Annotated in this window: 385 protein-coding genes, 6 tRNA genes and 1 pseudogene (1 of these 392 cut by a window edge); 213 read left to right on the top strand and 179 right to left on the bottom strand. The window is 68.4% G+C overall.

Features of this window, described 5'->3' with window-relative positions; all coding sequences use genetic code 11:
• Window positions 1-119, bottom strand: a 119-nt coding sequence (locus tag BUB57_RS03275) for a transposase (protein ID WP_143159589.1), incomplete at its 3' end; no start/stop codon positions are given.
• Window positions 120-232: 113 nt separating this feature from the next.
• Here BUB57_RS03275 and BUB57_RS03270 point away from each other — a divergent pair.
• The 5 genes from BUB57_RS03270 to BUB57_RS03250 all read left to right on the top strand — a co-directional run bounded on the left by BUB57_RS03270 (window position 233) and on the right by BUB57_RS03250 (window position 6,860).
• Window positions 233-1,363 carry a GNAT family N-acetyltransferase gene (locus tag BUB57_RS03270; protein ID WP_073061914.1) on the top strand — a complete coding sequence of 377 codons (1,131 nt, stop codon included), beginning with the start codon at window positions 233-235 and terminating at the stop codon, window positions 1,361-1,363.
• A gap of 93 nt (window positions 1,364-1,456) precedes the next feature.
• On the top strand, window positions 1,457-4,348 hold the full coding sequence (locus BUB57_RS17235) for a calcium-binding protein (RefSeq protein WP_073061911.1): 2,892 nt from the start codon (window positions 1,457-1,459) through the stop codon (window positions 4,346-4,348).
• 157 nt (window positions 4,349-4,505) lie between these two features.
• Complete coding sequence (argB, locus tag BUB57_RS03260) at window positions 4,506-5,405, top strand: acetylglutamate kinase (RefSeq protein ID WP_073061908.1); 900 nt, start codon at window positions 4,506-4,508, stop codon at window positions 5,403-5,405.
• A gap of 89 nt (window positions 5,406-5,494) precedes the next feature.
• Window positions 5,495-6,010: a SixA phosphatase family protein gene (locus tag BUB57_RS03255; RefSeq protein WP_073061905.1), complete on the top strand. Its 516-nt coding sequence runs from the start codon at window positions 5,495-5,497 to the stop codon at window positions 6,008-6,010.
• A 184-nt stretch (window positions 6,011-6,194) separates the two neighbouring features.
• Window positions 6,195-6,860 (top strand): L,D-transpeptidase, encoded by a 666-nt coding sequence (locus BUB57_RS03250; protein WP_073061901.1) that lies wholly within the window; start codon window positions 6,195-6,197, stop codon window positions 6,858-6,860.
• Here BUB57_RS03250 and BUB57_RS03245 read toward each other — a convergent pair.
• Window positions 6,853-8,139, bottom strand: a complete 1,287-nt coding sequence (locus BUB57_RS03245) for a PP2C family protein-serine/threonine phosphatase (protein ID WP_084731931.1) — start codon at window positions 8,137-8,139, stop codon at window positions 6,853-6,855. The two genes, BUB57_RS03250 and BUB57_RS03245, sit on opposite strands and share 8 nt — an antisense overlap.
• Before the next feature lie 120 nt (window positions 8,140-8,259).
• Window positions 8,260-9,507, bottom strand: coding sequence for a threonine ammonia-lyase IlvA (gene ilvA, locus BUB57_RS03240; protein WP_073062117.1), 1,248 nt, complete (start codon window positions 9,505-9,507; stop codon window positions 8,260-8,262).
• 120 nt (window positions 9,508-9,627) lie between these two features.
• Here ilvA and BUB57_RS03235 point away from each other — a divergent pair, with 120 nt between their 5' ends.
• Together BUB57_RS03235 and BUB57_RS03230 are read left to right on the top strand one after the other, a co-directional pair.
• On the top strand, window positions 9,628-10,854 hold the full coding sequence (locus BUB57_RS03235; protein ID WP_073061893.1) for an argininosuccinate synthase: 1,227 nt from the start codon (window positions 9,628-9,630) through the stop codon (window positions 10,852-10,854).
• Between the two features lie 582 nt (window positions 10,855-11,436).
• Window positions 11,437-11,510 (top strand) — tRNA-Cys (locus BUB57_RS03230).
• A gap of 1,094 nt (window positions 11,511-12,604) precedes the next feature.
• Here the strand turns inward: BUB57_RS03230 and BUB57_RS03225 are convergent.
• From BUB57_RS03225 to gpmI, 7 genes are all read right to left on the bottom strand, one after another.
• Window positions 12,605-13,882, bottom strand: coding sequence for a lytic murein transglycosylase (locus tag BUB57_RS03225; protein WP_073061890.1), 1,278 nt, complete (start codon window positions 13,880-13,882; stop codon window positions 12,605-12,607).
• Window positions 13,883-14,098: 216 nt separating this feature from the next.
• Window positions 14,099-14,413 carry a hypothetical protein gene (locus tag BUB57_RS03220; protein WP_073061885.1) on the bottom strand — a complete coding sequence of 105 codons (315 nt, stop codon included), beginning with the start codon at window positions 14,411-14,413 and terminating at the stop codon, window positions 14,099-14,101.
• Between the two features lie 70 nt (window positions 14,414-14,483).
• Window positions 14,484-15,209: a DUF421 domain-containing protein gene (locus BUB57_RS03215; protein WP_073061882.1), complete on the bottom strand. Its 726-nt coding sequence runs from the start codon at window positions 15,207-15,209 to the stop codon at window positions 14,484-14,486.
• Between the two features lie 377 nt (window positions 15,210-15,586).
• Window positions 15,587-16,099 carry an RNA pyrophosphohydrolase gene (locus tag BUB57_RS03210; protein WP_073061877.1) on the bottom strand — a complete coding sequence of 171 codons (513 nt, stop codon included), beginning with the start codon at window positions 16,097-16,099 and terminating at the stop codon, window positions 15,587-15,589.
• A 7-nt stretch (window positions 16,100-16,106) separates the two neighbouring features.
• Complete coding sequence (locus tag BUB57_RS03205; protein WP_084731929.1) at window positions 16,107-17,585, bottom strand: S41 family peptidase; 1,479 nt, start codon at window positions 17,583-17,585, stop codon at window positions 16,107-16,109.
• Window positions 17,582-18,907 carry a murein hydrolase activator EnvC family protein gene (locus tag BUB57_RS03200; protein WP_084731928.1) on the bottom strand — a complete coding sequence of 442 codons (1,326 nt, stop codon included), beginning with the start codon at window positions 18,905-18,907 and terminating at the stop codon, window positions 17,582-17,584. Before BUB57_RS03200 ends, BUB57_RS03205 begins: the two co-directional genes overlap by 4 nt.
• The gene (gpmI, locus tag BUB57_RS03195) at window positions 18,904-20,427 is read right to left on the bottom strand and encodes a 2,3-bisphosphoglycerate-independent phosphoglycerate mutase (RefSeq protein WP_073061873.1); all 1,524 of its coding nucleotides are present in this window, start codon (window positions 20,425-20,427) and stop codon (window positions 18,904-18,906) included. Before gpmI ends, BUB57_RS03200 begins: the two co-directional genes overlap by 4 nt.
• A gap of 263 nt (window positions 20,428-20,690) precedes the next feature.
• Between gpmI and dut the strand changes: the two genes are divergently transcribed.
• The 7 genes from dut (at window position 20,691) to BUB57_RS03160 (ending at window position 26,648) form a co-directional block, all read left to right on the top strand.
• Entirely contained in the window at window positions 20,691-21,179 is a 489-nt protein-coding gene (gene dut, locus BUB57_RS03190) for a dUTP diphosphatase (protein WP_073061870.1), read from the top strand.
• Window positions 21,180-21,182: 3 nt separating this feature from the next.
• Window positions 21,183-22,439, top strand: coding sequence for a HesA/MoeB/ThiF family protein (locus BUB57_RS03185; protein WP_073061867.1), 1,257 nt, complete (start codon window positions 21,183-21,185; stop codon window positions 22,437-22,439).
• A gap of 125 nt (window positions 22,440-22,564) precedes the next feature.
• Entirely contained in the window at window positions 22,565-23,305 is a 741-nt protein-coding gene (gene glnH / locus BUB57_RS03180; protein WP_073061864.1) for a glutamine ABC transporter substrate-binding protein GlnH, read from the top strand.
• Window positions 23,306-23,386: 81 nt separating this feature from the next.
• Window positions 23,387-24,043 carry a glutamine ABC transporter permease GlnP gene (gene glnP / locus BUB57_RS03175; protein WP_073061862.1) on the top strand — a complete coding sequence of 219 codons (657 nt, stop codon included), beginning with the start codon at window positions 23,387-23,389 and terminating at the stop codon, window positions 24,041-24,043.
• Window positions 24,040-24,768 carry a glutamine ABC transporter ATP-binding protein GlnQ gene (gene glnQ, locus BUB57_RS03170; RefSeq protein ID WP_073061859.1) on the top strand — a complete coding sequence of 243 codons (729 nt, stop codon included), beginning with the start codon at window positions 24,040-24,042 and terminating at the stop codon, window positions 24,766-24,768. Before glnP ends, glnQ begins: the two co-directional genes overlap by 4 nt.
• Entirely contained in the window at window positions 24,758-25,771 is a 1,014-nt protein-coding gene (locus tag BUB57_RS03165; RefSeq protein WP_073061856.1) for a C45 family autoproteolytic acyltransferase/hydrolase, read from the top strand. The genes glnQ and BUB57_RS03165 overlap by 11 nt, the downstream gene beginning before the upstream one ends.
• The gene (locus tag BUB57_RS03160; RefSeq protein WP_073061853.1) at window positions 25,728-26,648 is read left to right on the top strand and encodes a MurR/RpiR family transcriptional regulator; all 921 of its coding nucleotides are present in this window, start codon (window positions 25,728-25,730) and stop codon (window positions 26,646-26,648) included. Before BUB57_RS03165 ends, BUB57_RS03160 begins: the two co-directional genes overlap by 44 nt.
• 8 nt (window positions 26,649-26,656) lie before the next feature.
• Here the strand turns inward: BUB57_RS03160 and BUB57_RS16695 are convergent, their stop codons facing one another.
• Genes BUB57_RS16695 through BUB57_RS03150 form a run of 3 tightly spaced genes read right to left on the bottom strand, consistent with a single transcriptional unit; the run spans window position 26,657 to window position 28,891 of the window.
• Entirely contained in the window at window positions 26,657-26,833 is a 177-nt protein-coding gene (locus BUB57_RS16695) for a hypothetical protein (protein ID WP_159435547.1), read from the bottom strand.
• The gene (locus BUB57_RS03155; protein WP_073061850.1) at window positions 26,830-27,960 is read right to left on the bottom strand and encodes a YeeE/YedE thiosulfate transporter family protein; all 1,131 of its coding nucleotides are present in this window, start codon (window positions 27,958-27,960) and stop codon (window positions 26,830-26,832) included. The genes BUB57_RS16695 and BUB57_RS03155 overlap by 4 nt, the downstream gene beginning before the upstream one ends.
• Window position 27,961: 1 nt before the next feature.
• Window positions 27,962-28,891 carry a sulfurtransferase gene (locus tag BUB57_RS03150; RefSeq protein WP_073062111.1) on the bottom strand — a complete coding sequence of 310 codons (930 nt, stop codon included), beginning with the start codon at window positions 28,889-28,891 and terminating at the stop codon, window positions 27,962-27,964.
• A 359-nt stretch (window positions 28,892-29,250) separates the two neighbouring features.
• Here BUB57_RS03150 and BUB57_RS03145 point away from each other — a divergent pair, with 359 nt between their 5' ends.
• Complete coding sequence (locus BUB57_RS03145) at window positions 29,251-30,903, top strand: FMN-binding glutamate synthase family protein (RefSeq protein ID WP_073061846.1); 1,653 nt, start codon at window positions 29,251-29,253, stop codon at window positions 30,901-30,903.
• On the opposite strand, the gene BUB57_RS03140 is transcribed toward BUB57_RS03145, so the two are convergent.
• The 5 genes from BUB57_RS03140 to BUB57_RS03120 form a co-directional block, all read right to left on the bottom strand.
• Entirely contained in the window at window positions 30,900-31,631 is a 732-nt protein-coding gene (locus BUB57_RS03140) for an ABC transporter permease (protein WP_073061843.1), read from the bottom strand. The two genes, BUB57_RS03145 and BUB57_RS03140, sit on opposite strands and share 4 nt — an antisense overlap.
• Entirely contained in the window at window positions 31,628-32,623 is a 996-nt protein-coding gene (locus BUB57_RS03135; RefSeq protein ID WP_073061839.1) for an ABC transporter ATP-binding protein, read from the bottom strand. Before BUB57_RS03135 ends, BUB57_RS03140 begins: the two co-directional genes overlap by 4 nt.
• Window positions 32,620-33,792, bottom strand: coding sequence for an ABC transporter permease (locus BUB57_RS03130; protein ID WP_073061836.1), 1,173 nt, complete (start codon window positions 33,790-33,792; stop codon window positions 32,620-32,622). Before BUB57_RS03130 ends, BUB57_RS03135 begins: the two co-directional genes overlap by 4 nt.
• 10 nt (window positions 33,793-33,802) lie before the next feature.
• On the bottom strand, window positions 33,803-34,708 hold the full coding sequence (gene osmF, locus BUB57_RS03125) for a glycine betaine ABC transporter substrate-binding protein OsmF (protein ID WP_073061833.1): 906 nt from the start codon (window positions 34,706-34,708) through the stop codon (window positions 33,803-33,805).
• A gap of 116 nt (window positions 34,709-34,824) precedes the next feature.
• Complete coding sequence (locus BUB57_RS03120) at window positions 34,825-35,364, bottom strand: LuxR C-terminal-related transcriptional regulator (protein ID WP_073061829.1); 540 nt, start codon at window positions 35,362-35,364, stop codon at window positions 34,825-34,827.
• A 96-nt stretch (window positions 35,365-35,460) separates the two neighbouring features.
• Here BUB57_RS03120 and BUB57_RS03115 point away from each other — a divergent pair, with 96 nt between their 5' ends.
• The 6 genes from BUB57_RS03115 to BUB57_RS03090 all read left to right on the top strand — a co-directional run bounded on the left by BUB57_RS03115 (window position 35,461) and on the right by BUB57_RS03090 (window position 42,011).
• Complete coding sequence (locus tag BUB57_RS03115) at window positions 35,461-36,633, top strand: thiolase domain-containing protein (protein WP_073061827.1); 1,173 nt, start codon at window positions 35,461-35,463, stop codon at window positions 36,631-36,633.
• Window positions 36,633-38,156 carry a class I adenylate-forming enzyme family protein gene (locus tag BUB57_RS03110; protein ID WP_073061825.1) on the top strand — a complete coding sequence of 508 codons (1,524 nt, stop codon included), beginning with the start codon at window positions 36,633-36,635 and terminating at the stop codon, window positions 38,154-38,156. Before BUB57_RS03115 ends, BUB57_RS03110 begins: the two co-directional genes overlap by 1 nt.
• A gap of 38 nt (window positions 38,157-38,194) precedes the next feature.
• Window positions 38,195-39,280 carry a C4-dicarboxylate TRAP transporter substrate-binding protein gene (locus BUB57_RS03105; protein WP_073061821.1) on the top strand — a complete coding sequence of 362 codons (1,086 nt, stop codon included), beginning with the start codon at window positions 38,195-38,197 and terminating at the stop codon, window positions 39,278-39,280.
• 61 nt (window positions 39,281-39,341) lie between these two features.
• Window positions 39,342-39,860 (top strand): TRAP transporter small permease subunit, encoded by a 519-nt coding sequence (locus BUB57_RS03100; RefSeq protein WP_073061818.1) that lies wholly within the window; start codon window positions 39,342-39,344, stop codon window positions 39,858-39,860.
• Window positions 39,861-39,867: 7 nt separating this feature from the next.
• Entirely contained in the window at window positions 39,868-41,178 is a 1,311-nt protein-coding gene (locus tag BUB57_RS03095; RefSeq protein WP_073061814.1) for a TRAP transporter large permease, read from the top strand.
• 26 nt (window positions 41,179-41,204) lie between these two features.
• A complete protein-coding gene (locus BUB57_RS03090; protein ID WP_073061811.1) occupies window positions 41,205-42,011 on the top strand; it encodes an SDR family NAD(P)-dependent oxidoreductase in 807 nt (268 codons plus the stop codon).
• A 346-nt stretch (window positions 42,012-42,357) separates the two neighbouring features.
• On the opposite strand, the gene BUB57_RS03085 is transcribed toward BUB57_RS03090, so the two are convergent.
• The 3 genes from BUB57_RS03085 to BUB57_RS03075 form a co-directional block, all read right to left on the bottom strand.
• The gene (locus tag BUB57_RS03085; protein ID WP_073061808.1) at window positions 42,358-43,467 is read right to left on the bottom strand and encodes a polyhydroxyalkanoate depolymerase; all 1,110 of its coding nucleotides are present in this window, start codon (window positions 43,465-43,467) and stop codon (window positions 42,358-42,360) included.
• A gap of 142 nt (window positions 43,468-43,609) precedes the next feature.
• Window positions 43,610-45,691, bottom strand: a complete 2,082-nt coding sequence (gene pbpC, locus BUB57_RS03080; RefSeq protein WP_073061806.1) for a penicillin-binding protein 1C — start codon at window positions 45,689-45,691, stop codon at window positions 43,610-43,612.
• 25 nt (window positions 45,692-45,716) lie between these two features.
• Complete coding sequence (locus BUB57_RS03075; protein ID WP_073062108.1) at window positions 45,717-51,257, bottom strand: alpha-2-macroglobulin family protein; 5,541 nt, start codon at window positions 51,255-51,257, stop codon at window positions 45,717-45,719.
• 344 nt (window positions 51,258-51,601) lie between these two features.
• Between BUB57_RS03075 and BUB57_RS17285 the strand changes: the two genes are divergently transcribed.
• Window positions 51,602-53,599, top strand: coding sequence for a Hint domain-containing protein (locus BUB57_RS17285; RefSeq protein WP_073061803.1), 1,998 nt, complete (start codon window positions 51,602-51,604; stop codon window positions 53,597-53,599).
• 34 nt (window positions 53,600-53,633) lie between these two features.
• On the opposite strand, the gene BUB57_RS03065 is transcribed toward BUB57_RS17285, so the two are convergent.
• Window positions 53,634-54,542: a MurR/RpiR family transcriptional regulator gene (locus BUB57_RS03065; protein WP_073061801.1), complete on the bottom strand. Its 909-nt coding sequence runs from the start codon at window positions 54,540-54,542 to the stop codon at window positions 53,634-53,636.
• 129 nt (window positions 54,543-54,671) lie between these two features.
• On the opposite strand from BUB57_RS03065, the gene BUB57_RS03060 reads away from it, so the two are divergent.
• From BUB57_RS03060 to panB, 6 genes are all read left to right on the top strand, one after another.
• Window positions 54,672-56,012: an aspartate aminotransferase family protein gene (locus BUB57_RS03060; RefSeq protein WP_073061798.1), complete on the top strand. Its 1,341-nt coding sequence runs from the start codon at window positions 54,672-54,674 to the stop codon at window positions 56,010-56,012.
• Entirely contained in the window at window positions 56,009-56,785 is a 777-nt protein-coding gene (locus BUB57_RS03055; protein WP_073061795.1) for a beta-keto acid cleavage family enzyme, read from the top strand. The genes BUB57_RS03060 and BUB57_RS03055 overlap by 4 nt, the downstream gene beginning before the upstream one ends.
• A 180-nt stretch (window positions 56,786-56,965) precedes the next feature.
• On the top strand, window positions 56,966-58,018 hold the full coding sequence (gene nadA / locus BUB57_RS03050; RefSeq protein ID WP_073061792.1) for a quinolinate synthase NadA: 1,053 nt from the start codon (window positions 56,966-56,968) through the stop codon (window positions 58,016-58,018).
• Window positions 58,019-58,185: 167 nt separating this feature from the next.
• Window positions 58,186-59,742, top strand: coding sequence for an L-aspartate oxidase (locus BUB57_RS03045; protein WP_073062104.1), 1,557 nt, complete (start codon window positions 58,186-58,188; stop codon window positions 59,740-59,742).
• A complete protein-coding gene (gene nadC / locus BUB57_RS03040) occupies window positions 59,742-60,608 on the top strand; it encodes a carboxylating nicotinate-nucleotide diphosphorylase (protein WP_073062101.1) in 867 nt (288 codons plus the stop codon). Before BUB57_RS03045 ends, nadC begins: the two co-directional genes overlap by 1 nt.
• 18 nt (window positions 60,609-60,626) lie before the next feature.
• Window positions 60,627-61,457, top strand: coding sequence for a 3-methyl-2-oxobutanoate hydroxymethyltransferase (gene panB, locus BUB57_RS03035; RefSeq protein WP_073061789.1), 831 nt, complete (start codon window positions 60,627-60,629; stop codon window positions 61,455-61,457).
• 102 nt (window positions 61,458-61,559) lie between these two features.
• On the opposite strand, the gene BUB57_RS03030 is transcribed toward panB, so the two are convergent.
• The gene (locus tag BUB57_RS03030; protein ID WP_073061786.1) at window positions 61,560-62,804 is read right to left on the bottom strand and encodes a phenylacetate--CoA ligase family protein; all 1,245 of its coding nucleotides are present in this window, start codon (window positions 62,802-62,804) and stop codon (window positions 61,560-61,562) included.
• Between the two features lie 219 nt (window positions 62,805-63,023).
• On the opposite strand from BUB57_RS03030, the gene BUB57_RS03025 reads away from it, so the two are divergent.
• From BUB57_RS03025 to BUB57_RS02980, 10 genes are all read left to right on the top strand, one after another.
• On the top strand, window positions 63,024-63,920 hold the full coding sequence (locus tag BUB57_RS03025; RefSeq protein WP_234951960.1) for an ABC transporter ATP-binding protein: 897 nt from the start codon (window positions 63,024-63,026) through the stop codon (window positions 63,918-63,920).
• Window positions 63,917-65,854 (top strand): AMP-binding protein, encoded by a 1,938-nt coding sequence (locus BUB57_RS03020; RefSeq protein ID WP_073061783.1) that lies wholly within the window; start codon window positions 63,917-63,919, stop codon window positions 65,852-65,854. Before BUB57_RS03025 ends, BUB57_RS03020 begins: the two co-directional genes overlap by 4 nt.
• A gap of 2 nt (window positions 65,855-65,856) precedes the next feature.
• Window positions 65,857-66,744, top strand: a complete 888-nt coding sequence (locus BUB57_RS03015; RefSeq protein ID WP_073061780.1) for a branched-chain amino acid ABC transporter permease — start codon at window positions 65,857-65,859, stop codon at window positions 66,742-66,744.
• A 3-nt stretch (window positions 66,745-66,747) separates the two neighbouring features.
• Complete coding sequence (locus BUB57_RS03010; protein WP_073061777.1) at window positions 66,748-67,821, top strand: branched-chain amino acid ABC transporter permease; 1,074 nt, start codon at window positions 66,748-66,750, stop codon at window positions 67,819-67,821.
• A gap of 30 nt (window positions 67,822-67,851) precedes the next feature.
• Window positions 67,852-69,123 (top strand): ABC transporter substrate-binding protein, encoded by a 1,272-nt coding sequence (locus BUB57_RS03005; RefSeq protein ID WP_073061774.1) that lies wholly within the window; start codon window positions 67,852-67,854, stop codon window positions 69,121-69,123.
• Window positions 69,124-69,183: 60 nt separating this feature from the next.
• Window positions 69,184-69,978, top strand: a complete 795-nt coding sequence (locus tag BUB57_RS03000) for an ABC transporter ATP-binding protein (RefSeq protein WP_073061770.1) — start codon at window positions 69,184-69,186, stop codon at window positions 69,976-69,978.
• Complete coding sequence (locus BUB57_RS02995; protein ID WP_084731925.1) at window positions 69,975-70,769, top strand: DUF169 domain-containing protein; 795 nt, start codon at window positions 69,975-69,977, stop codon at window positions 70,767-70,769. The genes BUB57_RS03000 and BUB57_RS02995 overlap by 4 nt, the downstream gene beginning before the upstream one ends.
• Before the next feature lie 29 nt (window positions 70,770-70,798).
• Window positions 70,799-71,506: a TetR/AcrR family transcriptional regulator gene (locus BUB57_RS02990; protein WP_073061767.1), complete on the top strand. Its 708-nt coding sequence runs from the start codon at window positions 70,799-70,801 to the stop codon at window positions 71,504-71,506.
• A gap of 109 nt (window positions 71,507-71,615) precedes the next feature.
• Complete coding sequence (locus tag BUB57_RS02985; protein WP_073061764.1) at window positions 71,616-72,398, top strand: enoyl-CoA hydratase-related protein; 783 nt, start codon at window positions 71,616-71,618, stop codon at window positions 72,396-72,398.
• Complete coding sequence (locus BUB57_RS02980) at window positions 72,398-73,054, top strand: transglutaminase domain-containing protein (protein ID WP_073061761.1); 657 nt, start codon at window positions 72,398-72,400, stop codon at window positions 73,052-73,054. The genes BUB57_RS02985 and BUB57_RS02980 overlap by 1 nt, the downstream gene beginning before the upstream one ends.
• Here BUB57_RS02980 and BUB57_RS02975 read toward each other — a convergent pair.
• Genes BUB57_RS02975 through BUB57_RS02955 form a run of 5 tightly spaced genes read right to left on the bottom strand, consistent with a single transcriptional unit; the run spans window position 73,044 to window position 79,243 of the window.
• Window positions 73,044-74,651 carry an acyl-CoA carboxylase subunit beta gene (locus tag BUB57_RS02975; protein ID WP_073061757.1) on the bottom strand — a complete coding sequence of 536 codons (1,608 nt, stop codon included), beginning with the start codon at window positions 74,649-74,651 and terminating at the stop codon, window positions 73,044-73,046. The genes BUB57_RS02980 and BUB57_RS02975 overlap by 11 nt on opposite strands.
• Window positions 74,644-75,147, bottom strand: coding sequence for an acyl-CoA carboxylase biotin carboxyl carrier protein subunit (locus tag BUB57_RS16860; RefSeq protein ID WP_073061754.1), 504 nt, complete (start codon window positions 75,145-75,147; stop codon window positions 74,644-74,646). Before BUB57_RS16860 ends, BUB57_RS02975 begins: the two co-directional genes overlap by 8 nt.
• Before the next feature lies 1 nt (window position 75,148).
• Window positions 75,149-76,642 carry an acetyl-CoA carboxylase biotin carboxylase subunit gene (locus BUB57_RS02965; RefSeq protein WP_073061750.1) on the bottom strand — a complete coding sequence of 498 codons (1,494 nt, stop codon included), beginning with the start codon at window positions 76,640-76,642 and terminating at the stop codon, window positions 75,149-75,151.
• On the bottom strand, window positions 76,632-78,458 hold the full coding sequence (locus BUB57_RS02960; RefSeq protein ID WP_084731923.1) for an acyclic terpene utilization AtuA family protein: 1,827 nt from the start codon (window positions 78,456-78,458) through the stop codon (window positions 76,632-76,634). Before BUB57_RS02960 ends, BUB57_RS02965 begins: the two co-directional genes overlap by 11 nt.
• A 2-nt stretch (window positions 78,459-78,460) precedes the next feature.
• A complete protein-coding gene (locus BUB57_RS02955) occupies window positions 78,461-79,243 on the bottom strand; it encodes an enoyl-CoA hydratase-related protein (protein WP_073061744.1) in 783 nt (260 codons plus the stop codon).
• 170 nt (window positions 79,244-79,413) lie between these two features.
• Between BUB57_RS02955 and BUB57_RS02950 the strand changes: the two genes are divergently transcribed.
• Together BUB57_RS02950 and BUB57_RS02945 are read left to right on the top strand one after the other, a co-directional pair.
• Window positions 79,414-80,610: an acyl-CoA dehydrogenase family protein gene (locus tag BUB57_RS02950; protein WP_073061741.1), complete on the top strand. Its 1,197-nt coding sequence runs from the start codon at window positions 79,414-79,416 to the stop codon at window positions 80,608-80,610.
• Window positions 80,603-81,466: an SDR family oxidoreductase gene (locus BUB57_RS02945; protein ID WP_234951959.1), complete on the top strand. Its 864-nt coding sequence runs from the start codon at window positions 80,603-80,605 to the stop codon at window positions 81,464-81,466. The genes BUB57_RS02950 and BUB57_RS02945 overlap by 8 nt, the downstream gene beginning before the upstream one ends.
• A gap of 163 nt (window positions 81,467-81,629) precedes the next feature.
• Here BUB57_RS02945 and BUB57_RS02940 read toward each other — a convergent pair whose 3' ends face one another.
• Window positions 81,630-82,652, bottom strand: a complete 1,023-nt coding sequence (locus tag BUB57_RS02940) for an Ldh family oxidoreductase (protein WP_073062088.1) — start codon at window positions 82,650-82,652, stop codon at window positions 81,630-81,632.
• Window positions 82,653-82,747: 95 nt separating this feature from the next.
• On the opposite strand from BUB57_RS02940, the gene BUB57_RS02935 reads away from it, so the two are divergent.
• From BUB57_RS02935 to BUB57_RS02885, 11 genes are all read left to right on the top strand, one after another.
• On the top strand, window positions 82,748-84,271 hold the full coding sequence (locus tag BUB57_RS02935; protein ID WP_073061738.1) for an aldehyde dehydrogenase (NADP(+)): 1,524 nt from the start codon (window positions 82,748-82,750) through the stop codon (window positions 84,269-84,271).
• Window positions 84,272-84,560: 289 nt separating this feature from the next.
• On the top strand, window positions 84,561-85,370 hold the full coding sequence (locus BUB57_RS02930; protein ID WP_073062084.1) for a transporter substrate-binding domain-containing protein: 810 nt from the start codon (window positions 84,561-84,563) through the stop codon (window positions 85,368-85,370).
• 69 nt (window positions 85,371-85,439) lie between these two features.
• Window positions 85,440-86,105, top strand: a complete 666-nt coding sequence (locus BUB57_RS02925; protein WP_073061735.1) for an amino acid ABC transporter permease — start codon at window positions 85,440-85,442, stop codon at window positions 86,103-86,105.
• A gap of 12 nt (window positions 86,106-86,117) precedes the next feature.
• On the top strand, window positions 86,118-86,771 hold the full coding sequence (locus BUB57_RS02920; RefSeq protein ID WP_073061732.1) for an amino acid ABC transporter permease: 654 nt from the start codon (window positions 86,118-86,120) through the stop codon (window positions 86,769-86,771).
• Window positions 86,764-87,486, top strand: a complete 723-nt coding sequence (locus BUB57_RS02915) for an amino acid ABC transporter ATP-binding protein (protein ID WP_073061728.1) — start codon at window positions 86,764-86,766, stop codon at window positions 87,484-87,486. The genes BUB57_RS02920 and BUB57_RS02915 overlap by 8 nt, the downstream gene beginning before the upstream one ends.
• Before the next feature lies 1 nt (window position 87,487).
• A complete protein-coding gene (locus BUB57_RS02910) occupies window positions 87,488-88,717 on the top strand; it encodes an NAD(P)/FAD-dependent oxidoreductase (protein ID WP_073061725.1) in 1,230 nt (409 codons plus the stop codon).
• 2 nt (window positions 88,718-88,719) lie between these two features.
• Window positions 88,720-89,721, top strand: a complete 1,002-nt coding sequence (locus BUB57_RS02905) for a 4-hydroxyproline epimerase (RefSeq protein ID WP_073061721.1) — start codon at window positions 88,720-88,722, stop codon at window positions 89,719-89,721.
• On the top strand, window positions 89,718-91,448 hold the full coding sequence (lhpI, locus tag BUB57_RS02900) for a cis-3-hydroxy-L-proline dehydratase (protein WP_073061717.1): 1,731 nt from the start codon (window positions 89,718-89,720) through the stop codon (window positions 91,446-91,448). The genes BUB57_RS02905 and lhpI overlap by 4 nt, the downstream gene beginning before the upstream one ends.
• Window positions 91,449-91,452: 4 nt before the next feature.
• Window positions 91,453-92,481 (top strand): trans-3-hydroxy-L-proline dehydratase, encoded by a 1,029-nt coding sequence (locus BUB57_RS02895; RefSeq protein ID WP_073061714.1) that lies wholly within the window; start codon window positions 91,453-91,455, stop codon window positions 92,479-92,481.
• 8 nt (window positions 92,482-92,489) lie between these two features.
• Window positions 92,490-93,191 (top strand): GntR family transcriptional regulator, encoded by a 702-nt coding sequence (locus tag BUB57_RS02890; protein WP_073061711.1) that lies wholly within the window; start codon window positions 92,490-92,492, stop codon window positions 93,189-93,191.
• 115 nt (window positions 93,192-93,306) lie between these two features.
• The gene (locus BUB57_RS02885; RefSeq protein ID WP_073061708.1) at window positions 93,307-94,245 is read left to right on the top strand and encodes a dihydrodipicolinate synthase family protein; all 939 of its coding nucleotides are present in this window, start codon (window positions 93,307-93,309) and stop codon (window positions 94,243-94,245) included.
• A gap of 348 nt (window positions 94,246-94,593) precedes the next feature.
• Here the strand turns inward: BUB57_RS02885 and dapD are convergent, their stop codons facing one another.
• On the bottom strand, window positions 94,594-95,418 hold the full coding sequence (gene dapD, locus BUB57_RS02880) for a 2,3,4,5-tetrahydropyridine-2,6-dicarboxylate N-succinyltransferase (RefSeq protein WP_073061705.1): 825 nt from the start codon (window positions 95,416-95,418) through the stop codon (window positions 94,594-94,596).
• 98 nt (window positions 95,419-95,516) lie between these two features.
• On the opposite strand from dapD, the gene BUB57_RS02875 reads away from it, so the two are divergent.
• Window positions 95,517-96,344: an LOG family protein gene (locus BUB57_RS02875; RefSeq protein ID WP_073061702.1), complete on the top strand. Its 828-nt coding sequence runs from the start codon at window positions 95,517-95,519 to the stop codon at window positions 96,342-96,344.
• 7 nt (window positions 96,345-96,351) lie between these two features.
• On the opposite strand, the gene rlmH is transcribed toward BUB57_RS02875, so the two are convergent.
• A complete protein-coding gene (gene rlmH, locus BUB57_RS02870; protein ID WP_073062081.1) occupies window positions 96,352-96,825 on the bottom strand; it encodes a 23S rRNA (pseudouridine(1915)-N(3))-methyltransferase RlmH in 474 nt (157 codons plus the stop codon).
• 12 nt (window positions 96,826-96,837) lie between these two features.
• Window positions 96,838-97,287 (bottom strand): ribosome silencing factor, encoded by a 450-nt coding sequence (gene rsfS, locus BUB57_RS02865; RefSeq protein WP_084731922.1) that lies wholly within the window; start codon window positions 97,285-97,287, stop codon window positions 96,838-96,840.
• A 388-nt stretch (window positions 97,288-97,675) separates the two neighbouring features.
• On the opposite strand from rsfS, the gene leuC reads away from it, so the two are divergent.
• From leuC to BUB57_RS02845, 4 genes are all read left to right on the top strand, one after another.
• Complete coding sequence (gene leuC, locus BUB57_RS02860; protein ID WP_073061689.1) at window positions 97,676-99,121, top strand: 3-isopropylmalate dehydratase large subunit; 1,446 nt, start codon at window positions 97,676-97,678, stop codon at window positions 99,119-99,121.
• Window positions 99,122-99,182: 61 nt separating this feature from the next.
• The gene (locus BUB57_RS02855; RefSeq protein ID WP_073061683.1) at window positions 99,183-99,707 is read left to right on the top strand and encodes an HdeD family acid-resistance protein; all 525 of its coding nucleotides are present in this window, start codon (window positions 99,183-99,185) and stop codon (window positions 99,705-99,707) included.
• Between the two features lie 94 nt (window positions 99,708-99,801).
• On the top strand, window positions 99,802-100,407 hold the full coding sequence (leuD, locus tag BUB57_RS02850; protein ID WP_073061679.1) for a 3-isopropylmalate dehydratase small subunit: 606 nt from the start codon (window positions 99,802-99,804) through the stop codon (window positions 100,405-100,407).
• Between the two features lie 2 nt (window positions 100,408-100,409).
• Window positions 100,410-101,459, top strand: a complete 1,050-nt coding sequence (locus BUB57_RS02845; protein WP_073061675.1) for an endonuclease/exonuclease/phosphatase family protein — start codon at window positions 100,410-100,412, stop codon at window positions 101,457-101,459.
• Window positions 101,460-101,529: 70 nt separating this feature from the next.
• On the opposite strand, the gene BUB57_RS02840 is transcribed toward BUB57_RS02845, so the two are convergent.
• Window positions 101,530-101,937 (bottom strand): hypothetical protein, encoded by a 408-nt coding sequence (locus BUB57_RS02840; RefSeq protein WP_073061672.1) that lies wholly within the window; start codon window positions 101,935-101,937, stop codon window positions 101,530-101,532.
• A gap of 157 nt (window positions 101,938-102,094) precedes the next feature.
• On the opposite strand from BUB57_RS02840, the gene leuB reads away from it, so the two are divergent.
• The 4 genes from leuB to BUB57_RS02820 all read left to right on the top strand — a co-directional run bounded on the left by leuB (window position 102,095) and on the right by BUB57_RS02820 (window position 104,905).
• Entirely contained in the window at window positions 102,095-103,198 is a 1,104-nt protein-coding gene (gene leuB / locus BUB57_RS02835; protein WP_073061669.1) for a 3-isopropylmalate dehydrogenase, read from the top strand.
• 107 nt (window positions 103,199-103,305) lie between these two features.
• A tRNA-Pro gene (locus BUB57_RS02830) sits at window positions 103,306-103,382 on the top strand.
• Window positions 103,383-103,757: 375 nt separating this feature from the next.
• Window positions 103,758-104,036, top strand: coding sequence for an SH3 domain-containing protein (locus tag BUB57_RS02825; protein WP_073061667.1), 279 nt, complete (start codon window positions 103,758-103,760; stop codon window positions 104,034-104,036).
• A gap of 185 nt (window positions 104,037-104,221) precedes the next feature.
• Window positions 104,222-104,905 carry a UPF0149 family protein gene (locus tag BUB57_RS02820; protein WP_073061664.1) on the top strand — a complete coding sequence of 228 codons (684 nt, stop codon included), beginning with the start codon at window positions 104,222-104,224 and terminating at the stop codon, window positions 104,903-104,905.
• Between the two features lie 195 nt (window positions 104,906-105,100).
• On the opposite strand, the gene BUB57_RS16440 is transcribed toward BUB57_RS02820, so the two are convergent.
• From BUB57_RS16440 to hsdR, 7 genes are all read right to left on the bottom strand, one after another.
• Complete coding sequence (locus BUB57_RS16440; protein ID WP_143159586.1) at window positions 105,101-105,529, bottom strand: hypothetical protein; 429 nt, start codon at window positions 105,527-105,529, stop codon at window positions 105,101-105,103.
• A gap of 271 nt (window positions 105,530-105,800) precedes the next feature.
• Window positions 105,801-107,456, bottom strand: a complete 1,656-nt coding sequence (locus tag BUB57_RS02815; RefSeq protein WP_073061661.1) for a YecA family protein — start codon at window positions 107,454-107,456, stop codon at window positions 105,801-105,803.
• A 467-nt stretch (window positions 107,457-107,923) separates the two neighbouring features.
• Window positions 107,924-110,215, bottom strand: coding sequence for a P-loop ATPase, Sll1717 family (locus BUB57_RS16435; protein ID WP_143159585.1), 2,292 nt, complete (start codon window positions 110,213-110,215; stop codon window positions 107,924-107,926).
• A gap of 540 nt (window positions 110,216-110,755) precedes the next feature.
• A complete protein-coding gene (locus BUB57_RS02810; RefSeq protein ID WP_073061658.1) occupies window positions 110,756-111,811 on the bottom strand; it encodes a PDDEXK family nuclease in 1,056 nt (351 codons plus the stop codon).
• Window positions 111,808-113,289, bottom strand: coding sequence for a restriction endonuclease subunit S (locus tag BUB57_RS02805; protein ID WP_073061655.1), 1,482 nt, complete (start codon window positions 113,287-113,289; stop codon window positions 111,808-111,810). Before BUB57_RS02805 ends, BUB57_RS02810 begins: the two co-directional genes overlap by 4 nt.
• A complete protein-coding gene (locus tag BUB57_RS02800; protein ID WP_073061652.1) occupies window positions 113,286-114,761 on the bottom strand; it encodes an HsdM family class I SAM-dependent methyltransferase in 1,476 nt (491 codons plus the stop codon). Before BUB57_RS02800 ends, BUB57_RS02805 begins: the two co-directional genes overlap by 4 nt.
• Window positions 114,758-118,099 (bottom strand): type I restriction-modification system endonuclease, encoded by a 3,342-nt coding sequence (gene hsdR, locus BUB57_RS02795; protein ID WP_234951957.1) that lies wholly within the window; start codon window positions 118,097-118,099, stop codon window positions 114,758-114,760. Before hsdR ends, BUB57_RS02800 begins: the two co-directional genes overlap by 4 nt.
• A 311-nt stretch (window positions 118,100-118,410) precedes the next feature.
• Between hsdR and BUB57_RS17000 the strand changes: the two genes are divergently transcribed.
• Window positions 118,411-118,695 carry a hypothetical protein gene (locus BUB57_RS17000; protein WP_234951956.1) on the top strand — a complete coding sequence of 95 codons (285 nt, stop codon included), beginning with the start codon at window positions 118,411-118,413 and terminating at the stop codon, window positions 118,693-118,695.
• A 66-nt stretch (window positions 118,696-118,761) separates the two neighbouring features.
• Window positions 118,762-119,334 carry an HNH endonuclease gene (locus BUB57_RS16995; protein ID WP_234951968.1) on the top strand — a complete coding sequence of 191 codons (573 nt, stop codon included), beginning with the start codon at window positions 118,762-118,764 and terminating at the stop codon, window positions 119,332-119,334.
• A gap of 19 nt (window positions 119,335-119,353) precedes the next feature.
• On the opposite strand, the gene BUB57_RS02785 is transcribed toward BUB57_RS16995, so the two are convergent.
• Both BUB57_RS02785 and BUB57_RS02780 read right to left on the bottom strand, forming a co-directional pair.
• The gene (locus BUB57_RS02785; RefSeq protein ID WP_073061646.1) at window positions 119,354-119,593 is read right to left on the bottom strand and encodes a hypothetical protein; all 240 of its coding nucleotides are present in this window, start codon (window positions 119,591-119,593) and stop codon (window positions 119,354-119,356) included.
• A gap of 14 nt (window positions 119,594-119,607) precedes the next feature.
• Entirely contained in the window at window positions 119,608-120,471 is an 864-nt protein-coding gene (locus BUB57_RS02780; protein ID WP_143159584.1) for a hypothetical protein, read from the bottom strand.
• Window positions 120,472-120,524: 53 nt separating this feature from the next.
• Here BUB57_RS02780 and BUB57_RS02775 point away from each other — a divergent pair, with 53 nt between their 5' ends.
• From BUB57_RS02775 to BUB57_RS02740, 8 genes are all read left to right on the top strand, one after another.
• A complete protein-coding gene (locus tag BUB57_RS02775) occupies window positions 120,525-120,779 on the top strand; it encodes a helix-turn-helix domain-containing protein (RefSeq protein WP_073061640.1) in 255 nt (84 codons plus the stop codon).
• A 190-nt stretch (window positions 120,780-120,969) separates the two neighbouring features.
• The gene (locus BUB57_RS16430; RefSeq protein ID WP_143159583.1) at window positions 120,970-121,170 is read left to right on the top strand and encodes a hypothetical protein; all 201 of its coding nucleotides are present in this window, start codon (window positions 120,970-120,972) and stop codon (window positions 121,168-121,170) included.
• A 167-nt stretch (window positions 121,171-121,337) separates the two neighbouring features.
• Entirely contained in the window at window positions 121,338-121,568 is a 231-nt protein-coding gene (locus BUB57_RS02765) for a helix-turn-helix domain-containing protein (protein WP_073061636.1), read from the top strand.
• 210 nt (window positions 121,569-121,778) lie between these two features.
• On the top strand, window positions 121,779-122,306 hold the full coding sequence (locus tag BUB57_RS02760; protein ID WP_073061632.1) for a hypothetical protein: 528 nt from the start codon (window positions 121,779-121,781) through the stop codon (window positions 122,304-122,306).
• A 9-nt stretch (window positions 122,307-122,315) separates the two neighbouring features.
• Entirely contained in the window at window positions 122,316-124,448 is a 2,133-nt protein-coding gene (locus BUB57_RS02755) for a DDE-type integrase/transposase/recombinase (RefSeq protein ID WP_073061629.1), read from the top strand.
• Window positions 124,438-125,436 (top strand): TniB family NTP-binding protein, encoded by a 999-nt coding sequence (locus tag BUB57_RS02750; RefSeq protein WP_159435546.1) that lies wholly within the window; start codon window positions 124,438-124,440, stop codon window positions 125,434-125,436. Before BUB57_RS02755 ends, BUB57_RS02750 begins: the two co-directional genes overlap by 11 nt.
• A 1-nt stretch (window position 125,437) precedes the next feature.
• Window positions 125,438-126,943: a TniQ family protein gene (locus BUB57_RS02745; protein ID WP_073061622.1), complete on the top strand. Its 1,506-nt coding sequence runs from the start codon at window positions 125,438-125,440 to the stop codon at window positions 126,941-126,943.
• Window positions 126,944-126,981: 38 nt separating this feature from the next.
• Window positions 126,982-129,420 carry a TOTE conflict system archaeo-eukaryotic primase domain-containing protein gene (locus tag BUB57_RS02740; protein WP_073061619.1) on the top strand — a complete coding sequence of 813 codons (2,439 nt, stop codon included), beginning with the start codon at window positions 126,982-126,984 and terminating at the stop codon, window positions 129,418-129,420.
• Between the two features lie 89 nt (window positions 129,421-129,509).
• On the opposite strand, the gene BUB57_RS02735 is transcribed toward BUB57_RS02740, so the two are convergent.
• The 5 genes from BUB57_RS02735 to BUB57_RS02715 all read right to left on the bottom strand — a co-directional run bounded on the left by BUB57_RS02735 (window position 129,510) and on the right by BUB57_RS02715 (window position 134,159).
• The gene (locus BUB57_RS02735) at window positions 129,510-129,911 is read right to left on the bottom strand and encodes a type II toxin-antitoxin system VapC family toxin (protein WP_200796395.1); all 402 of its coding nucleotides are present in this window, start codon (window positions 129,909-129,911) and stop codon (window positions 129,510-129,512) included.
• A complete protein-coding gene (locus BUB57_RS02730; protein ID WP_073061611.1) occupies window positions 129,908-130,171 on the bottom strand; it encodes an antitoxin in 264 nt (87 codons plus the stop codon). Before BUB57_RS02730 ends, BUB57_RS02735 begins: the two co-directional genes overlap by 4 nt.
• Window positions 130,172-130,810: 639 nt before the next feature.
• Entirely contained in the window at window positions 130,811-131,731 is a 921-nt protein-coding gene (locus tag BUB57_RS02725) for a plasmid partitioning protein RepB C-terminal domain-containing protein (RefSeq protein ID WP_073061609.1), read from the bottom strand.
• The gene (locus tag BUB57_RS02720; protein ID WP_073061604.1) at window positions 131,728-132,636 is read right to left on the bottom strand and encodes a plasmid partitioning protein RepB C-terminal domain-containing protein; all 909 of its coding nucleotides are present in this window, start codon (window positions 132,634-132,636) and stop codon (window positions 131,728-131,730) included. The genes BUB57_RS02725 and BUB57_RS02720 overlap by 4 nt, the downstream gene beginning before the upstream one ends.
• The gene (locus tag BUB57_RS02715; protein WP_073061600.1) at window positions 132,636-134,159 is read right to left on the bottom strand and encodes a recombinase family protein; all 1,524 of its coding nucleotides are present in this window, start codon (window positions 134,157-134,159) and stop codon (window positions 132,636-132,638) included. Before BUB57_RS02715 ends, BUB57_RS02720 begins: the two co-directional genes overlap by 1 nt.
• Window positions 134,160-134,303: 144 nt before the next feature.
• On the opposite strand from BUB57_RS02715, the gene BUB57_RS02710 reads away from it, so the two are divergent.
• From BUB57_RS02710 to BUB57_RS02675, 8 genes are all read left to right on the top strand, one after another.
• On the top strand, window positions 134,304-134,684 hold the full coding sequence (locus BUB57_RS02710; protein WP_073061597.1) for a hypothetical protein: 381 nt from the start codon (window positions 134,304-134,306) through the stop codon (window positions 134,682-134,684).
• Between the two features lie 215 nt (window positions 134,685-134,899).
• A complete protein-coding gene (locus tag BUB57_RS02705; RefSeq protein ID WP_073061593.1) occupies window positions 134,900-135,238 on the top strand; it encodes a type II toxin-antitoxin system RelE/ParE family toxin in 339 nt (112 codons plus the stop codon).
• Window positions 135,235-135,513 carry a helix-turn-helix domain-containing protein gene (locus BUB57_RS02700; RefSeq protein WP_036765876.1) on the top strand — a complete coding sequence of 93 codons (279 nt, stop codon included), beginning with the start codon at window positions 135,235-135,237 and terminating at the stop codon, window positions 135,511-135,513. The genes BUB57_RS02705 and BUB57_RS02700 overlap by 4 nt, the downstream gene beginning before the upstream one ends.
• A gap of 110 nt (window positions 135,514-135,623) precedes the next feature.
• Window positions 135,624-136,007, top strand: a complete 384-nt coding sequence (locus BUB57_RS02695) for an HVO_A0114 family putative DNA-binding protein (RefSeq protein WP_073061590.1) — start codon at window positions 135,624-135,626, stop codon at window positions 136,005-136,007.
• Between the two features lie 339 nt (window positions 136,008-136,346).
• Entirely contained in the window at window positions 136,347-136,622 is a 276-nt protein-coding gene (locus BUB57_RS02690; RefSeq protein ID WP_073061587.1) for a hypothetical protein, read from the top strand.
• A 70-nt stretch (window positions 136,623-136,692) separates the two neighbouring features.
• A complete protein-coding gene (gene pdxY / locus BUB57_RS02685) occupies window positions 136,693-137,586 on the top strand; it encodes a pyridoxal kinase (protein ID WP_073061584.1) in 894 nt (297 codons plus the stop codon).
• A gap of 82 nt (window positions 137,587-137,668) precedes the next feature.
• The gene (locus BUB57_RS02680) at window positions 137,669-137,902 is read left to right on the top strand and encodes a hexameric tyrosine-coordinated heme protein (RefSeq protein WP_073061581.1); all 234 of its coding nucleotides are present in this window, start codon (window positions 137,669-137,671) and stop codon (window positions 137,900-137,902) included.
• The gene (locus tag BUB57_RS02675; protein ID WP_073061578.1) at window positions 137,899-138,156 is read left to right on the top strand and encodes a DUF6522 family protein; all 258 of its coding nucleotides are present in this window, start codon (window positions 137,899-137,901) and stop codon (window positions 138,154-138,156) included. Before BUB57_RS02680 ends, BUB57_RS02675 begins: the two co-directional genes overlap by 4 nt.
• A 14-nt stretch (window positions 138,157-138,170) precedes the next feature.
• Here BUB57_RS02675 and BUB57_RS02670 read toward each other — a convergent pair whose 3' ends face one another.
• A complete protein-coding gene (locus BUB57_RS02670) occupies window positions 138,171-139,997 on the bottom strand; it encodes a patatin-like phospholipase domain-containing protein (protein ID WP_073061575.1) in 1,827 nt (608 codons plus the stop codon).
• 252 nt (window positions 139,998-140,249) lie between these two features.
• Here BUB57_RS02670 and BUB57_RS02665 point away from each other — a divergent pair, with 252 nt between their 5' ends.
• The gene (locus BUB57_RS02665; RefSeq protein WP_073061572.1) at window positions 140,250-141,317 is read left to right on the top strand and encodes a YeeE/YedE family protein; all 1,068 of its coding nucleotides are present in this window, start codon (window positions 140,250-140,252) and stop codon (window positions 141,315-141,317) included.
• 91 nt (window positions 141,318-141,408) lie between these two features.
• On the opposite strand, the gene BUB57_RS02660 is transcribed toward BUB57_RS02665, so the two are convergent.
• The 10 genes from BUB57_RS02660 to BUB57_RS02615 form a co-directional block, all read right to left on the bottom strand.
• Window positions 141,409-142,323: an MBL fold metallo-hydrolase gene (locus BUB57_RS02660; RefSeq protein WP_073062073.1), complete on the bottom strand. Its 915-nt coding sequence runs from the start codon at window positions 142,321-142,323 to the stop codon at window positions 141,409-141,411.
• A 16-nt stretch (window positions 142,324-142,339) separates the two neighbouring features.
• Window positions 142,340-143,635, bottom strand: coding sequence for an NAD(P)/FAD-dependent oxidoreductase (locus BUB57_RS02655; protein WP_234951955.1), 1,296 nt, complete (start codon window positions 143,633-143,635; stop codon window positions 142,340-142,342).
• A 2-nt stretch (window positions 143,636-143,637) separates the two neighbouring features.
• Window positions 143,638-144,333, bottom strand: a complete 696-nt coding sequence (locus tag BUB57_RS02650) for a c-type cytochrome (protein WP_143159582.1) — start codon at window positions 144,331-144,333, stop codon at window positions 143,638-143,640.
• On the bottom strand, window positions 144,317-145,597 hold the full coding sequence (gene soxC, locus BUB57_RS02645) for a sulfite dehydrogenase (RefSeq protein WP_073061569.1): 1,281 nt from the start codon (window positions 145,595-145,597) through the stop codon (window positions 144,317-144,319). The genes BUB57_RS02650 and soxC overlap by 17 nt, the downstream gene beginning before the upstream one ends.
• 17 nt (window positions 145,598-145,614) lie before the next feature.
• On the bottom strand, window positions 145,615-147,303 hold the full coding sequence (gene soxB / locus BUB57_RS02640; protein WP_073061565.1) for a thiosulfohydrolase SoxB: 1,689 nt from the start codon (window positions 147,301-147,303) through the stop codon (window positions 145,615-145,617).
• Between the two features lie 120 nt (window positions 147,304-147,423).
• Window positions 147,424-148,290, bottom strand: coding sequence for a sulfur oxidation c-type cytochrome SoxA (gene soxA / locus BUB57_RS02635; RefSeq protein ID WP_073061562.1), 867 nt, complete (start codon window positions 148,288-148,290; stop codon window positions 147,424-147,426).
• 30 nt (window positions 148,291-148,320) lie between these two features.
• Entirely contained in the window at window positions 148,321-148,650 is a 330-nt protein-coding gene (soxZ, locus tag BUB57_RS02630) for a thiosulfate oxidation carrier complex protein SoxZ (protein WP_073061559.1), read from the bottom strand.
• Between the two features lie 16 nt (window positions 148,651-148,666).
• Window positions 148,667-149,086, bottom strand: a complete 420-nt coding sequence (soxY, locus tag BUB57_RS02625; RefSeq protein ID WP_073061556.1) for a thiosulfate oxidation carrier protein SoxY — start codon at window positions 149,084-149,086, stop codon at window positions 148,667-148,669.
• 23 nt (window positions 149,087-149,109) lie between these two features.
• Entirely contained in the window at window positions 149,110-149,586 is a 477-nt protein-coding gene (gene soxX / locus BUB57_RS02620; protein WP_073061552.1) for a sulfur oxidation c-type cytochrome SoxX, read from the bottom strand.
• Between the two features lie 253 nt (window positions 149,587-149,839).
• The gene (locus BUB57_RS02615; RefSeq protein ID WP_073061547.1) at window positions 149,840-150,577 is read right to left on the bottom strand and encodes a cytochrome c biogenesis CcdA family protein; all 738 of its coding nucleotides are present in this window, start codon (window positions 150,575-150,577) and stop codon (window positions 149,840-149,842) included.
• Window positions 150,578-150,694: 117 nt separating this feature from the next.
• Between BUB57_RS02615 and BUB57_RS02610 the strand changes: the two genes are divergently transcribed.
• The 9 genes from BUB57_RS02610 (at window position 150,695) to BUB57_RS02570 (ending at window position 159,264) form a co-directional block, all read left to right on the top strand.
• Window positions 150,695-151,105, top strand: a complete 411-nt coding sequence (locus tag BUB57_RS02610; RefSeq protein ID WP_234951954.1) for a thioredoxin family protein — start codon at window positions 150,695-150,697, stop codon at window positions 151,103-151,105.
• 59 nt (window positions 151,106-151,164) lie between these two features.
• On the top strand, window positions 151,165-151,530 hold the full coding sequence (locus BUB57_RS02605) for an ArsR/SmtB family transcription factor (RefSeq protein WP_073061541.1): 366 nt from the start codon (window positions 151,165-151,167) through the stop codon (window positions 151,528-151,530).
• Window positions 151,527-152,585, top strand: a complete 1,059-nt coding sequence (locus tag BUB57_RS02600) for a YeeE/YedE family protein (RefSeq protein ID WP_084731919.1) — start codon at window positions 151,527-151,529, stop codon at window positions 152,583-152,585. Before BUB57_RS02605 ends, BUB57_RS02600 begins: the two co-directional genes overlap by 4 nt.
• Window positions 152,586-152,834: 249 nt before the next feature.
• Complete coding sequence (locus BUB57_RS02595) at window positions 152,835-154,076, top strand: quaternary amine ABC transporter ATP-binding protein (RefSeq protein WP_073061538.1); 1,242 nt, start codon at window positions 152,835-152,837, stop codon at window positions 154,074-154,076.
• A complete protein-coding gene (locus BUB57_RS02590; RefSeq protein ID WP_073061535.1) occupies window positions 154,060-154,992 on the top strand; it encodes an ABC transporter permease in 933 nt (310 codons plus the stop codon). Before BUB57_RS02595 ends, BUB57_RS02590 begins: the two co-directional genes overlap by 17 nt.
• Before the next feature lie 81 nt (window positions 154,993-155,073).
• Window positions 155,074-156,096: a glycine betaine/L-proline ABC transporter substrate-binding protein ProX gene (gene proX, locus BUB57_RS02585; RefSeq protein WP_073061532.1), complete on the top strand. Its 1,023-nt coding sequence runs from the start codon at window positions 155,074-155,076 to the stop codon at window positions 156,094-156,096.
• Between the two features lie 246 nt (window positions 156,097-156,342).
• Window positions 156,343-157,371, top strand: coding sequence for a glycine betaine/L-proline ABC transporter substrate-binding protein ProX (proX, locus tag BUB57_RS02580; protein ID WP_073061529.1), 1,029 nt, complete (start codon window positions 156,343-156,345; stop codon window positions 157,369-157,371).
• A 193-nt stretch (window positions 157,372-157,564) separates the two neighbouring features.
• A complete protein-coding gene (locus BUB57_RS02575; RefSeq protein ID WP_073061526.1) occupies window positions 157,565-158,128 on the top strand; it encodes a hypothetical protein in 564 nt (187 codons plus the stop codon).
• Complete coding sequence (locus BUB57_RS02570) at window positions 158,125-159,264, top strand: alpha-D-ribose 1-methylphosphonate 5-triphosphate diphosphatase (RefSeq protein ID WP_073061506.1); 1,140 nt, start codon at window positions 158,125-158,127, stop codon at window positions 159,262-159,264. The genes BUB57_RS02575 and BUB57_RS02570 overlap by 4 nt, the downstream gene beginning before the upstream one ends.
• A gap of 263 nt (window positions 159,265-159,527) precedes the next feature.
• On the opposite strand, the gene BUB57_RS02565 is transcribed toward BUB57_RS02570, so the two are convergent.
• Both BUB57_RS02565 and BUB57_RS02560 read right to left on the bottom strand, forming a co-directional pair.
• Entirely contained in the window at window positions 159,528-161,036 is a 1,509-nt protein-coding gene (locus BUB57_RS02565) for a catalase (RefSeq protein WP_073061504.1), read from the bottom strand.
• A 36-nt stretch (window positions 161,037-161,072) separates the two neighbouring features.
• A complete protein-coding gene (locus tag BUB57_RS02560) occupies window positions 161,073-161,651 on the bottom strand; it encodes a TetR/AcrR family transcriptional regulator (protein ID WP_073061500.1) in 579 nt (192 codons plus the stop codon).
• Window positions 161,652-161,876: 225 nt separating this feature from the next.
• Here BUB57_RS02560 and BUB57_RS02555 point away from each other — a divergent pair, with 225 nt between their 5' ends.
• The gene (locus BUB57_RS02555; protein ID WP_073061497.1) at window positions 161,877-162,578 is read left to right on the top strand and encodes a FadR/GntR family transcriptional regulator; all 702 of its coding nucleotides are present in this window, start codon (window positions 161,877-161,879) and stop codon (window positions 162,576-162,578) included.
• 26 nt (window positions 162,579-162,604) lie between these two features.
• Here the strand turns inward: BUB57_RS02555 and BUB57_RS02550 are convergent, their stop codons facing one another.
• On the bottom strand, window positions 162,605-162,964 hold the full coding sequence (locus BUB57_RS02550; RefSeq protein WP_143159581.1) for a hypothetical protein: 360 nt from the start codon (window positions 162,962-162,964) through the stop codon (window positions 162,605-162,607).
• Window positions 162,965-163,170: 206 nt separating this feature from the next.
• Here BUB57_RS02550 and BUB57_RS02545 point away from each other — a divergent pair, with 206 nt between their 5' ends.
• Complete coding sequence (locus BUB57_RS02545) at window positions 163,171-164,040, top strand: glycosyltransferase (protein WP_159435545.1); 870 nt, start codon at window positions 163,171-163,173, stop codon at window positions 164,038-164,040.
• Window positions 164,041-164,264: 224 nt separating this feature from the next.
• On the opposite strand, the gene BUB57_RS02540 is transcribed toward BUB57_RS02545, so the two are convergent.
• From BUB57_RS02540 to BUB57_RS02525, 5 genes are all read right to left on the bottom strand, one after another.
• Window positions 164,265-166,061, bottom strand: coding sequence for a glycosyltransferase family 2 protein (locus BUB57_RS02540; protein WP_073061489.1), 1,797 nt, complete (start codon window positions 166,059-166,061; stop codon window positions 164,265-164,267).
• Window positions 166,062-166,126: 65 nt separating this feature from the next.
• Window positions 166,127-166,939 carry a glycosyltransferase family 2 protein gene (locus tag BUB57_RS02535; RefSeq protein WP_073061485.1) on the bottom strand — a complete coding sequence of 271 codons (813 nt, stop codon included), beginning with the start codon at window positions 166,937-166,939 and terminating at the stop codon, window positions 166,127-166,129.
• Between the two features lie 171 nt (window positions 166,940-167,110).
• Window positions 167,111-167,461 (bottom strand): hypothetical protein, encoded by a 351-nt coding sequence (locus BUB57_RS16990; protein WP_234951953.1) that lies wholly within the window; start codon window positions 167,459-167,461, stop codon window positions 167,111-167,113.
• A gap of 21 nt (window positions 167,462-167,482) precedes the next feature.
• Complete coding sequence (locus BUB57_RS16985) at window positions 167,483-167,929, bottom strand: hypothetical protein (RefSeq protein WP_234951952.1); 447 nt, start codon at window positions 167,927-167,929, stop codon at window positions 167,483-167,485.
• 95 nt (window positions 167,930-168,024) lie between these two features.
• A complete protein-coding gene (locus BUB57_RS02525) occupies window positions 168,025-169,080 on the bottom strand; it encodes a glycosyltransferase family 2 protein (protein ID WP_073061482.1) in 1,056 nt (351 codons plus the stop codon).
• Window positions 169,081-169,191: 111 nt separating this feature from the next.
• Here BUB57_RS02525 and BUB57_RS02520 point away from each other — a divergent pair, with 111 nt between their 5' ends.
• Together BUB57_RS02520 and BUB57_RS02515 are read left to right on the top strand one after the other, a co-directional pair.
• On the top strand, window positions 169,192-170,358 hold the full coding sequence (locus BUB57_RS02520; protein WP_073061479.1) for a nucleotide sugar dehydrogenase: 1,167 nt from the start codon (window positions 169,192-169,194) through the stop codon (window positions 170,356-170,358).
• Window positions 170,358-171,365: an NAD-dependent epimerase/dehydratase family protein gene (locus BUB57_RS02515; RefSeq protein ID WP_073061476.1), complete on the top strand. Its 1,008-nt coding sequence runs from the start codon at window positions 170,358-170,360 to the stop codon at window positions 171,363-171,365. Before BUB57_RS02520 ends, BUB57_RS02515 begins: the two co-directional genes overlap by 1 nt.
• A 114-nt stretch (window positions 171,366-171,479) precedes the next feature.
• Here BUB57_RS02515 and modC read toward each other — a convergent pair whose 3' ends face one another.
• Genes modC through BUB57_RS02490 form a run of 5 tightly spaced genes read right to left on the bottom strand, consistent with a single transcriptional unit; the run spans window position 171,480 to window position 175,383 of the window.
• Entirely contained in the window at window positions 171,480-172,565 is a 1,086-nt protein-coding gene (gene modC / locus BUB57_RS02510) for a molybdenum ABC transporter ATP-binding protein (RefSeq protein ID WP_073061473.1), read from the bottom strand.
• Window positions 172,562-173,260, bottom strand: a complete 699-nt coding sequence (gene modB, locus BUB57_RS02505) for a molybdate ABC transporter permease subunit (RefSeq protein WP_073061470.1) — start codon at window positions 173,258-173,260, stop codon at window positions 172,562-172,564. The genes modC and modB overlap by 4 nt, the downstream gene beginning before the upstream one ends.
• The gene (gene modA, locus BUB57_RS02500; RefSeq protein WP_073061466.1) at window positions 173,260-174,036 is read right to left on the bottom strand and encodes a molybdate ABC transporter substrate-binding protein; all 777 of its coding nucleotides are present in this window, start codon (window positions 174,034-174,036) and stop codon (window positions 173,260-173,262) included. The genes modB and modA overlap by 1 nt, the downstream gene beginning before the upstream one ends.
• 52 nt (window positions 174,037-174,088) lie before the next feature.
• Window positions 174,089-174,469: a winged helix-turn-helix domain-containing protein gene (locus BUB57_RS02495; protein ID WP_073061463.1), complete on the bottom strand. Its 381-nt coding sequence runs from the start codon at window positions 174,467-174,469 to the stop codon at window positions 174,089-174,091.
• 56 nt (window positions 174,470-174,525) lie between these two features.
• Window positions 174,526-175,383, bottom strand: a complete 858-nt coding sequence (locus BUB57_RS02490) for a VOC family protein (RefSeq protein WP_073061459.1) — start codon at window positions 175,381-175,383, stop codon at window positions 174,526-174,528.
• A gap of 183 nt (window positions 175,384-175,566) precedes the next feature.
• On the opposite strand from BUB57_RS02490, the gene BUB57_RS02485 reads away from it, so the two are divergent.
• The 4 genes from BUB57_RS02485 to ptsP all read left to right on the top strand — a co-directional run bounded on the left by BUB57_RS02485 (window position 175,567) and on the right by ptsP (window position 181,027).
• Window positions 175,567-176,874 carry a 3-deoxy-D-manno-octulosonic acid transferase gene (locus tag BUB57_RS02485; RefSeq protein ID WP_073061456.1) on the top strand — a complete coding sequence of 436 codons (1,308 nt, stop codon included), beginning with the start codon at window positions 175,567-175,569 and terminating at the stop codon, window positions 176,872-176,874.
• A complete protein-coding gene (locus BUB57_RS02480; RefSeq protein WP_073061453.1) occupies window positions 176,871-177,323 on the top strand; it encodes a DUF1178 family protein in 453 nt (150 codons plus the stop codon). Before BUB57_RS02485 ends, BUB57_RS02480 begins: the two co-directional genes overlap by 4 nt.
• A 154-nt stretch (window positions 177,324-177,477) precedes the next feature.
• Window positions 177,478-178,734, top strand: coding sequence for an aspartate kinase (locus BUB57_RS02475; RefSeq protein ID WP_073061451.1), 1,257 nt, complete (start codon window positions 177,478-177,480; stop codon window positions 178,732-178,734).
• Between the two features lie 55 nt (window positions 178,735-178,789).
• Entirely contained in the window at window positions 178,790-181,027 is a 2,238-nt protein-coding gene (gene ptsP / locus BUB57_RS02470; protein WP_073061449.1) for a phosphoenolpyruvate--protein phosphotransferase, read from the top strand.
• Here ptsP and BUB57_RS02465 read toward each other — a convergent pair.
• Entirely contained in the window at window positions 181,024-182,025 is a 1,002-nt protein-coding gene (locus tag BUB57_RS02465; RefSeq protein WP_073061447.1) for a zinc ABC transporter substrate-binding protein, read from the bottom strand. The genes ptsP and BUB57_RS02465 overlap by 4 nt on opposite strands.
• 92 nt (window positions 182,026-182,117) lie before the next feature.
• On the opposite strand from BUB57_RS02465, the gene BUB57_RS02460 reads away from it, so the two are divergent.
• The 5 genes from BUB57_RS02460 (at window position 182,118) to adh (ending at window position 186,879) form a co-directional block, all read left to right on the top strand.
• Window positions 182,118-182,570: a Fur family transcriptional regulator gene (locus tag BUB57_RS02460; RefSeq protein WP_073061444.1), complete on the top strand. Its 453-nt coding sequence runs from the start codon at window positions 182,118-182,120 to the stop codon at window positions 182,568-182,570.
• Window positions 182,567-183,331 carry a metal ABC transporter ATP-binding protein gene (locus BUB57_RS02455; RefSeq protein ID WP_073061442.1) on the top strand — a complete coding sequence of 255 codons (765 nt, stop codon included), beginning with the start codon at window positions 182,567-182,569 and terminating at the stop codon, window positions 183,329-183,331. The genes BUB57_RS02460 and BUB57_RS02455 overlap by 4 nt, the downstream gene beginning before the upstream one ends.
• On the top strand, window positions 183,331-184,128 hold the full coding sequence (locus BUB57_RS02450) for a metal ABC transporter permease (protein ID WP_073061440.1): 798 nt from the start codon (window positions 183,331-183,333) through the stop codon (window positions 184,126-184,128). The genes BUB57_RS02455 and BUB57_RS02450 overlap by 1 nt, the downstream gene beginning before the upstream one ends.
• 125 nt (window positions 184,129-184,253) lie before the next feature.
• On the top strand, window positions 184,254-185,234 hold the full coding sequence (locus BUB57_RS02445; protein WP_073061438.1) for a GAF domain-containing protein: 981 nt from the start codon (window positions 184,254-184,256) through the stop codon (window positions 185,232-185,234).
• 118 nt (window positions 185,235-185,352) lie between these two features.
• Complete coding sequence (gene adh / locus BUB57_RS02440) at window positions 185,353-186,879, top strand: aldehyde dehydrogenase (RefSeq protein ID WP_073061436.1); 1,527 nt, start codon at window positions 185,353-185,355, stop codon at window positions 186,877-186,879.
• 42 nt (window positions 186,880-186,921) lie between these two features.
• On the opposite strand, the gene BUB57_RS02435 is transcribed toward adh, so the two are convergent.
• From BUB57_RS02435 to BUB57_RS02425, 3 genes are all read right to left on the bottom strand, one after another.
• Window positions 186,922-187,692, bottom strand: a complete 771-nt coding sequence (locus tag BUB57_RS02435) for a Crp/Fnr family transcriptional regulator (RefSeq protein ID WP_073061433.1) — start codon at window positions 187,690-187,692, stop codon at window positions 186,922-186,924.
• A 163-nt stretch (window positions 187,693-187,855) separates the two neighbouring features.
• Window positions 187,856-188,623, bottom strand: coding sequence for a sensor histidine kinase (locus BUB57_RS02430; protein ID WP_073061429.1), 768 nt, complete (start codon window positions 188,621-188,623; stop codon window positions 187,856-187,858).
• A 130-nt stretch (window positions 188,624-188,753) separates the two neighbouring features.
• Window positions 188,754-189,191: a c-type cytochrome gene (locus BUB57_RS02425; protein ID WP_073061425.1), complete on the bottom strand. Its 438-nt coding sequence runs from the start codon at window positions 189,189-189,191 to the stop codon at window positions 188,754-188,756.
• A gap of 119 nt (window positions 189,192-189,310) precedes the next feature.
• Between BUB57_RS02425 and BUB57_RS02420 the strand changes: the two genes are divergently transcribed.
• Window positions 189,311-189,790 carry a DUF411 domain-containing protein gene (locus BUB57_RS02420; RefSeq protein ID WP_073061422.1) on the top strand — a complete coding sequence of 160 codons (480 nt, stop codon included), beginning with the start codon at window positions 189,311-189,313 and terminating at the stop codon, window positions 189,788-189,790.
• 4 nt (window positions 189,791-189,794) lie between these two features.
• On the opposite strand, the gene BUB57_RS02415 is transcribed toward BUB57_RS02420, so the two are convergent.
• The 5 genes from BUB57_RS02415 to BUB57_RS02395 all read right to left on the bottom strand — a co-directional run bounded on the left by BUB57_RS02415 (window position 189,795) and on the right by BUB57_RS02395 (window position 193,870).
• The gene (locus tag BUB57_RS02415) at window positions 189,795-190,442 is read right to left on the bottom strand and encodes an aminotransferase class IV family protein (RefSeq protein WP_073061417.1); all 648 of its coding nucleotides are present in this window, start codon (window positions 190,440-190,442) and stop codon (window positions 189,795-189,797) included.
• Complete coding sequence (locus BUB57_RS02410) at window positions 190,394-191,524, bottom strand: aminodeoxychorismate synthase component I (RefSeq protein ID WP_073061412.1); 1,131 nt, start codon at window positions 191,522-191,524, stop codon at window positions 190,394-190,396. Before BUB57_RS02410 ends, BUB57_RS02415 begins: the two co-directional genes overlap by 49 nt.
• Before the next feature lie 97 nt (window positions 191,525-191,621).
• Window positions 191,622-192,164: an AAA family ATPase gene (locus BUB57_RS02405; RefSeq protein WP_073061409.1), complete on the bottom strand. Its 543-nt coding sequence runs from the start codon at window positions 192,162-192,164 to the stop codon at window positions 191,622-191,624.
• A 132-nt stretch (window positions 192,165-192,296) separates the two neighbouring features.
• Window positions 192,297-192,373, bottom strand: a tRNA-Arg gene (locus BUB57_RS02400).
• Between the two features lie 96 nt (window positions 192,374-192,469).
• Window positions 192,470-193,870, bottom strand: coding sequence for a sensor histidine kinase (locus tag BUB57_RS02395; protein ID WP_073061406.1), 1,401 nt, complete (start codon window positions 193,868-193,870; stop codon window positions 192,470-192,472).
• Window positions 193,871-194,132: 262 nt separating this feature from the next.
• Between BUB57_RS02395 and rpmH the strand changes: the two genes are divergently transcribed.
• The 4 genes from rpmH to ttcA are packed head-to-tail and all read left to right on the top strand — an operon-like array spanning window position 194,133 to window position 195,922.
• Window positions 194,133-194,267, top strand: coding sequence for a 50S ribosomal protein L34 (rpmH, locus tag BUB57_RS02390; RefSeq protein WP_073061402.1), 135 nt, complete (start codon window positions 194,133-194,135; stop codon window positions 194,265-194,267).
• The gene (rnpA, locus tag BUB57_RS02385; RefSeq protein WP_084731938.1) at window positions 194,264-194,758 is read left to right on the top strand and encodes a ribonuclease P protein component; all 495 of its coding nucleotides are present in this window, start codon (window positions 194,264-194,266) and stop codon (window positions 194,756-194,758) included. Before rpmH ends, rnpA begins: the two co-directional genes overlap by 4 nt.
• Window positions 194,755-194,994 (top strand): membrane protein insertion efficiency factor YidD, encoded by a 240-nt coding sequence (gene yidD, locus BUB57_RS02380; RefSeq protein WP_073061399.1) that lies wholly within the window; start codon window positions 194,755-194,757, stop codon window positions 194,992-194,994. Before rnpA ends, yidD begins: the two co-directional genes overlap by 4 nt.
• A 31-nt stretch (window positions 194,995-195,025) precedes the next feature.
• Window positions 195,026-195,922, top strand: a complete 897-nt coding sequence (gene ttcA, locus BUB57_RS02375; protein WP_073061396.1) for a tRNA 2-thiocytidine(32) synthetase TtcA — start codon at window positions 195,026-195,028, stop codon at window positions 195,920-195,922.
• On the opposite strand, the gene BUB57_RS02370 is transcribed toward ttcA, so the two are convergent.
• Genes BUB57_RS02370 through BUB57_RS02360 form a run of 3 tightly spaced genes read right to left on the bottom strand, consistent with a single transcriptional unit; the run spans window position 195,919 to window position 197,770 of the window.
• The gene (locus BUB57_RS02370) at window positions 195,919-196,791 is read right to left on the bottom strand and encodes a carbon-nitrogen hydrolase family protein (RefSeq protein WP_073061393.1); all 873 of its coding nucleotides are present in this window, start codon (window positions 196,789-196,791) and stop codon (window positions 195,919-195,921) included. The genes ttcA and BUB57_RS02370 overlap by 4 nt on opposite strands.
• Window positions 196,788-197,369: a GNAT family N-acetyltransferase gene (locus BUB57_RS02365; protein WP_073061390.1), complete on the bottom strand. Its 582-nt coding sequence runs from the start codon at window positions 197,367-197,369 to the stop codon at window positions 196,788-196,790. The genes BUB57_RS02370 and BUB57_RS02365 overlap by 4 nt, the downstream gene beginning before the upstream one ends.
• Window positions 197,366-197,770, bottom strand: coding sequence for a ketosteroid isomerase-related protein (locus tag BUB57_RS02360; RefSeq protein ID WP_073061387.1), 405 nt, complete (start codon window positions 197,768-197,770; stop codon window positions 197,366-197,368). Before BUB57_RS02360 ends, BUB57_RS02365 begins: the two co-directional genes overlap by 4 nt.
• 136 nt (window positions 197,771-197,906) lie before the next feature.
• Here BUB57_RS02360 and BUB57_RS02355 point away from each other — a divergent pair, with 136 nt between their 5' ends.
• Window positions 197,907-199,271 (top strand): phosphohexomutase domain-containing protein, encoded by a 1,365-nt coding sequence (locus BUB57_RS02355; protein ID WP_073062055.1) that lies wholly within the window; start codon window positions 197,907-197,909, stop codon window positions 199,269-199,271.
• Window positions 199,272-199,276: 5 nt separating this feature from the next.
• Here BUB57_RS02355 and BUB57_RS02350 read toward each other — a convergent pair whose 3' ends face one another.
• Both BUB57_RS02350 and BUB57_RS02345 read right to left on the bottom strand, forming a co-directional pair.
• Window positions 199,277-199,951: an ABC transporter ATP-binding protein gene (locus tag BUB57_RS02350; protein ID WP_073061384.1), complete on the bottom strand. Its 675-nt coding sequence runs from the start codon at window positions 199,949-199,951 to the stop codon at window positions 199,277-199,279.
• A 4-nt stretch (window positions 199,952-199,955) separates the two neighbouring features.
• Entirely contained in the window at window positions 199,956-201,143 is a 1,188-nt protein-coding gene (locus BUB57_RS02345) for a KpsE/RkpR family capsule polysaccharide export protein (protein ID WP_143159579.1), read from the bottom strand.
• Window positions 201,144-201,478: 335 nt separating this feature from the next.
• On the opposite strand from BUB57_RS02345, the gene BUB57_RS02340 reads away from it, so the two are divergent.
• On the top strand, window positions 201,479-202,237 hold the full coding sequence (locus tag BUB57_RS02340; protein ID WP_073062051.1) for an ABC transporter permease: 759 nt from the start codon (window positions 201,479-201,481) through the stop codon (window positions 202,235-202,237).
• Here the strand turns inward: BUB57_RS02340 and yihA are convergent.
• The 5 genes from yihA to BUB57_RS02315 form a co-directional block, all read right to left on the bottom strand.
• Window positions 202,234-202,890, bottom strand: a complete 657-nt coding sequence (gene yihA, locus BUB57_RS02335; RefSeq protein ID WP_073061381.1) for a ribosome biogenesis GTP-binding protein YihA/YsxC — start codon at window positions 202,888-202,890, stop codon at window positions 202,234-202,236. The two genes, BUB57_RS02340 and yihA, sit on opposite strands and share 4 nt — an antisense overlap.
• Entirely contained in the window at window positions 202,887-203,645 is a 759-nt protein-coding gene (locus BUB57_RS02330; protein WP_073061378.1) for an MOSC domain-containing protein, read from the bottom strand. Before BUB57_RS02330 ends, yihA begins: the two co-directional genes overlap by 4 nt.
• 10 nt (window positions 203,646-203,655) lie before the next feature.
• A complete protein-coding gene (gene yidC, locus BUB57_RS02325) occupies window positions 203,656-205,542 on the bottom strand; it encodes a membrane protein insertase YidC (protein ID WP_073061375.1) in 1,887 nt (628 codons plus the stop codon).
• Window positions 205,543-205,700: 158 nt separating this feature from the next.
• Window positions 205,701-206,678: a 1-phosphofructokinase family hexose kinase gene (locus tag BUB57_RS02320; RefSeq protein WP_073061371.1), complete on the bottom strand. Its 978-nt coding sequence runs from the start codon at window positions 206,676-206,678 to the stop codon at window positions 205,701-205,703.
• A gap of 1 nt (window position 206,679) precedes the next feature.
• The gene (locus BUB57_RS02315; protein WP_073061369.1) at window positions 206,680-207,087 is read right to left on the bottom strand and encodes a metallopeptidase family protein; all 408 of its coding nucleotides are present in this window, start codon (window positions 207,085-207,087) and stop codon (window positions 206,680-206,682) included.
• Window positions 207,088-207,179: 92 nt separating this feature from the next.
• On the opposite strand from BUB57_RS02315, the gene gltX reads away from it, so the two are divergent.
• From gltX to bfr, 4 genes are all read left to right on the top strand, one after another.
• Window positions 207,180-208,502, top strand: coding sequence for a glutamate--tRNA ligase (gltX, locus tag BUB57_RS02310; protein ID WP_073061367.1), 1,323 nt, complete (start codon window positions 207,180-207,182; stop codon window positions 208,500-208,502).
• A 212-nt stretch (window positions 208,503-208,714) separates the two neighbouring features.
• A complete protein-coding gene (hemP, locus tag BUB57_RS02305) occupies window positions 208,715-208,867 on the top strand; it encodes a hemin uptake protein HemP (protein ID WP_407670318.1) in 153 nt (50 codons plus the stop codon).
• Window positions 208,868-208,961: 94 nt separating this feature from the next.
• On the top strand, window positions 208,962-209,216 hold the full coding sequence (locus BUB57_RS02300; RefSeq protein WP_073061362.1) for a (2Fe-2S)-binding protein: 255 nt from the start codon (window positions 208,962-208,964) through the stop codon (window positions 209,214-209,216).
• Between the two features lie 31 nt (window positions 209,217-209,247).
• Window positions 209,248-209,733, top strand: coding sequence for a bacterioferritin (gene bfr / locus BUB57_RS02295; RefSeq protein ID WP_073061360.1), 486 nt, complete (start codon window positions 209,248-209,250; stop codon window positions 209,731-209,733).
• A gap of 49 nt (window positions 209,734-209,782) precedes the next feature.
• Here the strand turns inward: bfr and BUB57_RS02290 are convergent, their stop codons facing one another.
• From BUB57_RS02290 to BUB57_RS02280, 3 genes are all read right to left on the bottom strand, one after another.
• Window positions 209,783-210,736: a glycosyltransferase family 2 protein gene (locus tag BUB57_RS02290; RefSeq protein WP_073061357.1), complete on the bottom strand. Its 954-nt coding sequence runs from the start codon at window positions 210,734-210,736 to the stop codon at window positions 209,783-209,785.
• A gap of 105 nt (window positions 210,737-210,841) precedes the next feature.
• Window positions 210,842-211,516: a porin family protein gene (locus BUB57_RS02285; RefSeq protein ID WP_073061355.1), complete on the bottom strand. Its 675-nt coding sequence runs from the start codon at window positions 211,514-211,516 to the stop codon at window positions 210,842-210,844.
• A 604-nt stretch (window positions 211,517-212,120) separates the two neighbouring features.
• Window positions 212,121-212,777 carry an SOS response-associated peptidase family protein gene (locus BUB57_RS02280; protein WP_073061353.1) on the bottom strand — a complete coding sequence of 219 codons (657 nt, stop codon included), beginning with the start codon at window positions 212,775-212,777 and terminating at the stop codon, window positions 212,121-212,123.
• A 69-nt stretch (window positions 212,778-212,846) separates the two neighbouring features.
• Here BUB57_RS02280 and BUB57_RS17350 point away from each other — a divergent pair, with 69 nt between their 5' ends.
• Complete coding sequence (locus BUB57_RS17350) at window positions 212,847-213,092, top strand: DUF982 domain-containing protein (RefSeq protein WP_073061350.1); 246 nt, start codon at window positions 212,847-212,849, stop codon at window positions 213,090-213,092.
• 33 nt (window positions 213,093-213,125) lie between these two features.
• Here BUB57_RS17350 and BUB57_RS16685 read toward each other — a convergent pair whose 3' ends face one another.
• Window positions 213,126-213,287 carry a hypothetical protein gene (locus tag BUB57_RS16685; RefSeq protein ID WP_159435544.1) on the bottom strand — a complete coding sequence of 54 codons (162 nt, stop codon included), beginning with the start codon at window positions 213,285-213,287 and terminating at the stop codon, window positions 213,126-213,128.
• A 415-nt stretch (window positions 213,288-213,702) separates the two neighbouring features.
• Here BUB57_RS16685 and BUB57_RS16680 point away from each other — a divergent pair, with 415 nt between their 5' ends.
• From BUB57_RS16680 to BUB57_RS02260, 4 genes are all read left to right on the top strand, one after another.
• Complete coding sequence (locus BUB57_RS16680) at window positions 213,703-213,870, top strand: hypothetical protein (protein ID WP_159435543.1); 168 nt, start codon at window positions 213,703-213,705, stop codon at window positions 213,868-213,870.
• Between the two features lie 444 nt (window positions 213,871-214,314).
• The gene (locus BUB57_RS02270; protein WP_073061345.1) at window positions 214,315-214,692 is read left to right on the top strand and encodes a hypothetical protein; all 378 of its coding nucleotides are present in this window, start codon (window positions 214,315-214,317) and stop codon (window positions 214,690-214,692) included.
• An 86-nt stretch (window positions 214,693-214,778) separates the two neighbouring features.
• Window positions 214,779-215,087, top strand: a complete 309-nt coding sequence (locus BUB57_RS02265) for a hypothetical protein (protein ID WP_143159578.1) — start codon at window positions 214,779-214,781, stop codon at window positions 215,085-215,087.
• Window positions 215,084-215,290 (top strand): hypothetical protein, encoded by a 207-nt coding sequence (locus BUB57_RS02260; RefSeq protein ID WP_073061337.1) that lies wholly within the window; start codon window positions 215,084-215,086, stop codon window positions 215,288-215,290. The genes BUB57_RS02265 and BUB57_RS02260 overlap by 4 nt, the downstream gene beginning before the upstream one ends.
• Here the strand turns inward: BUB57_RS02260 and BUB57_RS02255 are convergent.
• The 20 genes from BUB57_RS02255 to BUB57_RS02175 form a co-directional block, all read right to left on the bottom strand.
• The gene (locus BUB57_RS02255) at window positions 215,259-216,536 is read right to left on the bottom strand and encodes a recombinase family protein (RefSeq protein WP_073061333.1); all 1,278 of its coding nucleotides are present in this window, start codon (window positions 216,534-216,536) and stop codon (window positions 215,259-215,261) included. The genes BUB57_RS02260 and BUB57_RS02255 overlap by 32 nt on opposite strands.
• Window positions 216,537-216,692: 156 nt before the next feature.
• The gene (locus BUB57_RS16425; RefSeq protein ID WP_143159577.1) at window positions 216,693-217,454 is read right to left on the bottom strand and encodes a hypothetical protein; all 762 of its coding nucleotides are present in this window, start codon (window positions 217,452-217,454) and stop codon (window positions 216,693-216,695) included.
• 329 nt (window positions 217,455-217,783) lie between these two features.
• Window positions 217,784-218,194 (bottom strand): hypothetical protein, encoded by a 411-nt coding sequence (locus BUB57_RS02250; RefSeq protein WP_143159576.1) that lies wholly within the window; start codon window positions 218,192-218,194, stop codon window positions 217,784-217,786.
• A gap of 5 nt (window positions 218,195-218,199) precedes the next feature.
• Window positions 218,200-218,736: a lysozyme gene (locus BUB57_RS02245; RefSeq protein WP_073061326.1), complete on the bottom strand. Its 537-nt coding sequence runs from the start codon at window positions 218,734-218,736 to the stop codon at window positions 218,200-218,202.
• Window positions 218,737-218,804: 68 nt separating this feature from the next.
• A complete protein-coding gene (locus tag BUB57_RS02240; RefSeq protein ID WP_073061322.1) occupies window positions 218,805-219,095 on the bottom strand; it encodes a hypothetical protein in 291 nt (96 codons plus the stop codon).
• Window positions 219,095-219,394 carry a hypothetical protein gene (locus tag BUB57_RS02235; RefSeq protein WP_073061318.1) on the bottom strand — a complete coding sequence of 100 codons (300 nt, stop codon included), beginning with the start codon at window positions 219,392-219,394 and terminating at the stop codon, window positions 219,095-219,097. Before BUB57_RS02235 ends, BUB57_RS02240 begins: the two co-directional genes overlap by 1 nt.
• A gap of 1 nt (window position 219,395) precedes the next feature.
• A complete protein-coding gene (locus BUB57_RS02230; protein ID WP_143159575.1) occupies window positions 219,396-220,682 on the bottom strand; it encodes a hypothetical protein in 1,287 nt (428 codons plus the stop codon).
• 4 nt (window positions 220,683-220,686) lie between these two features.
• Window positions 220,687-221,052: a hypothetical protein gene (locus BUB57_RS02225; RefSeq protein ID WP_073061311.1), complete on the bottom strand. Its 366-nt coding sequence runs from the start codon at window positions 221,050-221,052 to the stop codon at window positions 220,687-220,689.
• A gap of 64 nt (window positions 221,053-221,116) precedes the next feature.
• Window positions 221,117-221,575, bottom strand: a complete 459-nt coding sequence (locus BUB57_RS02220; protein WP_073061308.1) for a hypothetical protein — start codon at window positions 221,573-221,575, stop codon at window positions 221,117-221,119.
• Window positions 221,572-222,621, bottom strand: a complete 1,050-nt coding sequence (locus BUB57_RS16855) for a hypothetical protein (protein WP_200796394.1) — start codon at window positions 222,619-222,621, stop codon at window positions 221,572-221,574. The genes BUB57_RS02220 and BUB57_RS16855 overlap by 4 nt, the downstream gene beginning before the upstream one ends.
• Entirely contained in the window at window positions 222,614-225,262 is a 2,649-nt protein-coding gene (locus tag BUB57_RS02210; protein ID WP_143159574.1) for a phage tail protein, read from the bottom strand. The genes BUB57_RS16855 and BUB57_RS02210 overlap by 8 nt, the downstream gene beginning before the upstream one ends.
• On the bottom strand, window positions 225,240-225,680 hold the full coding sequence (locus BUB57_RS02205; RefSeq protein ID WP_073061300.1) for a C40 family peptidase: 441 nt from the start codon (window positions 225,678-225,680) through the stop codon (window positions 225,240-225,242). The genes BUB57_RS02210 and BUB57_RS02205 overlap by 23 nt, the downstream gene beginning before the upstream one ends.
• Window positions 225,659-226,180, bottom strand: coding sequence for a DUF1833 family protein (locus tag BUB57_RS02200; RefSeq protein WP_073061297.1), 522 nt, complete (start codon window positions 226,178-226,180; stop codon window positions 225,659-225,661). The genes BUB57_RS02205 and BUB57_RS02200 overlap by 22 nt, the downstream gene beginning before the upstream one ends.
• Entirely contained in the window at window positions 226,180-226,482 is a 303-nt protein-coding gene (locus BUB57_RS02195; RefSeq protein ID WP_143159573.1) for a hypothetical protein, read from the bottom strand. Before BUB57_RS02195 ends, BUB57_RS02200 begins: the two co-directional genes overlap by 1 nt.
• A gap of 104 nt (window positions 226,483-226,586) precedes the next feature.
• On the bottom strand, window positions 226,587-229,034 hold the full coding sequence (locus tag BUB57_RS16675) for a coiled-coil domain-containing protein (protein ID WP_073061291.1): 2,448 nt from the start codon (window positions 229,032-229,034) through the stop codon (window positions 226,587-226,589).
• Complete coding sequence (locus BUB57_RS17230) at window positions 229,027-229,158, bottom strand: hypothetical protein (RefSeq protein WP_268801852.1); 132 nt, start codon at window positions 229,156-229,158, stop codon at window positions 229,027-229,029. The genes BUB57_RS16675 and BUB57_RS17230 overlap by 8 nt, the downstream gene beginning before the upstream one ends.
• Window positions 229,155-229,589, bottom strand: a complete 435-nt coding sequence (locus BUB57_RS02185; RefSeq protein WP_073061288.1) for a gene transfer agent family protein — start codon at window positions 229,587-229,589, stop codon at window positions 229,155-229,157. The genes BUB57_RS17230 and BUB57_RS02185 overlap by 4 nt, the downstream gene beginning before the upstream one ends.
• Complete coding sequence (locus BUB57_RS02180; RefSeq protein WP_084731912.1) at window positions 229,589-230,053, bottom strand: phage tail tube protein; 465 nt, start codon at window positions 230,051-230,053, stop codon at window positions 229,589-229,591. The genes BUB57_RS02185 and BUB57_RS02180 overlap by 1 nt, the downstream gene beginning before the upstream one ends.
• Window positions 230,040-230,243, bottom strand: a complete 204-nt coding sequence (locus tag BUB57_RS16415) for a hypothetical protein (RefSeq protein WP_143159572.1) — start codon at window positions 230,241-230,243, stop codon at window positions 230,040-230,042. Before BUB57_RS16415 ends, BUB57_RS02180 begins: the two co-directional genes overlap by 14 nt.
• Entirely contained in the window at window positions 230,236-230,694 is a 459-nt protein-coding gene (locus BUB57_RS02175; protein WP_073061281.1) for an HK97-gp10 family putative phage morphogenesis protein, read from the bottom strand. The genes BUB57_RS16415 and BUB57_RS02175 overlap by 8 nt, the downstream gene beginning before the upstream one ends.
• 29 nt (window positions 230,695-230,723) lie before the next feature.
• Here BUB57_RS02175 and BUB57_RS02170 point away from each other — a divergent pair, with 29 nt between their 5' ends.
• Window positions 230,724-231,005 (top strand): hypothetical protein, encoded by a 282-nt coding sequence (locus BUB57_RS02170; protein WP_073061278.1) that lies wholly within the window; start codon window positions 230,724-230,726, stop codon window positions 231,003-231,005.
• On the opposite strand, the gene BUB57_RS02165 is transcribed toward BUB57_RS02170, so the two are convergent.
• The 18 genes from BUB57_RS02165 to BUB57_RS02085 form a co-directional block, all read right to left on the bottom strand.
• On the bottom strand, window positions 231,002-231,391 hold the full coding sequence (locus BUB57_RS02165) for a DUF3168 domain-containing protein (protein ID WP_073061275.1): 390 nt from the start codon (window positions 231,389-231,391) through the stop codon (window positions 231,002-231,004). The two genes, BUB57_RS02170 and BUB57_RS02165, sit on opposite strands and share 4 nt — an antisense overlap.
• Before the next feature lie 2 nt (window positions 231,392-231,393).
• A complete protein-coding gene (locus BUB57_RS02160) occupies window positions 231,394-231,729 on the bottom strand; it encodes a phage head closure protein (RefSeq protein ID WP_073061271.1) in 336 nt (111 codons plus the stop codon).
• The gene (locus tag BUB57_RS02155) at window positions 231,716-232,075 is read right to left on the bottom strand and encodes a head-tail connector protein (protein WP_073061268.1); all 360 of its coding nucleotides are present in this window, start codon (window positions 232,073-232,075) and stop codon (window positions 231,716-231,718) included. The genes BUB57_RS02160 and BUB57_RS02155 overlap by 14 nt, the downstream gene beginning before the upstream one ends.
• Complete coding sequence (locus tag BUB57_RS02150) at window positions 232,072-232,416, bottom strand: DUF7302 family protein (protein WP_073061265.1); 345 nt, start codon at window positions 232,414-232,416, stop codon at window positions 232,072-232,074. Before BUB57_RS02150 ends, BUB57_RS02155 begins: the two co-directional genes overlap by 4 nt.
• 72 nt (window positions 232,417-232,488) lie before the next feature.
• Window positions 232,489-233,706 carry a phage major capsid protein gene (locus BUB57_RS02145; RefSeq protein ID WP_084731911.1) on the bottom strand — a complete coding sequence of 406 codons (1,218 nt, stop codon included), beginning with the start codon at window positions 233,704-233,706 and terminating at the stop codon, window positions 232,489-232,491.
• Window positions 233,696-234,577 carry a head maturation protease, ClpP-related gene (locus BUB57_RS02140; protein ID WP_073061259.1) on the bottom strand — a complete coding sequence of 294 codons (882 nt, stop codon included), beginning with the start codon at window positions 234,575-234,577 and terminating at the stop codon, window positions 233,696-233,698. Before BUB57_RS02140 ends, BUB57_RS02145 begins: the two co-directional genes overlap by 11 nt.
• Before the next feature lies 1 nt (window position 234,578).
• Window positions 234,579-235,823: a phage portal protein gene (locus BUB57_RS02135; RefSeq protein WP_073061256.1), complete on the bottom strand. Its 1,245-nt coding sequence runs from the start codon at window positions 235,821-235,823 to the stop codon at window positions 234,579-234,581.
• Window positions 235,823-237,421: a terminase large subunit gene (locus BUB57_RS02130; protein WP_234951949.1), complete on the bottom strand. Its 1,599-nt coding sequence runs from the start codon at window positions 237,419-237,421 to the stop codon at window positions 235,823-235,825. Before BUB57_RS02130 ends, BUB57_RS02135 begins: the two co-directional genes overlap by 1 nt.
• 109 nt (window positions 237,422-237,530) lie before the next feature.
• Window positions 237,531-238,025, bottom strand: coding sequence for a helix-turn-helix domain containing protein (locus BUB57_RS02125; RefSeq protein WP_073061248.1), 495 nt, complete (start codon window positions 238,023-238,025; stop codon window positions 237,531-237,533).
• Between the two features lie 123 nt (window positions 238,026-238,148).
• Window positions 238,149-238,487, bottom strand: coding sequence for an HNH endonuclease (locus tag BUB57_RS16980; protein ID WP_073061246.1), 339 nt, complete (start codon window positions 238,485-238,487; stop codon window positions 238,149-238,151).
• A 119-nt stretch (window positions 238,488-238,606) separates the two neighbouring features.
• Window positions 238,607-239,332, bottom strand: a complete 726-nt coding sequence (locus BUB57_RS02115; RefSeq protein ID WP_143159571.1) for a hypothetical protein — start codon at window positions 239,330-239,332, stop codon at window positions 238,607-238,609.
• A 376-nt stretch (window positions 239,333-239,708) separates the two neighbouring features.
• Window positions 239,709-241,622, bottom strand: a complete 1,914-nt coding sequence (locus BUB57_RS02110) for a DNA primase family protein (RefSeq protein WP_073061243.1) — start codon at window positions 241,620-241,622, stop codon at window positions 239,709-239,711.
• Window positions 241,619-241,921, bottom strand: a complete 303-nt coding sequence (locus tag BUB57_RS02105) for a DUF6378 domain-containing protein (protein ID WP_073061241.1) — start codon at window positions 241,919-241,921, stop codon at window positions 241,619-241,621. The genes BUB57_RS02110 and BUB57_RS02105 overlap by 4 nt, the downstream gene beginning before the upstream one ends.
• Window position 241,922: 1 nt before the next feature.
• A complete protein-coding gene (locus BUB57_RS02100; protein WP_073061238.1) occupies window positions 241,923-243,059 on the bottom strand; it encodes a DUF7146 domain-containing protein in 1,137 nt (378 codons plus the stop codon).
• 4 nt (window positions 243,060-243,063) lie between these two features.
• On the bottom strand, window positions 243,064-244,035 hold the full coding sequence (locus BUB57_RS02095) for an SANT/Myb-like DNA-binding domain-containing protein (protein ID WP_073061235.1): 972 nt from the start codon (window positions 244,033-244,035) through the stop codon (window positions 243,064-243,066).
• The gene (locus BUB57_RS02090) at window positions 244,032-244,328 is read right to left on the bottom strand and encodes a hypothetical protein (RefSeq protein ID WP_073061232.1); all 297 of its coding nucleotides are present in this window, start codon (window positions 244,326-244,328) and stop codon (window positions 244,032-244,034) included. The genes BUB57_RS02095 and BUB57_RS02090 overlap by 4 nt, the downstream gene beginning before the upstream one ends.
• Before the next feature lie 381 nt (window positions 244,329-244,709).
• Complete coding sequence (locus tag BUB57_RS16410) at window positions 244,710-245,060, bottom strand: hypothetical protein (RefSeq protein ID WP_143159570.1); 351 nt, start codon at window positions 245,058-245,060, stop codon at window positions 244,710-244,712.
• Window positions 245,032-245,340: a hypothetical protein gene (locus BUB57_RS02085; protein WP_073061228.1), complete on the bottom strand. Its 309-nt coding sequence runs from the start codon at window positions 245,338-245,340 to the stop codon at window positions 245,032-245,034. Before BUB57_RS02085 ends, BUB57_RS16410 begins: the two co-directional genes overlap by 29 nt.
• A 130-nt stretch (window positions 245,341-245,470) precedes the next feature.
• Between BUB57_RS02085 and BUB57_RS02080 the strand changes: the two genes are divergently transcribed.
• The 3 genes from BUB57_RS02080 (at window position 245,471) to BUB57_RS02070 (ending at window position 247,535) form a co-directional block, all read left to right on the top strand.
• A complete protein-coding gene (locus BUB57_RS02080) occupies window positions 245,471-245,809 on the top strand; it encodes a hypothetical protein (protein ID WP_073062047.1) in 339 nt (112 codons plus the stop codon).
• A 135-nt stretch (window positions 245,810-245,944) separates the two neighbouring features.
• Window positions 245,945-246,859, top strand: a complete 915-nt coding sequence (locus BUB57_RS02075) for a DUF7946 domain-containing protein (RefSeq protein ID WP_143159569.1) — start codon at window positions 245,945-245,947, stop codon at window positions 246,857-246,859.
• A gap of 253 nt (window positions 246,860-247,112) precedes the next feature.
• Window positions 247,113-247,535, top strand: coding sequence for a hypothetical protein (locus BUB57_RS02070; RefSeq protein ID WP_143159568.1), 423 nt, complete (start codon window positions 247,113-247,115; stop codon window positions 247,533-247,535).
• On the opposite strand, the gene BUB57_RS02065 is transcribed toward BUB57_RS02070, so the two are convergent.
• Window positions 247,526-247,795 (bottom strand): hypothetical protein, encoded by a 270-nt coding sequence (locus tag BUB57_RS02065; RefSeq protein ID WP_073061218.1) that lies wholly within the window; start codon window positions 247,793-247,795, stop codon window positions 247,526-247,528. The genes BUB57_RS02070 and BUB57_RS02065 overlap by 10 nt on opposite strands.
• A gap of 165 nt (window positions 247,796-247,960) precedes the next feature.
• Here BUB57_RS02065 and BUB57_RS17225 point away from each other — a divergent pair, with 165 nt between their 5' ends.
• The 7 genes from BUB57_RS17225 (at window position 247,961) to BUB57_RS17345 (ending at window position 252,438) form a co-directional block, all read left to right on the top strand.
• The gene (locus BUB57_RS17225; RefSeq protein WP_268801851.1) at window positions 247,961-248,086 is read left to right on the top strand and encodes a hypothetical protein; all 126 of its coding nucleotides are present in this window, start codon (window positions 247,961-247,963) and stop codon (window positions 248,084-248,086) included.
• A complete protein-coding gene (locus BUB57_RS02055) occupies window positions 248,083-248,415 on the top strand; it encodes a hypothetical protein (protein WP_143159567.1) in 333 nt (110 codons plus the stop codon). Before BUB57_RS17225 ends, BUB57_RS02055 begins: the two co-directional genes overlap by 4 nt.
• 66 nt (window positions 248,416-248,481) lie before the next feature.
• Window positions 248,482-249,525: a hypothetical protein gene (locus BUB57_RS16845; RefSeq protein ID WP_200796391.1), complete on the top strand. Its 1,044-nt coding sequence runs from the start codon at window positions 248,482-248,484 to the stop codon at window positions 249,523-249,525.
• On the top strand, window positions 249,522-249,650 hold the full coding sequence (locus BUB57_RS17220) for a hypothetical protein (protein WP_268801850.1): 129 nt from the start codon (window positions 249,522-249,524) through the stop codon (window positions 249,648-249,650). The genes BUB57_RS16845 and BUB57_RS17220 overlap by 4 nt, the downstream gene beginning before the upstream one ends.
• Window positions 249,647-249,973, top strand: coding sequence for a hypothetical protein (locus tag BUB57_RS02040; RefSeq protein ID WP_143159566.1), 327 nt, complete (start codon window positions 249,647-249,649; stop codon window positions 249,971-249,973). Before BUB57_RS17220 ends, BUB57_RS02040 begins: the two co-directional genes overlap by 4 nt.
• Window positions 249,961-250,638, top strand: a complete 678-nt coding sequence (locus BUB57_RS02035) for a hypothetical protein (protein ID WP_073061204.1) — start codon at window positions 249,961-249,963, stop codon at window positions 250,636-250,638. The genes BUB57_RS02040 and BUB57_RS02035 overlap by 13 nt, the downstream gene beginning before the upstream one ends.
• A 165-nt stretch (window positions 250,639-250,803) precedes the next feature.
• On the top strand, window positions 250,804-252,438 hold the full coding sequence (locus BUB57_RS17345; protein WP_073062043.1) for a recombinase family protein: 1,635 nt from the start codon (window positions 250,804-250,806) through the stop codon (window positions 252,436-252,438).
• Here the strand turns inward: BUB57_RS17345 and BUB57_RS02025 are convergent.
• Window positions 252,395-252,471, bottom strand: a tRNA-Met gene (locus tag BUB57_RS02025). The genes BUB57_RS17345 and BUB57_RS02025 overlap by 44 nt on opposite strands.
• Window positions 252,472-252,678: 207 nt before the next feature.
• Here BUB57_RS02025 and BUB57_RS02020 point away from each other — a divergent pair.
• Window positions 252,679-253,620, top strand: coding sequence for a DnaJ C-terminal domain-containing protein (locus tag BUB57_RS02020; RefSeq protein ID WP_073061201.1), 942 nt, complete (start codon window positions 252,679-252,681; stop codon window positions 253,618-253,620).
• Window positions 253,617-253,973, top strand: a complete 357-nt coding sequence (locus tag BUB57_RS02015) for a chaperone modulator CbpM (protein ID WP_073061198.1) — start codon at window positions 253,617-253,619, stop codon at window positions 253,971-253,973. Before BUB57_RS02020 ends, BUB57_RS02015 begins: the two co-directional genes overlap by 4 nt.
• Before the next feature lie 4 nt (window positions 253,974-253,977).
• Here the strand turns inward: BUB57_RS02015 and rlmJ are convergent, their stop codons facing one another.
• Window positions 253,978-254,754 (bottom strand): 23S rRNA (adenine(2030)-N(6))-methyltransferase RlmJ, encoded by a 777-nt coding sequence (rlmJ, locus tag BUB57_RS02010; RefSeq protein WP_073061195.1) that lies wholly within the window; start codon window positions 254,752-254,754, stop codon window positions 253,978-253,980.
• A gap of 483 nt (window positions 254,755-255,237) precedes the next feature.
• On the opposite strand from rlmJ, the gene BUB57_RS02000 reads away from it, so the two are divergent.
• The 21 genes from BUB57_RS02000 to recN all read left to right on the top strand — a co-directional run bounded on the left by BUB57_RS02000 (window position 255,238) and on the right by recN (window position 280,894).
• Complete coding sequence (locus tag BUB57_RS02000; RefSeq protein WP_073061188.1) at window positions 255,238-256,332, top strand: Mrp/NBP35 family ATP-binding protein; 1,095 nt, start codon at window positions 255,238-255,240, stop codon at window positions 256,330-256,332.
• A gap of 670 nt (window positions 256,333-257,002) precedes the next feature.
• Window positions 257,003-257,509: a division/cell wall cluster transcriptional repressor MraZ gene (gene mraZ / locus BUB57_RS01995; RefSeq protein WP_073062039.1), complete on the top strand. Its 507-nt coding sequence runs from the start codon at window positions 257,003-257,005 to the stop codon at window positions 257,507-257,509.
• Window positions 257,509-258,471: a 16S rRNA (cytosine(1402)-N(4))-methyltransferase RsmH gene (gene rsmH, locus BUB57_RS01990; RefSeq protein WP_073061185.1), complete on the top strand. Its 963-nt coding sequence runs from the start codon at window positions 257,509-257,511 to the stop codon at window positions 258,469-258,471. The genes mraZ and rsmH overlap by 1 nt, the downstream gene beginning before the upstream one ends.
• Window positions 258,471-258,893 (top strand): cell division protein FtsL, encoded by a 423-nt coding sequence (gene ftsL, locus BUB57_RS16975; RefSeq protein ID WP_234951948.1) that lies wholly within the window; start codon window positions 258,471-258,473, stop codon window positions 258,891-258,893. Before rsmH ends, ftsL begins: the two co-directional genes overlap by 1 nt.
• Window positions 258,894-258,898: 5 nt before the next feature.
• Window positions 258,899-260,701, top strand: a complete 1,803-nt coding sequence (locus BUB57_RS01980; RefSeq protein WP_073061182.1) for a peptidoglycan D,D-transpeptidase FtsI family protein — start codon at window positions 258,899-258,901, stop codon at window positions 260,699-260,701.
• A 12-nt stretch (window positions 260,702-260,713) separates the two neighbouring features.
• Window positions 260,714-262,201 carry a UDP-N-acetylmuramoyl-L-alanyl-D-glutamate--2,6-diaminopimelate ligase gene (locus tag BUB57_RS01975; RefSeq protein WP_073061179.1) on the top strand — a complete coding sequence of 496 codons (1,488 nt, stop codon included), beginning with the start codon at window positions 260,714-260,716 and terminating at the stop codon, window positions 262,199-262,201.
• A complete protein-coding gene (locus BUB57_RS01970; RefSeq protein ID WP_073061176.1) occupies window positions 262,198-263,580 on the top strand; it encodes a UDP-N-acetylmuramoyl-tripeptide--D-alanyl-D-alanine ligase in 1,383 nt (460 codons plus the stop codon). The genes BUB57_RS01975 and BUB57_RS01970 overlap by 4 nt, the downstream gene beginning before the upstream one ends.
• Before the next feature lie 5 nt (window positions 263,581-263,585).
• Window positions 263,586-264,665: a phospho-N-acetylmuramoyl-pentapeptide-transferase gene (mraY, locus tag BUB57_RS01965; protein WP_073061171.1), complete on the top strand. Its 1,080-nt coding sequence runs from the start codon at window positions 263,586-263,588 to the stop codon at window positions 264,663-264,665.
• 132 nt (window positions 264,666-264,797) lie between these two features.
• Entirely contained in the window at window positions 264,798-266,219 is a 1,422-nt protein-coding gene (murD, locus tag BUB57_RS01960) for a UDP-N-acetylmuramoyl-L-alanine--D-glutamate ligase (protein WP_073061168.1), read from the top strand.
• A gap of 278 nt (window positions 266,220-266,497) precedes the next feature.
• Complete coding sequence (locus BUB57_RS01955; RefSeq protein WP_073061164.1) at window positions 266,498-267,664, top strand: peptidoglycan glycosyltransferase FtsW; 1,167 nt, start codon at window positions 266,498-266,500, stop codon at window positions 267,662-267,664.
• A complete protein-coding gene (gene murG / locus BUB57_RS01950) occupies window positions 267,661-268,770 on the top strand; it encodes an undecaprenyldiphospho-muramoylpentapeptide beta-N-acetylglucosaminyltransferase (RefSeq protein ID WP_073061161.1) in 1,110 nt (369 codons plus the stop codon). The genes BUB57_RS01955 and murG overlap by 4 nt, the downstream gene beginning before the upstream one ends.
• The gene (gene murC, locus BUB57_RS01945) at window positions 268,767-270,191 is read left to right on the top strand and encodes a UDP-N-acetylmuramate--L-alanine ligase (protein WP_073061101.1); all 1,425 of its coding nucleotides are present in this window, start codon (window positions 268,767-268,769) and stop codon (window positions 270,189-270,191) included. Before murG ends, murC begins: the two co-directional genes overlap by 4 nt.
• Window position 270,192: 1 nt before the next feature.
• Entirely contained in the window at window positions 270,193-270,477 is a 285-nt protein-coding gene (locus tag BUB57_RS01940; RefSeq protein WP_073061098.1) for a hypothetical protein, read from the top strand.
• A 248-nt stretch (window positions 270,478-270,725) separates the two neighbouring features.
• Window positions 270,726-271,655 carry a UDP-N-acetylmuramate dehydrogenase gene (gene murB, locus BUB57_RS01935; RefSeq protein WP_073061095.1) on the top strand — a complete coding sequence of 310 codons (930 nt, stop codon included), beginning with the start codon at window positions 270,726-270,728 and terminating at the stop codon, window positions 271,653-271,655.
• Between the two features lie 209 nt (window positions 271,656-271,864).
• Complete coding sequence (locus tag BUB57_RS01930) at window positions 271,865-272,752, top strand: D-alanine--D-alanine ligase (protein ID WP_234951947.1); 888 nt, start codon at window positions 271,865-271,867, stop codon at window positions 272,750-272,752.
• Window positions 272,740-273,768, top strand: a complete 1,029-nt coding sequence (locus BUB57_RS01925; protein WP_073061089.1) for a cell division protein FtsQ/DivIB — start codon at window positions 272,740-272,742, stop codon at window positions 273,766-273,768. The genes BUB57_RS01930 and BUB57_RS01925 overlap by 13 nt, the downstream gene beginning before the upstream one ends.
• Before the next feature lie 33 nt (window positions 273,769-273,801).
• Window positions 273,802-275,142 carry a cell division protein FtsA gene (gene ftsA, locus BUB57_RS01920; protein WP_073061086.1) on the top strand — a complete coding sequence of 447 codons (1,341 nt, stop codon included), beginning with the start codon at window positions 273,802-273,804 and terminating at the stop codon, window positions 275,140-275,142.
• 200 nt (window positions 275,143-275,342) lie between these two features.
• Window positions 275,343-276,974, top strand: coding sequence for a cell division protein FtsZ (ftsZ, locus tag BUB57_RS01915; protein ID WP_073061082.1), 1,632 nt, complete (start codon window positions 275,343-275,345; stop codon window positions 276,972-276,974).
• A 239-nt stretch (window positions 276,975-277,213) separates the two neighbouring features.
• Entirely contained in the window at window positions 277,214-278,188 is a 975-nt protein-coding gene (gene lpxC / locus BUB57_RS01910) for a UDP-3-O-acyl-N-acetylglucosamine deacetylase (protein WP_073061079.1), read from the top strand.
• Window positions 278,189-278,343: 155 nt separating this feature from the next.
• Window positions 278,344-279,192, top strand: a complete 849-nt coding sequence (locus tag BUB57_RS01905; protein WP_073061075.1) for an outer membrane protein assembly factor BamD — start codon at window positions 278,344-278,346, stop codon at window positions 279,190-279,192.
• A 34-nt stretch (window positions 279,193-279,226) separates the two neighbouring features.
• Entirely contained in the window at window positions 279,227-280,894 is a 1,668-nt protein-coding gene (recN, locus tag BUB57_RS01900; RefSeq protein WP_073061072.1) for a DNA repair protein RecN, read from the top strand.
• A gap of 21 nt (window positions 280,895-280,915) precedes the next feature.
• On the opposite strand, the gene BUB57_RS01895 is transcribed toward recN, so the two are convergent.
• The 6 genes from BUB57_RS01895 to BUB57_RS01870 form a co-directional block, all read right to left on the bottom strand.
• Window positions 280,916-281,431: a hypothetical protein gene (locus tag BUB57_RS01895; RefSeq protein WP_073061069.1), complete on the bottom strand. Its 516-nt coding sequence runs from the start codon at window positions 281,429-281,431 to the stop codon at window positions 280,916-280,918.
• Window positions 281,432-281,484: 53 nt separating this feature from the next.
• Complete coding sequence (gene mmsB, locus BUB57_RS01890; RefSeq protein ID WP_073061066.1) at window positions 281,485-282,369, bottom strand: 3-hydroxyisobutyrate dehydrogenase; 885 nt, start codon at window positions 282,367-282,369, stop codon at window positions 281,485-281,487.
• A gap of 2 nt (window positions 282,370-282,371) precedes the next feature.
• Complete coding sequence (locus tag BUB57_RS01885) at window positions 282,372-283,373, bottom strand: enoyl-CoA hydratase/isomerase family protein (RefSeq protein WP_073061063.1); 1,002 nt, start codon at window positions 283,371-283,373, stop codon at window positions 282,372-282,374.
• Window positions 283,373-284,518, bottom strand: a complete 1,146-nt coding sequence (locus BUB57_RS01880) for an acyl-CoA dehydrogenase family protein (protein ID WP_073061060.1) — start codon at window positions 284,516-284,518, stop codon at window positions 283,373-283,375. Before BUB57_RS01880 ends, BUB57_RS01885 begins: the two co-directional genes overlap by 1 nt.
• Window positions 284,519-284,603: 85 nt before the next feature.
• Window positions 284,604-285,872 (bottom strand): SulP family inorganic anion transporter, encoded by a 1,269-nt coding sequence (locus BUB57_RS01875; RefSeq protein ID WP_143159565.1) that lies wholly within the window; start codon window positions 285,870-285,872, stop codon window positions 284,604-284,606.
• A gap of 71 nt (window positions 285,873-285,943) precedes the next feature.
• Window positions 285,944-287,443 (bottom strand): CoA-acylating methylmalonate-semialdehyde dehydrogenase, encoded by a 1,500-nt coding sequence (locus tag BUB57_RS01870; RefSeq protein ID WP_073061057.1) that lies wholly within the window; start codon window positions 287,441-287,443, stop codon window positions 285,944-285,946.
• A gap of 104 nt (window positions 287,444-287,547) precedes the next feature.
• Here BUB57_RS01870 and BUB57_RS01865 point away from each other — a divergent pair, with 104 nt between their 5' ends.
• The 4 genes from BUB57_RS01865 (at window position 287,548) to BUB57_RS01850 (ending at window position 290,481) form a co-directional block, all read left to right on the top strand.
• On the top strand, window positions 287,548-288,456 hold the full coding sequence (locus BUB57_RS01865) for a LysR family transcriptional regulator (RefSeq protein WP_073061054.1): 909 nt from the start codon (window positions 287,548-287,550) through the stop codon (window positions 288,454-288,456).
• Window positions 288,457-288,513: 57 nt separating this feature from the next.
• Window positions 288,514-288,954, top strand: coding sequence for a CBS domain-containing protein (locus tag BUB57_RS01860; RefSeq protein ID WP_073061050.1), 441 nt, complete (start codon window positions 288,514-288,516; stop codon window positions 288,952-288,954).
• An 85-nt stretch (window positions 288,955-289,039) separates the two neighbouring features.
• Complete coding sequence (gene coaD / locus BUB57_RS01855; protein ID WP_073061047.1) at window positions 289,040-289,555, top strand: pantetheine-phosphate adenylyltransferase; 516 nt, start codon at window positions 289,040-289,042, stop codon at window positions 289,553-289,555.
• The gene (locus BUB57_RS01850) at window positions 289,552-290,481 is read left to right on the top strand and encodes a DUF2189 domain-containing protein (protein ID WP_084731909.1); all 930 of its coding nucleotides are present in this window, start codon (window positions 289,552-289,554) and stop codon (window positions 290,479-290,481) included. The genes coaD and BUB57_RS01850 overlap by 4 nt, the downstream gene beginning before the upstream one ends.
• 62 nt (window positions 290,482-290,543) lie before the next feature.
• On the opposite strand, the gene BUB57_RS01845 is transcribed toward BUB57_RS01850, so the two are convergent.
• The 7 genes from BUB57_RS01845 to pyrC all read right to left on the bottom strand — a co-directional run bounded on the left by BUB57_RS01845 (window position 290,544) and on the right by pyrC (window position 297,817).
• The gene (locus tag BUB57_RS01845; RefSeq protein WP_073061044.1) at window positions 290,544-291,041 is read right to left on the bottom strand and encodes a bactofilin family protein; all 498 of its coding nucleotides are present in this window, start codon (window positions 291,039-291,041) and stop codon (window positions 290,544-290,546) included.
• The gene (locus tag BUB57_RS01840) at window positions 291,031-292,203 is read right to left on the bottom strand and encodes a DUF5930 domain-containing protein (RefSeq protein WP_234951946.1); all 1,173 of its coding nucleotides are present in this window, start codon (window positions 292,201-292,203) and stop codon (window positions 291,031-291,033) included. The genes BUB57_RS01845 and BUB57_RS01840 overlap by 11 nt, the downstream gene beginning before the upstream one ends.
• 249 nt (window positions 292,204-292,452) lie before the next feature.
• Window positions 292,453-293,850, bottom strand: coding sequence for a helix-turn-helix domain-containing protein (locus BUB57_RS01835; protein ID WP_073061038.1), 1,398 nt, complete (start codon window positions 293,848-293,850; stop codon window positions 292,453-292,455).
• Between the two features lie 214 nt (window positions 293,851-294,064).
• The gene (locus BUB57_RS01830) at window positions 294,065-294,421 is read right to left on the bottom strand and encodes a DMT family protein (RefSeq protein WP_073061035.1); all 357 of its coding nucleotides are present in this window, start codon (window positions 294,419-294,421) and stop codon (window positions 294,065-294,067) included.
• Window positions 294,412-295,905, bottom strand: coding sequence for a replicative DNA helicase (locus BUB57_RS01825; protein WP_073061031.1), 1,494 nt, complete (start codon window positions 295,903-295,905; stop codon window positions 294,412-294,414). The genes BUB57_RS01830 and BUB57_RS01825 overlap by 10 nt, the downstream gene beginning before the upstream one ends.
• A 203-nt stretch (window positions 295,906-296,108) precedes the next feature.
• Entirely contained in the window at window positions 296,109-296,777 is a 669-nt protein-coding gene (locus tag BUB57_RS01820; protein WP_073061029.1) for an orotate phosphoribosyltransferase, read from the bottom strand.
• Window positions 296,774-297,817, bottom strand: coding sequence for a dihydroorotase (gene pyrC, locus BUB57_RS01815; protein WP_073061026.1), 1,044 nt, complete (start codon window positions 297,815-297,817; stop codon window positions 296,774-296,776). The genes BUB57_RS01820 and pyrC overlap by 4 nt, the downstream gene beginning before the upstream one ends.
• A 161-nt stretch (window positions 297,818-297,978) precedes the next feature.
• On the opposite strand from pyrC, the gene BUB57_RS01810 reads away from it, so the two are divergent.
• Window positions 297,979-298,287 carry a hypothetical protein gene (locus tag BUB57_RS01810; protein WP_073061023.1) on the top strand — a complete coding sequence of 103 codons (309 nt, stop codon included), beginning with the start codon at window positions 297,979-297,981 and terminating at the stop codon, window positions 298,285-298,287.
• A 67-nt stretch (window positions 298,288-298,354) separates the two neighbouring features.
• Here BUB57_RS01810 and gap read toward each other — a convergent pair whose 3' ends face one another.
• The 6 genes from gap to BUB57_RS01780 all read right to left on the bottom strand — a co-directional run bounded on the left by gap (window position 298,355) and on the right by BUB57_RS01780 (window position 305,089).
• On the bottom strand, window positions 298,355-299,356 hold the full coding sequence (gene gap, locus BUB57_RS01805; RefSeq protein WP_073061020.1) for a type I glyceraldehyde-3-phosphate dehydrogenase: 1,002 nt from the start codon (window positions 299,354-299,356) through the stop codon (window positions 298,355-298,357).
• 712 nt (window positions 299,357-300,068) lie between these two features.
• Complete coding sequence (locus tag BUB57_RS16825; protein ID WP_200796390.1) at window positions 300,069-300,212, bottom strand: hypothetical protein; 144 nt, start codon at window positions 300,210-300,212, stop codon at window positions 300,069-300,071.
• A 504-nt stretch (window positions 300,213-300,716) separates the two neighbouring features.
• The gene (locus BUB57_RS01795; protein WP_073061013.1) at window positions 300,717-301,769 is read right to left on the bottom strand and encodes a FliG C-terminal domain-containing protein; all 1,053 of its coding nucleotides are present in this window, start codon (window positions 301,767-301,769) and stop codon (window positions 300,717-300,719) included.
• A 67-nt stretch (window positions 301,770-301,836) separates the two neighbouring features.
• Window positions 301,837-303,144 (bottom strand): adenylosuccinate lyase, encoded by a 1,308-nt coding sequence (gene purB / locus BUB57_RS01790; protein WP_073061009.1) that lies wholly within the window; start codon window positions 303,142-303,144, stop codon window positions 301,837-301,839.
• Between the two features lie 151 nt (window positions 303,145-303,295).
• Window positions 303,296-304,705, bottom strand: coding sequence for a type I glutamate--ammonia ligase (gene glnA / locus BUB57_RS01785; protein WP_073061006.1), 1,410 nt, complete (start codon window positions 304,703-304,705; stop codon window positions 303,296-303,298).
• Window positions 304,706-304,750: 45 nt separating this feature from the next.
• Complete coding sequence (locus BUB57_RS01780) at window positions 304,751-305,089, bottom strand: P-II family nitrogen regulator (RefSeq protein ID WP_073061003.1); 339 nt, start codon at window positions 305,087-305,089, stop codon at window positions 304,751-304,753.
• Between the two features lie 120 nt (window positions 305,090-305,209).
• Between BUB57_RS01780 and BUB57_RS01775 the strand changes: the two genes are divergently transcribed.
• From BUB57_RS01775 to tig, 3 genes are all read left to right on the top strand, one after another.
• The gene (locus tag BUB57_RS01775) at window positions 305,210-306,802 is read left to right on the top strand and encodes an NAD(P)H-hydrate dehydratase (RefSeq protein ID WP_234951945.1); all 1,593 of its coding nucleotides are present in this window, start codon (window positions 305,210-305,212) and stop codon (window positions 306,800-306,802) included.
• A gap of 144 nt (window positions 306,803-306,946) precedes the next feature.
• Window positions 306,947-307,031: transfer RNA gene (locus BUB57_RS01770), tRNA-Leu, on the top strand.
• Between the two features lie 22 nt (window positions 307,032-307,053).
• Entirely contained in the window at window positions 307,054-308,388 is a 1,335-nt protein-coding gene (gene tig / locus BUB57_RS01765; protein WP_073060997.1) for a trigger factor, read from the top strand.
• 49 nt (window positions 308,389-308,437) lie between these two features.
• Here the strand turns inward: tig and BUB57_RS01760 are convergent, their stop codons facing one another.
• The 5 genes from BUB57_RS01760 to rpsF all read right to left on the bottom strand — a co-directional run bounded on the left by BUB57_RS01760 (window position 308,438) and on the right by rpsF (window position 311,803).
• The gene (locus tag BUB57_RS01760) at window positions 308,438-309,496 is read right to left on the bottom strand and encodes a YihY/virulence factor BrkB family protein (RefSeq protein WP_073060995.1); all 1,059 of its coding nucleotides are present in this window, start codon (window positions 309,494-309,496) and stop codon (window positions 308,438-308,440) included.
• A 16-nt stretch (window positions 309,497-309,512) separates the two neighbouring features.
• On the bottom strand, window positions 309,513-310,316 hold the full coding sequence (locus tag BUB57_RS01755; RefSeq protein WP_073060990.1) for a hypothetical protein: 804 nt from the start codon (window positions 310,314-310,316) through the stop codon (window positions 309,513-309,515).
• 165 nt (window positions 310,317-310,481) lie between these two features.
• The gene (rplI, locus tag BUB57_RS01750) at window positions 310,482-311,072 is read right to left on the bottom strand and encodes a 50S ribosomal protein L9 (protein WP_073060985.1); all 591 of its coding nucleotides are present in this window, start codon (window positions 311,070-311,072) and stop codon (window positions 310,482-310,484) included.
• Window positions 311,073-311,083: 11 nt separating this feature from the next.
• Window positions 311,084-311,311: a 30S ribosomal protein S18 gene (gene rpsR, locus BUB57_RS01745; RefSeq protein ID WP_073060981.1), complete on the bottom strand. Its 228-nt coding sequence runs from the start codon at window positions 311,309-311,311 to the stop codon at window positions 311,084-311,086.
• Between the two features lie 15 nt (window positions 311,312-311,326).
• Window positions 311,327-311,803, bottom strand: coding sequence for a 30S ribosomal protein S6 (rpsF, locus tag BUB57_RS01740; protein WP_073060975.1), 477 nt, complete (start codon window positions 311,801-311,803; stop codon window positions 311,327-311,329).
• A gap of 232 nt (window positions 311,804-312,035) precedes the next feature.
• Here rpsF and BUB57_RS01735 point away from each other — a divergent pair, with 232 nt between their 5' ends.
• Window positions 312,036-312,674, top strand: coding sequence for a YceI family protein (locus BUB57_RS01735; RefSeq protein ID WP_073062029.1), 639 nt, complete (start codon window positions 312,036-312,038; stop codon window positions 312,672-312,674).
• A gap of 455 nt (window positions 312,675-313,129) precedes the next feature.
• Here BUB57_RS01735 and BUB57_RS01730 read toward each other — a convergent pair whose 3' ends face one another.
• Window positions 313,130-314,263, bottom strand: coding sequence for a cytochrome-c peroxidase (locus BUB57_RS01730; RefSeq protein WP_084731906.1), 1,134 nt, complete (start codon window positions 314,261-314,263; stop codon window positions 313,130-313,132).
• Window positions 314,264-314,394: 131 nt separating this feature from the next.
• Between BUB57_RS01730 and prfA the strand changes: the two genes are divergently transcribed.
• The 3 genes from prfA (at window position 314,395) to BUB57_RS01715 (ending at window position 317,388) form a co-directional block, all read left to right on the top strand.
• Window positions 314,395-315,450, top strand: a complete 1,056-nt coding sequence (prfA, locus tag BUB57_RS01725) for a peptide chain release factor 1 (protein WP_073062025.1) — start codon at window positions 314,395-314,397, stop codon at window positions 315,448-315,450.
• Window positions 315,447-316,280: a peptide chain release factor N(5)-glutamine methyltransferase gene (gene prmC, locus BUB57_RS01720; RefSeq protein WP_073060967.1), complete on the top strand. Its 834-nt coding sequence runs from the start codon at window positions 315,447-315,449 to the stop codon at window positions 316,278-316,280. Before prfA ends, prmC begins: the two co-directional genes overlap by 4 nt.
• Before the next feature lie 235 nt (window positions 316,281-316,515).
• A complete protein-coding gene (locus tag BUB57_RS01715; RefSeq protein ID WP_073062022.1) occupies window positions 316,516-317,388 on the top strand; it encodes a DUF4167 domain-containing protein in 873 nt (290 codons plus the stop codon).
• 212 nt (window positions 317,389-317,600) lie between these two features.
• Here BUB57_RS01715 and rsmA read toward each other — a convergent pair whose 3' ends face one another.
• The 6 genes from rsmA to lptF form a co-directional block, all read right to left on the bottom strand.
• Window positions 317,601-318,473 (bottom strand): 16S rRNA (adenine(1518)-N(6)/adenine(1519)-N(6))-dimethyltransferase RsmA, encoded by an 873-nt coding sequence (gene rsmA, locus BUB57_RS01710; protein WP_073060963.1) that lies wholly within the window; start codon window positions 318,471-318,473, stop codon window positions 317,601-317,603.
• A 64-nt stretch (window positions 318,474-318,537) separates the two neighbouring features.
• Window positions 318,538-319,530, bottom strand: coding sequence for a 4-hydroxythreonine-4-phosphate dehydrogenase PdxA (gene pdxA, locus BUB57_RS01705; RefSeq protein ID WP_073060959.1), 993 nt, complete (start codon window positions 319,528-319,530; stop codon window positions 318,538-318,540).
• The gene (locus BUB57_RS01700) at window positions 319,527-320,876 is read right to left on the bottom strand and encodes a peptidylprolyl isomerase (protein WP_073060956.1); all 1,350 of its coding nucleotides are present in this window, start codon (window positions 320,874-320,876) and stop codon (window positions 319,527-319,529) included. The genes pdxA and BUB57_RS01700 overlap by 4 nt, the downstream gene beginning before the upstream one ends.
• Window positions 320,877-320,904: 28 nt before the next feature.
• Complete coding sequence (locus BUB57_RS01695) at window positions 320,905-323,307, bottom strand: LPS-assembly protein LptD (RefSeq protein ID WP_084731905.1); 2,403 nt, start codon at window positions 323,305-323,307, stop codon at window positions 320,905-320,907.
• Window positions 323,304-324,428 (bottom strand): LPS export ABC transporter permease LptG, encoded by a 1,125-nt coding sequence (gene lptG / locus BUB57_RS01690; RefSeq protein WP_073062016.1) that lies wholly within the window; start codon window positions 324,426-324,428, stop codon window positions 323,304-323,306. The genes BUB57_RS01695 and lptG overlap by 4 nt, the downstream gene beginning before the upstream one ends.
• A complete protein-coding gene (lptF, locus tag BUB57_RS01685) occupies window positions 324,425-325,579 on the bottom strand; it encodes an LPS export ABC transporter permease LptF (RefSeq protein WP_073060952.1) in 1,155 nt (384 codons plus the stop codon). The genes lptG and lptF overlap by 4 nt, the downstream gene beginning before the upstream one ends.
• Before the next feature lie 144 nt (window positions 325,580-325,723).
• Between lptF and BUB57_RS01680 the strand changes: the two genes are divergently transcribed.
• Both BUB57_RS01680 and BUB57_RS01675 read left to right on the top strand, forming a co-directional pair.
• Window positions 325,724-327,331, top strand: coding sequence for a leucyl aminopeptidase (locus tag BUB57_RS01680; RefSeq protein ID WP_073060949.1), 1,608 nt, complete (start codon window positions 325,724-325,726; stop codon window positions 327,329-327,331).
• Window positions 327,332-327,344: 13 nt separating this feature from the next.
• Window positions 327,345-327,797 (top strand): DNA polymerase III subunit chi, encoded by a 453-nt coding sequence (locus tag BUB57_RS01675; RefSeq protein ID WP_073060946.1) that lies wholly within the window; start codon window positions 327,345-327,347, stop codon window positions 327,795-327,797.
• A 227-nt stretch (window positions 327,798-328,024) separates the two neighbouring features.
• On the opposite strand, the gene BUB57_RS01670 is transcribed toward BUB57_RS01675, so the two are convergent.
• Window positions 328,025-328,600 carry a retropepsin-like aspartic protease family protein gene (locus BUB57_RS01670; protein ID WP_073060943.1) on the bottom strand — a complete coding sequence of 192 codons (576 nt, stop codon included), beginning with the start codon at window positions 328,598-328,600 and terminating at the stop codon, window positions 328,025-328,027.
• A gap of 179 nt (window positions 328,601-328,779) precedes the next feature.
• On the opposite strand from BUB57_RS01670, the pseudogene tatA reads away from it, so the two are divergent.
• The 5 genes and pseudogenes from tatA to BUB57_RS01645 all read left to right on the top strand — a co-directional run.
• A pseudogene (gene tatA / locus BUB57_RS16970) lies at window positions 328,780-328,935 on the top strand (twin-arginine translocase TatA/TatE family subunit); the annotation flags it as partial.
• A 220-nt stretch (window positions 328,936-329,155) separates the two neighbouring features.
• Window positions 329,156-329,692: a Sec-independent protein translocase protein TatB gene (tatB, locus tag BUB57_RS01660; RefSeq protein ID WP_073060941.1), complete on the top strand. Its 537-nt coding sequence runs from the start codon at window positions 329,156-329,158 to the stop codon at window positions 329,690-329,692.
• Between the two features lie 3 nt (window positions 329,693-329,695).
• The gene (tatC, locus tag BUB57_RS01655) at window positions 329,696-330,544 is read left to right on the top strand and encodes a twin-arginine translocase subunit TatC (protein ID WP_073060940.1); all 849 of its coding nucleotides are present in this window, start codon (window positions 329,696-329,698) and stop codon (window positions 330,542-330,544) included.
• Window positions 330,537-331,376 carry an ATP-binding protein gene (locus tag BUB57_RS01650; protein WP_073060939.1) on the top strand — a complete coding sequence of 280 codons (840 nt, stop codon included), beginning with the start codon at window positions 330,537-330,539 and terminating at the stop codon, window positions 331,374-331,376. The genes tatC and BUB57_RS01650 overlap by 8 nt, the downstream gene beginning before the upstream one ends.
• A gap of 68 nt (window positions 331,377-331,444) precedes the next feature.
• Window positions 331,445-332,557 (top strand): FliM/FliN family flagellar motor switch protein, encoded by a 1,113-nt coding sequence (locus BUB57_RS01645; protein ID WP_073060938.1) that lies wholly within the window; start codon window positions 331,445-331,447, stop codon window positions 332,555-332,557.
• A gap of 202 nt (window positions 332,558-332,759) precedes the next feature.
• On the opposite strand, the gene dprA is transcribed toward BUB57_RS01645, so the two are convergent.
• Window positions 332,760-334,130 (bottom strand): DNA-processing protein DprA, encoded by a 1,371-nt coding sequence (dprA, locus tag BUB57_RS16965; RefSeq protein WP_234951944.1) that lies wholly within the window; start codon window positions 334,128-334,130, stop codon window positions 332,760-332,762.
• 145 nt (window positions 334,131-334,275) lie between these two features.
• Window positions 334,276-335,694: a metalloprotease TldD gene (gene tldD / locus BUB57_RS01635; RefSeq protein ID WP_073060936.1), complete on the bottom strand. Its 1,419-nt coding sequence runs from the start codon at window positions 335,692-335,694 to the stop codon at window positions 334,276-334,278.
• Window positions 335,695-335,897: 203 nt separating this feature from the next.
• Between tldD and coxB the strand changes: the two genes are divergently transcribed.
• The 11 genes from coxB (at window position 335,898) to BUB57_RS01580 (ending at window position 345,455) form a co-directional block, all read left to right on the top strand.
• Window positions 335,898-336,776: a cytochrome c oxidase subunit II gene (gene coxB, locus BUB57_RS01630; protein ID WP_073060934.1), complete on the top strand. Its 879-nt coding sequence runs from the start codon at window positions 335,898-335,900 to the stop codon at window positions 336,774-336,776.
• Between the two features lie 6 nt (window positions 336,777-336,782).
• Entirely contained in the window at window positions 336,783-337,718 is a 936-nt protein-coding gene (gene cyoE / locus BUB57_RS01625) for a heme o synthase (protein ID WP_073060929.1), read from the top strand.
• The gene (locus tag BUB57_RS01620; RefSeq protein ID WP_073060926.1) at window positions 337,718-338,005 is read left to right on the top strand and encodes a hypothetical protein; all 288 of its coding nucleotides are present in this window, start codon (window positions 337,718-337,720) and stop codon (window positions 338,003-338,005) included. The genes cyoE and BUB57_RS01620 overlap by 1 nt, the downstream gene beginning before the upstream one ends.
• Window positions 338,002-338,589 (top strand): cytochrome c oxidase assembly protein, encoded by a 588-nt coding sequence (locus BUB57_RS01615; RefSeq protein ID WP_073060923.1) that lies wholly within the window; start codon window positions 338,002-338,004, stop codon window positions 338,587-338,589. Before BUB57_RS01620 ends, BUB57_RS01615 begins: the two co-directional genes overlap by 4 nt.
• A 22-nt stretch (window positions 338,590-338,611) precedes the next feature.
• A complete protein-coding gene (locus tag BUB57_RS01610) occupies window positions 338,612-339,430 on the top strand; it encodes a cytochrome c oxidase subunit 3 (RefSeq protein WP_073060905.1) in 819 nt (272 codons plus the stop codon).
• A 91-nt stretch (window positions 339,431-339,521) separates the two neighbouring features.
• A complete protein-coding gene (locus tag BUB57_RS01605; protein WP_073060902.1) occupies window positions 339,522-340,196 on the top strand; it encodes an SURF1 family protein in 675 nt (224 codons plus the stop codon).
• A 10-nt stretch (window positions 340,197-340,206) separates the two neighbouring features.
• Window positions 340,207-341,595 carry a threonine synthase gene (gene thrC, locus BUB57_RS01600; protein WP_073060899.1) on the top strand — a complete coding sequence of 463 codons (1,389 nt, stop codon included), beginning with the start codon at window positions 340,207-340,209 and terminating at the stop codon, window positions 341,593-341,595.
• Window positions 341,592-342,857 (top strand): M16 family metallopeptidase, encoded by a 1,266-nt coding sequence (locus tag BUB57_RS01595; protein WP_073060897.1) that lies wholly within the window; start codon window positions 341,592-341,594, stop codon window positions 342,855-342,857. The genes thrC and BUB57_RS01595 overlap by 4 nt, the downstream gene beginning before the upstream one ends.
• On the top strand, window positions 342,857-343,438 hold the full coding sequence (locus BUB57_RS01590) for a GNAT family N-acetyltransferase (RefSeq protein WP_073060894.1): 582 nt from the start codon (window positions 342,857-342,859) through the stop codon (window positions 343,436-343,438). The genes BUB57_RS01595 and BUB57_RS01590 overlap by 1 nt, the downstream gene beginning before the upstream one ends.
• A 77-nt stretch (window positions 343,439-343,515) precedes the next feature.
• Window positions 343,516-344,949 carry an FAD-binding oxidoreductase gene (locus BUB57_RS01585; protein ID WP_073060891.1) on the top strand — a complete coding sequence of 478 codons (1,434 nt, stop codon included), beginning with the start codon at window positions 343,516-343,518 and terminating at the stop codon, window positions 344,947-344,949.
• A 62-nt stretch (window positions 344,950-345,011) separates the two neighbouring features.
• On the top strand, window positions 345,012-345,455 hold the full coding sequence (locus BUB57_RS01580; protein WP_073060888.1) for a PACE efflux transporter: 444 nt from the start codon (window positions 345,012-345,014) through the stop codon (window positions 345,453-345,455).
• Window positions 345,456-345,471: 16 nt separating this feature from the next.
• Here the strand turns inward: BUB57_RS01580 and BUB57_RS01575 are convergent, their stop codons facing one another.
• On the bottom strand, window positions 345,472-345,897 hold the full coding sequence (locus BUB57_RS01575) for an META domain-containing protein (RefSeq protein ID WP_159435542.1): 426 nt from the start codon (window positions 345,895-345,897) through the stop codon (window positions 345,472-345,474).
• A 152-nt stretch (window positions 345,898-346,049) separates the two neighbouring features.
• Window positions 346,050-347,681, bottom strand: a complete 1,632-nt coding sequence (locus BUB57_RS01570) for an acyl-CoA dehydrogenase family protein (protein WP_073060880.1) — start codon at window positions 347,679-347,681, stop codon at window positions 346,050-346,052.
• Window positions 347,682-347,938: 257 nt separating this feature from the next.
• Here BUB57_RS01570 and dapE point away from each other — a divergent pair, with 257 nt between their 5' ends.
• Genes dapE through BUB57_RS01555 form a run of 3 tightly spaced genes read left to right on the top strand, consistent with a single transcriptional unit; the run spans window position 347,939 to window position 349,991 of the window.
• Window positions 347,939-349,078, top strand: coding sequence for a succinyl-diaminopimelate desuccinylase (gene dapE, locus BUB57_RS01565; RefSeq protein ID WP_073060877.1), 1,140 nt, complete (start codon window positions 347,939-347,941; stop codon window positions 349,076-349,078).
• The gene (locus BUB57_RS01560; RefSeq protein ID WP_073060874.1) at window positions 349,075-349,488 is read left to right on the top strand and encodes a GNAT family N-acetyltransferase; all 414 of its coding nucleotides are present in this window, start codon (window positions 349,075-349,077) and stop codon (window positions 349,486-349,488) included. The genes dapE and BUB57_RS01560 overlap by 4 nt, the downstream gene beginning before the upstream one ends.
• Entirely contained in the window at window positions 349,485-349,991 is a 507-nt protein-coding gene (locus BUB57_RS01555; protein ID WP_234951943.1) for a hypothetical protein, read from the top strand. Before BUB57_RS01560 ends, BUB57_RS01555 begins: the two co-directional genes overlap by 4 nt.
• Before the next feature lie 99 nt (window positions 349,992-350,090).
• Here the strand turns inward: BUB57_RS01555 and BUB57_RS17215 are convergent, their stop codons facing one another.
• Window positions 350,091-352,136 carry an OmpA family protein gene (locus BUB57_RS17215; protein ID WP_073060871.1) on the bottom strand — a complete coding sequence of 682 codons (2,046 nt, stop codon included), beginning with the start codon at window positions 352,134-352,136 and terminating at the stop codon, window positions 350,091-350,093.
• A gap of 248 nt (window positions 352,137-352,384) precedes the next feature.
• On the opposite strand from BUB57_RS17215, the gene infA reads away from it, so the two are divergent.
• The 5 genes from infA to BUB57_RS01525 all read left to right on the top strand — a co-directional run bounded on the left by infA (window position 352,385) and on the right by BUB57_RS01525 (window position 354,621).
• Complete coding sequence (infA, locus tag BUB57_RS01545; RefSeq protein ID WP_022707441.1) at window positions 352,385-352,603, top strand: translation initiation factor IF-1; 219 nt, start codon at window positions 352,385-352,387, stop codon at window positions 352,601-352,603.
• A gap of 7 nt (window positions 352,604-352,610) precedes the next feature.
• On the top strand, window positions 352,611-353,213 hold the full coding sequence (locus tag BUB57_RS01540) for a Maf family protein (RefSeq protein WP_073060868.1): 603 nt from the start codon (window positions 352,611-352,613) through the stop codon (window positions 353,211-353,213).
• Window positions 353,210-354,286: a ribonuclease E/G gene (locus BUB57_RS01535; RefSeq protein ID WP_073060865.1), complete on the top strand. Its 1,077-nt coding sequence runs from the start codon at window positions 353,210-353,212 to the stop codon at window positions 354,284-354,286. Before BUB57_RS01540 ends, BUB57_RS01535 begins: the two co-directional genes overlap by 4 nt.
• The gene (locus BUB57_RS01530; RefSeq protein ID WP_073060862.1) at window positions 354,283-354,468 is read left to right on the top strand and encodes a DNA gyrase inhibitor YacG; all 186 of its coding nucleotides are present in this window, start codon (window positions 354,283-354,285) and stop codon (window positions 354,466-354,468) included. Before BUB57_RS01535 ends, BUB57_RS01530 begins: the two co-directional genes overlap by 4 nt.
• Window positions 354,469-354,545: 77 nt before the next feature.
• Window positions 354,546-354,621 (top strand) — tRNA-Phe (locus BUB57_RS01525).
• A 246-nt stretch (window positions 354,622-354,867) separates the two neighbouring features.
• Here BUB57_RS01525 and BUB57_RS01520 read toward each other — a convergent pair.
• On the bottom strand, window positions 354,868-355,929 hold the full coding sequence (locus BUB57_RS01520) for a linear amide C-N hydrolase (RefSeq protein WP_073060859.1): 1,062 nt from the start codon (window positions 355,927-355,929) through the stop codon (window positions 354,868-354,870).
• Between the two features lie 162 nt (window positions 355,930-356,091).
• On the opposite strand from BUB57_RS01520, the gene BUB57_RS01515 reads away from it, so the two are divergent.
• Entirely contained in the window at window positions 356,092-356,868 is a 777-nt protein-coding gene (locus BUB57_RS01515; protein WP_200796389.1) for a hypothetical protein, read from the top strand.
• A gap of 205 nt (window positions 356,869-357,073) precedes the next feature.
• On the opposite strand, the gene ubiV is transcribed toward BUB57_RS01515, so the two are convergent.
• Genes ubiV through ubiT form a run of 3 tightly spaced genes read right to left on the bottom strand, consistent with a single transcriptional unit; the run spans window position 357,074 to window position 359,500 of the window.
• Window positions 357,074-357,970: a ubiquinone anaerobic biosynthesis protein UbiV gene (gene ubiV / locus BUB57_RS01510; protein WP_073060856.1), complete on the bottom strand. Its 897-nt coding sequence runs from the start codon at window positions 357,968-357,970 to the stop codon at window positions 357,074-357,076.
• A 4-nt stretch (window positions 357,971-357,974) separates the two neighbouring features.
• Window positions 357,975-358,952, bottom strand: coding sequence for a ubiquinone anaerobic biosynthesis protein UbiU (ubiU, locus tag BUB57_RS01505; protein ID WP_073060853.1), 978 nt, complete (start codon window positions 358,950-358,952; stop codon window positions 357,975-357,977).
• The gene (ubiT, locus tag BUB57_RS01500; protein WP_073060848.1) at window positions 358,952-359,500 is read right to left on the bottom strand and encodes a ubiquinone anaerobic biosynthesis accessory factor UbiT; all 549 of its coding nucleotides are present in this window, start codon (window positions 359,498-359,500) and stop codon (window positions 358,952-358,954) included. Before ubiT ends, ubiU begins: the two co-directional genes overlap by 1 nt.
• A 121-nt stretch (window positions 359,501-359,621) precedes the next feature.
• Here ubiT and BUB57_RS01495 point away from each other — a divergent pair, with 121 nt between their 5' ends.
• The 7 genes from BUB57_RS01495 (at window position 359,622) to BUB57_RS01465 (ending at window position 365,748) form a co-directional block, all read left to right on the top strand.
• The gene (locus BUB57_RS01495) at window positions 359,622-361,190 is read left to right on the top strand and encodes a UbiD family decarboxylase (protein WP_084731901.1); all 1,569 of its coding nucleotides are present in this window, start codon (window positions 359,622-359,624) and stop codon (window positions 361,188-361,190) included.
• Window positions 361,187-361,759: a UbiX family flavin prenyltransferase gene (locus BUB57_RS01490; RefSeq protein ID WP_073060844.1), complete on the top strand. Its 573-nt coding sequence runs from the start codon at window positions 361,187-361,189 to the stop codon at window positions 361,757-361,759. The genes BUB57_RS01495 and BUB57_RS01490 overlap by 4 nt, the downstream gene beginning before the upstream one ends.
• 180 nt (window positions 361,760-361,939) lie before the next feature.
• Window positions 361,940-362,818 (top strand): MBL fold metallo-hydrolase, encoded by an 879-nt coding sequence (locus BUB57_RS01485; protein ID WP_073062007.1) that lies wholly within the window; start codon window positions 361,940-361,942, stop codon window positions 362,816-362,818.
• A gap of 28 nt (window positions 362,819-362,846) precedes the next feature.
• The gene (locus tag BUB57_RS01480; RefSeq protein ID WP_073060840.1) at window positions 362,847-363,053 is read left to right on the top strand and encodes a YgaP family membrane protein; all 207 of its coding nucleotides are present in this window, start codon (window positions 362,847-362,849) and stop codon (window positions 363,051-363,053) included.
• The gene (locus BUB57_RS01475; protein WP_073060835.1) at window positions 363,050-363,475 is read left to right on the top strand and encodes a YeeE/YedE family protein; all 426 of its coding nucleotides are present in this window, start codon (window positions 363,050-363,052) and stop codon (window positions 363,473-363,475) included. The genes BUB57_RS01480 and BUB57_RS01475 overlap by 4 nt, the downstream gene beginning before the upstream one ends.
• Window position 363,476: 1 nt before the next feature.
• Window positions 363,477-363,920: a DUF6691 family protein gene (locus BUB57_RS01470; protein WP_073060833.1), complete on the top strand. Its 444-nt coding sequence runs from the start codon at window positions 363,477-363,479 to the stop codon at window positions 363,918-363,920.
• A 91-nt stretch (window positions 363,921-364,011) separates the two neighbouring features.
• A complete protein-coding gene (locus BUB57_RS01465; protein WP_073060830.1) occupies window positions 364,012-365,748 on the top strand; it encodes a SulP family inorganic anion transporter in 1,737 nt (578 codons plus the stop codon).
• On the opposite strand, the gene BUB57_RS01460 is transcribed toward BUB57_RS01465, so the two are convergent.
• A complete protein-coding gene (locus tag BUB57_RS01460; protein ID WP_073060827.1) occupies window positions 365,721-366,059 on the bottom strand; it encodes an ArsR/SmtB family transcription factor in 339 nt (112 codons plus the stop codon). The two genes, BUB57_RS01465 and BUB57_RS01460, sit on opposite strands and share 28 nt — an antisense overlap.
• 97 nt (window positions 366,060-366,156) lie before the next feature.
• Window positions 366,157-367,989: a PHA/PHB synthase family protein gene (locus BUB57_RS01455; RefSeq protein ID WP_234951942.1), complete on the bottom strand. Its 1,833-nt coding sequence runs from the start codon at window positions 367,987-367,989 to the stop codon at window positions 366,157-366,159.
• A 491-nt stretch (window positions 367,990-368,480) separates the two neighbouring features.
• Between BUB57_RS01455 and BUB57_RS01450 the strand changes: the two genes are divergently transcribed.
• The 8 genes from BUB57_RS01450 (at window position 368,481) to pdeM (ending at window position 377,661) form a co-directional block, all read left to right on the top strand.
• A complete protein-coding gene (locus BUB57_RS01450; protein WP_073060824.1) occupies window positions 368,481-368,672 on the top strand; it encodes a tautomerase family protein in 192 nt (63 codons plus the stop codon).
• A gap of 130 nt (window positions 368,673-368,802) precedes the next feature.
• Window positions 368,803-369,912: a helix-turn-helix transcriptional regulator gene (locus BUB57_RS01445; RefSeq protein WP_073060820.1), complete on the top strand. Its 1,110-nt coding sequence runs from the start codon at window positions 368,803-368,805 to the stop codon at window positions 369,910-369,912.
• 107 nt (window positions 369,913-370,019) lie between these two features.
• Window positions 370,020-370,664 carry a transferrin-binding protein-like solute binding protein gene (locus BUB57_RS01440; RefSeq protein ID WP_143159562.1) on the top strand — a complete coding sequence of 215 codons (645 nt, stop codon included), beginning with the start codon at window positions 370,020-370,022 and terminating at the stop codon, window positions 370,662-370,664.
• A gap of 7 nt (window positions 370,665-370,671) precedes the next feature.
• On the top strand, window positions 370,672-371,727 hold the full coding sequence (locus BUB57_RS01435) for a hypothetical protein (protein ID WP_073060814.1): 1,056 nt from the start codon (window positions 370,672-370,674) through the stop codon (window positions 371,725-371,727).
• A 176-nt stretch (window positions 371,728-371,903) separates the two neighbouring features.
• Entirely contained in the window at window positions 371,904-372,893 is a 990-nt protein-coding gene (locus BUB57_RS01430) for a ligase-associated DNA damage response exonuclease (RefSeq protein WP_073062001.1), read from the top strand.
• Window positions 372,890-374,443, top strand: coding sequence for a cisplatin damage response ATP-dependent DNA ligase (locus tag BUB57_RS01425; protein ID WP_073060811.1), 1,554 nt, complete (start codon window positions 372,890-372,892; stop codon window positions 374,441-374,443). The genes BUB57_RS01430 and BUB57_RS01425 overlap by 4 nt, the downstream gene beginning before the upstream one ends.
• Window positions 374,440-376,836, top strand: coding sequence for a ligase-associated DNA damage response DEXH box helicase (locus BUB57_RS01420; RefSeq protein WP_073060808.1), 2,397 nt, complete (start codon window positions 374,440-374,442; stop codon window positions 376,834-376,836). Before BUB57_RS01425 ends, BUB57_RS01420 begins: the two co-directional genes overlap by 4 nt.
• Window positions 376,837-376,980: 144 nt before the next feature.
• A complete protein-coding gene (pdeM, locus tag BUB57_RS01415; protein WP_073060804.1) occupies window positions 376,981-377,661 on the top strand; it encodes a ligase-associated DNA damage response endonuclease PdeM in 681 nt (226 codons plus the stop codon).
• Window positions 377,662-377,679: 18 nt separating this feature from the next.
• Here the strand turns inward: pdeM and BUB57_RS01410 are convergent, their stop codons facing one another.
• Window positions 377,680-378,102: a MerR family transcriptional regulator gene (locus tag BUB57_RS01410; RefSeq protein WP_073060801.1), complete on the bottom strand. Its 423-nt coding sequence runs from the start codon at window positions 378,100-378,102 to the stop codon at window positions 377,680-377,682.
• 85 nt (window positions 378,103-378,187) lie between these two features.
• Here BUB57_RS01410 and BUB57_RS01405 point away from each other — a divergent pair, with 85 nt between their 5' ends.
• The 8 genes from BUB57_RS01405 to BUB57_RS01370 all read left to right on the top strand — a co-directional run.
• On the top strand, window positions 378,188-380,332 hold the full coding sequence (locus tag BUB57_RS01405) for a heavy metal translocating P-type ATPase (protein WP_073061998.1): 2,145 nt from the start codon (window positions 378,188-378,190) through the stop codon (window positions 380,330-380,332).
• A gap of 780 nt (window positions 380,333-381,112) precedes the next feature.
• A complete protein-coding gene (locus BUB57_RS01400; RefSeq protein ID WP_073060799.1) occupies window positions 381,113-381,919 on the top strand; it encodes an SDR family NAD(P)-dependent oxidoreductase in 807 nt (268 codons plus the stop codon).
• 66 nt (window positions 381,920-381,985) lie between these two features.
• Window positions 381,986-383,941: an AMP-binding protein gene (locus tag BUB57_RS01395; protein ID WP_073060794.1), complete on the top strand. Its 1,956-nt coding sequence runs from the start codon at window positions 381,986-381,988 to the stop codon at window positions 383,939-383,941.
• Window positions 383,938-384,966, top strand: coding sequence for a TRAP transporter substrate-binding protein (locus BUB57_RS01390; RefSeq protein WP_073060791.1), 1,029 nt, complete (start codon window positions 383,938-383,940; stop codon window positions 384,964-384,966). The genes BUB57_RS01395 and BUB57_RS01390 overlap by 4 nt, the downstream gene beginning before the upstream one ends.
• Window positions 384,967-385,069: 103 nt before the next feature.
• A complete protein-coding gene (locus BUB57_RS01385; RefSeq protein ID WP_073060789.1) occupies window positions 385,070-385,621 on the top strand; it encodes a TRAP transporter small permease subunit in 552 nt (183 codons plus the stop codon).
• Window positions 385,622-385,624: 3 nt separating this feature from the next.
• Complete coding sequence (locus tag BUB57_RS01380) at window positions 385,625-386,947, top strand: TRAP transporter large permease (RefSeq protein ID WP_073060785.1); 1,323 nt, start codon at window positions 385,625-385,627, stop codon at window positions 386,945-386,947.
• A gap of 19 nt (window positions 386,948-386,966) precedes the next feature.
• Window positions 386,967-387,704: a TetR/AcrR family transcriptional regulator gene (locus tag BUB57_RS01375; protein WP_143159561.1), complete on the top strand. Its 738-nt coding sequence runs from the start codon at window positions 386,967-386,969 to the stop codon at window positions 387,702-387,704.
• 37 nt (window positions 387,705-387,741) lie between these two features.
• Window positions 387,742-388,316, top strand: the beginning of a protein-coding gene (locus tag BUB57_RS01370; protein WP_073060777.1) for a CaiB/BaiF CoA transferase family protein. The gene runs 595 nt beyond the window's last position; only the first 575 of its 1,170 coding nucleotides appear in the window; it begins with the start codon at window positions 387,742-387,744; its stop codon lies beyond the right edge, outside the window.

Below are 388,316 nucleotides of genomic sequence, written 5' to 3'. Positions count from 1 at the left end.
ACCCAGAAGATACCGTTCAGCACCCGCCGGTCATCCACCCGCGCCACCCCACGCGGCTTGTTCGGCAGAAGCGGGCGGATCAGTTCCCATTCAAAGTCCGTCAGATCGAAACGCGCCATCCTGAACCCTCCATAGGTTCAGTGAATCACGCCTGCTATCACAACGGAATCCCGTTTATGAGTTCACAGCCTAGGCGTTTGAACCCGGCCCGCCAGCGCCTATCTTGGGCGTCATGGCCGAGCTGAGCGTTTCCGTCCTGCCCCGCATCGATGCGGTGGATGCCGCCCTGTGGGATGACTGCGGGGCGGGCGGCGATCCTTTTACCAGCCATCGTTTCCTGTCGGCGCTGGAAGCCTCGGGGTCGGTGGGTGAGGGGACGGGCTGGCATCCCTCGCATCTGGTGGCGCGGGTGGCCGGTCAGGTGGTGGGGGTGGCGCCGGCCTATCTGAAGACCCACAGCCAGGGCGAATATATCTTTGATCACGGCTGGGCCGAGGCATGGCATCGCGCCGGAGGCCAGTATTACCCCAAGCTGCAATCCGCCGTGCCCTTTACCCCCGCCACCGGCCCGCGGCTGATCGCCCGCGACAGTAGGGTGCAGGCGGCGCTGCTGGCGGCGATGGCGCAGGTGGCGGGGCAGGCGGGGCTGTCCTCGGCCCATGTCACCTTCTGCACGGCAGACGAACGGGCTTTCGGCGAATCGCAGGGCTGGCTGGGGCGGACCACCACGCAATACCACTGGCTGAACGCGGGCTACGGCAGCTACGAGGATTTCCTGGCGGCGCTGTCCAGCCGCAAGCGCAAGGCGCTGCGCAAGGAGCGAGAGCGCGCCAACGCCTTTGGCGGCCGCATCCTGTCCCTGACCGGCGACGACCTGCGCCCGGAGCATTGGGACGCGATGTGGGCGTTCTATCAGGACACCGGCGGCCGCAAATGGGGGCGGCCCTATCTGACGCGGGCGTTCTTCGACCTGCTGCACCAGGTGATGCGCGACGATTGCCTGCTGGTGCTGGCGGAACGCGACGGCCGCCCGGTCGCCGGCGCGCTGAACCTGATCGGGCAGGAGGCGCTGTTCGGCCGCTATTGGGGCTGTATCGAGGACCACCCCTGCCTGCATTTCGAGCTGTGCTACCACCGCGCCATCGACTTTGCGATCGCGCAGGGGCTGTCGCGGGTCGAGGCCGGGGCGCAGGGCGAACACAAGCTCGCCCGCGGCTACATGCCCGCTGAAACGCACTCGCTGCATTGGATCGCCGATCCGGGGTTCCGCCGGGCGGTCGAGGATTACCTGCACCGCGAAACCCGGCTGGTCGGCGAGGACATGGCCGAGACCGCCGAGTTCGGCCCCTTCCGCCGCGGCTGATTAAAATCCAACGCAAAACTGCGGGCGACGGTCATCGCCTGTTAACCGGCGAAGGCGCAGTATCGGCCTGATTTTCCAGGGGCGGTGGGTGTCATGGCCAGTTTCCAGCATGTCGCGACGATCACGCAGGGCTATGTCGGCAACATCTCGGACCTGACGCTGGGGCAGGTCGGCGGACAGGTGGTGCTGGTCGGTGCCACCTATGCCGGCGGCGGGGTCTCGATCTGGGGGGTGGACGGCACCGGGCTGCTGCCGCGGCTGCTGGGCGATTATGAATACCACCGCAAGCTGACGCATCTGGGCGACCCGCAGGCGGTGCTGCTCGACCGGCCGGGCGGGGTGTCGCTGCTGGCCGCGGGGCTGAACCAGGCCGCGGGGCAGGTGCATGTGCTGACCGACGCAGGCCGCGGCGGCGCCGACCGCGGCTTTGTCGATTCCGCCCTGCCCGAGGATCTGCTGCATGCGGGCAGCTTCACCACCGCCAGCGGGCTGTCGCTGGTCTATGGCTCGACCCGCGGGCAGGCGCCGGTGACGCTGTGGCAGCAGCTACCGGACGGGCGGCTGGTGCAGGGCGACAGCACCACCCGCCCCACCGGCCTGCCGGCGGATGCGCAGATCGACGCGATCCTGCCGCTGCGGGTGGGCGGGCTCGACCTGCTGATCAGCGCCTCGACGCGCGGGAACTTCATCGCCTCGCACCGGGTCCGCCCCGACGGCACGCTGGAACCGGCCGAGCTGTTCGGCGCCGACAACGGCACCGGCTTCAACGGCCCGCGCGACATCGCCGCGGTCGAGGTCGCGGGGCGGCATTATCTGGTGGTCAGCTCGGCGCAAAGCTCGTCGCTGACCACGGTGCGGGTGCTGCCCGACGGCGCGCTGATCCCGGTCGATCACGTCATCGACGAGCTGGCCACGAGATTCCGCAACGCGACGGTGATGGAAACCGTCACCATCGACGGCCGCGCCTATGTGCTGGCCGGCGGCAGCGACGACGGGCTGAGCCTGTTCACCCTGACCCCCGACGGGCGGCTGATCCACCTGAGCAGCATCGCCGATTCGGCCGAAACCACGCTGCTGGACGTCTCGGCGCTGGCGGTGCGGGCGATCGGCGGCAAGATCGCGGTCTTTGCCGCCTCGCAGGTGGAACAGGGGGTCAGCCAGTTCGTGATCGACCCCGGCCCCGTCGGCCAGACCGTGCAGGTCGGCGCGGGGCTGCATGACGGCACCGCCGGCAACGACCTGATCCAGGGCGGCAACGGCACCACCAGGATCAACGGCCATGACGGCGACGACATCCTGATCGCCGGCAACCGCACGCTGTGGATGTATGGCGGCAACGGCGCCGACACCTTCATCCCGCTGCCGATCGCCGGGCAGGTGATGATCGGCGACTATGAACCCGGCATCGACCGCATCGACCTGTCGATGCTGGGGATGATCCGCTCGGTCCAGCAGCTGCGCTTTCAGCCGCTGCCCGACGGCATCAGCGTGCGCTTTGGCGAGACCATCATCGACATCCACACCCGCAACGGCCAGCGGCTGGACGCCAGCCATTTCACCGATGCGATGTTCTCGCTGACCCATTACCAGCCGCCGGACGTGCGCTCGACCATCCACGGCACCGCTGTCGGGGACGTGCTGACCGCCTCGCGCGGGGGCTCGACCGTCTATGGCTATGGCGGCGACGACACCATCTTTGGCAGCGCGCTGGACGATTTCATCCACGGCGGCATGGGCAGCGACAGCGTGCTGGCCGGGGACGGCAACGATACCGTCTGGGGCGGCGCAGGCAACGACCTGATCCGCGGCGGCGCCGGCGACGACCTGGTGCTGGCGGGCGAGGGGAACGACACCATCTGGGGCGAGGATGGCGACGACCTGATCGGGGCCGAGGGCGGCAACGACCGCATCTATGGCGACGCCGGCAACGACCGCATTAACGGCGGTGCCGGCGACGACCATCTCGAGGGCGGGGCGGGCAACGACCGGCTGTTCGGCATGGGGGGCAACGACACCATGATCGGCGGTGCGGGCGACGACCTGCTGCTGGACCTGAACGGCGACAACGTCTTCATCGACCTTGATGGCAACAGCATGATGTTCGGCGGCGCCGGGAACGACCGTTTCCACGCCGGCGACGGCGACGACACCATCCGCGGCGGCGCCGGCAACGACTGGATCGAGGCCGGCGGCGGCCGCGACAACATCCTGGGCGCAGCCGGACACGACACCATTTTCGGCGGGGCGGGCGACGACCTGATCCTGGGCGGCCCGGGCCGCGACGTGATCGAGGGCGGCGCCGGCAACGACCTGATCTTTGGCGGCGAGGATGAGGATCTGCTGTATGGCGATGACGGCGACGATTTCATCTATGGCGAGGGCGGCAACGACACCATCCATGGCGGCGCCGGCAACGACACGCTGCGCGGAAACGGTGGTGACGACCTGCTGCTGGGCGAGGCAGGCAACGACCGGCTGTTCGGCGGCACCGGCCACGACACGCTGCAGGGCGGCGACGGCGCCGACCTGATGCTGGGCGAGGGCGGCAACGACGTGCTGGACGGGGGCGATGGCAACGACACCCTGGACGGCGGCTGGAACGACGACCTGCTGCTGGGCGGGGCCGGCAACGACCGCCTGCTGGGCGGCCCGGGCAACGACACGCTGGTGGGCGGCACCGGCGCCGACCGGATGACCGGCGGCGACGGCGCCGATGTCTTCGTCTTCGAGCCGCCCGATTCGCCCCCGGGGGCCGAGGATGCGATCACCGATTTCACCCCCGGGGTGGACCGGATGCAGTTTGCCGGGTTGGGGCTGGCGCCAATCGGCGGCAACGCGTTTTCCGGCACCGCCGGAGAGCTGCGCTGGTCGTTGCGCGGCGGTCTGACGGTGGTCGAGGCCGACCTGGACGGCGACGGCATCGCCGACCTGTCCATCCTGCTCGAACAGGCCCCGATCCTGTCGGAGGCGGATTTCATCCTGTGACCCTCGGCCCGGGGGCGGGAAACCCGCCCCTTCGGCAATGCCGACACGCCCCGGCCCGAGTTCGCCGATCCCGGCACGGGCGGTCTGGACCTTGCGGCGCGCATTGCCTAGCGTCGCGCCACCTACAGGGATTCCCTTCCGCATGAGACTGCAGCGCATGGACCGAGACTTCGTCACCACCGCCCGAACCCTGTCCGAGGCGCTGCCCTACATGCAGCGCTATGCCGGCGCGGTCGTCGTCGTGAAGTTCGGCGGCAATGCGATGGGCGACGATGAGGCGATGGCCGAGTTCGCCCGCGACATCGTGCTGATGAAGCAGGTCGGCATCCACCCGGTGGTGGTCCACGGCGGCGGCCCGATGATCAACGAGCTGCTGGGCCGGCTGGGCATCGACAGCCATTTCGTCCGCGGCAAGCGGGTCACCACCAAGGAAACCGTGCAGGTGGTCGAAATGGTGCTGTCCGGCCTGGTCAACAAGCGCATCGTGCAGGCGATCAACGACGCCGGCGGCCGCGCCATCGGGATTTCCGGCAAGGACGACGACCTGATGGTGTGCGAGCCCGACGACCCCGAGCTGGGCTTCGTCGGCCGCCCGGTGGAAATGAACATCCAGATCATCCGCGACCTGTACGCCGCAGGGCTGATCCCGGTGATCGCCCCGGTCGCGACCGGCATGGCCGACAACGAGACCTTCAACGTCAACGGCGACACTGCCGCCGGGGCCATCGCCGGCGCGCTGCAGGCCGACCGTCTGCTGCTGTTGACCGACGTGGCGGGGGTCAAGGACGGCGCGGGGCAGGTGCTGACCCAGATCCACCCCGACCAGGTGCGCGCGATGATCGCCGACGGCACCATCGCCGGCGGCATGATCCCCAAGACCGAGACCGCGCTGGCAGCGCTGGAACAGGGGGTGCGCGCGGTGGTGATCCTGGACGGGCGCGTCCCCCATGCCGCGCTGCTCGAGCTGTTCACCGAACAGGGGGCGGGCAGCCTGATCCGCTCGACCGAGCCGCGGATCAAGCCGCACGGGCTGCGCCAGGGTGGAAGCGAACTTTGACGCCGACCCGGTGCGGTCCCGCTTGCGGGTCGCAGCATCGGGTGGCAGTCTGATTTACTGTCGGAACAACCGCAAGGGGACGGATCAGGATGACTTCACCGGGACATTGCCGCCTGATCCTGACCCGTCATGCCAAGTCGGACTGGGACGACCCGTCGGTCTCCGATCACGACCGGCCGCTGAACGCGCGTGGCCGCCGCTCGGCCCGCGCGCTGGGCGACTGGCTGGCCAGCCGCGGCTATGACCCGGAGGAGGTGCTGTGTTCCTCGTCGCGCCGTACCGCCGAGACCTGGGATTGCGCCGCCGACGCGGTGTTCGAGACCTTGCCGGTGCTGCGGATCGAACCGGCGCTGTATCACGCCGACCCCGCCACGATGCTGCGGGTGCTGCAAAGTGCGACGGCGCCGACGGTGATGATGATCGGCCACAATCCCGGCATCGCCGCCTTTGCCGCGATGCTGCCGGCGCAGCCGCCGCTGGACCCGCAGTTCCGCAGCTATCCCACCGCGGCGACGTTGGTGGTGGACTTCCAGGCCGAGGACTGGGCCGAGGTCCAGCCCGGCCAGGGCAGCGTGCGGGATTTCGTGCGGCTGGACGGGCGCTGACCGCCTCTGCGCCGGTGCGGGTCGTCGCCTGTGGCCGCGCCACCGCATCGTGCCGGGAATCCGGGCCGATGACAGGGGTTTGAGTTGATCTGCCCGGCGCCCGGACTATCTGCTGGATGCAGGTTTTCGAGCAACGCCCGCCAAGAGCCGGAAGCGCCGGGCAGAAGGCAGAAAGGAAGAATCCATGTCCGCGAACACCCCCTCTGACCCGGGCCGGCGCCGCTTTCTGGCAAGCTCGGTCGCGCTGGGTGCGGCAGGGCTGGCCGGGCCCGTGGCCGCGCAGGCGGTCGACCCGTGGACCGGCCAGATGCTGCGGCGCATCCTTCCGGCTGCGGCCGGGGCGACCCCGGATGCGGGGGTGGTCCAGGTCGATGCGGCGCAGGACAACCGCCGGAACGTCTCGAGCTTTCGGATGCACGACTGGCGGCCGTATTTCTCGACCCTGAAGAACGGCGCGATCCTGGTCGACCTGACCTCGCGCGCGCTCAGCTTCTGGTCCGAGGACGGCAACGATTTCCGCCTGTTCCCGACCTCGGTGCCGGTCAGCCCCGACCTGACCCGCACCGGCCGCACCGAGATCATCAAGAAGGTCGAGGGCCCCAGCTGGGCGCCCACCCCCGAAATGAAGAAGCGCAATCCCGAATGGCCCGATTTCGTTCCGCCCGGGCCGGACAACCCCATGGGCACCCATGCGCTGTGGCTGAGCTGGCAGTATTACCGCATCCACGGCACCCATGACACCCGCAAGATCGGGCGCAAATCCTCGAACGGCTGCATCGGGCTGTATAACGAGCATATCGTGCAGCTTTACAACCTGACCAAGGTGGGGACGCAGGTCCTGGTCATGTGACCCCCTCGGGCGGCGCGTCGCCCGCGCCCGGGTGCGGCAGCAGCGCCGCGCCCGGCAGATGCTCGATCAGCACGGCCGAGCGGTCGTCGGCGCGGTCCCCGCTGGCGAAGCTCGACACCGACCAGGACATCGATTCCAGCAGGGCATTGCCCGACAGCGGCGCGTTCAGCCGCAGGATCGCGCGCAATCCCTCGGAGCCCAGCATCTCGCCCCGCGGCCCGACCGCATCGGTGATCCCGTCCGAGACGATCAGCATCCGGTCGCCGGGGGACAGCGCGACTTCCAGCTCGTCATAGCGGGCGCCGGCGACCACCCCCACCGGCAGCCCGCCGTTGCCGATCTGCTCGATACTGCCGTCGGCGCGCTGGATCACCGGATGCGGGTGGCCGGCCTGCACCAGCCGCACCCGCTGCCGCGCCAGGTCGAGCCGCGCATAGACCATCGTCAGATAGGCGTCGGTCTGCGGCCCATCCAGCATCATGTCGTTCAGCGTGGTGACCAGCCCCGAGACAGAGGCGCGCAGGTCGTGGGTCATCGCCTCGATCTGCGCCGCCAGCCGCGCGGTCAGCAGCGCCGCTGCGACCCCGTGCCCCGAGACATCCACCGCGTGGATTCCCACCGCATTGTCATCAAGCTGATGAAATCCCACGAAATCCCCGCCGATCATTCCGGCCGGGCGCATCAGCAGCGTGATGCGGAAGGCGCCGAAGCGGCGCTGGTGCTCGCGGATCATCGCCTGCTGCAGCCGACGGGCCGCGCGCAGGTCGGCGTTCATCTGCTCCTGCGTCTGGCTCAACTGTTCCAGCGCCGATTTCAGCTCGCGGTTGGCGGCGGTCAGGTCGTCGTGCATGTCCAGCACCCGCTCGGCCGCGGCGATCCGCGCCAGAAGCTCGGCGTCGGAAACCGGCCGGGTCAGGAACTCATCCGCGCCTGCCTGCAGCGCCTCGGCCACGTCGATGCGGTTCGAGCCGGGGCCGAGCAGGATGAAATACCCGTAGCCTTGGCGCCGCAGCGCCCGATGCGCCCGGCACAGATCCAGCCCCGACAGCCGTTCCAGCATCAGATCCGCCAGGATCAGGTCGGGCGCCCGCTCGCAGCATATCTCCAGCGCCACCGCCCCGTCGGCAACCTCGAGCACCCGGTAGCCGCTGCGCTTCAGCCGGCTGGATAGCTGCCGCCGTTGGACATGGTCGCCATCGGCCAGCAGCACCAAGCGCCGGCGCGAATCGCGGCCCGGCGTGCGCAAAGAGGTGGAGGGAACCCGATTCGGCAGTTTCATGCGCCCTTGCTAGCAGGCGCTTGTGAACGCCCGGTTAACGCGGCCGTTCACGATTTCCTAAGGATTATGCGGCAATCAAGGCCGGAAAGGAGGACAGCAGATGATTCGCGGGGAATGGGCTCAGATCAGGAACTCTGACAGCACCGGGTCGCCGGTGATGTCGCGCCAGTCGAACCCCGCCGCGGCCAGCCGCTCGGACAGGGCCGACAGGTTGGCGGGGCTGCTGGTCTCGATCCCGATCAGCACCGAGCCGAAGTTGCGCGCCGATTTCTTGAGATATTCGAACCGCGCCACGTCGTCCTCGGGGCCCAGCAGGTTGAGGAACTCGCGCAGCGCCCCCGGCCGCTGCGGCAGGCGCAAGATGAAGTATTTCTTCAGTCCGGCCCAGCGTTGCGCCCGTTCGCGCACCTCGGGCAGGCGCTCGAAGTCGAAGTTCCCGCCCGAGCAGATGCAGACCACCCGCTTGCCCTCCAGCGCGCCCTCGGCGGCCAGGTCGCGTAGCGCGTCCACCGCCAGCGCGCCGGCGGGCTCCAGCACGATGCCCTCGACGTTCAGCAGCTCGATCATCGTCGCGCAGACCCGGTCCTCGGGCGCGACGATCACGTCGGCCGGGGAAAACCGCGACAATTGTTCGAAAGGAAGATCTCCGATTCGCGCCACCGCGGCGCCGTCCACGAAATTGTCGACCGCCGGCAGCTTGACCGGATGCCCGGCCTCGAGCGCGGCGCGCAGGCTGGCGCCGCCCCCAGGCTCGACGAACACATGCCGCGCCTCGGGGAAGGCGGCGCGGATCAGCGCGGTCACGCCCGCCGCCAGCCCGCCCCCGCCCACCGGCAGGATCACGATGTCCGGGCTGCCCTCGATCTGTTCCAGGATCTCGGCCGCCACCGTCGCTTGGCCCTCGATCACATGAGCATCGTCGAACGGCGACAGGAAGATCGCGCCCTGCTGGACGGTGAAATCCTGCGCGGCCTTGAGGGTCTGGTCGAAGTAATCCCCGGTCAGCACGATCTCGATCGCGCCGCCGCCGAACACCCGGGTCTTGTCGATCTTCTGCTTCGGCGTGGTCACCGGCATGAAGATGGTGCCCTCGGCCCCGAAATGGCGGCAGGCAAAGGCCACGCCCTGCGCATGGTTGCCGGCGCTGGCGCAGACGAAATGCGCCCCCGGCGCCGCCCCGGCCCGGCGCATGGCGTTGAAGGCGCCGCGCAGCTTGTAGCTGCGCACCGGGGTCAGATCTTCGCGCTTGAGCAGGACCTCGGCCCCGTAGCGGGCCGACAGGAAGTCGTTGCGTTGCAGCGGCGTCGGCTCGAACAGCGCGCGCAGCGCCGCACTGGCCTGTTGGACAGGGGTGTTCGGTTCGCTCATGGCCGAGCAATAGGCGCCCCCGCGCCGGATTGCCAGCGGCGCGACATCTGCGGCCTCCCCTTGCCGGACCCGGCAAAACCCCATAATCCGCGGGGAAAATCTGGTTGAAAGGGCCCGCTGATGACTGACGCGCCGAAAAAAGTGGTTCTCGCCTATTCGGGTGGGCTGGATACCTCGATCATCCTGAAATGGTTGCAGACCGAATACGGCTGCGAGGTGATCACCTTTACCGCCGATCTGGGCCAGGGCGAAGAGCTGGAGCCTGCGCGCGCCAAGGCCGAGATGCTGGGCATCCGCCCCGAGAACATCCACATCGAGGACCTGCGCGAAGAGTTCGTGCGCGACTATGTGTTCCCGATGTTCCGCGCCAATGCGCTGTATGAAGGCCAGTACCTGCTGGGCACCTCGATCGCGCGGCCGCTGATCTCCAAGCGGCTGGTGGAGCTGGCGCAGAGCCACGGCGCCGATGCGGTCGCCCACGGCGCGACCGGCAAGGGCAACGACCAGGTGCGGTTCGAGCTGTCGGCCTATGCGCTGGACCCCTCGATCAAGGTGATCGCGCCCTGGCGCGAGTGGGACCTGACCTCGCGCACCCGGCTGATCGAGTTCGCCGAGCAGAACCAGATTCCGATCGCCAAGGACAAGCGCGGCGAGGCGCCCTTCAGCGTCGACGCGAATCTGCTGCACACCTCCTCTGAGGGCAAGGCGCTGGAAAATCCCGCCGAAGAGGCGCCGGATTACGTCTATCAGCGCACTGTGAACCCCGAAGATGCGCCGGACACCCCCGAATACATCGAGGTCAGTTTTGAGCGCGGCGATGCGGTCGCGATCAACGGCCAGCCGATGTCGCCGGCCACGATCCTGGCCGCGCTGAACGACTACGGCCGCAAGCACGGCATCGGCCGGCTGGATTTCGTGGAAAACCGCTTTGTGGGCATGAAGTCGCGCGGCATCTACGAAACCCCCGGCGGCACCATCCTGCTGGAGGCGCATCGCGGCATCGAGCAGATCACGCTGGACAGTGGCTCGGGGCATCTCAAGGACAGCCTGATGCCGCGCTATGCCGAGCTGATCTACAACGGCTTCTGGTTCAGCCCGGAACGCGAGATGCTGCAGGCGCTGATCGACAAGTCGCAGGAATACGTGTCGGGGACGGTGCGGCTGAAGCTCTACAAGGGCTCGGTCCATTGCGTCGGGCGCTGGTCCGAGATGAGCCTGTATTCCGAGGCGCATGTGACCTTCGAGGACGACGCCGGCGCCTATGACCAGAAGGACGCGGCCGGGTTCATCCGCCTGAACGCCCTGCGCCTGAAGCTGATCGGCAACCGCAACGCCCGGGTGAAATAAGGGGACGCTGCTCCCGGCCCCTTGCAGGGGCCTCCGCCGGGGATACTTGGGGGCGTGCCGGGGTTGGCAGGCAGGTTGCGGAGACGGATCGCCGGCGCGAACGCGCGGCGGAACGTCGCAGTTGGCTGGCGATGCGGTGCATCGTTGATGCGCGCGACCCGTTTGACAGACGCTGCAAGGCGGAGCTCTCTGCCTGAAGATGATTGGCAACCACAATACCCGGTGAATAAGGGGGGTGCTGCCCGGCCCGTTGGGCCTCCCCCGGGATATTCGATCCGACCCCCTGAGCCGTCGCGATTGACGGACATTGCGGTGTGCGCGACCCAGTTGACAGGCGCTGCAAGGCAGGATTGCTCCGCCTCTCCGCCTCTCCGCCTCTCCGCCTCTCCGCCTCTCCGCCTCTCCGCCTCTCCGCCTCTCCGCCTCTCCGCCTCTCCGCCTCTCCGCCTCTCCGCCTCTCCGCCTCTCCGCCTCTCCGCCTCTCTGCCGGGCGCACGCGGAGGAGTGCGGGCGCGCGCGGAGGAGTGCGGAACGTCTTGCAGGGCGCGGCGGTTTCGCCTATCTCTCCTCGCACCTTGAGGCGGCGGGTTGGCGGAGAGGTTACGCAGCGGATTGCAAATCCGTGAAGACCGGTTCGATTCCGGTACCCGCCTCCATATTATGGCTGCGATTACAGTTGGTTATGTTTGCCTCTCTCCCATCAGTTTTCTTGTTCCGATTGCTGTTCCGAGGTTCCCGCTTCGGTCGCGGCCTGTTCTCCGGGCGCCATCGCCTGCCTTGCCCGCGTCGTCTGACGTGCCTTATGCAGGTGGATTCGCAGGTTTAAGATGGCCTGGTGGGGCTTGGTCTGCTCGTCGGTTGCGCCCGGCTCGGCCGGTTCCCTGCCGCAGGTGGTGCAGGGGGTGACTGTTAAAGTCTTACCTGCCGATCTTCCGTCGCATGGACCATGATCTCTCCTCGTCTACGACGCGATAACCGACGGGACCGCCATCGAGCGTTGCAAGTCGCCGGTCCAGCGTTCTGTCTGTCAGTATTGTTCGAGACCTTGGGCTTGACCGCTACACCGCGCAGGATGCCTCTTGCAGTGAGTTGATCAGGGGCAGCATCAGGCGCATGCTTGGTTTGGCGCTTTCGACCCGGATGGTTCTATCCTCGATATCGCCGGTGCTCGTTCTCAGCACATTGCCGATCCTCTGCGCGGTGCCCGGCACCAACTCGAAGGCAGCGCGCGCCTGTCTAGGGGCGTCTCAGGGGAAGCCCGCGCATAAAGGTCGATAATGGTCGCCACATGGTGAGCCCTCCACCCCCTCTGCGCCGCGATCTCCGTCAGCGTCAGGTCCGCGCTCAGCGGCCGGGTTGCGGCTGGGTTGTAAGGATTGTGCAAAGTCGGATTGTAGTTCGGGCCTTTGGGGCTGGTCCGGCCTTGTCCCGCTATGGACCCCAGAGTCTCGAATGCTCTGTGCTCTGTGCTCTGTGCTCTGTGCTCTGTGCTCTGTGCTCTGTCGACGAGCTGCCGCCTGCGTTGCTTCGAACCAGTAGCCCATCGCGTGATGCGGGCATCAAGGAGCGCCCCATTTCGGCGTTTCCGCAATCCCCGTCTGCTCGCGCTGGCTGCTCCGGGCCCGGATGCGTCGCCCGTTGCAGTCTCTAACTGCAATCAGGAACGTCGGATCCGCCCCCACCGCCCCAACAAACGAAAAAACCCCGGGCCCGCCTGCCGCCCGGGGTTTCGCCGCCGTGCTGCCGGGGCTCAGCGGCCCCGCAGCTGTCCGAGCAGGATCGAGGTCGCGTAGCCGTCGGGCGGGGCGCCGATCGAGCGTTGGAAGGCCGAGATCGCCTCCATCGTGCCGGTGCCGATCTTGCCGTCGATCTCGTCGCGGTAGAAGCCGCGGGCGGTCAGCAGGCGCTGGATCTCGACCCGCTCGGCCTGGGTCAGCGGCCGGTCGGAACGCGGCCAGCTGGCCTTGACGCCGGGACGGCCGGCGATGGCCTCGGCCAGGTAGCTGACCCCCAGCGCATAACTGTCGGCGTTGTTGTAGCGCAGGATCGCGCGGAAGTTGTCGAGGATCAGGAACGACGGTCCGTTCGCCCCGGCCGGGCGGATGATCGAACCGGTGCCCTCGGGCAGAGAGCCGCCGTTGATCGGGCGCACGCCCATCGCCGCCAGCTGCCGGGTGCTGGTTCGCGTGCCCTTGCCGACGGCGGTGAAGCCGGCGGGCAGCACCACCTCGGTCCCCCAGCGCTGGCCGCGCACCCAGCCGTTGCGGGCCAGATAGGCGGCGGTCGAGGCCAGCGAATCGGTGGGATCGTCCGACCAGATGTCGCGCCGCCCGTCGCCGGTGAAATCCACCGCATAGGACAGATACGAAGTCGGCATGAACTGCGTGTGTCCCATCGCGCCCGCCCAGGAGCCCAGCATGTGCTGGGGGTCGGTGTCGCCGGCCTGGATGATCTTCATCGCCGCGATCAGCTGGTTCTGGAACATCTCGGACCGCCGCCCGTCATAGGCCAGCGTCGCCAGCGCCGGGATGATCTGCATCCGCCCACGGTTGGCGCCGAAGTTCGATTCCATCCCCCAGACCGCCAGCACGATTTCGCGCGGCACCCCGTAGCGCGCCTCGATCGCGGCCAGGGTCGAGCCGTGGCGCGCGGCCATCTGCCGGCCGGTGGCGATGCGTTCCGGCGACACCGCGCTGTCGAGATAAAGCCAGATCGGGCGCGAGAACTCGGACTGGCGGCGGTCGAGGCGGATCACCTCGGGGTTGTAGCGGGCGATCCGCATCGAGCGGTCGTAGGTCGCGGCCGAGACCCCCGAGGAGATGGCGCGCGGGCGGAAATCCTGCACCCAGCGCTGGAAGCTGGCCTCGGTCCCGGCGTCGGCGGCCGGGATCGGGGCAGGGGTGACCGAGGAGCCGGTGCCGGCGCCGATGGCACCGAGGCCCGGGCCCATGCCGATCCCCATCCCGCAAGAGCCCAGGATGGTGACCGCGGCGGCGGACAGGGCGAGCCTGCCGATGGAAGATCTCATGTCACTGCCTCGTTGCTTGTCGTTTTCGTTGGGTGGAGTCTAGCCGCGCGCCCGGGAAACTGGCAACCCGTTCCCCGGGCGGGCCGGCCGGCGGCGGCTGATCCTTGCGCAGCGGGGGTTGGGGAAGCGGCGCTGAAAGCAGGGGGCGTTGCCCCCGTCCCTTTCGGGACTCCCCCGGGATATTTTTGCAAGGAAGAATGAGGGGCGCGGCCCGGGTCAGCTGTCGGGGAACAGCGGCTCGAACTGGGCGACGATGACGCTGTTTTCGGCCAGGGCGCGGTCCATCAGCGCGCGTTCCTCGGCGGGGATCTCGCCCTCCTGCGCCAGCCGGTCGGCGATGCTGCCGTAGCCCTGCACCTCGAGCGGGGCGAGATCGGCCTGTTTCAGCACCGCCACCGTCTCGCGCACCGCCTCGTCCTGGTCGGCACCCGAGGCATAGCAGACCAGCGCCGCGCCTGTCGCGCCCTCGGGCAGGCCGTCGCCGGGATTGCGGCCGACCTCGACCAGCAGCGTGTAGACCTGATGCGCCATTGCCAATTCCCTGTGCCGTTCCGTGCGGGGATGCGGCAAAGCCCCGGGCTTGGCAAGGGGCGGTGCCGGTTCAGCGCTGGTCGGCGTCGGCCGGGCGCGGGCAGCTGGCCAGCGTCCAGCCCTGTTCGCGGTGGCAGTCGGCGCAGGCGAGATCCTGCTGCGCTCTGTCCGCCCCGCGCCGCGCGCCGCAGTTCATGCAGCACACGTCGTCGCGTCCGGCAAAGTCGGCCAGCGGCGACGGCGGTTCGACCTCCATCGGGGGCACGATCGGCAGACCGGGGATCGCCTGCGCCCGGCGGAACACCGACAGCCCGCCCCCGGCCTCGAGATAGGCGACCTCGATCTGTCCCAGGTTCGAGATGCCCTGCACCCGCAGCATCGACTTGATCTCGAGCGGGCTGAGGTCGCGCTGCGCCAGCGCGTCGCACAGGATGCGGCTGTCGACCACCACCGGCAGGGTGCGCCCGTCGATGATCCGCTTGGCGACGTTGTAGCGTTCGATCAGCGTGTCGAGCAGCTTGTTCAGCCCCACGATCAGGGTGATGACCAGCATGGCGTGGAACAGCGGCACCTCGGGGTAGAAGGTCGCATCGCCCACGGCCGAGCCGAGCGCGATCACCAGCAGCAGGTCCACCATCGACAGCTGTGCGACCGAGCGCCCGCCGATCCAGCGGATCAGCGTCAGCGTATAGGCGTAGATGACGACGGTGCGGAACAGGATTTCGGCATAGAACAGCGCCGGATGATCGCCCAGGAACATCCGTTGCAGGTCGAAGGCGGTGATCGGATCGTCCATGGCTCCATCCCGAAGCGTGCGAGCAGATGACCGCGCGACATTGGGACAGGCCGCGGGCGCGGGCAAGCGGGGGTTGCGTGGGTGCCGCCGGAGCGGGGGAGAGCCCGCGGCCACTGCCGTGGCCTTCTCGCTGAAAACGGTCCGCCGGACCATCCGGCAGGAAAACAGCCTCGTGGACTGTTTCCGATCCGCCTCCTGTTCCGGGTGCTCGGAAGCTCCGGGATATTTGGGGCAAGATGAAAGCGCCGGGGGGTTTGGGCTGCCGGGCCCGTGGGGAGTGCGCGGCGGTCGGCCTTCTGGCCGTTCTCAGGTTATCGGGCGCTTGCGGCTTGCGGACCCTGATCCGGCCGGGGATGCGCGGCCCGGGCGCGGCAGGGTCAGCGGTCGGCCAGATGCGCGCGGAAGATGTCGAAGATCGCGTCGTAGACCTGGCGCTTGAACGGGACGATGCGGTCGCGGATCTCGGCGGCGGTCATCCAGGCCCAGGCGTCGAACTCGGGGTGCTCGGTGGCGATGTCGATCTGCGCGTCCGAGCCGTTGAAGCGGACGAGGAACCATTTCTGCACCTGCCCGCCGTAGCGCCCGCCCCAGATCCGGCCCAGCAGTTCCGGCGGCAGGTCATAGCGCAGCCAGCCCGGCGTCTCGGCCAGGATCTCGCACAGCTCGGGGGCGATGCCGGTTTCCTCGTGCAGCTCGCGCAGGGCGGCGGCGCGGGGGTCCTCGCCGTCGTCCAGCCCGCCCTGCGGCATCTGCCAGGCGTCCGACGGGTTGTCGATGCGGTGGCCGGCAAAGACCCGGCCCGCGGCGTCGATCAGCACCACCCCGGCGCAGGGGCGATAGGGCAGGCCGCCGGGGCCCGGGGGCAGGTCGTCGGGCGAGGCGCTGTTCATCGGCTGCTCACTCCTCGGCCGGGGCGTCGTCGGCGGGGCGGTCCACCGGGCGATTGCCGTTGCCGGTCGCGCCTTCGCGGGCGCTTTCGCTGGTCGCGTCCTCGCCGGTGGCGGCCGGGGTGCTGGCCGCGGCCACGTCGCGGCTGGTGAAATCCACCGCCGCCAGCCCCTTGAGGATGTCGACCGCATAGGCCAGCTGGTAATCCTCTTGCCGCAGCTCGGCGGTCTGCTCGGCCTGCCGCGCCTCTTCCTCGATCTGGCGGCGTTCCTCGTCGCTGACCGAATCGTTGTTCAGCGCGCCGCGCAGGTCGCTTTCCGAGGTCGAGAAATTGGAGGCGCTGCGCGGGGATTTCTGCTCTTCGTCCTCGGCCGGGCGGGTGGGCGGCTGCTGGACGATGATGTCGGGGTTGATCCCCAGCGACTGGATCGACCGGCCCGAGGGCGTGTAATACCGCGCCGTGGTCAGCCGGATGGCGCTGTCCGAGGTCACCGGCATCACCGTCTGGACCGAGCCCTTGCCGAAGGACTTCGTGCCCACCACGATGGCGCGGCGGTGGTCCTGCAAGGCGCCGGTGACGATTTCCGAGGCGCTGGCCGAGCCGCCGTTGATCAGCACCACCATCGGCTTGCCTTGCGCCAGGTCGCCCGGCTCGGCGTTCCAGCGCCCGCTTTCCTCGGGCTTGCGACCGCGGGTGGACACGATCTCGCCCTTGTCGAGGAAGGCGTCGCTGACCCGGACCGCCTGGTCCAGCAGCCCGCCGGGGTTGTTGCGCAGGTCCAGCACGAAGCCGGTGATCGCGTCGATGCCGCCGGCTTCCTCGACCGCCTTGTCCAGCTCGGACTTCAGCGTGTCATAGGTCTCGTCGTTGAAGGTGGCGACGCGCAGCACCACGGCGTGGCCCTCGATCCTCGTGCGCACCACGGTCAGCTTGATGGTCTCGCGCGTCATCTTGACGTCGAAGGGCTCGGTCTCGCCCTCGCGCAGGATGGTGACGGTGACCTCGGACCCGACCGGGCCGCGCATCTTGTCCACCGCCTCGTCCAGCGACAGCCCCATCACCGATTCGCCGTTGACGTGGGAAATGAAGTCGCCCGGCTTGATCCCCGCCGCGTCCGCGGGGGTGCCGTCCATGGGCGAGATCACCTTGACCAGCCCGTCTTCCTGCCCGACCTCGATCCCCAGGCCGCCGAAGCTGCCGCGGGTCTGGGTCTGCATGTCCTGATAGTCGTTGGCCGACAGGAACGAGGAATGCGGGTCGAGCGAGGTCAGCATCCCGTTGATCGCGGCCTCGATCAGGGTCTTGGCGTCCACGTCCTCGACGTAATCCTGCCGCACCCGCTCGAACACGTTGCCGAACAGGTCCAGCTGTTCGTAGATCGAGGCGTTCCGTTCGGATTCCTGCGCGATCAGCGGCGCGGCCAGCTGGGTCGTCACCAGAATGCCGGCCAGCGCCCCGCCGATCCCGGCCATCAGATATTGCTTCATTCCGTCGTCCTGACCTGCTCTGCCTCTTCCCCGCCGTCGGGCGTGTCGGTGTCCGTGCCCGGGCTCATGACCGGATTCATCACGAACCACTCGGCGGGGTCCAGCGTTTCCTTGCCCTTGCGCAGCTCGACATACAGTTTCTGCGCGTTTTCCGGGCCGCTTCCGCCGGCCGCGGCCTCGACGAAGGCGGCGCCGAACTCGGCCGCGGGGCCTTCCTGTCCGCCCATCAGCCCCATGGGTTCCCCGGCGATCAGCACGTCGCCGGTTTCCCCGAATACCTGCGCCAGCCCCGCCACCACCAGCAGATACCCCCGCGCCGGCTCGACGATCATCACATTGCCGTAATCGAGCAGCGGGCCGCGATAGCGGATGGTCGCGGGCCATGGCGTGGTGACCAGCGCGCCCGGCTGGGTGGCGATGGTCAGCCCGGGGCGTCGGATGCCGTTTTCGTCGGGCTCGTCATGGCCGCGCAGCACCCGGCCCAGTGCCGGCAGTGCCAGGCTGCCCTGTGCGGCCTCGAAATCGGCCATGGGGGCGCCGATGTCCTTTTCCATCGTCACGATCCCGTCGGCGAACGCGTCCAGCGTGTCGGCCGAGGCCAGCAGCGCCGTCAGCTCCTTGGGGTCCTCGCCAAAGCGCACCGGCATGGACGAGCGGTCGGTGACGGCGGACGCCAGCAGCCGCCGCGCCTCCTGCACGTCGGCAAGGCCGCGGGCGAGCGAATCGGCGGCGGCCTGCTCGATGCGGCGCACGGTGGCGATTTCGTCAAGCGAGGCGCCCAGCCGGTCGGCCTCGGCCTGCAGGGCCGGGGTGACCGCGGACAGGATCATCCCCGATTGCGCGGTGCTGGTGGCCCCGGCTGGGTGCAGCAGCATCAGGGTTTCGGGTGATTGCTGCATCGCCACCATCACGCCGACGATGCGGGCCAGGCTTTCGCGCTGCGCCTCGAAATCGGCGCGCAGCTGCGATTCTCGCAGGGCGGCGCGGCGCAGGCTGTCGCGCAGCGCGGCCTGTCCCTGTTCATAGGCGCGGATCACCTCGGTCAGGGCGATCACCTGGTCGTCGGCGGTCAGCGCCTGGTCCAGCTTGCCGATCGCCTCGCGCAGCGATTGTGCGGCGGCGGCGGCGGCGCGGCCGGCGGCCTCGGCCGGGGTTTCCGCCTCGGCGATGTCGGTGGCGTCGCCGCTGATCGTGGTGACGGCGCCCAGCCCGTGCTCGGACACCACGGTCTGCGCCTGCGGCGCCGGGCCGGGCAGCGCCAGTCCCGCGGCCGTCAGCAGCGCCAGCGCCAGGGCGGGCAGGGGGGCGGTGCTGCGGCTCATGACACCAGCAGGCTGCGCCCGGTCATCTCTGGCGGCTGGTCCAGCCCCATCAGCGCCAGCACCGTCGGCGCCACATCGGCCAGCCGCCCGCCGGCGCGCAATGATGCGCCCGCAGGTCCGCCCCAGACGATCACCGGCACCGGGTTGGTGGTGTGGGCGGTGTGCGGCCCGCCGGTGGCGGGGTCGACCATGGTTTCGCAGTTGCCGTGGTCGGCGATGATCACCGCCGCGCCGCCGGCCTGTTCCAGCGCCGCCAGCATCGCGCCCAGCCCCCGATCCACCGCCTCGCAGGCGCGCACCGCGGCGGGCAGGCTGCCGGTATGGCCCACCATGTCGGGGTTGGCATAGTTCACCACGATCAGGTCGTAGCCCTCGCCGATGGCCTGCACCAGCCGGTCCGTCACCTCGGCCGCCGCCATTTCGGGCGCCAGGTCATAGGTCGCGACCTTGGGGCTCGAGGGCATGAAACGGTCCTCGCCCGGCTCGGGCGCTTCCTTGCCGCCGTTCAGGAAGAAGGTGACATGGGGGTATTTCTCGGTCTCGGCCAGCCGGAACTGCCGCAGCCCCTTGCCGGCGACCCAGGCGCCCAGCGTGTTCGGCACCTGCCGCTTGGGATAGGCGGCGGTCATGTATTCGTCGTGCAGCGCCGAATAATCCACCATCCCCAGCACCGCCGCCCATGCCGGCCGCCCTGTCACGTCAAAGGCGTCAAAGCCGGGCTGGGCGACGGCCGCCATGATCTCGCGCGCCCGGTCGGCGCGGAAATTGAGGCAGAAGAACCCGTCCCCATCCGCCGCGCCCGCATAGCCGGGCAGCACGGTGGGCTGGATGAACTCGTCGGTCTCGCCCCGCGCATAGGCGGCGGTCACGGCATGGGAGGCGTCCTCGGCGGCCAGCCCCCGGCCGCGCACGATGGCGTCCCAGGCGCGCTGCACCCGCTCCCAGCGGTTGTCGCGGTCCATGGCGAAATAACGCCCGCAGACGCTGCCGATGGTCACGCCCGCGGGCAGGTTCCCGGCCAGCTCGGTGACGAACCCCAGCGCCGATTGCGGCGGCACGTCGCGCCCGTCGGTGATGGCGTGCAGCACCACCTTCACCCCATGCTGCGCCACCGCCCGGCAGGCGGCGACCACATGGGCGATATGGCTGTGCACGCCGCCGTCCGACACCACGCCCATCAGATGCGCCGTGCCCCCGGACGCGCGCAGCCGCGCGATGAAATCGCCGATGCCGGGGTTCTGAAAGAAGCTGCCGTCCTCGATCGCCAGGTCGATCTGGCCCAGGTCCATCGCCACCACCCGGCCCGCGCCGATATTGGTGTGCCCGACCTCGGAATTGCCCATCTGCCCCGAGGGCAGCCCCACATCCGGCCCAAAGGTGATCAGCGTCGCATGGGGGCATTCCGCCAGCAGCCGGTCCATGTTGGGCGTCTGCGCCTGATCGGGGGCGCTGAACTCGGGACGGTCGGAAATCCCCCAGCCATCGAGGATGCAAAGGACAACGGGACGGGGAAAGCGCATGGAAAGCCTCTCGCGGCGGATCGGTGCCGGGTTTCTACGGGCCCCGACCCGCATCGGCAAGGCGCGAGCGCGTGACCGCACGCCCGCGCCGCGCCCGTCGCCCCGCGCCCGCCCCGTCTTTGGTGCAGAAATATCCCGGGGGAGCGCCCGGTACGGGCGCGGGGGCAGCGCCCCCATCTTTCCCGCCCGTCCCGCATCGCCAGCGCGTGACCTTGCCCCGGCGATGGCGTAAGCCTCGGGCGAAACCTGCCCGGCCGGACACAATGACCCCCAACCCCACCCCTCTGGTAGAGCTGAAGATCCTCGACCCCCGGCTGCGCGACTGGGGCCTGCCCGCTTATCAGACCTCGATGGCGGCGGCGCTGGACCTGTTCGCCTGTATCGACGCCGAGCTGACGCTGGACCCCGGCGCCCCGGCGCAGCTGATCCCTTCGGGCATCGCGCTGCACATGGCGGATGCGCATCTGGCGGCACTGGTGCTGCCGCGGTCCGGGCTGGGGCATCGCAAGGGGCTGGTGCTGGGCAATGCCGTCGGGCTGATCGATGCCGATTACACCGATCAGCTGCTGGTCAGCGCCTGGAACCGCAACCCGCCCGGCGGCCCCGCCATTGTGATCCAGCCCGGAGAGCGCATCGCCCAGCTGCTGTTCGTGCCGGTGGTGCGCCCGCAGCTGGCCGAGGTCGCGGCGTTTTCCCGCCCCAGCCAGCGGCAGGGCGGCTTCGGTTCCACCGGCAGCGGCGTGGAGGGCTAGGCGATGGTCTGGACCGTTGTGCTGATCCTGGCGGCGCTGGCGGTGGGCTGGCGCTTTGGCGCGGGCGTGCTGTCCGCGGTGCTGGCGGCGATCTGGATCGCGGGGCTGGCCGGGCTGTGGCACCGCCAGGCCGGCGGGCGGCCCTTCATGCCCTCGGACCTGTGGGTGCCGGCGGTGGGGGTGGCGGCGCTGGTGCTGGGCTATACCGCGGCCCTCGGCCGGCTGCGGCGACGCTCGGCGCCGCTGGCGGGCGAGGGGGGCGGGACGTTGATCCCGCGCGCCGTGCCCGCGCCCGCCGAGCCCGCCGCGGACGGGTGGGAAGGGGGGCGCTGCACGCTGCTGACCCAGCCCGAGCGCGAGGCCGCGCCTACCGCAGCCGCAGCTGCCGTCGCGCCCGCCCAGATCAATCCCGCCGCAGTCGTTGCCCCTGCAACCAGCGCGGCACCCCCTGCCGCCACCCCCGCCGACCCCGATTCCCCGCTGTCGGATGACGAGCTCGACCGCTACGCCCGCCATATCGTCCTGCGCGAACTGGGCGGGCGCGGGCAGCGGCGGCTGCGGCAGGCGCGGGTGCTGGTCGCCGGCGCCGGGGCGCTGGGGTCGCCGGTGCTGCTGTATCTGGCCGCGGCCGGGGTGGGGCGGATCACCGTGGCCGACGACGACACCGTGGGGCTGTCCAACCTGCAACGGCAGGTGATCTTCGCCACCGCCGACGTCGGCCGTCCCAAGGTCGAGGCCGCGGCCGAGGCGTTGGCCCGGCTGAACCCGCATGTGGGGGTGACGCCGCTGTTCCGCCGCATCCGCGAGGACGACGCGGCGCTGGTGGGGGCGCATGACCTGGTGATCGACGGCACCGACAGCTTTGCCTCGCGCCGGGCGATCAATGTGGCCTGCGTGGCGGCCGGGGTGCCGCTGCTCGCCGGCTCGATCGCGCAATGGGAAGGGCAGGTCGCGCTGTACGACCCCGCCCGCGGCGGCCCCTGCCTGAGCTGCCTGTTCCCGCAGCCGCCCGCGCCCGGGCTGGCGCTGTCCTGCGCCGAATCCGGGGTGGTGGGGGCGCTGCCCGGGGTGATCGGCAGCATGCTCGCGCTTGAGGCGATCAAGCAGCTTGCCGGCATCGCCGACAGCGGCGCGGGGGCCGGCCTGCGCGGGCAGATGCTGATTCTCGACGGGCTGTGGGGCGAGACCCGCCGCATCACCCTCTCTGCCCGCCCCGGTTGCGAAATCTGCGGCGGCGGCGGCGCGCAGCCGGGCTCCTGACGCGGTTTTCCCGGGGATCGGAGTTTTCCGCGCAGCTGCGCAAAATTAATTGCTTTTTAACCCGGATTGCGCAAATGTTTTTGCATGGCCGGGTGGACACCGCCCGCCGACTGGGAGGAAGTCAGATGAAGAAACTGCTCGCGCTGGCGGCTGCCGCCAGCTTTGCCTTTGGCATCGGGGCCGCGCAGGCCAAGGACCTGATCGTCGCCACCGACACCGCCTTTGTCCCCTTCGAGTTCAAAGAGGGCGACAAATACGTCGGCTTCGACATCGACATGTGGGATGCGATCGCGCAGGACATTGGCGTGTCCTACGAGCTGCGCCCGATGGATTTCGCCGGCATCATCCCGGCGCTGCAGACCGGACAGGTGGACGTGGCGCTGGCCGGGATCACCATCAACGACGAACGCCGCAAGGCCATCGACTTTTCCGACGGCTATTACGACAGCGGCCTGATGCTGATGGTCCCCGCCGACAGCGACATCGCCGGCACCGCCGACCTTGCGGGCAAGAAACTGTCGGTCAAGACCGGCACCTCGGCCTCGGACTATGCCGAAGAGCATTTCAAGGACACCGAGCTGCGCAAGTTCCCCAACATCGACAACGCCTATCTCGAGGTCCGCACCGGCGGCGTCGATGCCGCCATGCACGACACCCCGAACGTGCTCTACTACATCGCCACTGCCGGCAACGGCCAGGTCAAGGCGGTGGGCGAACAGATGATGGCGCATGAATACGGCATCGCCTTCCCCAAGGGCAGCGAGCTGGTGACAAGCGTCAACGAGGCGCTGGCCAAGATGAAGGCGGACGGCCGCTACGACGCGATCTACGAGAAATGGTTCGGCACCAAGCCGCCGACCAGCTGATCGCGTCGGGTGGGGGCGGCGCGCCCGCCCCCAAGGCCCACCCTCAAAGCCCGTCTCGTGCCGTCCTGAACGGAGGTTCCCTTGGAAATCGACTGGTCCGTCGTCCCCGGCTTTCTGCCGCAGCTTGCCGCGGGCGCCCGCGTCACCATCCTGATCGCGCTGGCGGGGCTGGTGGGGGGCACCATCCTCGGCCTGATCGCCGGGCTGATGCGCGCCTATGGCGGGCGCGTGCTGAACGCCATCGCATTCGTCTATATCGAGCTGATCCGCGGCACCCCGATCGTGGTGCAGGTGATGTTCCTTTACTTCGCCATGCCGGTGCTGACCGGGCTGCGGGTGGACCCGATGACCGCCGCCATCCTGGCGATCGTGGTCAACGCGGGCGCCTATATCGCGGAAATCGTGCGCGGCGCCTTCCTGTCGATCCCGCGCGGGCTGACCGAGGCCGGGCTGGCCATGGGGCTGCCGCACTGGAAGGTGCTGGCCCATATCGTCGGGCCACTGGCCTTCCGCCGCCTGATCCCGCCGCTGGGCAACCAGTTCATCGTCAGCCTCAAGGACACCTCGCTGTTCATCGTGATCGGGGTGGGCGAGCTGACCCGGACCGGGCAGGAGATCATGGCCTCGAACTTCCGCGCGGTGGAAATCTGGACCGCCGTCGCCGTCATCTACCTGATCATGACCGGCACCCTGACCGCCATCCTTCGGCTGATCGAAAACCGCATGAGGATCCTGTGAGCATCATCGAGTTTCGCAAGACCTCCAAGCACTTCGGCGATCTCAAGGTGCTGGACCAGGTCGATCTGTCCATCGAGCAGGGCGAGGTGGTGGTGCTGATCGGCCCCTCGGGGTCGGGGAAATCCACGCTGCTGCGCTGCATCAACGGGCTGGAGCAGATCACCGGCGGCGACCTGATCGTGGACGGTATCTCCGTGCGCGAAGGCGGCCGCCAGCTGCGCCGGATCCGGCAAGAGGCCGGGATGGTGTTCCAGCAGTTCAACCTGTTCCCGCAGATGACCGCGCTGCAGAACGTGGCCTTCGGCCCGCGCAAGGTCCGCGGCCTTGGCCGGGCCGAGGCCGAGGCGCAGGCGCTGGAACTGCTGGACAAGGTCGGCCTGAAGGAACGCGCCCATCATGTGCCCTCGGCACTGTCGGGCGGCCAGCAGCAGCGCGTCGCCATCGCCCGGGCGCTGGCGGTGCGGCCCAAGGTGATGCTGTTCGACGAACCGACCAGCGCCCTGGACCCCGAACTCAAGCAAGAGGTTCTGACCGTCATGCGCCAGCTGGCGCAAGAGGGCATGACCATGGTCGTGGTCACCCATGAGATGAGCTTCGCCCGCCAGGTCGGCACGCGGCTGATCTTCATGGAGCACGGCAAGATCTCGGTCGACGGCAACCCGGTCGAGGTGATCACCAACCCGCCCAGCGAGCGGCTGAAGGATTTTCTGCAACATGTCGAATGAGTCGCCCGAACTGGGCTGGCAAACCCTGTCGGGACCGGCGCGAGAGATCGGGCTGGCCCTGGGACGCGCGGGGCGCGCGGCGGTGCTGCGGCACCTGCCGGGCCATCCGCTGTGGCAGGAGCTGGTCTCGGACCGCCACGCCGCGCGGGTGGCGCGGATGGCGCAGGCGACCCGCGCCGGTTTCCCCGCGATCTGGGCGGAAATCGAGGGGCTGGCCGAGGGGCTGGGCCTGCCGGTGGAACAGGTGTTCGCCTGGAACTGCCGGGGCGATCTGCTGGCCTCGGTCCCCGACGGCTGCACCACGGTGCTGGTCCCGGGCGACACGCCCACGCTGGCCCATAACGAGGACGGGCTGCCGTTCTTTCGCGGCGCCTGCTTCATCGCCGATGTCGCGCCGCAGGGGCAGCCGGGGTTTCGCAGCTTCTGCTATCCCGGCTCGATCCCCGGCCATACCTTTGCCTTTACCGATGCCGGGCTGGTGCAGACCGTCAACAACATCCGCCTGACCGGGGTCGAGGCCGAGATCCCGCGCATGGTGCTGGGCCGGGCGGTGCTGGCGGCGGGGACGCTGGCCGAGGCGCTGGGGATCCTGCAGGACGCGCCCTCGGGCGCGTTCCATTTCGGGCTGATGCAGCGCGGCGACGGTCGCATCCTGTCGGTGGAATACGGCGGCGGCGAGTGTTCGGTGCGCGAAATCACCGCCCCTGCGCTGCACGCCAACCACGCGCTGTACCTGCCGCGCGGGCTGGCCGGGCAGATCGTCACCGACTCCTCGCGCGACCGTCAGGCCTGGGGCGACCGGCTGCTGGCCGAGGGCCGCGCGCCGCTGGAAATCCTGCGCGACCGCTCTGGCCCCGGCCTGCCGATCCGGCGCGACGACGCCGACGACCCGGACGAAGAAAACACCCTTGGCACCGCCGTCTTTACCCTGAACGGCGCGGGCCTTGACTGGAGCATCCATGACCGCGCAGCCGGCCCCCCACGCTATAGCGGCACCGCCTGAGACGCTGGCCGAGCTGCGCGCGCTGGCGCAGGACATTGCGCAGGGCGATGCGCGGGTGGCGCTGGGGGCAAGGGCGCGGGCGACGCTGGCGAGGATGCTGGATCTGGCCGGCGATCCGGCGCTGCTGTCGATCACCCGGCTGGCGGAACGGCTGTCGGTCAGCCCCTCGACGCTGACCCGGCTGGCGCGCTCGCTGGGCTATCCGGGGTTTCCGGCGCTGCAACAGGTGCTGCTGTCGACCTCGCTGCAGGGCACGGGGGCGTTCTATTCGCAGCGCGCCCGGGCGGCACTGGAAGGCGGCGGCTCGCTGGCCGCGGGTGCCGTGCGGCTGTGCCGGGAAAACCAGGACAACATCGGCCGCTTTGCCGACACGCTGGACGAGGCGGCGCTGGCTGCGGCGGTGGAACTGATCGTCGCCGCCCCGCGCATCGCGGTGCACGGCATCCGCCAGTTCCACGCGGTGGCCTCGTTCCTGGTCTACGGGCTGCGCATGATCCGCTCGGACGTGTCGCTGCTGGACGGCAGCGGACTGGGCGTGGCCGAGGGGCTGGCGCTGCTGGGGCCCGAGGGGCTGCTGATCTCGACCAGCTGCGCGCCCTATTCGGCGCAGGTGGTGGCGGTGGCGGCCGAGGCGCGGCGGATGGGGCTGGCGACCATCGCGCTGACCGACCGCGCCAATTCGAAACTGGCGACCGGGGCGCGGGCGGCGCTGCTGGTCCCGCACGAGACCAGCTTTCTGTCGAACAGCATCGGCGGTTTCATCGTGGCGGTGGAATGTCTGGTCAACGCCTGCGCCGCCGCCAACCCCGACACCGCCCGCCGCGCCTTGCACCAGCGCGACCTGATGATTGCGCGGCTGGGGATCGAGCAGCCCTGACGCCGGGATTACGACCCTGGCAGTCCCGCCGGTGCGCCGCAAAAGCCGCCCACCGGCGCAGCGCCGGACCCCAGCGCCAGCACGGCCGGCGCGTTGTAGGGGTTGGGGGGCGAGGCGCGCAGGTCCAGCGCCAGCATCGCGGCCAGCAACCCACAGGCGGCGAACATGATGTGGCGGCGGGTCATCGCTTGCCCTCCATCCCGGCCCAGGGCCGCAGCCGCAATCCAAAGGCCGAGCCGGCAAACGCCGCCGCGAACCACACCCAGCCGTGCAGGCTGCCGGTGGCGATGCCGGAATACAGCGCGCCCACGTTGCAGCCGAAGGCGAGGCGCGAGGAATAGCCCAGCACCAGCCCCGACAGCGCTGCCGCCACCCAGCCGCGCAGCGGCAGCCGCGGGGCGGGCTGGTCCAGCGAGCCGGCGCGGTGGCTGGCGATCCAGGCCGCGCCGAGGATCATCCCGATATTGGTCAGCGAGGTATAATCGGTCAGGATGCTGCCATGTAGCGTCGCGGCATTGACCGGCGCCGCCCAGAAGCCGGAACCCGACAGGTCCGCCCCCAGCGCCGCAGCGCCCTTGGCCGCCCACAGCCCCAGCCCGTAGACCACGCCCCATGGCTGGCCCGCCACCACCAGATTGCCGATGGCCAGCCCCGCCAGCAGCACCGCCGCCAGCAGGTGGTGGCGCTGGATGCGCCGCGTGCCGGGCGCGGCAAGCGCCACCACCAGCACCGCCACCGCCGCCAGCGCCACCAGCGTCAGCGCCAGCCCGGCGCCGCCCGACAGCACGATGGGCGGCAATGCCCCCAGTTCCGTCCACCAGCCCAGATGGATACTGCCCAGCAGGCTGCCCACGCAGAACAGCGGCAGCGCCACCAGCGCCACGGCATTGCCCGAGCCCGCGTTCACCAGCGTCCCCGAGCCGCAGCCCAGCACGATCTGCATCGCCGCGCCAAAGACGAAGGCGCCGCCGACCATCGCCCAGCCGATGCGGCCCTGCGCGCCGACCAGCTCATCGGGATAGGTCGCCAGCAGCGGCAGCGCCACCGCCGCCACCAGCGCAATGGACAAAAGCTGCGCCAGGATGCCGCCGGGGTCGCGGCGCTCGATCATCGCGCGCCACGGCCCGGCAAAGCCGAAGCGCAGCCCTTCGAGCACAAGGCCGAAGCCCAGCCCCAGCGCCAGCACCAGCCCGAAGCGGGCGCCCGCGAACAGCGCGGTTCCGGCCAGCCCGGCCAGCAGCAGCAGGGTCAGCGGCAGGGCGCCAAGCCGGCGCCTTGCCTCGGTTGCAGGAATTGCGACGGTGCTGCTCATCTCAGTCCCCGAAGATCTGGCGGGTCAGGTTGCTCAGCAGCGTGGGGGTGTTCTCCATCGGCTGCTTCGCCTGCGACCATTCCACCATCGAGCCGGGGTAAAGCTTCACGTCCTCGATCCCGGCCAGTTCCGACAGCGCGAACCATTCGGTCGCCGCCCAGTGGCCGGTGTTGCAGAAGGCCACGACCTCGCGCCCCGGCGCGGCGTCCAGCCCCAGCGCCTGCCGCAGCGGCCCCGCGTCCAGTTCCGGCGCGATCACCGGGCTGCCGGCCTGAAAGAACTGCCCATGCGGCAGGTTGCGGGCGCCGGGCAGGGTGCCGGGCTTGACGGCCAGGTCGTGCTTGCTGCGCCCGGTAAAGAAATCCTCGGGGCGGGCGTCGACCAGCACCGCCTCATGGCTGCCCGCGACGGTCGCCGCCACCGTCTCGGCCGAGGCGAGCCATCGGTCCGAAAAGCTCAGATCGAGATCCGAGGCCAGCAGGTTGTTGGTCGTGGTCTCGACCGGGAACCCCGCGGCCGACCACGCCTGCGTGCCGCCGTTCAGGATCGCGAGATCGGTGAAGCCGGTGGATTTCAGGGTCCAGTAGACGCGGGCGGCGGCGCCGAAATCGGTGTCGCTGCGGCCTTCGGGGACGATCACGATGGGCTGGTCCTGTTCCAGCCCGAACTGCTCGAACGCCGCTTCCAGCTTGGCCACGTCCGGCACCGCGCCGGGGTTGTCCGAGGGGCCGCGAAAGGTCGCGTAGGGGGTCCAGATCGCCCCCGGCACATGGCCGTCCTCATAGCCGGTGTCGCGGATGTCGAGGATGATCGGCTGCTCTTCCGTCTGTGCGGCCAGCGCCGAAGGGGTCAGCAGCGGCCCGGCGCTTGCGGCGCCTGCCATGCCGCCCAGTGCAACAGCCGCCAGCGTGGCGAAAACGATGCGGGTCATCGGGGCCTCCTTGCCGTTCATGCGCGATGCGCGGCGCGGGGCTTGCCTCGACGCCGTTTCCGGCGATCTAGGGTAGCGGGTACGCTCCGGCCAGAGCGGGGGGCTGCCCGCCCCCGCCGCGGCCCGCCGCAGCTTTCCCGCCCGCGGCAGGGTGGCGCGACCGCCCGTCCCGCGGGCTGCGGCGCGTCAGTGAAACCGTTCCCGCAACCCGCCGGCAGGGCGACGATATTTCTTATTTCACGCCGTGGACCGTAGCGGGGGCGGGCGGGCATGGCCGGTCTTGCAACCCTCGGGGCCGGGGACCAAAGTCCCCGCGGGCGGGCCGGCGGCCGGCCGGGGGAGTGGGGCGGATTCGCGGCATGATACGGAATTACGAACGCTATACGATCTTTGCGCTGATCTTGCTGGCGGCGCTGCTGGCGCTGGCGGGGGCGGTGCTGTTCAGCCCCTGGCTGTGGCTGGCGGCGGCGCTGTTCCTGCCGCTGTCGGCGCTGGGGGTGCGCGACCTGATCCAGCGCCGCCACGCCATCCTGCGCAACTATCCGGTGATCGGCCATATCCGCTTTCTGGCGGAAAACTTCCGCCCCGAGATCCGGCAATACATGTTCGAGGGCGACCAGGACGAACTGCCCTTCAGCCGGCAGGCCCGGGCGCTGGTCTATCAGCGCGCCAAGGGGGTCGAGGACAAGCGCCCCTTCGGCACCATCGAGAACGTCTATGGCTCGGGCTATTCCTGGCTGACCCATTCGGCCACCCCCGTGCACAACGCCGATTCCGATTTCCGGGTGACCATCGGCGGCAGCGCCTGCCGCCAGCCCTACAGCGCCAGCCTGTACAACATCTCGGCGATGAGCTTCGGCGCGCTGTCGGGCAATGCCATCCTGACGCTGAACAAGGGCGCGCGGAAGGGCGGTTTTGCCCATGATACCGGCGAGGGCGGGATCAGCCGCTATCACCGGCAGGGCGGCGGCGATCTGGTCTTCCAGATTGCCTCGGGATATTTCGGCTGCCGCAACCCCGACGGCAGCTTCTCGCGCGAACGTTTCGCGGAACTCTCCGCCGACCCGCAGATCAAGATGATCGAGATCAAGCTGAGCCAGGGCGCCAAGCCCGGCCACGGCGGGATGCTGCCGGCGTCGAAAATCTCGGCCGAGATCGCCGAGGCGCGCGGTATCCCGATGGGCATCGACTGTATTTCCCCGCCCGCGCACAGTACGTTTTCTACCCCCGTCGGGCTGATGGAGTTCGTGGGCGAGCTGCGCGCGCTGTCGCAGGGCAAGCCGGTCGGCTTCAAGCTGTGCATCGGGCACCGGCGCGAGTTTCTCAGCATGATCAAGGCGATGCTCAAGACCGGAATCCTGCCGGATTTCATCGTGATCGACGGGGCCGAGGGCGGCACCGGCGCCGCCCCGGTCGAGTTCGCCAACCGCGTGGGGATGCCTATGCTGGAAGGACTGACCTTCGTGCATAACGCGCTGCGCGGGGCGGGGCTGCGGGATGAGATCCGGCTGGGCGCGGCGGGCAAGATCATCTCGGCCTATGACATCGCCCGGGCGCTGGCGCTGGGCGCCGACTGGTGCAATTCCGGCCGCGGCTTCATGTTCGCGATCGGCTGCATCCAGGCGCAGGCCTGCCACACCAACAAATGCCCGGTCGGCATCGCCACTCAGGACCCGGTGCGCCAGCGCGCGGTGGATGTGGGCGACAAGAGCGACCGGGTGGCGCGGTTCCACCGCAACACCATGCACGCGCTGGGCGAAATCGCGGGCGCGGCGGGGCTGGCCGATCCCAGCGACTTCATGCCCTATCACTTCATGTTCCGGCAAACGACCGGGTTTCGCGACGGCAACGAGGTCTATCCCTATCTGCCGCGCGGCTTCCTGCTGGCGGATGAGGAAATCCCGGGGCTCGAGGATTGGTACGACCGCTGGGAACGCGCCACGCCCGACAGTTTCGCACCGCCGGAAATCCCCTTTGGCCCGTTCGCCTCGCGCCGCAAGCGTCGGGCCTAGAAGCCGGCACGGCTGCGGGCGGCGCTTTCGGCGGCACGGAAGCCGGCGTCGATCAGCAGCGCCAGCGTCGCGATCACCGCGCCGCCCTGCACCACGAAGGCCGCGTTCGAGGACAGCAGCCCGGCGATGATCACCTCGCCCAGCGTATGGGCGGCGACGGTGGAACCGATGGCCGCGGTGGACAGCGCGATCACCGCCGACAGCCGCACCCCGGACAGGATCACCGGCAGCGCCAGCGGCAGTTCGACCCGCCACAGGCGCTGTGCGGGCGTCATGCCCATGCCGCGCGCGGCCTCGACCACCTGCGGCGGCAGGGTGGTCAGCCCGGCGAGGGTGTTTTCAAAGATCGGCAGCAGCCCGTACAGAAACAGCGCCAGCAGCGTCGGCCAGTCGCCGAACCCCAGCACCGGCACCGCCAGCGCCAGCACCGCCACCGGCGGAAACGTCTGCCCGACCGCGGTCACCATCCGCGCCAGCGGCAGGAAATCGCGCCCCGAATCGCGGGTGACCAGCACCCCCAGCCCGACCGCGATCACCGCCGAGGCCGCAATCGCCCCCGCCACCAGCGCCAGATGCGACACGGTCAGCGACCACAGGCTGGTCTGGGTATAGACCGCAGGCGCGCCGCGCCGGGTCAGCGGCTCGAGCAGCGGCGCGAAGCTGTCGGGCGAGATCAGGAACGCGGCCAGCAGCAGTGCCGCCGCGGCCAATGCGGCACGGCCGATCATTGCGGCGCCGGCGGCGATGCGGGCGGGGAAGGGACGCCTGCCTTGACCGATGCTCCGGCGCCGGTTCGGCCTGTTTCCCCGGACGCCGCCTGCCGCAGCGCCGCCAGCGTCACCACCCCGCCGCCGGCGACGGGCAGGGCGTCGCGCCCGCTCCACAGGCATTGCGCCAGCGCGTCGCGCAGGGATGTCTCGGGCGCAAGCGGCGGCCCCTCGGCGGTTCCGGGCTGCGCGAGATCGGCGACCTGCGACAGCGACAGCAGGTGGAACGGCCGCGCCTGTTCCCCCGCCAGCGCCTGCACCAGCGGGGATGCGGGGCGGGTCAGGATGTCACGCGCGGGGGCGCATTGCAGCAGCCTGCCGTCATCCATCACCGCGATGCGATGCGCGAGGAACATCGCCTCGGTCATGTCGTGGGTGACCAGCAGCAGCGTGGTGCCCAGCTCGCGCTGGATGCGGCGCAGGTCCTGCTGCGCCTGCGCCCGTATCACCGGGTCGAGCGCGCCGAAGGGTTCGTCCATCAGCAGCAGTTCCGGGCGGGCGGCGAGCGCGCGGGCCACGCCCACGCGCTGCTGCTGGCCGCCGGACAGCTCCTGCGGGCGGCGGTCGCGAAACTCCTCGGGCGGCAGCTGGAACAGGTCCAGCAGCTCGTCCACCCGCGCGTCGATACGGGCGCGGTCCCAGCCCAGCAGCCGCGGCACGGTGGCGATGTTCTGCGCCACGCTGCGGTGGGGAAACAGCCCATGCCCCTGGATCGCATAGCCGATCCGCCGCCGCAGCTGGTGCGGCGGCAGGGTGGCGGTGTCGGTGCCGGCGATGCGCACCCGGCCGGAACTCGGTTCCACCAGCCGGTTGATCATCCGCAAAAGCGTGGTCTTGCCCGAGCCCGAGGTGCCGACCAGCGCCACGATCTCGCTCCGCTGGACGGTCAGGGACACGTCGTTGACGACGGCGCGGGGGCCATAGCGGCGGGTCAGATGCTCGATCTCGATCATGCGGGGGCGGTCCTTTCCAATGGTGCGCCACCGGCCTGCGCGGTCAGCAGCCCCAGCGCCACGCCGGCGACCAGCGCCAGCGCGATGGTCGGCAGCGCCCCCAGCAGCACCAGGTCCATGGCGGTCTGGTTCAGTCCCTGAAAGACGAATGCGCCAAAGCCGCCGCCGCCGATCAGCCCGGCGATCACCGTCAGCCCGATGTTCTGCACCAGCACGATGCGCACCGCCGCCAGCACCACCGGCAGCGCCAGCGGCAGTTCCACCCGCCACAGGCGCTGCGCGCGCGTCATGCCCAGCCCGGCGGCGGCCTCGGCCACCGGCGGGGGGACCGAGGCCAGCCCCACCGCCATGTTCGACACCACCGGCAGCAGCGAATACAGAAACAGCGCCACCAGCGCCGGAAAGGCGCCGATGCCTGCGACACCCGCCGCCGCGGCGCCCGGCACCGTCGCGGCGATCCAGCCGAACAGCGGGATCATGATGCCGAACATCGCCAGCGAGGGCACGGTCTGCACCGCGTTCAGCGCCCCCAGCACCGCGCCGCGCAACCGCGGCACCTGATGGACCAGCACCCCCAGCGGCAGCCCCGTCGCCAGCGCCAGCCCCAGCGAGCCGAAGGCCAGCAGCAGATGCCGCCCGGCCTCGCGCCAGAACACGTCGTGCCGCGACTGGTATTCCCGCATCACCGAGATGTCGCCCAGCACGCCCGAGGACAGGATCGCCGCCCCCGCCAGCACCGTGCCCAGCAGCAAGCCCCAGCGCCACGCCACCGGCGGCGCTAGCCGCGCCAGCGCATCGGCGGCGGCCAGCGCAAACGCCAGCAGCAGCAGCCAGAACCCGGCGGCGGGCGACACTCGCGCCAGCGGCGCATCGGGGGCGATCAGCGCAGTTGCGGCCCAGCCGAGCGCCAGCACCGACAGCAGCGCGCCCGTCAGCCCCAGCGCCAGCCCGGCCCATGGCGGCAGCCGCGCGGGCAGCAGCGCCAGCAGCGCCGCGGCCAGCGGCACGGCCAGCGCCCAGCCCGGCCACCCCAGCGAAGCGGGCAGCGACAGCGGCTCTCCGGGGACGATGCGGTTGGGGCGCAGCTGCACCAGCGGCAGCGCCAGCCCCGCCAGCCCGATCAGGGCGAACAGCAGCCCCTGCCGGCTGATCCGAGGGGCCGCGCTCACCGAAACGCCGTCACTCGATCAGCCCCTGCCGGGTCAGCCAGTCCTGCGCCACGGCCCCCGCCGGCTCGCCCCCCACCTGGATGCGGGCGTTGAGCTCCTGCAGCGTTTCCAGGTCGAGCTGCCGGAAGATCGGATCCAGTACCTCGGGGATCTGCGGATATTCCTGCAACACCTCGGCGCGCACCAGCGGCGCGGGCTGATAATAGGGCTGCACGGACTTGTCGTCCTCCATCACCACCAGCCCCGCCGGCTCGATGCCGCCGTCGGTGCCATAGACCATCGCCGCATTCACCCCCGAGGTCTGCTGCGCCGCCGCCGCGATGGTTGCCGCCGTGTCGCCGCCGGCCAGCTGCACCAGCTGCTCGGGGCGCAGCGTGAACCCATAGGCGGCCTGAAACGCCGGCAGCGCCGCGGGCGAGGTCACGAACTCGGTCGAGGCCGCCAGCTTGACCGCGCCGCCCCCCGCCACATGGCGGCCGAAATCGGACATGGTTGCCAGCCCCTCGACCTCGGCCAGGTCGCGGCGCAGCGCGATGGCCCAGGTGTTGTTGGCGGGCGCGGCCTCCAGCCAGACGATGCCCTGCGGCGCGTCCAGTTCCGCCGCGCGGGCGCGCGACTGCGCCGCGTCCTTCCACACCGGGCTGTCGGCCTCGTTGTGGAAGAAGGCGGCGTTGCCGGTGTATTCGGGATAAAGGTCGATCTGCCCCGACAGGATCGCGTCGCGCACGATGGGGGTGCCGCCCAGCTGCAGGCGGTTTTCGACCGGCAGCCCTGCGTCCTGCAGCGCCAGCAGGATGACGTTGCCAAGCAGCGCGCCCTCGGTGTCGATCTTGGACGACAGCACGATGTCGCGCGCCGCCGCGGGGGCGGCCAGCCCCGTCAGCACGGCGAGCGCGATTGCGGTGATCCTGCGCATGGGTATTCCTCCGTCGGGTCCGGTGGTCCGGGTCAGTATGGGGCAGCGCGGGCGGCGCGGGAACCTTGTCCGCGCGCCCGGCACGGATTTTCCCAACGCCGTCGCCGGGTCCCGGTTCAGCTGAGCGTCACCTTGGAGACCAGATCGGCGGTGTTGCGGGCGTTGACCTTGCGCATGACGGCGGCGCGGTGGGCCTCGACCGTGCGGTGGGAAATGCCCAGCAGCTGCCCGATTTCCTTGCAGCTGCGCCCGTTCACGATGTGGTTGGCGATCTCGCGTTCGCGCTGGGTCAGGCGGTCCACCCGGCTGCGGGCGCCGGCGGATTCCACGAACACCCAGGCGATCAGCGCGAACGGGTCATGCGGGGTCAGGGTCCGGCCATGGGCGTGGACCATGAAGATTTCCCCGTCGCGGCGCTGCATGAAGCGCTGGTCCTCGTGGTCGGCGTGGCTGCGCAGCCACGCCTCGGCCCGCGCGCCGATCGCCTCGTAATCGCTGATCGTGGGATAGAGCATCCGCACCGAGCGGTCCTGCATCGCCTCGCGCCCATAGCCGAACATCGCCATGAAGGCGTCGTTGAACTCGACCATCACGCGGTGGCTGGTCAGCAGCAGCGCCACCGGGGCGGCGAGAAAGGCTTGCTCGATATACGACATGGCTTTGGCCCCGCTACGTAGTCCACTAGGTAGTACTACGAATAGATGCAGTTGCCCGCCAGCGGCATGATCGCCCCCCATGGAGGAGCGGACAGCATGACGCAGAACATCTTTATCACCGGCAGCGGGCATACGCGCTTTGGCCGGCTGGCCGACAATCTGGAAACCCTGATCGTCGATGCCGCGCGCGAGGCGATGGCGGATGCGGGCGTGGGCGGGGCCGATGTCGATGCCGTGTTCCTGGGGCATTTCAATTCCGGGCTGGTGCCGGACGGGTTCGCGTCCTCGCTGGTGCATCAGGCCGATCCGGGCCTGCGCTACAAGCCGGCGACGCGCTGTGAAAACGCCTGCGCCTCGGGGGCGGCGGCGATCTTTGCGGGGATGAACGCAATCCTTGCCGGCAAGGCCGACACCGTGCTGGTGGTGGGCGCGGAGAAGATGACCTCGAACTCGACCGAGCAGGTCACGCGGGCGCTGGCCGGCGCCGGCTATCAGAACGACCCGGCCGAGGCCGCGCTGAGCTTTCCGCAGCTGTTCGGCATCGCCGCACAGCAGTATCGCGACCGCTACGGCGACCCGCTGCCGGCGATGGCGCGGATCGCGTCCAAGAACCACGGCAACGCCATGGCGAACCCGCTGGCCCAGATGCACCGCCCGATGAGCGTCGAGGATTGCGCCACCGTGTCCGAGCGCAACCCCGAGATCGCGCCGCCGCTGCGGCTGACCGACTGTTCGCTGATCACCGACGGCGCCGCGGCCATCGTGCTGCAATCGGCCCGCGCCGCCGCGGACGCTTCGCGGCGGGTGCGCTTTGCGGGGACCGCCCATGTCAGCGACATCATGCCGATGTCGAAGCGCGACTTCCTGTCCTTCGACGGCCCACGCCGCGCCATTTCGGCGGCCTATGCCGAGGCCGGGATCACGGTTTCCGATCTGGACTTCGCCGAGGTCCACGACTGCTTCACCATCGCCGAGCTGCTGATCTATGAGGCGATGGGCCTGGCCCCTGCCGGTCAGGGCGAACGGGCGCTGGACGAAGGCATCGTGTTCGCGGACGGCCGCACCCCGGTGAACCTGTCGGGCGGGCTCAAGGCCAAGGGCCACCCGGTCGGCGCGACCGGCGTGTCCATGCACGCGCTGGCCTTCCGCCAGCTGACCGGGCAGGCCGGCGACATGCAGCGCAAGGGCGCGGAACACGGGCTGGTGTTCAACATGGGCGGCGCGGCGGTGGCCAACTTCGCCTCGGTCCTTGCCGCGGATCGCACCTGATGAACATCGCGCACTGGCTTTACCAGACCGCGCGGGCGCGCCCCCGGGCCGCCGCCGTCAAGCTGGGCGGTACGCTGGTCTGCGACTATGCCACGCTGGCGCGCCGCGCGCAGGCGCTGTCGCGGCAGCTGGGCGCGCGCGGCGTGGGTGCGGGCGACCGGGTGGCGCTGTTCGCGGCGAACTGCCCGGAGTATCTGGAAATCATCCACGCCTGCTGGTGGCTGGGCGCCACGGTGGTGCCGATCAACTACAAGCTGCACCCGCGCGAGGCCGCCTGGATCATCGAGGATTGCGGCGCGCGGCTGGTGCTGACCCGTGCGGGCGAGATGAACGGCGCCGGCCTGCTGCCCGCGGGCTGCGAGGAAATCGCCATCGACTCGGACCTCTATCGTCACGCGGCGGCACCGGGGGAGGATCTGTCCGCCCCGCCGGCGCTGGAGGCGGGGGCGGTCGCGTGGCTGTTCTACACCTCGGGGACCACCGGCCGGCCCAAGGGGGTAATGCTGTCGCACGGCAACCTGCTGGCGATGGCGATGGCCTATACGATGGACGTGGACCACATCGCCCCCGGTGACCACAGTCTTTACGCGGCGCCGATGTCGCACGGCGCCGGGCTTTACGCGCTGCCCTTCATCCGGGCGGGCGCGGCGCATGTGATCCCGGCATCGGGCGGCTTCGACCCGGCAGAGATCATCGCGCTGGCCGGCGAGCTGGGCGGGCTGTGCTTCTTTGCGGCGCCGACGATGATCAAGCGGCTGGTAACGGCGGCGAAGGCCTGTGGCTATCGGGGCGAGGGCATCCGCACCATCGTCTATGGCGGCGGCCCGATGTACGGCGCCGACATCAACGAAGCGCTGGCCCAGTTCGGCCCGCGCTTCGTCCAGATCTACGGGCAGGGCGAGACGCCGATGACCATCACCGCGCTGCCGCGCGATCTGGTCGCCGACGACAGCCACCCCGACTGGCGCGCCCGCCGCGATTCCGTGGGTTTCGCGCAAGCCCCGGTCGAGGTCAGGATCCTTGCCGACGACGGCGCGCCCCTGCCCGCGGGCGAAACCGGAGAGATCGCCGTCCGCGGCGCCACCGTCATGCTGGGCTACTGGAACCGCCCCGAAGCCACCGCGGAAACCGTCGTCGACGGCTGGCTGCGCACCGGCGACCTGGGGCGGCTGGATGCGGACGGGTTCCTGACGCTGACCGACCGCTCCAAGGACGTGATCATCTCGGGCGGGACCAACATCTATCCGCGCGAGGTCGAAGAGGCGCTGCTGCTGCACCCCTCGGTCCACGAGGTGTCGGTGATCGGCACCCCGGACCCCGAATGGGGCGAAATCGTCGTGGCCTTTGTCGTGGCCGCACCGGGCACGGCCTGCGACCAGCCGACGCTGGACGGCTGGTGCCGCAGCCATATCGCCGCCTTCAAGCGCCCCAAGCGCTATGTCTTTGCCGACGCCCTGCCCAAGAACAGCTACGGCAAGGTGCTCAAGACCGAGCTGCGCCAGCAGCTTGCCCCGGGGCGGTAAGCGCCCGGGGACCATGTAATCGAAAGGGAGGAAACCACATGAAACGTCGCGAATTCATCGCCGCCGGTGCCGGTCTTGCCGCCAGCGGGCTGCTTATGTCGCGGGGGCGTCCGGCATTCGCCGCCACATCGCTGAAATTCGACAGCTACATTTCCGAAACCGCCGGCCCGTCCTGGACCGACCGCTGGTTCCTGGAAGAGCTGGAAAAGCGCACCAACGGCGAGGTCTCGGTCCGCAGCTACTGGTCGAGCAGCCTCAACAAGGTGGGCGAGCATCTGGCCGCCGTCCGCGACGGCACCTCGGAAATCACCCTGATCTCGCCCGGTTACTATCAGGCCGAGGTGCCGGTGACCCGCGGGCTGGAGTGGTATTTCCGCATGAACCGTTCCGACGCGCTGCAGCTGGTGTGCCGTGATGTCTACGAACAGTTCCAGCCGCTGCGCGACGAATGGGAACAGCGCCACCGTTCGCAGATGCTGTACTGGACGACCTGGAACTATGCGCCGCTGGTCATGCGCGAACCGATCACCTCGCTGGAACAGATCAAGGGCAAGCGCATCCGCGGCTACGGCGTTGCCACCGACGTGATCGAGCGTCTGGGCGGCATCCCGGTGCCGATGGCCGCGCCCGAGGTCTATCAGTCGCTGGAACGCGGCGTGCTGGACGGGGTCTACGGCTTTGATTTCATTACTGCAATCGCCTATAAGCTGCACGAGGTCGCGCCGAATTTCTATGATATCGGCGACGGCCCGCATGGTCCCGCGGCGGTGGTGATGAACAAGCGCGTCTACGACGGCCTGTCCGACGACGTGCGCAAGGTCCTGGGTGATCTCGCCGACGAGCTTTACGCCGGCAAGTTCGTCGAGATCTACAACGAGGCGCTGGCCAGATATGTCGTCACCGCCAAGGAAGAAGGCGTGAATTTCGCCACCTTCCCCGCCGACGAGCTGGCGGCCGCCCGCGCCAAGGTCCAGCCGGCCGAGGTTCAGGCCTGGATCGACGGGGTTGCCACCCCCGCGGGCATCGACGGGGCCGAGATGCAGCGCCTGATCGACGAGGCGATCGCGAAGCACGATCCGAACGGCAAGATGCTGCGCCCCTCGGAAATCGCCGCGGGCGCCTGAGCGCGGATAGCGGCGGCGGCCCTGACCCGGGCCGCCGCCCTGCAACCGCAAAGGAGACGAGATGGATATCCTCAATGCCACCGTCCGCCGTGTTTCAGACGTGCTGGGCTGGGTCGCCATGGTCTTCATGGCCATCCTGATGTTCGGGGTCACGGCGGATGTCGCCGCCCGCGCCATTTACGGCCAAAGCGTGCCGGGCCTGTTCGAGATGTCCGAACTGAGCATGGTCATGGTCGTGTTCCTCGGGCTGGGCTGGACCCTGCGCGACGACGCCCATATCCGCGTGACGATGCTGACCGACCGGCTGGCGCCGCGGCCGCGGCGGCTGGCCGGGGGACTGGCGTGGCTGTGCGCGGCGCTGGTGTTCCTGCTGCTGGCCTGGCCCTCGACGCAAGAGGCCGCCTATTCCTTTTCGATCCGCGAGTTCCGGTGGGGCGTCGTGCAGATCCCGATCTGGTGGACCAAGATCGCGCTGGCCGCCGGGCTGTGGTTCGCTGCGGTTCAGGCCGTGGTCAAGGCGGTGCTGGTCGCGACCGACCGCGATCTGCCCGAATCCCATCCCGCCCCCGTAGAATACTGAGGCACCCATGGACCCGATTATTGCGGCCTCGGTCGCCGTTGCGCTGATCTTTGTCCTGCTGGCCCTGGGCACCCCGGTGTTCGCGGCGCTGGCCCTGTCCGGCGCGGCCGGAATCGTCATGGTCGAGAACCTGGCGTTCCTGCTGAACCGGCTGAAATCCTTCAGCTACTCGACCACGGCGACCTCGACCCTGACGGTCATTCCGCTGTTCATCCTGATGGGGGCCTTCGCCCATCATGCCCAGATCGGGCGGCGGCTGTTCGAGGTCGCGAACAGATGGGTCGGGCACATGCCGGGCGGGCTGGCCATGGCCGGGATCCTGACCAGCGCCGGTTTCGCGGCGACCTCGGGGTCGTCGGTGGCGACGGCGGCCACCGTGGGTTCGGTCGCGCTGCCGGAAATGCGGCGTGCGGGCTATGATCCGGCGCTGGCTGCGGGCAGCGTCGCCGCGGGGGGCGTGCTGGGGGTGCTGATCCCGCCCAGCGTGCTGCTGATCTTTTACGCCGCCCTGACCGAGGTGTCCGCCGGCAAGATGCTGGTCGCGGGTTTCGTGCCCGGCATCCTGACCACCATCGTGTTCATGCTGGGGATCCGGGTGATCGCCGGGCGCCTGATGCCGCGCGCCACGCTGGCGCCGCGGTCCAGCTGGGCCGAGCGGCTGTCGGCCACCACCCGCGCCTGGCAGGTGGTGGTGCTGTTCCTGGTGGTGCTGGGCGGCATCTACCTGGGGCTGATGACGCCGACCGAGGCCGCCGCCGTGGGCGCGGTCGCCGCGCTGCTGATGCTGCTGGCAGAACTGCGGCTGGGGGTAATGCCGGCCATCGTGGAAAGCTTCCGCTCGACCATCACCACCACGGTGATGATCCTGTTCACCATGCTGGGCGCGGGCATCTTCAGCTATTTCCTGACGCTGGTGCAGCTGCCCCAGCAGATTGCCGGGGCCATCGGCGAATCCGGCATCCCGCCTCATGCGGTCGTGGCGCTGCTGCTGCTGGCCTATATCCCGCTGGGGATGTTCCTCGATGCGTTCTCGATGATGGTCATCACCCTGCCGATCATGTTCCCGACCGTGCAGCACCTGGGGTTCGATCCGATCTGGTTCGGCATCCTCTGCGTCAAGATGTGCGAGATCGGGCTGATGACGCCCCCCGTAGGGTTGAACTGCTTCGTCATCGCGGGGATCGACCGCCAGACCCCGCTGACGCAGGTGTTCCGCGGTGCCAGCTGGTTCGTCCTGATGGAGATGGTCACCGTCACGCTGCTGTTCGCCTTTCCGCAGATCACCACCTTCCTGCCCGACATGATGCTGGGCCGATGACAGCGCAACGTGAGGGGAGCGCCGCGATGAACGGACGTGTGCAGGACAGGACCGCACTGGTGATGGGGGCGGGCTCGATCGGGCCGGGCTGGGGCAATGGCAAGGCCATCGCCGTGACCCTGGCGCGGCAGGGCGCGCAGGTGATGTGCGTGGACCGCGACCCCGCCGCGGCTGAGGAAACCGCCGCGCTGATCGCGGCCGAGGGCGGCACGGCAGTGGCCCATGTCGCCGATGCCACCAGCTCGGATCAGGTGGCAGCGGTGCGCGACGCCTGCGTGGACCGTTTCGGCAGCATCGACATCCTGGTGAACAACATCGGCATCGCCCCGGTGGGCGGCGTGGTCGAGCTGTCGGTCGAGGACTGGGACCGCGCCTTCGACATCAACCTCAAGACCTGCTTCCTGGGGATGAAACACGTCATTCCGCAGATGCTGGCACAGGGGCGGGGGGCCATCGTCAACATCTCGTCGGTGGCGTCGCTGCGCTGGTCGGGGGTGGCCTATGCAGGGTATTATTCCACCAAGGCGGCGATGAACCACCTGACCCGCACCACCGCGGTGGAATATGCCGCCCGCGGCATCCGCATCAATGCGGTGCTGCCGGGGCTGATGCGCACTCCGATGGTGGAAAATTCGGGCGCGCTGGCGCAGGACTATGGCGCCGGCGACATCGAAGCGATGTGGCGCAAGCGCGATGCGCAGGTGCCGATGGGGCACATGGGCGATGCCTGGGACGTGGCGAATGCAACGCTGTTCCTGGCCTCGGACGAGGCGCGCTACATCACGGGGATCGAGCTGGTGGTCGATGGCGGCATCACCCTGAAGTTCGCCTGACGCCCGCGCGCGACCCGCTGCCCTGTCGGGGGACGGCGGAAGTGATGTCATACACGTTGCCACCTGAACCACACCGCATCCGTGAAGCCACCGAGGCCTGTCAGGCGTTCCAATGCGCCGGGACGGAGATCAACCGGCTGGACGGCAAGACGCCCGGCGAGATCCGGCGCCTCGCCACCGAAAGGCAAGGAAGCCGCCCGAGGCCCATGTCTCGAGGCTCAGCTTTCCCGAGGATCATCCGGAAGTGCGTGATGCCTCGGCGCCGTTCAACCTGCGCCGAACCCCGGATCGGGCGGATCTGAAAAATCCGCAGCTGCGCCGGAAAGGGCGAGGATGGGCGCACCCCTTACCCCAGCCAGCGGTCCAGCCAGGCGATGATCGCGGGGGCGACGCCGGTCTGGAACGCCTCGCCTCCGAACAGCGCCAGGTGGTTGCAGCCCTCGATCCGCAGCGCCAGGTGGCGCTCGGGGGGCAGCCGGGGGCACAGCGCATGGGCGGCGGCGGTCTGGCCGGGGGCGATGATACGGTCCTCCATCCCCTCGACCGTCAGCAGCGCGCAGTCGCGGATCGCGCCGGGGTCCACCGTGATCCCGTCGTGGATCAGCCCGCCGGTGACCAGCGCCCGGCGGCGGAACACCGCGTCGATGTTTTCCAGGAAATGCCGCGCATCGACATCGACCATGATGCTGCACAGGTCCGACAGCGGCACCTGCCGGTCGATCTCTCCCATGTCGGGAAACGGCGTCCAGCTGAGCCAGCCGGGCATGAAGGCGCGGCGGAATCGTGCCGTGGCATGGACCGATTCCTGCGTATCGGCGGAATAGACCAGCCGCCCCACCCCCGGATAGCCGTGGCGCACCGGAGTGATCGCCAGGCTTTGCAGGTGATAGGGGCGCGAGCCCGCCAGATGCCGCGACAGGCTGGTGGGGTTCGCCCTGGGGTCGATCGGGCTGCCCAGCAGCGCCAGCGCCGCCGGGGCGGCCGGATCGCCCTGCGCCGCCATCACCGCGGCGGCGGCCAGCGAGGGCGCGCCGGACTGGCACAGCGCCACCAGCCCCGCCCCCGGCCCCGCCGCACGCAGCGCCCCGATGATCGCGGCGATATTGGCGTCCAGCCCGAAACTGCCCTCGCGCAGGGGAATGAAGCGGGGGTTGATCCAGTCCGGCACCAGCACCCGGTACCGGGGCAGCAGCGCCAGCACCGTCTCGCGCATGATCCGGGACACGACACCGGACAGCGGCGGCGGCAGCACCACGGTGCCGCGCGCCTCGCGCCCGGGGCAGTCGAATTCAAGCAGCACATGAAAGGCCGAGACCGCCAGTTCCCGCTCGCGCACCTCCAGCGCGGGATCGTCGATCCGGGAAATCTCGAACCCCACCCGCGCCACATACCGCCCGTGGCGGCCGGCCGGGATGGCCGGGCCGGTGGACGAAAACGATGTGCGTGATTCCCCCATGACGGCCTCCGATGCAGGCGGACAGGCGACTTCGCCCCAGTCTAACCCATTTCCCGGCCGGGGGCGGCAGTTTCTTCTTTCTGGTTCAAATACCCTCTTTCGACAGCGCCGCCGGGAACCAACGCCGGGGCAGGGGCGGGGTTCATTCAGCCGGCGGCAGCGCGCGGAACCCGGCGCGGGCGGATCGTCCCTCGGCGTCGATGACGGCCAGCGCGGAAAACCCCGGCTCGGCGGGCAGCTCGGCCACCGGCAGCGGCTGCCCGACCGCGACCGGCGCCCCGTTCAGCAGCCAGCTGTAGGGGGGCGTGCCGCCGCGGGCGCGCACGGTCAGCGCAGGGCCAGAGAGTTCCACCACCGCGCCGTCGGGGGGGAACTGCACGCTCAGCGCCTCGGGGGGGCGCTGGCCGGGGCCGGGGGCCTGCAGGGCGCCGCGGGGGGCAAAGCGGCGCAGCGGCCGCGGCAGCGCGGCGTTGGGGACCGTCAGCGCCGAAGGGGGCGGCGGCGGTAGCGCCACCGCCCGCGGCCCCAGCGCATCGAACAGGTCGAACAGCACTGGCGCCGCATATTCGCCGCCGAAAGCGCCCGGCACCGGGGTGCCGTCGGGGCGGCCCATCCAGACGCCGGCGACGAAACCGCCGTCGAACCCCACCGCCAAGGCATCGCGGTGCCCGTAGCTGGTCCCGGTCTTGTAGGCGACGCGGCCGGCGGCACGCCCGCCGGGGGGCGCGATCCCGGCCAGCACATGGGCCACCTGCCACGCCGCCGCCCGGCCGAACACCGGCGCCGCTGCGGCCTCGGCCCCCGACTCCGGCCGGTCGTGCAGCCGCAGCGCCCGGCCGCCGCGGGCCAGCGCGCCGTAGCCCTGCACCAGGTCGCGCAGGCTGACGCCGGCACCGCCCAGCACCACCGCCAGCCCCGGCTGGTCGCCCTGCTGCGAAAGCGCCATCCCCGCCTGCCGCAGGCTGGCCATGATCCGCGCGGGCCCCAGCGCCTCGGCCAGCCGCACCACCGGGATGTTCAGCGATTCCACCAGCGCCTGCCGCACCGTCACCGTGCCGCGAAACCGGTTGTCGAAGTTCTGCGGCTGCCAGCGGCCGAAGGCGGCGGGCCGGTCCTCGATCAGCGTCTCGGGGTGGATGAGCCCCTCGTCCATCCCCAGCGCATAGACCAGCGGCTTCAGCGTCGAGCCGGGAGAGCGCAGCGCCCGCGTCATGTCCACGAACCCGCCCGAGGCGCTGTCGGCGAATTGCGCCGCCCCGACCTCGGCCAGGATCTCGCCGCTGCGGTGGTCGGCCAGCAGGATCGCGGCCGAGACCTGCGCCGCCTGTCCCGCCACGGCACGGGCGGCCAGCCGTTCGGCGGCGGCCTGCAGGCGGGCGTCGATGGTGGTCTCGATCCGCGGCGCGCCGGGGTTTTCACGGCGCAGCCGGTCGGCCAGCAGCGCGGCGCGGGCCGGAAAGGCGCGGCGGCGGTCGGGCAGGGGGGCGGCACGAGCGGTCGTCGTCGCCTCGGCGTCAATGATCCCCAGCGCGTGGGCGCGGTCGATGACCCGGTTGCGGGCGGCCAGCGCCGCCGGGCGGGCCGCGGGCAGATCGGGGCGGCGCGATTCCGGCGCCTGCGGCAGCGCCACCAGCAGGGCCGATTCCGCGGGGGTCAGGCGGCGCGGTTCCTTGCCGAACCACATCAGGCTGGCGGCGCGCACCCCTTCGGTATTGCCGCCATAGGGCGCGAGCCGCAGATAGAGGTCGAGGATGCGCTCCTTGCCCAGCCGCCGTTCCAGCGCCAGCGCGACGCGGGCCTGCCGCAGCTTGGCGCGCCAGTCGCCGGTGGGGCCGCGTTCCAGCAGCCGCGCGGTCTGCATCGACAGCGTCGAGGCGCCCGAGACCACCCGCCCGTGCCGCAGCGTCTGCCACGCGGCGCGCAGGATCGCGCGGCGGTCCACGCCGTCGTGGCTGTAGAAGCGCCGGTCCTCCCACCCGACCAGCATCGACAGGAAGCGCGGGTCCACCCCCGACTGCGGTGGCGCCAGCCGCCACAGCCCGTCGCCGACCGGGAATGCGCGCAGCAGGGTGCCGTCGCGGGCCAGCACCTCGGTCCCGACCGGGACGGTCAGGGCGGGCAGTTCGGTCGCGTTGATCCAGCGGTCCCAGGCGGCGCGCGCCCGGTCGGCGCCATGCGCCAGCAGCCCGGCCGCCAGCGCCAGCGCCAGCAGCCGCCGTCCCATGCGCCGGTCCAGCGGCGCGTGGCCGTCAGGGCGTGATCGCGGTCCGGCCACTGTCGGTCCAGCCCCGGCGATCCGGGCGATACATGTCCGAGACCACCGCCGCCGGATGCGCGAACTCGCCCGCCGTCACCGCCCGCAGCCGGTAGGCCAGCCGGATCGGCTGGTCGCCATTGCTGGTGACGGCGGCGGCGAAACGGTCCTGCCGGAACTCGACCATGTCGGTCCAGTCGGTCAGCTCCAGCCAGTCGAGCCCGGTGAGTTCGCCCTGCGAGATCAGGTTGGGGTTGTCGATCTCGAACCCCGCGGGCAGCGGGTCGGTCAGGATCAGCCGCCCGCCCGCGACGTCGAACGGCCGGATCTCGATCACCGCCACCAGCCGCGTTCCCAGCGCGACCTGCGCGGGGTCGGCGGGTTCCCCGTCCGGGGTGTAATAGCTGCGGGTGACGGCGAATGCGGTGCCGCCGGCCTGCAACGGCTCGACCGGCACCGCGGTGGCGCTGAGCGTGACCGGCAGCGCCGCCGCGCTATCGTTGCGCAGCGTGGTCGCGGGGACTGCGCCCGCGTCGCCCAGATCGGCGGTGGGGGCCGACAGCGCCGCGCCGTTCAGCGCCAGCCCGCCGCCCGCGCCCGGGCCGGTGGACAGCGCCTGCCCGGCCAGCACGATCCACGCGGCCTCTTGCGTGGACAGCCAGCCGCCGCGCGCGTCCAGCCCGGCCGAGATCGCGGCCACCGTCCCTTCGCGGTCCACCGCCTGGCTGCCGGATTCGGCGGCCAGCGCCAGCATCGCGGCGCGGTCGCGCAGGATGGTGCCATAGTCGCCGCGGAACCCGCTGCTGGGCTCCTTGCCTTCGGTGGCAAGCGCCTGCGCGCGGCGGAACATCATGTCCGCGCGGCTCTGGTCCCCGACTGCCGCCAGCGCCGCGCCCAGCTGGGCGGCGGCCATGGGGGTGGCGAAACCCTCGGCCCCGGTGTCGGCGTAATAGCGCAGATCGCTGACCACCGCGGCGCGTTCGCGCGCCAGCACATAGGCGGCATAGGCCGTGGCGGCGTTTTCGTCGGCATCGGCATATTGCGGATCGGCGGCGGCATTCAGCCCGTTCTGCAGGGCGGACAGCGCATTGCGGAACGCCTGATCGGGGACCGCGAACCCGGCCTCGCGCGCGCGGGACAGGAAGTCGGCGATATAGGCGTCCAGCCAGCGGTCGCCGGAGTCCGCGCTCCACAGGCCGAAACCGCCCTCGGGCGTCTGGCGGGTGAGGATCTGGGCGATGGCCTTGTCCACCGCTTCGCGGTCGCCCGTGCGCGGGGGCGCGCCCTCGGGGGCCAAGCTCTGCGCGTGGATCAGCGGGATCGCGGCCGAGGCGAGCTGTTCGCTGCACCCATAGGCCCAGTTCGACAGCTGCGCGATCGCCGCCGGCACGTCCAGCGCGGCAAAGGCGCCGCTGGACAGCATCAGCCGCCCGGTGCCGGGGCGGAAATTGCCCAGGGAGGACAGGTCGAGCGCCTGTTCCTGCCCCGGCGCCAGCGTCAGCCGCAGGGCGCGGGTGACGGGCGGGTCCAGCCGCTCGACCGGGATCGACAGGTCCTTGGTGACCTGGCGTCCGTCGGGCAGTTCCGCGGTCAGCCGCAGCTGCGCCAGCCCCTGCTCGTCGGGGGCCGACAGCGACAGCGGCAGGGTCACGGACTGGCCCTCGGCCAGTGCGGTTTCAGCCGCGATGTCGGTGGTCAGCGCCACCGCGTCGTCGGCCTCGGCCTCGGCGATGTTTTCCAGCGCCAGCCGCACGGTGCCGGCAGGGCCGGTGGCGTGGGTCAGGCGCAGTTCGGCCTGCGCCCGGTCGCCGGGGGCGAGGAATGCGGGGACGGTCGCCACCATCACCACCGGGTCGCGCACCAGCATGGTGGTGTCGGCCTGCCCCAGCGCGGTGTCCGTCCACGCCAGCGCCATCACCCGCACCTCGCCGTTGAAATCGGGCAGCGGTACCTCGACCGTGGCGCGGCCCTGATCGTCCAGCGTCAGCGGGCCGGAAAACCACGCCATCAGCTTTTCCGTGGGCGGAGGCGCCTGCGTCTGCGCGGCGCCCGCATCGCCGCCCGTGCGCAGCGCCCCGTCGGCCGCGCCCGAGGGCAGGATCAGCCGCCCGTAAAGATCGCGCAGCCCCACGCCCAGCCGGCGCTGGCCGAAGTAATGGTCGGTGGCCGAGGGCGGCTGATAGCCGGTCAGGTTCAGGATGCCCTGATCGACGGCCCAGATGGTGGCGTGGACGCTCTGCCCCGGCTGCGCGCCCTCGACCGCCAGTGTCACCTGCGCCGCGCCGCGCGGGTCGGTGGATTCGGGTGCGGTCAGCGTCGCGGACAGCACCCGGTCGCCGGGATCGACGGCGGCAGGCGCGATCCCCAGCGTGCGCACCGGCGCGTGGCCGGCCTGCGCGTCCAGCGGCCGTATGGCGCTGGCGGCGACATAGACGCCGGCGTCCCAGTCGTCGGTCACCGGCAGTTCGACCGTGTTGCGCCCGGCCGTGACCGGCACCGATTGCAGCGAGATCAGCCGGTTCGACATGACCGAGACCAGCGCCACCCCGTCGGCCGCGGCCTCCATCGTCAGGGTGGCGGTGTCGCCGGGGCGATAGGCGGGGCGGTCCAGCGTCACCCGCATCCGGTCGGGGGTATCGCTGCCCGAGGACGCCGCCCCCCAGCCCGCGTCGAAGGTGAGGGAGCTTTCCGCGCCGTCCGCCGCGGCCACCACCAGCTCGTAGCTGCCCCAGTCCACCGGCACCGCCAGCGGCGCGGGGCCGTCGGCGGCAAGCTCCAGCTGGCCCGAGGAGACGCGGCTGCGGCGGGTCACCGGCTCCCAGCTCCATTCGCCGTCAAGGGCGAACCACTGGTAATCGGTCTGCACCCGGTTCAGCACCCAGTCCACCGTCGCGGCGGCGGGTTGCAGGTCGGCACCCAGCGCGACGATGCGGAAGCCGGCGTCGGATCCCTCGGCAACGCTGCCGCCCTCGAAATCGGGGCGCAGGCCGATGGCGGTGCGGGCGGGGGCGATGGTGCGGGTCACGCGGCGCTCGACCGGGCGGCCGGCGCCTTCGCGCACCGACATCGCCAGCGTCGCCTGCCACGGGCGGGCGGCGGCCTGCAGGGCGGGCGGCAACTCGGCGCTGGCGGCGAAATGCCCGGCGGCATCGGTCTGGCCCGAGGGCATCGCCACCACATCCGGGTCCGAGGCATCGTCGTGGCGGCCGAACACATAGCCGTCCCAGCCCGGCAGGCTGCTGGCGGGGATCAGGCGCAGCTCGCCGTCCACCGGCAGGTCGGCCGCGGGGGCGCCGAACAGCCAGCGCGCGTCAAAGGCGACCTGAACCGGTGCGGCGGCGGGCAGCGCGCCCTCGGGCAGGGTCAGGGCAAAGTCGATGCGCTCGGGGCGGAAATCCTCGACCAGCAGCCGGGCCGAGGCCAGCGCGGGGCCGTCCTCTTCCACCCGCAGGTCGATGCGCCAGGCGCCGCGCGGGGCGTTGCCGGGGATCGGGAAATCCAGCACCGCGCCGCCCGCGCCCGCCGGCTGCGGCACCAGCCGCGCGTGCTCGACGCCATCGGGGCGGATCACGCGGGCGTTCAGCGGCAGGGCGTCCAGCGCCTGCGCGCGGCCGTCGCGGGCCAGGATCGTTGCATGGGCAACCTCTCCGGCGCGATAGGCGCCGCGGTCCAGCGCCAGGAACAGGTCGATCGGCGGGGCAGGGGGCGCACCCTCGACCCCGCGGTCGGACAGGTCGAATTCCGGGTCGATCAGCGACAGGAAGGCCAGGTCGGTGATCCGCTCACCATCGCTTGCCGTCGCGGTCACGATGCCGGGGGCAGAGGCACCGGTGCCGCGCACCAGCCCGGCGTCGAAATGCGCGATCCCGTCCCCGTCCGTCACCGCCCGGCCCAGCACCGCGTTCCCGCGCGAGACCAGCTGCAGTTCCACCCCCGCGCGTGCGCTCGCGTCGCCCAAACCCCGCACCGCCACGGTCAGCCCGTCCGCGCCCTGAAACGCGCTGAGCCCCAGATCCGAAATCATGAACCATTGCGAGGCGCGCGGGCTGCGGTCGGTCGACTGCCCCGGCACGGTCGCGTTCAGCACATAGACGCCGGGCGCAAGCGTCAGCCCCGCCTGCCGCAGGTCGATGCGCGAGGCGACCTCGGCGTTCAGGGGATGCTCGCCGCCGCCCTCGGGCGGGGCCACGTCCAGCTGGCCGCGCCAGATCTCGTCGCCGATCCGGTCCTCGAACCGGCCGATCTGCCAGTCCTCCAGCGGCGCGGCGAACAGGTTGTCGCGCAGCGCCGCGACAAGGTTGCGGTCCGACATGCGATAAAGCACCAGCTCGGCCGCGTCGGTGTTGACGGTGTTCAGGGTCAGCCCCTGATCGCCGGTCGCGGGCAGCACATAGGCGCGGCCGGAAAACCGCACCAAGGGCGCGCGGTCGCGGACATAGACCGACTGTTCCACCGTGCGGCGCAGCGTGTCGCCGTTTTCGGCCGGCAGCCCGGCGCGCAAGGCAAAGCGCAGCGCCTGCCCGCGCGGGGCGCCGGTGATGCAGATCTCATACCCCTGCGCCTCGACCCCCAGCGCCGGGTCGGGCAGCTGCACAAAGGGCCGCATGTCCACGCCCGAGGCCACGGGTTCGGAAAACCCGACGCAGACGCGCGGTTCCGGGCCGTCGCTGTCGGCGCGGCTGTCGGCGACGCGGAAGCCGTGGCGCGCCTCGAGCTCTTCCAGGCGGGCGGCAAGCTCGGGGTTGCCGGGCTCGGCCGCAGCCGCCTGCCGGATCGCGGCCAGCGCGTCGCGGCCGCGCCCGCTTTCCTCGGCCAGCCGCGACCACAGCTGCAGCATCGCGCTGCCGGGGCCGGGGTCGCGCAGCCAGGAGTTGAGCGCGGCCAGAGCCGCCTGCCGCCGCATCCGGTCGTCGCGGGGGCCGTCGGGGGCGCCCGCGGCCTCATCCAGCGCCGCGGCCAGCGCCGCCCAGTCCGGCGCCGTGTCGGTCAACGCGGCCAGCGCGCCCAGCCAGTGCACCCGGTCCTCGGGCGTCGTCGCGTCCTGCGCGTGCTGGCGCAGCCCCGCGGCATCGCTGCCGTCGCCCGGCCAGTTGCCCGAGAGGCGCCGCGCCTGTTCGGCCAGCTCGCGCCGGTCGCTGTCGCTGACCCAGCCCGAGGCCGCCAGCCGCGCCGCGGCAAGGGCGATCACCTCGGGCGCGGTCTCTGTCACGATCCCGGAATGGGCGCCGACATAGGGTGCCCCCGCCCCGGCGCCGGTCTTGAGAAAACAGGCCCGTGCCCGTGCGTTCCAGGTCAGGGCCCGGCAGGCGTCGGTCGCGAGACAAGCCGCGACGCAGGCGTCCTGCCCCAGCTGGCGGATCATCGACAGGTCGTTGCCCGGCAGGTCGAGATCGCTTTGCAGCACCACCCGGGCCTGGGGCACCACATCTTCGGGGCGGGTCTGGGCCTGCGCCGCGGGTGCCAGCGCCAGCAGCGCCAGCGCGATCCCGAATGCCGCCCGCGCCGCGCGCCGCCCCTGCCGTTTCACCTGCGCCATGATCATCCCCCGGTTGTGATCCGCGCGGCGCCCGCCGCTGTCACGCCATCCTGCCACAAGTGAAATCCCCGCGCCAATCGGTGGTTTCAGGATGTTTGTCTAGCAACAGATCATCAGTATCATTCTGATTAATCCTGATTTATTTTTTCAGATTGACGGTATCTTTCGTTCATGGGCATGGTGGCGGCAAGGGTATGTCCCATCGATTCGCCGTCTGACGCCGGTTGCAGTCTGTATCCAGAATGTCCCCTCGACCCGCGGTTCCGGCGGGCGATGCAGCCTGTTCTCGTCAGCCCGTGTCGCAGGACCTCTGCCCATCGTTCTTGGGGCCGAGGAGTTTTCAGATGGCTGTGAATACCTATACCGTGCTCTATCTCGGCAAGCTGTCGGATATGGACACGAACGAGCGCAATTACTCTGCCGAAAATGCGGACGGGGTGCTGAGGAACCAGACTTTCGGCGCGGCAGGCGACCCGCTGTTTGCCAACAGCCTTCAGATGACGTTGCATGATGTCGGTGGTGGCTCCGGCGTCCAGTTCGATCATCATGGCACGAACGACTATCTTTCCTACAAGCTGAACGGGGTCGAATATCAGCTCAAGGCGGACTCGGGGGTCATCGTCTCGAACGTCCAGGTGACGCAGAGGCTGGACGACGGTTCGACGCGGACCATCACCGCCACGGTTCGGATCGTGCAGGATGTGGAGGGTAACACTTTCGTGTTGCCGCCGGTGGCCCAAGGGGCAGGGTTCGGCGAACGCGAGCTGACCAAATACCTGATCGTCAGCATGAAAATGCCGTCGGGCAGCTCGAACTATACCGAAAGCGCATTCGCCAGCATCGACAACAGCCGCGTCCCCCTGCCGTTCCGCGACGGCTATGTCGACGGCACCGATGGCAATGACCGGATCGACGCGAATTATGTCGACAAGGACGGCGACCGCGTGGATCGCGGCGATGCGATCCTGCCCGGCCATAGCGGCAACATGGACCATATCCGCGCCGGGCGCGGCAATGACACCGTCTATGCCGGGGCCGGTGACGATACCGTCGAGGGCGGCGAGGGCAACGACGTCATCCATGGCGAGGCGGGCAACGACAAGCTGTATGGCGATGCCGGCAACGACCAGATCCATGGCGGCGAGGGCAACGACAGCCTCTATGGCGGCGACGGCAACGACACGCTGCGGGGCGATGGCGGCAACGACCTGCTGGAGGGCGGGGCCGGAAACGATGAGCTTCGCGGCGGAAAGGACGACGACACCCTGCGCGGGGGGGACGGCGACGACCGGCTGTTCGGCGATGAGGGCAACGACAGGCTGGATGGTGGCAAGGGCAACGATTCGCTGGATGGTGGGGCCGGGGCCGACACGCTGACCGGGGGCGAGGGGTTCGATACCTTCGTCGGCGGCAGCGGCGACCTGATCACCGATTTCAATGCCGGGATCGACCCTGCGGCCTATGACGACGGCAACGATGCCAACAACGATGTCGTGGACCTGTCGGGCTACTACAACCACGACAACCTCGCCATTATCAACGCGCAGCGCGAGGCCGCGGGCGAACAGCCCTACCGCACCCCACTGCAGTGGATGCGCGCCGACCAGGCGGATGGGATCCTGAACGACATCAACTCTGCCAATGGTTTCGGACAGGATTTCACCCTGACCATCCAGAACGGCGGCGCGGCGGTGGGTGGCGAGGCGCTGACCCATGAGACCACGCGGGTGGTCTGCTTCGGCGCCGACGCGCTGATCGAGACCGACCGCGGCCCGGTCGCTGCCGGCAGGCTGGCGGTGGGCGATCTGGTGCGCACCCGCGACGCCGGGCTGCAACCGATCCGCTGGATCGGCAGTAGCCGCCTGGATGCCGCGCAGCTGGCCGCGAACCCGCGGCTGCGCCCGATCCGCATCCGCGCGGGCGCGCTGGGGGACGGGCTGCCCTCGACCGATCTGGTGGTGTCGCCGCAGCACCGGGTGCTGGTGCGCTCGCGCATCGCGCAGAAGATGTTCGGCACCGATGAGGTCCTGGTCGCCGCCAAGCAGCTGTGCCAGCTGGGCGGGATCGACATTGCCGAGGATCTGGACGGCGTGACCTATGTCCACTTCCTGTTCGACGACCACCAGATCGTGTTCTCGAACGGTGCGGAAACGGAATCGCTGTTCACCGGCGACGTGGCGCTGAACTCGGTCGGCCCGGCGGCGCTGGAGGAGATCCTGACGCTGTTCCCGCAGCTGCGCAGCGGCGCGGCGCCGGTGCCGGCGCGGGTGCTGGCATCGGGGCGGATGGGGCGCAAGATGGCGACCCGCCACCTGCAGAACCGGCGGGCGCTGGTCAGCTGACCGGCCTGCGGTGGACCCGGCCCGGCCGGGTCCGTCACCGCGCGGGGGCGCTGCCGGGGCCGCGCGAGGGGATGTAGCCGCCGAAATCGCGGACCCGGCGCTCATGCTCGGCCACCCGCCGCGCCGCCTCGGGCGAGCGGGACGCCATCACCGCCAGCAGCGCCTCCAGCGCCGACAGCGCCGCGGTCAGTGAGGGCATGATATGCGGCCCGTCCATCGGCAGGAACAGCGCCTCGGCCGCGCCGCGGGCGATGGGCGAGGACGGCCTGTCGGTCAGCGCGATGAAGGGCACGCCGCGGTCGCGGGCGATGTCGCAGGCCAGCACCACCTCGGACGAATAATGCTCATAGGCGATGGCGACCACCACGTCGTCGGCCGCGGCGGTGGCCATCTGGTCGACCAGCATCCCCGGCAGCGACGGCGGCGGGCTGAAATTGCCAAAGGCAATGCCGCCCAGATAGGCGAAGTGATGCGCGATGCCGAAACAGCTGCGCGCGCCGACCGTATGAACGCAGCGCGCCGCCAGCAGCCGCGTGGCGCAGCGGTCCAGCACCTCGACCGCCTGCGGCTGGTAAAGCGCGGCGATATTGTCCAGATCGGCGCGCGCGGCGAGATCCCACAGCGCGGCGCCGGGGTGCTGGCGAAGCTCGCGGGTCCGCTCGGCATAGATGTCGGTGGTGCTGCGCAGGTCGAGCCGCAGCGATTCGCGCAGCTCGCCATAGCCGCCGAACCCCAGCGCCTGCGCCAGCCGCATCACCGTGTTCGGGCTGGCCCCTGCCGCGTCGGCCAGCTGCCGCACCGAGCTGAAGGCGACCAGCGGCAGATTATCCTGCAACCACAAGGCCAGTTGCCGCAGCGCTGGCGGCGCAGTCAGCGCGATTTCGGCCAGTTGCTGGCGAATCTGCGCGGTGGCGGTGGCCTGCGTCTGGGGTGGGTGTGTCATGCTGGACCTTCCTTGGCGGCTGCCCGGATCTGGCGATAATACATCTGTAATATAAAATGACAAAGCTGGTTCGTTTGTGCTATCGCTGGGCCAACCGGCGATGGCGCCGGCCTTGCGCAGGACAGGCACATGACAGGACATATCTTCGGTCGCTCGACCCGAATCTCGCCGCCCGTCGCGGTGGCGGGGGAGGGCTGCTATCTGATCGACGCGGGTGGCAAGCGCTATCTGGATGGCTCTGGCGGCGCGGCGGTGTCGTGCCTCGGTCACTCCAACCAGCGCCTGCGTCAGGCGCTGCACGCGCAGCTGGACCGGCTGGCCTATGCGCATACCGGCTTCTTCACCTCGGAACCGGCCGAGACCCTGGCCGACCGGCTGATCGCGAAAGCGCCCGAGGGGCTGGAGCGGGTGTATCTCGTCTCTGGCGGGTCCGAGGCGGTCGAGGCCGCGATCAAGCTGGCGCGGCAGTATTTCGTGGAAATCGGCCAGAGCCAGCGCCACCGGGTGATCGCACGGCGGCAAAGCTATCACGGCAACACGCTGGGCGCGCTGGCTGCCGGCGGCAACGAATGGCGCCGGGTGCAGTTCGGTCCGCTGCTGGTGGAAACCAGCCACATCGCCCCCTGCTACGAATACCGCGACCGGCAAGAGGGCGAGAGCCTTGAGGCTTACGGCCGGCGCGTCGCCGACGAGCTGGAAACCGAGCTGCAGCGACTGGGGCCGGACAGCGTCATGGCCTTTATCTGCGAACCCGTGGTCGGCGCGACCTCGGGCGCGGTGCCGGCTGTGCCGGGCTATCTGCGGCGCATCCGCGAGATCTGCGACCGCCACGGCGTGCTGCTGATCTTTGACGAGGTGATGTGCGGCATGGGCCGCACCGGCCATCTGTTCGCCTGCGACGAGGACAGGGTGGCGCCCGACATGCTGACCATCGCCAAGGGGCTGGGCGCGGGCTACCAGCCCATCGGGGCGCTGCTGGTCTCGGGCGCGATCTACGACGCCATCGCGCAGGGCAGCGGCTTCTTCCAGCACGGCCACACCTATATGGGTCATCCCATGGCCGCCGCCGCTGCCAATGCGGTGCTGTCCGAGATCGAGGAGCGTGACCTGCTGGCCGCTGTGCGGCGGCAGGGCGAGCTGCTGGACCGCAGCCTGCGCGAGCGGCTGGGCCAGCATCCCCATGTCGGTGACATCCGCGGCCGCGGGCTGTTCCGGGGCGTCGAGTTGGTCGAGGATCGCGGCACCAAGCGCCCCTTCGATCCCGCGCTGCGGCTGCACGCGCGCATCAAGGCGCTGGCGTTCGACGCCGGGCTGATCTGCTATCCGATGGGCGGCACCATCGACGGGCGGCTGGGGGACCACGTGCTGCTGGCGCCGCCCTTCATCATCTCGGACGCCGAGATCGCCGAGCTGGTCGACAAGCTCGCCGGCGCCATCGACGGCGCCATCGCCGGGGCGCAGGCGGCATGACCGCGCTGCCCCGCATCATGCTGGCCCCGAACGGGGCGCGGCGGACCACCGCCGACCATCCCGCGCTGCCGGTGACGATCCCGCAGGTGGTGCAGGCGGCGCTGGACGCGCAGGCGGCCGGCGCGGACGGGCTGCACGCCCATGTCCGCGATGCCGAACAGCGCCACGTGCTGGACGCCGGGCTTTACGCCGAGCTGCTGGCGGAACTGGCCGCAAAAGCGCCCGGGCTTTACGTGCAGGTCACCACCGAGGCCGTAGGCCGGTATACCCCGGCCGAGCAGCGGGCGCTGGTGGAGACCCTGCGCCCCGCCGCCGTCTCGATCGCGCTGCGCGAGATCATGGCGGGGGGAGAGGACGATCTGAACCGCCGCTTCTTTGCCGGCTGCGCCGAGGCGGGCTGCCATGTGCAGCATATCCTTTACGATGTCGCCGACATCCGCAGGCTGGCCGAGCTGGTCGCCTCGGGCGTGATCCCGCGCGAAGAGCTGGCGGCGCTGATCGTGCTGGGCCGCTATGCCGAGGGGCAGCGGTCGTCGCCCCTCGACCTGCAGGAGCCGGCGCGGCTGCTGCTGGAGCTGCTGCCCGGCGTGGACTGGGCGGTCTGCGCCTTTGGCCCGGCCGAGACCGACTGCCTGGTCGCGGCGCGGCGGCTGGGCGGCAAGGCCCGCATCGGGTTCGAGAACAACCGCCTGAACCGCGACGGCCGCCCCGCCAGCGACAATGCCGAGCGCGTGGCCGAGCTGGTGGCCGAACTGGCGCGGCTGGGGCTGTAGCGCCGCACGAGGCCAAGGGCCGGGCTTTCGGGCCCGCCCCGGCCCATCCCCGCGGGTCGCCACGATTTTTTGGTCACTTTCCCGTTGCAGCAGCGCACGCGGCTGACTACGTTCCCGGGCCATGGCCGATTTGCTGCGATGCGGCAAGACGCACCACGCATATGGACCGGAGGAGGCCAAGTGCTGGATGTGACAGCGATGCGCGACGAGCTGCGCGCCCATTACGACCTTGCCCCGTCGATGGAGCTGGCCCGGGCGATGGCCGACACCCATGCGCGGATGGACCGGGTCGTCACCATGCTCGACTGGGCGGTCCACGCCCCCTATGTCGCCGCGATCAACCGGCTGAAGCGCGAACGCAACGCGGTGGTGCTGGCGCATAACTACATGCCGCCGCAGATCTATCACGGCATCGCCGATTTCGTCGGCGACAGCCTGCAACTGGCCATCCGCGCGACCGAGGTCGAGGCGCAGGTGATCGTGCAATGCGGCGTGCATTTCATGGCCGAGACCTCCAAGATCCTCAATCCGGCGAAAACCGTGCTGATGCCCGACATGGGCGCCGGCTGCTCGCTGGCCGAAAGCATCACCGCCGAAGGCATCGCGGAAATGCGCGCCCGCTACCCCGGGGCGCCGGTGGTCAGCTACGTCAACACCACCGCCGAGGTGAAGGCGGCCTCCGACATCTGCTGCACCTCGGCCAATGCCGCGCAGATCGTGGCGGCGATGGAGGGCGGCACCGTCATCATGACGCCCGACAAATGGCTGGCGCAGAACGTGGCCAAGCAGGTGCCGCAGAAGCGCGTGGTCTGGTGGGACGGCGCCTGCATCGTGCACGAGCAGTTCACCCCGCAGGACCTGCGCGATTTCCGCAGCTGGCACCCGGGGCTGAAGATCATCGCCCACCCGGAATGTCCGCCCGCCGTGGTGGCCGAGGCGGATTTCTCGGGCTCGACCAGCGGTATTCAGGCGTGGGTGGAACGCGAGCGCCCGGAACAGGTGATGCTGGTGACGGAATGCTCGATGGCCTCGAACATCTCGGATTCGCTGCCCGAGGTCGAGTTCCTGGGGCCGTGCAACATGTGCCCCTATATGCAGATGATCACCCTGGAAAAGGTGCTGTGGTCGCTGCACACCATGACCGGCGCGGTCGAGGTCGACCCGGCGGTGGCCGAGCCCGCGCGCCGCGCGGTGCAGCGGATGATCGACCTGTCGCGGCAGCTGGCGGCCTGAGGCGGATGCAGCGGGCAGCAGGCGGTGAGCGTCGGGCTTTTGGCGCTGCCGGAGCGGGGGCTGCGCGCCCTCGCGCCACTGCCGTGGCCTCGCTCGCTGAAAGCGGTCCACCGGACCGTTTTCCGGGTGCTCGCAAGCCCGTGGGATATTTGGACAAGGAAGAAACAGTGCGCGAGCTGGAAACCGGCCGCGTCGTCATCGTGGGCGCGGGGTTGGCGGCGCTGACGGCGGCGCTGCGGCTGGCGCCGCGGCCGGTGCTGATGATCTCGCCCGAGGCCCTGGGCAGCGGCGCCAGTTCCGCCTGGGCGCAGGGCGGCATCGCCGCGGCGATGGACCCGGCGGATGCGGCGGAAAATCACGCCGCCGACACCATCCGCGCCGGGGCCGGGCTGGTCGACGCCGCGGTGGCGGATTTCGTGACCGCGCAGGCACCGGGACAGATCCGCGCCCTGACCGGGATCGGCGCCCCCTTCGACCGCACGGCCGAGGGCGGCTATGTGCTGTCGCGCGAGGCGGCGCACGGGTTTGCCCGGGTGGTGCGGGTGCGCGGCGACCAGGCCGGGGCCGAGATCACCCGCACGCTGATCGCGGCGGTGCGGGCCATGCCCTCGGTCCAGGTGCTGGAGGGGGTGATCGCCACCGGACTGGCCGTCGAGGACGGGCGCGTCACCGGGGTGCGGCTGATGGCGGCCGGGGGCTCGGCGCCCGTGCTGCTGCGCGCGCCGGCGGTGCTGCTGGCGGCGGGCGGCGCGGCGGGTCTCTATGCGCGCACCACCAACCCCGCGCGCATCTGCGGGCAGGCGCTGGGGATGGCGGCGCGGGCGGGGGCGGTGGTCGCGGATGCCGAGTTCGTGCAGTTCCACCCCACCGCCATCGACTGCGCCGAGGACCCCGCGCCGCTGGCGACCGAGGCGCTGCGGGGTGAGGGCGCGTGGCTGGTCAACCGGCTGGGCGAACGCTTCATGCCGGGGCTGCATCCGGACGCCGAGCTGGCGCCCCGCGACGTGGTGGCGCGCGCGATCTACGCGCAGACGCAGGCGGGGCTGCGCCCGGCGCTGGATACGCGCAGGGCGCTGGGGGCGCGGATTCTGACCGATTTCCCCGCCGTGGCCGGCGCCTGCCGCCGCAACTCCATCGACCCGCTGCACGAGCCGATCCCGGTGGTGGCGGCGGCGCATTACCACATGGGCGGCATTGCCTGCGACCGGCAGGGGCGCAGCTCGCTGCCCGGGCTGTGGGTGGCCGGAGAGGCGGCCTCGACCGGGCTGCACGGGGCGAACCGGCTGGCCTCGAACGGGCTGCTGGAAGCCGTGGTGTTCGGGACGGCGGCGGCGGAGTCGATTGCCGCTGCGGTGAACCTGCCGCAGGAAGCCCCGCTGGTGGAACTGCCGATCAAGGGCACCGGCGAACTGCCCGACCCGCAGCTGGTCGCCCGGCTGCGCGCTGCGATGACCGCCGGCGCGGGGGTGATCCGCGACGCCGAGGGGCTGGCACGCACCCTGCGCGAGATTGCCGCCGTGGAATCCGCGCAGCCCGGTTGCGAGCCGCTGTTGAACATGACCGCCACCGCCACGCTGATCGCCGCCGCGGCGCTGGCCCGGCGCGAAAGCCGGGGCGCGCATTGCCGCCGCGATTTTCCCGACACCGACGGCGCCACCGGCCGCCGCAGCCGCATGACGCTGGCCGAGGCGCTGGCCCTGCGCCCCCAGCCCAAGGAGAGATGATGACCACCGACCACCCCGCCCGGATGCCGCCCCTGCCCGACATGGTGATCGAGCCGCTGGTCCGCGCCGCGCTGGCCGAGGATCTGGGCACCTATGGCGACATCACCACCCGCACGGTGATCCCCGCCGGCACGGGCTATCAGGCCCGCATCCGGGCGCGCGAGGCGGGGGTGGCCTCGGGGATGCAGCTGGCGGCCATCGCCTTCCGGCTGATCGACCCCGACCTGCGGTTCCGCGTGCTGATCCCTGACGGCAGCGCCTTTGCCCAGGGCGACGTGCTGGCCGAGATCGAGGGCGAGGCGGCCTCGATCCTGTCGGCCGAGCGGGTGGCGCTGAACTTTGCCGGGCGGCTGTCGGGGATTGCGACCCAGACCGCGGCTTTCGTCGCCGAAACCCGCGGCACCAGCACAAGGATCACCTGCACCCGCAAGACCACCCCCGGGCTGCGCATCGTGGAAAAACAGGCGGTGCTGCATGGCGGCGGCTTCAACCACCGCTTCAGCCTGTCCGACGCGATCCTGATCAAGGACAACCACATCGCTGCGGCGGGCGGGATCCGCGCGGTGCTGCGGGCGGTCAAGGCGCGCGCCTCGCACATGATCCGCACCGAGATCGAGGTCGACCGGCTTGACCAGTTGGCCGAAGTGCTGGACGAAGGCGGCGCCGATGTCGTGCTGCTGGACAACATGACCACGCCCATGCTGCGCGATGCCGTCGCCATGGCCTCGGGGCGCATCGTGCTGGAAGCCTCGGGGACCATGCGGCTGGACCGCATCGCCGAGGTGGCCGCGACCGGGGTCGACTATATCTCGGTCGGCGCGCTGACCCATTCCAGCCGGACGCTGGACCTCGGCCTTGATTTCTGACTGTTGGAGGAAAGTGACATGAGCGCCACGCCCGACCGCAAGCCCCGGCTGACCCCCGCCGACATCCGCGCCCGCAAGGGGGGCGAGCCGGTGGTCTGCCTGACCGCCTATACCACCCCGGTGGCCGAGCTGGTCGACCGCCACTGCGACCTGGTGCTGGTCGGTGACAGCGTCGGAATGGTGCTGCACGGGCTGGAGTCGACGCTGGGCGTCACCATGGAGATGATGATCCTGCACGGGCAGGCGGTGGGGCGCGGGCTGAAGCACGCCTGCATGGTGGTGGACCTGCCCTTCGGCGCCTTCGAGGAAAGCCCCGAACAGGCGTTCCGCAATGCAGCAAGGCTGATGGCCGCGACCGGCTGCCAGGCCGTCAAGCTGGAAGGCGGCCGCCATATCGCCGACACCGTGCGCTTCCTGGTCGCCCGCGGCATCCCGGTGATGGCCCATGTCGGGCTGACGCCGCAGTCGGTCAACGCGCTGGGCGGCTACAAGGTGCAGGGCCGCGGTGCCGAGGGCGAGCAGGTGCTGGCCGACGCCAAGGCCGTGGCCGATGCCGGCGCCTTTGCGGTGGTGCTGGAAAAACTGCCCGCCGAGCTGGGGGCCCGGATCTCGGGCGAGATCGCGGTGCCGACCATCGGCATCGGCGCGGGCCCCGATTGCGACGGGCAGGTGCTGGTCATCGATGACATGCTGGGCATGTTCACCGCCTTCCGCCCCAAGTTCGTCAAGCGCTACGCCGAGCTGGGGCAGGACGCGGACAAGGCGATCGAGGCCTACGCCGCCGAGGTCCGCACCCGCAGCTTCCCCGGCCCGGAACACTCCTTCGCCGCCGAGGTGAAGAAGGGCTGAGTTGGGGGACGCTCGCTGAGGCCGAGGACAGGTTGCGCCTCGGCCCCGGCCAGCGCCTCGGGGGCGCCACCAACACCGGTTGGGCCTCCTCGGTCGCCCCGCTCAAGCCGGCTTCGGGCGGCGGTCGAGGATGGGTTGTGCCTCGGCCCCGGCCAGCGTCTCGGGGGTCACCCAGCGCAATTCGCAGCCCAGCCGGGTGACGTCGCGCACCCGGGCCAGCAGCAGCGCGCCCAGCTGGTCCGAGGGCGCGGCGGCGATTTCCAGGGTCAGCCGGTCGCGCTCGGCCGTGCGGTCGATGACGAAGCGGGCGGGTGGGCGGGTGGGCAGGTCGGGGGGCAGGGCGGCCAGGACCTCGGCCAGCATGGCGGGGCGCAGGAACATCCCCTTGACCTTGACCGCATCGTCGGCGCGGCCCAGCCAGCCGCGCAGGCGACGGTTGCTGTGGCCGCTGGCGGCCTGGCCCGGCGCGAACCCCGACAGGTCGCCGGTGCCGAAGCGGATCAGCGGATAGTCCTGCCGCAGCGGCGTTGCCACCAGCTCGCCCACCTCGCCCTCGGGCAGCGGCTCGCCGGAACCGGGGGCGACGATCTCGACCCACAGTGATTCGGCCAGCACCATGCCGTCATGCGAATCGGTCTCATAGGCGATGATGCCCAGCTCGGCGGTGCCGTATTGCTCGAACACCGCGATGCCGCGGGCGGCAAAACCGGCGCGCAGGCTGGCGGGCAGCGCCGCCGCCGACAGCAGCGCCAGCTGGAACGGCTGCGGCTGGCCCGCGGCCTCGGCGGCCTCGATCAGGATGTTCAGGTAATCGGGGGTGCCGACATAGACTCGCGGCGCATAGGCGGCCATCGCCTGCAGGATCGGCCCGGTACTGCCGCCGCCGGCCGGGATCACCGCCGCACCCAGGCTGCGCGCCGCATCGTCGAACATCAGCCCGGCCGGGGTCAGGTGATAGCCGAAGCAGTTCAGCACCACGTCGCCCGCCCGGACGCCGGCCGCGCGCATCGCCTGCACCGCGCCGCCGTCCACCGCGCCGCCCGGCTCGCAGTTCGGGCCGGGGGACAGGAACAGCCGCCCGAACGCGCCCGCGGCCCGGGAGGTGATCCCCCCAAAGGGCGGCAGCGCCGCCTGCATCGCCGGAAGATCGCCCTTGCGCAGGATCGGCATCGCGGCCAGCATCGACTCGGTGACCGGACCCGCGCCGGGGTCGGGCAGGCGCGCGGCCCAGAACGGCACCTGCCGCGCCGCGCGGATCGTGTCGCCCAGCGCCGCCAGCCCGGCGCGGCGCCGGTCCTCGGGCAAGCGGAACTCAAGTGGCGGCGGGATGGGCGCGGAACGCGTCATCTACGGTCCTTTCTGCTTGCATGGACGCAGGACCCCCGTGTCCATGCCCCGTTCATGAAGCGGTTTCATCTGTCTGTCCCGCACAATGAACCGCCAATGACCCTGCGTCGCAAGCAGAATTTTTCGCGATTTCGGCCCCGCTGAAAATGGGTGCTTGACATGAGTAAATGAACTGACCTTTCATAGCAGGGCAACCACGAACTTCAGGGGAGGGAGAGCGTGGCCGGAACCAATTTTCAGACCGCGGGGCCCGTGACGACAGCGGCCGCCGCCTCGGCAGGGGCGCGGCCGGTCATCCTGCGCTGCACCGGGATCGAACGGTCCTTCGGCGGGCTCAAGGCGCTGAAGGGCGTCGACGTCGAGGTGCATGAGGGCGAGATCTTCGGCCTGGTCGGGCCCAACGGCTCGGGCAAGACCACCATGGTCAACGTGATGACCGGATTTTATCCGCCGAACGCCGGTCGGGTCGAGCTGTTCGGCCGCGACATCACCGGCACCGCGCCGCATCGGGTGGCGAAACAGGGCGTCGCCCGCACCTTCCAGAACCTTGCGCTGTTCAAGGGGATGAGCGTGCTGGACAACATCCTGGTCGGGCGCCACACCCATATGCACCCGTCCTCGCTGGCGACGCTGTTCTACTGGGTCTGGGCGCAGCGCGAGGAGCTCGCCCACCGCCGCGTGGTCGAGGAGATCATCGACTTCATGCAGCTGCAGGACATCCGCGACGAACCCGTCGATGTGATCCCGATGGGGCTGCAAAAGCGGGTGGAACTGGCGCGGGCGCTGGTGGCCGAGCCGCGGTTCCTGATCCTGGACGAGCCGATGGCCGGCATGAACCAGGAGGAAAAGGAATATATCGCCCGCTTCATCCTTGATGCGCGGGACGAACGCGGCGTGACCATCCTGCTGATCGAGCATCACATGGATGTGGTGACGGCGCTGTGCGACCGGGTGGCGGTGCTGTCCTATGGCGAGGTCATCGCCGAGGGCGAGCCGCACGCCACCATCGCCGACCCGGCGGTGGTCACCGCCTATCTGGGCGCCCGCGCCGCCGCCCGCCACGCCGGGATCGCCGTGCAGCAGCAGGCAGGTCAGCACACGGGGGCAGGGGCATGAGCATCCAGGGCAAGATCACCGGCTGGCCCGTCACCGACAGCGGCGCCCCCGCGACGCTGGTTGCGGCACTGGCCGCAAACGCCGCACAGCCCGGTGGCCGCCCGGGGTTCCGCGAACGCGACTTCGGCATCTGGCGGGAATGGAGCTGGGCGCAGGTTCTGGACGAGGTGCTGGCCATCGCCGCCGGGCTGGAAACGCTGGGCCTTGGTCCCGGCCGGGCGCTGACCGTGGTCGGCGACAACCGCGCGACCATCTATTTCACCATGCTGGCGGCGAATGCGCTGCGGGCGTTCCCCTCGCCGGTCTATCCCGATGTGCCGGTCGAGGAATTCAAGACCTTCGTGCGCTTCGGCGAACCCGACATCGCGCTGGCCGAGGATCAGGAACAGGTCGACAAGCTGCTGGACCTGCGTTCGCGCATCGGCCGCCCCTCGACCATTGTCTATGACGACCCGCGCGGGCTGGCCGCCTATACCGAGCCGGGCCTGATTGCCCTGTCCGAGGTCGCGGCCCGCGGGCGCGAGCGGCTGGCGGCGGAACCGGGGCTGGCCGCCGATCTGGTGGCGCGGGCGCGGCCTGACGATCCGGCGGTGCTGCTGTATTCCTCGGGGACCACGGGCACGCCCAAGGGCATCCCGCTGCTGCATTCCAACATCGTCGGCGGCATCACCAACGCCGAGGCCGGCGGATATTTCCAGCGCGGCGAGACCCTGTTTGCCTATCTGCCCACCGCGTGGGTGGGGGATTTCGTCTTTACGCTGGGCGCGGGCGTGCTGTTGCAGGCCACGATCAACATCCCCGAACGGGCGGAAACCGCGCTGCATGATTTGCGAGAGGTCGCGCCGACGTTTTACCTGGCGGCGCCGCGGGCGTGGGATGCGATGCTGACCCGGATTCAGGTCGGCATGGCGGATTCCACCCCGCTGAAACGCCGGCTTTACGACTGGTTCATCCCCCGCGCCATCGAACTGGAGCGCAAGCGGCTTAAGGGTTATCGCCCCAACGCGCTGGAACGGCTGCGCGAAGCCGTGGGCGGTTTCGTGATGTACGGGCCGCTCAAGGATTATCTGGGCCTGTCGCGGGCCGAGCGTGCCTTTACCGGCGGTGAGGCAATGGGCGAGGACACGTTCCTGTTCTTTCGCGCGCTGGGCATCAGGCTCAAGCAGTTCTACGGCCAGACCGAGACCTGCGCCCTGTCGGCCGCGCAGGTCGAGGGCAGCGTGCGCATCGACACCGTGGGCCGCGCCATGCCGGGGGTCGAGGTGCGCATCGACGATAGCGGAGAGATCCTGATCCGCTCGGCCTCGGTGTTTCACGGCTATGCCGACAACCCCGAGGCCACGGCCGAGGCGCTGACGCCGGAGGGTTTTCTGCGCACGGGCGACGCGGGCCACATCCAGGACAGCGGCGATCTGGTGGTGCTGGGCCGGGTCAGCGAACTGGTGGAAACCGCGCAGGGGCAGCGCTTCATCCCTACCTTCATCGAGAACCGGCTGAAATTCTCGCCCTATATCCGCAACGTCGCCATTCTTGGCGCCGGGCTGGAGGAACTGACCGCCATCGTCTGCATCGACTATGAGGCGGCAGGGCACTGGGCGGAACAGCGCTCGATTTCCTATTCCTCTTACGCCGATCTGTCGCAAGGGCCCGAGATGCTGGACCTGATCGCCGGCGAGATCGCCCGGACGAACGAATTGCAGCCCGACGGGCTGAAGATCCGCCGCTTCGTCAACCTGCACAAGGATTTCGATGCCGACGACGGCGAAATCACCCGCACCCGCAAGCTGCGCCGCAATGTGATCGAACAGACCTATGCGCCGCTGGTCGCCGCGCTTTACGACGGGTCGGACGAGGTCATCTTCGACGCGAAAATCACCTATGAGGACGGGCGCGAGGGCACGCTGCGCCGCAACCTCGTGATCCGGAGGGTCTGAAGATGGACATGATCCTGCTGCTGGAACTGGCCATGAACGGCGTGTTCGTCGGGCTGATGTATGCGCTGCTCTCTGCGGGCATCGTGCTGATCTACAAGACCTCGGGCATCGCCAACCTCGCGCAGGGCGCGATGGCGATGATGGGGGCCTATGCGGTCGTCGTGCTGGCGGGCGGTTTCGGCCTGTCGATGTGGGTGGCGATCCCGCTGGCGCTGGCGGTGATGTTCGCCTTTGGCGTGGCGCTGGAACGGGTGGCGTTGCGGCGGATGATCGGGCAGCCGGTGATCATGGTCATCATGCTGACCATCGGCCTGGAAATCTTTCTGCGCGGCGTGATCCCCGGTTTTTTCGGCGCGGCGGTCAAGCGGCTGGACCTGGGCATCTCGAACACGCCGATCTTCGTGGGCGAACTGCTGCTGAACCGGGCCATCCTGATCGGTGGAGGCGTGTCGCTGGGCCTGATCCTGCTGTCGATCCTGTTCTTCAATTCCCGCTTCGGCATCATCATGCGCGCGGTCAGCGACAACCAGACCGCCAGCTGGTCGGTGGGCATCCGGGTCGAACGCGCCATTGCGGTTGCCTGGGGGCTGTCGGCCTGCATGGCCACCACCTCGGGTGTGCTGTGGGGCGCGACGCAGGGGGTGGACTGGTCGCTGTCGCTCTTGCTGATCAAGGCGCTGGCCATCGCCATCCTTGGCGGGCTGGATTCCATCGTCGGCGTGCTGATCGCCGGCGTCATCGTCGGGCTGGCTGAAAGCCTTGCCACCGGCATCCTCGACCCGATCGTCGGCGGAGGCACCCGCGATGTCGTCGCCTCGGTCATCATCCTGCTGACACTGCTGTTCCGCCCGCACGGGCTGTTCGGCCGCGAACATATCGAGAGGGTCTGAGCGATGATCTACAGACGCGCCGGCATCAGCTTTACCCGCTATCAGGACGAGCGGCAGCTGTGGAAACTGCCGACCGACCGCTGGGCGGTGATCGTGATCTTTGCCCTGCTGCTGGTGGCGCCGTTCCTGGTCGACCGGCTGTTCGTGGTGGGCTACCTGCTGCCGCTGATCATCTGGTCCATGGCCGCGATGGGCCTGAACCTGCTGATGGGGGGCGCGGGACAGATCCATCTGGGCTATGGCGCGGTGATCGGGATCGGCGCCTATGCCTCGGTCCACGCCATGCGGGCCGGGTTGCCGTTCGAGCTGGCGATGATCGTCGGCGGGCTGGCCTCGGCCGTGATCGGGGTGGTGTTCGGCGCGGCTGCCCTGCGGGTCAAGGGGCTGTATCTGGCGATGGCGACGCTGGCGATGCAGTATATCGTCGATTTCGTCATCGTGCAGGTGCCGGCGATTTCCGGCGGTACCCAGGCGGCGCTGTCGGTGCCGCGCACCAGCTTTCTGGGCATCGCCATCCAGGGCGACCGCGCGCCCTATTACGTCGCGCTGGCGCTGTGTGCAGTGCTGACCCTGTTCATGCTGAACGTGCGGCGCACCTCGTTCGGGCGCGCGCTGGCGGCGGTGCGGGAAAAGGACTACGCCGCCTCGATCATCGGGGTGGACCCGTTCCGCTACAAGCTGCTGGCGTTCTGGGTGTCGTCGTTCATCGGGGGCATGACCGGGGCGGTGCTGGCGGTCTGCTACTATCGCACCATCTCGCCCGACCAGTTCCATCTGGACCTGTCGATCCAGCTGGTCGCCATGGTGATCGTGGGGGGGCTCGGCTCGGTGCTGGGCGGGTTCCTGGGGGTGGGGCTGATCCTGTTTGCGCCCATCGTGCTGAACCAGCTGATCGGGCTGGCCGCGGACCAGTTCGGCGTCGCCATCCCCACCGACCTGCGCGCCCATCTGCCGCTGATGCTTTATGGCGGGCTGATCATGGGGTTCCTGCTGCTGGAGCCGCTGGGGCTGGCGAAAATCTACAGCAATATCCGCAATTACCTGCTGGTCTGGCCGTTCCGCCATGCCCGGCAGTGACAAGACGACAACCAGGGGAGGAAGAACCAGATGAGCCTGACACGTCGGAATATCCTGACCGGAGCGGCGGTCGCCGCGCTGGCCTCGCAACTGCCGGTGCGGGTGGCGCTGGCGCAGGGTGGGGACAAGGTGGTGCGCATCGCGATGCCGATGGACTTCACCAAGGTCTACACCTTTGTGACCGCCGAATATAACCAGGGCCAGCGCGACTACATCACCATGATGAACCAGCGCGGCGGCATGGGCGGCTATACCATCGCCATCGACATCAGCGACCACGCCAACGACCAGCCCCGCGCGATCGAGGCGTATGAGCGCGCCAAGTCGCAAGGCGCGGTGCTGGTCGATCCGCTGTCCACCCCGGTCGCGCGGGCGCTGACCCCGCGGGCGCTGGAGGACAAGATCAACATGGTGACGGCGTTTTCCGGGCGCTCGGACGCGGCGGACGGGACGGTGTTTCCTTATGTGTTCCCGCTGTCGCCGAACTACTGGACGCAGGCCGGGCTGCTGATCGAGTATTTCAAGCAGCAGGACGGCGGCTCGCTGGACGGCAAGACCATCTGCTTTGTCCATATCGACACGCCCTTTGGCAAGGAACCGCTGCCGGTGCTTGAGGCGCTTGCCGCCAAGGAAGGTTTCAAGCTGCAGGCCTTTCCCTACACCCCGCCGGGCAACGACCAGTCGGCGATCTGGCCGCAGGTGCGCCGCGCGCGTCCGGACTGGACGATGTTCTGGGGCGCGGGCGTCGGCCAGACCGTGGCGCTGACCGAGGCGGCGCGCAACGGGCTGGACATGGGCCGGGTGTGCAGCAGCGTCTGGCTGTCGGAATCCGACATGGACGTGGTTGGCCGCGACCAGACCGTGGGCGTGCTGAAATTCGAGCCTTGCGTGTCCGGGCGCGAGCCGCAGGTGATCCAGGAAATCCTGACCGAGGTCGTCGGCGCCGGCAAGGGCGCCGGCCCCGAGGACAAGGTCGGCACCGCCTATTACAACTATGGCGTGATGCTGGCCGCGCTGATGCTGGAAGGCGTGCGCCGCGCCGCCGAGATCGCCCCCGACGGGCCGGTCAACGGTGAATGGCTGAACGCCGGGCTGCACTCGATCACCGAGTTCACCGCCGAGGGGCTGATCCCCCCCACCACCATCACCCCCGAGGACCATCAGGGCGGCGGCATGGGCCGGGTGGCGCGCTGGAATGGCGAGGCGTTCGAGCCGATGACCGACTGGTTCAGCGCCAACCAGGACGTGGTGTGGGAAGAGGTGCGCAAGTATTCCTCGGAATTCGCCAAGTCCGGGCAGTGATGCCTTGCCCCTGTCCCGCGCGCTGCGGGGCGGGGGCGTCAAACATGAAGGGATGACCGCATGGCCCTGCTATCCGTCAACAGTGTCGAGGTCGTGTACGACCAGGTGTCGCTGGCCGTCAAAGGCGCCTCGCTCGAGGTGCCGCAGGCCGGGCTGGTCGCGCTGCTGGGCGCCAATGGCGCGGGCAAGAGCACCATCCTGAAATCCATCAGCGGGCTGCTGGCCCCCGAACGCGGCGCCGTCACCCGGGGCACCATCACCTTCGAGGGCGAGGATATCCTGGCGCTGGACCCGCCCAGCCGGGTGCGGCGCGGCATCGTCCACGTGCTGGAAGGCCGCAAGGTGTTCGAGCATCTGACGCCGCTGGAAAACCTGCTGGCCGCGACCACGATGTATTCCGACCGGGCCAAGATCGACGAAATGGCCGAACAGATGTTCGAGCTGTTCCCCCGGCTCAAGACCCGCGCCAAGGCCAAGGCGGGGTATCTGTCGGGCGGCGAACAGCAGATGCTGGCCATCGCCCGCGCGCTGATGACGCGGCCCAAGCTGCTAATGATGGACGAACCCAGTCTCGGCCTCGCGCCGCTTTTGGTGGACGAGATCTTCGACATCATCACCCGCATCAACCGCGAGGAAGGGGTGGCGGTGCTGCTGGTCGAACAGAACGCCGTGGCGGCGCTGGACGTGGTGAGCCACGCCTATCTGATCGAGCAGGGCCGCATCGTGATGAGCGGGCCGGCCGAGGTGCTGCGCGAAAACCCCGACATCAAGGAAGCCTATCTGGGCAGCGGCGCCGTCGCCGTCGATTACCACGCGGTCAAGCATTACCGCCGGCGCAAGCGGTGGCTGGCATGAACGTTGCACCTGAAGCCATCGCCCCCGCCCCTGACGCGCGCGAGATCGCGGCGGCGCTGGAGCGGCTGCTGAAACTGCGCAGCCTGCCCTTCGGGATGAAGCTGTTTGCCGACCGCGCCGAGATGCAGGCGATTCCCCGCATCCGCCGCCCGCAGCATATCCACACGCTGGATCAGATCGTCGCGCAGGCGGCGCGGCTGGGCTGGACCGTGGGCGTCACCGCCGAGGATCTGGCCGGCGCGCAGTGTCGCGCCGTGGTGGGGCTGGGCAACGCCAAGACCCCCGACTGGGCCGCCGGCAACCGCATGGACGGGGTGTGGTTCCAGGACCAGCCCGGCGCCGCCGCCCATCAGGCCGCCATGCACTGCGTCCCGGACGGGCAATATGACGCGCTGGTGGTGTCACCGCTGGCCTCTGGGCGGCTGGACCCGCCCGATATCGCGCTGTTCTATGCCACCCCGGGCGCGATGATGTATTTCATCAACGGCCTGCAATGGCAGGGCTACAAGCGCTTCGACTGGTCGGTGGTGGGCGAAAGCTCCTGCGCGGACAGCTGGGGCAGGGCGCTGGTGAAACGCGAGCCCTCGCTCTCGATCCCCTGTTTCGCCGAGCGCCGCTATGGCGGCGTGCTGGACGACGAGATGCTGATGGCTGCCCCGCTCGAGGACATGGCCCGCGCTGTCCTGGGGATGGAGGCGCTGTCGAAGAACGGTTTCCGCTATCCCTTCCCGCAATACGGCATCCAGCAGGATGTGCGCGCCGGTCTGGGCTTCAGCTACGGCAACGGGTAAGCCCGCATCCGTCCAGTGGGGTGATCGTCATGGCGCAGCGCGCAACCAAACGTCAGGTGAACCGGCTGCCGCCCGAGCAGCGCATCGCCGACATCATGCGGTCGGCGCGCGAGGTGTTCACCGAAAAGGGCTATTCCGAATCGCTGATCTCGGACATCGCCGAACGCGCCGGGGTGGTCGAAGGCACGATCTACCGCTTTTTCGAGAACAAGCGCGACCTGCTGCAACGCGTGGCCGAAGCCTGGTATGTCGAGATGATGGAGGCGTCCGAGCCCGGCTTTGGCGCGGTGCAGGGCGAATGGAACCGCATCCACTATGTCGTCTACAGCCATCTCGAGGCGTTGCAGCGCGACCCCGGGCTGGCGCGGCTGGTGTTCCATGAGCTGCGCCCCGACCCGCATTACCGCTCGACCCGCCTGTTCGAGCTGAACCGGGCCTATACCCGCCGTATCGCCGACATCGTGCGCGAGGGGGCGGCGCGCGGGGTGTTCCGCGCCGATGTGTCGCCCTCGCTGGTGCGTGACATGGTTTATGGGACCATCGAGCATCGCACCTGGGCGTTCCTGCGCAACGAGGGCGCCTTTGACCTTGAGGCCACGGCGCGCGAGATCACTAACATCGTCTATGGCGGGCTGCTGCCCCGCGCCCCCGGGGGGGCGCCGCGCGACGAGATCCTGGCGCGGCTGGACCTGCTGACCGAGCGGGTGGATGCGGTGGCGCAGCAGCTGGGCAGCTGAGCTGAGCCGCGTTTTTCCAGCGCCGCGCCGTGCCGCTGTTCGCGGTTGATTCGGCCGGCCTATTCGGGTTTCATCGGCAGTGAACGACATTCATCAGCGGGGCAGGGACATGGACAGCGCAACCGGTTGGGAAGACGTGCGGCTGGAGCTTTCGGGCGGCGTCGCCCGCATCACCCTGTGCCGCGCCGCCAAGCGCAACGCCATGCGCAACCGCTCGGCCGACGAGCTGCTGGCGGCGCTGCGCGCGGCCGAGACCGGCGGCGCAAGCGCGGTGCTGCTGACCGGCGAGGGGGCGGCCTTCGGCGCAGGTTACGATCTTTCGACGCTGGACCCGGGCAGCGTGCCGGATCTGGCGCAGGTGCTGGAGGATCATTTTAATCCGCTGATCCGCGCCCTGCGGGAATCGCCGCTGCCGATCGTCGCGGCGGTGAACGGGGCCTGCGCGGGCGCCTCGGTCGGGGTGGCGCTGGCGGCGGATATCGTGATCGCCGGCCGCTCGGCGTTCTTCTATGAGCCCTTCGTCGGCATCGCGCTGGTGCCGGACGCCGGCAACACCCTGTTCCTGCCGCGGATGGCGGGGCGCATCCGCGCCTCGGCCGCGATGCTGCTGGGCGACCGCATCCCGGCGGCCGAGGCTGAGCGCTGGGGGCTGGTCTGGCGCGTGGTCGAGGATGACGCGCTGCTGCCCGAGGCCGAGGCGATCTGCGCGCGCCTGGCCGAACGCCCCGCCGCGGCGCTGGCGATGACCAAGCGGCTGATCGCGCGCGCCGCCGATCCCGACCTTGACGCCATGCTGGACATGGAGCGCGACCTGCAGGGCGAGGCCGGGCGCGGCCCGGAAATGCGCGCGGCCATCGACGCCTTCTTCGCGTCGCGCAAGGGGGCGCGCTGATGACCGACCTCAGCCTGGCGCCGACCCGCTTTATCGACAGCGACCACCCCGACATCACCGCCTTTGCCGCGCGCCATGCGGGCGACGGCGATGCGCGGTCCCGGGCGGTGGCGCTGGCCGCGGCGGTGCGCGACGCGGTGCCCTATAGCGTCTACGCCTTCGGGATCGAGCCGGAGATGCTGACCGCATCAAAGGTGCTGCGGGCCGAGAAATCCTTCTGCGTGCCCAAGGCGGTGCTGCTGGCAGCGGTAGCGCGGGCGGCGGGGATTCCGTCGCGGATCGGGTTTGCGGATGTGCGCAACCACCTGGCCCCGGCGCGGTTCGAGCAGCTGATGGACACGCCCGATTTCCGCTGGCACGCCTATACGGCGCTGCTGATCGACGGGCGCTGGCTCAAGGCCACCCCGGCCTTTGACGCGGCCCTGTGCGCCCGCAACGGGGTCGAGCCGCTGGCGTTTGACGGCACGCAGGATTCGATCTTCCAGCCCTACGACGCGCAGGGCCGCCGCGCCATGGAGTATCTGCAGTTCCACGGCGAGTTCGACGACCTGCCCTATGCGCGGTTTTCGGCGGAAATGCAGCGCATCTATCCGCGGCTGCTGGCGACGCTGGCGGCCGAGCGGCAGGCCCGCGCCGCCGAGACGCCTAGAACCTGAACACCCCAAACCCCGGTTCGGCCAGCGGCGCGTTCAGCGCCGCTGAAATCGCGATGCCCAGCGCGTTGCGGGTGTCCGCCGGGTCGATGATCCCGTCGTCCCAGATTTCCGAGGTGGCGTGCCAGGCCGACAGCTGGTCCTCATACGCCAGCCGGGTTTCCTGCCACAGCGCCTTGATTTCCGCCTCGTCCACGGTGCCGCCGTTGCGGCGCATCTGGTTGGCCTTGACCTCGGCCAGGGTGTTGGCGGCTTGATCGCCGCCCATCACCCCGATCTGGTGGTTCGGCCAGGTGAACATGAACCGCCCGTCAAAGGCGCGCCCGCACATGCCGTAATTCCCCGCCCCGAACGAGCCGTTGCACATCACGGTGAACTTGGGGACATGCGAACAGCTGAGCGCCATGATCATCTTGGCGCCGTCCTTGGTGATGCCGCGACGTTCGTATTCCTGCCCGATCATGTAGCCGGTGATGTTCTGCAGGAACACCAGTGGCGTGTTGTTCTGGTTGCACAGCTCGATGAAATGCCCGCCCTTGAGGCTCGAGTCGTTGAACAGCACCCCGTTGTTGGCCAGAATCCCGACCTTGAACCCCCAGATATTGGCGAAGCCGCAGACCAGCGTCTGCCCATAGTTCGGCTGATATTCGTGAAAGCGCGAGCCGTCGACGATGCGGGCGATCACCTCGCGCATGTCGAAGGATTTCTTGATGTCGTCGGGGATGATCCCGTAAAGCTCGGCCGGGTCATAGGCCGGGGGCTCGGGGGTTTCCTGCTGCGCCGGCCATTTCCGCGGGCGGTCCCACTGCGCCACGATCTCGCGACCGATGCGGATGGCGTCCGGCTCGTCATTGGCCGGATAGTCGCAGGTACCGGACACCGAGGTGTGCATCTCGGCCCCGCCCAGATCCTCGACGCTGACCTCTTCCCCCGTCGCGGCCTTGACCAGCGGCGGGCCGCCCAGGAACACCGCGCCGGTGCCGCGCACGATCACCGAATAATCCGACAGCGCCGGGATATAGGCGCCGCCCGCCGTGCAATGGCCGAACACCAGCGCCAGCTGCTTGACGCCCAGTTTCGACAGCAGCGATTGGTTGCGGAAGATACGACCGGCCATGTGCCTGTCGGGAAACAGCTCGGACTGCAACTGCAGGTTGCCGCCGGCGGAATCGCACAGGTGAATCATCGGCAGGCGGTTTTCCAGCGCGATGTCCATGGCGCGGACGATCTTCTTCACCGTCAGCGGATACCAGGCGCCGCCCTTGACGCTGGGGTCGTCGGCGCGGATCAGCACCTCGCGCCCCGACACCACCCCGATGCCGACGATCGAGCTGGCCGAGGGGCTTTCCCCGCCATAGGCGCGGTTCGCCGCCAGCGAGGACAGTTCCAGGAACGGGGTGCCGGGGTCCAGCAGCCGCTCGATCCGCTGGCGGGGGAGCATCTTGCCCTGCCGTTCCAGCCGGTCGAGGTCGCGCTGCGGGCGGGCATGGCGCGCCTGTTCCTGACGCTCGCGGAACGCCTGCACCAGCGCGCGGTTATGGGCGGCGTTGTGGCGGAACTCGGGGCCCGAGGTGTTCAGGCGGGACTGGATCTTACGCATCGCTTTCGTCCTCGGGGGTCAGCCGGGCAAGGACCTGGTCCTTGCCGAAGGTTTCGTCCTGCGCCACCGCGATTTCCGCCACGGTGCCGTCGCGCGGCGCGCTCAGCACGGTTTGCAGCTTCATGCTTTCGATGGTCAGCAGCGGATCGCCGCGGGCGACGCGCTGGCCGGGGGCCGCGTGGATTTCGATCACCGCGCCGGGCATGGGCGCGCGCAGTTCGGACAGGCCGCCGTCCGCGCCGGCACCGCCGCCGTCGTCGGCCAGCTGCACGACATGGGTGCGGCCGTCGCAGCGCAGGCTCTGGGTATCATCGCCCGCCGCGCGCAGGACGGTGATGCGGCGGCCGTCGATGGTCAGCGCCAGCGCGCCGTCGCCCTCGGGGCCGGGGTCTTGTACCGTATAGTCGCGCCCGTCGATGCGCAGCAGCAGGTGCGGGCGGCGGCGGATGATCTCGATTTCGTGGCGCGTGCCGTTCAGCAGCAGGGCAAAGGACATCTCAGTTCCTCCATGAGCCGATGGCGGCGTGCAGTTCCGGCACGTCGAACACCGCCTGCCGGAACTCGCGGAACCCCAGCGCGGCGGCGACCAGCACCGGGGCCAGCGCGTCATCCGTCATGGGGGCGGGGGCCAGCGCCTGCGCGTGCTGCGCGACAAAGCCGGTGTGCAGATCGCCGGCGCGGAAGGCTTGGCTGTCGATCACCCGTGCCAGATAGTCGATGTTCGTGGTCACCCCCAGCAGGGTCAGCCCGCGCAGCGCCTCCAGCGTGCGCTCGATCGCCTGTTGGCGGCTGGTGCCGTGCACCACCAGCTTGGCCAGCATCGGGTCGAAATCGCTGGTCACCGCCTCGCCCTCGGTCAGGCCGGATTCAAAGCGCAGCCACGGCGCCTGCGGCACCCGCAGCAGGCGGATGCGGCCGGTTTCGGGCATGAAGTCGCGTTCCGGGTCCTCGGCGCAGATGCGGCATTCGATGGCGTGGCCGTCGCGGCGCAGCTGGTCCTGCCGGATCGGCAGGCCGCGGCCGGCGGCGATGTTGACCTGCGCCGCGACCAGATCCAGCCCGGAAATCATTTCCGTAACCGGGTGTTCGACCTGCAACCGCGTGTTCATTTCCAGGAAATAGAACCGCCCGTCCGGGGCGAGGATGAATTCGACCGTGCCGGCGTTGCGATAGCTGGCGGCTTGGGCCAGCCGCACCGCGGCGGCGCAGATCTCGGCCGCCAGTTCCGGCGGCAGCGCGGCCGAGGGCGCCTCTTCCACGATCTTCTGGAAGCGGCGCTGGATCGAGCATTCGCGTTCATGCAGGTGGATGGCGCCGTTTTCGCCGTCGCCGAGGATCTGCACCTCGATATGGCGCGGGCGCTCGACGTAAAGCTCGGCATAGATGCGGCCGTCGTTGAAATAGCGCTGCGCCTCGCTGGCGGCCAGCCGGGCGGCCGGGATCAGCCCGTCCGCGTCGCGCACGATGCTCATCCCCTTGCCGCCGCCGCCGGCCGAAGCCTTGATCAGCAGCGGAAACCCGATCTGCGCGGCCTGTCGCGCGAATTCGTCCAGATCGTCGGTGGGCATCACCGAGGGCGCGACCGGCACCCCATGCGCCTGCGCGAACTCACGCGAGGAGATCTTGTCGCCCATCAGCCCAATGCTGTCGGCCGAGGGGCCGATGAAGATCAGCCCCGCATCCGCGACCGCGCGGGCGAAATCGGCGTTTTCCGACAGGAAGCCGTAGCCGGGGTGGATGGCGTCGGCGCCGGTGGTCGTTGCCGCGGCAATGATCTGGGCGGCGTCCAGATGCGCGGCGACGGGGGTGTCGCCGAACAGCTCGACCGCCTGATCGGCCATGCGGACATGCAGCGCGCCGGCCTCGGCCGCGTGGTGGACGGCGACCGAGCCAAGCCCCATCGCCCGCAGGCTGCGGATGACGCGGCAGGCGATCTCGCCCCGGTTGGCGATCAGCACCTTGCGGATGGGGAAGTCGGGATCAACGATCATGGGGTCTGCCTTCGGTCGCGAAATCTTCCAGCCTGCCGCCGGGGGCGGTCCAGTCGGCGGGAACGGGCACCGGCAGGTCCAGCAGGATCTGCGCCAGCGCCTTGCCCTGCGCGTCATGGCGCAGCGAGGCGGTGCCGCCACCCCCCAGCGCCCGGTCCAGCACGAAGTTGAAGCCGTCGAGCCCCGGCCAGTCGTAGCGCCGCACCTCTCCGCGCACGAAATGCGCCAGCCAATGGGCCACCGCGTCCGGCGTCACCACCGCGGCGATCCACGGCAGGAACGCGGGGTCGCGGGACAGCACCCCGATATTGGCGCGGTCGCCCTTGTCGCCGCTGCGGGCGCGGGCCAGCGCGATCAACGGCACGGTGCGCAGCGGGCCGTCATGCGCCGGCGCCGGGGGACGGGTTTCGGGGCGGGCAGTGGGCTGTGCGCCGGGTTCGGCATGGGGCAGTTCGTGGCTGCGCCCCTCGAACGAGACGCGCATCGGCACCAGCGCCTTGGGGACCAGACAGGAAAACAGCCGCACCACCGGCTGCGGCGCCGGGCGGCCGCCGGCGAACCCGGTCAGCCCCTGCGCCATGGCGGTGGCGGCGTGGTAGAGCTCGCGCCCGAGGATTTCCAGCGCGGCACGGTCGCGGTGGCTGGCGGCAAGCTTCAGCACCACCTCGCGCGTCCCCTGCGCCCGGGCCTGCGCGCCGTAATTGCTTTCCGCGCCCAAGAGCTCGATCAGCGTGTCGGTAAAGGGGGCGAGCCCGTCCCGCGCCAGCAGCCGCGCGACGCGGGCCAGGATCGCCTCGCCGCTGGCCTGCGCCTTGGCGGCGGCCTCGCGCCCGGCGACCATCATCGTGGCGGCGATGCGCCAGCCGTCGGCCCAGGTGGCGCTGACCTTGAGGCTGCCGGTCGGCGCATGGCCGCGGGCGCCGGTGACGCGCACAAGGTCGGGGCCGGTCTGTTCCAGCTGCACCTGCGACCAGTCGCATGTCACGTCGGGCAGCAGATAGGCGGCGGGGTCGCCGACCTCGTAGCACAGCTGCTCAGAGACCGTTGCGGCTGAAACCAGCCCGCCGGTGCCCTCGGGCTTGGTGATCTCGAAACTGCCGTCGGGGTGGCAGATGGCGATGGGAAAGCCCATGTCGTCCCAGCCGGCGACGGTGTCGCGCCAGTCGGTGAAGATGCCGCCGGTCACCTGCGTGCCGCATTCCAGCAGATGCCCGGCCAGGCTGCCGGCAGAGAGCAGGTCGTGGTCGCCCTCGAACCAGCCGAACTCGTGGATCAGCGGTCCCAGCACCAGCGCGGAATCGACCACGCGCCCGGTCAGCACCACATCCGCCCCCATCCCCAGCGCCCGGGCGATGCCGAAGGCGCCCAGATAGGCGTTGATGCTGAGCAGGCGGTCCGGCATCGGCGCGCCGGTGAACATCTCGGTGGTGCCGCTTGCGCGCAACTCATCCGCGATGGGCGAGAGGTCGTCGCCCTCGACCACCGCCACCCGCAAGGGCAGCCCCTGTTCGGCGAACAGCGCCTGCAGCGCGTCGCGGCAGGCGTGCAGGTTCACGCCGCCCGCGTTCACCACCACCCGGATGCGCCGCGCCGCGATCTCGGCCGCCAGCGGGCGCATCACCTGGGTGATGAAATCGCCCGCGAAACCGGCGTCGGGGACGCGGGATTTCATCCTGGACAGGATCGCCATGGTGACCTCGGCCAGATAGTCCATCACCAGGTAATCGACGTTGCCCTGCCGGACGATCTGGGCCGCGCCCTCGGGGCTGTCGCCCCAGAAGGCGCCGCCGCAGCCGATGCGGATCGCCTCGCGCATGTTCAGCGCCCCGTCCAGTTAGGCGGGCGCTTTTCGGCGAATGCGGCAAAGCCTTCGCGGGCGTCCTCGGTCCGGGCCATGTTGGCCAGCATGAAGGGGGCGTATTCCAGCGCCGCGTCCAGCGACATCTCGCGGATCTTGGCCAGCCCTTGCTTGCCCAGCCTGATGCCGGTGGGGGTCTTGTCGGTGATGCGCGACAGCAGCCAGCCCAGTTTTGCGTCCAGTTCCGCGGCGGGCACGGCGTGGTTGACGATGCCATGCGCCTTTGCCTCGGCCGCGGTGATCGGCTCGCCGGTCAGGCACATCTCCATCAGCACGCGGTTGGGGGTGTTGCGCAGCAGGAACGGCAGGATCATCATGGGAAACAGCCCGACCTTGACCTCGGTCACGCCCAGCAGCGCATCCTCGCGCGCCACCACCAGATCGCAGGCGCAGACGAGGCCGAAGCCCCCGGCCAGCGCGTGCCCGTTCACCCGCGCGATCAGGGGCAGGCGGCAGTCGTTCATCCGTCGCAGCAGGGCGGCCACGTAGTGGCGGGGGTCGGCGGCGTCGATGCTGAACGGCGCGCCGTCCGCCGCCGGCTGCAGGTCGCCGCCCGCGCAAAAGGCGCGGTCGCCGGCGCCGGTCAGCACCACGGCGCGGATGCCGCCGTCCGATTCGGCGCGGTCCAGCGCCGCCATGATCGCCGCCGCCACATCGGCATTCAGCGCATTGCGCCGCGATTCGCGCGTGATGGTGATGGTCAGCGTCGCGTCGTCGCGGGTGATCGTGACCGGATCGGACATGGCGCTGATCCTCCTTCAGCCTGTATCCCGTAATTAATGAGGCTGCTTCATCGGCTGTGTCAATCATGATCTTTGGGTGAATCAAAACTCTTGACCCGTTCGACGGAAGTAGTGATGAATATTGTTCATCAACAGGCGCCGACGCGCCCCCGGCCAAGGAGCTGTGCCCGATGACCTCCAACCACCCGGACCTGTTCGAGCTGGACCCCGACCGCGCCGCGGTCCTCGACCACGCCGACCGTTTCGCGCGCGGCGAGCTTTACCCGCTGTCCGAGCGGATGGACGCCGAGGAATGGTGGCCCGAGAACGGGATGCGCCTGGTGGGCGAGGCCGGTTTCCTGGGCGCCACCATCCCCGAGGAATACGGCGGCGCCGGCATGGACCTGCTGTCGGCCGGGCTGGTGATGCAGGCGTTTTCGCGCTGGAACCACGCCATGGCGCTGGCGGTGGTGGCGCATGACAACCTGTGCGCCAACAATATCTGGCGCAACGGCAGTGACGCGCAGCGCCGCAAATACCTGCCCGACCTGTGCTCGGGCAAAAAGATCGGGGCGCTGGGGCTGACCGAGCCGGGGGCGGGCTCGGACGCGCTGGGGTCGATGCGCACCACCGCGCGGCGCGACGGCGATCATTACGTGCTGAACGGGTCCAAGATCTTCATCACCAACGGGCCGGTGGCCGATGTGGTGCTGGTCTATGCCAAGACCGCGCCCGACCAGGGCACGCGCGGCATTTCCGCCTTCATCGTGGAAACCGACACCCCCGGCTTCAAGGTCGCGCAGAAGCTGGTCAAGATGGGCTATCGCGGCAGCCAGACGGCCGAGCTGGTGTTCGACGACTGCCGGGTGCCGGCGGAAAACCTGGTCGGCGCGGAAAACCGCGGCGTCGGCATCGTGATGAGCGGGCTTGACCTGGAACGCGCCATGGTCGCGCCGCTGTGCCTGGGGATCGCGGAACGGGCGCTCGATCTGTCGCTGGATTATGCCAAGACCCGTCGCCAGTTCGGCAAGCCCATCGGCAGCTTCCAGATGGTGCAGTCGATGCTGGCCGAGATGTATGTCCAGACCGAGGCCATGCGCACGCTGGTCTGGCGCGTGCTGGCCGCGGCCTCGCATGTCGAGGCGGGCGAGGGCGGGCGCGGCGATATCCACCGGCTGACCGCGGCCTCGGTGATGTTCGCGGCCAATGCGGTGAACAAGGTGCTGGACCTTGCGGTGCAGATCCACGGCGGCTCGGGCTATATCTGGGAATCGGAAATCAACCGGCTGTATCGTTCCACCAAGCTGCTGGAAATCGGCGCCGGCACCACCGAGGTGCGCAAGCTGATCATCGCCGGCGACCTGCTCAAGGACATGCCCCGTGACTGAAGACGTGACTGAACCGGCCTCCTTTGGCCTGACCGATGCCCAGCTGGCCACGCAGCGCACGGTGTTCGCGCCGGATGCGCTGGCGGGGCAGGTGGCGGTGGTCTCGGGTGGTGCGGGCGGCATCGGGCGGGCGGTGGCGTGGCTTTACGCGCGCATGGGGGCCGAGGTCATCGTCACCGGCCGCAAGCAGGACAAGATCGACGCGCTGGTCGCGGCGCTGCGCGACGCCGGCCACCGCGCCAGCGGCGACGTGCTGAACGTGCGCGACCGCGAATCGGTCGAGGCGTTCTGGGACCGGATCTGGGCCGGGCGCCCCGTGGATATCCTGGTCAACAGCGCCGGCGGCCAGTTCCCGCAGGCGGCCATCGACATCAGCCCCGGCGGCTGGAACGCGGTGATCGACACCAACCTGAACGGCAGCTGGCACATGATGCAGGCAGCGGCGCAGAAATGGCGTGACGCCGGGCGCCCCGGCAACATCATCAACATCGTGGTGGTGACCACCGGCGGGCTGCACGGCATCGCCCATTCCATCGCCGCGCGGTCGGGGGTGATCGGGCTGACCCGCGCGGTGGCGGTGGAATGGGCGCAATACGGGCTGCGGGTGAACTGCGTCGCCCCCGGCGCGGTCGAGACCGACGGCTGGAACGTCTACACCCCCGAGGTCCGCGCCACCTACGCCCGCTCGAACCCGATGATGCGGGTCGGCACCGCCTGGGACATCGCCGAGGCCTGCGCCTATCTGGGCGGCCCGTCCGGCAACTTCGTCACCGGCGAGGTGCTGACCGTGGACGGCGGCGGCCAGCACTGGGGCGAGACCTGGACCACCGGCAAGCCGGATTACTTCAAGGGCTGAAGCCTGTACCGCCCGGATCGGCTCCATCCCGTTCGGGCGGTTGATAAATATCCTCGGGGCTTGTGAGCGCCCGGAAAACAGTCCGGCGGACCGTTTTCAGCGAACAAGGCCGCGGCAGCGGCCCGGGGGCAGACAGCCCTCGGTCCGGCCGCGCAACCAAAGCTCAGCCCGCCAGCCCCACCCGCTCGCGCATCCGCGCCAGCATCTGCATCTGCTCGGCGCTGAGTTCGATGCCCTCGGCCTCGGCCCGGGCGCGGGCGGCAAAGCGGCGCTGTGAGGGCAGGCGCGCGCCCTGGCCGACGATGGCCTCCAGCAGCGTCTCGGCCCGGGCGAAGGGATCGGCGCGGCCGGCGGCGAAACGCTCGGGGCAGAAGGCCAGCAGCAGCTCGCCATGTTTCGGGGCCAGGGTGGTGGTGCCCAGGTAGTCCAGCGCCTCGGCACTGGTCATGTCGCCGATCATCGCCCCCGCCAGCAGCTCGATCATGGTCGAGATGGCCGAGCCCTTGTGCCCGCCAAAGGGCAGCATCGCGCCTTCCAGCGCCGCCTGCGGGTCGGTGGTGGGGTTGCCGTCGCGGTCCACCGCGCAGCCCTCGGGCAGGGGCTTGCCGGCGATGCGGTGCAGCTCCACGTCGCCGCGCGCCATGAACGAAGTCGCGAAATCGAACACATAGGGCCGCCCGCCCGGGCGCGGCCAGCCGAAGGCAAGCGGGTTGGTGCCCAGCAGCGGCTTGGATCCGCCTGCGGGCGCCACCGTCGCATAGCTGGGGCACATGGCGATGCCCGCCAGCCCCAGCGCGGTGATCTGTTCCACCTCGGGCCACAGCGCCGAGAAATGCGTGCAGTCGTTGATGACCAGCGCCGCCAGCCCCAGCTGGCGCGCGCGTTCGGCCAGCGCCGGCAGCCCGACCGCCAGCCCGGCCACCGAATAGGCGCCGTTCGCGCGCACCCGGATCACCGCGCTGCCGTCGTCGTCCAGCTCCGGCGTGGCGGTCACGTCGACCTTGCCGGCCTCGATGGTGCGCAGGCAGCCCTCGATCCGGTAGATCCCGTGCGAGGCGCAGCCGTCGCGCTCGCCCGCGACGATCACCTCGGCCACGGTGCGCGCCTGCAACTCGGACGCGCCCGCGGCCCGAAAGATCCGCTCGACCTCGGCGGTCAGCTGGTCGATGGTCATGGTGCCGGTCATCTTGTCCCCCAGGTTGGCTGCATCTGTCGTTGTGCCGAATGCATACATTATGTATGCAATGCCGACAACGCGCATGACCAGGAGACCCCGCCCGAATGTCCGCGAACCCGCATTTCACCCCGCATGGAAAACACCTGATCGCCGGCGAATGGATCGGCGCCGAGCCGCGCTTCCGTTCGGACCCGGCGCATGGGCCGGCGCATGAGTTCAGCAGCGGCAACCCCGATCTGGTGGATCGCGCCTGCCAGGCGGCCGAGGCGGCGTTCTGGGACTATGGTTATTCCTCGCGCGAGGACCGCGCCCGCTTCCTCGACGCCATCGCCGAGGAGATCGAGGCCCGCGCCGACGCGATCACCGAAATCGCCACGCAGGAATCCGGCCTGCCCGAGGCGCGGCTGCAGGGCGAGCGCGGCCGCACCACCGGCCAGCTGCGGCTGTTCGCCGAGCATATCCGCAAGGGCGATTACCTGGACCGCCGCCACGACCCGGCGCTGCCCGACCGCCAGCCGCTGCCGCGTCCCGACATCCGCCTGATGCAGCGCCCGATCGGGCCGGTGGCGGTGTTCGGGGCCTCGAACTTTCCGCTGGCGTTCTCGGTCGCGGGCGGGGACACCGCGGCGGCGCTGGCCGCGGGCTGCCCGGTGGTGGTCAAGGGCCACCCCGCCCACCCCGGCACCAGCGAGATCGTGGCCGAGGCGGTTGACGCCGCCCGCCGGCGGCTGGGGCTGCACCCGGGCGTGTTCAGCATGGTCCACGATGGCGGGCTCGAAGTCGGGCGGGCGCTGGTCCAGCACCCGCTGATCCGCGCCGTGGGCTTCACCGGCAGCCTCGCCGGGGGCCGGGCGCTGTTCGACCTGTGTGCGCAGCGTCCCGACCCGATCCCGTTCTTCGGCGAGCTGGGCAGCGTGAACCCGATGTTCCTGCTGCCGCAGGCAGTGGCCGCGCGTGGCGACGAGATTGCCCGCGGCTGGGCCGGCAGCCTGACCATGGGCGCCGGGCAGTTCTGCACCAACCCCGGCATCGCCGTGGTGCTGCAAGACCAGGCCGACACCATCCTTGCCCCGATGCGCGAGGCGCTGGCCCAGGTCGGCGCACAGGTGATGCTGACCCAGGGCATCGCCGCCGCCTATCGCCGCGGCCGCGAGCGCATCGCCGCCAGCCAGGGCGTGCGCGAGGCGCTGACCTCGATGTGCGACCAGCGCAACGCCACCCCGAACCTGTTCGTGGTCTCGGGCGAGGACTGGCTGGGCAACCACGACCTGGGCGAAGAGGTGTTCGGCCCGCTGGGCCTGCTGGTCACCGCCCGGGACGAGGACGAGATGCTGCGCATCGCCCGCAGCCTGAACGGGCAGCTGACCGCGACCCTGCACATGGACGCAGGCGACGCCGGGCTGGCGCGGCAGCTGCTGCCGGTGCTGGAGCGCAAGGCCGGGCGGGTGCTGGCCAACGGTTTCCCGACCGGGGTCGAGGTCTGCGACGCCATGGTCCACGGCGGCCCCTATCCGGCCTCGACCAACTTCGGCGCGACCTCGGTCGGCACCATGTCGATCCGCCGCTTCCTGCGCCCGGTCAGCTACCAGAACCTGCCCGAGGCGATCCTGCCCGAAGACCTGGTCTGAGCCACGCTGCACCCGTTTCTGCGGCCGCGACCCTGCGTCGCGGCCGCATGGGTATTTGGACCAGAAAGAATTCCCGCGCCGGTTCGGGGCGAAGGGGCTTCTTTCTGGCGGAAATACCCATGCGACGCTGCCGCAGCCGCGGCGCTGCCCATGGGGGCGCTGGCAGCGACTCTGCGACGGTTTTGCATACAGCTTGTATTTATCATTGATTTGTGGCCGGCGAGGGGCAATAAAAACCCATGGATTCGGCCGATGGAGAACCGGATCTGGTAAGGGAGTGGAGAACGACATGAAATTCGCCTCGATCATTGCGGCCGCGGTCGCCACCGCCTCGATGGCCGCGCCGGCGCTGGCCGACAAGCTCGACGACATCATCGCCTCGGGCAAGCTGCGCTGCGCGGTGGTGCTGGACTTCCCGCCGATGGGGTCGCGCGACGCCAACAACCAGCCGATCGGCTTCGACGTGGACTACTGCAATGACCTGGCCGCGGCGCTGGGGGTCCAGGCCGAGATCGTCGAGACCACCTTCCCCGAGCGCATCCCCGCGCTGGTGTCGGGGCAGGTGGACATCGGCGTCGCCTCGACCTCGGACACGCTCGAGCGGGCCAAGACCGTCGGCTTCTCGATCCCCTATTACGCCTTTGAAAACGCCGTGGTCGCCAACGACAAGGTCGAGATGGCCGACTGGGAAGGCATGAAGGGCAAGACCGTGGGCGCCACTGCCGGCACCTATGAGGCGATCTGGCTGGAAGGCCAGGTCAAGGAATGGGGCGAGGGCCAGTTCCGTCCCTATCAGAACCAGGCCGACGTGTTCCTGGCGCTGAGCCAGGGGCAGCTGGACGCCACCGTCTCGACCGTCGAGGTGGCCGAGGCCAACGTGAAATCCGGCAACTTCCCCGGCATCCGCATCGTGGACAAGGCGCCGATGGTGCCCGACTACGTGGCGCTGATCGCGCTGCGCAGCGAACACGGGCTGATCGACTATCTGAACCTGTTCATCAACCAGCAGGTCCGCACCGGCCGCTATGCCGAGCTTTACGCCAAGTGGGTGGGCGAGGGCGAGCCGGCCGACCTGACCATCAAGGGCGTCTACCGCTGACGCCTTCCGCCTGATCCGGCGGCGCGGCCGCGGTCGCGCCGCCGAACCCTCATCCAAGGCAAGGCGGTCATGTTCAACTATACCTTCCAGTGGAAGCAGGCGCTGGCCCGGCTTCCGCAGATGCTCGACGGCGCGGTGGTCACCATGCAGGTGGCGCTGCTGTCGATGGCGATCGGGATCGCGCTGGCGGTGGTGCTGACGCTGTTTCGGCTGTCGGGCAGCCGCATCCTGTCGGGCATCGCCACAAGCTGGGTGGAAATCGCCCGCAACACCCCGGCGCTGTTCCAGATCTACATGGCGCATTTCGGCGTCGCGAGCTTCGGCATCCATTTCAGTCCCTGGACCTCGCTGCTGCTGGGGATCACCTTCAACAACGCCGGCTATCTGGCGGAAAACTTCCGCGGTGCGCTGAAGGCCATCCCGGACACCCAGGCGCGAGCCGGGCGTTCGCTGGGGCTGTCCGAGCTGCAGGCGTTCCGCTTCATCGTGATGCCGCAGATGCTGCGGATTTCCTTCCTGCCGATGACCAACCAGATGGTCTGGGCGATCCTGATGACCTCGCTGGGGGTCACCGTCGGCATGAACACCGATCTTTACGGGGTCACGCAGGACCTGAACGCGCTGACCTTCCGCACCTTCGAGCTGTTCGCCGTCGCCGCCGTGATCTTTTACCTGATCACCAAGGTCATCCAGCTTGGCGCGCGGCTGCTCGCGCGCCGCATGTTCCGTTATTGAGAGGGGGCAGGGATGTTCGATACCGCATTGTCGGCCAACGACCTGATCTTTCTCGCCAAGGGGGCGGGGATGACGATCTTCGTCACCCTGATCGCCGTGTTCTTCGGAACGGTGCTGGGGATCGTCTTCGGCATCTTCCGCTATCAGGTCGGGCCGGTGATCGCCGCGCCGCTGACCTTCGTGCTGGACGTGTTCCGCTCGATCCCGCTGCTGATCCAGCTGGTGCTGGCCAACGCCTTTCTGGGGATGGTGCTGCGGCTGGGGCTGTCGGGGCTGACCGTCGCCTGCATCGTGCTGACGCTGTATACCTCGGCCTATTGCGCGGAAATCGTGCGGGGCGCCATCGAATCGGTGCCGCAGCCGGTGCGCCGCGCCGCGCGCTCGCTGGGGCTGAGCTGGCGGCAGGACATGACCAACATCGTGCTGCCGCTGGCGATAAGGGTGGGGCTGCCGTCCTGGATCGGGCTGTCGCTGGGAGTGATGAAGGATTCGGCGCTGGTCTATGTCGTGCAGGTGACCGAGCTGCTGAAATCCACCCAGATCCTGATCACCCGGCTGCAGGAACCGCTGCTGCTGCTGATGATCTGCGGCGCCTTCTATTTCCTTATCAGCTTCCCCGTCGCGCGGCTGGGCGGATACCTTGAAAAACGGTGGACCCATGATTGAGATCCAGAATGTCCGCAAATCCTTCGGCGCGCTCGAGGTGCTCAAGGGCATCGACCTGACCGTGCAGAACGGTGAGGTGCTGACCATCATCGGCGGCTCGGGGTCGGGCAAATCCACGCTGCTGACCTGCATCAACGGGCTGGAGCCGATCGATTCCGGCCGCATCCTGGTGGACGGGACCGAGGTTCACGCCCGCAGCACCGACCTGAACGAGCTGCGCCAGAAGATCGGCATCGTGTTTCAGCAATGGAACGCGTTTCCGCATCTGACGGTGCTGGAAAACGTCATGCTCGCCCCCCGCAAGGTCAAGGGGATGAGCAAGCCCGAGGCCGAGGCGATGGCCGTCAAGCAGCTGGAACACGTGGGCTTGGGCGACAAGCTGTCGGTCTATCCCTCGCGGCTGTCGGGCGGCCAGCAGCAGCGCATGGCGATCGCCCGGGCGCTGGCGATGTCGCCCAAATACATGCTGTTCGACGAGGTGACCTCGGCGCTGGACCCGATGCTGGTGGGCGAGGTGCTGGACACGCTGCGGCTGCTCGCCTCGGAGGGGATGACGATGATCTGCGTCACGCACGAGATGAAGTTCGCGCGCGAGGTGTCCGACCGGGTGGCGTTCTTCCATCAGGGGGTGATGGCGGAAATCGCCCCGCCGGCCGAGCTGTTCGGCGCCCCGAAAAGCCCGGACCTGCAGAAATTCCTGGCGGCGACGGCGTAAGATGGCGCAGCCGGATGTGATCGTCGTCGGCGCCGGCGTCGTGGGGCTGTCCGCGGCGCTGGCCCTGCAGATGCGGGGGCTGGACGTGGTGGTGCTGGACCGCGAGGGACCGGCGGCGGGCGCATCGGCCGGCAATGCCGGGGCGTTCGCGTTCACCGACATCCTGCCGCTGGCCTCGCCCGGGATCCTGCGGAAAGCGCCGCGCTGGCTCCTGGACCCGCTGGGGCCGCTGACCGTGAAGCCGGCCTATGCGCTGAAGATCGCGCCGTGGATGTTCCGCTTCTGGCGGGCCTGTTCGCCGGCGCGGGTCGAGGGCTCGACCGTGGCGCAGACGGCGCTGATGGACCTGTCCAAGGCCGAGCTGGAGCCGTTCCTTGCGGCCACCGGCACAATGCCGATGCTGCGCCGCGACGGCAACTTGCAGGTTTATGAATCCGAGGCCGAGTTCCGCGCCTCGCTGCCCGGCTGGGAGGCGCGCACCCGCCACGGCATCGCCTTTCGCCACATGGACGCGGAAGAAATGGCCGAGCTGCAACCGGGCCTGTCGCCGCGCTTCGTCAAGGGCAGCTTCACGCCCGGGTGGTATTCGATCAGCGATCCCCGCGACTATGTGCTGGCGCTGGCGGATCGTTTCCGCGCCGGCGGCGGAAGGATCGAGCGGGCCGAGGTCACGGCGCTGTCCCCCGGCGCCGATGGCGTCGCGCTGGACCACGGCTGGCGCGCCGGCCATGTGGTGCTGGCGGCGGGCGCGCATTCCCACCGCATCGCGCGGTCCTTGGGTGAGAAGATCCCGCTGGAAACCGAGCGCGGCTATAACACCACGCTGCCGCCGGGCGCGTTCGACCTGCGCACGCAGGTGACCTTTGGCGGCCATGGCTTCGTGGTGTCGCGCCTGTCCAGCGGCATCCGCGTCGGCGGCGCGGTCGAGCTGGGCGGGCTGGAGCTGGCGCCCAATTTCCGCCGGGCCGAGGCGATGCTGAAAAAGGCGCAAGCGTTCCTGCCCGGGCTGGACCCGCAGGGCGGCGTGCAATGGATGGGCTTCCGCCCCTCGCTGCCCGACAGCCTGCCGGTGATCGGCCACTCGCGCGCCAGTCCGCGCGTCACCTATGCCTTTGGCCACGGCCATCTGGGGCTGACGCAATCGCCCGGCACCGCGCGGCTGGTCGCCGATCTGGTGACCGGCGCCGCCCCGCCGATCCCGCTGGCACCGTTTTCCTCGACAAGGTTCTGACCATGGCAAACCATACGTTTTCCTGCATCGACGGGCATACCTGTGGCAATCCGGTGCGGCTGGTTTCCGGCGGCGGGCCGCGGCTGATCGGCGCGGACATGCTGGAAAAGCGGGCGCATTTCCTGCGCGAGTTCGACTGGATCCGCACCGGGCTGATGTACGAGCCGCGCGGCCATGACATGATGTCGGGTTCCATCCTCTATCCGCCGACGCGCCCCGATTGCGACGTGGCGGTGCTGTTCATCGAGACCTCGGGCTGCCTGCCGATGTGCGGCCACGGCACCATCGGCACCATCACCATGGGGATCGAGAACGGGTTGATCACCCCACGCGAGCCCGGGCGGCTGTCGATCGAGACGCCCGCCGGCAAGGTCGACATCAGCTATGTCCAGCAGGGCCGCTTCGTCGAGGAGGTGCGGCTGACCAACGTCCCCGGCTTCCTCCATGCTGAGGGGCTGACCGCCGAGGTCCCCGGCCTGGGCGAGATCGTGGTGGACGTGGCCTATGGCGGCAATTTCTATGCCATCGTCGACCCGCAGAAGAACTTCCGCGACATCGCCGACCATACCGCAGGCCAACTGGTCGGCTGGTCACCGCTGCTGCGCGCGGCGCTGAATGCGAAATACGAGTTCACCCATCCCGAGGATGCCCGCATCAACGGGCTGTCGCATATCCTGTGGACCGGCGCGCCGACGCAGCCCGGCGCGCACGCCCGCAACGCGGTGTTCTATGGCGAAAAGGCCATCGACCGCAGCCCCTGCGGCACCGGCACCTCGGCCCGCATGGCGCAATGGGCGGCCAAGGGCAAATTGGCGGTCGGGGACGAGTTCTGGCACGAATCCATCATCGGCTCGATCTTCAAGGGCCGGGTCGAGGCAGCGGTGACAGTGGCGGGGCGCCCGGCGATCATCCCCTCGATCGGGGGCTGGGCGCGGCAGACCGGCATCAACACCATCTTCATCGACGACCGCGACCCTTACGCGCACGGGTTCGTGGTGAAATGACCGCGACCCGCATCCTGCCGGGGCTGGCCTTGGGCCCGGTGCTGGCCATGGACCAGGGGCTCAGCTTCTGGGGTGGGGTCGATCCGGCCACCGCGCGCGTGATCGACGCGCATCACTCGGCGCATGGGGCGGATCTGGCGGGGGCGGTGGTGCTGATGCCGACCAGCCGGGGATCGTGTTCGGGCTCCGGGGTAATGCTGGACCTGATGCTGAACGGGCGCGCCCCGGCGGCGCTGATCTTTTCGGAGCCCGAGGATATCCTGACCCTTGGCGCGCTGATCGGGGCCGAGATGTTCGGGCGGTCTTTGCCGGTACTGCGGGTCTCGGCTGCCGACTTCGCCCGCCTTGCCGCCCAGCCCCGCCTGCGGATCGGGGATGACGCGATCACCGGCGACGGGCTGCGCATCCCCATCACGGACCCGCCCGAGCACGCGCTGGCGCTGACCGAGGGTGACCGCGCCATCCTTGCCGGTCGCGACGGCGCGGCGGCGGCGCTGGCGATGCGGATCATCTGCGCCATGGCCCGCCAGCAGGGGGCGGCGGCGCTGACCGACATCAGCCGCGGCCATATCGACGGCTGCATCCTCGCCCACCCGGCGAACCTGATCTTTGCCGAGAAGATGGGGGACCTCGGCGCGCAGGTGCGGGTGCCGACCACCATCAACGCGATTTCCGTGGACCGCGAACACTGGCAAGCGCAGGGGGTGGACCCGAATTTCGGCGCCCGCGCCACGCGCCTCGCGGATGCCTATGTGCGCATGGGTTGCCGGCCCAGCTTCACCTGCGCGCCCTATCTGCTGACCGACCGCCCGCAGGCGGGCGAGGATATCGCCTGGGCGGAATCGAACGCGGTGGTCTATGCCAATTCGGTGCTGGGGGCGCGGACCCCGAAACACCCCGATTATCTGGATCTGTGCATGGCGGTGACCGGCCGTGCGCCGCTGGCCGGGGTCTATCTGGACGAGGCCCGTCGCCCGGAACTGGTGCTGGAGGTCGAGCCACCCGCGGACCCAGACGATTCCTTCTGGCCGCTGCTGGGCCATGTGGCGGGATCGGCCGCGCCCGCCGCGATCCCGCTGATCCGGGGCGTCGGGGGGCTGAACCCCTCGCCCGACGACCTCAAGGCGCTCTGCGCCGCTTTCGGCACCACCTCGGCCGCGCCGATGCTGCATGTCGAGGGCGTGACCCCCGAGGCCACGCGCCCGCCGCTGCCCCACGTCGTCCGTCGCCGCATCACCACCGCCGACCTTGCCGCCGCATGGGACGAGCTCAACCAGCAATTTCTTCATCATGAAAATATCCCGGAGCCCGAGGCAGAGCCTCGGTCCCGCGCCGCCACCGGCACCCCGGTCGATCTGGTCGCCATCGGCAGCCCCCATATCTCGCCCGCCGAGGGCCGCAAGCTGGCGGCGCTGCTCGACAGCCGCCCCGTCGTCATTCCGCTGATCGTCACCGCCGGGCGGGCGGTGATCGCGGAACTGAACGGCGACGGCACTCTGGCGCGGCTCAAGGAAAGCGGGGTGCAGGCGATCCCCGATCTCTGCTGGTGCTCGATCACCGAGCCGGTGTTCCCGCCGCAGGCGACCGCGGTGATGACCAATTCCGGCAAATACGCCCATTACGGCCCCGGCCTGTCCGGCCGCCCGCTGCGTTTCGGCAGCATGGGCGATTGCGTCGCCGCGGCGCTGACCGGGCACGCCCCCGGCAGACCCCATTGGCTAGGATAGACCCATGCGCAGCACCCGCACCATCCACGTGATTTCCGCTCATGCCGAGGGCGAGGTCGGCGATGTCATCGTCGGCGGGGTGCTGCCGCCCCCCGGCGACACGATCTGGGACCAGTCCCGCTGGATCGCCCGCGACGGCAGCTTGCGCAATTTTGTCCTGAACGAACCCCGGGGCGGGGTATTTCGGCACGTCAACCTGCTGGTGCCGCCCAAACACCCCGACGCCGATGCCGCCTTCATCATCATGGAGCCCGAGGACACGCCGCCGATGTCGGGGTCGAACTCGATCTGCGTGGCGACGGTGCTGCTGGACGGCGGGCTGGTGGAGATGCAGGAGCCCGAAACCCGGCTGGTGCTGGAGGCGCCCGGCGGCCTCGTCCGGGTCCGCGCCGAATGCCGGGACGGCAAGGCGGAACGCATCTTCGTACAGAACCTGCCCAGTTTCGCGGGTGAACTGGACCGCAGCCTCGAGGTCGAGGGGCTGGGCACGCTGACCGTCGATACCGCATTCGGCGGCGACAGTTTCGTGGTGGTGGACGCTGCCGCCATGGGCCTGCGGCTGGACGCGTCCGAGGCGCATGACATCGCCCGCATGGGCGTGCGCGTCACCAATGCCGCCAATGCGGCGATGCAGTTCCGCCACCCGACGCTGCCCGACTGGCGGCATTTCTCCTTCTGCCTGTTCGCCGGGCCGGTCACCCGCGACGAAAACGGGCTGCGGGCCGGGGCGGCGGTGGCGATCCAGCCGGGCAAGGTGGACCGCTCGCCCACCGGCACGGCGCTGTCGGCGCGCATGGCGCTGCTGCACGCGCGCGGGCAGATGGGGCTGGAGGACCGGCTGACCACGGTGTCGCTGATCGGCTCGACCTTCACCGGGCGGATCCTCGGCACCACCGATCTGGCCGGGACCCCCGCGATCCTGCCCGAAATCTCGGGGCGCGGCTGGATCACCGGCATCCACCAGCACATGCTGGACCCTTCGGACCCGTGGCCGCAGGGTTACCGGCTGACCGACAGCTGGGGCGCAAGATAGGCGGCAAGATGGCAAAGGACACCACAGTGAGGACCGAGCGCAAACGCGGCGAGGGCGTGCAGTTCGTCTATCAGGTGCTGCGCGACGACATCCTCAACCTGGCGCTGCCGCCGGGCAGCCCGATCGACGAGAACCAGCTGGCCGAGCGGCTGTCGATGTCGCGCACCCCGATCCGCGAGGCGCTGGTGCGGCTGGCGGGCGAGGGGCTGGTGACGACGCTGCCCAACCGCTCGACCGTGGTGTCCAACATCGACTTTCTGGACCTGCCCAGCTATTTCGACGCGCTGACGCTGATGTACCGGGTGACCACGCGGCTGGCGGCGGAAAACCGCACCCCGCAGGACCTGGGCCGGATCCGCGCGCTGCAGGGTGATTTCGCCCGCGCGGTGGCGGCGCAGGATGCGGCGGCGATGATCTCGGTCAACCGCGACTTCCATGCCGCCATCGCCGCGGCCGGGCGCAACAGCTATTACACCGGCATGTTCAGCCGTCTGCTGGACGAAGGGCGGCGGCTGCTGCGCATCTATTATTCCTCGTTCAACGACCAGCTGCCGCGCCGCTATGTCGAAGAGCACGAGGACATCATCGCCGCCGTTGAGGCGCGCGACATCGCCCGCGCCGACCAGCTGGCGACGCAGCACGCCGACCAGATCGTGCAGAAGCTGCAGCGGCTGATCGCGCAGGACCGGCGCCGGCATATCGAGCTGTAGGGGCAAGCTGTAGGGCCGGCCGGATTCTGTCGACAAATAAAATACAAACTGTATAACCAAAGCCAACGTCCAGCGATTCGCGCCCGTCCTCATCCGTCCAGCCCAGGAGTCCACGATGAACGCCCAGATCTTCGCAGGTTGCATCCCCGCGCTGATGACCCCCTGCACCAGCGACCGCACCCCCGATTACGATGCGCTGGTGCGCACCGGGCGGCGGCTGATCGACGCCGGCATGTCGGCGGTGGTCTATTGCGGCTCGATGGGCGACTGGCCGCTGCTGACCGACGAGCAGCGGATGGAGGGCGTGGCCCGGCTGGTCGCGGCCGGGGTGCCGGTCGTGGTCGGCACCGGCGCGGTGAACACCGCCACCGCGGTGGCCCACGCCGCCCATGCGCAAAAGGTGGGCGCGCACGGGCTGATGGTGATCCCGCGGCTGCTGTCGCGCAGCACCGCGGTCGACGCGCAGCGCAACCATTTCAAGGCGATCCTCGCGGCCGCGCCGGACCTGCCGGCGGTGATCTACAACAGCCCGTGGTACGGCTATTCCACCGGGGCCGAGCTGTTCTTTGCGCTGCGCCGGGAACACCCGAACCTGGTCGGCTTCAAGGAGTTCGGCGGTGCTGCGGCGATGGATTACGCCGCCGAGCACATCACCAGCCGCGACGACGACGCCATGCTGGTGGTGGGTGTCGATACCTGCACCTTCCACGGCTTCCTCCGTTGCGGCGCCGCGGGGGCGATCACCGGCATCGGCTGCGTCCTGCCCGAGGCCTCGCTGCATCTGGTGCGGCTGTGCAAGCAGGCCGCTGCCGGCGACGTGGTGGCCCGCCGCCGCGCGCAGGAACTGGACGAGGCGATGAAGGTGCTGTCGCGCTTTGACGAGGGCGCCGATCTGGTGCTGTTCTACAAATACCTGATGGTGCTCAAGGGGCATCCCGAGTTCGAGCTGCATTTCAACGAAACCGACGCGCTGTCCGACAGCCAGAAGGGCTTCGCCAAGGCGCAGCTGGAGCTGTTCGAGAAATGGTACGAGGGCTGGTCGCGCGAGGCGTGAGTTCTTCCACCCCGTAACCGCGTCTCGCCGTGCATCTTCCGCGCGGTGCGATACTGCCCAAGGCACGCCCTCGGGCTCAATCCACGCGAGGTCAGGCAAGGCCCGAACCGGGGGGGGGGGAAGCCCCCGGATCCCCGGGATATTTGGGGCAAGATGAAAGAGCCTCGCCCTGCACCGCGGCGCTCTCGGTGCTTCTTCCTTGCGCAAATATCCCGGGGTCCGGGGCAGCGCCCCGCCGTTCACTGCGGCTGCGACCCGAGGTCGAGGGGAGGGAGCGGGTGATCGGCCCGCTTCCCGAACAAGCGGGCCGAAGCGGCTGCCACGGGGGCACGCTGCCCCCGCCGCGGATCAGTCGCGCAGCAGCTCGTTGATCGAGGTCTTGGACCGGGTCTTGGCGTCCACCCGCTTGACGATCACCGCGCAATACAGATGCACGCCGTTCTTCGACGGCATCGAGCCGGCGACGACGACGGACCCGGCGGGCACCTCGCCATACATCACCTGACCGGTCTCGCGGTCGAGGATCTTGGTGGACTGGCCGATGAACACGCCCATGCCCAGCACGGAACCCTCGCGCACGATCACGCCCTCGACCACCTCGCTGCGGGCGCCGATGAAGCAGTCGTCCTCGATGATGGTGGGGCCGGCCTGCATCGGTTCCAGCACGCCGCCGATGCCGACGCCGCCCGACAGATGCACGCGCTTGCCGATCTGCGCGCAGGACCCGACGGTGGCCCAGGTGTCGACCATGGTGCCCTCGTCCACATAGGCGCCGAGGTTGACGAAGGACGGCATCAGCACCACGCCGCGCCCGATATAGGCCGAGCGGCGCACCACGCAGTTCGGCACCGCCCGGAACCCGGCCTGCGTCCAGCGGGCAGCGTCCCAGCCGGCGAACTTGCTGTCCACCTTGTCCCACCAGCCGCCGCCCTGCGGGCCGCCGGACTGGAACTCCATGTCCTTCAGCCGAAAGCCCAGCAGCACCGCCTTTTTCGCCCACTGGTTCACGTGCCAGTCGGCGCCGCGCTTTTCGGCCACCCGCAGCTCGCCCCGGTCCAGTGCCTCCAGCGTGGCCTCGATCGCGTCGCGGGTCTCGCCGGTGGTGGCGGGAGAAATCGAATCGCGCGCGTCCCAGGCGGCCTCGATGGCGGTCTCTAATGCTGCATAGGACATGGCGGCTCCTTCATCCCTCGGGTGGAAACTGTCAGCTTCGGGCTATAAGCGGGGGGGCAAGGGGGCGCAATCTTGACGCGCCGGGTGATGAGGGTCCGATGACGCCAGAAGACGATCGCAGCCACGCGTTCCGCGACAGCTACCAGGACGTGCGGGTCACGCGCCGCACCCCGGATACGCCGCAGACCCGCGCGCCGGCCTATCGGCTGGCGTTCACCGATACCGAGTTCCTGCTGCGCGAGGAACTGCGCCCGGTGCGGCTGCAGCTGGAACTGCTCAAGCCGCAGATGGTGCTGGACGAGCGCGGCGTGCAGTCGACGGTGGTGATGTTCGGCGGCGCCCGCATCCCGGCCCCCGAACAGGCCGAGACTGCTGCCACGCCGCGGCTGGGCGCGCTGTCGTGCTATTATACCGAGGCCGAGCGTTTCGCCGGCCTGATGACCCAGCGCAGCCTGGCCACCTATGGGCGGGAATGGGTGATCTGCACCGGCGGCGGCCCCGGCGTGATGGAGGCCGGCAACAAGGGCGCGCACGAGGCGGGCGGCCATTCCATCGGCCTGTCCATCGTGCTGCCCCACGAACAGGCGCCGAACAGCTTCGTGACGCCGGATTTGTGCTTCAACTTCCACTATTTCGCCATCCGGAAGATGCATTTCCTGATGCGGGCAAAGGTGATCACCATCTTCCCCGGCGGCTTCGGCACGATGGACGAGATGTTCGAGGCGCTGACCCTGATCCAGACCGGGCGGATGCGGCGGGTGCCGTTCCTGCTGTTCGGCGGCGCGTTCTGGCAAGAGATCATCAACTGGCAGGCGCTGGCCGCGGCCGGGACCATCAGCCCCGAGGACCTGGAGCTGATCCATTTCGTCGAAACCGCCGACGAGGCGGTCGAGATCATCGACGGGTTCGATTTTTCCGAGTGCTGAACGTGCGTCAGGCGCGGTGATAGGGAGCGCCGGCGAGGATGGTGGCGGCGCGGTAAAGCTGTTCGGCCAGCATCACCCGCACCAGCATATGCGGCCAGACCATCGCGCCGAAGGACAGGCTGTGCGCGGCGCGGTCGCGCAGTTCGGGGTCCAGCCCGTCGGCGCCGCCGATCAGGAACACCGCGTCGGCCTGGCCGTCGTCGCGCAGACGCGCCAGCAGGGCGGCGAAATCGGGAGAGCTCAGCTGCCGGCCGCGTTCGTCCAGCGCGATCACCGCCGCGCCCGCAGGGATCTGGCGCGCCAGCAGCGCGGCCTCGGCCGGTTTGCCGCCGCCGCGCCGGTCCTCGACCTCGGCGATCTCGGCCGGGCCCAGCCCCAGCGGGCGGCCGGTCTGGGCGAATCGGGACAGGTAATCCGCGATCAGCGGCGATTCGGGGGCGCGGGCGGGCAGGCGGCCCACCGCCGCGATACGGACCCGCAGCATCGCCGGCGCTTATTGCGCCAGCGTGCGGCCCGCCCCGTCGCGCCCGGCGTCATCGCGGGCGGCGTCGGCGCGCAGGCTGGCCAGCGCATCGGCCGGCATCCACATCTTTTCCAGCTGATAGAACTCGCGCACTTCCGGGCGGAAGACGTGGACGATCACCTCGTCGGTGTCGATCAGCACCCAGTCGCCGGTATCCTTGCCCTCGATCCGGGCGCCGCGGCCGGTCTGGGCCTTCAGCCGCTCGACCAGCTTGTCGGCGATGGAGGCCACCTGCCGCGAGTTGCGGCCCGAGGCGATGACCATATGGTCCGCCATCGCGGAACGCCCGCGCAGGTCGATGGTGACGATATCCTCGGCCTTGTCATCCTCGAGCGAGGCGATGATGCGGGCCAGCAGCTGGTCGCTGCCTTCCGAGGCGGTCGCGGCCGGCGTGTCGGCCGGCGGGACGGTGGTGGACAGGGGACTTCCTCCGGTCAGCGCGCCGCAAGACCCCGGCGCCGGGATGGGACAAAGATAGCACGAGAGCGCCCGTTCTCAACCACCGCGACGCAGATTCCTGCGAGGGGCGGCGGAAATTGCCGGGCAGGGCGGGCCTGGCCTGCCCCGATGGGGCCCTGCGCATGGGCCAACCCCTTGCAGGACGGGGCGTCAAGGGGGTATCTAGACGGAATGATCCGGTTTTTCGACATATCCGATCGCGCCCGCCTGCCCGGCCGGTTCTACGGCCTTTGCCGGACGGTGACCGCGCGACTGTGAACGGCCGTGCCTGCGCGCCGCCTGCTGCGGCGCCTCAAGACGTGTTTTCCGTGTTCCCGCGCCTTATGCCATCTTTCCGAAAGAGACAGCCATGACCGGCACCCCGACCCAAAGCGGCCCCCGCACGCTTTACGACAAGATCTTCGACGCTCATGTCGTCGACCGCCAGCCCGACGGCACCTGCCTGCTGTATATCGACCGCCACCTCGTGCACGAGGTCACTAGCCCGCAGGCGTTCGAGGGGCTGCGCATGACCGGCCGCAAGGTGCGCGCGCCGGAAAAGACCATCGCCGTGCCTGACCACAACGTGCCCACCACCGCCGACCGCGTGGACGGGATCGAGAACCCCGAGGGCCGCGCCCAGGTCGCCGAGCTGGACAAGAACGCCCGCGAGTTCGGGGTGAACTACTATCCGATGAACGACATCCGTCAGGGGATCGTCCATATCGTCGGCCCGGAACAGGGCTGGACCCTGCCCGGGATGACCGTGGTCTGCGGCGACAGCCACACCGCCACCCATGGCGCCTTCGGCGCGCTGGCGCACGGCATCGGCACCTCGGAAGTGGAGCACGTGCTGGCCACCCAGACGCTGATCCAGAAGAAGTCGAAAAACATGAAGGTGGAAATCACCGGGCGCCTGCGCCCCGGCGTGACCGCCAAGGACATCACGCTCGCGGTGATCGGCAAGACCGGCACCGCCGGCGGCACCGGCCATGTCATCGAATACTGCGGCGAGGCGATCCGCGAGCTGTCGATGGAAGGCCGCATGACCGTCTGCAACATGGCGATCGAGGGCGGCGCCCGCGCCGGTCTGATCGCGCCCGACGAAAAGACCTTTGAATACGTCAAGGGCCGCCCGCACGCGCCCAAAGGCGCCGCGTGGGAAGCGGCGCTGTCCTGGTGGAAGACCCTGTTTTCCGACGAGGGCGCGCATTGGGACAAGGTGGTCACCATCCGCGGCGAGGATATCGAGCCGGTGGTGACCTGGGGCACCTCGCCCGAGGACGTGCTGCCGATCGGCGGCACCGTCCCCGCCCCCGAGGATTTCGAGGGCGGCAAGGTCGAGGCCGCGCGCCGGTCGCTGGACTACATGGGGCTGACCCCGGGCATGAAGCTGACCGACATCAAGGTCGACGCGGTGTTCATCGGATCCTGCACCAACGGCCGCATCGAGGACCTGCGCGCCGCCGCCGGGGTGCTGCGCGGCAAGCATCTGGCGCCGGGCGTGCGCGGGATGGTGGTCCCCGGCTCGGGTCTGGTGCGGATGCAGGCCGAGGAAGAGGGGCTGGACCGCGTGTTCATCGACGCCGGCTTCGACTGGCGGCTGGCCGGCTGTTCCATGTGCCTGGGGATGAACCCCGACCAGCTGGCGCCGGGCGAACGCTGCGCCGCCACCTCGAACCGCAACTTCGAGGGCCGGATGGGCCGCGGCGGGCGCACGCATCTGATGTCGCCGGTCATGGCCGCCGCCGCAGGCATCGCCGGGCATCTGGTCGATGTGCGCGAGGTGCTGGCCGAGGCCCCGGCCACCGCATAAGCCTTTGTCCCCGCCCGCGCGGCCACGGGGCCGCCGGGCCCCAACCCGAAAGGATGGCGCAATGAAAGGCAGCACGGCACTGATCATCGCGGGCGTCGTAGCCCTGATCGGGGGCATCATCGCCCTGGCATTCCCGCTGCCGGCCTCGCTGGCGGTAGCGATCTTCGTCGGCTGGGCCTTCGTGGTCAGCGGCGCGCTGGGTCTGTGGGCGGCGTTTTCCGACGGCAGCCTGCCCAACCGCGGCTGGTTCGGGCTGCTCAGCCTGCTGAACCTGGTGCTGGGGGTCTGGATGCTGGCCCGCCCGCTGGAGGGGATGATCTCGCTGACCATCGTGGTGGGGGCGCTGTTCCTCGTCTCGGGGGCGTCGCGGCTGTATCTGGCGGCGACCGAGTATCGCGGCAGCCAGATGATGTGGACCATGGTGCTGTCGGCGCTGATCTCGCTGGGGCTGGGGCTCTACATCCTGTTCCGCCTGCCCGAGGCCAGCGCCGTGGCGCTGGGGGTGCTGCTGGCGGTCGAGCTGATCGTGGTCGGCACCGCGCTGCTGATGGCGGGGGTGGCGATGCGCCGCATCGGGCGGCCCTGACGGCCGCCACGACCGAAACACCGGCCCGCGGCCCCGCCGCCGGCCAACCTGTCGCGCGGCACGCCGCGGCAGTCGATTTTCCCGGAGCGAAGACATGGACAAGTTCACCACCCTGACTGGCATCGCGGCGCCCATGCCGCTGGTCAACATCGACACCGACATGATCATTCCCAAGCAGTTCCTGAAGACGATCCATCGTTCCGGGCTGGGGAAGAACCTGTTCGACGAGATGCGCTATTTCCCCGACGGCACCGAGAACCCCGATTTCGTGCTGAACAAGCCGGCGTGGCGCGACTCGCAGATCATCGTCGCAGGCGACAATTTCGGCTGCGGCTCGTCGCGCGAACATGCGCCCTGGGCGCTGCTGGACTATGGGATCCGGGCGGTGATCTCGACCAGCTTCGCGGACATCTTTTATAACAACTGCTTCAAGAACGGCATTCTGCCCATCGTGCTGCCGGCCGAGGCGGTCGAGGCGCTGATGAAGGACGCGGAAAACGGCGCCAATGCGCGGCTGACCGTCGATCTGGAATCGCAGACCGTGACCGGCGCCGATGGCACCGCCTATCACTTCGACATCGACCCGCACCGCAAGCACTGCCTGCTGAACGGGCTGGACGATATCGGGCTGACCATGGAGAAAGCCCCCGCGATCGAGGCGTATGAGACCCGCATCGCGCAATCGCAGCCCTGGGTCTAGGCTTGCGCCTTTGGGCTGCGCTGGCCCTGTGGCTGGCGCTGGCCGCCGGGCCGGCGCTGGCCGAGCGGCTGCGCATCGCGACGTTTTCCCCCGACCTCTCGCGCGAGGGGCCGGGGCTTTTGTTGCGCGACATCTCCTCGGGCAAGGATGCGCAGGTCGCCGCCGCGGTGCAGGTGATCGCCGCGGTCGCGCCCGATGTGCTGCTGCTGACCGGTTTCGACTGGGACCACGAGGGGCAGGCGCTGGCCGCCTTTGCCGCGCTGCTGGCGGATGCGGGGGTGGACTATCCCCACCGCCACGCCAGCCGCCCCAACCGCGGCATGGCGACCTTGCTGGACCTGGACGGCGACGGCCGGCTGGGCAGTCCCGACGATGCGCAGGGCTTCGGGCAGTTTTCGGGGCAGAAGGGCATGGCGCTGCTGTCGCGGCTGCCGCTGGGCGAGGTTGTCGACCATTCGGCGCTGCTGTGGCGCGACCTGCCGGGCAACCTGATGCCTCCGGCCCCGGCAGAGGTCGCGGCGGTGCAGCGTCTGTCCACCACCGCGCATTGGCAGGTGCCGGTGCTGATGGGCGAGCGGCCGCTGACGCTGCTGGCCTGGGCGGCGACGCCGCCGGTGTTCGGCCGCGGCGACCGCAACGCCCGGCGCAACCACGACGAGGCCGCGTTCTGGCTGGACCATCTGCCAAAGGGGCGGTTCGTGCTGATCGGAAATACCAACCTCGACCCCGTGGACGGCGAGGGGCGGCGTCAGGCGATGGCGGCGCTGCTGACCCGCGTGCAGGACCCGCGCCCCGCCAGCGAGGGCGGGCGGCTGGCGCCCCAGACCGGCGCCAATGCCGCGCAGCGGGGCGATTCGGCGCTGGACACCGCCGAATGGGGCGTTGAGCCCGGCCGGCCGGGCAACATGCGGGTGGATGTGGTGCTGCCCTCGCCCGATCTCACCGTGCTGGACGCGGGGGTGTTCTGGCCTGCGCCGGGGGACCCCATGGCCGAGGCCGCCCGCACCGCGTCCCGTCACCGGCTGGTCTGGGTCGATCTGGCGGTTGAGTGAACGGCTGCGGCTGGCATCGCCATGGCGCGAGCGGTCGCAGTGACGACGCCCGGATTGCCGAACCTGTGGTTTACTGCGGGTGGTCGGTCGGCGTGGTGCCGCCGCCCATCTGCTTCAGCCGCGCGATCAGCGGCCCCGCGGTCGGGCCGATGCGGTCGCAGGCGCCGGGATCGTCCAGCAGCTGGAAGGCCGGGCCGTAATATTCGCGGTCGTAGTCCTGCGCGCTCAGCCCCAGCTGCGCGGCCAGCTGGTCGCCGGTGGCGGTGATCAGCGTCCATTCCGCGTCCGAGATCGCATGGTCGGGGCAGTTCGAGGTGATCACGTTCACCTGCGCCAGCTCGGCGATCAGCGCGCGCGCCTGCGCCTGCGACAGGCTGGATGTGTCGGGCAGCGGCACCGTCATTCCCCGTTCGGCCAGTCCGGCCCCCGCGGCGGCGATCCAGACGGCTGCGGCAGCCATGGCCAGCATGGGTTTCATCGTCCGACTCCTTCATTCCTGCGCTCCGCTGCGGGCGGCGGGACCAACCCACCGGAGCGGCGGCCGGACTGCAAGCCAAATGCCCGTGAACTTGACGCCTCGGCAGGGCAGGGCTACGCGGAAACCATCCGCGAAACCCGAAACGCAAAGGCGCAAGATGACCGACAGCTATTCCCTTCTGATCCTGCCGGGCGACGGCATCGGCCCCGAAGTCATGGCCGAGGTCCGCAAGGTCATCGACTGGTTCCAGGCCAACCGCGGCATGCGTTTCGATGTGTCCGAAGGGCTGGTCGGCGGCTGCGCCTATGACGCCCACGGCACGCCGCTGTCGGACGAGACCATGGCGCAGGCGCAGGCGGTGGATGCGGTGCTGCTGGGCGCGGTCGGCGGCCCCAAATACGACAACCTCGATTTCAGCGTGAAGCCGGAGCGGGGGCTGCTGCGCCTGCGCAAGGAAATGGACCTGTTCGCCAACCTGCGCCCGGCGCAGTGCTTCGACGCGCTGGCGGATTTTTCCAGCCTCAAGCGCGAGGTGGTCGCGGGCCTCGACATCCTGATCGTGCGCGAGCTGACCTCGGGCGTCTATTTCGGCGAGCCGCGCGGCATCTTCACCGAAGGCAATGAGCGTGTGGGCATCAACACCCAGCGCTATACGGAATCGGAGATCGCCCGCGTCGCCCGCGCGGCGTTCGAGCTGGCGCGCAAGCGGCAGGGTCGCCTGTGCTCGATGGAAAAGGCCAATGTGATGGAATCGGGGATCCTGTGGCGCGAGGTCGTTCAGAAGGTCCACGACGAGGAATACCCCGACGTCGAGTTGTCGCATATGTACGCCGACAACGGCGCCATGCAGCTGGTGCGCAACCCGCGCCAGTTCGACGTGATCGTGACCGACAATCTGTTCGGTGACATCCTGTCGGATGCGGCGGCGATGCTGACCGGCAGCCTCGGGATGCTGCCCTCGGCCAGCCTGGGCGCCCCGGCTGCCAACGGCCGCCCCAAGGCACTGTACGAGCCGGTGCACGGCTCGGCCCCCGACATCGCCGGGCAGGGCAAGGCCAACCCGATCGCCTGCATCCTCAGCTTTGCCATGGCGCTGCGCTATTCCTTTGGCGAGGGCCAGGCCGCCGACGATCTGGAAGCCGCGGTAGAAAAGGTGCTGGCCGAGGGCGCCCGCACCGCCGATCTGATGGGGCCGGAAGGCGGCACCCCGATCTCGACCTCGGCCATGGGCGACCGCATCGTCGCTGCGCTGGCCGGCTGATCCCCGTTGGCGCGGCCGCCGTGTGGCCGGCCGCGCCGCAACCGCAAGTTTGCGCGCCATCCCCCCTTGCATTCGCCCGCGCCACAGGATACCTGCCCCGTCACGGTCGGAGCGTAGCGCAGCCTGGTAGCGCACCTGCTTCGGGAGCAGGGGGTCGGAGGTTCGAATCCTCTCGCTCCGACCAGTTGCAGTGTATGTCGTTTCAGAGAGTCTTGCCTTTTGTGTCAAAAGGCGACCCTCTGGTGAGGTCGAGAGCTTCGCGGCTGAGTTCGCCGGGTCGGACCGCTTGCATGCACTTTGCCGTGTAACCCTAGAGGCGATCGTCGGTCACGGCCCAGAACCGCTCGTCGGACGCCCCCCATGCTGCATGGCCGCATTCTCCGAATGCTGCCGCTCGACTGGCGCCACGGCGAAATCCCGACCAGAATCGCTGCTCCAAGGGACGGAACGGGCCTTCGATGGCTGGTCTTTTGCAAGCCTTTCATCCGCGCCCGGCATCTGCCTGCTGTCATTCAGCGTGATGGTGTCGTAGTGATGGCAAAACGATTCAGGTCAGGCAATGCGAACTCATTTTGCTGCTCTTCTCGCTCTCATGATCGTCACCGGATGCGCGGTCGGTTCTGGTGCAGTGGTAAAGGGCGTCGGGCCAGGTGATCTCCTGAAGCTGCGCGAAGGCCCTGGCCTCAACCACAACATCATCATCGGCCTGCCTGACGGAACGCGCCTCACCCGCCAGAACTGCGTCACGAACAACGGCAAGGTCTGGTGCAGGGTCTCGCTCGCCGACAGGCCCGGTATCTCGGGTTACGTTTCGGCGGACTATCTGGCGCATCGCTGACAGCAACATGGTCGGCCCTTTGCAGACGTTGGCGCGACGATCTGATGCTACGTCGCGGCTTCACCACTGCGGACATTCGGGGTGCCTGCAGCAATCTTCCTGTCCGAGCTTGAAGCAGGCTTCGCGCGGATTGCGGGTTGGCGTCGCGCAGAGTAAAAAATTCCGAGCAACACCGGGAGGTATTTATGGACCAGTCCGATCAGGAACTCGAGCGTCTCAGCGCGCTGTTGCATGCGCTGCCCATCGAGAACATGCCCATGACGCTCAGTGAACTTGATGGCTATGTAGTCGGTGTTCTTGCCTGCCCGGATATGATCCCGCCCTCGGAATGGATGTCCCATGTCTGGGGAGAGACAGGTGAGGCAAATTTTCCCGATCAGAAAACCGCCGAAGCCACGGTCGGTGCGGTCATGGCTCACTACAACTCGGTTGCGGAGGCGATGACCCGCTCACCTTGGATCGAACCCATCTACGAGGTTGACCCCAACAGTGATGAGGTGATGTGGGAGCCTTGGATCGATGGCTTCACTCGCGCTATGGGGCTAAGACCGGATGCTTGGGATCGACTGCTCGCTCAGGCCGACGAAGAGACGCGGACGACGATGATCTTCTTGATGGCGCTTCAGGAAATATACACTGGCCACAGCAAGTTCACGGATGAGGAGATCGACGAAATCGACCTTGAAGCACCCAATCTGATCCCGAACTGCGTTGCGACGATACTCTATCAGTCTCGTCCCGAGCTTTCCCGCATGGAGCCCGCAAATCGTTCCGAGATGCCGTTCAACGCCGGTCCCCGGCCCGGGCGGAACGACCCATGCTCCTGTGGGTCGGGCCGCAAATACAAGCAATGTTGCGGTCGGAACTGACCGATCGCCCAAGTCTCTCACGGCCCAAAGCTGCCGGTCGACCTCGACAAATTCTGCATAGCCGCATTCCTTGAAGCGGCAGTTCGTATTGCTCCGCAGCAGACACCGGGCCAGGATGGCAGCGACGCCGGACAAAGCAGCCGATCACTATCACGGTTAAAATTCTATGGACACTACCTGGTGCCCGCTGTGCTACTACTCCAAGTAGTCAGTTGACCGCAGTCTTCTCATGTCCAAGCTATTGGATTTGCTGAAGATGCCCAGAACACTGCTTTCCGATTTCGCTCGCTCCCAATCATGCTTAAGTAGTCTGGAAATTTGCGCCAGAAATTTAGCTTCCAATATGCTATTTGGGCCATTCATGCTCGCCCTGAGAGAGATTAAGATATCTTTGTCATCCCTGTCATCCGGGTTGAGGCGAATTTGAAATTCAGAGACAATATCCATAAATCTCTGTGATTTAGTCTCGTTAAGTTGCATCAATCGGACGGCCTCAACCGCCATTTTTCTGATTTGATCACGCCATTCTTTACGTTCCCCTGTCACGTCTTTTGAGTAGCTTGTTAGCTTGGCAGTCGCATAGGAAACGACGATTGACGTAATAACAGTAATGATAGAAGCCATGGGCGTAGGCGCTGCTCTTCCGAAGCAGGGGTGGATCTGTTGCGTGTTAACAGTAAGCGACGTGCAGAAGCCTTAACAGATACCGACGTTCGGGCTCATCAAGAAATTTCGATGACCGCAATGGTCTCCAAGTAAGATGCTTGCACCACAGCAACTGGCAGGTTCGGCACCCTAGCCGCTCCGCTCACCGTGGCAGGCGAGCTCGGCCCTTTGCGGTCATGCACGATGCCACAGGGTTCTGAAACGCAGGGTTTTCGAAAGCGGACATTGGTCATTCGGCATTTTTGCGGGTTTGATGCCATGCAGACCACGCGGTACGTTCGCAATAGGCAATTGCCAACTCGTCCTGCGTCATCCTCGCAAGTTCGTCGAAATCTCCCGCCCCGGCCATGAATTCCAGAAGCCGTTCTTTGTTCGTTTCTTTGTAGGATCGGTAAAGGAACTCGGCCAACTCCAACCAGTTTTTTGGTTCCGCGCGCTTTTCCTCGAGTATCCCGAAGAAAGTTTCTGGATGTCGCCGCCATGCGGCCCATTCCCGCTCTGTTAGTTCATGCGAGACCATGACGCGCCGACCGTCTTGCAGGCAATACACGCCTTGAGCGTTTCCCCACGATTCCATGACGATGGCCTGTTCCAACACGCCGGGAACCAGGTCACCCCTTTCATCCGGAATCATATACTCGTGCCCAGTTCGCAGTCTTGGGTACTCATCGTCTTCACTAAACGCAAATTCTGGAATCTCCCCGTCAAACGTGATTGGGATATGGCTGTGCTCTTTCAGTGAATCGAACAAGACAAGGATTTCTTTGTGGCGCTCAAGAGTTTCTAGGTAATCCTTGAAACGGCTGACCTGAGCACCAATGCCAAAGTCCGCGATGCGGTATCCGTCTACAACTGCCTGCAAACCGATGCCTGCCGCTTCCAAATTGTTGTGGTAGGCATGATTTGTCACAACGACATAGGCCGGGGGATAGTGCTTCCCATCGCTATCAAGGTAATCCTCTGCTACTTTTATTTGTTCAAGAGCGGACTCGACCCACGTTCCCGAATAGTCTTCTCCGACGACATCAGGAACATTGACCTCGATAAAGACAATTCTCTCATGGTCCGCGCGCTTGCGAAGCGCCTTCGCCAGCTTTTGCCCGACACGCAGGCGCTTGGCGTCATCGATCGGCCCGTCCATGCCGATAGTTCTATTTCGAGCTTTCACCTCAACTGCAAACTGACGCCCGGTTTGTGGATGCGTTGCAATGAATTCCACATGGCTGTCGCTTCCATCCCTTTCGTTCTCGTACTCAATCTCAAACCCGGCCTTTAGTATTGCCGCCGAGGCATACGTTTCAAAGAGCTTTCCGATGAAGTCGTCGGTCCTTGCGCTCTTGAGACGATGGACAAAGCTTTGAAGGATCGCTTCGGCCTTCCCCGGCTCCGAATGATGCGCAATGAGATACAAGTTATACGCAAGGTTCAGGAACGCCCGTTGCGCCCCAGTCATGGGGCCAGAAAAAAATCCATTCTTATCTACGGCCATCTTTCGCGCGTCGCCCATAGCCTGATCAAACCAGCGCACGATTTGATGGCGCTCTATAGGTGGCTTTGTCCGCTGCTTTTCAATCCAGTCTCTCCCGAGCAACATGAAGATATACTCACGTAGAAAGTCGTGAAAGGTTCTCCAGCTGGGCGAGTAGTAGACCCGGTTCCCCACGGCGACGATGCGTTGTCCCTGAAACTCGGTTGAGATAATTGGTTTGCCGAGCCCTTGTTGCTTTTGGCGTTGGGAATTCTCGGCCTCAAGCTCCTTCAGTTTCGCTTCGAAGGCATCATCGGCACCGGGATGAAACGCGTTGCCAGCGAGTCGCCCGTGGCAGTGCTTGTACTTCTTGCCGCTGCCGCATGGGCAGGGATGGTTGCGCCCGATTTTTGCCAACGTGAAGGCCCTGATGGTGTGTCCTGTAGGTCCGTTTGAATACTACCGAGCGACATGATACGCCGGCATGAACATCGTGGGAACAACTTTCCTGAGTGCTAGTGTGCCCGCACGTTCGCCGTCAATGGCCTAGGAACTCCCAACTTCATTTTGTATTTCTGGCTCAACCCTGCCCAATGCCTGCTTCGAAGCTATTCCCGTATCACAGGTGCATTTGCGGCGAATTTACGCTTTCCGCCCGCAGCGGTCAGCTCGGCGATTCGAGCTGACCGTCAACTTTCCGCCCCTCTCTGTAACCGTTCCCGTTAATGCCACCCATCATCAATTGCATAATGATCTCATATCTATAACTCTCCGGCCAATAGCCGCTGGTCGATGCACCTGTAGACGCGAGGTAGAAGATCCCTAACTTCAACACTGGTCGAGTGTTGCGGCAGAACCATCGCCAACATGGCAGACATACATCATCATCTCAGTCCACTTAAGAATGCCGGATTTAGGGCAAACTCAAGGTTATTGCCTCTCGATCTCCGCTCAGCTTCTAGTCGCCTTATGTCGTAAGCTCGATCGTAAATAAATACCTTGGATCCATTGGCAGCGATAATTCCCAGAAAGCCATACCAGAGCAGCAGATCCACGACTTCTGACTGAGGAATTCCGATATCGAGCTGAGACAAGATGGTATCTAAATCGCTCGGTTTAATCTTCTCAGGAGAGCCAATGAACAGGTAGAATATGTCATCTGGCGTACCTGCGACATCTCGTATTTCATACCCAAAATCCGACACAAGATACAGAGACATCTGCTCAACAGCGCTATCTACATCACTCTCCTCAACAACCTCATGCCCACGATTAATAGCGAACGAAAGAGTTCGTTCGCAAAGATCAATCAGAAACCTTGGTCGCATTAGCGATGACCCGATCAGCCTTCGTATTGCGCCACCCCCTGGCATCGGTGCATTAAGAGCCTCCCATGCGTGATACTCCTCGTCTGGTTCAACTGAAGTCGCTACTCTTGTCAAAATTAGATTTTCGAGCTGAAGGGGATCCGACCAGTCAACGTTGATCACATTATACTTTCCGCGGTCCGATGTAAGCTCGACAAGCCGCTCGTATATGTCCCGTCTAAGAAACAGCAGATGTTGTAGTTCAATGTCCCTCTTTGCAAGCTCCCTACGGATCTTTTGAAGGGTCTCGATAAGGTGCTTAACTATAAGAACATCTTGTTCCTCGACGCGCTTCGCTGGCCACCCCTTATCGAGATCGTCTATGAGGATATGGATGCTGTCGAAATGCTGCTTTAGTTCAACAATCGCATCTCGAAGTGCCGGAATCGGGCTCTCGAACATGAAGTTCGTAAGCTCACTGCGAAGAGTCTCAGGATTTTTTGAGTTTGCTGCTGCCAGGATGACTTTGTCGACCGCACTTTTTAGTCGCGAGGTGAAGTCACCGGAAACCACTTGGTTACTAAGGGAAAATTTGTCTTCGAGACCGGCCAACGTCTTCTGTAGCTCAAAATTAACCTTTGATTTCGGAAGGGCCATCTCCCTGAGTTTTAGTATGATCTCGAAGTATATAATATACTGCCAAAATGCAGCAACTGTATGATCAAATACCCCGGCACTCATAACGCTAAGAAGGGCCTCACGCATTTCACTTAAATCGTGAGACGCTGGCCTCAGGTCGACGACACATCGTTTTGGGCCGCTTTCCCGATGACTTTCTAACACCTGAAGGTATATTGCGGATTTCCCGGAACCCTTTCTTCCTGTAACAATGGCGCCTTCGGCACGGAGCGCGCGAGAAAACTCCGCTGTCTCAACAAAATACTGATCTAGGTAACTTGCTTCATTCTCAGCCGACGACGAGCCTAGGTCAATCTTATTTAGTATACTATTCTTTTGTCCGTGATGTCTCGCCTGGGGCCGCTGGTTTCGGACAAGCGTTTCTTGGCAGTATTCCGATACGTGTCGAAGAGTCTCGATGCGACTTGTTGAGTTTCTAACAAAATCTCGGTAGTCGAGAGGGGCAGGCCCATTTTCATACTGAATTACCAGAGTGTCGATATTGAAGCCATGAGCTATACCCAGTATAAAACCGGCTCTTAGATTATGCAGATCGGCATCGACAAGATCGCTTGAGATCAGTGGTATCACGACTCCCGCGGAAGCAGAAACTTCCGTAATCGCCTGTGATGCAGTCAGTCGCGGAACTTCTGCGGGATCAAATGAGCGGAAATTAAGTTCAGACTCGCTAATTGCGTGAAATATCCAGTTCCTAAAATCTGTCTTCTTGAGCGTGTCCAAAATGAAAAGTGGTTGGGAAAAATCTCTCCTAACAGCCTGTAGATTTAACCAAGAGGACTTCTCCCACGATGATAAAGTCCGGGACAGTTCATCGGCATTATTGTAGGTTGCGTATCCTGTTGTGTCGAAAATCCCAAGCCGCCTAATGGATTCCACTGCATCTTTTATTGCGGAGTTCACCGTCGGGAGGACAGGCTTTCCCCGTGCCATAGCATACCCCATCTCATAAAATACATTATGATTTGGGTATGTTATGTCGCCAGCGAGAAAGTCGGCCGAATCGATATTCTCTCGAACTAAGTTGTCGAGCTTGAAGCCAAGAACGTTCATCTCCTCCCAAGGTTTAATAGAAACACTATCTGACGTGAGCGCCTGAGATGCTCCCCTGATGGCATCCCTCACGAGAGGGAAGGCCTGTGGATAGGCAAAAAATGCTGTTTTCGTGTTCATGCTGCTTCGCTGCCCCCCGTGCCTAGCCTCAGTCAAGAGTTTCCATGGAGATGTGTGGCAGATCAAGATCATTCTTTAGGTCTGTAGATCGCTAAGTGTCTAAGTCGAGTATGTGGCCCTCTAAGGCTAATCACGGATGGACTCTTTCATTCACAAAGTTAATGCGTTATCATAGCCCCAAAGTCTATGCGTCCATTATGGCAAGATCCGGCCTGTCGCAGGCCTGATTTCGGCCTCTTGGCCGATGCGCCTGACTTTTCGCTGCAACTCGGGCGAATAGTAGTTTCTCCGAATTACTACTTCTGCAACACCGCGCTACCGTCTTGCCTCCGAGGACCAGCATGAACCGACCGTGCGGCGCGCTTCCTGAATGACCGGTTTCTCAGTCTCGCTGCGTCTGCCATGCCGCACTGCCGACAGGCCGCTTTCCGCCCCACGGGGCGGAATCGACTGTGATCTCGCGGCGGTTCGCCCGAACGACTGCTCCTAAGACTTGCTGCGGTAGCAATGCCGCAGTCCCGTCAGGCGGCTCTCCGCCCCTTACGTCATAGTTGGTCGAGTGACCTCGAACTGCTCTGTTAGGAAATCCACTGTCGCTTCATCCCGTAGCTTGCAGACAATGTTCTGGTTCGCAAATGCTCCTTTGAAGCGCTTGGCCTGGGACGGATCAACCGTTTTGCGCCATTCGATGCCGACGGCGTGCTCTGCGTTTTCTTGCGGCTCGCCAAGGCGCTTCATTCGGGGTTCGGACAGCGGTTGGTCGAAGAGTAGCCCGTCAGCTGTCATAAACTCGGCCGCAGGCCGGGCCTCGGTTGTCACGACTCCATAGCCGATGTAGCCATTGCCCTTGTCATAGACGAAAACCTCGTCACCCACGCCCAACTGATATAGCCGTTTCGAGTAGAACTCGCCACCTCCAGCCGAGATGAACCCATATCGCTTCATGTCTGCCCAGGAACGATGTTCGCCCAGACCGGCATTGACGAAGTAATAGCCTGACCATGGGGCGCGGACCTTGCGTTCCGAGCGCTCTTCCACCGCTTCCTGGTCCAGCAGGAAGTCGGTCGTCAGCCATTCCTGGCCATCGACCTCGAAGACGTTGAAGAAGACGGTATTGATCGCGACGCCATGTTCTTCAGACAGGTATTCCACGATCCGGCGAGAAGCGTGGTCGAGTTCGCTGGCGACGATCAGCATGGAGTGGCTGGCGTTTAGCCGTTCCGGAATCGCCTCGCCAAAACGGTCGAGGAAAGCAGTGGCCAGGCGTGTTCCCAAGTATTTCTCGGCCCGGTCATAGATTTCGGGCGTCGTCAGGGTTCTGACCCATGAGGCGTAATCCAGTACCTGCGCGACGATTCCGCGCGGGGTGCGGTCCTTTTTCAACTCGATGATGACCAGCCCGCCGGTGGCGTCCATGGCCAGAAGGTCGATGAACTTGCCATGGTCGGTCGGTACCTGTCGGCCAATGATCATGGCGTCGATGCCGACAAGGCCGGGATTCGCGGCGACCCAGCCTTCGATAATCTCTTCCTTCGACAGCGCGCGGCGGGTGGCGGGGCGCAACTGGCCGTCCCGGATCTGATACAGTGAGGTCATGCGCGGGTCTTTCTGCCACGCCGGGCCTTGGGCGTGGCGGCACGAGCTTCGCGGATGCGGGCGAGGAGGGCTTCGGCGGGTTCGTCGGTGGGGTCTTGCGGGACAAGCTCGCCTACGAAGGCTTTGGCCAGAATACGTTGATCGAGGCGGCCGAGCAGTTTCAGGGCCTTTGCGGCCTCGGTGGCGAGGCGGTCGATCTTGGCGAAGGCGGTTTCGATCCGGCGGACGATTTCACGTTGTTCGTCGAGGGGAGCGAGTTTGATGTGGAATGCCCTGATCTCGGGGAAATAAATCGTCGTATGTGTCGATCCCTCGCCAAATTTCTTGATGTCCTCGCCTTCCGATAGCAGAGCATACATCAGGTATTCAGGCAGAAGGGCGTCGGTGCAGGTCCATGTCGCAAAGTCTTGGCTGGTCGCCATTTCTCGACCCATGATGCAGATGTAACCGACTGACGCTGTCCGCGACAGCACAACAGTTCCTGCCGGAAGCAAGCGCGCTGAGGAATTGGCCAGGCCCTGTTCGTTTGTCTTCTGGATCGTATCGGAGATGACCCGTCCATGGTGAAGATTCGCGTCGGGAATACTCATCCAGCACACATCTCCACCCCACCAATCGTCACGGGAGCGGCTTGGCGTGTGGCCCGTTTCTTGCCGGGCGATGCGGAGCAGAGAAACCCACTCCCATTTTTCGGGCAGGTTAACATCGGGGATGTTGACCGAGATGCCACCTTGTCCTGCCTTCACCTCGGTCGTTGCTTGCCTGCCACCGCGCCCTTGCTGCGGAGGTGGTGTTCGTTTGAGCAAGGCTGAAACAGGTTCAAGAACACTATCTTCCCGAAAATCGGCTGTGAGATTGCCCGCGTAAGCTGATCTGAGCACGGCCAGCTTATACCGCTCCACCAGCTTTTCGATGGCGGTGAGGTGGGTGCGGGCGGTGGTGGTGCGGGCGCTGAGGGTGTCGAGCTTGCGCACAATCCGCCGCTGCTCGGGGAGCGAGGGCAGAGGGATGGGGGTTGCTTGAAGGGTTCGTGACGATAGATGCTTAACCGTTACTGATGGCGTGTAGTCATTAATCAGCTTCAGGTAACCGGGTAAGATGAACGAAAGAAATTCTATATCCAGAAATCTCCTATCCGCCATGATTTTGCACACCCGTTGGTTGAGCAAGCCCCGCTTGCCGCTCCACCTTCGAGCGTTAAAATCACCGTCCATTCCGATGACATAGTCTCCCTCTTCGATCCAATATCCTTCAGGAATATCTCCGGAAAATTTTGTATCGGTCTTTCCAGATGTCACATCTCGAATCCGAATCAACGGCACCCCGTGTTCACTGCTGAAGTGCTGTGAGGGAAAAGGATAACCGTTGAGGATTTCGGATACGTGCCCAAGCGGAACCCTATACCACCAACTTGCCTTCTGAACCAATGCGCTGTCTGTCCTTTCAACAAGCGCCGCGATATCTTCACCGAAGCTCATTCCGCCGCCTCCACCATCGGCGTGGCATCCAGTTCCTCGGTCAATCCCTCGATCTCTTCCAGCGCGGCGCGCAGGTGGTCGATGATCGCGGCGGCGATCTCGTCCGGCTCGGTCATTTCATCCTCGGGATCGCTGCTTTCATCGCGCAGCCAAGTCCAGTCGAGGTTGTCGCCGCGCGCGGCGATTTGCTCTCGCGTCAGCTTGCGCCAGCGACTGGCCTCGCCGCCCTCTTCCCGCGTGGAACCGCCAAGGGGATCGGGGCCGAACAGCGCTTCGAATTCCTTGAAATGCGCGGCGGTCAGGGCGTTGGTCTTGCCGAAGGACGGCATGTTACCGCGCAGGTCGTAGAACCAGACCGCCTCGGTCGCCTGTGTCGCGTGATCGGCCGGATAGATTTTGTCCGTGACGCGGGTGAAGAACAGCACGTTGGTCTTGACACCCTGGGCATAGAAAATGCCGGTCGGCAGGCGCAGGATGGTATGCAGGTTGCAGTTCACCATCAGGAAGCGGCGCAGCGCGGTGCCGGTGCCGTCGCCGAACAGGATGTTGTCGGGCATGACGATGGCGCAGCGCCCGCCCGGCTTCAGCATACGGATAGCATGTTCAAGGAAGGGCATTGGGCCGACGCGCTCGCCCGCCGTCAGGGTGAAATCCGGTCGGTTGACGTTCGACGGCATCTTGTTGAAGGGCGGGTTCGTCAGGATCACATCGGCGCGGCCAAGGGCTTCGCCCTGCGGGGCGCAGCTATCCTCGCAGCCGACAAGGCTTTCGATGCCGTGCAGCAGCATATTCATCACGCAAAGGCGGTGGGTGTCGGGCACCCATTCGTGCCCGCGAAAGGCCTGCCGACGCTGGAAGCGACCCTGGTCTTCGGACAGCGTGAACAGGTCGTCGGTCGCGTCCTTGACGTAGCGGTCGGCGGCGATCAGGAAACCGGCGGTGCCGGCGGCGGGGTCCTGGACGATCTCACCCGGCTGCGGTTGGATCAGGCGGATGATGCTGTCGATCAGCGCGCGCGGGGTGAAATACTGGCCCGCCTTCGACTTGCTGTCGGACATGACCTTTTGCATCAGGCCTTCATACATGTCGCCAAGGCCGTCCTCGCGCGCGCTGAACCAGTCGATCCTGTCGATATTGGTGGTCAGCGTCTTGAGGTCCTTGGGCTCGCGCAGATGGGTGACGGCATCGGTGAAGATCGCCAGAACCATCGGGTTGTGGACGATTTCGGGGTCACCAAGATCAAGCAGAAGCTTCTTGTAGTAGCGAAGCTGATCACCGCCTTCGGCCCTGGCCAGTTCGGACCAGCTATAGGCGGCGGGGATGAGCGTGGCTTGCCCGGTCTCCTCGAGCATCTTGAGAAAGAGCAGGTAGGTCAGTTCGTTGACATAGTGCAGGATCGAGATGCCGGCGCCTTGCAGCGTTTTCGCCTCGCGCCACAGTTTGGCAACGATGTCATTGGTGTTCGGGCTCATGCGCTGACTTTCCAGAGTTCTTCGTTGAAATCGTGCAGGATGGATTCCAACTGACCGTTAAAGACCTTGTTGAGGCGATTGAAGCCCCCATGGGCGGCGAAGTTGCCCTGGTCGATGCTGTCGCGGTCAAGCACGATTTCGCGCGTGATCTGCTCGGCGATCCGGCGCAGCCATTGCTTTTGTGGTTCGGTCCATCGCCCTTTGGCGAGGATCGTGCGGGTTGCGGACTGGACGCGGGTTTCGAACGGGACCAGCGGGTCGCCGAGTGCTGCCTGCCGGACGAAGCCGATGATCGAGGCGGCGATGTCCTCGTTCGAGGCGTCGTTCCAGGCCCGGCGCAGGCTGGTTTCGGAAAAGCCCATCCTGTCGAGTTCGAGGCGCAGGCTGCGCAACTCGGCGCGCGTCAAGTCGCGCGGGCGCTGAACGACGACCGAGAGCGCGGCAATCCGGTTTTGGTTGTTCTTCACGAAGGAGGTGAAGGTATCGAGGAAGTCTTCGGGCTTCTCGTATTCGCCATAGCCCGTGGTGACCGCGTGCATGCTGTCTTCGTGATGCGATATCGGAATCCATATCGGCCCTGTGCCATCCGGGTTCCAGTCGAGGATCTTGCCAAGATCGGCGAATTTCCGGACATGGGCGGCGGCCTCTGCCGGGGGGCCTTGCTTGAGGCGTTCGCAGAGCTGCTCGACCGTCTCGCCGGTCAGATCCTCGACAGCCTGTGCCACCTTGGTGGGCAGCTTCCGCAGCCTGCGGTGCAGTTTGGCCAGCGCCTGATCGCGAACAAGTTCGCGCTGGTCATCCTCAGTGACGGTCGCCAACTCGTCGAAAAGCTGTTCGAAGGTCAGTTTCGGATTGCTGGCGACAGGCTTCATCTGCGTCAGGTCCTGCAGCGTGGCGTAAAGATCCACCGCGTCGAAGATCCGAAATACCTCCTTGCCGATCTCATCGCAGCGGCGTGTCGCCCGGCCGAGCATCTGTTCGTAGAGGATACGGCTGTTCACGCGGCGGATGAACACGAGGTTTGTGATCTTGGGCACGTCGATGCCCGTGGTCAGCAGGTCAACTGTCACGGCAATCTGCGGGAAGGCATCGTTGCGGAACGACCGGATCAAGGTGCCCACCTTGTCCACGCTGCCGGTAATCTTGCGGATCGCAGCATCCTCGATCGAACCATATTGCGCGGCAAAAGCCTTTTTCAGTTCGTTCACGATGATATCGGCATGGGCATCCGTTGCCGCAAAGACCAGCGTCTTGCCCTCGAGGCTTGGGTCGATATGCTTTGCCAGCTCTTCAGCGATGACCTGGTTGAAAGGCTGGGTAATGACCTTGCGATTGAAATCCTCTACCTTGAAGTTCAATTCGTCAGGGGCGACTGTATTCTGCACCTCGCCCGTCTGGCTGTCCAATACCTCGACAGCATCGCCCACGTCGAAGGTGATTCCGGCCTTGGCCAGCGCGGTCTGGAAGCGGATCGGTGGCTCGTGGTCAATCAGCCAGCCGTCCACCACTGCCTCACGGTAGGTATAGGTATAGATCGGATCACCAAAAATCTGCGCAGTATGCAACGCAGGCGTGGCCGTCAAGCCGATCTTGACCGCGTCGAAATACTCCAAAACCCGACGATACTTGGAGATATAATCATCCTGCCCCCGAAAGCTCAGCTCTGCGTCCGACATTTCCCGGTCGAGCAGATACCCGCGGTGGCATTCGTCGATCACCATCAGGTCATACTGGCCAATCGGGGGCACATCGGCAGGATCGGCGTTATAGAGAACCCGTTTCACCAGCCCCTGGATTGTGCAAATATGCACGCGGGTTTCGGGATCGGGCTTTACATCTTCAAGCCCTTTGATCCCGAACAACTGGCCGAAGGCCTTCGGCCCTTCGATCGCCGTACTCATGAACTCGTCGCTGGTCTGGGTGCCAAGCGCCGAGCGATCCACCACGAAACAGATGCGGCGGAAACGCTTGGTAGCCAGCAGCCGATAAAGCATGGCAATGGCCAGTTTGGTCTTCCCTGTGCCTGTGGCCATCGCCACCAGCATCTCCCGCCTTTCGGAGGCAAGCGTGGTCTCGACGGCCTCAATTGCAGCCTTCTGGTATGGGCGCAACTGGAAGCCGAAATCGAAAGAGCGTGCGTGCAGGGCTGCCTGTGCCTTCTCCTTTTCGACTTCAAGCATCGACAGCAGTTCCTCCGGGCGGAACCAACCCATCAACGCACGCCGCAGATTGTTAGCCAGACGGACATCACGGAACCAAATGCCGCTTTCGGTCTCCACCTGCTTCAAATAGGGACGCCCGTTGGTAGCGAATACGAACGGCACCACAAACCCATCAACCCAGCTGTAGGCATTGGCAGCCCAGACAAAACCCTTTGAATACCGCTCGGCCTGATCTACCGCAGCAGAAACGTTCTTGCGGTACCGTTTGGCCTCGACAATTCCGAGGCAGGTTTCCCCTACGAACAGGGCGTAATCGGCCGGGCCTGATGCCGTGGGCCATTCGGCGATCGCCATGTTCCGCCCTTTGACGGGGCGGGTTCCCTTACCGTAGCGCAGATCGACGCTGTCCGTCTCCCATCCGCGGTCCCGCAGTTGCTGATCGATCAGCGCGCGGGTCGCTTGCTCATCAAGGTCGATGGCACCTGCGGCCTCGTTGGCAGCTTGGACGAAGGACGCCATGGTAGCCGGCGCCTGCTGTTTCGCCTCGGCGATGAATTCCTGAAGCTGGCGATCGGCATCCTGTGCCAGTGCTTCCCAGGTTTTTCGCTCCTCGACCTCGCGCTGATGGCGTTCCTTCGCGCTCTCGGCATCCCGCATGGCCTGCTGTCGCGCTTCCTCTGCCTTCTGCGCAACTGTCAGCGCTGCATCTTTTTCCGATCGCAGCCGCGACAACTCATCCCGCAATTCCTCAGTGGGGTTCGACGGCGGCTGTGGCGGGATGAAGACGCCTGCGGAGAAACCCCGATCCGCCGTGCTTGTTCGGATATGCCAAACCCCCAGTTGCACTGACATCTTGAGGCAGGCAAGTGCTTCGCGGTGATCGCCCCTGCTCTCGTGAACCGCCGTATTCCCGAGCTTGCGGATATGGTGCAGGACATCGAGCACACGCTCCGGCACTGCCCGCTCATACTTCAGACGTCGCAAAATATCAGATTGCGTGTCGTCCGGCTGAAGGTCAACGCCAACAAGCGCTGCGTGGCGGCGTGTCAGGCGCTCGGCAAACTGCCGCAGCTTGATCAGGCTCGTGCTTGGGTCGTCCTGAAAATAGCTTTCGGCCAATCGCCCCAGATTGGCCAGTTCACCATCCAGGCACCCCAGAAAATCAAAGTTGCTCACAGACTGTCCCATGACACATGTTCTGCGATCATCGTCTTGCAAAAGCAATGGGATATCCACCCAGTCCAGCAGATGGCGCTATGACAGCGCGCCAGCTCCTGGGCCGCGAAGCACGTATGAGTAGCCACCGCCTTGTCGCTCACCGTTTGGCTTGACGATGAGCAGCGGCAACCCAGACAATCGGCCGGCACTAGCATTTACGGAGCTGCCGTCTATGCACCCACACAAAGTTAGAGGCTCGGACCAAGGATCGTGCTTCGTCAAGGGCAGTTTTTCCTTGTGCTTCTCTGCCATTCTGCTTCATTCGCAACATGGTCAAACTGGTTCTCTTGCATAAGGCAGAGTCGATCTACGAGGATGAGCTGGACACCTCCTACGATTTTCCACGTCGCTATCTCAACGCGATGAAGGAAGGGGTGGGTGATTGGGTGGTCTACTATGAGCCGGTCAAGGCCGGTCCGCGTGGATACTTCGCCGTAGCGAAAATTGTAGACGTCATTCCTAAGCCCGGCGCAGAAGGCCGATACCTCGCGTTGATCGAGCCGGGCAGTTACTTGCCGTTCGATCGTAATGTGCCGCGGCTGCTGAACGGGTAGCCACTGGAAACGGCACTGAAATCATGCTCGGGTGCGCCGCTGTCGGGCGGCGCGGTCCAGTTGGCGGTGCGACGACTTCCGGAGGGCGATTTTGCCAGAATCGTAAATCTCGGGCTCCCGCATGACCTCGAACAGATCGAAGCGACAAGGTACAACAAGCAGCCTGTAGGCCTTCAGGAAGAGGCGCTAGTATTTCAGCGCCCGGTGACCGAACGGTTGACACGCCGCAAATATCGCGAGGTTGCCTTCAGCCGGAAGGTGCGTGAGGCTTATGGTTATCGCTGTGCAATCTCGGGGCTGCAACTGCGCAACGGCGGCGGACGACCGGAGGTCCAGGCCGCACATATCCGTCCCGTTGAGCGAGACGGTAGCGATTCTATCCGCAACGGACTCGCCCTGTCAGGGACGCTGCATTGGATGTTCGATCGTGGCCTGATCTCGGTCGCAGAAGATAGCGAAACAATCCTTGTTTCAAGGAACAAGGTGCCTGGCGATGTGATCAACCGCCTCATAAGGCCGGGTGGTAAACTGTTGAAACCCGCCGACCCACATAATCATCCTCATCCCGAGAACCTGCGCTGGCATCGTGAGAACGTATTCGGACAGATTATTACAGGCGTACCACCACTGTGGGAGTAAGAGCCCGAAGTAGGCCCTATCAACTCAAGCCATCCCGACGGAGCGATTCTCTCAGTACGGCCTGTAGCGAAATCTTCTCCTGTATACTGCGCAGCTGCATCTTGGACAATGCTGACATCGAGACCTTGACCTCTAGAACACATTCAGCGTCGTCAGTGGGATTGTCGCGAAGATGGGTTAGCATGCTTTGAAGGTTTTCCGCATCGTGGGCCGCCAGCTGCTCATCGCTAGGTTCGGTGAAAACATCGTCTCCGTCCATCCGGATCGCCCTCCTCACAGCTTCATATCCGAAGGCGCCGCTGTCGCACTCAGTTTCTCGTCCACCTGAGAGTTCGCGGCTTCCCGATCCTGATCGACCAGCTTATAATCCGTCAGCCGGAAATTGAGCGTGACCGTGGTAGCGCTTGTGCGATGACTGACACCGAATGTCGCGCCGCAATTGTTTGGCCCCCCAGTCGGAAACGGCACCTCGTAGCTGTATCGCCCATTGTCCGGCAGGCCGCGAGCACAGGCATAGCGTGGTTCCGGACCGCCACCGACAAAGGGGATGGCGCTGTAATCCATATCTGTTGCCCAAAGCCAGGAGTTCGTACCCGGGGATACCTTGGTCTCGGAGGGCTCGCCATACAGGTCCTCCAGCTGAGCGAGCAGGCTGGCACCGTCAGGACCATCGCTAGCGCTCAGCCTGACCTCTCTGCGCACGGCAGTGACCACGGAGCCTGATGCCGGCGTCGAGACGTCAAGTTCCACGCTGTCAAAGGGCTGATCATCCTGATTGCGCAGGAAGAAGGTGATACCCGGTGTTTCGTAGCCTAGGCGCAGTTCCGTACGGAATGTGCGCCCATCCGGACTGCTGATCTGCAGCGTGCCATCCAGTGGCGACAGTTCCTTGCCAAGATGTTCCTCGATCAGGCGCACGGCCTCATCGATCGGCATGCCGGGTTTCACGCCAAGGATCTCAAATTCATAAGGGCGCGGTTCAACGGCGACAACATGCTGGAATGCATCATATCCGGGCTGTTGCGGGAGGGACTGTGCGCCGGCAGCGGCGGCGGCAAGGAACGTGAGCAGCGCGATGGCAGGGATGCAATGGGACGGCAGCAAAGGGCTTCTCCATAAATTCACTGTTTTCTTCATAATTCATAGAATACTTCATAGAATCAAGTCCTGTCTGGACGTCTGCATCCGGCATGCCCGACGCAGACGACACCCTTCTGGAAGCCTTTGCAAAAATCCTGCGAAAGCAGCGGACTGCGGCTGGCCTATCCCAGGAGGAGCTTGCGCATAGGGCCGGGGTCAGCATGCGATATGTCTCACTTCTGGAAAGCCGCCGACATCAACCCAGCTTGGCGACCATTCATGGCCTGTGCCAAGGTCTGGGGCTTTCCATGGTTGAGCTTATCGGTGCGGTCGAGGCTGAGTTCAGCGAAAGGGGCCAGCACTGAGGTCGCCGGAATCGTGGCTGCTGTGAGGTTGTGAGGGAAACGGCGGCAGCGATGAAGGTGCTAGCTTTGGCTCGGCTGCATGATTTGGCGCCATTTGGTTGCTGCCTTCGCGCTTTGTTACCTCGAAGGCAATGGCAACGCAGAAGCGCTTGTTCTCGACCCACGCGCCCACATCGGGTATTAAAGGGCTATGGCCATCACATCTGCACAACCACATCCTGACGCTGCATCCATTCGAGACTGGGCACTGTACGGGCCGCGCGACCCGGCCATTGCGACGCTCGTCGAGCGCCTGGCTTACGAACGCCAGATGCGGCTGAACGAAGTTGAGCAGTTGATCGTCGATGTCCTGACAACCGCACTTAATACAGAGCGCAAGCCGTCAAGCTAAGCGTACGACTGGGCTTCCCCGATCTAACAAAAAACAATCTGTAAAAAATTAGATTAGTAAAATCAAAGCGCTAGCTAATTTTTTAGCTGGGAAAACGATTCGTTCTCTGCCATAATCCGTTTGGGCTAGATGTGCTGGTCACTCACTGACACGGTATAGGTGCAGGGATGGACGATGAATTTTGCCACGAGATGATCCGGGCACGCTTGCGGCTGGCCGGAACCAGCTTCAGCGACATTGCTCGCGAACTGGGCAAAACTCCTGCTTCGGTAAGCCTTGTGTCGCAAGGGCATCGGCGGTCTCAGAAAATCCAACGTGCGATAGCGGAAAAGCTTGATACCACCCCCGAAAATATCTGGCCTGATCGCTACGAACAGGAGGGCACCATGAAGAACTAAAAGCGAAAGGCTCCGAAAGCGGCAACTTTCAGAGCCCTGCTTAGGTTTACCGAATCTCACGGAACCGGTGAACTAAGCATCCCCAAAATCGCACGCAAAGTCAATGACCGGCGCCATCCGTTTCGGTCGATGGCTGCGCTGTGCTTGCATCCGCCGTGATCGCCCGTTCTCGCGGGCGGTCATCTGACAAACTATTGCCAGGGATGTGACATGAACCCCTTCTTCCGTTTTCCCGTGCTGGCACCCGCCAGCCGGACCATTCCGGCGCGCTCGAAAGCGAGCGCCCGCGTGCAGGTCGTCGATGTTCGGTCTTTCTTGCCGTGTCCCGTCATCAGCCGGCTCGAATCCGGGCTGGAAGCCCATTGCTGGGACCAGCTAATTGCGAACCCCGAGTTCCGTGAAGTTCAGGCGCAGCCGCCCGTCATCCGGTACCGCGACGCACGGGGCAGGCCCGCCGTCCATCACTTCGACTTTCGCGCCCTCCTGACCGACGGCAATGCGATTGCCGTCGCCGTGCGCCCACTGGCCCGCGTCCGCAAATACCGCTTCGAGGACACGTTGAGGCTTATCGCCTCGCAACTGCCCAGATCCTTCGCGACACGGGTCTTGCTGTTCACCGATGCAGACATCCCCCAGCCGGAGGTCGTGCCGCACGCCCCGACGACGCGCCTGATCGAGCGCGCCAGGGAACTCGGCGCGCCGATGATCCCAGCCTTTACCCATATGATCCTAGCTTGAGAGGGTGCCATGAAACACAGCAATTTCAAGCTTCTCGATCTCGTCATCCTTGATGGCGTGGAATATCGGCTTGCGTCGCATGAACCTGAAGGGATCGTGCTGATCGGAATAGCGCCGCCGTACCTAGCCCGCAGCATCAGCCACGGCGAGCTGGAGGAGCTGCTTCGCAGCTCGCGGTTTCGCTACATTCCGCAGGGGGCGGCACGCACAGCCGCCGAGCGCAACCTTGACGGACTCCCCGAGTATTTTCGGGATCTTCCCGAGGGCAAGCAAGAGACCGCGCTGTGGCGACTATTGTTCGTCGAGGAGCTGCTGCGCTGCATCAAGGCCGGGCTGGCCAGGCGAAGCGAGGCCTCGGTCAACACCATTCTGCCAGCAGTTATCGCTGCCGTAGAAAGTCATATCCGTAAGCGCTTTCGCAAACGGTTCAAGCGCGCGGGGCGTATGGAAACCTTTCGAACGCCGCCTTGCGCCAAGTCGTTGCTGACCTGGGCGCGAGCCTATGAAAGAAGCGGCTTCAACATCATGGCCCTGGTGCCTCAAACGCATCGATGCGGGGGCAGACGCCGGATGCTGCCCGGAGAGCTTGCGGCATTTGATGCGCTGATCGCGGAATACGCCTCGCCGCTGCGCCCGACCATCGATCAGATCCACGAGCGCGCGACCAACCTTTACGCGGATTTCAGCCGGGACCGTGCTGAGCAGGGGTTGCCCGAACTCCGGCCGCCATCCCGCTCCACCGTCTATCGCGCAATCAAGCGGATGGACCCCTACGAGACCTACCTGCAACGGTGGGGTGTCGATGCCGCCAACAAGAAATTCGCGATCATCGAATACGGCGTGCAGGTCCTGCGGCCCATGGAACGGGTCGAGATCGACGAATGGGATGTCGACCTCATGACATGGGTTTCCAATGCCGGTCTTTCCGACCGGCTGACGACGCAGCAGATTGCCGCCCTCGAAGTGATACGCCTTGTCATCTGCGTCGCCATCGACTGCGCCACGCGTTGCGTCGTCGGTCTCACCCTGTCCAGATCGACCAGTTCGGAAGCGGCAATCCGCACGCTGGAAACGGTGACGATCGACAAGACGGCTATCGCGGTTGGCCTTGGCTGTCGTCACGGTTGGCACCAGGGTGGGCGGTCCGAGACCGTCGCAGCCGACATGGGCTCAGCCTTCGTCAGCGATGATTTCAAGATCACCTGCGCCGGGTTGCTTGCCCGCCTGGTCAATCCACCCGGCGGTGTGGCCAAGCTCCGGTCTCGCATCGAACGCCTGTTTGGGACATTTGCGACGCATTTCGTCAGCCGGTTTCGTGGCCGGACGTTCTCGAACCCCGAGCAGCGGGGCGATTATGATGCGGAGGCGGAAGCCTCGCTCACCGATCAGGATCTGTTGGCGGCGCTCGTGACCTATATCGTGGACGTCTATCACCAGCGCCCTCACGCCGGGCTTCAGGGTGAGACCCCTGCCGATTGCTGGGACCGGCTGGTGGCCAAATATGGCCTTCCGGCCCCGGTCGATGCGATGGATCGCCGGGCGATCTTCGGCATTGAGCTGGAACGCAGCATTTCCGGTCGCGGCGTGCGGGTGTTCGGCGCGGATTTCGCCTGCGAACAGCTGCGCGATGCCCGCAAGCACAGCCATCAGCACAAGGCCCGGCTGCGGTTCGATCCGCTGGACCTTGGCTGGATCGCGGTCGAGGTAGGCGGAACCTGGTATCCCGCCCATGACCTGTCCGGGGCGCTCTCGGGCGTCTCCTTCTACCAGTGGTCGGCATTCGCCAGGACCGTCATGGATCATAACCGCGAACGCGCGGCAATCTCCGCCGAAATCTTCCATGACGGGCTGCGCCGGCTCGACCTGCTTTCGACCGAGGCGGCCAACGCGGCGCAGCTTGGACGGATGACGTTCACCGCCGAGGAGATCGACAGGGCGGAACAGACACTCGGCCTTGGCCTGCACCTGCTGCCCGCTGCGTCGGCCGGTCAGGTCCAGGCCGGCTCGGATTGGCTGCAGGGCGGGTTCGAGGTCGGAGGCAGTGAGGCGGATGATGCTGATGCACCGCCCGCGCCGGAGGACCCTCCTGTGGATGACACGCCGCCGACGCGCAAGGGCTGGAGGTTCGAAGATGACGAGTGAGCATCACACGTCGCCTGATCAGGTCGCGCGGATTGCCGTGTCCCTGCGCAAGCATTTCGTGGCCCATCCGGGCTACGAAACCGTGCGGCGGCTTTTCCGCGAGATCATGGACAAACGCCAGGCCGAACTGGATCTTGGACAGTCTGCCGAGGGACGCGGGATCGCGGTCATCGGGGAATCCGGCAGCGGCAAGACCACTGCCATCCAGCGGATCCTGCGCCGGATTGATGCTGCGGACGCCGAATCTGGCGAGTTCCGCTGGATCTCCATTCGGGTGCCGACGCCTGCCACCCAGAAAGACCTCGCACGCGCGATCCTGCATGCCCTGGCTTTCCAGATCCAGAGCAACACCACGGCGTCGCGCATGTGGGAACTGGTCAATTTTCACCTGCACCTGCGGAAATGCTGGCTGATCCACCTCGATGAAGGCCAGGAATTGGGTGGCCGAGGCTCGGAGGTCGAGAAGGCGGGCGTGATCAATGCCCTGAAGAGCCTCATGCAGATCCCGGACTGGCCGACCAACCTGGTCGTCAGCGGGACACCGGAACTGCATGATCTGCTGACCCAGGATCCACAACTGTCCCGCCGCTTCTTCATCACCCGCTTTCTTCCGGTGACCGAGTTCGATGCCTGCGACGATGTTGCAGAACTGGTCGCCCGCTACGCCGGGCTTGCGGATCTGCCGCTGGCGCCGGATCTGGCGGATATGGAGTTCGTGCCCCGGCTTCTCCATGCCGGGCGCGAACAGTTCGGAATCGTGGTCGAACTGATCATCGGCGCGATCACCCGCGCCCTGGCGGATGGAACGCCCGCATTGGGCGTGAAGGATTTCGCACTGTTTTATGCCGAGCGCACCGGGGAGGTCGCTGGTCGGAACCCGTTCCTGGTGCCGGATTTCCGGAGCCTGAACACAGGGCGATCACCGATCGAGCCCGATCCCCCGATGGGTCCCAAGGGGCGGTCGCGAAAACAAAGGGGAAGGCGGTAAGATGATCTTTCCCGCCCCGCATGCCCGTGAGACCATTGCCTCCTACGGATACCGCATTGCCCGGCTGTCCGGGCTGACATCCTTGCCAGAGCTGGTCCACCTCTTCGATCTGGACCTTCGAGCCCTGCTGATGGGCGACAGGCACAGCGTCGAAAACCTTGCCAGATATACGGGCTGTGATCCGCAGGCGCTTGTTCGTGGCGCCCTGGATGCCAGCAATCCGCGGCGTCTGCAACTCGGCGCCGATCCACGCAACAAGGTTCAGTGCGCCCCGGATCGTTATCGGTTCTGCCCGGCCTGTCTGGGGGGATTGGCCGATGGCGATCTTCGATCTGCCTGCCTGGGCCGGACGGATTGGCTGATCGACGCGAACCATGTCTGCGCCGAGCACGGTCTCCGTCTCATGACGGTCCTGCCCCGCAAGGCGGCACGGATGCAGCATGACCTGTCGCCTCTGATCCCGAAGCTGATCGCAGCTCGGGCGGCACCCTGGCAACCAGGTCGACCGACCACGCTGGAGCACTATATCACTGAGAGGCTGGACGGCGTGCACTCCGGGCGCTGGATCGATGATGTGCAACTCGATGTCGCGATCCACACCGCCGAAGTCTTCGGGGCCATGGCCATGCGTGGTCCCCAAGGCGACTGGAAAGGCATATCTGTCGATGAGCGTCGCGAGCATGCGCATCTCGGGGCCGAGGTGCTGATCAAAGGACCGGCAGCGATCAAGGACTTCCTGCGCACGCATATCGGTCATGGCCGGCGGGGCAACGATTACCACAACGCCTTTGGCCGCGCGTTCAACGAATTCTATTTCCGAAAGGATCAGCCCGCTTACAGGCCCATCTGTGCGGTGCTGGCAGCATATGTTGGGGAAACCTTCCGTTTCACGGGGCAGGAGAAGGTGTTCGGCATCCGCACACGCGGGGTCGAACCCAAAACATTGCGTTCGCTCTGCAACTGTCACGGAATCGGGCTGAAGATCACCGTGCAGGTGCTGAAGGCCCAATACGGCCTCAGGGTCGGGATCGGGGCCAGTTCCGAGGTCGATCCCGACCTGATTGCCGATCTCGCACCAAAGCTGAAGGACCTGCTTAACGCCCAGGATGCCGCGCGCCAGCTCGGCGTCAGCGTCGATGTGGTGCGGGGGCTGATCGGCGACGGGCTGCTGGTCCCCGACCACCGCTTCAACGACAGGATGGTCGGGTTTTCGGCAGCAACACTCGAATCCTTTCTCGATGACTGGTGCAGCGCAGGCAAGCCGCCATCAGGTGGACAGGCAATTCGCACCCCCATCCAGACCGTCGCTCGTGCGAACAGGGTCAGGGTTTCGCGGCTGCTGATCGCGGCTCGGGCCGTTGGGGGCGCGCTGTATCGCGACCGGCGAAAGCGAGGATTGACCGGGGTCACTGTCAGTCATTCTTGCATGGCGGCACTGGTTGAGCGGGCAAAAGCCCATGTGGATAGTTGCCCATCCGGCCACAGCGATCCATCCTGTCTGCGATGACATGGTGGGCAGGATATGTCGCGCGAGGGGTTTGCTTGATGAATGCCGGCAGCATAACGGCGGAAATCTCGCGTGTTCGGGACCGATTGTCCCGCCTTGAGGCCGAGCGAATTGCGTTGCAGGGCGAGTTGGAAGCGCTCGAGCGGCAACTGGATGCTGTTGAGCAAACTCGGACGGAACAGGTGACGCTTGAGGGTGCAGCTGTGGTGAATAGCTCATCCTCGCAGGAAAAGATCGATCTGTTTCGGTCTCTTTTTGCGGGGCGCAGCGATGTATTCCCGTTACGATGGGAGAACAGAAAAACTGGTCGATCCGGCTACTCACCCGCCTGCTTCAATGAGTGGGTAAGAGGGGTATGCGGAAAGCCGGCGGTGAAATGCAGTGATTGCCCCAACCAGAGCTTCATCCCACCCGATGATGCGATCATCGAAAAACACCTGCGCGGCGATGGTGCCCGAAACGGAGATTTTGTCGCCGGTGTCTATCCGCTCCTGCCAGCGGATACATGCTGGTTCCTGGCGGCGGATTTTGACAAGGCATCATGGGCGGAAGATGCCATTGCGTTGCTCGAAACCTGCCGGGCAAAGGGAGTCCCCGCAGCGCTGGAACGATCGAGGTCAGGGAACGGCGGTCATATCTGGATATTCTTCTCCGAACCGATACCTGCTCGTCTGGCACGTCAACTCGGATCGGTCCTGATCACCGAAACGATGGAAAGACGGCCGGAAATCGGCTTCGCATCCTATGATCGACTGTTTCCAAACCAGGATACCAAGCCACTTGGCGGCTTTGGCAACCTGATCGCGCTGCCGCTCCAGAGCGGGGCGCGCAAGGCGGGCAACAGCGTCTTTGTCGACTCAGACATGCGGCCATATGGGGATCAGTGGGCCCATTTGTCGTCTTTGCCGAGAATGTCCCTGGCGGCGGTGACCGAGCACGTCGAAGCGGCAGAGCTCTCCGGGCGGGTGCTGGGTGTGCGAATGCCGGTGGATGACGAGCAGGCGGACGAGCCTTGGAAGATGCCCCCGTCGCGCCGCAGCACGCCACGACGCCTCGGTGTGGCCCTTCCGCAAACCATCAAGGTGACGATCGCCGATCAGATCTATATCGACCGGTCGGATCTGCCGACCGCTATGATCGCTCAGTTGGTGCGATTGGCGGCGTTCCAGAACCCGGAATTCTATCGCGCGCAAGCAATGCGGCTACCGACATTTGGCAAGCCGCGAATTGTATCCTGTGCCGAACTGCACCCCCGACACGTCGCCCTGCCGCGCGGCTGCCTTGATGAAGTGATCGGGCTCCTTTCCGATCACGGAGCGACAGCCGATCTGGACGATTTGCGCGAAGATGGAACTTCTTTGCCCGAGACGGTTCGCTTCCGTGGCGAACTTCGCCAGCAGCAATCGCGCGCGTTTGATGCATTGGCCAAGCACGATACAGGCGTGCTCGCCGCCACGACCGCATTCGGAAAGACCGTCGTGGCCTCGGCGCTGATCGCGCATCGCGCTCGCAATACATTGGTTCTGGTCCATCGCCGTGAACTCCTCAGCCAGTGGGTCGAGCGCCTTGGGTCCTTTCTACAGATCGACCCGAAGCAGATCGGCACCATCGGTGCCGGAAAGCGCAAACCTACCGGTGTGATCGACGTGGCGCTGATCCAGAGCCTGGTTCGCAAGGGTGAAGTTGACGATATCGTTGGCAAATATGGCCATCTTGTCGTCGATGAGTGCCATCACCTGTCCGCTGCAAGCTTCGAGCTTGTCGCCCGCAGATCGAAGGCGCGCTACGTCACCGGATTGTCGGCAACCGTCGCCCGAAAAGACGGGCATCACCCGATCATCTTCATGCAATGCGGTCCGGTGCGCCATCAGGTGAGTGCCAAATTACAGGCTGTCGAAAGCGGCATTCACCATCGGGCCCGTGAGCGTCATACAGGATTTCGATTGCCAGAGGCTCTCGCCATGGCCGAGCGCCCGTCAATTCCCACGATCTATGCCGCTTTGGCGGAAGACGAGGCTCGAAATGATCTGATCTTTGACGATGTGCTGAAATCGCTAGAGGCCAAGCGGTCGCCGATCGTACTGACCGAGCGGAAGGATCACCTCGATTACCTTCAGCGGCGGTTCGCCCGGTTCGCCAAGAATATCGTTGTCCTTCGTGGCGGCATGTCCGCAAGGGACCGGAAGGCCGCGCATTCCGCGTTGAATGTTGCCGATGAGGACGAGCGTTTGATTCTCGCCACGGGGCGTTACATCGGCGAAGGTTTCGATGACAAGCGTCTTGATACCCTGTTCCTGACGATGCCGATCGCATGGAAAGGCACGCTGGCGCAGTATGTCGGCAGGCTACATCGGCAGCATGAAGGGAAGAAGGACGTATTGGTCGTCGACTACGTCGACAGTGCTGTCCCGGTCCTCGCGAGGATGGCCGCCAAGCGGCGAACGGGCTACCGTGCGCTCGGATATGCCATGGAATAGTATCTGTCAGAAGTGGCATGGAGAGTAGCAATGTCCAATGAAACTTCGCCCATTCCGACACTGCGCCCAAGACAGTTTTCGTTCATCGGCTACCTGATCCAGTTTTCAACCCGCAGGCCGCGAACGCGGGAAAACTCGCCCGTGTTGTCAGTCACGACGATTGCGCCTGCGGCGCAGGCATGAGCTGCGATCAACAGATCGTTCGGACCAATGGGCTTGCCAGCGGCCTCAAGCTCGGCACGAATGCCGCCATACTCCGCGTCAGCAGGCACATCGAACGCCAGAACCTGCACACTTTCCAGTATCGCCTCGACATGCGCCAGGAGTTTCGCAGACCCTTTCCTGGCGCACCCATATCGCAGCTCTGCGGCTGTGATGATGCTCACGCAGATCGCATCCGGGCCGACCTCGGCAATGCGCTTTGCCGCGCTGCCGTCAGGATGTCGCAGCAGATCGGAGACGATATTGGTGTCGAGCATGTAAAGGGTCAAAGGTCGATTTCCTTGGCCGGGAGAAGCGTCTCGTCCACATCAGGAAACTGATCCTCTGGCCCGAGCGGGTCTAGTCCGGCCAGCACTTCAAGCAGGTTCTTGCGGCGCACCGGCTCGATGATAAGCCGGTTCCCATCACGATAGATGTTCACCCGATCCCCCGGCATCTCGAAGTCTGCGGGAATGCGGACAGCCTGGCTCTTGTTGTTACGGAAGAGCTTGGCTTCACGAGGCTCTGAAGATGGCTGCGGATGCGGCATGATCGCCCCTCCTGTTCATGTGTATATGCAGAAACATATACATCATACTGCGGAGATTTTCAACCTGCGCCGTCGTCAGCCCCGTCCCTACAACCCATTTTGTGGAGAGCGGGCCGGGGCTCGCTCATCTCATCAACCCAAAACGCCGGAGCTGAAATGCAACCAAAACCGATGCGGGCAAGGTTGGACTCGGCTGACGCGCTAGACCGTGTTCTTGCTGATGCCGAGATGCACGACGATTTCTTCTACGGAAACCCAGCGGTCGGACATGATGCGGCCCTGGGAGAGCAGCCTTCTCCATCGTTCTCGCGATCTCGTCCGATCCGGTCGGAGCGAACGGGCTTGAGGCGGGTTTTGTCCGCCGTGGTGGTATTCGGCCTTGCCTGGCGGAAACGATCACGTTGGAGCCAGACGCTTGGGCGTGCCGGGATTCATCAATGCTCGACCGGCACGCCCATTCCGCGTCGTGACCGGCGTCATGCCAGCCACGCGGCCAGCGAAAACTCGAGCCGGCCTGGTGGGCTCCGGGCGGGTTCGCCGCCATCCCCACCACCGCGCTCGATCCGCCCCACAGTGCGGCGTCTCCCGCGGTCCCCGCGCTTGATCTGGGTCCGGGTCCCCATGGTCGTCGCGATCAGGTCAGGCTGCTGCCTCTGGTGGCAGTGTGGAGATCATGTCCGCAATCGCCTGGAACTCGGCAAGGAATTCGGGCCGATGCTGCATGAGGTAGCGGACCACCCGGGCGTTGCCGAGCAGCTTCGCCAGGTAGCCCTTGACGACAGTCAGATGCAGGTGGTCCTGACCGTAGGTCTCCTGAATGGAGGTGATCGACTCCTGAAGGCGCGCCAGTTCACTCTCCATCCGGGCCATTGCTTCGGGGGTGATGCCCTTGATGCGCTTGGGCTTCGTACCTTCCGCGAGTTGCCTCTGCGGGGTACCGGCCAGGATCGCAGAGGCATAGGCGACCGAGTAGTTGTTGGCGTTGACCAGCAGCTCGGCGGCCTCGACCTGGCGCAGCGGCTTCATTTTGCGGAGGATCTCGAACACCGCCATCGGGCAGGGCTTGTCCTTGAGGATGGCGATACTCTCATCACAGATCCCGTCCAGCATGCGAACCTTGCGACGGACGCTTTGCGGATTGATGTCCAGCGCCTTGGCAATCTTTTCTTCCGGAACGCCGCGCTCGATGGCGCGACGGATCATCTTGTGCTCCTGGACTGGCGACAACCGGCTGATCCGCTTGTTGTAGGTGAAGGCTTCGTCGTCGGTGGAGACCAGGCATTCGATCTGCTCGATGCCGAGGTCTTTTAATACCTCGACGCGAACATGCCCGTCCAACAGAAGGAAGGTACCCGGATTTGAAGGGTCGCGGGCGACCACGGGCGGCTCAACAAGACCGACCTCGCGGATCGAGGCGGTGATCTGCTGGTATTTCCTGCTGGATTTCGTGGCCGTTCGGAGCATTCGCACTGGAAGAAGAGCGTCCACGGCCAGGGTCACACAGTCAACTTCAAAGCCATGGACGACGGGATCGGAGCGGTGGCGATCTTTCCGCGTCATGGGTTCGTCCTCGCGTGTTCCTCCAGATAGGTGGGCATCACTTCGAGATTTTCGGCGCGCAGCAGCGTAACGAAGTTCTCGTCGCTCCGGAGCGCACGGAATGCTTCCGTGACGAACAGAAGCCGGCCTTGGGTCAACTCCGCCTTCTTGATCATCAGCTTCTGACGATCTGCTTCCTGACGATAGGCCCGCACGAGCGCATCACTGGTCAGAGGGCGCTCGCTGCGGTTCACCTTGCGGCCCAATGGTGTTTCATCGACGCGCCTCCCACGGCGTTGGCGTCGTTCGAGCAGACGCCGCACGGCTGCAAACTTCTTCCCCCGCAGCTTCTTTTCCGTATAGGCATCCATGAGCGCGCGCTGAGCCCCCTCGTCGTCCGTTTTGGAAATGTCGATTGCGAGATTCAGCGGCATGAGGCCGGTCTCGACCGCCGATACAAGGCGCTGCTCGCCGCGCTCGAGCAGCCCCGCGATCATGTTGACGTATTCGGAGCTGAGCCCGATTTTGCATGCGATCTCACGGTCGTTGTAGCCGCGCTTTCGGAGAGCGCTGATCTCCTGTATCAGGTCGATTGCACGATGCTGGCGCCTCGCACAGTTCTCGACCAGGCTCATGACGAGGCAGTCACTCTCATCGGCATCGATCACGATGGCGGGAATGGCGTCCTGCTTCAGTTCGATGAAGGCCTCGAGCCGCCCCTGGCCGCAGACGAGATCGTATTCCTCCGGGTCCGTGACCGCGCGCCGGGTCACGGTGATCGGGCGCTTGAGGCCGATGCGCGCAATGCTCTCGACCATTTCCTCGAATGTTCGCCGGTTGCGCACACGCGGATTGAGGATCCGGATCCTGTCGGTCGGGATGAGGGTCACATGCTTGTGGTCATCGGTCGGGATGTCTTCGGGCATCAGGCCACCTCCGAGAATCTGGCCCTGCCGGCCATTGAGAAGAAGAAATCGAGCGTGTCGAAGCGATAGGCATCGAGAGACAGGCCGTTCTGCTCGGCGAGCCGAAGCCGATCCGCGGTCATGTCGATGCTCGGAAGGACGTAGTAATCGCGGGGCGCCGCGTTCAGCTCGTCCATGCGTATGGCGATGGTGATGTCCGGCAAGAGCCCCGTGTCGAGGCGGATGCGCCAGCGCAGCGAGCCTCCTGCGGTCTCGAAGCATCGCGACAGCACGACCGATACCGTGAATTCGCCGTTGACGGCCAGAAGCTCGGTCCGGGGGTCCTGAACGGCACTGCCACCGGCGTTTTCGATCCCAGCGACGACGCCCGCGACGATCTGCGGATGGGCCTCGCGGAGCTTCCGGTTGATCTCAATGTATCGGTAGTCCCGATCGGGCTGATATCCGACCATCTCATAGGCGCGCAGCAGGCTGCCGAACCGGGACCGGAACGCGCTCGATGATGGCGTGTCCTCGTGCTCGTCGATGACCAGTCCGGAAAGGAAGCCCTTGCTGGCAAGCAGCGCCCGGAGTGCGTCCAGCAGGTCCTGGTCGGAAAGATGGCGGCTGCGTGCATCGACGATTTCCCGGGCGCGCAGGAACAGCGCCTCATCGACGATGGCCGGATAGGCGCCCTCGGACCGGATCCACATCTCACGCGGGTTCACCACCCGGCGCTGCTTCAGCTTGAAGGAGATCTTGTTGAAAACGTTGTTGCCGATGTATTTCTCGTTGGTCAGCACCTGATGGACTGTCGCTCGCGTCCATGGCCGGTCGAGGTCGGTGCGCAGTCCGTCAGCGTTCAGGGCATCCGCGATCCCCCGCTCGGATCGGCCGTCCTCCACGAACATGCGATACATACGCCGGACGACATCCTGTTCGTGCTCGGGGCCGGGGACGAGAATGACCCTGTCGGTCTGAAGGCTCTTCTGCTCGCCGCGCGACAGCTCGCCCTTGGGATTGCCGTGCTCGTCGATCAGCACCCGGCGCAACCCGTATCCGGGCGCGCCGCCCTGGCGGAAACCGAGTTCGACCAGGCGACACTGGCCCGCGAAGACCTTCACGGAGAGCTCGCGGCTATATTCGCCAGCCATGACCCGCTTCACGGTCTTCAGCAGGTTCGAGCCGATGCTGCCGTCATTCTCGAACTGCTCGCCGCAGTAGTGGACGCGGATCCCGGCGCGCGAGCAGACATGCTCATGGTAGGCGCCTTCGTCGGCATCCTGAAACCGGCCCCACCGGCTGACGTCATAGACGAGGATCGCCTTGAAGTCGGCTTGCCCGGACTCGACCTCTGCCATCAGGCTCTGCAGCGCCTCGCGGCCGTCGAGGCGTAGCCCGCTCCGACCGGAATCCTCGAAGACGCGCAGGATCTCAAGACCGCGATCCGATGCATATTTGCGGATGACGTCGAGCTGGTTCTCGGTCGAGTATTTCTGATGATCGGTCGACATCCGGACATAGGCGACCGCAGGCACGTCCATCTCGGGCGGCCCGTCGCTCCTGTCTGAATTGGTCGTCCATCGACCGCCCACGCACGCATCTCCTCATCATTCCGGGCAAATTCGCCCAGTCCGCGCGGAGCTGCGGCTGAATCCCCGTGTCCATGTAACGCGAGGGAGGCTGGAATGTCGTTTCCGAAAAAGGGCAAGTTCTTTCCGAAAGAAAACGGGTATACTGGGAATGGTCGGCACGAGCCGGACAACTGGTTCGCCGCTGAGATCGCATCGACGCTGAAGCGATCGCTCGGAGACAGTCGAGCGGGGGCGAAGATCGTTGCCTCCTGGACCGGCGCCAACGAGAAGACGGTGAAGAACTGGTTCGCCGGCAGATACGGCCCGAGCGGAGAGCACCTGGTCGCTCTGGCGCGACACTCCGACGAGGTGCTGGGGATGTTCCTCGCAATGGCCGGGCGTGAGGAGCTGATGGTGGCCATGAAGCTCGCGGCCGCAGAGCAGGCGATCGAAGAGCTACTGGCGGCAGTCCGCCGGCTGACGGTCGAAGATTGACCTGACGATACCGAGGCGCCGCCTGACGGACAGGTTTTACCTTCCGCCAGTGACGCGCAGGATTTCGCGACGCTCAAGGCCCGAAAGCGGGCGGAGTATGAGAGCAGATGAAGGCTCTTGTCTTCCCGCCTGCGGCAGAAGCCGGCATTGATGGTGTCTGTACTTCTTACCACCCCACTTCTTGCAAAAAGTAACCCGATGGGCTACATGTAGGCATGCAGACAGTAGCAGAAACCCCTATCTTCACCCGGCAGACCGAAAAGCTGTTCAATGAAGACGAGAAGAGGGAGCTGATCGATTTTCTGGCCGAGAACCCCATGGCCGGTGATGAGATCCCAGGCACGGGCGGGGTGCGCAAGGTCCGGTTCGCGGCCTCAGGTCGAGGCAAACGGGGCGGTGCCCGGGTGATCTACTACTATCTGGATGAAACCATGCCGCTTTACGCGCTGCTGGCCTATGCCAAAAACGTGAGAAGCGACATGACTCCGGATGAAAAGCGCACGGTGGCCGCGCTGGCCACGGCACTGAAGGCTGCATGGAAGGAAAGGAAATGAGTACGTTCGGCGAAGATCTGATCCAGGCCATGGGCGAGGCACTGGCCCACGCCAAGGGAGAAGGCCCCGCAATCCTGCACGAGCCGGTCGATCCGCGCGAGGTCAGGATGCGGGCGAAGCTGACGCAGGCGCAAATGGCCCCGTTGATGGGGATGAGCCTTTCGGGGTATCGAAAGTGGGAACAGGGTCAGCGTCGCGTCTCTGGTCCTGCTGCCACGCTGCTGCGGGTGATCGAGAAAGAGCCCGGTGCGGTGCAGCGTGCCTTGGCGGGTTGACCTGAGTGCGTCGAGTAGATGGAAGCCGACTGGAAATCACTCCCCCCGCATGGTTGGATGTATGCCGACCAGCATTTCCAGGGGCTCCCAATAATGCTGGCAGGAACACAATGAGCACTCTGAATATCCATCTGGACACGGGGGCCAATCTTCGCGCAGGCTTCACCGAAGCAGGCGAACTGGCCGTTGCAGCCAAGGTCCGCGAAGCGGTCCCCGCACTGTATTTTCGCAGCTACGAGGATCTGCATCGGATTCTCACACCTTCTCGTCTTAGGGTTGTCATGGCGCTTGCCGGGCAAGGGGTCATGTCCATTGACGAGCTTGCGTACCGGGTCGGGCGCGATGCGCCAGCCGTGCATCAGGACGTAATCACGCTCGCAGATGCGGGGGTTATCGACCATACTGAAAAAGGCGCCGAATTTCCCCATCGCGGCATCCACCTCGATTTTTGGTTAGATTTATCGGATGGGAACATGCAACGGCATGAGCAATAAGCAATATCGGGAGAGCGCTTCATACACTACGGCGCGGCCGATCACCTCAAGGCCTGCAAGATCACGAACCAACCTCGAAGCAGTTGTGAACCTCCCGAGCTTTGCCAGCCCCAACACGGCAACCCGCGTGCGAAGTGAAATAAAAGGCAGTCAGCGAAAAACGCGCTAGCCAAAGCCACTGGATTCGTTCAAGATTCGGATGGAGAACAGAGCAAGACTCTCTGAAATTTCACAAGTCGCTTGTTCCCGCACCGCTTTCCCCTTCCCCCCACATCCACGCGACATTCCCGGCAACGGATGCTACAATCGCCTTTGTGTTGTCCGGCACGGGGGCCTGCCATGCGATCCATCCTGATCCTGTCCGCGCCGGCGCTGCTGGCGGGGTGCGCCGGGCAGACTGCCCCGGCCGCGGATGATCTGCGCGCGCGGCAAGAGGCCGCCTGCACCGCAACCATTGCCGCCCATATCCGCCAGCCTGCGGCGGCGGTCGCCTCGCGCTGGCTGTCCGAAACCGGCGGGGTGGCCAGGGTCGAGGCGGTGGACGGCAATCGCCGGCATCTCTGCGATGTCGATGGCCGCGGGCGGGTGCTGGGCTATTCGCACCCCGACGCCTGAGGGCAGCGATTTGACCGCAGCGCCGCAGGGCGTATGACGGGCGGGAACCCCTTGCCCCGGACCGCCGCCCATGACCCCGACCCCGATCCCGCCCGAACCGTTACCCGAACTGCCGCTGGTCGTTTCCGTTCAAAGCCAGGTGGCCTTTGGCCATGTCGGCAATTCCGCCGCCGCCTTTCCGATGCGCGCCAGCGGCGTCGAGGTGGTCGAGGTGCCGACGGCGCTGCTGTCGAACCACCCGCATTACCCCACCATGCACGGCACGCTGCTGGACCCGGAACTGGTCGGCGGGCTGCTGACCGGGATTGCAGAGCGCGGGGTGGCGGCGCGGGCCTCGGTGCTGCTGTCGGGGTTTCTGGGGCGGGCGGGGACGGCCTCGGCGCTGGCCGCGTTCCTGGTGCGGGCCAAGGCGGAAAACCCGGGGCTGCTCTATCTGTGCGATCCGGTGATGGGCGACGCCGACCTGGGGCATTTCGCCGATGCCGAGCTGCGCCGCGCCTTTGCGGCAAAGCTGGTGCCGCTGGCCGACGTGATCCTGCCCAATGCCTTCGAGCTGGAAAACCTTTCCGGCGTCCCCATCGCCGGCCCTGACGACGTGGTGCGGGCGCGCGAGGCTTTGGGCGGCCCGGCGGTGGTCGCGACCTCGGTGCCGGTGCCCGGGCGGCCGGGGCTGCTGGCGACGGTGGTGGCGACGGGCGAGACCTGCCGCAGCTTCGAGGTTCCGCGGCTGCCGGTGCGCCCGGCCGGGACCGGTGACCTGCTGGGCGGGCTGACCGCGGCGCGCTTGGCACAGGGGCTGGCGCTGCCTGATGCGGTGGGCCGCGCGGTGGCCGGGGTGGCGCAGGCGCTGCGGCGCACCGCAAGCACGCCCTGGGCCGAGATGCCCATCGCCGCCGTCATCGACTCGATCCTGGCGGCCGAGTGGAACGGGGCCGCGGCAGAAGCCCTTACCAAGCCCCGCTGAGCTGCTAAGCTGCCCGTGCGCGGCGACAGGTCCGGCAGGGGCCGGGCCGCGGGCGCGCGGGCTTGATGCGAAAGGACAGACGATGGCCGAGTGGCTGCCCACCCTGATCACCCAGACCCCCGAGCAAGGCTTCGAGCTTGCGATCAAGATGTCGCGCATGGCGGTCAAGGCGACCCAGCCCGACGCTGCGGTGCGCGACCGCCTGCGCGGCGTCTATGCCGAGGATGCCGATGCGCTGATCGCGGTCAGCCAGGTCGCGGCGCAGTGGTTCGCCACCATCGCGGCGGCCAACGATTACTGGCGATCGGCCTCATGACCGGGATCGAGCGCGCGGGCCCGGATTTTTCCGTCGATGCCGCGCTGCTGGCCGAGGCCTTCGGGGTCACCCAGGCGCAGGTCCAGCAGGACATGCGCGCCGGCGCCATCACCTCGCGTTGCGAGGCGGGGGTGGACGAGGACGCGGGCCGCTGGCGGCTGACCTTTCACCGCGGCGACCGGGCGGTGCGGTTCATCGTCGACGACGCGGGGCAGGTGCTGACCCGCGCCAGCTTCCCGATCCGCACCGGCTGAGCCGCAGGCGCCCCTCAGGCCGAGCCGCTACGGCGCGGCACGCGGTCGGCGACGGCGACCAGCCGGATGGTGGCGTCGCTGACCCGGTCGGAGTCGCAGCCCTGGGTTTCCAGCTCCGCCAGATCGTCGGCCAGCGACAGGCAGCGCGCGGACAGCGCCGGGCGCGGCGCGCCGCCCTCGGGGCGTTCGCTGCGGCCTTCGCCGCGTTCCAGCGCCTCGCGCCCGGTCAGGGCGCCGGGGGCGCCGACGGGGCGCAAGCCCATGGCGGTCCCGAACCCGCCCAGGGCCTCGGCCAGCTTGGGGATGGTGATGCGGCCCCGCAACTGCCGGTGGGCGTCGAAGCCGCGTGCCCCGGCGGCATAGGAATAGCGCGTGACCAGCGCCTCGCCGGCCTCGGCCCCGTAGTCGGACAGCTGGCCGATCACCTCGGGCGGCATGTCCAGGTTCATGCCGCCTTCGGTCGCGTCGTCCAGCCGCACCGTCACCACCCGCTCGGCATAGCCGGGCAGCATCCCCTGCAAGGTGTCCTGCCAGTCCTTGGCGGTGTTCAGGATCGCCATCAGGAAACCGCTCAGCCGGGTGATCGGCTGCACCGGCAGGTTCGAGCTGACGGGGTTGCGCCGCGGCAGATGCACGCGGTCCTCCCGATGGCGGGCGGGGTCCCAGCTGGCCAGCGCGATGCCGAAGGTCGGGCGCGAGGGCAGCAGCGAATCGAAGAAATGGATCGGGAAGTTCGACGAGATCCCGCCGTCCGAGAACAGGCAGCGCGCCAGCCGCCCCACCGTCCTGCCCTCGGGGCCCGGCAGGCGGATCTGTTCGTCATGGCGCCACAGCGGGATCGCCTCGATCAGCCCGGGAAAGCTCAGCGACATGCGGGCAACCAGCAGCACCGGGAAATCGTCGGCGACCGGCAGCTGGTAAAGATCGGCGGGGGCGTGGTCCTGCCCATGCGCCAGCGGTGTGCGCCCGGCGATCAGGGCGTCAAGGAAGGGCGCGGGGAACAGGTGGCGCCATTCGGCAAGGCTGAAATAATGGATCCTGGTGGACAGGGGCAGCTGATAGGGGCGCTGGGTGGACAGATCGGTGGTCATCGCGGCGATCTGGATGCCGTGGTGCGCCAGATCGCCCGCCAGCAGCGGCGCCTCGGGCGGCTTGCCCGAGATCCGCTGAAGATGTGCGTGCATCCAGTCGGTCAGGCCGGGGCCGTCGTGGCCCGGCTGGGTCAGTCCCGGGCACAGGCCGAAGTTCGCCGCCGGCAGGTCGCGGGTAACCAGCCGCAGCAGCGGCAGCGTGATCCACAGCACCAGCCCCAGCGGCACCGCCAGCAGCGCGGTGACCCCGGCCCAGAAATTACCCGCCAGCCACGCCCATTCCAGCAACAGCACCAGCAGCGCGGCCGCCACCACCATCGGCACCCGCCAGATGCGCCGCACCGCGCCCCAGGCGTTGCCCGACACCGCCCCCATCAGCAGCGCAAACAGCGGCGCCAGCCGGGGGCGCGGCTGGAACAGGCTGCGCAGGTTTTCCGCCAGGTCGGCGGATAGCGCCGAGACCTCGTGGAACCCCGCCATGTCGTCGCCGCCGCCCGACTGGCGCCGGTATTCCGCCGCGGCGGCGAAGCAGGCGGCGATTGCCCCCGCGGACGAGCCGCCGATGCTGCGCAGCCGGTAATCGTGCGCGATGCGGACCACCGCCTGCGGATAGACCACCCCCGAGGTGATCCCGCCCTTCATGATCAGGTCGCATTCCTCAAGCGGAACCCGGGGCGGTGTCTCCAGAGGAACGGTGTCGGAAGGGGCAGCGGTCGGGGCGGTCGCGGTCGGGGGGGCGGGGTCCGGCATGGCTCCTCCTGCGGGGGCTGCGCGATTCTCCTTTTGATTGTATCACGAAACCTGTGGCTTGCATCAATTGCCCGGTGTCGCAGGCGGCAGGGCGGGGGCGCGGGCGCGCGCAGGAACGCCAGCCGGAACTGGGCGCTGTCCCGGCGCTGCTGCGCCAGTTTGCCGCAGGGGCGCGCGCGGCGCCGGCGGGATTCCCTGCGCCCCCGCCCCTATCTGTGCTAGGATGCCCCGTCAGGAGGGAGGAGCCCGGAAATGGATTTCATCACGCTGCTCGATACCGTCGGCGAGGGGCGGGTGGCCGCCCTGATGGGACTGTTGTGCGGGATGGTCTTCGGCGTGGCCGCGCAGCGCTCGGCCTTTTGCCTGCGGGCGGCGGCGGTGGAGTTCGGGCGCGGCGCCATGGGGCCGCGGGTGGCGGTGTGGCTTTTGTGCTTTTCCACCGCGATGGTCTGGGTGCAGTCCGCGCAGCTGCTGGGGCTGTTCCACGGCAGCGAGGCGCGGATGATGGCAGTGCCCGGCTCGTGGTCGGGGGCGATCATCGGCGGGCTGATGTTCGGCGCCGGCATGGTGCTGGCGCGCGGCTGTTCGGGGCGGATGCTGGTGCTGGCGGCGACCGGCAACCTGCGCTCGGTCATGGCGGGGCTGATCTTTGCGGTGGTGGCGCAGATGTCGCTGCACGGCTGGCTGGCGCCGCTGCGCCAGAACCTTGCCGCGCTGTGGGTGACGCCGGGCGGGGCCAACGTGGACCTGCTGGAAAACCTGCGGCTGCCGGACTGGACCGGGCTGGCGCTGGGGCTGGGCTTTGCCGCCACCGCGCTGGTGGTCGCCCGGCGCAACCGGATCAGCGCCCGCAAGCTGGTCTTCGCCTCGGGCGTGGGGTTCGCGGTGGCGATGGGCTGGGTGCTGACGGCCCAGATCGCGCGCGTGGCGTTCGAGCCGGTGTCGGTCACCTCGATGACATTCTCGGGCCCCTCGGCCACCACGCTGATGTTCTTTCTGGAACCGGCGCCCGCACTGGGGTTCGACGTGGGGCTGGTGCCGGGGGTGTTCCTGGGCGCGTTCCTGGCCGCCGCCTGGGCCCGAGAGTTCAGGTTCCAGGGATTCGAGGGCGAACGCCAGATGCGGCGCTCGATGCTGGGGGCGGGGCTGATGGGGTTCGGCGCCATGCTGGCGGGCGGCTGCGCCATCGGGGCGGGGGTCACCGGCACCTCGATCTTTGTCGGCACCGCGTGGCTGGCGCTGCTGTGCATGTGGATCGGGGCGATGCTGACCGATTTCCTGGTCGACCGGAATCCGCGCCCGGCGCTGGCCGCGGCCTGAGCCGGGCCGCCGTCGCGCCCTGAAAGCAGTTACGCCATGAAAAAGGCCCGGCGCGGACGCCGGGCCTTTCCCGCTCGTCCGGGACGGGGGATCAGACCGGAACGAAACGGAAGCCGTCACCATCGCGCTCGGCGCGGCCGATGCCGCCGTCCGACAGGTGGAAGCCGATCAGGGGCGTGCCGCTGTCGGCCAGTTCCGCCAGCAGCGCCTGCCGGGTTTCGGCGCCCAGCGGCGGATCCTCGTCCGAGGGGCTGTCCCAGCCGGGCCGCGCAAAGGCCACGTGCGAATTGGCGATGGCGTCGCCCACCACCAGCAGCTGCTGGCCGCCGGCGTCGATGGCAAAGGACATATGCCCCGCGGTATGGCCGGGGGTCAGCCGCGCGGTGACGCCGGGCAGGGGGGAATCGCCGTCCTCGATCAGCGCCAGCGCGTCCCCCAGCGCCTCGATCCGGCGCGAGGCGCCCGCGACGAAGCTCTGCCGGTCCTCGCGGATGCTGCCCAGCGTGGCGGGGTCGGTCCAGTATTCGGCCTCGACCCGGCCCATGACATGAGCGGCGTTGGGAAACAGCGGTTCGTCGAACTCGTCCAGCACGCCCCACAGGTGATCGGGGTGGCCGTGGGTGAACAGCAGGTGGGTGACATCCTCGGGGGTCAGGTCCAGCGCCGCCAGCGCCTCGATCACCTTGCCGGCGGTGGGCATGAAATCCGGGCCGCTGCCGGCGTCGAACAGCACCGTGTTGGCGCCGTCGCGCAGCAGGGTGATGTTGCAGGGCGACTGGATCATGTCGCCCGACACCCCGGCCTGTTGCAGGATCGGGTCCAGCTGGTCGCGGGGCAGCCCGGCAAAGCTGAAATCGAAGGGCAGTTCCAGATGCCCGTCCGACAGCGTGTCCACCCGCACGCCCCCGCCCAGGTCGAGCGTGGTTCCCGCCCAGACGCGGAACGGCATTCCGGCCAGCACGGCGCCGGCGGCGGCAGACATCAGAAACAGGCGGCGCGAGATCATGGGGGCCTCCATCGGTTTATCCGAACATTTCGGCGGTGATCGTGTGATACCACGAGAACGCCTCGTCATAGGTGGCGCGGCGGGTGGCGGCGTCCTCGGCGGGCTGGCTGATGCTGGTGGCGGTCTGTTCGATCCGCCCGTCATGCGGGGCAAAGCTGGAGGCGAGCTTCACGCTGTCGCCCTTGGCAAGGCAGGACCAGCAGGCGCTTTCATAGAAGGGCGGGTGCGGGGCGGTGCCGGCCAGATCGGCCAGGATCGCATCCACCGCCACATAGGCCTGGGCATGGGCGGCGAAGGCGCCCTTGGGCATGGCGCCGGCGTCGGCCGCGTCGCCCAGTACCCAGATCGCGGGATCGGCCTGGGCCTGCATCGACTCTGCCCGGACCGGCACCCAACCGTCGGCGGCGGTCAGCCCGGCAAGCTGCGCCAGCACGCCGGCCCGCTGCGCCGGGATGACGTTGCAGACATCGACGCGCTGCACCTCGCCCTCGACCAGCAGCTCCATGCGGTCGGGACGAAGCTCGACGGCGGCGCCGCCGAACTCGGGGCCGATCCAGTCGATCATGCCGTCGGCGTGACGGCCCCAGCCTTCCTCAAACAGCACTTGCTTGGTAAAATGGTCCTTGGGGTCGAGGATCAGGATCTTGGCGGTCGGGTTCACCCGCCGCAGCGTCCGTGCGATCATCGCCGCGCGCTCATAGGGCGCGGGCGGGCAGCGATAGGGGGCGGGGGGCGTCACGATGGCGACGGTGCCGCCCTGCGGCATCGCCTGCACCTGCTGCATCAGCAGCGCCACCTGGTCGCCGCTTTTGTAGGAATGGGGCATCAGCGCCGCGTCGGATTCGGACCAGCCGGGGACCGAGCCGGGGACGAAGTCGATGCCGGGCGACAGCACCAGCCGGTCGTAATCCAGCATCTCGCCGCCCGCCAGCACCACCCGCCGCGCGTCGCGGTCGATGGCGGTGGCGCGGTCGTGGACCAGCCGCAGCCCCGGGGTGGCGGCCAGCCGGTCGTGGCCGTGGCGCAGATGCTCCAGCGGGACCAGCCCGCCCAGGTAGAGGTTGGAGAAGAAACAGGTGATGGTGTCGGCATTCGCCTCGACCAGCGTCACCCGCGGCGCGCCCGCCGCCCGGGCCAGCGCCCGCGCCGCGGTCGCCCCGCCGGGGCCGGCGCCGATCACCACCACATGCGGCAGCGCCCGCTGTGCCAGTGCGGGTGCAGCCAGCAGCGCGCCGCCAGCCGCAATCCCGCCCAGCACCGCCCGCCGCGACAGCGGCAGGGGGGCGGGGGCAGGGGCGGGCAGGCGGGTCATGCCTAGCCCGCGTCGGCTGCCGCGCTGATCACCGGCAGGGTGCCGGCGGGCGTGCCGTCCTCTTCCGTGGGGGTCACCTTCAGCTCGGCGGCGCGCTTGGTGATTTCCGGCGCGCCCGGGATGCAGTCGGTCATGCAGGGCTCGGTCGAGAACTGCACATACTCGGTTTCCGGGCGGTCGTCGGGATAGAACCCTTCGGCGTTCGGCATGGCGATGTCGGTGAAGTTCTCGTGCGTCAGCACGAAGTCGTCCTCGACCAGCCCGTTGGAATACAGCAGGAACGCGGTGATCGCATAGGTGTCGTCCACCGACAGCACCTGCGCATTGCCGAAGGGCATCGAGCGGTGCACGTAGTCGTAGACCGTCGAGAGATAGGGCCAGTAGCTGCCGATGGTCTTGACCGGGCGCGGATCGTTCAGCGAGCCCGCGCCCCCCGCAAGCGACGGCCAGCTGTCCAGCCCCTCGGCAAAGTCGCCGTGGCAGGACGCGCAGTGTTCGGCGAACAGCTCGTCCCCGGTTTCCACGTCGCCCGAGCCTTCGCGCAGCCCGGTGCCGTCGGGCAGCACCGCCACGTCCCAGGCGGCGATTTCCTCGGGCAGGGCCTCGCGGCCGATGCCCAGCGGCTCGGCCAGCGCGGGGCCGGCGACCAGCCCGGCGGCCAGCAGCGCGGCAAATGCAGAGTTACGCGATTTCGACATTTTCCACCTCGCCGTCCGCTTTGACCCACCAGGTCTGGATGCCGTTGTTGTGATAGACGTTGTTCAGGCCGCGGATCTCGCGCAGCGCCTGCTTGGTCGGCTGGACATAGCCGGTGTCGTCGATGGCGCGGGATTGCAGAAACAGCTCGCTGCCGTCCCAGTCGATGTCCAGGTGGAACCGGGTCAGCGCCTTGGGCCGGGCGTCGCCGGTGATGCGCGCTTCCTGCCAGTTGCGGCCGCCGTCCAGCGACACGTCCACGCGGTCGATCTTGCCGTTGCCGGACCAGGCCAGCCCGGTGATCACCAGCGGCCCCTTGCCGTGGCGGATCGGCGCCTGCGGGCTGGGCGAGGTGATGACGGATTTCGCGTCCATCACCCAGGTCCATTTCCGCGCCCGCCCGTCCGGCATCAGGTCGGTGTATTTCGAGGTCTCCTCGCGGCTTTCGACGGCCTGGTCGTAGACCCCGATCCGGCGCAGCCACTTGATCCACATGTTGCCTTCCCAGCCCGGTACCACCAGCCGGACGGGATAGCCGTGTTCCTTGCGCAGCGCCTCGCCGTTGGCGAAGAAGGCGACCATCACGTCGTCCATCGCCTTTTCCAGCGGGATCGAGCGCCCGTTCGAGCTGGCGTCGTGGCCCTCGACATAGATCCACTTGCCCTCGGGCTTGACCCCGGACTCGGACAGCAGGTCGCGCAGCATCACCCCGGTGTATTCCATGTTGTGGATCATGCCCTGGGTGAACTGCACGCCCTCGAGCTGGGCGCCGCCCCATTCCATGCCGCCATTGGCCGCGCATTCGCAGAATGCGGTGGTCATGGCGCGGGGAAAGCGCAGAAGGTCCTCGAAGGTGAAGACCAGCGGCCGGTCCACCAGCCCGTTGATCATCAGCCGGTAATCGGGCTTGGACAGCTCGATCGCGCCCGAGTGGTGGCGCTCGAAGGCGACGCCCTGCGGGGTGATCGTGCCTTCCAGCGCGTGGATCGGGGTGAAGTTGATCGAAGAGGCGGTGCTTTCCGTCAGCCATTCCACGTTGCGGCGGACGACATGTTCCTCGAAATGGATCGGCATCCCGTAGGGCGTGGCGTCCACGGGGTCGCCGAAGACGCTGGCCCAGTCCTGGACCTCGGTGATCAGCGGGTCGGGGGCGGCGGCGCTTGCCGCGCCTGCGCCTGCGATCAGCCCGGCGCCCGCCATGGCGCTGCTTTGCAGAAAGCGCCTGCGGCTGGGGTTGCGGGTTTCGTCGTTGTTGTCGGTGCTCATGGGGCCTCCGTTCGTCTTCAGATGCCGGTCACGGTGACCGAGGTGTTTTCGGGCAGGTTGACGGTGCCCAGCTTGCGGACATGCGCTTCCAGCACGTCCCAGATCTGCGGGCCCTCGGTGCCCTCGTTGACGCTGGCCCAGCCGCCGACCGTATAGGTCTTGGCGGGGTCGAGCGCCTCGCCGGTGTCGGTCAGCACCATGTCGGTGATCCGCTGGCCGATGGGTTTCGACACGTCGATGGCGTAGCCGAGCCCGCCGACGCGGACCATGTCGCCGCCCTGCTGGTAATAGGGATCGGGGTTGAAGATGTTGTCGGCGACGTCTTCCAGGATGGTCTTGAGCGTCTCGCCGGTCATTTCCGACCGATAGACCTGCCCGTAGGTCATCGAGGTGGCGTTGTGGATGTCCTCGCGCGTAATCGGGTCGCCCGGCAGCAGCGACGGTCCCCAGCGCACGCCCGGCGACAGCGCGATCTGCACGTCGCGTTCCGAACGCACCGCGTCGCAGATCAGGTCGTCCCACGTGCCGTTGAAGTTGCCGCGGCGGTAGAGGACCATTTCGGTGGTGCCGATCTGTTCCTCAAGCTCGGCCTTGAATGGCTCGCGCTCGGCGTCGATCAGGGCGGCCATTTCCGCGTCGGGGGTGATGACATCCGAGAAAATCGGGATCAGCTTGTGGCGGAACCCGGCCATGCGGCCGTTCTGCACGTCCAGATCGACGCGGCTGACGAACTTGCCGTTCGAGCCGGTGGCGATGATGATGGTGTCGCCGACCAGAACGGGTTCCGGGATCGCGTCATGGGTGTGGCCCGACAGGATCACGTCGATGCCCTTGACCCGGCTGGCCATCTTGTGGTCGACGTCGAAGCCGTTGTGCGACAGGCAGACCACCAGGTCCACGTTCTTGCCGCGCAGCTCGTCCACCATCGCCTGCATCCGTTCCTCGCGGATGCCGAAGCTGTATTCGGGGAACATCCAGGACGGGTTGGCGATCGGCATATAGGGGAAGGCCTGGCCAATCACCCCGATGGCAAGCCCGCCCTTTTCGTAGATGTGATAGGGCTCGAACGCCGGCTCGTCCCATTCCACGTCGAAGATGTTGGCGCCCAGGAACGGGAAGGGCAGGGATTCGACGATCTCGTTCACCCGCTCGGTGCCGTAGGTCCATTCCCAGTGGCTGGTCATGCCGTCCACGCCCAGCAGGTTCATCGCGTTGACCATGTCCTGCCCGCGGGTCTTGAGCGAGGTCATCGAGCCGTGCCAGGTGTCGCCGCCGTCCAGCAGGATGCTGTCGGGGCGCGCGGCGCGGATCGCCTTGACCACGGTCGCCATGCGGTCCAGCCCGCCCATGCGCCCGTAGGCCCGGCCGAGCGCGTCGAAGTCGGGATAGGTCAGCGCATAGGCCTCGGGCGATTTCGGCGCGATGCCGAACATCTGCTGGAACTCGGTGCCGGTGACATGGGGAACGCGGCCCTTGGCCTCGCCCACGCCGATGTTGATTTCCGGCTCGCGGAACCAGATCGGCTTCAGCTGCGCGTGGATGTCGGTGACGTGGATCAGCGTGACATTGCCGAAATCGTCGAATTGCAGCAGCTGGTCCTGGGTCAGCGCCTGCTGGGCGGCCAGCCGGGACCAGTTGCCCAGACCCGAGCCGACGATGGCCGAGGTGGCCATCGCGGCCTGCAGGAAATGGCGCCGGGTGATCATGGCATCTCCTTGGTGAATCAAGGCATCAGCCGGCCGGTCCGCCGGGACGGCGGGGCCAGTGGTGCCTGTCGATGGGTTCGTGGAATGCGGGGCCGGCGCCGGGCCGGCCCGCGTCTGTCGTCAGTGCCGGACCGACACGCCCTCGACGGCGAGCCCGTTCCCGCGCGAAGCGACGTAAAGCTCGATCGCCTTGAACTCGTCCGAGCCGGCGGCGAAGGTCTCGGCCCGCGTGTCGCGGACGCAGCCGACAAAGCGCTGCTGCGCCGACACCATCCCCGCGTCCTTGAGCCGGTAGGTCGGGAAGCCGTTGATCTGCCCCTGGCTCAGATGGTCCGCGCGGATCATCATGCCCTGGTTGTCCTCGTGGCAGTTGGCGCAGGCCATCTCGAGCTGGCCGAAGCGGGTGTAGTAGAGTTCCTTGCCCTTTTCCCAGAAGGGCTGGGCGGGGCCGTCGATGGCCACGTTCACGATCTCGCCGCGCGACTGCATCGAGATCAGGGCCAGCATGTCCTTCATCTCGTCGCCGGTGACCTTCCAGGGCTCAAGCCCCATGCGCTCGGTCACGCAGGACTGGATGTAATCCTCCATGATCATCAGCTTGCCGGTCTTTTCATCGACCCGCGGCATGACGGCGCGCAGCCCCTTGAAGGTTTCCGGCCCCTGGTGGCACGAGGCGCAGGATTCGCCATTGGCGCCGATCTCGGCATTCCAGCGGTCCAGCCCGCGGTCGGCGAACACCATGGCGGGGTTGTCGAAATCGTCGCGCTGCAGGTCGCGGGTCTCGTCCTCGCGGTAGTGCCAGCCCGACCAGATCGTGTCCATCACGTCCTTGAGATGGTCGGGCGCGGGGGCCTTGGTCACGATCTCGAGCTCGCCGTCATCGGTGTCGATGACCAGCGTGTCTTCGACCGGGTCCGCCCACGCCGCCCCGGCAAGGATGAGGCCCAGTGCAGTTGCGGCCAGTTGAGTAGTGATCGTCCGGCGCATACCGGGTCTCCTCCCTTGCTCGGATCGTCTTCAGGCGATCTCGATGGACTGCGTGTCCTCGTAGACATCGCCATCGTCGTCATACCAGGTGAACTTGAACTCGCCCGCCGCGTCGACCTTGGCGTCGAACTCGAAATAGGGGTTGGTCGAAACCGCCGGGTCGATGGCCACGTCGACCACGTTCTGCCCGTTCAGGTCGCAGGTGAAGCGGTTGATGATCGAGCGGGGGATCAGGTTGCCGTCGGCATCCTTGCGCTGGCCCGATTCCATCTTGTGGCTGATCAGCGCCTTGATGGTGACGACCTCGCCGGCGCTGGCCGACTTGGGAACCTTGACCCGGGGTTTGGAGTCGCTTGCCATGTCCTTTGTATCCTTCTTAGCCGCCGCAGCCGCCGATGGTGACCTTGACGTTGTTGCTGGCCTGGCGGATCGAGCCGTCCGCCATCTTGGCGATCGCGATCACGTCCTGGGTCTGCGCCAGGCGGATGCGGGTGGCGCCGCGCTGTGCGCCGGCCGCCGGGCCAAAGGTGAAGGTCGCGACCGCGGGTTCGGGGTTGCCGGACGCCAGCAGCATGACGGCCACGGCGCCGGGGGCGTTGAACTCGACCGGAACGGTGTTGCCGTTCTCGGCGATCTCGGGGGTGGTCAGGGTCAGCTCGCCCTCGGTGGCGGCGGTGCCGCCGGTGAACTCGGCCGTCAGCTCGTCGACCGTGGCGGCAAGGGTGGCGCCGGGCAGAAGCGTCGCCGCCACGCCGCCGAGGCCGATCAGCAGAGTGTCCCGTCTGCTCAGCATCATCGTTTCTCCTGTCGTCTTTGAATTCAGTCTTTGAGGGTCAGCAGATAGGCGACCACATCCTCGACCTGCTCTGCGGTGAGGATCGGGGGCGGCTCGCCCTCGGACGCCTTGCCGGTGTAGCCGTTGCCCGGGCGGATGAAGCCCGAGGTCTTGTACATTCCCGGCATGAAGCTGTCGGGGAAGGTGTGCTTGGCGTCGATGACGATGCCGCGCAGCTGCGCTTCGGAATAGCGGTCGGCGGCGCCGTCCAGTGCCGGGGCGATGTCGCCCGGGAACTCGACCTCGGGCATCGCGGCGATCTGGTGGCAGGCCACGCAGTTGCCCAGCGCGTTGGTGGTCATCACCTTGGCGCCGGCGACCGGGTCGCCGGGGGTGCCGGTCAGCGATGCCTCGACGGCTCCGTCGGCGAAAACCACGTCGTTCGGCGCGATTTCAGCAAGCGCCGGCGCGGCGCAAACAAGGGCGGCAGCCAAGGCAGGCAGCCATGCGCGTCGGGTCATGCGGTCTCTCCCTGATCTTGTTCCTTTGACCGTAGCAAGGCGGCATGATGTCGCGCAAGCCCTAATATAGCGACACATGAATATTCATATGTTCTGCATTGCAGCGTCGGGCAGTGGTCGGGGAGAATGCAATTTATCCCGTTGAAATTGCATGGAAACAATAATCGGCGGTTCGTTATTCCCGGCTGGATATAGCGAATGCATTCCGTTCCCGAATCACCTCGTTTCGGCCCCGCCATTTCCCGCGGCTGGATCAGGTCAGCACCCGCGACCAGTCGAAATTGCGCAGCATCCAGTCGGCGATCAGGTTGACGCTGTTCGTCGCGATCAGCAGGCCGAACAGGATCAGCAGCGCCCCCATCGCGCGCTCGACATGCCGCATCAGCCCGCGGTTGCGCGCGATCCAGCGCAGGAACGGCCCGGCGAACAGCGCCGCGGCCACAAACGGCAGCGTCATCGCCAGCCCGTAGATCAGCAGCAGCAGCCCGCCCCGCCACGGCTCGCCCATCCCGCCCGCAATCATCAGGATCGCGGCCAGCGCCGGGCCGACGCAGGGCGTCCAGCCAAAGCCGAAGGCCAGCCCCATCACATAGGCCCCGGCGGCCGAAGCGGGGCGGCCGCCCGCCTGCACCCGCGCCTCGCGATACAGCAGCGGGATGCGCAGGACGCCCAGGAAATGCAGCCCGAACAGGATCAGCACGGCGGCGGCGATCCAGCCCAGCCACTGCCGCCACTCGGCGACCACCCGCCCCAGCGAGGTGGCGCCGAAGCCCAGCAGGACGAAGATCGTGGTCACCCCCAGCGCGAAAGCGGCGGCGCGTAGCAGCAGCTGCCCCTGCACCCCCGGCGGCAGGGCGCCGTCCTCGCGCAGCTCGGTGACCGAGGTGCCGGCCATATAGGCCAGGTAGAACGGCACCATCGGCAGGATGCAGGGCGAAAAGAACGACAGAAGCCCCGCCAGCGCGGCACCTCCGATCGACAGGTCCAGCATGGGGGTGGCTCCTTCCCGCCTGTGGGCTGCGGTATCCGGTCGCGGCCCGATTGCCGGGATTGTGCAACCGGGCCGCGCATATTAGATTATTGCTATGTAAGATCACGAGGTGTCAACTTGGCGCGCATCGCGGAACGGCTGCTTGGAGGCTGCGCCCTTGCCCTGGGGTTTGCGGCCGTAGGCCCGGCGCCCGCTGCGGCGGCCGAGTTGTCGATGCTGATGGTCGAGCAGCCGGGCTGCCATTACTGCGCCCGCTTCGACGACGAGATCGCGCCGAAATGGCCCAAGACCGACGAGGGCCGCGCCGCCCCCCTGCAACGGATGCGCCTGGGGGCCGAGCCGCCCGCGGGCGTCACCCTGGATGCCCCGCCGCCGCTGACACCCACCTTTGTCGTGCTTGTCGACGGGACCGAGCACGGGCGATTGGTCGGCTATCCCGGAGAGGATTTCTTCTGGCCGATGATCGCGCAGCTGATCGAACGCGCCGGGACGGACCTGACCACCGATCAGACAGAAGCAACGCCATGAGCATTTTCGGGACCAGCGACGCGGCAGCGGGAACGGGGATTTTCGGACCGGCCGGAACCATGACAGGCGACACAGCGGAAGTATCGGCCCCCGAGCCCGTTGCGGCGATGCAACCGCTGATCGAACAGACCGATTCCATCGCCTCGCTGTTCAAGGCGATGGGGCATGACGGGCGGCTGACGATCCTGTGCCACCTGCGCAGCGGTGAAAAGAACGTGTCCGAGCTCGAGGCGCTGCTGTCCTCGCGCCAGGCCATCGTCAGCCAGCAGCTGGCCCGCCTGCGGATGGAGGGGCTGGTGGTGGCGCGGCGCGAGGGGCAGACGATCCATTACCGGCTGGCCGATGCGCGGGTTCCCGCTATTCTGGACCTGCTGGCCCGCCATGCGCGGGCCGCGATGCAGGGGTCGGAGGGGGCTGGCGATTGACGGAATATCTTGCCGGGCATCTGTCCTGGGGCGCGGTCGCGGCACTGGTGGGGCTGATCGCCGGCACCGTGCTGGGGCTGGCCGCCCGGCTGGGTGATTTCTGCACGCTGGGCGCGCTGGAATCGGCGCTTTACGGCGGCGACCAGCGGCGGCTGCGGCTATGGGGGGTGGTGCTGGCGGTGGCGATCCTGGCCACCCAGGCCGGCGCCGCGGCCGGCTGGATCGACCTGGGAGAGACCTATTATCACCGGGTGGCGTGGCTGCCGGTGGCCTCGATCGTCGGCGGGCTGACCTTTGGCTATGGCATGGCGCTGGCCGGGAACTGCGGTTTCGGGGCGCTGGTGCGGCTGGGCAGCGGCGACCTGCGCGCCATGGTCATCGTCTTCATCCTGGCGATCAGCGGCTTCGTGGCGCTGTCGGGACCGCTGGCGCCGATCCGCGACCGGCTGTTCCCGCAGGTCGACACCGACAGCCCGCAAAGCTTCGAGGCCTCGTTCCAGCGGCTGGACCTGCCGTTTTCCGCATTCGTGGCGCTGGTCGTGGTGGGGCTGCTGGTCTGGGCGCTGTCGCACCCGGGGCTGCGCGCCAGCCGCCGCTCGGTCCTGTGGGGGGCGGCGGCGGGGCTGGCGGTGGCGTTTTCATTCGCCGGGACCAGCTGGGTCGCCCGTGAAAGCCTGGGCGCGGTGGTGGTCGAGGGGCCGTCCTTCGTCGCCGCGGTGGGCCGCGCGCTGCTGTGGCTGATGACCGCCAGCGGCGGGGGGCTGGGCTATACCGTCGGCGCGGTCTTCGGGATCACGCTGGGCTCGTTCATCGGCTCGGTCTGGCGCGGGCTGTTCCGCTGGGAAGCCTGCGAGGACCCGCGCGAGCTGGGCCGGCAGATCGGCGGCGCCGCGCTGATGGGAATCGGCGGGGTCGTCGCCATGGGCTGCTCGATCGGGCAGGGGGTCTCGGCCGTCGCTGCGCTGGCCTGGTCGGGGCCGGTGACGCTGGCCGCGATCGCGCTTGGCGCCTGGTTCGGGCTGCGCCAGCTGATCGAAAGTTTCCAGCCGGAATAGGCCGCAACTCCCTGCATCCGCCGGGTTTCGCCGCAGCGATTCCAGTGCGGTTCAGGGAATTGTGACCCCAAAGGTTGCTTTCCGGCGGTTTGTCGCCCATATTGTTCTGCATCCGATGACCCGTGACGCCCGCCCGGAGCGTCTTTTCGGCCCCTCTTCAGGGGGCCGTAGCTGCGCAATGCGCGGGGGTCTCCTTTTCACGCGATGTCGGCTCCTGTCGGCGTGCAGACTGGGCAAGCAAGGAGTCTCATGCGACCTAAACTCACGGTCCGGAACCTCTACAAGATTTTCGGCAAGAACACCCAGGCAGCGCTGGAACGGCTGCGCCGGGGCGAGGACAAGGCCGAAATCCTGGCGCAGACCGGCGCCACCGTCGGCGTCCAGGACGCCAGCTTCGACGTCGAGGAAGGCGAAATCTTCGTCGTCATGGGCCTGTCCGGCTCGGGCAAGTCCACGCTGGTGCGGACGCTGAACGGGCTGATCGAGCCCACCTCGGGGCAGATTCTGATCGACGGCGAGGATGTGGCGCGCGCTGATGCCGCCAGCCTGCGCCGCATCCGCCGCGACAAGATCGCGATGGTGTTCCAGCATTTCGCGCTGTTCCCGCACTGGACCATCGCGGAAAACGTGGCCTACGGGCTGAAGATCCGCGGCATTTCCAAGGACGCCCGGCGCGCCCGCGCGCTGGAGGTGCTGGAGCAGGTGGGGCTGGCCCCCTGGGCCGACAGCCTGCCCGCCGACCTGTCGGGGGGGATGCAGCAGCGCGTCGGGCTGGCCCGCGGGCTGGCCGCCGACCCCGACATCCTGCTGATGGACGAGCCCTTCGGCGCCCTTGACCCGCTGATCCGCCGCGACATGCAGGCGGAACTGCTGACCCTGCAGAAGACGCTGAAAAAGACCATCGTCTTCATCACCCACGACCTGAACGAGGCGCTGTTGCTGGGCAACCGCATCGCCATCATGAAGGACGGGCGCATCGTGCAGACCGGCACCGCGCAGGAAATCGTCACCACCCCGGCCGACGACTACGTGGCGGCCTTTGTCGCCGACATCGACCGCGGGCGGGTGTTCACCGCCGACGACGTGGCCTCGGACGCGATCACCATCCAGCTGCGCGACACCCCCGTGCGCGAGGCGCTGCGCCTGATGGAGAAACACGGCAGCCACGCGCTTTACGTCATGGACGGCAAGCGGGTGGCGGGGGTGGTCACCTATCGCGACCTCGCGGCCTGCGAGATGGACACCTCCACCCCCAGCCCGACCATCCGCGGCAGCATGATCACCGATTATCCCACCGCCGCCTGCGACACCCAGCTGCACGAGCTTTACGGCCCGGCCGGGCAGGGACTGCCCATCGCGGTCACCGACGACGCCGACCGGCTGGTGGCGGTGATCGAGCCGGGCGACGTGCTGGCGCATCTGTCGGGCGATGCCACCGCCAACGGTGCTGACGCAAACGGAAAGGAGGCTGCCCATGTTCAGCCCGGCTGATATTGCGACCCTGCCGTTCGACGACTGGGTGAACGGGTTCGTGCGGGGCTGGCTGGTCCCGAACTTCCGCCCCGCCTTCCGCGCCGCGCAGGTGCCGATCAGTGCCGTGCTGGCCTGGACCGAGGCGTTCTTCCTGTTTGTGCCAATGCTGGTGACCACCGCCGCCTTTGCGCTGGCCAGCTGGCTGACCGCCGGGCGCGGCATGGCGATCTTCACCCTTGTCGGCTTTGCCTTCATCGACATGATCGGGCTGTGGCCGCAGACCATGACCACGTTGGCGATGATCGTCACCTCGGTGCTGTTCTGCGCGCTGGTGGGCATCCCCACCGGGATCCTCGCCGCGCGCTCGGACCGGGCCTGGGCGGTGATCCGCCCGGTGCTGGACGTGATGCAGACCATTCCCAGCTTTGTCTATCTGGTGCCCATCGTGATGCTGTTCGGCGTCGGCATGGCGCCGGGGATCATCGCCACCTTCATCTTTGCGCTGCCGCCGATCGTGCGGCTGACCAACCTGGGCATCCGCAACGTCCGCGCCGACCTGATCGAGGCGGCCGAGGCCTTCGGCTCGACCCGCTGGCAGATGCTGTGGGACGTGCAGCTGCCGCTGGCGATGCGCACGATCATGGCCGGGCTGAACCAGACGCTGATGCTGGCGCTGTCGATGGTGGTGATCGCGGCGCTGATCGGCGCCGGCGGGCTTGGCCTTGTGGTCAACACCGGGCTGGGCCGCATGGATGTTGGCGGCGCCACCGCCGGCGGCGTCGGCATCGTGATCCTGGCCATCGTGCTGGACCGGATCACCCAGGGGCTGGCCGAGCGTTCCGATGTCCGCGGCATCTCGCTGCGGCAGGCGTTGGCCAACCTGTTCCGGCTGCGGGGCACCGCCCCCGCGGCGGAAACCCAGCGGGCGGCCTGATACCGGCGGCCCCGTTCGCATGGCGGGCCCGCTGCGGGCCCGTCCATCTGGAGACTGAAAACGCAAAGGAGACTCGAACCCATGTTCCGTCTCGGAAAGACCCTGACTGCAATCGGCGCACTGGCGCTGGCCCTTGCTGCGCCCGCCATGGCGCAGGACCGCCCCGGCGAGGGCGTCAAGATCACCATGGCCCAGCCCACCTGGGACACCGGCTGGTTCCAGACCGCCATCTACAGCCAGATGCTGCGCGAGCTTGGCTATGACGTGACCGAGCCGATGACGCTGGACAACCCGGCCTTCTACCAGTCGGTGGCCTTCGGCGACGTGACGATGTGGGTGGACGGCTGGTTCCCGCTGCACAACACCTATCGGGACACCTTCGAGCAGGGCGCCGAGATCGTCGGCGCCATCGCCAAGGGTGGCGCGTTGCAGGGCTATCTGGTCGACAAGGCTGCGGTCGAGAAGTTCGACATCAAGACGCTCGAGGACTTCAAGCGCGACGACGTGAAGGAAGCCTTCGACCGCGACGGCGACGGCAAGGCCGACCTGGTGGCATGCCCTCCGGGCTGGGGTTGTGAGGAAGCGATCGAGCACCACCTGGATGCCTATGAACTGCGCGACCACGTCAACCCGATCAAGGCGAACTATTCCGCGGCGATGGCCGATGCGGTTGCCGCGCGCGAGGCGGGCGAGCCGATTTTCTACTATACCTGGACGCCGAACTGGACCGTCAACGAACTGAAGCCCGGCGAGGATGTGCTGTGGATCGAGGTGCCGTTCGTCGATCTGGTGGAAACCGAAAAGGGCCTTGAAGATGCGGCAACTGTGGCCGGCGTCGAAGGCTGCGTGTCCGACCCCTGCCGGCTGGGCTATGTCGGCAACGACATCGTGCCGGTGGTCAACAGCGAGTTCCTGGCCGCCAACCCGGCGGTGAAGGCGCTGTTCGAGGCGGCCGAGATCCCGCTGCCCGACATCTACGCCCAGAACGCGCAGATGAACGCGGGCGACGAGAATGTCGCGGCCCATGCCGAGGCCTGGATCGCCGAAAACCGCGAACAGGTGGACGGCTGGCTGGCCACCGCCCGCGAAGCAGCGACCAACTGATCGGCGCTGCCCGAAATGGCTGCGCGCCTGTCCAGACCGGCGCGCAGTTGTGGTTCTGACCGGGGCGCCGGATCGGATAAGCCGGGAAACCGGCCGACGATCCGGCATCCCGCTGCGGCAGGGACGTGTTCCCGCGGCAGAATCCCGGCAGGCGGCCCGGCGGCCGCCCATTCGCATGGCGGACCTCGTGCCCTTCGGACGGGCCCGTCCATCAGAAGACTGCAAAATCAAGGAAGACTCGAACCCATGTTCCGTCTTGCAAAAACTCTGCCCGCTCTCGGCGCTGTGACGCTGGCGCTGGCCATTGCCGCCCCCGTCACCGCGCAGGACCGCCCCGGCGAGGGCGTCCAGATCACCATGGCCCAGCCCAACTGGGACACCGGCTGGTTCCAGACCGCCATCTACAGCCAGATGCTGGAAGAACTTGGTTATGACGTGTCCGAGCCGATGACGCTGGACAACGCGGCCTTTTTCCAGGCTGTTGCACTTGGTGATGTGACCATGTGGATCGACGGCTGGTTCCCGCAGCACAATGCCTATCGCGACACTTTCGAAAGCGGGGCGGAGATCGTCGGCGCCGTCGCGCGGGGCGGTGCGTTGCAGGGCTATATGGTCGACAAGGCCTCGGCGGACAGGTTCGACATCAAGACGCTGGACGATTTCAAGCGCGACAAAGTCAAGGCGGCCTTCGATCGAGACGGCGACGGCAAGGCCGATCTGGTCAGCTGTCCCGTTGGCTGGGCCTGCGAAGAGATCATCCAGCACCATCTGGAGGCTTATGGGCTGGTCGACCATGTGAACAAGACCACCGCCAATTACGCGGCGGCAATGGCCGATGCGGTGGCGGCCCATGAAAACGGCGAGCCGATCCTGTTCTACGCATGGACTCCGAACTGGACCGCCGACGAACTGAAGCCGGGCGTTGATGCGGTGTGGATCGAGGTGCCGTTCATCTCGCTGTTCGGAAGTGACAAGGGGCTTGAGGAGTCCGCCATCTGGCCCGGGGTCGAGGGCTGCGTGGCCGACCCGTGCCGGTTGGGCTATATCGCCAACGACATCGTGCCGGTGGTGAACAGCGAGTTCCTGGCCGAAAACCCGGCCGTGCGGGCGTTGTTCGAGGCCGCCTCGGTGCCGCTGTCGGATGTGTTCGCGCAGAACGCGCGGATGAAGGATGGCGATAGCGATATCGCGGGCCACGCGGCCCAGTGGATCGCCGAGCACCGTGAGCAGGTGGACGGCTGGCTGGCCACTGCCCGCGAAGCCGCCGCCGACTGATCCGGCGGCCGCCGCGCCGCCAGCACCTGCTGCCGTGCGCGGGAAAGAGACTGCTGCGCGCCCGACCCTTTGGATGGGCGCGCAGATTTGCGTTCCGGCCGGCGCTTCGGACTCGCAGGTCCCCGGGGCGTGCTGGACCCGCGGGTGCGGGTGTTCTAGCTGGGCCTTGGCGTCGTTGCGGCAGCGAGGGGACATGATCTTCACCATCGTCGGCCCTTCCGGGGCCGGAAAGGACACGCTGATCGCCCATGCACGGCGGCTGCGCCCGGGGCTGCGTTTCGTCCGCCGCGTCATCACCAAGCCGGCCGGCACCTCGGGCGAGGATTTCGAAAGCGTCACTCCGCAGGAGTTCAGCCGCCGCAAGGCGGCCGGAGAGTTCGCGCTGGACTGGCGGGCCTATGGGGTGGATTACGGGATCCCCCGCGCGCAAGTGCAGGATCTCGACGGCGACGTGATCTTCAACGGCAGCCGCGCGGCGCTGCCCCGCGCGCTGCTGGCGTTGCCGGGGCTGCGGGTGATCCTGGTCACCGCCCCGCCCGAGCAACTGGCTGCGCGCCTGTCCGCCCGCGGCCGCGAGCCCGCCCCCGAAATCGCGCAGCGGCTGCTGCGGGCCGGCCATGGGTTGCCCCCGGGGGTGGAACCCTTGACCGTGATGAACGATTCGACCCCCGACGAGGGCGCGCGGCGGCTGCTGGCGGCGCTGGATCAGGGCCGCGCGCCGCGGCCGCACACCCGGATACAGGACGGCGGACGATGACCGAGACCATTCTTGCCAATGCGACGCTGGTGCTGCCGGCCGAGGTCCTGCGCGGACAGATCCGGCTGCGGGATGGGATCGTCGCCGACATCACGGCGGGGCAGGGGCTGCCCGCCGGCGCCATCGACTGCGGCGGCGATCTGGTGCTGCCGGGGCTGATCGAGCTGCACACCGACAATCTGGAACGCCACCTGCAACCGCGCCCGCGCGCCTATTGGCCGCATCAGGCGGCGATCATCGCCCATGATGCGGAGCTGGCCGCCATGGGGATCACCACGGTGTTCGACGCGCTGCGGGTCGGCTCGATCGTGTCGGACCCCGAGGCGAATTACGGGGAATACGCGCGCGAGCTTGCCTCCGAGATCATGGGGCTGCGGGCGCAGGGGGCGCTGCGGATCAGCCATTTCTTGCATCTGCGCGCCGAGATCTGTTCGGAAACCCTGGTCGACGAGATGGCGCGTTTCGGTCCCGACGACCGGGTCGGCATCGTCAGCCTGATGGACCACACGCCCGGAGAGCGGCAGTTCCGCGACCTGTCCAAGCTGCGCGACTATTACACCGGCCGCTTCGCGATGACCGACGCGATGTTCGAGACCCATGTCGCGCAGATGACCGCGCTGCGCGACCGGCTGGGCGAGCGCCACGAACGCACCGCCGTGGCCGAGGCTCGCCGCTATGGCGCGACGCTGGCCAGCCACGACGACACCACCGCCGCGCAGGTGGCGGTCAGCGCCGCCCATGGCGTGCATTTCGCCGAGTTTCCCACCACCGAGGAAGCCGCCCGCGCCTGCCGCAACCACGGCATCCTGGTGATGATGGGGGCGCCCAACCTGGTGCGCGGCGGCTCGCACAGCGGCAATGTCGCGGCCGCGGCGCTGGCGGACGAAGGGCTGCTGGACATCCTGTCCTCGGACTACGTGCCCTCGTCGCTGCTGACCGGGGCGCTGATGCTGGGCGACCAGTGGGGCGATCTGGCCCGCGGCGTGGCGACGGTGACGCAGGCGCCGGCGCAGGCGACCGGGCTTGCCGACCGCGGGCGGCTGCAGGTTGGCGCGCGGGCCGACGTGATCCGGGTCGCGCGCATCGGCGCGGCGGCGGCGGTGCGCGGCACCTGGGTGCAGGGGCGGCGGGTCTGACGGCTGCCTGACGCGCAGACGGCCGCGCAGGGGACTGCGCGGCCGCTGCCGGGTGAACGATGACTCGTTAAAATGCGCGGGCGGCGGATGGCCGCGCCGCTGGACCGGGGGCCAGCCCCCGGACCCCCGGGATATTTGGGCACCAAAGACGGGATGCCCGTGTCGCGGGGGATGGGGATCAGGCGCGCAAGCGGGTTGCGCGGTCTGGGAGTTTCGTATGGGGCCGAGCGGAAAGGTCCGGGGGACCTTCCCGGTATCCGCGATCAGCCCTCGCCCATGCCCTGCGCGGGTTCCGAGGCGCTGCCGGTGCGGATTTTTTCCTCGATCCGGCGGCCGACATCGGCGTCGATGCTCTTCCAGTAGTCGAGGGCGCGGCCCAACACCGGCTCGCGCACCCCGCCCAGCAGGCTGCCGGCGACCTGATCGACCAGCGCCTGGCGCTGCGCGTCGTCCATCACCTCACGCACCAGCGTGCCGGGCTGGGTGAAATCGTCGTCGTCGGCGCGCAGCCGATAGGCTTGGCGCACCATGTCGCCGTCGGTTTCCCAGCCGTCCTCGACCGGGCCGGTGTCGTCCGCCCACGGCCGGCCGCCGCTGTTGGGGGCATGGACCGGGGCCGCGCCGGTGTGGTGATAGTTCATCGGGCCGTCGATCATGTAGGTGTTCACCGGCACCTTGGGCTGGTTCACCGGCAGCTGGTGGAAATTCGCGCCGATGCGGTTGCGCTGCGCGTCGTTATAGGCGAACGCCCGGCCCAGCAGCATCTTGTCTGGCGACAGCCCGATGCCCGGCACCACGTTCCCGGGCGAGAACGCCGCCTGCTCGATCTGGGCGAAGAAGTTTTCCGGGTTGCGGTTCAGCGTCATCACGCCCACCCGGATCAGCGGATAATCCGCGTGCGGCCAGGTCTTGGTCAGGTCGAAGGGGTTGATGCGGTAGGTCTTGGCCTCTTCATAGGGCATGACCTGCACCGACAGCACCCATTTCGGATGCTCGCCACGCTCGATCGCCTCGAACAGGTCGCGGCGATGGGCGTCGGCATCGGCGCCGGCCATGTTCGCGGCCTCGTCGTTGCTGTAGAACGCCATCCCCTGCTGGGTGTGGAAGTGGTATTTCACCCAGAACCGCTCTCCGGCCGCGTTGATCCACATATAGGTGTGCGAGCCATAGCCGTTCATGTTGCGCCAGCTGCGCGGCAGGCCGCGCTGGCCCATCAGATAGGTGACCTGATGCGCAGATTCCGGGTTCGAGGTCCAGAAATCCCACTGCATGTGGTTGTCGCGCAGGCCGCTGTCGGGCAGGCGCTTCTGGCTGCGGATGAAATGCGGGAACTTCATCGGGTCGCGCACGAAGAAGATCGGGGTGTTGTTCCCCACCAGATCGTAGTTGCCCTCGGTGGTGTAGAACTTGAGGCTGAAGCCGCGCACGTCCCGCCAAGTGTCGGGGCTGCCCTGCTCGCCGGCGACGGTCGAGAACCGGGCCAGCATCTCGGTCTTGGCGCCCTGCTGGAACAGCGCCGCCTTGGTATAGCGCGACACGTCCTCGGTGGTCTCGAACTCGCCGAAGGCGCCGCCGCCCTTGGCGTGGGGCTGGCGCTCGATCACCTTTTCGCGGTTGAAATGCGCCATCTGTTCCAGGAAATGCACGTCATGCAGCAGGATCGGCCCGTCGGAGCCGATGGTCAGCGAGTTGCGGTCGCTGGGCGCGGGCGCGCCGGTGGTCATGGTCGAGCGTCCCATGGCGGAATAGTCGGGTCGGTTCCTGTCGGTCATGTTGTTCTCTCCGTTGATTTCGGTTGATCTCGTCGCTCAGCCCAGCGTGTCCAGCGCCACCGCTGCCGCGGCCTCCATCCGTTCGACGCTGCGGATGCGGGCCATGATCTGCAGCCCGTGGTGCAGCGTGTTGAGAAACCGGGCGTGGCGGTCGGCATCCAGCGCCGGCGCGACCGAGCCGTCGGCCTGACCGCGCCGGATCGCTTCGGCAAAGACGGCTTCCATCGCGTCGATGTCGCGGGCCACGACGCGCTGGACCTCGGCGTCGTGGGTTTCCATCTGCGCGGCCTCGTTGCAGCTGAGACAACCGAACGGGTGGTCCGCTTGCCGGGCCTGTTCGACGGTCAGCGCAAAGAACGCCGCGATCGCATCGCGGCCGGTCGCGCGGCTTTGCAGCAGTTCCTGCATCATCTGCGTCCGTTGGTCGCAGTAGCTGGACAATGCGGCCAGAAACAGGTCGCGCTTGCTGCCGAAGGTCTCGTACAGGCTGCTCTTGCTCAGCCCGGTCGCCGCCAGCAGATCGGCCATGGTGGTGGCGTCATAGCCCTTGGCCCAGAACACCCGCGTGGCCTGCACCAGCGCATCCTGCGTATCGAATTCCCTGGGCCGTCCCATGTGCTTTCCCCGTTTCCGGCATGTGTGTAGCAGTTATGGACTGCACAGTCCAGAACGATGTCACCGGTCCCCCACCGGTGGGGAACCGCCGGTCGCGGGCGACAATGTGGCGGATTTGGACCAATATGTCTGGAAGGGCGAATCGAAGTGTTCCGCATCGACCCGAACACTGATAACAGTGCAATAATGAAACTGTCGTCATTTAAAATCAGTGGTCTACACGTAATGTCCCGCAGAAGCCTTGCAGATGCCGTATTCGACCGCCTGGAAGTCGCCATCAAGTCCGGCGCCTATCAGGACGACGACAGGCTGCCGTCCGAACATGAGATGGCGGCCGAGTTCGACGTGTCCCGCCCCGTGGTGCGCGAGGCGCTGCGGCGGCTGCGCGAAAAGGGGCTGATCTATTCGCGGCAGGGGGCGGGCAGTTTCGTGCGCACGCGCGGGGTGCGCAGCCCGCTGGGCTTCGCGCCGCTGGAAAACGTCGCGGATCTGATGGATTTCTACGAGTTCCGCCTGACGATCGAGCCTGCGGCGGCCGCGCTTGCGGCCGAGCGCCACGACCTTGCGCTGCTGGACGGGATCGCCTCGGCGATGGGGATCATGCGCTATGCCGCCTCGCGCCAGGCGCATCGCGAGGATGCGGATTTCCAGTTCCACATGGCGGTCGCGGCAGCCTCGGGGAACGGCTATTTCTCGACCGCGGTCGCGGCGCTGCGCGAGCATATCGCCGCCGGGGTCCGGTTCCACAACAGCTCGCCCCGGCGCGAGGTCGAGGACACCGGCCGCGACATGGAAGAGCACGAGCAGATCTTCCAGGCGATTCGCGACCGCGAGCCCGAGCGTGCGCGCGAGGCGATGCAGGCCCATCTGCTGAGCCTGCGCGACCGCATGTTCGAGCGCCGCCGCAGCGACCTGCACACGGTATGAGCGACCGCCCGGACCGCCGGACCGGCTCAGCCGTCCTGTTCAATCCCCTGCGCCGACAGGGCGCAATGGACTGCCGGGACGGCATCGGGCGCCGGATCGCAGCTGTCGTCCGCCGCCAGCGGCTCGATGATCGCGCCGGTTTCCGGCAGGGTCACCCGCCAGCGGTGGATGTGCGATCCGCTTTGCGCGCTGTGGCTGTAGGGGGTGAAGTTCAGCGCGGTCTCGGCGCAGCGGGCCTCGATCACCTGCAGCCCGGCGCCTTCCAGCACCTGGGTGACCACATCGGCCTTGGCCAGGCATTCCTCGGCATCTTCGGCCGAGGTCAGCGCCAGGTGCGTACCGCCCCCTTGCGCCAGGGTCAGGACCACGAGAACCGGTTTGAGCATCTGCCTCTCCTGTGCATCCGGGTTGGCGGCAAGCATAGCGCCGCCGGTCGGGAAAGCCGATGGGCGGCGCGCGCGGTTGCGCGATTCCCCGCAGCAGCGCCGGGCGACAGTTCGTCGCGGCCCATGGCGCCGGGCGGGGCGGCGGGCAGGACGGCGGGCGCAAGGATCAGACCCCGGGCACGGCGGCCCGGACAGCGGAGCGGCAGATGACAGAGCAAGCCCAGCCTCAACCGGCGGCCGAGAAGCCCGCCGCCGTTCCCCTGCACCGGATCCCGGTGGTGATCGTCACCCGGTTTTCCTTTTTCGGGAAATCCGGCTGGAAAAGCGATGCCTCGCGCGACCGGGCGCTGCTGTTCCAGCCCGAGCGGCTGCAACACCGCCTGCGGCTGTTTTCGCAGATCACCCTGCCGTCGCTGGCCGCGCAGAGCCGACAGGATTTCCACCACTTCATCCTGACCAGCCGCGACCTGCCCGATCCCACCGCTGCCGCGCTGGCCGAGGCCTGCGCCCGCAGCCATGGCGACGCCGGGCGCTATTCCATCGTGGCCGCGCGCCCGATGCCCGCCCGCGCGGCGCTGCGCCGCTTTCTCGACCGGCGCTTCCCCGGGCAGGTCGTGGCGCAGGTGGCGCTGGACGACGACGACGGGCTGGCCGCCGATTTCGTTCAGGATCTGAGGCGGCAATTCGGGCTGATCGAGGAAGAGACCCCCGACATCAGCCAGAAACTGCCGCATTTCGTGTCCTATTCCCGCGGCTTCGGCCTGATGCTGCGCGACGCCGCCGGGGGCGCCCCGGCACTGTTCCGCATCCGCTACCCCTATATCAACCTGGGCCTGACCATGATCGCCGGGGACCATGCCAAGAACATCCTGGCGATCCAGCACAAGAAGGCCCCCCGCAGGTTCGGCGCCCGACTGATCGGCGACACCCCGATGTACGTGCGCGGCATCCACGACTTCAACGATTCCCGGGTCGAGCAGTCCGAGCGCTGGGTGCCACAGGAGGGCGATGCCCAACTGAAGGCGCGATTCCCGTTCCTGTTTGCGGCTGATGGCGTCGCTGGTTGGGCGAGGTGAGCGTGACCGCATCGCCGATGAATCTCGGCGATGACCTGGGGATTTGCTTCTGTCTCAGCTTGGCACGCGTCAATTTCTGGCAGGGAGGCCGGGCTTTTCCGCCATCGCCTGCACTCTGCATCACGGGCTTGGCATCTTGCCAGCCGCTCTGGCCCTCGCGTCGCTAGCGGTGCTGGCTCCGCCTGCTGGCGGATGGACTCCTTATCTGGGACCGACGTCCTGCTTCATCGTGGCGACGTCTCTGCGGACCCGCGCAGAAACACCAGCGACCCGCTGTCCGCCGCGGGGCTTTCGGCAAAGCCGAGCTGCGCCAGCGCGCTGGCGTAATCGGTGCGGAGCGCTTCGGCATCCGCTTCCGCGTCCAGCGGGATGACCAGGCGGCGCAGCGTGTCCAGCGGCATGGCGGCAAGGGTGGCGGGGCCGATCGCGTGGGGGCGCGACAGGCGCAGCGTGTCGGGGCGGAAGTCGTTCAGGCAGGCGGCGAGGCCACGGGCCTCGTCGGGGCCGTCGGCGCCCAGCCGCAGCGGGCCGCCGACCACCCGCAGCCGCGAGCTGTCGCCCATCCGGTTGCGGCGATGGACCAGTTTCGCGGCATCGGCCAGACCGGGACGGTCGTCCTGCAGCATCACCACCAGCCGCGGATTCGCGCGCAGCGCCTTCATCGCCACCAGCCCGACGCCGCCGCCGACATCCAGCAGCCGCACCGCATCGCCCAGCGTCGCCGCGATGTTGCGGGCGTGGCGGCGGTCGAACTTGCCGGCGCGGACCGCGGCCAGCGCGGTTTCGGAAAACACCCCGGGCTCCGCGGGCAGCTCGATCTCCTGATTGCGCACCCATTCGGTGTCCGCCCCCTCGGACAGGCTGACAACCGGAGGATAGGGATCAAACGGGGCAGGCGCCTCGGGCGCAGGGCGGCCCTCGGCACGCTCGCCCGAAACGCGGATCATCAGCTCGGCGATGCGGGTGGGGTCGCGCAGCTTCGGCGGCTTGGCCTCGACATTGGCGATCGGCACCCGGCCGGCGGCGATCAGGCTGTCGCGCAGCGCGCGATATTCATCGGTTTCGCGGAAACCGGCCAGCCGCGCCTCGGCCCTTGCCAGCGCCTGCTCGTGCAGCCTTGCCAGCACCGGGTCGCGCAGCAGCTCGGCCATGATCTCGGCCCGGCGCGGAGCGTGGCGCAGGATGCGGGTGTCCGTGACCTCGTTGCGGTCCTGCAGCGCCCAGTAATCGGCGTTGTACTTGTCAGTCTTGTTGTTCACGTTGCCGCGGAACTTGCGCAGCGCGTAGGACTCGACCGACTTGACCGCGTAGTGGTTCATCTGCGCCCAGTCATAGCCGATCGAGCGCCGGATCGAGCGCCAGCCGTGAAAGCGGAAGTAATCCGGCATCTCCCGCCCCGAGCCGTTCAGCCAGCGCACGCTGTCGGCAAAGCCGCTTTCCAGATGCTTGTTGCGGATCGAGGGGCGGTGGATGCCCAGCTTCCAGTATTCCGGGTCGAACCTGAACAGTGTCTTGACGCCCCAGCCCTTGTTCCAGTCGGGCGGCGCGGCGCGGGTGTATTGTTCCGTCACCGGCGCGCGCGACCAGTCCACCACCCCGTTCGAGCCGAAGATGCGCCAGGTGATGACGATGCCGTTCGCGCCCTGCGCCACCGCGTCGTCCAGCATCCCGTCCACGGTTCCCGAGGGGTGGTTGACCGACAGGAACTCATCGGCGTCGAACACCAGCACCCAGTCGGCACCCTGCACCAGCGGCTCTTCCTGCGCGTGGCTCAGCGCCGAGGGCTGCGGCTTGACGCCCGGGGCGATCACGTTGGGGCGGTGGTGGCCCAGCCCCAGTTCCTCCAGCCGCTGCAGCATCTCGACCGTGCCGTCGCTGCAGTCGTTGGTATAGACGAGGATATCGGTGAAGCCGACGGCAAGATGATGGGCGAACCATTCCAGCAGGAACGGCGCCTCGTCCTTCATCATCGACACGGCCATGACGGTGCCGTGCGGGCTGATGGGTTTCTTGAGGTTCACGGCGTGGCTCCGTACAGGAAGCGGGAACTTTTCACTTTCGGGCTGATGGATGCCCGTATTGCTCGTTATTTCCGGGGACGAACTTCGATCTGGAGCGCGCGCCGGATATCGGGATGGTCGGGATCGACACCTAAATCCTTCAGTCGATGTACGCGCGCGCGGCGAATATCCTCCGTCGACGCAGGGTGGAGTTCATATATCTTGAGGTAGTTATTTGCGCGAGCCTTGCGCTCTCCGACATTTCTGGATGTCGGTCCAGAGGGCTGGATATGCCAGTTTGCCGATGCAATCGGTACATGTTGGAATTCTGCCCGCTTTCGCAGTTTTAGCAGAAATTCCCAATCCTCGCTCATTGTGAGGTTGTGATCGAATTGCAGGTCGCGGATAATCTTGCGAGGCGCAAAAAATGCGTGAACCGGGATGAAATTGCGCACCTCGAGTTCTGCAAGCGGTTTCCGGGCAGTGCTTTTTTCCTTGGTGCGAATGGTGGAAATCAACCCATCGGGGCCGGTTTCTTCAAAGATTTTGCGATAATCGGTGAAGTGGACCACGTGGTCGGTCAGCCTGTCCAGTAGCCCGGATATATTGGCAGCGTCGAGCGTATCGTCATCGTCGAGGAATGAAATATGGCGACCGGATGCAAATTGCAGGCCCGCGTTGCGCGTGTCTGCTGGTCCACGATTGCCCGGAAGGGACAGGAACAGATCGGTATTGCGCAGATGCTCAAGGGCGACACGACGAGTTTCATCGCTGCCTTCGTCGGCACAAAGAACGATCTGGATTCCTTCGCCCAGCGCCTTTACCGATTCCAGGGCGCGCCGCAGAAGCCTGGGCCGGTGATGAGTCGTGACGACGACTGACAGGCGGGGCGTTTCCACTTGGCATCCTCTGGATTTTTCCTGGATAACAAATCGGCGGGGAATAGCCTTGGGCGGCAAGACCGATAAGCCACATTTCATTATGGTTGCGGTCTGGCTTGGCGCCGCGCCGGATTGTCGAAGTAGGAATAATGGCTTCGCTTGAGCGTGCGCCTCGTCACCCGGCCATGCTCATCCCTCCAGCGCCGCCGCCGGCTCGATCCCCACCTGCCCGCACATCCGCGCGACGTAGGAGTTCGGCAGCGGCGGGTTCTTGCGCCACCAGGGCTTGGTGCCGTTGGTGTAGAGATGGACGGAAACGGTGGCGTCGGTGAAATGTCCCTCGACCCGGCCGTGGGGGTCAAAGAACACGTCGTTCAGCTGGAAGGGGACCGGGTAGAGCACGTCCGGGGTCATGGCGCGGTCGATGTCGCCGGTCTGCTGCGCGAACCAGGTGAACGCCTGCGGGCCGAAGGCGGTGCGCTCGGTCTTGTAGATGGCGGCGGCGTGGGACAGCCCGCCCTTTTCGGTCAGCTTGTCCATCTGCTTGCGCTGCTTCTTGCCTCACCAAGCCGGGTAGTCGGGCAGGTTGTCGTAGTAGTCCAGCAGCCGGTCCATCAGTTCGCATTCGCGCGGCAGCCCGACCACGCCGCAGTTCAGCGCCCCCCGCATCCCGTGGCCGGCGAAGATGTAATCCCATTCGTCTGGGAACGGCTGGTGGCAGAAGGCGTCGCAGTCGATCCACAGCGCCCCGGTCTGCCGGATCATCTTGTAGCGGAACACGTTCGACAGGAACGAGGCCGAGGTCTCCTCGACCAGCGCCATGTCCAGAGCCATGATCTCGGACGCGGGGCGGATCTCGACGCCCTCGGGGGCGTTATCCACCGCGTCGGTGCAGTAAAGCGTGACGGGATGGCCGTGCAGCAGATGCGATTTCAGGCACAGCTGGTTGAGGTAATGCAGCCGGTCGCCGATCCACAGCGAGGCAACGGGGCGGCGGTTCAGGCTCATCGGGCAACCTTCCAGACACAGGAATGGCTGTTTCTACCGCGTGAGTGTCATATGTTCCAGCGGGTTGAGCGAAAATGATCGCACGTCGCGCAGGCTCAGCGCCCGGAGGCCGCGCCGCGGTCCGCGCCCGACTGTTCCGCCTGCACCCGGGCACGCAGCCGCAACAGCTGCCGTTGCAGTTCCATCGGCAGCACCGGGGTCGAGGGCGCCTGCGCCAGCCGCGTGAACAGCAGCGAGCGGCGCTCGTCCAGCAGCGCCTCGGCAATGCGGGCGCGGCGCCAGGCGATGCCGGCCTCGTGCAGCCGCGCCAGCTTCGGGTCGGACAGGAACTCCGCCACCCCCTGCCGCACCGCGCCCAGATGCCGCAGGATGCGGCGGTCCTCGGTGCAGGCGAAATTGCGCTCGATCCAATAGCCGAGGTCGATGGATTCGTCCTCGCGGTTGGGGGTGGCGCGCATGGTCTTGACCAGGAAGCTTTCGGCAGAACCCAGCGCATAGTGGTTGATCTGCGCCAGCCCGTATTTCGCCACCTCGGACAGCATGAAGCTGCTGGAGGGGCGGAAGCGCTGGCCGTTGCCGTCCAACCAAACACCGGCGGGCGGGCCGCCGCCCTGCGCGCGCGGGCGGTGGACGCCGAATCTTGCATGGTGGGGGGCGTTGCGGAACAGGCTCTTGTATTGGCTGGCGCGCAGCGGCCACAGCAGCGCCTCGGGGCCGCAGCGGGTGAACTGCTCGATCACCAGCCCCGGCTGGAACCGCAGCTGGCCGCCGCTGCCGAACATCCGCCACGGCACCGCAAACCCGTCTGCCTGCGGCGCGGCCGCGAACAGGTCGTCCAGCCGCCCGGCGCCCGGATGAATCAGCAGGAACTCGTCCACGTCGGCCACCATGATCCAGTCGGCCCGCTGCGCCAGCGGATGCGCGCGCGCCCGGGTCAGCGCCTGCCATTGCACGGCCTTTTGTCCCTGCCGCGGGTTGGGCAGGTGGGTGATGATCCCCAGCATTGCCAGCCGGTCCAGCATCGCATCGGTGCCGTCGGCGCAGTCGTTGGAAAAGATCAGGAAATCGGTGAAGCCGATGGCGCGGTGATAGGCGATCCATTCCAGCAGGAACGGCGCCTCGTCGCGCATGGTGGTGATCATCAGCCGCATCAGGGGGCCCCGCCTGCCTTGCATCGGGCAGACGCGCCCGGACGATAACCCGTAGAATACAGGGCCTGATCTGGTAAGAGAACGGCTATCACGAGTCGTGGAGTATGCAGGATGAAGATCGCGGTTGCCGGGCTGGGCTATGTCGGGCTGTCCCTTGCCGTGCTGCTGGCGCAGGCGGATAGCGTGCTGGCGCTGGATGTCAGCCCGGGGCGGGTCGATCTGGTGAACCAGCGCCGCTCGCCCATCGAGGACCCGGATATCGCCGCGTTCCTGGCCGGGCGCAGGCTGGACCTGACCGCGACGCTGGACCCGGTGCAGGCGTTCTCGGGCGCCGAATATGTCATCGTGGCCACGCCCACCAACTACGACCCGCGCACCAACCGCTTCGACACCTCCAGCGTCGAGCTGGTGATCGCGCAGGTCCGCCGCATCGCGCCAGAGGCGACCATCGTGGTGAAATCCACCGTCCCCGTCGGTTTCACCCAGCGGATGCGCGACGAACACGGCTGGGACAACATCCTGTTTTCACCCGAGTTCCTGCGCGAGGGGCGGGCGCTGCACGACAACCTGCACCCCTCGCGCATCGTGGTCGGCGACACCACCCCGCAGGCGCGGCGCTTTGCCGATCTGCTGATCGCAGGCGCCCTGGACAAAAAGGTGCCGGTGCAGTTCACCGGCCCGACCGAGGCCGAGGCGATCAAGCTGTTTTCCAACACCTTCCTGGCGATGCGGGTGGCGTTCTTCAACGAGCTGGACAGTTTCGCGCTGAACAACGGGCTGGACGCGCGCCAGATCATCGAGGGCATGTGCCTCGACCCGCGGATCGGGGCGCATTACAACAACCCCAGCTTTGGCTATGGCGGCTATTGCCTGCCCAAGGACACCAAGCAGCTGCTGGCGAATTATGCCACCGTGCCGCAGAACCTGATTGCGGCGGTGGTGGAATCGAACCGCACCCGCAAGGACGTGATCGCCGAGCAGATCGTCGCGCGGGCGCCCAGGACCGTCGGCGTCTACCGGCTGGTGATGAAAGCGGGGTCGGACAATTTCCGCGACAGCTCGGTGCAGGGGATCATGAAGCGGATCAAGGCCAAGGGCATCCCGGTGGTGGTGTACGAGCCGGTGCTGGACGAGCCGCATTTCTTCAACTCGCCGGTCATCCCCGACCTGGCCGAGTTCAAGAGCCGCGCCGACCTGATCATCGCCAACCGCCTGACCGAGGATCTGGCCGACGTCGCCGACCGCGTGTTCACCCGCGACCTGTTCGGGAACGACTGATGCGCACCGCCCTTGTCACCGGCGCGGCCGGGTTCATCGGCTTCCACCTGTCGCGGCTGCTCTTGGCCGAGGGCTGGCGCGTGGTCGGGGTCGACAACCACAACGACTATTACGACCCCGCGCTGAAAGCCGCGCGCGAGGCGCTGCTGCTGGCCGACCCCAACTACCGCGCGATACGCGGCGCGGTCGAGGAGCCCGGGTTGCTGATGGGGATTTTCGCCGAGGAGCGCCCCGAGGCGGTGGTCCATCTGGCCGCGCAGGCCGGGGTCCGCTATTCGATCGAGAACCCGCGCGCCTATGTGCAGGCGAACCTTCTGGGCACGTTCGAGCTGCTGGAAGCCGCGCGCGCCCATCCGCCGCGGCACATGCTGCTGGCCTCGACCAGCAGCGTTTACGGCGCCAACACGGAAATGCCCTATCGCGAGACTGACAGGGCCGACAGCCAGATGTCGTTCTATGCGGCGACCAAGAAATCGAACGAGGCGATGGCGCATTCCTATGCGCATCTGTTCGCGCTGCCGGTGACGATGTTCCGCTTTTTCACCGTCTACGGACCCTGGGGGCGACCCGACATGGCGCCCTATCTGTTCACCAGCGCGATCTTTGACGGCCGCCCGATCAAGGTGTTCAACCACGGCGGCATGCGGCGCGACTTTACCTTTGTCAGCGACCTGGTGCGCGCGATCCGGCTGCTGGTCGATGCGGTGCCGGGGACCGAGCGGGCAGGGGAGTTCGACAGCCTCTCCCCGGTCGCGCCCTTCCGCGTGGTCAATATCGGCAATGGCGCCCCGGTGCCGCTGCTGGATTTCATCGCCGCGATCGAGTCCGCCGCCGGCCGCAAGGCGCAGCGCCAGATGCTGCCCATGCAGCCGGGCGACGTGCCCGCCACCTGGGCGGACACCACCCTGCTGCGGGCGCTGTCGGGCTATGCGCCGCAGACTGCGGTGGACGAGGGGGTCGCGGCCTATGTGGCGTGGTTCCGCGACTATTACGGCGTCGGCGCTTAGCCTGCGCTGCCGGAGCGGGGGTTTTCCACCCCCGCAGCCGCTGCCTTCCTCGCTGAAAACAGGCGCTCGGAAGCCCCGAGGATATTCTGGGCAAGATGAAAGAGCCGGGGGCGGTCAGCGGTGGGCGCGGCCGACGTCGGCGGGGGCGTGCGAGACCGACTTGACCACCGCGGTCAGCGCCTCGCCCGGGGCGACGCCCAGCTGCGCGGCCGAGCGGCGGGTGATGCGCGACAGCACTGGTCCGGCGGGCGTGGACAGCCGCACCAGCACCTGGCCGCCCTGTTCGGTCAGCGATTCCACCGTGCCGGGCAGGATGTTCAGCGCCGAGATTTCCGTGGGCCGGCCGCGCGCCAGCATCACGTCGGGCGCGGCGATCCGCAGCCGCAGCCTTGCGCCCGGCGCAGCGCCGATTGTGGGCAGGAACAGTGGCAGGCCGCCCGCGGCAAGCTCGGTCACGCCGTCGTCGTGGTGGCGGATGACCTGCGCCTCGATCACCGCGCCGGCCTCGCGCCCGGGGCCTGCGGTCGCCGGGTCGGCCAGCACCTCGGCGGCGGGGCCGATGCGGGTGATGCGGCCGGCGTCCAGCATCACCACCGTGGTGGCGATGCGGGCGACCTCGGCCGGGGAATGGCTGACATAGAGCATCGGCACCCCCCATTCGTCGCGCAGCCGCTCCAGATAGGGCAGGATCTCGCCCTTGCGGTCGTCGTCCAGCGCCGACAGCGGCTCGTCGGCAAGGATCAGCCGCGGATCGGCCAGAAGCGCGCGGCCGATGGCGACGCGCTGGCGTTCGCCCCCCGACAGCGTGGCCGGGGCGCGGTCGAGCAGCGCGCCGATGCCCAGCATCTCGACCACCGCGGATTCGGGGGTGCGCCGGGCGCTGGCGGGGGAAAACCAGCGGCCATAGCGCAGGTTCTGGCGCACGCTCAGATGCGGAAACAGCCGCCCGTCCTGGAAGATCACCCCCAGCCGGCGGCGGTGGGGCGGCACGAACAGGCGCTGCGCGGTGTCGGTCAGCACCGTGCCCCCGACCGCGACCTTGCCCGCGTCGGGACGCAGCAGCCCGGCGACCGCGTTCAGCACCGTGGACTTGCCCGAGCCCGAGGGCCCGAACAGCACCGTCACCCCGCTGGGCGCGTCGAAGGCCACGTCCAGCGTGAAATCCGCCAGCCGGTGACGCAGGGAAATCGAAACGCTCATCGTCCATGCACCCTGCGCGCGGCACGCCGGGCCAGGAACTCGGAGGCGACCAGCGCCGTCATCGCCACCGCCACGGACACCAGCGCCAGCCGTGCCGCCGCGCCCTCACCCCCCGGCACCTGCAGGAAGCTGTAGATGGCCGAGGGCAGGGTCTGGGTTTCCCCGGGGATGTTGGACACAAAGGTGATGGTGGCGCCGAACTCTCCCATCGCCTTGGCGAAGGCGAGGATGGCGCCCGCGATCACCCCGGGCAGGATCAACGGCAGCGTGACCGTGGCCCAGACCCAGGGACGCGAGGCGCCCAGAGAGCCCGCCGCCTGCTCCAGCTTCGGGTCCACCGCCTCGACCGACAGGCGGATCGCGCGGACCATCAGCGGAAACGCCATCACCGCCGCCGCGACCACCGCCCCGGTCCAGCGAAAGGCAAAGACGATGCCGAACCACTGGTCCAGATACTGCCCGACGAAGCCGCGCCGACCCAGCGTCAGCAGCAGCACATAGCCGGTGACCACCGGCGGCAGCACCAGCGGCAGATGCACCAGCCCGTTCAGCAGCCCGTGTCCGGGAAACCGCCAGCGGGCCAGCGCATGGGCGACCAGCAGCGCCGGCGGCAGGCTGACCAGCGTCGCCCAGAACGCGACGCGCAGCGACAGGCGCAGCGCGTCCCATTCGGCGGGCGACAGCCAGTCCGGCATCAATCCAGGACCGTGAAGCCTTGGGCCGCAAAGGCCGCATCGGCCTCGGGGGTGTCCAGCGCCTGAAGGAAGGCGCGGTCGGCCTCGTCCGAGGCGTTCTTCAGCAGCGCGACGGGGTAGACGATGGGTTCATGTGTGTCGGCGGGGAAGGTGCCCACGACATGGACCTGGGGTTCCGCGGCGGCGTCGGTGGCATAGACAATGCCATAGGGGGCCTCGCCCGTCGCGACCAGCGCCAGTGCCGCCCGCACGTTGTCGGCCTGCGCGACCGAGGGGGCCACTGCGTCCCACACCCCCAGCGCGGCCAGTGCCTCTTTGCCGTATTGCCCGGCGGGGACCGAATCGACCAGCGCCATGGCCAGCTTGCCGCCGTCCAGCAGCCCGGCCAGGTCGAAACCCGGCGCCGGGGTCACCTGCGGCGCATCCTCGTCATGGGCGACCAGCACCAGCGTGTTGCCCAGCAGGTCGGCGCGTGTGCCCTCGGCCACCTCGTCGCCCTTTTCGACCTCGTCCATCCACTGCACCGAGGCCGAGATGAAGATGTCGGCCGGCGCCCCGTCCAGGATCTGCTTGGCCAGCGCGTTCGAGCCGGCGTAGCTGATCACCACGCTGTGGCCGGTTTCGGCCTGGAACGCCTCGGCAAGCGGGTCGAGCGCGGTCTTCATCGAGGCGGCGGCGAACACCACCACCTCGTCGGCGGCCGCGGGCAGGGCCAGCGCGGCGGCCAGCAGCGGCGCGGCCAGGATACCGGAAAGGGCAGGGGTCAGGCGAGGCATGGCTGTCTCCTAGGGTTATATTCCGGGGAACATAACCAACGCGGCGCCGGGCTCAACCGTTATTTCCGGGCGGAGCGTCCGCCAGCATCTCGCGCAGCGCCGCCAGCCGCTCGGTGTTGACCTCGGCCGCGGCGGCCTCGATTTCCCGAAACAGCGCCAGCACCTGCCGGCCGGTGTCGGTCAGCGTGGCGCCGCCGCCGCCCGCGCCGCCGCGCGCGCTTTCCACCAGCGGCGCGCGGAACATGCCGTTCAGCGTCTCGACCAGCATCCAGGCGCGCTTGTAACTCATCCCCATCTCGCGCCCCGCGGCCGAGATCGAGCCGCTGCGCGCGATCCCTTCCAGCAGCGCGACCTTGCCGGGGCCGATCATGTCCTGTTCCGAAAAGAACAGGCGGATAAAGAACTCGGGGCGGTGGCGCGGGGGTCTGGTCATGGCCACGGATTTCCGACATCGCGCGCGCGGGGGCAAGCCCGCGCGGGCCGCGCCGTTCAGGTTTCGTGCAGGCTCAGCCGCGTGCCCCACGGATCGCGCAGGGTGATCGCGCCGCCCGCGGCCTCGGGCCCGAGCCGGTCGGCAAGCGCCCGAAGCTCGGGGGCGTCGACGGTCAGGGCGACCTCGGCCAGCCCGGTGGTGCCCTCGCGCCGCGGGCCGGCGCCGCGGCTGTTCCAGATATTCGCGGCCAGATGGTGATGATACCCGTCCGCGCCGAAGAACAGCGCGCCCGGATAGCGGGTCATCACCGCCAGCCCCAGCGTGCCGGCATAGAACGCCTCGGCCTGGTCCAGATCGCCGACCCGCAGATGCACATGGCCGATGCTGCTGTCCGCGGGCAGCCCCGTGAAACGGGCGCGGCCGGCCTCGGCCGCCAGCGCGCGCAGATCCAGCGGCAGCGTCGCCATCGAGACGCTGCCGTCCGCCGCCAGCGGCCATTCGCCGCGTTCGCGGTCGCGGTAGATCTCGATGCCGTTGCCCTCGGGGTCGGTCAGATACAGCGCCTCGCTGACCAGATGGTCCGAGGCCCCGTCCAGCGCCACCCCCATCGCCAGCGCGTGCACCATCCAGTCCGCCAGCGCCGCGCGCGACGGCAGCAGGAAGGCGGTGTGGAACAGCCCGGCCTCGGAGCGGCTCGGGGGTTCGGCCCCGGGATCGTGACGCAGCTCCAGCAGCAGCCGGTCGCCGCAGCCCAGCAGGTGGCGCCGGCCGTTTTCGCCGTCCTCGTCGGCCAGCAGCCGCAGCCCGATCACGTCCTGGTAATAGCGGCTGAGCGTGTGCAGGTCGCGCACGGTCAGCGCGACCGCACCGATCCGCAGCGAGGCCGTGGCCGGCGCAGCGGCGGCGGGGTTCATCTCGGCCACGATACGCTCCTGAACTCGGACATTTTTCCTGCCCCTAAAGCTAGGTAGCCGCCCTGCGGGGTGCAAGGATTCCCCGTGCAGCCCGGCCATGCGCCCTGCCGCCGAGGAAGGGGAGTTTACTTTCCCGCCCGCAACGGCTGTTCTGCGCGGCGTTCCAATCTGCCGGGTGGGGCGATGATCTACCGACTTGCCACGGGTCTTGCCGGTCCCGCGCTGCGTGCGGTCGCGCCGCTGGCCGGCGGCGTGCTGCGCGAGCGGCTGGCGCTGGACGTGGCCGCGCAGCCGCCGGGCGCGATCTGGGTCCATGCCGCCAGCGTGGGAGAGCTGAACTCGGCCCGTGCCATCATCACGGCGCTGGCCGCGCATCATCCGGTGGTGGTGACGACGAACTCGACCACCGGGCGGGCGGTGGCGCGGGATTGGGGCCTGCAAGCGCATTTGGCGCCGCTGGACGTGCCGGGGGCGGTGCGCCGCTTTCTGGATGCGGCGCGGCCGGCGCTGATGGTGACGGTGGAAAACGAGATCTGGCCCAACCGCGCCGCCGAGGCCCGCCGCCGCGCCATCCCGCAGGCGGTGATCGGGGCGCGGATGTCGGAACGATCTGCCCGCGGCTGGGGGCGGGCGCGGGGGCTGATCGGGCCGGTGCTGGCCGGGCTCGACCTGCTGTCGGCGCAGGATGCGGGGACGGAAACGCGGCTGCGGGCGCTGGGGCTGCCGCAGGCGGCGCTGGCCGGGCGGCTGAACCTCAAGCTGCTGGGGCCGGCGGCGATCCGGCCGGGGCCGGAAAGCGCCTCGCGCGATCGGCTGTGGCTGGCGGCCTCGACCCATCCCGGGGAAGAAGAGGCGGTGCTGGCCGCCCATGCCGCGCTGGCGGCACGCATCCCGGGGCTGCGGCTGATCCTCGCCCCCCGCCACCCGCGCCGCGCAGACGAGGTGGCGGCGCTGGCGATCGCCGCCGGCTTCGCGCCCGAACGGCTGGGCGCGCGCGAGGTGGCGGCGGCCGGCGCCCCGCCCCTGCTGCTGATCGACCGGCTGGGGGCGCTGGGCGGCGCCTATGCCGCGGCCGGGGTCTGCCTGACCGGCGGCTCGCTGGCCGATCACGGCGGCCACACCCCTTGGGAACCCGCGGCCTGGCGCTGCGCGCTGCTGCACGGGCCGCATGTGGCCAATTTCCGCGCCGATTACGCGCTGCTGGATGCCGAGGGCGCGGCGCGGCTGGTGGCGCCGGGGACGCTGGCCGAGCGGCTGGGCGCGATCCTCGCCGACCCCGGCCGCCGCCGCGCCATGGGGCAGGCGGCGCGACGGGCGCTGGACGCCGCCGCCCCCGACCCGGGCCCGCTGGTCGCGCGGCTGCTGGCGCTGGCCGGGGGCGCGCGCGGGGACGCCGGCGCGGCCCCGGCCCGGCATCCGCAGGGGCCGAACAAGCTTGCGCGGCGCGGCCGCAATTCCGATATTCATGGTCCGGCAGGAGACCACGAATGATCCGTTACGCGCTGCGCTGCGACAAGGGGCATGATTTCGACAGCTGGTTCCGCTCGGCTGCGGCCTATGACGCGCTGAGCGGCGCCGGCCAGGTCAGCTGCGCCGTCTGCGGCAGCGTATCGGTGCAAAAGGCGCCGATGGCCCCCGCGGTGCCCGCCCGCGACGACCCGCGGGGCGCTGTTCCCGACAGCGGCGCAGAGGCTGCGCGCCCGCTGGAGCGGCCCGGATCGGCGGCCGAGGCGGCGCTGCAGGCGCTGCGCCGCCATGTCGAGGAGAACTCGGCCTATGTCGGCAGCGACTTCGCGACCACCGCGCGCGCCATGCACGCGGGCGACATCCCCGAACGCTCGATCCACGGCGAGGCGCGGCTGGACGAGGCCCGCAAGCTGATCGAGGACGGCGTCCCCGTCATGCCGCTGCCGTTCCGCACCACCCGCAAGCTGTCCTGAGGGGCGCCGGACCGGAGCTCTGCCCCGAGACCCGGGATGTTTCCGGCAAGATGAAGAGGGCCCGGCGGCTGCCGATTTGCCGCCGATGCCACTTGCCCCTGCGCCTGCGCTGCCCTATCAGCCCCCCGTTCCACCCGGCGACTGGAGGCTTTGGATGCCGCTTCTGGTGATGAAATTCGGCGGCACCTCGGTGGCCGATCTGGACCGCATCGCGAATGCGGCCAAGAAGGTCCAGCGCGAGGTCGAGCGCGGCTATGACGTGATCGTCATCGTCAGCGCCATGGCCGGCAGGACCAACGAGCTGGTCGGCTGGGTCGAGGGCACCTCGCGGCTGTACGACGCGCGCGAATACGACGCCGTGGTCGCGAGCGGAGAGAACGTCACCGCCGGGCTGATGGCGCTGCGCCTGCAGGAAATGGGCATCCCGGCGCGCAGCTGGCAGGGCTGGCAGGTGCCGATCAACACCACCGACCAGCACGGCTCTGCGCGGTTCGTGTCGATCCCGCGCCACAATATCGACCAGAAATTCGCCGAAGGGATGCGCGTGGCCGTGGTCGCCGGCTTCCAGGGGATCGCGCCGGACGGGCGCATCACCACGCTGGGCCGGGGCGGTTCGGACACCACCGCCGTCGCCTTTGCCGCCGCCTTCGGCGCCGAGCGCTGCGATACCTACACCGATGTCGACGGGGTCTACACCACCGACCCGCGGATCAGCGCCAAGGCCCGCAAGCTCGACCGCATCGCCTTTGAGGAGATGCTGGAGCTGGCCTCGCTGGGGGCCAAGGTGCTGCAGACCCGCTCGGTCGAGCTGGCGATGCGCTTCAAGGTGCCGCTGCGGGTGCTGTCGTCCTTTGACGAAACCGATGAGACCAGCGGCACGCTGGTGTGCGATGAGGATCAGATCATGGAAGCCAAGGTCGTCACAGGCATCGCCTATTCGCGGGACGAGGCCAAGATCACCCTGATTACCGTCGAGGACCGGCCCGGCATCTCGGCCGCCATCTTCGAGCCGCTGGCCGCGGCCGGGGTGAACGTGGACATGATCGTCCAGAACATCTCGGAAAAGAACTACGAGGATCACCCGGGCGCGGTGACCGACATGACCTTCTCGGTCCCGGTTGCGCAGGTGGAACACGCCCGCCGCGCGATGGAGGCCGCCCGCGCCGAGGGCAAGATCGCCTATGACGAGCTGAGCGTGGACACCGAGGTCGCCAAGGTCTCGGTCGTCGGCATCGGGATGCGCAGCCACGCCGGCGTCGCCGCGCGCATGTTCCGGGCGCTGGCGGACGAGAACATCAACATCAAGGTCATCTCGACCAGCGAGATCAAGATTTCGGTGCTGATCGACCGCAAGTATATGGAACTGGCCGTGCAGGCGCTGCATGATGCCTTTGAACTGGAAAAGGCCTGACGCCTGCCCGTCGGGCGGTTCCGGCCCGACACCGTAAGCAGAAGGCGCGCCGCAGATGCAGGATCGCACGGAAAGCGAATCGCGAAGGCTGCTGCGGCGGCTGCGCGACACGCTGGCCGCGCCGGGCGACGGCCAGGCGCGCCTGAACTCGATCACCCACCACATCGCCGATTCGATGCGGACGCAGGTGTGCTCGATCTACCTGTTCCGCGACCCCGACACGCTGGAACTGTGCGCGACCGAGGGGCTGCGCGCGCAGGCCGTCCACAAGACCCGGCTGCGGCTGGGCGAGGGGCTGGTGGGCCGCGTCGCCCGCACCGGCCAGCCGGTGAACACCGCCAACGCCCCGGCCCAGCCCGGTTTCCGCTACATGCCCGAGACCGGGGAAGAGGTGTTCCCCTCGTTCCTGGGGGTCCCGATCCAGCGCGTCGGTGAAAAGCTTGGGGTGCTGGTCGTCCAGTCCCGCGAGGCGCGGGAGTTTTCCGAGGACGAGGTCTACGGGCTGGAAGTCGCCGCCATGGTGCTGGCCGAGATGGCCGAGCTGGGGGCGTTCCTGGGCCATGGCGCCCGCCCCGAGCATCGGCTGGCGGCGGTGTTCCGCGGCGTCCCCGCGCAGGAGGGCGCGGCCGAGGGGCAGGTCTGGCTGCACGAGCCCCGCGTCGTCATCACCAACCCGGTCGGCGACGATCCCGAAAAGGAACGCGCCCGCCTGGCCGAGGCCGTCGCCATGCTGCGCCAGACCGTGGACGAGATGGTCAGCTCGGCCGATCTGGCCAGCGACGAGGGCCGCGGGGTGCTGGAGACCTATCGCATGTTCACCCGCTCGCGCAGCTGGCTGCGCCGGATGGAGGAGGACATCGACCTGGGGCTGTCGGCCGAGGCGGCGGTGGACAAGGAACAGTCCCATGCCCGCGCGCGGCTGGAAAGCACCGCCGACCCCTATCTGCGCGAGCGGCTGCACGACCTGGACGATCTGTGGAACCGGCTGCTGCGCATCCTCACCGGGCAGGGCCGCGACACCGGCATCCCGATGCCCGACAACCCGATCCTGGTCGCGCGCAACATCGGCCCGGCCGAGCTGCTGGAATACGGCCGGCGGCTGCGCGGGGTGGTGCTCGAGGACGGCTCGGTCGGCAGCCATGCGGCGATCGTGGCGCGGACGCTGGCGATTCCGCTGGTGGTCCACGCCGGGCGCATCACCGCCGAGGCGCTCAGCGGCGACACCATCCTGGTCGACGGCGACAGCGGCGTGGTGCATCTGCGCCCCGAGGACTCGGTGGCGGCGGCGTTCCGCGAACGCATCGCCATGCAGGCCAAGGCGATGCAGCGCTATGCCGGGCTGCGCGACCTGCCGGCGACGACCAAATGCGGCACCACCCTGCGGCTGTGCATGAATGCCGGGCTGATGGCGGACCTGCCCAGCCTGATCAGCTCGGGCGCCGAGGGGGTGGGGCTGTTCCGCACCGAGCTGCAGTTCCTGATCCGCACCCGCGTGCCGCAGCGGGCGGAGCTGGCGGCCTCGTACCGGCGGGTGATGGACAATGCCCGCGGCCGGCCGGTGGTGTTCCGCACGCTCGACATCGGCTCGGACAAGATCCTGCCCTATATGAAGCGGATCGAGGAACCCAACCCCGCCATGGGCTGGCGGGCGATCCGGGTCGGGCTGGACAAGCGCGGCGTGCTCAAGATGCAGCTGCAGGCGCTGATCCGCGCCGCCGCCGGGCGCGAGCTGAATGTGATGTTCCCGTTCATCGCCGACGGCGACGAGTTCGCCTGCGCCCGGGGGATGCTGACCGAGCAGTTGGAGCGCGAAGCGGCGCTGGGCCACCAGATGCCGACCGCCGTCAAGGTCGGCGCGATGCTGGAAACGCCGTCGCTGGCCTTTGCCTCGGACGGGTTCTTCCGCAGCTGCGACTTCATCTCGATCGGGGGCAACGACCTCAAGCAGTTCTTCTTTGCCGCCGACCGCGAGAACGAGCGGGTGCGGCGGCGCTATGACACGCTGTCGCTGCCCTATCTGGGGTTCATCGAGATGATCGTCCACCGCTGCGCCGAACATGGCGTGCCGCTGAGCTTCTGCGGCGAGGATGCCGGCCGCCCGCCCGAGGCCGCGGTGCTGGCGGCGCTGGGGCTGCGCACGCTGTCGATGCGTCCGGCCTCGATCGGGCCGGTCAAGGCGCTGCTGCGCAGCATCGACCTGACCGCCCTGCGCGAGGTGATCGAAGAGGGGCGCGCCCTGGGCGTGACCTGCCTGCGCCCGGCGGTCACGCGCTTCCTGGCCGACGCAGGCTAGTCCGCCGCACAGCCCGCCAACGCCGCCCCGATCGAGCGGATCAGCGCCGGATACATCTGCGGCCCCGGCGGGATCTGCGCGCCGATCGGGTCCAGCACCGCGGTCGCCACGTCGCGCCCCTGGAACACCGTGGCGATCAGGTCGGGGTCGAACTGCGGCTCGGTCAGGGCGCAGGTCACCCCCATCTCGGCGGTGCGCTCGCGCAGCTCGGCGATGCGGGCGGGGCCGGGGGCCGAGGCGTCGCTGATCGCGATGGCGCCGCTCGCGGGCAGGCCGAAGCGGTTTTCGAAATACTGATAGGCGTCATGAAAGACGACATAGCGCAGCCCGTCGAGCGGCGCGACCTCGGCGCTTGTGTCGGCGGTGGCCGCGTCGATTTCCGCGGCGGCCCCGGCGGCGTTGGCGCGGTAGAGCGCGGCGTTGCCCGGATCGGCCTCGGCCAGCGCGGCAGCGATGGTGTCCAGCCAGAGCTTGCCGTTCTCGGGGTCCAGCCAGGCGTGGGGGTCGGTGGCGCCGTGGTCGTGGCTGCCCCCGTCGTCATGCCCATCGTGATCATGATCATGATCCTGGTCATGGTCGTGATCGTGGTCGCTATGATCGTCGTGATCGTCCGGCGCGGCGTGGTCGTCGTGCGAATGCGCCTCGAACAGGGCGCTGCTGCGGGTGGGCAGAACGGTGGTGCCGGGGCTGTGCAGCAGGTCGATGCGGGTGGCCGTGCCGGCCAGCGTCGCCAGCGGTCGGTCCAGCCAGGGCGCCAGCTCCGGCCCCACCGTCACCACGATCTGCGCCGCTTGCAGCGACTGCGCATCCGACGGCCGCAGCGCGTGGAAATGCGGCGAGGCGCCGGGCGGGACCAGCAGCGCCGGCTCGCCCACCCCCTGCATCACCCGCGCCACCAGCGAATGCACCGGGGCGATATCGGCCACCACGCGCGGTGGTTCGGCCGCGGCGGGGGCGGCCAGGGCGGCAAGGACAAGGGCTAAAAGGGGACGTGACATTTCGCGGGCTCCGCATTAGATTGCCTGGATGAGTTATATTATAACAGAACACCCGTCAACGCGGCGTTCCCCGGCGACCGGAGGGCCGGACCATGCATGACCACGACAGCTGCATCCGCGCAGCCCTTTCCCATGCCGAAAGCCATTGCGCGCGCGAAGGGGTGCAGCTGACCCCGGTGCGGCGTCGCGTGCTGGAAATCCTGCTGGAAGAACACCGCGCGCTGGGCGCCTATGAGATCCTCGACCGCCTGCGGGACGAAGGTCTGGGCGGGCAGCCGCCGGTGGTCTATCGGGCGCTGGATTTTCTGATCCGCGCCGGGCTGGTGCACCGGATCGAGACGCTGAACGCATTCGCCGCCTGCGCCCATGCCGGCGAGGGCCATGTGCCGGTGTTCCTGATCTGCCGCCAGTGCCGCCACGTGATCGAGACCCCGGCCCCCGCCGGCGGCCAGCTGGAACGCGCCGCCGAGGGCGCGGGATTCGCCATCGAGACCACCGTGCGCGAGGCCGAGGGGCTCTGCGCCGATTGCCGGACCGCGGCATGAGCGGGGGGGCGGCGCCTCTGGTCACGCTGTCCGGCGTGGCGGTCGAGCTGGGCGGGCAGGAAATCCTGCGCGACATCGACCTGAGCATCCGGCGGGGCGAGATCGTGACCGTGGTCGGGCCGAACGGCTCGGGCAAGACCACCTTGATGCGGACCATCATCGGCGCCGTCGCGCCTTCGCGCGGGCAGGTGACCCGGGCGCCGGGGCTGCGGCTGAGCTATGTGCCGCAGCGGCTGGCGGTCGATCCCACCATGCCGATGACGCTGGGCCGGTTCATGAACCTGCCGCGCCGGCGCGATGCCGCCACCATTGCCGCGGCGCTGGACCGCGCCGGGCTGGCCGGGCTGGAGCGGCGGCCGGTCACCGGGCTGTCGGGCGGGCAGATGCAGCGGGCGCTGCTGGCGCGGGCGCTGCTGAACGACCCCGAGCTGCTGATCCTGGACGAGGGCACCGCCGGGCTGGACCAGCCCGGGGTCGCGTCCTTTTATGCGCGGATCGAGCAGGTGAACGCCGACACCGGCTGCGCGGTGCTGATGGTCAGCCATGATCTGCAGATCGTGATGCGGGCCTCGGACCACGTGGTCTGCCTGAACCGGCATATCTGCTGCGAGGGCACCCCGGAAACCGTGTCGCTGTCGCCTGCCTATCGCGGGCTGTTCGGGGCGGCCGGGGCCGGGTCGGTGGCGCTGTATCGCCACCATCATGACCACAGCCACGACGACGGCCTGCCCTGCGCCGGTCATGACGAGGATGCCGCCTGATGCTGGATGATTTCATGGTCCGCGCCGCGCTGGCGGCGGTCGGGCTGGCGGTTGCCTGCGCGCCGCTGGGCTGTTTCGTGGTCTGGCGGCGGATGGCCTATTTCGGCGACGCCACCGCCCACGCAGCGCTGCTGGGGGTGGCGCTGTCGCTGGCGTGGTCGCTGCCGCTGTTCGGGGCGGTGATCGTGGTGGCGCTGGCGATGGCGGCGCTGGTGGCGGGGCTGTCCGGGCGGCAGTCGGTCGACACCGCGCTGGGGGTGCTGTCGCATGGCGCGCTGGCCGCGGGGCTGGTCGCGGTCAGCTTCGTGCAGGGGGTGCGGACCGACCTCAACGCCTATCTGTTCGGCGACATCCTGTCGGTGACTCGCGCCGATCTGGCGCTGATCTGGGCGGGCGCGGCGGCGGTGGTGGCGCTGGTCGCCTGGCGCTGGTCGGCGCTGCTTTTGTCCACGCTGTCGCCCGAGATGGCGGTCGCCGACGGCATCCGCCCGCGGGCCGAGCAATGGGTGCTGAACATCGCGCTGGCGCTGGTGGTGGCGGCCGGGATCCGCATCGTCGGGGCGCTGCTGGTCAGCGCCTTCCTGATCATCCCCGCCGCCGCGGCGCGGCCGCTGTCGCGCTCGCCCGAGGCGATGGCCGTCGCCACCGCCCTGATCGGGGCGGCCGCAGGTCTGGGGGGCTTGGGTGCGGCGTTCCGGCTGGACACGCCGACCGGCCCGACCATCGTCTGCGCCGCCGCTGCGATCTTTGCGCTGGCGGTGCTGTTTGCCGGGGGGCGGCGCCGGGCCGGGGCCTGAGCGTTGCCGCTGCGCGTGTTTGGCACCTCTGGCGCTGGCTTCGCTGCCGGAGCCTCCGGCGGGGATATTTGCGGACAGAAGATTTCCCGGTTGCGGCTATACTGCGCGCAGGGAGTGGCCGAATCATGCACACACGCCATCACGCCGACCGCGTGATCGAGCGGACGCGCGCGTCCGACGACCTGACGCCCCTGACCGCGAGTTGGCGGCGTTCCGCCCTGCGCCACGGGCTGGATCCGGCGGTGGCGCTGCGGGCGCCGCGGCTGACCGGTGCCGAGCTGGCGCATCGCCGCGAGGCGCTGGAGCGGCTCTTGCACGTTGCCGCCGCCCCCATCGACGAGCTGTTCCGGCTGGTCGGCAGGTCCGGCTGCGCCGTGGTGCTGACCGATGCGCAGGGGATCGTTCTGGACCGCCGCGCCGCGCCCGGGGACGCGCTGGATTTCGACGGCTGGGCGCTGGCCCCGGGGGCCGACTGGTCCGAGGCCGCGCAGGGCACCAACGGCATCGGCACCTGTCTGGTCGAGGGGCGCGGCGTGGTCATCCACCGGGACGAGCATTTCCTGTCCTCGAACATCGCGCTCAGCTGCATCGACGCGCCGATCCACGGGCCGGACGGGCAGTTGCTGGCGGCGCTGGACGTGTCGAGCGCGCGCGACGATGCCTCGCGCGAGATCACCGCGCTGATCGCCGCCACCGTCGGGCAATATGCGCGGCGGATCGAGGCGGCATGGTTCCGCGCCGCCTTTCCCGGCACCCGCACCGTGGTAGCGGGCGAGGGAATCGAGGCGCTGGTGGCCGTCGATCGCGACGATCTTGCCGTGGGCGCCACCCGCGCGGCGCGCCGCGCGCTGGGGCTGCCCAAGACCGGCGCCCTGCACCCGCAGCCGCTGTCGGACCTGCTGGCCCGCGCGCAGGGGCAGGACGCCGAGCCGGGGGGGCTGGTCCGCGCCGAGCGTGCGGCGGTGGTGCGGGCCCTGGCGCGGTCGGGCGGCAATGTCACCGCCGCCGCCCGTGCGCTGGGGGTGGGGCGGGCCACGCTGTACCGGCGGATGCGGCGGCTGGGGATCGAATCCCCGACGCAATCCCCCCTCCAGTCCCGGGATTGAGACAGTCCCGCCGCCGAAATCCCGCGCCCCTGTTGACCGGGCGCGCCCCCATCCCGCAGCATGATGGCGCCCGGATGCGAGGAGCCGGGCCGTATTCGCTTTCAGGGGAGGAGCAGACATGCCCAACGACCAGGCGCATGAGTTCAAGGGCGTCGGGGTGATGCCGTTCGCCAGCCGCTACGACAATTATATCGGCGGCAAATGGGTGGCGCCGAACGCCGGCCGCTACTTTGAAAACACCACGCCGATCACCGGCGCCAAGATGGGCGACATCGCCCGTTCCGACGCATCCGACGTGAACGCCGCGCTGGATGCGGCCCATGCCGCCGCCGACCGCTGGGGCCGGACCAGCCCGCAGGAGCGGTCGCAGATCCTGCTGAAGATCGCCGACCGGATGGAGCAGAACCTGGAACTGCTGGCCACCGCCGAGACCTGGGACAACGGCAAGCCGATCCGCGAGACCATGGCCGCCGACGTGCCGCTGGCCATCGACCATTTCCGTTATTTCGCCGGCGTTCTGCGCGCGCAGGAAGGCACGCTGTCGCAGATCGACGACAACACCGTCGCCTATCACTTCCACGAGCCGCTGGGCGTCGTCGGCCAGATCATCCCGTGGAACTTTCCGCTGCTGATGGCCTGCTGGAAACTGGCGCCGGCGCTGGCGGCGGGCAACTGCGTGGTGCTGAAGCCGGCGGAACAGACCCCGGCCTCGATCATGGTGTGGATCGAGACGGTGGGCGACCTGCTACCGCCCGGGGTGCTGAACATCGTCAACGGGTTCGGGCTGGAAGCCGGCAAGCCGCTGGCCTCGTCGAACCGCATCGCCAAGATCGCGTTTACCGGCGAGACCTCGACCGGGCGGCTGATCATGCAATACGCGGCCGAGAACCTGATCCCGGTCACGCTGGAACTGGGCGGCAAGTCGCCCAACGTGTTCTTTGCCGACGTGGCGCGCGAGGATGACGAGTTCTTCGACAAGGCGCTGGAAGGTTTCGCGATGTTCGCGCTGAACCAGGGCGAGGTCTGCACCTGCCCCTCGCGCGTGCTGATCCAGGAATCGATCTATGACCGCTTCATGGAAAAGGCGGTGGCGCGGGTGCAGGCGATCAAGCAGGGCGACCCGCGGCAGGCCGACACCATGATCGGCGCGCAGGCCAGCAAGGAACAGCACGACAAGATCCTGTCCTATCTGGACATCGGCCGCGCCGAGGGCGCCGAGGTGGTGACCGGGGGCGAGGCGGCGGACCTTGGGGGCGAGCTGTCCCAGGGCTACTACGTCAAGCCGACGATCTTCCGCGGCAACAACAAGATGCGGATATTCCAGGAGGAAATCTTCGGCCCCGTGGTGTCCGTCACCACCTTCAAGGACGAGGCCGAGGCGCTCGAGATCGCCAATGACACGCTCTATGGGCTGGGCTCGGGGGTGTGGAGCCGCGACATGAACACCTGCTATCGCATGGGTCGCGGGATCAAGGCCGGCCGGGTCTGGGTGAACAACTATCACGCCTATCCGGCGCATTCCGCCTTTGGCGGCTACAAGCAGTCGGGCATCGGGCGTGAGACCCACAAGATGATGCTGGACCACTATCAGCAGACCAAGAACATGCTGGTCAGCTACTCGCCCTCGAAGCTGGGCTTCTTCTGATGCGATTTGCGCCGCGGGGTCCGTCCCTGCGGCGCAGCCCGTTCAGCGCAGCCCGTGCAGCGCGATGCCGCGCGTCGCGGTCGGGGCCAGGCGCCGGCGCAGGTCGGCGCTAACCGCGTCGGGCAGATACAGGTAGTCCCAGGAATACTGGCCCATGCGGAACAGCCCGGCGAAATCGCCGACCTCGACCGCGCCGTCCATGAAATTGCAGATCCCTTCGGCCCGCAGCTCGCCGATCATGCGGTTGGCGTGGACCGGGGTCATCCCGCAGGCCTCGCCCAGGTCGCTTTGCGTCAGCGGCAGCTCGAAACGATCGGTGGCGCACAGGCCGCGGACATATTGCCGCACCAGCATCTCGCAGAAGAAATTGGCGATCCGCGCCAGCCCCGGCAGCCGCCCGATGCGGAAGATCCAGTAGCGGCTGATCGCCGAATCCAGCAGGGTCAGCTGCCACAGCCGGCACAGAAGCTCGGGCGAGGTGGCTTCGAGCGTGCCCAGCTGGTCATGGCTGATCGACTGCAGCCGCACGCTGTTGATCGAATCGATGTCGTGGTCCAGCCGCCCCAGCGCAAAGCTGCTGAGCCCGGCGAAATCGCCCGGGATCAGCACCCCGATGAACTGCCGCCGCCCCGAGCGGTCCAGCCGATAGCGCGCCGCAAAACCGCGCTGAATGTAAAGCGCGCCGGTTCGGGCGACATTGGCCCGCAGGATCCGCTGTCGCGGGTTCAGCTGCCGCGGCGCGCCCATCACTGCGGCAAGCTGCGCCCCGGCCTCTTGGTCGAACAACCCGGGATAGGCCAGGTGAAGTTCCATGGTCAGACCGCCTTCTCGAAAACCGAATACCATTATGACAAGAACAGTTCATGACAGGGACGGCATGTCAAATTCGCCGGTCATGAGATTGCCAATATGCAGATCGCGCCGCGCCGGTTCAATGCGGCGGCAACGAAATCCGGCCGGTTTCGTCCAAAAATCTTCAGAACCTGCCGGTGGACCAGTCCCCCGCGCCGGTGCCGGGAAACGCACCGTCCGCGGACTCGAACCCGGGTTCGGGGCCCAGGCTGGCCATCGGCACCGCCAGCATGATGCGCAGCCCGCGCGGGGTGAAATCCCATTCAGCGCGGCCATCCAGCTGATATGCCAACAGGTTTTCCATCACCGTCACCCCGAAGCCGCGCCGGTGCGGCGGCGGCAGCTGGCCACGTTCGGTCCAGTCGATGCGCAGTTCGGGACCGCCGGCCGCGTCCTCGTCGATCTGCCAGCCGATATGCAGCTGCCCGCCGTCCTCGCTGCCCAGCACCCCGTGCTGGAACGAGTTGGCGACCATTTCCTGGATCACCAGCCCCAGCGTCTGCGCGGCGGTGGCGGGCAGGATGATGCGGGGGCCGCTGATCAGCCGCGCGCCGCCGCCGTGATAGGCGCCCTGCGCCTCGAGCTCGTCCTCGATCAGCCCGCGCAGGGTAAAGGTCTGGTCGGGGTCGCGCACCAGCGCGCCGATGACGCGGTGGATGCTGTCCAGCCGGGTTTCCAGATGCAGCACGTAGTCTTCCAGGCTCTCGGCGGTCTCGGCCGAGCGGCGGACCACCGAGCGCACCAGCAGCATCGAGTTGGTGATCTGGTGCATCAGCCGGTGCAGCAGCGCCTGCGCGTCGCGGTCGGCCGGGATGGGGTTGCCGATATGCGGGCCCAGCCCGGGATTCCGGTCGGCAAGGGGCGGTCCGGACGACGGCTGGAACGGTTGCATCGGGGTTCTCCTTCGGAAAGCCAGCCTTGCGCGGAAGCGGGGCGGCTTCAACCATGACCCGGTAGAATCACGGCAAAGTCAGGCGGATTTGCACTGTAATTTGTAGGATCCGACGCAAGGTCATTTCCGGTCAGCGGTTTTCGGCCCGGCTGAGCGCCCGCTGGTGGTCGCGTTCGCGCCGGGGCCAGGTGCTTTTGATATAGGACAGGATCGCGTCGATCTGGGCGTCGTCCAGCTGGTCGCCGAAACCGGGCATGTCGGTTTCGTAGCCGCCGCCTACCACCGCGGCGGTGCCTTCCTTCACGATGCGGTGCAGCAGGGAATCGGGGTGGTGCCAGCTGTGGCCGCTGGCGTCGTGCGGCGGCGCCGGCAGCCGCCCCGAGGGCAGCGGCAGCTTCCAGTCCGGCTGGCCTTCCAGATCGGCGCCATGGCAGCTGGCGCAATGCATTGCGTAAAGCTCTTGCCCCAGCGCCAGGGTCGCGCGCGAGGGGCGGTCGCGGCCGGCGGAAACCCAGGCCACCGTTGCCACCACCGCCGCCAGCCCAAGCGCCGCCGCGACCATACCCATCCGTCCTGCCACGCCCGCCATCCGTTGCCGCCCGCGCCAGATTGTCATGTTTCCGGGTTTGGGAGATGCGGGTAAAGGGGGTTATTGGTGGAACGACGTGACAACGGGATGTGGACGAGATGGCAAATGACCTTGATCGCCGCGCGGTGCTGATGGCGATGGCGGCGCTGCCGGTGCTGCTGGCGGCAACGCGAATCCACGCCGGCACCGCGCCGCTGGTTTTGGTCCACAAGGACCCCGGCTGCGGCTGCTGCGGCGGCTGGATCGAGCATCTGCGCGCCAACGGCTTTGCGGTGCGCGCCAACGACAGCGACCAGATGGGCTTGATCAAGCAGCGGCTGGGCGTCCCCGAGGCGCTGGCCAGCTGCCACACCGCCGAGGTGGACGGCTATGTGATCGAGGGCCACGTCCCCGCCGAGGCTATCCGCCGCCTGTTGGCCGAACGCCCCGCGGCGACCGGGCTGGCGGTGCCGGGGATGCCGGCGGGATCGCCCGGGATGGACTATCCCGGCACCACGCCCGAGCTGTATGACGTGGCGCTGTTCGGTCCCGCGGGGCAGCAGAGCTTCGCGCGCTTCCGCGGCGGCAGGGAAATCTGAGCCCTCAGCCCTCGGCGGTGCCGCGCCAGACCGCCGGCATCAGCCCGCGCAGGGCATTGCCGACCCACAGCCGCACCGTGGGCAGATCGTCCGCGGGCAGGATCTCCTCGCGGCAGGCGCCGCTTTCCAGCAATTCCGCCCGCAGCACCCCCGGCAGCAGCCCGCAGGACAGCGGCGGCGTGCGCAGCCCCGCGCCGCGGTCAAAGAACAGCGTGGTGATGGTGCCGTCGCAGAGCTCGTCGCGCTCGTTCAGGAACAGCAGCTCGTCCAGCCCCGCGGGCATCGTCGCGCGGGCGGAGTCGTAGACCGCGCGGCGGGTGGTCTTGAGCCGCAGCCACGGGTCGGCCGAATCCAGCCGCGCCGCCGCCAGCCCCAGCCGCCATTCGGCGGGCGAGGGCGGCAGCGGCGCGCGCGTCACCTCGATGATGCCCGCCCGATCCAGCGTCAGCCGCAGCCGCGCCGCTGCGCCCAGCGGGGCCACCAGCGCGGTCGCCGCGGCCCCGGCATCGCAGGGCCAGCCCAGCGCTGCCGCCCCCGCCTGCAACCGCGCCAGATGCAGCCGCAGCCGCGGGCAGGCGGTGCCGTCCCACAGCACCGTCTCGATCAGCCGCAGCCCGGGCTCGTCAGCACCTGCGCAAAGCGGGTTTTCCACAGCGCTTCCTCCCATTCCGCGTCGGCGGTCGAATCCTGCACCACGCCGCCGCCTACGTTCAGCGTCACCCGCCCGTCCGGCCAGACCGACAGCGTGCGGATGGTGACCGAGAAACACGCCGCCCCGTCCGGCGCCATCCACCCCAGCGCGCCGCAATAGACGCCGCGGGGAAAGCGCTCGACCTCGCGGATGATCTCCATCGCGCGGATCTTGGGGGCGCCGGTGATCGAGCCGCAGGGGAACAGCGCCCGCATCAGTCCCGGCAGATCGGGGGGCGCCGCCAGCTGCCCGGTCACGCGCGAGCTCATCTGGTGCACGGTGGCAAAGCTGTCGACGGCGAACAGCTCGGGCACGCGGACGCTGCCGGGGCGGGAGATCCGGCCGATGTCGTTGCGCAGCAGGTCGACGATCATCAGGTTCTCGGCCTGGTTCTTTTCGGATGCCGCCAGCGCCCGGGCCAGTGCCGCGTCGCGTTCGGGGTCGGGATCGCGCGGTGCGGTGCCCTTCATCGGCCGCGCCTCGATCACGCCGGCGGCGTCGAGCCGAAAGAACAGCTCGGGCGAGCGTGACAGCACCACCGGCCCGCCCAGATCGGCGAAAGCGCCGAATCCGACCGGCTGGCGCGCCCGCAGCGCCGCGTAAAGCCCGGCGGCCGAGCCCCGCCGCAGCCGCGATTCCAGCGGGAAGGTCAGGTTGATCTGGTAACAATCGCCGGCGCCGATGCGGTCCTGCACCCGCCGGAACGCGGCCCCGTAATCCTCGCGCGAGACCAGCGGGCGGAAGGGGGTCAGCTGGACGTCCTCGTCCGGCAGCGGGAAGTCACCGGCGGGGCAGGGGGCGTCGTGGATGCCAAGCGCCAGCAGCGGCCCCTGCGTCGAGGGGGCGAGCGGGTGCAGCCGCTCCTCGAACGCATAGCCGGCCTCGTAGCTGATCCAGCCCGCGACCCATTTCCCCGCCTGCCGCGCCGTCTCGGCCCGCGCCAGAGCGGGAAGAACCTCGTCGAGCCGATGGGCAACAACCACCTGCTGCGCGTCGCGAAACAGGACCGCCCGCCCGCCGGGACCGAATTCGCACAGGATCACAAGCGCCTCCGCGGACTGGCCCGCAAGGGGGCCGCCTCAGCCCGCCGGAATAAAGCGGCGGGCCCGCGGTGTATAGGCTGCGAGTCGGGCTTTGCTGTCACGGGGCTTGCAGACGGTCCGCCATGAAATCGGCGCGCCCTTCGATCCCCAGCAGCGGAAGCTCGACAATCCGATAGCCAAGCCTTCTGTAGGTTTCCGCCATGACCCTGCCGGTGGCCTCGGCCTCTGGCCGGTCCTGCCTGCGCTCGGCGTCCTGCGTGAAGATGGCGTCCCAATACGGGGCAAGGAACACCTGCCTGTTATAGCGATGAACCCTCGCCGCCGCCTCGACATGAGCCGGAACCGGCAGGCCGCAAAGCGTGAGATAGCCGATGACATCGGGGATCCCGCGATCCATCAGGACAGGCCCCACGCCTGCGGCGGCCTCGTGCCAGGAACGCAGCTCCCAGCCCAGCATGAGCTCTGCAAACAGCGCCCGGTCCGCCCAGGGCAGGCCCGATCCGCCGATCCCGACCTGATCCCGGATGATCGCCCGCCCGGCCTCGGGCATCGTTCGGACGCCGCGCCGGGCCATCGCGCCGATCAGGCTGCTTTTGCCGGAACCGGGACCGCCGGTCACGACGAACATATGGTCACACATGAACCACCACGAACTGCTTCATAAGGGGAAATGCGCTGGCCGCCGATGGGCGGGCGACCGCAACCGCCGCGCGTCCATATTTGCCGCGCCGGCCGGGCCGGAAATCTGGCGCAGGCAGTATAAAGAGGGAAATGGCGGACCCGGAGCGATTCGAACGCCCGACCCCCAGATTCGTAGTCTGGTGCTCTATCCAGCTGAGCTACGGGTCCGTCGTAGGGCGGGTAGGTAGGCCGAGCGTCCGGGGGATGCAAGGGGTAAAACGCGCCCCGGGGTGATTTTGCGCCTTGCGCAGCAGCGGCCGAGGATCAGGCCAGCGAGATCTCTCGCGGCAGGGTGATGCGGAACTCGGATCCGGTGCTGTCGCTGCGGATCAGCTCCAGCCGGCCGCCGTGGCCGCGGATCAGGTCGGCGGCGATGGCCAGCCCCAGCCCGGTGCCGCCCTTGCGGATGCCGCCGGTGAAGGGCTGGAACAGGTTGTCACGGGCCTTTTGCGGCAGGCCGGGGCCGCTGTCGCCGACGCGCAGCCACCAGGCCGATTCGTCCTCACCGGCCGCGATCTCGATGGTGCCGGGCTTGCGGGTGGCCTCGATCGCCTGGCGGGCGTTGCGGGCCAGATTCGCCAGCACCCGGTACAGCTGGTCGCGGTCGGCCCGGATGCGCAGCCCGGCGGGGATGTCGGTGACGAAATCGACCTCGGCGCCGGGGGCGGGCTCGGCGGCAAGCTCCTCGGCCTCGACCACCTCGGCGACCAGCGGGCGCAGGTGGAACAGCGACAGCGAGGGCTGCGGTTCCTCGGCCTTGCCGAAGGCCAGGGTGGTTTCGCACAGCGTCACCGCGCGCGAAATCGCGCCGACCAGCTTGGGCGCGGTGCTCCGCACCGCCGGGTCCGCGCTTTCCTCGAGCCGGTCGGCCAGGATCTGGCCGGTGGTCAGGATATTGCGCAGGTCGTGGCTGATCTTGGCCACCGCCTGCCCCAGCTGCGCCAGCCGCTCGCGCTGCTTGAGCGAGGCGGTGACCGTGTGCTGCATCGCCGCCAGCGCCGATTCGGCGGCGCGCACCTCGCCCATGCTGGCCGAGGGGGTGATGATGGTGCGGCTGTCGTCGGGCGAGGCGGCATAGGCGGTCATGTGCCCGATCACCCGCCGGATCGGCCCCACGATCAGCCGCTGCGCCGCCAGGTTCAGCAGCAGCGCCGTCAGCACCGAAAACGCGGCCGAGACCGCCAGCAGCCGCACGGCGAACTCGATCATCGCGGTGCGCATCGGCGCGGTATTCATGGTGATCTCGATCAGCTGCCCGGCATCGCGCACCGGCTCGCCGATCACGCGGATGGTCTGGGGGCGCGGGTTCAGCAGCCGGTGCAGCGTGTCGCGGACGCTGGCGCCGAAATTATGGTCGCGCAGGTCGTAGGTGGCCGAGATCGGCTCCGGCAGCGGCGAGGACAGCACCAGTTGGCGGATGTCGTCGCGCCGCAGCACCACGTTGTAGACGCCGGCGTTCTCCAGCAGCTCGCTTTCCAGGTCGGCGGCGATGGATTCGTCGGTCGCCAGCAGCGCCAGGCTGGCGATCTGCGCCCGTTCCAGCCGCGTTTCCAGATAGTCGCGGCGGAAATTGGTCACGCTGGGCACGAGGATGAGGATTTCGGCCAACAGCACGAACACGATCGTCAGCAGTGCAAAGCGGCCGGTAATACTGTTGAAGCTCATGTCGTCCTGTATCGTCGCACTGCGCATCCGCCGGCAATTGCCCGGGCGCGTGGCGAGCCTGCGCATCAAACATATGTGATCGGCGCGCGGTTCCCAAGATGGACGCCGCGGCGGAAGATGGGTGGCGGAAATATGGCGAAAGCTCGCCGATGTGGTTGACTTGGGCGCGGGCTGGCCCTATTTGGCGGGCTTCGCATTCCCGGCGTGTTTGCGTGGGCCATTGGCCCATACCCTGCGCGCCCCAGCTGTTGGAGCTACGACGATGAAACGCACCTTCCAGCCGTCGAACCTGGTTCGCGCGCGCCGGCACGGTTTCCGCGCCCGCATGGCCACCAAGGGCGGCCGTCGGGTTCTGAACGCCCGCCGCGCCAAGGGCCGCAAGGTCCTGTCGGCCTGACACGGCCGATGGCCGAGGCGCTGACCGCGGACGCCCCCGGCGGCGATGCGGCCCGTGTTCCGGCCATGACCACCTTGACCCGCCGCGCCGATTTTCTGCGCGCGGCCTCGGCCCGCCGTCAGGGAACGGCGGGTTTTCTGCTGCAGGCCCGCCGCCGCGATCCGGCCGAGCCGGTCGCCCCGCAGGCGATCCGGGTCGGCTATACCTGTTCCAAGAAACTGGGCAATGCCGTCGCCCGCAACCGCGCCAAGCGCCGGCTGCGGGAATTGGCGCGGCAGGTGATTCCCGCGCGGGGGCAGGGGGGCTGGGACTATGTGCTGGTCGGCCGCCCCGACGCCACCGCGACCCGCGATTTCGCCGCCATGCTGTCCGATCTGGAAACCGCGCTGTCGCGGGTTCACGCGGCGCCGCCGCCGCGCCATGCCGATGCGGCGCGCCCCGATCCGGCCCCCCGCCGCCGCGGCAAGGGTCCCTCGGGAGGCAAGCCATGACCCCGCTGGCCCATCTCGTCGCGCTGCCGGTGCGCGCTTATCGGCTGCTGCTCAGCCCCTGGGTGGGGCATGGCTGCCGCTATCAGCCCACCTGCTCGGCCTATGCGCTCGAGGCGCTGGAACGTCACGGCGCCGTTCGCGGCAGCTGGCTGACGCTGCGGCGAATCGGGCGCTGTCACCCGCTGGGCGGGTCGGGCTACGACCCGGTGCCGCCGCCGCGCGACAAGTGCCGATGACCCCTGACCCCAACCGCCCGAGGGCCGCCTGATGCTGGACGACGCCGCCGACACGCCCGATTCCGCGGACGAGACCGAGATCCACCCGCTGTTCCGCGGCGCGCCCTCGTCGACCGAGTTCCGCAAACTGCGCAAGCGGCTGGTGCGCGAAACCCGCGCCGCGATCGAGACCTATCACATGGTCACCCCCGGCGACCGCTGGCTGGTCTGCCTGTCGGGCGGCAAGGACAGCTATACGCTGCTGGCCGTGCTGCATGAACTGAAATGGCGCGGGCTGCTGCCGGTCGAGCTGCTGGCCTGCAACCTCGATCAGGGCCAGCCGGGCTTCCCCGCCACGGTGCTGCCCGAGTTTCTGGCGGACCGGGGCGTGCCGCACCGGATCGAGTATCAGGACACCTATTCGGTGGTGAAGGCCAAGGTCCCCGAGGGGCGGACCTATTGCAGCCTGTGTTCGCGGCTGCGGCGCGGCAATCTGTATCGCATCGCGCGCGAGGAAGGATGCAGCGCCGTGGTGCTGGGGCATCACCGCGACGACATTCTGGAAACTTTTTTCATGAACCTGTTCCACGGCGGCAGGCTGGCCTCGATGCCGCCCAAGCTGCTGAACGAAGAGGGCGATCTGAACGTGCTGCGGCCGCTGGCCTTCGTGGCCGAGGCCGATTGCGAGCGCTTTGCCCGGGCGATGAATTATCCGGTGATTCCCTGTGACCTCTGCGGCAGCCAGGACGGGTTGCAGCGGATGCAGGTGAAGAAGCTGCTGGACGAATGGGAAGCGCGCAGCCCCGGCCGCCGCCAGGTGATGTTCCGGGCGCTGACCAATGTGCGCCCCTCGCATCTGCCGGATCCGGCGCTGTTCGATTTCTCGGCGCTGGCGCCGGGGACAGCGGCGCCGAAAGATACGCCCGACGCCCCGCCGCGACTGCGTTAATCCAGCGGCGAGGCCGCGCTTTCCGGCCAGTGCAGCCACGGCAGCACCTGCCCGCGCTGCCGGCTTTCGGCGATGCGGTCCAGGTCGATTTCCGCCTTGACCCAGCCGGGCCGGTCCATCGCGCCCTCGGCCACCACCCCGGTTTCGGGCCACATCCCGTCCGGGGGCGCATAGATCGCGGCGCGGCCGCGGTTTTCGTCGATGGCCGGGTTCCAGGCGCAGTCGCCCACCGTCGGCGCCTGCACCACCACGCATTGGTTTTCCAGCGCCCGCGCCATGCAGCCGATGCGCACCCGCATGAACCCCGCCACGCTGTCGGTGCAGCTGGGGGTCAGGATGATCTCGGCCCCCGCCTCGGCCAGCCGGCGGGCGAGCAAGGGGAACTCGCTGTCGTAGCAGATGGTGATGCCGATGCGGCCGACGGGCGTGTCGAACACCCGCAGCCCCGGCGCGGCGGCCACGCCCCAGGATTCGCGCTCGAACCGCGTCATGATCTGCTTGTCCTGATGCCCGATCCGCCCCTGCGGCCCGAACAGCACCGCCCGGTTCACCGGCCTAGTCCCCGGCTGCGGAAATGCCGGCCCCGAGGCGGCGAGGATATGGCAGCGATGTTCGGCCGCCAGCCGCGCGTGCAGGGCATCGCGGGCGGCGTGATGGCGGGCGACCTCATGCAGGCTGGATTCGAGATCGCAGGCGATCTCGGGCCCGCCAAGGCTCGCCAGCTCCATCGCGCCGTATTCGGGAAACACCAGCAGGTCGCAGTCGGCGGCCTTGGCGACCCAGGCCGAAATCTTGGCCTCGTAGGCGGCGAGATCGTCGAACCAGTCGAACGGATAAGCCGCGGCGGCGATGCGGACGGGACGGCTCATAGCGGCTTGATCCAGAATTGCAGGGGCTTGGCGGTTTCCTCGGCCTCGCCCAGGTCGCGCCAGCGGAATTGCGCGGTGACGCCCGGCAGCGGCGCATAGCCGCGCTTGCGCCAGAACCCGTCCAGCGGGCGGTAACCGGCAGGCCGGGCGGGGTGGTCGTCGGGCCGGACCACCGAGCAGAACGCCGACCAGCGCCGCCCCAGCGCGCGGCCCTGCGCCTCGCGCCCGTCGAAGAACGCATGGCCCAGCCCATGGCCGCGATATTCCGGCAGCAGCACCGATTCGGCGCAATAGAAGATATCTTCCAGCGCCTCGGGGCGCCCGGCGAATGCGGCGGCGAAATCGCCGGCGTGGTGTTCCATCGGGGCGCCGGTGGCGGCGCCGACCATGCGGTCGCCGTCCATCGCGGCCACCACCACGGCGCCGGGGGCCGCATAGGCGCGCAGATATTCGCGCTCATACGCCTCGTCGCCGTCATAGAGATAGGGCCAGTCGCGGAACACCGCGATCCGCAGCCGCGCCAGTTCCCCCAGCGCGGCGGTCAGCCCGTCCCCGGTCAGGATCCGTGTCGTGATCACGAGATCTGCCGGATCCAGTCGGCGAGGTTGTAATAGGTGGTCACCCGCGCGATCTGCCCGTCCCTGATCGCGAAGAACGCCCCCGCCGGCAGCCGGTAGCTTTGCCCGCGCGCCTCGGGCAGGCCGGGGTCGGTTTTCAGATAGGTTCCGTTCACCACGAACTCGGCCGCGCCGCGGCTGCCGTCGTCGCTGGCCATCACCACCATTTCGGTCAGGGTCTCGCGATAGGTCTCGCTCATGTGGCGGTTGAACGCGGCAAAGCCCTGCTTGCCGCGCCGCACCCCGCCTTCGTTGACGTGATGTTCGAAATCCTCGTGCAGCATCGCCTCCATCGCGTCGGTGTCGCCGCGGTTGAAGGCGTCGTAATAGGCGGCGATCAGGGCTTTGGTCTGGGCGGTCATGGCGGTTCCGGCAGTTGTTTGCCCAGCACTAGCGCGGGTGCACGCCAAGGTCAGCCCCGGCCAAAGTCGGACGGCTTGCGCCTTGCGCCGCGCTTGGGCAGTTTCGCCGCAACCGGACCCGGAGGCCGCCATGACCATGCGCAAGATCACCTGCTTCAAGGCCTATGACCTGCGCGGCAGGCTGGGCGAGGATCTGGACGAGGATGTCGCCTGGCGCGTCGGCCGCGCCTTTGCCGCCCGACGGGGCACGCGGCGGGTGGTGGTCGGCCGCGACGGGCGCGCCAGCTCGCCCGCGCTGGCGGCGGCGCTGATCCGCGGGCTGGTCGAGGGCGGGGTCGAGGTTCTGGACATCGGGCTGGCCGGCACCGAAGAGATGTATTTCGCCACCGACCACCTGGGCGCCGATGGCGGGATCGAGGTCACCGCCTCGCACAATCCCATTGATTACAACGGGATGAAGCTGGTCGGCCGCTGGGCCGCGCCGCTGGACCCGGTGACCGAGCTGGCCGAGCTGCAGGCGCTGGCCGAGAGGGGCGAGTTCCCGGAAGCCGCGCCCGGCTGGGTGACGGATGCCACTGCGGTGCGCAAGGATTATGCTCGCAAGGTCTGCGATTTCGTCGACGCGGCACGGCTGGGGCCGCTGAAGCTGCTGGTGAATGCCGGCAATGGCGTCGCCGGCCCGGCCTTCGACGCCATCGTCGCGGAGTTGGAACGCCGCGGGGCACGGCTCGAGGTGGTGCGGCTGCACCATGCCCCCGATCCGAGCTTTCCGCACGGCATCCCCAACCCGCTGCTGCCGGAAAACCAGCCGCAGACCGGCGATGCGGTGGTGGCGCATGGCGCCGATCTGGGCGTCGCCTGGGACGGCGATTTCGACCGCTGCTTCCTGTTCGACGAGACCGGCCGCTTCGTGCCCGGCGAATATGTGGTGGGGCTGCTCGCCGCCGCGTTCCTGGAAGGCCACCCCGGCGAAAAGATCGTCCATGACCCCCGCGTGGTGCTGAACACGCGCGAGGTGATCGTGCAGGCCGGGGGCCGCGCGGTGCAATCCCGCACCGGCCACGCCTTCGTCAAGCAGGTGATGCGCGAATCGGGCGCAATCTATGGCGGCGAGATGTCGGCGCATCATTATTTCCGCGACTTCGCCCATGCCGACAGCGGCATGATCCCCTGGCTGCTGGTCGCCGGGCTAATGAGCCGCAAGCGCCAGCCGCTGTCGCAGCTGGTGGGCGAGCGGATGGCGGCCTATCCCTCGTCGGGAGAGATCAATTTCCGCCTGTCGGACCCCGACGCGGCGCTGGCGCGGGTACTGGCGGCGATGGAGGGCGCGGCGCTGTCGCGCGACGACACCGACGGGATCAGCCTGGAATTTCCACAGTGGCGCTTCAACCTGCGCCGCTCGAACACAGAGCCGGTGGTGCGGCTGAACGTCGAAAGCCGCGGCGATGCGGGGCTGGTGGCGGCAAAGGTGGCCGAGATCTCGGCACTGCTGACGGGGTAAGGGCGCTAGTCCCCCACGTTGTCGGGCGTGCCCATCAGATATTCATGGCAGGCGATGGCGTCCTCGATCCGGTCGAACACCAGCAGCCGGCCCCGGTCCAGCACGGCGCCCATGTTGCACAGCCGCCGGACCAGCGGCATCGAGTGGCTGACCACGACCGAGGATGCCCGCTGCATCCGCTCGGCAAAGACGCGCTGCGATGTCTCGCGGAACTCGGCATCGCCGACGCTGGTCACCTCGTCCACCAGATAGATGTCGAAGTCGATGCCCATGCTGCATCCCATCGCCAGCCGCGACCGCATCCCCGAGGAATAGCTGCCGAAGGGCAGGTGATAGCTGTCGCCCAACTGCGCGAAATCCGCGACATAGGCGACCAGCGCGTCGGTATCGACGCCGTAGATGCGGGCGACGAAGCGGACATTCTGCGCCCCGGTCAGGTCGGGGTGGAAGCTGCCGGCGAACCCCACCGACCACGAGATCGTGCCATCTGCAACGATTCGCCCTGAATCAGGTCGCGCGGTACCGGCGATCATCCGCAGCAGCGTGGATTTTCCCGCGCCGTTGCGGCCCAGCAATGCGACCGAGGCGCCGGTGGGAAACACCGCGCTCACCCGGTCGAGGATCGGCCGGCGCCGCCCTCCGCCTGCATAGGACTTGCTGAGCTCCTCCAGCCGGATCATGGCGCTATCGCCGGTCGCGGAGGCTGTAATAGGCAAGCGCAAGAATCGACCACAGCCCGAACAGGACCCCGGTTCCCAGCGCCAGCAACCATGGCCGCGACGGCAGCAACGACCGCTCGGCCAGCGTCGGCAGGATATGGGCAGCCAGATAGCGGCTTTGCCGCTGCGCGGTCTGCAGCGCGGCCTCATGCGCGGTACGCGCCGACTGATAGGCGCTTTCGGCGAACTCGAGGTCGACCTTCAGCTGCTCGTAATCGGCAATCAGCTGGGCGTAGCCATCGCCCTGGGTGCCGATGCCCGTGGACCTGCCGCGTTCCTGTTCGATCTGGTGGCGCAGGGAGTCGATCCGCAGTTCCGCCTGGGTGATGCGGTGGTCGCCGGGGCGGGCGTTCCGGCGCAGCGTGTCCAGCGCGACCCGGGCCTCGGCCAGCTGGGCCTGCAGCGCGGTGGTGACGGTCGCCTGCGCCTCCAGCTCGGCGGTGGGGTCCACGATGCCGGTGCGGATGCGGAAGCCGGTCATCGCCTGCCGCGCCCCGGCCAGCAGGGTGCGGGTCTTTTCCAGCTCGGCGCTGGCGTGGCGGGTCGCGTCGTCGCGGGCCTGTTCGGACAGCGCGTTCACCACCCGCTCGCTTTCGGCGAAAACCGCTTCGGCGATGGCCTTGGCGTCCTGCGGGGTGAAGGCGCTGACCCGCAGGGTGATGATGCCCGCCGAATCGTCGTAATGGACCCGCACCTGCCGCCGCCAGTAGCCGGTCAGGTCCTCGATCGTGCCCGAGGGGTCGAAGGCAAAGGCGAAATCCTGCGGCCAGTTGCGGGAAAACTTCGCGCGGATGTCCAGCTGGCGGTCGATCCGCAGCACCAGATCGGGCGAGCGGATGAATTCATACAGGATATCGGTGTCCGAGGCGGTGCCCGAGAACCTGCCGCCCAGCATGCCGCCGAACACGTCCATGGTGGGCGGCGCTTCCTCGCGCCGGACCGAGAAGCCAATGGTCGAGGTGAACTGGTCGCTGGCGCGGATCCACAGATAGCCGGCCCAGAGCGCGGCGGGGACGACCACCAGCAGCAGCAGGCTGGCCAGCAGGGCCCAGTGGCGACCGCGTGGCCGGGCCGAGGGCGCCGGCGGCGCGACCGGCGGGGCAAGGATGTGGGCAGGAAAAGCGGCCGGCTGCGCGGCGGTAAACGCCTGCACCCGCCCTGTGCCTGCTGGAACCAGCCGGGGCTGCGGGGCCGGCCGCGCAGGAGTTTGCGCTGCCTCCGACCTTGCCAAGGCAGCGGCATCAGCCTGCGCGGGCGTCGCGCCGTCGGCCGCAATGCCCCGGCCCGCCGTTGCAATTACGGCCATGGATGCGGCGGAAGAGCGATCACTGGCCATTCTTGCTTTCGTTGCTGATGAATTACAGGCAGTTGTAGGCACGGTGCTGCCCGCAACTCCAGATGGCCGATAAAATGCCCGACAGTTTCCCGGATCCCCCGCGTCTTCCGCCCGTGCCCCAGCGGCGCAGGCCCGCGAACGGGCTGCTGCGGATGCTGCGCACCATCGTGGCGCTGATCCTGCGCGAGATCGCCACCACCCACGGCCGGTCCTTCGGGGGGTATCTCTGGGCGCTGGCCGACCCGGTTCTGGGCATCGCGCTGCTGACGCTGATCTTTCAGGGGGTGATGGGACGAAGCTCGCCCCCGCTCGGCAGCAATTTTCCGCTGTTCTACGCAACCGGCTACATCGTGTTCCAAATGTACAACGACCTGGCCGGAAAGATCGCGGCAAGCCTGCGCTATTCCCGGCCGCTGCTGGCCTATCCGGCCGTTACCCTTGTCGATGCGCTGCTGGCGCGGTGGATCCTGAATACCATGCTGCATGTCGCGGTCTTCACGCTGGTCGTCGCGGGGATCGCTGCGGGTTTCGGGCTGGCGCTGGTCATGGATGCGGCGGTGGTGGTGCAGGCGCTGGCGCTGACCGCGCTGCTGGGGCTGGGCGTCGGCACGATGAACTGTTTCCTCACCATGCGCTTTCCGGTGTGGGAGCGGGCCTGGTCGATCCTCAGCCGGCCGCTGTTCCTGATGTCGGGGGTGTTCTTCACCTACGACGTGATGCCCCGCGCTGCGCAGGAGCTGCTGTGGTGGAACCCGGTGCTGCATCTGGTCGGGCTGATGCGGCGCGGCGTCTACGGCATCTATCCGGCCGATTACGTCAGCACCGGCTATGTGGCGGCGCTGTCGCTGGGGCTGCTGTTGCTGGGGCTTTTGCTGCTGCGAGGGCGCTATCGCGACCTGCTGGAGCTCTAGTCCCGCGTCAGCGCGTCGATCACCGCGCGCAGGGTCTCGATCCCGTGGCCCTTTTCTGCCGAGGTCACGATCAGCTCGGGGAAGGCGGCGGGGTGTTTCTGCAGCTCGGCCTCAATCTGGGCCAGGGTGCGGTCCAGCGCGCCGGGGCCGATCTTGTCGGCCTTGGTCACCACCACCTGGAACGGCACCGCCGAGCGGTCCAGCAGGGTCATGGTTTCATGGTCCACCGGCTTGATGCCGTGGCGCGCGTCGATCAGCGCGAACACCCGCCGCAGGTTCGGACGCCCGGCCAGATAGCGTTTCTGCAGGGCCTGCCATTTCGCCACCACCGCCACCGGCGCCTTGGCGAACCCATAGCCCGGCAGGTCCACCAGATAGGCGCGGTCCCCCAGCGCAAAGAAGTTCAGTTCCTGCGTGCGCCCCGGGGTGTTCGAGGCCCGCGCGATGCCCTTGCGCCCGGTCAGCGCGTTGATGAGACTGGATTTCCCGACGTTCGAGCGGCCGGCAAAGCAGATCTCGGGGCGGTCGGGGTCGGGCAGCCCCTCCATCGCGACCACGCCCTTGATGAAATCGACCGGGCCCGCGAACAGCAGCCGGCCGGATTCGGCGGCCTCGGGCGAAGGGGCGGGGGCAAGGGGGAAGGCGACTTTCACAGCACCGTCACCTCATCGCCTTGGCGGATGGTGCCGCCGACGGCCACGCGGGCATAGATGCCGAAATCCCGGTGCCAGAAGCGCTTTTCCAGCGCCGCCGGCAGGTCCACGTCGAACCGCCCCGTCGCGGTGTCGATGCAGGTCGCGGCGCAGCGGCCGATGCGCCGGGTCAGCGCCAGCTCGACCGTGTCGCCGATGCGGATGCGATGCAGCTGCATGTCATGCTCGGCAAAGGGCTCCCAGCCGCCGATCCACAGATTGGCGCGGAAGCGGTGGGTGCCGAGGGGCTGGCCGACCATCTCCTCGAGCGCGCGCAGCGAGGACAGCGACAGTACCGAGAGCCAGGGCTCGGACACGTCGGTCAGCGCCTGCACCCCCTCGACCAGCCGCGCGGGCGCGGCCTTGCCCGAATCCGCCCACAGCGGCGCCAGCCAGTCGAGCACCGCCGCCTGATCGCGCAGCGGGTCAAAGGCCAGGTCGGGCAGGTCGGGATGCGACAGCACCAGCAGCCCGTCGCGCCAGCCGCCGGTAATCGCCTGCAGCGACCCCGCCGCCGCGCCGCGCAGGAACGCCGCCTTGGGCAGCCAGCGCTGCGGCGCCTCGCCGTCCAGATGGTGCAGCGCATCCCCGTGCAGCACCGCGAAACGGCGGTCGCCGGGCAGGGGCTGGTCCGGGGTCAGCGCGACCCGGTCCAGCGATTCGCCGCCGGCCGACTTGACCGGATAGCGGAAGATATGGCCCAGCCGCGCGCTCACGAACGGGGCGTCACTTGCGGCGCTTGGGCAGGCCGGCGCGGATGTTGCCGAACAGGTTCGGCGGGTGCCCGTGCATCGACATGATCGCGTATTGCTGGAAGATCGTGATCACGTTGTTGGTGATCCAGTACAGCACCAGCCCCGAGGCGAAGCCGCCCAGCATGAACATGAAGATCCACGGCATCCACGCAAAGATCATCTTCTGCGCCGGATCGGTGGGGGCGGGGTTCAGCTTCTGCTGGAACCACATGGAAATCCCCAGCACGATCGCCAGCAGCGGCAGCGACAGGCTGTGCAGCGCGGTGCCCTGCGCAGGCGCGGCATAGGGCAGCAGCCCGAACAGGTTCAGCAGCGACGACGGATCGGGCGCCGACAGGTCGCGGATCCAGCCGACCCAGGGGGCGTGGCGCAGTTCCAGCGTGACGAAGATCACCTTGTACAGCGCAAAGAAGATCGGGATCTGCAGCAGCAGCGGCAGGCAGCCCGCGGCCGGGTTCACCTTGGCGTCGCGGTAAAGCGCCATCACCTCTTGCTGGTATTTGGCGCGGTCGTCGCCGGTGCGCTCCTTGATCGCCTCCATCTGCGGCTGCAGCTCGCGCATCCGGGCCATCGAGATGTAGGATTTGCGCGCCAGCGGGAACACCAGCGCCTTGAGGATGAAGGTCAGCGCGATGATCGACCAGCCCATGTTGCCGATCACCCCGTGCAGCCAGTGCAGCAGGCGGAAGATCGGCTTGGTCAGGAAATAGAACCAGCCCCAGTCGATCGAATCGACGAAGCGGTCGATATGCAGGCTGTTCTGATAGGCGTTGATGGTTTCCCATTCCTTGGCGCCCGCGAACAGGAAGCTCGAGGACGACAGCTGTGTGCCCGGCGCCACGGTCTGCATCGGCAGCCGCGCCTCGGCCTGGTAGATGTCGGCGCCCGGCGCGTATTTCACCACCGAGGTGAAGGGCTGCCCCGGCTGCGGGATCAGCGTGGTCATCCAGTATTTGTCGGTGAACCCGACCCAGCCGTTCTCGGCCACCTCGGTGACGATGGCCGGGCCTTCGTTGCCCACCGGGTCCAGCTTCACCATGTCCTTGTACTTCTGCTCCAGCAGCTTGCCGTCGCTCATGCCGACGGCGCCCTCGTGCAGGATGAAGAAGTTCTGGGTGTCGGGCTGGCCGTGCCGGGCCAGAATGCCGTAGGGGGCGGCGGCAAATGCGGCGGGGCCGGCGTTCTCGATGCTCTGGGTGACCGTGAACATGTAGCGGTCGTCCAGCTCGAAGCTGCGGCGGAAGATCTGGCCGGCGCCGTTGTCCCAGACCAGCGTCACCGGCTGGCCGGGGGCAAGGGTGGTGCCGCTTTCCACCGACCACACCGTCGCCGGGTTCGGCACCAGCGCCGGGTCGACGCCGGGGCCGGGCATCCAGCCATAGACCGCGTAATAGGGTTTCTGCACCACCAGCGACGGCATGGCGTCGGGCGCCGCCGGGGTGCTGATGGTGCCCAGGCCCGCCTGCGCGGTCGGGGACAGCAGCCGCAGGAACGGCGAGTTGGGGTCCAGCGTCTCGCGATAGCCGCTCAGCAGCAGATCGTCGATCCGCCCCCCGGCCAGCGAGATCGAGCCCTGCAGCGCGGGCGATTCGATCTCGATCCGCCCGGCGCTCAGCACCGGGTCCTGCGGGGTCGAGGGGGCCAGCGACGGCGTCTCGCCCGGCACGGCCTCGGCCTGCGGGGCCAGCGCGATGCCGGTCGCCGGGTCCACCGCCTGCGCGTTGGGATCGGCGGTCTGCACGGTCACCGCGGGATCGGCCGGTTCCGGCGAGGGCGGCGCGAAGAAGGCATACCACCCGATCATGACCAGTGCCGACAGCACCATGGCAAGGATCAGGTTGCGGTTGTTGTCGTCCATCCTCGGACCCCGGAGCTTTCAGGAAATACGCGCCCGCTTCAACCGGACCCCCTAGCAAAGGTCAAGCCGATAGCTGCCCCGTGCCCCGGTCCCGGGCTGTCTGGGGACTTCTTTCTGGCCGAAATACCCCGGGGGTCCGGGGGCTGGCCCCCGGTTCTTCAGATCGGCGTGACCACGCGTTCCTGATACAGCCGCATCACGTCGTCGGGGCGGCACAGCCCGGTCCCGGGCATCATGCAGGTGGCCGAGGCGCAGGCCGCGCCCAGCCCCAGCGCCTCGGCGACGCCGCGGCCGCGGGCGATGGCCAGCGCATAGCCGGCCACGAAACTGTCGCCGGCGCCGATCTTGCTGACGATGGGCACGCGGTGGGCCTCGACATGCCAGCGGCCATCCGGCCCCGCGGCGATATTGCCGTCAGCGCCGCGGGCGATGACGACCGTCTGCGCCGCCCCGGCCGCAACCAGCGCGCTGGCGAAATCGGCGGTGTCGCGGCGCTCGGGCAGCTTGCGGCCGGCCAGCCCCTCGGCCTCGGCGTCGTCCATGCGCAGCACCGCCAGCCGCACCTTGCCCCGCGCCGCCAGCGCCAGCGCCGCGCCCGAGCTGTCCATCAGCAGCCGCACCGGCCGCCCGCGCAGCCGCGCGCACAGGCGCAGGACGAAATCATCCGGCACGCCGGGCGGGTTCGAGCCCGACAGCACCACGATGCTGCCCGGCACCGCGGCCGCGGCCACCGCATCCAGCGCGTCGGCCACATCCGCGGCCGCCCATTCCGGCCCCGGCAGCACAAAGCGGAACTGCTTTTCCGTCGTGCGGTCGGTGACCGACAGGGATTGCCGCGTGTCGCCGGGGGCGTTGATGCGCAGCACCGGCAGCCCGGCCTCGTTCAGCAGCCGCCCCAGCTGGGTGCCGGTGCCGCCCCCCAGCGCCACCAGCGCCGTCGAGCGCCCGCCGATGCGCGAGATCGCCCGGCTGACGTTGATGCCGCCGCCGCCGGGATCGACCGCCGGGGCCTCGCAGCGCAGCTTGATGTCGGGCACCACCTGCTCGGCGCTGGTCGACAGGTCCAGCGCCGGGTTCAGCGTCACGGTCAGGATGGGGGCCTGGTCCGCCCCCGTGATGCCCGCCCCCGCAGCCATGTCATTCCCACCAGCGGTCGATCCGGGCGATGTCGTCGTCCGACCAGCCGAAGTGATGGGCAAACTCGTGGATCACCACGTTGCGGACCAGATCCCCCAGCGAGGCGTCGCCGCGTTCCGCCCATTCGTCCAGGATGGCGCGGCGGAACAGCCAGACGGTATCGGGGAAATGCTGCGGGTCGCTGGCGGATTTTTCCGTCCGCGGGATGCCGTCGTAAAGCCCGGTCAGCTCCAGCGGGTCGTCGATTTCCAGCTCGTCCAGCACGTCCTCGCCGGCGAAATCCTCGACCCGCAGGATCACCTCCTGCGCGTGGCCGGCGAACTCGACCGGCAGCTGGGCCAGCACGTCGCGGGCCAGCGCCTCGATCTCGGCGGCAGAGGGGGCCTTGGCCTCGCTCCAGTCGGTCATGGTGTGTTCCCCCTGCGGCTGTCGGTCGGTCAGCGCCCGATATGGACAAGAATCGCCCGTTATGAAAGAGCGGGAGGATCAAGGAGACGACGATGACCACCACCCGTTTCGCGCCCTCGCCGACCGGCCATATCCACGTCGGCAACCTGCGCACCGCGCTGATGAACTATCTGATCGCGCGCAAGGCGGGGGGAACCTTCATCCTGCGGCTGGACGACACCGACCGCGAACGCTCGAAACAGGAATACGCCGACGGCATCCAGCGCGACCTGGAATGGCTGGGGCTGCACTGGGACCGGATCGAGCGGCAGTCCGACCGGCTGGACCGCTATGCCGAGGCCGCGGACAGCCTGCGCGCCTCGGGCCGGCTTTACGAGGTGTTCGAGACCCCGACCGAGCTGGACCTCAAGCGCAAGAAGCAGCTGAACATGGGCCGGCCGCCGGTCTATGACCGCGCCGGGCTGGGGCTGAGCGACGAGCAGAAAGCCGCGCTGCGCGCCGAGGGTCGCGAGGGCTACTGGCGGTTCCGGCTGGACCATGAACGCATCGAATGGCCGGACGGCATCATCGGCGACGTGTCGATCGACGCGGCCTCGGTCAGCGATCCGGTGCTGATCCGCGCCGACGGGCAGGTGCTGTACACCTTTGCGTCCTCGGTCGACGATGTGGACATGGGCGTCACCGACATCGTGCGCGGCGCCGACCACGTGACCAACACCGCCACGCAGATCCAGATCATCCGGGCGCTGGGCGGGCAGCCGCCGCGCTTTGCCCACCACAGCCTGCTGACCGGCCCGCAGGGCGAAGAGCTGTCCAAGCGGCTGGGCACCCTGTCCCTGCGCGACCTGCGCGAACAGGGCGTCGCCCCCGAAGCGCTGCTGTCGCTGATGGCTCGGCTTGGATCAAACCAGCCGGTGGCGCTGCGCATGAGCCTGGACGAGCTGGCCGAGGGGTTCGAGCTGTCGCAGTTCGGCGCCTCGCCCACCAAGTTCGACGCCGAGGATCTGTGGCCGCTGACCCGCGAACGCAACCAGCATCTGCCGTATGAGGCGGTGCGCGACCGCATCGCCGCGATGGGGGTGCCGGATGAGATCGCGCCGCGATTCTGGGCGGTGGCGCGGCAGAACATCACCCGGCTGGACGACCTGTCCGAGTGGTGGACGCTGATGCGCGACGGCGCCGCGCCCGCGATCGCGCCCGAGGACGCCGAATTCGTGGCCCAGGCACTGGCGCTGCTGCCGCCGCGGCCGTGGACCGATGCGACCTGGGGCGAATGGACCGCTGCGGTCAAGGCCGCCACCGGGCGCAAGGGCAAGGGGTTGTTCATGCCGCTGCGCAAGGCGCTGACCGGCATGGACCACGGCCCCGAGATGGCCGAGCTGATGCCGCTGCTGCAACAGGTCCGCGCTGCCTGACCGTGCTTTGCGGTGATTCCCGCCATCTTGGGGGCGGCGCGTGGTACCCCATGCGCCGCCCCTTTTGCGCAGGTTTCTGCGCGTTTCCCTGCCGATCAAAGCATTTTTGTCAGAAATGAATTGACAGCCGGAGTTGTCGACATAAAAGGTTGGGTATCTGGACCAACCCTCGACCAACCCCGGAGGCTCTGATGAACGACCTCACCTTTGACATGACCCAACGCGTCGCCGTTCCGCTGCTGCGGGTGCCGCTGCACGATGCCACCGACCTGACCGCCGGCGGCCATCTGGCGCAGATCGCCCTTGCCGACCAAGTCTACACCCTGCGGATCACCCGCGCCGGCAAGCTGATCCTGACGAAATAAGGCTGGCGCCGCACCCTGACCCGGCACGAAGCCCAGACCGACAAGGCCCTGACATCATGCACCACCCTGTGCCCCGCAACCCCGGGGAAACGCGATGATCGTCTGTCATTGCACGGGCGTCACCGATCACGAGATCCGCGCCGCTGTCGGCTGGATGCGCGCCTCGGATGCTGATACCATCATCACGCCCGGCAAGATCTACCGCGCTTTGGGTAAGCGCGCGGATTGCGGCGGGTGCATGAGGCTGTTCGTGACGACGATGCGATCCTCGGAAGGATTCGCCGTCGATGCGGACCCGCGCCCGGTCCCCGCAGAGCTGCGCGGGCTGCGGCGGCTCGTGGCAGGCTGAACAGGGCTGAACAGGTCAGGGAGACGCTGAAATGAAGGGTGATCCGAAGGTCATCGAATATCTGAACGCCGCGCTGCGGTCGGAACTGACCGCGGTCAGCCAGTACTGGCTGCATTACCGGCTGCAGGAAGACTGGGGCTATGGCCGGATCGCCGACAAGTCGCGCGCCGAATCGATCGAAGAGATGAATCACGCCGACAAGCTGATTCAGCGCATCATCTTTCTGGAAGGCCACCCGAACCTGCAAAAGCTCGACCCGCTGCGCATCGGGCAGAGCATCCGCGAGACGCTCGAGGCCGATCTGGCTGGCGAACACGACGCCCGCAACCTGTATCTCGAGGCGCGGCAGTATTGCGCGCAGGTCAACGACCAGGTGTCCAAGGCGATCTTCGACGACCTGATCGAGGACGAGGAAGGGCATATCGACTTCCTCGAAACCCAGCTGCAGCTGATGGACGAGATCGGCGCGCAGAATTACGGCATGCTGAACGCCAAGCCCGCCGACGAAGCGGAATAAGACCCAAGGTCCAGACGACCCGACGCGCCGCCCCCAGGGGCGGCGTTGTTCATTGCGTCGCCGGCATGGCGGGCGGCGCGGCCAGATGCGGCTCGGGTGGGATAATGCGCACGAAGCCCGCTTCCAGCGATTCGGCCAGCAGTTCGGGCGGCATCACCGCCATGCGCAGGTAAAGCCGGTCGAGCCCGTCCTCGCCCTCGCGCGCCAGCGTCTCGGCGATCAGCTGCTGCTGCCGGGCCCGGAACTTTCCCGCCTGCGGGACCAGCACCTTGCCCGTGATCCGGCGCAGGTGCTTGTCCTTCCACTGCGCGAGCGACAGCGTGTCGTAGTGGCGCAGGACCAGCCGGTCGTCGTGGTGGCGCATCTTCAGCCCGGCGATCTCGTCGGGTTTCTTGCCGTGCAGCGGCATCTTTCCGACCGGCGCCGCCGCGCGGATGAAGGACTTGCCCAGGATATGGCCCCAGAATCCGTATTTCGTGGCCTCCCACAGCGCGCCATAGACCCGCTGCGAGATGTCGCGATAGGCGCGGGGACGGCCGGCGGGGCTGAAGAAGCGCTTGAAATGGGGGGTGTGGAAGATGGTGCCTTCGTCGGGTGGCGCGGCATAGACCGCCTCGACCGGGCGGACGAGGATGCCGCCCACGTCCGGGGGGACCGACGCCAGCACCTCGGCGATGGGGCTGTCCGACCAGATCAGCTCGTCGATGTCGCAATGCAGGATCCAGTCGGTGCCGCACCAGCCCTTGGCGCGGGTGGCGTTATGGAGCTGCCGCTGCTCGAGCGCCTCTGGCCGGCCGCGCCGCCACCAGCCGCCGTCGCAGATCGTGCTGGTGACGCCGGGCAGCGCGATGTCGCATGCCATTTCGGGGTCGTCGTGGAACAGGAACACCCGCGAGGCGCCGCGGGCCAGCTGGTGGCGGGCGAATGTCTGGCACAGCGCCCGGCTGGCGCGGACGGTGGCGGCGACGCTCCAGCTGCCGGGTGCGGGGGTGGGTGCGACCATGTGAATGCCTGCGCCGATAAATGCCCGCGCAGGCAAAAGCAGCTTCCGCGCGGCAAGACAAGATGCCGCGCGGAATTGTCGTATGGAATTGGAATATGCGGAAAATCAGAAGCGGTAAGAGGCGCTCAGCCCGAGGGTGTCGAAGTCGACTTTCCCATTTGTCGTCGTGAATTCATGGGTCATCCATTCCCCGCCCAGCATAAAGTGCTCAGTGGCCAGGAATTTGACTCCGGCACCATAGCCGAATGCAGTATCGTGACCGCTTTCAGGGTTGTCATCAACGTCCACAAAATCAAGCGAGGCTCGTGCAACCCCTATCGTGGCATAGGGCAAAAATCTGCCGGCATCATATCCAGCCAATAGCTTGCCGCGGAGTATGTGGCCCTTTGCATCCCGCAAATCTCCCTCCCAGAAATCAATATCATTCACTTCGAGCCTGTCGAAGGAAAGTTCTGCGCCGCCAACCATCCTGCCGAAGTCGTGCAGATATCCAAGATGCGCCCCATACTGCTTCCCCGTTCCTTCGAGTTCGCAAAAGGGTGGCAGCTTACCCAGATTGTTTTTTGGTTTCGCGAACCGGTCGCATCCCGGCTGGCCTTCAACCTCTACCCGACCGAATTGCAGACCCGCGTAAAACCCGGTCCAATCCCGTGCAGGTTGAAGAATGGGTGCGGCCGCAACCGGCTCGACCGCGATGATGGGGGCGGCATAACCCCCAGCCGTCGCCGCCGTGGTCGCCAGGACGGCGGCCACGGCAGTTGGGACCAGAACAATGTTCATCGTTACAACTCCTACCGGTAAACACTCGACTCGTTGTGGCTACAAGTTGCGACAAAATGTTGCAGAAGGGATGTTGTATTTTTGGATAGGTCTTGTTTGCCCAGCCTTCCCCGGCATTTGCAGCGCGTTATGAGAAGCCCTGAGGTTGTCAAGACAACTGCGGAAGCAACGTCACGTAACGTCGCAACGTCGGCTCCATTCCCGCGACAGGACAGTTGACGGAAAACGCCTCGCCCGACAGTTGAACTGTCCGCAATCGGATGATGCTGGAATGAGATGCCGCCGGCAATAATCGCTGCATTTGGTAGCGGAGGTGCGTCTCAGCGGCAACCCACACCTCCCAGAACCCCTGTTTTTCCTGCGATCCTGCGCCTAGGCGCCTCCCCCGCCGCGCTAGAACTTGGGATAGTTCCCCGGCGGCTCATCCGCCGGATCCCTTGCCGCCAGCGTGTCCTTGGCTCCCTTGCGACCGCACTTAGTGCATCGCGCCCGGGGCAGGATCCAGTCGCGCAGGCGATATGGTCCCCATGGCAAGCACACCTTCGCCCAGTGCCCGCAGTAGCACTCCAACCAGACCCATTGCGGATATCCATGGTCCGGCTTGTCATCCATCGGCCAGCTCTACGATTCGCAGCGCGCCGTCGGGCAGCGGCCGCTGCATCTGCCGCGCCTGATCCCACGGCGCGGTCAACCACGCCTGCCATTCCGCCGGCGTCCGCAAGATCACCGGCATCGCCTTGGGATGGATAGCCGCGACCTCGGCGTTGGGCGGGCAGGTCAGAAATGCATACAGGTCATCGGTGGTCGGACCATCCTTGACCTTGCGCACCGACGTCCAGCCGCGGGTTTCGATCCCTGCGAAAAACATCGGCTGGCCGTCGATCGCCTCGAACCACACCGGCTGCCGGTCCGGGCCCGGCTCGGCAAACGCCACGAGCGGCACCAGGCAACGGCTGTCCGGGCCCAGCCAGCGACGCCAGTGCGGCGAGCTGGTGTTGCGGACTTTGGTCACCCCCGGGTCGCGCTGCGTGCGCAGGTGCTGCGGGGGTGTCGGCATGCCCCAACGCGCCTGGGCAACCTCGAGGCCGTCGGCGCCATTGCGGATGATCGGCGCTAAGCGGTCGGGATAGACATCGACCTCCCAAGGGTGGTTGCCGGTGCGATCCATGGTGCGCACGAGGGCAGTGAGCTCGGCCGCGCTGGGGAGCGTACGATAAAGATTGCACATGAGATGCCATCCGATTCCGGCGCCGGCGATCATCCGACCGATCCCGGAACATATCGCCTCGACCTAGATTAAGCAGCCCCACAATCGCTGAAAGGGGGCGCGATGCGACGAAGAGCTACCATCAGGCCGGTCAGCTTTGAAGAAAGAATCGGTACCTTCAGAGTTGTCACGGATGCGAAGGGCATGGGTGCCGCGCTACTGACACACTGTGAACCAAGTGACCCATACTTCCAGAAAGCGGCTGTTGCGTGCCTAGCCCTTGAAAGCGGCGACACGGAACCTGAGCAGGCGCGGGCGGATTTTGTAGCAGCGTTGAAGGCCGCAGGGGTCTTTGTTCGGGATCCATAAAGCGAGGTCCCGCGCAGAACGCGGGACCTTTCGTCACTCCGCCGTACGCTGCGGTTTTATGAGCGCTTGTGCATCGAGAACCGCCACGAGCGCGTCGAACTTTGCGTCGACCTCCTCGTCCGTCAAGCGGGGGGTAACTTGTCCCTCAGGCATCCGCACCGGATCTTGTAATTCCGGGACGATATTCTGGCCCATCCTTACCTCCTGATCACCTAGGCTTCGGACTGTAACCGATATTGGGTGTCAGAGGAATGGCTTCTTACATATTGAGCATAAATCCGCTGGCCCATCCGCCCGCCCCTGCCGCCGCGCTCCTGCTAGGCGTCTTCGGGGACTGTTCTGCAACTGAGGCATATGGTGATGCACGACGCGACGCTTGGGCGCCGGTTGCACAGCGAGCTTGATGGAGGGCAAAGCCAAGTGATGCTCGTGGACTGCGCTGCGCTCTTGGCATTGAAGCCTTCTATTCACCCCGGCCCGACAATTGTTGCGGGCAATGTCCGCGGGTTGTGAGGTAGTTCGGCGGCAGGGGATGTAACCCGACTGGCCGACCCCCACCTAGATGAGGACCGGGTAGTATCTTCTACGCGGTGTTATGGAGGACCCGAGCATGGGTACCGACAAGATGCCTGGCAACGGCCAGCAACCGAACAAACCTTCTGACCCACCCGACGACAAGCTGCGCAGTGATGAAGCTGGGAAGCCGCAGCACGGGAAGGACCAGGCTGCCCCCGGTCCCGAAGGAAAGAACCGTCCGGCCGCTGCCAACCGCCGCTGACTCTATCTTCCACCCTAATGGCATCCTCGCCGGGCGCCGAAACAAGGTCCGGACAAAGTTGTCGCTGGCTGGTATCCGGTGCCTGACTGGTGAGGGCGAAGCGGCGGGGGTAAAATCCCGCCGCTTCTGCATGGCCACCGCTCGATCCACACCGCAGCGGGGGTTCCATTCGGGAGCCGTGATGCCGCTGCGCCCTGTCGTCGCAGGCCGAGAAACCCCCTCATATAATCGGACGAGTCAGGACAAGATGGCGACGACGGCGCGGCGCCCGGGCGCGGGTTGGCAGCGCCGTCACCTCGCACGCGCCCCGTGCCGGTCCATGCAAAATAATCCACGGGAACGTCCATTTTCTTCTTACGGTAGTGCATCTAATGCACTATCTAGGATCTATCAGCAGGACGCTGACGCCGCGCCTCGGGACATATCAGGGGCAGAGACAAGACCATGGCTGCTATCCGCATGATCGCCGATACCGAGGTCGGCAAAGTCGAGGAAACCGTCGTTGGCCACGCGTTCATGGCCACGCTTTACGCCGCTGTGACCCTGGAAATCTCTGACGATGGTGCTGTCCAAGAGATCAGCCGCGATGCCCCGCGGAAAACGGCGAACCCCGCCCTTTACTTCCACCTGACCGAAACGCCGGCCGAGGCACCGACCGAAGCGCAGCGAGCCATTCTGGGCCGGCGCTGGATCAAGGGCAAGGCGTGCGAGATCATCCCCGCTAGCCTTGGGGCGGACGTTTGCCGGTGGGCTTTCGGCGGCATGACGCCGCAGGAGTTGTCTAACCGCTACGGGGACGGGGCCAAGGTCTACCTCGCCTGACACTGATCTGCGGCGCGAGCAATCGCCTGCGACGAGGCGCGCCGCAGCGATCTTTTCGAGATGGCCAACCCTTGGAGCAACTTATGATGAGCACGCGTGATCGGATCGAGCTGAGCGGCCCCTATGCCACGGCGCCGGAATGGCGCTGGCCGGGTGAACCTGAGAATGCGAAGTTGGCGAAGTATTCAGCGTGGTCCTACGGGGCTATGTCTGAGCGGATCGTCGCGACCACCCCGCATTGGGAGCCTGTCGCAAAAATCCATATGGGCGGCGTGCTGGTCCGCAACCGCGCAACCGGCAGGTTGATGGAGCACTGCGGCGACCGGTTGTGCGGGGTCAACGAGCGCAAGGCGCTCGCGGCCTTAAGCAAGCTCGCCCGGGCAGAAAGTGCATGAACTGCGCGCCGATCGATGACGCCCGCCCCTTTGCCGAGGTTCTGCGCGACTGGATGGCCCGAAACGCGCTGACCTATGACCAAGCCCACAAGCGCCTCGATCTTGCCCGCAGGTCGATCGCCAACGCCTTGGCAGGCCAACCGGTCCGGCAGGAGCGGGCGTTGCGCGCGCTTATGACGCTGGTGGACGAGGGGAGGGCTTGAGCTCGCCGACCGTATCGAGCTCCAGTTGCGGGCGGTAACGGGTTGGTCGCGGCCTCGGAGCACCGGGCTTCAGCCTGCCCTTCGCTTCGGCCCGCACAACGCCGCCGGCACGGAACACCACCGACATCCCCTCAAGGTCGATGTCGACGCGCTCGACATATTTGCGCAGCCGCTCTTGGGTTTCGCGCTTGGTGAGATCTGACAGATCATAGCCGGTCATCCTGTGCACGACCTCAAGGACCGCCCCTTCAAGGTCCCCAGCTCGGAAGCGCATATAAGGATCCGACCCCTTGCCATAGCCGCGGCGCGATTCTTGCTGGGCGATATAGTATCGATATGCATGCCCTTTGGACCAAAGGAATGTGTAGACCAGGATCCCGCCCGTCCGGTCGTACAACAAGCCCTTGAGGAGACCTGGCGAGATTCTGCTGCGGCCTGACCTGCGGCGTAGCGATGCATCCGCCAGGACCTCATTGGCTTTTTTCCAGAGCGCAGCGGAGACCAGGGGCGTGTGAATCCCTGGCATCGCCTGTTTCCGGTGAACGATCTTGCCTAGGTAAATCGGATGCCGAATCAGGTGCCGCACCATGCCGCCGGTAAACGGCTGGCCCTTTGCGCCCCTGACACCGCGCCGGTACATTTCATCGGCGACCCGCTCCGCTGATCGAAGAGCAATGTAGCGCTGAAACATCCAGCGCACGTGCGGCGCCTCGGTCTCGTGCGGGACCAGCTGGTTTGATCCCGGCAGCTTTGCATATCCGAACGGCCTTTGAGGAACCCACAGTCCACGTTCCCGGGCACCGGCGAACCAGTCCGTTAGTCGCTCGCTGGTGAGCTCCCGCTCGAATTGACCGAAGCTCAGCAGCACGTTCAGGGTCAGGCGCCCCATGGCCGTGGCGGTATCCAGAGCCTGGGTGACCGCCACGAAATTGACACCAACCTCTTCGAACTCGGCCACCAGGTTGCAAAAATCCTTCAACGACCGGGACAGGCGATCGATCTTGTAGACGACTACCGTATCCACTTTGCCGGCTTTGATATCGGCCCGCAGGCGCTTCAGCGACGGGCGCCGCAGCGTCCCGCCGGAAATGCCCTCATCATCGTAACGGTCCGGGAGCTCCTGCCAACCTTGCCCGCCTTGGCTGGCGATATACGCCGAGCAATAGGACCGCTGGTTCTCAAGTGACCCGAATTCAGTCCCAGCCCGCTCGTCGGCCGACTTGCGTGTGTAAATCGCGCAGCGCAAAGCGCCCCCCGTGAGGTGTCAAATTGTTCGAATTTTGACCCACGCCGGAACGGCGACGAGGCGTACATATCGCCGCGCGAGGCGACGTCAAGCAGTTACCACCGCCAGCGGACGGGCGCAGCTTCTGGCTACTGCCTGCTCGGCGAGCTGGCGATATCATTTCTTATAGCCCCTGCGCCGTTCAACAAAGGCGATGTCGCCCTCTGACCTGACGTTGACCAAAGAGCTACGAACCCAAATGCGCCTTCCATCCGACATGATGCGCTCATGTGCTCGCCTGATATGCGGGAGCGGGCTGGCATGATGCCCACCATTGGCCGCACTTTCAGTACTGTATTTTAATGCAGCAAGATACTCTTGAGCATTAACATCATAGTGCTGCGGAATCATTGGCTTGTGGGCGCGCTTGCGTTTTTCGTTAAGAATTGAGGGCGCGCGCTTTAGATCGATGTTGCAGCCGCGGGTGTTTAGCATTGCGATGGCTATCGGGTATGATTGAGTATGGTCGCGGATTTGGTCAGGTGTCATGCCGGGGATATAAACATTTGTGCCATCCGGGCCGTGCTCGTAGTAGACTTTGGATAGTCTACGCATTCGAGAACCGATCAGTAGGAACTCACTACAGGCAATCTGGCGAGCTGAATGAGGTTCGACTATTCCCAGGAAGCGTAATGGAACAACTTGCCCATCCTGTTCGAGTGTTGATAGTTCGAATGTGAAAGCCCATGGGTGCAAATCAAAAGGCTGTCCAACGTGATCTTTTAACCCTTGAACGATATCGAGAACGCGGCCATGAGTGGCTTCATTGTTTTCGATAAGCCCCAGCGAAAAAATTCGGCCTTCAGCAGATATCCCCCGCGGGATCATCTCTTGCTCAGCCATAAGAGAAATCTTGGTCAGAACCTGCTGAAGTTGCATCTGATGCTCGTTTCGGTTTACACAGCTCGACCCCAGCGGGGTCGAGACTGCATCTAGTTGCGGCCCGCCGAGGCGCCAACCACTAATCTACCTGTCCGCACCCCGCCCGCATCTGGTCCAGCACAAGCAGCCCGGCGCGCTGCGCCCGTGGGCCGCTGTCGGTCAGCAGCGCCGCGGCGGGGCTGCGGGTGCGACTGGCTACTGTGCGGGATTTCCGTCGGGGCGCGAATTATTTTAGCCGGGATGTATTTCAGGGGTTGCAATGCTTGCGCTGCGCTAGTATGACAATGGGGCTGAACTGGCGGCAGTGGTAACGTGATCTGCAGGCGTTACGACGTCACCGCCTCCAGCCCCAGCCGCCGCAGCTCCTCGGCCAGACGATCCCGCCCCAGTGCCGCGTCCAGCCGCTCCTGCAGTCGGGCGCGGATCATGTCCTCGATGGCGGCCTGCGTCGGTGCCAAGCGTCGGACCACCCCGGGCATCTTGTCCAACACCCCGCGCGCTGCGGCCGAGATAGCTGCATCGGTGACGGCGGCCGCAGGGTTGCGGCGGACAGCGGCAAACAGCAGCGTCGCCACGGTATCGACGGCATGATAGACCGCCTGCCGGTCCACCGCCTCGACGCGGCGGCGCAGGAAGCCGGGCAGGCCGGAGGCGATGACGCCCATCAGCGCCACCACGCCATAGGTCAGCAGGTCCACGATGATCGGCTGGATGATGTGTTGGATAGCGGACAGCATGTCGATCAACCTTTCAGGGATTCGAGGCACAGTTTCTGCTCGGCGGCGCGCCGGTTGGTCAGGCCGCGCACCACCTTGCCGCCGGCCTTGTCCCACCGCGGCAACTGGTTGCAGGCGCCGCGCCAGTCGCCGGCGTTGGCCAGCCTGGCCAGCGTCGAGCTGCAGGCGGCGGTGGGGCCGACGTTGTAGGTCCAGCTGGTCAGCGCGACCTGCACGCCTTGCGGCTGGTCGGGCAGGGCGGGGATGCAGCGCGCCAGAGGGGCGTGATAGTCGGCCAGCGCCGCGATCAGCATCTGCTGGCACTGCTGGCTGGTATAGCGGTCCCCGGGTTTGACGCCGCGCGTTTCGCCATAGCACACCGTCCACACCGGCGGGCTGGCGATGCGGTCCAGATACGCCTCGGTGCGCTCGCCCTCCCAGGGTCCGACGAAGGCTGCAGCCGCGGCCAGGACCGCCGCCGTGCCGGTGGTTGCTGCCGCCTTCTGCGGCGTCGCGAACAGGGATTTGATCCGCTCCCAGAGGGTCGCGAAGGGGTTTATCATGCTGATTTTCCCATGAAAAAAGCCCCGCGCGAGGCGGGGCGAATGTTAGACGGATGTTAGACGGGGGCTCAGCGGCGCCAGTATTTCCAGAGATCGATGGCCTGCTTGGGATCGTCCACCGCCAGCAACAGCCAGCGCATCACGCCCTCGGCGGTCAGCGTGACGATGGCAGCGGCGACGGGCACCGGGACGCCCAGGGTCTGCGCGGTCCAGTCCGTCATCGTCCAGGCGGCGGCGATGGCCACGGCGACAGTCGTTGCGACGCGCAGGGGGCCAAAGCGAGCTGTCGTCTTGACCTTGACGATTAGCGCCGCCGCGACCGCGAGCCAGAATTCGATGGGCTGCAGGTCGTTATTCATCAGCCCAGGTCCTCGCTGATCTGCACCAGCAGGTATCCGGCGTTCGGCCAGGTCTCGATCGCGCCGTCCGAATAGGTCACCTCGAATTCCGCGCGGTGCAGCCCGCTGCGATCAGTGTCGCCCGGCTGCCAGTCGTATTGCACCACCGCCGGTCTTGCCTCGATCACGTGCGCGGGCTGGCGGCCGAGGCCATCCATGACAAAGGCCACGCTGGCGCCGGACAGGTCGACGGTCTCGGGCAGCAGCGCATAGCGCAGGGCTGGGGCTGTATCGCCCCGCTTGATGTAAAATGTCGCCATGTCAGGGCCTCGTGATAGTGCCGGATCGGATGGATGGTGTCAGCACGCCGCCGCGCGCCGAGGGGCCGACGACACCGCCCTGCGGATCGCCAGGATAGGCGTAGCGCGAGGACTGCGACCACAGCCGCATGATGATGCGGGCCATGTCGGGCGCGTCCGCCGCGTCGAGCACGGCGCCGATGCGGACGGCGACCGACAGACGCGCGCTGTCCGGGGCGTCACCCGCGGCAAGCCGGGCGCTGATCGGCACCGCGGCACGGATCGCGGCGCGGTCGGGTGCATCCGATGCAGCCACGCGCGCCATGATCGCGGGCCAGCCGGTGCCGGCAATGATCCGGGCGAGGTCCGGCGCATCGGCAGCCGCCAGCGCACCCCGGATCGCCACCGCCACCACCACCGCCGCCCGGTCGGGGGCGTCCCGCGCGGCAAGCCGGGCACTGATCGCAGGCCAGCCGGTGCCGGCGCGGATTGCCGCGGTGTCGGGCGGGTCGGTGGCCGCCAGCGCGGCGCGGATCGGCACGGCAATCGACACGGCAGCGGTATCGGGCGCATCCGCGGCAGCAAGGCAGGCCATGATGGCCGGCCATCCGACGGTTGCACGGATCGCCGCGCTGTCCGGTGCATCTGCCGCTGCCACGGTGGCGGTAATCGTCGGCCAGCGGACCGAGGCGATGATGCGCGCGGTGTCGGGGGCGTCCGACGCGGCCAACGTCGCGGTGATCAGCGGCGCGCCCTGCGATTGCACCCATTCGACCAGTTGCGCCCGCTCGGCGGCTGAGGGGATGCGATCGTAGATCGCCATCCGGCGGATCGTGCCGGCGCCGCGCCAGGCCGGATTGGCGTCCTGGGGCTTGTAGCCGATAAACAGATGCGACGTGGCGACCGGGTTGTGATCTGGGATCGGGTCCATATACCAGCCGGGCGTCAGATAGCTGACCATGTTCGAGCCGGCGCTGGCCGCCCAGAACTCGCCGACGAAATCGGACGGTGGCGCTGGCAGTTCGACCATCATTCCGCGCCCGGGGGTCGTGGCAATGCCGATTCCGGTCCCCCAGTTTCGGAACGCGTGGAAGTGGCTGGCGGTATAGAGGTTGTCGGATGGGCTGCCGACATAGAATATCGTCGGCTCGTCCTCGCTGGGGGTCACCGCCTGCGAATAAGAGATGATCACATACAGCGGCCCCGCCGCCCGAGCCACCGGAATGGCGGGCACGGCGGGGCCGGACGTTGCGAACTCAATCGCGACATCCGTGGACCACAGCAACCCGGATGTGATCGGCGGCGGCATCGGATCAGCCGTCCGTCAGGGTGGCGCTGGAGATGATGATGTCCTGACCGGCGTTGATGCTGGTGTTTTGCAGCTCGACATCGGCGCCGCTGTCGGTCAGCCCCACGGTCAACCCGGTCGCCACGTCGGCATCGCTGCTGTTGCGGATGCGCGCGGCCGTCGCGGTGCCGGTGCCGGATGCGGCGGCGGTCGCATTGGCAAAGGCCAGCGTCCAGTCGCCATCGGCCACGGTGCCGCCGGTCGGGGACAGGGTATGGCTGGACAGCACGTTGCCGCCGGAATCGAGCAGCTGTAGCGCGCCGCCCGCGCAGGCGTCACGGGTGGCGGTCATGCGGGTGGTGCGCAGCGCGCTGGTGTAGATCACGGCCATGATGGGTCTCCATGTGGCAAAACCCGGCGCGGTGGCCGGGCGGGATAATGATGTGTCGGAAGGATCAGCTCTGCGCGTAGGTCAGGAAGAACGCGTCCAGCTCGGCGTCGGTCTTACCCTCGGCCAGCGCCAGCCCGATGACCAGCGGGTCGAGGCGCTGCGCCTCAATCAGGCGTTTTGCGCGGGCGCGGGCCGGGAATTGCTCGGCTTCGGGCAGGGTCGCGATCAGCGCCAGCACCGGAGCGGGCAGCGTGCCGTCCAGCCATGCGTCGCCCTCGGCCTCGGTGATCCAGCCCTCGGTCACCAGCCCGATCATCAACTGCGCAAAGGTCAGGGCCATGGCGGTGCGGTTCGGCTCCGGCGGGTCAGGTTCGGGCGGCGGTGCAAATCCTTCGCCGTCCCACAGCCAGCCCGGCCCGGCCTCGGCCGCCTCGGGCCAGTCGGCAGCCCAGTCCGGCACTGCCGCCGGGTCCGCCTCGATCACGTTGACGACGATGCCGCCGTCGATCTGCGCCAGTCTCATATCCAGATCCTCACCTCGCCGCGGGCACCCGCGCCGCTTCTTCCACCCCCACCGCCCGGCGCTGTTCCGGGTTGACCGCTGGTTCCGCCGTCGCCTCCAAAAAGACTGGTGCCTGCTGCATTTCCAGCCCCCGCAGCGCCTCCTCCGCCACCATATACCGCTTTCCCGCCACCACCGCCGCTGCCGCCACCGCCACCGCCACCGCCATAGATCGTTAAGGCATAGCCCCCTTCATTCCCGGTGCCGTTACCGCCTCCAATAGCGCCGCCGTCGCCGCCGCTAGCGCCGCCGGAGGTGCCAGAGGCCAATTCGCCCCCACCGCCACCGCCGCGAGAGGTGGAAGGGCCAGAGCCGCCGCCGCCAAACGCGCGGCCGAGACTCCCAAAAGTTGTCTGCCCGCCTACTCCGCCAGGGTTACCGCTCGCCCCGCCTGCCCCGATTGTGATCGGGACGTTGGACGGTAGATCGGTCGCCCGAAAATGGCAGCGCACGTATCCGCCACCACCGCCGCTGCCGCCACCGCCACCGCCACCGCCGCCACCCCACATCTCGACGGTGACATTGGCGTTGTCAGGCAGCCCCGCAGGTTTGGTCCACGTCCCCGATGCGGTAAACTGCCAGTAATACCGCGCCGAACCGCCCGAGCCAGCCCCGCCCGACAACACGCGAAACGCCCCGCCGACATATTCCAGCAGCGCCCGACCGCCGAAGACTGCCAAGCCCGGATCGGCAACAGCCCCGTCCGCGCTCAGCACCGGCACCGCCGCAGCCGACCCGACCTTGAGCGTCATCGGTCCGCTGTTCGCCGCTGCCCAGGTGATCCCGAATTTCATGCCGTCGCGCAGCCCACCCGGGGGGAGGCTGGGATCGACAGTCGCGGTCACGTTGTCGCCCGTCCCGCCGACAGACGACAGCGGCAGCGCCGACGCGTCATACAGCGTCGTGATGTGCCGGGCATACTGGTTGCCAAAGCCCTCGGGGGTCTCGGCGGTGTCCTGCCACGGCACATTGGTGGACGCGCCGTTAAATGTTGACCTGTCAGCCATGCAACATGCTCCAAATCTGCGGGGCCTCATCCACCGCGGTGATGCGGGCGGTCAGATCGTCGCCCGGCTCGATGTCCATGATCCGCACCCGCCGGTAGACGTGGCCCGATGCCCCGACGACGACCAGCGCGCCGGTGATGTCGCCCGGGGCTGGCGGGTCCAGGTCGATCCAGTCGCCGTCCTGCGTGGCGTCGTGGATGGCCACATTGCCGCCGGCACGGATTGCCAGCCCCATGCGCAGCCCCAGCAGGTCCAGCCGATCCTCGGCCGCGAGGTTGGGCACCTGGTCCATGTAGGGGCGCTGGCTGATGGTCAGCGGCGTGTCGGGCAGGATCGCGACGGTGTCGCCGTTGCCGTCCAGCTGCACCGCCGCGACCCGGGCGGACCCGGCCCATTCCGACAGCGCCTGATGCTGGATCCCGACCAGATCGCCCCGGCGGCTCAGCAGGTATTCGGCCGGGGCCGTCAGGTTGTAAAAGGTCGAGCGGTAGATCGCCTGCGCCTGGTCATAGAGCGCGCGCCGGTGCACCGCGTCGTAATCGACCAGCCCCGGGTAATCGACCTGCTCGACCCGGCCGTTGTCATTGGACAGGCCAGGGCGAAACACGCTGATCTGGCGCGGCTCATAGTCCCGGACCTGCTCGGCAAAATTGACCCGCAGCCCGTCCGGCATCCGCGCGAACCCCTTGGACCAGCCAAAGCCCTGACTGTTGCGGCCCGTGAACACCTGCACCGGCGCCTCGGCAGAGGTGTCCCGATCATAGACCACGCCCCACTGGTCGCTCATGTAGGGCTCGGCATAGCCGCAGGACGCGACCAGCCGCGCCACGTCATCGACCGAGCGATCCTCGATGATCGCATCGACGGTATAGCCCTCGGCCGCGCAATGCGCCCGCCACTCCAGCAGCCGGTCGTGCCAGATCAACCCGTCCGGCACCGGATCGACGTTGAGCATCCCGGTCCAGACGTCGACCAGATGCGGGGCCGGGTTGCTGGTGGTGGTCCAGTCGCGCCAGCCGGTGCCGTCCCAATCCCGCACCCAGCCCGAGGCCAGCACCGACAGTCGGTCTGCGGCGCGGTTGCGGGCGCGGATGGCGATCACCGCCAGGTCGCGCGAGGGCAGCGGGTGCTCGTCCCAGATCGACACCGAGCGCAGCAGATAGAGCGAGTCCACCACGTTGTCGCGGCTCATCACGATCTGGCCCGGCGTGCCGCGGCGGCCGAAGAAATCCCAGACGCTGCCGCCATACTGATAGCTGCCGGCGTTGTAATCCGAAGTTTTGAACGCCGCGCCGCGGACGATCTCGAACTCATAGCGCCCGGGCGGCCACTCGGCGCGGTCCAGCAGCAGGGTGGCGGTCCAGCGGTCCATCTGGACATGCTGCACCCCGGTGGTGCCGGTGTTGCCAGCATCGAGGTAATCCGGCCCGGACGTTCCGAAATACGGGTCCGCGGCCCAATCCTCCGCCGCAGGCAGCGCGGTCTGGCCGGGTGCAAACCGCCGCGCCTCGACCCACCCCGACCCCGATGCAGCCGCAGGCGCCCCCGAGGGATCGTCGGTCCAGGCAAATCGGATCGTCGCCCGGATCTGGCCCAGCTGGCGCTGCTGGAAATGCAGCTCGGGCAGGTTGCGCCAGCCAACATCCCCGACGCGGCGGGCGCGGATGCGCAGCGGCACCCGGATCGCCACGCCGCTTTCGCCGGTGGCCAGCTGCAAACCCTGCGGAAACGAGATTTGCAGCTGGTGTTCGTCCGGCGCCTCGCGCGTGGCGAACACTTGCGGCTGCGGCAGCGCGGTCAGGATGTCGCCCGCAGGGCTCTCGATGGTGCGGTTGTCGTCACCCACCACGTGAGCGCGCAGCTCGGAGTTGATCGCCTCGGTGCGGCCCTGTCGGGACAGCAGATAGACCGGGGCCTCGCCCAGCCAGCCCTCGCGGGTTTCGACCTCGACGTCTGCCATGGACGCCACCGGCGCGGGGCCGATGCGGATATCCTCGAGCTGGTGCGGCCCGGCCAGCACATAGGCGGCCTCGACGATCTCGTCCGGGCCCTGGAAATAGGTCAGCGGCTCCATCGCCATCGGCGGATAGACCTTGCGGGTGCCGATCACCCGCGGGATGGCGGCGTTGGGCTCCAGCACGTTGCCAGAGGCCGAGGCCGCGCCCCGGTCCTGCCGGCGCGGATCATCGTTGCCGCCCATCCACGTCGGCGGCTTGACCAGTGACGACAGCGCCAGAGACCCGACCAGCGATACGCCCGCGGCCAGCGCAACGGATGCGACGGTTGCCTGCCCGGCAGCAGCGGCGCCGGTCAGTCCCCCCAGCAGCTTGCCGCTGGCGATATTACCGGTGACCACCGTCAGCGCGATGGCCGCAATGGTGGCCAGCGGATTTTTCTTGCCGCCCCCGCCGCCCATGGGGGCCGCATGAAACGTGATCTCGGTCACAGCGCCCTTGGGTCGCACCGCGTGCCACAGCGCCCGGGGCACCGGATGGCCGTCGATGCAGATCACCCCCCGCTGGTCGAAATCCTCGGGCAGGCCCGGCATCCGCGCGCGCATCGCGGCCAGCGTCTCGCCAGCCGGAAGCCTGCGGACAACCGGCTGAAACGAGAATGGCTCACGATAGACGGCAAGAAGCATGGCGACGATACCCCAGGATGCGTCCCGCGACGCTGTAATGACTGACCGGCACCACGCCGCTGCCCATGCCCGCCTCGGCGTGCAGCATCAGCTGTGTGGTGACCATGATCCCGACATGCACCGTGGCGCGGCTGCCCCGGCCTGACCGCATCATCACCACGTCATAGGGCTGCGGCTCATCGACCGGCGCCCAGCCGTCCTCGATGCCGGACCCCGAGGCGATGGCGCGCGCGATGCGCAGCAGGTCCGCGGCCGATATCTCGCCGTAGCTGGGCAGCTCGATCCCCAGCCGCTCGCGGTAGATGAGGGTGCACAAGCCCCAACAGTCTACAGCGTGCAGGCCCCGTCCGCCGTCCACATAGGGCAGGCCGACATACCGGCCCCACCATGGCGCGGTCACCGGAACAGCGCCGGGCATCGCCCCTCCGTCGCACGCGTCGAGGGCCAGGGCTCCTGCGCATAATCCCGCAGCGACAGCGTGCCGGACAACTCCAGCATGTCGGCCTCGACATCGGTCAGCTCGAAATGCGCAAAGCTGTAGATCGGCGCCCGCACCGCCAGTTCGACCCGCGGCGACTGCGACAGGTCGAAATCCGCCGTTGAGCGCACCGCCAGCGACACCTGCGCCCGCACTGAGGATTCGCGGATCGCCTCGCCGATCAGCGGCGTGACGTTGGGCACCCGCATCTGCGTCACCGGCTCGCGGTCGCTGTCGGTCGGCGGGCGGATCTCGAAGGGCAGGCCGCGATAGAGATGCGTCTGCCCGTCCTCAGTCACCAGATAATCAAACGGGTCCGCCACCGCCCGGATCGGCTCCGTCAGGTTTGGGTGCCGGATGGTGACAAAGGCCAGCAGCGCGTGCGGGCTGGCCTCGGATTGCAAGTCCAGAGCGTCGGCCGGGGTGATGTGGCGCGGCATCAGGGCACCGGCACGGGTAGCGGCATCGACTGGATGCCAAACGATACCGAGATCCCGCGCACGTCCGCGCTGCGCATCGCCAGCACCTTGCTGACCTGATACGGTGGATCGCCCTTGACGATGCGCCACACGGTCGGCTCGCGCGTGATCGGGTGATCCATGACAAACGGCAGCGTGCCATAGGCCAGCGGGCCGCGGAACCACGACTGGAACGCCTGGAACATCGCCCGGTCCATTGGCACCATGGTGACCTGATACAACTCGGGCGCCCAGCTGGTGCGCGGGCGCTCGACGGGCGTCACGGCATCGTCCGTCTCGAATGACAGCCGATTGTCACGCAGACCGCCCTGCGGCGACATTTGCCTGACGCAGGACGGCACGCCGGAGGGCCAAGGGATGATTGTGGTCACCGGATGCGCCTTTGCGGCTTGGCGCCGTATCGGCCGCCCATCGTCTTGTCGTAGCGACCGCGGGCCAGGTCGTCGGCCACGATCATCCGCACGATCTCGCGTCCGTCGGGACCGCGCGTGGTCTCGGTCTCCACCGGCGGGGCACTGGCGCTGCGCTGGTCGATAATCTGGATGCTGGTTCCACCACCGCCCCCTCTTAGGGCCGCTTGTGCCTGCGGCACGCTCAGGATGCGGCCGCTAACAGCCGGGACAAATGGCTCCGGCCCACGCTCGCCCACCATGTAGGGCTGCCCAGCCATTACCGTGCCGCCACTGGCCCGCCCAGGCAGGAGCGGAATGATCCCGCCGCTGCCGAACGTCCCTGGGAAGGACCGCACCAGCTGCATCTGCAACGCCAGCATGGCCAGCTGCTTGGCGAGGTCCTTGAGCGCCTCTTTCGGATCGTCAAATACACCTTGGAACGCGTTCTGTAGCGACGATCGCACGCTGTCCGACACCGCCTGCAGGTGCTGCTGCTGCTGGGTCAGCTCGCCCAGCTTCTGCGCCTCCGCCTCGATCTTGCCCCGCAACTCATCGCTGACCGCGATGCCGCGCTTCTTGGCCTCGTCGAGCATTGCCCATTCGGCGCGCGCCTTGGCGACTTCGGCCGCGGACTTGCCGATCAGGGTAATCTCGCGCTCGAGGTTCAGTTTTTCGCGCTCGATGCTTTCGAACAGGCCGGGTTCGGTGCGGCTACCACGACCGCCGCCGCTGGATTTGCGGCCACCGCCGGCCGAACGCTTCGCGGCCTCCCGCTCGGTTTTTCGCGCTGCCTCCAGTCGAGCCAGATATGCGTCTTCCTCGGCCCACTGCTGTTCCAACTCCTGGATCTCCAGATCCTGCGCCCAGGACGGCATATAGCCGTCGGCCGTGGATGCCCGCTGGCGCAGCGCGGCCTTTTCAGCCTCCCGGCGCCTGGCCAGTTCCGCGGCCGCAGCGGTGCCGCCGGCATCGAGGATCGCTTCGCCGGCCGCATAGCCCGCTCGCGCGACCATGCCGCCCCCGATGCTGGACAGCACCGATGCGATCGAGGCGATTTCCGCGCGCACCGCGGCCATAGCTGCGGCCCAGCCGTCCGTGTCGGCAAGCGCATCCTGGATCGCCGCAATTATGCGGTCCATGTCGGCGACCTGCTCGGCGTTCCCCGCCCTCAACGCATCCGCACGGGCCGCCTCGGCGTCGGCCAGGTCCTGTACGAGCTGCTTTTGCTGACGCATCGCGCGGTCGTAGGTATCGTACAGTCGAGCAACCGCCTTTTCCTGCTCGGAGAGACCATCGGCCACCAAAGACTTGGAGGCCTCAATGACGGCGGCGATTTCAGATGCCATGCTTTCGATGGCAGCCTGTTGCGCCTTGGTGGTCGGCTCGATTTCCGCGAGGATCGAAAGCAGCGCCTCTCCGTCGGCCAATACGTCTGCAATGTTTCCACTGCGACCAATATTGCCAATGGCTACCGCGAGCCGTTCCGCTTGCTCCGCGGTGGCGCCGGCCGTTTCCCCGAGACGCTGGATTGCCTGCTCGACGAGCTTTTCCCGCGCGCTCTCATATCCGGGCATCACGTTGCCGGCCGGGTCGAGATATGCACCCATGTTCGGCAGGCTCAGCCGGTCCCGGAAATCACCGCCCAAGCGGCGAGCCGCGTCGAATGCAGCCTGTTCGGCACTGGCGCTGGTGATGATCGCCATCGCCTGTGCGGCACGGTGTACCTCGTCGGCCAGATCGCCATATTTGGCGCTGAGTTGCTCGACCGGCACGGCAGCGGCCTCGGCAGCACTCGCCGCAGCTGCCGTGGTCTTTTCCAGGTCGCTCAGCTCCTCTTCGAGCGTCCTGGCCTTTGCCGATGTGCCAAGCAGGGACGCTGCCAGCGGCACCAGCACGGCGGCAACCGTGCCCACAGCAACACCCCAAACCCCGAACGCACTGGCCAGCTGCGGAAATTGCTGGGCGAAAGCACGGCTGGCATCGGTCCCGCTGGCGACCTGGACCGCGAAGTCCTGGACCTGATAACCCACATTCTGGAACTGGTGGCCGGCGATGCGGCTGCCGGTTGCCGCCTGCTGCACCGCCCCCGAAACCCGGCCAAGCTCGACCTGCGCGCGTTTGACCTCGGCGGTGTATTTCGCCTGATCGATCGCTCCAAGCTCAAGGGCACGGTCGAGCCGCTTGACCGCTGCTTCGTACTTCTGCGCGGCGGTGTAGACAGGATCATAGGCGCGTTGCAGGCGGTCCAGCTCGCGCAGATGGGCGCGCAGGGCCTGGTTGTCCGCAACCGAACCGGACGCATCGCGGAACGCCTTTTCGGCGGCTTCTCCCATCTGCTTGTACTTCTGGAGTACTTTCTGGGTTTCAGCCGCCAGCTTCGCGTCTGAGAACCCGGCCTCGATGATCAGATCCGGTTCAGCCATCTGTAAACCCTTCGATGCCCAGCTCGCGAAGCTTTTCGATGCTCATTGGCTCCACCGGATCCTTGAGCCCCCAGTGCGCCCGTCCATGGCCCTCGATGGCAGCCATGAAATGCCACAGGCTCATCTCGCCGATCTCTTGCGGCGAGAACCCTGCCGCGGCTCCGATTCCGTAGAAGGTGCTGAACCGCCAGCGTCCTCGCTCTCGGCGCTCGGCGTTGTCTCGCCCGCCAGCGAGGGCTTTCCCACGGGGTCATCTGCCGGCCCGAAAAGCCCGGACATCAGCACCGACATTGCCGGCACCTTGAACGCGATCATCGGGTGCCGATCAAAGGAATCTCCGACGGCCTTCTTCGCCGCGCCCGCATCCATGCCGCCGCCGATCAGCCCCCAGCGAAGAACCTCGAACAGCTCGGTGGCAAGCCACTGACCGGAGCGAAGCTTCATCAGCAGCAATTCGGGGCCACAGTCGGTTGCCTTCTGCAGCCCTTCGAGCTGCGCGAGCGCCAGGCGGAAAGGATGCTCTCCGCCGGGCCACACGATCAGATCCGCGTTCATCAGGTGGCGTCCGTGAACTCGGGCGCTTCCTTGAAGCGGCCGTTCAGCGTCAGCGTCACCGCGGCGCGATCGACGTTGCCGATGTTGTCGATCGACAGCGACGGCAGGATCAGCGGTCCGTCGATATATTCGACCTCACCCGTCTGCGCCCCAACGATGTGCACCCGGATGGGCAGGACCACCTGATCCTTGGCAGCCCGCAGAATCTTGTCACGGTTGGCGGCCGCCAGTGTTGCGTTGATCCTGATCGACCACGACTGGGCGCCGTACTCTGCCACCTTTTGGGGCGGCAGGGTCCAGTCGTCACAATCGCCGACCGTTTCTTCCTGGACCTCGTTGTCCACGTTCAGTGACACGCTGGTCGCGCCGCAGAAATTGGTCCAGGTCGCGCCGACCCCGCCGGTCGCGGACCAATCGACCATGACGACGATATCGCCACGGTAATGACGTTCAGGCAGTGCCATCTTTTACCTCACTGGATTTTGCGCGACGCGCCGGCTTTGTTTGCTCGCGCGTCGCCGCGCCAGCCTGGACGGCGCGATCAATGATCCACGCCGGGAAGGTCTGGGGTCCGTCGGTGGGCTCGATGCGGACCGAGATGCCCCGTTTCGTATCGGTCGCATCGAAGCGCCGATGGAATGTCGCCTTAGCCATTGTCCCATGCCTCTCTGATGGCGCGCCGAACGCTCTCCCGGACCCGGCGCCGGAACTCGGCGCGCCTGGCCTTCCAAACGGGGAAAAAGAACGGCTGCGCGGGTCCGCCGGTCTTGGTGCCGAACTCGACAAACCGGGCGTAGAAAGCATCCTTGCTACCTGCGTAAATCCTGATCCGCAGGGTAGCGTACTGGTCGCCCTTGTTCTTGCCGCTGCGAATTTCGTCGATGACAAAGCTGCCGGCTGGCACGTCACCCCATGTCCATCCGATGCTGTCTCGCAGCGCTCCTGCAGACCGGCGCTTGTCTGGCGTCCGCAGCACCGGCGCGAGGCGCTTCATTTCGTCCACGATTTCCTGCGCGACTTCCTCCATGGCCCGGGCTGCAGCTTCTCGGGCAATATCGGGCACCTGGGCTAGACGCGCGCGCAGACGTGGGGATAATTGAGCCATCGCTGCCACCGGAAACGGAAGATATTGAAATGGAGCTTCGCCTTTTCCTTTTCGGTCTCGTGCTGCTGGCATGGCCTGTGTCAGCACAAGAGACCGCCGAGGAGCGTGACCGGATGCTGGAGTCTATTGCTCGGTCTGAGGCGCTAATGCACAAGATCTTGGAAAAGGGTGAGCCCTTCCGGCAGCAGGAGGAGGAGGTTCAGAGCCGCCTCACGACTGCTTGCAGCAACCTCTATCGCCGCGATGCGGATGCGACGATCGCCAATCCTCTGTGCTACGAGGTGTTTCTGAACCACGGGCTGCCGGACTAGGTTTCTACGACCGCCTCGACCTGCACCACCCCATGCACCACGCCCGGCTGCGGATCGTCCATAACCCGCACCAGCGCTACGCGGAGCGGATGCATGGTCAGTGCGTCCTGATCCGCCCAGTCGTCGAGGGCGGCGGCGACGGCATCGCTCACATCCTTCGCCACCCGCTTGTCGGGCCGGTTGCTGGCCCAGACATCCACCTGGACCGTTTCGCGCCGCGCGCGGATGCACTCTGCGCTGTCGTCGCTCCAGTAGGACGGCCCGATGCTGATATACGGCATCACCGCATCCTCGGCCGGGTTGTCATAGACCCGGCCATCCACCGCCGGCACCTCGGCCTTGAGCCGGGCGACGATGAGCCGCTGCAGATCGCTGCTGGTGCCCACGATCAGCCCTCCACCAGCATTTCGAGGTAGGCGCCCCGCTCGATCGGGCGGGGATCCTCGCGCAGCTCGTACACCTTGCGGATGCCGGTGCGGTCGCGCAGTTCGACCTGCCACTCGCTGGTGATGCGGCGCGCCTGCGTGCTATTGCGGATCGTCAATATCACCGGGTTGCGGCTGGCCAGCCGGGCCTGCATGACGGCCTCGCCGCCCCGCAAATGCTTGACGGCAGCCCAAACCACGAACTGGGTAACCCATTGGTCCAGCGTGCCGCCCATGTCGGTTTCGACGTGCTCGCGCCGCGAAAACGTCGCACGGCTGTCCAGGTTACCCGTCTGCATCGCGGGTCGCCTCCCAGAAGAAAACGCGGTGCCCGGCGAGCAACGCGCGGACCGTCGTGGGCGGCACCGCATCCTCGGCGCCGCCGCCCTCGCCTCCGCGGGCGGCGAACATCCGGTCCGCCAGCATCTTGATGGCGACCTTGATCCGCTCGTCCGCGACGATCTGCGAGGGATGGTAGTCTTCCGCGCCGGGCGAGGGCAGATGGTCCTCGCTGGCGTAGAGCGGCCGGCCGATCCAGTCGCGCACCTGCCCCTCGGCTGCCAGGCTGATGGATCTGATCACTGCATCCTCGTCGTCGCCGTCAATGTGAAGATGCTGGCGCAACTCCTCCGGCGGGACGATCATTTCGCGGCCTTCTCCGACTTGGCAGCGGCAGCCTTTCCCTTGGCCTCCGCTTCCGCCTGGGCCTTGGCCTCAAGCTCGGCCATGGCGATACGCTCGGGGTCCGCGCCACCCGCGGCGCCACCAGGCAGCGGCACAAAACCGGCGCCCAGCCCGGGGATCGCCGTCGCCAGTGTCGCCTGCTGCGCTGCCTGTGCGGCCTCGATGTCGGCCTCCGAGGCGCGGACGAACCTGCCGGTCTTGACCAGTTTTTCGGCCATGGTCTCGTCGACGTCCACGATGCCGCCCGCGGTGACGCGGCCATAGGTGCCGACAGCGCCACGAAGCGATTTGAGCTTTGCCATATCCGGAATCCTTCTGAGCGATGGGGATGCACTGGCGCGACGGCCGCGCCAGTGCTGGGGGCAGGATCAGGATCAGCCGCCAGGCGCAGTGTAGTAGCACAGCGCCAGGGGCCGCTTGACCGCGACGACGCCGCGTTTTTCACCGCGGACCGTCAACATGTTCTTGTCGAAGTTGTCGCGGTTTTCCGACGACAGCAGGATCTCGATGCCCTGCCGCTCGTAATAGGTCGCCGCCAGCTTGAAGGCCCCGGTCAGGAAATCCCCTTCCGGCATGTCCTCGGTGTCGACCACCCTGCGGCCCCACAAACGGGGGGTCGGGGTCTCCATGAACGGGTTGCCGAAGATATACCGACCGGTGGTATCCTTCAGCATTTCAGCCGCGGCCCAGTCCCAGATATTGAGGACATGCGCATCGACGACATAGCCCGCTGCGGTAACCTGCAGCATGGCCAGCCGCATCCGGTCCAGGATGGTGGCGCCCGCGGGCTCACGCGCGGTCTGCGCATAGGCCGTGGCGTTCGTGATCAGCCCCGAGAAATTCTCGCCGGTGCCGTCACCGGCGAGGATCTGCGCATTTTCGACCTTGTTGACTTCGTAGGTCAGGGTGGTGTCGATGTCGCTGCGCAGCGCCGGGATGTCATCCAGCATGTGCTTGTGGATTTCCATCCGGCCCGCGATCGTCTTGACCGAGGCCTCGACAGCATCCCAGACCTTGTCGATCAGCGGCTTCACGGTCACGCCGTCATCCGGCACGATGCCAGCAGCGCCCGACCGCGAAACCTCGCGGAAATACTTGATCAGCGGCTGGCCGGTTTCGCCGACGGTGATCAGATCCTTGATCACCAGCTTCTTGTCGGGCTCGGCGACGATCTCGGATTCGCGGCGCTCGGGCAGCAGCGCGCCCCCCGACCCCGGCGCGGACGTGATCGCATTGAACACGCCCAGGCTGTGGTTGCCGTTGACGCCGGATTTCGCAAGCGCCTGGATCGCCTCGGTCGCCTCATCGACCACCAGCTGGCCCAGGGACTTTGCGCCACCCGCGCCGCCCCGGCGGCCGCTGGCAAACCGCTGCTCGAGCTCGCGCGCCGAGGCCTGCATCTCGTCGATGCGGGTCTTCAGCTCGCCCTGCTCGGCCAGCGCCTTGTCCACCGCGGCCTTGGTCTCGTCGGTCAGCCCGCCGAGACGCTTGTTCTCGGCCAGGACGTTCTGCACGCCCTCGTTCAGCTTGGCGGTGACCTTCTCGAAGTTGTCCTTCAGGTCGCCAAGCGCCATTTCCATGTCAAAGGCCATGTCCAGTCTCCATCTTGGCCAGTGTGGTTTCGACCGACCCCATCAGGGCGGCCATGCTCTTGGCAGCGCTCGGCATGCCGTCATCAGCAGCGCTCGGCGTGCTGGTCAGATCCTTGATCAGGCTGCGGCGCTCGCTGCGGGCCATCCCGCCCCGAGCCAGTGCAGCATCCACCTTCGCCAGGTTCTTCAGGCGCGGCGCTTCGGCCCGCGCCTGCGGGTCTGCCTCGACCTGATCGGCGGTTAGCAGCTGGTCAGCAAATTTCCGCTCCACCGCGGCGCGTCCGGAAACCCAGGTCTCGCGGTCCATCATCTGCCCGATCTCGGCGGCGTCGATCCCTGTGCGCACCGCGTAGAGATCGGCCAGGACCTCGTCAAAAGCGCCAAGCTGGCCTGCGACGGTCGTCAGATCGTGACGGTCCCCGACCGCGAACACCCAGGTGTTGTGGATCATCAAGAACCCGGCCCGGGCGATCTCGATCCTGTCGCCGCCCATAGCGATGACCGAGGCCGCCGAGGCCGCCAGCCCGACGATCCGCACCGTCACGTCGCCGGCGTGACCCCGCAGCAGGTTGTAGATCGCCAGCCCCTCGAAGACATCGCCGCCGGGGCTGTTGATGTTGACCACCACCTCGCGCTCGCCGGAATTGCGCAGTAGCGCCCCGACCTTGCGCGCGGTAATGCCATAGCCGTCCCAGGTGTCGCCGATCACGTCCATCACGTCGATCACCAGCGGAGCGTCATCGGACGAGGCCTCCGCGCGGGCGCGCAGCTCGGGGTGCCAGCGGTCGATGGCCTTGGGCGGCGCGCAGTCGGCGCGTACGTCGTCGGGCCGCACACCGAAATGCGCGACCGGCATGTGGTTCTTGGCCATGTCAGCCCATCCTTTCGTTCAGCAGGTCGATGGGCGACATGGCCGTCTGCACCATCAGATCGTCCGCCACGCCGCCGCGGCGCTCGAGGTTCAGCTTGTCGCGGGCCTCGTCGCGCGACATGATCCCGTTCGTGGTCATCGCCCGCAGGAATTCGGACTTGGCCTTGCTGTCCATCTGCAGCAAGCCCTCGCGGTTGAATTCCGCATACACCTCGCGCTGCTCGCGCAGCGGGATCAGCTGCTTGCGGATGCGCTGCTCGATCTTGTGCAGGACCGGGTTGATGCCGAGCTGCATCCACGACAGGAATATCTGCTCGACCCCGGTCCCCCACATAGTCTGCCCCTCGGCCGAATGGCCGATCACGATGGGCGGCACCCCGAACCAGCGGCAGACCTCCTCGATCGAAAATCGCCGGGTCTCCAACATCTGCGCGTCATCCGGGTTCAGCGACAGCTGCTGGAACTCCATTCCGGCTTCCAGCACCATGATTTTGCCGGCGCGGCTCGAGCCGCTGTAGCTCTCCAGCAGCTTCTGGATCTCCGGGCGCTGGCGTTCGTTGACGCGCTGGTTCGTCTTCAGGATGCCGGATGCCTGCATGCCTGCCCCGAACATGCTGCCGGACGCCTCGTCCGCTGCCATCGCGGCACCGATTGACTGCGTGCCCCAGCGGATGGGCGACATCCCCTCGTCACCCCCGAAGCCCCAGCCGCGCAGGTGCAGGACCTGCTTTTGCTTGAGCACCCGCGGCCGGCTCATGCCAGGCTCGCGGACTTCATACATCAATTCCCGGGTGACCGGGTTGCGGATCGGTTTCACAAGGACCGACGGCAACGGCAGCAGGGCGACCGGGCGGCCGTTGATCTCGTCGATCTCGGCATAGGCATTGCCCGTGGCCAGCAGCCACGACAGCATCCCCTCCCAGAACTCAACCGGGGTCTGGTCGGCATTCGGCGACAGGCCGATCAGATCATCGACCGGACCCGATATCTTCTTCCGCCCGGTCGAGGTCTTGCGATAGACGTCCAGGGGCAGCGCGGCCATCACCTGGGCGCTGCGCGCAATGCAGGCCCAGACCGCCGACACGGTCAGCGCCGACGACAGCGTTACCGTCTTGCCGCTGGCGTTGGTGGCAACGTAATAGCCCAGGTCGCCGCCGGCCAGCGTCAGCCGCTGTTCCTTGGTCAGGTCGCTGACCGCCGCCAACGGGCGACCGAAGCGATCCAGCACGGCCAGGGGCTTGTCCATCACACCACCATGATCGGGCTGGACAGGAAATCGTCGATCGACGCCGGGGCTTCCGGATTTCCGAACATGAGCATCGCGGCGTTGAAGGTCGCCATCAGGGCGTCGATCTTCGCGCTTCCGGCCACCTGCTTGGTCACGATGTAGTTGCTCCCCTTGAGTTCGGTTTTGGCGTTGCCGACGTTCCACGCCATCATTTCGCTGGCGCCGTGTATCAACTTGCGATCCTTCAGCCGCCGCGGCAGCGTCAGCACCGCCTGCTGCAGCTTCCAGCCTTGGCCGACGCTGACCCAGCGGTCTTCGCCAATGCCCACGGCGTCCAACTCGTCCAGCAGTTCCGCGATCCCAGCGGCATCCAGGCCGATGGCCGGGCTGTCGATCGGCAGCAGCCCGGCCTCTTCCAACTGCAGGATCACCTCAACAGCTCCGCGCACATCATCTCCAACCGCCTCGCAGATGGTCAGATCGCCGTCGCGCTCGAAATCATGCAGCCTGGGCGCGATCTCCTTGCGATAGGCCAGTACGTCCGGGAACGCCCAAGCGTGGGCCCAGTGCAGCCAGTTGCGCGTGCCGGTTTCGCGCCCGATCACCGACATCGCGAACAGGTCATCCAGCCCGCCGCCATCGATGCCGACCGCGCAGACCTTGGACCGCGCCATCAGCTCCTTCAGCGTCAGGGCCTTGTCCCCGCAAGGTTCCCAGTGCAGCGCCCCCGGCCAGCGGTCGGCGCGCAGCCCCATGCCGATCTGGACGTTGAAGTGCTGGCTGGCCAGCAGGATCAACGCCTCGATGCCGTCCGCCTCGGCCGCCACCAGCTCGTCAGCCAGGAATTCCGGCTGGACCGAGGCGCCCAGGGCCGGGTTGACCAGCGGCCAGGTCTTGGGGTCTTTCCATCCCCCGTCCTTCGACTCCGACAGCGGCAGTTCATACAGCACCGGCAGCAGGGGCAGGGCGATGGCGCCATCCCGAACCGCCCGCGCTTTCTCCAGCTCCGACCGGAACACGCCGGCAGGCGGCTTCTTCGATTGGGTGGTGATCGTCAGCAAGAAACCGTCCGGCCGCGCCGCCAGCCCGCCCTTGATCTCGCGCATCACCGCCGCGGCCCGCGACATCTCCGCGAACTCGTGCAGCTCGTCGATCAGCACATAGGCGGCCTTGGTGCCCGTCACCACCTTGGGGTCGGCCGACTTGATCATCAGGATGGCGCCCGTGATCCGGTGCGTGATCGTCTTCAGGTGCGGCTGCAGGTGCAGCAGTTTGCCCAGCTCTTCGTCCAGTGCGATGATCCCAAGGGCCTGATCGTAGCTGATGGCTGCGACCGCGATTGTCGGGGCGATCAGCAGCAGCTCGCAGAGCGGACGCTCGTTGAGGATCAGCGCCGTGACCATGATCGCCGCAGCGATCGAGGATTTCCCGTTCTTCTTCGGCACCAGTAAGAAGAACTCCCGGATCATCCGGCGCTTGGTGTCCGGATCGTAGCTGCCGAAGACGGCGCGCACGAACTCGAACACCCAGTCCCCGCAAACCTCGCCATAGGTCGGGGTGCCGATGATGTCCGGCACCCGTAGCCGTTTGAAGATGCGCAGCGCCTTTTCGGCCACCGCGTCGTAGAGCGGCAGATCGGGCACAAGGGACCGCTGCCCCATAATCCGATCCTCCCAATCCGGCACGGCCGTGGACCAGGCATCGGGACGGTTCGGAGCGGTCATGTCAGTTCGGGCGCCCGAAGCCCGGTGTCAGGTCCTCGCCCCACAACGACCCCTCGCCCCCCGCAGTTTCCGCCGCGAGTTGCGCCGCTTCTTTCTTCCCGAGCGGCTTGGCGGCCTTGGTCTGCTCTTGGCCGCGCCGCTGCGCATCATCGAATCGCTGGCCGGCCAGGACGCTGTCATTGCGTTCCAGCATCCGCCCCAATTCCTTGATCGCGCCGACATTGCCCTTGTTGGCCTCGGCCATGATCAGCTCGAAACGCCGCAACTCCATCTGGTCGCGCGCCATGGTCCGCTCGGCCAGCTCGGCTCTAAAATACCGCTTCAGGGTCGCCGGCGAACAAGCAATCGCATTGGCGATGCGGTCATTTGACCAGCCGAGCGCCAAGCCGAGCCTGATTTTATTGGACTTTTCCGGCGTCACCTCGAACGGCGGGCGGCCGCGCTTGCCGTGACCGTCCCGAACCGGGTTCCCGAACAGGTCGAAATTCACGCTCACCAGAAAAAAATCTCCGCTTGAGGGGGGCGCGGGTCCCGGCCCGGCAGGCCCCCAGACTTTGACCCACCCCCCCTTTCGGCACTTCGGGCAGGGGCGGCCGTCGATTGGCGCGCAGGCCGCACGCTACGGCTGGCCGCGGCGCTCCTCGCGCTGCTTGGCGCCATCGTGGCAGGGCTTGCACAGGCATTGCAGGTTCGCGCGGTCGTAGAACAGATCGCGGTCCCCGCGATGCGGGGTGATGTGGTCGGCCACCAGATCGGGGCCGGTGCCGATGTGGCCGCAGCGGCGGCAGGTGAACAGCGCGTCGACCAGCACGGACCAGCGAAGCTGGCGCCATTCGGCCGTCTTATACCAGCCGCGCCAGCGGTCGACCCGGTCGCGCATCCGCGGTGCCGCCTCGCGCGCACCGCCGCGCAGCACCAGCTGATGCCCTCGCGGTGCGAGCTGCCGAAGTCGAGCCATGCTGTCCCTTGGGTTGCGCAGCCGAGACAGGCCGCAACGAGAAGCGCCCGCAAGGGGATGATCCCTGCGGGCGCAATTCCAGATATTAATGATTCCCTTGCCATGGGCGGGTATAAGGGTCAAGAAGTTTTTTTGCCCCGATAACCGATCATGCGGTCCAGCGCCCCGCTCAGCGCCTCTGTGAGGGCAGCGCGATGGCGACCATCTACCTGCCATCCATGCCCCCGCAGCACCTCGGACAGGGTGCGGTCGCCCAGGCAGACCATGTCCACCAGCGCGCGGTCGAGGATGGCGCGCCGGGCCGGGCCGCCGCGGGTTGAGGGGCGGATGCGGCGGACAGCCAGCGATGCGCCACCACCGATCCGGCGGCGGATCGCCTCGATCTCGCGGCCCTCGGCCAGATAGGCGTCCATGAAGTCCCGGCCGGTCCCGTCCCCGGTGGCGCGGTCGAGGTCGCTGCAGCGGATGCCGCCCGCGTCATGGCGCTCGACCAGGTCGCGGTAGCGCCGGGCAACCGCGATCTGCCCGGGGGTCAACGGGGCAGGGCGGCGCCCGCGCCTGGCGGCCAGCACCATCCGGTCGAACACGTCCATCTGGCGGACGCTGGCGCGGTGACCGTAGCCGGTGGCTGCCGGGACCCACTTCTGTTCGCCGCGGGCGTCGGTGCCGCTCGGCGCCATCGCGATGTGCGGGACCAGCACGCAGCGGCCGCGGGCCGGCGCCGGTACGATGTCCGGGCCGCACTCGGTCGGCGGCGTGGCTGCAGCGATGATCGCGGCCAGCCGCTGGCGCTCAGCATCCAGATCACGGCCCGCTTGGCCCGGCTTCCCGGGGGTTGGCTTCAAGATATTGCGCTCCGCTTTCACTGTCATACCACCTGTTGTTTTTCGTTGTTCATGGAAAGGGAGAATAGGGAGGATTGAAGATGGACAGGGAGGATTGAGGGAAGATCACAAGCCGCATATTCGGCAATGAAACCAACAGGGTGGACGGGGCAGGGAGTGCAGGGAGGCAAAAGCCACGCTACGCATAAGAGCAATCGCCATCCCGGACCCTTGGATTATACGCGCGCGTGTGAAGGGGTGAAATCGCCTCCCTGCACTCCCTGAACCCCCGAACCCCTTGAGAAGGCGCAGAAAAGCCGGGGATGCTCGACAGTCCCCAGCCTCCCCGAGGGACGCAGATGTTCCCTGCTGGCGTGACCAAAAGGGGGTGCGGGGGTCAGAAATCATCGCTGAAATCCCGCACATGCGAGCGGTCAGCGACGTCCTGGTCGTCCGAAGACCTGCCCGCAAGCGGGCGCCCGTGGTTGTCGCGAGGTGCAGACCTAAAGCGCGGCCCGAACACGTCGTTGAAGCGGATGCCGTCATAGCGCATGACGCCGTTGGACTTGCGCGGGGTGAATTTCTTGCCCGTACTGGGGCTGACCCATCGTCGCATCTTGTCTTTCAGCTGGCGCTGGATCGTGCCCGGCTGCCAGACGGCGCCGCCCTGCTCGTCCTGCCAGAACTGGAACGCCTGGACGAGGTCGCGGACGAACTCGCTGTCTTCGGGCTGGCCGCTGACCACACACGCATTTTCCAGGAAATGCCCGAGCGGGTCGCTTTCCTCGCGATACTCCTGGGTGGCCGTGGCGACCGCCTCGGGCTCGCGCAGGCCGCCATCGAGATAGGACAGCAGCCCCTCGATCAGCCAGTTGAGGATCCCCGACCGCTCCTCGAACAGCTTGGCGCCCAGATCGGGGTCGCGCTCGGCCGGGGGAATCGTCACATCGAACGGCACCAGCAGAAACCTTCGCCAGATGCCGTCATCGCGGCCCCTGATCTCGGGCTTGTGGTTGCCGCTGATCGTCAACTTGAATACCGGCAGCACGGTGATGAACTCGCCGTAGTTGGGGCGGACGTTGATCGGCTCGCCCCCTGTCAGCTCCTTGATCAGGGCCTCGCGAAACCGCTCGCCCTCCTCGGGCTCGGCCGCGCGCACCGACCTGGCCCCCATCAGCGGAATCAGGTCCGGGGTAGCCGCCGCGCCGTCGCGCTTGCCCTGACCGGTCAAGGTCTCGATCTTGGCTGTGGCGGAATAGTCGCCGAGGATCTTGGCGAGCACGTCGACCAGCACCGACTTACCGTTGGCGCCCATCCCGTGCAGGAACACCAGCTTTTGCTCGCCGGTCAGCGCGGTCATCGACAGGCCGAACCAGCGCTGGATGAATTCGCGGATCTCCTGATCCGGAAGCACACGCCGAAGGAACGCGTCGAATCGTGGCGCGGTGGCCGCGGGGTCATAGACCACGGGCATCTGCTTGGTGATCAGCTGGGCTCGATCGTGCGGCACCAGCTGGAGGGAGGCGCCGGCACCGATATAGCCGGCTGCGGGATCGTCGCGATCCACCGCAAAGCGCAGCACCCCGTTGAGGCAGGCCACATCGAGCGGCGCGGCATCCAGCTGGTCATGTGCGCGGGCGATGCGAGGCGAGGCCTCTTTCAGCATTGCGTCGATCCGCCCGCTGTTGCCGCTGGTTTTCGCCCAGCCGTGATGATCCTTGCGGACGCTGTTCATCAACTTTTCGATCCCGGCCAGGCGGGCCAGCTGCCCGTCCAGTCGCGCCAGCTCGTCCCGGGCAGCATCCGCATCGGCGCCGCCGCCCTCGGCCGCCCGCTCGAGTTCCCGCGCGCGGCGTTTCAAGGCCTGGCCTTCGGTCAGGACCTTCATCTGCCATTCTTCGAGCGCCAGATGCGGGATCTCCTGTTCGATCTTTTCGCCCAGGTCCTGCGCCAGCTTTCGGACCTCGATTTCGTCTGGGTCCCGGCGCCAGACCGAGCCGGTCCAGACATAAAATCCCATGCGTGGGACCTGCATCACGTCCTGGCCGTGGTGGCGCACGAATCGGCGACCGTTGCCGTAGTCGTTGAGCTGATAGCCAGCGCAGTCCCGGAACGGGTCATCCCCTGAATCGGGGGCCGCGGGGGGCGCATCGCCGCCAGGATAATCGTCGTCATAGCTGTCCAGCGGCGGCAGATCGGCCGGGGGCGGAGCGTCGGCGTCGGCATCCGTGGTCAGGCCCTCGGGCAGCTCGACGGGCTCGGGCTGGGCGATGATCTCTCGTGCCCGTTCGGCCGGGGTTTGCTCGGTCATGGCGCGGAGACCACGCGCAAAGTCGCGGCCTCGATCTCGCCGCCGCAGGCAAAATACCCGCAACCATCGATCCATGAATCCATGTGGTCAGGCGCGGCCGAGGCGCGCACCGCCTTGAACACCGCGAATTTCAGCGCCACGTCGCGGCCGTCATGCGCCCGGTCGCCTCGCGCCATGTCCAGCGCGTCCCAGGCCAGCGAGATCGCCGCAAACAGCGCCGCGGGCTCGCCATAGGTGTTGTTGCGGTCGCGGGTGACGATGCGCTTGGCCTCGTCCAGGATTTCAGATCGGGACTGCAAATTAATCACCCCTCAATACATCGTTCAGATCGCGCCCCGGTCCCGGGAATACGATCGAGCCTTGCAGGCCGGGACGCCGCGCCATGGCCCTGCGCAGCCCGGATTCGAGCATGGCGCGCGTCAGGCGCGGGTCGCTGTCGCCGTCCTGGATAAAGATCAGCCGTGCGATCTGGGGCGGGGGCACGAAGGCCTCGGCATCATCCAGATCAGGCAGGCCGGCATATTTCAGGCCGGGGCCAAGCTTGCGGCGGCCGGCCATGTTGCCCAGGTCCACGCCGGCCCAGAAAGCGGCGCCGGGGTGGACGCTCTCGCCGGCCAGCCCGGACAGCGTCGTCTCGATGCCCTCGCCCATGATTATGGTGGTGGCGCCGGCCGGGCTGCGCAGGCGGATCGCGCCGCCCTTTTTCGACCCCAGCACCTTCTTGGCGGGCAGATCGCTGCGCCGCCCCAGCGGATCGACGATCACCGCCTTGCCCGAGGGCTGATCCAGATCCAGCCAGGTGCGATGCACGGCGGTCAGGCGGCGGTCAGGGGCCTGCACCGCTGCGATCATCGCCGGGCCGCGGTGGATCACCCGCCATTTGCCGCGCTGATCCTCGTCCGGGACGGTATAGGGGCAATCGGCCATGTAGCGCAGACATCCGGGCATGACCGGCAGCAGCTGCGGTGTAATCGCTCGCAGGGTAAGGTAGTCGCGCACCGGCGTGCCCTCGGCCGAGACTGACCGGGACCAGATGTCGCGCGCGGCGGCGATAGCCTGCTCGCGCTGACGTGCCTCGGCCTCGGCGCGACGGCGGCGGTTTCGCTCGGCGCGCTGCTCGATCTCGCGCCGCTGCGCCGGGGTAAGTTCCTCGCGCGGCCCCACCAGCCATTCCAGGGCTTGGGGAAAGCTCATGTCCAGAACAAACCGGACGAGTGATACCTGGTCGCCGCGGCTGTTGGCGCCGCAATCCTTTCGGCACTGAAACACCCCCGAGGTCAGGTTGAGCCCAAACCGATCCTTACCGCCGCAGCGGGGACATGGGCCGACCAGCTCGCCGCCGGCCCGCTGCAGCCCTGCGATGCCCAGCCGGTCAGCGACCTCGGCGATCGGGATCGCATGTGCCTGCTGCAGGCGGATATCGTCTGCGGCGGACACAGGATCAGCCCTCGACCTCGGCCGCCCGCTGCGCAACCGCGGCGCGCAACTCGTCCCAGCCCTTTTCGGTGACGATGCCGCCGGCGTGCTTGACGCCGCATTTCAGGATCTCGCGCCACCGCGCCTTGGCGGTGGCCTCGTCGCAGCCCAGCTCGGCGGCGATATCGGCAAATCCGACCCCGAGATAGCGCTGGCGCACCAGCAGCTCGTCATCGGCCGGCTCGAAATTGTCATCCAGCTCGGCCAAGCAGTCCACCAGATGGGCCACACCGTCCGGGACCGCGGGCGCGGCCGCCGTTTGTGGGGGCTTGGCCTTGCGGGGCTTCACCCGCCGGCGCTTTGCGGTCTCAGTTGATGCAGCGACCGCGCTGCCCTTGACTGCGGGGGTCGCGCGCGGATCCGTCCTTGCCAGCCGGTGCCGCCGGACATCCACCGCACGGACCGTGCGCCCGACCGCTTCGGCGATCTCGCCCAACCGCGCGCCTGACTGATACATCGCCAGCAGGGTCTCGTCCTCGGCCTCGGTCCAGGGCCGTGCCCGCTGCGGGATATTGGCGCGCGGATCGGTCGGCAACAGCCGCTGCCGGCGCGTATTCACGCCGATCTCGGTGCGGCCCAGGGCTTCGGCGATATCCCCCAGCTTCGCGCCGCTGGCGAACATAGATAGCAGGGTTTCATCTTCCGCTGGCGTCCATGGGCGCGCCGCTGCGGGCTCCTGGGCTTCTGCCCTCAGTGCAGGTGCGGGCTCCGTCTCGGCAGGCTCCGGGGGCTCAGGCGCGTCATCCTCGATGACCTCGAAATCCCCGATTACGCGCGCGGCGAAACAATCGCCACCGATCAGGTCGCAGCCCGCCTTGACCTCAGCCAGCTCAACCGCCCATTGCGCGACCTCGGCCACCATCCGGGGCGGGGTCGCCTCGGGCAGCAGCCCGGCCAGTTGGTGCAGATCGCCCAGGCGGATCGTCAAATCGGTCATCTCGAGCCCTCGTTGATATGCTCCCACGCGGCGGCCAGGCGCAGCCGGTGCCAGGCGTGGCAGGCGTGACGGATGTTGGGATACAGGCAGGCAATATCGCCGCGGACGCTCAGCATCTGCTCGGACAATGCCACCATCGGCGCCAAGGCCGGATTGCCGCGGCTGACCCCGGGCAGCACGTCGCGCAGGATGGACAACACCATGTCGATGTGCCCCTCGCGCTCGTCCCACGGGGCGCTGATCAGATAATGCAGCGCGTGGATCAGCGCATGATCATGCACGGTCAGCTTCATGGGGCGGGGTCCGTCATCAATGTCCAGTCTTTTTGTCGCTGCGGGACCGCCCCGAGGGAGGATCTGGGGTTGCCACCGGCGGCCCCGCAGCTGCCCGGCCCGGTTCGGCCGGGCGCGGGATCTCCTAAAATGCGCGGCGGGACGGCAGAGCCCCGCCGCGCCAGTCAGCCGGGGGCGGGCAGGCAGTCACCCGCATCCGGCGTAATTTGCCCCGCTGCCATGGGGCAGCTCTCGGCCGGGCCAGCCGCAGGTTCCACAGTCCCGGTTCGTGCCCGCCTCGGAGCGGCCGGAACCGTGGCGGGGTTTCGGCCAGGGACTGCGCCCCCACCGTCTCCTCCGCCCCGAGGACCCTGATCACCCGCCTAGGCGGGATCGCGACAATCACTCCTCCCCCATGATCCGGGCGAAATCCGGCAGGGTCAGCCAGGCCTGTGTCACCACGTCGCCGTAAGGGCGGTTGCAGCCCTCGATCCAGTTGCGCGCGGTCTGGGTGGTCTGGTCGGCCCACAGGGCGCAGGCCTCGGGGCTGGCAAAACTGACCATGATCAACCGCGACCAGCGCTGCGTGAATTCATCGCGCCGCCGGCCCGGATCGGCCGCCCAGACATGCGCACGCCGGGCCGAGCTGCGGCTGCGGCCCCGCCCGCCCTGCGGTGCGAAATCGTTGATACGAGAGGTTTGGGCGCGAGCCGGGATACCCCGGTCACGCAGCGTCGTCGGGAGAGGTGTCATGGTTGGGCTCGTTGTTGGAGGCCGCGGATGCGGCGGGTTGAGGGGCATCCATGCCCACATGTGTCTTTTCGACACCGGCGAAGCTGAACAGATGGCGAGGGCAGGCAATGCCCGCATCCGCGCAAAGCTTCTCGATCGCGTCGAACCATCGTGCTGGGAATTGCCCGCACGACACAGCATTGCTGACCGAGGTCAGTCGAACGCCAATGACATCGGCGATTTTCTTGCGGCCGAGCGCGTCGCAGATCGAAGAGACAGAGTGGGCATAGATGCGTTCCATGCAGCCAATCTGGTTCAGATAAACTGGACTGTCAATGTCCAGATGATGGATTGTTCAAAATATCTGGACCGCAGGCGATAGTTGCCTCATGGACTTGGAGCACAAAACCAGACTGGCCCGCGTGAACGACATGGGGCTTGAGGCGGCAGCCATAAGGCTGCGCGCGGCCTTCATTGTTACCGGGCTGAAGCAACATCTCGACTTGGCCAAGGCGACAGGCGTGTCGAAGACAGTCCTGAGCAACGCCATGTCCGGGTCGACATATCCAAATCGAGACATCCTGAAATATCTCTATCGAGCGCATCGTATCGACTTCAACTTCATGATGAATGGCGACTTTTCGCAGTTGCCCGGCGATGTGCAGGAACGGCTTTTCCCAGCGCTTGAAGCCGCGACCGATGAATGGGATCGAAAAGAAAGTTCAGGTCGATCCCGAGCCGCACCGCGAGGGCAGCAACTGCAAACATGATCCTCGACACTGCGCCCCTCCGCCTTTCTGGAACGTTAAGCGAACATCCGCCGACGGATCAACCCCGAAGGTCGCGCCGCGGCAAGCTGGCGCAGACTGTCTGGCGCGAGACCGGCAGAGAGTGAGGGGACTGTTTTGGGCGACATTGCCTTTGGGTCGTTTTCCTATGATGGTCTGATGGCCACGATGCACCGGCTTCCCGCGCGCGACCTCAGCCCTGCGTTGATGGGCCTGGATCGCATCGTTTCATCGCTCTACGGCGCGCTGGAAACGGGCATCGTCCAGAAAAAAGCGCCGCGTTCAAGCTCACTGGTGATGACCGTTGGTGAGCCGCGTGCGGGCAGCTTCGAGCTTGCGTGGATCACGCAAACAGCACCGGGTTTGCTCCCCTTGCTCCCTGACTTCACCGGGGCTATCCAGTCCAACCTGATAGAACATTTCATAAACTATGTTATGCTCTGGTTCGGCGGACGGCGCCGAGAGGCGGACAAAATTATGGACAAAATGCTTGATCTGCTGGCGGCGGAGCGGGAGCGCGCCCATGAGGATCGACAACGCGAGCGTGACGCCGTCTATGCGGACATGCGGCATCAGCGAGAGCATATGCGCCAGCTTCTTCATGACCAAGCGCTCGCACTTCATGGCGCAGCAAAGCTGGCAGTCGCACCGATTGGTAAATCGGCATCGACGTTCGCGGCGCGCGCCAGGGGCGATAGCCCCGTGGTCGATGAAGCGACGGCAGATGCAATCCGTGCCAAGGAAGATCTAGAGGTCAGCGACATCTTGGACATGACGTTTCGCATCGAGGGCATCCGAGACCAGCGGCGTGTGCTGTTTGTGTTCGACCCCGAAGACGCTGAGGGTGAGCGCATCCTTCCTGCCATCATCGGAGACCCTGAGTTTGAACGACCGGGAAATGTTTACAAGCGCGCTTACGCGGAGAGCCTGCCCATCACTCTCACAGGGAAGACTACGCGCATAATCGACGGACCGATAAAGACGTTCCATGCCATCAGCGCGCAGATTGTGACTGGCACACCCGAAGCATAGCTGGCCGGCTCTGGCAGGCCGCAACTTAGTGCACGATCAGAGTTTTACCCAAAAGCCTGCCCTCACCGGCGGGCTTTTTCATGTGTCGCCGCCCGGCGTTGGCATGGTTCCTGATCGCCCGGCCGAATCATGAAGTCCAGAAAATATGAACAATACATGTTGACAGTCCATATTATCTGAACCACCTTGACCTTACCCGGCGCGAAGACGCATCCGCTGATCCGCCGGGCATCGCAACCCGATGGAGGTCAGGATGGACAGCGACGACAAGGACCAGGCCAGCGCCCACGAGCGGATCGGGGTGCTTTTCAAAAGCGGCGAGAGGCAGGAATTTGCTGTGAGCGCCGGCGCGCTCGCCCGGACAATCCAAAGCGCCAAGCGCATCGGGTTTCACGGCCTCGCATCTAACGAAGACACCCTGATAAACCTTGAGGAAGTCGCCGCGATTTATCGTGTCGACCCTTCGCCGGTCCGGGAAGAGCTGTTCTGGCCGCTGCCTCTCAACCGGATGCCGACACCCGTCCAGATCAAACGCGCGCGTCGGCACCTTGGGCTTTCCGAGGTCGACTGGATGCATGCAGAAATCACGCCCGGAGGCACCCTGATCGCGCGGGCGGTGTTCGGAGATTTCCAGATCATCCCGGACGATCGCCCAATCGAGGGGGATCAGGGATGACGAAAGTACACCCGACCCCACGCGTCCAGCGCCTCGCGACCATCCTGCGGCCCGCCGAGGTTCGCGCGGTCCAGTCTGGCGTGCGCATCCGAGAGAGAGCGCATCAGGTGCTCGAGCCACAGCACGAGATCGGCCTGCGTGAAGTCCTTACCGCCCGGCGCGGTCCACACACCGCCCTGCCGCGCCGCAATTTCCAGACTTTCAAGCCGCTGCTCCACCTGTTCCAGACGGTGAAGAATCTCGTCCATCGTGGTGTCCATGCCGTCGCACTCCTGTTCCTGTCGCGCCGCTCGGCGACCGGGGGCAAGGATAGCGCGACGGGATCGGCGGTGCCCAGCTTCGACTGGCGCGATCCAGAGCGGATTGCAGCCGCAAATGCGGTTGCCCGGACCGAACCGCAGACAATCGCCCGGGCGCGCGCCCTGGTGGCTAACCCTCCCGCGGCGCTGGCCGAAGGCTCTGACGAACGTCATGCCGCCTGGCTGGTCGCCTTGGCCGACCTGCGCCACCGCCGCACCGCCGCGGCCGCGACCGGGGGCACCGCAGCATGACCGTGCAGATCACCGACCGCGCCACCCTGCTGCGGGCCGCAATCGCCGACATCGAGCCGCGCCACGCCGCGCTGCCGCGGATCGGCGCGGACGCCAATGGCAGCTGGATCGCCAGCCATGACCGGCACCGCGCCGCGGCCGAGGAGTTGCTGCGCCACATCCGACGCCAGCACGGCGCCAAGGCCCGAGTCGGACTGACCGATCCCAGCCGCCTGCAGCTGCACGGCATCACTGTCACCAGCGTCCGCGGCTTGGCCGTGCTGATCGACGCCTGGCTGGCCAAGGCGCGTGACCAGCTCAAGCGCCTGGAGCCGGCGCGACTCCGATGATTGCAGCCCGTTGCGCCTCGGACCGCGGGGCGCAGCCAGATGCAATCTCACGCAGACGGAGACCCCATGCGTATCCTGACCACCGCAGCCCTGCTGCTGACCAGCCCCGCCTTCGCCGGCGGCTACGTCGCCCCGATCACCGACGCCCCGCCTGTGGCTCGCCCGGCGGCCGCCGCCCACAACTGGACCGGCGCCTATGCCGGCCTGTCCTACGGCACCCAGCGGACCAAGAGCACCCGCGCGAGCTACGAAGATCGCGAGCTGACCGAGACGCACCGCGAGACCCGGCCCTACACCAAGGCCGACCTGCACCGCGACCTGTCGGCCAGCGGCTGCGCGGACCCGGATCGGGTCTATGCGATCAGTTATCCGGGGTTTGCGTATCAGACCACCTGCGCCAACCTGCTGGCCCACACGCCGGACGCCGGCTGGGCGACCGCCACGGTGGACGGCGCGCCGCCGGTGATCGTGCGCGAATGGACCGAGACGACGGGCGCAGAGACTGTGCAGACTGGCACCGAAACGATCCGCAGCAGCGACAGCACCGCCGGCGTGTTTGCGGGCTACAGGCGCCAGCTGGCGGCTGGTGCGGTGATCGGAGTCGAGGCGAGCTATGCCCGTGTCGGCGGCGAGGACAGCACCCTTGCTGATGGCGCAGGGCGGCTACAGCCTCGGCCGCGTGCTGCCGTATCTCACGGCGGGCTTCGACCTGGCGCAGGACGCCCCGGTCTACGGCGCCGGCATCGACGTGGCGCTGACCCGGCAGCTGCTGGGCGGCCTGGCTTACACCAAGGCCGACGATGCCGAGCGCATAGAAGCGCGACTGGGGTGGAGGTTCTGATGGCCGATCCCATCCAGGCGGAGTACCGCCGCAACATGAACGCGCTCGCGGCTGGGATCGACGAAATCCTGAACGGAGACCGAAAGCCCGGCAAGAAGCCGAAAATCGGATTCATCTTGCTCGTGGCGGAATTTGGCAAGATCGAAGGTGGTCGCGTCAACTACATCAGTAACGGCCAGCGCGAGGACATGATCGCGATGCTCCGCGAATATCTCGCGCGGGTCGAGGGTCGATATCATGAACCGACGGCGAGGGAGGTCCCGCAATGACCACCGATCGCCACCACGCACCTCGCCCCGCGCTGATCCTGTGGCTGCTGGCCATGGCAATGCTCGCCCTGCCGGGCTGGATCTGGCTGGGGCTCACCCTGTTCGGGTGGTGGGCGGGGCCGTGACCATGCTGCAGCAGTTTCTCGATCTGCGCCCGGCCGGCGGGTTCGGCCTGATCATGGCCGATCGCCTGCGGGTCGCAGCCGCAGTCGGCGGGCATTTGACCTTTCAGGGCGATCCCGACGATCTGCGGCGGCTGGCCCGGGCGATCGACTACTGCAACACAGCTTGGGCGGCGGCTGAGTCCCACGCGCAGAGCCGGGCCGCAAAGCGGCTCGAGCGTGATCTGGATCGTGCGCGCAAGCTCGCCGCCTGGCGCGACGTGCTGATGTGCATGGCGGCGCAGGTAGCCGCTGACTTGGCACTGGCGGCGCTATGCGGGTCCTGATCGCCTGCGAGACCAGCGGCATCGCGCGGCGCGCCTTTGCCGCGCTGGGGCATGATGTCTGGTCCTGCGACCTCGATCCGGCCGAGGACGGCAGCAATCGCCATATCATCTGCGACGTGCGAGACGGCATCCTGACCGAGGGCTGGGACCTGCTGGCCGTCATGCACCCGCCCTGCACAAGACTGTGCCGGTCCGGCCGCCGCTGGATGTCCGGTCCCGGCAAATGGACGCCGCCCAAGCAACTGCCGCGCGGTCGCAGCTGGGCCGACATGCGAGCCGAGTTCGAGCTGGGTGTGCATGTTTTTTTGACGTGCTGGGAGGCGCCCATCCTCCGGGTCGCGATCGAGAACCCCGAGATGAACGATCTCGCGCGGGACCGGATGCCTGCCGACCTGCCGACGCCGCAGATGGTGCAGCCACATTGGTTCGGCGAGCCAGCATACAAGGCGACGGGGTGGTATCTGCGCGGCCTGCCGCCGCTGCGGCCGACCAACCGCCTGCCCGAACCCGAGCGCGGGTCCGCCGAATGGAAGCTCTGGAACCGTGTGCACCGGATGCCGCCAGGGCCGGAGCGCGCTCGCCTGCGCAGCAGGTCGTTCCCCGGGATGATGCGCGCCGCGGCCGAGCAATGGGGCGGGCATGCGCTGCAGGAGGCCGCAGCATGACGCATCCAGTCTCGGCCAACCCTATTGTGCGAGCCGCCACCGGCCAGACCGAGCCTGACGATTTCGGGGCTATTGATAAGGCGGCCCGCGACCTTATCATCCAGCTCGCCCGCAGACGGGCTTGGCAAGACCACATGGCTTCGCTGGAGGCCGGGAGGCAGTAACATGGCCATCATAAGGGCCGTCGGCTACAGCCGATATTCTACCGACCTGCAAAACGAGCTTTCGATCGAGGATCAGCAGGCCCTTATCACCCGCTATGCGCTCGCCAACGGGATGGCCATCCAGCAATTTTACTCGGACGCTGCCCAATCCGGCGCCTCGATTTTCCGGAGAGACGGGCTGCTGCAGCTCCTCGCGGATGCGAGAGAGGGGCTGTTCGATGCCGTGATCGTCGAGGAGCTAGACCGCCTCGCACGCGACATGGAGGATCTCGCCGGCATCCATAAGCGGCTGTCCTTCGCCGGGATCGAGATCCGCGCGGTGCATGAGGGCGTGGCCAACACCGTGACAGTTGGCCTGCGCGGCTTGGTCGGGCAGCTGTTTCGCGAGGACAACGCCCGCAAGATCCGCCGCGGGATGACCGGCAATATAAGCCGGGGTCGCACTGCCGGGGGGCGGGCCTTTGGATATCGGCCGCACCCGACGGAAAGGGGCGAGCTGGTGATCGTGCCCGAGGAGGCCGAAATCATCAGGCGCATCTTTCAGGAATTTGCCGATGGGCGATCAGCTGTTGAGATCGCTCACGGGCTGACAAAGGACAAATGCCCGATGCCCCGCGGCGCCCGCGCCTGGCAGGCCAGCACGATCTACGGCTGGGCCGAGCGCCGATCCGGCATCCTCCGCAATGATCTGTATGTGGGGCGCATCGTCTGGAACAAGACCCGTTTTGTGACGGATCCCGAGACCGGCCGGCGGGTGTCTCGCTCGAATCCTGCCGAAAACTGGCTGCATCACGACGCCCCGCACCTGCGAATCATCGACGATGCGGTATGGGATCAGGTGCAGGCAATGATCACGCCCGACCGCACGACATCGCATTCCGACCGCGCCAAGATGCGCCGCCCCACGCGGCCGCTGTCCGGTCTCCTGCGGTGCGGCGCCTGTGGCGGCGGGATGTCGGTTAAAGGCAAGGACCGCAGCGGTCGGGTGCGAATCGGCTGCACCCGGCATGTGCAAAGCCGCACCTGCCCCAAGCCGCGCACGTGGTATCTGGACGTGGTCGAGGAACAGGTCATCGGCCTGCTGCGCGGCGAGCTGCAAAAGCCGGCGATGCTCGACCTCTATGTCAGCGAGTACAACAAGGCGCGTGCCGAATATGCGGCCGGGATGCTGCGCCGGCGCTCCAAGCTCGAGAGCCGTATCAAGCAGCTCGACGCGGAGGTTAGCCGCCTGATCGACTTTGTCGCACGCGGCATCGGCAATACCGACCGGTTGGCGGCCGATTACGAGGCCCGCTGTGAGGAGCTCGCGTCAGCCAAGGCCGAGCTGGAGGATGAGCCGCCGGCGATCACGCCGGTGATGCTGCACCCGGCGGCCCTGGTCGGCTATCGCTTGGACCTTGCTAAGCTGGCCCAAATCATGGGCACCGACAACAGCTCCGAGACCACGCGCTATGCGGAGATCCTGCGGGGACTGATCGAAACCGTGACGATCTCGGAAACTGCCAAAGGGCAGATGGAGATCACGGTGGCAGGCAAGTTGCGCGCCCTGATCGATGCGCCGACCCTGAAACGACGGCTGTCGGGGGGTGCTGTGGTAGCGGAGGAGGGACTCGAACCCCCGACACGCGGATTATGATTCCGCTGCTCTAACCAGCTGAGCTACTCCGCCCCGATGCGTCGCGAACCATGGGCCCGCGAGGGGTGCGGGGGATGTAGGGCGTGCGCGCGCCTGCGTCAAGCGGATTTCTGGCGCGGCCCCTGCCAGCTGGCCGCGGGGCGCGGGGTGCTTGCCTAACCGGGTCCGGCCGGGCAGGAAATCCACAGGAAACCGGGCGCGCCCGCAGGGCGTTGCAGCAGTGAGAGCAAGGGGTTGGGAATGGCGGATGATCCGTATGCCGCGCTGGGGGTGTCCCGCACGGCCACTGACGCCGAAATCAAGAAGGCATATCGCAAGATCGCCCGGACGGATCACCCCGATCTGACCGACGATCCGGCGGCGCATGAACGCTTCAAGGCCGCCTCGGCCGCCTATGACCTGCTGCGCGACCCCGAGCAGCGCGCCCGATTCGACCGCGGAGAGATCGACGCGCAGGGACAGGAACGCCCGCAGCGCCGCTACTATCGCGACTTTTCCGAATCGCCCGACAACCCCTATCGCGGGCAGGCGGATTTCGGCGACTTCTCGGACGTGTTCGCCGATCTGTTCGGCGAGGGCGGGCGCGGCGGCTTCCGCGCCGGTGCGCGGCCGGGCGCGGGCGGCCGCAGCTTCGACATGCGCGGGCAGGATTATCGCTACACGCTCGAGGTCGATTTCCTGACCGCGGCCCGCGGCGGCACCACCCGCATCACCCTGCCGGAGGGGCAGGTGCTGGACGTGAACATCCCCGCCGGCACCCGCGACGGCCAGACCATCCGCTTGCGCGGCAAGGGCGGCCCCGGCATGGGCGAGGCGCCCCCCGGCGATGCGCTGCTGACCCTGAGCGTGCGCGAGGACCCCGACTGGCGGCCCGAGGGCGACGACGTGACCACCGTGCTGCCGATCTCGCTGGACGAGGCGGTGCTCGGCGGCCGGGTCGAGGTGCAGACCATCGACGGCCCGGTGATGCTGACCATCCCCCGCGGCGCGTCGAGCGGGCAGAAGCTACGGCTGCGCGGGCGCGGGCTGCAGGGTGCGGGGGGTAAGCGCGGCGACCAGCATGTCGAGCTGCGGGTGGTGATGCCGCCCAAGGTCGACGACGAGCTGGCCCGCTTCATCGAGACCTGGCGCAAGGATCACGCCTACGACCCGCGCGCCACCCGGAGGAGGGGAGGACGATGACCAGCCGCTCGATGAGCCGGGACGAGATCCTGGCGCTGATCCCCGAGCTGTCGGACGCGGCGCTGGATGCGCTGACCGATGCGGGGATCGTGCAGCCGGTGCTTGAAGAGGGCGCGCCGCGGTTCCGCGACATCGACGCGGCGCGGGTGCAACTGGCGCTGGAGTTGGAGGACGCGTTCCAGCTGGACGCCGATGCGCTGGCGCTGGTGCTGTCGCTGATCGACCAGCTGCACGGGCTGAAAGGCGAGATGCGCGCGGTGCTGGGCGCGCTGGCCGCCGAGCCGCCAGAGACCCGCGCCCGGCTGCGCGGCGTCATCCGCCAGACCCGGGTGCTGCGCATCCGCCGCCGCTAGTGCCCTACAGCGCGGCGAACAATGCCGCCAGCCGCGCGGCCTCGTCCTCCAGCCCATAGGGCGGGTTGATGACGAACACCCCCGACCCCACCATCCCGTGTCCCGCCCGCGCCGGTGGAAACCGCACTTCCGAGCGCAGCGCGCCGGGATGCGCCGCGGCCAGCGAGTCGGCCATCGCCCGGTGTCGCGCGTCGGACAGGATCGGATACCACAGCGCGATCACCCCCACGTTCCACTTGCGCGCCATGCGGGCGATCCAGCCGGGGATGCGGTCGTAGTCGGCCTTGATCTCATAGCTGGGGTCGATCAGCAGCATCCCGCGCCGCGGGGTGGGCGGGATCAGCGCATTCCCCATGGCGAAACCGTCCTGCGCGTACAGCCGGGCAAATCCCGCCACCTGCGCCAGCGCCGCGTGCTCGGCCGGGTGCAGTTCCGCCAGATGCGCCGAATCGCCCGGGCGCAGGAAATGCGCGGCGATCAGCGGCGATCCGGGATAGCAATCGGCGCCGAAGCGGGTGCGGACCGCGGCCAGCGCCGCGTTCAGCGGGTGCTGCGGGGGCAGCCAGCCCGACGATTCGGCGCGGGCGATGCCATGGGCGGCCTCGCCGGTCTTCAGCGCCTCGGTCCCCGACAGGTCGTATAGCCCGCGCCCGGTGTGGGTCTCGATATAGCTCAGGGGCTTCGGCTTTTCGGTCAGCCGCGCCAAGGCCGTCGCCAGCAGCGCGTGCTTGTGCACGTCGGCCAGGTTCCCGGCATGATAGGCGTGCTGATAGGACAACATGCGCCGTGCCTAGCGATGGTGCGGGGGGAAGGGAAGCGGCGGGGGGTTAAAGCGGCGACCCCGGGGAGGAGGAGAGGGGCCGCCGCCGACAACGCGCCCAGGGAGGAGGAGAGGGCGGCGTTGCATCTGGATCGATCGCCGGGGAGGAGGTCGGCTGCGATCCATGGGCACAATATGGCCGAGATGCTGCGGATGCACAATGCCACTTAACGCTGACCTGCCATGCATCCTGCGCATGGATTCGGGGCGCCTCGTTAACAAAGATTTAACCAACCGTGATTGGACTTGGCGAGAATCGCCCGCGTGCACACTCTGGTTGCATAACCTATGCGTGCGACGCAACGTCACCCGGTGCAAACCCCTTGCATTGCTGCGGTGCGGCGTCATGCCGCTGCCCATGGTGGAGGGGCGTGCGGCTGGCTGCCCGGGTCCGCTCGCCCTATATCGCCAGTGACCATCAATGCAGACAAGGGGGCGGATGTCATGGCGGGGAATCGCGACAGGGTTTTGCAGGAGCTTTCGGGCATCGCGGTTCCAGGCGGTGGCAATCTGGTCGATTCGGACCTGATCCGCGCGCTCAACGTCAGCGACGACGAGGTGAGTTTCGTCATCGAGGCCGCCGATCCCATGCTGGCCCGCGCCCTGCAGAGCGCCGAGAAAGAGGCCGAATCGCGGCTGCGCGCGCTGGGGTTCCAGCGGGTGCGCATCGTGACCACGGCCCCGGCCGGGCGTGCGCCCTCGGTCGCGGCCAGCTCGGGCGGGGCGGGGACGCCGCCGCCCAGTCTCAAGCTGGGCCGCCATCCCACCCCGCAGGCCGGGCCGCAGGCGATCCCCGGGGTGCAGCGCATCGTCGCCATCGGCTCGGGCAAGGGCGGGGTCGGGAAATCGACGCTGACCACCAACCTCGCGGTGGCGCTGGCCCGGGCCGGGCGCCGCGTCGGCGTGCTGGACGCCGATATCTATGGCCCCAGCCAGCCGCGGATGCTGGGCGTCACCGAACGCCCGCGCAGCGAAAACGACCGCATCATCCCGGTCCATGCCTACGGCGTCACCATGATGTCGCTGGGGCTGATGATGAAAGAGGGCGAGGCGGTGGTCTGGCGCGGCCCGATGCTGATGGGCGCGCTGCAGCAGATGCTCAACCAGGTCGCCTGGGGCGAGCTCGACGTGCTGCTGGTGGACCTGCCGCCCGGCACCGGCGACGTGCAGCTGAGCCTGTGCCAGAAGGCGCCGGTCACCGGCGCGGTGATCGTGTCGACCCCGCAGGACGTGGCGCTGATCGATGCGCGCCGGGCGATCGACATGTTCGACAAGCTCAGGACCCCGGTGCTGGGGCTGGTCGAGAACATGTCGTCCTATGTCTGCCCCAATTGCGGGCACGAAGCGCATCTGTTCGGCCATGGCGGCGTCGCGGCCGAAGCGGCGTCGCGCGGCCTGCCGTTCCTGGGCGAGGTGCCGCTGGACCTGTCGGTGCGGCTGGCCGGCGATTCGGGACGCCCCGTGGCTGCGGGCGAGGGGCCGGTGGCCGAGGCCTATGCGCGGCTGGCGCGCCGCCTGATCGAGGACGGAATGGCGTGACCCACCCCCTCCGCCATGGCGACGGACCGCCCGGTTCCGGGAAATCATGGGAACCGGCCGTGGCGCCGGGAAAGCATGGGACAGCCCGCCGCCGCTGCGTTGCAAGGTCGAATCGCGGCGCCGTGAACACCCGTGATTCCCGGCGTTTTCCCCGGCTTGTGCGGGGTGCTTTGCCCGCCCTGCGCGAGTTGCCTGTGGATAACTCCAATACTGAGCCTATTCTGCCACAGTCGCTGCGCCACTATATCTAGTCGTAGTTCGGGGCTGCTTTACCTATATCTGCAAATCTGCTTGCGCGGCCGCGTCGGTGTTCCCGTCGCGTTCCCGTGATGGGTTTCGGCGGAGTTCCGTCGCTCCCATCACAAGCCCATTGCTTCCCATGATTTCCCATGGCATCCCTGTCCCTACGGAAGACGGGCAGTGAAGGGGCGACAAGACCCCAGCCAGAGGCAGGCTTCATACAGGCTCCCGCCATCCGCAAAAACGACTCGGCCGCCGTGCGAGCAGCACCTTCCCCCAAAGGTGGCGCGGCGGACCGGGCGATCCCCCGAAACTTCGGGGCCCAGTGATGGGACGAGGGCGGCGGATCGGGCAGTGGCAGCAGCCCGATCCGCCCTTTCCCGTTTCCGGGGCCCGTTTTCGGGGAATGGACAGTGGGAAGGTGGCGGGCTTGGCACGCAGGTTCAGAGGCTCGGAAGAGGTCAAGGTCGACGCCAAGGGGCGCGTCTCGATCCCCGCCCGGTTTCGCCGCGTCTTCGAATCCGCCGATCCCGATTTCCAAAGCCGCAACCGCGCCCAGCTGGTGGTCGTCTACGGTTTCGCCGACTGGACGCATCTGCGGCTTTACACCATGGAAGCCATCGACGAGATCGACGAGGGCATCAGCCGGATGCCCCGCGGCTCGGCCGAGCGCAGCTATCTGGAAACCCTGATGAACGGCCTGTCGGAAGAGGCCGAGATCGACGCCGACGGCCGGCTGGTGCTGCCGCAGCGGCTGCGCGAAAAGATCGGGCTGGAAGATCGCGTGTTCTTCATGGCGCAGGGCGATTACCTGAAGGTCTCGACCCCCGAGACGCACGAGGCCGACCTGGCCGCCATCCAGGCCGACATGCCAGCGCTGGAACCCGGCGCCGACCCGCTGTCGCTGCTGCCGCCCGCGCCGGCGGCCGAAAGCTGATGGACGCCCCGCATGTTCCCGTGCTGCTGGACCCGCTGCTGGCGGCGGTTGCCCCCGTCCGCGGCACGTGGGTGGACGGCACCTTCGGCGCGGGCGGCTATGCGCGCGGGCTGCTGGCGGCGGGCGCCGAGCTTGTGATCGGCATCGACCGCGACCCGGCGGTGTTCGCGATGGCGGCCGAGTGGGCCGGGGACTACGGCGACCGGCTGCGGCTGGTGCAGGGCACGTTTTCGGAACTGGACGTGCTGGCCGGGGAGCCGGTGGACGGGGTGGTGCTGGACCTTGGCGTCAGCTCGATGCAGCTCGACCAGCCGGAGCGCGGGTTTTCCTTTCTGCGCGACGGGCCGCTGGACATGCGCATGGGGCAGGCGGGGCCCTCGGCCGCCGACCTGCTGAACACCGCGGACGAATCGCGCATCGCCGATGTGCTGCATTATTATGGCGAGGAACGCGCCGCCCGCCGCATCGCCCGCGCCATCGTCGCCGCGCGGCCGCTGGCAACCACCGCGCAGCTGGCCGAGGTGGTGCAATCCTGCCTGCCGCGCCCGAAACCGGGGCAAAGCCACCCCGCCACCCGCAGCTTTCAGGCGATCCGCATCTGGGTGAACGACGAATTCGGCCAGCTGCTGGCGGGGCTCGAGGCAGCCGAGCGGGCGTTGAAGCCCGGCGGGCATCTGGCGGTGGTCAGCTTTCATTCGCTGGAAGATCGCGTGGTCAAGCGCTTCATGCAGGCGCGCGCCAATGCCGCCGGCGGCGGCAGCCGCCATGCGCCGGTGGCGCAGCTGGACCCGCCCGCCTTCACCTTGCCGTTCCGCCGCGCCATCGGCGCCGATGCGGCCGAGCTGGCGGCGAACCCCCGCGCGCGTTCCGCCTTTCTGCGCGTCGCCGTGCGCACCGACGCCCCCGCCGGCCGCGCCGATCCGGCGCGTCTGGGGCTGCCGCGGCTGCCCGGGGGTGTGTGATGCGGCCGCTGCTTTACCTTGCCGCGGCGCTGGTGGTGATGGCGCTGGCGTTCTGGGCCTATCGCGAAAACTACCGCACCCAGGCGCAGGTCGACCAGATGCAGTCCGTCCAGCGCGAGATCGCCGGGCTGCGCGAGACGCTGGGCGTGCTGCGGGCGGAATGGGCCTATCTCAACCGCCCCGAGCGGCTGCGCCAGCTGGTCGACATGAACTTCGAGCGGCTGCGGCTGGCGCCGGTGCAGTCGAACCAGTTCGGTGGCCCGCGCAACATCGACTATCCGCCGCCCGACCTGCCTGCCCCGCCCGAGGACGACGACTGGGTGGCGCCCCTGCCGTCCAACAACCACGGCGCGCCGCCGCCGCGCCCGTTCCGCCCCGGCTTTGCCGTCCCCTCTGTCGCTGACCGTTCCCCGCAGGAGTGATTGCCATGATCCGCACCCCCTTGCGCCCGCTGGCCCGCATCCTCAGCGCCCGACAGGCCGGTCAGGACCCCGACGAGATCGAGGCCGAGCTGCGCGCCCGTCGCCACGCCGAAATCCAGGACCGCGCCCGCCGCCGGGCCGAGGGGCGGATCAAGTGGATGGTGCTGGGCTTCATGCTGGCCTTTGGCACGGTGGGGCTGCGGATGGGGACGCTGGCGTCCAGCCAGCCCAGCGAGCCGCGCACCCATGCCTCGGGCGCGCAGATCATCTCGCAGCGGGCCGACATCGTGGACCGGCGCGGGCGGGTGCTGGCGACGAACCTGTCCACCCATGCGCTTTACGCGCATCCGCAGGATCTGGTGGACCCCGCCACCGCGGCGGCGAAGCTGGCGAAGATCTTTCCCGACCTCGACGCCGAACGGCTGAAGCGCGACCTGACCGGAGAGCGCAAGTTCGTCTGGATCAAGAAGAAGCTTTCGCCCGAACAGATGCAGGCCGTCCACGACATCGGCGAGCCCGGACTGGTGTTCGGCCCGCGCGAGATGCGGCTTTATCCCAACGGCAACCTGGCCAGCCACATCCTCGGCGGTTCGCAATTCGGGGCCGAGGGCGTGAGTTCCGCCGAGGTGCTGGGCATGGCCGGGGTCGAGAAAGCCTTTGACGGCTGGCTGCGCGACCCGGCCAATGCGGGCGCGCCGCTGCAACTCTCCATCGACCTGACCGCGCAGGCCGCGATGGAGGAGGTGCTGGCCAACGGCATGAAGGTGATGAACGCCAAGGGCGCCACCGGCATCCTCATGGAGGTGGCCTCGGGCGAGATCGTGGCCATGGCCAGCCTGCCCGATTTCGATCCCAACGACCGGCCCAAGCCCCTGCTCAAGGGCGATCCCTCGGACAGCCCGCTGTTCAACCGCGCGGTGCAGGGGCAGTATGAGCTCGGCTCGACCTTCAAGATCTTCCCGGTGGCGCAGGCCATCGACGAGGGGCTGATCAACGTCAACACGATGATCAACGCCAGCTCTCCGATGAAGATCGGGAAATACCTGATCCATGATTTCCACAACTATGGCCGCGACCTGTCGGTCAAGGACGTGATCGGCAAATCCTCGAACGTCGCCACGGTGCGGATCGCGCAGATGCTGGGGCCGGAACGCCAGCAGCAGTTCCTCAAGGAGCTGGGGTTCTTCGAGCCGACCCCGATCGAGATGACCGAGGCGCCGACCGGCAAGCCCATCGTGCCGCGGCGCTGGCCGGCGGTGACCGCGGCCACGGTGTCCTTTGGCCACGGGCTGGCGGCCAGCCCCCTGCACCTGGCCGCGGCCTATGCCACCATCGCCAACGACGGCCGCCGGGTGCGCCCGACGCTGGTCCACCGCAAGGAACCGGTGCAGGGCGAACAGGTGCTGTCGCCGCGCGCCGCCGCCGCCGCGCGCGACCTGCTGCGCTATGTGGTGACCAAGGGCACCGCGCGTCAGGCCGAGGTTCCCGGTTATCAGGTCGGCGGCAAGACCGGTACCGCCGACAAGCCCCGCCCCGGCGGCGGCTATTACAAGAACCGCAACGTCTCGACCTTTGCGGCGATCTATCCTGCGGACCGGCCGGTCTATGTGCTGGTGGTGACGCTGGACGAACCCAAGGTCTCGGTCGCGGGCGGGGGCGAGCTGCGCACCGCCGGCGCCACCGCCGCCCCGGTCGCCGCCGCGCTGGTCGAGCGGCTGTCGCCGATGCTGGGGCTGCGTCCCGATGACGTGAAACTGCCCGTCATTGAACCTCGTCCGGCCGATGCCGTAAGGATTTCGGCAAGATAAGGACAAGGGTTGATGGCGGATAAAACCGGAAAGAAACTGTCCCTGCTGGGGCTGAGGGCAGCGGACGGGCGCGACCCGCAGATCACCGGCCTTGCCGTCGATTCGCGGCAGGTGCGCGACGGATATCTGTTCGCGGCGCTGCCCGGCTCGGCCGTCCACGGGGCCGAATTCATCCGCTATGCGCTGCGCCAGGGCGCGGCGGCGGTGCTGACCGACCGGCAGGGCGCGGCAATGGCGGCGGACGTGCTTGCGGACAGCCCGGCGGCGCTGGTGGTGGCGGAGGACCCGCGCGCGGCGCTGGCCGGGGCCGCGGCGCTGTGGTTCGAGGCGCAGCCCGAGACCGTGGTGGCGGTGACGGGAACCTCGGGCAAGACCTCGGTCACCAACTTCACCCGCCAGATCTGGCAGGCGCTGGGGCTGCGCGCGATCAGCCTGGGCACCATGGGGGTCGAGGGCGATTATTCCGCGCGTCTGGCCCATACCACGCCCGAGCCGATCACCCTGCACCGGGTGCTGTCCGAGGCCGCTTCCGCCGGCGTCACCCATGCCGCGATGGAGGCGTCCAGCCACGGGCTCGACCAGCGGCGGCTGGACGGGGTGCGGGTGGCGGCGGGCGCGTTCACCAACTTCAGCCAGGACCATCTGGATTATCATCAGGATTTCGACAGCTATTTCGCTGCCAAGGCGCTGCTGTTCGACCATATCCTCGAACCCGGCGCCGCGGCGGTGATCTGCACCGATGACGAGCGCGGCCGGCAGGCGGCGGGGATCGCGCGGGCCCGCGGGCTGGCGGTGACTACCTACGGCCGCGGCGAGGGCTGCGACCTGCGCATCCTCGGCCAGCGCTACGACGCCACCGGGCAAGAGCTGCGGTTTTCCGCCCACGGCCGTACGCATCTGGTCCGGCTGGAGCTGATCGGCGGCTTCCAGGCGGAAAACGTGCTCTGTGCCGCCGGGCTGTGCATGGCGACCGGCGCCGACCCGGATCGCGTCTTTGCGGCGCTGCCGGGGCTGGAAACCGTGCGCGGCCGGATGCAGCTGGCCGCCCGCCGCGCCAACGGCGCCGCGGTGTTCGTCGACTACGCCCACAAGCCCGGCGCGGTGATCGCGGCGCTGCAATCGCTGCGCCCACATGTGATGGGCCGCATCGTCGCGGTGATCGGCGCCGGCGGCGACCGCGACCGCGCCAAGCGCCCGCTGATGGGCGCCGCCGCGCGCGAATACGCCGATGTGGTCTATGTCACCGACGACAACCCAAGGACCGAGGATCCCGCCGCCATCCGCGCCGCGGTGCTAGAAGGCGCCGGCCCCGAGGCGACCGAGGTCGGCGACCGGGCCGAGGCGATCCTGCGCGCCGTCGACGTGCTGGAGCCGGGCGATGCGCTGCTGATCGCCGGCAAGGGCCATGAAACCGGGCAGATCATCGGCTCGGACGTGTTTCCCTTTGACGATGCGGAACAGGCCTCGGTGGCCGTGGCCGCGCTGGATGGCATGATATGACGCTGTGGACCGCGCAGGACGCCGCCACGGCCACCGGCGGGCGCGCGACCGCCGACTGGGCGGCCGAGGGCATCTCCATCGACACCCGCACCCTGCGGCCGGGCGATCTGTTCGTGGCGCTGAAGGACGCGCGCGACGGCCATGATTTCGTGGCGCAGGCGCTGGAAAAAGGCGCTGCCGCCGCGTTGGTCAGCCGCATCCCCGAGGGCGTTCCCCCCGATGCGCCGCTGCTGCTGGTGCCGGACGTGGTGCCGGCGCTGGAAGCGTTGGGCCGCGCCGCCCGCGCCCGGACCCGCGCGCGGGTGCTGGCGATCACCGGCTCGGTCGGCAAGACCTCGACCAAGGACATGGCCGCCGCGGCGCTGGCGCCCTTGGGCCGGGTGCACGCGGCCGAGGCCAGCCTGAACAACCACTGGGGCGTGCCGCTGACCCTGGCGCGGATGCCCGCGGACACCGATTTCGCCATCCTTGAACTTGGCATGAACCACCCCGGCGAGATCGCGCCGCTGTCGCGCATGGCCCGCCCGCATGTCGCCATGATCACCACCGTCGCCCCCGCGCATATGGAGGCCTTCGGCTCGCTTGACGGCATCGCCGCCGAGAAGGCCTCGATTTTCGAGGGGCTGGAGTCCGGCGGCCACGCCATCATCCCGCAGGGGCTGGACGTCACCCCGATCCTGCTCGCCGCCGCGCAGGCGGCCGGTGCCGCCGTCACCCGCTTCGGCGCTGATGCCGAGGCGCAAACCCTGTCGGCGCAGGTCGCGGACGGAAGGACCAGCGTCCGCGCGCAGATCGGGGGCAGGGCGGTCGATTTCACCCTCGCCACCACCGGCGCGCATTTCACCGGCAACGCGGTCGGCGTGCTGGCAGCCGTCGCGGCGCTGGGGGCCGATCCCGCGGCCGCGGCGCGCGGCCTGTCCGATTGGCGCCCCTACAAGGGCCGCGGTGGGGTCGAACAGATCGGCGGGATCACGCTGATCGACGACAGCTATAACGCCAACCCGACCAGCCTTGCCGCCGGGCTGGCGACGCTGGCCGCAATGCCCGCGGGCCGGCGGGTCGCGATCCTTGGCGACATGCTGGAACTGGGCGAGGACGAGTTCGCCCTGCACCGCGCCGTCGCGGATTTCCCGCAGATGCAACAGGTTGCGCTGGTCCACGCCTGCGGCCCGAGGATGCGCCATCTGTTCGAGGCGCTGCCGGAAACCCGCCGCGGGCTCTGGGCCGAGGATGCCGCCGAGCTTTGCGCCCGCGCGGCCGAGCTGGTGCAGGACGGCGATGTCGTGTTCGTGAAAGGCTCCAAGGGCTCGCGCGTCGCCAGCGTGGTTGACGCGATCCGCAAGGCGCGCCAGACGCCGCCAACAAGTAACGAGGGCTGAAAATCATGCTGTATTGGCTGGCGGACCTGTCCGACGATGGCGGCCTGTTCAACCTGTTTCGCTATATCACCTTCCGATCGGGGGCGGCGTTCTTTACCGCGCTGCTGTTCGGCTTCGTCTTCGGGCGGCCGATCATCGACTGGCTGCGGGTCAAGCAGAAAAAGGGCCAGCCGCTGCGCGAGATCGGTCCCGACCATTTCGCCAAGGCGGGCACGCCGACCATGGGCGGCATCCTGATCCTGTCGGCGCTGTTCATCTCGACCCTGCTCTGGGCGCGGCTGGACAATGCCTATGTCTGGATCGTGCTACTGGTGACGGCGGCATTCGCCGCCATCGGCTTTGCCGACGACTTCGCCAAGGTGACCAAGCACCACCACGACGGCGTGTCGGGACGCATCCGCATGGGGCTGGGGCTGCTGGTCGGCGCGCTGGCGGGGCTGGCGGTGATGTGGCTGCAGACGCCGGCGCTGTCGGGGCAGCTGGCGCTGCCGTTCCTCAAGAACGTGCTGATCAACCTTGGGATCTTCTATGTCCCCTTCGCGATGATCGTCATCGTCGGCGCCGCCAATGCGGTGAACCTGACCGACGGGCTGGACGGGCTGGCCATCGGCCCGGTTATGGTTGCCGCTGCAACCTTCGGCATCATCGCCTATCTGGTCGGCCACGCCAATTTCGCCAACTACCTGGGCGTGCATTTCGTCCCCGGCACGGGCGAGATCGCGGTCTTCGTCGCCGCGCTGATCGGCGGCGGGCTGGGGTTCCTGTGGTACAACGCCCCCCCCGCGGCGGTGTTCATGGGCGACACCGGCAGCCTGGCGCTGGGCGGCGCGCTGGGCGCCATCGCGGTCTGCATCAAGCATGAAATCGTGCTGGCCATCGTCGGCGGGCTGTTCGTGGTCGAGGCGCTGTCGGTGATCATCCAGGTCGCCTATTTCAAGCGCACCGGCCGCCGCGTGTTCCTGATGGCCCCGATCCACCACCATTTCGAGAAAAAGGGCTGGGCCGAGCCGCAGATCGTCATCCGCTTCTGGATCATTGCGGTGATCCTGGCGCTGATCGGGCTGAGTACGCTGAAGCTGCGCTGATCTTCTGTCCTCAAATATCCCGGGCTTGCGAGCGCCCGAAAAACAATCCAGTGGATTGTTTTCAGCGAACAAGGCCACGGTAGTGGCCCGGGGCTGGCCCCCGGTCCATCCCAACCCGCAAGGACCCAACCGATGATCCCCGTCCAGGGCGTTGCCAACCAGACCATCGCCGTTCTCGGCCTCGGCCGTTCGGGGCGGGCCACCGCGGCGGCACTGCGCGACGGCGGCGCCCGCGTCATCGCCTGGGACGACAGCGCCGAGACCCGCGCCCAGGCCGAGGCCCAGGGGCTGGCGCTGGCCGACCTGACCCGCGACGCGGGCTGGCGCGATCCGGTGGATGCGCTGATCACCTCGCCCGGGATCCCGCATCTTTATCCGCAGCCGCATCCAGCGATCGCGCAGGCGCTGCGCCGCGGGGTGCCGGTCGACAACGACATCGGCCTGTTCTTCCGCAGCTTCGGCGCGGCCGACTGGGCGGCGTTCGACACGCCCCCGCGGGTGATCTGCGTCACCGGCTCGAACGGGAAATCCACCACCACGGCGCTGATCCACCACATCCTGCGCGAATCGGGCCGTCCGACCCAGATGGGCGGCAATATCGGCACCGGGGTGCTGGCGCTGGACCCGCCCGTCGATGCCGAGGTGCTGGTGTTGGAGTTGTCCTCGTACCAGACCGATCTTGCCCGGGCGCTGACCCCGGACGTGGCCGTGTTCACCAACCTGTCGCCCGACCACATGGACCGCCATTCCGGCATGGGCGGCTATTTCGCCGCCAAGCGCCGACTGTTCGCCGAGGGCGGCCCCGACCGCTGCATCATCGGCGTGGACGAGGACGAGGGCCGCTATCTGGCCAACCAGATGGGGCAGTCGCCGCAGGACGACCGGGTGATCCGTATCTCGGTCGAGCAGAAGCTGGATGGGTTCGGCTGGTCGGTCTCTTCCCGCAAGGGGTTCCTGGCGGAATGGCGCAAGGGGCGGCAGATCGCCTCGGTCGACCTGCGCGCCATCACTGGCCTGCCGGGGGCGCATAACCACCAGAACGCCTGCGCCGCCTGGGCCGCCTGCCGCAGCGTCGGGTTGGCCCCGCGCGACATCGAGGCCGGTTTCCACAGCTTTGCCGGGCTGCCGCATCGCAGCCAGACCGTGGCCGAGATCGGCGGCGTGCGCTGGGTCAACGATTCCAAGGCGACCAACCTCGATTCGGCGCAAAAGGCGCTGGGAGCGTTCGAGAATATCCGCTGGATTGCCGGCGGCATGGGGAAAGAGGGCGGCATCGCCGCGCTCGCGCCGCTGTTCCCGCGCATCCGCAAGGCCTATCTGATCGGCCACTCGGCCCGCGATTTTGCCCTGCAATTGTCCGACACCCCGCACGAGGTCGTCGGCACGATGGAGGAAGCCGTCGCCCGCGCCAGCGCCGAGGCCGAGCCGGGCGATACGGTGCTGCTGGCCCCCGCCTCGGCCAGCTTCGACCAATACCCGAACTTCGAGAAGCGCGGCGAGCATTTCACCGCGCTGGTGCAGGCGCTGGCAACGGGCGAAGACACGCCGGGCTGATCCGGCAATGGGGGCGCTGCCCCCGGCACTTCGTGCCTCCCCCGGGATATTTGGGACCGCCCGAAGAGCAAGCGGCGGCCGGCCTCGTCTTTGGTGTGAAAATATCCCGGGGGTGCGGGGGCTGGCCCCCGCTGCGGCAGCGACGTTACGAGACCGCGGCGCAGGACGGCAGCGCCTCACGCAATCATTCCTAGCGCCATCCGCCCATCCGCGCTATCCTGCCGCCCAGACCCGGGCCGAACCGGGCGCAGAGCAGAGGCAGTGACAGCGGTGAACCCATGACCGAGATGGTCTTTGGCGCCACGCCCGTGCGGGTGGGCGATCCGATTCTTCCGCGCTGGTGGCGCACGGTGGACAAATGGTCGCTGGGCTGCGTGGTGGCGCTGTTCGCGCTGGGGCTGCTTCTGGGGCTCGCCGCCTCGGTGCCGTTGGCGGAACGCAACAACCTGCCCTCGTTCTATTATGTCACCCGGCAGGCGGTGTTCGGCGGCGTGGCGCTGGCGGTGATGCTGGTGATTTCCATGCTGTCGCCGCAGATGGTGCGCCGGCTGGGGGTGTTGCTGTTCGCCGGCGCGTTCCTGGCGGTGCTGGCGCTGCCGGTCATCGGCACCGATTTCGGCAAGGGGGCGACGCGCTGGCTCAGCCTTGGCTTCGCCTCGGTGCAGCCGTCCGAGTTCCTCAAGCCCGGGTTCATCGCGCTGTGTGCCTGGTTCATGGCCTCGTCGCAGGCGGTGGGCGGGCCGCCGGGGCGGCTGTATTCCTTTTTCGTCGCCGCGGTGGTGATCGGGCTCTTGGCGATGCAGCCCGACTTTGGCCAGGCCTCGCTGGTGCTGTTCGCCTGGCTGGTGATGTTCTTTGTCGCCGGCGCGCCGGTGGTGCTGATTTCCGGCACCATCGGGCTGGCGGGCCTCGGCGGCATGTTCGCCTATGCCAACAGTGAGCATTTCGCCCGCCGCATCAACGGCTTCCTGTCGGCCGAGGTCGATCCCCGCACCCAGATCGGCTATGCCACAAACGCCATTCAAGAAGGCGGGTTCTTCGGCGTCGGCGTGGGTGAGGGCACGGTGAAATGGTCGCTGCCCGATGCCCATACCGATTTCATCATCGCCGTCGCCGCCGAAGAGTTCGGCTTTGTCATGGTGATGGCGATCATCGCGCTCTACGGGGCGATCGTGGTGCGCTCGCTGTTGCGGCTGGTCGGCGAACGCGATCCCTTTGCCCGCATCGCCGGGGTGGGGCTGGCCTGCGCATTCGGCGTGCAGGCGCTGATCAACATGGGCGTGGCGGTGCGGCTGCTGCCGGCCAAGGGGATGACGCTGCCCTTCGTCAGCTATGGCGGCTCGTCGGTGATCGCCTCGGGGATCACGCTGGGGGTGCTGCTGGCGCTGACCCGCTCGCGCCCGCAAAGCGTGCTGTCCGACGTGCTGGGACGGGCCGGACGATGAGCGCTGCACACGACCCGGCGCAACGGGGGCGGCTGGCGCTGATCGCGGCCGGCGGCACCGGTGGCCATATGTTCCCCGCGCAAGCGCTGGCCGAACGGCTGCTGGCCGAGGGCTGGCGCGTCAAGCTGTCCACCGACGACCGCGGCGCCCGCTATGCATCCGGTTTTCCCCCGCAGGTGGTGCGCGAGATCGTGCGCTCGGCCACGCCCGCGCGGGGCGGCGCGCTCGGCAAGCTGGCCGCACCCTTCCGTATCGGGCAGGGGCTGGCGTCGGCCGTCCGGGCCATGCGCCGCGACCGCCCCGCGGTGGTGGTGGGGTTCGGCGGCTACCCCTCGATCCCGGCGCTGGGCGCGGCCTCGCTGCTGGGGGTGCCGCGGATGATCCACGAACAGAACGGCATCATGGGGCGGGTGAACCGCATCTTTGCCCGCCGCGTGAACCGGGTGGCCTGCGGCATCTGGCCCACCGAACTGCCCGAGGGGATCAGCGGCACCCATGTCGGCAACCCGGTGCGCCAGGCGGTGCTGGACCATGCCGCCGCGCCCTATGAGCCGCCGGGCGACGGCCCGCTGCATCTGCTGGTGATCGGCGGCAGCCAGGGCGCGCGCCGCCTGTCCGATGTCGTCCCCGCCGCCGTCGCCGCCCTGCCGCAGGAATTGCGCGCGCGGCTGCAGGTCAGCCATCAGGCCCGGGCCGAGGACGCGGATCGCGTCACCCGCGCCTATGCCGATGCCGGCATCGCGGCCGAGGTGCAGCCGTTCTTTGCCGACGTCCCCGAACGCATGGCGCGCGCGCAGCTGGTGGTCAGCCGCGCCGGCGCCTCGTCGCTTGCCGACCTGACGGTGATCGGGCGGCCCGCGATCCTCATTCCCTATCCCTCGGCTGCGGGGGACCACCAGTCGGCCAACGCCCGCGCATTGGCGGAATCCGGCGCAGCGGTGCTTTTGCCGGAATCGGTGCTGGACACCGAAAGCCTGGCGCGCGATCTGCGGGCGATCCTGACGGACGGCCAGCGCGCCCGCACCATGGCCCAAGCCGCGCTTTCGCTGGGCCGCCCCGATGCGGCGGCCCGCCTGCATGACCTTGTGACGGAACTGAGCCCATGAACGCAGCCACCAAACTTCCGGGCGAACTCGGCCCGATCCATTTCGTCGGCATCGGCGGCATCGGCATGTCCGGCATCGCCGAGGTGCTGCTGACCTTGGGCTACAGCGTGCAGGGTTCGGACGCGAAACGTTCCAAGATCACCGACCGGCTGGAGCGGCTGGGCGCCACCGTGTTCGAGGGCCAGCGCCCCGAGAATCTGGGCGAGGCCGAGGTGGTGGTGATCTCGACCGCCATCAAGAAGGGCAACCCCGAGCTGGAAGAGGCCCGCCGCCGCGGCCTGCCGGTCGTACGCCGGGCCGAGATGCTGGCCGAGCTGATGCGGCTGAAATCGAACATCGCCATCGCCGGCACCCACGGCAAGACCACCACCACCACCATGGTGGCGACGCTGCTGGATGCGGGCGGGCTGGACCCGACGGTCATCAACGGCGGCGTCATCCACGCCTACGGCTCGAACGCGCGCGCCGGCGCGGGCGAATGGATGGTGGTCGAGGCCGACGAATCCGACGGCAGCTTCAACCGCCTGCCCGCCGATATCGCCATCGTGACCAACATCGACCCCGAGCATATGGAGCATTGGGGCAATTTCGACGCGCTGCGCAGGGGCTTCACCGATTTCGTGTCGAACATCCCCTTCTATGGACTGGCGGTGTGCTGCACCGACCACCCCGAGGTGCAGGGGCTGGTCGGCCGCGTCACCGACCGCCGCGTCGTCACCTTCGGCTTCAACGCGCAGGCCGACGTGCGTGCGATCAACCTGCGCTATGAGGACGGCATCGCGCATTTCGACGTGGCGCTGCAGGGCGAGCGCGGCGAGGACGGCGAGATCCCGGTGATCGAGGGCTGCACCCTGCCGATGCCGGGCGACCACAACGTCTCGAACGCGCTGGCCGCCATCGCCGTGGCCCGGCATCTGGGGATGAAACAGGCCCAGATCCGCGAGGCGCTGGCGGGTTTCGCCGGCGTCGGGCGCCGCTTCACCAAGGTGGGCGAGGTGAACGGGATCACCATCATCGACGATTACGGCCACCACCCGGTGGAAATCGCTGCCGTGCTGAAGGCCGCGCGGCAGGCGACCAAGGGCCGGGTGATCGCCGTCCACCAGCCGCACCGCTATTCGCGGCTCGCCTCGCTCTTCGACGATTTCTGCACCTGCTTCAACGAGGCCGACGTGGTCGCCATCGCCGAGGTCTATGGTGCGGGCGAGGACCCGATCCCCGGCGCCGAACGCGACGATCTGGTGGCCGGGCTGATCGCGCACGGCCACCGCCACGCCCGCGCGGTGATGGACGAGGGCGATCTGGAGCGGCTGGTGCGCGAACAGGCGCGGCCGGGCGACATGGTGGTCTGCCTTGGCGCGGGCACGATCTCGGTCTGGGCCAATGCCCTGCCCGAGCGGCTGACGGCGAGGGCGGCCTGAGATGCCGGGGGAATACGCACTGATCGCGGCGCTGGCCGCCACCCTTCCCGGGCTGGCCGCCTGGCTTGCCGGGCGCCGCTTCGGGCTGTCGGGGCTGCTGGCGGCGCTGGCGGTGGTCGCGGTGATCGCCGTTTCCGGCTGGATCGTCACCCGCGAGGTGCTGACCGGCGATTCGCAGATCCGCCGCGCCGGGATGATCTTTTTCGTGATCGTGCCCGGGCTGGTCTCGCTGATCCTCGGCGCCGTCTTCGGCTTCTGGGAGGCGAACCGCCGCCGCCCCCACTGACGCGGGCGCTGGCAAGCCGGCCACGCCCCGCCGCCCTGGCTTTCATCTTGCCATAAATATCCTCCGGGCGTCCGAGCGCCCGGAATAGGAGGCGGATCAGAAAACAGCCCCCGAGGCTGTTTTCCCGCCGGATGGTCCGATGGACCGTTTTCAGCGAGGAAGGCCACGGCAGAGCCCGGGGGGGGAAAACCCCCGGCCGCAGCAGTGCCATCTGGTCCGCCGCCGCCGATACGTGCAAAAGACAGGCCATGAACACGATTCCCGACCTGCGCGGCACCCTGACGCAATCCCGGCCGCTGGCTGACCTGACCTGGCTGCGGGTGGGCGGTCCGGCGGACTGGCTGTATCAACCCGCCGATCCCGACGATCTGGCGCTGTTCCTGCGCGAACTCGACCCGGCGGTGCCGGTGTTCCCGATGGGCGTCGGCTCGAACCTGATCGTGCGCGACGGCGGCATTCGCGGGGTGGTGATCCGGCTGGGCCGCGGCTTCAACAGCATCGAATGCGACGGCGACCGGGTGATCGCGGGGGCCGCGGCGCTGGATGCCCATGTCGCGCGCCGCGCGGCCGACGCCGGGCTGGACCTGACCTTCTTGCGCACCATCCCCGGCAGCATCGGCGGCGCCGTGCGCATGAACGCGGGCTGCTATGGCACCTATGTCGCCGACCGTCTGGTCGAGGTTCAGGCCATCACCCGCGACGGCCGCGCCGTCACCCTGCCTGCGGCCGAACTGCAGCTGGGCTATCGCTCGTCCACCCTGCCGCCGGGCTGGGTGCTGACCCGCGCCGTCTTCCGCGCCGATGCCGGCGACCCGCAGGCGCTGGCCGCGCGGATGGAAGAGCAGCTTGCCCGCCGCGACGCCACCCAGCCCACCCGCGACCGCAGCGCCGGATCGACCTTCCGCAACCCGGCCGGGTTCAGCTCGACCGGGCGCGAGGACGACAGCCACGAGCTCAAGGCCTGGAAGCTGATCGAGGAGGCCGGGTTGCGCGGCCACCGCCTTGGCGGCGCGCAGATGAGCGAGAAACACCCCAATTTCCTGATCAACACCGGCAGCGCTACCGCCGCCGATCTGGAATCGCTGGGCGAGCTGGTGCGCGCCAGGGTGCGCGAGACCTCGGGCCTTGATCTGCTGTGGGAGGTTGTGCGCATCGGCGACCCGCTGCCGGACCCGTAACACGCCGCGCCTCGCCGCAGGGTTGCGGGTAACGTCGCAGAAACCCCCTTCACGCCCCGCCGCTTTGCCCGTATGATTCCCGGCAAGGCGCCGCAAAGGTGCCGCAACTAGGGCGTGAACACGCGCCCACGAACACAGCCCGGCCAACCGGGCGAAAGGCAGATGTGGCGGGCAGGTCGAGCAGGACAGCCCACACCGTAGCGGTCCTGATGGGCGGCCCCTCGGCAGAGCACGAGGTGTCGTTGTCGTCGGGGCGCGGATGCGCGGATGCGCTGCGGGTGGCGGGGTATCGGGTGGTCGAGATCGCTCTTGGCCGGGACGAATCGGCGTCGCTGCCGGCGCGGCTGGCCGAGGCGCGCCCGGATGTCGTGTTCAACGCCCTGCACGGAAGGATGGGCGAGGACGGCCGCGTCCAGGGCCTGCTGGAATGGCTGGGCTACCGCTATACCCATTCGGGGGTGCTGTCCTCGGCCCTGGCGATGGACAAGACCCGCGCCAAGCAGGTCTATCGCGAATCCGGGCTGCCGGTGGTCGACAGCGTGATCGCGCCCCGCGACGAGGTGCGTGCGCGCCACGTGCTGCCGCCGCCCTATGTGGTCAAGCCCAATGACGAGGGCTCGTCGGTGGGCGTCTATATCGTGCATCAGGGCGATGCGCCGCCCGCGCTTTCGGACGAGATGCCCGCGCAGGTGATGGTGGAATCCTACGCCCCGGGGCGCGAGCTGACCGTTTCGGTCATGGGCGACCGGGCGCTGGCGGTGACCGAGATCGTCACCGACGGCTGGTATGATTATGCCGCGAAATACAGCGCCGGCGGCTCGCGCCACGTGGTCCCCGCCCAGATCCCGGACGAGATTACCGCCGCCTGCCTCGATTATGCGCTGCGCGCGCATCGGGCGCTGGGCTGCGCCGGGCTGTCGCGCACCGATTTCCGCTGGGACGAAGCGCGCGGCCCGGCCGGGCTGGTGCTGCTGGAAACCAACACCCAGCCCGGGATGACGCCGACCTCGCTGTCGCCGGAGCAGGCGGCGCATGTGGGCATCAGCTTCCCCGAGCTCTGCCGCTGGATCGTGGAGGACGCGCTGTGTCGGGACTGAAGCATCTGACCGCCGCCTTCAGCGCCTCGGCCCCGCCGGCGCCCGCGCGCCGTGTGGGTGCCCGCCCGCAGCCCGCCGCCCGCGCGGCGCGGCGCGAGCCGGGCCCGTCGCGGCTGGCCTATCGGCTGAACCGCCTGTGGCTGACGCCGCTTTACCGGCGGCTGGTCGGGGTAGGGCTGCCGCTGCTGCTGGTCGCGGCCATCGCCGGGCTGTGGCTGTCGGACGAAACCCGCCGCGCCAATCTGACCGGGGGCGTGGCGGCGCTGGTGGACAACATCCAGTCACGCGAGGCCTTCATGGTCCGCACCATGGAAATCGAGGGTGCGTCGCCTGCGGTGGACAAGGCGCTGCGCGCCATGCTGCCGGTGACGCTGCCGGCCTCGAGCTTCGACATTGAGCTGCGCGACCTGCGTGAGGCGGTCGAGCGGCTGGACGCGATCGAGAAGGTGGAGTTCCGCATCCGCCCCGGCGGCATCCTGTCGGCGGTGGTGGTCGAGCGTAAGCCTGCGATCCTGTGGCGCCACGCCCGCGGGCTGGACCTGCTGGACGCGCAGGGCCACCGCGTCGCCTCGGTCACCTCGCGCGATGTGCGCCGCGACCTGCCGCTGATCGCGGGCGAGGGCGCGGCCCCCCACACCGCCGAGGCGCTGGCCCTGATCGACGCGGCCGGGCCGATCCTGCCGCGGCTGCGCGGGCTGGTGCGGGTGGGCGAGCGGCGCTGGGACCTGGTGCTGGACCGCGGCCAGCGGATCATGCTGCCGACCGAGCGCCCGCTGCCGGCGCTGCGGCAGGCGCTGGCGATGGATGCCCGGGACGGGCTGCTGGCGCGCGACGTGACGGTGGTCGATCTGCGCGACCCCTCGCGGCCGGTGCTGCGCATGGGGCTGACCGCGCAGAACACCCTGCGCCGCGCCGCCGGGCTGCCGGAAATCGACGCCGAGGGAAATCTGATCGACCCGGAGGAAGGCGGCGCCAAGCCCGCCGTCACCGCCAGCGCTGGGCGCCGGGACGGCTGAGGGGACAGGAACGGGCAGGCGAGGGGACAGGCGATGCGTGATCTTTACGAAGCTCAGCGGGCGATGCGGCAGGCGCGCCGCGCCGCGATGGCGCGGGGGGTGCTGGCGGTGCTGGACATCGGCACCTCGAAGGTGACCTGCATCATCCTGCAATTCGACGGCCCCGGGCAGTTCCGCGAATCCGACGGGGTGGGGCCGATGGCCGGGCAGTCCTCGTTCCGGGTGATCGGCCAGTTCACCACCCAGTCCCGCGGCGTCCGCTATGGCGAGATCGAGATCATGGCCGAGACCGAGCGCTGCGTGCGCCACGCGGTGCAGGGCGCGCAGAAACAGGCCGGGGTCCGCGTCGATCACGTCATCGCCACGATTTCCGGGGCGCGCCCGGCCTCCTACGGGTTGGCGGGGGAAATCGCGCTGCGCTCCGGCAAGGTCACGGAAGAGGACGTGGCCGCGGTGCTAGCCGCCTGCGAGGTGCCCGATTTCGGGCGCAACCGCGACGTGCTGCACGCGCAGCCGGTCAATTTCGCGGTCGATGCGCGATCCGGCCTGTCTGACCCGCGCGACATCGTCGGCGACCGGCTGGCGGTGGACATGCATGTGCTGACCATCGACGGGTTCGCGGCCTCGAACCTGGTGCAATGCGTGCAGCGCTGCGACCTTGAGCTGGCAGGCGTCGGCTCGGCCGCCTATGCGGCGGGTCGGGCGGCGCTGGTCGAGGACGAACAGGAACTGGGCGCGGCCTGCGTCGACATGGGCGGCGGCGTCACCGGGGTGTCGCTGTTCCTGAAAAAACACATGCTGTTCGCCGACGCGGTGCGGATGGGCGGCGATCTGGTGACCCGCGACATCAGCGCCGGGCTGCGGGTGCCGCTGGCGACCGCCGAATGGCTCAAGACCCGGCACGGCGGGCTGGAAGCGACCAGCCGCGACGACCGCGAGATGATCGACGTCACCCCCGAGCAGCGCGACGAGCACTGGGACGGCGAGCGCCGCACCGTCAGCCGCGCCGACCTGATCGGGATCATGCGCCCGCGGGTCGAGGAGATCCTCGACGGGGTGCGCGAGGTGCTCGAGGTGGCGGGCTTCGACCAGATGCCCTCGCGGCAGGTGGTGCTGACCGGCGGCGCCAGCCAGATTCCCGGGCTGGACGTGCTGGCCGCGCGGATCCTGGGGCAGAACGTGCGCATCGGCCGGCCGCTACGCATCCACGGGCTGGCGCAGCAGCACACCGCCCCCTGCCACGCGGCGACGGTCGGGCTGGCGCTGCACGCGGCCAACCCGCAGGACGAATGGTGGGACTTCGAGATGCCGGTCGAGCGGGCGGGGGTGGTGGGCCTGCGCCGCGCGTATCGGTGGTTCCGCAACAACTGGTGAACATGTTCGCGCAGCTGCCCACCACTGCTTGCGCGATCGGCGACATACCGCCAGAAGGCGCGTTCGATGGCCCATATCTTGTGGATATGTGCTGATTCGGAAGTGACGACCGGGCGGAATCTGTTACCCTGCGCAGGCAGCACAGGGGAATCGACCGGGCGCCCACGACCCGGCAGGCAACACGAAAAGGGCAGGCGGCGATGAATCTCAACCTGATGATGAACGACGACGAGGAACTGCGCCCGCGGATCACCGTCTTTGGCGTCGGCGGCGCGGGCGGCAACGCCGTCAACAACATGATCGAAAAGCAGCTGGACGGCGTGACCTTTGTCGTCGCCAATACCGACGCGCAGGCGCTGGCGCAGAGCCGCGCCGAAAGCCGCGTCCAGCTGGGCCCGAAAGTGACCGAGGGGCTGGGGGCCGGTGCCAAGCCCGCGATCGGCGCGCAGGCGGCCGAGGAAACCATCGAGGATATCGTCGACCACCTGATGGGCGCGCATATGTGCTTCATCACCGCCGGCATGGGCGGCGGCACCGGCACCGGCGCCGCCCCGATCATCGCGCAGGCTGCGCGCGAGATGGGGATCCTGACCGTCGGCGTGGTGACCAAGCCCTTCCAGTTCGAAGGCACCAAGCGGATGCGGCAGGCCGAATCCGGCGTCGAAGAGCTGCAGAAGGTCGTCGACACGCTGATCATCATCCCGAACCAGAACCTGTTCCGCATCGCCAACGAAAAGACCACCTTCACCGAAGCCTTCGCCATGGCCGACGACGTTCTGTATCAGGGCGTCAAGGGCGTGACCGACCTGATGGTGCGCCCGGGGCTGATCAACCTCGACTTTGCCGACGTGCGCGCGGTGATGGACGAAATGGGCAAGGCGATGATGGGCACGGGCGAGGCCACCGGCGACAACCGCGCCGTCGAGGCCGCCGAAAAGGCCATCGCCAACCCGCTGCTGGACGAAATCAGCCTGCACGGCGCCAAGGGCGTCCTGATCAACATCACCGGCGGCGACGACCTGACCCTGTTCGAGATGGACGAGGCGGCCGAGAAGATCCGCGAGAAGGTCGACCCCGACGCCAACATCATCGTCGGCTCGACGCTGGATCCCAAGATGGAAGGCGCGGTGCGCGTCTCGGTCGTGGCCACTGGCATCGATTCGGCGGTGGCGGCCGAAGCCCCGGCCCCGCGCCGCGGCATGAAAGAGCCGCTGACCCAGAACCCGACCATGGGCCGCGCCCCCGCGCCCGAGGCTGCGCCGGCCGAGGAACTGGCGGTGCCGCCGCGCCGCACCCCGGTCATGGAAAGCCCGGCTGCGCGCCCGGCGCCGGTGGCCGAAGAGCTGCCCGCCCCGGCCTATCGCCCCGCGGCAGAGCGCGCGCCTGAGCCGGTGGCCGAGCGTCAGCCCGCCCGCCCGGCGCTGGATACGCGCAGCATCGACCAGCGGCTGAGCGACCCGGCCAGCGAGTTCACCGCCCCGACCCGCCCGCAGGCCCCGCGCGGCGAGCCCACCCAGGCGGTGCGCGAACGGCTGGAGCGCGCGATCAACCGCGAGCCCGCACGCGAGGGGCTGTCCGCCCCGCGCCGCCCGGCGGCCTCCGCCGAGGCCCCGCCCGCGCACGGCCGCATGTCGGGTCTGGGCCGGATGCTGAACCGTGTCGCCGGCGCCTCGGCCGAGGCCGAGCGGCCGCGCCCGGAAACCATTGCCGAGCGCGTCAGCGATCGCATGGCCCGCCGCCAGGCCGAGACCGATTTCGACGATCTCGCCTCGCCCGACGCGGCGCAGGACAACGTGGAAATCCCCGCCTTCCTGCGCCGGCAGGCGAACTGAGGGCTGCCATCTGCCGTCACGTCCGCGTGACGGCGATCACGACGCAAAGGGGCCGCAATCGCGGCCTCTTTTCGTTTCAGGGCGGCAGGTTAGGGGTAAAAACTTCCACATCCCCGCCAGCCCCCCGGTGGATGTTTCAATGAGTCACAAATCGTTAATTGAGGGTCCGGGGGCGGGTGCCTAACTGAGGGTCATCGGGATGCAGACCGCTGTTCCCGTTGAAGGAATGGACGAATACCATGCAAGCCACTCTTGCCACCTCGGCCCGGTTCACGGGCGTCGGACTCCACTCGGGGAAACCCGCGCGGCTGGTGATCCACCCGGCTCCGGCCGGGCATGGCATCGTGTTCCGCCGCACCGACCTGGGCGAGGGTGAAGGCGTGCGCATCCCGGCGCTATGGGATCACGTCGAGCCCTCGGCGCTGTGCACCCTGCTGCGCGGCAAGGACGGCGCCAGCGTCTCGACCGTCGAACACGTCATGGCGGCGCTGGCCGGTACCGGCGTGCATAATGCGCTGATCGACATCGACGGCCCCGAGGTTCCGATCCTCGACGGCTCGTCTGCGCCTTTCGTGCAGGGGATCCTGCAGGCCGGGCTGCGCTGCACGCCCGAGCCGCTGCGCGCGATCCGCGTGCTGCGCCCGGTCGAGGTGCATCAGGGTGCCGGTTTCGCGCGGCTGTCGCCCGCCGACCGCCTGCAGATGGAGTTCGTGATCGACTTTGCCGACGCCGCCATCGGCCATCAGGAAAAGCGGCTGGAGCTGGCGAACGGCGCCTTTGTCCGCGAGCTGATGGATTCGCGCACCTTCTGCCGGCAGGCCGATGTCGATTCGATGCAGGCCAGCGGGCTGGCGCTGGGCGGCACCTATTTCAACGCCGTGGTGGTGGATGGCGAGCGGGTGCTGTCGCCCGGCGGGCTGCGCCACCGCGACGAACCCGTGCGCCACAAGATGCTGGATGCGGTCGGCGACCTTGCGCTGGCCGGCGCGCCGCTGCTGGCGCGCTATACCGGCAACCGCGCCGGCCATGCGATGACCAACCGCCTGCTGCGCACGCTGTTCGCGACCGAGGGCGCTTGGGAATGGACCGAGCTGTCGCCCGAGGCACAGCAGCGGATGCTGGGCGCCGGCGTGCTCGGGCTGTGCCCGCCGGCCGCTGACACTGCGCCCGCCACCGCCGCCAAATCCGCCGCGCGCGCCCGCGCGGTCGCCTGAAACCGCGGCTCCGGCCGCGCGCCGGACCGCTGCCGGCGCGCGCCAATCTCTGCGACTTGCCCTTTTGCGCGCCCCCATGTTGTGTGATACGAGGGCCTGTCCCCGGTTTCGCGCCGGCGACAGGGCCGCATCTCGACGGGACGGACAGAACGAACATGGCATTCAGCAAGACGCGCCTCGTGCTCATGGCAGTCGCGGTGTCCCTTTCGCTTGCGGCCTGCGGCGGGGGCAACACCCCGGCCAGCAAGGGCGAGGCGCTGGACAATTTCACCGCCGAAGAGATCTACAAGCGCGGCGAATACGCGCTGGAAAACGAGCGCAAGCCCAAGGACGCGGTGCATTATTTCAGCGAGGTCGAGCGGCTTTACCCCTATTCCGAATGGGCCAAGCGCGCATTGATCATGCAGGCTTATTCCCACCACCGCGCCCGCCAGTACGAAGAGGCGCGGGGCGCCGCGCAGCGTTTCATCGACAACTATCCCGGCGACGAGGATGCGGCCTATGCCAAATACCTGCTCGCCCTGTCTTATTACGACCAGATCGACGACATCGGCCGCGACCAGGGGCTGACCTTCCAGGCGCTGCAGGGGCTGCGCGAGGTGATCGAGCAATACCCCGACACCGAATACGCCCGCTCGGCGGTGCTTAAGTTCGACCTCGCCTTCGACCATCTGGCGGCGAAGGAGATGGAGATCGGGCGCTACTACCTCAAGCGCGGCCATTACACCGCCGCGATCAACCGCTTCCGCGTCGTGGTGGAGGAGTTCCAGACCACCACCCACACCCCCGAGGCGCTGATGCGACTGACCGAGGCCTATCTGGCGCTGGGGCTGACCGACGAGGCGCAGACCGCCGGGGCGATCCTGGGTCACAACTTCCGGTCCTCGCCGTTCTACCAGGACGCCTATGCGCAGCTGCGCGGACGCGGGCTGGAGGCGGCGCCCAAGGGCGACAGCTGGCTGACGCAGGTCTATCGGCAGGTCATCCAGGGCAAGTGGCTGTAGTCGCGGGCCGGGCCTGACGGGCGCGAGGGGGCGGATGCTTCGCACGCTGGACATACGCGACATGCTGCTGATCGAGCGGCTGTCGCTGGATTTCGCGCCGGGGCTGAACGTGCTGACCGGGGAAACCGGCGCCGGCAAGTCGATCCTGCTGGACTGCCTGGGCTTCGTGCTGGGCTGGCGCGGCCGGGCCGAGCTGGTTCGCGCCGGCGCCGCGCAGGGCGAGGTGACGGCGGTGTTCGACCTGCCCGCCGATCACCCCGCCCGCGCCGTTCTGGCTGACGCCGGGATCGAGGCCGAGGATGAGCTGATCCTGCGCCGCGTGAACGCCGCCGACGGCCGCAAGACCGGCTGGGTCAATGACCGCCGCGTCTCGGGCGAAGTGCTGCGGGCGCTGTCGGATGCCTTGGTGGAACTGCACGGCCAGCACGACGACCGCGGGCTGCTGAACCCGCGCGGGCACCGGCAGTTGCTGGACGCGTCCGGCGGGCTGGATCCTGCCCCGGTGCGCGCCGCCTGGAACCGGCGCCGGCAGGCCGCGGCGGCACTGGCCGAGGCCGAGGCCGCGCTCGAGGCCGCCCGCAAGGAGGAAGACTTCCTGCGCCACGCCGTGGCCGAGCTGGAAAAGCTGGACCCGCAGCCCGGCGAGGAAGAAACCCTCGACATCGCGCGGCGCGGGATGCAGGCGGCCGAGCGGGTGCGCGGCGACGTGGCCCGCGCCTTGCAGATGCTGGCGGGGGAACCCTCGCAGCCCGGCGCCGAGAGGCTGATTGTCGAGGCCGCGCGCTGGCTGGAAGGCGCTGCCGACAAGTCCGCTGAGGGACTGGACGAGCCGCTGGCGGCGCTGTCGCGCGCCTCGATCGAGCTGGGCGAGGCCACGCGTGCCATCGAGGATGCGCTGGCGGCGATGGAGTTCGACCCCGCCACGTTGGAGGCCACCGAGGAGCGGCTGTTCGCCCTGCGCGCGCTGGCCCGCAAGCATGACGTGCTGCCCGACGATCTGGCCACGCTGGCCGGCGAGCTGTCGGCGCGGCTGTCGGCGCTGGACGCGGGCGAGGCGCGGCTGGGCGACCTGCAGCGCGCCGTGGCCGAGGCGGACGCCGCCTATGCCGCGGCGGCGGACGCGCTGGGCGCAGCCCGGCGCGCGGCGGCCAAGCGGCTCGACGCCGCGATGGCGGCCGAGCTGGCGCCGCTGAAGATGGAGCGCGCGGTGTTCCAGACCCGCATCGGCGACGGCGAGCCCGGCCCCGAGGGGCGCGATATGGTCAGTTTCACCGTCGCGACCAATCCCGGCGCGCCGGCCGGGCCGCTCGACCGCATCGCCTCGGGCGGCGAGCTGTCGCGGTTCCTGCTGGCGCTCAAGGTCTGTCTGGCGCGCGGAGGCGAGCCGCTGGTGATGATCTTCGACGAAATCGACCGCGGTGTCGGCGGCGCCACCGCCGATGCCGTGGGCCGGCGGCTGGCGCGGCTGGCCGAGGGCGCGCAGGTGCTGGTCGTCACCCATTCGCCGCAGGTCGCGGCGCTGGGCCAGCAGCATTTCCGCGTCGCCAAATCGGTGGCGGACGGGATGACCACCTCGCGCGTGACCGCGCTGGATGCGGGCGAGCGGGTCGAGGAGCTCGCCCGGATGCTGGCGGGGGAAGAGATCACCCCGGCCGCGCGCGCGGCGGCCGAGGCGCTGCTGGCGGCCGGGCGGCAGGGCTAGCGCCAGCCTGCACGCCGCGGGTCAGTCGAGGATCGCCTCGACCGCGCGGATCACCGCCAGCACCTTGGCGGTGCCAGAATCGACCCGCACCAGCTGCCCATCCACGATTGCATAGCGCTGCCCGTCGGGCGCGCCGGCCAGCCCGTAAAGCCCCGGCCGCCGCACCAGATGGGCGCGGTTCCAGTCCAGCACGCTGCCGACCCGCAGCCGCTTTGCCTGCCCGGGCGGGATGCACGAAGGGGATTTCTTCGCCAGCCCCGGCGGGCAATGCATCACCGTTGCCGGGGCGCGCCGCCAGTCGTCGTCCCGCTTGTCGTGGCGGTGGTCGTGCTGCCGGTCGTCGCGGTCGTCGTGGCGGCGGTGAGGGCGGCGGTCCTCGTCGCGGTCCCGGTGGTCGTGGCGCGCCACGCGCTCGCCCCCGTCGCGCAGCACATAGGCCGGCGTGCGCTTGCCGGCGTGATCGGGACGGTCGGCCGCGGCGATGCCCGGCAGGCTCAGCGCCACCGAGGCGGCGGCAAGGAATGCGGCCAGTTTCATCCTGAACCCTTTCTGCTGTGCCGGGTCAACGCCGCCGCCGCGCCGCGGTTGCGTCAGGCGCTGCCGGGGCCGCGGCCACGGGCGGAAAGCCGCGGCAGCATGGCCGAGAAGTCGCGGCCGCGCCCGTCCTCGTCCTCGACAAAGGCGGTGTAAAGCGCGGTGGCGAGCTGCCCCATCGGGGTGTCGGCATCGGCGCTTTCGGCGGCCTGCTGCGACAGCCGCAGGTCCTTCAGCATCAGCTCGGCCGCGAAACCGGGCTTGTAATCGTTGTCGGCGGGCGAGGTCGGCCCCACGCCCGGCGCGGGGCAATAGGCGTTCAGCGACCAGCTGTAGCCCGACGAGGTGGACACCACGTCGAACATCTTTTGCCGGTCCAGCCCCAGCTTGTCGGCCAGCGCAAACGCCTCGCAGGTGGCGATCATGGTCACGCCCAGGATCATGTTGTTGCAGATCTTCGCCGCCTGTCCCGCGCCGGATTCGCCGCAATGGACCGCCTTCTGCCCCATGATGTCGAACAGCGGGCTGACCGTGGCGAAGGCCGCGTCCGAGCCGCCGACCATAAAGGTCAGCGTGCCCGCCGCCGCGCCGCCGACCCCGCCCGAGACCGGCGCATCCAGCGCCCCCAACCCGGCCGCGACCGCCTGTTCGGCGACCGCACGGGCGCTGTCCACGTCGACGGTCGAGCAGTCGCAGAACACCGCGCCCGGCGCCATCGCCGGGATCACCTCGGCCGCGACGGCGCGCAGGATCTGCCCGTTGGGCAGCATGGTGATGATGACCTCGGCGCCTGCTGCGGCCTCGGCGGCGGTGGCGGCCGGGGTCACGCCCTCGATCACCGGGGCGGCCAGGTCGAAGCCTGCGACCTGATGCCCGGCGGCGGCCAGGTTGCGGGCCATCGGGCCGCCCATGTTGCCCAGGCCGATAAATCCGATCTTCATGTTCAGTTCTCCCACGTCAGGTCTTGGGGGCCGAGATCGGCCAGCATGGCGGTGACCGCTTCCGGGTCCGCGGGGGCGGACCAGTTCGGGTTGCGGTCCTTGTCGATGATCTGGGCGCGCACGCCCTCAAGGAAATCGCTCGATTCGGTGGCGCGATGGGTAAAGCGGTATTCGCGGCTGAGCGAGTCCTGGATGCGGCCGTCCTTGCGGGCGGCGCGGACCATCGCCAGCGTCGCGGCCATCGACAGGGGCGAGTTGCGGCGGATGGGCTTCAGCGAATCCTCGTCGCCCGCCGCCTCCAGCGCGGCCGTAATCTCGGCCACCGTGTCGGCCTCATAGGCCGACAGGTCGCGGGTGGCGAGCGGCGCGGGCGGAGGGGTCTGCCCTTGCAGCACCGCTACGTCGCCGGTTTCGGCTAGGCGGTCCTTGGCGGCTTCCCATTCCGCCTCAGGCAGGTAGAGATCGGCGAAACGCGCGTGGATCGCGTCGCCCGCGCCCATGCGGGCGCCGGTCAGCCCCAGATATTCGCCGATCCGCCCCGGCGCGCGGCCCAGCAGCCAGGTGCCGCCCACGTCGGGGATCAGCCCGATGCCGGATTCCGGCATCGCCACTTGGGTCGTGTCGCCGACCACCCGGTGGCTGGCATGGCCGCCCAAGCCCACGCCGCCACCCATGACGAAGCCCTGCATGAAGGCGACGATGGGTTTCGGGTAATCGGCGATGGCCGCGTTCATCCGGTATTCGTCGGAAAAGAACCGCTGCCCGACGCCGTGGTCGCCGGCGCGGCCGCCATGGTAGACCGCGGCGATGTCGCCGCCGGCGCAGAAGGCGCGCTCGCCCTCGCCGTCCAGGATGACCAGCTTGACCGCGGGGTCGTCGCGCCATTCGTCCAGCGCCGCGTGGACCGCGTTCGCCATGTCATGGGTCAGCGCGTTCAGCGCCTTCGGGCGGGTCAGGGTGATGCGGCCGGCGTTGCGGTCGCGGCGGATATGCAGGTCGTTCATCAGCCCCTCTCGGCCAGCATGGCGCGGCTGACGATCAGCCGCATGATTTCGTTGGTGCCTTCCAGGATCTGGTGGACCCGCAGGTCGCGGACGATCTTTTCCACCCCGTAGTCGGCCAGATAGCCATAGCCGCCATGCAGCTGCAGGCACTGGTTCGCCACCTCGAAGGCGCGGTCGGTGACATAGAGCTTCGCCATGGCGCAGAACTTGGTGGCGTCGGGCGCGCCCTGGTCCAGCTTCCACGCCGCCTGCCGCAGGAAGGTCCGCGAGGATTGCAGCGCGACCTCCATCTCCGCCAGGCGGAATTGCAAGGCCTGGAACTGGTCGAGGGTTTTGCCGAAGGCCTTGCGCTCGCCCATATAGGTGAGGGTGCGATCCAGCGCGGCCTGCGCGCCGCCCAGGGCGCCGGCGGCGATGTTCAGCCGCCCGCCGTCCAGCCCGGCCATGGCGTAGGAGAAGCCGCGGCCCTCGTCGCCCAGCAGGTTGTCGGCCGGGATCACGCAGTCGTCGAACTGCACCAGGCTGGTCGGCTGCGCCTGCCAGCCCATCTTGCGTTCCAGCGCGCCGAAGGACAGGCCCGGGGTGCCGTCCTCGATCACCACGGCCGAGATGCCCTTGGGCCCGTCCTCGCCGGTGCGGACCATGGTGACATAGACGTCCGAATAGCTGCCGCCGGAAATGAACGCCTTGGACCCGTTCAGGCGCCAGCCCTCGTTCGTGCGCTCGGCCCGCGTGCGCAGCGCCGCGGCGTCCGAGCCGCTGCCGGGTTCGGTCAGGCAGTAGGAGAACACCTTTTCCATGCTGCACAGCGCCGGCAGCCAGCGTTCCTTGTCCTCGGGCTTGCCGAACTTGTCGATCATGCCGCCGCACATGTTATGGATCGACAGGAACGAACCCACCGCGGGGTCGGCCATGGCCAGCGCCTCGAACACCAGCGTCGCGTCCAGCCGCGACAGGCCCGAGCCGCCGTATTCCTCGGACACATACAGCCCGCCGAAGCCCAGCTCGGCGATCCGGGGCCAGAGGTCTTTCGGGATGGTGCCGGCGGCTTCCCATTCGGACGAATGGGGCGCGATATGTTCGGCCCCGAAATCGCGCGCCATGTCGAAGATGGCCTGCTGTTCCTCGGTCAGTGCGAAATCCATACGAGCTCCCCTTTCGCGTGTCGTCTTGTGTGATGCGGCTGGGTTATTGCCGCAGTGTTGCAGAATGATTGCAGGGCGTTGGCGGCTATCTGCGGGGCGGGGTCCAGCCCGCGGGCGGCAGGCCGCGGCGGTTCATGCGGACCAGCAGCCCGGCGATGACGCCCGCGGCGATGGCGATGGTCAGGTCGGTGAACACGGTCAGCGCCAGCGTAAGCAGCAGCACCGCGCGGTCGCCGCGGCGGGCGTGCAGATGTTCGCCCCAGCGGCCCGGCTCGGCCATGTTCCAGGCGGTCAGCACCAGCACCGCGGCCAGCGCCGGCATCGCCAGATAGCCGGCCAGCGGGGCGGCCAGCAGCATCACCAGCAGGATGGTCAGCGCATGGACCACCCCCGCGACCGGGGTGCGCCCGCCCGCGCGCACATTGGTGGCGGTGCGGGCGATGGCGCCGGTCGCCGGCAGCCCGCCGAAGAAGACGGAACCGATATTGGCGATGCCCTGCGCCATGATCTCGGCATTCGGGCGGTGCTGGCCGCCGACCAGCCGGTCCGCGACCATGGCCGACAGCAGCGATTCGATGCCGGCGAGGAAGGCGATGGTCAGCGCCGACGGCAGCAGCTCGCCCATCCGCGCCAGTGTGATGCCCGAGGGCAGGGCAGGGGCGGGCAGGGTGCGCGGCAGCTCGCCAAAGCGCGAGCCCAGCGTCTCCACCGGCAGGCCGAAGATCGCGACAAGCAGCGAGCCCGCGGCGATGGCCACGATCAGCCCCGGCAGCCGCGGCGCGGCGCGGCGCAGCACCACGATCAGCGCCAGCGTGAACAGGCCGACGCCGACATCCGCCCAGCCGGCCGAGCCGCGCGCCTGCCACAGCACCGGGATCTTTTCCAGCATGGCGGCGGGCACGGCCCCGGTGTCCAGCCCGAAGAAATCGGCGATCTGGCTGGCGCCGATGATGACCGCGATGCCGATGGTGAAGCCGCTGATGACGGGTTCGGGGATCAGGCGGATCAGCCCGCCGACCCGCAGCAGCGCCGCCAGCACCAGCAGCGCCCCGGCCATCAGCGTGGCGATCAGCAGCCCATCCAGCCCGTGGTTCTGGATCACGCTGTAGACGACGACGATGAAGGCGCCGGTCGGCCCGCCGATCTGCACCCGGCTGCCGCCGAAGATGGAAATCAGCAGCCCCGCCACGATCGCGGTCACCGGCCCCGTCGCCGGCGGCGCCCCCGAGGCGATGGCGATCGCCAGGCTCAGCGGCAGCGCCACCATCGCCACGGTGATCCCGGCAAGGACATCGGCGCGCAGCGTCGGCGCGTCGTAATCCTTGAGCATGGTGACGATCTTGGGGGTCAGCATGGCAAAAAGCCCGGGATTGGAAAACGCCCCGCAACATGAAAGCTGCGGGGCGCGGGGTCAATCGGCGCGGATCAGTCCATCGCCTTGAAGTTGAAGGCGGCGCCTTCCTTGATGCCGCTGGGCCAGCGGCTGGTGACCGTCTTGGTGCGGGTGTAGAAGCGGAAGGCATCCGGCCCGTGCTGGTTCAGGTCGCCGAAGCCCGACTTTTTCCACCCGCCAAAGGTGAAATAGGCCAGCGGCACCGGGATCGGCACGTTGATCCCCACCATGCCGATGTTGCAGCGGCTGGCGAAGTCGCGGGCAGTGTCGCCGTCGCGGGTAAAGATCGCGGTGCCGTTGCCGTATTCGTGGTCCATCGCCAGCTTCAGCGCCTCGTCATAGGTCTTGGCGCGGATGGTGGTCAGCACGGGGCCGAAGATCTCGGTCTTGTAGATGTCCATGTCGGGGGTGGCATGGTCGAACAGCGACGGCCCGACGAAGAACCCGTCCTCATACCCCTGCAGGCTGAAGTCGCGGCCGTCCACCACCAGCTTGGCGCCCTGCTCGACGCCGGTTTCCACCAGCCGCAGGATGTTCTTCTTGGCGGCGGCGGTCACCACCGGCCCGAAGTCCACGTCGTCGCCGGCGGTATAGGGGCCGACCTTCAGCTTTTCGATGCGCGGCACCAGCTTTTCGATCAGGCGGTCGGCGGTTTCCTCGCCCACCGGAACCGCGACCGACAGCGCCATGCAGCGTTCGCCCGCGGCGCCATAGGCCGCGCCGACCAGCGCGTCGGCCGCCTGGTCCAGATCGGCGTCGGGCATGATGATGGCGTGGTTCTTGGCCCCGCCGAAGCACTGGGCGCGCTTGCCGGTCGCCGCGGCGCGTTCATAGATATATTGCGCGATCGGGGTCGAGCCGACGAAGCCCACCGCCTGGATCACTTCGGAATCGAGGATCGCATCCACCGCTTCCTTGTCGCCGTGGACGACCTGCAGCACCCCGTCGGGCAACCCGGCTTCCTTGAACAGCGCCGCGATCATGTTCGGCACGGTGGGGTCACGCTCGGACGGCTTCAGGATCACCGCGTTGCCCGAGGCCAGCGCCGGCCCCAGTTTCCACAGCGGGATCATGGCGGGGAAGTTGAACGGGGTAATCGCCGCGACCACGCCCAGCGGCTGGCGCATCGAATACATGTCGATGCCGGGGCCGGCGCCGTCGATGAACTCGCCCTTGAGCAGCTGCGGCGCGCCGATCGAATACTCGATCACCTCGAGCCCGCGCTGGATGTCGCCCTTGGCGTCGGGGAAGGTCTTGCCGTGCTCGGACGACAGCACCTCGGCCATCTTGTCCATGTCGCGGTTCAGCAGGTCGACCATCTTCATCATCACCCGCGCGCGGCGCTGCGGGTTGGTGGCGCCCCAGCCGACCTGCGCCTCGGCGGCGCGGGCGATGGCGGCGTCCATCTCGGCCTTGCTGGCCAGGTCGACCTTGGCCTGAACCTCGCCGGTGGCCGGGTTGTAGACATCGGCGGTGCGGCCGGATTTGCCGGGCGCTTCCTTGCCGTCGATCCAGTGGTGAACGGAACGCATGACGGATCTCCCCTGATTGCGGGCGCAGATTACCCTTGCGCAAACGCAGGCGTAAAGCGACGATCCGGCCAAACGGTTTTGCGGTTTTGCAACGGGTGGCGCGGATGGACTGGGACGATTTGCGCATCTTCCTGGCCGTCGCGCGCGAGGAATCGCTGTCGCGGGCCGGGCGGCGGCTGGGGATGGACGCCTCGACCATGGGGCGGCGGGTGGCGCGGCTGGAAACCGCGCTGGGCCGGGCGCTGTTCGCCAAGACCCCGCAGGGCTATGCGCTGACCCCCGAGGGCACCGCCCTGATTCCCCACGCCGAGGCCGCCGAAGCCGCCGCCCATGCCGCCGGCGAGGCGCTGACCCGCGCCGGGCTGACCGGGCAGCTGCGCATCGGTGCCCCCGACGGCTGCGCCAACTATCTGCTACCGCAGCTGGCGGCGCGGATGATGCGCGACCACCCGGGGCTGGAAATCCAGATCGTCGCCCTGCCGCGCGTCTTCAACCTGTCCCGGCGCGAGGCCGACATGGCCATCGCCGTCAGCCGCCCCCGCACCGGCCGCGCCACCGTGCAGAAGATCGCCGACTATCACCTGCACCTGGCCGGGCATCAGGACTATCTGCACCGCCACCCGCCGATTCGCAGCCGCGCCGACCTGCGCGGGCACAGCATGATCGGCTATATCCCCGACATGATCTTTGACCGCGAGCTCGACTATCTGGCCGAGACCGGCGCCGACCATGCGGCGCTGACCTCGAACTCGGTCAGCGTGCAGCTGCAGGCGATCCGGGCGGGGGCGGGGCTGGGCATCGTCCATGACTTCGCCATCCCCTTTGCCCCGGGGGTGCGGCGGGTGCTGGCCGACGACATTTCGCTGCGCCGGTCGTTCTGGCTGCTGCGGCCGGGGGACGACCTGCGCTCGGGCCGGTTGGCGCGGCTGGCCGAAGAGGTTGCCGCCGGGCTGCGGCGCGAGGTTGCGCGGCTGGAAGCGCAGGTGCAGGCGCAAGACGATGCGCACCCTTGACGAAACGACGCGCCGCAGCAACGCTGGATGGTGAAACGACCGCAGAAGGGGTGCGCCATGATCGTGAAGCAGATCCTTGCCATGAAAGCCGGGCCGGACGAGATCGTGATGATCGCGCCCGACACCCCCGTGGCCGAGGCGACCCGGCTGCTGTCCGAGCGCCGGATCGGGGCGGTGCTGGTCTCGTCGGACGGCAAGACCCCCGACGGGATCCTGTCGGAACGCGACATCGTGCGCGAACTGGGCCGCGACGGCGGCGTGGTGCTGAACCGCAAGGCCAGCGAGCTGATGACCCGCAACCTCAGCACCTGCGTCTGCGGCGACGATGCGCTGACCGTGCTGGAACGGATGACCAAGGGCCGGTTCCGGCACGTGCCGGTGGTCGACGACCACGGCAAGATGCTGGGGGTGATCTCGATCGGCGACGTGGTGTTCGCGCGGCTCAAGGAGCTGGCGGCGGAACAAGAGGCGCTGACCGGGATGATCATGGGCAACTGATTGCAGATTGCTGCGCCGCGGCGCTTGCAAAATGCGGTTGCTTACGATTTTGCAGGATGACGCAACCGTGAAACGGAGCAATCCCATGCGCATCGGCCTTTATCCCGGCACCTTCGACCCGATCACGCTTGGCCATGTCGATATCATTCAGCGGGCGACGACGCTGGTGGACCGGCTGGTGATCGGGGTGGCGATCAACCGCGACAAGGGGCCGCTGTTCACGCTGGAACAGCGCGTCGCCATGGTCGAGGCCGAATGCGCCGAGATCACCCGCGCCTGCGGGGTCGAGATCGTCGTCCATCCGTTCGAGAACCTGCTGATCGACTGCGCCCGCGACGTGGGCGCAAGGGTGATCGTGCGCGGCCTGCGGGCGGTGACCGACTTCGAGTACGAGTTCCAGATGGTCGGCATGAACCGGGCGCTGGATGCCAGCGTGGAAACCGTGTTCCTGATGGCCGACGCGCGGCGGCAGGCGATCGCGTCCAAGCTGGTCAAGGAAATCGCCCGGCTGGGCGGCGACGTGTCCAAGTTCGTGACCCCCCCGGTCCGCGCCGCGCTCGAGGGCAAGTTCCCCAACGGCAATGGAGTGAAACCCGGATGAGCGATCTCCCGGACCCGCGGCCGATTCCCGACCCCACGCGCCCGCCGCTGCCCGACCCGGCACCGGACCCCGCGCCGGGCATCCCCGAACGGCCCTATCGCCCCGCCGCGGTCCGGCAGGACATCACCCCCGACCCGATCCCCGACCCCGCGCTGATCGGGCTTGACGCCATCACCGGTTCGCTGCGGGCCGGCTGGCGGGATTTCCGCACCGCCCCGGCCTTCGGTCTGTTCTTTTCGCTGTTCTACGTGCTGGGCGGGCTGGTGCTGGCCGCGGTGGCGCTGGCCATGGGGCAGGAATGGTGGCTGATTCCCTTTGTCGTCGGCTTTCCGCTGATCGCCCCCTTTGCCGCCGTCGGCCTTTACGAGGTCAGCCGCCGCATCGAATCGGGGCTGCCGCTGGACTGGCCCGGGGTGCTGGGTGCGGTCTTTGCCCAGAAGGACCGGCAGGTGCCCTCGATGGCGATGGTGATCCTGCTGATGTTCATGTTCTGGGTCTTCGTCGCCCACACCATCTTTGCCATGTTCATGGGGGTGCAGTCGCTGACCAACATCACCAGCTCTCCCGAGCTGCTGTTGCAGGGGCGCGGGCTGGTGATGCTGGCGGTGGGCACCGCCATCGGCGCCGGTTTCGCGGCGGCGCTGTTTGCGATGACCGTTGCCGGCCTGCCGCTGCTGCTCGACCGCGAGGTGGATTTCATCTCGGCGATCATCGCCAGCATTGGGGCGGTGACCGCCAACCCGCTGGTGGCCGGCCTGTGGGCGCTGGTGATCGCGGCGATCCTGTTCGCGGGAATCCTGCCGCTGTTCCTGGGGCTGTTCGTGGCGCTGCCGGTGCTGGGCCATGCCAGCTGGCATATGTACCGCCACCTGCTGCCCGACGAGGATGAGACCGAGGCCGCCGCCGACCCGGGCTGGCTGAGCTGACTGGTTGAACTGAAAACGGGCGCCACCAAGGCGCCCGTCCGTGACTGCCGCGGTCGCCCGGATCAGGCGTCCACGTCGACCTTGGATGCGGCCGGCGGCGCCAGCTTCGGGGTCACGCCATTGCCCAGCGGGTCTTCCTGACGCTGGACCGAGCCCTCGAAATGCGCACCCGATTCGATGGCGATGGTCTTGTGGACGATGTCGCCCTCGACCCGCGCGGTGGCCGACAGGCGCACCTTGAGCCCGCGGACCCGGCCGACCACGCGGCCGTTGACGATGATCTCGTCGGCGACGATCTCGCCCCGGATGGTGGCGCTGTCGCCCACGGTCAGCTGGTGGGCGCGGATGTCGCCCTCGACCGTGCCCTCGATCTGCACGTCGCCCTGGGTGGTGATATTGCCCTTGACCGTCAGGTCGCTGGACAGGACCGACGGACCCGAGCGGGTGCGCACCGGCGGCGGCGCGTAATCCGACGGCGTGTCGATGACGGGGCGGCCCAGCTCTGCCTCCGGGGTCTGGGCGCGGGGTCCGGGTTCAGTGACGCGAGTCTTAGAAAACATTCTGTGCGGCCTTGATAAAGCTCATGGGGTTCACGGCCTTCCCGTCCACACGCACTTCGTAGTGCAGATGCGGACCGGTCGATCGGCCGGTATTGCCAATATCACCGATAAGCGTGTTGCGCGAGACTCTCTGGCCCTGTTTCACGCGGATTTTCGAAAGATGCGCGTAACGGGTCTCGGTGCCCAGCTCATGCTTGATCTTGATGAGGTTGCCGTAGCCGCGCTGCCAGCCGGCAAACACCACCACCCCGTCGCCGGTGGCAAAGACCGGGGTGCCGACCGGCGCGGCCATGTCGATGCCCTGATGCTGCCGCCCCCAGCGGGCGCCGTAATGCGAGCTGAAGCGGAAGGCCGATTTCACCGGCATCGCCAGCGGCAGCTTGCTGACCGCGATGCGGTAGTTGTCGAACTTGCCCAGCGAGACCATGACCTCTTGCGCGCGGGCCTCGTTCTCGGTGATCGCGGCGTTGCCGCGGGTCGAATAGCCCATGGGGGTCAGCGGCCCGCCGGTGCCGCCGTAGCCCTTGCGGACCGTAGCCAGCAGCCGGTCGCTGTCGACGCCGACCTTCTTGATCATGTCGTCCAGCGGCTTGACCGACTGTTCGACCGCGGCCTCGAGCTGGGCAAAGATTTCCTCGTTGCGGCGCAGGATCTCGTCACGCTCCAGCTCCAGCGCCTCGGCGGTGCGGACGGCCTCGGTCGCGCGCTGGTCGGCCTCGGCGCTGCGGGCGGCGATGGTTTCCAGCTCGCCCGACAGGATGTCCAGCGCCACCGACAGATCCTCGTCCGAACCCGGCGCCTGGGTGTCCGCCGCGGCCAGCCGGCGGTCGGCGTCCGCGTTGCGGGCCAGCGCATCATGCAGCGAGGCCTGGATCGCGCCGATGCCGCTTTCCAGTTCGCGGCGCTTTTCCTCTGAGGTAAGCAGCTGCGTCTGCATCGCGGAAAGCTGGTCCAGCGCGGCGGTAAAGCGGCTTTGCGCCGAGGCGGCCTCGGCCGCGCGGGCGTCGCGCTGGGCGATCAGCTCAGCCAGCTGCTGCTGGGTGGCGGTGGTCGCCGCGGCCTGCGGCCCGGCCCCCGAAACCCCCAGCGCATCCAGCGCCAGGATCGAGGTCGCCGCCATCGCCCAGCCCGTCACCACCACCATGCCGAACCGGCGCAACAAGGGGCGGAAGCCTGCCTGACCTGCGGTTGCGGCGGTGCTTGGCTGATCTGGTCCGGTCATGCAGGGCGATCCAATCTCGTTATCCAAGGGCAGCGCCCCGCAGCTGGCGTTTTCGTAGAGGAAACCGTGACAACGATGCAACGGTCGAAATTTTCGTGAGGGGGCGTAGGCGGAAATGCGCCAAAACTGCTCGCCGGATGGAACCGAATCGCGCGGAAACCCGCCGCTGCGGAAAAACCGTCTTGCGGCTCAGGCGATGGCGTAGGGCAGGGGGCCGGCGCGGTCGGCGGGAATCGTCACCTCGCGGTCGATCGGCGGGACTGATCGCTGGTGGCAATCCTGCCGCGGACAGATGCGGCAGCTGACCCCGATCTGCTCGTAGCCGGCCGGGTTCGACACATCCATGTCGTCGGCATAGGTCAGCGCGCGGGCGTGGGTGATCTCGCAGCCCAGGCAGATGGCAAAGCGGCGCACCGGCGCGCGGAATGAGCCGCCGGGCTTGGCCACCTCGCGCGACAGGCACAGGTAGCGCACCCCGTCCGGGGTCTGCGCCAGCTGCCGCAGGAACTGGCCCGGGGTTTCAAAGGCGCGATGCACGTTCCACAGCGGGCAGGCGCCGCCGAAGCGGGCGAATTGCAGCCGGGTGGCGGAGTGGCGCTTGGTGATGGTGCCGGCCTGGTCGACGCGCACGAAAAAGAACGGGATGCCGCGGTCGCCCGAGCGTTGCAGCGTCGACAGCCGATGCGCCACCTGTTCCAGCGAGGCGCCGAACAGATGCGCCAGCCGTTCCAGATCGTGGCGCTCGGCCCGGGCGGCGGCCAGAAAGGCGCGATAGGGCAGCAGCGCGGCGCCGGCGAAATAATTGGCCAGCCCCAGCCGGGCGATGTCGCGGGCGGCCTCGCTGCGGAACCGCGCCAGGTCCAGCGTCGCCTCCAGCAGGTCGGCGCGGGTCTCGCGCGCCACCAGGTTGAACAGCTGGAACACCTGCGTCGAGCGGTCGGTCAGCGTGTTCAGCGTCACCACATTGCCGTCGCGCAGGAACACCGAGCCGGGCGGCAGTTCGGCCGACTGCACGGTGATGCCGCGGGTGGCCAGCGCCGTCAGCGCCCGCGCCATCGGCTCGGCGCGCTTGCCCTCGGGGCAGGCGAAACGCTCGGCCGCGCGGTCCACGGCGTCGATGTAGTTGTCGCAGTAGTGGAAGAAGTCGCGCACCTCTTCCCAGGGCGAGCAGGCGGCGTTCTGGCCGGTGGCGCCAAAGGCCTCGTCCAGCGCCGCCAGCCGGTCCTGTCCGGCGCGATGGGCGCGGTAAAGATCGAGGAACGAGCGCACCAACCCCGGCGTGTTCGAGGCCGCCAGCCGCAGATCGGCCAGCGAGGGCGTGCCGTCGAACAACGGATCGGCCAGCGCCTCGGCCAGGTCCACCACCATGCGGTCGGCGTCCCCCGCCGCCATCGCGCCCACGTCCACCGCGAACTCGGATGCCAGCTTCAGCAGCACCCCGGCCGAGACCGGGCGGTGGTTGTTCTCCATCTGGCTGAGATAGGGCAGCGACACCCCCAGCCGGTCGGCGAACACCCGCTGGGTCAGCCCGTGGCGGTTGCGGGTCTCGCGCAGCGAGGCGCCGGCGTAGATCTTGTGGCTGGCCATCGGTTCCTCCTCCGGTTCGCTTGCAAACCCTGCATAGGCTTTGCAAACCCGAGTTTGGCAAGCCCGCCATACGCAGGGCAGCCATGCGCTTGCTGCATTGCAGCAATGCGGGCGGGGGGAGGCGATTGCCGGGAAAGCCCGGCGCAATGGTTCGTGGGAACCACGCACCCTACCGGGCGCGGGCGAGGTAGGGTGCGTGCTCTGCACGCACCACTTACCCCCAGTCGTGGAACACGAACCAGGCGCCGGCGCAGATCAGGGCAAAGCCGACGCTATGCTGCCAGCCCAGTTTCTCGCCCAGATACAGCCACGAGAATCCGGCAAAGACAGTCAGGCTGATGACCTCCTGAATGGTCTTCAGTTGCGCGGCGGAAAAATGCCCGTGGCCGATGCGGTTTGCAGGAATTTGCAAAACATACTCGAAGAACGCGATGCCCCAGCTGATCAGAATGACGCTCAGCAAGGGCGCGGTCTTGAACTTCAGATGCCCGTACCAGGCCAGGGTCATGAACAGGTTCGACGCCAGCAGCAGCCCGATGGTCACCACGGGGACGGGAAGGTTCAGCCCCATTGCTGGACGTGGTGCCGTTCAAGGTTGCCAAAGCGGGTGAAGCGGCCCTCGAAGCTGAGCTCGACGGTGCCGATCGGGCCGTGGCGCTGCTTGCCGATGATGACCTCGGCCTTGCCGTGCACCTGCTCCATCAGCTGCTGCCAGGTGGCCATCTTGTCCAGATCGTGGTCCGAGGGCTTTTCGCGCTCGCGGTAATATTCCTCGCGGAACACGAACATCACGATGTCGGCGTCCTGTTCGATACTGCCCGATTCGCGCAGGTCGGACAGCTGCGGGCGCTTGTCCTCGCGGCTTTCCACCTGTCGCGACAGCTGGCTGAGCGCGATGACGGGGATGTTCAGCTCCTTGGCGACGGCCTTGAGCCCTTGGGTGATCTCGCTGACCTCGTTGACGCGGCTGTCCTTGGCGGTGGCGGCGCGCAGCAGCTGCAGATAGTCGACGATCAGCAGGTCCAGCCCCACGGTGCGCTTGAGCTTGCGGGCCCGCGCGGCCAGCTGGTTGATCGGCAGCGCCGGGGTGTCGTCGATGTAAAGCGGGCAGTTCTGCAGCGCGTTCGCGGCCTCGACAAAGCGGCGGAACTCGTCTTCGGTCAGCTCGCCGCGGCGGATCATCTCGCTGGGGACCTCGGCGGCCTCGGACAGGATCCGCGCGGCCAGCTGGTCGGCGGACATTTCCAGCGAAAAGAACCCGACGATGCCGCCTTCGACCGTGCCGCGGCTGCCGTCGGGCAGCTCGCCCATCTTGTGCGCCTTGGCGACGTTGAAGGCGATGTTGGTCGCCAGCGAGGTCTTGCCCATCGAGGGGCGCCCGGCCAGAATCAGCAGGTCCGACTTGTTCAGCCCGCCCAGCTTGTGGTCCAGGTCCGACAGGCCGGTGGAAATCCCCGACAGCTTGCCGCCGCGCTGATAGGCGGCGTTGGCGTTGTCGACCGCCCCGGTCACCGCCTGCAGGAAGGACTGGAAGCCGCGCTCGGCCACCCCCTGCTCGGCCAGCTTGTACAGCGTCTGCTCGGCGGTCTTGATCTGCTCTTCGGCGTCGTCCTCCACGGTCATGGTGGCGGCGCGGGCGGCGATCTCGTGGCCCAGCCCGATCAGCTCGCGCCGCAGGGCGAACTCGCGGATCATCCTTGCGTAATCGCGCGCCGCAAAGGCCGACACCGCCGCCCCCGCCAGCCGCGCCAGATAGGCGGGCCCGCCCAGATCGCGCAGCCCGGCGTCATGTTCCATGAACGCCTTGATCGTCACCGGGCTGGCCAGCGCGTTGCGCACGATGCGCTCGGCGCACAGCTCGAAGATGCGGCGGTGCACCGGGTCGTAGAAATGGTCCGGCTTGATCAGCCGCGAGATCGAATCATAGACGTCGTTGTTGGTCAGCAGCGCGCCCAGCAGCTGCTGCTCGGCCTCGATGGAAAACGGCACGGCGGGCGTATCGGAATCCTCGGCCGACGCCATGCGGCGTGGTTCGAGCGCGCGAAGCTCGGTCATCTCATGTCCCCGATTCGAATGAGCCCATCTTATCCCACGACTGCGCGCGGCGGTCTACGGCTGCACAACCCTGTGGATAAGCTGTGGGCAGGCTGTGGAAGGCCCGCGCCTTCGGGCGGTTTCAAGTATCCTCGGGGGAAGCGGCCAAGGGCCGCGCGGGGGCAGACAGCCCCCGTCCGACCGGGCCGCTGCCGCCGCCGGTCCTACGGATGCGCTGCCTGCCAGCCGCGGGGATCGTGCAGGAACGCCTCGACCTCGGCGATGGTGGCCGCGTCGAACGAGCCTTGCGCCTTGGCCTCGGCCAGAACGTCCCACCAGGTGCACAGGTGATGCAGGGCGACGCCGTGATCGGCCAGCCGCTGCGTGGTTCCCGGGAAGATTCCGTAGTAGAAGATCACCGCCGTGTGGGCGCAGCTCGCCCCGGTCTCGCGGATCGCATCGACAAAGGACAGTTTCGAGCCGCCGTCGGTGGTCAGGTCCTCGACCAGCAGCACCCGCTGCCCCTCGCGCATCTCGCCCTCGATCCGGGCGTTGCGGCCGTAGCCCTTGGGCTTCTTGCGCACATAGCTCATCGGCAGGCCCAGCCGCTCGGCCACCATGGCGGCAAAGGGGATGCCCGCGGTCTCGCCCCCGGCGATGTTGTCGAACGCCTCGAACCCGGCATTGCGGCAGACGGTCGCGGCCATGAAATCCATCAGCGTGCCGCGGATGCGCGGGTGCGAGATCAGCTTGCGGCAGTCGATATAGGTCGGCCCCTTCTGCCCCGAAGCATAGGTGAAGGGCTCGGCCGAGAAATGCACCGCCTTGATTTCCAGCAGCATCCGCGCGGACAGCCGCGCCATCTCCTCGGCGGTGGGAAAGCTCAGGCTCATGCGTCGTCCTCGATATGCCAGTGGACCGGGAAGCCGGGGTCGAACACGGTGACGGTCTCGCCGCCGGCGGTGATGCGCTCGGGCCAGCGCGCCGGTTCGTCGCGGCGGACCAGGCTGATGTGATCCGGGTTCGGGTCCAGCCCGTAGAACGCGGCGCCGTGCAGGCTGGTGAACCCCTCCAGCCGGTCCAGCGCGCCCGCCTGCTCGAATACATGCGCGCAGATCTGCAGCCAGTTCGGCGCGGTGAAGCAGCCGGCGCAGCCGCAGGCGCTTTCCTTGGCGCGGTCGGGGTGCGGCGCGCTGTCGGTGCCGGTGAAGAAGCGGGGATCGCCCGAGGTCGCGGCCTCGACCAGCGCCAGCCGGTGGCTTTCGCGCTTGGCGACCGGCAGGCAGTAGTAATGCGGCCGGATGCCGCCGACGAGGATATGGTTGCGGTTGATCACCAGGTGATGGGTGGTGATCGTCGCGCCGATATTGTCGCCCGACCGCACATAGGCGACGCCGTCGGCGGTGGTCACATGCTCCATCACCACCCGCAGCCCGGGGGTGGCGCGGCGGATCGGTTCCAGCACGCGGTCGATGAACACCGCCTCGCGGTCAAAGATGTCGACCGCCGGGTCGGTGACCTCGCCATGCACGCACAGCGGAATCCCGGCCCCGGCCATTGCCTCGAGCACCGGGCGCACGCGGTCGAAATCGCGCACCCCGCTGGCCGAGTTGGTGGTGGCGCCCGCCGGATACAGCTTGACCGCGGCGATGATTCCCTGCGCGTGGGCCGCCAGCACGTCGGCCGGATCGGTGGCCTCGGTCAGATACAGCGTCATCAAGGGACGCAACGTCACATTTTCCGGCAACGCCGCCAGGATGCGGTCGCGATAGGCTGCCGCCTCGGCCCCGGTCACCACCGGCGGCACCAGGTTCGGCATGATGATCGCGCGGCCCAGCCCGGCGGACCACGGTGCCACCGCGGCCAGCATTTCCCGGTCGCGAAGATGCAGATGCCAGTCGTCGGGGCGGCGGATGCGCAGCTTTGTGTTCATGGCCCCGGGTCTATACCGAAGCGCGCGGCGTTATCCAGTGGGGACGCGATGTCGGAACCCCCCTCAGCAGCGGGGTAGCCGGAAATATGTCTGGCATTTTTCCGCCGTCGGGCGCAGCAATACCGGCAGTGATCGCAGAGTCTGCGAAAAGGAATGAGAAGATGAACGGCTTTCAGTTTCCACCTGCCCTGCCGCTGCGGCTGATGGGCGATCTGTGTCGCATGGGAATCGAGGCGCAGTTCGTGATCACCATGCGCACCGCGGGGCTGCTGGGAATGGTGCCGCATCGGCCCAGCGAGAATCTGCGGATGGTGACGGAAAAGACCGACGCCTATCGCGAATCCCTGTCGGCGGCGTTCCGCTCGGCGGCCAAGGGGCGGCGGGCGGACCAGATCCTCAGCGCGGCGCTGCGGCCCTATGGGCAGCGCACCAGGGCCAATGCGCGGCGGCTGTCCTCGTCGGGCAAGTGAAACCCTGCGCGTGAAACGAAAAGGCCCGGCACGCGCCGGGCCTTTCGTCATTCAGGGCCTGGGGCGCTCAGATCAGCTTGCCCATCGCCACCGCGGTGTCCGACATGCGGTTCGAGAAGCCCCATTCGTTGTCGTACCAGGTCAGGATGCGGACCAGCCGGCCTTCCATCACCTTGGTCTGGTCCATGTGGAAGACCGAGGAATGCGGGTCGTGGTTGAAGTCGATCGAGACCAGCGGCTGGTCGGTATAACCGAGGATGCCCCTGAGCGGGCCGTCGGCCGCCGCGCGGATCGCGTTGTTGATTTCCTCGACCGAGGTATCGCGCGCGGCCTCGAAGGTCAGGTCCACGACCGAGACGTTCGGCGTCGGCACCCGGATCGCCACCCCGTCCAGCTTGCCCTTGAGTTCGGGCAGCACCAGCCCCACCGCCTTGGCAGCGCCGGTCGAGGTCGGGATCATCGACAGCGCCGCGGCGCGGGCGCGATACAGGTCCTTGTGCATCGTGTCCAGCGTCGGCTGGTCGCCGGTATAGCTGTGGATGGTGGTCATGAAGCCGCGGGTGATCCCCACGGTGTCGTTCAGCACCTTGGCGACCGGCGACAGGCAGTTCGTGGTGCAGGATGCGTTCGAGACGATGACATCCTCGGCGGTCAGCGTGTCATGGTTGACGCCATAGACGATGGTCTTGTCGGAATTGTCGCCGGGGGCCGAGATCAGCACCCGCTTGGCGCCGTTCTGCAGATGCGCCTGCGCCTTGTCGCGGCTGGTGAAGATGCCGGTGCATTCCATCACCACGTCGACATGGCCCCAGGGCAGGTCGGCCGGGTTGCGTTCGGCCGAGACCTTGATCGGGCCGCGGCCCACGTCGATGGTGTCGCCCGCAACCTTGACCTCGGCCGGGAAGCGCCCATGCACCGAATCGTAGCGCAGCAGATGCGCGTTGGTTTCCACCGGGCCAAGATCGTTGATCGCCACGACCTCGATGTCGGTCCGGCCTGATTCGATGATCGCCCGGAGAACGTTGCGCCCGATCCGGCCAAAGCCGTTGATAGCTACCTTGACAGCCATGTTAGTCCTCTCCAACCGCAGGTCTCCGCGCGCAAGGCAATGCCCAATATGGCGGGGGATTGCAATCAGCCGCGCGAAATGCCGCCGAAAGGGGGCCTCTGCCGGAGGATGGGGCCCGGCTGGCGGGCGAGGGGCTGGCGGGTCCTGCTGCCGGGGGCGGTGCGGGGCCGGGTGGGGATTCGACTGTATGGTTGCCGCAGTAGGGGCGCACCAGCGGGTAGCTGTGTCGGGTGGCAGGGCGTCGGTCCATCCGTCGGGGCGGTGCGGGACCGGGTGAGGATTCGGTCGCATGGTTGCCGCAGTAGGGGCGCACCAGCGGGTAGCTGTGTCCGGTGGCAGGGCGTTGGTCCATCCGTCGGGGCGGTGCGGGACCGGGTGAGGATTCGGTTGCGTGGTTGCCGCAGCAGGGGCGCACCAACGGGGAGCTGTGTCGGGTGGCGGGTTGGCCCATGGGCCGGGGGCTTGATCGGCACCGGCTCGTTGATGATCGCGGCGACGCGGGCGGGGTCGATGTCAGCCTTGAACCGCTTGTCCAGCGCGGCCAGCGCGCCGTCTTGGCTGACGCCGTGCAGTTCGTTGAGGACCAGCGCGATCCGGTCGGGCGAGCCGTGGGACTCCAACAGCCGGCGGCTTTCTCGGTCTGCGGTGCGATATGGGCGCACGGGTGGGCAGAGCGGTTGCGGCAGCACGGCAAGGCCCGCGATGCTGCGGCTCAGCGCCAGAAGCTGACCCATTCGATGAAGACCAGCATCTGCCGGCCCAGGAATAGCGGCAGGTTCCAGTGCAGCACCAGCGCGCCCAGTGCGAACAGCCCCAGGATCATCAGCGCCAGCACGGCCGCGATCATGTTGGTCATTTGGGACGGCCCCGGTTCCTGAAAACATGCCTGGAATGCGGTCCTGAATAGTCGCCCGCCGCCGCGGCTGGCAAGTGGTCCGCCGCCGTGGCTGGCAAGTGATCCCACCGCTGCGGTGGAGGTGCCGCCCGTCGCTGAGGCTGGCAAGTGATCCCACCGCTGCGGTGGAGGTGGCACCCGCCGCTGCGGCTGGCAAGTGATCCCACCGCCGTGGCTGGCCAATACCGCCTGCCGCTGAGGCTGCCCCGCATGACCGGGCCCTTCTCGGGCAGGGGGAGGCCGCCAGGTGATCCCACCCTTTGTGCTGGCCCCTTGTCGGCAAAACCCGGGCCTGCCCGCTCGGACTCGGGCGGCCGACGGGTCTCGTGCCCGGCACTGCGAGACACATCGGCCATCTTCACACCAACGGCGGCCCTCCACACCCCAAACGGCGGTCATCTTCAGGCCAACGGCGACCATTCTCACCCAAACCCCAGCCCTCCATACGCCAAACGGCGCCCATCCTCACCCCTCGGGTGCAGCGGCTGGCGGCGCGGTCGCATCTTCCTCCTCCTCGGCCTCGGTCAGCAGCACCAGCTCGCCCGCCTGTTCCATCTCGCGGATCGCGGCGACCACTGTGGTCATTGCAGCCTCGGCGTCGCGGGCCGAGACCTTGCCCACCGCCTCGATCTCCTCGCGCATCGAATCGGCCAGGCGAGAGCCGAGCCCGCCCAGCAGGAACTCGACCGTGGGCGCATCGTCGCCGGTGGCCCCGGCCATCGCCTTGGCGATGGTGGCGGCGTCGACCTCGCGCATGACGCGGGGAATGTCGCGGGGGTCGAGCCGGCGCGGGATATTCGCCCAGGTAAAGATGGTCCGGCGCACCTGCACCGCAAAGGCGGCGTCGTCCTGGTCGAGCCCGGCCAGCACCGTGTCGCGGGTCTGCGCGGGCGCCAGGTTCAGCAGCGCGCCCAGCTTTTCCACCAGCTGCGCGTCGATCGCCGGCTTCGGCAGCGATTCCACCGCCCGCATCAGCGCCAGTCCGATCCGCCGCAACGCCGGCGCCTCGATCCCCGCGGTCAGCGACATCGCATAGGCAATCCGCCGCGCCAGCCCGGCGTCGAGCAGCCCGAACACCTGCGTCGCCCGCGCCACCGGCAGGCGCGAGAACATCACCGCCGCGACCTCGACCGCCTCGGTCCGGGCCAGCTCGGCCAGCTGCGCGGGGGCCAGGGCGGCGATCCGGTCCCAAGGGTCGGCGGCGCCATTCAGCGCCGCCAGCTTCTGCAGCCGCAGGGTGGTGTCGGGCGACAGATGCGCGCCCAGGAAATCCAGCGTGCCGTCGATCGAGCCGGGAAAGGTCACCCCCACCGCCTCGATCATGTCGCAGAACTCGGTCAGGATCTGGTCGCAGGTCTCGCGGTCGACCAGCTCCATCACCGACATTTCCTGCGCCAGCAGCGCCTGCAACTCGGGCGGCAGCTGCGAGAGGCCCAGCCCCTCGCCGTCGGCCAGCACCACCCGGACCACCACCGCCGCCTTTTGCCGGGGCGTCAGCCCCGGCGTCGCCCTGATCATGCCCGCCCCCGTCGAATCACCGTCAGGGCAATCTGGCACGCGGACCCTTAAGCTTCGGTGAACGGGCTCAGGCCTCGCCGAACACCCGGCGGAAGATCGTGTCGACGTGCTTGGTGTGATAGCCGAGGTCGAACTTCTCTTCGATCTCGGAGGGCGACAGTGCCGCGGTCACTTCCGGGTCGGCCAGCAGTTCCTCGCGGAAATCGGCACCCTGTTCCCAGACCTTCATGGCGTTGCGCTGCACCAGACGATAGGCGTCCTCGCGCGACACCCCGGCCTGGGTCAGCGCCAGCAGCACCCGCTGCGACATCACCAGCCCGCGGAACTTGTTCATGTTGGCCAGCATGTTGTCGGGATAGATCACCAGCTTCTCGATCACCCCGGCCAGCCGGTTCAGCGCGAAATCCAGCGTGATCGTCGCGTCCGGTCCGATGGCGCGCTCGACCGAGGAATGGCTGATGTCGCGCTCGTGCCACAGCGCTACGTTTTCCATCGCCGGCACCACCGCCATGCGCACCAGCCGCGCCAGCCCGGTCAGGTTTTCGGTCAGCACCGGGTTGCGCTTGTGCGGCATCGCCGAGCTGCCCTTCTGGCCGGGGCTGAAATATTCCTCGGCCTCGAGCACCTCCGTGCGCTGCATGTGGCGGATCTCGATGGCGATGTTTTCCATGCTCGAGGCGATCACCCCCAGCGTGGCAAAGAACATCGCGTGGCGATCGCGCGGGATCACCTGCGTGCTGATCGGTTCCGGGCGCAGCCCCATCATCTCGCAGACATGGTCCTCGACCGCCGGGTCGATGTTGGCGAAGGTGCCGACCGCGCCGGAAATCGCGCCGGTCGCGACTTCCTCGCGGGCGCGCTCCAGCCGCTCGCGGCCCCGGGCCATCTCGGCGTAGAAGCGGGCGAAGGTCAGGCCCATGGTGGTGGGCTCGGCATGGATGCCGTGGCTGCGGCCGATGCGCACCGTGTCCTTGTGTTCAAAGGCACGTTTTTTCAGCGCCGCCAGCACCCGGTCCATGTCGGCCAGCAGGATGTCGGCGGCGCGCACCAGCTGCACGTTCAGCGTGGTGTCCAGCACGTCCGAGCTGGTCATCCCCTGGTGAACGAAGCGCGCCTGCTCACTGCCCACATGCTCGGCCAGATGGGTCAGAAAGGCGATCACGTCGTGCTTGGTCACCGCCTCGATCTCGTCGATGCGGGCCACGTCGAAGGTGACATCCTTCGCTTTCCACACCGCTTCGGCGTTCTCGCGCGGGATCACGCCCAGATCGGCCTGCGCGTCGCAGGCATGGGCCTCGATCTCGTACCAGATGCGGAACTTGGTGTCCGGCGACCAGATGGCCACCATCTCGGGGCGGGAATAGCGCGGGATCATGGCCTTCACCTTCTCGAAAACTGTCGCCGCCCGCTTACCCCCTTGGCGGCCTCAGAGGCAACCGGGGGGGCAGGGGTTCGGGCGGTTTCAAATATCCTCCGGGGGTCCGGGGGTGGAAAACCCCCGGTCCGGCGGTGCCGCCGAAACAGCGTCAGCAGCTGTAATACATCGCGTATTCGATCGGATGCGGGGTCTGCTCGAAGGCTTCGACCTCGCCGCGCTTCAGCCGGATATAGGCGCCCAGCTGGTCGCGGGTGAACACGTCGCCGGCCAGCAGGAAATCCATGTCCTTTTCCAGCTCGTCCAGCGCCTCGCGCAGGCTGCCGCAGACCGTGGGGATGCCTGCCAGCTCTTCGGGCGGCAGGTCGTACAGGTCCTTGTCCGAGGCCGGGCCCGGGTCGATCTTGTTGCGGATCCCGTCCAGCCCCGCCATCAGCAGCGCCGCAAAGGCCAGGTAGGGGTTGGCCGAGGGATCGGGGAACCGCGCCTCGACCCGCTTGGCCTTGGGGCTTTCGGTCCACGGAATCCGCACCGCGCCCGAGCGGTTGCGCGCCGAATAGGCCCGCAGCACCGGCGCCTCGAACCCCGGGATCAGCCGCTTGTAGCTGTTGGTCGAGGGGTTGGTCAGTGCGTTCAGCGCCTTGGCGTGGCGCAGGATGCCGCCGATGAACCACAGCGCCTCTTGCGACAGGTCCGCATATTTGTCGCCGGAAAACAGCGGCTTGCCGTCCCTCCAGATCGACATGTTCACATGCATCCCCGAGCCGTTGTCGCCCTTCATCGGCTTGGGCATGAAGGTCGCGGTCTTGCCATAGGCATGGGCGACGTTGTGGATGACGTATTTCTGCTTTTGCAGGTTGTCGGCCTGTTCCACCAGCCCGCCGAAGACGGTGCCCAGCTCGTGCTGGCAGGTGGCGACCTCGTGGTGGTGCTTGTCCACCTTGATGCCGATACGCTTGAGCGTGGACAGCATCTCGCTGCGGATATCCTGGCCGTCGTCGATCGGGTTCACCGGCACATAGCCGCCCTTGAGCGGGGCGCGATGCGCCTGGTTGCCCATCTCGTATTCACTGTCGGTGTTCCAGGCGGCCGACACCGCGTCGATCTGGTAGCCGACCTTCTGCGGGGTGACCGAAAACCGCACGTCGTCAAAGATGAAGAACTCGGCCTCGGGGCCGAACCAGGCCACGTCGCCGATGCCGGTCGACTTCAGATAGGCCTCGGCCTTGACGGCGGTGCCGCGGGGGTCGCGGGAATAGGGCTCTCCGGTGTCGGGCTCGGCCACGGTGCAATGCAGGCACAGGGTCTTTTCGGCGTAGAACGGGTCCAGATAGGCGGTGGCCGGGTCGGGCATCAGCTTCATGTCGGACTGGTCGACCGATTTCCATCCGGCGACCGAGCTGCCGTCGAACATCAGCCCGTCCTCAAAGAAATCCTCGTTGACCAGATCCACGTCCAGCGTGACGTGATGCAGCCGGCCGCGGGGGTCGGTGAAGCGGACATCGACATAGGCCACTTCTTCGGAAGCCAGAAGTTCCAGCACTTCGGCGACGGTTTTCATGTGTGTCGTCTCCTTTGCCGCGGGTTCGCGGCGGGTTCGGTTGGCTTACAGCGCGTCGTCGCCGGTCTCGCCGGTGCGGATGCGGATCGCCTGTTCGACGGGCGAGACGAAGATCTTGCCGTCGCCGATCTTGTCGGTGCGGGCGGCGCCGATGATCGCCTCGACCGCCGCATCCACCATGTCGTCGGGCAGCACCATCTCCAGCTTCACCTTGGGCAGGAAGTCCACGACATATTCGGCGCCGCGATACAGTTCGGTGTGGCCCTTCTGGCGGCCGAACCCCTTGACCTCGATCACCGACAACCCCTGGACCCCGGCGTCCTGCAGCGCCTCCTTCACGTCGTCCAGCTTGAAGGGCTTGATGATCGCCTCGATCTTTTTCATCCGGCGGCTCCATGGTTGCGGTTGCATCAGGGCCGTGGTGGCTGGTTTGATGGCCGGGGTAAATGCGCCGATGCCCGAATGGTCCCGCGGCAGTGCAATCCGGCGGAGAGGTGCACATAGATGCGGCAATCTGCACAGAAAACAGGCAGCCTGCGGATGGGCTGGGCCGAGGTGCTGACCACCGCCCGGATGCGCGCGATCGAGGCCGCCGCCATGGCCAGCGGCGCGGTCAGCGGCGCCGAGCTGATGGAGCGCGCGGGCGCCGCCGTCGCCGGGGCGATCCGGCTGCGCTGGCCGCGTCCGGGGCGGGCGCTGGTGTTGTGCGGCCCGGGCAACAACGGCGGCGACGGCTATGTGGTGGCACGGCATCTGGCGCAGGCGGGCTGGCGGCTGCGGGTGCTGGGGATGGACAACACCCCCGGCCCGGATGCGGCGCTGATGAAGCAGCGCTGGGCCGCAATCGGGGCCATCGCCCCCCTGACGCTGGATCAGCTGCGCCGCAAGCCTGCCGATCTCTGCGTGGATGCGATCTTCGGCACCGGCCTGACCCGCGCGCCAAAGGGCGAGATCGCCGCCATCCTTGCCCATCTGGGGCAGGACAGGGCGACCGAGCTGGTGGCGGTGGACTGCCCCAGCGGGCTCTGCCTCGACAGCGGCGGGTTCCTGGGCCGGCCGCGGGAAGCGGCCACGGATGAGCTGCGTGCCCGGCTGACCGTCGCCTTCGACAGCCCCAAGCCCGGGCACCTGCTGGAGCGCGGCCCCGACTGCTGCGGCGAACTGGTTATCGCCGACATCGGGCTGCGCCGCTGGCGCGAGGCCGCCGTCGCCCCGATGATCGGCGTCGCCCCCAGCTTCGACATTCCCGACAGCCGCCGCCCCGCCCACGGCACCGCCGCGCTGGACAAGGCCCGCGCCGGCGGCGGCCACAAGTTCACCCATGGCCACGCGCTGGTGCTGGCGGGCGGCTTCGGCCACGGCGGCGCCGCCCGGCTGGCGGCGCGGGCGGCGCTGCGGGCGGGGGCGGGGCTGGTGACGCTGGGCCCGCCCCGCGCGGCGCTGATCGAACACTCCGGCCCGCCCGACGCCCTGATGCGGCGCGGGGTGGACGATGCCGATGCGCTGGCGGCGCTGCTGGCCGATGCGCGCATCTCCGCCGTCGTGCTGGGACCGGGCTGCGGTGTCGAGCGCGCGGCCGCGCTGCTCGACCCGCTGCTGGCGGCGGAACGCCCCTGCGTGCTCGATGCCGACGCGGTGACCGCGCTGGCGGCGCGCGGCCCGGGCGGGCTGCACCCGGCCTGCGTCCTGACCCCGCACCAGGGTGAGTTCGCGCGGGTCTTCCCCGACCTCGCCGCGAAACTGGCCGAAACCTCGCCCCACGGCCCGTTCTATTCCCGCATCGACGCCGCGCGCGAAGCTGCTGCCCGGTCAGGCGCCACGCTGCTGCTGAAAGGCCCCGACACGGTGATCGCCGCCCCCGACGGACAGCTGCGCATCCATTCGGCCTTCGACGTGCCCTGGCTGGCCACGGCGGGGGCGGGCGACGTGCTGTCGGGGATCATCGCCGGGCTGCTGGCCCGCGGCCTCGCGCCGCTCGACGCCGCCGCGACCGGCGCCCTCCTCCACGCTGCCGCTGCCCGCCGCTTCGGCCCCGGGCTGATCGCCGACGACCTGCCCGATATGCTGCCCGCGGTCCTGCGCGATCTGGGCGCCTGACATCTTCTGTCCGCAAATATCCCGGGGTCCGGGGCAGCGCCCCGGTCCGGCGCCCGACGCAAGAATCCCCTCGCGTGCGGCGGCGGGCTTTGCTAAGACGCCCCGGATTTCCGGCGGACCCCTCGGCCCGTCCGGGCAGGAATTGCGGGTGTGGCGGAACTGGCAGACGCACCAGATTTAGGTTCTGGCGCCGCAAGGCGTGGGGGTTCAAGTCCCTCCACCCGCACCAGGATGGAAACGAAGGAACGGATATGCAGGTCACGGAAACCCTGAACCAAGGTCTCAAGCGCGGCTACCGCTTCACCCTGCCGGCGGCCGAGCTTGCCGCCGAGGTGGACCGCCAGCTTGCCGAGGCCCAGCCCCAGATCGAGATGAAGGGGTTCCGCAAGGGCAAGGTGCCGATGGCGCTGCTGAAAAAGACCTATGGCCAGCGGGTCATGGGCGACGCGATGCAGAAATCCATCGACGACGCGATCAACGCCCATATGGCCGAGGGCAACGTCCGCCCCGCCACCCAGCCCAAGGTCGAGATGGAAAACGGGGAAGGCTGGACCGAGGGTGACGACGTGGTCGTCAACGTCTCCTACGAGCTGCTGCCCGAGATCCCCGAGACCGACCTGTCCGGCGTCGAGCTGGAGCGCCTGACCGTCGAGCCCGAGGAATCCGCCGTCACCGAGGCGCTGGAGAACCTGGCCAAGAACGCGCAGGACTTCGAGGACCGCGCCGAGGGCGAGGCCGCGCAGTCGGGCGATCAGGTCACCATCGACTTCAAGGGCATGGTCGACGGCGAGGCGTTCGAGGGCGGCACCGCCGAGGGCTATCCGCTGGTGCTGGGCTCGGGCTCGTTCATCCCCGGCTTCGAGGAGCAGCTGATCGGCGCCAAGGCCGGCGACGAGATCAACGTCAACGTCACCTTCCCCGAGGATTACGGCGCGCCCCATCTCAAGGGCAAGGCCGCGGTGTTTGAAACCAAGGTCCACGCCGTCAAGTCGCCGAAAGCCGCTGAAATCGACGACGAGCTGGCCAAGCGCTTCGGCGCCGAAAGCCTCGAGGCGCTGAAGACCCAGATCTCGGACCGGCTCGGCGCCGAATACAAGGGCGCGGCGCGGGCGCTGGTCAAGCGCGCGCTGCTCGACCGCCTGGACGAGCTGGTCAGCTTCGAACTGCCGGAATCGCTGGTCGAGGCCGAGGCGGCGCAGATCGCCCACCAGCTGTGGCACGAGGAACACCCCGAAGAGCACGGCCACAACCACGGCGCCATCGAGCCGACCGAGGAACACAAGAAACTGGCCGAGCGCCGGGTGCGTCTGGGCCTGCTCTTGGCCGATGTCGGGCAAAAGGCCGAGATCACCGTCAGCGATCAGGAAATGACCCAGGCGGTGCTGAACCAGGCCCGCAACTTCCCCGGCCAGGAGCGCGCCTTCTTCGAGTTCATCCAGCAGAACGAGGCCGCCCGCCAGCAGCTGCGCGCCCCGATCTTCGAGGACAAGGTGGTGGACCACATCGTCGCCGGCGCCAAGGTGACCGAACGCGCCGTCTCCAAGGAAGAGCTGGAAAAGGCTCTGGAATCGCTGGACGAGATCTGAGTCTCGCCCACGCCGGATCGGATAGGGCCGCCCCCCGGGGCGGCCCTTTTCACGTCTTGCGCAGGTCCTCGTCGCCCTTGGGCGGCACCCCGTTCTCGATCTTGATCTGCCGCTCGACCTCGGAGTTCAGCTCGGCCCCGACCAGCACCACGATCGCCGCGATCCACAGCCACATCATGGTGACCACCGCCGCCCCCAGCGAGCCGTAGGTCTCGTTGTAATTGGCAAAGTTCGACACGTAGAAGGAAAACAGCGCCGAGGCTACCAGCAGCCCGGCGGTGGCCAGCAGCGCCCCGGGCGAGATCCACTGCCAGACCGCATCCTCCTTGCTGGGGCCGAAACGGTACAGCACCGCCAGTCCAAAGATCAGCAGCCCCACCAGCAGCGGCCAGCGCAGCAGCCCCATGACGGTTTCGCCCCAGCCGCCGGCCAACACCGTGTTCAGCAGGATCGGCAGCACCGCCACCATCGCCAGCATAACGACGATGCTGAGGATCGCGCCCAGGGTCATCGCCATCGACACCAGGTTCAGCCGGATGAAGCCGCGCTTTTCGGTTTCGAACCAGGCGATGTTCATTGCCTCGATCAGCGCCTTCATCCCGCCGTTCGCGGTCCACAGCGCCACCAGGATCGCCACGATCCCCGCGATCGACAGCGAGGTGCTGGAGGCCGAGGCGATGGCGGTGACCTGTCCTTCGATCAGCTCGATGGCGCTTTCCGGCAGCATCCGGTCCAGCATCTCGAGGTTGCCGGCAATGGTCGAGGGGTCGGCCAGCAGCCCATAGATCGAGACCAGCGCCGTGATCGCCGGGAACAGCGCCAGCAGCCCGAAGAAGGTGACGCCGCCCGCAACCGAGGTCACCCGGTCGCTGCCGAACTCGTGGATCAGCCGCTTGCCGATGGCCAGCCAGCTTTCGCGGCTCAGCTCCCACGGGGTCTGCGGGGCGCCGGGGATGCGGGGCGGCGGCGCGCGGTTCGCCGCGGCGGTCTTGGCGGCGGTTTCTGGGGCGGTGTCCGCGTCCGGCAGCGGCGGCAGCCCCTTGCGGCTGCGCCAGTCCGCCGGCAGCGGTCCCATGAAGGCGCCGATGATGTCGTCGCGGGCACTCATTGCGGCCGGGCCCTCGTCACAGCCGGTGAACGCGGGGGTCGTCCTGCGCGTCGTCGTCCCCGCGGTCCGGGGTGCGGCGAAAGGGCGCGCCCGGAGCGGGCTTCCGGGCATCGCCGCCAGCGTGGCCGCGCTCGAAAAAGCTGCGCAGCTGGTCGGCTGCGCCTCCGAACTCGCGCATCAGGCCGTCGGCCTGCCCGGCGACCGAGCGGAAGCCAGCCACCGCCGCCCCTACGGCGCCGACCACATCGTCGATGGTGCGGGTCACGCGGCGGGCATTGCTTTCGATCTCGTCCAGCAGTCCCTGGCGGGGTGGCGCCGGGCGGCGGGGCCGGGTCTTGCCGGGCGCCTCCGAGGCGGCGCGGGCCTGCTCGCGCAGGCGGTTGCGGGCCGCGGCATCCTCGCGCATCCGGGTGCGGGCGCGGGTGCGCATCTCCTCGCGCTCGGGGTCGGGCATGATGGCAAAGCGGGGGGCGTGGCCAGAGCTGCCGCCGCGGGCGGCGCTGTAGACCTGCTGGCGTGCCCGCTCGGCTGCGCGTTCGGCGGCGCGGTCAGCCTCGCGGTCCAGCGCCTCGTTGCCCGACACCAGATCCGCCACCTTGCGCACCGCCAGCACCCCGGCCGCGGTCGCCGCCGCCGCTGCCAGCGCCGTGCCGCCATAGACCAGCACCTTGGCGGTCATCGACGGGCGCGGCCAGATCCGGTCGCCCTTGGGCGAGACATCGCCATGCGGCGGGATCCGGCGCGAGTCCATCCGTGCGGCGCCGGCGCCGGGGTCGGCGGGAATATGGGTGTTCTGCGGCAGATGATCGTTGTCGGCCATGGGGAAATCCTTGCTGGGGCCACGGTTGCGGCCGGTCCTTGCCCCTTCAACCCGCGGCTGCCCGGGATCGTTCCCGCCCGCGAACCGCCCCGCGCATGGCCCGCGCCACAAAAGAAAACCGCGCCGGAATCCGGCGCGGTCGCATTGATAGGGCATGGGCGGCGCTTATTCGCCGCGCGGGCCTTCGTCGTCCTCGCGGCCGGCCGAACCGATGTCATCGAACAGCTCGGCGATCTCGAACTCGGCGGCGGCGTCTTCCTCGGCCGCCAGCTCTTGGATCGACTTGCCCGAGGCCTGCAGCTCGGCCTCTTCGGGCGAGCGGGCGACGTTCAGCGTCACCTTGACCTCGACCTCGGGGTGCAGGTGGATGGTCACCTCGTGCAGCCCCAGATCCTTGATCGGCGCGGCCAGCACCACGGCGCGGCGCTCGACGGCAAAGCCCTCGGCCCCGGCGGCATCGGCCACGTCGCGCGGCGTCACCGAGCCATACAGCGCCCCGGCGTCCGAGGCCGAGCGGATGATGACGAAGCTCTTGCCGTCCAGCGTCTCGGCGATCTTCTGCGCCTCGGCGCGGGATTCGTCGTTGCGGCTGGCCAGTTCGGCCTTGCGGGCCTCAAAGGCGGCGATGTTGGCGTCCGAGGCACGCAGCGCCTTGCCCTGCGGCAGCAGGTAGTTGCGGGCGAAACCCTCCTTGACCTTCACCACCTCGCCCATCTGGCCTAGCTTGGCCACGCGTTCCAGCAGAATGACTTGCATGGGTCAGGTCCTCACTTCACGGCGTAAGGCAGCAGCGCAAGGAAGCGCGCGCGCTTGATCGCCTGCGCCAGCTTGCGCTGGTTCTTGGCCGAGACCGCAGTGATGCGCGACGGCACGATCTTGCCGCGTTCGCTGATGTAGCGCTGCAGCAGGCGGGTGTCCTTGTAGTCGATCGCCGGGGCGTTGTCGCCCCCGAACGGATCGACCTTCCGGCGGCGGAAAAACGGTTTGGTCGCCATGGTGTCGTTCCTTTCTTAGCGGTCGCTGCGGGGGGCGCGGTCACGGTCGCCGCGATCACCGCGGTCGCCACGGTCACCGCGGTCGCCACGGTCGTCGCCGCGCGATTCCCGGCGGTCGCCGCGATCTCCACGGTCGCCACGGTCACCGCGATCGCCACGGTCGCGGTCGTCGCGGCGCTGCATCTGCACCGAGGGGCCGTCCTTGTGCTCGTCGACGCGGATGGTCAGCACGCGCATCACGTCGTCATGCAGCCGGGCCAGGCGCTCCATCTCCTGCACGGCGGCCGAGGGCGCGTCCGAGCGCAGGAAGGCGTAATGCCCCTTGCGGTTCTTGTTGATCTTGTAGGCGAGCGTGCGCACGCCCCAGTATTCGCTGTCCTTGACGGTGCCGCCGTTGTCGGCCAGCACGGTCGAGAAATGTTCGATCAGCCCTTCGGCCTGCGCATTCGACAGGTCCTGGCGGGCGATCAGCACATGCTCGTAAAGCGGCATGGCATCCCTTTCGTCTCGGGCGGGCTTCATAGGCGGGTCAGCCTTTCCGCGCCCCGCCACGAGAGGCTTCGCCGGTTTCGCAAAAAACTGCGGAAAGGAATGGGGCCTTATAAGGTCTGGGCCGCGTGGCGCAAGGTGATTCGGGCGCAGGTGCGGGAACGCCGGGGCCGCACGCGGTGTTGTCGCCCTGCCGGCCCCTTTTCATCCACGGGGCCATGAGAGGGAGATGGATATGAGACTACGGCTTTCCGTCCTGGCCCTGGCCGCGCTGCTGGCAGGACCGGGGCTTGCCCAGAATGCCGCTGCCCCCGCCGATGGCGCGGCGGCCCCCGATGCCGCGGCGCAGCCGGGCGATATCGGCGGCACCTATGAGTTCGACCCCGAGCACAGCCAGATCGTGTTTTCCTATGAGCACATGGGGTTCTCGACCAGCCACGGCTTCGTCAACGGGCTTGAGGGCAGCATTACCCTGGACGCCGAGACTCCCGCGAACTCGACCGTCGAGGCGCGTTTCCCGATGAGCGCGATCCGCACCATCGCCCCGGCGCTGGACAAGGATATCTACGGCGAGGGGCTGGTCACTGCCGCTACCCCCGACAGCGTCGTAACCTTCCGCTCGACCCGCGTCGAGGTCCGGGACGAGGACGAGGCCGATGTCTTCGGCGAGTTGACGCTGAACGGGGTGACGCGCGAGGTGAAGCTGGAGGTCGAGCTGAACAAGGCCGGCGTGAACCCGATGAGCAACCTGCCCGCGGTCGGCTTCGACATCGAGGGCAGCATCCTGCGCAGCGACTTCAACATGGGCGGCTTTGCCCCGGCGGTCTCTGACGAGCTGAAGATCAATATTGCGGTCGAGGCGCGGAAGGGCTGAGCCTGCTGGCGGGGCGGTTGGGGCGGTTGTGTGGGGCGGTTGTGCGGCGTTAATGATTTTTGATGCTGATGCTGCCTGCAACTGAACGGGGTCAGTCTTCAGACTCTCGCCGCCGCACGTGTAGGCTCTATAGAACCTGCGCCTGACGCCATCCCTGCGCCGCGCAGCTCCATGCATCCGCGCCCTTAACTGAACCGGTCGGTCGTCAGACCTTCTCCGCTGCGCATGTGGGCCCGAAAGACCTGCGCCTGCCAGCATCCCGGGCGCCGCGCAGGTCATGCGCTCGCGCAGGTCACCCAAATCCGCCGGTCTTCCGACCCTCGCCGCCGTGTGCTCCGCAACGGCCATCGGGACCGCCTGACGGCGGCCCCCCGGGGTGCGTTCTCGCACCACCTCCCTGCAAGGGTGTGCGGCGTGGGGGGGCGGGGCCGGTTTCCCGGCCCCGCCTTGCTGCCTTATTCCGCCGGGGCGTTGGCCGGCAGGCTGATCGGCTGCGGGCGGGGGGTGGTCTCGCCCCGGACTGGCAGGATCGGGTGCACGATCTGCGGCTGCTCGCCGGTCAGCGTGCCCAGGAACGCCGTGATGTCCGTGGCCTGCTCGTCCGTCAGCTCGGTCCCCAGCTGCGCCGAGGACATGATGCGCACCGCATCCTCCAGCTCCCAGATCACGCCCGAGTGGAAATAGGGCGGGGTCATCGCCACGTTGCGTAGCGGCGCGGCGCGGAACACATACTGGTCGTCCTCGGTCTGGGTGACCTGATAGCGGCCGACGTCGCCTTCCGGGCGGACGGACGCGTCGGGCGCCTCGATCAGGCCGAAGGGATAGTATTCCTGACCGCCGAAGTTCACCCCCGCGTGGCAGCTTTGGCAACCGGCGTCCATATAGGCGCGCAGCCCGCGCTTTTCCTGCTCGTTCATGGCGCCGTCGATACCCATCAGCCATTGGTCGAAGGCCGAGTTGGGGGTGATCAGCGTCGCCTCGAACGCCTCGATCGCCAAGGCGAAGTTGTCGAAGGTGATCGGCTGCTCTTCACCCGGGAAGGCGGCCTGGAACAGCTCGACATAGCCCGGCATGGACTGCAGCGTCTCGATCAGGTTGTCGGGGGTGTTGTTCATCTCCACCCCGGCTTGGACCGGGCCCTTGGCCTGTTCGGCCATGTCCTCGGCGCGGCCGTCCCAGAACTGGGCGGCGTTGAACACCGCGTTCAGCATGGTGGGCGAGTTGCGCGGCCCCTGCTGCCAGCCGTGGCCGACCGAGGTTTCCAGCATGTCGGTGCCGCCCAGGCCGACGTTGTGGCAGGACTGGCACGAGAACACGCCCGACAGCGACATGCGCGGGTCGAAGAACAGGGTCTTGCCCAGTTCGATGCGCGGCTGCGTCATCGGGCGCCCGCTGGGCAACTCGGCGGCGCGGGGGATCGGCTGGAACCACTCTGCGGCCTCGGCGCGCAGCTCCGCATCGGGAGAGCCGGGGGCTTCGGCCACCGCCGCCTCGGGGGTGGCCGTGGGATCCGCCGCTTCCTGCGCGAATGCGGCCGGCGCTGCAAATGCGAGGGCCGTGGAGAGTAAGAAGACGGAACGAGGACTCATGTTGCTTCCCTTTGCTTTGGGTCGGTACCGCTTATCAGGCAACAGTATCCAAACACTTAACGCGGCTGTCACTGATGTGGATCAAATTGGTCGGGCTTGCCGCGGCGCCGCGTGGCGATTATTTGCCGCTCATGTTTCCCGCCGACCGCCTGGCCCAGATCGTGAACCGCTTCGAGTATCTCGAGGCGCGGCTGAATGCCGGCCCGGCCGCCGATGAGATCGCGCGCGTCAGCCGCGAATATGCCGAGCTTGGCCCGGTCGTCGCCCAGATCAACGAATTTCACGCCGCAACCGAGGGGCTGGCCGAGGCGCAGGCGATGCTGTCCGACCCCGACATGCGCGAGCTGGCCGAGGACGAGATCGCCCGGCTGCGCGCCCGCCTGCCCGAGCTGGAACAGGCGCTGCGGCTGGCGCTGCTGCCCCGCGACGCCGCCGACGCCCGCCCGGCGATCCTGGAAATCCGCCCCGGCACCGGCGGAGACGAGGCGGCGCTGTTCGCCGGCGACCTGCTGCGCATGTATCAGCGCCACGCCGAGCAGCAGGGCTGGGATTTCCGGCTGCTGGAACTGGCGCCCTCGGAACTGGGCGGGGTCAAGGAAGCCGTCGCCCATATCGCCGGCGAGGGCGTGTTCGCGCGGCTGAAATACGAATCGGGCGTGCACCGGGTGCAGCGGGTGCCCGACACCGAATCCGGCGGGCGCATCCACACCAGCGCCGCCACCGTCGCGGTGCTGCCCGAGGCGGCCGAGGTCGACATCGACATCCCCGCCAGCGACATCCGCATCGACACCATGCGGTCATCCGGCGCGGGCGGGCAGCATGTGAACACCACCGATTCCGCGGTGCGGATCACCCATTTGCCCACCGGCATCGTGGTGACCAGCAGCGAGAAATCGCAGCACCAGAACCGCGCCAACGCCATGGCGGTGCTGCGCGCGCGGCTTTACGACGCGGAGCGCAACCGCGCCGATGCCGAACGCGCCGCCGACCGCAAGTCGCAGGTCGGCAGCGGCGACCGCAGCGAACGCATCCGCACCTACAATTTCCCGCAGGGCAGGGTGACCGACCACCGCATCAACCTGACGCTTTACGCGCTGGACCGGGTGCTGGAAGGGGACTTGTCCGAGATCATCGACGCGCTGGTCGCCCATGACCAGGCCACGCGGCTGGCCGAGGCCGAGGGGTGAGCCAGACCGGCCACCAGGCGCTGGCCGAGGCGGTGCGGCGTCTGGCCGCGGCCGGGGTGCCGGATGCGGCGGGCGACGCGCTGGCGCTGCTGGGTTTTGCGCTAGGGGTGCCGCGCCATTCGGTGCGCGGTGAATTGTCGCAGTCGCTGCCGGCGCCCGCGCAGACCGCCTTTGCCGCGGCGATCGAGGCGCGCGCCGCGCGGCAGCCGGTCAGCCAGATCCTGGGCTGGCGCGAGTTCTGGAAGCACCGCTTCCGCGTCACCACCGACACGCTGGACCCGCGCCCGGAAACCGAAACCCTGGTGGTGGCGGCGCTGGATCTGCCGTGGGATTCCGTGCTGGACCTGGGCGCCGGCACCGGCGCGATCCTGCTGTCGCTGCTGGCCGAACGGCCGGGTGCGCGCGGCCTGGGCGTGGACCTGTCCGGGGCTGCGCTGGAGGTCGCGCGGGATAACGCGCAGGCGCTTGGAATTGCGGCTGATTTCCAGTGCTCGGACTGGTTCTTGGGGGTCGAGGGACGCTTCGGCCTGATCGTCTCGAACCCGCCCTATATCGCCCTGGACGAGATGGCGGCGCTGTCGCCCGAGGTGCGCGAGTGGGAGCCGCGGGCGGCGCTGACCGACGAGGGCGACGGGCTGGGTGCCTATCGCGCCATCGTCGCGGGTGCCGGGGCGCATCTGCTGCCGGGGGGCTGGCTGGCGGTCGAGATCGGGCCGACGCAGGGCGCGGCGGTCGCGGCGCTGATGGCGGCGGCGGGTTTCGGCGAAATCGCGCTGCGGCAGGATCTGGACGGCCGCGATCGGGTGGTGATGGGGCAATTCTTGCCCTGACGGCCGCTTTTCATGCGGATCATGTCGAAAATCTGCACGATTTTGCTTGCCTTGGCCCGGCTGGCATGATTAGCAGGCCGCGTGATGTGGGCATGACGCCCCTCACGGGTCATCCGCACAGCTTGCTGCAGGAACGTTCCGCGAAATCCCGGGCCGGTTTTCAGGCCCTTCCCTTTGCAGGATGGTGACCCCAACCGCATCCAGGCGCGTGGCGCCGGACCAGAACATTGGCACGATGAGATCTTCCAAATCCCGTTCGCGCAACAAGTCCCGCAACCCGCGGTCGCTGGGCAATATCATCAACCGCGTCTTCGACAGCTCGGGCCCCGAGGGCAAGGTGCGCGGCACCCCGCAGCAGATCATCGAGAAATACCTGGCGCTTGCGCGCGATGCGCAGCTGTCGAACGACCGCGTGGCCGAGCAGAGCTTCCTGCAGCACGCCGAGCATTACACCCGCCTGCTGGGCGAGGCGCAGCGCGAGCAGGCCGAGCGGCAGGCGCAGTTCGGCGGCCCGCAGGGCGGCCAGGGCGGCGATACCCGCGAGGATCGCGGCGACGGGCGTGGTGAATCGCGCAACGAGGGCCGCGGCGAAGGCCGCAATGAAAGCCGCCGCGACGACCGCGGCGACCGGCAGGACCGCCGCGACGACCGTGGCGAGGGGCGCAACGAAAGCCGCGGTGAGCGCCGCGACGAGCGTCCGCGCGGCGGTGCAGATGACGCAGCCCAGCCCGGCCATGGGCAGGTGAACGGCGCCGAGCCCTCGGAACTCGAGGAGCTGCCGCGCTTCGTGCGCCCGGCTGCCCCGGCCTCAACCGCGCTGCCCGAGGCGCGCCCCCCGGCCGGCGAATCCGACCGGATCGCGACGCCCGAAACCGAAGCTCAGGCAGAAGACGCGGCGCCCCCGGCCGCGGTACCGGACAGCGCCGAGGCCGCTCCGGCGGAAAAACCCGCCGCCGCGCCGCCTCGCCCCCGCAAGCCGCGCGCGTCCAGCACCGCCGCGACCGCGCCCAAGCGCGCCGCGCCGCGCCGCCGCCGCAGCGCCGACGAGGCCGAGGGCAGCGACGAGGCGGTCGGGCAGACCACCCCCGCCGTCAAGGCCGAGGACTGAGATCGGGGGCGCGGGCAGCCGCGCCCCTTCGATCTTGCGGAACCGCCGGCAGGTTGATTGCAGCCGCGCCGGCCGGACCGGCGCCGCCGCGTCAACGAGGCCGAAGACCAAGACCGGGGGTGCGGGCAACCGCGCCCCTTTTGTCTTGTGGAACCTTCAACAGGTGGATTGCAGCCGCGCCGGCCGGAGCCAGCGCCGCGGCTTCGCCCCATTCAGCCCGGCGGTATTCCGGCCGGTGCTCGCCGCGCCGCCGCCAGCGCGCGGGCCAGCCCGCAATAGCGTTCCAGGTCGATTTCCTCGGCCCGCGCGGTCGGCGCAATCCCCGATGCCTCCAGCAGCGATTCGATCGCCGGGTGCAGCCCGCGCAGCGAGGCGCGCAGCATCTTGCGGCGCTGGTTGAAGGCGGCGCGGGTGATTTCCTCCAGCACGCGCGCGTCGGCGGGAAACCGCGGCGCGGGTAGGGCGGTCAGATGCACCACCGCCGATTCGACCTTGGGCGCGGGCACGAAGGCCTGCGGCGGCAGGGTCAGCACGATCCTTGCCTCGCAGCGCCACTGCGCGAGCAGCGCCAGCCGCCCGTAATCCTTGCCCCCCGGCTTCGCCACGATCCGCTGGGCGACCTCTTTCTGGAACATCAGCGTCAGCGACTGCCAGAAGGGAGGCCATTCCGGCGGCGTCAGCCAGCCGACCAGCAGTTCGGTCCCGATGTTGTAGGGCAGGTTCGCGGCAATGCGGATCGGCGGCGTTACATGCGCCAGCGGGTCGATCTGCAGCGCGTCGCCCTGAATCACGGTCAGCCGCCCGGGGTAATGCGCGGCGATTTCCTGCAGCGCCGGGATGGCGCGGGCGTCCTTTTCGATGGCGAGCACATGGCGCGCGCCCTCGGCCAGCAGCCCGCGGGTCAGCCCGCCGGGGCCGGGGCCGACCTCGATCACGTCGCATTGCGTCAGATCGCCGGCGGCGCGGGCAATGCGGGCGGTCAGGTTCAGGTCCAGCAGGAAGTTCTGGCCCAGCTGCTTTTTCGCGCGCAGGTCGTGGCGGGCGATGACCTCGCGCAGCGGTGGCAGGCCGTCGATCGCACTCATCCTGTCGCAACCGGGGGCTTCGCGCCCCCGGACCCCCGCGGGATATTTGCGTGATGAAGAAAGCTCATGCGCCGGCCCTTTTGCACGCCATGTCCCAGGCCAGGCGCAGCGCGGCGATGGTGCTGGACGGGTCCGCCGCGCCGGTGCCGGCGATGTCGAAGGCGGTGCCGTGGTCGGGCGAGGTCCGCACGAAGGGCAGGCCCAGCGTGACGTTGACCCCGCCGGCAAAGTCCAGCGTCTTGATCGGGATCAGCGCCTGGTCGTGGTAGCAGGCGACGGCCGCGTCCCAGCGGGCGCGGGCGGGGGCGTGAAACATGGTGTCGGCGGGGTGGGGGCCCGAGACGTCCAGCCCTTCGGCCCGCAGGCGGGTGCAGAGGGGGGCGATCCAGTCGGCTTCCTGCCGGCCCATGGTGCCGCCCTCGCCCGCGTGGGGGTTGAGCCCGGCCACCGCGATCCGTGGCGCGGCGATGCCGAAGTCGCGGATCAGCCCGGCGTGGGTGATGCGGATCGTGCGTTCCAGCAGATCGGGCGTCAGCGTGCGGGGCACATCCTCCAGCGGGATGTGGATGGTGGCCGGGACCACCCGGCAGGGCGGGGTGACGCTGGTCGAGGCCAGCATCATCACCACATCCGCCCCGCCGGCCAGATCGGCGAGATATTCGGTATGGCCCGGAAAGGCGAAGCCCGCGCCCTGCTTCAGCGCCTGCTTGCTGATCGGCAGGGTGCAGATGCCGCCCGCCTGGCCCGCCATCGCCATGGCGGCGGCGCGCGCGATCACTTCGGCCACCGCCTGCGCATTGGCGGGGTCGGGGCGGCCCGGGGTGGCGGGGGCGGGAAAGTCGTGGCGCAGGACCGGCAGCGCGCCCGCGGGGGCGGGGTCAGCGGGAGTGCTGACCTCGGCCCAGTTGGTGCCTGCGGGCAGGTGGCGGGGATCGCCCATCCAGACGAAGGGTACCCCGGCGGCCAGTGCCCGGGGGGCAAGTTCCGGGCCGATGCCGGCGGGCTCGCCGCAGGTCAGGATCAGCGGCGGCGGAGAGGGCCGGAGGGGGGCGCTCACGGGCGGCGCATCAGCGCGTCGGCGCGCAGTTCGGCCAGATAGGCATCGGCGGCCGCGTTCACCTTGCGGTTGAAGATCGCGGCCCGCACCTCGTCGCGGGACCGCAGCGGCGGCTCTCCCGTCGACAGCCCGGCGGCGGCGGCCGCATCGCTGGCGGCGTTTTCGGCGCTGGGGGCGTCGGCGGCCGAGGGCGGCGGCTGCACAGCCTCGCGCCGCGCGGGCGTGGGCAGGCCGGGCAGAGTGGTCGCGATGTCGGGCTCGTCGATCAGCGTCGGCGTGCGCTTGCACAGCATCACCAGCCGCGCACCGCGACCATAGTCGATCACCGTGCCCTCATCGGGGTCGAGCGAGGCGAGGCGCTGCGCCACATCCAGCGGCACCGCGGACAGCGGCAGGCTGTGGCGTTGGATCACGTCGCCGGCAAAGCGGTTCGCCTGCACATAGACCTGGTCGCAGCTGTCGGCGACCGACAGGATCTGCGCGCCCTCGGCGGCCGAGGGCAGCGCCAGTTCCACATAGTCCACGGTCTGGTCGCTTGCGCCCGCGCGCAGCCGCCCGCGGGTGTCGCGCAGATAGAACAGCACCACCGCGCCCTGCACGCTCAGCGGTGCGCTGATCGAATCCTCGGGGATGCGCAGCAGGATCTCGCGCAGCCCGGGGGCGAGGTTGTCGATCGAGGTCCAGGGCAGGCGCCCGCCCTCGGGCGCGGTGGGCACGGCGGAATACTGGCGGGCGGCGGCGGCGAATTGCGCTTCGCTGCGCACGGTTTCCGACAGGCGCTGCGCGATGGCCTGGGCCTGCGCCTCTTGCCCGGGGGGGGCGGGGATCACCAGTTCCGACAGCAGCACCTGGGTGATGATCGGGGTCTGGATTTCCTGCTTCAGCTCCTGCTCGATCTCGCGGTCGCTGACGCTGATGCCGGGGACGACGCGCTGGCGGATCACCTCGCGCCAGGCCACGCTTACGCGGACGAAATCGCGCCAAGCCTGGCGTTCCACCCCCTCCGAGGCCAGCGCGGCGGCAAAACCGGCGGTATCCAGCCCGGCGCGGCCGGCGAACTCGGCCAGACCGGCCTCGAGCCCCTCGTCGGTGACGCGGATGTCCATCTGCTCGGCCGCCTGCATCTTCAGCCGGTCGTCGATCAGCGCCTGCAGGGCTGCGTCGGGGTTGGCATCAGGCGCGCGCAGGATCTGCATGAAGCGGACGCGCTGCGCCACCTCATAGCGGGTGACGGCCGAGTTGTTGACATAGGCAACCGGGGCCAGCGGCCCCTGCTGGGCCAGCGCCGGCAGCGCCGCCGTGCCCAGAAACACCGCCATCATCGTCGCGTGAGCTATCCGCCGCATCGTTGCCTCATTCCTCGTTGGCGCCAATCTAGCGCAGACAGCTGCGCCGCGCCACAGTTGCCGCGCCGCCGTCCCGCTGGCGCCCGAAACCGCCCAGCCGCACCGACAGCCCCACGTCGGTATCGGCGCGCACCGTGTCCGACGAGGTGAAGCGGCGCGACACCGACAGATCCACGGTCACGCATTCGTTGCGGTATTCCAGCCCCAGCTCGGCCTTTTGCGCGCGGTCGATGGCAAAGTCGTAGCGGCCCTCCGCGGTCATCCGCCAGCCGGGCGCCAACTGCACGCCGGTGGTGGCGGTCAGTTCCGACACGTCCTCCAGCCGGTCGGGCTCGGTATCGGCGTCGATCCACAGATAGCCGGCGGACAGCTGCAGTCCCGGCCGCAGCCAGCCCACCCGCAATTCGTTGCGATGCAGGGTCAGGTCGTCGTCGAACAGCGCCCGGTTGGCCATCGCCAGCCCGTTCGGCCCCGAATAGGTGGCCGCCAGCAGCCAGTCCGAGCGCCGGCCCGACAGCATGTCCCCGTCCTGGTCAAAGGCCGGGTCGGGGCGCGAGCGCAGCACCCGCCCGGCCGTCAGCCCCAGCGACCAGCCCGCCGGGTCGATGCGGGTCCAGCCCAGCCCCAGATTGGCGCGGAACCCGCCCTCGACCACATCGCGCCCGGGCAGGCGGTCGATGGAAAACAGATTGCCCTCGTCGAACTCGACCAGGGTGGAATCCTCGTTGGGGATGGGGTCGTCCTCGGAGGCGCGGGGCGACCAGACGAACTGCGCCACCGGCTCGAGCACATGGGTGACGCCGCCGCCCTGCGAGATCAGCGGCCAGCGGAACTCGACCGCCGCGATCGGGGTGAGCCGCGCCTGCGAGGAATCAAAGCTGGCATCGTCGCGGATGCGGTAGAGATCGGCGTCGATGCGGGTCTGCACGCTGCCCACCACGCCCCCGGGCAGGATCTCGACCCGCTGCCAGTCCAGCCGGGCCGAGCCGCGCATCATGTCGCGCCCGTCGCCATCCGCGTCCGAGCTGCGCCGGTGCCCGTGGACGGAAAACTGCAGCCCGGCCTCGCCGCCCAGCAGCCCGGGGCGCAAGCGGCGTTCCCACAGCGCGTCGGCGACCAGCCCGGGCGAGGTGGCGCTGTCCTCGCCCTCGCGGAAGGTCTCGTAGCGGCCGATGCGGGCGGCGACCAGCCGGTCGCTGGCCACGCGGTCCAGGGTGACCCCGCTCCACAGCCGGTCGGCGTCGGTGACGTCATAGTCCAGCAGATAGGGGCGGTCGCTGACCGATTGCAGCTGCAACCCCAGCCAGTAGTCGTGCGGCAGGCGAAAGCGGGCGGCGCCGAACAGATATCCGCGGCTGCCGTCCTCGAGGTCGTCGTGGCTTAGCGCGCCTTCCAGCTGCAGGGCGCCGTCGGTGAAGGCCTGGCGATAGCGCAGCTCCAGCGTGGTGGTGCGGCTGGCGGCCAGATAGGGGGTCAGCGTCAGGTCGGCGCTGTCGCCCAGGGTGATGAAATAGGGCAGCTTGACCCCCACCCCCAGCCCCGAGGTGGTCCGCATCTCGGGCGTCAGGAAGCCGGTCATCCGGTCCACCGTCGGGTCGGGGGCGGAAAACCACGGCAGCATGGCGACGGGCAGGCCAAACGCGCGGAACTGCGCGCGCTCGAAATGCAGGCGTCGGGTTTCGGCGTCGTGGGTGATGCGACGGGCGCGGATTTCCCACAGGGGCGTCGGGTCCTCGGCGCAGACCTGGCAGGACGAGGCGACAACATGCGACAAGGTGGTCATCCGCCCCTCGCCGCTGCGCCGCACCTCGGCCGCGGCCAGCTGCAATTCGCGCGCCAGCACCAGCCGCGCCCCGGTCAGCAGCCCGTCGCGCATTCCTTCGTCCAGCTGGGCGGCATCGGCGATCAGCACGGTTTCGTCGTCGCTGCCGGCCTTGCCGGGCTCGGACAGGTGGATCGGCCCCTCGATCCGCATGGTGCCGGCGGCGCCGTCATAGACCACCCGCTCGGCGATCAGCCTGGTGCCGCGATACCACGCCACCACCCCGCCCGAGGCGGTCAGCACCCGGTCGCCCGACAGCTCGATCCGGTCGGCAAGCAGCGTGGCGGGGCTGTCGGGTTCGGCATCGTCCGCCGCGGCCTGCGCGGGGCGCGACGGCGCCACCACCACCGGCAGGCGCAGCAGGCTGGTGCCGTCGGCCAGCATCCCCGACAGCCCGGTGGACTCGGTCGGGGCCAGCGCCGCGCCCTGCCGGCCGCTGGCATCGGGGACAAAGGTCTGCGCCAGCGCGGGCGCGCCCGCCAGCACCAGCAGCGCCGCGCCGCAGGCCAGCGCGCGGCGGGTCCGGCCAGGGCGGGACGCCGCCGGCGCCGCGGTCCCGGGGCCGGGGCAGTGGGGGGCGGGACAGAAGAGCAGGGGTGCAGCGGTCATCCGTCCTCCAGCCCCAGCAGGGCGGCCAGCGCCAGCATCGCCGCCACCAGCGGCGGCACGAAAGCGGCAAGCAGCGGCGGGATCTCGCCGGTCTCGCCCAGCACCTGCGTCAGGTTGCGCAGGAAGAACAGCCCCACCCCGGCGATGAAGGCGCTGAGCACCAGCACCCCAGCCTTGCGCCCGCGCATCGGCCGCATGGTGAACACGGCCGCGACCATGACCATGGCGCCCATCAGCAGCGGGCGCGCCAGCTCCATCATCAGCCAGACCCGGTGGCGCAACGCGGTAAATCCGGCGCTTTCGAGCCCCGAGATGAACTCGGGCAGCTGCCAGATCGCCACCGCCTCGGGGGCGCCGAAGCCGTCGCGGATGCGGGCAGCGGTCAGCTCGGTCGGCAGGGTCAGGCCGGGCAGCGTCACGGCGGAAAGTTCCGGGTTCGGCTTGCGCAGCGGCCATTCCTTGACCCCCGCCAGCGCCCAGGAGCCTGATGCCAGCCGCGCCGACTGCGCCACGATGCGCCGCACCGGCCCGTCCACCGCGTCCAGCACGATGAAGGTGGCGTCGTAGAGCGTGGTGGCGTCGGGGCTGGCGCGGCCCGCACGGATCACGATCTGCCCGCCCCGGTCGCCGGTGCCGGCGGCGCCCGGCGCCACCGCCTGCCGCAGCCAGACCGCGCCGCGCCCCAGCGAAATGGTCTGCACCGCATTGCCCTTGGCCGCCGCCGCCGCCTGGTCGTAGCGTTTGCTGGTGGCCGCAACCATCGGGTTCATCACGCTGACCAGCACCGCCCCCAGTAGGATCGCGGTGACCGTGGGCGCGGCCAGAATGCGCAGCCCCGACCGCCCCGCCGCCCGCATCGCCACCAGCTCGGACGAGCGCGACAGCCCAAGAAACAGCGCGATCCCCGCCAGCAGGGTGATCAGCGGCAGGATCGTATAGACGCTGGCGGTGATGTTCAGCGCCGCCAGTCCCGCCAGCCCCGCCAGCCCGATCTCGGCATTGCTGCCGAAGCGGCGGATCTGCTCGATGATGTCGATCAGGAACAGGATCGCGACGAAGACCGCCGTGACCAGCAGGAACTGGCGCAGGAAGCGCCGGGCGACATAGCGTTGCAGGATCACGGCGCGGCCCCGCGGGCGGGGGCGGGCGCGGCGGCGGGGGCGCGGACCCGGCGCGGGCGGGCGGCCAGCCACAGCGCCGCGGTCACCATCGCCGCCCCCACCACGGCGGGCAGGTAGAGCAGCGGCCAGCGCCCGGGCGCCTGCGCCGCCTGCGCGGCGGCGGTGGTGGACAGCATGTGCACGAACAGCAGCGCGACGATGGCCCAGATCACCTGCCGCCAGACCCCGAAGCGCGAATACCCGCCCAGCAGCAGCATCGCGAAGCCCAGCAGCGCCCCCACCGGCGCCAGCAGCGGCTGGGCCAGCCGCTCATGCGCCTCGGCCCGGGCGCGGGGTGGGGTGGCGCCGGTCGCCTCCAGCAGCGCGGGGTCGGGGTTCAGCAGCCGCCAGGTGGAATAGTCGCGCAGGTCGCGTCCCGGCGTGTTACGTACCGACAGCATCGAGCCGATGTCATAGGTCAGGTCCGCGAACCGGGTGGTGGACAGGCGCGGCACCTCTCCGGCCACGGTTTCCAGCGTCTGCACCATGCCGCGCAGCATCACCAGCCGCGGGCCGCTGTCGGTGCGCAGCAGCATTGATTCTTCGGCGGTATAGGTGATCTGGCGGGCCGGGCTGCGCGCGTCTTCCAGAAACAGGTCCAGCAGCCGCCCGTCCGGCGCGATACTGCCGATGAACAGGGTGACGCCCTCGCCCGGATACTGGAACGATCCCGCGCGCAGGAAGCTGGCGGTGACGTTCTCGGCGATGTCGGCCTGGCGGTCGGCCAGCCGCGCCCGTGCCGCCGGCACCAGCCCATGCGCCAGCGCCGCCACCATCAGCGCCACGATCAGCCCGAACACCAGCGGCGCCCGCGCCAGCCGCCAGGGCGACAGCCCCACCGCCTGCATCACCGTCAGCTCGGATTCCGAGGCGAATCGGTTGGTGCCGTAGACCGTCGCCGCAAAGGCCGCGACCGGCAGCACCAGCGAGATCACCAGCGGCAGGGTCAGGGCCGTGAATTCCAGCACCACCAGCGCGGTCTGTCCGTCCTGGATCAGCTGCTCGAACAGGCGCACGGCGCGGTTGATCCAGTAGACCGATACCAGCACCAGCGCAAAGAACCCGAACTGCGTCAGGAACTGCAACAGCATGTATCGGTCGATGCGGGTCATGGGCGTCCTGTCCGGCTCTGCCCCTGATTAGCCGCTGTGCCCTGCGGGCGGAAGCCCGCGGGTCGCCGGTCGGCGGTGCTCTGGTCAAGCGCGGGGGGCGCCGCTACGGTCGGGCTGTTTTCCACCGACGAAGGCCAGCCCGCGATGAACCACCCCGTCGAAATCCGTTTCATGCCCGAGGCCGATGCCGATCTGGCCGCCTGCGAGGGCCGCCTGGTCCTGCTGATTGGCGAGCGTGACCAGCTGCCCAAGGGCCTGCCGCCCGCGGCCCGCAAGAGCCTGGCCCGCGCGCTCGGCTCGAAGCAATGGGGCGAGGTCAAGCCCGGCGGCGCGCTAGAGATCGCCTTTCCGGCGGGGCTGGCGGCGGATGCGGTGCAGCTGCTGCGCCTGCCGCGCCGCGCCGACGTGGCGACGGCGCGCAAGGCCGGGGCCGCGGTCGGTGCCCGCATGGGCAAGGCCGAGGTGACGGTGCTCTGCAGCGGACATCCGCGCATCGCCGAGCTGACGTTGGGCATCGCGCTGCGCGGCTATGATTTCTCGACCTACAAGACCTCGCCCGCGGGCGAAGGCGAGGCGGAAGCCGGCGGCGATGTCCCGGCCGCGCCGCCGCAGGCGGTGACCCATGGAGCGGCGCCCGATGCGCGGCTGAACGACGCCTCGGGCCAGCCGGCAGAGCCTGCGGCGGTTGGGCAGGCCGCCGTGGCCGCGCAGCCCGGCAAGGCCCGCGTCACCGTGCTGTGCAGCGACCCCGAATCGGCCGCCCGCGCCGCCCAGGACGGCGCCGCGTTGGCCGAGGGGGTGTTCTTCACCCGCGACCTGATCAACGAGCCCGCCAACGTGCTGACCACCAGCGACTTTGCCGACCGGCTGCTGGCGATGCGCGAGCTGGGGCTCGAGGTCGAGGTGCTGGACGAGGACGAGCTTTCCCGGCTGGGTATGCGGGCGCTGCTGGCGGTGGGGCAGGGCTCGGACAGCCCCTCCAAGGTGGTGGTGATGCGCTGGCAGGGCGGGGGCGACGCCGCGCCGCTGGCGCTGGTCGGCAAGGGCGTGGTCTTCGACACCGGCGGCATCTCCATCAAGCCCGCGCAGGGCATGGAAGAGATGACCATGGACATGGGCGGCGCGGGCGTCGTCGCCGGCGTCATGCGCACGCTGGCGCTGCGCCGGGCGCGCGCCAATGTCGTCGGCGTGGTCGGGCTGGTCGAGAACATGCCCGACGCCCGCGCGCAGCGGCCGGGCGACATCGTGCGCTCGATGAAGGGCGACATGATCGAGGTGGTGAACACCGACGCCGAGGGGCGGATGGTGCTGGCCGACATCCTCTGGTACGCGCAGGAGCGTTTCCAGCCCGCGGCGGTGGTCAACCTCGCCACGCTGACCGGCGCCATCATCGTGGCGCTGGGCCATGAAAAGGCCGGGCTGTTCTGCAACGACGATGCGCTGGCGGGCGAGCTGGCCAAGGCCGCCGAGGCCGAGGGCGAGGGGATCTGGCGGATGCCGCTCGCCCCCGCCTATGACGAGCTGATCAAGTCGCGGCTGGCCGACATCAAGAACTCGGGCGGCCGCCCGGCGGGCTCGATCACCGCGGCGCAGTTCCTGCAGCGTTTCATCCGCAACGGCACGCCCTGGGCGCATATCGACATCGCCGGCGTGGCGCTGCCGCCCAAGGAAACCACGCTGGCCCCCAAGGGCGCGACCGGCTGGGGGGTGCTGACGCTGGACCGGCTGGTGCGCGACCGCTTCGAAGCCTGAGGACCGCCGCGCCGTGGGCAATGCGCTGTTCTATCACCTGACCCGCTCGCCCGCGGCGCGGCTGGTGCCCTTGCTGCTGGGCAAGTCGCTGCAGGCCGGCTGGCGGGTGGAACTGCGCGGCAGCGACCGCGCCCGCATGGCGCGGCTCGACGACGAGCTGTGGCTGGCCGAGGGGTTCCTGCCCCACGGCATGGCAGGCGGGCCGCATGACGCGGCGCAGCCGGTGCTGCTGACCATGGCGGGTGAGGGCCATGGCGCGGCGGCGGCCGAGTGCCTGATCGCGCTGGATGGCGCAGCAGTGGCGCCCGAGGAATGCGCCGCCGCGCAGCGCGTCTGCATCGTCTTCGACGGCAACGACCCGCCCGCGCTGGAACGCGCCCGCGACCAGTGGCGGGCGCTGACCGGCGCCGGCGTCGGCGCCGAATACTGGTCCGAAGCCGGGGGTCGCTGGGAACGCAAGCGCTGAACCGGCCGCGTTGCGATTGCGTCGCCGCCGGTCCGGGGGCCAGCCCCCGGGCTACTACCGTGCCCTTGTTCGCGGAATACAATCCACTGGATTGTATTCCGGGCGCTCGCAAGCCCGGGGATATTGGGACCAGATGAAAGCCTCACGCCGTGGGCGGCCAGTCTCTTCTTTCTGGCGAAAATACCCCGGGGTCCGGGGCAGCGCCCCGGTCCGGCAGTGCGGCGCGCTCAGCGTTCCAGGATCATCGAATCGCCCTCGAAGCTGACCCGGGCAAAGCGGCGCAGATAGTCCATGCCCATCAGCGAGCGGTCGATGTCGGCCTGGATCACCATGGCAGGCACGTTCTCGTCGAGGATGTCGCCGATCGCCACGCGGTCCAGCCGCACCGTTGCGGTCGGCACGATGCCGTTGGCGGTGCGGGCCTGCCCGGCATAGACCAATCGTTCCAGGTCGATCCCGGCGCGGCGGGCATCGCGCGGCGACAGCGCCAGCGCCGAGGCGCCGGTGTCCACGATGAACCGCACCGGCGCCCCGTTCAGCTCGGCCGTCAGATGGAAATGCCCGTCGGGGCCCAGCGGCACCTCGATTCGCGTCGGGTCCAGCATCGCCTGCCGGGGCATGACGTCGCGGCTGATGTCCTGCCACAGCCCCGCCGCGCCGATCGCCGCCAGGAAGATCAGCCCCCAGGCCAGCACCGCCCGCAGGGTCGAGCCGGCGTCGCGGCGGAACTCGACCACCACGAACGCCCCCAGTGCCAGCAGCAGCAGGGTCAGATAGGCCAGTCTTGCAGGGTCGATGCTCATGCGCGCTCCTTGCGGTTTCCCTGCATTTGGGGATTGCCGCGCCCCGCTGCCAGTCGCTGCACCCGCCTGCTGCGGGTGTCGTGATCGTGAAAGGACTTTCGGACCCGCGCGCATATCCTTATATGCGAGAGGCGGCCGTTCGCCGCGCGGGTCAAAACGCCCGACTACGGAGAAAGACGATGCACGCACCTTCACCCATGGCGCTTCTGTTGATCGCCATCGTCGTCCTGGTTCTGTTCGGCCGGGGCAAGGTCTCGTCCCTGATGGGCGAGGTCGGCAAGGGGATCACCGCCTTCAAGAAAGGCGTTCGCGAGGGCGCCGACGAGGTCGAGCGCACCGCCGATGCCGCCACCGACCGCGCCGCCATCGCGGCCGAGCGCACTGCCGACGACCTGGACGCCGCCGCCGCCCGTGCCCGGGCCGAGGCCGACCGCATCCAGGCCGAGGCCGAGGCGGCGAAGGCTGCCCGGACCGAGGCGATGCGCGACGTGACTCCGACCGACGGCAACCGCCCGTAATGCGGGCGCGCGCACGGCGCGCGGAAGGGGTTGAAATATGCTGGATGTCGGCTGGACCGAGCTTCTGCTGATCGGGGTGGTCGCGCTGATCGTCATCGGCCCCAAGGATCTGCCGGTGATGTTCCATTCGCTGGGCCGGATCATGGCCCGCGCCCGCGGCATGGCACGCGAGTTCACCTCGGCGATGGAGGATGCCGCCAAGGCCTCGGGGCTGGATGAGGCCACCAAGGACCTGCGCGACATCAAGAACCTGACCAGCCCGCGCTCGATGGGCGTCGATGCCTTGGGCCGCGCGGCCGAGAAGTTCGAGAAATGGGATCCGATGCAACCGGTGCGCAACGGGGGCAAGGCGCAGCCCGACCCTGCCGCGCCGCGACCCCCGGCAGGCGCGATCCCCGCCGCAAGCGCTGCCGCCAGTGCGGCGCCGGCCAGCCCGACCCCTGCATCTACGTCCGCGCCGGCAGAGACCGCCGCCGCCCCGTCGCCTGCGCCCGCCGCGCCTGCACCTGTTCACGATACCCCCGAACCGGGGACCCGCCGGCTGCACGCCGTGCGCCGCAGCGACCGGAGCTGAGGCTTGTCCAAACGCCCTGACGACATCGACGAATCCTCGGCCCCGCTGATCGAGCATCTGGCCGAGCTGCGCTCGCGGCTGATCTGGTCGGTGCTGGCCTTCGTTGCCGCCGCGATCCTGTGCTATTTCGTCTGGCAGCCGGTCTTCAACGTGCTGACCCATCCGATCTGCGGCGCGCTGGCGCGGCGCGGGCAGGAATGCGGGCTGATCATGCTCAAGGTGCAGGAAGGCTTCTTCCTGGCCATGCATATCGCCATGTTCGGCGGCTTCATCCTCGCCTTTCCGGTGATCGCCTATCAGCTGTGGCGCTTCATCGCGCCGGGGCTCTACCGGTCGGAAAAACAGGCGTTCCTGCCGTTCCTGATCGCCTCGCCCGTGATGTTCATTATGGGCGCCAGCTTTGCCTATTTCATCATCCTGCCCTGGGCCTTCGACTTCTTCCTGGGCTTCCAGAGCGGGCCGCTGGTCCTGCCCGACGACCCCGCCACCCCGGTGGTGACCGAGCCGAAGATGGCGGGCATCGTGTTCCAGGGCTCGATCGCGGAATATCTGTCGCTGACCACCAAGTTCATCCTTGCCTTCGGGGTGTCGTTCCAGCTGCCGGTGGCGCTGACCCTGATGGGCAAGGCCGGGCTGGTGTCCGCGGCCGGGCTGGCCTCGATGCGGCGCTATGCGGTCGTGCTGATCCTGGTGCTGGCCGCGATGGTCACCCCCCCCGACGTGATCAGCCAGATCGTGCTGTTCACGGTGATCTATTCGCTTTACGAGATCGCCATCCAGCTGGTGAAACGGATCGAGACGAAGCGCGAGGCCGAGCTGCGCGCCGAGGGACTTTGGGTTGACGATGACTGATGCCGCGCTGACGCGCATTGCCGATGCGCTGGACCGGCTGTCGCCGCCGCCCGCGCCCGCGCCGAGCTTTGCCGAGGCCGAGGCCTATGTCTGGCACACCGCCCCCGACCGGCTGGAGCCTGTCCGCCGCGTCGCCCGGGTGCCGCTGGACCAGCTGGTCGGCATCGACCGCGCCCGCGACACCTTGCTGGCCAATACGCTGCAGTTCGCGCGCGGTCATGCCGCGAACAACGCGCTGCTGTGGGGCGCGCGGGGGATGGGGAAATCCAGCCTCGTCAAGGCCGTGCACGCCGAGTCCGTGGCCCGCGGCCTGCCGCTGGTGCTGGTCGAGATCTCTCGCGACGACCTCGATTCCGTCGGTCGGCTGCTGGCGATCCTGGGCGACAGCGACCGCCGCTTCGTGCTGTTCGCCGACGACCTGTCGTTTTCCAGCGACGACGCGCAGTACAAATCGCTCAAGGCGGTGCTGGACGGCGGGCTGGCGGGGCGGCCGCCGAATGTCGTGCTGTATGCGACCTCGAACCGCCGTCACCTGATGCCCCGCGACATGATCGACAACGAGCGCGCCACCGCCATCCACCCGGGCGAGGCGATCGAGGAAAAGGTCTCGCTCTCCGACCGATTCGGGCTGTGGCTGGGGTTCCACGCCTGCGGGCAGGACGAATATCTGGCGATGATCGACGGCTATTGCGCCGCCTATGGGCTCGAGATCGACCCCGACCGCCTGCGGGCCGAGGCGATCGAGTGGCAGGCCACCCGCGGCGCCCGCTCGGGCCGCGTCGCCTGGCAGTTCTTTACCGATCTTGCCGGCCGCGAAGGGCTGGCGGTCTGAGCCCGGTAACCGGGGCTTAAGGGTTTTCTGCAATTCTCGCCGGACGTAACCAGTGATTCGGACAGGGAATGCAGGGCGCAACACAGACTGAAGACGGGGTGCCAGCCGGCGGCTCGGTGCTGTGGCGCCATGTCGTGGCGGCCACGGCGCGGCGCCGGGGCGGGCTTGCGGCCCCGCCGGGCGCATCGCCGGCGCGGGGCGCGCAGGCGCGCTCGCCGGAACGGGCCGTCGCCGGGGCCATCGGCCGGGCCGCCGACCGGGTCCACCGGCTACCGCTGTTCTTCGATCGTATCGAGTGGAGCCAGGCGGCACTGGCCGAGCTGGGCGAGCTTCTGCCCGAAGGCGCGCTGGTCTCGCTGATCGAGGGGCCGGGCGATTCGCTGGGGGTGGTGGCGCTCTGCCCCGAGCTGCTGGCCGCGGGCACCGAGATGCAGACGGCCGGACGCGTCTCTTCGCGCCCGGCGCCGCCACGGCGCCCGACCCGAACCGACGGTAGTATCTGCACCGATTTCATCAATGCGACCCTGGCCGAGCTTGGCGCCGAGCCCGGATTTCCCCCCGGCCGCGACCGTCTGCGGGGCTATCGCTACGCCAGCCATCTGGACGATCTGCGGACGCTGGACCTGCTGCTCGAGGAAGGGGCGTTCCATCTGCTGACGGTCGGGCTGCGCGCCGGCGAAGCGGGGCAAAGAAGCGGCCGGCTGGTGATTGCCTGGCCCTCGGACCCCGCGCAACCGGGCTGCGACGGCGGTGATCCCCCGGCGCAGGGCGACTGCACCGACGCGCCGTCGCTGGCCGAGGCGATCCACAGCGCCCCGATCGAGCTGCTGGGGGTGCTCTGCCGCCGCCGGATCTCGCTGCGGGAGCTGGCAGCGCTGTCGCCCGGCGACGTGATCACACTGCCCCCCGACGTCCTTGGCGCAGCCACGCTGGAGACCGCCATCGGCCAGGTGCTGTTTCGCGGAAAACTGGGCGAAATGGCCGGCCGCCACGCGCTGCGCCTGCTGCCAGCCCCCGATGCGCCCCCCGAATCCCCGCGCGCCACCGCCGGACCGCCCGCTGGCCCGCTGCCAGACGGCCTGCCCCTGAGCGACCTTGACACCCCGGACCCGTTCCGGCCGGTGTCGCTGGACATCGCTGTCACACCGGGCAGCACCCAGCCCCCGGCGGAATCCGCGTGATGGGGGTGAGAGATAGAGGGAGGGGCGGCGATCCGTGGCCGAGGCGGAAAGCGGAGCCGGGGAAAAAAGAGGTCTGCATGGCCATATAGGCCGACCTTGATCCGTGGCGGAGGATGCTATCTCGGGTGCAGCTCATGCTGTCGGTGCCGCAGCACAGCGGGGAATCCGTGGCGGCGGTGCCCTTTCCCGGCTGGAACGTCGATCAGGCCAGGGCGATCCGGCCGCCGGGCAGGCGGGTGATGGTGCCGTCGAGTTCGAGGTCGAGCAGCGTCGGCGCGAGCCGGGCCGGGGCGATGCCGAGGTCGCGGATCAGGCTGTCCTCGTCGGTGGGCGAGGGGCCGAGCAGGTGCAGCAGCCGCCTGCGCAGTTCGGTCGCGGTCGGGGTGGAATCCGGGCTGGCGTCAGCTGCCAGTGACGATACGGGCGATGCGGCGGCGGAACGCGCGGGCGGGTGCGGATCTGGCCCGCTTGAACCTTGGCCGGAGCCTGCGGGTGCAGATGCCTCCGGTCCACATCCCGACGGCACCGCTTGAGCATTTTGCACGGCGGCAGGGGCGTCGTTTTGCCCCCCGCGGTGCGGCTTAGGGTCGTCTACGCGCCGGGTAGAAGGCTGTCGATCACCCGCAGCGGCTGGTTCTTCATCTGCCGCAGCGGTGGCAGATCGCGGCGTCGCTGTTCTGGAAGCGCGCGCGGGCAGGGTGCTCTCGCCCCCCGAATCCGCCGCGAACCCGTCGAGCCCCGGCAGCGACAGCGGCCGAATCAGCGCCAGCACGTCCTCGGCATTGCGCACCAGCGTGGCGCCGTCGCGGATCAGGGCGTTGCAGCCCGAGGCGCGGGCGTCCAGCGGGTGGCCGGGCACCGCCATCACCTCGCGCCCCTGCTCGCCGGCCAGCCGCGCGGTGATCAGGCTGCCCGAGCGGCAGGCGGCCTCGATCACCACCACCGCTGCGGAAATCCCCGACACGATGCGGTTGCGCGCCGGGAAATGCCGCGCCACCGGCTCGACCCCCGGCGGCTGCTCGGTCAGCAGGCAGCCCGAGTCGCAGATGCGGTCGGCCAGCGCCCGGTTTTCCGCCGGATAGATCACGTCGATGCCGCCGGCCATCACCGCGATGGTGCCCCGGGCGCAGCTCGACTGATGCGCGGCGGTATCGATGCCGCGCGCCAGCCCGGCCGCGACCACCAGCCCGGCTTCGGCCAGCCCCGCCGCCAGATGCCGCGCCATCCGCAGCCCCAGGGAGGAGGCGTTGCGCGCCCCCACCACCGCGACCGCGGGACGGTGCAGCGCCTCGACCCGGCCGCGTAGCCACAACACCGGCGGGGCGTCGGAGATCGTCGCCAGCAGCGGCGGGTAATCGGCGTCGCCGATCCGAATCAGCCGCGCGCCCACGCGCGCGCCCGCCGCCAGCTCGGCGCGGGCCACCCCGGGCGGACAGGGCTCGTATCCCTTGGTCCCGGCCGCGGCGGCGATGCCCGGCAGCGCGTCCAGCGCCGCTGCGGCGCTGCCATGTTCCGCGATCAGCCGGTGGAAGGTCGCCGGCCCCACGCGGCGAGAGCGGATGAGGCGAAGCACCGTCAGGTCGTCTTCCCTCGGGGTAGGGTGGGGGTGGGGGGTGTCGAAAGAAAACGTGCCTGGGTTCACTGCCGGTCCCTGCCTCATCCGCAGGGACTTCATGCCACGGTAATGGTTAATTAGTGGTTACCGCGGCCCCGGAAAGTCAGGCGGCCGAACCGCCCACGGTCAGCCCGCCGATCAGCAGCGTCGGCTGGCCCACCCCCACCGGCACCCACTGCCCCTGCTTGCCGCAGTTGCCGACGCCGGGGTCCAGCGCCAGGTCGTTGCCGACCGCGCGGATCTGGCGCAGCGCGGTGGCACCGTCGCCGATCAGCGTGGCGCCGCGAATCGACTCGCCCACCTCGCCGTTCTTCACGCGATAGGCTTCGGTGCAGGAAAACACGAACTTGCCGTTGGTGATGTCCACCTGCCCGCCGCCGAAGCCGACCGCATAGATGCCGTCCTTGAGCCCCGAAAGGATTGCGGCCGGATCGTCCTGCCCCGGGTCCATCATGGTGTTGGTCATCCGCGGCATCGGCGCATGGGCAAAGCTTTGCCGGCGGCCGTTGCCGGTGGGGGCCACGCCCATCAGCCGGGCGTTCTGGCGGTCCTGCAGATAGCCGACCAGGATCCCGTCCTCGATCAGCACGTTGCGGGCGGGCGGCGTGCCCTCGTCATCGACCGAGATCGAGCCGCGACGGTCTTGCAGGGTGCCGTCATCCACCACCGTCACCCCGGGCGCGGCGATGCGCTGTCCCATCAGCCCGGAAAAGGCCGAGGCCTTCTTGCGGTTGAAGTCTCCTTCAAGCCCGTGGCCCACCGCCTCGTGCAGCAGGATGCCGGGCCAGCCGGGGCCCAGCACCACGTCCATCACCCCGGCGGGGGCCGGGACCGAGCGCAGGTTGACATGGGCGATGCGCAGCGCCTCGCGCACCAGCCCCTGCCAGTGGTCGGGCTGCATCAGCGCCGACAGGCCAAAGCGGCCGCCGCCGCCGGCGGTGCCGGTTTCACGCCTTGCGTTCGATTCCACGATCACCGACACGTTCAGCCGCACCATCGGGCGGATGTCGGTGAAGATGCCGCCCTCGGGGCGCAGGATCGCCACCTCTTGCAGGGACGACGCCATCGAGGCGGTGACCTGCACCACCCGCGGGTCCAGGTCGCGCGCAAAGCTGTCAATGTCGCGCAAGGTCGCGATGCGGGCGCCAAAGCCGATACCCTCGACCGGATCCTCGCCGCGATAAAGCTGCGCGCCCGGTCCGGCGGGGGCCGCGGCCATGACGCCGCCGCCATTGCCCACCGCCAGCCGCGCCATTGCCGCCGCCTCGCGCAGGCTGGTTTCGCTGATGTCGGTGGAATGGCCGTAGCCGGTGACCTCGCCGCGCACGGCGCGCAGGCCAAAGCCCTGCGCGGCCTCGAACCCCGCGTTTCGCAGCCTGCCGTCGTCGAAAACCAGGCTTTCGCCGCGGACCCGTTCCAGGAAGATCTCGCCGTCCTCGGCGCCGGCGGTGGCCTCGCGCAGGATGGAAAGGGCGCGAGCGGGGTCGATCAGCTGTGCGAAGGGCGCGAAACGATCAGTCATGGATCCAGCGAAGTAAGCCCATTTCGCCCCCGAGTCGATACCGAGGGAGGTGCTGTTGCGGTAGAGGCTTGTCCTGTTGCGGTATATGTGGTTGTGACAATATGTCTCGACAGACAATGGCGTGCGTCAGCTTTTTCATGAGTCGGGGCACGAGGGGCGACAGGAACGGGATTCGACGAATGGCGAACGGGGCAAGGGGCCGCATGGCGGCGGGGCTGGCAGCAGCGGGGTTGGTCGGCATGACTCTGGCCACCGCCGGGTCTGCCATGGCGCAGGACGTGCTGGGCGATCTGCCGGTGATCGGCAAGCCCGAACCGGGCGGCATCGGGTTCCAGCCGGCGTCGAGCCCGCTGGCGGTCGACCAGCAGTGGCTGGACCAGTTCGTGCTGTACATCATCACCTTCGTGACGGTGCTGGTCTGCCTGCTGCTGCTGTTCTGCATCGTCCGCTTCAACCGCCGCGCGAACCCGGTCCCGGCCCGCTTCACCCACAACACCCCGGTCGAGGTGGTGTGGACGGTGGTGCCGGTGCTGATCCTGCTGACCATCGGGATCTTTTCGTTGCCGGCGCTGTTCCGGTCGCAGGAAATGCCCTCGGACCCGGATCTGGTGATCAAGGCGATCGGCCGGCAGTGGTACTGGTCCTATGAATACCCCAACGACGGCGTCGCCTTTGACGCGCTGATGCTGGCGCGCGAGGAACTGGCCGACAACGGCTATGCCGACGACGAATATCTGCTGGCCACCGACAATGCCGTGGTGGTGCCGGTCGGCGCGACGGTGCTGGTGCAGGTCACCGCCTCGGACGTGATCCACAGCTGGACGGTTCCGGCCTTTGCCGTGAAACAGGACGCCGTTCCGGGCCGCATCGCGCAGCTGTGGTTCTCGGTCGACAAGGAGGGCGTGTATTTCGGCCAGTGCTCGGAACTGTGCGGGATCAACCACGCCTATATGCCGATCGTGGTCAAGGCGGTCAGCCAGGAGAAATACGACGCCTGGATGGCAGGCGCCAAGACCGAGTTCGCGGCCGACGCCTCGGATTACCTGCCCGCCGCGCCGGTGCGGCTGGCCCAGGCGGAATAAGGCGGCGTGGCGGACATCCACTCATATGACCGGGCCGCCCAGGGGCTGGGCGGCGAGGCCGGGTTCGGCGACTATGTGGCGCTGCTCAAGCCGCGGGTCATGTCGCTGGTTGTCTTTACCGCCTTTGTCGGGCTGTATGTGGCGCCGGTGCCGGTCAACCCCTTCGTCGGCTTCTGTGCGATCCTGTTCATTGCGCTGGGGGGCGGTGCCTCGGGCGCGCTGAACATGTGGTACGACGCCGACATCGACCGGGTGATGACCCGGACCGCCAAGCGTCCGATCCCCGCCGGCCGGTTGACCGAGGGCGACGCGCTGGGGCTGGGGCTGTTCCTGTCCGGCCTTGCGGTGCTGATGCTGGGGCTGACCGCCAACTGGTTCGCCGCGGCGTTCCTTGCGTTCACCATCTTCTTCTATGCCGTCGTCTATACGATGTGGCTCAAGCGCCTGACGCCGCAGAACATCGTGATCGGTGGCGCCGCCGGGGCGTTCCCGCCGATGATCGGCTGGGCCTGCGCCACGGGCGGCATCTCGGTCGAATCGCTGCTGATGTTCTCGCTGACCTTCTTCTGGACGCCGCCGCATTTCTGGGCGCTGGCGCTGTTCATGAAGGAGGACTACCACAACGCCGGCGTGCCGATGCTGACCGTGACCCACGGCCGGCGCGCCACCCGCAAGCACATCTTTGCCTATACGCTGGTGCTGGCGCCGTTTGCGGTGGCGCTGGGGCTGACCTCGATCGGCGGGCCGCTGTATCTGGCGGTGGCGCTGGTGTTCAACGCCCTGTTCATCCTGGGCGGCTGGCGGATCCTGCGCCGGACCGAGGAGCAGGCACAGGAAGATTCCTACGCGGTCGAGAAATCCTTCTTCCGCCTGTCGCTGTACTACCTGGCCGCGCATTTCGCCGCGCTGGCGGTGCAGGCCACGATCGGAGGCTGGGCGTGATGGCACTGCACCCGGAACATGAGCTGCACCGCCGCCGCAGCGGCCGCAACATCGGGCTGGCGCTGGTGCTGGCGCTGTTCGTGGCGCTGGTGTTCGGCCTGTCGGTGGTCAAGATCAAGCAGGGCGACCTGATGCAGGGCTTCGACCACCGCCCGGCCTCGCTGCCGCCGGCCGCCGCGGTCGCGCCGTCGGCCAACCCGGTGGCGGCGCCCGGCACCCCGGCCTCGGCGCTGCCGCAGGCGCGCTCGACCCCGGCCGCCCCCGCCGCAGAGGGGGGGCAGCCATGAGCAATACGCGCGACAACGCCAATGCCCGCGTCGTCTGGCGGCTGATTGCGGTGGTGGTGTTCATGGGCGCCGCCGCCTGGGCCGCGGTGCCGTTCTACCGCTGGTTCTGCCAGGTGACCGGCTTTGCCGGCACCACCCAGATCGCCACTCAGGAATCCGACCGGGTGCTGGACCAGACCATCCGCGTGCGCTTCGACGCCAACGTGATGCCGGACCTGGACTGGAGCTTCCGCCCCATGCAGACCGAAATGACCGTGCGGCTGGGCGAAACCGCCATGGCCTATTACGAGGCGGTCAACAACTCGGACCAGACGCTGGTCGGGCGCTCGACCTACAACGTCTCGCCCTCGGACGCCGGGTATTTCTTCGAAAAGATCGACTGCTTCTGCTTTACCGAGCAGGAGCTGGCCCCCGGCGAGCGGATCGAGATGCCGCTGACCTTCTTCGTCAACCCCGACATGCTGGACGACCGCGACGCCGGCCGTATCCGCGACATCACGTTGAGCTATACCTTCTTCCATATGGACACGCAGAAATCGGCGCGGGCCGACACCGGCGCGTCCGCAGCCACCGCCCTGAACTGATCCAGTCGACGCGAGAGAGACCATGGCCCACGCCAAGAACCACGATTATCACATTCTTCCGCCGTCCATCTGGCCGTTCATCGGGGCCATCGGCGCGTTCGTCATGTTCGTCGGCGGCGTCTTCTGGATGCACAAGATGTCGGTGCTTGGCCTGCCGAACTGGGCGCTGTTCGCGCTGGGCGTGCTGACCGTGTTCTACACCATGTTCGGCTGGTGGAACGACGTCGCCAACGAGGGCAACACCGGCGACCACACCCCGGTGGTGCAGATCGGCCTGCGCTACGGCATCATCCTGTTCATCATTTCCGAGGTGATGTTCTTCGTCGCGTGGTTCTGGGCATTCTTCAAGAACGCGCTCTATCCCATGGGCGAGATGAGCCCGATCGTCGACGGCGTCTGGCCGCCCGAGGGGATCGTGACCTTCGACCCCTGGCACCTGCCGCTGATCAACACCCTGATCCTGCTGCTGTCGGGCGTCGCCGTCACCTGGGCGCACCACGCGATCGCGCATGACAACGACCGCAAGACCGCGATCCGCGGGCTGGCCGTCGCGGTGTTCCTGGGCGTCGCCTTTACCATCCTGCAGGCTTACGAATACAGCCATGCGGCCTTCGGCCTGGACGATACCGTCTATGGCGGCGTGTTCTTCATGGCGACCGGCTTCCACGGCTTCCACGTCATCATCGGGACGATCTTCCTGTTCGTCTGTCTGGTGCGGATGATCCGCGGCCACATGACCCAGACCCAGCATGTCGGGTTCGAGGCCGCGGCCTGGTACTGGCACTTCGTCGATGTGGTCTGGCTGTTCCTGTTCGCCGCGATCTACGTCTGGGGCCGCTGATCGCCCCTCCATCCGATGAAACGCGCGGGCAGGTCCCGCGCGTTTTTCCTGTTTCGGGGGCCTCTGCCCCGCTGGTCGAAAGGACGCGCTGATGCTGCGTCGGCTGCTGCCGCTGCTGGTTGCCGGGCTGGTCGTGACCGCGATCCTCGCCTCGCTGGGGTTCTGGCAGCTGCGGCGGATGGAGTGGAAGGCGGGTGAGCTTGCCGCCATCCAGCGCGGGATCGAGCAGCCTCCGGTGGCGCTGCCCGCAGCCATCGACCTGTCGATGAAATATCTGCCGGTGGTGGTGTCGGGCCGGACCACCGGCGACGAAATCCTGGTGCTGTCGGGCAGCCATGATCTGGGCGGCGGCTACAACGTGATCTCGGCGTTTCAGACCGAGGACGGGCGCCGGATCATGGTGGACCGCGGCTTCATCACGCAGGACGACCGCCGGGCGCCGCGCCCGCCGGAGGCGCTGACCGTCGCCGGCAACCTGCACTGGCCCGAGGAAAAGGGCAGCAAGACGCCCGAGCCCGACCTGTCCGCCGGCATCTGGTTCGCGCGCGAGGTGCCGCGCATGGCCGCGCATCTGGGGACCGAACCGGTGCTGGTCGTGGCCGCCGCCGTCCAGGGCGACGCGCAGGGGGTGATGGCGCTGCCGCTGGACATCTCGCATATCCCCAACAACCACCTCTCCTATGCGATCCAGTGGTTTTCCTTTGCGATCATCTGCATGCTGATGACAATCGCGTTGGCGTGGCGTATCCGGCAGCAGACGAACTGAGGGGAAGGCGATGCGCTATATCTCGACCCGCGGGCAGGCGCCCGTTCTGCCCTTTGCCGAGGCGATGATGACGGGCCTCGCCCGCGACGGCGGGCTGTATGTCCCGGAAACCATCCCGCAGCTGTCCCACGCCGAGATCGCTGCGCTGGAAGGGGTCAGCTTCGAGGAAGCCGCCTTTCGCATCACCCAGCCCTTCGTCGCGGAAAGCTTTTCCGAAGCCGAGCTGCGCGAGGCGATCCGCCGCGCCTATCAGGGCTTCGGCCACGCCGCCCGTGCGCCGCTGGTGCAACTGGCGCCGGGGCATTTCCTGCTGGAGCTGTTCCACGGCCCGACCCTCGCCTTCAAGGATTTCGCGATGCAGCTGATCGGGCAGCTGTTCCAGATCGCGCTGTCGCGCGAGGGGCGGCGCATCACCATCCTGGGCGCGACCTCGGGCGATACCGGCTCGGCCGCGATCGAGGCGTTCCGCGGCCTGCCCAATGTCGACGTGTTCATCCTCTACCCGCACGGCCGGGTCAGCGAGGTGCAGCGCCGGCAGATGACCACCCCGGACGACGCCAATGTGCACGCGCTGGCCATCGACGGCACCTTCGACGACGCGCAGGCGCGGCTGAAGGACCTGTTCAACGACCACGCCTTCCGCGATCAGGTGGGGCTGGCGGGCGTGAACTCGATCAACTGGGCGCGGGTGCTGGCGCAGGTGGTGTATTACTTCACCAGCGCCGTGTCGCTGGGCGCGCCGCATCGCCCGGTCAGCTTCACCGTGCCGACCGGCAATTTCGGCGACATCTTTGCTGGCTCCATCGCGCGGGCGATGGGGCTGCCGGTCGAGCGGCTGGTGATCGCGACCAACCAGAACGACATTCTGGACCGCGCGCTGCGGACCGGCGATTACCGCGTCGGCCGGGTCGAGCCCTCGATCTCGCCCAGCATGGATATTCAGGTCAGCTCGAACTTTGAACGCGCGCTGTTTTTTGCCTATGGCGGCGACGGGGCGGCGGTCTCGGCGCTGATGGAAGAGCTGAAATCCGGCGGTTTCACCATCAGCCAGGGCGCGTTGCAGCACCTGCGCGAGATCTACGACTCCGGCCGGGTGTCGGAATCCGAAACGCTGGCCACCATCGCCCGCACCCGCGCCGAAACCGGGCAGGTCGTCTGCCCGCACAGCGCCGTCGGCATCAAGGTCGCGGACGAACATCGCCGCCCCGGCGTGCCGATGATCACGCTGGCGACCGCGCATCCCGCCAAGTTCCCCGATGCGGTGGAACAGGCCGTGGGCCTGCGCCCGGACCTGCCGCCGCATATGGCGCGGCTGTTCGACCTGCCCGAGCGGCTGTCCCGGGTTGAAAACGACAACGCGGCGCTTAAGTCCCTGATCCTTGAACGGAGAACGGCTTGAGCGATATCCAGATCACCACCTTCCCCAACGGGCTGCGGGTCGCCTCGCGCCACATGCCGGGGCTGCATTCGGCCTCGGTCGGCGTCTGGGTGAACGCCGGCGGCCGGGACGAGCGCCCCGAACAGAACGGCATTGCGCATTTCCTGGAACACATGGCCTTCAAGGGCACCGCGCGCCGCAGCGCCCTGCAGATCGCCGAGGCAATCGAGGATGTGGGCGGCTATATCAACGCCTATACCTCGCGCGACGTGACCGCCTATTACGCGCGGGTGCTGTCGGGGGACGTGGCGCTGGCGCTGGACGTGATCGGCGACATCGTGCTGAACCCGGTCTTCGACCAGCGCGAGATCGAGGTCGAGCGCGGGGTGATCCTGCAGGAAATCGGGCAGGCGCTTGACACGCCCGATGACGTGATCTTCGACTGGCTGCAAGAGGCCGCCTATCCCGACCAGCCCCTGGGCCGCACCATCCTGGGCCCGGCCGAGCGGGTTTCCGGGTTCTCGCGCGATGACCTGTCGCGCTTTGTCGCGGAACATTACGGCCCCGGGCAGATGATCGTGGCCGCCGCCGGCGCGGTCGATCACGACGCGCTGGTGCGCCAGGCCGAACAGATCTTCGGCCATCTGCCGGCGCTGGCGGGCGTGGCCCGGCAGGGTGCGGTCTGGCAAGGGGCCGAGGCCCGCCGCGTCAAGCGGCTGGAGCAGGCGCATTTCGCGCTGGCCTTCGAGGGGCCGGGCTATCTGGACCCGGATTTCTACGCCGCGCAGATCTGGACCGCGGCGCTGGGGGGCGGCATGTCCTCGCGCCTGTTCCAGAAGATCCGCGAGGAACGCGGGCTGTGCTATTCGATCTTTGCGCAATCGGGGTTCCACGACGACACCGGCATGGTGACGATCTACGCCGGCACCTCGGGCGAGCAGCTGGCCGAGCTGTCGCATCTGACCATCGACGAGATCCGCCGTTCCGCCGAGGATCTGGCGGAATCCGAGGTCGCGCGCGCCAAGGCGCAGCTCAAGGCCGGGCTGCTGATGGGGCTGGAAAGCCCCTCGGGGCAGGCCGAGCGCATGGCGCGGGCGCTGACCATCTGGGGCCGTGTGCCCGATGCCGCCGAGGTTGCGGCCCGCATCGACGCGGTGACCGCCGCCGATGTGCGCGACCACGCGCAGCGCATCATCGCGCGCGCCCGCCCGGCGTTGGCGCTTTACGGCCCCGTCAAGGCCGCGCCCGCGCGCGAGGATCTGGCAAGGCGGCTGGCGGCGTGATGTTCTGGCGCCGCCATGCGCCCCGGCTGGAAACCGAACGCATGGTGCTGCGCCTGCCCGCGCACGCGGATTTCACCGCCTGGACCAGCCTGCGCGCCGAAAGCCGCGCATTCCTGACCCCGTGGGAACCGATCTGGCACGCCGACCACCTGACCCGGCGCTCGTTCAGCAACCGGGTCTATTGGGCGGCCCGGTCCAGCCGCAACGGCACCTCGCTGCCGCTGTTCCTGATCCGCCGCGACGGGGTGCTGCTGGGGGCGATCACGCTGGACGGCATCCGCCGCGGCCCGGCGCAGGTCGGCACGCTGGGCTACTGGATCGGCGCCCCCTTTGCCCGCCAGGGCTATATGCGCGAAGCGATCGGCGCCGTCGTCGCCCATGCCTTCGGCCCCATGGACCTGTCGCGGATCGAGGCCGCCTGCCTGCCCGAAAACGCCGCCAGCCGCGGGGTGCTGGAAAAATCCGGCTTCAAGTACGAGGGCGTGGCGCAGGCCTATCTGCAGATCAATGGCCGCTGGCGCAATCATGTGCTGTATTCCAATCTGCGCCACGACCGGCGCGGGCGGACCGGGGCGGGTTAGGGCGGTCACGTGGCGCTGTGGACCGGGGCGCTGCCCCGGACCCCGGGATATTTGGGTGATGAAGAAAGGCATGTGGCTTGGCGTTGAACCCCGCGGACGATCGACTGGCCGCGCTGCTGCCCGAAGGGGTGCTGCGCCCGCTCGAGCCGCGGCATCTGGACGAGCCGCGTGGCTATCACGCGGGGCAGGGCGGGCTGCTGGCCGCGCCGCGTTCCGTCGAGGAGGTGGCGGCGGTGGTGCGGGCCTGCACGGCGGCGCGGGTGGGAATCGTGCCGCGCGGGGGCGGCACCGGGCTGGTGGCGGGCTCGGTCATGCCCTTGGGGCCGCTGCCGCTGGTGCTGTCGCTGGAACGCATGGCGGGCATCCGCGGCGCCTGGCCTGAAGAGGACGTGCTGATCGCCGATTCCGGTGCCACGCTGTCGCAGGTGCAGGATGCCGCGCGCGCGGTTGGCCGCCAGTTCCCGCTGTCGCTGGCCAGCCAGGGCACCGCGCAGCTGGGCGGGATCCTGTCCACAAACGCTGGCGGCACCGCCGTTCTGCGCTGGGGCAATGCGCGGGCGCTGTGCCTGGGGGTCGAGGCGGTGCTGCCCGACGGCTCGGTCCTGCGCGACCTGCGGCGGCTGCGCAAGGACAACACCGGCTATGCGATCAGCGACCTGCTGGTCGGGGCCGAGGGCACGCTGGGCATCATCACCGCGGCCAGCCTGCGGCTGGCGCCGCTGCCGCAAGCGGTGGCGACGGCGATGCTGGCCGTGCCCGACCCGGCGGCGGCGCTGCGGCTCTTGGCGCTGGTGCAGGGGGAAATGGCCGGTTGCGTTACCGCGTTCGAGCTGATCTCAGGGCAGGGGCTGGCATTCCTGTCCGAAACCCTGCCCGAAATCCGCCAGCCCCTGCCCGGCGCGCCGTGGTCGGTGCTGCTGGAGCTGTCGCTGCCCCGCGGCTGCGACCCCGCCGCCATGGCCGAGGCGCTGCTGGTCCGCGCGCTGGAGCAGGGGCTGGCCAGCGACGCGATTCTCGCACAATCGGGCGCGCAGGCGGGCGAGTTCTGGTCGCTGCGCGAGCATCTGCCGGTGGCGAACCGCCGGATCGGAGCGATTTCCTCACACGACATCAGCCTGCCGCTGTCGGAAATCCCGCGCTTCATCGCTGATGCCGGGGCGATGCTGGCGGCGATGGGGGACATGCGGGTGAACTGCTTCGGCCATCTGGGCGACGGCAACCTGCATTACAACGTCTTTCCCGCCCCGGGCCGCGACCGCGCCGAATACGCCGCCCTGCGCCCGCGCGTGCAAGAGGCGGTGCACGAGATGGTCGTCGCCCGCGGCGGCTCGTTTTCCGCCGAGCACGGGGTCGGGCGGCTCAAGGCCGCGGATCTGGCGCGCTGGGGCGACCCGGCGCGGCTGGCCGCGATGCGGGCGATCAAGGCGGCGCTGGACCCGCTGGGGATCATGAACCCCGGTGCGGTGCTGGCCTTGCCCGAACCGGGCGGCGGGCCTATATCCGGAGGCTGAAGGACGACCTTCACCCAGATCGGGGCAGCATCCGGGGCGGCCCGCAGACAACGGAGCCCCTGATGCGCAACACCCTTGACCGTATCCGCCACGCCATCCTGTTCGAGCTGTTCGGGCTGATCTTCCTGATCGGCGGCGGCGCGATCCTGACCGGCTTCGACCCCGCGGCGCTGGGGGTGGTGGGGGTGGTGTCCTCGCTGATCGCGACCGGCTGGAACTTCGTCTTCAACCTGATCTTTGACCGCGCCATACTGCGGTGGCGCGGCAGCATCATCAAGACCCACCGCATCCGCGCCCTCCACGCGCTGCTGTTCGAGGCCGGGCTGCTGGTGATCCTGCTGCCCTTCGTCGCCTGGGTCTTGGGGCTGACGCTGTGGCAGGCGTTCCTGTTCGATGCCGCGATCGCGGTGTTCTATGTGGTCTACGGCTATGCCTATAACTGGGCCTATGACCGCATCTTCCCGCCGCCCGAGGCGCGGGCGCGGGCCGTCCAGGCGGCCCGCTGAGGTCACCGCGGGGGGATCAGTTCCCCGAACGCTCCAGCGTCATCCAGCCCAGCGGGCTCTTGAGCTTGAGCACGCCGCCGGTCCATTCGGCCTCGGACGCCTGGGTCAGCGCCTCGAAGAACCGCGCCTCGAAGCCCTTGTGGCCGCAGGGGTTGTCGGTCCAGTTCATCTGCGAGACGTGGATCTGCGGCAGCGGCAGGGTGTTGATCGCGGTGAAGCTGTTGCACGGGCCCTGGCCGGTGATCTGGCCCGGCGTCAGCCGCACATGCCCGTCGCGGGTCGGCACGGCTTCCTGGCCAAAGCCGACGATGGTGTAGGTGCCAAAGGGCACGCCGCCTTCAAAGCCGGTGCCGTCGTGGGGCAGCCCCGGTTGGGTGGGCGCGCAGGCGGCCAGTCCGGCAAGGGCGGCAGCAGCGGCGGCGGCGCGGAAAGCGGACGTCATGAAGGGATGCCTCCCTGAAAAATATTCGGTTGCGATCATCGGCATCGACTGCCACCGCTGCCGCTCAAAGTCCATGCACCGACGTGTGAGCACGGGCGGCGGTGCAGCGCCCGTGCCTTTCGCGCAACGCCCCCGGGCAGGGGGCTCGCGCCTCAGCCCAGCAGCCGGCGCGCGATCACCTGCGCCTGGATTTCGGCCGCGCCCTCGAAGATGTTGAGGATGCGCGCGTCGCACAGCACCCGGCTGATCGCGTATTCCAGCGCAAAGCCGTTGCCGCCGTGGATCTGCAGCGCGTTGTCGGCCGCGGCCCAGGCGACGCGGGCGCCCAGCAGCTTGGCCATCCCGGCTTCCAGATCGCAGCGCTTGTCGTGGTCCTTCTGCCAGGCCGAGTGATAGGTCAGCTGCCGCGCGATCATGATCTCGACCGCGGTCAGCGCCAGCTTGTCGGCGACGCGCGGAAAGGCGATCAGGGGCTTGCCGAACTGCTTGCGGTCCAGCGCGTATTGCAGCCCCAGCTCCAGCGCGGCCTGCGCCACGCCGATCGCCCGCGCCGCGGTCTGGATGCGGGCGGATTCAAAGGTCTGCATCAGCTGCTTGAACCCCTGCCCGGGCTGGCCGCCCAGCAGGTTCTCGGCCCGGACCTTGAAGCCGTCGAAGCCGAGCTCGTATTCCTTCATCCCGCGATAGCCCAGTACCTCGATCTCGCCGCCGGTCATGCCCGGGGTGGGGAAGGGGTCTTCGTCGGTGCCGGGGGTCTTTTCGGCCAGGAACATCGACAGCCCGCGCCAGTCGGTGGTGTCGGGGTCGGTGCGGGCCAGCAGCGTCATCACATGGGTGCGCGCGGCATGGGTGATCCAGGTCTTGTTGCCGGTGATCTCCCACCCCTCGTCGGTGCGCACGGCGCGAGTGCGCAGCGAGCCCAGGTCCGAGCCGGTGTTGGGTTCGGTGAATACCGCCGTGGGCAGGATCTCGCCGCTGGCGATCTTGGGCAGCCACTGCGCCTTTTGTTCCGGGGTGCCGCCGACCAGGATCAGCTCGGCCGCGATCTCGCTGCGGGTGCCAAGGGAACCCACGCCGATATAGCCGCGCGACAGTTCTTCGCTGACCACCACCATCGAGGCTTTCGAGAGCCCGAGGCCCCCGAACTCCTCGGGGATGGTCAGGCCGAACACGCCCAGCTCGGCCAGTTCGGAAATGATCTCCATCGGGATCAGCTCGTCGCGCAGGTGCCAGCCGTGCGCCTCGGGGATCACCCGCTCGTCGGCATAGCGGCGGAACTGGTCGCGGATCATCTCCAGATCCTCGTCCAGCCCGGTGACGCCCAGGGTGGCGCGGCCGTGGTTGTCCTGCATCAGCGCGGCCAGCCGGCGGCGGGCGGCGGGGGTGTTGCCGCCCATCGCGGCGCGGGCGGCGTCCGAGGGCTGCCAGTCCACGCCCAGATCGGACAGCCGGGCGAACTCGGTCTGGCTCATCGGGATGCCGCCGGCAATCTGGGTCAGGTATTCGCCGAACCCGATCTGCAGGATCAGCGCCTCGACCTCGCCGAAGGCGGGGCCCAGCCGCTCGGCCCAGGCCGACAGCTGCCGCAGCGATTCGACATAAGTCGCCAGCCAGGACAGCGCGTGTGCCGCGTGCTGGTCGTCCTCCAGCGCGGCCGAATCGATCTTGCCGCCGCCGACCCGCGCCCGCAGCGCCTCGGTCGCGCGGGCAAGCAGCGCGTCAAGCTCGGGCAGGATGGCGCCTGCGGCTTCGGCGGTCAGGGCTGGGTCGCGAGTGTCAAGCATGATGGGATTCCCGGGGATCGAGGCACTGCCCCGGGCTTAGACCTTTCGCAGTTGCAGCGCAACTATGCTGCGCGACCATGCGCCACGGCGCAGTTTCATTGCGCGCCCTCCTTCGGCTCTTTCATCGTGACTCAAATATCCCGGGGGTGCGGGGGCAGGCCCCCGCTTCGACTGCGCCACCGCGCTTGCCCTTCGGCTTGCGGCCCACTGCCGTTCTGGCACAGTCCGCCCCTGCCTCCCGTGGATTCGAGACCGCCATGACCGACCCTGCCGAACTGACCGCCCGCCTGATCCGCTGCCCCTCGGTGACCCCCGACGATGCCGGCACGCTGGACCTGCTGACCGCGCTACTGGAACCGGCGGGCTTCACCTGCACCCGCGTGGATCGCAATGGCACCCCCAACCTGTTCGCGCGCTGGGGGGCAAGGGGCGCTACCCGCAGTTTCGGCTTCAACGGCCATGTCGACGTGGTGCCGCCCGGCGACCCCACCGCTTGGATGCAGCCGCCGTTTTCCGGCGCGCTGCTGGACGGGGTGCTCTGGGGCCGGGGCGCCACCGACATGAAATCCGGCGTCGCGGCCTTTGTCGCCGCCGCCATCGACTTCGTCACCGAAACCCCGCCCGATGGCGCGGTGATCCTGACCATCACCGGCGACGAGGAAGGCCCCGCCCGCGACGGCACCACCGCCATCCTCGACTGGATGCGCGAGGCAGGCGAGCGGATGGGGGTCTGCATCGTCGGCGAGCCCTCGAACCCCGAGCATATGGGCGAGATGATCAAGATCGGCCGCCGCGGCAGCCTGACCGCGCGGATCACCGCCCACGGCAAGCAGGGTCATGTCGCCTATCCGCACCGGGCGCTGAACCCGCTGCATGCGCTGATCGGGCTGCTCGACGGGCTGGCGGCGCAGCCGCTGGATCAGGGGACCGCGCATTTCGACCCCTCGGGGCTGCAGGTGACGACCATCGACTGCGGCAACCCGGCCACGAACGTGATTCCTTCACGGGCCAGCGCGACGCTGAACATCCGCTTCAACGACCTGCACACGGGCGAAAGCCTGTCCGCCATGCTGCGCGAGCGCGCGGCGGCCGCGCAGGCGGACAGCGGCGTGCGCTTCGATCTCGACATCGACATCAGCGGCGAATCGTTTCTGACCCAGCCCGGTCCCTTCGTCGATCTGGTCGCCGGCGTGGTGGCGGAACAGACCGGGCGCACCCCGGTGCTGTCGACCTCGGGCGGCACGTCGGACGCCCGCTTCATCAAGGACCACTGCCCGGTGGTCGAATTCGGACTGGTCGGCGCCTTCATGCATCAGGTGGATGAACGGGTGCCGGTGGCGCAGATCCACCAGTTGAAATCCATCTACCAGACCATCCTGACCCGGTATTTCGCATGAAAATTGTCGTCACCACCGATTTCGCCGCCTGCCTGGCGATCCGCCGCAAGGTGTTCGTCGAGGAGCAATCCGTCCCCGAGGATCTGGAATGCGACGCCGCCGACGCCACCGCCGTGCATCTGCTGGCGACGCTCGACGGCCACCCGGTCGGCACCGCCCGGCTGCTGATCGACGGGGCCGAGGGCAAGATCGGCCGCGTCGCGATCCTGTCCGACTGCCGCGGCACCGGCGCGGGCGCCGCCCTGATGCGCGCGGCGCTGGATGAGCTGCGCGCCCGCGGCGTCACCACCGCCCGGCTGGGCGCCCAGACCCATGCGCTGGGGTTCTACGAAAAGCTGGGCTTCACCGCCTATGGCCCGATCTACGACGACGCCGGCATCCCCCACCGCGACATGAGCCGGCCTCTGTGACCCGTCCCTTCATCCGCCCCGCGCTTGCCGCCCGGCTGCGCCCGTGGCGCGAGCTGGCGGCGGCGGCGCTGACCTTTGCGGCGGGCGGCTGGCTGTTATCACTGGGCGGGCTGCTGTTCCGGCCGCTGGGGGCCGGGGTGATGCTGGCCGCGGCGCTGTGGGCCCTGGGCGCCTGGCGCCGGCGGCGCTTTGCGGCCGAGATCGCCGCCCCGGGGCTGGTCGAGATCGAAGAGGGCGCGATCCGCTATTTCGGTGCCCGCGCCCTGGGCGGGGAAATCGCCCTGCGCGACCTTGACCAGATCCGCCTGCTGCGGCTGGACGGGCAGGCGCATTGGCGGTTGCGCAGCCGCACGGGCGAGGCGCTGCTGATCCCGGTGCAGGCCGCCGGTGCTGCCAATCTCGCCGACGCCTTCGCGGCGTTGCCCGGCTTCGACCTCGGCCGCGCCGCCGCGGCGCTGGCCGCAGACCAGGCTTTCCAGACCGTCTGGGAACGCCGCCCCTGATGGCTAAAGGGCCGGGAAACCCCCGACCCCCTCGCTGCTTCTTTCTGGTGAAAATACCCCGGGGGTGCGGGGGCAGAGCCCCCGCTTTCCCAAGCGCACTCAGTTCCGCGCCAGCAGATCCGTGATCCGACGCACCGAGGCGCGGCGGTTTTCGCGGATGTCGCCCTCGCGCGGCACTTTCAGGAACTGCTCGCCATAGCCCTGCACCACCATGTTTTCCGGCGGCACGCCGAAGAACTGGGTCAGCGCCAGCGCCACCGATTCCGCGCGGCGGTCCGACAGTGCCAGGTTCATCGCGTCGGCGCCCACCGTGTCGGTGTGGCCCTCGATCAGATAGATCTCGCGCGGGTTCTGCCGGATCGATTCCGCGATCACCCGCCCCAGCGCCGACAGCGCCTGCGCCTGGTCCGACTTGATCGCGGCCGAGCCGGTGTCAAAGGTGATCGCCTGGATGTCCACCGGCGCGACCAGCGCCCGCACCTCGGGGATGTTGCGGATCTGGCCCAGGGTGAAGCTGCGGTTGACCTGGGTTTCACGCCGCAGCGCCTCGCGCAGCGCCTCCTCGGACATCTGCTGGCCGGGGGCGAGGGTGATCGGCCGCGCCGGCGGCGGCAGCGCCGCCACGTCCACCGGCTGCACCGCCACGGTGTCGTCCAGCAGATCGACTGTGGTGCCGTCCGCCCGCACCAGCGAGCGGCGCAGCACCCGCAGGTTGGCGTCGCGGATCGTCACCACCTGGCTGCCGTCGTCGCGGGTGACGATGGTGCGGGTCGAGCCGTCGGCATATTCCTGCGTCTGCACGGTCGAGCCGGGGCGCAGCAGCAGCGCATTGTCGTCCTTGATGATCTCCTGGCTGCCGTCGGGGCGCGTCACCACCACCCGGTCGCCGGTGTTCAGCGAGACCTGGCGGTTGTTCGACAGCATCTGCCCGACCACCAGCCCGGCCAGCGCCGGCAGCACCGCCTGACGCAGGGTCTTTTCCAGGTTGCTGCGGTCGTCGTCGTCATCGGCCTCTTGCGTGGCGGCGGCGGTCGCTGCGGCGCCGGTCGTGGTCGCCACGCCGCTGTCGCGGACGATGCCGCTGAGGTCGGTCAGGAAATCCTCGGTCGCGCTGCGCGAGGTTTCCTCGGTCACCGTCTGCGTGTCGGTGGTGGCGACGGGGGGCGCATCGGCCAGCGCCGCCGCATCCGGGGCGGTGTCGGCGGCGGCCGCCTCGCGCGCGGCGTCGGTGGTGGGGGCCTCGACTTCGGGCACCTCGACCACCTCGGCCAGCGCGGCCTCAACGTCCTCGGTGGTGGGAAGGCCATCCCCCGGCGCCGCGGTGGTTGCGCCGGCGTCCGTGGTGGCGTCCGTGGTGCTGGTGGTGTCCGCGGTCGCGTCGGTTGTGGCGTCCGTTTCGGTCCCGGCATCCGTTGTCGTCGCGGTGGTGGCGTCCGTGCCCGTCGCCGTATCCGCCGCGGTCGATTCCTCCGCGTCGCCAGTGCCGGTTCCGGCCGTGGCCGCGTCATCCGCAGGCGCCGCGGTGGCGTCCGTGGCCTCGGTGTCCTGCGGTTCTGCCGGGGCGGCGACCGGAGGTTGTGGCGGGGTTTCCCCGGCGCCGGTCGCGGCGGCTTCCGTCCCGCTATCCGCATCGGCAGCCGCGGCCGCTTCCTCTTGCTCGGCAAGGGTGCGGGCCAGCGCCTCTGCATCCGGGTCGGCCTCGGCCGCAGGCGCCTCGGTCGCGGCAGAGCCGGCTGCTGCCTCGGGCTCCGCGGCGGTTTCAGAGGCAGGTTCCGCCGCAGGCTCGGCGGCAGTCTCGGTCGTGGCCTCGGCCGCGGGCGCTTCGGCGGCGGGTTCCGCCGCCGGCGCAGCCTCCGGCTCGGGCGCAGCCTCAGCCGCCGGCGCGGCCTCCGGTTCCGGCTCGGCCGCCGGTTCCGGCTCGGCCGCGGGCTCGGCCTCCGGCGCTGTCTCGTCCTCGGCCTGTGCCTCGGTCTGTTCCTCGGGCGGCGGGACCAGGATCACCTCGGCCCCGGCCTGCGCCACCTCGTCGGCGGCGGCAAGGATGATCCTGCCGTCATCCATCGGCTGCGCGGCCGCGATCTGCGGCAGCGCCACGCCGATGCACAATGCGACAGAGGTGGTGTTGCGAAGAAATTTTCGGGTCATTCCGGCTCCGATACAATCCTGGACCATGGCGTGGACCATGGGACGCGGCGGATGCGGCCGCGCACGCTTTGCCCCCGCAACGGAGGCTTGCCGGAAGTGAACCACCGAACCGCCCATGCGTTCCACCCCAAGATGCCCGGGCCACCCGCTTGTGTCCGGCCGTGAGCGTGGCGTGCCCCCTTGAAAACCGCGGCATTTGGCGGCATATGGCAGCGGTCCGCGCCGGGCGGACTTTGACAGGAGAGAACATGGCCAAGGAAGAGATGCTCGAGTTCCCAGGCGTTGTTAAGGAGCTGCTGCCCAACGCGACGTTCCGGGTCGAGCTCGAAAACGGCCATGAGATCATCGCGCATATGGCAGGCAAGATGCGCAAGAACCGCATCCGGGTGCTGGCCGGTGACCGCGTGCAGGTCGAGATGAACACCTATGACCTGACGAAGGGGCGGATCAATTACCGCTTCAAGTGAGGGCGCCTTGACTGACGGGCCGCGGCTGGTGCTGGCCTCGGCCAGCCCGCGCCGCCTGGAGCTTCTGGCGCAGATCGGCATCGCCCCCGATGCGATCAGCCCCGCCGACATCGACGAGACCCCCCGCAAGGATGAAACCCCGCGCGCCTATGTGGCGCGGATGGCGGCCGAAAAGGCCGCCTGCGTGGCATTGGCGGAACCGGGCGTGGTGCTGGCCGCCGACACCACGGTGGTCGCGGGCCGCCGCATCCTTGGCAAACCCGAAGACGGGGCCGAGGCCGCGGCATTCCTGCGCCTGCTGTCGGGACGGCGCCACCGCGTGCTGACCGCCGTCACCGTGCAGTCGGGCGCGCGCGCCCGCCACCGGCTGGTGGAAACCACGCTGCGTTTCCGCCCGCTGTCCGCCGCCGAGATCGCCGCCTATGTCGCCAGCGGCGAATGGCGCGGCAAGGCGGGCGGCTATGGGATCCAGGGGCGCGCCGCGGCTTTTGCGCCGTGGATGCAGGGCTCGTTCACCGCGGTGGTCGGGCTGCCGCTGGCGGAAACCGCGGTGCTGCTGGAATCGTTCGGGATTCGCGCGCCGCATGGAACAGGGGAAAGCGGCACATGAAGGGACGCCAGATCGTTCTGGGCCGGTATTGGGGCCGCGAGGCTGCGGCGCTGATGGTCGATGGGCGGGTCGAGGACCTGCTGTTCGACCTGTCGGCGCTGACCACGCTGCCGCCGGGCGCGATCTGCCGCGCGGTGGTGGACCGGCTGGTCAAGGGGCAGGGCGGGGTCTTCGTACGCCTGCCCGAGGGCGAGCGCGGCTTCCTGCGCGGCGCCCACGGCTTGTCCGAGGGGCAGTCGCTGATCGTGCAGGTCACCGGCGCGGCCGAGGACGGCAAGGCGATTCCGGTCAGCCAGCGGGTGCTGTTCCGCGGCCAGACGGTGATCGCCACGCCCGGCGCCCCCGGCGTCAACGTGTCGCGCCGCATCCGCGACGAGGACACCCGCACCCGGCTGGTGGCGCTGGGACAGGCCGCGCTTGAGGACGCGCCAGAGGATCTGGGGCTGGTCATGCGCAGCGCCGCCGCCCTGGCCGAGGACGATGTGATCGCCGACGAGGCAGAGGGCCTGGTGTCGCTGGCCATCGCCGTGATGGGCGACGCGCAGGGCCGCCCCGAACTGCTGGTCGATGCCGAGCTGCCCTGGCGCGCGGCGTGGATCGACTGGGCCGACCCGCCCCCCGACGACGTGGACCAGGGCGAGGGCGCCTTTGACGCCCATGGCGTCGGCGCGGTGATCGACCGGCTGCTCGACCCGGAACTGGACCTGCCCGGCGGCGGTTTCGCGGTAATCGAGGCCACCCGCGCGCTGGTTGCGGTGGACGTGAACACCGGCCGCGACACCTCGCCCGCCGCGGCGCTCAAGGCCAATATCGCGCTGGCCCGCGACCTGCCGCGGCAGCTGCGGCTGCGCGGCTTTGGCGGGCAGGTGGTGATCGACTTCGCCCCCATGCCCAAGCGCGACCGTGGCACGCTGGAACAGGTGCTGCGCGCCGCCTTCAAGGCTGACGGGGCCGAGGCGACGCTGGTCGGCTGGACCGCGATGGGGCTTTATGAGCTGAACCGCAAGCGCGACCGGGTGCCGCTGGCCGCCGTCGCGCTGGCCGAGGCCGCGATGGTGGAGGATGAGCCGTGAGCTGCCCGATCTGCGGCAAGCCGCCGGCCGAGGAGTACCGTCCGTTCTGCTCGCGCCGCTGCGCGGATCTGGACCTGGCGCGCTGGCTGCGCGGCGACTATCGCATCCCCGGCGAACCCGCCGGGGGCACCCACGACGCCGCCTTCCCCGAGCCCCGCGACCCCGACGAGGACGACAGGTGATTTTGGCTCTGGACAGCCGCGCCCGGCTTGTCTAGGAACGCCCCACCCACGGGTTGCCACACAAGGCGCCCCCTTGGGCCCGGATAGCTCAGTTGGTAGAGCAGCGGATTGAAAATCCGCGTGTCGGTGGTTCGAATCCGCCTCCGGGCACCACACCATCCCCTTGGGATGGTGAGCGTTTTCCGGCTGATCATCTGATAGCGCCGTTCTCCGCTCTCCCTTGTTTCCCACACTGTTTCCCACTTTCACGATTCGGCTTCCGTTTGTTCCGGGGCCTTTTTCCTAGGCCCGCGCCCGCCGATCCGTCCGGCAGCCGCCTCGTGCGCTCAGCCGCTGGGCCGGATGATCGCCGGGTCCGCGCGGTTGCCGCGCGGACCCGGCATCAGTATTTTCCCGCGCCTACAGGCCAAGGAACTGGAATGGTTCGGCCTCCTTGAACGCGTCATTCGCCATGCCCGCAAAGCTGTTGCTCTGGTTCGGGCCCAGGTCCAGCTTCATGACCTTGGCGCCTTGCGAGAAATCCAGCCCGTTCAGGTCGACCCAGAAGACGTTCGGCGCCAGCGCGGATTCAAAGAAATACAGCTTGCGCTTGTGATCCGCGACCGTGCGCCAGCGGGTCGACGAGATATTGGGCTGGTCCAGGGTGGTGATCCCGTACGGCACCGAAGTGTTGCGGATCACCCCGAAGACGCTGGCAAGCGTTTCGGCCGCGTTGTCGGTCTTGGGGATCGCATTGACGTAGAATGAGGCACGGGCAAAGCGGTCCGCGGCGCGGTTCGTGCCCGGAAGCATCACCGTGCCGCCGATCTGCTTCCAGTATTCGTTCAGGGCCAGCTGCTCTTCGAAGGTCGGAGAGTTGGTCATCACCTGGTAATCGCGGCTGTGGTGGATCACCTGCTTGCCGCCGATGTATTCGACGATGGCGCTGTCGCCAGTGGCGTCGGAAATCGACAGATGCAGCGTCGCCAGCCGCTCTTCGCCCGGGACGCTGTCGGTCACCAGGGTAAAGGGCTCGGCCGCAAGCGCGGTCACCGCCTCTTCCACCGTTGCGAAGTTGTCCAGCACGTATTGCGCCCAGAGCGAGATCGACAGGCCCGGGGTGGTACCGTCGTATTCGGGGTATTCCGACTCGACCAGCCACAGGACGTTGGCGACCAGGCCGGCCTCGTTCATGCCGTCGGTGGTGGCGACGTCATAGCCGGTGGCGACCACGCTGCCGTATTTCGCCGTCCACTCGGCCGAGTTCGGCCCGGCCTCGCCGTTACGGGCGATGCCGCGGGGCAATACCCAGAGGTTGGTGCCCACGTCCAGCTTCCAGTCCATCGAGCGGGCGGTGACGACCTGTCCGTTCTCGCCCAGATAAACCAGCCTTGTGCAGGCGTCGGCGACACTGGCGGCAACAAGGCTGCCGCACAGCAGCGTCATTGCGAACAGGGCGGGCAGGGGGCGCTGTGACAACATTCGGGGCTCTTTCACAAGTGAATTGTAGGAGGAGTCCATGGGTTCTGCAGGCGATGCTGGCAGGCGGTCTGAGCTTGCAGCCGAACAATCCGATTGAACAAGGTCACTATGCCGGTAGGATGTCGCTGGAGCAAGCGCCTGATTTGACTGCAAGAGGACGTCATGAAAACTGCGAGTCTGTCCATTCTGGCGCTGGTCGTCGCGCAGGCCGCCCTTGCCGGGCAGACCGCTGCCCAAACCGACGGCCCCGACCAGGTGGTTCAGGTTTCGCCCTATCTCTGGGCCACGGGGATCAAGGGGCAGGTGTCGCCGTTCCGGCGCGGCCCGACCATCGGGATCGAGAAAGGCTTTTCGGACGTGATGGAGGAGCTGGAGCTTGGCGGTTTCCTGAATATCTGGGCGCGCAAGGACAGGTTCGTGTTTTCGGGCGACCTGATGTTCGTGAATACGACCGACGTCAGGACGAGTGTCCTGCCCGTGCTGCCGCCGCTGGAGGTGCCGGTCCGCGGCGAGGTGGACAGCAAGCAGCTCATGCTGACCCTGCAGGCGGGCTATCGCCTGTACGACGCACCCGGGCTGACGCTGGATGGGCTGGGGGGCGTGCGCTACTGGCATATCTCGAACGAGCTGACGGCAAGCGCGGCTGGCCAGACCCGGACCGCCAAGGAAAGCTTTGACTGGTTCGACCCGCTGGTGGGCCTGCGCGGCTTTGCCCGGATCAACAAGGACTGGTCCCTTCAGGCGCAGGCGGATATCGGCGGCTTCAGCGCGGGATCCGACCTGACCTGGTCGGTGCTGTCGACGGCGAATTACATCGTCACCGACAGCGCCTCGATCTCGTTCGGCTATCGGGTGCTGGATGTGGATTACGACCACGACGGCCATGTTTTCGACACGCGGATGCAGGGCCCGGTGATCGGCGCGACCTGGCGGTTCTGATCGGCGCCAAGGGCGGGGCGTCGCCAGCAGCGCGGAGGTTTCGCGTGCGGGTGCTTGCGTCGCCGTTCCAGTCGGGCCGGGGTCAGATCGCCGGGGGCGCGGCCTTCCCACCCGCCGGCTGACCGGCGGGTGGTGTGCGATGGTCCTTTCCACCGTGCGGTAGCTGCCCCTATGCCTTCTTCGGCATGTCCCGACGCCTTTCGCCTCAGGCGGTCTCGCTGAAATCCGCGCCGCAGGGGCCGGTCAGGAAGCCGTTCGACAGCCGCCCAAGGGGGGCGGAGTCGCGCAGGGTGTCGGCCAGGGCGGCCGGGGTGGTCTGGCCGGCGATCAGGGCGGCGTAGCCCGCCACCACCTCGGGGAAATCGCGGCTTTGTGGGGACAGGCGCAGGGACGAGACCCCGGCCTCGCGCAGGGCCTCGATGTGCCAGGCGGCGGTGGCGGTGGACTGGCTGAGCGTCTGGATCCCGTTCACCGCCAGGAACGGCTCTCCGTCCAGGGTCTCCACGTCGCGGCCGTCGGGGTCCTCGCCGCAGACGAACTGGCAGCTGTCCTTGGCGCGGTCGTGCAGCCTTGCGTGGTAGCAGCGCCCCGACACCGCCAGCGGCAGGCGGCCGTGGCCCCAGACCTCGACCGCCACGCCGCAGTCGCGCCCCGCCTGCGCCAGCACCGCCACCGATTCCAGCGGCAGCTCGGGCGGCAGGCAGATGCGGGTGGCGCCGCGGCGGGCCAGGAACTGCACCGTGCCGGTGTTGTAGACATTGACCAGCGGCCCGGCCCAGAACTCGCGCCCCTCGGGCAGCAGCTGCAGGGCCGACAGGTCGTTGATCTCGACCGGCAGGCCAAGCTCGATCAGCTCGGCGGTCAGCTTGCGCTCGCGTTTCAGGGTGATCAGCGCCAGCGTGGTCAGGGCGACCTGCTTGCCGGCGGCCTGCAGGGCCTCGATGGCGACGGGGATCTCGTTTTCCCAGAAGGGCAGGCGCTTGGAACAGACCAGCTCGCCCAGCACCACGCGGGCGGCCGGGGCCTGCGCCATGCGGGCGTAGAAATCGCGCACGGTCTCGGCGGACCAGAAGAACTGGTTGGGTCCGATCGTCAGGTCCATCGCCTTACCTCCAGGTCTTGGCATAGGCGCCGGTGGTGCCGGCCTGACCCTCGGCCAGCCGCGCCAGCGCACCCTGCGGCAGGGGCAGGCCGGCCGCCTGCGCCTCGACCGCGGCGCGGAAGCTGCGCACCACCTCGGCCACATAGGCGCGCGACCGCTGGCGGCCCTCGATCTTCAGCGCGGTGACGCCCGCTTTCGCCAGCGCCGGGATCAGCTGGGTGGCGTCCAGGCTGACCGGATCCTCGAACACATGGCCGGTCTGCTCGCCCGAGGTGAAGCAGCCCTTGCACAGCGTCGGATAGGGGGCGGGCTGGCCCTTGGGCGTGCGGTGGATGGTGAAATCGCCCAGCCGCGCGCGCAGCCCGTCGGTTTCTTCCGAATAGACCACGTGGCTGGCGGGCGAGCACACCCCGTTCATGTTGGGCGAGCGCCCGGTGGCGTAGGACGACAGCGAACAGCGCCCCTCGGCCATGACGCAGAGGCCGCCGAACACGAAAACCTCGGTTTCCACGTCGATCTCGCGGTTGATGGCGCGGATCTCGTCCACGGTCAGCACCCGCGGCAGCACCACCCGGCGCACCCCGAAGGTGGCGGCATAGAAATTGATCGCGTCGGGGTTGGCGGCGGCGGCCTGCACCGACAGGTGCCGGCGCAGGTTGGGGTGATGGGTGGCGGCGTAGTCGAGCAAGCCCAGATCGGCCAGGATCACCGCATCGGCGCCGGCGCTTTCCGCATTGGCCAGCGCCCGGTGCCACAGCACCTCGCCCCCCGCGCGGGGGAAGGTGTTCAGCGCCACCAGCACCTTGGCGCCGCGGTCATGGGCATAGGCGATGCCCTCGGCCAGTTCCTCGGGGGAAAAGTTCAGCCCCGGAAAGTTGCGGGCGTTGGTTTCGTCGTTGAAGCCGCAGTAGACCGCATGGGCACCGGCATCGACCGCGGCGCGCAGCGAGGCGGGGGTGCCCGCGGGGCAGACGAGTTCCATCATGCGAAGCCTCCGTTCCGGTCGTCGCGATGCAGGGGCAGGCCGCTGACCCGCTCGACCCCGGCCAAGAGCCGCCGCAGCAGCGCGCCCGCCGGGCCGGACAGGCGGATCAGTTCCTCGGACAGGTCCAGTTCGGCGTCATCCAGCGCATTGCGCAGGGCCAGCACGGCCTCGGTATCGCCCTCGATGGTCAGGTCGCGCGAAAAGAACAGCGCGTCGCCGTCGAAACGCCCGTGCAGCATCCCGATCAGCGCCGCGACCGGCCCGGCGATGCGGGCGTCGGCCGCAGGCGCGCGGTGGCGGCGGTGGGCGCTGATGCGGGGTCCGGCCTCGGGGTCCAGCCAGAAGGCAAAGGGCAGGTCGGTCGGGTCGATCAGCACCGTGCGCTGGGCATAGGGGCCCAGCCGGCGCAGCAGCCCGGGGTGGCTGTCGGTCACCCGGCGCGCGAATTGCGTCAGCGCCACGCCCAGCACCGGCAGCGGCAGCGGACGCATGGCCAGCGCAATGGCGCGCGGACAGCGCGGCAGCTCGGTTCCATCAAGGGTCATGTCGGTCCTTTCCAGTCCGGTGCAGGCTATAACGTCGCGGGCAGGGGGTGCTTGATCTAAGCCAAGCCGCCAAAGGCGGAACGGTGCTAGCCGGGGACGAGCCACGACCGGATGCAAAGCTGTGAGAACCCTGCCCCCCTTTGCCGATCTGCGCGCGTTTCTTGAGTGGAATCGCCAGCAGGGACAGCTTTTGCCGATTTCCGAGCCGGTGTCGGTGCGCCATGAAATGACCGCGGTGCAGCTGGCGGCGCTGCGCGCAGGCGGGCCGGTGCTTCGATTTGACGCAGCCACGCTGGGCGACGGGCGGCCCGCCGGAATGCCGGTTGTCAGCAATTTGTTCGCGACTCCGGCGCGGGTGGCCGCCGGCATGGGGCTGACGCTGGATCAGGTGCCCGAGTTCGGCGCTTTCCTGGCCGAATTGCGCAACCCGACCCCGCCCGAGGGGATGCGCGACGGGCTGTCGCGCTGGCCGATGCTCAAGGCGGCGCTGTCCACCCGGGCGCGGGTCCTGCGCGCCGGGCCGGTGCAGGCGCGGGTGGACGAGCGCCCCGACCTGACGGCGCTGCCGGTGCAGGTGCCCTGGCCCGAGGATGGCGGGCCGCTGATCACCTGGCCGGTGGTGGTGACGCGGCCCCATGACAGCGCCGCGCAGGATGTGGGGCGTTATAACCTGGGCGTCTATCGCGCGCAGGTGCTGGGGCCGGACCGGCTGATCATGCGCTGGCTGGCGCATCGCGGCGGCGCGGCCCATGCCCGCAGCTGGGAACGCGCCGGCGCGCCGATGCCGGTGGCGGTCGTGCTGGGCGCCGATCCGGCGACGCTGCTGGCCGCGGCGCTGCCCTTGCCGGAAACCGTGTCCGAAATGACGTTTTCCGGCGTCCTGCGCGGTGCGCGGACCGAACTTGTGCCCGCGCGCACCGTGCCGCTGCTGGTCCCCGCCCGCGCCGAGATGGTGATCGAGGGCTGGATCCACCCCGGAGAGACAGCGCCCGAGGGGCCGTTCGGCGACCACACCGGCTATTACAACGCCGTCGAGCCGTTTCCGGTGATGCGTGTCTCGGCCGTGACCGGGCGCGAGGATCCGCTGTATCTGTCCACCGTCACCGGCCGTCCGCCGGACGAGCCCTCGGTCATCGGCGAGGTGTTCAACGACCTTGCCCTGCCGGTGATCCGCCAGCAGATCCCGGAAATCCGCGACCTGTGGCTGCCGCCCGCCGCCTGTTCCTATCGCATCGGGGTGATCGCCATCGACAAGCGCTATCCGGGGCAGGCGCGGCGGGTGATGATGGCGGTCTGGGGGATGCTGGCGCAGTTCAGCTATACCAAGCTGCTGATCGTGGTCGATTCCGACATCGACGCGCGCAATTGGGACGACATCGCCTGGGCGCTGTCCACCCGCATGGACCCCGGCCGCGACCTGGTGGTGCTGGACCGCACGCCGATGGATTACCTGGACTTCGCCTCGCCGCTGGAGGGGCTGGCGGGCAAGCTGGGGATCGACGCCACCACCAAGATCGGGCCGGAGGCCTCGCGCGAATGGGGGCGGGTGATGCGGCTGGACCCCGCGCATGAGGCGGCGGCCGCCGACATCCTTACCCGGGCCGGAATGGCCGCGCAGGACGCCGCGGGGCAGGGGGGTGCGCCGCGCCGCACCCGCCCGGCCTTGCCCCGGCCGGGGATGATCCGGTGACGGTGGTGCTGGGGCTGTCGGGGGCCTCCGGCGCCACACTGGCGCTGGCCTGCGCGCGGCATCTGCGGGCCGCGGGCGCGGCGGTCGAACTGGTGGTGTCCCCGATGGGCAAGCGCACCCTGCGCGAGGAAATGGGGCCGGGCGCGCTTGATGAGCTGGCGGCGCTGGTCGATCACGTGCACCCGGCGGGGGATGTGGGGGCCACGCTCGCCTCGGGGTCGTTCCCGACGCGGGGGATGATCGTCGCCCCCTGTTCGATGCGCAGCCTTGCCGCCATCGCCCACGGGCTGGACGACAACCTGCTGATCCGCGCCGCCAGCGTGCACCTGAAGGAACGCCGGCCGCTGGTGCTGCTGGCGCGCGAGGCGCCGCTGACGCTGGCGCATCTTCGCAACATGACGGCGGTGACGGAAATGGGGGCGGTGGTGATGCCGCCGGTCCCGGCCTTCTACCTGCGCCCGCAAAGCGTGGCCGAGATCACCGACCAGATCGCCGCGCGGGCGGTCGATCTGCTGCACCTGTCGCCGCCCCGCGCCGCGGCGTGGACCGGGCAGGCCCCGCCGGGCTGAACGCCGCGGCGGCCCTGGTCCAGGGCAAACCCGCCCGCATCGCGCGGGGCGGGGCGGATCTGCTGTCGCCTGCGCCATTGCCCTTGAAGGATGCAAATATTCGCATTATTGAATGAACGCGGCGCGCGCCCGGCAGCGGCGTCGGACAGACACGGACAGGAACCGCAGGAGCAGACCCCGATGACCCAAGCCCCTGAAGTGACCGGGTTTTACGAAAAGCGCACCGGCTCGGTGCAATATGTCGTGGCCGACCCGGCGACCGGAAAATGCGCCATCATCGACCCGGTGCTGGACTATGACGAGAAATCCGGCGCGACCGCGACGATTCAGGCCGACCGCATCCTGAAGTTCATCGCCGACAAGGGCTATGAGGTGCAGTGGATCCTCGACACCCACCCCCATGCCGACCATTTCACCGCCGCCGATTACCTCAAGCGCAAGACGGGCGCGCCGACCGCCATCGGCGAAAAGGTGGTCGAGGTGCAGAAGCTGTGGAAAGGGTTCTACAACTGGCCCGACTTCCCCGCCGACGGCTCGCAATGGGACAGGCTGTTCGCCGAGGGCGAGAGCTTCAGCGTCGGCAACATCCCCGCGCGGGTGATGCTGTCGCCCGGCCATACGCTCGCCTCGATCACCTATGTGATCGGCGACGCGGCCTTCGTGCATGACACGCTGTTCATGCCCGACAGCGGCACCGCCCGCGCCGATTTCCCCGGCGGCGATGCGCATGTGCTGTGGCGGTCGATCCAGGACATCCTCGCCCTGCCGGACGAGACCCGCATCTTCACCGGCCACGACTATTGCCAGGGCGGGCGCGCGCCGAAGTGGGAATCCACCGTGGCCGAGCAGAAGGCCAGCAACTGCCACATGTCGAAATACCTGACCGAGGCCGATTTCGTCGCCGCCCGCGAGGCGCGCGACAAGACCCTGCCGATGCCCAAGCTGATCCTGCACGCGCTGCAGATCAACACCAATGCCGGGCGACTGCCCGAACCCGAATCCAACGGGCGGCGTTACTTGAAAATTCCGCTCGACCTGCTCGAAGCGGCTTGGGACTAGGAAAGCGACCGGGGAAAGGAGACTGGAAATGCAGGCGAATATTGGAAATGCCGAACGGATCGCCCGGCTGATCGCCGGCGTGGTGCTGGTGCTGCTGCCGTTCCTGTTCAGCTTCACCACCGCATGGACCTGGGTATCGGTGATCGTCGGGCTGGTGCTGATCGGCACCGCCGCGATCCGCTTTTGCCCGGTGTGGAAGCTGCTGGGCATCTGCACCATCGAGGGGCGGAAATGACCGACTTCACCCCGCTGCTGTCCTTGCTGGGGGGTGCGCTGATCGGCGTTGCGGCGGTGGCGCTGATGGCGCTGCACGGCCGCATCGCCGGCATGACCGGGATTCTGGGCGGGCTGCTGCCGGTCGCCGGGGACTGGGGCTGGCGCGCGGCGTTCCTGCTGGGCGCCATCGCCGCGCCGGCGCTGATGATCCGGGCGGGCGGCGTCGCGATCTCGTTCGAATCGCCGGTGCCGATGGTGTGGACGGTGGTCAGCGGGCTGCTGGTCGGGGTCGGCGTCGTCTATGGCGCCGGCTGCACCTCGGGGCACGGGATCTGCGGCAACGCCCGGCTGTCGCCGCGTTCGCTGGTCGCTACCGTGACCTTCATGCTGGCGTCCTTCGCGACGGTGTTCGTCATCCGCCACCTGATCGGAGGGTTCTGAATTGGTGGTGATCTCTGCCCTGCTGATTGGACTGGTGTTCGGTGCCGGCATCGCGCTGTCGGGCATGGCGAACCCGGCCAAGGTACTGAACTTCTTCGACCTCGCCGGAAGCTGGGACCCGTCGCTGATCTTCGTGATGGGCGGCGCGCTGGCGGTGACCTTTGCCGGATACCGGCTGGTGCTGAAACGGCCCGGCCCGCTGCTGGGCGGGCGCTTCCACCTGCCGGCAAGGCGCGACATCGACCCGGGGCTGGTGCTGGGCTCGGCCGTCTTCGGCGTCGGCTGGGGCATCTCGGGGTTCTGCCCGGGCGGTGTCATCCCCGCGCTGGGGCTGATGCGATTCGAGCCGGTGGTGTTCGTCGCCGCCATGGTCACGGGCATCCTGCTGGCCCGCATCCTCAAGCGGCAGGACCTGTCCGCCGCCCCCGGCCGCCAGGGCGTCTGAGCACCCCTCGCCGGCCATCTGCCCCCGCGCCGCCTAGGGCCCCGCGCGGGGTTTTCCAAGGAGCGGACCCGTGAAACGACTCGAGCGCTGGATGCCCATCCTCGGCTGGGGGCGGGGTTACGATGCCGGCACCCTGTCGGCCGATCTGCTGGCGGCGGTCATCGTCACGATCATGCTGATCCCGCAAAGCCTGGCCTATGCCATGCTGGCGGGGCTGCCGCCCGAGACGGGGCTTTACGCCTCGGTGCTGCCGCTGGTGGCGTTCGCGCTGTTCGGGTCGTCGCGGACGCTGGCGGTCGGGCCGGTGGCGGTAGTGTCGCTGATGACCGCCTCGGCCGTGGCGCCGGTGGTGGCGGCGGGCATCGCGGATGCGGTGACAGCGGCGGTGACGCTGGCGGCGCTGTCGGGGGTGATGCTGGTCGCCATGGGGCTGCTGCGGCTGGGGTTCCTGGCCAATTTCCTCAGCCATCCGGTGATTTCGGGGTTCATCACCGCCTCGGGGCTGCTGATCGCGGCCGGGCAGCTGCGCCATATCCTGGGCGTGCCGGGCGGCGGCGCGACGCTGCCCGCGATCCTTGCCGGGCTGGCGCGGCAGCTGGGGCAGGTGAACCCGTGGACGCTGGCGGTGGGGGCGGGGGCGCTTGGGTTCCTGTATCTGGCGCGCCGCAGCGCCAAGCGCTGGCTGATCGCCGCCGGGTTGAACGCGCGGTCCGCCGACATGATCGCGCGCGCGGCCCCGATCCTGGCGATTGCCGCCACCATCCTGATCGCCCGGGCGCTGGACCTTGGCGCCCGCGGCGTGGCGCTGGTGGGGGAGATCCCCAGCGGCCTGCCGGTGCCGCGGCTGCCGGATCTGTCGCCCGAGCTGGTCGCGGCGCTGGCGCCGGCGGCGTTCCTGATCTCGATCGTCGGTTTCGTCGAATCGGTGTCGGTGGCGCAGACGCTGGCCGCGCGGCGGCGCGAACGGATCGTCCCGGATCAGGAACTGATCGGGCTGGGCGCGGCCAATCTCGCCGCTGCGGTGTCGTCGGGCTATCCGGTGACGGGGGGCTTCGCGCGCTCGGTGGTGAACTTCGACGCGGGCGCGCGGACGCAGGCGGCGGGGGTGTTCACCGCGCTGGGCATCGCGCTGGCGGCGCTGTTCCTGACGCCGCTGCTGTCGCACTTGCCACAGGCGACGCTGGCCGCCACCATCATCCTGGCGGTGCTGTCGCTGGTCGATTTCCCCGCCATCGCGCGGACCTGGCGCTATTCGCGCCCCGATTTCGCGGCGATGCTGGGCACGATCCTGGTGACGCTGGCGGTCGGGGTCGAGCAGGGGGTGACCACCGGCGTGGCGTTGTCGCTGGGGCTGCATCTGTGGCGCAGCAGCCGTCCCCATTCCGCCATTGTTGGGCAGGTGCCGGGGACCGAGCATTACCGCAACATCGACCGGCACGAGGTCATCACCCACCCGGAAATCCTGTCCCTGCGCGTCGATGAAAGCCTGTATTTCGCCAATGCCCGCTTCCTCGAGGACCGCATCGCCGAGCTGGTGGCCGAGCGTCCGGGCCTGCGCCACGTGGTGCTGATGTGCCCCGCCATCAACGACATCGACGCCAGCGCCCTGGAAAGCCTGCAGGAGATCAACCGCCGCCTGGCCGACGCCGGCATCCGCTTTCACCTGTCCGAGGTAAAGGGGCCGGTGATGGACCGCCTGCAGCGCAGTGATTTCCTGGACCACCTGACCGGGCGGGTGTTCCTGTCCCAGCACGCGGCGGATTGCGCGCTGCGCGCCGCGGTGGAGCCATGCGCCGAGGATCAGCCCGCGGCGCAGAAATTGCCGTAAAGCACCTCCATCATCTGCCGAGCGGCGTCACTTTCGATCCGGTACCAGATCGTCTGCCCGTCGCGGCGCCCCGCCACGATGCGTTCGCGCCGCAGCAGCGACAGGTGCTGCGAGACCGTCGAATCGCGCACCTGCAGGAACTCGGCCAGCTGTCCCACCGATTTTTCCCCCTGCACCAGCTGGCACAGGATCAGCAGCCGATGGCGGTTGCCCAATGACTTGAGGAACTCGCTCGCCTCGTCGGCGGCGGCGCGCATGGCCTCGGGGTCGATGGCGACCGGGGCCGCGTCGTCAGAAGCGTGGCTGTCCATGCCCCCAACCTACAGGGTTTCGAATATACGGTCCAGATGGAACAGGATCGCCCGGCAAGGCTCCGCCGCCCCCGGCGATGGGGGCGGCGGCGGCGGCCTAGCGCTGGAACACGTATTCCCCCGGCGCGTCGCCCAGAACCGGATAGCCGCGGTCCGGCGCCCCTATCGGCGGCGGCGCCACGGGTGCGCCGGAATGCTGCGCCAGCCAGCCGGTCAGCGCCGGCCACCACGACCCCAGATGCGGCTCGGCCGCCTCGGTCCAGCTGTCGGGGTCGAGGCAAAGCCCGTTTTCCTCGCGCAGCGCGATGCGGTAGCGGCGGCGCGGGCGGCCCGGCTCGCTGACGATGCCGGCATTGTGGCCGCCGCTGGTCAGCACGAAGGTCACCGCGCTGCTGCTGAGGTAGTGGATCTTGTAGACCGACCGCCACGGCGCCACGTGGTCGCGTTCGGTGCCGACCACGAACATCGGCACCCGGATGTTCTGGATCGCCGCCGGCCGGCCCTCGACCATGAAGCGCCCGGCCGCCAGCTCGTTGTCCAGATACAGCCGTTGCAGATATTCCGAATGCATCCGCCACGGCATCCGGGTGGAATCGGCGTTCCACGCCATCAGGTCGATCATCGGCCGCCGCTCGCCCATCAGATAGTCGTGGACCATCCGCGACCAGATCAGGTCGTTGCTGCGCAAAAGCTGGAACGCCCCCGCCATCTGGTCCGAGGACAGGTAGCCCCGGCTCCACATCATGCTTTCAAGGACGTGCAGCTGGCTGGGGTCGATGAACAGCGCCAGCTCTCCGGGTTCGCTGAAGTCGGTCTGCGCAGCCAGCAGCGTCATGCTGGCCAGCCGCCGGTCGCCGCGGTGCGCCATTTCGGCGGCGGCGATGGTCAGCAGCGTGCCGCCCAGGCAATAGCCGACCCCGTGGGTGCGCCGCTCGGGCAGGATCGCCCCGATCGCCTCCAGTGCCGCCATCACCCCCAGCCGGCGATAGTCGTCCAGGCTCAGATCGCGGTCCTCGGCGGTCGGGTTGCGCCACGAGATGCAGAACACCGTATGCCCCTGCGCCACCAGATAGCGGATCAGCGAGTTCTGCGGCGACAGGTCGAGGATGTAGTATTTCATGATCCAGGCCGGCACGATCAGCACCGGCTCGGGGTGGACGGTCCCGGTCGTGGGCGCGTACTGGATCAGCTCGATCAGGTGGTTGCGCCAGACCACCTTGCCCGGCGTCACCGCGACATCGCGGCCGACCACGAAATCCTCGGCCCCTGCGGGCGGCTGGCCCGCCGCCTGCCGCGCCATGTCCTGCCACCAGTTCAGCGTCCCCTGCATCAGGTTCATCCCCCCGGTCTGCACGGTGCGGGCGATCACCTCGGGGTTTGTCAGGGGCGAGTTCGAGGGCGAGAACACGTCCAGCGCCTGCCGCGCCATGAAGGACACCAGCCGCTGGTGATGGGGGTGCACGCCGGGCACCTCGTTGGTGGCGTTGTGCCACCATTGCTGCTGCAACAGGAACGCCTGCGCCCAGATGCTGAAGGGCGGCTTGCGCCAGCGGTCGTCGGCAAAGCGGTAATCGCCGGACAGCGGCTCGATACAGGCGGGGGCGTCGCTTTTCGCCGCCACCTCGGCCAGGTGGCACAGCAGCCGCGCCGCCTTGCGGTTGGCCTTGTCGGCCAGCTCCATCCGCTTGCCGGGGGCGGCGGCCAGATGCATGGCCCAGTCGTGCATGGCCAGGCTGGCGGCCGCAGGCGACAGCCCGCCGGTCAGCTGCGCCGACCAGGCCGCGCGCATCCGGTCGAAGATGCGATAGCCCTCGCGGCCCAGGGTTTCCTCGCGCGCGACCGGGGGCAGCTGGGGGCGTGCCGCAGCGGGTGGTTCCGGCGAGGGCAGGGGGGCGGGGAGGGAGGGCCCGGCGGTAGCCGGTGCAGCCACGGAAAGCGCGGGTGCGGAAGCGGCGGGTGCGGCCGTGGCAAGAGGGGGCGCAGCGTTGGCGGCCCTTTGTGCAGTGGGCGCCGGTGCGGGCGCGGTATCCGGCGGCGGCGCGGCTGCAGCTTCCACAGGTTCGGGTGTAGTGGGCACAGCTGCCGACGAGGTTCCAGCGGGCGCGACTGCTGCGGCGTCCACCGGCGCGGCGTCCAACGGCGCAGCAGAGTCTTTGCGCGCTGCGGGGCGGGACGTGCTGCGGCGGGGTCGGCGGGGGCTGCGCTGGCCGGGCGGGGTCGGCGGGGTCATCATCCTCTCTCCTGCGGTGCGGGATGTTCGGGGGCATTCTACGCTGCAATCCGGGCGCGGATCAAAGCGGCAGATCGTACCGCCCCCGCGTCACCACCCCGCCGCGCGGGCACTGGACGGCGCGCCCCCGAATCGGGATAGCTGGTCCCGCGGCCCCCGGCCCGCCACCCCGTTTTGCAAAAGGAGCCCCCATGCCGCTGGTCCGCATCGAGCTGTTCCCCGGCCGCAGCCACGCCCAGAAGATGGAGATCGCCGACGCCATCACCCGCGTGCTCGAGGAAAAGGCGGGGATCTCTCCCACCGCGACGACGGTAATGTTCTCCGAGGTGGCGCCCAGCGACTGGGTGGTCGCGGGCAAGCCGCTGGGGATGCCGAGGGACTGACCCGCTCTCGGGCGGGGAATGGCACGCAGGGCTTGACAGGAATCGGTACCCCGCCTTTCCTCAAGCCATGGACCTGACTGCATTTCCCTGAACGATTCCGGCCCGCCCGGAGAAGAGCGGAGCCCGTCCCATGACCCGCCGGATCGCTGCCCCCGCCGACGATGTGGATGCGCTGGTCGACGGTTTCCGGGCCGCCGCGCTGTCGGCGCTGCTGGGCGAGACCGGCTGGGCCGACTGCCTGTCGCTGCTGGCGCAGGGCCTGCCCGGTGGCAATGTCTCGATGTTCGTGCAGACGGACCGCAACCAGCCGCTGCCCTGCTATTTCGTCACCGAGGGCTTTGACGAGATCATGCAGCTTTACCTGCGCGACTTCAGCGCCATCAACCCGCTGTGGCCCGGCGACCCCTATGCCGAGGAAGGCCGCGCCACCGCCGACATCGAGACGCTTCCCCGCGACCAGCTTGAGCGGACCCCGTATTACCAGGAGTTCGCGCGCCATTATCCGCTACGGGCCACCGCCGGCATGGTGATCGCGCCCCGCCCCGAGGAATCGGCCGCGATCACCCTGAACATGGCCAGCACCGACCCCGGCGACGTGCTGCGTGCGCGCGAGCGGCTGGCCCGGGCGTGGCCGGTGCTGCGGCAGGTGGTGCGCCATTATCGGCTGCTGGGCGAGCGTGCCTGGACCGCGCAGGGGCTGGCCGCGCAGCTCGAGGCGGCGGGGTGCGAGCTGCTGGTGGTCGGGCAGGGGCGCGCGCTGCGCTTTCGCGCCGGCCCCGACCACGGCGCGGCGCTGCACCGCTGCGACCCGCTGTCGGGGGCGCTGCGGCTGGCCGATCCCCGCGCGGATGCCGCGCTGGGCGAGCTGCTGCGCAGCGACCATGCCGGCCGCGACACGGTGCAGCTTGAGGATGCGCGCGCGCAGCTGACGCTGGTGCGCCACCAAGGCGATGCCGAGACGCGGCTGTTCTGCGGGCCGACCGTTTCGGTGCTGATCGACCCGCGCCGGGGGCTGTCGGGGCGGCAGCGCATGAACATGATGGTGCGCCGCTTCGGCCTGACCCACGCCGAGCGCCGCGCGCTCGAAGGCATCGTCGCCGGGCACGGCATCGACGAGATGGCGCGGCTGCACGGGCTGTCCCCCGAAACCATCCGCAGCCAGGTGAAAAGCCTGCTGGCGCGGACCGAGACGGGATCGCAGCTGGAGTTGCTGCGGCTTTACGACCGCTCGACGCGCTGAAACCCGCCGATTTTCACCCGCGCGGGTGAAGACAGAATGTCGCGCCGTGGACTGTAATCGGACCCGGGCCGTTGCCCGTAGCGATTACGATCCATGGAGAGAATATCATGTTGTTAACCAGAGCCGACGGCCCCGCCCTTACCGTCGTCGCCGCCATCCTGCTGTCGGGCTGCATGGGCAGCAGCGGCGGGTCCAGCAGCAGCCCGCCGGGCGGCGGCGGTGGAGGGGTGCCGCCCGGACAAACATTTGACGCTCATGACCCGGCCGCGGTTGCGATGGAGTCTCGCATCGACGCGATGTCCGAAACCCAGGCCCGGCCTACCTCCGGCCGGGCCAATTACGACGGCTATGCCTTCATCGAGATGAACATGACCGGCCAGAATGTCCGGCCGGGCGACCAGGGATACGAGGCCGTGTTGGGCCAGATGGCGCTGAGCGCCGATTTCGCCGGCGGCGGCGTGACCGGCCGCATCCACAATATCGGCGTGGAGGAGGGGCCCACGCTGGGCGGCCAATTGGACATCAGCGAGGGCCGGCTGACCGGCAACGGGCTGACCGGCAAGGTTTCGGGGACGCTGACCGGCAGCGCCATGGGCGACGTGACCGCCGATCTCGACATGGACGGGAGGTTCCGGGGCAATGATGCCGATGCCGTGGTGGGCGGCTTTACCGGCGGCGTGATGTTCGGGAACGGTCAGAACCGCGTCGTCGGCGGCGACAGCGGCTTCGTCGCCGAGCAGATCGCCCCCTGACCCCGGAATGCGCCGCATTCGCGCCATCGGCTGGCGGGGGATCGCCCTCGCCGGCCTGCTGCTGCTGCCGGGCCTGCCGGCCGTGGCCGAGCCGCCCGACCGGGTGCAGGCGGCGCTGCTGTCGGGCTCGTCCCGGCTGGCGGGTTTCGCGCTGATGCGCGACCGCCCGGCGGGCGGGGCGCCGCTGCTCGCCCGGCTCATGCACGCCGAGGGGATGCTGCGCGACGGGCGCGACGGGCCGGTGCTGCTATGGCGCGGCGGCTCGGTGCGGCCGGTGCTGCGCTGGGACGACAACATCAACGGCGGGATTCCGGGAGACACGGTCTCGGTCGGCGGGCTCGACCTGACGGTCGACGCGGCGAGCCGCGCCCGCAGCGGGCTGGTCCTGGGCGGCGCCGCCTCGGCCGGGGCGCGGTACCGCCTGGCCCCCGGGCGGGTGCTGCGGCTGTCGGCGCAGGCAATGGCGGTGCATTCCCCGCGCCACGACCTTTCGCGCGGCGAGGCGGCGGCCGAGGCTTGCATCGCGCAGGCGCTGCCGGGCTGGCGCTTTCTGGACGCCTGCGCCGGGCATTCGCTGGCCCGCAGCGATCTTTCCGATGCAAACCTGTCCTGGGCGGCGCTGCGCGGCACCGGGCATTTCGAGGCGGCGGGCGGGCTGCACGCGCTGTCGCTGGGCCTGCGCCAGACCTGGCGCAGCGACTATGCCCAAGGGTTCCTGGACCTGTCGCTGGACAGCGCCCTGCCGCGGATCGGTGCGCTGGGGCTGCAGCTGTCGGTCGGCGAATCCGTCGCCGGGCATAACGCCATCCGCTATCGCGCCGGGGCGTCCTTGACCCGGCGGGTGGCCGGGCGGCGGGTGTCGCTGGGCCTCGACTGGCAGCGGGAAGAGGGCTCGGCCGTCTTCGGGACCCCGCGCCGGGATGCGCTGCACACGCTGGGGGTCGAGGTCGAGCTGTCGCCCCGGCTGACGCTGCGGCTGGCCGGGCAGCGCCGGTCCTCGACGATCTCCATGTATGACGAGAACCGCCTGATCCTGGATGTCGGCTGGCGCCCGCGACGATAGGCGGCAATGATCGCGTGCGCCGCCCCCGGGGAACTGCCGCCCCCTAGGCCCGTTTCCGTCAGGTAACCGCAATGGAGGATCGCGATGACCGATGCCGGCGCCCCGGGTCCCGTCATGCACGGCAGGCTGCCCGCCGACCGCCCCGCTTGCGCCCGGATGCGCCGCCAGCCGTGAGCATCCGCCCCGAGGATATCCTCTGCCCGACCGAGGCCGGGCTCTACTGCCCGCCGGGCGGGTTTCACATCGATCCGCTGCGCCCGGTTTCCCATGCGCTGATCACCCACGGCCATTCCGACCACGCCCGCCCCGGCCATGGGGCGGTGCTGGCGACGCGGCAGACGCTGGACATCATGGCGATCCGCTATGGCGAGGATTTCGCCGCCAGCCGGCAGGCGGCGGATGGCCCGCTGCGTATCGGCAATGTTACCGTCAGCTTTCACCCGGCCGGGCATGTACTGGGCTCGGCGCAGATCCTCATCACCCCCGACACGGGCCCGCGCATCCTGGTCTCGGGCGATTATTGCCGCACCCCCAACCCGGTCTGCCTGCCGTGGGAGCCGATCCCCTGCGACATCTTCATCACCGAGGCGACCTTTGGCCTGCCGATCTTCCGCCATCCCGACCCGCTGGCCGAGGCGGGACGGCTGCTGGCCAGCATGGCCGAGTTTACCGAGCGCCCGCATCTGGTCGGCGTCTATGCGCTGGGCAAGGCGCAGCGGATGATCGCGCTGGCCCGCCTGTCCGGCCATGACGCCCCCATCGCCATCCACGGCGCCCTGCAGCGGCTGTGCGACTATCACGTCGCGCAAGGGATCGACCTCGGGCCGCTGGTCCCGGCGAGCGAACCGGGCGAGGCGCGGCTGGTCCTTGCCCCGCCCTCGGCCTTTGCCACCCCCTGGGTGCAGCGGTTCCGCGACCCGGTGCTGGCCTATGCCTCGGGGTGGATGACGGTGCGCGCCTGGGCCCGCCAGCGCGGGATCGAGCTGCCGCTGGTCATCAGCGACCACGTCGACTGGCCGCAGCTGACCGCCACCATCCGCGAACTCGCCCCGCAAGAGGTCTGGATCACCCATGGCGCCGAGGACGGGCTGCTGCGCTGGTGCGAGCTGAACGCCATCCCCGCCCGGCCGCTGCGGCTGGTCGGCTACGAGGACGAGCCGGAATGAAAGCCTTTGCCCGCCTGCTGGAACGGCTGGCCTTCACGCCGGGACGGAATGCCAAGCTGACCCTGATGTCGCATTACTTTCGCGACACGCCCGACCCGGACCGGGGCTGGGCGCTGGCGGCGCTGACCGGCACGCTGCAGTTGCGGCAGGCCTCGCCCAGCCTGCTGCGGCGGCTGGCAGGTGAGCGGGTGGACGAGCAGCTGTTCGCGCTGTCCTATGATTTCGTCGGCGATCTGGCTGAAACCATCGCGCTGATCTGGCCCGAGCCTGCCGCCGAAGGCGCCGAGATCCCGCTGGCGCAGGCGGTGACCACGCTACGCGAAACCGGCAAGCTGGCGCTGCCCGCTGCCATCGCCGACATGCTCGACCGCCTGTCGGCACCCGAGCGGCTGGCGCTGCTGAAACTGGCCACCGGCAATCTGCGGGTGGGGGTCTCGGCGCGGCTGGCGCATGTGGCGCTGGCGCAGGCGGGGCCGCGCAGTGCCGACGAAATCGCCGAGGTCCTGCACGGCCTGACCCCGCCCTATCTGCCGCTGTTCGCCTGGCTTGCCGGCGGGCCGCGCCCCGAACTCGCCTCGGCGGCGCCGTTCCGGCCGGTGATGCTCTCCACCCCGGTCACGCCCGAGGATCTGGCGGCGCTGGACCCGGCCGAGCATGTGGCGGAATGGAAATGGGACGGCATCCGCGTGCAGGCGGTGTCCGAGGGCGGGCTGCGGCGGCTTTATTCCCGCACCGGCGAGGAGATCGGCGCCGCCTTTCCCGACCTGCTCGAGGCGATGGAGTTCCAGGGCGCGGTGGACGGCGAGCTGCTGATCCGCCGCGGCGAGGATGTGGCGCCCTTTGCCGATCTGCAGAAGCGCCTGAACCGCAAGACCGTCAGCCGTGCCATGCTGCACAGCCACCCGGCGGTGCTGCGGCTTTACGACATCCTCAGCTGGGAGGGCGAGGACCTGCGCCCGCTGCCGCTGGCGGAACGCCGCGCCGCCCTTGAATCCGCGCATTTCCCCAGCCCGCGCATCGACCTGTCGCCGCTGCTGCCCTTCACCTCGTGGGACGACCTTGCCGCCCTGCGCGCCGCGCCCCATGCGGCGGTGATCGAGGGGGTGATGATCAAGCGCCTCGACGCGCCCTATCTGGCCGGGCGCCCGCGCGGCCCGTGGTTCAAGTGGAAGCGCGACCCGATGGTGGTCGACGCGGTGCTGATCTATGCGCAAAGCGGGCATGGCAAGCGCTCGGGCTTTTACAGCGATTTCACCTTTGGCCTGTGGGATGGGGGCGAGCTGGTGCCGGTGGGCAAGGCGTATTTCGGGTTCACTGATGAGGAACTGCGCGAACTCGACCGTTTCGTGCGCCGCCATACGGTGCAGCGTTTCGGCCCGGTGCGGCAGCTGGAGCCGCGTCTGGTGGTCGAGGTGGCGTTCGAGGGGCTGAATGTCTCGACCCGCCACCGCTCGGGCCTTGCCATGCGGTTTCCCCGCATCTCGCGCATCCGCTGGGACAAGCCCGCGGCCGAGGCCGACCGGCTGGACACGCTGCGGGCGATGTTGTGAGCAGCCTGCCGCCGCTTTTCGCCGACTGGTTCGCCCGCAACGGCTGGCAGCCGCACCCGCACCAACTGGCGCTGCTGGCGGCGCAGGGGGATGTGCTGCTGATCGCGCCGACCGGCGGCGGCAAGACGCTGGCGGGGTTCCTGCCCTCGCTGGTCGACCTCTATCTGACCGGGGCGCAGGGGCTGCACACGCTCTATGTCTCGCCGCTGAAGGCGCTGACCGCGGATGTGGCCAGGAACCTCGCGCGCCCGATCGAAGGCATGGGGCTGGCGATCAGCGTCGGCGACCGCACCGGCGACACCCCCGAAAGCCAGCGCCGCCGCCAGCGGGCCGAGCCGCCGCAGATCCTGCTGACCACGCCGGAATCGCTGGCGCTGATGCTGTCCTGGCCCGAGGCGCCGCGGCTGTTTGCCGGGCTGCGCCGGGTGGTGCTGGACGAATTGCACGCGCTGGCGGAATCCAAGCGCGGCGACCAGCTGATGCTGGGGCTGGCGCGGCTGCGCAACCTGGCGCCGGGGCTGGCCGTCACGGGCCTGTCGGCGACGGTCGAGGACCCGCAGGCGCTGGCCCGCTTCATGGGCGGCGCGCGGGTGATCGAGGCCGACCCCGGCCCCGTCCCCGACATCGCGATGCTGCCGACAAGCCGGCCGCCGCCCTGGGCCGGGGGCGGCGGGCGCTATGCGGTGCGCGACGTGCTGGACGCGGTGGCGCAGGCGCGCACCACCATCATCTTTCTGAACACCCGCGCGCAGGCGGAACTGTTCCTGCAGGCGATCTGGGCCGCCAATGACGACAACCTGCCCATCGGCCTGCATCACGGCGCGCTGGCGCGCGAGGCGCGGCAGCGGGTGGAGGCCGCCATGGCCAGCGGGGAGCTGCGCGCGGTGGTGGCGACGGCGAGCCTCGATCTCGGCATCGACTGGGGCGATGTGGATCTGGTGATCCAGGTCGGGGCGCCGCGCAACATCAAGCGGCTGGTGCAGCGGATCGGGCGCGCGAACCACCGCTACAACGCGCCGTCCCGCGCCCGCATCGTCGCCGCCAACCGCTTCGAGGTGATCGAATGCGTGGCCGCGCTGGAGGCGGTGCGCGAGGGCGATCTGGACGGCGAGCCGCGCGGGCCCGGTCCGCTGGATGTGCTGATCCAGCATATCCTGCTGACCGCCTGCGCCGGCCCCTTCGATGCCGAGGCGCTTTATGCCGAGGTGCGGAGCGCCGGCCCCTATGCCGGGCTGTCCCGCGCCGATTTCGACGCCTGCCTCGATTTCGCGGCGACCGGCGGCTATGCGTTGCGCGCCTATGACCGCTGGCAGCGGCTGCTGCTGCGGGACGGGCTGTGGCAGCTGCGCGACCCCCGCGCCGCCCGCGCGCTGCGCATGAACATCGGCACCATCGTCGAGGCCGAAAAGCTCAAGGTCCGCCGCAGCGGCCGCGGCGGCGCCACGCTGGGCGAGGTCGAGGAAAGCTTTGCCGCCACGCTAGCCCCCGGCGACACCTTTCTGCTGGGCGGGCAGGTGCTGCGCTATGACCGGCTGCGCGAGCTGGTGGTCGAGGTCACCCCCCAGCCGCGGCGAGAGCCGCGCATCGTGGTCTATTCCGGGCTGAAATTCGCCACCTCGACCGAGCTGTCGGCGCGGATGCTGGCGGTCATCGCCGACCCCGACCGCCACCGCGAGCTGCCCCCGGACATCCGCGCCTGGCTGGATCTGCAGGCCGAGGTCAGCGGTATTCCCCGCCCCGGCACGCTGCTGTGCGAGAGCTTCCCCCGCGCCGACCGCTGGCATCTGGTGATCTACGGCTTTGCCGGGCGCAACGCGCACCAGACGCTGGGCCTGCTGGTCACGAGGCAGATGGAGGATGCCGGGCTGGCGCCGCTGGGGTTCCTCGCCATGGACCACGCGCTGCTGATCACCTCGCTGCTGCCGGTCGAGGATGTGGCGCCGCTGCTGCGCCGCCCGACGCTGGAACAGGGGCTCGAGGACTGGCTGGCCGACAGCTCGGTGATGAAGCGCAGCTTCCGGGCGGTGGCGACCATCGCCGGGCTGATCCAGCGCAACCTGCCCGGCACCCGCCAGACCGGGCGGCAGGCGACGTTTTCCAGCGACATCATTTATGCGACGCTGCGCCGCCACGACCCCGACCATATCCTGCTGCGCGCCACGCGGGACGAGGCGCGGCGAGGCTTTGTCGATTTCGACCGCATCGGTGACATGCTGTCGCGCAATGCCCATATCGAGCTGCGCCGGCTGGACCGGGTCTCGCCGCTGGCTGCGCCCTTGCTGCTGGAAATGGGGCGGGTCCGGCTGGGCGGCAGCGGGCACGAGCGGTTGGCGGAAAAGATGGCGCAGGAGCTGATGGTAAGCGCCGGGCTGGACCGGCTGGAACCGGGCTGACGACCCGTGCGGGAATGCGGGTGGCAGGTGTCGCGGGCTGGCGTTATTCCTGCCCCGCCGAATAGGGATCGTCGTGTCGCCGTCGGCCCGCAGGCAAGGAAAAGGCAGGACGGATGACGGGCAGGAAACCGGACAGGCGGGTGCATGGCTGAGCTGCGCTTTGGCGGTGCGACGCTGATCGCCCGGCGCTCGGGGGCGCTGTGGTGGCCCGAGCGGCGGATGCTGGTGGTCGCCGACCTGCATCTGGGCCGGGCCGAGCGTTATGCCCGCCGCGGCGGGCCGCTGCTGCCGCCCTGGGACGTCACCGACACGCTGCACCGGCTGGCGGCGGAAATCGCGGCGCTGGACCCGGCGCAGCTGGTCTCGCTCGGCGATGGTTTCGACGACGATCTGGCGGCCGAGGCGCTGGACCCGGCGGCGCGGCAGCTTCTGTGGCAGCTGGCGCAGGGGCGCGACTGGCTGTGGCTGGCCGGCAACCACGACCGCCGTCCGCTGTCGGACGACCTGCCCGGCCGCTGGGCGCCCGAGCTGCCCGGCCCCATCGCCTTCCGGCACGAGGCCGGGCCGGGGCCGGACGTCTCGGGGCACATGCATCCGGTGGTGTCGCTGGCCGGGCAGCGCTGGCGCTGTTTCGTGCTGGGGGCGGATCACCTGATCCTGCCGGCGTTCGGCAGCTATACCGGCGGGCTGGACATCCGTGACCCGGCATTCCGCCGGCTGGTCCCGCAGGGCCGGGCGATCTGCTGTTCGCAGGCGATGTTCACCGTGCCGCTGCCTGCCGCGACCGCCGCGAGGGCCGGGGTGCGGCCGCCGGTCCCCGGCTGAGCGCCGGAGGCTGCGCCCTCAGACCGCCTCGACGTGATGCGTGCACAGTGCATGATTGCCCAGCGACTCGATCACCCGGCAGTCCGAAACCCTCCCCGAGGCGCATTGCGCCAGCATCCGCTCCAGCTCGGCCTCCAGCGCGCGCAGCCGGGCGATGCGGGCGCGCGTGGCTTCCAGCTGGGCGCGGGCGATGTCGTCCACCGCCTCGCAGGGGTGGTCGGGGCGGTCCGACAGGCTCAGCAGGTCGCGGATCGCCTCGAGCGGGAAGCCCAGTTCGCGGGCGTGGCGGATGAAGGACAGCCGCTCGAGCGCTGCCCGCGGGTAAAGCCGCTGGTTGCCGGCGCTGCGGTCGGGCGGGGGCAACAGGCCGATCTGTTCGTAATAGCGGATCGTCGGCACCTTGACCCCGGCCGCCTGTCCCAGCTTTCCGATCGACAGCATGATTTCCCTCTTGAAGCTCTAGTTGCTATAGAGATTAAGTTTCCGAATCGAAGGCGGCAAGGGCCGCGCGATGAAGGGCCGGACAATGGCGGATACGGATACTCTGTGCGAATGGTCGATCTCGGGCATGGACTGCGGGTCCTGCGCGGGAAAGATCCGGGATGCGGTCGGCGGGCTGCCCGGTGTGTCGGAGGTCAGCGTGACCACGATGAACGAACGCCTGCGGCTGCGGCTGGATGAGACGCAGACCGGGCGCGAGCGGGTCGAGGCGGTGGTCCGCGCGCTGGGCTTCGGCATCACCGAGCGGGACAAAGCGCCGGGCGCCGCTGCGGGGGTGCAGCCCGCCGTGCCGGCCCTGGCGCCGCGCTGGTTCCAGACCGCCAAGGGGCGGCTGGTGATCCTGACCGGGCTACTGCTGGCCGCCGCCTGGGCGTTGAAGCTGCTGGTCCCCGGGCCGCTGGGTGGCTGGGGCTTCGTCGTCGCCTGCGTGCTGGGGGTGGCGCCGGTTGCGCAGCGGGCCTGGGCGGCGCTGCGGCTGGGCCAGCCCTTCACCATCGAAAGCCTGATGACCCTGGCCGCCGCCGGCGCGCTGCTGATCGGCGCGGCCGAAGAGGCCGCACTGGTGGTGTTCCTGTTCGCGGTGGGCGAGCTGCTGGAAGGCGTCGCCGCCGACCGCGCCCGCAACGGCATCCGCGCGCTGAGCGATCTGGTCCCCCGCACCGCGCTGCTGGAAACCCCCGCCGGCACCCGCGAGGTTGCGGCCGAGACGCTGGCGATCGGCCAGGTGGTGCTGGTCCGCCCCGGCGACCGCATCCCCGCGGATGGCGAGATTGCCGAGGGCACCGGCGGCATCGACGAAAGCCCGGTGACCGGGGAAAGCCTGCCGGTGACCCGCGGCCCGGGTGACAGCGTGTTCGCCGGCGCGATCAACGCCGAATCCGTGCTGCGCATCCGCGTCACCCGCGAGGCGAGCGACAACACCATCGCCCGCATCATCCGGCTGGTGGAAGAGGCCGAAGAGGCGCGCGCCCCCACCGAACGCTTCATCGACCGCTTCAGCCGCTGGTACATGCCGCTGGTGGTGGCATTGGCGGTGCTGGTGATGGTGGTGCCGCCGCTGGCCACGGGTGCGCCCTGGGACGAATGGATCTATCGCGGGCTGGCGCTGCTGCTGATCGGCTGCCCCTGCGCGCTGGTGATCTCGGTCCCGGCGGCAGTGGCCTCGGCGCTGGCGGCGGGGACGCGGCGCGGGCTGCTGATCAAGGGCGGCGCGGTGATCGAGGCGGCGGCCGGGCTGCGCAGCGTCGCCTTTGACAAGACCGGCACCCTGACCCGCGGCCGCCCCGAGGTCACCGACGTGGTGGCGCTGGCCGCGCTGGACGAGCCCGGGGTGCTGCGGCTGGCCGCGGCGGTCGAGGCGGGGTCGAGCCACCCGCTGGCGCAGGCGGTGCTGCGCCGGGCCGAGGGGATGGCGCTGCCCGAGGTTGCCGAGGCCCGCAGCATCCCCGGCAAGGGCGTGTCCGCCACTGTCGAGGGCCGGCGGCTGACGGTGGCGAACCCGCGCCACGCCGCCGCGGCGGGCGCGCTGCCCCCGGACGCCGCCGAGGCCGCGGCGACGCTCGAGGCCGCGGGCAAGACCGTCGCCGTACTGTTCGACACCGACGCGGCCCTGGGGCTGATCGCCTTTCGCGACGAGCCCCGCGCCGACGCTGCTGCCGCCATCGCTCAGGTCCGCGCGCTGGGGCTGGCGCCGGTGATCCTGACCGGCGACAACCAGCGCACCGCCGCCGCCATCGTGGGGGCGCTGGGTGCCGACTACCGCGCCGAGCTGCTGCCCGAGGACAAGCTGGCCGCGATCCGCGAGTTGGCGGCGGGCGGGGGCGTGATGATGGTCGGCGACGGCATCAACGACGCCCCGGCGCTGAAACAGGCCGACGTGGGGGTGGCGATGGGCTCGGGCACCGACGTGGCGCTGGAAACCGCCGACGCCGCGATCCTGCGCGACCGCGCCGCGGATGTGGCGGCGCTGATCCGCCTGTCCCGCGCCGCGATGCGCAACATCCGCCAGAACGTCGCCATCGCGCTGGGGCTCAAGGCGGTGTTCCTGGTGACCACGGTGCTGGGCATCACCGGCCTGTGGATCGCCATCCTCGCCGACACGGGCGCCACGGTGCTGGTGACGCTGAACGCGCTGCGCCTGCTGGGGTTCGGGGGAGGGCGCGAGGGGTAGGGGGAGTGGGCCGTCAGTTTGATGAGCCTGTCTCAGTTGCCCCCGACGCGGCAGTTCCGGCCGCACGGAGCTGGCGCCGCTCGCTGACGGCGGCGGTGCGGTTCTGCTCAGGATGTTGTCGCCCGGAAGGGCCCGATCGCATGATGAATGGAGCGTAGAGGGCTGAAAGCTTTCTGCAGGCTTCGCGTCCGTAAAGACCGCAGTTATGGGGCGCTCGAATCATCGAAATTGCAGATTTTGAATGGCGGCGCGCATGTTCAAGGTGCGGTCGGCGCGTCGCTTTTGCGCGGGACAGCGGGAAGCGGACACATGGCGGCGAAGCGATCACCTCAGGTGACGCCTTGGCCGTGGAATGACGAGCGTTCGGAGTAAGGACCGCGCCCATGCCCGCCAAGCGGTTCGCTTGACAGCCTGTGAAGGCCAGTCCGCTTACGGTTCGTTTTCATCTGAAGGTGTCTTGGAAGCCATGCGCCAGTGTTCCTTTCCGCAGGGATTCTTATATGTCATCAATAATAAAGCGATATTTACAGCCATCGCTGGCTTCTCTCCCCGCCTAAAATTAACCGTTGACGAGATGAGCAAGACTCATCAATATTGCTAAGGAAGTGAACTATACGCTAGCAGGTAACCTAGAGGTTACAGGGACAATATCGGGATCGAGCGAGGAGGAACTGCCCGGAACGCGTTTCCGGCGGGCTCGTGTAAGATGATCTGCTCTGCGAGCGCAGGTCACCAAACACCCGGTTGGACCACGCCTGCGACGGCTAAGGGGGCAGGGGAATGATGACAGAAGCCGACGACGGCCGCCACCCGGCCTTTGCGCTTCGCGGCAGCAACGCGGTCATTGGCGGCGGGACTTCCGGCGTCGGGCTGGAGACCGCACGGCTGCTGCTGCGCGAGGGTGCGGCGCAGGTGGTGCTGATCGGCCGCAACCCGCACAAGGGTGCCGCGGCCGTCGCGCAGCTGAATGGCGAGGGCCACGCCGGGGTGTCCAGCTTCCAGCCGGCGGAGCTGTGCGATCCGGGTGCCGTTGCCCCTGCGATCGCTGCGATCGAGGCCCGGATCGGCCCGATCGACATCGCGATCAGCGCCGCGAACTCCGGGGCCGTGCCGAGGTTGTTCCATCTGCTCGATCCTGGTGAAATCCCTGCGCAACTGAACGAGCAGGCCCTGCCCGCGCTGCTGCTTTCCGCGGCGGTACTGCCGGGAATGCGGGAACGGCGGCGCGGTGCGATCATTCTCGTCGCTTCGGACGCGGCCCGCGTGCCGACCCCGGGCGAGGCGGTGATCGGCGCCGGCATGGCCGCAATCACCCGCTTTGCCACCACCCTGGCGATGGAGGCCAAGCGCGACGGAATCCGGGTGAACGCGGTCACCCCGTCGCTGATCGCGGACACGCAATCCTATGACCGCATCATGGACGATCCCTTTGCGGCCAAGCTGTTCCAGCGCGCCGAAAAGGCCGCCGCGTTGGGGCTGACCCGGCCCGAAGACATCGCCCCCACGCTGGTGTTCCTGGCCAGCCCTGCCGCCGCGCGGCTGACCGGCCAGGTGATTTCGGTGAACGGAGGCATCTCGGCCGCCTGAGACCGGCGCCACCCCGCACCGCGGGAGGAGAACACAGAGGTTCCAGTGCTTTTGGGAGGAGGCAACATGGACATGTCGATGCGCAACGCCAGCCAGGCCGCGGTTCTGCCCTGGCTGCCCGGGTATGCGCCGCTGCCGGGGCGGGTTGCGCGCGCCCGCTGCCTGACCGACTCGGACCGCACGGAAATCGCGCGCTGGCCCATCGAGGCGCTTGTCCCCGCGACGACCGTTCTGGGATGCCTGCGCGCCACGGCGGCGGCGCAACCCGATAAACCCGCGATCATCCAGTTGCATCGTGGCGTTCCCGGCGGCCCGCGCAGCACCCTTTCCTATGCCGAGATGCTGGACCGGATCGAGCGTGCCGGCCGGCTGTTCCAGTCACATGCCGGACCCGGGCAGCGGCCGGTTGTGGCGGTGGTCCTGCCGATGGTCGCCGAGGGGCTGGTCGCCTCGTGGGCGGCGATGGCGGTGGGCACGCTGCTGCCGGTCAACCCCTATCTGGAAGTCGAGGCGCTGGCAGGGATCCTGCGCTCGGGCCAGGTGACGACACTGGTGACCACCACCACGGCCGCCGGCGGCGACGGGGTGTGGCGCGACCTGGACCGGTTGCGGGAGATCATGCCCGAGTTGCGGCATATCCTGCTGGTCGGAGAGACCGACCCCGCGCGTGGATTTGACGACGCGCTGGCGGGTGTCGGAACGGAGGCCCCGCTGGCGGGGCTGACCGGGCCCGAGGATGTCGTGGTGACGATGCCCACCGGCGGCACCACCGGACTGCCCAAGCTGGTCCGCATGTCGCAGCGCCGGTTGCTGATCGTGTCCTGGAACACCGGCACCCTGATGGGCCCCGAGCCCGAGACGGTGGTTGCCAACGGGATGCCGAACTTTCACTGTGGCGGGCTGATCCCGCTGGGAACCCGCAGCCTGCTGTTCGGCCAGACCCTGCTGACGCTGACCTCGCGCGGGTTCCGGGACCGCGAGGTGGTCGCGAATTTCTGGCCGTTGATGGAGGAGTTCGGCGTCACCTCGGTCCTTTCCACGCCGACGACGGCGGCGGCGATACTGCAAGCCAGCCCGGAAGGCCGGGTCCACCATCGGATCACCGATTTCCATTGCGGCGGCGCGACGATCCCCGTCGACCTGATGGAGCGGTTCCACCAGCGCTTCGGGATCTGGCTGCGCGAGAACTGGGGCCTGACCGAGACGCATGGCACCATCACCGGCCATCCCGATCCCTCCACCCGCCCGCGGGTCGGGTCCGTCGGGCGGGCCTTGCCCGGCTATACCTTGCGGGTCGTCGAGATCGACGGCCACAGCCGCATTGACCGTGACCTCCCCCCGGACAGTTGCGGGGTCGTGGTTGCGCAGGGGCCAAGCTTGATGCTTGGCTACAATCTGCCTGACCGCGACCCCGAATTTTTCGTCACTGACCCGCGCGACGGCTCGGTCTGGGGCAATTCCGGCGACATCGGGCGGCTGGATGGCGACGGTTACCTGTGGCTTTCGGGGCGCGCCAAGGACCTGATCATCCGCGGCGGCCACAATATCGACCCCCGCCTAATCGAGGATGTGCTGGACGCCCATCCGGCGGTGCGCCTGTGCGCCGCCGTGGCCGAGCCTGACGCCGACAAGGGCGAGATGCCCGTCGCCTATGTCGAGCTGATGGAGGGGGCCGTCACCAGCGGCACCGCCCTGCGCGACTGGTGCGCCGGACGGATTGCCGAACGCGCCGCCTTGCCCCGGGAAATCCATATCCTGGACGCGCTGCCGCTGACGCCGGTGGGCAAGATCTCCAAGGTCGCGCTGCGCTTCGACGCCAAGCGGCGGGCATTGCAGCGGGCGCTGTCGGACCGGTTCGGCGCCGGCGCCCCCGGCTTTGAGCTGACCACCGGCCCGCGGGGGGATCGAGCAGTGTTCGCCGCCCCTCTTGCAGCCGAGGCCGCGGCCGAGATCACCGAAATCGCCTCTCGCCTGCACTGCCAGACATCGATCCAGCAAACCGACCCGGAGGTCACACGATGAAAGCCCTGTTCCCACTCGTCACGTCCGCCCTGCTGGCGGCAGCCGGCCAAGCCGCGGCGCAGGACGTCACCTTGCGCGTCCATCACTTCCTGCCGTCAACGGCGTTTCCGGCGACGGACATGGTCGAACACTGGTGCGAGACCATCAAGACCCGCTCGGACGGGCGGATGGCCTGCCAGATCTACCCCGCGATGCAGCTGGGCGGCACGCCTGCGCAACTGATCGACCAGGCGCGGGACGGCATCGTCGATGCGGTCTTCACCGTGCCCTCGTACCAGCCCGGCGGCTATCTGCGCAGCGAGGTCTTTGAGCTGCCCTTCATCGCGGGAACCGAGCCGGTCACCGCCATGGCGATGTATGAATATGTCACCGAGCACGTGCCTGACGAGTATAGCGGCGTGCGTCCCCTGTGGGTGGCGGTCGGCGACCCGTCGGTCCTGCATTTCAAGGCCGAGGCGCTGCAGACCATGGACGAGATGCGCGGGCTCAAGATCCGCTCGCCCGGCCGCTATGGCGCCATTGCGCTGGAGCAGGTCGGTGCCTTGCCTGTGCAGCTGCCGGCCAATGCGATCACTGAATCGCTGTCGCGCGGCGTGATCGACGGGGTGATGATCCCGTGGAGTGCGGTCCGCATGCTCAACATGCAGGAAGAAACCAGCGCCCACACCGTCTTCGCAGATGGCAGCCGTCCGTTTACCAACTCGATCGCCATGTTCGTGATCGGCGAGCGCGCCTACGACCGCCTGCCGGCGGATCTGCAGGCGGTGATCGACGAGGCATCCGGGGTCGAGGCCTCGCGCCAGATGAGCGAGATCTACCGGCGAAAGGGCGTCGAGGACCGCGAGGCGGCGATGGAGCGCGGCGCCAGGGTCCACGTCATCGACGATGCGCAATATGCCGAGTGGGTGAAGCGGATGGAGGTGGTCCGCCAGCGCTGGATCGAAGAGGTCGACCGGAGCGGGGCCGATGGAGCCGCGCTTTACGAGACCGCCACGGCGCTGATCGCCAAATACGAAAACCAGTAAGCGCCGCCCGGTCCGCCACGACCGCGGGCCGGGGACCTTCCGCTTCGTTCATCATCTCGCTTCCGAGGACAGGATGGCAGACATGACAGCAAGGACCGGCCGCATGGCCGGCAACACCGCACAAGGGGGTCTGCGTCCGTGGCTGGGCGCGGCACGCATTCTGCACGGTTCGGCGCTGGTGGCCGCCGCCGCCGGAGGGTTGATGTTCTGCGGACTGGCGACTCTGCTGACGATTTCGATCGTGGCGCGCAAGACCATGGGCTGGCAGGTGCGGGGCGATGTCGAGATCGTCCAGATGGGCGGGGCTGTTGCCGCCTCGCTGCTGTTTGCTTGGTGCCAGGTCCGGCATGGCAATGTCGCCGTCGATTTCGCCACCAGGTCGCTGCCGCGCGCGGTGCAGCAGGTGCTGAACCGGATCGGGTATCTCAGCCTCGGCTGTCTGGGTCTGCTGCTGGCGGCGCGCACGGCGGCGTTGGGCCTGGGCAGCCTTGAAAGCCACGCGATCTCGACCTTGCTCGCCTGGCGCGAGGGCTACTGGCAGCTGGCAATGGCGCCGGGTCTGGGCCTGTTCGGCGTGGTCGGCCTGTTTCAGGCCGTCGCACCACAGCAGGTGACCGACAGGATGGCCCAGACATTTCGACTCGGGAGGATCTGAGCGATGGAACCGATGACCCTGGGGCTGCTGATCCTCGGCCTGACGGTGCTGCTGATCCTGCTGCGGATGCCGGTGGGCACGGCGATGTTTCTCTGCGGTGCGGCGGGCTTTGTCTATGTGGTCGGCTCGGTCGAGGTCCTGCTGGCCTGGACCAAGAACGTCACCTATGCCCGGCTGTCCAATTTCGACCTGATCGTCATCCCGATGTTCATCATGATGGGGCAGTTCGCCACCCATGGCGGATTATCACGGGCGCTGTTCCGGTTCGTGAATGCGGTGCTCGGGCGGTTCCGCGGCGGCGTCGCGGTGGCCACCATCGGCGCCTGCGCCGGTTTCGCCTCGGTCTGCGGCAGTTCGCTGGCCACCGCAGCGACCATGGGTCAGGTGGCGCTGCCGGAAATGCGCCAGCGCGGCTATTCGCCGGGGCTGGCCACCGGGGCGGTGGCCGCGGGCGGCACCCTGGGGATCCTGATCCCGCCTTCGGTCCCGCTGGTGATCTATGCGATCCTGACCGGGGAATCGATTGGCAAGCTGTTCATCGCCGCCATCGTGCCTGCGATCATCGCCGTGATCGGTTACATGCTGGTGGTGATGCTGGTGGTTTCCCGCAACCCACAGGCCGGGCCGGCCGGCGTTCCCGCCGCGCTGGTCGAGATCCTGCGCTCGTTCATCGGGGTGCTGCCGGTGGCCGTCGTCTTTCTGGTCGTCATCCTGAGCATCTATCGCGGCTGGGCCAGCCCGACCGAGGCCTCGGCCGTAGAGGTGTTCGCCTGCGGGCTGATCGCGGCGCTGTCGGGGGAACTGAAGCCCGCCGGCTTCCTGCAATGCCTGCTGGGCACTGCCGAGGCGACGGTGATGATCTTCGTCATCCTGCTGGGCGCGGACATGCTGAACGCGGCGCTGGCCTTAACCAACATGACCCATCAGATCGCGGATATCATCGTCAGCAGCGGCGTCACCCCGATCATGATCATCCTGGGGATGCTGCTCATCTACATCGTCCTGGGCTGCGTGATGGAATCCATGGCGATCATCATGCTGACCGTGCCGCTGTTCTTTCCCATCGTGGTGCAGCTTGATCTGTTCGGCCTGTCGCCGCAGGAAAAATCGCTGTGGTTCGGCATCCTTGCGCTTACGGTGGTGGAAATCGGCCTGATCACGCCCCCGGTGGGAATGAACGTGTTCGTCGTCAACAAGATGGCCCGGGATGTCAGCCTGATGGAAACCTATCGCGGCGTGCTGCCCTTCCTGATTTCCGACCTGCTGCGGATCGCGCTGCTGGTGGCGGTGCCAGCGCTTTCGCTGATCCTGGTCAAGACCATGTAAGCCGGAAAGGGACAGGACCTTGACCCAAGATCAGAGCGTTGCCACCGATCTGCCCCGGCGCAAGTCGCGGATGCCGCAAAAGCAGCGGGTGTCGATGATCCTGTCCGTCGCCCGGCGGATGCTTGCGGAACGCGACTACAATGCGGTCTCCGTCGCCGAGATCGCTGCGGAATGCGGCATCGTGGAAGGCACGATCTATCGCTTCTTCAAGTCCAAGCGCGACCTGATGCTGCGGGTGGCGGAAGACTGGATGGAACAGGAATACCGCATCGGTGCCGCCTATGCGCATGTGACCGGGACGCGCGAGCGGATCTATTATCTTATCCATTCGGCGCTGCGGACGACCTATGACTTTCCCGGCCTGTCCCGTTTCCTGCTGACCGAGGTGCGACCGGATCCCAATTATCGCCAGATGCGGATCTACAAGCTGAACCGCACCTATACCTCGGCGATCCGCGAGGTCTGCCAGGAAGCCATCGCGTCGGGCGAGTTCCACGACAGGATCTCGACCCGGCTCATCCGCTCGGTCGTCTTCGGCGCGATGGAGCACGAGACCTGGGGGCATCTGCGCGGCGAGGGGCGGATCGTCGTGACGGATGTCGCACGCGAACTGACCGACCTGATCTATGAGGGCATGCGCAACCGCAACGCGCCGCCCGAGGGGACTTTGCCGCTGCCCGAGCGGGTCGAGCGGATCGAGGCGCGGCTGGCGCGGCTGGAGGCTGCGCTGACCAGGGATCACGACCAGAAAATCTAGGCCGCCTCGGGTCGACACAATATCGGAAGGATAAATCATGGGGCCGCTCTCCGGTCTGAAAGTCATCGAAATGGCGGGGCTTGGCCCGGCTCCGTTCTGCGGCATGTTGCTGGCCGATCTTGGCGCCGAGGTGCTTAGCATCCAGCGGGTGACCAGCGCCGACCTGGGTTTCGACGTCCCGACCCGCTATGACCTGCTGAACCGCAACAAGCAGGCGCTGGCCGTCGATCTGAAATCCCCCGAGGGGGTAAGGCTGGTGCTGGAGCTGATCCGCGACAGCGACCTGCTGATCGAGGGTTTCCGCCCCGGCGTGATGGAGCGTCTGGGCCTTGGCCCCGAGCCCTGCATGGCAGCCAACCCCGGCCTGATCTACGGCCGCATGACCGGATGGGGGCAGACCGGCCCGCTGGCCGCCCGTGCCGGTCACGACATCAACTATATCGCGATGAGCGGGGCGCTGGCGGCCATCGGACCGTCGCCAGACGCGCCGCCGGTGGTCCCGCTCAATTATATCGGCGATTTCGGCGGAGGGGCGCTTTATCTGGCACTGGGGCTGCTAGCGGCGCTGCGCGAGCGTCAGCAGTCCGGGCAGGGTCAGGTGGTCGATGCGGC

This window comes from Paracoccus solventivorans (assembly GCF_900142875.1).
Classification (GTDB): Bacteria; Pseudomonadota; Alphaproteobacteria; order Rhodobacterales; family Rhodobacteraceae; genus Paracoccus; species Paracoccus solventivorans.
The sequence above is the reverse complement of the archived record's forward strand: the minus strand, read 5'-3'. Positions and strand labels throughout refer to the sequence as shown.

Bases quoted from the DNA above. Each gene is read 5' to 3' on its own strand.
- BUB57_RS03270 (WP_073061914.1), top strand. From the start codon at position 233: ATGGCCGAGCTGAGCGTTTCCGTCCTGCCCCGCATCGATGCGGTGGAT.
- BUB57_RS17235 (WP_073061911.1), top strand. From the start codon at position 1,457: ATGGCCAGTTTCCAGCATGTCGCGACGATCACGCAGGGCTATGTCGGC.
- argB (WP_073061908.1), top strand. From the start codon at position 4,506: ATGGACCGAGACTTCGTCACCACCGCCCGAACCCTGTCCGAGGCGCTG.
- BUB57_RS03255 (WP_073061905.1), top strand. From the start codon at position 5,495: ATGACTTCACCGGGACATTGCCGCCTGATCCTGACCCGTCATGCCAAG.
- BUB57_RS03250 (WP_073061901.1), top strand. From the start codon at position 6,195: ATGTCCGCGAACACCCCCTCTGACCCGGGCCGGCGCCGCTTTCTGGCA.
- BUB57_RS03245 (WP_084731931.1), bottom strand. From the start codon at position 8,139: ATGAAACTGCCGAATCGGGTTCCCTCCACCTCTTTGCGCACGCCGGGC.
- ilvA (WP_073062117.1), bottom strand. From the start codon at position 9,507: ATGAGCGAACCGAACACCCCTGTCCAACAGGCCAGTGCGGCGCTGCGC.
- BUB57_RS03235 (WP_073061893.1), top strand. From the start codon at position 9,628: ATGACTGACGCGCCGAAAAAAGTGGTTCTCGCCTATTCGGGTGGGCTG.
- BUB57_RS03225 (WP_073061890.1), bottom strand. From the start codon at position 13,882: ATGAGATCTTCCATCGGCAGGCTCGCCCTGTCCGCCGCCGCGGTCACC.
- BUB57_RS03220 (WP_073061885.1), bottom strand. From the start codon at position 14,413: ATGGCGCATCAGGTCTACACGCTGCTGGTCGAGGTCGGCCGCAATCCC.
- BUB57_RS03215 (WP_073061882.1), bottom strand. From the start codon at position 15,209: ATGGACGATCCGATCACCGCCTTCGACCTGCAACGGATGTTCCTGGGC.
- BUB57_RS03210 (WP_073061877.1), bottom strand. From the start codon at position 16,099: ATGAACAGCGCCTCGCCCGACGACCTGCCCCCGGGCCCCGGCGGCCTG.
- BUB57_RS03205 (WP_084731929.1), bottom strand. From the start codon at position 17,585: ATGAAGCAATATCTGATGGCCGGGATCGGCGGGGCGCTGGCCGGCATT.
- BUB57_RS03200 (WP_084731928.1), bottom strand. From the start codon at position 18,907: ATGAGCCGCAGCACCGCCCCCCTGCCCGCCCTGGCGCTGGCGCTGCTG.
- gpmI (WP_073061873.1), bottom strand. From the start codon at position 20,427: ATGCGCTTTCCCCGTCCCGTTGTCCTTTGCATCCTCGATGGCTGGGGG.
- dut (WP_073061870.1), top strand. From the start codon at position 20,691: ATGACCCCCAACCCCACCCCTCTGGTAGAGCTGAAGATCCTCGACCCC.
- BUB57_RS03185 (WP_073061867.1), top strand. From the start codon at position 21,183: ATGGTCTGGACCGTTGTGCTGATCCTGGCGGCGCTGGCGGTGGGCTGG.
- glnH (WP_073061864.1), top strand. From the start codon at position 22,565: ATGAAGAAACTGCTCGCGCTGGCGGCTGCCGCCAGCTTTGCCTTTGGC.
- BUB57_RS03165 (WP_073061856.1), top strand. From the start codon at position 24,758: ATGTCGAATGAGTCGCCCGAACTGGGCTGGCAAACCCTGTCGGGACCG.
- BUB57_RS03160 (WP_073061853.1), top strand. From the start codon at position 25,728: ATGACCGCGCAGCCGGCCCCCCACGCTATAGCGGCACCGCCTGAGACG.
- BUB57_RS16695 (WP_159435547.1), bottom strand. From the start codon at position 26,833: ATGACCCGCCGCCACATCATGTTCGCCGCCTGTGGGTTGCTGGCCGCG.
- BUB57_RS03155 (WP_073061850.1), bottom strand. From the start codon at position 27,960: ATGAGCAGCACCGTCGCAATTCCTGCAACCGAGGCAAGGCGCCGGCTT.
- BUB57_RS03150 (WP_073062111.1), bottom strand. From the start codon at position 28,891: ATGACCCGCATCGTTTTCGCCACGCTGGCGGCTGTTGCACTGGGCGGC.
- BUB57_RS03145 (WP_073061846.1), top strand. From the start codon at position 29,251: ATGATACGGAATTACGAACGCTATACGATCTTTGCGCTGATCTTGCTG.
- BUB57_RS03140 (WP_073061843.1), bottom strand. From the start codon at position 31,631: ATGATCGGCCGTGCCGCATTGGCCGCGGCGGCACTGCTGCTGGCCGCG.
- BUB57_RS03135 (WP_073061839.1), bottom strand. From the start codon at position 32,623: ATGATCGAGATCGAGCATCTGACCCGCCGCTATGGCCCCCGCGCCGTC.
- osmF (WP_073061833.1), bottom strand. From the start codon at position 34,708: ATGCGCAGGATCACCGCAATCGCGCTCGCCGTGCTGACGGGGCTGGCC.
- BUB57_RS03120 (WP_073061829.1), bottom strand. From the start codon at position 35,364: ATGTCGTATATCGAGCAAGCCTTTCTCGCCGCCCCGGTGGCGCTGCTG.
- BUB57_RS03115 (WP_073061827.1), top strand. From the start codon at position 35,461: ATGACGCAGAACATCTTTATCACCGGCAGCGGGCATACGCGCTTTGGC.
- BUB57_RS03110 (WP_073061825.1), top strand. From the start codon at position 36,633: ATGAACATCGCGCACTGGCTTTACCAGACCGCGCGGGCGCGCCCCCGG.
- BUB57_RS03105 (WP_073061821.1), top strand. From the start codon at position 38,195: ATGAAACGTCGCGAATTCATCGCCGCCGGTGCCGGTCTTGCCGCCAGC.
- BUB57_RS03100 (WP_073061818.1), top strand. From the start codon at position 39,342: ATGGATATCCTCAATGCCACCGTCCGCCGTGTTTCAGACGTGCTGGGC.
- BUB57_RS03095 (WP_073061814.1), top strand. From the start codon at position 39,868: ATGGACCCGATTATTGCGGCCTCGGTCGCCGTTGCGCTGATCTTTGTC.
- BUB57_RS03090 (WP_073061811.1), top strand. From the start codon at position 41,205: ATGAACGGACGTGTGCAGGACAGGACCGCACTGGTGATGGGGGCGGGC.
- BUB57_RS03085 (WP_073061808.1), bottom strand. From the start codon at position 43,467: ATGGGGGAATCACGCACATCGTTTTCGTCCACCGGCCCGGCCATCCCG.
- pbpC (WP_073061806.1), bottom strand. From the start codon at position 45,691: ATGGGACGGCGGCTGCTGGCGCTGGCGCTGGCGGCCGGGCTGCTGGCG.
- BUB57_RS03075 (WP_073062108.1), bottom strand. From the start codon at position 51,257: ATGGCGCAGGTGAAACGGCAGGGGCGGCGCGCGGCGCGGGCGGCATTC.
- BUB57_RS17285 (WP_073061803.1), top strand. From the start codon at position 51,602: ATGGCTGTGAATACCTATACCGTGCTCTATCTCGGCAAGCTGTCGGAT.
- BUB57_RS03065 (WP_073061801.1), bottom strand. From the start codon at position 54,542: ATGACACACCCACCCCAGACGCAGGCCACCGCCACCGCGCAGATTCGC.
- BUB57_RS03060 (WP_073061798.1), top strand. From the start codon at position 54,672: ATGACAGGACATATCTTCGGTCGCTCGACCCGAATCTCGCCGCCCGTC.
- BUB57_RS03055 (WP_073061795.1), top strand. From the start codon at position 56,009: ATGACCGCGCTGCCCCGCATCATGCTGGCCCCGAACGGGGCGCGGCGG.
- nadC (WP_073062101.1), top strand. From the start codon at position 59,742: ATGACCACCGACCACCCCGCCCGGATGCCGCCCCTGCCCGACATGGTG.
- panB (WP_073061789.1), top strand. From the start codon at position 60,627: ATGAGCGCCACGCCCGACCGCAAGCCCCGGCTGACCCCCGCCGACATC.
- BUB57_RS03030 (WP_073061786.1), bottom strand. From the start codon at position 62,804: ATGACGCGTTCCGCGCCCATCCCGCCGCCACTTGAGTTCCGCTTGCCC.
- BUB57_RS03020 (WP_073061783.1), top strand. From the start codon at position 63,917: ATGAGCATCCAGGGCAAGATCACCGGCTGGCCCGTCACCGACAGCGGC.
- BUB57_RS03015 (WP_073061780.1), top strand. From the start codon at position 65,857: ATGGACATGATCCTGCTGCTGGAACTGGCCATGAACGGCGTGTTCGTC.
- BUB57_RS03010 (WP_073061777.1), top strand. From the start codon at position 66,748: ATGATCTACAGACGCGCCGGCATCAGCTTTACCCGCTATCAGGACGAG.
- BUB57_RS03005 (WP_073061774.1), top strand. From the start codon at position 67,852: ATGAGCCTGACACGTCGGAATATCCTGACCGGAGCGGCGGTCGCCGCG.
- BUB57_RS03000 (WP_073061770.1), top strand. From the start codon at position 69,184: ATGGCCCTGCTATCCGTCAACAGTGTCGAGGTCGTGTACGACCAGGTG.
- BUB57_RS02995 (WP_084731925.1), top strand. From the start codon at position 69,975: ATGAACGTTGCACCTGAAGCCATCGCCCCCGCCCCTGACGCGCGCGAG.
- BUB57_RS02990 (WP_073061767.1), top strand. From the start codon at position 70,799: ATGGCGCAGCGCGCAACCAAACGTCAGGTGAACCGGCTGCCGCCCGAG.
- BUB57_RS02985 (WP_073061764.1), top strand. From the start codon at position 71,616: ATGGACAGCGCAACCGGTTGGGAAGACGTGCGGCTGGAGCTTTCGGGC.
- BUB57_RS02980 (WP_073061761.1), top strand. From the start codon at position 72,398: ATGACCGACCTCAGCCTGGCGCCGACCCGCTTTATCGACAGCGACCAC.
- BUB57_RS02975 (WP_073061757.1), bottom strand. From the start codon at position 74,651: ATGCGTAAGATCCAGTCCCGCCTGAACACCTCGGGCCCCGAGTTCCGC.
- BUB57_RS16860 (WP_073061754.1), bottom strand. From the start codon at position 75,147: ATGTCCTTTGCCCTGCTGCTGAACGGCACGCGCCACGAAATCGAGATC.
- BUB57_RS02965 (WP_073061750.1), bottom strand. From the start codon at position 76,642: ATGATCGTTGATCCCGACTTCCCCATCCGCAAGGTGCTGATCGCCAAC.
- BUB57_RS02960 (WP_084731923.1), bottom strand. From the start codon at position 78,458: ATGCGCGAGGCGATCCGCATCGGCTGCGGCGGCGCCTTCTGGGGCGAC.
- BUB57_RS02955 (WP_073061744.1), bottom strand. From the start codon at position 79,243: ATGTCCGATCCGGTCACGATCACCCGCGACGACGCGACGCTGACCATC.
- BUB57_RS02950 (WP_073061741.1), top strand. From the start codon at position 79,414: ATGACCTCCAACCACCCGGACCTGTTCGAGCTGGACCCCGACCGCGCC.
- BUB57_RS02940 (WP_073062088.1), bottom strand. From the start codon at position 82,652: ATGACCGGCACCATGACCATCGACCAGCTGACCGCCGAGGTCGAGCGG.
- BUB57_RS02935 (WP_073061738.1), top strand. From the start codon at position 82,748: ATGTCCGCGAACCCGCATTTCACCCCGCATGGAAAACACCTGATCGCC.
- BUB57_RS02930 (WP_073062084.1), top strand. From the start codon at position 84,561: ATGAAATTCGCCTCGATCATTGCGGCCGCGGTCGCCACCGCCTCGATG.
- BUB57_RS02925 (WP_073061735.1), top strand. From the start codon at position 85,440: ATGTTCAACTATACCTTCCAGTGGAAGCAGGCGCTGGCCCGGCTTCCG.
- BUB57_RS02920 (WP_073061732.1), top strand. From the start codon at position 86,118: ATGTTCGATACCGCATTGTCGGCCAACGACCTGATCTTTCTCGCCAAG.
- BUB57_RS02915 (WP_073061728.1), top strand. From the start codon at position 86,764: ATGATTGAGATCCAGAATGTCCGCAAATCCTTCGGCGCGCTCGAGGTG.
- BUB57_RS02910 (WP_073061725.1), top strand. From the start codon at position 87,488: ATGGCGCAGCCGGATGTGATCGTCGTCGGCGCCGGCGTCGTGGGGCTG.
- BUB57_RS02905 (WP_073061721.1), top strand. From the start codon at position 88,720: ATGGCAAACCATACGTTTTCCTGCATCGACGGGCATACCTGTGGCAAT.
- lhpI (WP_073061717.1), top strand. From the start codon at position 89,718: ATGACCGCGACCCGCATCCTGCCGGGGCTGGCCTTGGGCCCGGTGCTG.
- BUB57_RS02895 (WP_073061714.1), top strand. From the start codon at position 91,453: ATGCGCAGCACCCGCACCATCCACGTGATTTCCGCTCATGCCGAGGGC.
- BUB57_RS02890 (WP_073061711.1), top strand. From the start codon at position 92,490: ATGGCAAAGGACACCACAGTGAGGACCGAGCGCAAACGCGGCGAGGGC.
- BUB57_RS02885 (WP_073061708.1), top strand. From the start codon at position 93,307: ATGAACGCCCAGATCTTCGCAGGTTGCATCCCCGCGCTGATGACCCCC.
- dapD (WP_073061705.1), bottom strand. From the start codon at position 95,418: ATGTCCTATGCAGCATTAGAGACCGCCATCGAGGCCGCCTGGGACGCG.
- BUB57_RS02875 (WP_073061702.1), top strand. From the start codon at position 95,517: ATGACGCCAGAAGACGATCGCAGCCACGCGTTCCGCGACAGCTACCAG.
- leuC (WP_073061689.1), top strand. From the start codon at position 97,676: ATGACCGGCACCCCGACCCAAAGCGGCCCCCGCACGCTTTACGACAAG.
- BUB57_RS02855 (WP_073061683.1), top strand. From the start codon at position 99,183: ATGAAAGGCAGCACGGCACTGATCATCGCGGGCGTCGTAGCCCTGATC.
- leuD (WP_073061679.1), top strand. From the start codon at position 99,802: ATGGACAAGTTCACCACCCTGACTGGCATCGCGGCGCCCATGCCGCTG.
- BUB57_RS02840 (WP_073061672.1), bottom strand. From the start codon at position 101,937: ATGAAACCCATGCTGGCCATGGCTGCCGCAGCCGTCTGGATCGCCGCC.
- leuB (WP_073061669.1), top strand. From the start codon at position 102,095: ATGACCGACAGCTATTCCCTTCTGATCCTGCCGGGCGACGGCATCGGC.
- BUB57_RS02825 (WP_073061667.1), top strand. From the start codon at position 103,758: ATGCGAACTCATTTTGCTGCTCTTCTCGCTCTCATGATCGTCACCGGA.
- BUB57_RS02820 (WP_073061664.1), top strand. From the start codon at position 104,222: ATGGACCAGTCCGATCAGGAACTCGAGCGTCTCAGCGCGCTGTTGCAT.
- BUB57_RS16440 (WP_143159586.1), bottom strand. From the start codon at position 105,529: ATGGCTTCTATCATTACTGTTATTACGTCAATCGTCGTTTCCTATGCG.
- BUB57_RS16435 (WP_143159585.1), bottom strand. From the start codon at position 110,215: ATGAACACGAAAACAGCATTTTTTGCCTATCCACAGGCCTTCCCTCTC.
- BUB57_RS02810 (WP_073061658.1), bottom strand. From the start codon at position 111,811: ATGACCTCACTGTATCAGATCCGGGACGGCCAGTTGCGCCCCGCCACC.
- BUB57_RS02805 (WP_073061655.1), bottom strand. From the start codon at position 113,289: ATGAGCTTCGGTGAAGATATCGCGGCGCTTGTTGAAAGGACAGACAGC.
- BUB57_RS02800 (WP_073061652.1), bottom strand. From the start codon at position 114,761: ATGAGCCCGAACACCAATGACATCGTTGCCAAACTGTGGCGCGAGGCG.
- BUB57_RS17000 (WP_234951956.1), top strand. From the start codon at position 118,411: ATGGTCAAACTGGTTCTCTTGCATAAGGCAGAGTCGATCTACGAGGAT.
- BUB57_RS02785 (WP_073061646.1), bottom strand. From the start codon at position 119,593: ATGGACGGAGACGATGTTTTCACCGAACCTAGCGATGAGCAGCTGGCG.
- BUB57_RS02780 (WP_143159584.1), bottom strand. From the start codon at position 120,471: ATGAAGAAAACAGTGAATTTATGGAGAAGCCCTTTGCTGCCGTCCCAT.
- BUB57_RS02775 (WP_073061640.1), top strand. From the start codon at position 120,525: ATGCCCGACGCAGACGACACCCTTCTGGAAGCCTTTGCAAAAATCCTG.
- BUB57_RS16430 (WP_143159583.1), top strand. From the start codon at position 120,970: ATGGCCATCACATCTGCACAACCACATCCTGACGCTGCATCCATTCGA.
- BUB57_RS02765 (WP_073061636.1), top strand. From the start codon at position 121,338: ATGGACGATGAATTTTGCCACGAGATGATCCGGGCACGCTTGCGGCTG.
- BUB57_RS02760 (WP_073061632.1), top strand. From the start codon at position 121,779: ATGAACCCCTTCTTCCGTTTTCCCGTGCTGGCACCCGCCAGCCGGACC.
- BUB57_RS02755 (WP_073061629.1), top strand. From the start codon at position 122,316: ATGAAACACAGCAATTTCAAGCTTCTCGATCTCGTCATCCTTGATGGC.
- BUB57_RS02750 (WP_159435546.1), top strand. From the start codon at position 124,438: ATGACGAGTGAGCATCACACGTCGCCTGATCAGGTCGCGCGGATTGCC.
- BUB57_RS02745 (WP_073061622.1), top strand. From the start codon at position 125,438: ATGATCTTTCCCGCCCCGCATGCCCGTGAGACCATTGCCTCCTACGGA.
- BUB57_RS02740 (WP_073061619.1), top strand. From the start codon at position 126,982: ATGAATGCCGGCAGCATAACGGCGGAAATCTCGCGTGTTCGGGACCGA.
- BUB57_RS02730 (WP_073061611.1), bottom strand. From the start codon at position 130,171: ATGCCGCATCCGCAGCCATCTTCAGAGCCTCGTGAAGCCAAGCTCTTC.
- BUB57_RS02725 (WP_073061609.1), bottom strand. From the start codon at position 131,731: ATGACGCGGAAAGATCGCCACCGCTCCGATCCCGTCGTCCATGGCTTT.
- BUB57_RS02720 (WP_073061604.1), bottom strand. From the start codon at position 132,636: ATGCCCGAAGACATCCCGACCGATGACCACAAGCATGTGACCCTCATC.
- BUB57_RS02715 (WP_073061600.1), bottom strand. From the start codon at position 134,159: ATGGACGTGCCTGCGGTCGCCTATGTCCGGATGTCGACCGATCATCAG.
- BUB57_RS02710 (WP_073061597.1), top strand. From the start codon at position 134,304: ATGTCGTTTCCGAAAAAGGGCAAGTTCTTTCCGAAAGAAAACGGGTAT.
- BUB57_RS02705 (WP_073061593.1), top strand. From the start codon at position 134,900: ATGCAGACAGTAGCAGAAACCCCTATCTTCACCCGGCAGACCGAAAAG.
- BUB57_RS02700 (WP_036765876.1), top strand. From the start codon at position 135,235: ATGAGTACGTTCGGCGAAGATCTGATCCAGGCCATGGGCGAGGCACTG.
- BUB57_RS02695 (WP_073061590.1), top strand. From the start codon at position 135,624: ATGAGCACTCTGAATATCCATCTGGACACGGGGGCCAATCTTCGCGCA.
- BUB57_RS02690 (WP_073061587.1), top strand. From the start codon at position 136,347: ATGCGATCCATCCTGATCCTGTCCGCGCCGGCGCTGCTGGCGGGGTGC.
- pdxY (WP_073061584.1), top strand. From the start codon at position 136,693: ATGACCCCGACCCCGATCCCGCCCGAACCGTTACCCGAACTGCCGCTG.
- BUB57_RS02680 (WP_073061581.1), top strand. From the start codon at position 137,669: ATGGCCGAGTGGCTGCCCACCCTGATCACCCAGACCCCCGAGCAAGGC.
- BUB57_RS02675 (WP_073061578.1), top strand. From the start codon at position 137,899: ATGACCGGGATCGAGCGCGCGGGCCCGGATTTTTCCGTCGATGCCGCG.
- BUB57_RS02670 (WP_073061575.1), bottom strand. From the start codon at position 139,997: ATGCCGGACCCCGCCCCCCCGACCGCGACCGCCCCGACCGCTGCCCCT.
- BUB57_RS02665 (WP_073061572.1), top strand. From the start codon at position 140,250: ATGGATTTCATCACGCTGCTCGATACCGTCGGCGAGGGGCGGGTGGCC.
- BUB57_RS02660 (WP_073062073.1), bottom strand. From the start codon at position 142,323: ATGATCTCGCGCCGCCTGTTTCTGATGTCTGCCGCCGCCGGCGCCGTG.
- BUB57_RS02655 (WP_234951955.1), bottom strand. From the start codon at position 143,635: ATGACCCGCCTGCCCGCCCCTGCCCCCGCCCCCCTGCCGCTGTCGCGG.
- BUB57_RS02650 (WP_143159582.1), bottom strand. From the start codon at position 144,333: ATGTCGAAATCGCGTAACTCTGCATTTGCCGCGCTGCTGGCCGCCGGG.
- soxC (WP_073061569.1), bottom strand. From the start codon at position 145,597: ATGAGCACCGACAACAACGACGAAACCCGCAACCCCAGCCGCAGGCGC.
- soxB (WP_073061565.1), bottom strand. From the start codon at position 147,303: ATGATCACCCGGCGCCATTTCCTGCAGGCCGCGATGGCCACCTCGGCC.
- soxA (WP_073061562.1), bottom strand. From the start codon at position 148,290: ATGCGCCGGACGATCACTACTCAACTGGCCGCAACTGCACTGGGCCTC.
- soxZ (WP_073061559.1), bottom strand. From the start codon at position 148,650: ATGGCAAGCGACTCCAAACCCCGGGTCAAGGTTCCCAAGTCGGCCAGC.
- soxY (WP_073061556.1), bottom strand. From the start codon at position 149,086: ATGATGCTGAGCAGACGGGACACTCTGCTGATCGGCCTCGGCGGCGTG.
- soxX (WP_073061552.1), bottom strand. From the start codon at position 149,586: ATGACCCGACGCGCATGGCTGCCTGCCTTGGCTGCCGCCCTTGTTTGC.
- BUB57_RS02615 (WP_073061547.1), bottom strand. From the start codon at position 150,577: ATGCTGGACCTGTCGATCGGAGGTGCCGCGCTGGCGGGGCTTCTGTCG.
- BUB57_RS02605 (WP_073061541.1), top strand. From the start codon at position 151,165: ATGACAGGCGACACAGCGGAAGTATCGGCCCCCGAGCCCGTTGCGGCG.
- BUB57_RS02595 (WP_073061538.1), top strand. From the start codon at position 152,835: ATGCGACCTAAACTCACGGTCCGGAACCTCTACAAGATTTTCGGCAAG.
- BUB57_RS02590 (WP_073061535.1), top strand. From the start codon at position 154,060: ATGTTCAGCCCGGCTGATATTGCGACCCTGCCGTTCGACGACTGGGTG.
- proX (WP_073061532.1), top strand. From the start codon at position 155,074: ATGTTCCGTCTCGGAAAGACCCTGACTGCAATCGGCGCACTGGCGCTG.
- proX (WP_073061529.1), top strand. From the start codon at position 156,343: ATGTTCCGTCTTGCAAAAACTCTGCCCGCTCTCGGCGCTGTGACGCTG.
- BUB57_RS02575 (WP_073061526.1), top strand. From the start codon at position 157,565: ATGATCTTCACCATCGTCGGCCCTTCCGGGGCCGGAAAGGACACGCTG.
- BUB57_RS02570 (WP_073061506.1), top strand. From the start codon at position 158,125: ATGACCGAGACCATTCTTGCCAATGCGACGCTGGTGCTGCCGGCCGAG.
- BUB57_RS02565 (WP_073061504.1), bottom strand. From the start codon at position 161,036: ATGACCGACAGGAACCGACCCGACTATTCCGCCATGGGACGCTCGACC.
- BUB57_RS02560 (WP_073061500.1), bottom strand. From the start codon at position 161,651: ATGGGACGGCCCAGGGAATTCGATACGCAGGATGCGCTGGTGCAGGCC.
- BUB57_RS02555 (WP_073061497.1), top strand. From the start codon at position 161,877: ATGTCCCGCAGAAGCCTTGCAGATGCCGTATTCGACCGCCTGGAAGTC.
- BUB57_RS02550 (WP_143159581.1), bottom strand. From the start codon at position 162,964: ATGCTCAAACCGGTTCTCGTGGTCCTGACCCTGGCGCAAGGGGGCGGT.
- BUB57_RS02545 (WP_159435545.1), top strand. From the start codon at position 163,171: ATGACAGAGCAAGCCCAGCCTCAACCGGCGGCCGAGAAGCCCGCCGCC.
- BUB57_RS16990 (WP_234951953.1), bottom strand. From the start codon at position 167,461: ATGGACAAGCTGACCGAAAAGGGCGGGCTGTCCCACGCCGCCGCCATC.
- BUB57_RS16985 (WP_234951952.1), bottom strand. From the start codon at position 167,929: ATGAGCCTGAACCGCCGCCCCGTTGCCTCGCTGTGGATCGGCGACCGG.
- BUB57_RS02525 (WP_073061482.1), bottom strand. From the start codon at position 169,080: ATGCGGCTGATGATCACCACCATGCGCGACGAGGCGCCGTTCCTGCTG.
- BUB57_RS02520 (WP_073061479.1), top strand. From the start codon at position 169,192: ATGAAGATCGCGGTTGCCGGGCTGGGCTATGTCGGGCTGTCCCTTGCC.
- BUB57_RS02515 (WP_073061476.1), top strand. From the start codon at position 170,358: ATGCGCACCGCCCTTGTCACCGGCGCGGCCGGGTTCATCGGCTTCCAC.
- modC (WP_073061473.1), bottom strand. From the start codon at position 172,565: ATGAGCGTTTCGATTTCCCTGCGTCACCGGCTGGCGGATTTCACGCTG.
- modB (WP_073061470.1), bottom strand. From the start codon at position 173,260: ATGCCGGACTGGCTGTCGCCCGCCGAATGGGACGCGCTGCGCCTGTCG.
- modA (WP_073061466.1), bottom strand. From the start codon at position 174,036: ATGCCTCGCCTGACCCCTGCCCTTTCCGGTATCCTGGCCGCGCCGCTG.
- BUB57_RS02495 (WP_073061463.1), bottom strand. From the start codon at position 174,469: ATGACCAGACCCCCGCGCCACCGCCCCGAGTTCTTTATCCGCCTGTTC.
- BUB57_RS02490 (WP_073061459.1), bottom strand. From the start codon at position 175,383: ATGAACCCCGCCGCCGCTGCGCCGGCCACGGCCTCGCTGCGGATCGGT.
- BUB57_RS02485 (WP_073061456.1), top strand. From the start codon at position 175,567: ATGATCTACCGACTTGCCACGGGTCTTGCCGGTCCCGCGCTGCGTGCG.
- BUB57_RS02480 (WP_073061453.1), top strand. From the start codon at position 176,871: ATGATCCGTTACGCGCTGCGCTGCGACAAGGGGCATGATTTCGACAGC.
- BUB57_RS02475 (WP_073061451.1), top strand. From the start codon at position 177,478: ATGCCGCTTCTGGTGATGAAATTCGGCGGCACCTCGGTGGCCGATCTG.
- ptsP (WP_073061449.1), top strand. From the start codon at position 178,790: ATGCAGGATCGCACGGAAAGCGAATCGCGAAGGCTGCTGCGGCGGCTG.
- BUB57_RS02465 (WP_073061447.1), bottom strand. From the start codon at position 182,025: ATGTCACGTCCCCTTTTAGCCCTTGTCCTTGCCGCCCTGGCCGCCCCC.
- BUB57_RS02460 (WP_073061444.1), top strand. From the start codon at position 182,118: ATGCATGACCACGACAGCTGCATCCGCGCAGCCCTTTCCCATGCCGAA.
- BUB57_RS02455 (WP_073061442.1), top strand. From the start codon at position 182,567: ATGAGCGGGGGGGCGGCGCCTCTGGTCACGCTGTCCGGCGTGGCGGTC.
- BUB57_RS02450 (WP_073061440.1), top strand. From the start codon at position 183,331: ATGCTGGATGATTTCATGGTCCGCGCCGCGCTGGCGGCGGTCGGGCTG.
- BUB57_RS02445 (WP_073061438.1), top strand. From the start codon at position 184,254: ATGCACACACGCCATCACGCCGACCGCGTGATCGAGCGGACGCGCGCG.
- adh (WP_073061436.1), top strand. From the start codon at position 185,353: ATGCCCAACGACCAGGCGCATGAGTTCAAGGGCGTCGGGGTGATGCCG.
- BUB57_RS02435 (WP_073061433.1), bottom strand. From the start codon at position 187,692: ATGGAACTTCACCTGGCCTATCCCGGGTTGTTCGACCAAGAGGCCGGG.
- BUB57_RS02430 (WP_073061429.1), bottom strand. From the start codon at position 188,623: ATGCAACCGTTCCAGCCGTCGTCCGGACCGCCCCTTGCCGACCGGAAT.
- BUB57_RS02425 (WP_073061425.1), bottom strand. From the start codon at position 189,191: ATGGGTATGGTCGCGGCGGCGCTTGGGCTGGCGGCGGTGGTGGCAACG.
- BUB57_RS02420 (WP_073061422.1), top strand. From the start codon at position 189,311: ATGGCAAATGACCTTGATCGCCGCGCGGTGCTGATGGCGATGGCGGCG.
- BUB57_RS02405 (WP_073061409.1), bottom strand. From the start codon at position 192,164: ATGTGTGACCATATGTTCGTCGTGACCGGCGGTCCCGGTTCCGGCAAA.
- BUB57_RS02395 (WP_073061406.1), bottom strand. From the start codon at position 193,870: ATGAGCTTCAACAGTATTACCGGCCGCTTTGCACTGCTGACGATCGTG.
- rpmH (WP_073061402.1), top strand. From the start codon at position 194,133: ATGAAACGCACCTTCCAGCCGTCGAACCTGGTTCGCGCGCGCCGGCAC.
- yidD (WP_073061399.1), top strand. From the start codon at position 194,755: ATGACCCCGCTGGCCCATCTCGTCGCGCTGCCGGTGCGCGCTTATCGG.
- ttcA (WP_073061396.1), top strand. From the start codon at position 195,026: ATGCTGGACGACGCCGCCGACACGCCCGATTCCGCGGACGAGACCGAG.
- BUB57_RS02370 (WP_073061393.1), bottom strand. From the start codon at position 196,791: ATGAGCCGTCCCGTCCGCATCGCCGCCGCGGCTTATCCGTTCGACTGG.
- BUB57_RS02360 (WP_073061387.1), bottom strand. From the start codon at position 197,770: ATGACCGCCCAGACCAAAGCCCTGATCGCCGCCTATTACGACGCCTTC.
- BUB57_RS02355 (WP_073062055.1), top strand. From the start codon at position 197,907: ATGCGCAAGATCACCTGCTTCAAGGCCTATGACCTGCGCGGCAGGCTG.
- BUB57_RS02350 (WP_073061384.1), bottom strand. From the start codon at position 199,951: ATGATCCGGCTGGAGGAGCTCAGCAAGTCCTATGCAGGCGGAGGGCGG.
- BUB57_RS02340 (WP_073062051.1), top strand. From the start codon at position 201,479: ATGCTGCGCACCATCGTGGCGCTGATCCTGCGCGAGATCGCCACCACC.
- yidC (WP_073061375.1), bottom strand. From the start codon at position 205,542: ATGGACGACAACAACCGCAACCTGATCCTTGCCATGGTGCTGTCGGCA.
- BUB57_RS02320 (WP_073061371.1), bottom strand. From the start codon at position 206,678: ATGGCTGCGGGGGCGGGCATCACGGGGGCGGACCAGGCCCCCATCCTG.
- BUB57_RS02315 (WP_073061369.1), bottom strand. From the start codon at position 207,087: ATGACCGACTGGAGCGAGGCCAAGGCCCCCTCTGCCGCCGAGATCGAG.
- gltX (WP_073061367.1), top strand. From the start codon at position 207,180: ATGACCACCACCCGTTTCGCGCCCTCGCCGACCGGCCATATCCACGTC.
- hemP (WP_407670318.1), top strand. From the start codon at position 208,715: ATGACCCAACGCGTCGCCGTTCCGCTGCTGCGGGTGCCGCTGCACGAT.
- BUB57_RS02300 (WP_073061362.1), top strand. From the start codon at position 208,962: ATGATCGTCTGTCATTGCACGGGCGTCACCGATCACGAGATCCGCGCC.
- bfr (WP_073061360.1), top strand. From the start codon at position 209,248: ATGAAGGGTGATCCGAAGGTCATCGAATATCTGAACGCCGCGCTGCGG.
- BUB57_RS02290 (WP_073061357.1), bottom strand. From the start codon at position 210,736: ATGGTCGCACCCACCCCCGCACCCGGCAGCTGGAGCGTCGCCGCCACC.
- BUB57_RS02285 (WP_073061355.1), bottom strand. From the start codon at position 211,516: ATGAACATTGTTCTGGTCCCAACTGCCGTGGCCGCCGTCCTGGCGACC.
- BUB57_RS02280 (WP_073061353.1), bottom strand. From the start codon at position 212,777: ATGATCGCCGGCGCCGGAATCGGATGGCATCTCATGTGCAATCTTTAT.
- BUB57_RS17350 (WP_073061350.1), top strand. From the start codon at position 212,847: ATGCGACGAAGAGCTACCATCAGGCCGGTCAGCTTTGAAGAAAGAATC.
- BUB57_RS16685 (WP_159435544.1), bottom strand. From the start codon at position 213,287: ATGGGCCAGAATATCGTCCCGGAATTACAAGATCCGGTGCGGATGCCT.
- BUB57_RS16680 (WP_159435543.1), top strand. From the start codon at position 213,703: ATGGGTACCGACAAGATGCCTGGCAACGGCCAGCAACCGAACAAACCT.
- BUB57_RS02270 (WP_073061345.1), top strand. From the start codon at position 214,315: ATGGCTGCTATCCGCATGATCGCCGATACCGAGGTCGGCAAAGTCGAG.
- BUB57_RS02265 (WP_143159578.1), top strand. From the start codon at position 214,779: ATGAGCACGCGTGATCGGATCGAGCTGAGCGGCCCCTATGCCACGGCG.
- BUB57_RS02260 (WP_073061337.1), top strand. From the start codon at position 215,084: ATGAACTGCGCGCCGATCGATGACGCCCGCCCCTTTGCCGAGGTTCTG.
- BUB57_RS16425 (WP_143159577.1), bottom strand. From the start codon at position 217,454: ATGCAACTTCAGCAGGTTCTGACCAAGATTTCTCTTATGGCTGAGCAA.
- BUB57_RS02250 (WP_143159576.1), bottom strand. From the start codon at position 218,194: ATGCTGTCCGCTATCCAACACATCATCCAGCCGATCATCGTGGACCTG.
- BUB57_RS02245 (WP_073061326.1), bottom strand. From the start codon at position 218,736: ATGATAAACCCCTTCGCGACCCTCTGGGAGCGGATCAAATCCCTGTTC.
- BUB57_RS02240 (WP_073061322.1), bottom strand. From the start codon at position 219,095: ATGAATAACGACCTGCAGCCCATCGAATTCTGGCTCGCGGTCGCGGCG.
- BUB57_RS02235 (WP_073061318.1), bottom strand. From the start codon at position 219,394: ATGGCGACATTTTACATCAAGCGGGGCGATACAGCCCCAGCCCTGCGC.
- BUB57_RS02230 (WP_143159575.1), bottom strand. From the start codon at position 220,682: ATGCCGCCGCCGATCACATCCGGGTTGCTGTGGTCCACGGATGTCGCG.
- BUB57_RS02225 (WP_073061311.1), bottom strand. From the start codon at position 221,052: ATGGCCGTGATCTACACCAGCGCGCTGCGCACCACCCGCATGACCGCC.
- BUB57_RS02220 (WP_073061308.1), bottom strand. From the start codon at position 221,575: ATGAGACTGGCGCAGATCGACGGCGGCATCGTCGTCAACGTGATCGAG.
- BUB57_RS16855 (WP_200796394.1), bottom strand. From the start codon at position 222,621: ATGGCTGACAGGTCAACATTTAACGGCGCGTCCACCAATGTGCCGTGG.
- BUB57_RS02210 (WP_143159574.1), bottom strand. From the start codon at position 225,262: ATGCTTCTTGCCGTCTATCGTGAGCCATTCTCGTTTCAGCCGGTTGTC.
- BUB57_RS02205 (WP_073061300.1), bottom strand. From the start codon at position 225,680: ATGCCCGGCGCTGTTCCGGTGACCGCGCCATGGTGGGGCCGGTATGTC.
- BUB57_RS02200 (WP_073061297.1), bottom strand. From the start codon at position 226,180: ATGCCGCGCCACATCACCCCGGCCGACGCTCTGGACTTGCAATCCGAG.
- BUB57_RS16675 (WP_073061291.1), bottom strand. From the start codon at position 229,034: ATGGCTGAACCGGATCTGATCATCGAGGCCGGGTTCTCAGACGCGAAG.
- BUB57_RS17230 (WP_268801852.1), bottom strand. From the start codon at position 229,158: ATGAGCCTGTGGCATTTCATGGCTGCCATCGAGGGCCATGGACGGGCG.
- BUB57_RS02185 (WP_073061288.1), bottom strand. From the start codon at position 229,589: ATGAACGCGGATCTGATCGTGTGGCCCGGCGGAGAGCATCCTTTCCGC.
- BUB57_RS02180 (WP_084731912.1), bottom strand. From the start codon at position 230,053: ATGGCACTGCCTGAACGTCATTACCGTGGCGATATCGTCGTCATGGTC.
- BUB57_RS16415 (WP_143159572.1), bottom strand. From the start codon at position 230,243: ATGGCTAAGGCGACATTCCATCGGCGCTTCGATGCGACCGATACGAAA.
- BUB57_RS02175 (WP_073061281.1), bottom strand. From the start codon at position 230,694: ATGGCTCAATTATCCCCACGTCTGCGCGCGCGTCTAGCCCAGGTGCCC.
- BUB57_RS02170 (WP_073061278.1), top strand. From the start codon at position 230,724: ATGGAGCTTCGCCTTTTCCTTTTCGGTCTCGTGCTGCTGGCATGGCCT.
- BUB57_RS02160 (WP_073061271.1), bottom strand. From the start codon at position 231,729: ATGCAGACGGGTAACCTGGACAGCCGTGCGACGTTTTCGCGGCGCGAG.
- BUB57_RS02155 (WP_073061268.1), bottom strand. From the start codon at position 232,075: ATGATCGTCCCGCCGGAGGAGTTGCGCCAGCATCTTCACATTGACGGC.
- BUB57_RS02150 (WP_073061265.1), bottom strand. From the start codon at position 232,416: ATGGCAAAGCTCAAATCGCTTCGTGGCGCTGTCGGCACCTATGGCCGC.
- BUB57_RS02145 (WP_084731911.1), bottom strand. From the start codon at position 233,706: ATGGCCTTTGACATGGAAATGGCGCTTGGCGACCTGAAGGACAACTTC.
- BUB57_RS02140 (WP_073061259.1), bottom strand. From the start codon at position 234,577: ATGGCCAAGAACCACATGCCGGTCGCGCATTTCGGTGTGCGGCCCGAC.
- BUB57_RS02135 (WP_073061256.1), bottom strand. From the start codon at position 235,823: ATGGACAAGCCCCTGGCCGTGCTGGATCGCTTCGGTCGCCCGTTGGCG.
- BUB57_RS16980 (WP_073061246.1), bottom strand. From the start codon at position 238,487: ATGGCTCGACTTCGGCAGCTCGCACCGCGAGGGCATCAGCTGGTGCTG.
- BUB57_RS02110 (WP_073061243.1), bottom strand. From the start codon at position 241,622: ATGACCGAGCAAACCCCGGCCGAACGGGCACGAGAGATCATCGCCCAG.
- BUB57_RS02095 (WP_073061235.1), bottom strand. From the start codon at position 244,035: ATGACCGATTTGACGATCCGCCTGGGCGATCTGCACCAACTGGCCGGG.
- BUB57_RS02090 (WP_073061232.1), bottom strand. From the start codon at position 244,328: ATGAAGCTGACCGTGCATGATCATGCGCTGATCCACGCGCTGCATTAT.
- BUB57_RS16410 (WP_143159570.1), bottom strand. From the start codon at position 245,060: ATGACACCTCTCCCGACGACGCTGCGTGACCGGGGTATCCCGGCTCGC.
- BUB57_RS02085 (WP_073061228.1), bottom strand. From the start codon at position 245,340: ATGGAACGCATCTATGCCCACTCTGTCTCTTCGATCTGCGACGCGCTC.
- BUB57_RS02080 (WP_073062047.1), top strand. From the start codon at position 245,471: ATGGGGCTTGAGGCGGCAGCCATAAGGCTGCGCGCGGCCTTCATTGTT.
- BUB57_RS02070 (WP_143159568.1), top strand. From the start codon at position 247,113: ATGGACAGCGACGACAAGGACCAGGCCAGCGCCCACGAGCGGATCGGG.
- BUB57_RS02065 (WP_073061218.1), bottom strand. From the start codon at position 247,795: ATGGACACCACGATGGACGAGATTCTTCACCGTCTGGAACAGGTGGAG.
- BUB57_RS02055 (WP_143159567.1), top strand. From the start codon at position 248,083: ATGACCGTGCAGATCACCGACCGCGCCACCCTGCTGCGGGCCGCAATC.
- BUB57_RS16845 (WP_200796391.1), top strand. From the start codon at position 248,482: ATGCGTATCCTGACCACCGCAGCCCTGCTGCTGACCAGCCCCGCCTTC.
- BUB57_RS17220 (WP_268801850.1), top strand. From the start codon at position 249,522: ATGACCACCGATCGCCACCACGCACCTCGCCCCGCGCTGATCCTGTGG.
- BUB57_RS02035 (WP_073061204.1), top strand. From the start codon at position 249,961: ATGCGGGTCCTGATCGCCTGCGAGACCAGCGGCATCGCGCGGCGCGCC.
- BUB57_RS17345 (WP_073062043.1), top strand. From the start codon at position 250,804: ATGGCCATCATAAGGGCCGTCGGCTACAGCCGATATTCTACCGACCTG.
- BUB57_RS02020 (WP_073061201.1), top strand. From the start codon at position 252,679: ATGGCGGATGATCCGTATGCCGCGCTGGGGGTGTCCCGCACGGCCACT.
- BUB57_RS02015 (WP_073061198.1), top strand. From the start codon at position 253,617: ATGACCAGCCGCTCGATGAGCCGGGACGAGATCCTGGCGCTGATCCCC.
- rlmJ (WP_073061195.1), bottom strand. From the start codon at position 254,754: ATGTTGTCCTATCAGCACGCCTATCATGCCGGGAACCTGGCCGACGTG.
- BUB57_RS02000 (WP_073061188.1), top strand. From the start codon at position 255,238: ATGGCGGGGAATCGCGACAGGGTTTTGCAGGAGCTTTCGGGCATCGCG.
- rsmH (WP_073061185.1), top strand. From the start codon at position 257,509: ATGGACGCCCCGCATGTTCCCGTGCTGCTGGACCCGCTGCTGGCGGCG.
- ftsL (WP_234951948.1), top strand. From the start codon at position 258,471: ATGCGGCCGCTGCTTTACCTTGCCGCGGCGCTGGTGGTGATGGCGCTG.
- BUB57_RS01980 (WP_073061182.1), top strand. From the start codon at position 258,899: ATGATCCGCACCCCCTTGCGCCCGCTGGCCCGCATCCTCAGCGCCCGA.
- BUB57_RS01975 (WP_073061179.1), top strand. From the start codon at position 260,714: ATGGCGGATAAAACCGGAAAGAAACTGTCCCTGCTGGGGCTGAGGGCA.
- BUB57_RS01970 (WP_073061176.1), top strand. From the start codon at position 262,198: ATGACGCTGTGGACCGCGCAGGACGCCGCCACGGCCACCGGCGGGCGC.
- mraY (WP_073061171.1), top strand. From the start codon at position 263,586: ATGCTGTATTGGCTGGCGGACCTGTCCGACGATGGCGGCCTGTTCAAC.
- murD (WP_073061168.1), top strand. From the start codon at position 264,798: ATGATCCCCGTCCAGGGCGTTGCCAACCAGACCATCGCCGTTCTCGGC.
- BUB57_RS01955 (WP_073061164.1), top strand. From the start codon at position 266,498: ATGACCGAGATGGTCTTTGGCGCCACGCCCGTGCGGGTGGGCGATCCG.
- murG (WP_073061161.1), top strand. From the start codon at position 267,661: ATGAGCGCTGCACACGACCCGGCGCAACGGGGGCGGCTGGCGCTGATC.
- murC (WP_073061101.1), top strand. From the start codon at position 268,767: ATGAACGCAGCCACCAAACTTCCGGGCGAACTCGGCCCGATCCATTTC.
- BUB57_RS01940 (WP_073061098.1), top strand. From the start codon at position 270,193: ATGCCGGGGGAATACGCACTGATCGCGGCGCTGGCCGCCACCCTTCCC.
- murB (WP_073061095.1), top strand. From the start codon at position 270,726: ATGAACACGATTCCCGACCTGCGCGGCACCCTGACGCAATCCCGGCCG.
- BUB57_RS01930 (WP_234951947.1), top strand. From the start codon at position 271,865: ATGGGCGGCCCCTCGGCAGAGCACGAGGTGTCGTTGTCGTCGGGGCGC.
- ftsA (WP_073061086.1), top strand. From the start codon at position 273,802: ATGCGTGATCTTTACGAAGCTCAGCGGGCGATGCGGCAGGCGCGCCGC.
- ftsZ (WP_073061082.1), top strand. From the start codon at position 275,343: ATGAATCTCAACCTGATGATGAACGACGACGAGGAACTGCGCCCGCGG.
- lpxC (WP_073061079.1), top strand. From the start codon at position 277,214: ATGCAAGCCACTCTTGCCACCTCGGCCCGGTTCACGGGCGTCGGACTC.
- BUB57_RS01905 (WP_073061075.1), top strand. From the start codon at position 278,344: ATGGCATTCAGCAAGACGCGCCTCGTGCTCATGGCAGTCGCGGTGTCC.
- recN (WP_073061072.1), top strand. From the start codon at position 279,227: ATGCTTCGCACGCTGGACATACGCGACATGCTGCTGATCGAGCGGCTG.
- BUB57_RS01895 (WP_073061069.1), bottom strand. From the start codon at position 281,431: ATGAAACTGGCCGCATTCCTTGCCGCCGCCTCGGTGGCGCTGAGCCTG.
- mmsB (WP_073061066.1), bottom strand. From the start codon at position 282,369: ATGAAGATCGGATTTATCGGCCTGGGCAACATGGGCGGCCCGATGGCC.
- BUB57_RS01885 (WP_073061063.1), bottom strand. From the start codon at position 283,373: ATGAACGACCTGCATATCCGCCGCGACCGCAACGCCGGCCGCATCACC.
- BUB57_RS01880 (WP_073061060.1), bottom strand. From the start codon at position 284,518: ATGGATTTCGCACTGACCGAGGAACAGCAGGCCATCTTCGACATGGCG.
- BUB57_RS01875 (WP_143159565.1), bottom strand. From the start codon at position 285,872: ATGCTGACCCCCAAGATCGTCACCATGCTCAAGGATTACGACGCGCCG.
- BUB57_RS01870 (WP_073061057.1), bottom strand. From the start codon at position 287,443: ATGCGTTCCGTTCACCACTGGATCGACGGCAAGGAAGCGCCCGGCAAA.
- BUB57_RS01865 (WP_073061054.1), top strand. From the start codon at position 287,548: ATGGACTGGGACGATTTGCGCATCTTCCTGGCCGTCGCGCGCGAGGAA.
- BUB57_RS01860 (WP_073061050.1), top strand. From the start codon at position 288,514: ATGATCGTGAAGCAGATCCTTGCCATGAAAGCCGGGCCGGACGAGATC.
- coaD (WP_073061047.1), top strand. From the start codon at position 289,040: ATGCGCATCGGCCTTTATCCCGGCACCTTCGACCCGATCACGCTTGGC.
- BUB57_RS01850 (WP_084731909.1), top strand. From the start codon at position 289,552: ATGAGCGATCTCCCGGACCCGCGGCCGATTCCCGACCCCACGCGCCCG.
- BUB57_RS01845 (WP_073061044.1), bottom strand. From the start codon at position 291,041: ATGTTTTCTAAGACTCGCGTCACTGAACCCGGACCCCGCGCCCAGACC.
- BUB57_RS01835 (WP_073061038.1), bottom strand. From the start codon at position 293,850: ATGGCCAGCCACAAGATCTACGCCGGCGCCTCGCTGCGCGAGACCCGC.
- BUB57_RS01830 (WP_073061035.1), bottom strand. From the start codon at position 294,421: ATGGGGCTGAACCTTCCCGTCCCCGTGGTGACCATCGGGCTGCTGCTG.
- BUB57_RS01825 (WP_073061031.1), bottom strand. From the start codon at position 295,905: ATGACCGAGCTTCGCGCGCTCGAACCACGCCGCATGGCGTCGGCCGAG.
- BUB57_RS01820 (WP_073061029.1), bottom strand. From the start codon at position 296,777: ATGAGCCTGAGCTTTCCCACCGCCGAGGAGATGGCGCGGCTGTCCGCG.
- pyrC (WP_073061026.1), bottom strand. From the start codon at position 297,817: ATGAACACAAAGCTGCGCATCCGCCGCCCCGACGACTGGCATCTGCAT.
- BUB57_RS01810 (WP_073061023.1), top strand. From the start codon at position 297,979: ATGAACGGCTTTCAGTTTCCACCTGCCCTGCCGCTGCGGCTGATGGGC.
- gap (WP_073061020.1), bottom strand. From the start codon at position 299,356: ATGGCTGTCAAGGTAGCTATCAACGGCTTTGGCCGGATCGGGCGCAAC.
- BUB57_RS16825 (WP_200796390.1), bottom strand. From the start codon at position 300,212: ATGACCAACATGATCGCGGCCGTGCTGGCGCTGATGATCCTGGGGCTG.
- BUB57_RS01795 (WP_073061013.1), bottom strand. From the start codon at position 301,769: ATGATCAGGGCGACGCCGGGGCTGACGCCCCGGCAAAAGGCGGCGGTG.
- purB (WP_073061009.1), bottom strand. From the start codon at position 303,144: ATGATCCCGCGCTATTCCCGCCCCGAGATGGTGGCCATCTGGTCGCCG.
- glnA (WP_073061006.1), bottom strand. From the start codon at position 304,705: ATGAAAACCGTCGCCGAAGTGCTGGAACTTCTGGCTTCCGAAGAAGTG.
- BUB57_RS01780 (WP_073061003.1), bottom strand. From the start codon at position 305,089: ATGAAAAAGATCGAGGCGATCATCAAGCCCTTCAAGCTGGACGACGTG.
- BUB57_RS01775 (WP_234951945.1), top strand. From the start codon at position 305,210: ATGCGGCAATCTGCACAGAAAACAGGCAGCCTGCGGATGGGCTGGGCC.
- tig (WP_073060997.1), top strand. From the start codon at position 307,054: ATGCAGGTCACGGAAACCCTGAACCAAGGTCTCAAGCGCGGCTACCGC.
- BUB57_RS01760 (WP_073060995.1), bottom strand. From the start codon at position 309,496: ATGAGTGCCCGCGACGACATCATCGGCGCCTTCATGGGACCGCTGCCG.
- BUB57_RS01755 (WP_073060990.1), bottom strand. From the start codon at position 310,316: ATGGCCGACAACGATCATCTGCCGCAGAACACCCATATTCCCGCCGAC.
- rplI (WP_073060985.1), bottom strand. From the start codon at position 311,072: ATGCAAGTCATTCTGCTGGAACGCGTGGCCAAGCTAGGCCAGATGGGC.
- rpsR (WP_073060981.1), bottom strand. From the start codon at position 311,311: ATGGCGACCAAACCGTTTTTCCGCCGCCGGAAGGTCGATCCGTTCGGG.
- rpsF (WP_073060975.1), bottom strand. From the start codon at position 311,803: ATGCCGCTTTACGAGCATGTGCTGATCGCCCGCCAGGACCTGTCGAAT.
- BUB57_RS01735 (WP_073062029.1), top strand. From the start codon at position 312,036: ATGAGACTACGGCTTTCCGTCCTGGCCCTGGCCGCGCTGCTGGCAGGA.
- BUB57_RS01730 (WP_084731906.1), bottom strand. From the start codon at position 314,263: ATGAGTCCTCGTTCCGTCTTCTTACTCTCCACGGCCCTCGCATTTGCA.
- prfA (WP_073062025.1), top strand. From the start codon at position 314,395: ATGTTTCCCGCCGACCGCCTGGCCCAGATCGTGAACCGCTTCGAGTAT.
- BUB57_RS01715 (WP_073062022.1), top strand. From the start codon at position 316,516: ATGAGATCTTCCAAATCCCGTTCGCGCAACAAGTCCCGCAACCCGCGG.
- rsmA (WP_073060963.1), bottom strand. From the start codon at position 318,473: ATGAGTGCGATCGACGGCCTGCCACCGCTGCGCGAGGTCATCGCCCGC.
- BUB57_RS01700 (WP_073060956.1), bottom strand. From the start codon at position 320,876: ATGCGGCGGATAGCTCACGCGACGATGATGGCGGTGTTTCTGGGCACG.
- BUB57_RS01695 (WP_084731905.1), bottom strand. From the start codon at position 323,307: ATGACCGCTGCACCCCTGCTCTTCTGTCCCGCCCCCCACTGCCCCGGC.
- lptF (WP_073060952.1), bottom strand. From the start codon at position 325,579: ATGACCCGCATCGACCGATACATGCTGTTGCAGTTCCTGACGCAGTTC.
- BUB57_RS01680 (WP_073060949.1), top strand. From the start codon at position 325,724: ATGAACCACCCCGTCGAAATCCGTTTCATGCCCGAGGCCGATGCCGAT.
- BUB57_RS01670 (WP_073060943.1), bottom strand. From the start codon at position 328,600: ATGAGCATCGACCCTGCAAGACTGGCCTATCTGACCCTGCTGCTGCTG.
- tatB (WP_073060941.1), top strand. From the start codon at position 329,156: ATGCTGGATGTCGGCTGGACCGAGCTTCTGCTGATCGGGGTGGTCGCG.
- BUB57_RS01650 (WP_073060939.1), top strand. From the start codon at position 330,537: ATGACTGATGCCGCGCTGACGCGCATTGCCGATGCGCTGGACCGGCTG.
- BUB57_RS01645 (WP_073060938.1), top strand. From the start codon at position 331,445: ATGCAGGGCGCAACACAGACTGAAGACGGGGTGCCAGCCGGCGGCTCG.
- tldD (WP_073060936.1), bottom strand. From the start codon at position 335,694: ATGACTGATCGTTTCGCGCCCTTCGCACAGCTGATCGACCCCGCTCGC.
- coxB (WP_073060934.1), top strand. From the start codon at position 335,898: ATGGCGGCGGGGCTGGCAGCAGCGGGGTTGGTCGGCATGACTCTGGCC.
- BUB57_RS01620 (WP_073060926.1), top strand. From the start codon at position 337,718: ATGGCACTGCACCCGGAACATGAGCTGCACCGCCGCCGCAGCGGCCGC.
- BUB57_RS01615 (WP_073060923.1), top strand. From the start codon at position 338,002: ATGAGCAATACGCGCGACAACGCCAATGCCCGCGTCGTCTGGCGGCTG.
- BUB57_RS01610 (WP_073060905.1), top strand. From the start codon at position 338,612: ATGGCCCACGCCAAGAACCACGATTATCACATTCTTCCGCCGTCCATC.
- BUB57_RS01605 (WP_073060902.1), top strand. From the start codon at position 339,522: ATGCTGCGTCGGCTGCTGCCGCTGCTGGTTGCCGGGCTGGTCGTGACC.
- thrC (WP_073060899.1), top strand. From the start codon at position 340,207: ATGCGCTATATCTCGACCCGCGGGCAGGCGCCCGTTCTGCCCTTTGCC.
- BUB57_RS01590 (WP_073060894.1), top strand. From the start codon at position 342,857: ATGTTCTGGCGCCGCCATGCGCCCCGGCTGGAAACCGAACGCATGGTG.
- BUB57_RS01580 (WP_073060888.1), top strand. From the start codon at position 345,012: ATGCGCAACACCCTTGACCGTATCCGCCACGCCATCCTGTTCGAGCTG.
- BUB57_RS01575 (WP_159435542.1), bottom strand. From the start codon at position 345,897: ATGACGTCCGCTTTCCGCGCCGCCGCCGCTGCTGCCGCCCTTGCCGGA.
- BUB57_RS01570 (WP_073060880.1), bottom strand. From the start codon at position 347,681: ATGCTTGACACTCGCGACCCAGCCCTGACCGCCGAAGCCGCAGGCGCC.
- dapE (WP_073060877.1), top strand. From the start codon at position 347,939: ATGACCGACCCTGCCGAACTGACCGCCCGCCTGATCCGCTGCCCCTCG.
- BUB57_RS01560 (WP_073060874.1), top strand. From the start codon at position 349,075: ATGAAAATTGTCGTCACCACCGATTTCGCCGCCTGCCTGGCGATCCGC.
- BUB57_RS17215 (WP_073060871.1), bottom strand. From the start codon at position 352,136: ATGACCCGAAAATTTCTTCGCAACACCACCTCTGTCGCATTGTGCATC.
- infA (WP_022707441.1), top strand. From the start codon at position 352,385: ATGGCCAAGGAAGAGATGCTCGAGTTCCCAGGCGTTGTTAAGGAGCTG.
- BUB57_RS01535 (WP_073060865.1), top strand. From the start codon at position 353,210: ATGAAGGGACGCCAGATCGTTCTGGGCCGGTATTGGGGCCGCGAGGCT.
- BUB57_RS01520 (WP_073060859.1), bottom strand. From the start codon at position 355,929: ATGTTGTCACAGCGCCCCCTGCCCGCCCTGTTCGCAATGACGCTGCTG.
- BUB57_RS01515 (WP_200796389.1), top strand. From the start codon at position 356,092: ATGAAAACTGCGAGTCTGTCCATTCTGGCGCTGGTCGTCGCGCAGGCC.
- ubiV (WP_073060856.1), bottom strand. From the start codon at position 357,970: ATGGACCTGACGATCGGACCCAACCAGTTCTTCTGGTCCGCCGAGACC.
- ubiU (WP_073060853.1), bottom strand. From the start codon at position 358,952: ATGGAACTCGTCTGCCCCGCGGGCACCCCCGCCTCGCTGCGCGCCGCG.
- ubiT (WP_073060848.1), bottom strand. From the start codon at position 359,500: ATGACCCTTGATGGAACCGAGCTGCCGCGCTGTCCGCGCGCCATTGCG.
- BUB57_RS01485 (WP_073062007.1), top strand. From the start codon at position 361,940: ATGACCCAAGCCCCTGAAGTGACCGGGTTTTACGAAAAGCGCACCGGC.
- BUB57_RS01480 (WP_073060840.1), top strand. From the start codon at position 362,847: ATGCAGGCGAATATTGGAAATGCCGAACGGATCGCCCGGCTGATCGCC.
- BUB57_RS01475 (WP_073060835.1), top strand. From the start codon at position 363,050: ATGACCGACTTCACCCCGCTGCTGTCCTTGCTGGGGGGTGCGCTGATC.
- BUB57_RS01465 (WP_073060830.1), top strand. From the start codon at position 364,012: ATGCCCATCCTCGGCTGGGGGCGGGGTTACGATGCCGGCACCCTGTCG.
- BUB57_RS01460 (WP_073060827.1), bottom strand. From the start codon at position 366,059: ATGGACAGCCACGCTTCTGACGACGCGGCCCCGGTCGCCATCGACCCC.
- BUB57_RS01450 (WP_073060824.1), top strand. From the start codon at position 368,481: ATGCCGCTGGTCCGCATCGAGCTGTTCCCCGGCCGCAGCCACGCCCAG.
- BUB57_RS01445 (WP_073060820.1), top strand. From the start codon at position 368,803: ATGACCCGCCGGATCGCTGCCCCCGCCGACGATGTGGATGCGCTGGTC.
- BUB57_RS01440 (WP_143159562.1), top strand. From the start codon at position 370,020: ATGTTGTTAACCAGAGCCGACGGCCCCGCCCTTACCGTCGTCGCCGCC.
- BUB57_RS01435 (WP_073060814.1), top strand. From the start codon at position 370,672: ATGCGCCGCATTCGCGCCATCGGCTGGCGGGGGATCGCCCTCGCCGGC.
- BUB57_RS01425 (WP_073060811.1), top strand. From the start codon at position 372,890: ATGAAAGCCTTTGCCCGCCTGCTGGAACGGCTGGCCTTCACGCCGGGA.
- pdeM (WP_073060804.1), top strand. From the start codon at position 376,981: ATGGCTGAGCTGCGCTTTGGCGGTGCGACGCTGATCGCCCGGCGCTCG.
- BUB57_RS01410 (WP_073060801.1), bottom strand. From the start codon at position 378,102: ATGCTGTCGATCGGAAAGCTGGGACAGGCGGCCGGGGTCAAGGTGCCG.
- BUB57_RS01405 (WP_073061998.1), top strand. From the start codon at position 378,188: ATGGCGGATACGGATACTCTGTGCGAATGGTCGATCTCGGGCATGGAC.
- BUB57_RS01400 (WP_073060799.1), top strand. From the start codon at position 381,113: ATGATGACAGAAGCCGACGACGGCCGCCACCCGGCCTTTGCGCTTCGC.
- BUB57_RS01395 (WP_073060794.1), top strand. From the start codon at position 381,986: ATGGACATGTCGATGCGCAACGCCAGCCAGGCCGCGGTTCTGCCCTGG.
- BUB57_RS01390 (WP_073060791.1), top strand. From the start codon at position 383,938: ATGAAAGCCCTGTTCCCACTCGTCACGTCCGCCCTGCTGGCGGCAGCC.
- BUB57_RS01385 (WP_073060789.1), top strand. From the start codon at position 385,070: ATGGCCGGCAACACCGCACAAGGGGGTCTGCGTCCGTGGCTGGGCGCG.
- BUB57_RS01380 (WP_073060785.1), top strand. From the start codon at position 385,625: ATGGAACCGATGACCCTGGGGCTGCTGATCCTCGGCCTGACGGTGCTG.